At 65.5% G+C, this 349,165-nt stretch carries 317 protein-coding genes, 3 tRNA genes, 2 other RNA genes, 19 pseudogenes and 2 riboswitches (1 of these 343 running past the window's edge); of the genes and pseudogenes, 164 read left to right on the top strand and 177 right to left on the bottom strand.

Annotation, left to right across the window (positions count from 1 at the left end; translation table 11 throughout):
* From IPM73_16415 to IPM73_16480, 14 genes are all read right to left on the bottom strand, one after another.
* A protein-coding gene (locus IPM73_16415; protein MBK8919578.1) for an AI-2E family transporter crosses the window boundary here: on the bottom strand, positions 1–249 show its start. 813 nt of this gene lie to the left of the window's left edge; only the first 249 of its 1,062 coding nucleotides appear in the window; its start codon is at positions 247–249; its stop codon lies off the left edge, out of view.
* A complete protein-coding gene (gene ruvA / locus IPM73_16420) occupies positions 246–821 on the bottom strand; it encodes a Holliday junction branch migration protein RuvA (protein MBK8919579.1) in 576 nt (191 codons plus the stop codon). The genes IPM73_16415 and ruvA overlap by 4 nt, the downstream gene beginning before the upstream one ends.
* Before the next feature lie 4 nt (positions 822–825).
* On the bottom strand, positions 826–1,359 hold the full coding sequence (ruvC, locus tag IPM73_16425; GenBank protein ID MBK8919580.1) for a crossover junction endodeoxyribonuclease RuvC: 534 nt from the start codon (positions 1,357–1,359) through the stop codon (positions 826–828).
* Entirely contained in the window at positions 1,356–1,760 is a 405-nt protein-coding gene (locus IPM73_16430; protein ID MBK8919581.1) for a type II toxin-antitoxin system VapC family toxin, read from the bottom strand. Before IPM73_16430 ends, ruvC begins: the two co-directional genes overlap by 4 nt.
* Positions 1,757–1,978 (bottom strand): type II toxin-antitoxin system PrlF family antitoxin, encoded by a 222-nt coding sequence (locus tag IPM73_16435; protein ID MBK8919582.1) that lies wholly within the window; start codon positions 1,976–1,978, stop codon positions 1,757–1,759. The genes IPM73_16430 and IPM73_16435 overlap by 4 nt, the downstream gene beginning before the upstream one ends.
* Positions 1,979–2,066: 88 nt before the next feature.
* Positions 2,067–2,921, bottom strand: coding sequence for a DMT family transporter (locus IPM73_16440; protein ID MBK8919583.1), 855 nt, complete (start codon positions 2,919–2,921; stop codon positions 2,067–2,069).
* 47 nt (positions 2,922–2,968) lie between these two features.
* Positions 2,969–3,694, bottom strand: coding sequence for a YebC/PmpR family DNA-binding transcriptional regulator (locus IPM73_16445; protein MBK8919584.1), 726 nt, complete (start codon positions 3,692–3,694; stop codon positions 2,969–2,971).
* A 50-nt stretch (positions 3,695–3,744) separates the two neighbouring features.
* Entirely contained in the window at positions 3,745–4,452 is a 708-nt protein-coding gene (locus IPM73_16450; GenBank protein MBK8919585.1) for an RDD family protein, read from the bottom strand.
* Positions 4,452–5,225, bottom strand: coding sequence for a hypothetical protein (locus IPM73_16455; GenBank protein ID MBK8919586.1), 774 nt, complete (start codon positions 5,223–5,225; stop codon positions 4,452–4,454). Before IPM73_16455 ends, IPM73_16450 begins: the two co-directional genes overlap by 1 nt.
* 22 nt (positions 5,226–5,247) lie before the next feature.
* Positions 5,248–6,555 (bottom strand): DUF58 domain-containing protein, encoded by a 1,308-nt coding sequence (locus IPM73_16460; GenBank protein MBK8919587.1) that lies wholly within the window; start codon positions 6,553–6,555, stop codon positions 5,248–5,250.
* 42 nt (positions 6,556–6,597) lie between these two features.
* On the bottom strand, positions 6,598–7,584 hold the full coding sequence (locus tag IPM73_16465) for a MoxR family ATPase (protein MBK8919588.1): 987 nt from the start codon (positions 7,582–7,584) through the stop codon (positions 6,598–6,600).
* A gap of 9 nt (positions 7,585–7,593) precedes the next feature.
* Positions 7,594–8,754, bottom strand: a complete 1,161-nt coding sequence (locus IPM73_16470; protein ID MBK8919589.1) for a DUF4350 domain-containing protein — start codon at positions 8,752–8,754, stop codon at positions 7,594–7,596.
* Positions 8,751–10,283, bottom strand: coding sequence for a DUF4129 domain-containing protein (locus tag IPM73_16475; protein ID MBK8919590.1), 1,533 nt, complete (start codon positions 10,281–10,283; stop codon positions 8,751–8,753). The genes IPM73_16470 and IPM73_16475 overlap by 4 nt, the downstream gene beginning before the upstream one ends.
* Entirely contained in the window at positions 10,273–11,259 is a 987-nt protein-coding gene (locus tag IPM73_16480; protein ID MBK8919591.1) for a stage II sporulation protein M, read from the bottom strand. The genes IPM73_16475 and IPM73_16480 overlap by 11 nt, the downstream gene beginning before the upstream one ends.
* 155 nt (positions 11,260–11,414) lie before the next feature.
* On the opposite strand from IPM73_16480, the gene IPM73_16485 reads away from it, so the two are divergent.
* Positions 11,415–13,013: a DUF853 family protein gene (locus IPM73_16485; protein MBK8919592.1), complete on the top strand. Its 1,599-nt coding sequence runs from the start codon at positions 11,415–11,417 to the stop codon at positions 13,011–13,013.
* Between the two features lie 882 nt (positions 13,014–13,895).
* On the opposite strand, the gene IPM73_16490 is transcribed toward IPM73_16485, so the two are convergent.
* From IPM73_16490 to IPM73_16505, 4 genes and pseudogenes are all read right to left on the bottom strand, one after another.
* Complete coding sequence (locus IPM73_16490) at positions 13,896–15,701, bottom strand: calcium-binding protein (GenBank protein MBK8919593.1); 1,806 nt, start codon at positions 15,699–15,701, stop codon at positions 13,896–13,898.
* A 315-nt stretch (positions 15,702–16,016) separates the two neighbouring features.
* Positions 16,017–16,421 (bottom strand): annotated as a pseudogene (locus IPM73_16495) (calcium-binding protein).
* A gap of 14 nt (positions 16,422–16,435) precedes the next feature.
* A complete protein-coding gene (locus IPM73_16500; protein ID MBK8919594.1) occupies positions 16,436–20,140 on the bottom strand; it encodes a matrixin family metalloprotease in 3,705 nt (1,234 codons plus the stop codon).
* A 166-nt stretch (positions 20,141–20,306) separates the two neighbouring features.
* Entirely contained in the window at positions 20,307–21,071 is a 765-nt protein-coding gene (locus IPM73_16505) for a hypothetical protein (GenBank protein MBK8919595.1), read from the bottom strand.
* Positions 21,072–21,234: 163 nt separating this feature from the next.
* Here IPM73_16505 and IPM73_16510 point away from each other — a divergent pair, with 163 nt between their 5' ends.
* Genes IPM73_16510 through ptsP form a run of 4 tightly spaced genes read left to right on the top strand, consistent with a single transcriptional unit; the run spans position 21,235 to position 24,062 of the window.
* Positions 21,235–21,648 (top strand): YjbQ family protein, encoded by a 414-nt coding sequence (locus IPM73_16510; protein ID MBK8919596.1) that lies wholly within the window; start codon positions 21,235–21,237, stop codon positions 21,646–21,648.
* A gap of 9 nt (positions 21,649–21,657) precedes the next feature.
* The gene (locus IPM73_16515) at positions 21,658–22,050 is read left to right on the top strand and encodes a PTS fructose transporter subunit IIA (protein ID MBK8919597.1); all 393 of its coding nucleotides are present in this window, start codon (positions 21,658–21,660) and stop codon (positions 22,048–22,050) included.
* Positions 22,050–22,319 (top strand): HPr family phosphocarrier protein, encoded by a 270-nt coding sequence (locus IPM73_16520; GenBank protein MBK8919598.1) that lies wholly within the window; start codon positions 22,050–22,052, stop codon positions 22,317–22,319. The genes IPM73_16515 and IPM73_16520 overlap by 1 nt, the downstream gene beginning before the upstream one ends.
* A gap of 15 nt (positions 22,320–22,334) precedes the next feature.
* Complete coding sequence (gene ptsP / locus IPM73_16525; protein MBK8919599.1) at positions 22,335–24,062, top strand: phosphoenolpyruvate--protein phosphotransferase; 1,728 nt, start codon at positions 22,335–22,337, stop codon at positions 24,060–24,062.
* A gap of 151 nt (positions 24,063–24,213) precedes the next feature.
* Here the strand turns inward: ptsP and IPM73_16530 are convergent, their stop codons facing one another.
* The 4 genes from IPM73_16530 to IPM73_16545 all read right to left on the bottom strand — a co-directional run bounded on the left by IPM73_16530 (position 24,214) and on the right by IPM73_16545 (position 27,842).
* Entirely contained in the window at positions 24,214–24,648 is a 435-nt protein-coding gene (locus IPM73_16530; protein MBK8919600.1) for a four-helix bundle copper-binding protein, read from the bottom strand.
* Between the two features lie 246 nt (positions 24,649–24,894).
* Entirely contained in the window at positions 24,895–26,820 is a 1,926-nt protein-coding gene (locus IPM73_16535; GenBank protein MBK8919601.1) for a TonB-dependent receptor, read from the bottom strand.
* A gap of 6 nt (positions 26,821–26,826) precedes the next feature.
* On the bottom strand, positions 26,827–27,279 hold the full coding sequence (locus IPM73_16540) for a copper uptake system-associated protein (protein ID MBK8919602.1): 453 nt from the start codon (positions 27,277–27,279) through the stop codon (positions 26,827–26,829).
* Positions 27,276–27,842, bottom strand: a complete 567-nt coding sequence (locus tag IPM73_16545) for a sel1 repeat family protein (protein ID MBK8919603.1) — start codon at positions 27,840–27,842, stop codon at positions 27,276–27,278. The genes IPM73_16540 and IPM73_16545 overlap by 4 nt, the downstream gene beginning before the upstream one ends.
* Positions 27,843–27,997: 155 nt before the next feature.
* Here IPM73_16545 and IPM73_16550 point away from each other — a divergent pair, with 155 nt between their 5' ends.
* The gene (locus IPM73_16550; protein MBK8919604.1) at positions 27,998–30,169 is read left to right on the top strand and encodes a TonB-dependent receptor; all 2,172 of its coding nucleotides are present in this window, start codon (positions 27,998–28,000) and stop codon (positions 30,167–30,169) included.
* Between the two features lie 77 nt (positions 30,170–30,246).
* On the opposite strand, the gene IPM73_16555 is transcribed toward IPM73_16550, so the two are convergent.
* The 7 genes from IPM73_16555 to IPM73_16585 form a co-directional block, all read right to left on the bottom strand.
* On the bottom strand, positions 30,247–30,804 hold the full coding sequence (locus IPM73_16555) for a PepSY domain-containing protein (GenBank protein ID MBK8919605.1): 558 nt from the start codon (positions 30,802–30,804) through the stop codon (positions 30,247–30,249).
* 63 nt (positions 30,805–30,867) lie between these two features.
* Positions 30,868–31,326: a hypothetical protein gene (locus tag IPM73_16560; protein ID MBK8919606.1), complete on the bottom strand. Its 459-nt coding sequence runs from the start codon at positions 31,324–31,326 to the stop codon at positions 30,868–30,870.
* Between the two features lie 56 nt (positions 31,327–31,382).
* Positions 31,383–32,618, bottom strand: coding sequence for an exo-alpha-sialidase (locus IPM73_16565; GenBank protein ID MBK8919607.1), 1,236 nt, complete (start codon positions 32,616–32,618; stop codon positions 31,383–31,385).
* The gene (locus tag IPM73_16570; protein MBK8919608.1) at positions 32,619–34,916 is read right to left on the bottom strand and encodes a TonB-dependent receptor; all 2,298 of its coding nucleotides are present in this window, start codon (positions 34,914–34,916) and stop codon (positions 32,619–32,621) included.
* A gap of 24 nt (positions 34,917–34,940) precedes the next feature.
* Positions 34,941–35,351, bottom strand: coding sequence for a biopolymer transporter ExbD (locus tag IPM73_16575; GenBank protein MBK8919609.1), 411 nt, complete (start codon positions 35,349–35,351; stop codon positions 34,941–34,943).
* 2 nt (positions 35,352–35,353) lie between these two features.
* On the bottom strand, positions 35,354–36,088 hold the full coding sequence (locus IPM73_16580; protein ID MBK8919610.1) for a MotA/TolQ/ExbB proton channel family protein: 735 nt from the start codon (positions 36,086–36,088) through the stop codon (positions 35,354–35,356).
* A gap of 9 nt (positions 36,089–36,097) precedes the next feature.
* Positions 36,098–36,769: a TonB family protein gene (locus tag IPM73_16585; protein MBK8919611.1), complete on the bottom strand. Its 672-nt coding sequence runs from the start codon at positions 36,767–36,769 to the stop codon at positions 36,098–36,100.
* A gap of 153 nt (positions 36,770–36,922) precedes the next feature.
* Between IPM73_16585 and ssrA the strand changes: the two genes are divergently transcribed.
* Positions 36,923–37,228, top strand: a transfer-messenger RNA (tmRNA) gene (gene ssrA / locus IPM73_16590).
* A 14-nt stretch (positions 37,229–37,242) separates the two neighbouring features.
* Here the strand turns inward: ssrA and IPM73_16595 are convergent.
* From IPM73_16595 to IPM73_16615, 5 genes are all read right to left on the bottom strand, one after another.
* On the bottom strand, positions 37,243–38,121 hold the full coding sequence (locus IPM73_16595; protein MBK8919612.1) for a dienelactone hydrolase family protein: 879 nt from the start codon (positions 38,119–38,121) through the stop codon (positions 37,243–37,245).
* Positions 38,122–38,383: 262 nt separating this feature from the next.
* Positions 38,384–38,662, bottom strand: a complete 279-nt coding sequence (locus IPM73_16600) for a putative addiction module antidote protein (GenBank protein ID MBK8919613.1) — start codon at positions 38,660–38,662, stop codon at positions 38,384–38,386.
* Positions 38,663–38,985: 323 nt separating this feature from the next.
* A complete protein-coding gene (locus IPM73_16605) occupies positions 38,986–39,246 on the bottom strand; it encodes a hypothetical protein (protein MBK8919614.1) in 261 nt (86 codons plus the stop codon).
* Positions 39,247–39,885: 639 nt separating this feature from the next.
* Positions 39,886–41,310, bottom strand: coding sequence for a sigma-54-dependent Fis family transcriptional regulator (locus IPM73_16610; protein ID MBK8919615.1), 1,425 nt, complete (start codon positions 41,308–41,310; stop codon positions 39,886–39,888).
* Positions 41,311–41,313: 3 nt separating this feature from the next.
* The gene (locus IPM73_16615; protein MBK8919616.1) at positions 41,314–42,675 is read right to left on the bottom strand and encodes a two-component sensor histidine kinase; all 1,362 of its coding nucleotides are present in this window, start codon (positions 42,673–42,675) and stop codon (positions 41,314–41,316) included.
* Positions 42,676–42,975: 300 nt separating this feature from the next.
* Here IPM73_16615 and IPM73_16620 point away from each other — a divergent pair, with 300 nt between their 5' ends.
* The 4 genes from IPM73_16620 to IPM73_16635 all read left to right on the top strand — a co-directional run bounded on the left by IPM73_16620 (position 42,976) and on the right by IPM73_16635 (position 45,839).
* The gene (locus IPM73_16620; GenBank protein ID MBK8919617.1) at positions 42,976–43,701 is read left to right on the top strand and encodes a hypothetical protein; all 726 of its coding nucleotides are present in this window, start codon (positions 42,976–42,978) and stop codon (positions 43,699–43,701) included.
* 8 nt (positions 43,702–43,709) lie between these two features.
* Entirely contained in the window at positions 43,710–44,762 is a 1,053-nt protein-coding gene (locus IPM73_16625; protein MBK8919618.1) for a VanZ family protein, read from the top strand.
* Positions 44,763–44,895: 133 nt separating this feature from the next.
* Positions 44,896–45,204, top strand: coding sequence for an NAD(P)H-dependent oxidoreductase subunit E (locus tag IPM73_16630; GenBank protein MBK8919619.1), 309 nt, complete (start codon positions 44,896–44,898; stop codon positions 45,202–45,204).
* Positions 45,201–45,839 (top strand): alpha/beta hydrolase, encoded by a 639-nt coding sequence (locus tag IPM73_16635; GenBank protein ID MBK8919620.1) that lies wholly within the window; start codon positions 45,201–45,203, stop codon positions 45,837–45,839. Before IPM73_16630 ends, IPM73_16635 begins: the two co-directional genes overlap by 4 nt.
* A 42-nt stretch (positions 45,840–45,881) precedes the next feature.
* Here IPM73_16635 and IPM73_16640 read toward each other — a convergent pair whose 3' ends face one another.
* Entirely contained in the window at positions 45,882–49,277 is a 3,396-nt protein-coding gene (locus IPM73_16640) for an EAL domain-containing protein (GenBank protein ID MBK8919621.1), read from the bottom strand.
* Between the two features lie 140 nt (positions 49,278–49,417).
* Between IPM73_16640 and IPM73_16645 the strand changes: the two genes are divergently transcribed.
* From IPM73_16645 to dsbD, 4 genes are read left to right on the top strand one after another with little or no spacing between them, the layout of a single operon-like run.
* The gene (locus IPM73_16645; GenBank protein ID MBK8919622.1) at positions 49,418–50,356 is read left to right on the top strand and encodes an ATP-binding cassette domain-containing protein; all 939 of its coding nucleotides are present in this window, start codon (positions 49,418–49,420) and stop codon (positions 50,354–50,356) included.
* Between the two features lie 29 nt (positions 50,357–50,385).
* A complete protein-coding gene (locus IPM73_16650) occupies positions 50,386–51,153 on the top strand; it encodes an ABC transporter permease (protein MBK8919623.1) in 768 nt (255 codons plus the stop codon).
* A 9-nt stretch (positions 51,154–51,162) separates the two neighbouring features.
* The gene (locus tag IPM73_16655) at positions 51,163–51,483 is read left to right on the top strand and encodes a divalent-cation tolerance protein CutA (GenBank protein ID MBK8919624.1); all 321 of its coding nucleotides are present in this window, start codon (positions 51,163–51,165) and stop codon (positions 51,481–51,483) included.
* On the top strand, positions 51,480–53,234 hold the full coding sequence (gene dsbD, locus IPM73_16660) for a protein-disulfide reductase DsbD (GenBank protein MBK8919625.1): 1,755 nt from the start codon (positions 51,480–51,482) through the stop codon (positions 53,232–53,234). The genes IPM73_16655 and dsbD overlap by 4 nt, the downstream gene beginning before the upstream one ends.
* A 16-nt stretch (positions 53,235–53,250) precedes the next feature.
* On the opposite strand, the gene IPM73_16665 is transcribed toward dsbD, so the two are convergent.
* Together IPM73_16665 and IPM73_16670 are read right to left on the bottom strand one after the other, a co-directional pair.
* Positions 53,251–54,078: a hypothetical protein gene (locus IPM73_16665; protein ID MBK8919626.1), complete on the bottom strand. Its 828-nt coding sequence runs from the start codon at positions 54,076–54,078 to the stop codon at positions 53,251–53,253.
* A gap of 74 nt (positions 54,079–54,152) precedes the next feature.
* Positions 54,153–54,926, bottom strand: coding sequence for a TSUP family transporter (locus IPM73_16670; GenBank protein ID MBK8919627.1), 774 nt, complete (start codon positions 54,924–54,926; stop codon positions 54,153–54,155).
* A gap of 255 nt (positions 54,927–55,181) precedes the next feature.
* Between IPM73_16670 and IPM73_16675 the strand changes: the two genes are divergently transcribed.
* The 3 genes from IPM73_16675 to IPM73_16685 are packed head-to-tail and all read left to right on the top strand — an operon-like array spanning position 55,182 to position 57,532.
* Positions 55,182–55,937, top strand: coding sequence for an ABC transporter permease (locus IPM73_16675; GenBank protein ID MBK8919628.1), 756 nt, complete (start codon positions 55,182–55,184; stop codon positions 55,935–55,937).
* 9 nt (positions 55,938–55,946) lie between these two features.
* Positions 55,947–56,879 carry an MCE family protein gene (locus IPM73_16680; protein ID MBK8919629.1) on the top strand — a complete coding sequence of 311 codons (933 nt, stop codon included), beginning with the start codon at positions 55,947–55,949 and terminating at the stop codon, positions 56,877–56,879.
* The gene (locus IPM73_16685; GenBank protein MBK8919630.1) at positions 56,876–57,532 is read left to right on the top strand and encodes a hypothetical protein; all 657 of its coding nucleotides are present in this window, start codon (positions 56,876–56,878) and stop codon (positions 57,530–57,532) included. The genes IPM73_16680 and IPM73_16685 overlap by 4 nt, the downstream gene beginning before the upstream one ends.
* A gap of 40 nt (positions 57,533–57,572) precedes the next feature.
* Here IPM73_16685 and mnmE read toward each other — a convergent pair whose 3' ends face one another.
* The 5 genes from mnmE to rpmH are packed head-to-tail and all read right to left on the bottom strand — an operon-like array spanning position 57,573 to position 61,371.
* On the bottom strand, positions 57,573–58,928 hold the full coding sequence (gene mnmE, locus IPM73_16690) for a tRNA uridine-5-carboxymethylaminomethyl(34) synthesis GTPase MnmE (protein MBK8919631.1): 1,356 nt from the start codon (positions 58,926–58,928) through the stop codon (positions 57,573–57,575).
* A 20-nt stretch (positions 58,929–58,948) separates the two neighbouring features.
* Positions 58,949–60,619: a membrane protein insertase YidC gene (yidC, locus tag IPM73_16695; protein MBK8919632.1), complete on the bottom strand. Its 1,671-nt coding sequence runs from the start codon at positions 60,617–60,619 to the stop codon at positions 58,949–58,951.
* A gap of 25 nt (positions 60,620–60,644) precedes the next feature.
* Entirely contained in the window at positions 60,645–60,854 is a 210-nt protein-coding gene (yidD, locus tag IPM73_16700) for a membrane protein insertion efficiency factor YidD (GenBank protein ID MBK8919633.1), read from the bottom strand.
* Entirely contained in the window at positions 60,851–61,219 is a 369-nt protein-coding gene (gene rnpA / locus IPM73_16705; GenBank protein ID MBK8919634.1) for a ribonuclease P protein component, read from the bottom strand. Before rnpA ends, yidD begins: the two co-directional genes overlap by 4 nt.
* Before the next feature lie 17 nt (positions 61,220–61,236).
* Positions 61,237–61,371, bottom strand: a complete 135-nt coding sequence (gene rpmH / locus IPM73_16710) for a 50S ribosomal protein L34 (GenBank protein MBK8919635.1) — start codon at positions 61,369–61,371, stop codon at positions 61,237–61,239.
* Between the two features lie 234 nt (positions 61,372–61,605).
* Between rpmH and dnaA the strand changes: the two genes are divergently transcribed.
* The 5 genes from dnaA to IPM73_16735 all read left to right on the top strand — a co-directional run bounded on the left by dnaA (position 61,606) and on the right by IPM73_16735 (position 70,521).
* On the top strand, positions 61,606–62,985 hold the full coding sequence (gene dnaA, locus IPM73_16715) for a chromosomal replication initiator protein DnaA (protein MBK8919636.1): 1,380 nt from the start codon (positions 61,606–61,608) through the stop codon (positions 62,983–62,985).
* A gap of 208 nt (positions 62,986–63,193) precedes the next feature.
* Positions 63,194–64,300 (top strand): DNA polymerase III subunit beta, encoded by a 1,107-nt coding sequence (locus tag IPM73_16720; GenBank protein MBK8919637.1) that lies wholly within the window; start codon positions 63,194–63,196, stop codon positions 64,298–64,300.
* Between the two features lie 83 nt (positions 64,301–64,383).
* Positions 64,384–66,888 carry a DNA topoisomerase (ATP-hydrolyzing) subunit B gene (gyrB, locus tag IPM73_16725; GenBank protein ID MBK8919638.1) on the top strand — a complete coding sequence of 835 codons (2,505 nt, stop codon included), beginning with the start codon at positions 64,384–64,386 and terminating at the stop codon, positions 66,886–66,888.
* A gap of 179 nt (positions 66,889–67,067) precedes the next feature.
* On the top strand, positions 67,068–68,180 hold the full coding sequence (locus IPM73_16730; protein ID MBK8919639.1) for a J domain-containing protein: 1,113 nt from the start codon (positions 67,068–67,070) through the stop codon (positions 68,178–68,180).
* A 136-nt stretch (positions 68,181–68,316) separates the two neighbouring features.
* Entirely contained in the window at positions 68,317–70,521 is a 2,205-nt protein-coding gene (locus IPM73_16735) for an OsmC domain/YcaO domain-containing protein (GenBank protein ID MBK8919640.1), read from the top strand.
* Positions 70,522–70,557: 36 nt separating this feature from the next.
* On the opposite strand, the gene IPM73_16740 is transcribed toward IPM73_16735, so the two are convergent.
* From IPM73_16740 to IPM73_16785, 10 genes are all read right to left on the bottom strand, one after another.
* Positions 70,558–70,695 (bottom strand): hypothetical protein, encoded by a 138-nt coding sequence (locus tag IPM73_16740; GenBank protein MBK8919641.1) that lies wholly within the window; start codon positions 70,693–70,695, stop codon positions 70,558–70,560.
* An 8-nt stretch (positions 70,696–70,703) separates the two neighbouring features.
* Positions 70,704–71,765, bottom strand: coding sequence for a response regulator (locus IPM73_16745; protein ID MBK8919642.1), 1,062 nt, complete (start codon positions 71,763–71,765; stop codon positions 70,704–70,706).
* A gap of 11 nt (positions 71,766–71,776) precedes the next feature.
* Positions 71,777–76,093: a response regulator gene (locus IPM73_16750; protein MBK8919643.1), complete on the bottom strand. Its 4,317-nt coding sequence runs from the start codon at positions 76,091–76,093 to the stop codon at positions 71,777–71,779.
* A 177-nt stretch (positions 76,094–76,270) separates the two neighbouring features.
* Positions 76,271–76,468 (bottom strand): hypothetical protein, encoded by a 198-nt coding sequence (locus IPM73_16755; GenBank protein MBK8919644.1) that lies wholly within the window; start codon positions 76,466–76,468, stop codon positions 76,271–76,273.
* Positions 76,465–77,514 (bottom strand): FAD:protein FMN transferase, encoded by a 1,050-nt coding sequence (locus IPM73_16760; GenBank protein MBK8919645.1) that lies wholly within the window; start codon positions 77,512–77,514, stop codon positions 76,465–76,467. Before IPM73_16760 ends, IPM73_16755 begins: the two co-directional genes overlap by 4 nt.
* A complete protein-coding gene (gene gshB, locus IPM73_16765; GenBank protein MBK8919646.1) occupies positions 77,502–78,512 on the bottom strand; it encodes a glutathione synthase in 1,011 nt (336 codons plus the stop codon). Before gshB ends, IPM73_16760 begins: the two co-directional genes overlap by 13 nt.
* 70 nt (positions 78,513–78,582) lie before the next feature.
* Complete coding sequence (gene gshA, locus IPM73_16770) at positions 78,583–79,866, bottom strand: glutamate--cysteine ligase (GenBank protein ID MBK8919647.1); 1,284 nt, start codon at positions 79,864–79,866, stop codon at positions 78,583–78,585.
* 47 nt (positions 79,867–79,913) lie between these two features.
* Positions 79,914–81,053: a class I SAM-dependent methyltransferase gene (locus IPM73_16775; protein MBK8919648.1), complete on the bottom strand. Its 1,140-nt coding sequence runs from the start codon at positions 81,051–81,053 to the stop codon at positions 79,914–79,916.
* A 110-nt stretch (positions 81,054–81,163) separates the two neighbouring features.
* Positions 81,164–82,291 (bottom strand): response regulator, encoded by a 1,128-nt coding sequence (locus IPM73_16780; protein MBK8919649.1) that lies wholly within the window; start codon positions 82,289–82,291, stop codon positions 81,164–81,166.
* A gap of 91 nt (positions 82,292–82,382) precedes the next feature.
* The gene (locus tag IPM73_16785) at positions 82,383–83,264 is read right to left on the bottom strand and encodes an SPFH domain-containing protein (GenBank protein ID MBK8919650.1); all 882 of its coding nucleotides are present in this window, start codon (positions 83,262–83,264) and stop codon (positions 82,383–82,385) included.
* 121 nt (positions 83,265–83,385) lie between these two features.
* Between IPM73_16785 and IPM73_16790 the strand changes: the two genes are divergently transcribed.
* Positions 83,386–85,008 carry an ABC-F family ATPase gene (locus IPM73_16790; protein MBK8919651.1) on the top strand — a complete coding sequence of 541 codons (1,623 nt, stop codon included), beginning with the start codon at positions 83,386–83,388 and terminating at the stop codon, positions 85,006–85,008.
* 7 nt (positions 85,009–85,015) lie between these two features.
* Here the strand turns inward: IPM73_16790 and IPM73_16795 are convergent, their stop codons facing one another.
* A complete protein-coding gene (locus tag IPM73_16795; protein MBK8919652.1) occupies positions 85,016–85,486 on the bottom strand; it encodes a DUF1857 family protein in 471 nt (156 codons plus the stop codon).
* A 22-nt stretch (positions 85,487–85,508) separates the two neighbouring features.
* Between IPM73_16795 and IPM73_16800 the strand changes: the two genes are divergently transcribed.
* The 3 genes from IPM73_16800 (at position 85,509) to IPM73_16810 (ending at position 87,585) form a co-directional block, all read left to right on the top strand.
* Complete coding sequence (locus IPM73_16800) at positions 85,509–86,219, top strand: 16S rRNA pseudouridine(516) synthase (protein MBK8919653.1); 711 nt, start codon at positions 85,509–85,511, stop codon at positions 86,217–86,219.
* Complete coding sequence (locus IPM73_16805) at positions 86,216–87,130, top strand: LysR family transcriptional regulator (protein ID MBK8919654.1); 915 nt, start codon at positions 86,216–86,218, stop codon at positions 87,128–87,130. The genes IPM73_16800 and IPM73_16805 overlap by 4 nt, the downstream gene beginning before the upstream one ends.
* Positions 87,131–87,288: 158 nt before the next feature.
* Entirely contained in the window at positions 87,289–87,585 is a 297-nt protein-coding gene (locus tag IPM73_16810; GenBank protein MBK8919655.1) for a DUF2502 domain-containing protein, read from the top strand.
* A 78-nt stretch (positions 87,586–87,663) separates the two neighbouring features.
* Here the strand turns inward: IPM73_16810 and IPM73_16815 are convergent, their stop codons facing one another.
* From IPM73_16815 to IPM73_16830, 4 genes and pseudogenes are all read right to left on the bottom strand, one after another.
* Positions 87,664–88,296, bottom strand: a complete 633-nt coding sequence (locus IPM73_16815; GenBank protein ID MBK8919656.1) for a DUF2894 domain-containing protein — start codon at positions 88,294–88,296, stop codon at positions 87,664–87,666.
* A complete protein-coding gene (locus IPM73_16820; GenBank protein MBK8919657.1) occupies positions 88,296–88,931 on the bottom strand; it encodes an OmpA family protein in 636 nt (211 codons plus the stop codon). The genes IPM73_16815 and IPM73_16820 overlap by 1 nt, the downstream gene beginning before the upstream one ends.
* Positions 88,932–88,933: 2 nt before the next feature.
* Positions 88,934–91,145, bottom strand: a pseudogene (locus IPM73_16825) (DUF802 domain-containing protein).
* Positions 91,145–91,897 carry a DUF3348 domain-containing protein gene (locus IPM73_16830; GenBank protein ID MBK8919658.1) on the bottom strand — a complete coding sequence of 251 codons (753 nt, stop codon included), beginning with the start codon at positions 91,895–91,897 and terminating at the stop codon, positions 91,145–91,147. Before IPM73_16830 ends, IPM73_16825 begins: the two are co-directional and overlap by 1 nt.
* A gap of 386 nt (positions 91,898–92,283) precedes the next feature.
* Between IPM73_16830 and IPM73_16835 the strand changes: the two genes are divergently transcribed.
* From IPM73_16835 to IPM73_16845, 3 genes are all read left to right on the top strand, one after another.
* Positions 92,284–92,565, top strand: coding sequence for a type II toxin-antitoxin system RelE/ParE family toxin (locus IPM73_16835; protein ID MBK8919659.1), 282 nt, complete (start codon positions 92,284–92,286; stop codon positions 92,563–92,565).
* 14 nt (positions 92,566–92,579) lie between these two features.
* A complete protein-coding gene (locus tag IPM73_16840) occupies positions 92,580–92,885 on the top strand; it encodes a HigA family addiction module antidote protein (protein MBK8919660.1) in 306 nt (101 codons plus the stop codon).
* A gap of 271 nt (positions 92,886–93,156) precedes the next feature.
* Complete coding sequence (locus IPM73_16845) at positions 93,157–94,617, top strand: Fic family protein (GenBank protein MBK8919661.1); 1,461 nt, start codon at positions 93,157–93,159, stop codon at positions 94,615–94,617.
* A 173-nt stretch (positions 94,618–94,790) separates the two neighbouring features.
* Here the strand turns inward: IPM73_16845 and katG are convergent, their stop codons facing one another.
* The 6 genes from katG to IPM73_16875 form a co-directional block, all read right to left on the bottom strand.
* The gene (gene katG / locus IPM73_16850) at positions 94,791–96,986 is read right to left on the bottom strand and encodes a catalase/peroxidase HPI (protein ID MBK8919662.1); all 2,196 of its coding nucleotides are present in this window, start codon (positions 96,984–96,986) and stop codon (positions 94,791–94,793) included.
* 182 nt (positions 96,987–97,168) lie between these two features.
* The gene (locus IPM73_16855; protein MBK8919663.1) at positions 97,169–99,691 is read right to left on the bottom strand and encodes a DNA topoisomerase III; all 2,523 of its coding nucleotides are present in this window, start codon (positions 99,689–99,691) and stop codon (positions 97,169–97,171) included.
* A 98-nt stretch (positions 99,692–99,789) separates the two neighbouring features.
* Positions 99,790–101,358, bottom strand: coding sequence for a glycerol-3-phosphate dehydrogenase/oxidase (locus IPM73_16860; GenBank protein ID MBK8919664.1), 1,569 nt, complete (start codon positions 101,356–101,358; stop codon positions 99,790–99,792).
* Positions 101,355–102,854, bottom strand: coding sequence for a glycerol kinase GlpK (gene glpK, locus IPM73_16865; protein MBK8919665.1), 1,500 nt, complete (start codon positions 102,852–102,854; stop codon positions 101,355–101,357). The genes IPM73_16860 and glpK overlap by 4 nt, the downstream gene beginning before the upstream one ends.
* 128 nt (positions 102,855–102,982) lie before the next feature.
* Complete coding sequence (dprA, locus tag IPM73_16870; GenBank protein ID MBK8919666.1) at positions 102,983–104,062, bottom strand: DNA-protecting protein DprA; 1,080 nt, start codon at positions 104,060–104,062, stop codon at positions 102,983–102,985.
* On the bottom strand, positions 104,059–105,084 hold the full coding sequence (locus IPM73_16875) for a LysM peptidoglycan-binding domain-containing protein (protein ID MBK8919667.1): 1,026 nt from the start codon (positions 105,082–105,084) through the stop codon (positions 104,059–104,061). Before IPM73_16875 ends, dprA begins: the two co-directional genes overlap by 4 nt.
* 135 nt (positions 105,085–105,219) lie before the next feature.
* Between IPM73_16875 and def the strand changes: the two genes are divergently transcribed.
* Both def and IPM73_16885 read left to right on the top strand, forming a co-directional pair.
* On the top strand, positions 105,220–105,723 hold the full coding sequence (def, locus tag IPM73_16880) for a peptide deformylase (protein ID MBK8919668.1): 504 nt from the start codon (positions 105,220–105,222) through the stop codon (positions 105,721–105,723).
* Positions 105,723–106,628 carry a methionyl-tRNA formyltransferase gene (locus IPM73_16885; GenBank protein MBK8919669.1) on the top strand — a complete coding sequence of 302 codons (906 nt, stop codon included), beginning with the start codon at positions 105,723–105,725 and terminating at the stop codon, positions 106,626–106,628. The genes def and IPM73_16885 overlap by 1 nt, the downstream gene beginning before the upstream one ends.
* A gap of 3 nt (positions 106,629–106,631) precedes the next feature.
* On the opposite strand, the gene IPM73_16890 is transcribed toward IPM73_16885, so the two are convergent.
* The gene (locus IPM73_16890) at positions 106,632–107,096 is read right to left on the bottom strand and encodes an S-adenosylmethionine decarboxylase (protein MBK8919670.1); all 465 of its coding nucleotides are present in this window, start codon (positions 107,094–107,096) and stop codon (positions 106,632–106,634) included.
* A gap of 41 nt (positions 107,097–107,137) precedes the next feature.
* Positions 107,138–108,169, bottom strand: a complete 1,032-nt coding sequence (locus IPM73_16895) for a S1/P1 nuclease (protein ID MBK8919671.1) — start codon at positions 108,167–108,169, stop codon at positions 107,138–107,140.
* 75 nt (positions 108,170–108,244) lie between these two features.
* On the opposite strand from IPM73_16895, the gene rsmB reads away from it, so the two are divergent.
* The 8 genes from rsmB to IPM73_16935 all read left to right on the top strand — a co-directional run bounded on the left by rsmB (position 108,245) and on the right by IPM73_16935 (position 120,306).
* Positions 108,245–109,525, top strand: a complete 1,281-nt coding sequence (gene rsmB, locus IPM73_16900) for a 16S rRNA (cytosine(967)-C(5))-methyltransferase RsmB (GenBank protein MBK8919672.1) — start codon at positions 108,245–108,247, stop codon at positions 109,523–109,525.
* Positions 109,488–110,114, top strand: a complete 627-nt coding sequence (locus IPM73_16905) for a DUF4390 domain-containing protein (protein MBK8919673.1) — start codon at positions 109,488–109,490, stop codon at positions 110,112–110,114. Before rsmB ends, IPM73_16905 begins: the two co-directional genes overlap by 38 nt.
* A gap of 155 nt (positions 110,115–110,269) precedes the next feature.
* A complete protein-coding gene (locus IPM73_16910) occupies positions 110,270–112,276 on the top strand; it encodes a HAMP domain-containing protein (GenBank protein MBK8919674.1) in 2,007 nt (668 codons plus the stop codon).
* Positions 112,254–113,516, top strand: coding sequence for a sigma-54-dependent Fis family transcriptional regulator (locus IPM73_16915; GenBank protein ID MBK8919675.1), 1,263 nt, complete (start codon positions 112,254–112,256; stop codon positions 113,514–113,516). The genes IPM73_16910 and IPM73_16915 overlap by 23 nt, the downstream gene beginning before the upstream one ends.
* A 14-nt stretch (positions 113,517–113,530) precedes the next feature.
* Positions 113,531–114,964 (top strand): Trk system potassium transporter TrkA, encoded by a 1,434-nt coding sequence (gene trkA / locus IPM73_16920; GenBank protein MBK8919676.1) that lies wholly within the window; start codon positions 113,531–113,533, stop codon positions 114,962–114,964.
* A gap of 46 nt (positions 114,965–115,010) precedes the next feature.
* Positions 115,011–116,429 (top strand): TrkH family potassium uptake protein, encoded by a 1,419-nt coding sequence (locus IPM73_16925; protein ID MBK8919677.1) that lies wholly within the window; start codon positions 115,011–115,013, stop codon positions 116,427–116,429.
* Positions 116,430–116,484: 55 nt separating this feature from the next.
* Complete coding sequence (locus tag IPM73_16930) at positions 116,485–117,537, top strand: uroporphyrinogen decarboxylase (protein MBK8919678.1); 1,053 nt, start codon at positions 116,485–116,487, stop codon at positions 117,535–117,537.
* Between the two features lie 786 nt (positions 117,538–118,323).
* Complete coding sequence (locus tag IPM73_16935; GenBank protein MBK8919679.1) at positions 118,324–120,306, top strand: primosomal protein N'; 1,983 nt, start codon at positions 118,324–118,326, stop codon at positions 120,304–120,306.
* Between the two features lie 24 nt (positions 120,307–120,330).
* Here the strand turns inward: IPM73_16935 and IPM73_16940 are convergent, their stop codons facing one another.
* From IPM73_16940 to IPM73_16950, 3 genes are read right to left on the bottom strand one after another with little or no spacing between them, the layout of a single operon-like run.
* Positions 120,331–120,951 carry an MOSC domain-containing protein gene (locus tag IPM73_16940; protein ID MBK8919680.1) on the bottom strand — a complete coding sequence of 207 codons (621 nt, stop codon included), beginning with the start codon at positions 120,949–120,951 and terminating at the stop codon, positions 120,331–120,333.
* Between the two features lie 41 nt (positions 120,952–120,992).
* Positions 120,993–121,892: an ROK family protein gene (locus IPM73_16945; GenBank protein ID MBK8919681.1), complete on the bottom strand. Its 900-nt coding sequence runs from the start codon at positions 121,890–121,892 to the stop codon at positions 120,993–120,995.
* A 25-nt stretch (positions 121,893–121,917) separates the two neighbouring features.
* Complete coding sequence (locus IPM73_16950; GenBank protein MBK8919682.1) at positions 121,918–122,571, bottom strand: class I SAM-dependent methyltransferase; 654 nt, start codon at positions 122,569–122,571, stop codon at positions 121,918–121,920.
* Between the two features lie 62 nt (positions 122,572–122,633).
* Here IPM73_16950 and IPM73_16955 point away from each other — a divergent pair, with 62 nt between their 5' ends.
* Positions 122,634–122,963, top strand: a complete 330-nt coding sequence (locus IPM73_16955) for a DUF1840 domain-containing protein (GenBank protein MBK8919683.1) — start codon at positions 122,634–122,636, stop codon at positions 122,961–122,963.
* 10 nt (positions 122,964–122,973) lie between these two features.
* Here IPM73_16955 and IPM73_16960 read toward each other — a convergent pair whose 3' ends face one another.
* Positions 122,974–123,543, bottom strand: a complete 570-nt coding sequence (locus IPM73_16960) for a hypothetical protein (protein MBK8919684.1) — start codon at positions 123,541–123,543, stop codon at positions 122,974–122,976.
* 57 nt (positions 123,544–123,600) lie between these two features.
* Complete coding sequence (gene murB / locus IPM73_16965; GenBank protein ID MBK8919685.1) at positions 123,601–124,641, bottom strand: UDP-N-acetylmuramate dehydrogenase; 1,041 nt, start codon at positions 124,639–124,641, stop codon at positions 123,601–123,603.
* A gap of 142 nt (positions 124,642–124,783) precedes the next feature.
* Here murB and IPM73_16970 point away from each other — a divergent pair, with 142 nt between their 5' ends.
* Positions 124,784–125,548, top strand: coding sequence for a restriction endonuclease (locus IPM73_16970; GenBank protein MBK8919686.1), 765 nt, complete (start codon positions 124,784–124,786; stop codon positions 125,546–125,548).
* Positions 125,549–125,564: 16 nt separating this feature from the next.
* Here the strand turns inward: IPM73_16970 and metH are convergent, their stop codons facing one another.
* The 5 genes from metH to IPM73_16995 form a co-directional block, all read right to left on the bottom strand.
* Positions 125,565–129,227, bottom strand: coding sequence for a methionine synthase (gene metH / locus IPM73_16975; protein MBK8919687.1), 3,663 nt, complete (start codon positions 129,225–129,227; stop codon positions 125,565–125,567).
* A 78-nt stretch (positions 129,228–129,305) separates the two neighbouring features.
* Positions 129,306–129,381: riboswitch (S-adenosyl-L-homocysteine riboswitch) on the bottom strand.
* Positions 129,382–129,447: 66 nt separating this feature from the next.
* Positions 129,448–129,942 carry an outer membrane protein assembly factor BamE gene (gene bamE / locus IPM73_16980; GenBank protein ID MBK8919688.1) on the bottom strand — a complete coding sequence of 165 codons (495 nt, stop codon included), beginning with the start codon at positions 129,940–129,942 and terminating at the stop codon, positions 129,448–129,450.
* Positions 129,939–131,327 carry a multidrug effflux MFS transporter gene (locus tag IPM73_16985; GenBank protein ID MBK8919689.1) on the bottom strand — a complete coding sequence of 463 codons (1,389 nt, stop codon included), beginning with the start codon at positions 131,325–131,327 and terminating at the stop codon, positions 129,939–129,941. Before IPM73_16985 ends, bamE begins: the two co-directional genes overlap by 4 nt.
* On the bottom strand, positions 131,308–132,819 hold the full coding sequence (locus IPM73_16990; GenBank protein ID MBK8919690.1) for a YifB family Mg chelatase-like AAA ATPase: 1,512 nt from the start codon (positions 132,817–132,819) through the stop codon (positions 131,308–131,310). Before IPM73_16990 ends, IPM73_16985 begins: the two co-directional genes overlap by 20 nt.
* 12 nt (positions 132,820–132,831) lie before the next feature.
* Positions 132,832–133,074, bottom strand: coding sequence for an accessory factor UbiK family protein (locus tag IPM73_16995; protein ID MBK8919691.1), 243 nt, complete (start codon positions 133,072–133,074; stop codon positions 132,832–132,834).
* Between the two features lie 237 nt (positions 133,075–133,311).
* On the opposite strand from IPM73_16995, the gene IPM73_17000 reads away from it, so the two are divergent.
* The 5 genes from IPM73_17000 (at position 133,312) to IPM73_17020 (ending at position 136,951) form a co-directional block, all read left to right on the top strand.
* Positions 133,312–134,166: a hypothetical protein gene (locus IPM73_17000; protein ID MBK8919692.1), complete on the top strand. Its 855-nt coding sequence runs from the start codon at positions 133,312–133,314 to the stop codon at positions 134,164–134,166.
* Positions 134,167–134,245: 79 nt separating this feature from the next.
* Entirely contained in the window at positions 134,246–134,584 is a 339-nt protein-coding gene (glnK, locus tag IPM73_17005; GenBank protein MBK8919693.1) for a P-II family nitrogen regulator, read from the top strand.
* 15 nt (positions 134,585–134,599) lie between these two features.
* A complete protein-coding gene (gene amt, locus IPM73_17010; GenBank protein MBK8919694.1) occupies positions 134,600–136,102 on the top strand; it encodes an ammonium transporter in 1,503 nt (500 codons plus the stop codon).
* A 79-nt stretch (positions 136,103–136,181) separates the two neighbouring features.
* Positions 136,182–136,652, top strand: a complete 471-nt coding sequence (locus tag IPM73_17015) for a metallophosphoesterase (GenBank protein MBK8919695.1) — start codon at positions 136,182–136,184, stop codon at positions 136,650–136,652.
* A 5-nt stretch (positions 136,653–136,657) separates the two neighbouring features.
* Positions 136,658–136,951, top strand: a complete 294-nt coding sequence (locus tag IPM73_17020) for a hypothetical protein (protein ID MBK8919696.1) — start codon at positions 136,658–136,660, stop codon at positions 136,949–136,951.
* 261 nt (positions 136,952–137,212) lie between these two features.
* On the opposite strand, the gene IPM73_17025 is transcribed toward IPM73_17020, so the two are convergent.
* The 5 genes and pseudogenes from IPM73_17025 to IPM73_17045 all read right to left on the bottom strand — a co-directional run bounded on the left by IPM73_17025 (position 137,213) and on the right by IPM73_17045 (position 142,745).
* The gene (locus IPM73_17025) at positions 137,213–138,475 is read right to left on the bottom strand and encodes a diguanylate cyclase (protein ID MBK8919697.1); all 1,263 of its coding nucleotides are present in this window, start codon (positions 138,473–138,475) and stop codon (positions 137,213–137,215) included.
* 62 nt (positions 138,476–138,537) lie between these two features.
* Positions 138,538–139,401, bottom strand: a complete 864-nt coding sequence (gene purU / locus IPM73_17030; GenBank protein MBK8919698.1) for a formyltetrahydrofolate deformylase — start codon at positions 139,399–139,401, stop codon at positions 138,538–138,540.
* A 61-nt stretch (positions 139,402–139,462) separates the two neighbouring features.
* Positions 139,463–140,070 (bottom strand): annotated as a pseudogene (gene thrH / locus IPM73_17035) (bifunctional phosphoserine phosphatase/homoserine phosphotransferase ThrH).
* 47 nt (positions 140,071–140,117) lie between these two features.
* A pseudogene (locus tag IPM73_17040) lies at positions 140,118–142,024 on the bottom strand (ATP-binding cassette domain-containing protein).
* Positions 142,025–142,184: 160 nt separating this feature from the next.
* Positions 142,185–142,745 (bottom strand): hypothetical protein, encoded by a 561-nt coding sequence (locus IPM73_17045; GenBank protein ID MBK8919699.1) that lies wholly within the window; start codon positions 142,743–142,745, stop codon positions 142,185–142,187.
* 277 nt (positions 142,746–143,022) lie between these two features.
* On the opposite strand from IPM73_17045, the pseudogene IPM73_17050 reads away from it, so the two are divergent.
* Both IPM73_17050 and IPM73_17055 read left to right on the top strand, forming a co-directional pair.
* Positions 143,023–143,664: pseudogene (locus tag IPM73_17050) on the top strand (PAS domain S-box protein).
* A 642-nt stretch (positions 143,665–144,306) separates the two neighbouring features.
* A pseudogene (locus tag IPM73_17055) lies at positions 144,307–144,858 on the top strand (response regulator).
* A 31-nt stretch (positions 144,859–144,889) separates the two neighbouring features.
* On the opposite strand, the pseudogene IPM73_17060 reads toward IPM73_17055, so the two are convergent.
* Positions 144,890–145,352: pseudogene (locus IPM73_17060) on the bottom strand (Lrp/AsnC family transcriptional regulator).
* Positions 145,353–145,524: 172 nt separating this feature from the next.
* On the opposite strand from IPM73_17060, the pseudogene leuA reads away from it, so the two are divergent.
* The 3 genes and pseudogenes from leuA to infA all read left to right on the top strand — a co-directional run bounded on the left by leuA (position 145,525) and on the right by infA (position 148,132).
* Positions 145,525–147,218 (top strand): annotated as a pseudogene (gene leuA, locus IPM73_17065) (2-isopropylmalate synthase).
* 350 nt (positions 147,219–147,568) lie between these two features.
* On the top strand, positions 147,569–147,772 hold the full coding sequence (locus IPM73_17070) for a cold-shock protein (GenBank protein ID MBK8919700.1): 204 nt from the start codon (positions 147,569–147,571) through the stop codon (positions 147,770–147,772).
* A gap of 102 nt (positions 147,773–147,874) precedes the next feature.
* The gene (infA, locus tag IPM73_17075) at positions 147,875–148,132 is read left to right on the top strand and encodes a translation initiation factor IF-1 (GenBank protein MBK8919701.1); all 258 of its coding nucleotides are present in this window, start codon (positions 147,875–147,877) and stop codon (positions 148,130–148,132) included.
* A gap of 134 nt (positions 148,133–148,266) precedes the next feature.
* Here the strand turns inward: infA and mobA are convergent, their stop codons facing one another.
* From mobA to IPM73_17095, 4 genes and pseudogenes are all read right to left on the bottom strand, one after another.
* Positions 148,267–148,827, bottom strand: a complete 561-nt coding sequence (mobA, locus tag IPM73_17080) for a molybdenum cofactor guanylyltransferase (GenBank protein ID MBK8919702.1) — start codon at positions 148,825–148,827, stop codon at positions 148,267–148,269.
* Complete coding sequence (locus tag IPM73_17085) at positions 148,827–149,216, bottom strand: DsrE family protein (protein MBK8919703.1); 390 nt, start codon at positions 149,214–149,216, stop codon at positions 148,827–148,829. The genes mobA and IPM73_17085 overlap by 1 nt, the downstream gene beginning before the upstream one ends.
* The gene (locus IPM73_17090; protein ID MBK8919704.1) at positions 149,206–149,643 is read right to left on the bottom strand and encodes a glycine cleavage system protein H; all 438 of its coding nucleotides are present in this window, start codon (positions 149,641–149,643) and stop codon (positions 149,206–149,208) included. Before IPM73_17090 ends, IPM73_17085 begins: the two co-directional genes overlap by 11 nt.
* Before the next feature lie 525 nt (positions 149,644–150,168).
* Positions 150,169–151,678, bottom strand: a pseudogene (locus tag IPM73_17095) (Fic family protein).
* A gap of 289 nt (positions 151,679–151,967) precedes the next feature.
* Between IPM73_17095 and IPM73_17100 the strand changes: the two are divergent.
* The gene (locus IPM73_17100; protein ID MBK8919705.1) at positions 151,968–152,492 is read left to right on the top strand and encodes a hypothetical protein; all 525 of its coding nucleotides are present in this window, start codon (positions 151,968–151,970) and stop codon (positions 152,490–152,492) included.
* 101 nt (positions 152,493–152,593) lie between these two features.
* A complete protein-coding gene (locus IPM73_17105; GenBank protein MBK8919706.1) occupies positions 152,594–152,860 on the top strand; it encodes a hypothetical protein in 267 nt (88 codons plus the stop codon).
* 161 nt (positions 152,861–153,021) lie between these two features.
* On the opposite strand, the gene IPM73_17110 is transcribed toward IPM73_17105, so the two are convergent.
* Positions 153,022–153,099, bottom strand: a tRNA-Arg gene (locus tag IPM73_17110).
* Between the two features lie 288 nt (positions 153,100–153,387).
* Between IPM73_17110 and IPM73_17115 the strand changes: the two are divergent.
* Positions 153,388–153,830, top strand: a pseudogene (locus IPM73_17115) (cytochrome c5 family protein).
* 136 nt (positions 153,831–153,966) lie between these two features.
* Here the strand turns inward: IPM73_17115 and IPM73_17120 are convergent.
* The 7 genes from IPM73_17120 to IPM73_17150 all read right to left on the bottom strand — a co-directional run bounded on the left by IPM73_17120 (position 153,967) and on the right by IPM73_17150 (position 163,321).
* Positions 153,967–154,395: a hypothetical protein gene (locus IPM73_17120; protein MBK8919707.1), complete on the bottom strand. Its 429-nt coding sequence runs from the start codon at positions 154,393–154,395 to the stop codon at positions 153,967–153,969.
* Between the two features lie 220 nt (positions 154,396–154,615).
* The gene (locus IPM73_17125) at positions 154,616–156,370 is read right to left on the bottom strand and encodes a hypothetical protein (protein ID MBK8919708.1); all 1,755 of its coding nucleotides are present in this window, start codon (positions 156,368–156,370) and stop codon (positions 154,616–154,618) included.
* A complete protein-coding gene (locus tag IPM73_17130; GenBank protein MBK8919709.1) occupies positions 156,367–156,696 on the bottom strand; it encodes a hypothetical protein in 330 nt (109 codons plus the stop codon). Before IPM73_17130 ends, IPM73_17125 begins: the two co-directional genes overlap by 4 nt.
* A complete protein-coding gene (locus IPM73_17135) occupies positions 156,693–158,423 on the bottom strand; it encodes a hypothetical protein (protein MBK8919710.1) in 1,731 nt (576 codons plus the stop codon). Before IPM73_17135 ends, IPM73_17130 begins: the two co-directional genes overlap by 4 nt.
* Positions 158,424–158,427: 4 nt before the next feature.
* On the bottom strand, positions 158,428–159,339 hold the full coding sequence (locus IPM73_17140; GenBank protein MBK8919711.1) for a hypothetical protein: 912 nt from the start codon (positions 159,337–159,339) through the stop codon (positions 158,428–158,430).
* Between the two features lie 2 nt (positions 159,340–159,341).
* Complete coding sequence (locus tag IPM73_17145) at positions 159,342–159,854, bottom strand: hypothetical protein (protein MBK8919712.1); 513 nt, start codon at positions 159,852–159,854, stop codon at positions 159,342–159,344.
* Positions 159,851–163,321 (bottom strand): tape measure protein, encoded by a 3,471-nt coding sequence (locus tag IPM73_17150; protein ID MBK8919713.1) that lies wholly within the window; start codon positions 163,319–163,321, stop codon positions 159,851–159,853. The genes IPM73_17145 and IPM73_17150 overlap by 4 nt, the downstream gene beginning before the upstream one ends.
* On the opposite strand from IPM73_17150, the gene IPM73_17155 reads away from it, so the two are divergent.
* The gene (locus IPM73_17155; GenBank protein MBK8919714.1) at positions 163,320–163,478 is read left to right on the top strand and encodes a hypothetical protein; all 159 of its coding nucleotides are present in this window, start codon (positions 163,320–163,322) and stop codon (positions 163,476–163,478) included. The genes IPM73_17150 and IPM73_17155 overlap by 2 nt on opposite strands.
* A 115-nt stretch (positions 163,479–163,593) precedes the next feature.
* Here IPM73_17155 and IPM73_17160 read toward each other — a convergent pair whose 3' ends face one another.
* Together IPM73_17160 and IPM73_17165 are read right to left on the bottom strand one after the other, a co-directional pair.
* A complete protein-coding gene (locus IPM73_17160) occupies positions 163,594–163,911 on the bottom strand; it encodes a hypothetical protein (GenBank protein ID MBK8919715.1) in 318 nt (105 codons plus the stop codon).
* Positions 163,912–163,914: 3 nt separating this feature from the next.
* The gene (locus IPM73_17165; GenBank protein ID MBK8919716.1) at positions 163,915–164,454 is read right to left on the bottom strand and encodes a hypothetical protein; all 540 of its coding nucleotides are present in this window, start codon (positions 164,452–164,454) and stop codon (positions 163,915–163,917) included.
* Between IPM73_17165 and IPM73_17170 the strand changes: the two genes are divergently transcribed.
* The 4 genes from IPM73_17170 to IPM73_17185 all read left to right on the top strand — a co-directional run bounded on the left by IPM73_17170 (position 164,453) and on the right by IPM73_17185 (position 167,536).
* On the top strand, positions 164,453–165,352 hold the full coding sequence (locus IPM73_17170) for a DUF935 family protein (GenBank protein ID MBK8919717.1): 900 nt from the start codon (positions 164,453–164,455) through the stop codon (positions 165,350–165,352). The genes IPM73_17165 and IPM73_17170 overlap by 2 nt on opposite strands.
* Positions 165,345–166,610, top strand: coding sequence for a hypothetical protein (locus IPM73_17175; protein MBK8919718.1), 1,266 nt, complete (start codon positions 165,345–165,347; stop codon positions 166,608–166,610). Before IPM73_17170 ends, IPM73_17175 begins: the two co-directional genes overlap by 8 nt.
* Complete coding sequence (locus IPM73_17180) at positions 166,546–166,881, top strand: hypothetical protein (protein ID MBK8919719.1); 336 nt, start codon at positions 166,546–166,548, stop codon at positions 166,879–166,881. Before IPM73_17175 ends, IPM73_17180 begins: the two co-directional genes overlap by 65 nt.
* 133 nt (positions 166,882–167,014) lie before the next feature.
* Positions 167,015–167,536: a phage virion morphogenesis protein gene (locus IPM73_17185; protein MBK8919720.1), complete on the top strand. Its 522-nt coding sequence runs from the start codon at positions 167,015–167,017 to the stop codon at positions 167,534–167,536.
* Between the two features lie 139 nt (positions 167,537–167,675).
* On the opposite strand, the pseudogene IPM73_17190 reads toward IPM73_17185, so the two are convergent.
* The 3 genes and pseudogenes from IPM73_17190 to polA all read right to left on the bottom strand — a co-directional run bounded on the left by IPM73_17190 (position 167,676) and on the right by polA (position 173,425).
* Positions 167,676–169,662: pseudogene (locus IPM73_17190) on the bottom strand (UvrD-helicase domain-containing protein).
* A gap of 58 nt (positions 169,663–169,720) precedes the next feature.
* Positions 169,721–170,026, bottom strand: coding sequence for a hypothetical protein (locus IPM73_17195; protein ID MBK8919721.1), 306 nt, complete (start codon positions 170,024–170,026; stop codon positions 169,721–169,723).
* Positions 170,027–170,707: 681 nt separating this feature from the next.
* Complete coding sequence (polA, locus tag IPM73_17200) at positions 170,708–173,425, bottom strand: DNA polymerase I (GenBank protein MBK8919722.1); 2,718 nt, start codon at positions 173,423–173,425, stop codon at positions 170,708–170,710.
* Here polA and IPM73_17205 point away from each other — a divergent pair, their 5' ends adjacent.
* Genes IPM73_17205 through maf form a run of 8 tightly spaced genes read left to right on the top strand, consistent with a single transcriptional unit; the run spans position 173,426 to position 178,227 of the window.
* Entirely contained in the window at positions 173,426–174,154 is a 729-nt protein-coding gene (locus IPM73_17205; protein ID MBK8919723.1) for a TIGR00730 family Rossman fold protein, read from the top strand.
* A 32-nt stretch (positions 174,155–174,186) separates the two neighbouring features.
* Positions 174,187–174,528, top strand: coding sequence for a DUF2782 domain-containing protein (locus IPM73_17210; protein ID MBK8919724.1), 342 nt, complete (start codon positions 174,187–174,189; stop codon positions 174,526–174,528).
* 37 nt (positions 174,529–174,565) lie between these two features.
* The gene (locus IPM73_17215) at positions 174,566–175,333 is read left to right on the top strand and encodes a DUF2189 domain-containing protein (protein MBK8919725.1); all 768 of its coding nucleotides are present in this window, start codon (positions 174,566–174,568) and stop codon (positions 175,331–175,333) included.
* Positions 175,333–176,106, top strand: a complete 774-nt coding sequence (locus IPM73_17220; protein MBK8919726.1) for a hypothetical protein — start codon at positions 175,333–175,335, stop codon at positions 176,104–176,106. The genes IPM73_17215 and IPM73_17220 overlap by 1 nt, the downstream gene beginning before the upstream one ends.
* Positions 176,093–176,752, top strand: coding sequence for a nicotinate-nucleotide adenylyltransferase (nadD, locus tag IPM73_17225; protein ID MBK8919727.1), 660 nt, complete (start codon positions 176,093–176,095; stop codon positions 176,750–176,752). Before IPM73_17220 ends, nadD begins: the two co-directional genes overlap by 14 nt.
* The gene (rsfS, locus tag IPM73_17230) at positions 176,752–177,117 is read left to right on the top strand and encodes a ribosome silencing factor (protein ID MBK8919728.1); all 366 of its coding nucleotides are present in this window, start codon (positions 176,752–176,754) and stop codon (positions 177,115–177,117) included. Before nadD ends, rsfS begins: the two co-directional genes overlap by 1 nt.
* Complete coding sequence (gene rlmH, locus IPM73_17235; protein ID MBK8919729.1) at positions 177,114–177,584, top strand: 23S rRNA (pseudouridine(1915)-N(3))-methyltransferase RlmH; 471 nt, start codon at positions 177,114–177,116, stop codon at positions 177,582–177,584. Before rsfS ends, rlmH begins: the two co-directional genes overlap by 4 nt.
* Before the next feature lie 40 nt (positions 177,585–177,624).
* Complete coding sequence (gene maf / locus IPM73_17240) at positions 177,625–178,227, top strand: septum formation inhibitor Maf (GenBank protein MBK8919730.1); 603 nt, start codon at positions 177,625–177,627, stop codon at positions 178,225–178,227.
* Between the two features lie 99 nt (positions 178,228–178,326).
* Here the strand turns inward: maf and IPM73_17245 are convergent, their stop codons facing one another.
* Positions 178,327–179,379 (bottom strand): hypothetical protein, encoded by a 1,053-nt coding sequence (locus IPM73_17245; GenBank protein ID MBK8919731.1) that lies wholly within the window; start codon positions 179,377–179,379, stop codon positions 178,327–178,329.
* 243 nt (positions 179,380–179,622) lie between these two features.
* Here IPM73_17245 and IPM73_17250 point away from each other — a divergent pair, with 243 nt between their 5' ends.
* Entirely contained in the window at positions 179,623–181,554 is a 1,932-nt protein-coding gene (locus IPM73_17250; GenBank protein ID MBK8919732.1) for a diguanylate cyclase, read from the top strand.
* A gap of 23 nt (positions 181,555–181,577) precedes the next feature.
* Here IPM73_17250 and IPM73_17255 read toward each other — a convergent pair whose 3' ends face one another.
* The 16 genes from IPM73_17255 to IPM73_17330 form a co-directional block, all read right to left on the bottom strand.
* On the bottom strand, positions 181,578–183,677 hold the full coding sequence (locus IPM73_17255; protein ID MBK8919733.1) for an EAL domain-containing protein: 2,100 nt from the start codon (positions 183,675–183,677) through the stop codon (positions 181,578–181,580).
* Positions 183,678–184,003: 326 nt separating this feature from the next.
* Positions 184,004–184,528: a C40 family peptidase gene (locus IPM73_17260; protein MBK8919734.1), complete on the bottom strand. Its 525-nt coding sequence runs from the start codon at positions 184,526–184,528 to the stop codon at positions 184,004–184,006.
* 67 nt (positions 184,529–184,595) lie between these two features.
* A complete protein-coding gene (locus IPM73_17265; GenBank protein MBK8919735.1) occupies positions 184,596–185,432 on the bottom strand; it encodes a hypothetical protein in 837 nt (278 codons plus the stop codon).
* On the bottom strand, positions 185,429–187,006 hold the full coding sequence (locus tag IPM73_17270; protein MBK8919736.1) for a VWA domain-containing protein: 1,578 nt from the start codon (positions 187,004–187,006) through the stop codon (positions 185,429–185,431). Before IPM73_17270 ends, IPM73_17265 begins: the two co-directional genes overlap by 4 nt.
* On the bottom strand, positions 187,003–188,421 hold the full coding sequence (locus tag IPM73_17275; protein MBK8919737.1) for an AAA family ATPase: 1,419 nt from the start codon (positions 188,419–188,421) through the stop codon (positions 187,003–187,005). The genes IPM73_17270 and IPM73_17275 overlap by 4 nt, the downstream gene beginning before the upstream one ends.
* 72 nt (positions 188,422–188,493) lie before the next feature.
* Positions 188,494–188,790 carry a hypothetical protein gene (locus IPM73_17280; protein MBK8919738.1) on the bottom strand — a complete coding sequence of 99 codons (297 nt, stop codon included), beginning with the start codon at positions 188,788–188,790 and terminating at the stop codon, positions 188,494–188,496.
* Positions 188,791–189,042: a MoaD/ThiS family protein gene (locus tag IPM73_17285; GenBank protein MBK8919739.1), complete on the bottom strand. Its 252-nt coding sequence runs from the start codon at positions 189,040–189,042 to the stop codon at positions 188,791–188,793.
* 10 nt (positions 189,043–189,052) lie between these two features.
* On the bottom strand, positions 189,053–190,321 hold the full coding sequence (locus IPM73_17290) for an NAD(P)/FAD-dependent oxidoreductase (GenBank protein MBK8919740.1): 1,269 nt from the start codon (positions 190,319–190,321) through the stop codon (positions 189,053–189,055).
* 107 nt (positions 190,322–190,428) lie between these two features.
* Positions 190,429–192,276, bottom strand: coding sequence for an aldehyde ferredoxin oxidoreductase family protein (locus IPM73_17295; GenBank protein ID MBK8919741.1), 1,848 nt, complete (start codon positions 192,274–192,276; stop codon positions 190,429–190,431).
* Positions 192,277–192,287: 11 nt separating this feature from the next.
* Positions 192,288–192,758, bottom strand: coding sequence for a 4Fe-4S dicluster domain-containing protein (locus IPM73_17300; GenBank protein MBK8919742.1), 471 nt, complete (start codon positions 192,756–192,758; stop codon positions 192,288–192,290).
* A 400-nt stretch (positions 192,759–193,158) separates the two neighbouring features.
* Positions 193,159–193,647: a phosphatidylglycerophosphatase A gene (locus tag IPM73_17305; protein ID MBK8919743.1), complete on the bottom strand. Its 489-nt coding sequence runs from the start codon at positions 193,645–193,647 to the stop codon at positions 193,159–193,161.
* Positions 193,648–193,734: 87 nt separating this feature from the next.
* Positions 193,735–194,706, bottom strand: a complete 972-nt coding sequence (gene thiL / locus IPM73_17310; protein ID MBK8919744.1) for a thiamine-phosphate kinase — start codon at positions 194,704–194,706, stop codon at positions 193,735–193,737.
* 94 nt (positions 194,707–194,800) lie between these two features.
* A complete protein-coding gene (gene nusB, locus IPM73_17315) occupies positions 194,801–195,280 on the bottom strand; it encodes a transcription antitermination factor NusB (GenBank protein MBK8919745.1) in 480 nt (159 codons plus the stop codon).
* Entirely contained in the window at positions 195,270–195,749 is a 480-nt protein-coding gene (locus tag IPM73_17320) for a 6,7-dimethyl-8-ribityllumazine synthase (GenBank protein MBK8919746.1), read from the bottom strand. The genes nusB and IPM73_17320 overlap by 11 nt, the downstream gene beginning before the upstream one ends.
* Positions 195,749–196,855: a 3,4-dihydroxy-2-butanone-4-phosphate synthase gene (ribB, locus tag IPM73_17325; GenBank protein MBK8919747.1), complete on the bottom strand. Its 1,107-nt coding sequence runs from the start codon at positions 196,853–196,855 to the stop codon at positions 195,749–195,751. Before ribB ends, IPM73_17320 begins: the two co-directional genes overlap by 1 nt.
* Before the next feature lie 10 nt (positions 196,856–196,865).
* Positions 196,866–197,456 (bottom strand): riboflavin synthase, encoded by a 591-nt coding sequence (locus tag IPM73_17330; protein ID MBK8919748.1) that lies wholly within the window; start codon positions 197,454–197,456, stop codon positions 196,866–196,868.
* Positions 197,457–197,840: 384 nt separating this feature from the next.
* Here IPM73_17330 and IPM73_17335 point away from each other — a divergent pair, with 384 nt between their 5' ends.
* Positions 197,841–198,314 carry a hemerythrin family protein gene (locus tag IPM73_17335; protein ID MBK8919749.1) on the top strand — a complete coding sequence of 158 codons (474 nt, stop codon included), beginning with the start codon at positions 197,841–197,843 and terminating at the stop codon, positions 198,312–198,314.
* A gap of 16 nt (positions 198,315–198,330) precedes the next feature.
* On the opposite strand, the gene IPM73_17340 is transcribed toward IPM73_17335, so the two are convergent.
* The 4 genes from IPM73_17340 to IPM73_17355 form a co-directional block, all read right to left on the bottom strand.
* Positions 198,331–198,546: a hypothetical protein gene (locus IPM73_17340; protein ID MBK8919750.1), complete on the bottom strand. Its 216-nt coding sequence runs from the start codon at positions 198,544–198,546 to the stop codon at positions 198,331–198,333.
* A gap of 160 nt (positions 198,547–198,706) precedes the next feature.
* Positions 198,707–199,519: an ABC transporter ATP-binding protein gene (locus IPM73_17345; protein ID MBK8919751.1), complete on the bottom strand. Its 813-nt coding sequence runs from the start codon at positions 199,517–199,519 to the stop codon at positions 198,707–198,709.
* Positions 199,516–200,493, bottom strand: a complete 978-nt coding sequence (locus IPM73_17350; protein ID MBK8919752.1) for an iron ABC transporter permease — start codon at positions 200,491–200,493, stop codon at positions 199,516–199,518. Before IPM73_17350 ends, IPM73_17345 begins: the two co-directional genes overlap by 4 nt.
* Before the next feature lie 2 nt (positions 200,494–200,495).
* Positions 200,496–202,439, bottom strand: a complete 1,944-nt coding sequence (locus tag IPM73_17355; protein ID MBK8919753.1) for a TonB-dependent receptor — start codon at positions 202,437–202,439, stop codon at positions 200,496–200,498.
* 99 nt (positions 202,440–202,538) lie between these two features.
* Positions 202,539–202,748, bottom strand: a riboswitch (cobalamin riboswitch).
* 115 nt (positions 202,749–202,863) lie between these two features.
* On the opposite strand from IPM73_17355, the gene IPM73_17360 reads away from it, so the two are divergent.
* The 3 genes from IPM73_17360 to ssrS all read left to right on the top strand — a co-directional run bounded on the left by IPM73_17360 (position 202,864) and on the right by ssrS (position 203,611).
* Entirely contained in the window at positions 202,864–203,061 is a 198-nt protein-coding gene (locus tag IPM73_17360; GenBank protein ID MBK8919754.1) for a hypothetical protein, read from the top strand.
* 37 nt (positions 203,062–203,098) lie between these two features.
* Positions 203,099–203,407, top strand: a complete 309-nt coding sequence (locus tag IPM73_17365) for a cell division protein ZapA (protein ID MBK8919755.1) — start codon at positions 203,099–203,101, stop codon at positions 203,405–203,407.
* 23 nt (positions 203,408–203,430) lie between these two features.
* Positions 203,431–203,611: non-coding RNA, 6S RNA (ssrS, locus tag IPM73_17370), on the top strand.
* A 240-nt stretch (positions 203,612–203,851) separates the two neighbouring features.
* Here the strand turns inward: ssrS and IPM73_17375 are convergent.
* From IPM73_17375 to IPM73_17390, 4 genes and pseudogenes are all read right to left on the bottom strand, one after another.
* Positions 203,852–204,199 (bottom strand): XRE family transcriptional regulator, encoded by a 348-nt coding sequence (locus tag IPM73_17375; protein ID MBK8919756.1) that lies wholly within the window; start codon positions 204,197–204,199, stop codon positions 203,852–203,854.
* Positions 204,183–204,473: a type II toxin-antitoxin system RelE/ParE family toxin gene (locus tag IPM73_17380; protein MBK8919757.1), complete on the bottom strand. Its 291-nt coding sequence runs from the start codon at positions 204,471–204,473 to the stop codon at positions 204,183–204,185. Before IPM73_17380 ends, IPM73_17375 begins: the two co-directional genes overlap by 17 nt.
* Positions 204,474–204,611: 138 nt before the next feature.
* Positions 204,612–205,406 carry an ATP-binding protein gene (locus IPM73_17385; GenBank protein ID MBK8919758.1) on the bottom strand — a complete coding sequence of 265 codons (795 nt, stop codon included), beginning with the start codon at positions 205,404–205,406 and terminating at the stop codon, positions 204,612–204,614.
* Positions 205,399–206,921: pseudogene (locus IPM73_17390) on the bottom strand (IS21 family transposase). The gene IPM73_17385 and the pseudogene IPM73_17390 overlap by 8 nt, the downstream one beginning before the upstream one ends.
* Positions 206,922–207,075: 154 nt before the next feature.
* On the opposite strand from IPM73_17390, the gene IPM73_17395 reads away from it, so the two are divergent.
* Positions 207,076–208,110 (top strand): IS630 family transposase, encoded by a 1,035-nt coding sequence (locus tag IPM73_17395; protein MBK8919759.1) that lies wholly within the window; start codon positions 207,076–207,078, stop codon positions 208,108–208,110.
* A 23-nt stretch (positions 208,111–208,133) separates the two neighbouring features.
* Here IPM73_17395 and IPM73_17400 read toward each other — a convergent pair.
* From IPM73_17400 to IPM73_17460, 13 genes and pseudogenes are all read right to left on the bottom strand, one after another.
* Positions 208,134–208,265, bottom strand: a pseudogene (locus IPM73_17400) (very short patch repair endonuclease).
* Entirely contained in the window at positions 208,265–209,848 is a 1,584-nt protein-coding gene (locus tag IPM73_17405; GenBank protein MBK8919760.1) for a DNA cytosine methyltransferase, read from the bottom strand. The pseudogene IPM73_17400 and the gene IPM73_17405 overlap by 1 nt, the downstream one beginning before the upstream one ends.
* On the bottom strand, positions 209,845–211,674 hold the full coding sequence (locus IPM73_17410; GenBank protein ID MBK8919761.1) for a DUF1998 domain-containing protein: 1,830 nt from the start codon (positions 211,672–211,674) through the stop codon (positions 209,845–209,847). Before IPM73_17410 ends, IPM73_17405 begins: the two co-directional genes overlap by 4 nt.
* A 308-nt stretch (positions 211,675–211,982) precedes the next feature.
* Positions 211,983–215,675 (bottom strand): helicase, encoded by a 3,693-nt coding sequence (locus IPM73_17415; GenBank protein ID MBK8919762.1) that lies wholly within the window; start codon positions 215,673–215,675, stop codon positions 211,983–211,985.
* 3 nt (positions 215,676–215,678) lie between these two features.
* Positions 215,679–217,442: an NERD domain-containing protein gene (locus tag IPM73_17420; GenBank protein MBK8919763.1), complete on the bottom strand. Its 1,764-nt coding sequence runs from the start codon at positions 217,440–217,442 to the stop codon at positions 215,679–215,681.
* On the bottom strand, positions 217,442–219,010 hold the full coding sequence (locus tag IPM73_17425) for a hypothetical protein (GenBank protein ID MBK8919764.1): 1,569 nt from the start codon (positions 219,008–219,010) through the stop codon (positions 217,442–217,444). Before IPM73_17425 ends, IPM73_17420 begins: the two co-directional genes overlap by 1 nt.
* Entirely contained in the window at positions 219,010–219,963 is a 954-nt protein-coding gene (locus tag IPM73_17430) for a hypothetical protein (protein MBK8919765.1), read from the bottom strand. The genes IPM73_17425 and IPM73_17430 overlap by 1 nt, the downstream gene beginning before the upstream one ends.
* Before the next feature lie 48 nt (positions 219,964–220,011).
* Positions 220,012–222,096: an AIPR family protein gene (locus IPM73_17435; GenBank protein MBK8919766.1), complete on the bottom strand. Its 2,085-nt coding sequence runs from the start codon at positions 222,094–222,096 to the stop codon at positions 220,012–220,014.
* A gap of 281 nt (positions 222,097–222,377) precedes the next feature.
* Positions 222,378–223,229 carry a hypothetical protein gene (locus IPM73_17440; GenBank protein MBK8919767.1) on the bottom strand — a complete coding sequence of 284 codons (852 nt, stop codon included), beginning with the start codon at positions 223,227–223,229 and terminating at the stop codon, positions 222,378–222,380.
* A gap of 5 nt (positions 223,230–223,234) precedes the next feature.
* Positions 223,235–223,876: a hypothetical protein gene (locus tag IPM73_17445; GenBank protein MBK8919768.1), complete on the bottom strand. Its 642-nt coding sequence runs from the start codon at positions 223,874–223,876 to the stop codon at positions 223,235–223,237.
* 2 nt (positions 223,877–223,878) lie between these two features.
* Positions 223,879–224,664 (bottom strand): TIGR04255 family protein, encoded by a 786-nt coding sequence (locus tag IPM73_17450; protein ID MBK8919769.1) that lies wholly within the window; start codon positions 224,662–224,664, stop codon positions 223,879–223,881.
* A gap of 116 nt (positions 224,665–224,780) precedes the next feature.
* Entirely contained in the window at positions 224,781–225,029 is a 249-nt protein-coding gene (locus IPM73_17455) for a hypothetical protein (GenBank protein MBK8919770.1), read from the bottom strand.
* Positions 225,026–225,541 carry a hypothetical protein gene (locus IPM73_17460; GenBank protein ID MBK8919771.1) on the bottom strand — a complete coding sequence of 172 codons (516 nt, stop codon included), beginning with the start codon at positions 225,539–225,541 and terminating at the stop codon, positions 225,026–225,028. The genes IPM73_17455 and IPM73_17460 overlap by 4 nt, the downstream gene beginning before the upstream one ends.
* Positions 225,542–226,067: 526 nt before the next feature.
* On the opposite strand from IPM73_17460, the gene IPM73_17465 reads away from it, so the two are divergent.
* Both IPM73_17465 and IPM73_17470 read left to right on the top strand, forming a co-directional pair.
* Positions 226,068–226,307: a hypothetical protein gene (locus tag IPM73_17465; protein MBK8919772.1), complete on the top strand. Its 240-nt coding sequence runs from the start codon at positions 226,068–226,070 to the stop codon at positions 226,305–226,307.
* A gap of 832 nt (positions 226,308–227,139) precedes the next feature.
* Complete coding sequence (locus IPM73_17470; GenBank protein MBK8919773.1) at positions 227,140–227,292, top strand: hypothetical protein; 153 nt, start codon at positions 227,140–227,142, stop codon at positions 227,290–227,292.
* Positions 227,293–227,302: 10 nt separating this feature from the next.
* Here IPM73_17470 and IPM73_17475 read toward each other — a convergent pair.
* A pseudogene (locus IPM73_17475) lies at positions 227,303–228,339 on the bottom strand (IS630 family transposase).
* 68 nt (positions 228,340–228,407) lie between these two features.
* Between IPM73_17475 and IPM73_17480 the strand changes: the two are divergent.
* Positions 228,408–229,127: pseudogene (locus IPM73_17480) on the top strand (integrase domain-containing protein).
* Between the two features lie 3 nt (positions 229,128–229,130).
* Here the strand turns inward: IPM73_17480 and IPM73_17485 are convergent.
* Positions 229,131–230,462 carry an integrase arm-type DNA-binding domain-containing protein gene (locus tag IPM73_17485; protein MBK8919774.1) on the bottom strand — a complete coding sequence of 444 codons (1,332 nt, stop codon included), beginning with the start codon at positions 230,460–230,462 and terminating at the stop codon, positions 229,131–229,133.
* 141 nt (positions 230,463–230,603) lie between these two features.
* Between IPM73_17485 and IPM73_17490 the strand changes: the two genes are divergently transcribed.
* The 6 genes from IPM73_17490 to sfsA all read left to right on the top strand — a co-directional run bounded on the left by IPM73_17490 (position 230,604) and on the right by sfsA (position 235,087).
* Positions 230,604–231,071, top strand: a complete 468-nt coding sequence (locus tag IPM73_17490) for an EVE domain-containing protein (protein ID MBK8919775.1) — start codon at positions 230,604–230,606, stop codon at positions 231,069–231,071.
* A complete protein-coding gene (locus IPM73_17495; GenBank protein ID MBK8919776.1) occupies positions 231,032–231,868 on the top strand; it encodes a sulfite exporter TauE/SafE family protein in 837 nt (278 codons plus the stop codon). The genes IPM73_17490 and IPM73_17495 overlap by 40 nt, the downstream gene beginning before the upstream one ends.
* Before the next feature lie 144 nt (positions 231,869–232,012).
* Positions 232,013–233,482: a 4-hydroxy-3-polyprenylbenzoate decarboxylase gene (gene ubiD, locus IPM73_17500; GenBank protein MBK8919777.1), complete on the top strand. Its 1,470-nt coding sequence runs from the start codon at positions 232,013–232,015 to the stop codon at positions 233,480–233,482.
* The gene (locus IPM73_17505; protein MBK8919778.1) at positions 233,482–233,979 is read left to right on the top strand and encodes a GNAT family N-acetyltransferase; all 498 of its coding nucleotides are present in this window, start codon (positions 233,482–233,484) and stop codon (positions 233,977–233,979) included. Before ubiD ends, IPM73_17505 begins: the two co-directional genes overlap by 1 nt.
* Positions 233,979–234,383, top strand: a complete 405-nt coding sequence (locus tag IPM73_17510; GenBank protein ID MBK8919779.1) for a hypothetical protein — start codon at positions 233,979–233,981, stop codon at positions 234,381–234,383. Before IPM73_17505 ends, IPM73_17510 begins: the two co-directional genes overlap by 1 nt.
* Entirely contained in the window at positions 234,383–235,087 is a 705-nt protein-coding gene (sfsA, locus tag IPM73_17515) for a DNA/RNA nuclease SfsA (protein ID MBK8919780.1), read from the top strand. Before IPM73_17510 ends, sfsA begins: the two co-directional genes overlap by 1 nt.
* On the opposite strand, the gene IPM73_17520 is transcribed toward sfsA, so the two are convergent.
* Positions 235,077–236,033, bottom strand: a complete 957-nt coding sequence (locus IPM73_17520) for a hypothetical protein (protein ID MBK8919781.1) — start codon at positions 236,031–236,033, stop codon at positions 235,077–235,079. The genes sfsA and IPM73_17520 overlap by 11 nt on opposite strands.
* 187 nt (positions 236,034–236,220) lie before the next feature.
* Between IPM73_17520 and IPM73_17525 the strand changes: the two genes are divergently transcribed.
* A complete protein-coding gene (locus IPM73_17525) occupies positions 236,221–236,481 on the top strand; it encodes a helix-turn-helix transcriptional regulator (GenBank protein MBK8919782.1) in 261 nt (86 codons plus the stop codon).
* Positions 236,462–237,676: a type II toxin-antitoxin system HipA family toxin gene (locus tag IPM73_17530; GenBank protein MBK8919783.1), complete on the top strand. Its 1,215-nt coding sequence runs from the start codon at positions 236,462–236,464 to the stop codon at positions 237,674–237,676. The genes IPM73_17525 and IPM73_17530 overlap by 20 nt, the downstream gene beginning before the upstream one ends.
* Before the next feature lie 54 nt (positions 237,677–237,730).
* Here IPM73_17530 and dacB read toward each other — a convergent pair whose 3' ends face one another.
* A complete protein-coding gene (dacB, locus tag IPM73_17535; protein ID MBK8919784.1) occupies positions 237,731–239,176 on the bottom strand; it encodes a D-alanyl-D-alanine carboxypeptidase/D-alanyl-D-alanine-endopeptidase in 1,446 nt (481 codons plus the stop codon).
* A complete protein-coding gene (locus IPM73_17540; GenBank protein ID MBK8919785.1) occupies positions 239,176–240,270 on the bottom strand; it encodes an alkene reductase in 1,095 nt (364 codons plus the stop codon). The genes dacB and IPM73_17540 overlap by 1 nt, the downstream gene beginning before the upstream one ends.
* A gap of 58 nt (positions 240,271–240,328) precedes the next feature.
* Between IPM73_17540 and IPM73_17545 the strand changes: the two genes are divergently transcribed.
* The 7 genes from IPM73_17545 (at position 240,329) to IPM73_17575 (ending at position 248,442) form a co-directional block, all read left to right on the top strand.
* Positions 240,329–241,141, top strand: a complete 813-nt coding sequence (locus tag IPM73_17545; protein ID MBK8919786.1) for an NAD-dependent deacetylase — start codon at positions 240,329–240,331, stop codon at positions 241,139–241,141.
* A gap of 104 nt (positions 241,142–241,245) precedes the next feature.
* On the top strand, positions 241,246–244,365 hold the full coding sequence (locus IPM73_17550; GenBank protein MBK8919787.1) for a PAS domain S-box protein: 3,120 nt from the start codon (positions 241,246–241,248) through the stop codon (positions 244,363–244,365).
* A 228-nt stretch (positions 244,366–244,593) separates the two neighbouring features.
* On the top strand, positions 244,594–245,208 hold the full coding sequence (locus IPM73_17555) for a hypothetical protein (protein MBK8919788.1): 615 nt from the start codon (positions 244,594–244,596) through the stop codon (positions 245,206–245,208).
* Positions 245,208–246,572, top strand: a complete 1,365-nt coding sequence (locus IPM73_17560; GenBank protein MBK8919789.1) for a response regulator — start codon at positions 245,208–245,210, stop codon at positions 246,570–246,572. Before IPM73_17555 ends, IPM73_17560 begins: the two co-directional genes overlap by 1 nt.
* The gene (locus IPM73_17565; GenBank protein ID MBK8919790.1) at positions 246,569–247,450 is read left to right on the top strand and encodes a cobalamin-binding protein; all 882 of its coding nucleotides are present in this window, start codon (positions 246,569–246,571) and stop codon (positions 247,448–247,450) included. The genes IPM73_17560 and IPM73_17565 overlap by 4 nt, the downstream gene beginning before the upstream one ends.
* Before the next feature lie 66 nt (positions 247,451–247,516).
* Positions 247,517–247,855, top strand: coding sequence for a hypothetical protein (locus IPM73_17570; protein MBK8919791.1), 339 nt, complete (start codon positions 247,517–247,519; stop codon positions 247,853–247,855).
* Entirely contained in the window at positions 247,852–248,442 is a 591-nt protein-coding gene (locus tag IPM73_17575) for an SCO family protein (protein ID MBK8919792.1), read from the top strand. The genes IPM73_17570 and IPM73_17575 overlap by 4 nt, the downstream gene beginning before the upstream one ends.
* Before the next feature lie 103 nt (positions 248,443–248,545).
* Here the strand turns inward: IPM73_17575 and IPM73_17580 are convergent, their stop codons facing one another.
* Positions 248,546–250,876 carry a hypothetical protein gene (locus tag IPM73_17580; protein ID MBK8919793.1) on the bottom strand — a complete coding sequence of 777 codons (2,331 nt, stop codon included), beginning with the start codon at positions 250,874–250,876 and terminating at the stop codon, positions 248,546–248,548.
* A 194-nt stretch (positions 250,877–251,070) separates the two neighbouring features.
* On the bottom strand, positions 251,071–252,765 hold the full coding sequence (locus tag IPM73_17585) for a response regulator (GenBank protein ID MBK8919794.1): 1,695 nt from the start codon (positions 252,763–252,765) through the stop codon (positions 251,071–251,073).
* A 146-nt stretch (positions 252,766–252,911) separates the two neighbouring features.
* On the opposite strand from IPM73_17585, the gene mnmG reads away from it, so the two are divergent.
* From mnmG to IPM73_17650, 13 genes are all read left to right on the top strand, one after another.
* On the top strand, positions 252,912–254,801 hold the full coding sequence (gene mnmG / locus IPM73_17590; protein ID MBK8919795.1) for a tRNA uridine-5-carboxymethylaminomethyl(34) synthesis enzyme MnmG: 1,890 nt from the start codon (positions 252,912–252,914) through the stop codon (positions 254,799–254,801).
* Positions 254,798–255,415: a 16S rRNA (guanine(527)-N(7))-methyltransferase RsmG gene (gene rsmG / locus IPM73_17595; GenBank protein ID MBK8919796.1), complete on the top strand. Its 618-nt coding sequence runs from the start codon at positions 254,798–254,800 to the stop codon at positions 255,413–255,415. The genes mnmG and rsmG overlap by 4 nt, the downstream gene beginning before the upstream one ends.
* Positions 255,412–256,173, top strand: a complete 762-nt coding sequence (locus tag IPM73_17600) for a ParA family protein (protein MBK8919797.1) — start codon at positions 255,412–255,414, stop codon at positions 256,171–256,173. The genes rsmG and IPM73_17600 overlap by 4 nt, the downstream gene beginning before the upstream one ends.
* Positions 256,173–257,027 (top strand): ParB/RepB/Spo0J family partition protein, encoded by an 855-nt coding sequence (locus IPM73_17605; protein ID MBK8919798.1) that lies wholly within the window; start codon positions 256,173–256,175, stop codon positions 257,025–257,027. Before IPM73_17600 ends, IPM73_17605 begins: the two co-directional genes overlap by 1 nt.
* 129 nt (positions 257,028–257,156) lie before the next feature.
* Positions 257,157–257,513, top strand: coding sequence for an ATP synthase subunit I (locus IPM73_17610; GenBank protein ID MBK8919799.1), 357 nt, complete (start codon positions 257,157–257,159; stop codon positions 257,511–257,513).
* Positions 257,514–257,529: 16 nt separating this feature from the next.
* Positions 257,530–258,330 carry a F0F1 ATP synthase subunit A gene (gene atpB / locus IPM73_17615; GenBank protein MBK8919800.1) on the top strand — a complete coding sequence of 267 codons (801 nt, stop codon included), beginning with the start codon at positions 257,530–257,532 and terminating at the stop codon, positions 258,328–258,330.
* Positions 258,331–258,399: 69 nt separating this feature from the next.
* Positions 258,400–258,663: a F0F1 ATP synthase subunit C gene (atpE, locus tag IPM73_17620; GenBank protein MBK8919801.1), complete on the top strand. Its 264-nt coding sequence runs from the start codon at positions 258,400–258,402 to the stop codon at positions 258,661–258,663.
* Positions 258,664–258,700: 37 nt separating this feature from the next.
* Complete coding sequence (locus IPM73_17625) at positions 258,701–259,171, top strand: F0F1 ATP synthase subunit B (protein ID MBK8919802.1); 471 nt, start codon at positions 258,701–258,703, stop codon at positions 259,169–259,171.
* Position 259,172: 1 nt separating this feature from the next.
* A complete protein-coding gene (locus IPM73_17630) occupies positions 259,173–259,721 on the top strand; it encodes a F0F1 ATP synthase subunit delta (GenBank protein MBK8919803.1) in 549 nt (182 codons plus the stop codon).
* 9 nt (positions 259,722–259,730) lie between these two features.
* Positions 259,731–261,269 carry a F0F1 ATP synthase subunit alpha gene (locus tag IPM73_17635; GenBank protein ID MBK8919804.1) on the top strand — a complete coding sequence of 513 codons (1,539 nt, stop codon included), beginning with the start codon at positions 259,731–259,733 and terminating at the stop codon, positions 261,267–261,269.
* Between the two features lie 17 nt (positions 261,270–261,286).
* The gene (atpG, locus tag IPM73_17640; GenBank protein ID MBK8919805.1) at positions 261,287–262,150 is read left to right on the top strand and encodes a F0F1 ATP synthase subunit gamma; all 864 of its coding nucleotides are present in this window, start codon (positions 261,287–261,289) and stop codon (positions 262,148–262,150) included.
* A gap of 31 nt (positions 262,151–262,181) precedes the next feature.
* Positions 262,182–263,585: a F0F1 ATP synthase subunit beta gene (gene atpD / locus IPM73_17645; protein ID MBK8919806.1), complete on the top strand. Its 1,404-nt coding sequence runs from the start codon at positions 262,182–262,184 to the stop codon at positions 263,583–263,585.
* A gap of 25 nt (positions 263,586–263,610) precedes the next feature.
* Positions 263,611–264,036, top strand: coding sequence for a F0F1 ATP synthase subunit epsilon (locus tag IPM73_17650; protein MBK8919807.1), 426 nt, complete (start codon positions 263,611–263,613; stop codon positions 264,034–264,036).
* Positions 264,037–264,126: 90 nt separating this feature from the next.
* Here the strand turns inward: IPM73_17650 and IPM73_17655 are convergent, their stop codons facing one another.
* The 9 genes from IPM73_17655 to IPM73_17695 all read right to left on the bottom strand — a co-directional run bounded on the left by IPM73_17655 (position 264,127) and on the right by IPM73_17695 (position 273,680).
* The gene (locus tag IPM73_17655; GenBank protein ID MBK8919808.1) at positions 264,127–264,690 is read right to left on the bottom strand and encodes a hypothetical protein; all 564 of its coding nucleotides are present in this window, start codon (positions 264,688–264,690) and stop codon (positions 264,127–264,129) included.
* Between the two features lie 27 nt (positions 264,691–264,717).
* Positions 264,718–265,599, bottom strand: coding sequence for a Tim44 domain-containing protein (locus IPM73_17660; protein ID MBK8919809.1), 882 nt, complete (start codon positions 265,597–265,599; stop codon positions 264,718–264,720).
* Positions 265,600–265,618: 19 nt separating this feature from the next.
* Entirely contained in the window at positions 265,619–266,356 is a 738-nt protein-coding gene (gene ubiE / locus IPM73_17665; protein ID MBK8919810.1) for a bifunctional demethylmenaquinone methyltransferase/2-methoxy-6-polyprenyl-1,4-benzoquinol methylase UbiE, read from the bottom strand.
* A gap of 1 nt (position 266,357) precedes the next feature.
* Positions 266,358–266,777: a DUF971 domain-containing protein gene (locus IPM73_17670; protein ID MBK8919811.1), complete on the bottom strand. Its 420-nt coding sequence runs from the start codon at positions 266,775–266,777 to the stop codon at positions 266,358–266,360.
* A 69-nt stretch (positions 266,778–266,846) separates the two neighbouring features.
* Complete coding sequence (locus IPM73_17675; GenBank protein ID MBK8919812.1) at positions 266,847–268,445, bottom strand: hypothetical protein; 1,599 nt, start codon at positions 268,443–268,445, stop codon at positions 266,847–266,849.
* Positions 268,442–268,870 carry an HIT family protein gene (locus tag IPM73_17680; GenBank protein MBK8919813.1) on the bottom strand — a complete coding sequence of 143 codons (429 nt, stop codon included), beginning with the start codon at positions 268,868–268,870 and terminating at the stop codon, positions 268,442–268,444. The genes IPM73_17675 and IPM73_17680 overlap by 4 nt, the downstream gene beginning before the upstream one ends.
* Positions 268,871–269,003: 133 nt before the next feature.
* Positions 269,004–272,879, bottom strand: coding sequence for a DUF3683 domain-containing protein (locus IPM73_17685; GenBank protein ID MBK8919814.1), 3,876 nt, complete (start codon positions 272,877–272,879; stop codon positions 269,004–269,006).
* 59 nt (positions 272,880–272,938) lie between these two features.
* Positions 272,939–273,012 (bottom strand) — tRNA-Gly (locus tag IPM73_17690).
* Positions 273,013–273,128: 116 nt separating this feature from the next.
* Positions 273,129–273,680, bottom strand: coding sequence for a flavin reductase family protein (locus IPM73_17695; protein MBK8919815.1), 552 nt, complete (start codon positions 273,678–273,680; stop codon positions 273,129–273,131).
* Between the two features lie 65 nt (positions 273,681–273,745).
* Here IPM73_17695 and mutY point away from each other — a divergent pair, with 65 nt between their 5' ends.
* Positions 273,746–274,804, top strand: a complete 1,059-nt coding sequence (gene mutY, locus IPM73_17700; protein ID MBK8919816.1) for an A/G-specific adenine glycosylase — start codon at positions 273,746–273,748, stop codon at positions 274,802–274,804.
* On the opposite strand, the gene IPM73_17705 is transcribed toward mutY, so the two are convergent.
* Genes IPM73_17705 through IPM73_17720 form a run of 4 tightly spaced genes read right to left on the bottom strand, consistent with a single transcriptional unit; the run spans position 274,757 to position 278,866 of the window.
* Positions 274,757–275,842 carry an HD domain-containing protein gene (locus IPM73_17705; protein ID MBK8919817.1) on the bottom strand — a complete coding sequence of 362 codons (1,086 nt, stop codon included), beginning with the start codon at positions 275,840–275,842 and terminating at the stop codon, positions 274,757–274,759. The genes mutY and IPM73_17705 overlap by 48 nt on opposite strands.
* A gap of 30 nt (positions 275,843–275,872) precedes the next feature.
* On the bottom strand, positions 275,873–277,081 hold the full coding sequence (locus tag IPM73_17710; protein ID MBK8919818.1) for a DUF3391 domain-containing protein: 1,209 nt from the start codon (positions 277,079–277,081) through the stop codon (positions 275,873–275,875).
* A gap of 10 nt (positions 277,082–277,091) precedes the next feature.
* Positions 277,092–277,676 (bottom strand): hypothetical protein, encoded by a 585-nt coding sequence (locus IPM73_17715; GenBank protein ID MBK8919819.1) that lies wholly within the window; start codon positions 277,674–277,676, stop codon positions 277,092–277,094.
* Positions 277,661–278,866 carry an HD-GYP domain-containing protein gene (locus tag IPM73_17720; GenBank protein MBK8919820.1) on the bottom strand — a complete coding sequence of 402 codons (1,206 nt, stop codon included), beginning with the start codon at positions 278,864–278,866 and terminating at the stop codon, positions 277,661–277,663. The genes IPM73_17715 and IPM73_17720 overlap by 16 nt, the downstream gene beginning before the upstream one ends.
* A gap of 241 nt (positions 278,867–279,107) precedes the next feature.
* Between IPM73_17720 and IPM73_17725 the strand changes: the two genes are divergently transcribed.
* The 7 genes from IPM73_17725 to IPM73_17755 all read left to right on the top strand — a co-directional run bounded on the left by IPM73_17725 (position 279,108) and on the right by IPM73_17755 (position 286,027).
* Positions 279,108–279,398: a co-chaperone GroES gene (locus IPM73_17725; protein ID MBK8919821.1), complete on the top strand. Its 291-nt coding sequence runs from the start codon at positions 279,108–279,110 to the stop codon at positions 279,396–279,398.
* A 36-nt stretch (positions 279,399–279,434) separates the two neighbouring features.
* Complete coding sequence (gene groL, locus IPM73_17730) at positions 279,435–281,078, top strand: chaperonin GroEL (GenBank protein ID MBK8919822.1); 1,644 nt, start codon at positions 279,435–279,437, stop codon at positions 281,076–281,078.
* A 290-nt stretch (positions 281,079–281,368) separates the two neighbouring features.
* Positions 281,369–281,677, top strand: coding sequence for a DUF485 domain-containing protein (locus IPM73_17735; protein ID MBK8919823.1), 309 nt, complete (start codon positions 281,369–281,371; stop codon positions 281,675–281,677).
* A 1-nt stretch (position 281,678) separates the two neighbouring features.
* A complete protein-coding gene (locus IPM73_17740) occupies positions 281,679–283,364 on the top strand; it encodes a cation acetate symporter (protein ID MBK8919824.1) in 1,686 nt (561 codons plus the stop codon).
* A gap of 332 nt (positions 283,365–283,696) precedes the next feature.
* Positions 283,697–284,380, top strand: a complete 684-nt coding sequence (locus IPM73_17745; GenBank protein ID MBK8919825.1) for a response regulator transcription factor — start codon at positions 283,697–283,699, stop codon at positions 284,378–284,380.
* 37 nt (positions 284,381–284,417) lie between these two features.
* Positions 284,418–285,842: a sensor histidine kinase N-terminal domain-containing protein gene (locus IPM73_17750; protein ID MBK8919826.1), complete on the top strand. Its 1,425-nt coding sequence runs from the start codon at positions 284,418–284,420 to the stop codon at positions 285,840–285,842.
* A gap of 109 nt (positions 285,843–285,951) precedes the next feature.
* Positions 285,952–286,027 (top strand) — tRNA-Phe (locus IPM73_17755).
* A gap of 263 nt (positions 286,028–286,290) precedes the next feature.
* On the opposite strand, the gene IPM73_17760 is transcribed toward IPM73_17755, so the two are convergent.
* Together IPM73_17760 and IPM73_17765 are read right to left on the bottom strand one after the other, a co-directional pair.
* Positions 286,291–287,241, bottom strand: a complete 951-nt coding sequence (locus tag IPM73_17760; GenBank protein MBK8919827.1) for a hypothetical protein — start codon at positions 287,239–287,241, stop codon at positions 286,291–286,293.
* 3 nt (positions 287,242–287,244) lie between these two features.
* Positions 287,245–288,480, bottom strand: coding sequence for a hypothetical protein (locus IPM73_17765; protein ID MBK8919828.1), 1,236 nt, complete (start codon positions 288,478–288,480; stop codon positions 287,245–287,247).
* Positions 288,481–288,724: 244 nt separating this feature from the next.
* On the opposite strand from IPM73_17765, the gene IPM73_17770 reads away from it, so the two are divergent.
* From IPM73_17770 to IPM73_17875, 22 genes are all read left to right on the top strand, one after another.
* On the top strand, positions 288,725–289,054 hold the full coding sequence (locus tag IPM73_17770; GenBank protein MBK8919829.1) for a helix-turn-helix transcriptional regulator: 330 nt from the start codon (positions 288,725–288,727) through the stop codon (positions 289,052–289,054).
* Between the two features lie 94 nt (positions 289,055–289,148).
* On the top strand, positions 289,149–289,997 hold the full coding sequence (locus tag IPM73_17775) for an ImmA/IrrE family metallo-endopeptidase (protein MBK8919830.1): 849 nt from the start codon (positions 289,149–289,151) through the stop codon (positions 289,995–289,997).
* A 119-nt stretch (positions 289,998–290,116) separates the two neighbouring features.
* A complete protein-coding gene (locus IPM73_17780; GenBank protein MBK8919831.1) occupies positions 290,117–290,866 on the top strand; it encodes an OST-HTH/LOTUS domain-containing protein in 750 nt (249 codons plus the stop codon).
* Positions 290,867–290,955: 89 nt separating this feature from the next.
* A complete protein-coding gene (locus IPM73_17785; GenBank protein ID MBK8919832.1) occupies positions 290,956–291,171 on the top strand; it encodes a hypothetical protein in 216 nt (71 codons plus the stop codon).
* Positions 291,168–291,641 carry a DUF2924 domain-containing protein gene (locus IPM73_17790; protein MBK8919833.1) on the top strand — a complete coding sequence of 158 codons (474 nt, stop codon included), beginning with the start codon at positions 291,168–291,170 and terminating at the stop codon, positions 291,639–291,641. The genes IPM73_17785 and IPM73_17790 overlap by 4 nt, the downstream gene beginning before the upstream one ends.
* Positions 291,638–293,050, top strand: coding sequence for a recombinase family protein (locus IPM73_17795; protein MBK8919834.1), 1,413 nt, complete (start codon positions 291,638–291,640; stop codon positions 293,048–293,050). Before IPM73_17790 ends, IPM73_17795 begins: the two co-directional genes overlap by 4 nt.
* On the top strand, positions 293,047–293,511 hold the full coding sequence (locus IPM73_17800) for a hypothetical protein (GenBank protein ID MBK8919835.1): 465 nt from the start codon (positions 293,047–293,049) through the stop codon (positions 293,509–293,511). Before IPM73_17795 ends, IPM73_17800 begins: the two co-directional genes overlap by 4 nt.
* A 174-nt stretch (positions 293,512–293,685) precedes the next feature.
* Positions 293,686–293,949, top strand: coding sequence for a helix-turn-helix domain-containing protein (locus tag IPM73_17805; GenBank protein ID MBK8919836.1), 264 nt, complete (start codon positions 293,686–293,688; stop codon positions 293,947–293,949).
* Between the two features lie 11 nt (positions 293,950–293,960).
* Positions 293,961–294,437 carry a hypothetical protein gene (locus IPM73_17810; protein MBK8919837.1) on the top strand — a complete coding sequence of 159 codons (477 nt, stop codon included), beginning with the start codon at positions 293,961–293,963 and terminating at the stop codon, positions 294,435–294,437.
* A gap of 5 nt (positions 294,438–294,442) precedes the next feature.
* Complete coding sequence (locus IPM73_17815) at positions 294,443–294,724, top strand: hypothetical protein (GenBank protein ID MBK8919838.1); 282 nt, start codon at positions 294,443–294,445, stop codon at positions 294,722–294,724.
* Between the two features lie 2 nt (positions 294,725–294,726).
* Positions 294,727–295,488 (top strand): hypothetical protein, encoded by a 762-nt coding sequence (locus IPM73_17820; protein ID MBK8919839.1) that lies wholly within the window; start codon positions 294,727–294,729, stop codon positions 295,486–295,488.
* Positions 295,488–296,348 (top strand): ATP-binding protein, encoded by an 861-nt coding sequence (locus tag IPM73_17825; GenBank protein MBK8919840.1) that lies wholly within the window; start codon positions 295,488–295,490, stop codon positions 296,346–296,348. Before IPM73_17820 ends, IPM73_17825 begins: the two co-directional genes overlap by 1 nt.
* 5 nt (positions 296,349–296,353) lie before the next feature.
* Positions 296,354–296,983: a hypothetical protein gene (locus IPM73_17830; protein MBK8919841.1), complete on the top strand. Its 630-nt coding sequence runs from the start codon at positions 296,354–296,356 to the stop codon at positions 296,981–296,983.
* Between the two features lie 9 nt (positions 296,984–296,992).
* Positions 296,993–297,481 carry a hypothetical protein gene (locus IPM73_17835; GenBank protein ID MBK8919842.1) on the top strand — a complete coding sequence of 163 codons (489 nt, stop codon included), beginning with the start codon at positions 296,993–296,995 and terminating at the stop codon, positions 297,479–297,481.
* Positions 297,478–298,215, top strand: coding sequence for a hypothetical protein (locus tag IPM73_17840; GenBank protein ID MBK8919843.1), 738 nt, complete (start codon positions 297,478–297,480; stop codon positions 298,213–298,215). Before IPM73_17835 ends, IPM73_17840 begins: the two co-directional genes overlap by 4 nt.
* A complete protein-coding gene (locus IPM73_17845) occupies positions 298,212–298,439 on the top strand; it encodes a helix-turn-helix domain-containing protein (protein MBK8919844.1) in 228 nt (75 codons plus the stop codon). The genes IPM73_17840 and IPM73_17845 overlap by 4 nt, the downstream gene beginning before the upstream one ends.
* A complete protein-coding gene (locus IPM73_17850) occupies positions 298,432–300,723 on the top strand; it encodes a hypothetical protein (protein ID MBK8919845.1) in 2,292 nt (763 codons plus the stop codon). The genes IPM73_17845 and IPM73_17850 overlap by 8 nt, the downstream gene beginning before the upstream one ends.
* A 128-nt stretch (positions 300,724–300,851) precedes the next feature.
* Positions 300,852–301,316: a hypothetical protein gene (locus tag IPM73_17855; protein MBK8919846.1), complete on the top strand. Its 465-nt coding sequence runs from the start codon at positions 300,852–300,854 to the stop codon at positions 301,314–301,316.
* Position 301,317: 1 nt separating this feature from the next.
* Positions 301,318–301,521, top strand: a complete 204-nt coding sequence (locus IPM73_17860) for a hypothetical protein (GenBank protein ID MBK8919847.1) — start codon at positions 301,318–301,320, stop codon at positions 301,519–301,521.
* Entirely contained in the window at positions 301,514–301,900 is a 387-nt protein-coding gene (locus IPM73_17865; protein MBK8919848.1) for a helix-turn-helix domain-containing protein, read from the top strand. The genes IPM73_17860 and IPM73_17865 overlap by 8 nt, the downstream gene beginning before the upstream one ends.
* A 328-nt stretch (positions 301,901–302,228) precedes the next feature.
* The gene (locus tag IPM73_17870) at positions 302,229–303,641 is read left to right on the top strand and encodes a site-specific DNA-methyltransferase (GenBank protein MBK8919849.1); all 1,413 of its coding nucleotides are present in this window, start codon (positions 302,229–302,231) and stop codon (positions 303,639–303,641) included.
* On the top strand, positions 303,638–304,873 hold the full coding sequence (locus IPM73_17875) for a site-specific DNA-methyltransferase (protein ID MBK8919850.1): 1,236 nt from the start codon (positions 303,638–303,640) through the stop codon (positions 304,871–304,873). Before IPM73_17870 ends, IPM73_17875 begins: the two co-directional genes overlap by 4 nt.
* On the opposite strand, the gene IPM73_17880 is transcribed toward IPM73_17875, so the two are convergent.
* The 5 genes from IPM73_17880 to IPM73_17900 all read right to left on the bottom strand — a co-directional run bounded on the left by IPM73_17880 (position 304,833) and on the right by IPM73_17900 (position 306,861).
* A complete protein-coding gene (locus tag IPM73_17880; protein ID MBK8919851.1) occupies positions 304,833–305,057 on the bottom strand; it encodes a hypothetical protein in 225 nt (74 codons plus the stop codon). The genes IPM73_17875 and IPM73_17880 overlap by 41 nt on opposite strands.
* Positions 305,057–305,419, bottom strand: coding sequence for a hypothetical protein (locus IPM73_17885; protein MBK8919852.1), 363 nt, complete (start codon positions 305,417–305,419; stop codon positions 305,057–305,059). The genes IPM73_17880 and IPM73_17885 overlap by 1 nt, the downstream gene beginning before the upstream one ends.
* 97 nt (positions 305,420–305,516) lie before the next feature.
* On the bottom strand, positions 305,517–305,876 hold the full coding sequence (locus tag IPM73_17890) for a hypothetical protein (protein ID MBK8919853.1): 360 nt from the start codon (positions 305,874–305,876) through the stop codon (positions 305,517–305,519).
* Positions 305,877–306,005: 129 nt separating this feature from the next.
* Positions 306,006–306,569, bottom strand: a complete 564-nt coding sequence (locus tag IPM73_17895) for a DUF3489 domain-containing protein (GenBank protein MBK8919854.1) — start codon at positions 306,567–306,569, stop codon at positions 306,006–306,008.
* A gap of 94 nt (positions 306,570–306,663) precedes the next feature.
* The gene (locus IPM73_17900; protein MBK8919855.1) at positions 306,664–306,861 is read right to left on the bottom strand and encodes a hypothetical protein; all 198 of its coding nucleotides are present in this window, start codon (positions 306,859–306,861) and stop codon (positions 306,664–306,666) included.
* Positions 306,862–306,978: 117 nt separating this feature from the next.
* On the opposite strand from IPM73_17900, the gene IPM73_17905 reads away from it, so the two are divergent.
* From IPM73_17905 to IPM73_18045, 29 genes are all read left to right on the top strand, one after another.
* A complete protein-coding gene (locus IPM73_17905; GenBank protein MBK8919856.1) occupies positions 306,979–307,527 on the top strand; it encodes an elements of external origin in 549 nt (182 codons plus the stop codon).
* A complete protein-coding gene (locus tag IPM73_17910; GenBank protein MBK8919857.1) occupies positions 307,527–309,488 on the top strand; it encodes a phage terminase large subunit family protein in 1,962 nt (653 codons plus the stop codon). The genes IPM73_17905 and IPM73_17910 overlap by 1 nt, the downstream gene beginning before the upstream one ends.
* A gap of 17 nt (positions 309,489–309,505) precedes the next feature.
* A complete protein-coding gene (locus IPM73_17915; protein MBK8919858.1) occupies positions 309,506–309,997 on the top strand; it encodes a hypothetical protein in 492 nt (163 codons plus the stop codon).
* Complete coding sequence (locus IPM73_17920) at positions 309,997–310,389, top strand: hypothetical protein (GenBank protein ID MBK8919859.1); 393 nt, start codon at positions 309,997–309,999, stop codon at positions 310,387–310,389. The genes IPM73_17915 and IPM73_17920 overlap by 1 nt, the downstream gene beginning before the upstream one ends.
* Positions 310,389–310,610, top strand: coding sequence for a hypothetical protein (locus IPM73_17925; GenBank protein MBK8919860.1), 222 nt, complete (start codon positions 310,389–310,391; stop codon positions 310,608–310,610). Before IPM73_17920 ends, IPM73_17925 begins: the two co-directional genes overlap by 1 nt.
* Before the next feature lie 2 nt (positions 310,611–310,612).
* Complete coding sequence (locus tag IPM73_17930; GenBank protein ID MBK8919861.1) at positions 310,613–312,145, top strand: phage portal protein; 1,533 nt, start codon at positions 310,613–310,615, stop codon at positions 312,143–312,145.
* Between the two features lies 1 nt (position 312,146).
* On the top strand, positions 312,147–313,454 hold the full coding sequence (locus IPM73_17935; GenBank protein MBK8919862.1) for a S49 family peptidase: 1,308 nt from the start codon (positions 312,147–312,149) through the stop codon (positions 313,452–313,454).
* Positions 313,455–313,457: 3 nt separating this feature from the next.
* Complete coding sequence (locus tag IPM73_17940) at positions 313,458–313,835, top strand: head decoration protein (GenBank protein ID MBK8919863.1); 378 nt, start codon at positions 313,458–313,460, stop codon at positions 313,833–313,835.
* A gap of 87 nt (positions 313,836–313,922) precedes the next feature.
* The gene (locus IPM73_17945; protein MBK8919864.1) at positions 313,923–314,945 is read left to right on the top strand and encodes a major capsid protein; all 1,023 of its coding nucleotides are present in this window, start codon (positions 313,923–313,925) and stop codon (positions 314,943–314,945) included.
* Entirely contained in the window at positions 314,945–315,223 is a 279-nt protein-coding gene (locus IPM73_17950; GenBank protein MBK8919865.1) for a hypothetical protein, read from the top strand. Before IPM73_17945 ends, IPM73_17950 begins: the two co-directional genes overlap by 1 nt.
* Positions 315,224–315,233: 10 nt before the next feature.
* Positions 315,234–315,659, top strand: a complete 426-nt coding sequence (locus IPM73_17955) for a hypothetical protein (protein MBK8919866.1) — start codon at positions 315,234–315,236, stop codon at positions 315,657–315,659.
* A 4-nt stretch (positions 315,660–315,663) separates the two neighbouring features.
* On the top strand, positions 315,664–315,867 hold the full coding sequence (locus tag IPM73_17960; GenBank protein MBK8919867.1) for a hypothetical protein: 204 nt from the start codon (positions 315,664–315,666) through the stop codon (positions 315,865–315,867).
* 2 nt (positions 315,868–315,869) lie between these two features.
* Positions 315,870–316,622, top strand: coding sequence for a hypothetical protein (locus IPM73_17965; protein ID MBK8919868.1), 753 nt, complete (start codon positions 315,870–315,872; stop codon positions 316,620–316,622).
* On the top strand, positions 316,622–317,023 hold the full coding sequence (locus IPM73_17970; protein ID MBK8919869.1) for a hypothetical protein: 402 nt from the start codon (positions 316,622–316,624) through the stop codon (positions 317,021–317,023). Before IPM73_17965 ends, IPM73_17970 begins: the two co-directional genes overlap by 1 nt.
* Before the next feature lie 29 nt (positions 317,024–317,052).
* The gene (locus tag IPM73_17975) at positions 317,053–317,208 is read left to right on the top strand and encodes a hypothetical protein (protein ID MBK8919870.1); all 156 of its coding nucleotides are present in this window, start codon (positions 317,053–317,055) and stop codon (positions 317,206–317,208) included.
* A gap of 3 nt (positions 317,209–317,211) precedes the next feature.
* Positions 317,212–317,853, top strand: coding sequence for a hypothetical protein (locus IPM73_17980; protein MBK8919871.1), 642 nt, complete (start codon positions 317,212–317,214; stop codon positions 317,851–317,853).
* Positions 317,853–320,558, top strand: coding sequence for a phage tail protein (locus tag IPM73_17985; GenBank protein MBK8919872.1), 2,706 nt, complete (start codon positions 317,853–317,855; stop codon positions 320,556–320,558). The genes IPM73_17980 and IPM73_17985 overlap by 1 nt, the downstream gene beginning before the upstream one ends.
* A gap of 19 nt (positions 320,559–320,577) precedes the next feature.
* On the top strand, positions 320,578–321,636 hold the full coding sequence (locus tag IPM73_17990; protein MBK8919873.1) for a hypothetical protein: 1,059 nt from the start codon (positions 320,578–320,580) through the stop codon (positions 321,634–321,636).
* Complete coding sequence (locus IPM73_17995; GenBank protein ID MBK8919874.1) at positions 321,633–323,216, top strand: hypothetical protein; 1,584 nt, start codon at positions 321,633–321,635, stop codon at positions 323,214–323,216. Before IPM73_17990 ends, IPM73_17995 begins: the two co-directional genes overlap by 4 nt.
* A gap of 5 nt (positions 323,217–323,221) precedes the next feature.
* A complete protein-coding gene (locus IPM73_18000) occupies positions 323,222–324,010 on the top strand; it encodes a phage BR0599 family protein (GenBank protein MBK8919875.1) in 789 nt (262 codons plus the stop codon).
* Between the two features lie 18 nt (positions 324,011–324,028).
* Complete coding sequence (locus IPM73_18005) at positions 324,029–324,256, top strand: hypothetical protein (protein ID MBK8919876.1); 228 nt, start codon at positions 324,029–324,031, stop codon at positions 324,254–324,256.
* Positions 324,253–324,468 (top strand): hypothetical protein, encoded by a 216-nt coding sequence (locus tag IPM73_18010; protein ID MBK8919877.1) that lies wholly within the window; start codon positions 324,253–324,255, stop codon positions 324,466–324,468. Before IPM73_18005 ends, IPM73_18010 begins: the two co-directional genes overlap by 4 nt.
* The gene (locus IPM73_18015) at positions 324,468–326,741 is read left to right on the top strand and encodes a phage tail protein (GenBank protein MBK8919878.1); all 2,274 of its coding nucleotides are present in this window, start codon (positions 324,468–324,470) and stop codon (positions 326,739–326,741) included. The genes IPM73_18010 and IPM73_18015 overlap by 1 nt, the downstream gene beginning before the upstream one ends.
* The gene (locus IPM73_18020; GenBank protein ID MBK8919879.1) at positions 326,741–327,337 is read left to right on the top strand and encodes a hypothetical protein; all 597 of its coding nucleotides are present in this window, start codon (positions 326,741–326,743) and stop codon (positions 327,335–327,337) included. Before IPM73_18015 ends, IPM73_18020 begins: the two co-directional genes overlap by 1 nt.
* Positions 327,338–327,340: 3 nt before the next feature.
* On the top strand, positions 327,341–327,691 hold the full coding sequence (locus IPM73_18025) for a DUF2793 domain-containing protein (GenBank protein MBK8919880.1): 351 nt from the start codon (positions 327,341–327,343) through the stop codon (positions 327,689–327,691).
* 67 nt (positions 327,692–327,758) lie between these two features.
* Complete coding sequence (locus IPM73_18030; protein ID MBK8919881.1) at positions 327,759–328,064, top strand: hypothetical protein; 306 nt, start codon at positions 327,759–327,761, stop codon at positions 328,062–328,064.
* Positions 328,061–328,537, top strand: a complete 477-nt coding sequence (locus IPM73_18035; GenBank protein MBK8919882.1) for a hypothetical protein — start codon at positions 328,061–328,063, stop codon at positions 328,535–328,537. Before IPM73_18030 ends, IPM73_18035 begins: the two co-directional genes overlap by 4 nt.
* Positions 328,534–329,001 carry a lysozyme gene (locus tag IPM73_18040; protein MBK8919883.1) on the top strand — a complete coding sequence of 156 codons (468 nt, stop codon included), beginning with the start codon at positions 328,534–328,536 and terminating at the stop codon, positions 328,999–329,001. The genes IPM73_18035 and IPM73_18040 overlap by 4 nt, the downstream gene beginning before the upstream one ends.
* Before the next feature lie 79 nt (positions 329,002–329,080).
* A complete protein-coding gene (locus IPM73_18045; GenBank protein MBK8919884.1) occupies positions 329,081–329,371 on the top strand; it encodes a hypothetical protein in 291 nt (96 codons plus the stop codon).
* A gap of 4 nt (positions 329,372–329,375) precedes the next feature.
* Here IPM73_18045 and IPM73_18050 read toward each other — a convergent pair whose 3' ends face one another.
* The 14 genes and pseudogenes from IPM73_18050 to IPM73_18115 all read right to left on the bottom strand — a co-directional run bounded on the left by IPM73_18050 (position 329,376) and on the right by IPM73_18115 (position 348,512).
* On the bottom strand, positions 329,376–330,323 hold the full coding sequence (locus IPM73_18050) for an HrgA protein (GenBank protein ID MBK8919885.1): 948 nt from the start codon (positions 330,321–330,323) through the stop codon (positions 329,376–329,378).
* Positions 330,324–330,335: 12 nt separating this feature from the next.
* Positions 330,336–331,112: a nucleotidyltransferase gene (locus IPM73_18055; GenBank protein ID MBK8919886.1), complete on the bottom strand. Its 777-nt coding sequence runs from the start codon at positions 331,110–331,112 to the stop codon at positions 330,336–330,338.
* Positions 331,113–331,116: 4 nt separating this feature from the next.
* The gene (locus tag IPM73_18060; GenBank protein ID MBK8919887.1) at positions 331,117–331,638 is read right to left on the bottom strand and encodes an SLATT domain-containing protein; all 522 of its coding nucleotides are present in this window, start codon (positions 331,636–331,638) and stop codon (positions 331,117–331,119) included.
* Between the two features lie 14 nt (positions 331,639–331,652).
* Entirely contained in the window at positions 331,653–334,676 is a 3,024-nt protein-coding gene (locus IPM73_18065; protein MBK8919888.1) for a type I restriction endonuclease subunit R, read from the bottom strand.
* Positions 334,673–335,983: a restriction endonuclease subunit S gene (locus tag IPM73_18070; protein ID MBK8919889.1), complete on the bottom strand. Its 1,311-nt coding sequence runs from the start codon at positions 335,981–335,983 to the stop codon at positions 334,673–334,675. Before IPM73_18070 ends, IPM73_18065 begins: the two co-directional genes overlap by 4 nt.
* Complete coding sequence (locus IPM73_18075; protein ID MBK8919890.1) at positions 335,980–337,560, bottom strand: type I restriction-modification system subunit M; 1,581 nt, start codon at positions 337,558–337,560, stop codon at positions 335,980–335,982. The genes IPM73_18070 and IPM73_18075 overlap by 4 nt, the downstream gene beginning before the upstream one ends.
* Positions 337,557–339,309, bottom strand: a pseudogene (locus IPM73_18080) (DUF262 domain-containing protein). The gene IPM73_18075 and the pseudogene IPM73_18080 overlap by 4 nt, the downstream one beginning before the upstream one ends.
* 33 nt (positions 339,310–339,342) lie before the next feature.
* On the bottom strand, positions 339,343–340,746 hold the full coding sequence (locus IPM73_18085) for a DNA-processing protein DprA (protein ID MBK8919891.1): 1,404 nt from the start codon (positions 340,744–340,746) through the stop codon (positions 339,343–339,345).
* Positions 340,743–343,724 (bottom strand): RecQ family ATP-dependent DNA helicase, encoded by a 2,982-nt coding sequence (locus IPM73_18090; GenBank protein ID MBK8919892.1) that lies wholly within the window; start codon positions 343,722–343,724, stop codon positions 340,743–340,745. Before IPM73_18090 ends, IPM73_18085 begins: the two co-directional genes overlap by 4 nt.
* A 355-nt stretch (positions 343,725–344,079) precedes the next feature.
* The gene (locus IPM73_18095) at positions 344,080–344,958 is read right to left on the bottom strand and encodes a ParB N-terminal domain-containing protein (GenBank protein MBK8919893.1); all 879 of its coding nucleotides are present in this window, start codon (positions 344,956–344,958) and stop codon (positions 344,080–344,082) included.
* Positions 344,955–345,867: pseudogene (locus IPM73_18100) on the bottom strand (ParB/RepB/Spo0J family partition protein). The gene IPM73_18095 and the pseudogene IPM73_18100 overlap by 4 nt, the downstream one beginning before the upstream one ends.
* Positions 345,864–347,356: pseudogene (locus IPM73_18105) on the bottom strand (recombinase family protein). The pseudogenes IPM73_18100 and IPM73_18105 overlap by 4 nt, the downstream one beginning before the upstream one ends.
* Before the next feature lie 218 nt (positions 347,357–347,574).
* A complete protein-coding gene (locus IPM73_18110) occupies positions 347,575–348,042 on the bottom strand; it encodes a hypothetical protein (GenBank protein MBK8919894.1) in 468 nt (155 codons plus the stop codon).
* An 81-nt stretch (positions 348,043–348,123) separates the two neighbouring features.
* Positions 348,124–348,512: pseudogene (locus IPM73_18115) on the bottom strand (nucleotidyl transferase AbiEii/AbiGii toxin family protein).
* Positions 348,513–349,165 lie beyond the last annotated feature (653 nt).

Here is a 349,165-nt window from a genome sequence, read left to right on the forward strand (position 1 = left end):
AAAGATCATGGGCACCAGAAGGACGACGATCAGGCCCAGGGTCATCACCGTCGCCGCCCGGCCGCTGCGGCCCTTGAGGCGGGGGAGCACCTGCCGCGCATAGAAGGGCCAGGTGCAGATCCATAGCACCAGGGCAAAGAGCACCGCGCCGATGAAGGGCCACAGCACCGCGATACAGCCGGCGATGAGGAAGCCGATGAGGGCCAGGCGGGCCAGCCGGGTAGGGGAGGGATCGGGCACGGAGGTCATAGTTTGGAAAATCCCTTGAGGGCCTGCCGGATGCCGTCGGAGGTGCTGACGCCGGCGGGCAGGGATTTGAGGGCGTTGGCAGCTTCCCGCTCGTTGTAGCCCAGGGCGATGAGGGCGTTGAGGATGTCCTGGCTGCTGTCGTCGGCGGCGGGCAGCGCGGCGGACGTGGTTTCGGCCAGCTTGCCCTTCAATTCCAGCAGCAGGCGCTCGGCGGTCTTCTTGCCGATGCCGGGAATCTTGGTCAGGCGCCCGATTTCCTGGCGCGCCACCGCCGCCGCCAGATCGGCCACCGATAGACCGGAGAGCACGGAAAGCGCCGTGCGGGCGCCGATACCGGAAATCTTGAGCAACTGGCGGAAGGCGAAGCGCTCGGCTTCGCTGAGGAAGCCGTAGAGAAAATGCCCGTCCTCGCGTACTACGAAGTGGGTGAGGAGCGTGAGCTTCTCGCCGGCGGCGGGGAGGTTGTAGAAGGTGCTCATGGGCACGTCCAGTTCGTAGCCGACGCCATGCACGTCGAGCACGATCTGGGGTGGGTTCTTTTCGGCCAGGAGGCCGGTGAGTCGGGTAATCATCCCATTATCCTATCAGGCGGCCGCCCCGCACGCGATAGCCGGCGGTGGCCAAAGCGCCCAGACCCTGCCCACCGTGGGCGTGGCAGATGGCGCAGGCCAGGGCGTCGGCCGCATCCGCCGTCGGGGCGCCGGACAGGGAAAGCAGCCTCACCACCATGTGCTGCACCTGCTCCTTGGCCGCCTTGCCGTGGCCGACCACCGCCTGCTTGACCTGGAGCGCCGTGTATTCCGCTACCGGCAGGTCGGCATGGACCAGGGCCGACAGCGCGGCGCCGCGGGCCTGGCCGAGGAGGAGGGTGGATTGGGGATTGACGTTCACGAAGACATTCTCCACCGCCGCCTGGGTCGGTGCGTAGGACCTCACGACCTCGCCAATGCCGGAAAAAATGGTCTTGATGCGCGCCGGGAGGGCATCGCGCTCCTGCGACCTGATGCAGCCGCTGGCCACATAGACGAGTTGATTGCCGTGCTTTTCGATGACGCCAAACCCGGTCACCCGCAGGCCGGGGTCAATGCCGAGGATGCGGGTCAGGCTCATGCAGATCCGAGCCGGCTCATCCCGGAAAGACGAGCAGCCAAGGCGTCGAAGGTCCAGGTCGTCTTGGCCCCCAGACGCCTCTGGTGCGCTGCGATCAGGCAGTCGGCAAAGTCGGCAGTGCTTCCTTTCCAGGCGTACAGGGCTTCTTCCAGGCTTTCTTCAGCCTCGAAGGACAGTTCGCGGGACTCCAGGAGGTCGGCTAAGGCGCCGGCGACATCCGCCTTGTTGCGCCGGTAGCGGCTGCGCAGAACCCATTCCGTCTCAAGAACCACCGGCAGAGAGATCAGGATCGCCTCGCCGGAAGCGACGGCGCCAAGGATCAGATCGCGGGCGAGGGCAAACTGCACCGCATCGTCCCGGACCAGGTAGCGGACCAGGACGTTGGTATCGATGCCAATCATCGCCAGGGGGTCATCTGCTCGACGGGCACGGCAGGCTCGCCTTCCCGATGGAGCGCGCCCGCTGCGTCGGCGAGACGGCGGTTCTTGACCCGCATGATGACCGTGCCGTCCGGCAGGAGGGTAAAGGTCATCCTGTCGCCCGGCCTGATGCCGAGCTCATCGCGGATTCCCTTGGGGATGGTGGTCTGACCCTTGCTGGTCAAAGTCGTGTCGGACACGGCGGCCTCGCTTTCCTTACAAATCTGATGATAGTAAGAATTGATCCCGGGGGCAAGCCCGCCAACCCCGGCCCCCCAACGCCGAGCCCTATCGCCCCCGCGCCACCACATACACCCCGCTCACCGCCAGCACCATGCCGACCAGGGCGACGGGGGCCAGGGTTTCACCGAAGATTCCCCAGGCGATGAGGGCCGTGGTGGGCGGGGTGAGGTAGAAGAGGCTGGCCACGTTCACCGCGCTGCCGCCACGGATGAGCAGGTTGAGGAGACTGATGGCGCCGAGGGACAGCACCCCCACCAGCCAGGCCAGGGCAAAGCCGAACTGGGGCGTCCAGTCGATGCGGAAATCCTCGAACAGGGCGACGGCGATGGCGGTCACGACAGCGGTGGGGACGAACTGGATGACCGACCCGGCCCGCAGGTCGAAGCTGGCGCAATAGCGTTTCTGGTACAGGGTGCCCGCAGTGATGCCCAGGAGCGCCACCAGCGCGGGGACGAGCATGGGGCCGAGGGCCGGGCCGCCGGTGATTTTTCCGGAAACCACCAGAACGACGCCGACGAAGCCCAGGGCCAGGCCCGCCCACTGCCGGCCGCTGACCCGCTCCCCCAGCAGCCAGCCGGCGCCGAGGGCGGTGAGCAGCGGCTGCATGCCGACCACAAGGGCGGTGATGCCCGCCGGCAGGCCATGGCCGATGGCGACGAAGACGCCGCCCAGATAGGTGGCATGGACCAGCAGGCCGGAGACCCCGATATGCACCCACTGGCGCGGCTCCCTGGGCCAGGGGGCACGGGTGGCGAGCGCGAGGACGCTCATCAGAACGATGACGATGCCGTAGCGGACGAGCAGGAAGGAGAGCGGTTCGGCATAGGGCAGGCCGAACTTGGCACCGATGAAGCCGGTGCTCCAGAGGAAGACGAAGAGGAGGGGGTAGATTTTCTGCATAAAAAAGGCGGCGCCGGGGCGCCGCCTCGTTCCGGGGGCGGTCCGGCCTATTCGTCCATGACCGCGGTGGTGTAGATCTCCTGCACGTCGTCCAGGCTTTCCAGGGCGTCGAGGAGTTTCTGCATTTTCACCGCGTCGTCGCCGCTCAGCTCGCTCTCGCCTTCGGGTTTCATGGTCACCTCGGCGAATTCGGGCTTGAAGCCGGCGGCTTCCAGGGCGTCCTTGACGGCGATGAAGTCGGCGGGGCCGGTGATCACTTCGATGGAGCCATCGTCGTGGGTCGCCACGTCCTCGGCGCCGGCGTCGATGGCGGCGTCCATGAGGGCGGCCTCGTCGGTGCCGGGGGCGAAGAGCATCTGGCCGCAGTGTTTGAACTGGAAGGCCACGCAGCCGTCGGTGCCCATATTGCCGCCGTGCTTGTTGAAGGCGTGGCGCACTTCGGCCACGGTGCGGGTCTTGTTGTCGGTGAGGCAATCGACCATGATCGCCGCGCCGCCGATGCCGTAGCCCTCGTAGCGGATTTCGACGTAATCGACGCCTTCCAGCTCGCCGGTGCCCTTCTTGATGGCGGTGTCGATCTTGTCCTTGGGCATGTTGATGCCCTTGGCCTTATCCACCGCCACGCGCAGGCGCGGGTTGAAGGCGGCGTCGCCGCCGCCCATCTTGGCCGCGACCGTGATTTCCTTGGCGATCTTGGAGAAGGCCGCCCCGCGCTTCTCGTCCTGGCGGCCCTTACGGTGCTGGATATTGGCCCATTTGGAGTGTCCGGCCATGGCAAATTCCCAAAAAAAGCGGCCATTTTAACCGCCCGCCGCGGCGAAGGCTAAGAACCCAGCAGGAAGTTTCCCAGGCGGAGCAGCCGGCTGCGCGCCTGCTCCGCCGTGAGCCCTTGCACCAGACCGCGGGGCAGCAGGGCCAATTCGAGAGAGCGCTCGTCGGTGAACTGGGCGCTGCGGTGCAGATACTCCACCACGGCCTGCTGTTCCTCGGCCGTCAGCGGGAGCGGAGGGGCCTCGACCCCCGGGTCCTGGGGCGCAGGCGGGGGGGCCACCTCGCGCCGGTCCGCGTGGATCACCACCGTCCCCGCCGCCAGGTCGCCCAGCCGCTTGCCGTCGGCGTTGAGCAGGCTGGCCACGTACCCGGCGCCATAGAAAACGGGCAGGAAGTCGACGAAGCGCACGGTATTGCGGATAAAGGCGCCCTGCCAGCCCACCGGCCGTCCGTCGTCATGGACCACGATCAGGTCGCAGGCCTTCTTGCCCGGTGTCTGCCCCCCCATATAGACCTCGAAGAGAATGGGATAGAACCATTCGAGGAGGAAGGTGCCGACCAGGAAAATGCCCAACCCCAGGTTCCCGGTGGCACCGGCCAGGGTGGCCAGAGCGAACCAGCCGACCAGGCGCAGGAGAAAGTCGAAGAGCCACGCCCGGGCCCGGGTGACCGGGCCGGCGATGCGCAGTTCCAGCTCGCAGCCCTCGGGCGTCGCGACGTGGCGCAGGGTATCGAACATCGTCTTGGAGGAAAGCGGCATCAACCCCGCGTAAACAGGCTCTTGTAGCCGGCGTAGATGGAGGCCTGGGTGACCGGGATGAGGACCAGCCATCCCAGCCCGACCGGCAGGGTGGCCAGGATGGCCAGCACCAGGAACACCAGGCCATAGACCAGGAAGGGCAGGAAGTTCTTCAGGCACGCGAAGAAGCTGGACTTCATGGCATCCAGGGGACTCTGCTGGTGGAAGATGATCAGGGCGGGGGCAAACCAGACGGCCATGGCCAGGGGCATGATGAGCACGGCGCTCAGCAGGCCGACCAGGACCCCGACGAGTCCGGCCACTTCACTTCCCCCGCCTGCAAAAGCCGACCCGAAGCCCAGTAACCCGCCGATCACGACCGCGAGCAAAACGATGGCCACGATGCCGACCAGATAGATCACCCCCACCATGACAAGGCTGCCGGCCTGGTTGGAGAAGCCTGCGAACAGGTGGCCGAAGCGCAAGCCATCGCCCTCCTCCAGGGATTTGCAGCCCAGCATGAGGCCCCCCGCGAAAACAGGAATCAGCAGATTGGCCACGATGCCCACCAGGGGAATGACGCCCAGGACCATGAGGATGAGGGCGAAGCTCACCGAGATCAGGATCCACGGGCCGGGGGCCTGCAGAAAAAGCTGCCAGCCCTCGCGCAGCCAGTCGACGGCCTCGGCGGAGGTGAGCTTGCGCCCCTCGGGGACGAAGTCCCCCGCCGCGGGAAAGGGATCGGCAACGCGGGAGGCGGGTGCCTGGAAAGGGTTGTTGTCCTGGGTATGCATGGAAAGACTCCTCGGGAAAGGTTCAAAGGGACCCGGAGCGCTTGCGCTCCCAGTAGTGATTGACCAGGGCGACGGGCAACTCGCGGGGGCTCACGTCGAGCAGGGAAATGCCGCCGTGGCGCAGGCGGGCCGCCTGGCAGCGGCGCGCGGCGGAATACTGCAGGGCGGCCGCCCGGGTGAGCGCGGTGTCGAAGTCCGTCACCGGCGCGGCCAGCATGTCCTCGAGGACGGGCTCCCGCAGGCTGGCGACGGTGACGGCATGGCGCCGGGCCAGGAGCGCCACCGCCGGTTCGAGCGTGTCGGCATCTTCATCGCGCAGATTGGTCAGCAGGATGACCAGGGCGCGCTTGCCCAGTCGTTGCAGCAGGTGCTCCGCCGCCCGCAGGTAGTCCGGCGTCTGGCTCGTGGGGTGCAGATCATAGACCGCCTCCAGGAGGCGATTGACCGTGCTCGCGGACTTGTGCGGCGCGATGAAGCGGGGCTGGGCGTGGCCAAAGCTGAGCAGGCCCGCGGCGTCGCCCTGGTTGAGCGCCACGTAGGCCAGGAGCAGCACGGCGTTCAGGCTATGGTCGAAGTGGGAAAGATCGCCGTCCCGGGCGCCCATGCGGCTGCCACAGTCGAGCAGGAAGACCACCTGCTGGTCCCTTTCGTCCTGATATTCGCGCGAGATCAGTTTGCCCAGGCGGGCGCTGGCTTTCCAGTCGATCTGGCGCAGCGCATCCTCGCGGCGATAGTCGCGCAACTGATGGAACTCCATGCCCTGGCCCCGGCGGCGACGGTTGAGGATGCCCCACTGGGAAAGCCTGTGGTCGGTGGCCAGGAGGGTGTACTGGGTGATGCGGGCGAAATCGGGGAAGACCCGGGCGGCATCGCACACGGGCAGAAACTCGGGAATCAGCCAGAGCCCCAGGGGCGAACGCAGGCGCACATCGACGCCGGAGAAGGTTTCCGGACCGCGTTGCGTCAGGTGCAGGCGGTAGGAAGCCTCCAGGCGCTCCCCCGCGGCAAGGTCGAAGAAGAGCGGCAGCCCGGTGCTGCGAAACGCCGCCGGATGGCGATCCCGCACCCACCCGGCCGCCGGGGCCGATGCGCCGACCCGGAGCCCGACGGTCTGCCAGGTGCCCACCGGCAAGGTCCGGGCAAGCTGCCGGGAGAGCGTCAGCCGCCCCCGGCGGCGACTCCCGGCCAGGGCGTCGGCCAGCGCCACGGCCAGCAGGCCCCCGCCGCCGAACTGCCAGGCGGCCAGCCCCCCCGGCCAGCGCAGCAGCGCGAGGGCGCCCAGGAACCAGAGTGCCGCCAGCGCCAGCAGGCGGCTATCGGGAATGGGCAGGAGGGGCGAACTGGGGGACACGGGCGGCTCGGATCCTGTGCGTCAGGCCCGGGGGGCGGCAACCTGCCCCAGCAGGGCGAGCAGCAACTCGTCGGTGCTCAGGCCTTCGATTTCCGCCTCCGCCGAAGGGGTGATGCGGTGCCGCAGGGCAGGCAGGGCGGCGGCCTTGACGTCGTCCGGCGTGGCATAGCCCCGACCGGCCATGAGGGCGAGGGCCCGGGCCACCCGCACCAGGGCGATGCTGCCCCGGGGTCCGGCACCGCAGGCGATATTGGGGGATTCCCGGGTGGCCCGCACCAGGGCGACGGCATACTGCGTCACGCGGTCATCGACGGCCACGTGGGCCGTCGCCTGTTGCAGCGCCAGCAGGGTCGCAGGCTGGATGACGGTCTGCACCGCTTCCACCGAGAGATCGGCGCCGGTGCTGCGGGAGGTCACATGGCGGGTGAGGGCGGCCTCTTCCTCGGCGCTGGGGTAGCCGATGCGTATCTTGAGCAGGAAGCGGTCGAGTTGGGCTTCGGGCAGGGGGTAGGTGCCTTCCTGCTCGATGGGGTTCTGGGTAGCCAGGACCATGAAGGGCCGCGGCAGGGCCAGGGCCGTTCCCTCCAGCGTCACCTGGCGCTCCTGCATGGCTTCCAGCAGCGCCGCCTGGGTCTTGGCGGGGGCGCGGTTGATTTCGTCGGCCAGCAGGAGGTGGGTGAATATCGGCCCCTGGCGGGTGGTGAAGCGTCCACTCGACGCCTCGAAGTAGGTATGGCCGAGGATGTCCGAAGGCATCAGGTCGGGGGTGAACTGGATGCGCTTCATCTGCCCGCCGAAGGTCTTGCCCAGGGCCTTGATGAGCAGGGTCTTGCCCAGGCCGGGAACGCCCTCGACCAGCACGTGGGCGTCGCAGAGCAGGGCGGCGAGCACTTCGCGCACCACTGCCCCCTGGCCGATGAGGGCCTTGGCCAGCTCGGCGGAGAGTTTTTCCAGGATCTGGCTGGCCTGCTTGAGTTTGTCTTCAGTGAGGGGGGTCGAGGAGGTCATGGCGCGGTCTCATAGGCTGCGTTCCAGGCGTTGCAGGGTGTAGAGGGCCTGGGTGAAGGAATGGGGCGTCGCCGCGGCCTGGTGCAGGGCGGCGGCAATGGCGGCGTGGGAACGGCCGCTCAGGGCGGCAAGGGCGGCGACCTGCTCCCCGGGCGGCAGGACGGCAAGCTGCGGATGGCGCCGGGTCAGGCGTTGCTGGAAGGCTTCCCGGGCCACCGACAGCCAGGTCTCCAGCCCGCCGCAGCGCCACACGTAGCGGCCGACGGCGGCCAGGTGCTCACCCAGCTCCCGGCGCTCCGGCGGAAGCCCCGGCACGACCGGGCCGAAACGCGGCAGCCGCTGCCAGAGCCAGACGAGCAGCAAAACCAGGCCGCCCACCAGGGCCGGCGCAGCGACCTCGGCGAGCCAGGCCCAGAGGGACGGGCCTGCCAGACGGGTGAGCAGAAACACGGGCTGGCGCGGATCGGGCTGGTAGGTTTCGAGCAGGGCGAGGAGTACGTCCGCATGGTCCTCCCGCCCGATGGTCACGTCGTTGAAGAGCCCGTTCAGATCACTGACGACCGTGATCTGCCCCCGCCCATGGCTGTAGTGCAGCACCTGGGCGGGAAAGCCCTCGGCCCCCGCAGCCCAGGCGGGGACGACCTTCCCGGGGGCGAGATTGCTGTATTGGTAGCGGATCTTGAGCGGGCGCCCGCTGCCCGGCACGCTCACGCTCACCCGGGGCGGCGGCTTTTTCGGCACCGCGGCGGGCGCGCCGGGCTCGGGGGGCGGTGGGCTGTCCTTGCAGGTGCAGTCGATGTCGAAGGCGCCGAGGAGGGGATCGGAGCGGTCGCCGGCTTCCGGTGTGGTGATGACGTAGCCGCCACGTTCCACCCAGGCCAGCAGGTTCCTGACCCGCTGGGGCGTCATGAGGCCCCGCCGCCCGCTGTCGAGGATGAGAACGCCGGGCGGCAAGCGGTCGAGAAGGCCGGGGTCGGCGATGCGCTCGCTGGTGCGCCCCAGCGCTCCCAGGAACTTTTCCAGGGCCAGGAAGCGATTGCGGCGGGCTTCCTGGCCCGGCTGCTCCCAGGAATCCACCACCACCTGATCGAAGTTGGCCAGGAACCAGGCGCTGCCCAGAACCAGCATGGCCGCCAGGGCAAGCGCGATCCAGACCATGCGACGCTTCATGACTGGCCCCCGGCGGCCACGGCGAAGTGCCGCGGCCATGCCGCGCAGAGCGCTTCCACGCGAGCCCCACCGGGCGCTGCGCCGGCATAGGCCGCCTCCTGCCAGGCATCGAGCAGGGCGGCGAAGAAGCCCGAGGCCTCGGCGCTCACCTGCCCGGCCACCCGGCGACGGCAGTCGGCCTCGGTGTCGCCGGGACGGAAATCGATCCCGTCGCGCCGGATCAGGGCGATCAGGGCGCCGCGATAGAGCAGGCTCAGGGCTTCCGCCACGCGCCCGGCCGCCAGGCTGGCCCGGGCCGCGGCGGGTACATCGTCGGGCAGCGACTGGGGGCGCAGGTCGAGTCCGTAGAGGAATTCGGGCGCTTCGGGGCGCGGAGCGCGACGGGAGCGCAGGGTTTCCCGGTAACGCAGGAGAAAGTAGGCCAATACCGCCGCCCCCGCGATCCAGGCGATCCAGACCAGTCCCTTGAGCACCTGGCTGACGAACTCCACCACCCGGAGCACGAAGTCCAGCCAGGCGGGGGGGCGGGATTCCTCACCCACCGGGGATTCCCGCCAGCGCCACTGGGTGCTTTCCGACTTGTGGCCGAATTCAGGATCGGCGAGCACCGCATCGATGGTCCGCCGCGCCCGGGTGGGCGGCTCGCTGCGCGGAGCGCTCCGGGCCTCTTCGCGGGACGGCTCCTGGGCCCAGACCGGAGCCGGGGTGATGGCGGCCGTGCAGGCCAGCGTAAGCAGCAGGGCCGCGAAAAAGCCCACCGGGGACCCCACGGCGGGAGCGGGGGGCGGACGCCGCGCCAGACGGCGGAAGGCGAGTTCGATATCCCAGCCCTCCAGTTCGCTGCGCCGGTTCAGGTAGAGGGCGAAGCCGCTGGCGACGTAGAGGGGCTCGATCAGGGCGCTCACCGCGAGGGCCAGGAGGCTGGTGACGATTTCCTGCTCCGGTGGCACATCGCCCAGGAACCAAAGGCTGAGGGAGAGAACGTCCTCGCTCCCCTGGGGCAGCAGCGCCCCCACGACGATGACCAGGGAACAATAGAGGGCGATTTCCAGGTTGACGCAGACGAACATGAGCCAGACCGCTCCCGCGCCGGACTTGCGGGCCAGCACCCGGCGCCGCTCCCGGGCGGCGCGGCCGCGCTGCCCTTCGAGCTGCCTCACCGGCAGCACGAAGGAACGCAGGAGGCTGAAGCGATGCACGGTCAGTCCCAGCAAGAGGCCGCTGCGGCGGAGCAGGTCCGGCAGGGCCGCCCGCAGGTCGCGCCAGGACGTGGTCTGGCCGAAGAGCGAGCGGCTGTAGGAAAACAGCAGTACGCGGTCGAAAGCCGGCTTCAGCCACCACAGAAGCGCCAGGGCGATGACTTGCTGGGTCCAGAAAAGGGTCAGAAGGAGGGCGGCGGTGGTGCCGTAGGCAAGCCCCCAGACCCGGTAGGCCGGCCCCGCCCAGGCCCGCAGCAGGGCGTGACCGAGGTCCAGGGCCTCCCACACGCTGCGGCGGCGCAGGCGCAGGGCAAAGTGCTCAATCTGCACGGTGTCCCCGGCCGACGAGGAGCAGGTAGCCCCAGGTCAGCGCCCAGAAGAAGACGCCGAAACCCACCTTGATGGCAAAGGGCACCTCGCGATTGGGGGACCAGAACGCTTCGATGAAGGCGGCGAGGAAGGTCAGCCCGGCGGCGCCGGCGAGGAGGCCGGCAGCCCCCTTGGCCGCCGACTTGAGCGCAGCAATGCGGCTTTCCTCCCCTGGAAAGACGAGGGCCTGCCCCAGCTTCAACCCCGCGGCGCCGGAAAGGACGGCGCCGGTCAATTCGAAGGCGCTGTGCCCCGCGACGAAGCCCCAGAAGGTCTCGACGAAACCAAGCTGGGTGAGATGACCGGCCACCGCACCGATGCTCAGGCCGTTGTAGAGCAGATAGAAGAGGCTGCCGACGCCGAAGGCGATGCCCCCGGCGAAGCACTGGAAGTCGATGCGCACGTTGTTGGCGATGTACATCCCCAGCATCTGCCACTCGTTGGACGCCGTGCGCGGCCGGCCCAGGTGGGGGGCGTCGGGGGCATACATGGCCTCGAACTGCATGACCTGCTCCGGGCTGAGCAGGAGATAGACGCCCTCCGGGTTGCCCTGGAGCAGTCCGAGAACGATGAGCAGCGGCCCGAAGAAAAAAAGCGCCGCCAGGGCGACCAGACGCCACTCCTGCCGCACCAGCGCCGGGAAGCCCGCGACGACAAATGCCAGGAAGGCATTGCGGCCGCCCGGAGCGGCGCCGTAGACCGCCTGGTGGGCGGAGAGAACCCGCTGGTGCAGGGCTTCGACCAACCGGGCCGAGTAGCCCCGGTCCCTGGCCAGGGCGAGATCGCGGCAGAGTCGGCGGAAGGCGCCGGGAAGCGCGGCCGGCGCCCAGTCCGGCGCCCCGTCCCCGGCCCCCGGACGGCACCGCGATCGGGCAAGCCAGCGGTCCCAGGCCAGCCACTCGTCCTGACGCCGTGCGATGAATTGGTTTTCTTTCAAGTTTTCCCCCGCGCGGATTATGACGTTCTCACAATACGGCGGCAAGTGGCTTGCGATCGGGGCAGGGAAGCACGGCCCGGGCTCATGGGACTGAAGACCGCGTTTCCGGGCTGTGCTACCCTCGTCACCTCCTTGATTCCCTGGCGTTCATCATCATGTCCGACCCCCTCTACCTTGCCAAATCCGAAGATGGCTTCCCCGCGCTGCTGCCCCAGATGGCGAACCGCCACGGCCTCATCACCGGCGCCACCGGCACCGGCAAGACCGTCACCCTGCAATCCATGGCCGAGCGCCTGTCCTACGCCGGCGTGCCGGTCTTCATGGCTGACGTGAAGGGTGACCTGTCAGGCATGGGCGCCACCGGCACCCTCAGCCCCAAGCTGGAGAAGCGCATCAAGGAAGTGGGGCTGGAGGGCTTTGCCCCCTTCGCCAACACCACGGCCCTGTGGGACGTTTTCGGCCAGGGCGGCATTCCCGTGCGGGCCACGGTGTCCGACATGGGGCCGCTGCTGCTGGGGCGCCTCCTCAATCTGAACGAGACCCAGGCCGGCGTGCTGCAACTGGTGTTCAAGATCGCCGACGACCAGGGGCTGCTGCTCCTCGATTTGAAGGATTTGCGCGCCATGGTCCAGCACGTGGGGGACAACGCCAAGGAATTCACCACCGAATACGGCAACGTCGCCGCCGCCTCCATCGGCGCCATCCAGCGCGGCCTGCTGACCCTGGAGGAACAGGGCGGCGACATGTTCTTCGGCGAACCCATGCTGGACATCGCCGACCTCATGCAAGTGGACGACAACGGCCGCGGCGTGGTCAATATCCTCGCTGCCGAGAAGCTCATCCATTCGCCGGCCCTCTATTCCACCTTCCTGCTCTGGCTGCTGTCCGAACTGTTCGAGCAACTGCCGGAAGCCGGCGACCTGGAAAAGCCCAAGCTGGTCTTCTTCTTCGACGAAGCCCACCTGCTTTTTTCCGACGCCCCGACCGCCCTGGTGGACAAGGTGGAGCAGGTGGTGCGCCTGATCCGCTCCAAGGGCGTGGGGGTCTATTTCGTGACCCAGAACCCCCTCGACGTGCCGGAAAAGATCCTCGGCCAGTTGGGCAACCGGGTGCAGCACGCCCTGCGCGCCTTTACCCCCCGGGACCAGAAGGCGGTCCAGGCGGCGGCGGAGACGATGCGCGCCAACCCCAAGTTCGACGCCGCCACCGCCATTACCGAACTGGGGGTCGGCGAGGCCCTGGTCTCCTTCCTGGACGAAAAAGGGCGCCCCAACGTGGTCGAGCGTGCCCTGATCTTCCCGCCGGCCTCACGCCTGGGGCCCCTCACGGCCGAGGAGCGGGGCGCGGCGATCCAGTCCTCACCCCTGCTCGCGGCCTATGGCCAAGCACTGGATCGGGAATCGGCCTACGAAATCCTCAAGGGCCGCCCAGCGGCCACTCCCCGCCCGGCGGGGCCAGGGGCGATTCCCGCCCCGGCCGCTCCGGCCGGAATGGGGACTCGCACCCCCGGCACCACGCCGCGGCCGGCGCCGGTCCCGCAACCGGCGCCCCAGGAAACCCCGGCGGCCGAATCCGGCGGTGGCCTGTTCGGCGGCCTGGGGGACATGCTCTCGGGCCGCGGCGGACGCCGCGAAGGGGTGGTCGAAGCCGCGGCGAAAAGCGTCGCCCGAGGTCTCGCCGGCACCATCGGCCGGGAAATCGGCAAACAAGTGCTGCGGGGGGTGCTGGGGTCCATTCTCGGCGGAAGGCGCTGAGGCGAGGGAGCGGCAGCGTCCACAGAGGCAATCGGGCTACGCATCGGGTGCGGAGACCAGGGGTGGTTGGACCGGGGACTCGCGGAATGGCCCCGCTTCTCCGGAGGCAGGGCGGATTGCTGAACCCTGGTGTTCCGCCTGGAGGGCGTGTGACTTTTTCTTGCTTCGCCAAGAAAAAGTCACCAAAAAGAAGGCGACCCCAGGGTCGACGCCGGGCTGCGCCCGGTCCCTTGCGCTACTCGGGCATCCGGGCGGGTCGCTAAACTCGCCCCCTGCGGGGACTCGGACAACGCGACCCGAAGGCCCCCGGAAGCCCTGCGTTGCTCAGCGTCTTCCATGGGGGGAAGGGCGTCCGGACTTTGGGCCGTGGTCGGCTGCTTTGGCTGATCCCGTGCGGACGATGGGCTTGAAGGGGTACGGCCTTTCAGCCCGGCCGCTTCTGGGCCCCTTGAGAGGAGCCGAGCAACGCAGGGGGCTTGGGGATGTCGGCTCGCGTTGTCTGAGCCCCCCATCGGGGGCGAGTTTAGCGAGCCGCCCAAGCCCCCGAGTAGCGCAGGGGACCCCGCAACGCGGGGCTCCGACCCAGGGGTGGCTTTTTCTTTGGCTACTTTCTTTTTGCCACCAAAAAGAAAGTACGCCCGCGCATCAGGCGCGGAAACCATGGGTTCAGAAAAGAGGACAGTCCGGGGAGTTGCGATGAAACCCACGGGTTCAGAAAAGAGGCCGGGCCAGGGAGCTACCGCTGGCACGATTTTCCGGAGGGATTTCGTAGCGATACACCCCATAGGCGAGCCATTCGGAATGGCGTGGCGGCCCAGGGCACAGGGCGTTCAGGGCATCCAAAAAGCGGCCGACCGACCTTCCAGGTCTATTCGCAATCCCTCAGAGGATACTGAGGTCACCGGCGGCCAGGGCCGGGTTGCCGTCCAGATGGGCGAAGAGCACGGCGCTCTTGGCAGCGGCGCTGCCGTCGGCGTCGTAGTAGAGATTGCCCAGGGCCGTGTCGTAAAGGAAGCGCACGGCAAGGCTGCCGGCCACGTGGTTCGCCGCCGACTGAAACATCGAGGCATCGTAGCTGGCCGGCAGGCCGGCGATGCCCAGGGCTTCGAACACCAGGGAATCCGTTCCGGCGCTGAAATCGGTGAGGGTCTTCAGGTTGGCAGCCAGCAGCGGGGCATTGAAGTGGAAGCTGTCGGCACCGCTTCCCCCGGTGAGGCGGTCCAGGCCGGTGCCGCCGTAGAGGGTGTCGGCGTCGTTGCCCCCGTCCAGGGTGTCGTTGCCGCCGCCCCCCACCAGGGTATCGTTGCCGGCTCCGCCGGAGAGGACGTTGGCAGCGGCGTTGCCATAGAAGGTATTGGCTTCGTTCCCGCCGGTCAGATTGATCGTCCCGGCGGCCCCGGCCAGGTCGACTGCCTCAACGTCGGAAAACGCGAGATTCCAGGGGGTGGCCGTGGTATTGCCGCGGCTGACGTGAACGAAATCCTGCCCGCCGCCCGGGTCTTCGAGGATGACGTCGTCGAGGCTGTCGATGTCGTAGTAATCGTCGCCCGTGCCGCCGATGAGCACGTCCTGGCCGCCCCCGCCCAGCAGGGTGTCGTTGCCGCCATTGCCCTCCAGGGTGTTGGCGGCGGTGTTGCCTTCCAGGCGTTCGGCCGCCGCGGTGCCCAGTACCCGGTAGCTGCCGGTCGAGTTGATGAGACTGAGGCTTTCCACGTTCTGGAAATCGCTGGCCAGATCGATGAGCGTGGGACCATTGCTGTAGGCGAGATAGACCGAATCCCAACCCTGGTCCGCCGCCTCGATGACCTGGACGCCCACCCCGACGCCGAAGTAGACGTCGTCGCCGATGCCTCCCTCCAGGATGTCGCCGCTTCCCACCCCGGGGGCGGCATCGCTGCCGCCGTCGGCGTAAAGGCGGTCGTTGCCGTCGTTACCGACCAGATAGTCGTCGCCCAGGCCACCGTAGAGGGTGTTGGCGCCGTCGTTACCGACCACGGTCAGGCCGGCGGCGCTGGTCATGCGCACGGTCTCGACATTGTCCGCCAGGACGTAGCTGGCCCCGGCGGCAAGGATGGCCAGGATCACCTGATCGGCCCCGGCGCCGGAGTCCTCGACGATCTGGTCGCCCACATCGTCCACCACGTAGCTGTCGTCCCCGCCGCCGCCGATGAGGACATCGGCGCCGGCCGCACCGTTCAGGGTATTGGCCGCGTTGTTGCCGGTGAGGGTGTTGGCCAGGGCATTGCCGGTGAGGTGCAGGCGCGCGCTGCCGGTGCCCGAAGCGTCCAGGTTTTCCACCTGGGCCGCCAGGGTGAGGGTGACAAAGCCGCTCAGTGCGGCGTTGCCGCCGCGCAGGATGATGCTGTCGTTCCCTTCGTCGGCCAGTTCGACGACCGTATCCTGCAGCAGGTTGCCGCTGGTGAGGTCCACCCGGTAGAGATCGTCGTCCGCCCCGCCCCGCAGCACATCGGCGCCCCCCGCCCCGTCGAGGACGTCAGCCCCCGCGCCGCCCCCCAGGGTGTTGGCGGCGGCGTTGCCGGTCAGGGTATTGGCCAGTCCGTTGCCGTAGAGGTGGAAGGCCACCCCGTTGACCAGCACGCCGTTCTCCACCTGCTCGGCCAGGGTGTGGCTGCCTGTGGTGGCGATGGCCACGGCCACGACGTCGGTGCCTTCGCCGGCGTTCTCCACGACGATGTCGCCGGCGTGATCGACGAGGTAAGTGTCGTTGCCCAGACCGCCGATCAGCCGGTCTGCCCCGCCCTTGCCGTCGAGCAGGTCTGCCCCGCTGCCGCCGTCCAGGGTGTTGGCGGCGGCGTTGCCGGTGAGGGTGTTGGCGAGGGCGTTGCCGCTGAGGTTGAAGGCGACGGCGTTGAGCAGCAGGGCATTCTCGACGTTGGCGGCCAGGGTGATGCCGGCCCCCGCCGTGGCGATGAGGATGCGCAGGGTGTCGCTGCCCTGGCCGGCGTTTTCGCTGACTTCATCGCCCAGGTTGTCGAGGACGTAGGTATCGTCGCCCAGGCCGCCGATGAGGGCGTCCGCCCCCAGGCCCCCGTCGAGGGTGTTGGCAGCGTCGTTGCCGGTGAGGGTGTTGGCGAGGGCATTGCCGGTGAGGTGGAGCTTGGCGGTGGTGGTACCGGAGGCATCCAGCCCTTCCAGGTGGGCGCCCAGGGTGAGGGTGGCGTAGGTCAGGAGGGCCGTGTTGCCGCCCCGCAGGACGACGCTGTCGTTGCCTTCCAGGGTGTTTTCGCTGAGGGCGTCCTGGAGGAGGTTGGTGGCGGTGAGGTCGACCCGGTAGGTGTCGTTTCCGGCGCCGCCCTTGAGGAGATCGACACCCCCCGCGCCGTCCAGGGTGTTGGCGCCCGTGTTGCCCAGGATCGTGTTGGCGAGGGCGTTGCCCGTGCCGTCCAGGTCGGCGCCGCCGCTCAGGGTGAGGTGCTCGAAGTCGGCCCCCAGGCTGTGGTCGACGCTGGAGACGACGCTGTCGATGCCCCCCGTGTCGATGAGGCTGTCGCCGGCACCGATGGTATAGGTGTCGTTGCCCAGGCCTCCGGCCAGGGTGGAATTGCCGGCCAGGCTGGTGAGGGTATTGGCGAGGCCGTTGCCTTGGCCGCTGAGCCCGGCCAGGGTGAGGACGAGGTTTTCCAGGGTGGCGGCGAGGGAGGTGTCGAAGGGGTGCGCACGGTGTCGTTGCCGCCGCTGTCGCCGATGGTATCGCCGAGGTCGTCGATGACGTAGGTGTCGTTGCCCAGGCCACCGATCAGGGCGTCGGCCCCGCCGCCGCCGTCCAGGGTGTTGGCGGCGGCGTTGCCGGTGAGGGTGTTGGCGAGCGCGTTGCCGCTGAGGTTGAAGGCGACGCTGTTGAGCAGCAGGGCGTTGTCGACATTGGCCGCCAGGGTGATGCCGGCCCCCGCCGTGGCGATGAGGATGCGCAGGGTGTCGCTGCCCTGGCCGGCGTTTTCGCTGACATCATCGCCCAGGTTGTCGAGGACGTAGGTATCGTCGCCCAGGCCGCCGATGAGGGCGTCGGCCCCCAGGCCCCCGTCCAGGGTGTTGGCGGCGTCGTTGCCGGTGAGGGTGTTGGCGAGGGCATTGCCGGTGAGGTGGAGCTTGGTGGTGGTGGTGCCGGAGGCATCCAGCCCTTCCAGGTGGGCGCCCAGGGTGAGGGTGGCGTAGGTCAGGAGGGCCGTGTTGCCGCCGCGCAGGACGACGCTGTCGTTGCCCTGGTTGAGGTTCTCGGTGATGCTGTCCTGGATCAGGTTGCTGCTGGTGAGATCCACTTGGTAGGTGTCGTCGCCATCTCCGCCCTTGAGGGCATCGACCTTGCCGTCACTGAGGCCGCCATCCAGGGTGTTGTCGCCGCTGTTGCCGGTGAGGGTGTTGGCCAGATTGTTGCCGGTGCCATCGATGTTGCTGTTGCCGGTCAGCGTCAGGTGTTCGAGGTTGGCCCCCAGGCTGGTGCTGACACTGCTCTGGACGGTGTCGATTTCGCTGGCCAGGGTGGAGCTTTCGATGGCGAGGTCGCCCGCCCCCAGGAGGTAGGTGTCGTTGCCCAGCCCCCCGGTCAAGGTATTGGCGCCGTCGTTGCCGGTGAGGGTGTTGGCCAGGGCGTTGCCGCTGCCGTCGAGATTAGCGCTGCCGGTGAGGACGAGGTTTTCGAGGGTGCTGCCCAGGCTGTAGGTGAGGCTGCTGCGGACGGTGTCGCTGCCGCCGCTGTCGGTGATGCTGTCGCCGATGTCGTCGATGAGGTAGGTGTCGTTGCCCAGCCCCCCGATCAGGCTGTCGGCACCGGCACCGCCGTCCAGGGTGTTGGCGGCGGCGTTGCCGGTGAGGGTGTTGGCGAGGGTGTTGCCCACCAGGTTGTAGGCCACGGTGTTGATGAGGGTGCCGTTCTCGACGTTGTCGGTGAGCGTATGGGTGCCATTGGCGGTGGCGATGGCGACCTTGACGAGGTCGCTGCCTTCGGCAGCGTTCTCGGTGACTTCATCGCCCAGGTTGTCGAGGACGTAGGTATCGTCGCCCAGGCCGCCGATGAGCTGGTCGGCACCGGCCTTGCCGTCGAGGGTGTTGGCGGCGTCGTTGCCGGTGAGGGTGTTGGCGAGGGCATTGCCGGTGAGGTGGAGCTTGGCGGTGGTGGTACCGGAGGCATCCAGCCCTTCCAGGTGGGCGCCCAGGGTGAGGGTGGCGTAGGGGGCGAGTCCGGTGTTGCCGCCCCGCAGGACGACGCTGTCATTGCCTTCCAGGGTGTTTTCGCTGAGGGCGTCCTGGAGGAGGTTGGTGGCGGTGAGGTCGACCCGGTAGGTGTCGTTTCCGGCGCCGCCCTTGAGGAGATCGACACCCCCCGCGCCGTCCAGGGTGTTGGCGCCCGTGTTGCCGAGGATCGTGTTGGCGAGGGCGTTGCCCGTGCCATCCAGGTCGGCACTGCCGCTCAGGGTGAGGTGTTCGAAGTCGGCCCCCAGGCTGTGGTCGACGCTGGAGACGACGCTGTCGATGCCGCCCGTGTCGATGAGGTTGTCGCCGGCACCGATGGTATAGGTGTCGTTGCCCAGGCCTCCGTTGAGCACGTCGGCACCGGCGCCGCCGTCCAGGGTATTGGCCAGGGCATTGCCGATGAGGGTATTGGCGAGATCGTTGCCGACCAGTTTGTAGGCCACCGCATTGATCAGGGTGGCGTGTTCCACGTGGGCGGCCAGGGTGTAGCTGCCCCCGGCATTGCTCAGGGCGACGCGGACGAGGTCGCTGCCTGCGTCGGCTTCTTCCACCACGAGGTCGCCCCCGTGGTCGATGACGTAGGTGTCGTCGTCCTCGCCGCCGATCAGCACATCGGCGCCGCCCTTACCGTCCAGGGTGTCGTCGCCGGCGAGTCCGATCAGGGTGTTGGCCGCGGCGTTGCCGGTGAGGGTGTTGTCCAGCGCGTTACCCTGCAGGGTGAAGCCGACCGTGTTCAACAGGGTCGCGTTTTCCGTGTGGGCGGCGAGTGTGAAGCTCCCGCCCGCGATGGCCAGGGCGACCCGCACGAGGTCATTGCCTTCGTCGGCGTTTTCGACCACCCCATCACCCGCGTGGTCGACGATGTAGGTATCGTCCCCGGCACCACCGGCCATGGTATCGGCGCCCGCGCGTCCGTCCAGGGTATTGGTGACTTCGTTGCCGTTGATGACGTCGTTGCCGCTGCCCCCCACGGCGTTTTCGATTACTGTGCCGTAGGCGATCCAGAGATTGTGGACCTCCCCGAGGTCAGTCCCCAGACTGTCGTAGATGAAGACCCGCTGGCCCAGCTGCGAACCGAAATCGGTACCCTGGCGCAGGTCGATAAGGCCTCCGACGCTGGCGGAATAGGTGAGGGTGTCGATTCCCCCCGCATCCCAGAGCGTTTGGTGATACGTCTTGCTGCCCAGGAAAACGTAGGCCGTATTGCCGACGTTGGTGCTGCCATTGGCCCCATACAGGGACTGAATGGCGGCGATGTCGAGGACCATGGGCGTGGTCGGCTCGTAGCTGAACCCCGTTTCCTGATTGGCCGGAGCCGCCGCGTAACTCATGATGGTGTAGGAGCGGCTGTCGAGGGCAGGGTCGAGCACCGTGGCGTTGATGACAGAACCGCCCATTTCCATGACTTCGAAGGGGTGTTTGAGACCCAGGGCGTGGCCGATCTCGTGCACCGCGGTCATGTACTCATAGCTGCCCTGGGTCCAGATAAAGTCAAAGGACGTCCCTCCGCTGTTGAACCACACGTCACCGCCAAAGGCAGTGGAAGAGGGAAGATAGGCCCAGGCCTGGGCATCCGCCTGCGTATCCGAGTAGGCGAAGCGCAGATCCCCGACCAGGGAAGAGGATTCGCTGACCAGGTTGAAACGCAGTCCGCTGACGGCAGACCAGGCGCCGAGGGCCGTCTTGACCGCGGCGATATCGCTCGAGGAGAGCACAAAGTACCCGCTGGAGCGGGGCTCCTGGTCGGACGAAAGCGGGTAGCCGGTCACCGGGTCGCTGGACCAGGAGGAAAAGAAGCCGGGAAAACTGTAGGTGAGGGAGTGACTCTCCCACTGAAAACCGCCGATCAGGCTGTCGACGGGCCCCTGGCCGGTGAGGGTGGAATCGGTTGCCTCCGTCCAGGAGGTGGGGGTAGGCATGGCGGGGAACTCTTGCGGGTCACCCCCAGCAAGCGGCGGGAGTGGCGGGGGTGATTCGGGCCGGGCGGCAGTACCGCCATTCTAATCGTGGTGTCATGACCCGGCACCCGCAGAGAGGCATCTGGCCGGAAATAATTCACACTCGGGGGCCGCAGCCCCCGGAAAATCAGTTGCGCCGTCGCCCCTGGACGGCCGCTGCAAGGAAGGCCATGGCCAGCAGCACCAGCGGAGCCGGTTCCGGCACGCTTGCCCGCCGGGCCACGGCGAGCTGGAGATCGTCGAGGCCGATGGCGTCCTCATCGGGGAGCGAGGCCGAACTGGAAATGGAAAAACCGGTGAAGGGGTCGGCGCTGTCCACCACACCGAAGAACAGCACATTGCCATTGACGACCTGGGTGGCGTCCAGCCCTTGCAGGAGGTCCACGGAAAGGACATCGCTGCCGCGCAGGAGGTTGAGGGTGAGCCCGGGGAGGGAGCCGCCGCTGCCGGCCCAGTCGCTGGGGTCGGTCAGATAGAATCCCAGGGCGCTGACTCCACGGTCGAAGCCGAAGCTGAAGTAGGTGCTGCCCTGGCCCGAGAGGGATTCCAGATACTGGTTGCCGGAAATCGGGAAGGTCGAAAAGGTGCCCACGCCCGCAGAGATCTGGCTGTAGCTGCTGGCGCTGTTGGTGAAAGAGGCGGTGACGCCGCCGATGGCGATCGACGCGGGTACGGCCCCCAGGGCGAGGCCATCGAAGTTCTGCACCGCGAGGCTACCCGCGGCCAGGGCGAACTGGGCGGCGGCGGCACTGGCGTTGGGGCGGGCGCCGCCCGCCGAGAGATTGGCGTTGTCGAGACCGAAGTAGACCGTGGGGGCTGCCAGGGCCGGAACGGCAAGGCCGGCGAGGAAACCGGCGGCGGCGAGATTGCGGAGCAGCGGGAGGGAGGGCATGGGGGTCTCCTGAAAGACGCGGGAGAGTGACAAAGTAAGCACTCCGTCATATGTTGTCAAGCTTGACGAAGGACTATGGCAAGCACGAAGCTGGCGGCGGCCGGCGAGGAATTCCGCCACAGGCCGGCGGGATCGGGGAAACGGCGGGAGGAGCGTTCGGAACATGACCTATCAGGAAATTTTCGCGGTGCAGAGCCGCGGGCGGGGAACCCAGAACCTCACGGCGGAAATCCGCGCCGCGGTGGGGCGGGCGGGCATCGCCACCGGGCTGGTCCATGTCTTCGTGCGGCACACGAGCTGTTCCCTGCTGCTCACCGAGAACGCCGACCCCGACGTGCGGCGTGATCTGGAAACCCTGTTCGCCCGCCTCGTGCCCGACGGCGACCCGGCCTACCGGCACGACCTGGAGGGCGAAGACGACATGGCGGCCCACGCCCGCTCCCTGCTCGCCGGCCACGAGTTGAGCGTGCCCGTGGCCGATGGCGCCCTTCTGCTGGGCACCTGGCAAGGGGTATTTCTTTGGGAGCACCGTGCGACGGGACATCGGCGGGAGATTGTGGTCACGGTCATCGGTTAGAATCCGGCCATGATCGGAATCCTCCTCGTCACCCACGGCAGCTTCGGCGAGACGCTCATCCAGAACGCCTGCCACGTGCTCAACCGGCGCCCTCCGCTGCTCAATCAGTTGGGGGTCGCGGCCCAGGACGATCCGCTGGACCTGCTTCCCCTGGCCCGTCAGATGCTGGAACTGGTGGATGGGGGCGCCGGTGTGCTGCTGCTCACCGACGTCTACGGCGCCTCGCCGGCCAACCTGGTGATGAAGCTGCTCGATCCGGGCCGCATCGAAGGCCTGGCCGGCGTCAACCTGCCCATGCTGCTGCGCGCCCTGACGTATCGGGAAAAAGGTTTCGACGTGCTCCTGAGCCGTTCCACCACCGGCGGGCGGGATGGAGTTCTCAATCTCTTGAAGGACGTTTGATGCTGTCTGTCGAAACCGAAATCATCAATAAACTCGGTCTGCACGCCCGGGCTTCGGCCAAGCTCACCCAACTGGCGGGCAAATACCGCTGCGAAGTGTGGATGAGCAAGGGGCCGCGCCGGGTCAACGCCAAGAGCATCATGGGGGTGATGATGCTGGCCGCCGGCAAGGGATCCCAAGTGATGGTCGAAACTGACGGCCCGGACGAACAGGAAGCCCTGGACAGCATCCTGGCCCTCATCGCCGACTATTTCGGCGAAGGCGAGTAGGCGGGAGCGGGCGCCATGAGCTTCATCCTCCACGGCCTGGGCGTTTCCGGCGGCATCGCCATCGGGCGGGCGCTGCTCATGTCCCACGCCACCCTGGAGGTCGCCCACCTGACGGTTTCTCCCCGCATGGTGGAGAAGGAGGTCACCCGCTTCGAGAAGGCCATCGCGACGGTGCGGGACGAACTGGCCACCATGAAGGAAGCCACCGAGCACGCTCCGGCCGAACTTTCCGCCTTCATCGACCTGCACGCCATGTTCCTGGTGGATCCGGAACTGGTGGAAGTGCCCAAGGCCCTCATCCGCGAGCGGCGCTGCAATGCGGAGTGGGCCCTGGTGCAGCAGATGCAGCACCTGGTCGAGCAGTTCGAGCAGTTCGACGACCCCTACCTCAAGGAGCGCAAGTTCGACGTGGTGCAGGTGGTCGAGCGGGTGGTGAAGGAGCTCATGGGCCACCCGGGCCGCAATCTGTTGCGTACGGCCAAGGGGGTCACGGAAGAGAACCTGGTGGTGGTGGCCCACGATCTTTCCCCCGCTGACGTCATCGCCTTCAAGGAGCACCGCTTCGCCGCCTTCATCACCGATGTGGGCGGCGCCACCTCCCACACTGCCATCCTGGCCCGCAGCATGGCCATTCCCGCCGTGGTGGGCCTGGAGAACGCCCGGGCGGCGATCCGCGACGGCGAAGCGCTCATCATCGACGGCACCCGGGGCGTGGTCATCGTCAACCCGGATCTGCGCGTCCTGGAGGAATACCAGCTTCGCAAGAATCAGATCGAGCTGGAAAAATCCAAGCTCAAGCGGCTCAAGTCAGCGCCCTCCGAAACCCTGGACGGCACCGCCGTCCAGCTCCAGGCCAATATCGAACTGCCCGGGGACGTGCCCGAGGCCCTGGAACTGGGCGCCGAGGGCATCGGTCTTTTCCGCACCGAATTCCTCTTCCTGGGTCGCGGCGACATGCCCGACGAGAACGAGCAGTTCGAGGCCTACAAGAAAGTCATCAAGGGCATGGCCGGCCGGCCCGTCACCATCCGCACCTTCGACCTGGGCGCCGACAAGGCCATCGACAACTATCGTACCCAGACCAATCCCGCCCTCGGCAGGCGGGCCATCCGCCTCTCCCTGGCCGAACCGAAGATGTTCCAGACCCAGTTGCGCGCCATCCTGCGAGCTTCGAAGTTCGGGCCGGTGAAGCTCCTCATCCCCATGCTGGCCCACGCCCACGAAATCGACCAGACCCTGGCCGCCCTGGAACAGGCCAAGTCCAGCCTGCGGGGGGAGAAGGTCACTTTCGACGAGAACATCCAGGTAGGCGGCATGATCGAAATTCCCGCCGCCGCCCTGGCCGTGGGCCTCTTCATGCGGCGCCTGGATTTCCTCTCCATCGGCACCAACGACCTCATCCAGTACACCCTGGCCATCGACCGCACCGACGAGCAGGTGTCCGCCCTTTACGATCCCCTGCACCCGGCGGTGCTCATGCTCATCGCCCACACCATCGCCAGCGCGGAAAAGGTGGACGTCCCCGTCTCGGTCTGCGGCGAACTGGCCGGCGACCCCGCCCTCACCCGCCTGCTCCTGGGCATGGGTCTGCGCATCTTCTCCATGCACCCCTCGCAAATCCTGCAAGTGAAGAGCCGGGTGCTGAAGACCGACCTCAACGAGGTCGCCCCGGCAGTACGCAAGATGCTGCGCCTGGACGAGCCGCAAAAACTGCGGGAAGCGCTGGAAAAGCTGAACGGCTGAACGTCCCCGCACCCGCCGGCCCCGGCCGGCCGGGAAGCGCGGCCCCAGGGGCGAGGACCTCGGGCCAGATGCCCAACCACCGCCCCGTCCCAGGGACGCCCACCCCGAGCGGGCGAGGGCAAATCACAAGAGCGGGACGCCGCTCCCCCCGCTACGCGGCGACCTTCTTGCACTCCTTGACGCAGGTGGCGCAGGCGTCACCGCAGGCCTTGCATTCGGCGTGCTTCTTGTCGTGCTTGCGGCATTCCTTTTCGCAATCGTCGCAGGCTTCGGCGCACAGCTTGGCGTAGCGCGGCAGGTACTTGCTGTCGGTGACGGCCAGTTTGCGCAGGGTCTCCACCATGGCCATCATCTGATTGACGCTCTTGCTGCACGCCGCCATCTCCTTGTCCCCCTCGCCGAGCAGGACGAGGCAATGGGCCAGACAGGCTTCGCCGGCGGCCAGGCAGCCCTGGGCGCTATCCACCAGGGACTGCTGCTTGAGACCGCCGTGGTGATGGTGATCGTGCTGCCCCGCGCGGGCGCTGATGGCGGCAGTGGCTGCCGCGGCGGCGGCAAAGGCGGTGAGGGCTTCTCGACGGTCCATGAGGGTCTCCTTTGATGGGATGGGAATGCGCTTGCACTATAGCTGCGCGGACCGTGAGTGGCCAGATGGGCGGACCCAGCAAAAAAGACCCCGCCACCAGGGCGGGGTCATCAACAGGTCGATCGGGACACACGGGGGGTTGGTCCCTACGGAACGCGGTGCCATGCTAACTCGGCACTCATGCCGTGGGAATGCGACGGATCGCCGCAGGACATTTGGTCGCAGCCCGGAACCCGGCGATAGGCCTCAGAAGCTCGCCGCGACGCCGATCTGGCCATTGGTCCCCGGCATGGGATAACCGGGGCGGTAGGCATACTTTTGGTCCAAAAGGTTTTCCACCGCAACGAAGACCTCGCCCTTTTTGCCCAGGGCCGGCAGGGGGTAGGCGACCCGGACATTGACCAGGGCGAAGCCGTCGACTTTTTCGGTATTGGGATTGAGGGTATTGCGGTCGCGGCTGAGGGCCCGGACTTCGGACTGGGCCTGGGCGTCGAGGGCGACGCGCAGGGGGCCGACGGGACCGTTGATTCCCAGGGTGAGCGCGGTTTTCGGGGTGTAGGGCAGGTTGCGGATATCGGGGTCGAGCAGGGTCAGCCCGCCGAACAGGGTCCAGGCGCCGATCCCCTGGCGCAGGGCGATCTCCGCCCCGTTCATGCGGTAGCCGCCGGTGTTGTAGAAGGTGGTGCTGGCGAAGCTCAGGTCATAGACGTAGCGATTCCGGACCCGGTCGCGGAAGACGCTGGCGTCGATCTGGGTGGCGGCGACCGGGGACCACTTGAAGCCGAGTTCGGCGTGGTCGAGTTGCTCTGGTTGCAAGTCCTTCCAGGTGGTCCCCGCGAACATGAAGGGGATGGCCGCCTGCAGGGCCGGCCCTTCCAGGCCCGGATAGCTGATGCCGCGGGAGGCGTTGGCGAAGAGCGTGAGCTTTTCGGAAACCAGGGAAAGACCGGCGTGGGGAGCGCTTTTGTGGCCGTACTCGTCGTGATCGTAGGTCCGAACCCCGAGGGTGGGGACCAGCGACCATGCGCGGGAGAGCGTGAATTCCTGGCTGAGCGCCAGATGGGGGGAGGTGATGTGGAAGTCCGGCATGTCGACCCGGCCGCCCGTAAAGGGACCGCGCACATCGCCGGAAAGGCGGTCGTGGTCCACCCCGACCATCACCGTGCCCCCCTGCCAGGGCGAGAACTGTTCCTTCCAGCGCAGCCCGCTCATGGAAAAGCGGGTGAGGAAGGTTCCCCAGCCGACAAAGGGGCGATTGTCGTCGTAGAGATTGCCCTTGCCGTGGCTGGAGTGGAGCCTAAGTTCGCCCTGGAAACTGCCGTGACGGTGACTGACGAAACCACTGAACAGCGCGGCGGACGACTTGTACTCCGGGGTGATCGCCGGTTGGGCCTGGCGCCGGTCGTAGGGGTCGCTGGCTTCGTTATCGACGGCGAGGAAGCTGGCGCCGAAGGTCCAATGGCTGTCCAGGCGGTAGGCCAGGCTGCCCATGGCGTTCTGCAATTCGCCGTCGGAGTGCTTGCGGTGGCCGTCGGAGCGGGCGTAACCCTGGGCCAGGGTGAAATCGAAGGCCCCCAGGCGCCCCGCCAGGTCGGCCTGCTCCGCCACCGTGCCGTAGGAACCGGCGGAGAGACGCACGCTGCCGTGGATGCCCTCCTCCACCGGCCGCCGGGTTTCCAGGTTGATGGAAGCGAAGTTGTTGCCGTTGACCTGGGGCTGCGGGCTCTTGTGGACGGTGATCGACCGCATGCCGTTGATGGGCAGGAGGTCGAGGAGCGGATGCCCCCAGACCCCCATGTAGAAAGGAACGCCATCGACGTAAGTCTTGATTTCGGCTCCCGGGCGGCTGACGCCCAGGCCGCGGATATAGACGGCACCCCCCTGGTCGCCACCGAAGGATCCCACCGGGTTGTAGCGGGAAATCTCCACGCCCGGGGTGCGGCGCAGGGCGGCGGCCAGATCGACCGCGTTAAGGTCTCGCAGTTGCTCCTCGGCCACCACGGCGGAACTGCTGCCGAAACGATCGACCCGGTTTTCCTCGATCAAGGGGGAAGCGGACACCGCAACCGTCGGCAGGACGGCATCGCCCCGGGCGAGGGGCACGGCGAAGGCGAGGATGAGTGCGAGGGACAAAGGCCGCAAGGCACAGGAGGGAGGAGTGGGCTGGCGCATTTGGGGTCAGTGATGGGGGTGAATGGGGTGAGAAGCGTCGGGGGCCTGGAAGAGGCCGAAGCGGTGCAGGCGTTCGGCGGGAACCTGGCGCTCGGCGCTGGCCAGGTCGCGGGCGAGCAGACGCGCGGACGTCTCGGGAACGCCGGCGCCACGCAGGCCTTGGGCCGTCTTCAGCCCGTCGCCGCCGCAGAGCAGTACCGTCCAGCGGCCTTTGACCTTCCTGAGCACCGCCCTGCCGCCGCGCTCGCCCTGGGTCCAGCCGGCGACCGCATAGGCACCGGCGACGACGACCGGATCGGTTTCGACCCGCGCCTCGGGGCGGTCGTAGCTGCGGGCGATCAGGGCGCGGACTGCTTCGCTGTCGGCATTGCTGGCGCTCTGGGCGAGGACCGCACCCGGCGCCACCAGGGCCAGCAAGAGTGCCCGGCAGGCCAGGCGGCGAGGGCCGGCGACGCTCATGGCCGGGTCGCGGCCGCCGTAGCGAGCGGACGCTCAGGCAGCAGTCCGGCACGGAATTTCAGGTCGGCCAGCACCTGATCACCGTCCCGCCGATTGGCGGCCAGGGCCTCGCGGCGATCCCGCTCGTCGATGAGGACCACCGCCTGCTTGCGCCAGGCCTGCATCTTGGGGTCATGCTCGTGATGAAGATGGTGTTTCAGGTGGGCGGTGAACCAGCGGTGGGCCTCCTCCGCATTGGCCTCGACGCCCTGACCAGTCTGGTACATGAGGCCGATCTGGAACTGGGACGTCTTGTCGCCCTTCTCTGCTGCCACGCGATACCAGCGCAGGGCCATGGCGTAATCGAGGGAGACGCCGTCGGCGTGCTGGTGGATCACAGCCAGGTTGTAGGCGGCGTCAACGTTGCCCTGGTCGGCCCAGCGTTGCCAGAGGGTCACGGCCGCCGCCGTGTCGCCCCCCTTGTGCAGCTTGGCAGCTTGACGCATGTCGTCGTCGAGGGAGCCGGCGGACGCGGTGAAGGCGAGGGCGCTCGACGCACAGGCGAGCAGAAGTCGAAAGCGCATGGCGGACTCCGGAATATCCTGGGAAGGTCGCCATCCTAGTCGACGGGGTAGTTCGAAAGAATGCGGTAAATCGTCGCGCGGCAATTGGTCGCAGGGGAAGGTGATCCCTACGGGCGGACAATGGCGAAAAAGTTCGACAACCCAGGGAGCTCGTCATGATTTTCCACCGCCATCGCCTGGCGGCCGCACTCGCCGCCCTTTTTGCCGGCAGTGCGCCGGCTTTTGCCCAAACCACGGTTCTCGATTCCGTATCGGTCACCGCCCCCCGCATGACGCCTTTACCGGCTGTTACCGGTACCCTGGGCGCCGACGGTGTCGCCAGCCGTCTCCCCTACGTGAGCGATAGCGCCCAACTGTTCGCCGACGTGCCGGGCATGAGCTTTTACGGCTCCGGCGGGGTCTCCAGCCTGCCGGCGATCCACGGCCTCAACGACGAGCGGGTGCGCGTCCAGATCGACGGCATGGACATCGTTTCGGCCTGCGCCAACCACATGAATCCTCCCCTGTCGTACATCGACCCCGCCAATGTCGGGCGCGCCAGCGTGGTGGCGGGAATTACCCCGGTCAGCGCCGGCGGCGACAGCATCGGCGGCACTATCGCCCTGGAATCGAAGGCGCCCGCCTTCGCCAGAGCCGGTGAAGGCACCCGTCTGGGCGCGAGTCTGTCCGCTTTTTACCGCAGCAATGGCCACGCCACCGGGGGCAGTCTCAGCGCTTCCGCCGCCAGCGAGAACCTCAGCCTCAGCTACACCGGCGCCATCACCCAAAGCGACAACTACAAATCGGGCAGCGGCGACGTAGTGAAATCGAGCCAGTACGAGTCCCGTAACCACGCGCTGGGATTCGCGCTTCGCGGGACGGGCAACCTGGTGATGGTCAATCTCGGCCACCAGAGCATTCCTTACCAGGGGTTCCCCAATGCCTGGATGGACATGGTCAATAACGAGTCCACCTTCGGCAACCTGCGCTACATCGGCCAATTCGGTTGGGGCACCCTGGAGGCGCGGGCGTTCTACGAGCACACCCGGCACGCCATGAACTTCCTCGAGGACAAGCTGCCCGGCGACATGCCCATGAAGACCGAGGGCGAGAACATGGGCTACCTGGTCAAGGCCGACATTGCCCTGGCCGGCGGCGATGTCCTGCGCATCGGTAACGAATTCCGCCGCTTCCTGCTCGACGACTGGTGGCCGCCGGTAGCCGGCAGCATGATGATGGGCCCCGGCACCTTCAAGAACATCGACAACGGCCGGCGCGACCGCCTGGGCGTCTTTGCCGAGTGGGAAGCGCGCTGGAGCGAGCGCTGGTCCACCCTGGCCGGCGTGCGCTACGACCGGGTGGTCATGGATACCGGCGACGTACGCCCCTACGCCACCTCGGGCATGATGCAGGCCACCGACATCGCCGCCGCGGCCGCCTTCAACGCTCGCGACCACAAGCGCAGCGACGACAACGTCGACCTCACCCTGCTTGCCCGCTTCACGCCCGATGCCACCAGCACCTACGAGTTCGGGTACGCCCGCAAGACCCGCTCGCCCAACCTCTACGAGCGCTTCGCCTGGGGCCGCGGCGGCATGGCTATGGCCATGAACGGCTGGTTCGGCGACGGCAACGGCTATGTCGGTGATCTCGACCTCAAGCCGGAAGTGGCCCATACCCTGTCCGGGACTGCCAGTTGGAACGCCGCCAACAAGGAGGACTGGCAATTTGGCGTTACGCCCTACTACACCTACGTCAAGGACTACATCGACGCCGACCGCTGCCTGGCGGAAATGACCATGATGGGCCTCGCCGGCTGCCCCCTGGCCGGCGGGGTTCCGCAGACCGCCAGCAACACCTTCGTCTATCTCCAGTTCGCCAATCACGATGCCCGCCTTTACGGCATCGATCTCTCCGGCAAGGCCGTGCTGGCCGAAGGCGCCCTGGGCAAGTTTACTGGCCGCGGCGTGCTCGGCTATGTAAATGGCAAGAACCGGGACACCGGCGAACACCTGTACCACATCATGCCCCTCAATCTCAGGCTGGCGCTCGACCACCGCTGGAACAACTGGTCCAATTCGCTGGAGTTCCAAAGGGTCGCCGCCAAGGACGACGTGCAGGCGACGCGCAACGAGACGCGCACCGCCAGCTACGGTCTCGTCAATCTGCGCACGGCTTACGATTGGAAGATGGTGCGCGTGGACGCCGGTATCGAGAACCTGTTCGACAAGAACTACGACCTGCCCCTGGGCGGCGCTTATCTTGGCGACCGCAATGACCAGAGCTGGGGCAACCGGGTTGCCGGCATGGGGCGTTCGGCCTACGTGGGGGTGACGGTCAAGTTCTGACGGCTGGGAAAGGGCGAGCACCTCTCTTCATCTGGTCCGACGCCCCCCGGTTTGCTCTGCGCAAGGGCTGTCACCCTTCAATCAGACAACAGGGCTCTGCGCTCCGCCACGGCCCGCCGTGCCCTCCGCTTCTGCAGCCCGGTCACAAAGAGGACGGGGCAGGCGAGGCCGCTCAGGAAAACCAGGATGCGCCCGGTCCAGCCAAAGACCTGCCCGGAGTGCAGGGGCCATTGCCACGGCATGAAGACGTCGCCGCCGCTGCCGCGGGACGGGTCGGTGGTGCGCAGCAGCGTTCCGGTCTGGCGGTCGAGGGTGTGGCAGCGGGTGTCGACGACGTACCCTGCCAGGTCGGCCACGGCGCGGAAGCACATGCCGACGGTCCGTCCGTCGGGCGCGGTGAGGGTGAGATTGTTCAACGTGCCATTCCCGGGTGTGCGAGCGGCTGCCTCGACGAAGGCGTCCAGTCGCCCCGGCAGGGCGGCGGGGCCAGGGCCGGTGGGCGCCACGGCTTCCGGTGTGATCGGAGAAAAGACGCCCACCAGGGCCTTGTATTCTTCCGGAAGGTTGAAGCTCACCCCCGAAACGAGGACGGCGAGCATCACCGGCAAGGTGTAGAACCCAAGGACCTGGTGCAAATCGTGGTTGAGCCGTACCGTCGGGTCGCCTGCGGCCGCACTCCCCGGCGGCGGCTCGGCACTTCAGCGCCCCAGGGCCTCGCGCACCTGGGCCTCGGTCAGTGCGCCGGAGACGGCGCGACGGCCGCCTTTGCCGTCGAACAGCAGGGTACGCGGCAGTTCGCCGGCCCAGGCGGGATCGAGGGCGTAGGCCAGGGCTTCGGGGTTGTCGCCGCCGTAGGCGTAGCGGGGGCCGGTGAGGCCGGTCTTCTGCAGCAGCGGCGCCAGGGCGGGCGATTCCGCCTCGGTGGCCACGGTGACCACCTTGAGGCGCCGGTCCCCCCGGGCCAGGGCGGAGAGCAGGCCCAGGTTCTTCTTGCAGTGGACGCAATCCGAGGACCACAGGGCGACGACGGTGGGCTGGTGGTGGGCCTGGGGATCGGCGAGGCGGCGGGCCGTTTCGCGGTCCAGGATGGAGAAGCCGGCCGCTGCGGCGGGCAGGGCCCAGAGCAGGGCGGCGAGGGTGGCGAGGCATCGCAGCATGGGGGTGTGGGAGCCGGTGGATTTTTCGGGGGCGAAGGGCATGCTTGCCAGGGTTCTCAGGGCATGGAAAGGACGCGGAAGTGCTCTTTTTCCGTGCGCCAGAAGACGTAGAGGGCCTCGCCCCGGGCCAGCAGGCGGGGCTGGTCGGAAGCGCCTTCGGTGGCGGCGAGTTCCTGGACGACGAAGGTCTGTCCGCCATCCCGGGAAACCTGGGCGTGGAGGCGGGTGCGTTCGCCGTCGAATTCCTTCCAGGCGATGGCCAGCCGCTGACCGGCGACGATGAGGTCGGCGTGAGCGGCCCGGGGGCCTCCGACGGTGCGCTGGCCTTCGACCCGCAGGCCGTCAGCGCCCCCGCTCAGACGTCCGTAGTGGACGCGGCCGGCGCCGTCCTTTTCGTTGAACCAGACGGCGTGGCGCAGGCCCTGGGCGTCCACGGCCAGGGACGGCCCGTGGTGGGGGCAGCCGTCGATTTTCCAGCGGTCGAAGGTGGCCCGCTGCACAGCCTCCGGCGTACCGTCGGGTTTCAGGCGGGCCAGAGCGTGGTCGCGTTCGTTGGGGGCGAAGACATGGCGCCAGAAGAGCAGCGGCGCGCCGTCCCGGTCGTGGGTCACGGCGATACGGCAGCATTCGCAGGAATAGTCGGCAACTTTGCGTTCCGGGGCGAAGCTCCTGCCGCTGTCGTGGGAGACGGCGCTATAGATCGCGGCACCGCGGTAGGGCGTCTTGCCGGCCTTGGCGGCTTCCAGATCGCGCTTGTCGATCCAGGTCACCAGGACGGTATCGTCCGGCCCCACAGCCAGGGATTCGAAGCGGTGGGTGATTTCAGCCGGATCCCGGTGCACGGTGAGGGGGGGCACGAAGGTCTTGCCGTCCTCGGCCCGGGCGAGGCGGATGGCGCCGCTGTACGGCTTGCCCAGGGGGCGGGTCCAGGTGACCAGAACGGCGCCGTCCCGGGTGAGCGCCAGCTTGGGACGGTTTTCGCCATCGGCGGAAATCGGCTCCGGGGCGGCATTGACCACGGCCGGGGCGGACCAGGTCTGGCCGGTGTCGCCGCTGCGGTAGAGGAGGACGTGATCCCCCTGCTTGCTCACCGCAAGCAGCTGGCCGTCCGGCGCGAAGAGGGCGGAACTTCCCAGCTCGGGCGCCCGGGCCTTGCCCATGGCGGGCATGGCGTCGGCCGCGTGCGCCGTACCGGCCACGAGGAGTGCCAGGGCCACAAGCGGCGCCCCGGTCGGGCGGCGCCAGGCACGGGCCCGGTGGCCGCAGGGCCGGGGGGGGCGAGCCTGGCTCATTTAGAAGTGCGCCCGGGCTTCGGCATAGACGGTGCGGCCGGGGTAGGGGTGGGAGACGAAGTAGCGTTCGTCGAAGAGATTGTCGATGCCCACCGAGGCCTCGAAGTGCTTGTTCACCCGGTAGCGCAGCTTGGCGTCGGCGACGGTGTAGCTGGAGGTGCCGCCATAGGTATCCGGGTTGCTATCCACGTTGTCCAGGGTGTTGTACTGGCGGCCGGAGTAGCGCACGCCGACCGAACCGCCCCAGGCGCCGCCGCTTTCGTAGCTGGCGAGCAGGGTGGCGCGCACGCGGGGGACGCGGACCCAGTTCTTGTTCTCCGCGTCGGGGAAGTTGTCGTTCTTCAGGGTGCGGGCGTGGTTGAGGGACACGCTGGTGTTGAGACGCAGGCCGTGTACGCCGGCGAAGTCGGGAGCATCCAGGGCCACTTCCAGGCCCCGGGTGCGGACGCGGTCGACGTTCTGCACGTTGCTCACGTTGGGGGTGACGGTGATGTTGGTCTGCTGGTAGATCGTGTCGCGGACGTCATCCTCGAAGAGGGTGAAGCGCAGGGTGCCCAGGGGCGTTTCGTTGATGGCGGTCAGATCCTTGGCGTAGGAGATTTCGGGCTTCAGATTGGGGTCGTTGTTGACGATGCTGGTGCCGGAGCGGGAGCCCTGGTAGAGCTCGGCCACGGTGGGGAAGCGCACGCCCTTGGCGACGGAGGCACGCAGCAGCCAGGTATCGCTGGCCGCCCAGGAGAGGGAGAGCTTGGGGCTGGTGGCGCTCATGCTGCGGGAGGCGTGCTCGATGCGGGGGTCGGTGGTGGCGGCGGCGATGTACTGGGAGCCATCAAAGGCCTTGAAGCGCTCGAAGCGAACGCCGCCGGTCAGCGTCCAGTCGGGCAGGAAGCGCCAGGCGTCCTGGGCGTAGAGGGCGGTGATGGAGGTCTTGCCCAGGGAATTCTGCGTTTCGGAAGTGCGGCTGCTGCTGTCCTTCCAGTTGCTCAGGGCGTAGGTGTGGTTTTCCAGAACGTAGCGGTTGGCGTGCAGGCCCAGGGTGAGGGCGTGGGATTCGCCCGCCCCCGGGGTGTAGGTGGCCTGGGCCTCGAAGGTGGTCCAGCCGGTACCTTGGCCATCGGCATCGGTGCCGGCGCCCCCGGCGTCGGCCACCGGATCCGGGTTGTTGGCGCTGCGCAGGGTATCGGTCAGAACGCGGTAGCGGGAAACCTGCAGCGAGGTGTTCCAGCCCCGGGCGTTGCGAGTGAAGAGGCGGGCGCCCATCTGTTCGTGCTCTTCCAGGCCGTCTCCGGGCGCCCAGGTTGCGGCTGAGACGGTATAGCGCAGGCCATTGACGCGGATCTGCCCTGACCAGACTTCATTGCCGGCGGCATCGCGCAGGAAGGTTTCGTTGCTGCGCGAGTAGTCATTGCGCCAGCGGGCGTAGAGCAGGTCCGCCTTGAGGGTGGCACTGAAGTCGTAGGCGCCGCGCAGTTTGAACTGGGTCTGGTCGGCGACTTCCAGGGCACCGGAATTGGAGCCGACGGCGAAGCGGGCCTTGCCTTCCGGATCGGTGTAGAAGCGGGCGCCGCTTACCGGAGTGCCGCCCAGGGCCGCGGAGCCGCTGGAGACGAGGAAGGTCTGGTACTGCATGGGGTGGGATTCGGAATGCAGGCGGTTGAGGCCGATACTGAAGCTGAAGTCCCCGAGGCGCTGGCCCAGGAAGGCGCTTTCCTCGTCGCCGCGATAACTGTCCGATTGGCCGAAGTGGGAAAAGCGCTGCTCATAGGCCAGCACCCGGGCGCTGGCTTCCAGTTGCTTGGGCTGGCGCGTGCTGACGGCCACCGTGGTGCCGATGGAATTGCCCGGGTAGATGGCCGAGAAGGGGCCGTAGAGGACATCGACCCGCTCGACTTCTTCGGGGGAGACGATATTCCAGCGCGGCGCGTTGAAGCGGCCGAGGAAGTTGGAAATCAGGTAGCCATCCACATAAACCAGGCCGCGCTGGGCTTGCAGGGTGGAATTGGAACGCCCGCCGATGAGGGCGTTGCGGTCGCCGATGTAGCGCTTGCGGATGGTGAGGTTGGGGGCGTAGGTCAGGGCGTCTTCGGTACTGGTGAAGCTGCGCAGGTCGAGCTCTTCCCGGGTGACGCTGGCCGTGGTGGTGGGGAGGTTGGGGTCCAGGGTCGTGCGCTGGCCGGACACGGAGACGGGGGTGAGTTCCCGCTCGGTGGCGACGCCCTGGGCCTGGACGAGGCCGGAGACGAGGAGCGGGATGAGGGCGGCGAGGGGGCGCAGGTGGGAGGGCTGGGAGGCGGGCATGGAAGGCTCGGGAAGCGGAGGGGTTCAGGGGGCGGGTTCGGTGACGAAGGCGATCTTGACGATGCCGCCCCGCTGGGCGGCGGCCAGGGTGTCGGCGACCTTTTCGTAGGCGACCTTGCGGTCGGCACGCAGGTGGAGTTCGGGCTGCTCGGCGGCGGCCGTGGCGAAACGGGCGTCGAGTTCCTGGCGGGCGACGGCCTCGCCGTTCCAGAACACCTGGCCCTGCACGTCGATGGCCAGGTGGATGACCCGGGGCTTGTCATCCAGCTTGGTGGCGCTGACCTGGGGCAGGTCGATGGGTACCGCCTGGTGGAACAGCGGCGCGGTGATGATGAAGATGACCAGCAGCACCAGCATCACGTCCACCAGGGGCGTGGTGTTGATTTCGGCCATGGGCTGGCTGGCGCCGGCTTCGTCAAAGCTGCCGAAGGCCATGATCAGCCCGCCCGGTTGGCGCGGGCCGCGCCAAGATCGACCAGATTGGCGTTGCCGCCGATGCGCGCACCAGTGGTGAGGTAGGCGTGCAGATCGTGGGCAAAGCCGTCGAGCTGGGCCAGCACCAGTCGGTTGGCGCGGGTGAAGGCGTTGTAGGCCAGCACGGCGGGGATGGCGACGAAGAGGCCGGCGGCGGTCATGATGAGGGCTTCGCCCACCGGGCCGGCCACCTTGTCCAGCACCACCTGGGTGGCGCCGGAAAGGCCCACCAGGGCGTGGTAAATGCCCCAGACGGTGCCGAAGAGGCCGATGAAGGGCGCGGTGGAACCCACCGAGGCCAGGAAGGTGAGGCCCCGCTCGATGCGCGCCTGGGCGCTGACGATGTGGGAGCGCAGCGCCCGGGTGACGAATTCGCTGGCATTCACCCCGGCGCCGATGCCCCGTGCGGCGTGCTGGGCATGGGTCTGGGCGGCATGGGCGCCGGCCAGGGCGAGGCCGGCGAAGATGGCCGAGGGGTCTTCCCGGCGCAGGGTCTCCAGGCCTTCTGGCAGGGAATTGGCCTGCCAGAAGGCGTTCACCGCGCGCTCCCGGGCGCGGGCCGCCCGCCAGCCGGAAAGGAGCTTGCCGACGATCACCCACCACGAGGCCAGGGAAAGCAGGGCCAGGATGACGGCGGTCGTGTGGGTGACCAGATCGCCCTGGCTCCAGAAGTGGCCGAGGCCCATTTGCGCGTGCATGGCAGATTCCTATTCGAGGGAGAAATTGATCGGCACCACCACCGAGGACTCGATGGCTTCCTCACCCCGGCGGGCGGGGACGAAGCGCCAGCGCTGCACCGCTTCCCGGGCGGCGGCGTCGAGGCGCGGAAAGCCGCTGGATTGCTTCACTTCCACCTCCAGGGCGCTGCCTTCGGCGCTGACACGCACCTTGAGGAGCACCTTGCCCTCCTCGCCGTTGCGACGGGCGATGGCCGGGTAGATGGGCTTGGGGTTGTGCAGATAGTCGGCGTCGAAACGGGCCGCCACCACGGGCAGGGGAACGGGGGGCGCCGGGGGGGCGGCGATGGGCGCGGGGGGTGGCGCCGGCGGCTGGGCGGGCACGACGAAGCTCGCGGGGGCCTCGGCCTTGGGGGCGGCGGCCAGGATGGGCTGCGGCGCCGGCGGCGGCGTCTTGCGCAGCGGCACCTGGGGCTTGGGCGGTGGGGGCGGCGGTTCGGGCTTTTTCTCTTCCAGCAAGGGCAGGAGGCGCACGGCGATGCTGGGCGGCAGGGTGAGGATTTCCTGCCGCACCGAAACCACCAGGGCACCCCACAGAAGAAGGCCGTGCAGGGCGACCACCAGGGCCCAGCGCAGCGCCCGCTCAACCGCGCTGGGCGGCGCTTCGGCAATGTGCAGGGGCGGCAGGGTGGCGGCGGCCATAGGCGCTGGGGCGGAGGGGCGGGGAAAATCAGTCATTGCTGATCTTGATCCCGGTCAAAAATGATTTGAAAACAAAGCATTGGAGGCGCGCATTCTAGGGGGGTCGCGGGGTTTCTCCGATGCGACACGTTGTCGCAGGCCCTGGCCCCGCGGGAACACCAAGCGCGTTGTCTTTTGCCGGGGGCGCCCCCATAATTCGGGCATGGCTGTAATTCCGGCAAGTCGGAAGCGTTTCGGACGCGGGTTCGATTCCCGCCACCTCCACCACAGGGGGGGTGTACTGGTTTCGACGGGGCGATTGAGGATGAGCAGGCAGCTCGAGAGGCGACGGACGTAATCCGCGCAAATCCATAATTGCCAATGATGAGCAATTCGCTATCGCTGCCTAAACAGCATAGCTGGGGCCGCTGAAGCCTTATAACTCAAGACAGCCGGCGGGGACTTCGGTCCCCGTCGTCAATTGCGCAGCCCGATCAGCCCGGCGCCAGCCCGTGTTCCGCAAACCAGGCCAGCAGGCGCCTCCAGCCGTCTTCGGCGGGCTCCTTGCGGTAGCTGGGCCGGTAGTCGGCGTGGAAGGCGTGGGGAGCATCGGCATAGACCTCGATGCGGGACTTGCCCCCTGCCGCCGCCAGGGCCTGGCGCATGGCCTCGACGCTATCGAGGGGAATTCCGGCATCCTGACCCCCATACAGACCCAGCACGGGCGCCGCCACCTGGGCGGCGATATCCACCGGATAGCGGGGGGTAATCTCGTTGGCCGGGCCGGTCAGCCGGCCGTACCAGGCAACCCCGGCCCTGAGCGCGGGGTTGTGGGCGGCGTAGAGCCAGGTGATGCGCCCGCCCCAGCAGAAACCGGTGATGCCCAGACGTGCCGTATCGGCGCCCTGGGTTGCGGCCCAGGCGACGCAGGCGTCCAGGTCGGCCAGCACCTGGGCATCGGGAGTCTTGCTGGTGATCTTGGCGAGTATGTCGGGAATGGTGGCGTACTGGCGCGGGTCGCCCTGGCGGGCAAAAAGCTCGGGGGCGATGGCGCAGTAGCCCAGCCTGGCGAGGCGGCGGCAGACATCCTGGATATATTCGTGCACGCCGAAAATCTCGCTCACCACCAGGATCACCGGGGCCTTCCTGGCCCCCTCGGGCTGCGCCCGGTAGGCGATCATCTCGCCTCCCCGCACCCCGATCTTGACCGGCCCGGCCTGCAGTCCGGCAGAGTCGGTCAGGATGGCTGTCTGGGCCGCCACCGGCTGCACCGCCAGGGCGAAGCCGGCGCCGAGACCGGTCACGAGAAAGGCGCGGCGATCAAAGGTCTGGGTGGGAAGCAGGCTGGCAATATCGGTTTCGAGCAGGGTCATGGCGGCCTCCTGGGGGGACGAGTGACATCAGCACGATGTCGATTGGGTAGGGTGCAGGGCAATAATTTCCGTGAATATCCATTAGATGCGGTACGCCAACCTGAACCCATCCGTCGTTCGCTACCCGTCTGCTTAGCCACACCCCACGGACTCCAGAAGGACCATATGCGACCACTTGGGTCGAATGTAACGCGTTACGCAGTTTCCTTAAACAGCATGCCGCAGCGTTGGACCCAAGCGATATTGTCGCAGCCCAACAGAATCAAGCATGCGCGTGATTTTCAGGTTCTACGGAAAGGCGCAAACCAACCGTCTTGAGGACGGCGACCAATGTCTTGAGCGTTGGGTTGCCCTTCGGCGAGAGCGCGCGATAAAGCGATTCCCTGCTGATGCCGGCCTCTGCTGCCACCGCGCCCAGGCCGCCATAGGCTTCCGCCACGGTGCGCAGTGCGAGCAGTCCTGCGGCCCGGTCGTTGGGATCGTCGAGGGATTCCATCGCCGCCTTCAGATATTCCACCGCCAGTTCCCGGTCGGCGCGCAGTTCGGTGACTTCCGCCTCGTGGTGCGATACCGCACCTTTCCACCCTGCTCATGGCCCTGACCCTGACCCTCATCGCCCTGGCCGCCCGTTTCGCGGCGGACATCTTCGAGCCCACGTATCTGGAAACGCTGACGGGGCGGGGGAGCGGGCCATCTTTCCGACCCGGGAGGACCCGCAGCGCCTGGACATGCTGCGCGACCTGGAGCCGAAAGAGCGGCGCCTGATGTCGCGGCTGTGGACGGAGATCAAGGTGAAAGAGCCAGGCCCACCTGGACGGCCCGGACCAGGGACAGGAGGCCGAAGCCCCTGTCCCGAACGGGAACTCAGGCCCGTCCGCCGCGACGCTGGCGGTCGCCCGGCCGCTCATTGTCCCTGCCGCGGGGCCGCTCGCTGGCTTCCCGGGCAAGAATGAGTTCGCCGTCGAGGGCACCAAGCTTCTCGCGCTTCTCGGGCTTTTGGGGCTTCTCCGGACGCTCGGCCCGGGCGACCGTGGAGTCGCCGCCGTAGGTCTGGAGCGCCGTAGCCGGCAGGCTCAGGGAGAGCAGAAGGGAAGAGGCGGCGAGGGAAAGCAGGGTCTTGGTCATTTGGAATCTCCTTGTTTCGGTTTCTCGGTTGGATCGGGGTTGCGGGAGCGGGAAGCTTGACTCCCCTCCGCGCAAGCCATCTCACGCATTCCCCGTGCCAGGGAGGCCACGTTTCACAACCGATTGATTAATCTCCAGTTTATTGTTTTGAGCCGCAAATACAGGGCCTGACTTGGGCCGACAAGGGTCATTTGCCCGTCCAGGCGGGGGATATGCCCCAGCCATGGACCCCCTTTGGATTCGCCGGCCGCAGGCCGAAATCACGCCACAGGCTTGCACCCGACCGCGCTGCGACTCAAGCGGCTAGTGGTCAGTCAGATAGGTTTGCGTCGATGCCGAGGCGCGCGCATCCGCGCCCCGATCGCGCGAAGCGAACCGCAGCCATAGCCGAAGCTATGGCGAGGATGAGCGACGAGCGGGGATGCGGGGCGTGCCGAACATAGCTGAACCTATGTGACTGACTACTAGTGGTCTGCTTCGTAATTGGCGGAACACGATGAAAGCGCCGGATTTGCGTTTCTGGCTAGGCGCCGCAGTTGGCAACCTCGGCAGCGATAGCCGAAGCTATCGCGAGGATGAGCAACAACGCCAGGAGCGCAAAGACAAGCTTTCATGTTTCGTTAATTGCGAAGCAGACCACTAGTTGGGCAACCCCTGGCCCTTGCGGCCAAGGCCGTGCTTGTCGATGCGGTAGCGCAGGGTATCGCGGGAAATGCCCAGGAGACGGGCCGCGTGGGTGACGTTCCAATGGCTCCGCTCCAGCGCCTGGGACAGCATTTCCCGTTCGATCTGATCCAGGGTGCTGCCACCGGCCAGGGTCAGGGGGGCGGCGGGAGGCGGTGGCGCAGGGGTCCGGGCCGGCTCTCCGCCCAGAAGGGCGCAAAACGGGAGCCCGGCCGCCTCGATGACCGGACCCTCTGCGAGCAGGACCGCCTGTTCGACGGCGTTGCGCAGTTCCCGCACGTTGCCGGGCCAGCCATAGGCGAGCAAGGCCCGCTCCGCGCCGGGAGCGAAGGCCAGCCCCGGCTTGCGATAGCGGGTGCTGTGCAGGGCGAGGAAGTGCCGCGCCAGATGCAGCACATCCTCGCCGCGTTCCCGCAGGGGAGGGACGGCCAGCTCGACGATGCGCAGGCGGAAATAGAGGTCGGAGCGGAAGCGCCCTTCCCCCACCAATTTTTCCAGAGGTTGGTGCGTTGCAGCGATGATGCGCACATTGACCCGCTGGTCGCGGATGCTGCCCAGGCGCCGCACGGTCTTCTCCTCCAGAAGCTTCAGCAGCTTGACCTGAAGCGCCGGTTCCATGTCGCCGATTTCGTCCAGGAACAGGGTGCCGCCGTCGGCCGCTTCGACCAGGCCGATCTTGCGCTCCCGGGCGTCGGTGAAAGCGCCCTTCTCGTGGCCGAAGAGTTCGGCTTCGAGCAGGGTGGCCGGGATCGAACCGCAGTTGAGTTCGATGAAAGGCCCCTTGGCCCGGGGTCCGTCGTGGTGCAGAGCCCGGGCCACCAGTTCCTTCCCGGTCCCGGTTTCGCCGGAAACGAGCACTGCCGGGGGCTCGTCGTCCCCCAGGGCCGCTTCGGCCTCGCCCAGGCGGGCCAGGGTATTGCGCAGCTTCTGCATGGCGGCGGACTCGCCCAGGAGGGCCGCGACACCGTGACCGCGAAAATCCCGCTCGCGGTAGTAGGCGAGGGCGGTTTCGGAACGTTGGCCGCCCACCACCTTTTCGATGGCCAGGCGCAACTTGCTCAGCACCAGGGGCTTGGTGAGGAAATCGACGGCCCCCAGCTTCATGGCCTCGACCGCCAGATCGACGCTCCCCTGGCCGGTGAGCATGATGACCGGAATGCCGCCGCCCAGGCTCTTCAGGATGGCGAGGAATTCGAGCCCGTTACGGCCGGGAAGCTGGTAGTCGAGCAGGATGACATCGGGCCGGAACTCGGCGATCAGGCGTTCGCCTTCCTCGGCACTTTCGGCGGTGCGCACCTCGTAGCCGGAGCGCTCGAGGTAGAGACGGATGTTCTTGGCGAGGACGGTTTCGTCATCGATGATCAGGATTCCGGCGGCCATGATCTACTCCCAGACCGGCAGATGCAGGCGAACGAGGGTTCCCTTGCCGGGGACGCTCTCCAGATCCACCGCACCGCCGAAGCGCTCGACCAGGCGGCGCACCAGGGGAAGCCCCAGACCAAGTCCCTTGGGCTTGGTGGTGTAGAAGGGCTTGAAGACGCGGCTGGCTTCGGCGGGGGTGATGCCGGGGCCGTCGTCCCGCACTTCCGCGATGCATTCCGCGCCCTGGCGGTGGCCGGCCAGGACGATGTGACCCGGACCCGTCATGGCTTCGCCGGCATTGACCACCAGGCTGCCCAGCATCTGGGTCAGCAGGGCACCGTCGCCCCGCACGGTCGGCAGATCCGGGGCGGCCTCGACGCTGACGCGGATGCCACGCCGCTCCAGATCGCGCCGGTAGGTCTCGGCCACCTCGGAGAACAGAGTGGCGAGGTCCACCGGCCCCAGGGCCGCATGGGCCGGCTTGGCGTAGGTGAGCAATTGGCGCACCCAGCCTTCGAGGCGATCGACCTGGGCAACGATATCCTGGGCGCACTCCCGGGCCTGGTCGGGGAGGGGGCTCTCCAGGGCGAGTTCGGCTGAGGAGCGGATGGCAGCGAGGGGATTGCGCAGGCCGTGGGCCACGGCCGACCCCATCTCGCCCACCACCGCGAGGGATTCCGATTCCACCAGCCGGTCGCCCTGAATTTCGATGATGCGCTGGGCGCGCCAGACGATCCAGAATAGCGCTGCATAGAGAAAGGCCGCAGCTACCACCGCCGCCAGCCAGATCAGGCGGCGCCCCTCCGCAAGGGTTTCGAACAGGTCTGCCGGCACCTTGTACAGTTCGACGACCCCCACGATGCGGCGTCCGTGCACGTCGAAGATCGGCACGTAACTCTCGACGAACTGCTTGTGCCCGTCGCCCAGGTGCTGGTGCTCCGACTTGACGAGATGGCCGGGGTCGACGACGCCGCTATGGACGACCAGATCGGCCCCCAGCGCCTCCTCCAATTCTTCATTGCGCTCGAAACGCTTGCCGATGAGGCCCGCGTCGCTGGACCAGACCATGCGTCGATCCGCCGAATAGACGTTGATGCGCAGCACCCCGGGAATACGATTCACATGGCCGAGGAAATCCTGGAAGGGCTGGGTGCCCGCGCCGGTGGCGCCGCTGAAGAAGTCGTAGGCGTTCTCCGTCGCCACGATGCTGCGGACGAAGCCCGCGGTGATCTCGGCGTCCTGGCGGATCATCCGGTCGGTGAGAAAGCTGGCCAGCGCCCACGCAGCAACGGCACTCACGGTGACCACCGACGCCAGGGTCGTGAGCGAGAACCAGCGAATCAGATTGAAGTCATCGGGCAAGCGAGCGCCAATACGGGCCATTTTCTCTCTCCAGCATTGCGCTTGACCGACAGCGCAACGTCCATCAGGCTAGGCGTCAGTCACGTCGGTTCGGCACAATGTACGGCGCCGCTCACCCTCGCCATGGCTCGGGGCATGGCTGCGGTTCACCGCGCGCGATCCGGGCGCGGATGCGCCTCGGCATTGACCCAAACCTGTTTGACTGACTCCTGGAACTATTCAACCGCGGCTCCCCCGCCGCGCCCATTCTCGTGACCTGGCTGTGCAAACATGTTTTTCTTGCGTTTTATTCCCTCCATTATCCTCCTCCCGGCGCGCCTGGTGTTTGCCCTCCTTGCACTGGCACCCCTGGGCGCATCCGGCCAGACCACCGTGAGCCTCAATCTGGACTACGCCGAAGGCAAGTACGGCGAACGTGAGCGCTCGACCGCCTGGACGCTGCCCCTCATCTTCAAACATCAGGCCGGGCCTTGGGTGTGGAAACTTCATCTTCCCTACGTACGCGCAACGGGCACGGCGAGCGCCGGCGGCGACCGATTCAGTCCCGTCCGCCAGACCCAGGAGGGTTTCGGCGATCTCACCGCAACCGTGCTCCACGAGATCATCGACCAGGGAGACGAGGGACTGCAGGCCGACCTCGGCTTCAAGGCCAAGCTCGCCACCGCGGCCCGGCGCAACGATCTGATCACGACGGGGCGCAACGATTACTCGCTGCTGGTCGACCTCCTGCAACCCCTGGGCGATGCCCGGGCCACGGTGACCCTGGGCCGAACCTACAAAGAGGATCCCGAGGGCGTCGATTACCGCAACCCCTGGTTCGGCTCCCTGGGCATTGGACACAGGTTTGGGGGAAATTCCGAAATCGGTGCTTATTACGACTACCGCCAGGCCCTGACCGGCGGCGGTTCCCCGGTCAGCGAGGCCACACTGTACGCGGAATGGCGTTTCGGTCCGGGCTACAAGGGTCAGGTTTATCTGGTCAAAGGCTTTGCGGACGCCAGTCCGGACTTCGGCGCCGGCCTGACGCTGAGCGTGCGCTTCGACTAGCCCGGAACATGAGTTTTCGCAGCCCGGATGTCCTTTCCCGCTACCTCGCCCTGGCGTGGTGCGGACTGCTCATTTACGCCAGCCTCCACCCCTTTTCCGGCTGGCGCGATACGGGGGCTTCGGCCTTTGCCTTCCTTGAGGCGGGCTGGCCCCGCTACTGGACAGCTTTCGACCTTGCGACCAATGTCGCCGTCTACATCCCCTTGGGATTTCTGTGTGCCCTCGCCCTGATCCGACTGCCGGGCCGCTGGACGGGAGCGGTACTGGCTACGCTCATCGCCGCGAGCCTCAGCTTTGCCCTGGAGTGCATCCAGACCTGGCTGCCCTCTCGCGTACCGTCCAACGTGGACTTCGCCTGCAACGCGGCGGGGGGGCTGCTGGGGGCGGTGCTCGGCACCCGGAGCGGTCCCCGCCTCTTCACCCGCATCAAGCACTGGCAGCAAGGACTGTTCGTGTCGCTGAGGCACAGCGAATTTGGCCTCACCTTGCTGGCACTCTGGCTGCTCATCCCCCTCTCGCCGGAAATCCTCCTCTTCGGTGCGGGAGACCTGCGGCATACCCTCGGTCTCCCGGGGGCAGTCCCCTTTGCAGCGCCCAGCTTCATTCTGATCGAAGCGGCGGTCACCGCCTGCAACCTGCTCGCCGTTGGACTGGTGGCAGCCCTGCTCGCCGCGCGCCTGAGCATCGCCTACGGTCTGGCCGCTGCGCTCCTGCTGCTGGGACTGGTGGTACGCACCTTGGCGGCAGCCATCCTGGTCGGCCCCGGCGAGGCCCTGGCCTGGTTCACCCCCGGGGCTCAACTGGGCCTTCCCGTCGGCACCGCCCTTCTGGTCCTGACCCTGCCGCTGCCCCAGATCGGTCGCCAGATGGTCTCCGCCATGGCCCTCATGGCGGCCACCGTACTGGTCAATCTGGCGCCACCCAATCCCTATTCCGCCGCCGCCCTGGCCGTATGGAGCCAGGGGCACTTCCTCAACTTCAACGGGCTCACCCGCCTGGTCGCCACCCTGTGGCCCTTCCTGGCCCTGCCGTTCATCCTGCTCTCCGGGCGACGCCTCTGAGTTCTCCGGCCGGGGCGCCGGCGGGTTAGCACCGGGGGAAACGTTTCAGAGGTCCGGGGCAGAAGGGATGCGAGGCATCTGTAAGCGGTCACCCGGGGTTTCCCGCATAATGAGCCCCCCACAGGAGGCCCCCATGAGCCACTTCAAATATCACGTCTTTTTTTGCTGCAACCAGCGCGACCCCGGCGAGATCTGCTGCAATGCCCACGGCGCTTCGGAGGTGCAGACCTACGCGAAGGACCGCGTCGCCAAGCTGAAGTTGAAGGGCCCGGGCAAGGTGCGCATCAACAAGGCCGGCTGCCTGGATCGCTGCGACCAGGGCCCGGTGATGGTGGTTTACCCCGAGGCCGTCTGGTACACCTACGTGGATAAGGAAGATGTGGAGGAAATCATCCAGGAACACCTGATCCACGGCCGCGTGGTGGAGCGCCTCAAGATATGAAGGTCGTGGAAGAGAAAATCCTGGTCGATGGCCCGGCCGGACGCATCGAGGTCATCATGGAGAAGCCCGATGCCCCGCGGGGCATCGCCCTGGTGGCCCACCCGCATCCCATCGGGGGCGGTGCCAATACCAACAAGGTGGCCTACACCCTGGCCCGCACCTTCGTCAGCCTGGGCTACGCCGCCTTCCGCCCCAACTTCAGAGGCGTCGGCGGCAGCGAGGGGGAGCACGACGAGGGCGTCGGCGAAACCGACGACCTGCTGGCGGTGCTGCACGACGCCCGGTGCCGCTGCGGCGACCTGGCGGTGGCCCTGGCCGGCTTTTCCTTCGGCGCCTATTGCCAGACCCGGGTCGCCAGACGCCTGGCCGAATCCGGCCATCCTGCCCAGCGCCTGGTTCTGGTCGGTACGGCGGCCGGCTTCGTGGAAGGGACCCGCCGCTACGACACCGAAGCCGTGCCCCACGACACCCTCGTCATCCACGGCTCGGCGGATGAAACGGTGCCGCTCCAGAACGTGCTGGACTGGGCTCTTCCCCTGGACCTGCCGGTGGTGGTGGTGCCCGGCGCCGACCACTTCTTCCACCGTCGGCTGCACCTCATCCGCGATATCGTCACCCGGGCCTGGCGGCACTGAGGGCCGGAAGAGACGGGGCCTCGCGCAGCGGGGCCCCGGACGTCACTGGGGTTGCGGATCGGCCTCGGCAGGGGTCGGGGCCGGCGTCAGCCAGCGTTGCAGGGCCTCGGCGTTGAGGGGCGGGCTGAAGTAGTAGCCCTGCGCCAGACGGCAGTCGAGGGCGTCGAGGAAATCCCGTTGTGCCTCGGTTTCAACGCCTTCGGCCAGCACTTCGAGATGAAGATTGCGGGCCATGGCGACGATGGTGCGGACGATTTCCTCGTCCGCCCCCTCTCCCGGAACATCGCGCACGAAGCTGCGGTCGATCTTGAGCTTATCCACCCGGAAGCGCTTGAGGTAGGCCAGCGACGAGTAGCCGGTGCCGAAGTCGTCGATGGCCAGGCGCAGCCCCAGGGCCTTGAGCGCCACCAGCCGGGATTCGGCCTCGTCCCCCAGGGCGACCAGGGCGTTCTCGGTAATTTCGAGCTCCAGCACGGCGGCGGGCAGGCCGGTTTCGGCCAGGGCGGCCGCAACCTCATCCACCAGGCAGGGATTGCGCAACTGCACGGGCGAGAGATTGACCGCCAGGGTATCCAGGGCATAACCCGCCTTGCGCCAGGCACTGACCTGGGCGCAGGCCCGGCGCAGCACCCAGCCGCCCAGGGGCATGATGAGACCGGTTTCCTCGGCGTGGGGAATGAAGCGGTCGGGCGGCACCCGCGGCTCGCCGGGGGGTTGCCAGCGCACCAGGGCCTCGACGCCAACCGTGCGCCGGTCGCAGAGATCGACCAGGGGCTGGTAGTCGAGGGTGAATTCCTCCGCCGTGAGGGCCCGGCGCAGGGCCGCGTCCAGGGCCAGATGGCGGCTGGCCTCCTGGCCCAGGGCCTCGGTGTAGAAGTGATAGTGGCCGCGGCCGGAATCCTTGACGTGATAGAGGGCCGCGTCGGCGTAGCGCACCAGTTCGTGGGGATCCCGGCTGTCGGCGGGATACATGCTGATGCCGATGCTGCAGCCGAGATAGACGGACTGGCCGGAATCCAGCTCGATGGCGGTGCGCAGGTGATCCACCAGGAGCTGGGCGACGCTGGCCGCATCCTCCGGCGAATTCAGCGCTTCCAGGAGCACGACGAATTCATCGCCGCCCAGGCGGGCGAGGGTATCGGATTCACGCAGGCGGCTCTTCAGCCGCCGGGCAACCTTTTGCAGGACCTCGTCCCCCACCGGATGCCCGAGGCTGTCATTGACGTGCTTGAAGCGGTCCAGATCGATGAAGAGCACCGCACCGCCGCGGCCGCTGCGTTCGCCGTGGGCCACGGCATGCTCGATGCGCGACAGGAGCAGAAGCCGATTGGGCAGGCTGGTGAGGACGTCATGGTGGGCCAGGAATTCCATCTCCGCCTCGGATTCCTTGATGCGCGAGATGTCGGTAAAGACGCCGACGTAACTGGTGGGTTCACCCTTTTCGTCGAAAACGGTGCTGATGGTCAGCCACTCGGGGTACACGGAGCCATCCTTGCGCCGATTCCACAGCTCGCCCTGCCAGCTTCCGGTCTCGGCCAGGGAATGCCACATGGCCTGATAGAAGGCCGCGTCGTGGTGGGTGGATTTGAGCAGGCTGTTGCTGCGGCCCTGGGCCTCGGCCGCGCTGTAACCGGTAATGGCGGTGAAGGCCGGATTGACCGCCACGATGGTGCCCTTGAGATCGGTGAGGACGATGCCCTCCCGGGTGTTGCGGAAAATCGCCTCGGCCCGCCGCAAGCCCTCCTCGGCCCGCTTGCGCTCGGTGATGTCGCGGGTGACGCCGAGAAGCCCGGTGCAGCATCCCGCCTCGTCACGCAACGGGGCCATGTGGGTCTCCATCCAGCGGGGAGTGCCCTTCAGGCCGGTGATCTCGAATTCCAGGCGGCCGCTCTCGCCCTCGGCCACTTTCCCGGCCAGGGCCGCAAAGGCGGGCCGGTACGGCGCCTGCACCAGTCGGGTCACGTCGAAGCCGCGCACCTGCTCCAGGGATTCGGCCTCGATCATGGCCAGCCCGGCCCGGTTCATGGACTCCAGGCGACCGTCCAGGGTCAGCACCTTCACGCATTCCGGCTCGGCGTCGATGATGGCGTGCAAGCGGGCCTCGCTCTCCCGCAGCCGGCCGGCACTTTCCTCCAGCGCCCTCTGCTGGCGTTTCTTTTCGGTGATGTCGCGGGAGGCGCAGTAGGCCAGGTTGCGACCGTCCAGGTGAAAGAAGGTGACGCTGATTTCCACGTCCTGCAGGCTGCCGTCCCGGCGCCGGTGGATGGTCTCGATGGTGACGTCGGTCCCGGCGGCAAAATTGCGCGGCAGGATGTCGTTCAGCAGGGTGTCGGCGTCGAACTGGGCGTTCCAGTCCGTCACGTTCATGGACGCCACTTCCTCCGGGGTCCGGTCCAGCATGGCGGCAAACTGGCGATTGGCCTCCACCACCCGCCCCTGCTCGTCGAGGATGGTGATGCCGTCGCTGGCGCTCTCCAGAAACATGCGGTTGCGCGCCGCCTCGGCGACCACGCGCTCGACCAGGCGCAGGAGCAGCACGGCCGCCACGACGGAGAAGAGGGCGAAGGCACCGACCAGCAGCCCGGTGCGGCGGACTTCCTCCTGCCACGATCCCAGGTAGTCCTGCGCCGCCACGCCGACGGTGACCATCAAGGGCGCCCGGTCGAGCCGGCGCAGGGTGGTGACCCGCTCCAGGCCATCCACCGCCACCCGCGAGCGATAGGTGGCTTCGGTCACGCCGGATTCCGCCAGGCGGCGCAGTTCCGGCGATACGACGGTGTTCCCCGGCTGACTGGTTTCCGCCGCGCCCGTATCGGGATGGCGGGCGAGAAAGCCGAGGTCGGCGGTGCGCAGGGTGATGATGCCGCGGGGCCCCGCGTCGAAGGCGGTGAACAGGCGGGCGACTTCGCCCAGGGGAACCGAGCCGTAGGCGATGCCGGCGAAGCGACCGGCAGAATCCTCGTAGCGGCGGGAAAAGGTGATTACCCAGCGCCCCAGGATGCGTCCGAAGATGGGCTGCGACATGACCAGGCCGGCTTTGGCATCCGCCGCCAGGGTCTGGAAATAGGGGCGGTCCGCCAGATTGACCGGATGGGCTGCATCCACCCCCGGACCGTGGATCACCCGGCCGGCGGCGTCCGTGACGCGGATTCCCGCCGCCACCGGAACCCGCTCCGCATGGCGGCGCAGCAGGGCATCGACTGCGGGTCCGTCCAGGCCGCCGGAAGCCTCTTGGTGCTCCAGCTCATCCGTGATGGCCAGCAGGCTGTGATCGATGCGGTCCACGGCGCTGGTCACCGCCTGATCGATGGCCAGGGCCAGGGTCTGCGAACGGGCCTCAGCCCGTTGCTCGTACAACTGCCGGCTCTGGCCGACGAACCAGCCGGCCAGGGCAACCATGATGGCGTTGGCGATCAGGCAGCCGAAAATGACGAGCAATCGATGACGGTCTACGGGCAGCACATCCCGACCCCCGAAAAGGCTATTACTTTCATCATAGACGCTTTTTCATGGCGACGGTTCATGAGGGCCAGCGCAAGCCTCGGATAGAATGACTTTCCGCGTCACCCCCCGTACCCATGCCCTCTCCGCCTCCCGCCTCGCCTGCCCTGGAAGTCGCCCACCTCAGCAAGCGCTTCGCGACGACCCGGGTGGTAGACGATCTCTCCTTCCGGGTCGCAGGGGGCAGCTGTTTCGGCCTGCTGGGCCCCAACGGGGCGGGCAAGACGACGACGCTGCGCCTGTGCCTGGGACTCGCGACGCCGGACGGCGGCAGCATCCACCTGGGCGGGCACTCGATTCCCGCCGCCGCCGCTACGGCCCGGGCCCGGGTCGGCGTGGTGCCCCAGTTCGACAATCTCGATCCGGATTTCACCGCGGCCGAGAATCTGCTCGTCTTCGGCCGCTACTTCGCCCTAGACGACGCGACGATCCGCGCTCGCATTCCCGGTCTGCTCGAATTCGCGGGCCTTTCCGGCAAGGCCGATGCCCGCATCGCCACCCTGTCCGGCGGCATGAAGCGCCGCCTGACCCTGGCCCGCGCGCTGGTGAATGACCCGGACATCGTCTTCCTCGACGAGCCCACCACCGGACTCGATCCCCAGGCACGCCACCTCATCTGGCAGCGCCTCAAAGAGCTCAAGTCCCGCGGCAAGACGCTCATCCTCACCACCCACTTCATGGACGAGGCGGAGCGCCTGTGCGACCGCCTGCTCATCCTGGACCGGGGCCGCGCCATCGCAGAGGGCAGCCCGCGGGATCTCATCGAGGCCCGGGTCGAGCCGCAGGTGATCGAAGTCTACGACGAGGCGGGGGGCGACCTCGACCGCTTCGTCGCCGCCCACCGGCCTCTGGCCGGCAGGGTCGAGACCAGCGGCGAAACGGCTTTCTTTTACTGCCGCGATGCGCAGGCCCTGCTCGCCGCCCTGGCGGGGCGGGCAGGACTGCGCTACATCCACCGCGCCGCCAATCTGGAAGACGTGTTCATCCAATTGACCGGGCGGGAGTTGCGCGATTGATTCCTTCGCCGAATTCGCGGAGCGCCCCCATGAACCTCACCTCCCTGATTGGCTGGCTTCCCGTCTGGCGGCGCAACTTCCTGGTCTGGAGGAAGCTGGCCATCCCGTCGATCCTGGGCAATCTGGCCGACCCGCTGATCTATATGCTCGGCCTCGGCTACGGCCTGGGCGCCCTGCTGCCGCCCCTCGACGGGCAGCCCTACGTCGCCTTCCTGGCCGCCGGCACGGTGTGCGCCTCGACCATGAACGCCGCCACCTTCGAGGCGCTGTATTCGGCCTTTTCGCGCATGCACGTGCAGAAGACCTGGGACGGCATCCTCAACACGCCGCGCAGCCTGGCCGACGTGGTGGCCGGAGAACTGTTCTGGGCGGCGACCAAATCGCTCTTTTCCGGCGCGGCTATCCTGGCCGTCGTCGCGGCCCTGGGACTGGCCCACGGCTGGATCGCCCTGTGGGCGCTGCCGGCGGTCGTCCTCACCGGCCTGGCCTTCGCCGCTCTGGGGCTGATCTGGAACGCCCTGGCGCCGTCCTACGATTTCTTCATGTATTACTTCACCCTCTTCATCACGCCCATGACCCTCATTTCCGGGGTCTTCTTTCCTGCCGATCAGTTGCCCGGCTGGCTGACGGCCATCGGCACGGCGCTGCCCCTGGCCCAGGGGGTCGCCCTGGTGCGCCCCCTGCTCGCCGGGCAGGCGCCGCCGGACGCCCTGCTCCACGCCATGATCCTGCTGGCCACCGCAGGGCTCGCCTTCGTCATCGCCCTCAAGCTCACCCGCCGCAGGCTCCTCAAGTAGAATTCCGCGATGCAGAACCTTGTCGTCCTGACCAATTGCCCCGATAGGGACAGCGCCGCCGCCATCGCCCGGGAAATCGTCGAGGCGCGCCTCGCCGCCTGCGTCAATATCCTCGCCCCCTGCCACAGCATCTACCGCTGGCAGGGCCGCGTAGACGAGGCAGAGGAGGTGCCCATGCTCATCAAGACCACCGCTGCCCGCTATCCGGCCCTGGAAGAGGCCCTGCGTCGACTGCATCCCTACGAGGTCCCCGAAATCATTGCCCTGCCCATTGCCTCCGGTTTGCCGGCCTATCTGAACTGGCTGGCGGCGGAGACCGTCGAATCATGATGCTGCGTCTATTGCTCCTCCTGCTGGCCTTCCTGGCGCTGCCCGCGACGGGTGAGGAATTCCTCGACCCCGCCGTAGCCTTCAAGCCCAGCGTGCGCGCCGTGGATGGCCGCACGATCGAGGTCGAATTCCACATCGCCCCGGGCTACTACCTCTACCGCGACAAGTTCCGCTTCAGCGTCGAGGACGATGCCGCCCGCACCGGCACGCCGGTCTTCCCCCCAGGCAAGGAGAAGGAAGACGAGACCTTCGGCCGCATGGTGGTCTATTACGACGCCGTGGCTGTCACCGTGCCGGTGGAACGCAGTTCCCCCGGCGAGCTCCCCCTGCGCCTCAAGGTCACCTCCCAGGGCTGCGCCGACGCGGGGGTGTGCTATCCGCCCCAAAGCCACATCCTGGCGGTCACCCTGCCGTCTCCGGACGCGCCGCCGGCCCCCAAGTCCGCCGCCGGCAGCGAAACCGGCCGCATCGCCCAGGCCCTCAAGCACGCGGGTTTCTGGGGCAACCTGGCCTTTTTCTTCGTGGCCGGCCTGGGCTTGGCGCTGACGCCCTGCGTCTTCCCCATGATTCCCATCCTGTCCGGCATCATCGCCGGTCAGGGGCATCGGGCCAGTCACGCCCGGGGCTTCGCCCTTTCGCTGGCTTACGTCCTGGGCATGGCACTGACCTACGCCGCCGCGGGGGTCGCCGCCGGCCTCAGCGGCACCCTGATCTCCAGCGCCCTGCAGAATCCCTGGGTGCTGGGCAGCTTCGCCGCCGTTTTTGTGGTGCTTTCGCTGTCCATGTTCGGCTTCTACGAACTGCAATTGCCCACCGCCCTGCAAAGCAAGCTGTCGCAGGAGGCGGGCCACCTCCAGGGCGGCCGCGGGGTCGGCGTGTTTTTGATGGGCGCCCTGTCCGCTCTCATCGTCGGCCCCTGTGTTGCGGCTCCCCTGGCCGGGGCGCTGCTCTACATCGGCCAGACCGGCGACGCCGTCCTGGGCGGCGCGGCACTTTTCGTCATGGCCCTGGGCATGGGGGTTCCGCTCATCGCTGTCGGGCTGTCCGCCGGCAGCCTGCTGCCCCGCACCGGCCCCTGGATGGAGGCGGTGAAGAAGGCCTTCGGCGTCGTTCTGCTGGCCACTGCCGTCTGGCTGGTGGGCCCGGTCATCCCCGCAGCCGCGCAGATGCTGGCCTGGGCCGTGCTGCTCATCATTCCGGCCATCTTCCTGCACGCCCTCGACCCGCTGCCGCCGACGGCCAAGGGCTGGCAGCGCTTCTGGAAGGGCATCGGCATCGTCATGCTGCTCACCGGCGCGGCGCTGCTGGTCGGAGCCCTGGCCGGCGGGCGTGACCCCCTGCAGCCCCTGGCCAGCCTGCGCGGTCAGGCGGTGGCGGCGGAAACACCCCACCTGCCGTTCCAGCGGGTCGCCACCGTGGACGAGCTTGACGCCCGCCTCAAGGCTGCCGCAAAACCTGTGATGCTCGATTTTTATGCCGACTGGTGCGTCTCATGCAAGGAGATGGAACGCTTCACCTTCGCCGATGCGGGAGTGCGGGAGCGGCTGAAGGGTTTCGAACTGCTGCAGGCCGACGTGACGGCCAATTCCGACGCCGACAAGGCGCTGCTGGCCCGTTTCGGGCTGTTCGGTCCACCGGGAATCATCTTCTTCGACCCCGCCGGCCGCGAACTGGCCAACCTGCGGGTCGTGGGCTACAAGGACGCGGCGGCCTTCGCCGCCGTCGTCGATCAGGCCCGACGGGGCGGCTGATCCGCCCCACCAGCGCTTACTTGTGCTTGGCGTCGATTTCGTAGACGTTCTTCTGCACCAGACGCTGCACCAGGGTATCGAGAGTCAGGCCCCCTGAAGCCCCCTGCTTGAAGCCCAGGACCGAGGTGGACTTGGCGCCCAGCTCCATTTTTTCCTCGCTGTAGCCGGTGGCCACCTGCTCGGTGGTGTTGGCGTTGATGAGCTTGTAGCGCATGCCGATGATCCACACCCCGGTGGATTCCTCGGTCTTCACCGATCCTACCGCCACCCCGGCGGCGGCCGATCCGCGGGAACCCCCGGCGATGGCGACGACGGACCCCAGGGCCGCACCGTCGAAGCCCTGGGTGGCCTGGGCCACGGGTTCCGCCTTCAGGATGTCGAATTTCAGAATCCACTTGGTGGTCTTGAATTTGCCCTTCTGCAGCACCTTGCGCGCGGCCTGAGGGTTGCCCATGGTGTAGGCCAGGGTGAATTCGTTGAGCAGGGGGCCCAGGTCGGCCCGCTCCAGCACCTTGAAGTTAGCTTTGCCGAGTTCGAGTTCGGCGTAGTCGGCGATGTTGTTGGGGCCGAATTTCTGGGTGAAGGAGGCGTTGCTGCTCTTGATTTCCCCCGGGATGACGATGATCGTCGGCCCCTTCTTGTGGGCATTGCTGTATTCGATGGGTTTGTACATGGCCTTGTCGGCCATGGCGTTGGCCTGCTGCGAAGTGCTGCTGCCCGCAGTGGGGGAGGGGTTGTTGGCGTCGGCGGGGTTGCTGCTGCCAGTGGTCTGACAGGCGGCTAGGGCGACGACGGAACCGAGGACGCACAGGGCGCGGCAAAGGGGGGTCTTGACGAAAGGCATGATGATTTCCCTGGGATTTGACTCGTTGAAGGGCTGATTCTGAATGAATGGCCCCCCCTGGGCAAGGACCGATTTCACACGAAGGTATCCCAGGCGAAACGGGCGATGAGGGCTCCGGCGACGACGAGAAAAGCCCGCCGCACGAAGGCACTGCCGTGGCGCAGGGCAAGGCGGGAACCGAGCAGGGAACCGGCGCCGTTGCACAAGGCCATGGCCAGGGCCAGCAAGGGAATCCACTGGCCGTGGGGTACGAAGTAGGCCAGGGCGGCGAGGTTGGTGGCCACGTTAACGACCTTGGCCGCGGCCGAGGCGTGCAGGAAATCGAATCCGAAGCCGCGCACGAAGAGAAAGATGAGGAAACTGCCCGTCCCGGGTCCGAAAAATCCGTCGTAGAAGCCGATGACTGCGCCGAGGGCGCCCGCCAGAGCGATCTCCCGGGCGCCCCGGTGGGCCGGCTGGTGGATTTCGCCCAGCTGCGGCCGGCGCCACACGTGAAATGCCGTGGCCACCAGCAGCACGAGGATCAGGGGCCGCAGGGCTTCCCGGGGCAACCAGGCCACCGCCATCGCCCCCAGGTAGGAAAAGGCGAAGGCGACGGCCGCCGCCGGCAGGACGGTGCGCCAGGGCATGACGATACGGCGGGCGTAGCGCCAGGCGGCGCCGGAAGTGCCCACCACGCTGGCCCCCTTGTTGGTGCCGAACAGGGTTGCCGGCGCCTCGCCGGGAAGGGCGGCGAACAGGGCGGGAATCTGGATCAGTCCGCCGCCACCCACGACCGCATCCACCGCCCCGGCCAGGAATGCGGCCGGCAGCAGGAAGAGGAGCGGGGCGAGGGGGAATTCGGGCATGGGCGGAGGGATGGGCTGCGCGATCCACCGGGGGCCGCCCAGGGCTGTATTATCCTGAAAACCTCAGCCGACCGCTTTTCGCTGCCCCGAACGCCATGTGCCCCGGACCTCTGCGCCAATCCAAATCGCTCGCCCTCAGGGCGACTGCGCTCCGTGGGCGCTGGCCGGGATGCCTGACCTGCGCTTTGTCGACGCGCCACTGAGGAACGGACCATCAGCGCCAGCCCGCGCACGACACCCGATCGCTCCACGGCCATGCACCCGACGCAATCCGCTACCGACCACTCCGGAGTCGCCCACTGGCTGCGGCGGCAAGCGCGCATCCAGCGTTTCGCCGGGCTGACCCTGGCCGCTTCGATCACCCCGGGGGCCTACGACGCGGCCACCCGGGGGGCCGTCGCCCAGGCCCTGTGCGCCGCGGCCTGGCAGACCCTGCCCGGCTACTTTCTCGCCAGCATCCTGCTGGGGGGCGTGCTCACCCACGTCTTCGCGGTGACGGCAGCGAGCTACGGCCTCTCGCATCTGGCCCTGGAAGCGGTGGTCCGGCTTTACGTCATGGAACTGCTTCCCTTGGCTGCGGCGCTCTTCGTGGCCCTGCGGGCCATCCCCGCCACCCTGCTGCGCCTGCTCAGAACGCTCCCCACACCGGCCCGCCAGCCCACAGGAGAAGTGGTCGCTTACTTTGTCGGAAACTTCCTGGCAGTATGGGTTCTCGCCATCGTCAGCAGCGTGGCTACCCTGGTCGTCGCTTACCCGGTCCTGCACGGGGCGACCTTCTGGGCTCTGGAGGGCTACGCCCGGGTGGTGGGGCAGGTCTTCTCTCCTCTGGCCGCGGCGGGCCTGGCGATCAAGTTGCTTTTCTTTTCCGGGGCCGTCGCCCTTTCGCCCCTGGCCCTGCTGTCGGATACCGCCCCGCTGGAACGCGGCGCAGCCGAGGTGCGGGCCATCGCCCGCCTGCTGCTTTTCCTGGTGCTCATCGAAGGCTGTTCCCTGGCGCTGAGAATCAATTAGCATTGCAGCATGAGCGCAGCCAAATCTCCTCCCCTCATCCCCCACGCCCATGCCAAGGCGGTGCTCCTTGTGGCGCTCACCCTTGCGGTGCTGGGGGTCTTCGCTTTCTTCGTCATGACCGCCCGGGGAGTCTTCGAGGAGACTCAGTCCCTGGTCCTGGTGGCAGACAATTCCGAGGGCGTTGCGGTGGGGATGGACCTCAGCTTCTCCGGTTTTCCCATCGGCCGCGTGCGTCGGGTCGAGCTGGCAGAGGACGCCAAGGCCCACATCCACGTCGAGATTCCGGTGAAGGATGCGCGCTGGTTGCGCACTTCTTCCGTATTCACTCTGGAGCGGGGGCTGGTGGGAGGAACCCGCCTGCGCGCCTTCAGCGGAGTTCTCGACGACCCGCCCCTGGCCGACGGCGCTCGCCGGGACGTCCTGATCGGCGACGTGGCCGAGCGCATTCCCCAGGTTCTCGGGAGTGTGCAGGCGCTCCTCAAGCAACTCGAGCACCTGTCGGCGGCGGACGGTTCCTTGGCCCGCAGCCTGGACAACGTGCAGGCGCTGACCGCAGCCATGAACGGCCGCCACGGGGTGCTCACCGGCCTTCTGGGCAGCGAGGGGGATGCCCGCCGGGTGATCGAGGCCCTGGAGCGCACCAACCGCCTGTTGGCCCAGACCGAGACCCAGCTTTACGGTCCCCAGGGCCTGGCCGACGAGGCGCGGCGCACGGCCGGCGAGTTACGGGCCGTCCTGGGCGAAGCCCGGACGAATCTGGAGAAGCTGGATCGCATCCTGGCCGACGTGGGGCGCATCGCCAGCAACGCGCGGGGGGCGAGCGAGGATCTGGATGTGCTGCGGGCCGAAGTCGAGGCCAGCCTGCGGCGGGTGTCGGGCCTGGTCGAGGAGGTCAATCGCAAATGGCCCTTCGCCCGCGAAAGGGACTTGAAGCTGCCGTGAAGCCCTTGCTCCCTTTGACTGCCCTGCTTGCCCTGGGCCTCGCGGCCTGTGCCGGGGGGCCGGTGGCGCCGGACTGGCAGGCCGACGCCCACCAGGCCCTCAGCGCCTACACCCGGGCCTATCTGGAAGGGCGGGACCGCGCCGCCACGCAGGAATTGACCCTGGCCCGCCGCGCCGTGGCCCGTACCGGCAACCCGAACGCCCTCGCAGCGGTGGAGTTGAAGGCCTGTGCGCTGCGCTTCGCGAGTCTGGGTGGGGGCGATTGCCCAGGTTTCGCACCGCTGGCTGCCGACGCCGACGCGGCGTCCCGCGCCTACGGGGCCTATCTCGCCGGGTCGGATCCGGGTGCAGATCCGGCGCTTCTTCCCCCGGACCAGGCGGCAGTGCTGCGGGGCAGCCTGCAATCCGACGGACTCCCTTCGGTCGCCGATCCGCTGTCGCGCCTGGTGGTGGCGGCGGCGCTCCTCCGTGCCGGCCGCCTCTCGCCCCAGGGAATCGCCCATGCCATAGAGACGGCAGGACAGCAGGGCTGGGCTCGCCCCCTGGCTGCGTGGTTGAGCTTCGACCGCGATCGTCTGCGCGCGGCCGGGGACGAGGCCGGCGCAGCAGCGCGGCAGCGGCGCCTGGACATCACCCTGGGCGCTCCACGCTGATCCGCGCCGACCGGGCGGCGACGCGCCGCCGGCCACCGGGCTACTTGCCGATGCAAAAACGCCCGAAGATAACCCCCAGGAGGTCGTCGGGACTGGTCTCGCCAGTGATTTCCCCCAGGGCCTTGTGCGCCAGGCGCAAATCCTCGGCGAACAGTTCGAGGGCGGGGCGGGGCGCGGCGAGGCAGGCCGCGGCAGCCTCGCAATGATCGGCGGCGGCGGCCAGGGCGCGGACGTGCCGCTCCCTGGCGATGAAGACGTCTTCCGCCGGTTGGCCCCCGGCCACGGCCAGCAATTCGTCGTGCAGGAGGTCTACCCCGGCACCGCTCCTGGCCGAGAGGGAGAGGATCACCCCCCCGTCGGCTTCCCGACGCCCGGGGGGCTCGCCACTGAGATCGATCTTGTTGCGCACCGTGATGCGGGGCACGCCGGTGGGAAGGCGGGCCAACACTTCCTCGTCGCCGCCTGCGGGGGTGCTGGCGTCGCGCAGCACGAGCACCAGGTCGGCCCGTTCGATTTCCTTCCAGGCGCGCGCAATACCCAGGCGTTCGACTTCATCGTCGGTTTCCCGCAGGCCGGCGGTATCGATGATATGCAGCGGAATGCCCTCCACCTGAATCGACGAGCGCAGGGCGTCGCGAGTCGTGCCGGCCACCGGCGTCACCAGGGCCAGGTCGTCGCCGGCCAGTCGATTGAGGAGGGAGGATTTGCCCACGTTGGGCGGGCCCGCCAGGACCACCTGCAGCCCGGCCTGCAGAAGCCGGCCCTGGCCCGCCCGGGCGCGCACCCGGGCGAGGCGGGTCCGGAGCGCGGCCAGGCGACCGGCCGCGTCGGCCGCACGCAGGAAGTCGATGTCCTCGTCGGGAAAATCCAGGGTCGCTTCGACCAGGGCGCGCAGCTGCGTCAGCCCTTCGGCCAGGGCGTGGATTTCCCGGGAGAATTCGCCTTGCAGGGAGCGGACTGCGGAGCGGGCCGCGCAGGCGGTGGAGGCGTCGATGAGGTCGGCGACGGCCTCGGCCTGGGCCAGGTCGAGCTTGCCGTTGAGGAAGGCCCGCCGGGTGAATTCCCCCGGTTGGGCAAGGCGGGCGCCCAGGTCGAGGCAGCGGGCCAGGACGAGGCGCAGGACGACGGGGCCGCCATGGCCCTGGAATTCGACCACGTCCTCGCCGGTATAGGAGTGGGGGGCGGGAAAGTGCAGCACCAGGCCGCTGTCGATGACCCGCCCCTCGCCATCGATAAAGCGGGCGTGGCAGGCGCGCCGGGGGGCCGGGCGCAGGCCGGTGACGGCCTCGACCAGAGGCAGCAGCTCAGGGCCCGACACCCGCACCACGCCGATGCCGCCCCGCCCGGGTGCGGTGGCGACGGCGGCGATGGGGTCGGCGGGCGCCGGCCGGGTCATGCGGGGCGGATCAGCCGAACTCAGGCCTTGGCGTCGTTGGCGGCCTTGCCGCCCGCCTCGATGACCTGGGTGATGCGCCACTGCTGGGCGATGGACAGGATGTTATTGACCACCCAGTAGAGCACCAGACCGGCGGGGAACCAGAAGAACATGACGCCGAAAATGAAGGGCATGGCCATCATGATCTTGGCCTGCATGGGGTCCGGCGGAGTGGGATTGAGCTTGGTCTGGATGAGCATGGTCACCACCATGACGACCGGCAGGATGTAAAACGGGTCCTGAGAGGCCAGGTCGGTGATCCAGAGGATCCAGGGGGCGTCGCGCATTTCGACGGCGCCCAGGAGCACCCAGTAGAGGGCGATGAAGACGGGAATCTGGACCAGGATGGGCAGGCAGCCTCCCAGGGGATTGACCTTCTCGGTCTGGTAAAGCTTCATCATCTCCTGGTTGAGGCGCTGGCGATCGTCGCCATAACGCTCCTTCAAGTGCATGAGGCGCGGGGTGAGCACCCGCATCTTGGCCATGGATTTGTAGGACGCGGCCGAGAGGGGGTAAAAGGCCGCCTTGATGAGGATGGTCAGAATGACGATGGCCCAGCCCCAATTGCCCACCAATTTGTGGATGGCCTCCAGGGCCCAGAAAATGGGCGCGGCGATGACCGTCAGCCAGCCGTAGTCCACGACCAGATCGAGGCCCGGGGCGATTTTCTTGAGAGCTTCCTGAATCTGGGGACCGGCAAAGAGCGTCACCCCAACGCCCCCCTTGGCGCCCGGAGCGACTTCGGCCACCGGCACGATGAGCCCGGCCTGAACCACGTTGGCGCTGCCCTCGGCCTTGCGCATGTAGTATTCGCGGGGTGTCTTTTCGGCCGGAACCCAGGCGGAAACGAAATAGTGCTGCACCATGGCCAGCCAGCCGTTGTCAGCGGTCTTGGCATGTTTGGCCTTGCCGGAAGCGGCGTCGCCAAAATCGATCTTCTGATACTTCTCCGCCTCGGTATAGACGGCGGGGCCGGTGAACGTCGAGACCATCTTCGTTTCACCTTCGGGCGCGACGTCGTCTCGCTGGAGTTGGAAATAGGCGTGGGGACTGATGGCCTTGCCGCTGGCGTTCTCGATTTCCCAAGCGACATCCACGGCGTACGAAGCCCGGCGCAGGGTATAGGTCTTGGCGACCTTGACCCCCTCCGGCCCCGTGCCTTCGAAGCGCACCTTGAGCTCGGTGGCGCCCTCGGCAAGCTCCGTGGGCCCCGTGACGCGCTTGAAGACGGTACGGTGGTTGGGCAGTCCCTCGCCGATCAGGCCACTCTGGGCGAGATACTGGTGCTGCGACTCGAAGAGGACGAAATTCTTGCCCTTGTCGCCGTGGGCCCGGTACTTGAGCAGTTCCAGGCCCACCAGGTCGCCGCCCTGGGTGGAGAAGGTCGCCTTCACGAGGTCGGTGGCGACGGTGAAACTTTCCCCCGCCGGCGCGGCAGCGGGGCCAGCGGCGGGCGTGGCGACGGGCGCCGCCGAGCCTGGGGCTGCGGCCAGCGTCGTGCTGGGCTTGGGCACGTCAGCGGACGTTCCCGTCGCGGCGGGCGCGGCTGCCCCGGCGGCCGGCTGGGGCTGGTTGTACTTCTGCCAGTTCTCCCAAAGCATCAGGCTGGAAACAAAAAAGATGATGGCCAGGATCAGTCGCCGAGTGTCCATGTACAACCCATGTCGAAAAAAGTGTTCAGGGGACGGGATCGTACCCGCCCGGATGCCAGGGATGGCAGCGGCAGACCCGTCGCGCGCTCAGCCAGCCGCCCCGGGCGGCGCCGTATTTTCGCACGGCTTCGATGGCGTATTGCGAGCAACTCGGGCAAAAGCGGCAACGACGCCCCAGCCAGGGGCTGAGGGCATACTGATAGCCCCGCAGGAGCGCGATGAGGAGCGTCTTCACGGCGTACCCGCAGCCCGCCGGGCAAGCCGCCCCAGGAGTTCGACAGCTTCCGCCGCAATCACCCGGCCGTCGATGCGGCCCGGTTTGGCGATGAGGCGAAAGATCACATCCACCTTGGGAAGCCCCGCCCGCCGCAGGCGAAACTGCTCGCGCAGGACACGTTTGATGCGATTGCGACCCACCGCCGATTTAACCAGCTTGCGCCCGACCACCAATCCGAGTCGGGCGTCACAAGCCGTCTCGCCGCGGGGAAGGTAATGCACCATGAAGAGCGTGCCGCGAATCGCCTTCCTGAAACCAAAAACGGATGAATACTCATCCGTTTTGGTTAAGCGATAGCGTCGCGGAAAGGTGCCAGCGGACAAGGCCGCGGCAGCAGTGCTCAAACGCCCAGACGCTGGCGGCCCTTGGCGCGGCGGGCGGCGATGACCTTGCGGCCGCCCTTGGTGCGCATGCGGACCAGGAAGCCGTGGGTGCGCTTGCGGCGCACGACGGAGGGCTGATACGTGCGTTTCATGCTGATTCCTTGCTGGCTAGAGAAAAACGGCGAATTACATCCTGTTTCGCCCTGCCATGTCAAGGCAAAATTTTCTTGCCGGCTGTGGATAACTTCTACGCGGCGGGGTAGAATCGGCCTTGATCTGGCGGCCCGGGAGCCGCCAATTTTGTTGCACCAATCCACCCATCTGCACCCATTCGAATACACCGCCCCCGGAATTTCCATGAGGGGTGGGGAGGAGTCTTTTCGGCAATGTCCGGTTTCTGGGAATCCTGCCTGCTGCGTTTCGAACAGGAATTGCCGGCTCAGCAGTTCAACACCTGGATCAGACCGCTGCGTCTGGAGGGTGAAGAAGCGCCCCAGGAGGGGCTGCGTCTGTTGGCGCCCAACACCTTCATCCTGAAGTGGGTGCGGGATCGCTATCTGACCCAGATCGAGGATCACTGCCGCAGTTTTTTCTCCGTCCCGGTCAGCATCGGGCTGTCCGTCGCGGGGGGCAAGGCGCGTGCGGAGGCGGAAGCCGGGGGGGCAGCCGCCCCGGCACCCGCCTCATCGTCCCACGCCGGCGATGGAGCCGCAGGCAAAAAAGCTGCCAACCGGCCTTCCGCCTACGACAAGACCCGCCTTATCGCCGGTTTCACCTTCGACAACCTGGTGGTCGGCAAGGCCAACGACCTTGCCCGGGCCGCGGCTCAACAGGTAGCGGGCAACCCCGGCGGCGCCTACAACCCGCTCTTCATCTACGGTGGCGCGGGCTTGGGCAAAACGCACCTCATCCACGCCATCGGCAATGCCATCCTGAGCGACAACCCGGAGCGCGTGGTGCGCTATGTCCACGCCGAAGATTATTACTCGGACGTGGTGCGGGCCTACCAGCAGAAATCCTTCGACAGCTTCAAGCGCCAGTACCGCAGCCTGGACGTGCTGCTCCTCGACGACGTGCAGTTCTTCAATGGCAAGAACCGCTCCCAGGAGGAGTTCTTCTTTCTGTTCAACGCCCTCATCGAGGCCAGAAAGCAGATCATCATCACCTGTGACACCTACCCCAAGGACATCAACGGCCTCGACGACCGCCTGGTGACCCGCTTCGACTGGGGCCTCACGGTGCAGATCGAACCGCCTGAACTGGAAATGCGGGTCGCCATCCTCAAGAAGAAAGCCTTGGCAGAAGGCATCCAGCTCAATGACGAGGTTGCTTTCTTCATTGCCAAGCATCTGCGCTCCAATGTGCGAGAACTGGAAGGGGCGCTCAAGAAAGTGCTGGCCTATTCGTCCTTCCACGGTCGGGCCATCGCTCTGGATCTGGCCAAGGAGGCCTTGAAGGATCTGATCGGATCGGTGCGCAACGTGGGCATCGAGAATATTCAGAAGACCGTGGCCGACTATTACAAGATCAAGGTAGCCGACCTGTTCTCCAAGAAGCGCACCCGGGCCATCGCCCGCCCGCGCCAGGTAGCCATGTGGCTGTGCCGCGAGGTGACCAGCCACAGCTTTCCGGAAATCGGCGATGCCTTCGGAGGCCGCGACCACACCACGGTCATCCACGCCGTCAAGACTATCGACGGCCTGAAAGTCAAGGACAACGAACTCAACCACGACCTGCACGTCCTGGTGCAGGTTCTGAAGGGTTGAAGCTGTGCATTGCCTGGGGGAAACCTGTAGTCAGAATGGGGGCAACTCGCTGCGCGGCGCCTTGTGGATAACTTGTCCCCTTTTCACCCACAGCTTTACCAGTGGGTTTCCAAGAGCCAAAAAGCCGATTTAATGCACTGTTTTTATAGGTAATTGTTTCTTTATCCCCAGAGTTGTTTCTGACTTAGTCATTATAGGAATTTGATTTATGGTTCTTATCAAAACCCAAAGAGACACCCTGCTGGTTCCTTTGCAGTCGGTTTCCGGCATTGTCGAAAGACGGCATACCCTGCCGATCCTGTCCAATGTGTTGCTGGAAAAACGCGGCGACCGGCTGACTCTCTTGGCGACCGATATCGAGATCCAGATCACCACGACGACCGAAGGGGCCGGCGGGGAGGGGGAAGGCGCCATCACCGTCGCAGCACGCAAATTGCAGGACATTCTGCGTTCCCTGCCGGATAACGTGGATGTGAGCCTGGTGCTGGAAGACAAGCGTCTCCAGGTGCGGGCCGGCAAGAGCCGCTTCAGTCTGCAGACGCTGCCGGCGGACGATTTTCCGCGCATGACCCTCACCGAGGGCGACACCCGCCAGTTCCAATTGACCCAGAAGGCTTTCCGCCAATTGCTGGCCAAGACGCAGTACGCCATGGCGGCCCAGGACGTGCGCTATTACCTCAACGGTCTCCTGCTCCTTGCCGATGGGAAGGAACTGCGGGCCGTGGCCACCGACGGCCATCGCCTGGCCTACGCCAGCGTCGAAATCGACAGCGAATTGCCCCGTCAGGAAATGATCCTGCCCAGGAAGACGGTGCTGGAACTCAATCGACTGCTGGCCGACAACGACGAGCCCCTGACCCTGACCCTGGCGTCCAATCAGGTGCGTTTCGCCTTCGGTTCGGTGGTCCTTGTCTCCAAACTGATCGACGGCAAGTTCCCCGATTACGAACGGGTCGTCCCCCAGACCCTGAAGAACCACATGACGGCTGGCCGCCAGACCCTGCTGCAGGCCATGAACCGCGCGGCCATCCTGACCAACGAAAAGTTCCGCGGCATCCGGGTGGTTTTGGCCGAAAACACCCTGAAGCTGGTCGCCGCCAACGCCGAACAGGAAGAAGCGCAGGAGGAAATCGAGGTGCAGTACAGCGGCGACGCCCTCGATGTGGGCTTCAACGTGGGCTACCTGGTCGATGTGCTCAACAATGGTCACAGCGACGAAGTCGTGTGGAGCTTCAACGACGGGGGCTCCAGTGCCCTCATCACCGTGCCCGGCAACGAGCGCTTCAAGTATGTTGTCATGCCGATGCGTATCTGAGGCGCGGCCGTAGAATCCCCGGGCCGGGCAAATGCCCGGCCCTTGTGCCGTTTAGAAATGCCGTTTCACGTGGAACACAAGCAATGACCGAAGAAAACACCCACCCGAGTCCGCCGGAAGGCGACGCAGCCCCCGCCTACGGCGAAGCCAGCATCCAGATCCTCGAAGGCCTGGAAGCGGTGAGGAAACGCCCGGGGATGTACATCGGCGACACCTCGGACGGGACCGGCCTGCACCACCTGGTCTTCGAAGTCGTCGACAACTCCATCGACGAAGCCCTGGCCGGCCATTGCGACGACATCATCGTTACCATCCACCCGGACAATTCCATCAGCGTCGTCGACAACGGCCGCGGCATTCCCACCGGCGTCAAGATGGACGACAAGCACGAGCCCAAGCGTTCGGCGGCGGAAATTGCCCTCACCGAGCTGCACGCCGGCGGCAAGTTCAACCAGAATTCCTACAAGGTTTCCGGCGGTCTGCACGGCGTGGGCGTCTCCTGCGTCAATGCCCTGTCCAAGTTTTTGCGCCTCACCATCCGGCGCGATGGCAAGAAACATTTCATGGAATTCGAGCGCGGCGTCCCCGTGGACCGCGTCCTCGAAACCCGCGACGGTGTGGAAGTCTCCCCCCTCAAAGTCCTGGGCGACACCGAAAAGCGCGGGACCGAAGTGCACTTCCTCGCCGACGACACCATCTTCGGCCATATCGAATTCCATTACGAAATCCTGGCCAAGCGCCTGCGGGAACTCTCCTTCCTCAACAACGGCGTCAGCATCAAGCTGGTCGATCAGCGCATCGGCAAGGAGGAACTCTTTGCCTTCGCCGGCGGCGTCAAGAGCTTCGTCGAATACATCAACCGCACCAAGTCGGTCCTGCACCCCAACATCTTCTACTCGACGGGAGACGCCAAGGTCGGCCAGGGTGCCGCCGAAACCGGCATCACCATCGGCGTCGAAGTGGCCATGCAGTGGAACGACTCCTACCAGGAGCAGGTGCTCTGCTTCACCAACAACATCCCCCAATCCGACGGCGGCACCCACCTGACCGGCCTGCGGGCGGCCATGACCCGGGTGATCAACAAGTACATCGAAGAAAACGAGATCGCCAAGAAGGCCAAGGTGGAAATCACCGGTGACGACATGCGCGAAGGCCTGGCCTGCGTGCTGTCGGTCAAGATGCCCGACCCCAAGTTCGCCTCGCAGACCAAGATGAAGCTGGTGTCCTCCGAAGCCCGCCCTGCGGTGGAAGAAGTGGTGGCCCAGAAGCTCGCGGACTTCCTCCTGGAGCGCCCGGCGGACGCCAAACTCATCACCGGCAAGATCGTCGAAGCCTCCCGCGCCCGGGAAGCCGCCCGCCGCGCCCGGGAAATGACCCGCAGGAAGGGCGTCCTCGACGGCGTCGGGCTGCCCGGCAAACTGGCCGACTGCCAGGAGAAGGACCCGGCGCTGTGCGAGATGTACATCGTCGAGGGAGACTCCGCCGGCGGCTCCGCCAAGCAGGGCCGCGACCGCAAGTTCCAGGCCATCCTGCCGCTCCGCGGCAAGGTGCTCAATGTGGAAAAGGCCCGCTTCGACAAACTCATTTCCAGCGAGCAGATCGCCACCCTCATCACTGCCCTGGGCACCGGCATCGGCAAGGACGAATTCAAGCCGGAAAAGCTGCGCTACCACCGCATCATCATCATGACCGACGCGGACGTCGACGGCGCCCACATCCGCACCCTGCTGCTCACGCTTTTCTACCGCCAGATGCCTGAGCTCGTCGAGCGCGGCCACATCTACATCGCCCAGCCGCCCCTCTACAAGGTCAAGCACGGCAAGACCGAGCGCTACTTGAAGGACGACCACGAGTACAACCAGTTTCTCCTGCAACTGGCCCTCGATGACGCCAACCTCACCCCCGGCAATGGTGCCGCGCTGGTCAGCGGCCCGGCCCTGGAAGAACTGGCCCGTTCCTGGCTGCTCACCGAAGCAGTCATCGAGCGCCTCTCGCATCTCATCAATCCGGAAGTGCTGCAGGCCCTGGTCCAGCACAATCTGAAGCTCGACCTCTCCAGCGAAACCAGCGCCCAGGACAGCGCCCGCCTGGTCGGCCAGCACGTGGACGGCGGCACCCGCATCGTGCCCAGATTCGACGACATCCAGGAACGCTGGACCCTGCGTGTGGAAAAGATGCACCACGGCAACCTCAAGGTCGGCCTCATCGACGAAGACCTGCTGCTCTCCGGCGACTACCTGCAATTGCGCCGCACGGCGGAAGTACTGGCCGGCCTGTTTGGCAACGGCGCCGTCATCGCCCGGGGCGAGAAGAAGCAGGCCGTGGCGAGTTTCGCCGAAGCCATGAAGTGGCTGTTGAACGAAGTCGAACGCGGCATCGCCAAGCAGCGCTACAAAGGCCTGGGCGAAATGAACCCCGAGCAGTTGTGGGAAACCACCATGGATCCCAAGGTGCGCCGCCTCCTCAAGGTGCAGATCGACGACGCTATCGCCGCCGACGAAATCTTCACTACCCTGATGGGCGAACTTGTGGAACCGCGCAGGGCCTTCATCGAATCGAATGCGCTGAATGCGCGGATCGATATCTGACACTGACAGCACGCCACGCTGCACCGGTAGGACGTGTTGTCAGTGGCAGGAGCTCGCCATACCCGCTCCCTTCATTTCCGCTCCTCGCCCGTGCGCGGGGGAGGGGGGTAACAGCGACGCTTCGCGTCGTTTTCGCCAACCACGGGCGCTGAAGCTCGCCCTTCCACGCCACACCCGCCATGCCCCTCTTCGGCCACAATCCCACCCCCTCCGCCCAGATCGTGCCCAGCGGCACGGCGCCCTTGAGCAAGGACCAGAAGGCCTTCAATGGGCTGATCAAGAAGCTCGACGCACGCCGTGCCCGGCTGAAGGAGTGGGAGACCATCCTGCCGCTCTTCCGCCAGAAGTACGGCAGCGATCTCGTCCCGTTGCAGCAGCAATGCCTGGACCGCCAGTGGCAACTGGCCCAGGCGCTCGACGACGCCCACGGCAGAAAGGGTACGACTCAAGGCGAGAAGCGCAAATTGGCGGCCCTGATCGTGGATTTGACCGAGACCCTGCTCATCCACCGGGAGGATGGCGATCTCAAGGAACTGTACAACAGGCACAGCCGGTCGGATTTCGATGAAGATGAGGCCGCCAGACAGGAGGGTGTGAAGGTCCTGCTGGAGAGCATGCTGGGCATGGACCTGGGGAACGATGTGGACATGAGCTCTGCGGAGGACATCATGAAGCGCGTCGAGAGCGAGTTTCATGCCCGACAGGCGAAATACCAGGAGAGCGAGGCCCCCCGCAGGAAGTCCCGTCGGGAGGAGGCTCAGGCCGCGCGCCAGGAGGCGGAAGAGAAGCAGCTCAGCCAGTCCATCCGCGAGGTTTACCGCAAGCTTGCCAGCAGCCTCCACCCGGACCGGGAAAGCGACCCGGACGAGAAGGCGCGCAAGACGGCGCTGATGCAGCGGGCCAATACGGCCTACGAAAGCGGCAACCTGCTGCAACTGCTGGAGCTTCAGCTCGAGCTGGAACATATCGACCAGGCCCATCTGAACGCCATCCGGCCCGAGCGGCTCAAGCACTACGTCAAGATACTCAAGGGGCAGCTGCAGGAGCTGGATATGGAAATCGAGCGCGTCGAGGAGGAACTCATGTTCGAGTTTGGCCTGGACCCTTTCGCACCGCTCGACCCCAAGGGGCTGATCCCGATTTTGCAGCAGGACATGGCGACCTGCCGTCGCCACATCGCGGCCTTGCACGAACAATTGGCTGCCGCCGCCGATGCCAAACAACTCAAGGCCTGGCTGAAGGGATTGTCCTTGCGAGCCCGCTCCCAGCGGAGTTCGGCCTGTCCGTTCTGAACCCTGTCTTCACGGGGCGGCCGTCAAACGCTGATCCCGGGTGTGCGCAGCCCTGTCCCCGCCGAGCCCCGGCATCACCGAAGCGGGAGAAAATGGCTGCCGGCCGGTTTTTGCCCACCCTACTTGGATTTGCCCCATGGAAATCAAGGTCAACTTTCTCGACAAGCTTCGCCAGGAAGCCAAATTCGACGACTTCACGGTCATCGCTGATCAGCCCATCCGCTACAAGGGCGATGGCTCGGCGCCCGGGCCCTTCGATTATTTCCTGGCCTCGTCGGCTTTGTGCGCGGCCTACTTCGTCAAGCTCTACTGCGACACGCGCAACATTCCGACGGAGCATATCCGCCTGTCGCAGAACAACATCGTCGATCCGGAAAACCGCTACAAGCAGACCCTCAAGATTCAGGTCGAGCTGCCGCCGGACATTTCGGCCCGGGACCGGCTGGGCATATTGCGCTCGATCGACCGCTGTACCGTCAAGAAGGTCGTCCAGACCGGGCCCGAGTTCATCATCGAGGAAGTCGAAAACCTGGACGCCGACGCCCAGGCCCTGCTGGCGCTGAATCCCCATGCGGCCGCGCAGACCTATATCGCCGGCAAGGACCTGCCCCTGGAGCAGACCATCGCCAACATGTCGGGCTTTCTCGCCAGCCTGGGCATCAAGATCGAAATCGCCTCCTGGCGCAACCTGGTGCCCAATGTCTGGTCCCTGCACATCCGCGACGCCCACTCGCCCATGTGCTTCACCAACGGCAAGGGCGCCAGCAAGGAAAGCGCGCTGGCCTCGGCCCTGGGGGAATACATCGAGCGCCTCAGCTGCAACCATTTTTACAACGACCAGTTCTGGGGCGAGGACATCGCCAACGCGGCCTTCGTGCATTACCCCAACGAGCGCTGGTTCAAGCCTGGCCGCAAGGATGCGCTGCCGGCCGGCCTGCTCGACGACCACTGCCGGGCCCTCTACGACCCGGACGGCGAGTTGCGCGCTTCGCACCTCTACGACACCAACTCCGGCAAGACCGCGCGCGGCCTCTGCGCGCTACCCTACGTGCGCCAGTCGGACGGCGAGACGGTGTATTTCCCCACCAACCTCATCGACAACCTCTTCCTCAGCAACGGCATGAGCGCCGGCAACACGCTGTCCGAGGCCCAGGTGCAATGCCTGTCGGAAATCTTCGAGCGGGCGGTCAAGCGCGAGATCATCGAAGGCGAAATCGCCCTGCCCGACGTGCCGGCGGCCGTGCTGGCCCAATACCCGGGCATTCTGGCCGGCATCGAGGCGCTGGAACGACAGGGCTTCCCGGTGCTGGTCAAGGACGCCTCCCTGGGCGGCCGCTTCCCGGTGATGTGCGTGACCCTGATGAACCCGCGCACCGGCGGCGTGTTCGCCTCCTTTGGCGCCCACCCCAGCCTGGAAGTGGCCCTGGAGCGCAGCCTGACCGAGCTCTTGCAGGGGCGCAGCTTCGAAGGCCTCAATGACCTGCCGCGGCCGACCTTCGAGAGCCAGGCCGTCAGCGAGCCGAACAACTTCGTCGAACACTTCATCGACTCCAGCGGCGTCGTGTCCTGGCGCTTCTTCAGCGCCCGGGCCGACTACGAGTTCGTCCCATGGGATTTTTCCGGCCAGGGCGAGAATTCGAATGCCGATGAAGCCGCCACCTTGTTCGGCATCCTCGCAGGCATGGGCAAGGAAGTTTACATGGCGGTCTACGACCAGCTCGGCGCCATTGCCTGCCGCATTCTGGTGCCGGGGTACTCGGAAATCTATGCCGTGGACGACCTGATCTGGGACAACACCAACAAGGCGCTGGCCTTCCGCGAGGACATCCTGAACCTGCACCGCCTCGACGATGAGGCCCTGGAAGCGCTGCTGCGGCGCCTGGAGGAGAGCGAACTCGACGACTACACCGACATCATCACCCTGATCGGCGTCGAATTCGACGAGAACACCGTCTGGGGCCAACTGACGATTCTGGAACTGAAACTGCTCATCAACCTCGCCTTGCAGGACTTCGCAGCGGCAAGGGAGCAGGTCGAAGCCTACCTGCAATACAACGAGAACACTGTCGAGCGGGGCCTCTTCTACCAGGCCCTGAACGCGGCGCTGGCGGTGCTGCTCGACGACGAACTGGAACTGGCCGACTACGAGGCCAATTTCCGCCGCCTGTTCGGCGATCCTCGGATGGATGCGGTACTCGGTTCAGTGGACGGCAGCGTGCGCTTCCACGGCCTGACGCCGACCAGCATGAAACTGGAAGGACTCGACCGGCACCAGCGCCTGATCGACAGCTACCAGAAACTGCACAGTGCCCGGGCGCGGCAGGCCGCAGGGCAGGCCTGACGACCGGGCGCCGGGCCGTTCGGGGGATGCGGGAGTTCAGGCGTCAGGCTTGCGCCAGTCCCGCAGGGTTTCCTTCCTGGGGACTTTGATTTCCTGCCGGTCTTTCAGGAGGGGCAGGGCGGCGCCGGCGATGAAGACGACGCAGAGCCCCAGGATGAGCCAGAGTTCGCTCATGGCCGGGCCTACTTCATGACACCCATGAGTTCCAGGTCGGTGAGGACGCCCTTGTCGTCGGCGTAGACGTCCATGATGCGGTGGATTTCCGGGAAGGCCTTGCGGAAGGCGGCCATGAGGGCGGGGTCGAACTGGCGGCCGTCCTCTTCCTCCATGATGCGCATGGCCTGCTCGATGGGGTAGGCGGGTTTGTAGGAACGGACCGAGATGAGGGCATCGAAGACATCGGCGATGGCGACGATGCGGCCCTCCAGCGGGATGGCCTCGCCGGCGAGGCGTTGCGGGTAACCGTTGCCGTCCCAGCGCTCGTGGTGGGTGAGGGCGATGGTGCGGGCGGTGGCCAGGAGGTCGCTGTCGTGCTTGCCGATGATTTCAGCCCCCATCAGGGGGTGCTGCTGCATGACCTTCCACTCGCCGGCGTCCAGCTTGCCCGGCTTGAGCAGGATGGAATCGGGGATGCCGATCTTGCCCACGTCGTGCATGGGGGCGGTGTGGAAGATGGTGCTGGTGGCTTCCGGGCCCAGGCCGTAGGCTTCGGCGATGAGGCGGGCGTAGTGGGCCATGCGCACCACGTGGTTGCCGGTTTCGTTGTCCTTGAATTCGGCGGCACGCCCCAGGCGGCGGATGATCTGCTGCCGCGTGGTGATCAGTTCGTCGGTGCGCTGGCGCACCATGCGCTCCAGTTCCCGGGTCTGGTCGTAGAGGGCCAGATGGGTGCGCACCCGGGCCCGCACGATAGGGGGGCTGATGGGCTTGGTGATGTAGTCCACGGCGCCGATGGAGAGGCCGAGCTGTTCGTCCTCGACGGTGCTCATGGCGGTCACGAAAATGACGGGAATGCCGCGGCGGTCGGGATTGGCCTTGAGGCGGCGGCAGATTTCGTGGCCCGACAGGTCGGGCATCATGATGTCGAGCAGGATGAGGTCGGGAGGGTCGTCGGAATAGACGATCTTGAGCGCCTTCTCGCCGTTGTTGGCCACCTTGATGCGGTACTCGTCGGCCAGGATTTCGCTCAGCACGTCGATATTTTCCGGCGTGTCGTCCACCACCAGCACGGTCTGCTTGTTCATCAGGCTGCTCTTCATTGCGGTCCCCCTTGCTGGCTCCCTGGCCCAAGCTGCTGCAGCATGTTATTGGCTTGGTCGAAATCATAGCGTGTAATGGCCTGGTGCAGCGCGTCCGCGAACCTGTCGCCAGCGGCGTTGCGCAGGGCGGGCAGGATTTCCTCGAAGAGACGCAGGGCCTCGGCGTCGTCGGCGGCCAGCAGTTCGCTCAGACGTGCGAGGGCGGCGGGGTCCAGGGGGGGTTCGGCCTTGCCGTTCCCGGAGGGGGGGGGCTGACCGCCGTCCAGCAAGCCGGGCAGCGCGGCGAGGGTGCGCTCCAGTTCCTCCTGCAGGCCGCCCAGGGCGGCTTGCGCCGGGGCGTCGCAGGGGTCGGTGGCACTCAGCCAGACGCCGGCCGCGGCTTCCAGGCCGTGGGCGCCGATATTGCCGGCCAGACCCTTGAGGGTGTGGATGCAGCGGTGGGCCGCGGCGCCATCCCGCCGGGCGAGCGCTGCGCGGGCCTCGTCCAGGCAGCCGGGCTGTTGGGCGGCAAAGCGCTCCAGCAGATGGCGGTAGAGGCGGGCGTTGCCGCCCAGGCGGGACAGGGCGGCAGCGGCATCGATGGCTTGCGCCCCCGGCGGGGTGGGCGTGAGGGCGATGGTCAGGGCCTCCCCCTCCGCCAGGGCAGGCCCGCGGCCCGTCCAGTGGGCCAGTTTGCGGTAGAGCTCGGCCACATCCACCGGCTTGGGGATGTAGTCGTTCATGCCGCAGGCGAGGCAGCGTTCCCGGTCGCTGGCCAGGGCGCCGGCGGTCATGGCCAGGATAGGCAGGGTGGCGAAGCGGGGCTCGGCCCGCAACAGGCGGGTGGCCTCGAAGCCGTCCATCACCGGCATGTGGCAGTCCATGAGCACCGCGTCGAAGCGGGCGCCGCTGCGCAGGCGCTCGACGGCGGCGACCCCGTTCTCCGCCGACTCGACCCGCACCCCAGCCTGGGCGAGGATTTCCTCGGCCAGTTCGCGATTGACTTCGTGGTCCTCGACCAGCAGCACCGTGAGGCCATCCAGGTCCACCTCGCGGGGCAAGGCGCGCCCGGGGCCGATGACGGCCGGCGAACGGCCTTCGGCGTGCAGGGCCAGGGCGATGCCGTCCCACAGGGCCGAAGCGGTGACCGGCTTGGGCAACACGGCCCCCACATCCAGGTCGCGCACGGCTTCGGCCAGTTCGTCCCGGTCGTAGGCGGTGGTCATGACGATGGCCGGCGTCGCGGCGGCGGTCGGGGCCTGGCGCAGGCGGCGCACGGTCTCGACGCCATCCAGGCCGGGCATCTGCCAGTCGGAAAGCAGAAGCCCGTAGGGGGCGCCGGCTTCGGCCGCCCGGGCGAGTTCGTCCAGGGCTTCGGGGCCGGAGGCGACGGCCCGGGCGTTGAGGCCCAGGCCGGAGAGCATGTGCAGGAAGACCTCCCGGGCCGCGCTGTTGTCATCGACGACCAGGACCGCAAGATCGGTTGGGGCAGCCATTTCCCGGGCCGCCACGGCCTCCGCGCTCTGGGGCAGGGCGAAGCGGGCGTCGAAGTGGAAGCGGCTGCCCAGGCCGGGGGCGCTCTCGACGCCGATTTCACCGTCCATGAGCGTGACGATGCGCTTGCAGATGGAGAGGCCCAGGCCGGTGCCGCCGTAGCGGCGGGTGGTCGAGGTATCGGCCTGGGAGAAGGCGGTGAACAGGCGCCCGATTTCCTCCGGCCCGATGCCGACGCCGGTGTCACTGACGGCGAATTGCAGGTGGAAGCCGGTGGCTTCGCGGGCGGCAAGGCTCACGCTCACCGTGATTTCGCCCCGCTGGGTGAATTTGAGGGCGTTCCCCACCAGATTGACCAGCACCTGGCCCAGGCGCAGGGAATCGCCGCGCAGGCGGCGGGGAACGTCGGGAGCCACGTCGAAGAGGAGTTCCAGGCCCTTGTCGCGGGCTTTCAGCACCGAGAGGTCGGCGATGCGTCCCAGGACTTCCTCCAGGTCGAAGTCGGCCTGCTCCAGGCGCATCATGCCCGCCTCGATTTTGGAGAAGTCGAGGATGTCGTTGATGATGCCCAGCAGGCCCTTGGCGGCGGCGTCCACCTTGTCCAGGTAATTGCGCTGGCGGGGGGTGAGGCTGGTCTGCTGGGCCAGATGGGTCATGCCCACGATGGCATTCATGGGGGTGCGGATTTCGTGGCTCATATTGGCCAGGAAGTCCGCCTTGGCGGCCGCGGCGGCTTCGGCTTCGGCCCGGGCGGCGCGGGCTTCGCGCTCGGCGTTTTTCAGCTCGGTGATATCGACGATGAGGCCGATGAGGCCGCCGGGGGAACCATCGGGATTGCGGAAGCCGGTGACCGAATACAGGGTGTCGTGGGGCTCCCCGTCGGCCAGGACCATGCGCACCTCCCGCGCCACGCGCCCGCAGGAGGCGATGATGGCTTCGTCCTCGGCCTGGTAGGCGATGCGGTCGGCTTCGGGCAGGTAGTCGAGGTCGAGCACGCGACGGCCCACGAAGCGGTGCCGGTCCACGCCGAAGGCCTCTTCGTAGGCCGCGTTGCACCCCAGGAAGCGGGTGTGGGCGCCCTTGTAGAAAATGGGATTGGGGATGGTGTCGAGCAGGGCCTGCACCAGGGCGAACTGGCGGGCCAGCTCCTCCTCGACGATGCGCCGGTCGGTGACGTCGAGGATGGTCGCCAGCAGCGAGCTCACCCCGCCCTGGGCGTCGCGGATGGTGGTGAGTTGGATGTCGGCCCACAGGGAATGGCCTTCCTTATGGACGAAGCGGGCCTCGGTGCGAAAGCGCGGCGATTGGCCTGCGGCCAGTTCGCGGTAGGCGGCGAGGACGCGCTCCTTTTCCTCCGGGGCCAGCAGGTCGAGCCCCGTTCCGGCGAGCAGTTCCTCGCTGGAGTAGCCGCTGAATTCGGCGAAGGCGCGGTTGACGCGCTGGCGGTGCAGGTCGGGGCTGAGGTTGGAAATGCCGATGGCGGCATTGTCGAAAATGGCGCGGAAGAAGGATTCGCTCTCCAGGGCCTTGCGGCGGCTGTCTTCCAGTTGCCGGGTGCGCTCTTCCACCTTGGCTTCCAGGGCGGTATTGGCCTCGTCCAGACACTGGGTCGCCTCGTGCAGGCGCTGGCGCATGGTCTCCTGGGCGCCGGCCAGCTGCCGGACCTCGCGCCAGGGGGCGGCGGTGGCGACCGGCGCTGCGAGGTCCATGCGGCCGATGCGCTCGGCCTCCCGGGCCAGGTGATCGAGGGGGGCGCCAAACTGCCGCCCCAGCCGGATGGCGACGAAAATGCCGGCCAGCAGCGCGAGGAGCGCCACGGCGCCCAGGAGGGCCAGGTCGCTGCGGCGGCTGGGGAGGAACTCGGCCTCCTCCGCGAAGACGCCCAGCCAGAGCTGGTGATTGCCGGCGGCGATGGGGTGATAGAGGGCGTACCAGGGCTGATCGTCGAAGGGGAATTCGTGGAGTCCCGGCCGCAAGGCGCCGGAAGTCACCCGCAGGGCTGCGGCGATGTCCTTGAGACCGAGTTCTTCTGGCGGCTTGAGGACGTGCAGCTTGCGCTCTTCCGGCGACGCGAAGCGCGGATCCCGCGGCAGCGCCACCAGGCGGCCGTCGGCCAGGAAAAAGCCGGCCTTGCCGGAATGGCCGACGGTGAGCGAAGTGGTGAACTCGGACAGCTTGAGCAGCCCCACGTCGTGGGCGATGACGTAGCGCCGGCCGCGGGCGTCGGTGAACTGCATCGCCGCGGTGATGCCCGGCTCCCGGGTGGTGTAGAAGGTGTAGGGGGCGGTCCAGAAGATGCTTCCGTCGCGGGCCTGTTCCAGGGCGCCCCGGAACCAGGGCCGGGTGCGCGGATCGTAATCCGTCTCCCGCGCTTCCTCCTTCTCCATGCGCCCGTCGCTGCCCCAGGTGACCCAGAAACTCTGCCGGCCCCAGCGGGCCGGATCGGACAGGCGGGTGATCCAGCGGCCGTCCCCCAGGCGGACCAGGAACATCTCGCGGCCCGTCTCGTCGGCCAGGATGACCGAGGAGATTTCCCGGTGATTGGCGATGCGCGGCTGGAAGAACTTGAGAAACTCCTGCAGGGAGGGATCGAGGTTGCTCTCGGCCGCCGCCCAGTCGCGGCTGATGCGCAGACTGACCTCGACGGTCTCGAACAGGCGCCCGGCACGGGCCTCCAGTTGTTCCGACACCAGGCCCATCTGAGCCTGGGCGAGACCGCGTACGGCGGGCTGGAAAATGAGGCGGTAGCTGCCGGCAGCGAACACGGCCAGGGCGAGAGAAAGCAGGAGCCCGATGCGCAAGACCAGGCTGTTGGCGAAGCTGGGCCGCCGCAGTGACATTCCCCCAATCATTGTTATCGTCCCCGCGCCGCGGGCCTCCCCTCTGTGCTTTCGGGGACGTATACGCCCGGCATCGGGCCGAAGTCAACGCAAGGGCGCCGGCGTCGAAGTCCCGGACGAATTCCGGGTTCCGTTCCCGGGGGATGCGGGGGTGAAGCTGTGCCGGGCCAAGCCGGGTCAATGCAGCGCGCGGCTGATCAGCCAGAGCGCCGCGACGGCCGCGGCGGCGGCGAGGCCCCAGGCGATGCGGCGGGCGAGCAGGCGATTCTCCGCCTCTTCCCGGCGCTCTTCGTTGATCAGGCGGCGCAGGCGGCGCAGGGCGGCGATGCCCACGGCGCGGCGTACGGCGTGGTCCAGGTCTTCCTGCGTGCTCACGGCACGATGTCCAGGTCCGGCGCGGGACCGAGAAAGTTGAGGCGGCGGTGCAGGGCGGCGGTGACGGCGATGCGGCCGTCGGCGTCGATGCGGATGGCCTGGGTGATGCCCAGGCGCCGCGCGGCGTCCTGCCAGTCGTGCGGGCCGGCGATGAAGAGCGGTTTCGAGGCGGCGTCGGAAAGGGTGCCAGCACGGGCGCCGCCGGGAATGACCACGGTAAGGGCCTGGGTGTGGGCCGCCGGAGCGCCGCTGCGGGGGTCGAGAAGGTGGGCGTAGCGTTGGCCGTCCAGTTCGAAGAAGCGCTGGTAGTCGCCGGAGGTGCCTATCGCCTCGCCGTCGTCCAGTTCCAGGGTGGCCAGGGGGCCGGGCTGGCGGGGGTGCTGGATGCCGACCCGCCACTTGCGACCTTCCTTGCTGCCCAGGGCGAGGATGTTGCCGCCGATGTTGATGAGGGCGTTGGTGACGCCCTGTTGCCGCAAGAGCGTGGCGGCACGGTCGAGGGCGACGCCCTTGAGGTAGCCGCCGAAATCCAGGGCAACTTCCCGCTTGCGGCTGCGCACGGTGGTCCCCTCGACCCGCAGGTCGGCGATGGAGGGTTGTGCCTTGCGCCAGGCGGCGAGGGCGGCGGGATCGGGCAGTTGGGCCTTGAATTCGTCGGACTGGAAGCCCCACAGGGCGATGAGGCGGCCGATGCCGGGGTCGAAGAGATGGTCACCCCGGGCGGCGAGGGCCTGGGCTTCGCGGATGAAGGCGGCCAGCTCGGGCGTGACGGTGTGGGCCTGGCCCGCGGCGATGGCCTGGTTGAGGGCGGTGAGTTCCGAGGGCTGCCAGGCGTGGTAGGCGCGGTGCAGACGGTCGAATTCGCGCAGGACGGCGGCGATGGCGCTGCGGGCGGCCTCCGGTTCGGCGGCCACCACGAGGACTTCGACCCGGGTACCGAAGACGTAGGCTTCCTGCTGCTGCACCGGCGTGCGGCCGCAGGCGGCGAGCAGGGCCAGGAGTGCGGCCAGGACGGCGAGCTGCGGCAGGGCGCTCAGGCGCCGCAGCACTGGTCCTCCAGGGCGGCGAGGGTGGCAGCGGCCACGTCGAAACCCGTCTGGGCGTGGATTTCGACCATGCAGGTGGGGCTGGTGACGTTGATTTCGCTCAGGTGCTCGCCGATGACGTCGAGGCCCACGAGGAAAAGGCCCCGTGCGGCGAGCCGAGGCCCCAGGTCGGCGGCGATGGCCAGATCCCCGGCCGACAGGTCCCGGGCGACGCCGGTGCCGCCCAGGGCGAGATTGCCCCGGGTTTCGCCGGCGCGGGGGTAGCGGGCCAGGGCGTAGGGCGCCGCCCGGCCGGCGACGAGCAGGATGCGCTTGTCGCCGTCGGCGATGGCGGGCAGGTAGCGCTGGGCCATGACGCGGCGTCGGCCCAGGGCGGTGACGGTTTCCAGGATGACGTTGCGGTTGGGGTCCTTGCGCCCGACGCGGAAGATCCCGGTGCCGCCCATGCCGTCCAGGGGCTTCAGGATGACGTCGCCCTCGCGGTCGATGAAGGCCTGCAGGGCGGCGCTCTGGCTGGTGACCAGGCTGGGGGGAATCAGATGGGGAAATTCGGCGATGGCCAGTTTTTCGTTGTGGTCGCGCAGGGCGCGGGGGCAGTTGAAGATGCGGGCGCCCTCGGCCTCGGCCCGTTCCAGGAGCCAGGTGGCGGCGAGGTATTCGCCGTCCATGGGGGGGTCCTGACGCATGAGCACGGCGTCGAAGTCCTTGAGGGCGCGCTCGCCCCGCCCGCTCTCCCGGAACCAGGTTGAGTCGTCGTCCTGAAGCACCAGATCGATGGCTTCACCCCGCACCGTACCGCTGTCGCCGTCCCGGGGCACTGCCCAGCCCAGGGTCGCCGCGTCGATGGCGCTCACGGCATGGCCCCGCGCCTGGGCGGCCCGCATCAGGGCGACGGAAGTGTCCTTCCAGGCCTTGAGGCTGGGCAGGGGATCGACGATGAAGGCCAGCCGGAGGGGCGGTCCCCGGCGGGCCGGCGGGGCGGGGGGAAGGAGGGTCATGGCGTAGGGCTCAGAGCCTGCGCAGCGTTCGGGCACGACGGGCGGGGGCGAACGGAATTTTCACAGGCTCTCAGCCCTCGGCCGGCGCCGTCCGCTCCAGTTCCACCGCTGCGGCCAGGGCGGCGAGGCGGGCGACGACGCCGTAGGCGTAGAAGCGGTTGGGCGCGTCGTCCGGGTTGCGGCCGGGCTGAGGCAGACTGCACGAGGTCTCGAAGGCCAGGGGCTCGAAGTGCATGCCCGGGGCGTTGAGGTTCTCGTCCTTGCCGCGGGCCTTGTGCACGCGGTAGAAACCGCCGACCACGTAGCGGTCGATGAGGTAGATCACCGGCTCGGCCACGGCGTCGTGCACCGTCTCGACGGTGGGGACGCCTTCCTGGATGAGGACTTCGCTGACCTCCAGGCCTTCCTTGCCCACGCTCATCTTGTTGCGCTGCTTGCGGTTGAGGCCGATCACTTCCTCGGCGTCGCGCACGGTCATGACGCCCATGCCGTAGGTGCCGGCGTCGGCCTTGACCACCACGTAGGGTGTTTCGGAGATGCCGTACTGGCGGTACTTTTCCCCCACCTCGGCGAGGACGGCGGCGACCTGGGCGGCCAGGCATTCCTCGCCCTGGCGCTCGTGGAAATTGACGCTGCGGCAGACGGCGAAGGTGGGGTTGATGCGCCAGGGATCGATGCCGATGTGCTCGGCGAAGGCGGTGGCGACCTCGGCGTAGGCCGCAAAGTGGTGGGACTTGCGCCGTACGGCCCAGCCGGCGTGGAGCGGCGGCAGGACGAATTGCTCGTTGAGGTCGCGCAGGATATCCGGGACGCCGGCCGAGAGGTCGTTGTTGAGCAGGATGGCGCAGGGATCGAAGCCCTCCAGCCCCAGGCGGCGGGGGCTGCGGCGCAGGGGTTCGAGGAGCAGGCTGTCGCCGTCGGGAAGGGCGACGGGGGTGGGGGCGGTGATCTCCGGGAGCAGGCTGCCCACCCGTACGGTGAGGCCGGTGAGGGAGAGCAGATGGGCCAGGCGGGCGACGTTCTGCAAATAGTAGACGTTGCGCGTGTGGTTCTCGGGGATGAGGAGCAGGTCGCGGGCGTCGGGGCAGATTTTTTCGATGGCCGCCATGGCCGCGTGGACGCAGAGGGGCAGGAAGGCCGGGTTGAGGTTGTTGAAGCCGCCGGGGAAGAGGTTGGTATCCACTGGCGCCAGCTTGAAACCGGCGTTACGCAGGTCGCAGGAGGCGTAGAAGGGGGGGGTGTGGTCCTGCCACTGCCCCCGCAGCCAGTGCTCGATGGTGCTGGCGTTGTCGAGGAAGCGTTTTTCCAGGTCGAGCAGGGGGCCCGACAGGGCGGTGGTGAGGTGGGGAACCATGGGATTTCGGGTACGGCCTTGGGAGGCCTATCTTACACCGTGGGGCATCAGGGGGCGGCGAAGGTGGCCGGCAGGGGGGCGTTCTCCAGGCTGCGCTGGGTGAACAGGAAGCGTCCGTCGCAGACGAAGCCCAGGGCGGCCCAATCGAGGGCGTTCAACTGGCGGCAGAGTTCGGCGAGGTCCGCCGCCGGGTCATGGGGAAAGAGGGCGAGGATGGCGCCGTCGTAGTGGGGGCAGGGGTGGAGGAAGAAGGGTTGCTCGCGCCGGGTGCGGCCATTGACGTAGATGCGGGGGGCGTCGGTCTCCGGGTAGCTGCGGCCCCATTGCCACCAGTTGCTCTCGTCGAAGGCGCGGATGCGACGGGCGATGAGGCGCGCCTTGTGGGGCAGGAGCGCCGGGTGGGGGCCTGGCCCGCCGGGGGCCTGCCAGATCATGCGCCGGGTTGCGCCGCTGGCGGCGGTCTGGGAACAGACGAAATCGCGATTGCCGCGGGGGTCGGTATAGACCTCGTCGGCGCCGGAAACCGCGCCGACCCGCACCGAAAACAGGTCGCCCAGGCAGCGGGCGTGGCGGTCGCGAGCAAAGTGTAAGTGTCCGCTCACTTCCTGGAAGAGTCTCTCTTCCCATTGCAGCGTTACCAGTGCTGTGCCCAGGGCGCTGCGGCGAGGCAGGGCGGCGTAGCGCGTGCCGCGGCTGAAATCGTCCCGTTCGAAGCGCCAGATGAGGCAGTTGGGCATGGCGCCGGAAAACACCGGGGTGTCGCCCAGGTCGATGGCGTCGGTGATGCTGCCCTGGGTATACAGCCAGCGATTGAGGGCCACGGCCGAGGTGGTCTTGAGGAAATCCCGGGGGGTGATGAAGATGAGTTCACCGCCGGGTTCCAGGTGACGCACCGCCTTTTCGATAAAGAAGAGGTAGAGGTTGGAGCGGCCGTCGAAAAAGCGGCTGCTGAGGCGGCTGCGGGTTGCGGGGGCGATGTCCTGGAAGCGCACGTAAGGGGGGTTGCCGATCACCGTATGGAAGCGCTCACTCTCGGGGTAAGCAAAGAAATCCATGACGATTGCCCCGGGGGGCGCGTGGCGGGCGTCGGCTTCGACGGCGACGCAGCCGGGGATGCGGCGGGAGAAGGCGCCGTTGCCCGCCGAGGGTTCCAGGGTTCGGCCCTGGCGCCGACGCAGGGCGAGCATGGCCTCCACCACCGCGTCGGGCGTGAAGACCTGGCCCAGGCCGGTGACGTCGTAGGGGGGAGGGACCTCCGCTACGTCGGGCAGGGGGGCGTCAAAGGGCAGGTCGAGATTCACAGGCGGTAGTCGGAGGCTGCCAGGCGCTCCAGGCGGGCCAGCACTTCGGAAAATTCGTCCTCGCCCCGGGCGGCTTCGTCGAAAAATTGCAGGGCGGAATCGAGGGTTTCCCGCACCAGGTCGCCGACGAAATTTTCCTGGATTTCAGACAGACCCAGGCTGGCCAGGGTGCGGGCCAGGCTTTCCAGTTGGTCCATCATGTGGCGCTGGCCGGCGAGGCGGTTGCTTACCAGACGCTGATTGGTGCGCGTCAGGGCGCCGCGCAGTTCGGCCAGGGAGCCGGCGATGCCGACCTTTTGCAGGTCACGCTCGTTGGCGGCGTCCATGCCCTGCACGCGAATGTCGGCGCTTTCGGCCAGAACCGCCAGATGGTCCCGCAGGCGACCCACCTTGTCCGGGTCTTCCGTGGGCAGGTTGTTCACCAGCAGGGAAACATGGGCGTAATTGACCGCGGCGCGGGAGCCGAATTCAAAAATGCGGCCCATGTTGCGCATGGTGTCGAGGACCGAGGTTTGCAGGGGCGAAAGCTCGCCTTCGGTGGACACGGTCACGGGTTCGCCGTTGCCGCGCACCTGGACGGCACCCCGCAGACCCCAGGCGGCCATGGCCTCGGAGAGCCGGCGGGCGAGGGCGTCGTGGGTGTCGGCGCTGGCCCCCTGGCGGAGGAATTCGATCACCACCCCCAGGTCGCCCATGGTGCTCATGGCGGAAAACGCTGCCTGGGAAGCGAAGGCCGATTGGGCGGCCAGATCCTTGAGGCGCTGCCGCTGCTGCACCACGGCGGCGACCTTGTGACGCAGTTCGGCCGCGGTGATGGGCTTGGTGATGAAGTCGTCGCCGCCGGCTTCGTAGGCGGCGAGCCGCTCCGGTGCGGTGTCGTGGGCCGAGACGAAAATCACCGGCACCTCGCTGCCTCCCTCGCGCAGGCGGCGGCAGGTGTCGTAGCCGCTGAGGCCGGGCATCTCGATGTCGAGGAGCACGGCGTCGAACTCCGCCGGGGCGGCGAGGAAGGCTTCGCCGTTGGCGAATTCCGCCACCGCGTATTCCCCTTCCAGCAGGCGGATGAGGATCATGCGCTGGGGGGCGTTGTCTTCGACGACGGCGATGCGGTTCTTGTCGCTCATGACTTTCTCCTGGGCATTGAGAGCGTCTGAATTATCCTGGAAACCCCGGTTGGGCGTGACGAGCGGGGGCGAAGGAAATGTTCACGGGCGCTCAGTCGCGGTTGACCGAGAGCACGGGCTGGGTCTCGCTCTCGGACACCAGGACGGTGAGGAGATTGGTCACCAGGCGGACCCGGTCTTCTGGATCGAGGGTGACGACCTGGGCTCGGGCCAATTCGTCCAGGGCCTGACGCACTATGCCCACCGCCCCTTCGACGATGCGCTGCCGGGCGGCGATGACGGCCTCGGCCTGCTGGCGGCGCAGCATGGCGCTGGCGATTTCCGGCGCGTAGGCCAGGTGGGCGATCTTGGCTTCGATCACTTCCAGGCCGGCGATGTCCACGTGCTCCTGGATGGTTCTTCCCAGGCGTTCGGCGACCGCCTCCAGGTCGCCGCGCAGGGAGTTCGCCCCCTGGGCGTCGTCATCGTAGTAGCGAGTGCTCGCTACCGCGCGAACCGCGGATTCGCTTTGGATGACGACGAAGGCGGCGTAGTTTTCCACCTGAAAGGCGGCCTTGGCGGTATCGGCCACCCGCCAGGCGATGACCGCCGCGACTTCGATGGGGTTGCCCGCCTTGTCGTTGACCTTGAGGGTCGGGGTATTGAGGTTGGCCACTCGCAGCGAGATTTTCTGGCGATGGCAGAGGGGGTTGAACCAGAAGAATCCTTCGTTGCGGAGGGTTCCCGCGTACTTGCCGAAAAAGGTCAGGACCGCCGCGATGTTGGGTTCGAGGACGATGAATCCCTTGGCGGCGATGAAGAGCAGGGGCAGGGCGATGAGCAGCCGGAACGGAGGCTGGCCGGTGGCGAGCAGTTCGCCGAGGAAGCGCCAGCCGAGCCCGCCGGCGACGGCAAGCCAGACCATGAGGACGACCCAGCCGGAAACATGGAAGGCCGGTCGTTCGGCCAGTTCTTCGGGGCGTGGGTGAGCCATTGCGGGTGCCTTGGGACAGGGGACGCCCATTCTACCCGAGGCCCGGCATGTCCTTGAAAGCAGGTACAATTCGCCCCCCTGCCGGCGCCGCCGGGCCTCCCCTCCAGAAGCGAGAATCACCATGCTGGTCGCAGCCAACATCACCATGCAGTTCGGGGCCAAGCCCCTGTTCGAGAACGTCAACGTCAAATTCGGCGACGGTTACCGTTACGGCCTCATCGGCGCCAATGGGGCCGGCAAATCCACCTTCATGAAAATCCTGTGCGGGGCCCTGGAGCCTTCCGCCGGCAACGTTTCCAAGGAAAAGCACGAGCGCATGGCCTATCTGCGCCAGGACCAGTTCGCCTACGAAGACGTGCGGGTGCTCGACGTGGTGATGATGGGCCACGAAGAAATGTGGGCCGCCATGCAGGAGCGGGACGCCATCTACGCCAACCCGGAGGCCAGCGAAGACGACTACATGAAGGCTGCCGACCTGGAACACCACTTTGCCGAGTACGGCGGCTACACCGCCGAGGCCCGGGCCGGCGAACTGCTCCTCGGGGTGGGCATTCCCACCGCCCAGCACGACGGCCCCATGAGCCAGGTGGCGCCGGGCTGGAAACTGCGGGTGCTGCTCTGCCAGGCCCTGTTCTCCAATCCGGACATCCTGCTCCTGGACGAACCCACCAACAACCTGGACATCAACACCATCCGCTGGCTGGAAGACGTGCTCAACGCCCGGGAATCGACCATGGTCATCATTTCCCACGACCGCCACTTCCTCAACCAGGTGTGCACCCACATGGCCGACCTGGACTACGGCAGGATCACGGTCTACCCCGGCAACTACGACGACTTCATGGAGGCTGCCACCCAGGCCCGGGAGCGCCAGTCCGCCGCCAACGCCAAGGCCAAGGAGCGCATCGCCGAATTGCAGACCTTCGTGCGCCGCTTCTCGGCCAACGCCTCCAAGGCCAAGCAGGCCACCAGCCGTTTGAAGCTCATCGACAAGCTGAAGCCGGAGGACGTCAAGCCTTCATCCCGCCAGTACCCCTGGATCCGCTTCGAATACGACGAGAAGGAAAAGCTGCACCGCCAGGCCGTGGAGGTGGAAAACCTCTCCTTCGCCTACCCGGGCAGTGCGCGCAAGGTCTTCAACAACCTCAGCTTCACCATCCATGCCGGCGAGAAAATCGCCATCATCGGCGAGAACGGCGTCGGCAAGACCACGCTGCTGAAGCTCCTGATGGGTGAAGTGCAGCCCCAGTTCGGCACCCTGAAGTGGGCCGAGAAGGCCAAGCCCGGCTACTACGCCCAGGACCATTCGGCCCTCTTCCAGTCCGACATCAGCCTCACCGACTGGATCGCCGCCGACGCCCGGGATTCGGCGGGGGAGGGCGGCGACGTGGAAACCCTGATCCGCGGCACCCTGGGGCGGCTCCTCTTCTCCGGCGACGAGGTGAAGAAGCCGGTGAAGGTCATCTCCGGCGGCGAACAGGGCCGCATGCTCTTCGGCAAGCTCATGCTGCAACGGGGCAACGTGCTCCTCATGGACGAGCCCACCAACCACCTGGACATGGAATCCATCGAGGCCTTGAACAGCGGCCTGGAGAAATTCCCGGGCACCCTGGTCTTCGTCTCCCACGACCGGGAGTTCGTGTCTTCGCTTTCTACCCGGGTCTTCGAGGTCAAGGGCGACGGGACCGTCGTCGACTACCTGGGCGGCTACGAGGACTACCTGGCTAGCCAGGGCGTCGCGTAGCCCGGAGCTACTGCGGCGTTCCGCCCGCTGCCAGGATGCGGATCAGGCGCACGCAGTCCAGGTCCGACTGGTGGTAAGCGGATTTGACGTATTCCACGTAGGCCTTGTCCTCCGACCCCTGGGCGGCAGCGAAGCTGGTGACGTAGGCGAAGCGCAGGAAGAGGTAGCCGGGCTGCGGCTCTTCCAGGGTGATGGTGAGCCTGCCGCCGGCGTGGGCCGGGCCGGGAAGAATGTCGAAGCGCACCCAGGAGGCTTCTTCCAGGGTCACCCGATCCTCGATGACTGCGGCGCCGAAATTCAGGCGGCGTTTGAGGCCAGCGGGGGAGCGTTCGACGATGGTGCAGGATTCCAGTCCCGGCAGGAAGGGGCGCGGGTCTTCCACCCGGGCCAGCAGGCCGGCCCAGACCTGGAAGCGGTCGAGGGAGGCGATGAGGGGATTCCCCGGGTCGTTGATGGCGATGAGATGTTCGAATTTCATGCCCGGATGTTAACATCGCCCCATGCAGCTTGAGCGACTCCTTCAGCGCCAGGGTTTCGGGACCCGCAAGGAGTGCCGCGCCCTGGTCCGCCACGGTCGGGTAAGGGTGGCGGGGCAGGCCTGCGACGATCCCTTCGCCGAAATTCCCCCAGCCCCCGATCTGATCTTCAGCGTCGATGGCGTCGAGTGGCCCTGGCAGGAGCGCGCCGTGCTCATGCTGCACAAGCCGGTTGGCCATGAATGTTCGCGCAAGCCCAAGCACCACCCTTCGGTGCTCGAACTCCTGCCCCGCCCGCTGCGGGAGCGGGGCGTGCAGCCGGTGGGACGCCTGGACGAAGACACCACGGGGCTGCTCATCCTCACCGACGATGGCGCCCTCAACCACCGCCTTTCCTCGCCGCGCAAGAAGCTGCCCAAGGTGTATTGCGCCACCACGGCCGACCCTCTGGGCGCGACGCAGATCGCCGCGCTGCTGGCCGGCGTCGTCCTCGATGACGACCCGCAGCCGGTGGCCGCGGCCGGGGCGGTCATGCTGGCCCCCCACACCCTGCGCCTCACCCTCACCCAGGGCAAGTACCACCAGGTCAAGCGCATGGTGGCCGCGGTGGGCAACCGGGTCACGGCCCTGCACCGGGAGGCGATCGGTGGCCTTGCCCTGCCGACGGACCTGGCTCCCGGCGCCTGGGCCTGGCTGAGCCCCGCCGAGCTGGAACGACTGGAACACACGCCATGACCCTCACCGAAATGCGTTACATCGTCGCCCTGGCCCGGGAGCGCCACTTCGGCAAGGCGGCGGACACTTGCCACGTCAGCCAGCCCACCCTTTCGGTGGCCATCAAGAAGGTCGAGGGCCAATTGGGCGGCGCCCTCTTCGAGCGCAATGCCTCCGAGGTGCGCATCACCCCCCTGGGCGAGCGGGTGGTGGCCCAGGCCCGGCGGGTGCTCGACGAAAGCGTCAAGCTGGAGGAAATCGCCAAGCAGGGTCGCGACCCCCTGAGCGGCCCCCTGCGCCTGGGGGTCATCTACACCATCGCCCCCTACCTGCTGCCGCCGCTCATTCCCGCCCTGCACCGCTGCGCGCCGGCCATGCCGCTCTTCCTCAAGGAGGATTTCACCGGCAACCTCATTCCGGCGCTCAAGGCGGGCGAACTGGACGTCATCGTCATCGCCCTGCCCATCGAAGAGCCGGGACTGGTGGCGCAAGCGGTGTACGACGAACCCTTCCGCGTCGTCGTTCCCGCCGCCCACCCGTGGTCCCGGCGCGAGGCGGTGGCGGCGGACGAACTCGACGGCCAGGACCTCCTCCTTCTCGGCCAGGGCAACTGTTTCCGCGACCAGGTGCTCGAATCCTGCCCCAAACTCAACGGGCCGGACGCCCTGGAACACTCCCTCGAAGGCAGTTCCCTGGAGACCATCCGCCACATGGTGGCCAGCGGCGCAGGGGTTGCGGTCATGCCCAGCACGGCGGCCGACCCCCTGGAGGGGCGGGAATCCCTGGTCAAGGTGCTGCCCTTCGGGGGCAGCGCGCCTTCCCGCCGGGTAGGACTGGTGTGGCGGGTGACCTTTCCCCGGCCGCAAGCCATCGACGCCGTGCGGGCGGCGGTGCTGGGCTGCAAGCTGCCGGGGGCGACCGCGGTACGGTAGGGGGCTTCCCTGGTCAACGGGTCGCGCTGCGCCCCTCTGCCGGGCGGTGTTTCACGTGGAACGGACCGCCCGGTAGGGGAAAGCCCAGCGGGGCTTGGTGCTTCGCGCGCGGCGGCGCTATTGTGTTCACCACTTTCCCGCAATTTCTGGAGCCATCCATGCGCCAAGCCTTGCTCATCACGGCCCTTGCCGTCCTGCCGTCCCTCGCCCAGGCGGTGGATATCAACGTCAACGTCGGATCGGTGCGCGTCGATGCGCCGGGGGTGTCCATCACCTTCGGCTCGCGCAACGACCGGGGGTATTACTGGGATGGCCACGAGTGGCGCGATCCCGACTACTGGCGGCGTCACGACGGACCCCGCGGCGAGCGCTATTACACCGGCCGGGGCAAGGGCGTTCCCCATCGGGATGGCGGCTTCTGCCCGCCGGGGCAGGCCAAGAAGGGCAACTGCTGACGGCTGCTGCCGGCACAGCCGTATCGTGGCACCAGGACGCGCTGTGTCGCCCGGGCGCGAAACCCGGGCCGGGAGGCCTCAGCGGGACTTGCCGCCACCGCCCCTTTTTTCGCGCCTTCCCGCCCCGGGCCGCTCGGCGCCCAGGGCCTGTTCCAGCCAGATCAGGGCATCCATGTAGGTGAGCCAGTGGCGCAGGGCGTCCGGGGCGATGTCCCGTACCCGTTGCAGGGCGCGCATGGCCAGAAGTTGAGGATTGAAGGGGCCGGCGTTCTCGGGCACCCGGGCCAGGGCCTCGGCCAGTTGCTGATCGACGCTCATCTGCGACCAGGTGCGCTGAAAGTAGGCCACCGACTTCAACTCGCCCCGGGGCGCGGCATTGGCGGGGGCGTGGTGGGGATCGCTCGGCGCTTCGGGCGCGGCGTGGTCGCGGATGTGGGCGAGGAGTTCGGCCAGGGGGCTGGGCGGTGCAGGTGCTGCACTGGCGCGTTCCGCCGACGGTGCGCCAGCGCAGCGTTCGCCCAGGGCGATGGCCGCCCGAACCAACTTCTCGTCGATCACCCGCCGCGCTTCCCCGGTCTGGCCTTCAGCGCGCCGGGCCAGGGCTTCGATAAAGCGGAACCGGACCGGCTCCCGGCCGGCGGCGCCGCTGGCCCGCAGGGCCTCTAGCAGTTCGGCGGAAGCCACGGTGGTGCCTTGCCCGGGGCCGGCCATCAGACTTCCGGCTTGGCCCTGGCCGTTTTCGGCACCGGCGCCATTTCCACCCGCCGGTTCCTGGCCCGGCCGGCAGCATCGTCGTTGGAGGCCACCGGCTGCTGGGGGCCGAAGGCGGCGGCGAAGACGGCATCGGCGGGCAGGCCGGCCTCGATCAGCGCCCGCGCCACGGTCAGGGCGCGCTGGGCCGAGAGTTCCAGGTTGTCGGCGAACTGCCGGTTGCTGCCCAGCACCGGGCGGTCGTCGGTGAAGCCGCTCACCATCAGCATTTCGTCCCGGGCGCCCAGGTAGGCGGCCAGCGGCGCCGCCAGACTCTTCAGGAGCTGCCGCCCCTCGGGTTGCAGCTGGTCCGAATTGAGGGCGAAGAGCACGCTGCCGCTGATGCCGATGCGGCCGTCGGCGAAGGTCACCCGGCCCGAAGCCAGGGGAATGGCCAGGGCCTTTTCCAGGGCCTGGCGGCGCTGTTCTTCCACCTGCCGTTTCTTGACCTCGGCTTCCAGGCTGCTCACCAGGTCCAGCTGCACGCCGAGCACCCCCACCAGGATGATGACGAACGCCCCCAGCAAGCCCGCCATGAGGTCGCCGAAGACCGCCCAGACGGGCGTTGTGTGCTCGATGCTCTCGCTGTGGTCCATGGTCAGGCCGCGGCGGCGAGGGCCGGTTGCTGGCCGGAGAGCTGTTGCAGGTCATCCACCATGCGCTTTTGCGAGAGGATGCTGAGGTCGATGATCTCCCGCGCCTGGGCCACGTAGTAGGCGAGCTGGTCGTCGCTGCGGGCGAGGGTCTTGCCCAGGGCGCCTTCGATGCGTTCCAGGGCGGTCATGAGCTGGGTGTTGCTGTCGCTGAAGCGCTCCACCGCCAGGCCGAAGGCCTCGCCCAGGCTGGCCACCTCGGCGGCGCTGCCGGTGACTTGGGCCGCCACCGTATCGAGCCGCGCCGATTCGGCCTCCAGCCGCTCTTCCAGCCGGCCGCCGGCACGCTCCAGCAGGGTGGCGGCGGAAGCCACCAGGGCGTCGATGGCGCCCCGTTGCTCGGTGGACGCGTGGTTGATGGCATCCAGCAGGGCGCCCAGGGTTTCCATGATGCGGCTGCGTTCTGCCAGCAGGGTGTTGTCCCGGGCGATGCTGGCGGAAAGCTCCTGGCGCAGCTGGCCGATGACCTCGGCGGCGGCCTTGGGAGCCTCTGCTGCCGTCTGCATCAGGCGCGACACTTCGGCTATGGTGCCGCTGGCCTGGGCCCGGGTGTCGGCGCTGATGGAGGCCGCCGTTTCCCGCAGGGTGGCGCAGATGGCCTCTTGCTGAGCGAGGGTCTGGGCGCCTGCCGCCTGCCATTCCTGGCGCAGGCCGGCAGCCATGGCCTCCAGGGCCGTCGCCAGGGCGGTCTGGCGTTCCCGGTCGCCGGCGGCCAGTTCGCCCCGCAGGGCGGTGTGGGCCTCGCCCACGGTGGCGAGCAGGGCTTCGGAGCGCTGGGCGAAGGTTTCGGCAAAGCCGGCGAGGGCGGCCTGCCACTCGGCGGCCACCCGGTCGCTGGTGCCTTCGTGTTTGGCCAGGGCGGCGTTCCAGGTTTGGGCCACGCCTGCGGCGGTGGTGTTGAAGCGCTCGGCCAGGGCGGCGAAGCGGGCTTCGGCGGTGGCCGCCAGGGTGTCGTGCAGGGCCGCGGTGTCCTTGGCCAGGGCGGCCGTAGTGGCAGCCAGCTCGCTCTGGCGGGTACCGTGGGCGGCTTCCACGCTGGCCAGCAGCGCGGCGGTGCGCTGCTCGAAGGTGGCGGCGTAGTTCGCCAAGGCCGTTTCCGTGCTCGCCGCCAGCCGTTCGCAGGTTTGCTGGTGGTGGCCCAGGGCGGCCTGCCAGCCTTCAGTTACCGTGGCGGCAGTGGCGGCGAAGCGCTGGGCCACGCCGTCGAGCTGGGTCTGCACGGTGGCCGCTACGCCGGCGTGCAGGGCGGCAGTTTCGCGGGCGATGCCGGCCATGGTGGCTTCCACCACGGGCTGGATGGTCTGGCCGGCGAGGCGGGCGCTGGTGGTGAGGCTGGCGTTGAGGGAGCGATCCACCGAGGCCGCCAGTTCGCCGTAGGCGCCCCGGGTTTCGGCGTAGAAGCCTTCCTGCCCGGCCAGCAGGCGTTCGCCGAGGGTGCGGTGGTGGGCTTCCATCTGCGCCATCAGGGCCTGCAGCTGTTCCACCACGGCCGGGAGGGCCTGGGCCTGGCCTTGCAGGGCCTTGAAGGTCTCCTGCCGCTGGTGGGTGAGGGAGAAGGCGCGCAGGGTGGTGGCGATGCGGGTATCGAGCATCTGCCCGGCCAACAGCCGCTCCCGGCGGCACAGGGAGGAGATCAGCCCCAGCATGGCGGAGGCCGCCACGCCGGCCACCGAGGTGCCGAAGGCCAGCCCCAGGCCCTTGACGGGGCGCGGCCAGGGCGGCGCGGATGGTGTGCAGGTCGGTGGTGCTTTCCAGGGCCAGGACGGCGCCGTTCAGGGTGACGACCATGCCGAGGAAGGTGCCGAGCATGCCCAGCAGCACCAGCAGGCCCACGAGATAGGGCGTCACCGCCGGGCCGGGCAGGCCGACCCGCTCGCCCTCGACGCGCAGGCGCACGGCGTTTTGCAGGGAGGGGTGGAGGCGGGCGATCCAGTCACCCAGGTCGGGCAGAGTGTCGGGCAGATCGGCCAGGGCGCGAGTGAGCGATGCCGTGGCCTGGTCGAAACGGCGCAGTTCCGAGGCGCCGACCACATACACGGCGCCGATGGCGGCCGTCATGACCAGGGCCAGGGGGCTGGCACCCACGTAACCGGCGCCCACCCAGGCCACCGCGGCCAGGCCCGCAAAAAAGGCCGTCCAACAGAGTTTCTTGTTCATTACAGCGTCACTTCCTCATTGCCAAGCGCCTCGATCAACCCGGCCACGGGCGCCATGCGCAATTCCAGTTCCGCCAGCAGCACCGCCCGCAGGTCCTGGGCAAAGGCAGTGAGCCAGCCCCCCGGCTGCAGCCAGCGCTGCACATCGTCTTCCCCCCCGCCCAGGGCCGCCACGTGCGCTGCGTGCAAGTGCGCGAAGCGCTTGGACAGCAGCAGGGGAATCGTCGCCAGCAGGTTGCGCTCGCGGGTGCCCAGGGCCTGCTCCAGCACCGCATCCAGGTCGGCGAGCTGTTTGAGGGAAGGGGACCGACCCGCCAGCGCTGCCCGCGCATGGGCGCGCAGGGGGGCGATGCTGCTGCCCATGTCCCGCTGGTGGGCGAGGACATACCGGTGATAGGGGTCGAAATCCGCCGCATTTTCGGCGGCGGCATCCAACGCCGGGGTGGGTAATTTTACCCGGGCCGGGCCCGGATTGAGCACTCCGTCATTGACGATGGATTCCGCCAGGAAATTTCGCACCCGGGCAAAGTCCGCCCGCAGGGTCTCGACACCGGCCCCTGGCGGGGCTCCGCGCAGGTTGCCGCCGCCTGCCAGGGCGCCGGAAAGGGCGATGGAATCCGTAAAGTCCAGCCACTGCCCCAGGCGCTCCGCCACGCTCGGCCGCCCCTCGCCAACCTCCGCCACCGCCATCTCGGCCAGCACGCGCACCAGCCGGGAACTGGTGAAACTCGATCGCGGCAACGCCTGTGCCATACAAAAACCGACTTCCGACTGCTGAAGGGGGGGGTAGGGTACTACAGAGTGAGGGGGGAGGTGAGGGGGTGTTCGATCTGGACATCCGGGTACCTTGGAGTGTGGCGCTTACCTCACCTCATAGCGATCCAGATTCATCACCTTGGTCCAGGCCCGCGCGAAGTCGCTGCGGACGACGTTCTCCTTCGCATCGTCCTCGGCGTAGACATCGGCTGGGGCGGGGAACTGGGAGTTCGAGCCGAAAGTGAGGTCCGGCCTGGTGGTCTACTTGACCTGGCCGCTCCGGCAGTGGCGCCTCCCTCGGATCACTCAAGCGAGAAAACCGAGAGGCAATCGCCCTGCGGTTATCGCTTGACGTTTAATGGGGTGCGTTATAGCATTCGTCCATGACGATACGGTCATTCCGCTGCTCCGATACTCAGGCAATTTATGAAGGGGGCAGCCCGAGGCGGTTTCGCAATATCGAGAGCGTCGCCCAGCGCAAGTTACAAATGCTGGACGATGCGCTGGAGTTGCGGGATTTGCGCTCGCCCCCGGGCAATCGCCTGGAAGGGCTGAGCGGTGACCGGGCAGGCCAGCACAGCATTCGCATCAACGATCAGTGGCGCGTGTGCTTCGTGTGGACCGACAACGGGCCGGTGAATGTCGAGATCGTGGATTATCACTGAACGCGAGGCGGCAGATGGCAAGCAACAACATGCGACCGATTCACCCCGGCGAAATTCTCCGGGAGGAGTATCTCGTCCCCCTGGGGATGAGCGCCAATGCTCTGGCGATGGCGCTGCACGTGCCGGCGCCGCGGATCAACGACATCGTGCGCGAACGGCGTGCGGTGACCCCGGACACGGCCCTGCGCCTGGCTCGCTACTTCGACACGACGGCGCAGTTCTGGCTCAACCTGCAAAGCTCGTTTGATCTGAAGCGGGCAGAGAGCGAAGCCGGCGAGTTGATCGCCGAGGAAGTTCGCCCGCGGCAACGAGCCGCGTGAGGCCTACCCGCGGCAGCTCCCGGGCTCCAGGCCGCGGGGGCGGATGAGGCCGCTCTGGCGGGCACGGTGGCGCTTTCGTTAAAGCAAAACATGTTGATTAACGCAAGTTAAGCATGTAAATTAATTTAACGAAAACATGGTGATTTATTTCAATAAGACAGGGTGATGCATGGCGCGACCGCGACTGACTCCGCGGCAAAAGCTGGCCCGCGCGCTGGAAGAATTGCGCGGTGTTCTGGGAGCGGACCGGGGCGTGGTGCGTGGCCATCAGTTGAGCAACGCCAATCGTGTGCTGCTGCTGCAATCCGGCTACCTGCGGGAAATTCTCAAGGGCTGGTATTTCGTTTCCGACCCGACGGCCGAAGTAGGCGATTCGACCCCGTTTTTCGCCAATTTCTGGGAGTACCTGGCCCGTTATCTCGGCGAGCGTTTCGGCGCGGGTTACTGTCTGACGGCGGAGCATTCGCTGTTGCGGCATGCCCAGTACACGGTGATTCCCAAGACGGTGAACGTGGTGTTGCAGTCGAATCTGAGCCAGGTACAGGAGCTTGCCTTTGGCCATACGATCGCCATGTTCCCGGGCAGATCGGCCTTTCCGGGGGCTGGACAGGCGGTTGAACTGCAGGGTTTGCGTTGCATGAGCCTTCCGCTTTGCCTGGTCAATCTGCCGCCACGGCATTTCACGGCCTATGGGCGGGAAATGCAGATCGTCATGGCCCAGGTGCAGGATCCGGGTGCGCTGGCTGCGCTGGCCAACGTCAATCGCACCGGGCTTGCCCGCGCGTTGTCGGCGTATCGGCAGGTGAACCGGGGCGATTTCGCGGATGCGGTGCAGCAGCAGCTTCTCGGGCTTGGCATCCACATCAAGGCCGACGAAACGCCGTTTGCGGAAGCGCCAATCTTTGCGCTTGGGCAGCCGGGGCGCTCGCCGCTCTACGCCCGTGTGCGCGCCCTGTGGGCACAGCACCGGGAGGCAGTGGCCGCCTGCCGGCCGGAGGGGGGCATCGTCGACGTGAGCCCGGCCGATTACCTGCGCCGCGTACAGGCGATCCGCACGCAGGATGCCTATCATTCGCTGTCCATCGAGCGCTATCGGGTGACGCCCGAACTCATTCGCAAGGTGGCAGATGAGGGGTGGGATCCGATCAGCGATGCGGCCGATCAACGTCAGGTGGCGGCGATGGCCGCCAAGGGCTACTTGGATGCCTTCGAGTTGGTACGAGACGCCGCCGTGGCGGTGTATGAGCAGCGCAGTGCCAAGCCCGGCCTTGCGGCACAACTTTTCACCTCCCGGCATCAGGGGTGGTATCAGAAGCTGTTTGGGCCTGCGGTCGATGCGGGCATGCTCGAGGTGGCTGACCTGGTGGGCTATCGCCGTCATGGCGTTTATCTGCGAGGTTCCCTGCACACGCCACCGCCCCACGACCACCTGCTCGATGGCATGGAGGCGCTGCGCGAATGCCTGGCGGCCGAGGCGGACCCGTTTGCGCGGGCGGTTCTCGGGCACTGGCTCTTCGGCTTTATACATCCTTACATGGATGGAAACGGGCGGATCGCCCGCTTCACGATGAATGTCCTGCTGGCGGCGGGGGGCTATCCGTGGACGGTCATCCGCGTCGATGATCGGCATGAATACATGAGCGGCCTCGAATCGACGAGCGTGGATGATGATGTGACCGGCTTCGCCCGGTTTATTGCGGCGCAGATTGTTCGGGCGGCAGGGGCGGGGTGACGGGGTTGGTTGATACCGCTTCCGCACCGGGCGTGCGTGGCACGGGGACCCCATCCCCACCCCAGCCCATCCAGGGCTGGCTTTGCGCAGCCAGCCCGTTCGGACGGCGCAGAGCAATGCTCTGCGAAACTCCGCGCTCACCCCCTTGAAGGGGAGGGGAGTGTCCCAAGCCCTCACCTCACATCAAACCGATCCAGATTCATCACCTTGGTCCAAGCCGCCGCGAAGTCGCGGACGAACTTCTCCTGGGCGTCGTCCTGGGCGTACACCTCGGCCAGGGCGCGGAGTTGGGAGTTGGAGCCGAAGACGAGGTCTACCCGGGTGGCGGTCCATTTGACCTGGCCGCTGTGGCGGTCGCGGCCTTCGAAGGTGTCGGCGGCGGGGGTGGTGGGGTGCCACGTGGTGCCCATGTCCAGCAGGTGGGTGAAGAAGTCGTTGCTGAGCACCTGGGGCCGGCGGGTGAAGACGCCGTGGCGGGAGCCGCCGCTGTTGGCGCCGAGGACGCGCAGGCCGCCGACGAGGATGGTCATCTCCGGCGCGCTCAGGGTGAGGAGCTGGGCCTTGTCGATGAGCAGTTCTTCGGCGCTGACGCTGTAGGCCTGTTTGGCGTAGTTGCGGAAGCCGTCGGCCTGGGGTTCGAGGACGGCGAAGGAATTGACGTCGGTCTGTTCCTGGGTGGCGTCGGTGCGGCCGGGGGTGAAGGGCAGCTCGACCGGGTTGCCGGCAGCCCGGGCGGCGGCTTCGACGGCGGCGTTGCCGGCCAGCACGATGAGGTCGGCCAGGCTGACCTGCTTGCCGCCGGTCTGGGCGCCGTTGAAGGCTTCGCGGATGCCCGCCAGGGTGGCGAGTACCTTGGCCAGCCGGGCGGGGTCGTTGGCTTCCCAGTCCTTTTGCGGGGCGAGGCGGACGCGGGCGCCGTTGGCGCCGCCCCGCATGTCCGAACCGCGGTAGGTGGCAGCGGAAGCCCAGGCGGTGGCGACCAGTTCGCTGATGCTGAGCCCGGAGGCGAGCACCTGGGCTTTCAGGGCGGCGACGTCGGCCGCGCTGATCAGCGGGTGGTCGACGGCGGGCAGCGGGTCTTGCCAGAGGAGGTCTTCAGCGGGCACTTCGGGGCCGAGGTAGCGGGCCTTGGGCCCCATGTCGCGGTGGGTGAGCTTGTACCAGGCGCGGGCGAAGGCGTCGGCGAAGGCGGCCGGGTCTTTATGGAAGCGGCGGGCGATGGGCTCGTAGAGGGGGTCGAAACGCAGGCTGAGGTCGGCCGTGGTCATCATGGGCGGGTGTTTTTTGGCCGGGTCGTGGGCATCGGGAATCATGTGCTCCGGTTTGACGTTCTTGGCCACCCACTGGTGGGCGCCGGCGGGGCTCTTGCTGAGTTCCCATTCGTAGCCGAAGAGGGTGTCGAAGTAGCCGTTGTCCCAGGTGGTCGGGTTGGGCTTCCAGGCGCCTTCGATGCCGCTGGTGATGGCGTCGCCGCCCTTGCCGCTCTTGTGCGTGCTGATCCAGCCCAGGCCCTGGGCTTCGATGGGGGCGCCTTCGGGCTCGGGGCCGACCAGGGCCGCGTCGCCGGCGCCGTGGGCCTTGCCGAAGGTGTGGCCGCCGGCCACCAGGGCGACGGTCTCTTCGTCGTTCATGGCCATGCGGGCGAAGGTTTCGCGCACGTCGCGGCCGGAGGCCACAGGGTCCGGATTGCCGTTCGGCCCTTGGGGGTTCACGTAGATCAGGCCCATCTGGACGGCGGCCAGGGGGTTCTCCAATTGGCGCTCGCCGCGGTAGCGCTCGTCGCCGAGCCAGGTGGATTCCTTGCCCCAGTAGATATCTTCTTCCGGCTGCCAGATGTCGGCGCGTCCGCCGCCGAAGCCGAAGGTCTTGAAGCCCATGGACTCCAGCGCCACGTTGCCGGCCAGGATGAAGAGGTCGGCCCAGGAGATTTTGCTGCCGTACTTTTGCTTGAGGGGCCAGAGCAGGCGCCGGGCCTTGTCCAGGTTGCCGTTGTCCGGCCAGCTATTGACCGGGGCGAAGCGCTGGTTGCCGGTGCCGCCGCCGCCTCGGCCGTCGGCCGTGCGGTAGGTGCCGGCGCTGTGCCAGGCCATGCGGATGAAGAGGCCGCCGTAATGGCCCCAGTCGGCGGGCCACCAGGGCTGGGAATCGGTCATCAGGGCGACGAGGTCGCGCTTGAGGGCGGCGTAGTCCAGCTTCTTGAATTCGGCGGCGTAGTCGAAGTCGGCGCCCAGCGGGTTGGAGGCTGGAGCGCGCTGGTGCAGGATGTTGAGGTTCAGCTGCTTCGGCCACCAGTCCCGGTTGGATTGCACGCCCTGGGTCGCCCGGGCGCCGTGCGTGCCCGCTAAGGGGCACTTGTTTGCGTTGCTCATGACTCTCTCCTTGAAAAACCTGGTGTAGGTGCTTCAAGGTAGGCGGCCCCTGCCGGCGCGTCCAAGGAATTGCCGCTATGGGGGCGATAGGGAACGCATATCGCCGGGCGGGGAGGGGGGTCAGGGGCGCCGCAGCGCCGCGGAGAGTTTCACGTGGAACGCTGCGGGCGCGGGCGAAGAACTCAGGCTTCGGTTTTCTTCTTGGCCGCAGGTTTTTTGGCCGGGGTCTTTTTCTCGAACTCGAAGCCGACCTTGCCGGCCTGGACCACCAGGTAGGCAGAAAATTTGCGCCGGGTGCGGTTGGAGACGAATTCCTTCAGGAGATCGGTCCGGCCGGTAGCCAGGAGCTTCTGCATCTGGGTGGCCTCAACCGGCTGCTGCAGGATGATCTTGCCGGAGCGGAAGTCGCAGGTCTTGGCCGGGCCGACGGACTTTTCGCAGACATAGGCGTTGCCATGGTCGAAGACGCCGGCGCCGCACTTGGGACACTTGCCCAGGGCTTCCTGGCCGGAGAAATCGACGGCCTCGGCTTCGCCTTCCTCGCTGGCGCGGTCCTGGCCGAAGTCGAATTCGGGCTCGTTCTTGTCGTTCAACTTGATGGCGGCGGCGAAGGCGCGGCCCATCTTGTTGCGGAAGCCGGTGAGGGGGCCGATCTGCCGTGCGGTGATCAGGGTCTCGATTTCTTCCGGCTCGAACTGCCGGCCGGCGACGATTTTCCACAGGCCGTAGTCGCAGTCGCTGCACTGGAATTTCTTGTAGGTCTCGCGAATCAGGCCGCCGCAGCGGGGGCAGGGGGCCTTGAGGAGGCCGAAGTCGCCGGGGATGGTGTCGCTGTCGTAGGTTTTGGCCCGCTCGACGATGTGGCGGGTCATTTCGGCGATTTCCCGCATGAACTCGTCGCGGGTGAAGTCGCCCTTCTCGATACGGCCCAGCTTCCATTCCCAGTCGCCGGTCAGTTCCGGCTGGGTGAGTTCGTTGACCCCCAGGCCGGTGAGCAGGGTCATCAGGGAGAAGGCCTTGGCGGTGGGGATCAGCTCGCGGCCTTCCCGGTGCATGTATTGCTCGCCGATGAGGTTTTCGATGATCTGAGCCCGGGTGGCCGGCGTGCCCAGGCCGCGGCCGGCCATGGCGGCCTTGAGCTCCTCGTCGTCCACCATCTTGCCGGCGCCTTCCATGGCGGAGAGCAGGGTGGCTTCCGAGTAGCGGGGGGGCGGCTTGGTGGTGTTGGCCTTGACCGTGACTTCTTCAGTGTGGACCTTTTCGCCGGCGTCCACCTTCACCAGATTGCCTTCCTCGCCTTCCTGAGCTTCCTTACCATGCACGGCGAGCCAGCCCGGATTGACCAGCACCTTGCCCTCGGTTTTGAAGGGATGGCTGGCGACGCGGGTGATGCGGGTGGTGACCAGGTATTCGGCGGCCGGGAAGAAGACCGACAGGAAGCGGCGCACCACGAAGTCGTAGAGCTTCTGCTCGATCTCGTTGAGGTGCTTGGGCGCCTGGGGGGTGGGGATGATGGCGAAGTGGTCGCTGATCTTGGCGTTGTTGAAGATGCGCTTGTTGGGGATCACCCAGTTGCGGGCCAGGATCTGGTGGGCGAAGGGCGAATATTTGGCCAGCAGCACCTCGTCGTGACCCTTGCCGACGCCTTCGCCGGTGAGCATGGTGAGGGTGGCCTTCACCGTGCCCAGGTAATCCTCGGGGAGCGCCCGGGAATCGGTTCGCGGGTAGGTGAGGACCTTGTGCTTCTCGTAGAGGGCCTGGGCGATGGACAGCGTCGTCTTGGCCGAGAAGCCGAAGCGAGCGTTCGCTTCGCGCTGAAGGCTCGTCAAATCGAAGAGCAGTGGCGAGAGGCGGGTTTCAGGCTTGGCCTCTTCCGTCACCTCTCCGGGCTTGCCCTCGGTGGCGGCGCGGATGGCCGCGGCCTTGGCTTCCTCCCACAGGCGGTCGGCACGGGCGTGTTCGTCCTCGTCCTTGCCCTTGAAGCCTTCGTCGAACCACTTGCCGCCGTAGGTGCCGGCCTTGGCGGCGAATTCGGCCTCCACCTCCCAGTAGGGGCGGGCCTTGAATTCGCGGATTTTCTTTTCCCGTTCCACGACGATGGCGAGCGTCGGCGTCTGTACCCGGCCGACGGTGGTCAGGTGGAAGCCGCCGGTCTTGGAATTGAAGGCGGTCATCGCCCGGGTGCCGTTGATACCCACCAGCCAGTCGGATTCGGAACGGCAGACGGCAGCGTCGGCCAGGCCGCGCATCTCGTGGCCGCTGCGCAGGCGCGCGAAGCCGTCGCGGATGGAGCCCTGGGTCATGGACTGGAGCCACAGGCGCTGCACCGGTTTGCCGGCCTTGGCGTGCTGGGCGATGTAATTGAAGATCAGCTCGCCTTCGCGCCCCGCGTCGCAGGCGTTGATCAGGCCGTCCACGTCCTTGCGTTTGATCAGCCGGGTCACCACCTGGAGCCGGGACTTGGTCTTGTCGATGGGAGATAGCGCGAAGTGGGGCGGGATCACAGGCAGGTGGGCGAAGGACCACTTGCCGCGCTTGACCTCGAATTCCTCCGGGCAGGCCAGTTCCAGCAGGTGACCGACGGCCGAAGTCAGCACGTGGGACTCGCTTTCGTAGTAGTCGTCGTGCTTGGTGAAGCCGCCCAGCGCCTTGGCGATGTCGCCGGCGACCGAGGGCTTTTCGGCGATGATTAGTTTTTTGCCCATGCTGTTCCCTGTGGAGTGCGGGGCATGATAAGTGCCGAGGAAGAGCCTTGGCAAGCCGGATTTCCCCGGCAAAACCCTTTGCCGGCGGGCGGGGAGCTTCAGGAGCCGGGGGCGAGGTAGCCCGCTGCGAGGGCAGAGAAGGCTGCGACCTGGGCGTCTTCCCAGGCGGCGTCGCGGCCCAGTTCGGCGGCCAGCAGGCGGGCGACGGCGGGGGCCGCGGCCTGGGCGGCGCGGGCGTCGAAGAGGAGGCTGCGGGTGCGGCGGGCCAGAACGTCATCCACGCTGCGGGCCATTTCGCAGCGGCAGGCCCAGACGACTTCGGCGCCGGTGGCGGGCAATTGCGGCACCAGGGGCCGCGCCAGTTCCGGCTGTTCGGCTTCCAGGCGGAGGAGTTCCGGCGCGTCGCTGCCGTAGGGGGCGAGGCGACCGTGGCGGCGGGCGTCCGGGTCGTGGCCGTGCAGGGGCAGGTCGCGGGTGGGGCAGGGGCGCTGGGGCAAGGCGGCCAGGGTGGCGGCCAGATCGACGGTGTCCTCGGCCATGTGGCGGGTGGTGGTCCACTTGCCGCCGGCTACGGTGAGCAGGCCGGAGTGGGGGTCAATCAGGATGCTGTGGTCGCGGGACAGACCCGCCGTGCCGCTGCCTTCGCCGGCCTTGACGAGAGGGCGGATGCCGGCGAAGGCGGCGCGGATGTCGGCGTAGCCGGCGTCCCGCGTCAGATAACGGTTGGCGGTGTCGAGGATGAAATCGATTTCGGCCCGGGTGGGGACGGGTTCGGCGGCAACGCCGCTGACCGGCACGTCGGTGGTGCCGACGATGACCCGGTGGTGCCAGGGGATGGCGAACATGACCCGGCCGTCGTCGGTGTGGGGCACCATGATGGCGCTATTGCCGGGGAGGAAGTCGCGGTCGAGGACGATATGGCTGCCCTGGCTGGGGGCGATGACCGGCGCGGCGTCGGGCCGGTCCAGACGGCGCAGGCCGTCGGCGAAGGGGCCGGTGGCGTTGATGACCGCCCGGGCGCGCACGGTGAAATCGCGCCCGCTTTCCCGGTCGAGGAGGCGGGCTCCGCACACCCGGCCGGCACCGTCCTTTTCGAGCGCCACGGCCGGGCAGTAGTTGACTACAACCGCGCCCCGGTCCGCCGCGGTGAGGGCCAGGTGGATGGCGAGGCGGGCGTCGTCGAACTGGCCGTCGAAATAGCGGGTGCCGCCGCGCAGGCCCTCGGTCTCGATGGTGGGGATGGCCGCCCGCACGTCTTCCTCCGAGAGGTGACTGGAGGAGCCGAAGCCGTATTCGCCTGCCAGGAGGTCATAGACCTTGAGGCCGATGCCGTAGAAGGGGGATTCCCACCATTCGTAACTGGGCACCACGAAGGCCAGGTCATGCACCAGGTGAGGCGCGTTGCGGCGCAGCAGGCCACGCTCCCGCAGGGCATCCATGACCAGGGCCACGTTGCCCTGTTGCAGGTAGCGCACGCCACCGTGGACCAGCTTGGTCGAACGGCTGGAAGTGCCCTTGGCGAAGTCCTCGCCCTCCGCCAGGGCCACCGCGTAGCCGCGGGCGGCGGCGTCCACGGCGATGCCCAGACCGGTGGCGCCGCCGCCGATGACCAGGAGATCCCAGGTGCGCCCGTCCTCCAGGGCTGCAAGCATGAGCTCCCGCTTCATGGCTGGGCCCAGCCTTTGGCGCGATCCAACGCCTCGTTCCAGCGGTCGCGTCTTCGTCGGGCTTCCGCCGGCGGGATGCCGGGCTCGAAGCGCCGGTCGATTTGCCAGTGTTCGGCCACGCTGGCCAGGTCGAGCCAGAATCCGCTGGCCACGCCGGCGAAGTAGGCCGCCCCCAGAGCGGTGGTCTCGATGACCCGGGGCCGCACGACCGGGCGTTGCAGGAGGTCGGCCTGGATCTGGAGGAGCAGGTCGTTGGCCGCCGCTCCGCCATCGACGCGCAATTCGGCCAGGGGAGTGCCGCAATCGGCGGCCACGGCATCGGCCAGGTCGGCGACCTGGAAAGCAATGGCCTCCAGGGTGGCCCGGGCGATGTGGGCGCGGGTGCTGCCCCGGGTGAGGCCGACCAGGGTTCCCCGGGCGTCGGCGTCCCAGTGGGGTGCCCCCAGGCCGGCGAAGGCGGGGACGAAGACCACGTCGCCGCTGTCGGGCACCGAGGCTGCCAGGGCCTCGACTTCGGACGAGGCGGCGATGATGCCCAGGCCGTCCCGCAGCCACTGCACCGCGGCGCCCCCGACAAAAGCGCTTCCCTCCAAGGCATAAGTGAGCACTCCCTTTTGCCGAGAAGCCACAGTGGTGAGGAGGCCGTGGCGGGAACGGGGAGCCGCAGAACCGGTATTGACGAGCAGGAAGCAGCCGGTGCCGTAGGTGTTCTTGGCCAGGCCCGGGGTAAAACAGGCTTGTCCCGCCAGGGCGCCCTGCTGGTCGCCGACCCCGGCGGCGAGGGGAACGCCGGCCAGGGCCGGCAGGGTGGTGATCGGCCCGAGAAGGGCCCCGGTGTCGACCACTTGGGGAAGCACGGCGGCGGGGATGGCGAGGTGGCTCTGGAGCTCCTCGTCCCAGGCTCCCCGGTGCAGATCGAAAAGCAGGGTGCGGGAGGCGTTGCTGGCGTCGGTGGCGTGCACCTGCCCGCCGGTCAGGCGATAGGCCAGCCAGGTGTCTACGGTGCCAAAGCAGAGTTCGCCGGCTTCGGCCCGGGCGCGGGCTCCCGGTAGGGTGTCGAGGAGCCAGGCGAGTTTGGTGGCGGAGAAATACGGGTCGAGGACCAGGCCCGTCCGTGCGGCCACGACCTCGCTCAGGCCCTCGTCGCGCAGACGGCGGCAGGCCTCGGCGGTGCGCCGGTCCTGCCACACGATGGCTGGCGCCAGGGGCCGGCCACTGGTCCGCTCCCACAGGATCGTGGTCTCGCGCTGGTTGGCGATGCCCACGGCGGCCACATCGCCAGCCCCCAATCCAGCCCGGGAAAGGGCTTCCTCGGCCACGGCGGCCTGGGTGCGCCAGATTTCCTCGGCGTCGTGCTCGACCCAGCCGGGGCGGGGGAAGTGCTGGGTGAATTCGCGCTGGGCGACGGCCAGGATGTGGCTCTCGCGGTCGAAGACGATGGCGCGGGAACTGGTGGTGCCCTGGTCCAGGGCGACGATGCAGCACGGGGTGGGCATGGCGGGCTCCTGCGGCGGGGCATTGCCGCCAGCATAGGCCGCCGGGCGCGGCGGGGCAATCCCCGGGACCGCTCCCCGGGACCGCTTCGGGTGCGCGTCGAGTGCGGCGCGTGGGGGGTGAAGAGAGCCTACCCCGGCAGGCGCTGGTATAGACCGCCGGGCAGAGGGGCGATGCGGCCAGTCAGTTCCAGGTCGAGGAGTTCGGGCAGCAGCCGGTCGGCGGGAAGGCCGGTCCTCTCGGCCAATTCGTCGAGGCTGCAGGGGTCATGGCCCAGGGCGGCCAGGAGGGGGGATGCGCTGCCCTCCGGGGAGGGGGCGAGGGAGGGTGAAGACGCCCCGCCGAAGTGCAGCTCTTCCAGGATGTCCTGAGCGGTTTCGACCAGTTTCGCGCCTTCCCGGATGAGTCGATGGCAGCCTCGGGCCACCGGGGAATGGATGGACCCGGGGATGGCGAAGACCTCCCGTCCCTGCTCCGCCGCCAGCCGGGCGGTGATGAGGGAACCGCTCTGAAGCGCGGCCTCGACCACCAGGACGCCTCGGGAAAGCCCGGCGATGATGCGGTTGCGGCGGGGGAAATTGGCCGCCAGGGCCGGGGTGCCGAGGGGAAATTCGGAAACGATGGCGCCCCGGTCCGCAATGGCCAGGGCCAGTTCCTTGTTGCGGGCGGGATAGATGCGGTCGATGCCGGTGCCGATGACCGCCACGGTGGCGCCCCGACCGGCCAGGGCGCCCCGGTGGGCGGCCGCGTCGATGCCCAGGGCGAGGCCGCTGGTGACGCTAAGGCCCTGCTCGGCCAAGGCCTGAGCGAAGGATTCGGCGGTGCGGATTCCCGCGGCGGTTGCGTTGCGGCTGCCGACGATGGCGATTCCCGCCCGACCCGCCAGGGCGGGGTCGCCGCGCAGGTAGAGGAGGCTGGGAGGGTCGGGAATGGTGAGCAGGGCCGGGGGGTAATCCGCGTCGGCCAGGGTGACGATGCGGTGGCCGGGGGTCGCTGCCCAGGTGAGCGCTTGCTCCACGGCGGCGCCGACGTCGGTGTCGAAGAGCAGGTCGGCCCGGTCGCCCACAACGGCGCGGACGGCGAGGCGGCCGGCGGCAAAGACGGCCTCCGGCAAACCAAAAGCGGCGAGGAGCTTGCGCTGACTCTCGCCGCCGAGGCCGGAGATCAGGGTCAGCCGCAGCCAGGCGGCCAGCCCCGAGGGATCGCTCACGGGTTGCGGATGGCGTCGCCGACGATGACCGGCTTGCCGCTTTCCATCACCAGGGCGTAGGAAATGCGCTCGAAGGTGCGGAAGACGAAAGCCAGACCGTAGCGTTCGTCCGGAATGGGCGTATCGACACGGCGGTCGTTGTCGTCGTAACCCTGGGAGACGCGCTTGCGGTAGAGGGCGACGACATGGCCGAGCTCAAGGCCTTCGCGCTTGCCGCGGTTGATGGCAATCACCGACAGGGGGCCGGATTCCTGAACCCCGGAGTAGATGGAAAGAATCTTGCCCTCGACGGGCTGCCCGGGGCTGTGGGGCATGTAGGAGGCGAGGGTGGGCAGGGGAGCGGCAACCAGCCGGTCGCCACGGCCGATTTCTTCCTTGGCCTGCAGGATGCTGATGACCGCCGGCTGGCCCGGCTGACTGGGCTGGACCAGTTTGGCGTTGCCCAGGAAGAAGGCCTCGTGGCCCAGAATTTCCTTGGTGTCCGGATCCTTCAAGGGCTTCACCGGGCGATAGACGTGCCAGGTGACTTGATCGACGCCGGGAATGGAAGAAACGAACGCCGTATCCCCGTTGCCGACGAAGACCCGGTCTTCCTGGGTGGCGACGATGCGCGGCGCGCTGTCGAGACCGTCGGGATCGACGATCAGGGGCTGGGAGATGAAAGGCTCGATGACGTGGGGCGGAATGCTGGGAATCGCCTGGCGGGAATCCTCCGAATACACCGTCGGCTGCACCTTGACCGGCCGCGCGACGCGCAGGCGGGGATTGCCGCCGGAGAGGTCCAGGACGACGATGTCCCCCGGGTAGATGAGATGGGGATTCTTGATCTCGGCCTTGTTGAGGCGCCAGACTTCGGGCCAGCGCCAGGGTTCCTTGAGGAACTTGCCGGAGATGCCCCAAAGCGTGTCCCCCTTGACCACCACGTGCCGGTCGGGGGGATTGTCCAGCAGCTGGACGGCGTCGGCGGCGACGGCGCAGGCGGTCGTCACGGCCAGGATGAGCGCGGATATAATGCGTAGCATCGTCGGTACCCTCATTGCCGGCGGAACGGGCGGCCGGGATCACTGTCTCACCGCCAAAGCCGTTCCGTATCTCGGAAGTGCTTTAGATTCTGCACATAATTACTTAAGCCGGCAAGCTTTTCTTGGTGTTTTCCTATGGCGTTGTTACCCATTTTGCGTTACCCCGACCCGCGGCTGAAAAAAAGCGCTGCGCCCATTGAGCGGATTGACGATTCCGTCCGCGCCCTGGCGCGGGATATGGCCGAAACCATGTACGAGGCCCCGGGGATCGGGCTGGCTGCCACTCAGGTGGATGTGCATCGGCAACTCGTGGTGATCGACGTCTCCGAGGAAAAGAACCAGCTCCTGGTGCTCATCAACCCCCGTATCCTCGACTGCAACGGCATCCAGGAAGGCGAGGAAGGCTGCCTTTCGGTACCCGGCATCTACGACAGGGTCGAGCGGGCGGAAACCGTCACCGTGCGCTACATGGATCTGGAAGGGCAGGAGCAGACCCGGGTGGCCGAGGGCCTCCTGGCGGTGTGCATCCAGCACGAACTCGACCATCTGCAAGGCAAGGTCTTCGTCGATTACCTTTCCCAACTGAAGCAGACGCGCATTCGCAGCAAGCTTGCCAAGCAGGCACGCATCACCGCCTGATGAAGCTCGTTTTTGCCGGAACGCCGGAATTTGCCGCGCGGGCCTTGCAGGCGCTCCTTGCCGCCGGGCATGCGGTTCCCCTCGTCCTGACCCAGCCCGACCGGCCTGCCGGGCGGGGCATGGTTCTGACGCCTTCGGCGGTGAAGCGGGTGGCCCTGGCGCACGGCCTGGAGGTTTTTCAGCCTGCCAGCCTGCGGGACGAAGAGGCCCGGGGGCGCATTGCCGCGGTGGGGGCCGATCTCATGGTCGTGGCCGCCTACGGCTTGATCCTGCCCCAGGCCGTCCTCGACCTGCCTCGCCTGGGCTGCCTCAACATTCACGCTTCGCTGCTGCCCCGCTGGCGCGGCGCTGCGCCCATCCAGCGGGCGCTCCTGGCCGGGGATGCGGAGACCGGGGTGTGCATCATGCAGATGGAGGCAGGTCTCGATACCGGGCCGGTGCTTCTTTCCGGGGCGACGCGCATCGGCAGTGGGGAAACCGCCGGCGAACTGCACGACCGCTTGGCGGCCTTGGGGGCGGACCTCATCGTCGACGCGCTGAGGCGCATGCCTTTGCCCGCCACGCCCCAGCCCACCGAGGGGGTGAGCTATGCGGCCAAGATCGACAAGGCGGAAGCGGTTCTCGACTGGAACCTTGCCGCGGCCGAACTCGATCGCCGGGTGCGGGCCTTCAATCCCTTTCCCGGGGTGCAGGCCATGGTCGGGGGGCTGCCCTGCAAGATCTGGACGGCCCAGCCCGCTGAGGGGCAAGGGCTGCCCGGCACCGTGCTTGCGGCGGGCAGGCAGGGGATTCTGGTCGCCTGCGGCGAAGGCGCCCTGCTGCTCTCGGAATTGCAGAAGGCCGGCGGCAAGCGCTTGTCGGCCGCTCAGTTTCTGGCGGGAAACCCGACTCCCCTCCCGGGCTGACCCCTATCCTGCCTCGCCCGCGTTGCGGGTGTGGGGGAGGGAGGGCGGGCAGGGGGCACCGTCCCGGGCTTCCTTGCGCTCGCGTTCCGACCAGACGCCCACGCCCCGCTGCACTTCCCGCGTCTCCAGGCGATCCGGGGCAAAGGTCGCAATGGCTTCTGCAAACAGGCCCCGCGCGCGCTGACTGTTGTCGGCGCTGAAGTTGCAGACGTACACATCCAGGGTGACCCCGGCGATTTCCGGCCAGGTGTGCAGGGCAAAATGGGATTCGGCCAGCACCACGGTGCCGGTGACACCCGCCGCGCGGCCATCGCCGTCGCGAAACTGATGGAAATGCGCGCCCACCACGCTCAGGCCGTGCCGGCCACAGGCTTCGACGGCGAAGCACTCCAGCCCCGCGGCGTCGAGCAGCAGCGCGGGGGGGCAACGGCAGTCGAGGAGATCGGCGGTGAGGTGGAGTCCCTGCATGGCGGCATTCTAGCCCGGGTGGCCAAGCCTGATGGGCCGGCTCAAGGAGTCCGGGGTTCAGGCAACGCCGGCCGCGAGCGGGTCGCCCCCGTTTCACGTGAAACGTCCCCCAGGAGTCCATTGAGGAATCGGGCGAGGCGATGTCCGGCAGCCAGCAGGCGCTCGCCGGCGATCCGCCGGGCCTGGTCGCGGAAGGCGGCATCGAGAAGCGCCGGACTGTCTCCCTCCGCGGGGTAGGCAAGGCTGGCCGCCAGGGCGCGGGATTCGCCGATCCACTCCCCGGGGGAGCCCTGGCGCACGGGGGCGGAGTGACGCTCCGCCAGGCGCCGCGCCGTCGCTTCGAGGCGCTTTCCCCGCAACCAGGGGGGGCCGGGCAGGTCGTCCCACCACGCATGCAGGGACATGACCGGCAGGCGCGGGTGGGTAGGGTCGTGGACATCCACCCGATTGCCGCCGTCGTCGTCGCGCACCCCGGCGTGCAAGGGCTGATGCGCGTCGGCGACCAGATGGACGATCCAGGGGAGAGCGTAGCTGCGCAGCGTCGTGGGGGTGGCCGGGTCGGCCAGTTGCCGGGCCAGACGGTCAATCTGACGGTCGAGTTCTCCCCCCAGGGGATGTCCGTCGGCAGCGCGGTCCACATAGTGCCAATTGCCGTGGCGATCCATGTCCGGAAATCCGGGCAGCAGGGGGGTGGGGTCGGCGCCGCTGTCGTGGAAGCGCGGGTCGCGGCGGATGTCGTCGGGCCAGGTGGAACACTCGATGAAGGCGGTCGCCGGGTCAGCGCCTTTGGCGGTCCAGCGGCCGGAGTCGGGATGGGCCGCAAGGAGGGCGGCGACCCGCTCCCTGACGACGGGATCGAGTTGCGACCAGGCCAGGCTCGCCACCAGGCGATGCCCGGCGGAGTTCCATGCCGCTGCCGGGTTGGGAAGCAGGAGGAGGGGGGCGAGGGCGAATGCGGCGAGGAAGGCACGCCAGGGGGTGCGTCCGGCGCCGCCGGGTCCGGGCGCCTCGCCTGGGCGACCCGGCTGCGGGTTGTGGCTGGCGGCGGGGGAGCCGGATGGATGCTTGAGCATGGCGGGGATTATCCCGGAAAGCGCGCCGGGGGCGGAGCGGCGGCGGCCCTCGGGCCGCGTGCGATAATCGACCCCATGTCACCCCGCTCCCCTGCTGTTCCCGCGCTGGAACCGAACTCCCTGGCCTATGGGTTGCATGCGGCGGCTCGAGTGGTGGCGGAGGTGCTGGCGGGGCGCAGTCTGGCCGAGGGTTTGCCGGCCTGGATCGACGCCGGGGCCCGTCCCGCCGTCCAGGACTTTGTATACAGCAGCCTGCGCCAGTACGGTCGGGGCGACTTCCTGCTTGGGCGACTGCTGGACCGGCCTCTGGCCGAAGAGGAAGTGCGCGCCCTGCTGCTGATGGCGCTGCACCGCCTGGAGTCCCGCCCCGAATCGGCTCACACCACCGTCGATCAGGCCGTGAATGCCGCCGGCGCCCTGGCGGGGGGGCGCCGCAAGGCCCTGGTCAATGCGGTGCTGCGCAGTTTTCAACGCGAGCGCGAGGCGCTGCTCGCCGCGGCGGATGCGGACGACACTGCGACCGGACGGCACCCCCCCTGGTGGCTCGATCGCCTGCGGCAGGCCTATCCGGAAAAGTGGGAGAGCGTCGTGGTCGCCGGCAACCGGCCGCCCCCCATGGCGTTGCGGGTCAATCTGCGCCGCGGGACCGTCGCCGCTTACGCCGCCGAGCTTCTGGCCCGGGACATCGTCTCGCGCCCCTGGGGCGAGGCGGGGCTGATTCTAGATAAGCCCGTTCCCGTCGAGCGCCTGCCGCATTTTGCCGCGGGCCGGGCCTCGGTGCAGGATCCGGGGGCCCAGCGGGCGGCGGCCCTGCTCGACCCGGCGCCGGGCAGCCGGGTTCTGGACGCTTGCGCCGCACCCGGGGGCAAGGCGGCGCATCTCCTGGAACGGGCCGACCTGGATCTCCTGGCCCTGGACCTGAAGCCGGCCCGCTGTCGCCGCGTGGAATCCACCCTGGCCCGACTCGGGCTGCGCGCCCGGGTGCAGGTGGCCGACGCGGCCCGACCCGAGGCCTGGTGGGACGGGCTGCCCTTCGACGCCGTCCTGGCCGACGTGCCCTGTACGGCCAGCGGTGTGGTGCGGCGTCACCCGGACGCCAAGTGGCTGCGGCGGGAAAGCGATGTGGCCCGCTTTGCCGCCACCCAGGCGCATCTGCTCGACGCCCTGTGGCGGGTCGTCAAGCCGGGCGGTAAACTGCTGTATGCGACCTGTTCCATCTTTCCCGAGGAGAACGGGGCGCAGGTGGAAGCCTTTCTGGCCCGGCAGGCGTCGGCCCGGCGAGGTCACGAAGAACAATGGCTGCCCTGCGACGACCACGATGGCTTCTACTACTGCCTCCTCGAAAAATTGCCCTGATCCCTGGCGGCTCCTGCTGGCCGTCATCTGCCTGGGCTGGTGCGCCTGGTTGCACGGGGCCGAGGTCGAGGTGCTCAATCCCCAACTCGTCCCCGTCGAGGACGGCTACGCCCTCAGTGCCGAGTTCAATTTCGAGATCAGTCCGCGGCTGGAAGAAGCCGTTGCCAAAGGGGTCGTCCTGCACTTCGTCGCCGATTTCGAACTGATCCGGCCGCGCTGGTACTGGCTGGACGAAAAACTGGTCAGTCGCAGCCAGACCGTCCGTCTCTCCTACCACGCCCTGACGCGCCAGTACCGTCTTTCCACCGGCGCCCTGCATCAATCGGTGGAGACCCTCTCGGAGGCCCTGCGCATGCTCTCGCGGCTGCGCAATTGGGTCGTGATCGAGCGACCCGGCGACAAGCCGGACAAAGAGGCGCCCCGGGTCGGTGAAACCTACCAGGGCGCCTTGCGCCTGAGGCTCGATACCACGCAACTGCCCAAACCTTTCCAGATTGCCGCCCTGGGCAATAAGGACTGGACCCTGACTTCCGACTGGAAGACCTGGACTGTCGTGCTGCCGCCCCTGCCTGCGGCGGAAACCCGGTGAAGACCAAGCGGCTCATCGCCGTCGGCGGGGCCCTGGCCGGGACCGTCGGCGCCATCGTCTGGTTCCTGCTTCTGATCAGCACGGCGGCAGACACCGCGCTGTTCACCCGCCACTATCCCCTGCTCATCGCCTTCAACGTCGTCCTGGCCCTGGCCATGGTCGGTCTGGTGGGCTGGCAATTGACCGTCCTGTGGCGCGACTACCGCCGGCAGGTCTTCGGGGCCCGCCTGAAGCTTCGCCTCATGCTCATGTTCGGTGCCGTGGCGGTGCTGCCCGGAGCCCTGGTCTATGGCGTGTCGGTTCAGTTCGTCACCCGCTCCATCGAAAGCTGGTTCGACGTGCGGGTGGAAAAGGCACTCGAATCAGGCCTCAATCTCGGGCGCAGCGCCTTGGACTCCCTCCTCGCCGAGTTGTCCGACAAGGCGCGCAACATGGCCCTGGAGCTGTCCGAACTGCCGGAGTCGGGCCGCCGCTCCGCCCTGCTGCGCCTGCTGGAACAAAGCGGCGCCCAGTCGGCGGCGCTTTTCTCCGCCGGCGGCCAGTTGCTGGCCAGCGCCAATTCGGAGCTGGGTACCGGGCTCCTGCCTTCACTGCCCAGCCAGACCCAGCTCAAGCAGGCCCGCAGCGCCTTCGCCGTCACCTCGGTGGACCTGGAGGAGGGCCGCATGACGTTGCGCGTACTCGTCCCCGTCGCGGCCCGGGCGGTGTACGAGGATCGCCGCATCCTGCAGTTGATCCACCCGGTGCCGCCGGCCCTGGCCCAGAACGCCGAGGCGGTCCAGGCCGTCTATCGCGACTACCAGGAACTGCAACTGGCGCGGGAAGGGCTGACCCGCATCTACGCCCTGACCCTGACGCTCACCGTGCTGCTGGGCCTGTTTTCCGCCTTTGCCCTGGCCTTCGTCATGGCTCGCCGCCTCTCGGCGCCGCTTTCCATCCTGGCCGAGGGCACCCAGGCGGTGGCCCAGGGGGATTTCTCGCCGCGCCAGGCCGTGTATAGCCGCGACGAACTCGGTGTCCTCACCCAATCCTTCAGCCGCATGACCCGCCAGTTGGACGAGGCCCGCCGCGAGGCGGAGCGGCACCGCACCGAACTGGAGTCCGCCCGGGGCTACCTGGAATCGATCCTGGCCAACCTCTCGGCGGGGGTGCTGGTCTTCGACCGCGGCTTCACCCTGCGTACGGTGAACGAGGGAGCCCTGACCATCCTGAGCGATGATTTCCAGGGCCTGGTCGGGCTTCCCCTTCCCGAGTGGCCCCGCCAGGCGGCCCTGGCCGCCGCGATCCAGGGCCATCTGGCCCCCGGGACGGAAGGCGAGTGGCAGGGGCAACTGGAGATGGAACGCCCCAACGGCATGCCCCAGGTCCTCTTGCTGCGCGGTACGCACCTCCCGGAAGCCAGCGGCGGCGGCGAGGTGGTGGTCTTCGACGACGTGACGCGGCTCATCGCCGCTCAGCGCAGCGCGGCCTGGGGCGAAGTGGCGCGGCGCCTGGCCCACGAAATCAAGAATCCCCTGACACCCATCCAGCTTTCCGCCGAGCGCCTGCAACTCAAGCTGGCCGACAAGCTCATGAACGGCGACGCGGACATGCTCCGGCGCAGCACCCAAACCATCATCAACCAGGTCCAGGCCATGAAGCGCATGGTCGATGACTTCCGCGACTACGCCCGCCTACCGGCTCCGGAGGTCGCTCCCCTGGATATCAACGGCCTGATCGGCGAGGTTCTGGGGCTGTACGAAACCTCGGGAGCGCGTATCGTGCCGGACTTGGCCGGTGATCTTCCGCCGGTTCTCGGCGACGCCACCCAGTTGCGCCAGATCATCCACAATCTGCTGCGCAATGGCGAAGACGCTCTGGAGGGGCGCGCGGGGGCGGAGATCACGGTAAGCACGGCGCGGGACGGCCGCCACGCTCGCCTGCGGGTGGCCGACAACGGGCCGGGATTCCCGGCCGAACTGCTGCCCCGCATCTTCGAGCCCTATGTCACGACCAAGGCTCGCGGCACGGGTTTGGGGCTGCCCATCGTCAAGAAGATCGTCGACGAGCACCACGGACACATCGATATCGGCAATTCACCGGAGGGTGGCGCGTGCATCGAAATACGCCTGCCCCTGGTACGGGAGGAGGAAGGAAAACATGGCAATCATTCTGGTCGTTGACGACGAGGTGGGTATCCGGGAGCTGCTCTCGGAAATCCTTATCGATGAAGGCTACGACGTCCGTCTGGCGGAAAATGCCGGCGCCGCCCGCCGGGTGCGCGAGGAACTGCGGCCCGACCTCGTCCTCCTCGACATCTGGATGCCGGACACGGACGGCATTTCCCTCCTCAAGGAGTGGCACGCCGGGGGCCAGCTCAGCATGCCGGTGGTGATGATGTCGGGCCACGGCACTATCGATTCGGCGGTCGAGGCGACCCGCTTCGGCGCCTTTGACTTCCTGGAAAAACCCATCGCCCTGCAAAAGCTCCTGACGACCGTGCAAAAGGCCCTCAAGCACGCCGGACCGGTACAGCGCCCCCACCTGACCCTGGAAGCCTTTGCCCGCACCAGCTTCATGAAGGAGTTCAAGCGCCGCCTCGAGCAGGCCGCCGGCAAGGCTTCGGTCATACTGCTCAAGGGGGCGAGCGGCGGCATGGCGGAAATCTGCGCCCGCACCCTGCAACCCCCCCGGGCCCCCTGGCTCGATCTCTCCTCCCTGACCGCGGCGGTGTCCCAGGAAGCCCTGGAAAAAGCGGGGGGCGGGGTGATCTTCGTCCCCGACCTGTCGGCCCTGGGCAAACTGCAGCAGATGAACCTGAGCTTCACCCTGGATCGTCTGGAAAAGCTCAACCTGCTCCTGGTCGCCGCCAGCAGCCGCCCCCTGTCGGCCCTGGGGGAGGCGGGCTGGGACGGCAAGCTCATCGCCCGCCTGGGCGAAATCTGGGTGGCCATGCCCAGCCTGGCCGGCCACGCCGACGACGTACCGGAAATCGCCGGCCTGCTGCTCACCCACTTCATCGAGCGTGGCGAGGTCCCCGCCCGCCGCCTGGCCAGCAGCGCCCTCAACGCCCTGCGCACCCAGCCCTGGAAGGGCGCCGGCGACGGCGGCTGGTCAGAGCTCTATACCCTGGTGCGCAATCTTGCCCTGACCACCCTGGACGATGAAATCGTCTCCGACGACGTCGCCCGGCTGCGTCCCCAGGAGGAAGCGGATGCCACCGTGGCCTCCCTGCTGCCGCTCCTCGACCAGCCCCTGCGGGAGGCGCGGGATGCCTTCGAGAAAATCTATTTCGAGCACCACCTTCGCCTGGAAGGGGGCAATATGACCAAGCTGGCCGACAAGTCCGGCCTGGAGCGGACCCACCTTTACCGCAAGCTGAAGCAGCTCGGGGTGGCTCTGGGTCGCAGGGCGGAAGACTGACGGGGGCGGCAAACATGCGCGTCATCATTCTCGGGGCGGGGCAGGTCGGGGCCAGTGTGGCGGAAGGCCTGGTTTCCGAAGAAAACGACATCACGGTGGTGGACACCGACGCCGCCCGCCTGCACCACCTTCAGGACCGCCTCGATCTGCGCACCGTCTGCGGCAGCGCGGCGCTGCCCTCGGTTCTGAAAAACGCGGGAGCGGAAGACGCCGACCTTCTTATTGCCGTCACCCAGAACGACCAGACCAACCTGGTGGCGTGCAAGCTGGCCCACAGCGTGTTCAAGATTCCTACCCGCATCGCCCGCCTGCGCTCGCGGGACTTTCTGGAAGACGAGGCCTTGCTCACGCCGGAGAATTTCGCCGTCGATTTCGCCATCTGCCCGGAGCAGATCATCACCGACTACATCCGGCGCCTGATCGAGTTTCCCGAGGCCCTGCAGGTGCTGGAATTCGCCCGTGGCCGGGTCAGTCTGGTCGCCGTGCGGGCCTACGAAGGCGGGCTTCTGGTGGGCAAGCCCATCCGGGAGATGCGGGATCACCTGCCGGTAGACGCCGACGCCCGCATCGCCGCCATCTTCCGCCGCGATCAGGCGGTGATTCCGGAAGGGGGGACGGTGATCGAGGCCGGCGACGAGGTGTTCCTGCTGGCCGCCGCGGAGAACATTCGCAACGTCCTGCGCGAACTGCGCCGCCTGGTCAATCCGGTGGTGCGCATCATGATCGCCGGCGGCGGCAACGTGGGCCTGCGCCTCGCCCAGCGTCTGGAAAAACGCTACGAAATCAAGATCATCGAAGGCAACGCCGGCCGCGCCGAGGCCATCGCCAACGAAGTGAGCGAAACCCTGGTCCTGCTGGGCGACGCCACCGACGAAGAGCTGCTGGAGCAGGAGAACATCGCCGAAATGGACCTCTTCCTCGCCCTCACCAACGACGACGAAGACAACATCATGGCCGGCAGCCTGGCCAAGCGCCTGGGCTGCAAGCGGGTGGTGGCGCTGATCAATCGTCGCGCCTACGCCGAAATGATCGAAGGCGGTCCCATCGATATCGGCATTTCCCCCGCCCAGGTGTCCATCGGCACCCTCCTGGCCCACGTGCGCCAGGGGGACGTGGCCGAGGTTCATCCTCTGCGTCGCGGCGCTGCCGAGGCCCTGGAACTGGTCGCCCACGGCGATGCCCGCACCTCCAAGGTCGTTGGCCGACGTATCGACGAAATCGAATGGCCCCACGGCGTCACCATCGCGGCCCTGGTGCGCAACTTCGACCAACCGGTGATCGTCGGCCGCACCGACGACTGGACTGCCGTGACCCGCTACGGCGAGGTGGAAATCGCCCACCACGATACGGTGATCCAGCCGGAAGACCACGTCATCGTCTTCTGTACCCGCAAGAGCCTGGTGAAGAAGGTCGAGCAACTCTTCCAGGTCCGATTCCACTTCTTCTGAGAGCGCCGCCGTGGAGCGTTTCGCCCCCGTCTTCAAAGCCCTGGGCATGATCGTCATGCTCTTCGGGCTGACCATGCTGCTCCCGCTGGGCCTGTCCTACGTGGTGGACGACGGTGCCCAGGGCGCCTACGACGAGTCCTTCGCCCTGACTCTGCTATGCGGTGCCTTGCTCTGGTACCGCCACCGCAGCGTGAAGCGCGAGCTCACCGTGCGCGACGGTTTCCTGATGGTCGTGTTGGTATGGACTGTCCTGCCCGTCTTCGCCTGCATTCCCTTCATGATCCAGATAGGGGCGAGCTTCACCGATGCCTATTTCGAGGCGGTATCGGGCCTGACCACCACCGGCTCCACGGTTTTTTCGGGCCTCGATGCCCTGCCTCCGTCTATCAACCTCTGGCGCCACCAACTGGTCTGGGTCGGAGGCATGGGCCTCATCGTTCTTGCGGTGGCCATCCTGCCCCTGCTGGGCATCGGCGGAAGGCAGATGTTCAAGGCCGAGACGCCCGGACCGATGAAGGACGCCAAGATGACCCCGCGCATCGCCGAAACCGCCAAGGGCTTGTGGCTCGTCTATCTGGGCATCTCGGCGGCCTGCATCCTGGGATACCGCCTGGCCGGAATGAGCTGGTTTGACGCCGTCTGCCACGCATTCTCTACCATGGGCCTGGGGGGCTTCTCGACCCACGACGCCAGCTTTGGCCACTTCGATTCCACGGCCATCGAGGCGGTGGCCATCTTTTTCATGCTCCTGGCAGGGATCAACTTCGCCACCCATTTCCTTGCGGTCAACGGGCGCTCGCTACGGCCCTACCTTGGCGACCCGGAGGCCGGATGGTACTTGGCCGTGGTGCTAGCGAGTGTTCTGATGGTGGCTCTCTACATCTGGAAGGCTGGCGCCTATCCCGATCTGGGCACAGCCCTGCGCCACGCCGCCTTCAACCTGGTTTCCATCGCCACCACCACCGGCTACGCCAGCGTCGATTTTGCCCAGTGGCCCATCTTTGCACCCCTGTGGATGCTATTCCTGTCCAGCTTCGCCACCAGTGCCGGGTCCACGGGGGGAGGCATCAAGATGATCCGTGCGCTCTTGCTCTACAAGCAGGTCTATCGGGAACTGCTGCGGGCCATGCACCCCGCTGCGGTATACAACGTGCGGGTGGGCGGCCAGGTCGCGCCCCAGAGCATTCTGTTCGCCGTGCTGGCCTTCGGCTTCATGTACATGGTGAGCATTGTCTCGATGACCCTGATTCTTGCGTTCACGGGACTGGACATCGTCACAGCCTTCACCGCCGTCGTCGCCAGTGTCAATAACACCGGCCCCGGCCTCGGCCAGGTAGGGCCCTCGACTACTTATGAAGTGCTGAGCGACGCCCAAACCTGGGTCTGCACCTTTGCCATGCTCCTTGGGCGGCTGGAAATCTTCACCCTCCTCGTGGTCTTCACCCCCGCCTTCTGGCGCAAGTGACCGGCGGGGCCGAAAGGCGGATAATTCGCGTCTTTCGACTTTCGGCGAGGCCATCGTGACCCGACCCCGCAATGACAATTTCCTGCGCGCCCTCCTGAAGGAGCCTACAGACCGCGTTCCCCTCTGGCTCATGCGTCAGGCCGGCCGCTACCTGCCGGAGTATTGCGAGACGAGAAAGCGGGCGGGCAACTTCCTCAATCTGTGCAAGACGCCTTCCCTGGCCTGCGAGGTGACCCTGCAACCCCTGGCCCGCTACGACCTCGACGCCGCCATCCTGTTTTCCGACATCCTCACCATTCCCGATGCCATGGGCCTCGGCCTCTATTTCGAGGAAGGCGAAGGGCCCAAGTTCGAGCGCCCCCTGCGGGAGGAATGGGCGATCAATGACCTTTCGGCGCCGGACCCCTATGACCACCTGCGCTACGTCATGGATGCAGTGAGCGAAATCCGCCGCGCCCTGGACAATTCGGTTCCCCTCATCGGCTTTTCCGGCAGCCCCTACACCCTGGCCTGCTACATGGTCGAAGGCGGCGGTTCCAGCGATTTCCGCCGCATCAAGACCATGCTCTATGACCGGCCGGACCTGCTGCACCGCATCCTTTCCGTTACCGCCGACACGGTGACCGCCTACCTCAACGCCCAGATCGACAGCGGCGCCCAGGCGGTGATGGTTTTCGACACCTGGGGTGGTTCCCTGTCGGCCGCCGCCTACCGCGAATTCTCCCTCGCCTACATGCAGCGCATCGTCGCCGGTCTGAAGCGGGAAAAGGACGGGGAGCGGGTGCCCTGCATCGTCTTCACCAAGAATGGCGGTCTGTGGCTGGAAAGCATCGCCGACATCGGCTGTGACGCCGTCGGCCTCGACTGGACCCTGAACATCGGGGAAGCCCGCCGGCGGGTCGGTGACCGGGTGGCGCTGCAGGGCAATCTGGACCCCAACGTGCTTTTCGCCTCCCCCGCCGTGGTCGCCGCCGAGGCGCGCAAGGTTCTCGACAGCTTCGGTGCCGGCAACACCGGCCATGTCTTCAACCTGGGCCACGGCATTTCCCAATTCACCCCTCCGGAAAACGTGACGGTCCTGGTCGATACCGTCCACGCTTACCGCTAGTGGTCTGCTTCGCAATTAACGAAACATGAAAGCTTGTCTTTGCGCTCCTGGCGTTGTTGCTCATCCTCGCGATAGCTTCGGCTATCGCTGCCGAGGTTGCCAACTGCGGCGCCTAGCCAGAAACGCAAATCCGGCGCTTTCATCGTGTTCCGCCAATTACGAAGCAGACCACTAGTAGTCAGTCAGATAGGTTCAGCTATGTTCGGCACGCCCCGCATCCCCGCTCGCTTTGTCGCTCTCCTCGCCATAGCTTCGGCTATGGCTGCGGTTCGCTTCGCGCGATCGGGGCGCGGATGCGCGCCTCGGCATCGACGCAAACCTATCTGACTACTAGCCGCGTTAAGCGGTTCGCCAGGCACGCGCAGGGCGGGCGGGGCAGCGCTGTCCTTTTGGAACAGCACCGTCCTGGGCCGGCCCCCAGCGGCCGGGCGGAGGGGGTGATAAGCGCGGGGGGGGGCACCTACGCCGAAAGTCATAGCTGCTCACAAGCGGGTGTTTCACTTATGCACAGTTTGGGGGCACGGGCTCCAGGGAAATGGGCTCTGCCCCGTTGACAGGGAAGCAAAAACCCAAATCATTGATTTATATGGATTTATGCCACGCCGAATTTTTCGGCAAAGTGACAAAAATCCTTCTGGAGTACCGGTTTAGGCCATTCTTCCAAAAGCAATCCACAAAGTTATCCACAGATTTTGGGGACAATTTGAAAAACCTCTATAACTGAATGAGTTGCCCCGGTTTCCCAGAATTGACTAGAAGTATTCGAATCCCGTAGAGCCCCATCCCGTGAGCTTTCTGCGCGTCGCCCTCGATCTTCCCCTCCATCGCAGCTTCGATTACCGCTGGCCTGAGGCCAGCGCCGACGATATCGGCTTGCGGGTCCGGGTACCGTTCGGTCGCGGGGAGCGCATCGGCGTCATCGTCGGGGTGGCCGAAACGAGCGACTGGCCGGCCGAACAAGTGCGCCCCGCCGCGGCAATCCTGCGCGACCTGCCGCCCCTGGGGGCGGACTTTCTGGCCCTGTGCGACTTTGCCGCCCGCTACTATCAGGCCGCACCGGGTGAGGCCATCCTTCAGGCGCTGCCGGCGGGCCTGAAGCGACTTGCCCCGCCGCAGCGGCGCGAGGGCCGTGGCGTCCGGCCCGTCGCTGCCGTGGCCCCGCCGGAACTCACCGACGAGCAGCGGGCCGCCCTAGCCGCCGTCAGCGCGGCGCCGCGCTTCGTTCCCTGGTTGTTGCACGGCGTCACCGGCAGCGGCAAGACCGAGGTCTACCTGCAATTGATGGCAGCGACCCTGGCCGCGGGGCGCCAGGCCCTTGTCCTGGTGCCGGAAATCAACCTCACCCCCCAACTCGAATCCCGGGTGCGGGCGCGCTTTCCGCAGCAGCGTGTCGTCGCCCTGCACAGCGAGCTTGCCGAAGCCGCCCGGGAGCGCCACTGGCGGGAAGCCCAGGCGGGGGAGGCGGCCATCGTTCTGGGCACGCGCCTGGCGGTCTTCGCCTCCCTGCCGCGGCTGGGGCTCATCATCGTGGACGAGGAGCATGACCCCTCCTTCAAGCAGCAGGACGGAATGCGCTATTCGGCTCGGGATGTGGCGGTCTTTCGTGCCCGCTTGTCGGACATCCCCATCGTCCTGGGATCTGCGACCCCCTCGCTGGAGTCCTGGGCCAACGCCCAGGCCGGGCGCTACCGCCTGCTGACCCTTGCGGGACGGGCGGTGGCCGCGGCGCGCCTGCCCGTCGTCAATCTGGTGGACAGCCGGCGCGAAACCGTGCGCGAGGGAATCGGAGCGGCCCTGGAGGCAGCGCTGGCCGCCCGGCTCGAACGGGGGGAACAGAGCCTGGTCTTCCTCAACCGCCGCGGCTACGCGCCGGTGCTGGCCTGCGCAGCCTGCGGCTGGACCTCGCGTTGCCGACGTTGCGCCGCCAACCTGGTCCTGCACCAGGCCGACCGCCGCCTGCGCTGCCACCACTGTGGCTTCGAAACCCGCGTGCCGCGGGCCTGCCCCACCTGCGGCAACCAGGACATCCAGCCCTTCGGCCGCGGTACCCAGCGCCTGGAAGCCTGGCTGACCGAACGCTTTCCAGCCGCCCGCGTCCTGCGGGTGGACCGCGATGCGGTCAAGTCCCGCCGGCAATGGGAGAGCATCCTGGAGCGCATCCACGCCGGCGAGGCCGACATCCTGGTGGGCACCCAGATGCTGGCCAAGGGCCACGACTTTCCCCGCCTCACCCTGGTTGGCGTGGTGGGCGCTGACGCCGCCCTCTTTGCTGCCGACTGGCGCGCGCCGGAACGGCTCTTCGCGCAGCTCATGCAGGTGGCGGGCCGCGCCGGGCGGGCGGAATTGCCCGGGGAAGTCCTCGTCCAGACCCGCTATCCGGAGCATCCCCTCTACGCCGCCCTGGCTGCCCACGACTATCCGGGCTTCGCCGCCGCGCAGTTGCAAGAACGCCGTCAGGCCGGATTTCCGCCCTACGCCTACCAGGCCATCCTGCGGGCGGAAGCCCCGGCCATGAGCGATGCCATCGCCTTCCTGGCCACGGCCCGCGCCCATGCCGAGGTCGGGGCGTCCGCCGGCATCACTGCCTACGATCCGGTCCCCCTGCGTCTCTCCCGCGTCGCCGAAAGGGATCGTGCCCAACTCCTGCTGGAATCAGGCTCCCGCCGCGCCCTGCAGGACTTTCTCCCCCTCTGGCGCGAAAAACTGGAAACCATCCGTGTCCCGGCCAAGCTGCGCTGGCATCTGGAGGTGGATCCGCTGGAGTGCTGAGGCCCGTCGCCGACCCTCACCGTTTCAAAGCTGGCCGTTGCTTTGTAACCAGACCATGCGGTCGAGGATTTTGCGGCGCCAGCCAGCGGCGATTCCCTTTGCCGCCGCAAGGGTGGCGAGGGACTCCACCGGCGGCCGATGGAGGCGGAGGGACGCCAGGGCTTCAGCCAGGGTCGGCGCGGAGGCGTCCCGCTCGACGAGTAGCAGGCCGTCGTCCGCCCGCACGGTACCGGGAACGAGCACCCTGGCGTACCAGCCCGCAATACCCTCTGCGGCGATGAAGGCGGCCATGCCTTCGACCGCGTAGCGGGCGTCGATTTTCCAGCAGGGGCTGCGGGGCTGACTGATCTGGAGGCGCGTTTCTCCCAGGGCGAAGACGTCGCCGAGACAGACGTCCGCCTCCCTGAACCCGATGGCCGAGAGGTTCTCCCCGATGCTGCCTGGAACGAGTTGCGCGGCCGCTTCCGGGAAGCGATCGGCCAGGCGGGCATAGTGCTCGACAGGAAAGCAATGCACGGCCTTGTCCGGCCCGCCGTGCACGCTACGGTCGGCCTGCTGGTCTCCTGCGAAGCCCTCCGGGCCCAGGGCGACGGGCAGCGCGGCGAGGGTCTTGAAAAGAGCCGTCTGCCGCCCGTTGCCGGGCATGGGGCTGATCCGGCCGGTGAAAATATGGACCGGGGATGGGCTCACGCCTGATTCCACAGCCAGGCCGCGCCGCGCACACCAGAGGAATCGCCGTGCACCGGGGGGAGCAGGCGGGTGCGGACGCTGTCGGAGAAGATGTGGCGTCCCCAGCGGAGAGGCACTTCGTCGTAGAGGGCGGCAATGCCGGAAAGGCCGCCGCCCAGGACGATGACTTCCGGGTCGAAGACGTTGATGACGCCCGCCAGGGAGCGGGCCAGACGCTCAGCGTAGAGGGCGAGGCTTGTGACGCAGGCCCCATCGCCGGCTGCTGCCCGATTCGCGATGGCTGAGGCGTCGCGTTCGGTTCCGCCGCAGGCGCGGTGATGGGCCGCGAAGGCCGGGCCGCTCAGGTAGGTTTCGATGCAGCCGGCCCGGCCGCAGTAGCAGGGCAGCAGAGGGTGGTCGGCTTCGCTGGGGGCGGGCAGGGGGTTGTGGCCCCACTCGCCGGCGATGCCGTTGGCGCCTGCCAGGACGCGACTGCCGACGACCAGACCCCCGCCCACGCCGGTGCCGAGGATGACGCCGAAAACCGTAGCCGCACCGGCCCCGGCACCGTCGACGGCCTCGGACAGCGCGAAGCAGTTGGCGTCGTTGGCCAGCCGGACCTCTCTTTGCAGCAGGGCCTGTAAATCGCGCCGCAGGGGCTGGCCGTTGAGCCAGGTGGAGTTGGCGTTGCGGATGCGCCCGTCGACCGGGGACTCCGATCCAGGAATGCCAAGCCCCAGGCTACCCCGTTGCCCGAGTTCAGCTTCGGCCTCCTCCACGAGATCGGCTATGGCGCCTACCGTGGCGCGGTAGTCGCCACGGGGGGTTTCCCGCCGGCGACGCAGCGCGACGCGGCCCCGCGGCCCCAGGGCGATGATCTCGATTTTGCTGCCGCCAAGGTCGACGCCCAGGCGCAGGGCAGTGCGGGCGGCGGGCATGGGCTCAGACGCGAACCGCGATGCCCTTCACGTTGCCGTGGGTGGTCGTGAAGGTACGCAGCACGCTGCCGCCGGCTTCGAGCAGGAGGGTGAAGAGATTGCGTTCGCTGTAGAGACAGACCGGGCGGTGAAGGTCGTACTTCTTCGCCATGGCCGGTGCCAGACCACAGAAGCGCTCGCCCAGGCCTTGATCGGCGCCGGCATAACCGTCACCCAGTTCGGAATGCAGGCCCAGGATGGACACGTAAAGCTTGCCGCCGATCTTGAGGCGCAGGAGCAACTGGTGCACGAAGCGGCGGGCATCCTCATAGGGGACTCCACAGAGCCCGCGGCGAATCACGACCAGATCGAAGGGCTCGCCGGCCAGATCGTCGTCGAGCTGATGGAAGTCTAGGGGCGAGAACGCCAGTTCATCGTCGAATCCGGCGGCGGAAGCCAGGGTCTGGGCGCGGTCTGCCATGGCAGCTTCGTCGCCCAGCGTGACGCGGGCACCCAGTTTGACCATGGCGATGGCCAGATCGGCCGCGCCAACCGGGGCGACCAGGGCCGCTACCGGGTCACCGAAGCGACGCCGCCTGACGATTTCCTCAAGGGCCAAACGCTCCAGTTCGTCGGCGCCCGTCGCCAATGGATTGGCTGTAGTATGGACAGTGTTCATAAGTCTCCCCTCCCGCATTCTGCGCGGATCGGGGCGACTTTTCAACGGGGATTTCTATGCTAGTGAAATTTATTTCGAGCGAGACCGGGGAGCTGATCATGTTCGCCGAAGTGGCGCGTCAATTGCTCCTTGCTCTGGGCAAACCTTGCGCCGCCCGAGGGGCCTTCACGGTGGAGGAAATGGCCGCTGCGGCCGCCCACCTGCGGGCTCTGGTGGATGGAGGGGCGTCGGGCGCAGCCGCCGGCGCGACGGGGTTGGGCGATGAGGAGGACGAGCCGCCGGTCTCCCTGGGGAGCCGGGCCTGGCCCTTCATCGACATGCTGGAGAGGACTGCCCGGGGTGGCTCCAGGGCGAATATCGTGTGGGAGGCGCCGGGGGACTTTTCCGCCTGAGGATGCCCCCTCAGAACAGTTCGATGTCGTCGCCTTTTTGCTTCATTTCGGCCATGTAGCGCTGCACGGCCTCGTGCACCGGGACGCCCTGCATCACCGCTTCGAACATGTTCACTTCTTCGCGCATGGTGTATTTGGACTTGATGCGGTCCTGGAGCGCCACCCACTCCGCGGGGTTGTAGAGCTTGGCCTGGTTGGAAACCAGGTCGCTGAGGGAACCGAGGCTGTGGCCTACATGGACCAGGCGCTGGGCCAGCTTGTCGTAGAACTGGAAGGCGATGACCGCCTGGTGCACCATGCCCGAGACGTGTTCGGACATCCCGGTCAGTTCGGCCTTGGCTGCCCCCACTTCGGCGGTGTCGGGAAGCGTGCGGATGGTGTCGGACAGCTTCTGCATGCAGCCCGCCATGGTCGTGAAGGCGCTGGTCAGCACGTCCACCGAGGTATTGCTCTCGGTCATGGCCGCCTCGATCTGCACCGCCGCCAGTTCCAGCATGAGTACGGTTTCCCGCACCTGGCTCCAATTGAGGTCCGGCGCATGGGCCGAAGTGCCGCGCGGGGGGGTGTTTGTCTCAGCCATCCTGTGATCCCTCTCTCCTCCGTTCTGGCGGGGGACTATACCGTATTTCGCCGCGGCCTATCCACAGGGGGACGAGGCTTCCCCCAGGAAGACCGGCTCCGGCACTAGGTTTACGCCGAAGCGTTCGCGTACGTCCCGCTGTACGGCGTGCATCAGGGCGCGGACGTCGCTTCCCCGGCCGCCGCCCCGATTGACCAGAACCAGTGCCTGTTTTTCATACATCCCCACCGGACCGAGATTGCGGCCTTTCCACCCGGCCTGCTCGATGAGCCAGCCGGCGGCGAGCTTCACCCGGCCATCGGCTTGGGGATAGCGGGGCAGGGCGGGGAATCGACCCGCCAGGGCGGAGGCGAGCGCGCTGTCCACCACCGGGTTGTGGAAGAAGCTGCCGGCGTTGGGCAGCGCCGCCGGGTCGGGCAGCTTGCGGCGCCTTACCGCCATGACCGCCTGCGCCACCTCCCGCGGGCCGGGCTTGGCGGTAACGCGGGAATCGAGTTCCGCGGCGAGTTCTCCGTAGCGGACATTGGGCTGCCAGGCCTTGGGCAGGCGAAAGCTGACCGCGGTGATGGCGAAGCGCCCGCACAGGTGCCAGCCCTCCTGCTTGAACACGCTGTCACGGTAGGCAAAGCGGCAATCCTCGGGCGAGAAGGCCACCAGGCAGCCGGTGGCAAAGTCGTAGGCCTCGACCCGGGCGATGCGTTCGCCGACTTCCAGGCCGTAGGCGCCGATGTTCTGGATCGGTGCCGCCCCGACGGTGCCGGGAATGAGCGCCAGATTCTCCAGCCCCGGCCAGCCCTGCTCCAGGGTCCACAATACGAAATCGTGCCAATTCTCGCCGGCCCCCGCTTCCACGATCCAGGCATCGTCCTCCTCCCGCACCAGGCGCCGGCCGCCCAGGGCCATGTGCAGCACCAGCCCGGCGAAATCCCCGGCCAGCACCAGATTGCTACCGCCGCCGAGGATGAAGCGGGGTCCGGCGAGGCTGGCAGCCTCGTGCAGCTGCGCCACTTCGGTCACGCGCAGATAACGTTCCGCCCTGGCGGGGAGGCCGAGGGTGTTGAAGGGGGTGAGGTCAACTGGATCGCCGGGAGAGGGCATGCTGCGGGGCTTTCCTGATGTAGGGTGAGGTGTGGGCTTGTGAGAACGCGTGCCGGGAGGGTTCACCGGACAAGCGATTGAAAACCGAGCACGGGAAGCCTGGCGCGAAAGCTGCCAAAGACCAACCAGGAAATAGTGATTCATGGACATTTTGGGCCGCTACAGGAGCGCAACGCAACGTGCCCGCGTATTCAGCGAAGCTTGGGTCGAAGAGCACTTCAGGTGCCCGAGTTGTTCGGAACGCTTGCAAGCTACGCCCAACAACACCCAGGCCCTGGATTTCACTTGCCCATCCTGCTGCAGTGGATTCGAACTTAAGAGCAAGAAAGGGGCGTTCGGCCGCACCGTTGCAGATGGCGCGTACGCAGCCATGCTGGCGCGCATTAGAGCCAGTCGGAGCACCAGCCTCATCTTGCTGGGCTACACGGAGGACTACCGAACAAGGAGTGTGATTGCCGTTCCGGCCAGATTTCTCGTCGAGGCATTGATCGTTCCCCGAAAACCCTTGGGGCCGCATTGTCGGCGGGCGGGTTGGCAAGGGTGCAACATCAATATCGGCCTCCTTCCACCTGATGGGCGAATCGTCTGCGTTCATGAGTTTGTGACCCGACCCCAGGCGGAGATATGCCAAGAGTGGAAAAGAACGGCTTTCCTTGAGGACAGTAATTCCGCAGCGCGAAGCTGGCTGGCTGTGATCATGGGAATCGTTTCCAGACTCGAGCGGACTCGTTTCTCTCTAGCCGATGTTTACCAAGCCGAGGGTGAATTGGCAGAACGGTTTCCTGGCAACAGCAACCTTCGGGCAAAAATACGCCAGCAGTTGCAGGTGCTGCGGGACAAGGGTTGGTTGACCTTTTTGGGCAATGGGCAGTACGCGGTCAGTCGCCAATCGGCCCCGTATCACTGATAACGCTTGCAGGCCATCACAGCACCGGCGCCAGCCACCGCTCGGCTTCCGGGAGGGGCATTCCCTTGCGGGACGCCCAGTCTTCCAGTTGATCGCGGCCGATCTTGGGGATGGCGAAGTAGCGGGCGGCGGGGTGGCCGATGAAGTAACCGGCGACCGAGGCGGCCGGGGTCATGGCGCAGGATTCGGTCAGGGCCATGCCGGCGTTGCCGGGCGCGTCGAGGAGGGCGAAGAGACCTTGCTTGGCGGTGTGGTCCGGGCAGGCGGGGTAACCGGGGGCAGGGCGGATTCCGGCGTAGGCCTCGGCGATCAGATCCTCGCTGGTCAGGGACTCGTCGACGGCATAGCCCCAGAATTGCTGGCGCACGCGCTGGTGCAGCCACTCCGCGGCCGCTTCGGCCAGACGGTCGGCCAGGGATTTGAGCAGGATGGCGGAGTAGTCGTCGTGGGCGGCCTCGAACTCGGCCAGTTTGTCCTCGATGCCCAAGCCGGCGGTGACGGCGAAGGCCCCGCAGTAGTCGCGCGGCCCAACAAAATCGGCCAGGGCCAGGTTGGGCCGGTCGGCGGGCTGCTTGTGCTGCTGGCGCAGGCCGACCCAGCGGGCGATTTCGCTGCTGCGGGATTCGTCCTGGTAAAAGACGATGTCGTCGCCCAGGCCGGAAGCGGGCCAAAGGCCGAAGACGGCCCGGGCCGAGAGCCACTCTTCCTCGACCATGCGGGTCAGCATGCGCCGGGCGTCATCGTAGAGCTGGCGGGCCGTTTCGCCCACGGTTTCGCTTTCCAGGATGGCGGGGTAGCGGCCTGCCAGTTCCCAGGACTGGAAGAAGGGGGTCCAGTCGATGAAGAGCGTGAGGTCCTCCAGGTCGATATCCAGCGCCTGGACGCCGATGATCCGAGGCACGGTGGGGGTGTGCGTCTCGTTCCACGTGAAACGCCTGGCCCGGGCTTCGGCCAGCGTGACCAGGGTCGCGCCCTTGCGGCCGGCGTGTTCGGCACGCAGCGCCTCGTACTCGGCGGCGATTTCCGCCACATAACCCGCCTTCTGCTCCCGGGACAGCAACTTGGTGGCGACGCCGACGGCGCGGGAGGCATCGGGCACATAGACCACCGGGCTGTCGGTGTTGGTGGCGATCTTGATGGCCGTGTGGGCGCGGCTGGTCGTCGCGCCGCCGATGAGCAGCGGCTGGGTCAGGCCCTGGCGCTTCATTTCGCCCGCGACGTGGGCCATTTCTTCCAGCGATGGCGTGATGAGGCCGGAGAGGCCGATGATGTCCACGCGGTGCTCGAGGGCCGCCTTCAGGATGTTGTCGCAGGAGACCATGACGCCGAGATCGACCACGTCGTAGCCGTTGCAGCCGAGCACCACGCCGACGATGTTCTTGCCGATGTCGTGCACGTCGCCCTTGACCGTGGCCATCAGGATCTTGCCCTTGGAGCCCAGGCCGGTGCGGGATTTCTCGGCTTCGATATAGGGCAGCAGATGGGCCACGGCCTGCTTCATGACGCGGGCCGATTTAACCACCTGGGGCAGGAACATCTTGCCGGCGCCGAACAGGTCGCCGACGTGGTTCATGCCGGCCATCAGCGGGCCTTCGATGACGGCCAGCGGCGGCTTGCCGGCAGCTTCAAGCTGGGCGCGCACTTCCTCGGTGTCGGCCACCACGAAATCGGTGATGCCCTTGATCAGCGCGTGTTCCAGGCGCTTCTCCACCGGTTGTTCGCGCCAGGAGAGGTCGGGGCCGCTGTCCTTGGCCTTGCCTTCCTTGACGGTCTGGGCGAATTCCACCAGAGCCTCGCCGGCCCCGGCGTGCTTGTTGAGTACCACGTCCTCGACCTTGGCCCGCAGTTCGGGTTCCAGATCGTCGTAGACGCCGAGCATGCCGGCGTTCACGATGCCCATGGTCATGCCCGCCTGGATGGCGTGGTAGAGGAAGACGGTGTGGATGGCCTCGCGCACCGGGTCGTTGCCGCGGAAGCTGAAGGAGACGTTGGAGACGCCGCCGGAAATGTGGGCGTGGGACAGCTTGGCCTTGATCCAGCGCACCGACTCGATGAAATCGACGGCGTAGTTGTCGTGTTCCGGAATGCCGGTGGCGATGGCGAAGATGTTGGGGTCGAAGATGATGTCTTCAGCAGGAAAGCCGATGCCGGTGAGCAGCGCGTAGGCCTTGCCGCAGATCTCGATCTTGCGCGCGTAGGTATCGGCCTGGCCCTTTTCGTCGAAGGCCATGACGATGACCGCCGCACCGTAGCGGCGGGCGAGTTTCGCCTGCTCCAGAAATTTGGCCTCACCTTCCTTCATCGAGATGGAATTGACGATGCCCTTGCCCTGGATGCACTTCAAGCCAGCCTCGATGACTTCCCACTTGGAGGAGTCGATCATGATCGGCACCCGGGAAATGTCCGGTTCCGAGGCGATCAGCTTCAAAAACTTGTCCATGGCGGCGATGGAATCGAGCATCGCCTCGTCCATGTTGATGTCGATGACCTGGGCGCCGTTTTCCACCTGCTGGCGGGCGACGGCCAGGGCGTCGTCGAAGCGGCCCTCGAGGATCATGCGGGCGAAGGCGCGGGAGCCGGTGACGTTGGTACGCTCGCCGACGTTCACGTAAAGCGAGCTGGCGGTGACATTGAAGGGCTCCAGGCCGGAGAGGCGCAACGCCGGCTCGATGGCCGGGAGGGCGCGGGGTGTCACCGGCGCCACCCGCAGGGCGATGGCGCGGATGTGGTCGGGGGAGGTGCCGCAGCAGCCGCCGACGATATTGACGATGCCGCCCCGGGCCCAGCTCTCGATCTCGTCGGCCAGCATGTCCGGTGTCTCGTCGTAGCCGCCGAAGGCGTTGGGCAGGCCGGCGTTGGGGTGGGCCGAGACGAAACAGTCGCAGACACGGGACAGTTCCTCCACGTACTGGCGCAGTTCCTTGGCGCCGAGCGCGCAGTTGAGGCCGAAGGAGAGCGGCCGGATGTGGCGCAGGGAATTCCAGAAGGCTTCCCCGGTCTGGCCGGACAGCGTGCGGCCCGAGGCATCGGTGATGGTGCCGGAGATCATCACCGGCCAACGGCGGCCGGCGGCATCGAAGTATTTCTCGATGGCGAAGAGGGCGGCCTTGGCGTTCAGGGTGTCGAACACTGTCTCCACCAGGAGGATGTCGGCGCCGCCCTCGCACAGGCCGGTGGCGGCCTCGACGTAGTTGGCGACCAGCTCGTCGAAGCTGACGTTGCGGTAGCCGGGGTCGTTCACGTCCGGCGAGATCGAAGCCGTGCGGCTGGTGGGGCCGAGAACGCCGGCCACGAAGCGGGGCTTCCCGGGGTTCTGCGCGGTGTACGCATCGCAGAGGCCGCGAGCCAGGCGGGCGCCTGCGAAGTTGAGCTCGTAGACGATCTCCGTCAGGTTGTAGTCGGCCTGGGAGACGGCGGTGGAGTTGAAGGTGCAGGTTTCGAGGATGTCGGCGCCGGCTTCCAGATAGTCGCGGTGGATGCCGCCGATGACCTCGGGCCGGGTCAGCACCAGCAGATCGTTGTTGCCCTTGACGTCGTGGGGGTGGTCCTTGAAGCGCTCGCCCCGGTAATCCGCCTCGGTCAGGCCGTGGCGCTGGATCATGGTGCCCATGGCGCCGTCGAGAACGAGCAGGCGCTGGGCGAGAAGGGCGGAAAGTTCGGACGTACGATCGGGCTGCATGGATCACCTCGGCAAAACGAAAAGGCACCGGAGACACCGCAAAAGCAAACGGCGCTGCAAACCGGCTTGAGACTTCAGGGTTTGCGAGCGCCGTTGATCGTTGCCGAGCCTGGCCCCCTGGGGGTGGTGAGGGGTCGCAGCGCTCCTCGGCAGAGGGTGGAGTTTACTTGCCGGGCGGGCGCATGCCAAGAGCGCCCCAGGGGGTGCCTCGGGGGGCCGCTCAGTTGTAGGTCTGGATGCGCCGCGAGGTGGTCTTCACCAGGCGGTCGCCCAGGTTGAAATGGACGTGGAAATGGGCCTCTTCGGTGGCCATGGTGCCTGCCACGCGCCAGTCCCAGATTTCTTCCTGCAAGTTGTCGAAGACCTCGACCTTGCCGGGCTTGCCGAGCAGGCGGCGAACTTCGTCCTGGCTCATGCCCGGTCGCACGCGGGCCAGGTTTTCGGCGCTCAGGGCCTGCTCGATTCTCACCAGCACGCCGTTGGCGTCGAAGCTGAGCATGGGACACTCGATGCCATTGGGCTGACGGTTGTACTCCCAGGTCACCGTGCCGTCGTCGTTGAGGAATTCGGCGCTGGGATTGCCCATGCGTGCACGGACCTCGGAGGAGGTCGACACCCCGAGCTTCAATTCCTGCAGGTTGAGGGCGTCGCAGGCAGGGAGGAGGGTGCCGATGACGGCGGCGGCCGCGGTGGCGAGCCAGGGGGGCGTCTTCATGGAGTCTCCGGCGAGGAAGGGGAACGCTGGGGGGGCGGGACGCCGGCTTCGGCGCTCACCCGCTGGTGGTGGAGCAGGGCGCCCAGGGCGCCCAGGGCGAGCAATCCGGCCATGCCCGCGGCGAGGTGTCGGGTCGAATGCCACAGCAGCGGCGCCAGGGCGGCCGCGACGAGACCGTTGAGGGCGGCCTGGAGAAAGGTCTGACACGAGGCGGCGAGTCCGCGCTGGGCGCCGTAGGGGTCGAGGGCGTAGAGCGTCAGGGTGGGGACGGCGAGGGCCATGCCGCAGGTGTAGAAAAAGATGGGGGCCACGCTCCAGGGCAGTCCTGGCGGCAGGAGGGCATTGAGCAGCAGATTGCCGCAGGCCGCGAAACCCATCAGCCCGTAGCCGGCGGCCAGGGTACGCGGGCGGGAGAGATGCCCGGCGACTCGTCCGGAAATCCAGGAACCAGTGAGGAGGCCGGTCATCGAGGGGCCGAAGAGCCAGAGAAAACCTGTCTCGGAGACGCCCAGATGAGTCATGAGGAACATGGGTGCCGACAGGACGTAAAGGAAGAAGCCGGCGAAATTGAGGGCGATGGCACCACAGACGTACAGGAAGCGAGGGGTGCTCAGCACCCGGCGGTAGGTGCTCAGGAGGTAGGAAGGGCGGAGGCTCTGGCGCTTTTCCGGCGGCAGGGTCTCCGGGAGCAGCCGGTAGCAGGCCAGGGTCAGGCTTGTGGCCAGGAGGGCCAGGAAGACGAAGGGCGAGCGCCAGCCGAAAAAGGCTTGCAGCCAGCCGCCGATGAGGGGCGCCAGGGCCGGGGCGAAGGCAAACATCATGGTGATCTGCGCCATGAGCCGCTGGGCTGGCGGCCCGTCGAACAAGTCGCGCACGATGGCCCGGCTGACCACCATGCCGGCGCCGGCGCTGATGCCCTGCACCCCGCGCAAGATCCACAGATGCTCGATACGGGTGGCGAAGGCGCAGCCCAGGGAAGCCAGGCCGAAGGCCACCAGGGCCACCAGCACGACGCGCCGTCGTCCCAGGGCGTCGGCCAGGGCGCCGTGCCACAGGGTCATGAGGGCAAAGGGCAGCAGGTAGGCCGAAAGGGTCTGCTGCACGGCCAGGGGGCTGGCCTCCAGGCGGGTGCCGATTTCCGGGAAGGACGGAAGATAGGTGTCGATGGCGAAGGGCCCCAGGGCCGCCAGGGCCGCGAGCAAAAAGGCAATGCCGCGGGGGGCCGGCGTCCCGGCGCGCGTCAGGTCCTTCAAGCGGGCCCCTGCCTGAGCAGCGCACGCCACAATGCATCGGCGACATCTCGCCGAGCCTGTCCCGTGGGACTGGCGTTGGGGAAGAGCCCGACGGGCATGGCGATGTGCTCCATCAATCGCCCTGGACGCCATCCATGCCTGTCAGCCGACGGTACTGGATGGCCTCCGCCACATGGGCGGCGCGCACCGTCTCGCTGCCTGCGAGGTCAGCCACCGTGCGGGCCACCTTGAGGATGCGGTGCCACGCCCGGGCGGACAGCGCCAGGCGGCTCATGGCCTGGCGCAGCAGGGCGGTGCCGTCGCAATCGGGGGCGCAGTGGCTGTCGATCTCCTGGGCCCCCAGGCGGGCATTTGCCTTGCCCTGGCGGCGGTGCTGGCGGTCGAGGGCGGCAGCCACCCGTTCGCGCACCGTGGCCGAGGACTCGCCCTCGGGGCGTGTCAGCAGCACGTCGCCCGCCACGGCGGGGACTTCGATCTGGAGGTCGATGCGGTCCAGGAGGGGGCCCGAGAGGCGCCCCCGGTAACGGGCGACCTGGTCCGGCGTGCAACGGCAGCGGCCGCTGGGGGAGCCCTGGTGCCCGCAGGGGCAGGGATTCATCGCCGCGATCAACTGGAACTCGGCGGGGAATTCCGCCTGCCTTGCCGCTCGGGCGATGTGGATGCGTCCCGACTCCAGCGGCTCGCGCAGGGTCTCCAGTACCTTGCGGTCGAACTCCGGCAATTCGTCCAGGAAAAGCACGCCCTGATGGGCGAGGGAAATCTCCCCGGGGCGCGGCGGATTTCCGCCGCCCACCAGCGCCACGGCGGAAGCGGTGTGGTGCGGGCTGCGAAAGGGACGGCGGGCGAAGGCGGCGGGTCGGAACTGCCCCGCCAGGGAAAGCACCGCGGCGGACTCCCGCGCTGCACCGGGGGGCAGGGGGGGCAGGAGGCCCGGCAAGCGGGCGGCGAGCATCGACTTGCCCGCCCCCGGGGGGCCCAGCATGAGGAGCGAATGCCCGCCTCCGGCGGCAACCTCCAGGGCGCGCTTGGCCTGGGCCTGGCCCCGCACTTCGGCGAGGTCGGCCAGGGTCTCCTGCGCTTCGGGTGCCGGTGCCGCCGCCACCGGCAGGGCCTCCCGTTCGCACAGATGGGCGCAGACCGCGAGGAGGGTGGGGGCGGCCAGGATGTCCGTCCCGCCGGATAGCGCCGCCTCGGCAGCGCTGTCCGTGGGCAGGACGAAGCGGCGACCATCGCCGAGCGCTTCCAGCGCCATGGCCAGGGCGCCCCGCACTGGGCGCAATTCACCGGAAAGGGAAAGTTCGCCGGCAAATTCGTGCTGCTCCAGGAGGCGGGGCGAAATCTGCCCGGCGGCGGCCAGGATGCCGATGGCGATCGGCAGGTCGAAGCGGCCCGACTCCTTGGGCAAGTCGGCGGGGGCGAGATTGACGGTAATGCGGCGGGAGGGAAATTCAAAGCCGGAATTGACCAGGGCGGCCCGCACCCGGTCGCGGGCCTCGCGCACTTCCACGTCGGGCAGGCCGACCAGGGTGAAGCTGGGCAGTCCGGCGGCGAGATGAACCTCCACCCGTACCGGCGGCGCAGCGAGGCCGTCGAGGCCGCGGCTATGGACGACGGCCAGGGCCATGGCCGTCCCGCCTCAGGAGCCGGTGCGCTGCCGTTCGAGCGCTTCCACCCGGGCTTCCAGCTCCTTGAGCTTTTCCCGGGTACGGGCGAGTACCTGGGCCTGGACGTCGAATTCCTCGCGGGTGACCACATCGAGGCGGGCGAGAAAGCCGGAAACCAGGGCGCGGGTGTTTTTTTCGAAATCCTTGGCCGGCGTGGCGGCCAGAAGGGTATTGAGCCGGGCGGCGAGGTCGTCGAGGAGCTTGGGGTCGAGCATGGCGGCCTCCGAGTCGAGGGGGTCCGAGTTTAGCACAGCCGGGTTTCCGCAAAGGGCGGCGGCGGCTGCCCAAAACAGTGCGCACCGGCCAAATGACGCACCGCTATGGTGCCACCAACCGAGGCGTGCTGCCGCATGTCGCCGGCAAATAATTGATTTCCATCAACTAAATTGACTGGCACAGGTCATGCTATTGCTGCACTGCATAACTTTCATTTTATTGTCAGGAGAGAAACGATGAAGAAGTCCCTGCTTGCCGTCGCCCTCGCGACCGCTTTTGCCCTTCCTGCCCAGGCCGCCGACGCTCCCGCGGCGCCCGAAGCCAAGAGCCCCCATACCCTGACCGGGAATGTGGGCCTCTTCTCAAGCTACCGCTTCCGCGGCATCGATCAGACCTACGGCCGACCGGCGCTCCAGGGCGGAATCGACTACAGCCACGAGAGCGGCATCTACCTCGGCAACTGGAACTCCAACGTCAATTCGGGTGCCGGCTTCCCCAGTGGCAACCTGGAAATGGATTTCTACGGTGGCTACAAAACCAGCTTTGGCGACGTCGGTATCGACGTCGGCATCCTGCACTATTACTACCCGGGTACCAACGCCCGCACCCTGTCGGGCAGCAACCACAAGCACACCAGTTCCCGCTCCAGTGGGTCGGTCAACAACACCGAAGTCTACGTCGGCGCCAGCTGGAAATTCCTTAGTCTGAAGTACAGCTACGCGCTGAGCGATTACTTCGACCTGCCCGATTCCGATGGCACCAGCTATCTCGATTTGTCCGCCAGTTACGATCTCGGCAATGGTTGGGGCATCAATGGTCACGTCGGCCACCTGTTTGCCAACGATTATTCCTATCAGTTCACCACCGGCAGCCGTTCGATCAGCTACACCGATTGGAAGATTGGTGTGACCAAGGATGTCAATGGCTGGCTGTTCGGCCTGTCCTACATCGACACCAACGCCAACGGTAGCTGCAACAAGGCCGAGTTCTACTGCTTCTTCAACTCTTGGGCCGACGACGGCGACTTGGGCAGCAAGAGCAAGGACGCCGGTCGCGGAACCGCCGTTCTGTCTGTCACCAAGACCTTCTAACGCTTCCTAAACCCAATCCCCGTCGGCGACCCGGCCGGCGCTGACGGGGCAAAGTTTTCAACCTTGTGAGGATCCACTCATGAAATTCGTCACTGCCATCATCAAGCCCTTCAAGCTTGACGAAGTGCGTGAAGCCCTCTCCGCCATCGGCGTGCAGGGCATCACGGTCACGGAAGTCAAAGGTTTCGGCCGGCAGAAAGGTCACACCGAACTCTATCGGGGGGCCGAATACGTGGTCGACTTCCTGCCCAAAGTGAAGATCGAGGCCGCCATCAAGGACGACCAGGTCGACCAGGTCATCGAAGCCATCGAGAAATCCGCCAGTACCGGCAAGATCGGTGACGGCAAGATTTTTGTCTTCGAACTCGAACAAGTAATTCGCATCCGGACCGGCGAGACCGGTACCGATGCCTTGTAAAGGGAGCCGCGTGCCATGAAAAGAATTTTTGCCATCCTGGCGCTCTTCGGCGCCGTCACCCTGGGGGCTCCGGCCTGGGCGGAAGACAAGCCCGCGGAAGCGGCGCCAGCCGCCACCGCGCCGGCCGCTGCTCCCGCTGCTGCTGCCGCCGCTCCGGCTGCTGCTGCCGCCGAAGCCGCTCCCGCCGCCGCCCCCGCTGCCGCCCCGTTGGTACCCAACAAGGGCGACAACGCCTGGATCATGGTCTGTTCGGCCCTGGTCATCCTGATGTCCATCCCCGGACTGGCGCTGTTCTACGGCGGCCTCGTGCGCTCCAAGAACATGCTCTCGGTGCTCATGCAGGTGTTCGTCGTCTTCTCCCTGATCACGGTTCTGTGGTGCGTCTATGGCTACTCTCTGGCTTTCACGGAGGGCAACGCCTTCTTTGGAACCCTGGACAAGCTCTTCCTCAAGGGCATCACGGTCGAGTCCGTTGGGGCCACCTTCTCCAAGGGGGTGGTCATCTCCGAACTGGTCTTCGTGATCTTCCAGGGCGCCTTCGCGGCCATCACCTGTGCCCTCATCGTCGGCGCCTTTGCCGAGCGGGTGAAATTCTCCGGCGTGCTGTTGTTCACCGTCCTGTGGTTCACCCTCTCTTACCTGCCCATGGCGCACATGGTCTGGTACTGGGCCGGCCCGGACGCCTACGTCGATGCCGCTGCCGGCGAGGCCGCCGGCAAGACCGCGGGCTTCCTCTTCCAGAAGGGTGCCCTCGACTTCGCGGGCGGTACCGTGGTGCACATCAACGCTGCCATCGCCGGCCTGGTCGGTGCCTACATGGTGGGCAAGCGTACCGGTCTGGGCAACGTGGCCATGGCGCCGCACTCCCTCACCTTCACCATGATCGGTGCCTCGCTCCTGTGGTTCGGCTGGTTCGGCTTCAACGCCGGCTCCGCTCTGGAAGCCTCCGGCGGTTCCGCCCTGGCCATGGTCAATACCTGGCTGGCTACCGCCTGCGCGGCCTTGTCCTGGATGTTCGCCGAATGGATTTTGAAGGGTAAGCCCTCCATGCTGGGTGCCGCATCCGGCGCCGTGGCCGGCCTCGTGGCCATCACCCCGGCCGCCGGCTTCGTCGGCGTCATGGGGGCCATGGTCATCGGCCTGCTGGCCGGCGTGGTTTGCCTGTGGGGCGTCAATGGCCTCAAGAAGCTCCTCGGTGCCGACGACTCCCTCGACGTCTTCGGGGTCCACGGCGTGGGCGGCATCCTGGGGGCCATCCTCACCGGCGTCTTCGTCGCCCCTTCTCTCGGTGGCACCGGCGTCTATGACTACGTGGCCAACAAGGTGGGTGACTTCGACATGACCGCCCAGGTCATCGCCCAGCTCTGGGGTGTGGGTACCGTCATCGTCTGGTCCGGCGTCGTTTCCCTGGTGTCCTACAAGATCGCCGATATCGTGGTCGGTCTGCGGGTGCCGGAAGACGAGGAGCGTGAAGGTCTGGACCTCACCTCCCACGGCGAAACCGCCTACCACCACTGATCGAATTCTCGACTCTCTCCTTCCGGGCGCCCCAGGGCGCCCGCTTTTTTTTGTGCCGCGCCCCTGTTAGTCTCGGGCGATGCGCATCGCCCAAATCTCCGACCTCCACCTGACTGCCGACGGCGCCTTGCTCTTCGGCAGCGTCAATACCTGGGCCGCCTGCGGTCAGGTGCTCCTGCGGGTCGCGACCCTGGAGCCCCGGCCGGATTTCCTCCTCGTGACGGGCGACCTGGCCCAGGGGGGCGACGCCGCCACCTACCGCCGCCTGGCCGATCGCCTCAGGGAAGTGGGCATTCCCTTCGCCGTCATCCCCGGCAACCACGACGACAGGCGCCAGTTGCGCTCGGCCTTCGCCTTTCCCGGCCGCATCGGGGCCTGCCACCAGCGCATCGATCTGGGCGCGGGCGTCCTGCTGCTCCTCGACACCCAGGTTCCCGGCCGCGAAGGGGGGCAGGTGACGCCGGCCCACATCGCCTGGCTCGACTCCGTGATGGGCGACCGGCAGCCGGCGCTCCTTGCCATGCACCATCCCCCTTCGCGGTGGGCATAGCGGGCATGGACCGCATCCGCTGCCGCGGCGACGGTCTGCTGGCGGACTGGCTGGCCCGTCATCCGGAGGTGGCTGCCGTGCTGTGTGGCCATGTCCATCGCTTCGTCGCCACCACCTTTGCCGGCCGCCCTGCCGTGACCGCCCCGTCACCGGCCCACCAGATCGCCCTGGGCGACGGGCCCCTGGCCTGGACGGCGGAACCGGGCGGATTCCTGTTACACCTCTGGCAGCCGGGGGAGCGACCCCTGAGCCACTACCTGCCGCTCGCCGCCGCGCCGGCCGTGGCCTATGGACACTGAAGCCGGGCCTCAGTCAGATGGGTTCAGCCCAGTTCGGCCCGCCCCGCATCCCCGCGCGCCGCTCATCCTCGCCATGGCTTCCGTGATGGCTGCGATTCGCATCGCGCGATCTGGGTGCGGAGGCGCGCCTCGGTCTCGACGCAAACCGAATTGACTGCCCAGTAGTGTGCTGCGCGCTTGGCAGAACGTCTTTGGAGCACGGCGTAGGTCACGCTGGGTTCCTCCCCTTTCAAGGGGAAGGCTGGGAGGGGGATGGGGCCCTCAGGCGCTGGCGCACACCCGGTCCCGGCCCTCGGACTTGGCGCGGTAGAGCGCCATGTCGGCCCGGACGACGAGGGAATCGAGGGTGTCCTCGCCCGGTCGGAACTCAGCCGTGCCCACGCTGATCCCCAGGCGCAGGGACTCGAAGAGTCCTGCGACCTCGATGTCGGCGACGGCCTGGCGGATGCGCTCCCCCACCTGACAGGCGCCCTCGACGCCGGTCTCGGGCAGCAGGATGCGGAATTCGTCTCCCCCCGCCCGGGCGAAGATGTCCTGCTCCCGCAACTGGTCCCGGGTCGCCGAGACGATGCGGCGCAGGGCCTCGTCCCCGGCCGCGTGGCCCAGACGGTCGTTGATGTCCTTGAAACGGTCGATGTCCATCACGATGATGGAAAAAGGCGCGGCACCCCGGGTGACCCGCGCCTGCTCCCTTCCCGCCAGCTCGTAGAAACTGCGCAGATTGAAGGCGCCGGTGAGGAAATCCGTCGCAGCGAGGGTCTCCAGGCGCTGTTCGAGTTGTTTGCGCTCGGAAATGTCGAGCATGGCACCGGCGATGCCGTCGGCCTCGCCCCCGGGGTCGCGGAACACGGCCTTGTGGAAGAGCACGTCCCGGACGGACCCGTTGGCGTAGCGCACTTGGGCCTCGTACACCTGGGTGCCCCCCGCGGCGAGCAGGGCGCGATCGGCCTCCTCATAGATGGTGGCGAATTCGGGGGGCGCGATGTCATGCACCGTGGCGCCCAGGATTCTGGTCCGCGGCAGGCCCAGGTAATCCTCGAAGGCCCGGTTGCACGCGATATAGCGGCAATCCCGGTCCTTGACGAAGAGGGGGGTGGGCAAGGTGTCCAGGGCCGCCTGCAAGCGCAGGGCGTAGGTGGATCGCTGGACCAGGAGGGGGTCCGGCTTCCGGTCCCGTCCAATGCGCAACAGCGCCAGGGCCACGCGCTCGCCGTCGTCCAGGGCGCAACAGTCTGCGGCGCCGGCGGCCATGGCCCGCCGGGCCAGGGCGGGATCGTAGGGATCGAGGAGGATCAAATGGGGGAAATCCGCCGGGCAGAGGGGGTGATACTGATCGTCCCAGTCGTCCAGCGCGTCATCCCCGTCCGCCAGGACCAGGACAGCGAGGGAACCGTCCACCCGGCAATCCTGAGGCTGCGGGGAGGAAACGGCGGTGGCGTAGCCCTCCGGTACGGCCGCAGGCCCGCGTCTGTGGCGACGCAGGTCGAGGATGAGGAGCGAAATGGGCGCGGAGGGCGGGAACATGGGGCAAAAAACCGGCCAGGGTGTGGGCCGGTTTCGCCGCCTATTGTGCTCCCCTGAGGGGGCTAACGGAAGACCACGGTCTTGTTGCCATGGACCAGCACCCGGTCTTCCAGGTGATAGCGCAGGCCCCGGGCCAATACGGTCTTCTCGATGTCCTTGCCGTAGCGCACCATGTCCTCCGGCGAATCGGAATGGTCGATGCGGATCACGTCCTGCTCGATGATGGGGCCGGCGTCGAGCTCCGAGGTCACGTAATGGCAGGTAGCGCCGATCAGCTTGACTCCCCGTTCGTAGGCCTGATGGTAGGGCTTGGCCCCGGCGAAGCTGGGCAGGAAGGAATGGTGGATGTTGATGATGCGGCCCGGATAGGCGTCGCAGAGCTGCGGCGAGAGGATCTGCATGTAGCGGGCGAGCACCATGCAGTCGCCGCGCACGTCGTCGAAGATGCGGGCGATTTCGGCGTAGGCCCGGGTCTTGTCGTCCCCGGCGACGGGAACGTGGTGGAAGGGAATGCCGTGCCACTCGACGAAGCCGCGGAAGCTGTCGTGGTTGGAGACGACGCAGGGGATTTCGATATCCAGTTCCCTCGCCTGCCAGCGCGCCAGAAGATCGTAGAGACAATGCTCCTGTTTGGACACCAGCACCACCACGCGCTTCTTCACCGCGCTGTCGGTGATGCGCCAGTCCATGCCCAGGGGCGTCGCCACCGCGGCCCCGAAACGCTCGCGGAATTCGGCCAGCAGGAAGGGCAGGGAATCGGCCTTGATCTCGATGCGCATGAAATAGCGCCCGGTGAGCGCGTCGGCGTGGAAACTGGATTCCAGAATCCAGCCGCCGTTTTCGGCGATGAAGCCGGAAACCCGGGCGATGATCCCCACCTGGTCCGGGCAGGAGGCGGAGAGGGTATAGAAGCGGGCGCGATGCATATTGGGGAAGGGGGAAGGGAGACGGGTGGGGAACTGCGCTTACCCTTCTCCCTTCCCGATTTCAGGTCCTGGCGAAAGCCTTGTCGATTTCCGTGCGCAGGCCGGCGTAGTCCCGCACCACCGGGTACTGGGGGAACTCGCGGATGACGTTTTCCGGCGGATGGAAAGGATGCCGCCATGCGCCTCACCCAGCATGGCGGTGTCGTTGTAGCTGTCGCCCGCGGCTACCACTTTGAAGTTCAGTTCCTTGAAGCGCTTGACTGCCTCCTGCTTCTGGTTGGGCATGCGCAGGTGGTAATTGACCAGCATGCCGGCGGCGTCCGCTTCCAGGGAATGGCAGAAAAGAGTGGGCAGACCGAGTTGCTGCATCAGCGGCTTGGCGAACTCGTAAAAGGTGTCGGAAAGGATGATGACCTGGTAGGTGTCGCGCAGGGCGTCGAGGAATTCCCGGGCGCCGGGCATGGGGCCCATGGCGGCGATGACCTTCTGGATGTCCGGCAGACCGAGCTTGTGCTGGCGCAGGATGCCCAGGCGGTAGGTCATGAGCTTGTCGTAATCCGGCTCGTCCCGGGTGGTGCGCTTCAGTTCGGGAATACCGGTACGCTGGGCGAATTCGATCCAGATTTCCGGAACCAGCACCCCTTCGAGGTCGAGACATACGATTTTCACAGCCAACTCCCGCCAAGCCCTTGGGCAAAGGGGGGCATTTTACCCGATCATGGTGCGGGCAAGGCTTCCAGTTCCTCCTGGGCCAGAAGCCAGCGCTCCTCGGCCCCGGCCAGGTCGGCGGTCAATTGGGCCTGCCGGCGGTGCAGCGCGTCGATGCCGCTGCGGTCGGCGCCGGAGGCATAGAGGGCGGGGTCGGCGAGTTGCGCGTCCAGGGCCTGCTTTTCTTCGTTCCAGGCCGCCATCTTCCTCTCCAACTGCTCGACTTCCTTGACCAGGGGCGGCGCCTGGCCAGCAGGGCCCGGCGAAGGGCGGCTTCCTCCTCGCGCCTCTGTTTGCGCTCGGCCTTCTGGGCAGCGGCTTCGGGCTCCGGCGCCTTCTCGGCGGCGCGTTGGGCAGCCAGCCAGGCGGCGTAGTCGTCCAGGTCACCGTCGAAGGGTGCTGCCTGGCCGTCGGCCACCAGCCACAGCTCGTCGGCGCAGGTGCGCAGCAGATGGCGGTCGTGGGAGACGAGGACCACGCCGCCTTCGAAATCCTGCAAGGCGAAGGTCAGGGCCTCGCGCATCTCCAGGTCCAGGTGGTTGGTGGGCTCATCGAGGAGCAGCAGGTTGGGCTGGGTGCGGATGAGGAGCGCCAGGGCCAGGCGCGACTTCTCGCCGCCGGAAAAGGGGGGCGACGAGGCGGGTGGCCATCTCGCCGCGGAAGTCGAAGCCGCCCAGGGTGTCGCGCAGTTCCTGCTCCGGCGTGGTGGGTTCCAGGCGGGTGAGGTGCTGCAGGGGCGACTCGTCGGGGCGCAGTTGCTCCAGCTGGTGCTGGGCGAAGTAGCCGATGTTGAGCGCCTTGGCTTCCTGCCGTTCGCCGCCGGCCATGGGCAGGGCGCCGGCCAGGAGCTTGACCAGGGTAGATTTGCCGGCGCCGTTGCGGCCCAGCAGGCCGATGCGGCTGCCCGGGCGCAGGGTGAGGTTCACCCCGTCCAGGATGCGCGTCCCGCCGTAGCCGGCGGCGGCGTCGCGGATGAGCAGCAGCGGATCGGGCAGGCTGGCCGGCAGGCGGAAATCGAAGTGGAAGGGCGAATCGACGTGGGCGGCGGCGACGACCTCCATGCGCGCCAGGGCCTTGATGCGGCTCTGGGCCTGGCGGGCCTTGGTGGCCTTGGCCTTGAAGCGGTCGATGAAGCGCTGCAGGTGGGCGATCTGCTTCTGCTGCGCCTCGAAGGTGGCCTGCTGCACGGCCAGCTGGGCGGCCCGGGCGCGCTCGTAGTCGGAGTAGCCGCCGCTGTAGAGGCCGATGCGCTGCTGCTCGATGGCCAGGATGTTGCCCACCACGGCGTCGAGAAAGTCCCGGTCGTGGGAAATGAGGAGCAGGGTGGCGGGCGTCGCCTTGAGCCAGGTTTCGAGCCAGAGGACGGCGTCGAGGTCCAGGTGGTTGGTGGGCTCGTCGAGGAGCAGGAGGTCGGCGCGGCAGGAGAGGGCGCGGGCCAGGTTGAGGCGCACCCGCCAGCCGCCGGAAAACTCCGCCACCGGTTTGAGGAAGTCGGCATCCGAAAAACCCAGGCCGTGCAGCACTTCCGCCACCCGGGCGCGGGCCGCATAGCCGCCGATCTCGCCGTAGCGGGCGTGCAGAGCGCCGATGGCCTCGCCGTCGCCCTTGGCCTCGGCAGCGGCCAGGTCGGCTTCCACGCGGCGCAATTCGCTGTCGCCGTCGAGGACGAACTCGATGGCCGGCGTGGGCAGGGCCGGCGTTTCCTGGGCCACCCGGGCGATGGACCAGGCAGCGGGCAGCTCCACGTCGCCCTGTTCCGCATGCAGTTCCCCGGCCAGGAGGGCGAAGAGGCTGGATTTGCCGCAGCCGTTGGCGCCCACCAGACCCACCCGCCAGCCGGCATGAATCTGAAAGGTGGCGCCCTCGATGAGGGCCGGCCGGCGCGGGCGAGGGTGGCGTTCTTGAGGGCGATCATGATCCGGGGCGGCGCTGCGGCAGGGCGGCGTGAGAAGGCGGCATTCTACCTTTCCGGGCAGGCGAGGAACTTGCGCTGCGAGTTTTGGGCGAAGCACTGCCAGCCGGCCGCCGCAGCGGGATATGATTCCCTCCCACGCCTTACCGGACCGCCCTCCTTGTCACTGCTTCGTGCCCTCTTGCTCGTCGTCCTTTTCGCCGCTGGCCGCGGGGTCGCCGGCGAGGCCGTGGTCGTGCAACTGGTCTGGAAGCACCAGTTCGAGTTTGCCGCCTTCTACGCTGCCGAAGCCCAAGGCTACTATCGCGAGGCGGGCCTGGAAGTCAGCCTGCGGGAGGGAGGGCCCGGCATCGACGCGGTGCGGGAGGTGGTGGAAGGGCGGGCCGATGTCGGGGTGGGCACCTCGGCCCTGGTCGTCGAGCGCTCCCCAGGAAAGCCCGTCGTCGCTCTCGCCGCCCTCATGCAGCATTCGCCTGTCGCCCTGCTGGCCCGGCGCGCGGGAGGTGTCGCCAGTGTGCATGATCTGGCCGGGCGGCCCGTCGCCATGGACCCCCATACCCGGGACGAAATCGAAGCCTATTTCAAGGCCGCCGGCCTGCGCCCGGAGCAGATCCGTCTGGTGGACCAGGAGGACTGGACCCTGGATTCCCTGGAGCGGGGAATCGTCGCCGCCAAGGTGGTGTATGTGTCCAACGAGCCCTTCCTGGTGCGTGGGCGGGAGCACGACTTCCTGCTGCTCACGCCGCGTTCGGCCGGGATCGACCTGTTCGGCAACATGCTGTTTACCAGCGAAAGCACCCTGCGCCGCCGGCCCGTGGTGGTCGAGGCCCTGCGCAGGGCGACCCCTCAGGGGCCTGGAGTACGCCCTGGCTCACCCCGAGCGCGTCACGGACCTGATCCTGGAGCGTTACAACAGCCAGGAGAAGTCCCGTCCCCACCTGCTCTACGAGGCGGCCCAGATTCGCGAACTCACCCGCCCGGACCTGGTGGATCCCGGTTACATGAGTCCCGGGCGCTGGCGCCATGTGGTCGACGTCTATGCCAGCCGCGGCAAGATGGTGGAAGACTTTTCCCTGCAGGGCTTCCTGTACGACCCCTACCCCCGCACCGTTCCTGCCTGGATGACCTGGACCACCGGCGGGGCCCTCCTCCTGGCCCTGGGCTCCTGGATCGTCATTGCCCGCATGCGCCGCCTGAACGGCAAACTCCAGGCGGAAATCGCCGAGCGTCAATCAGTGCAGCAGGCCCTCCACGCCAGCGAGGGCAAGTACCGCGAACTGGTGCATAACGCCAATGCGGTCATCGTGCGCCTTACGCCCGACGGTCGCATCGATTACTTCAACGAGGTGGCGGAAAAGGTCTTCGGCTACGGCGAGGCGGAGATTCTCGGGCAGCCCGCCCTGGGCACCATCGTCCCGCCCCGGGAGCACGACGACGGCCGCGATCTCGGCGTCCTGATGGCCGCGGTGTTGGCCGACCCCCAGCGTCACGCGGTCAACGAGAACGAAAACCAGACCCGGGACGGGCGCCGTCTCTGGATGCGCTGGGCCAATCGCGGCATCGTCGATGGGGAGGGCCGCCTGACGGGCATCCTGTCCATTGGCCACGACATCACCGAGCAACACCGCCTGGAGGCCGAACTGGCCGACCACCGCCAACACCTGGAAGCCATGGTCGCCGCCCGCACGGCGGAGCTGTCCCTGGCCAAGGAGGCGGCGGAAGCGGCCAGCCGCGCCAAGAGCAGCTTCCTCACCAACATGAGCCACGAGTTGCGCACCCCCTTCCACGGCATTCTCGGGGCCATCACCTGGCCCGCTCGCGCATGGTCGAACCCAAGGGCAAGGAACTGCTCGACCGGGCCAAGAACGCCACCAACCATCTACTGCGGGTCATCAACGACATCCTCGACATCTCCCGTATCGAGGCGGAGCGCCTGGAAATCGAGAGCACCGGAGTTCTGCCTCCCGCCCATCGTCGAAAATCTCACCAGCCTGTTGGGCCAGACCGCCCGCGGCAAGGGTGTCGTCCTCACCTTCGATCTGGCGCCGGACCTGGCCACCCTGCGCCTGCTGGGGGATCCCCTGCGGCTGACCCAGGTGCTCATCAACCTGGTCGGCAATGCGGTGAAATTCACCGAGCAGGGCGAGGTCGCGCTGCGCATCGGCGCGGGAACCCGGGGAGGGCTTCGCCACCGGCTGCGCTTCGAGATCGAAGACAGCGGCATCGGCATCCCGCCCGAGGCCCTGGCGCGGTTGTTCACGGCCTTCGAGCAGGGCGACGGCTCCATGACCCGCCGTTACGGCGGGACCGGACTCGGACTGGCCATCAGTCGGCGCCTGGTGCAGTTGATGGGGGCGAAATCGGCGTCCACAGCACTCCGGGCCAGGGCAGCACCTTCTGGTTCGAGCTCGAATTCAGCGAAGCCGCCACGGCAGGTCCCGCGCCGCAAGTTTCCGCCGGGTCCAGGGGCAGCGTCTGGGTCGGGACCATGGCGGCAAGCGTATCCTGGTGGTCGAGGACGACCCGGTGAATCAGGAAGTCGCCCGCACCATGCTGGAGGACGCGGGCCTGCTGGTGGACCTGGCCGGCGACGGCGCAGAGGGGTGCGCCACGCCGGTGCCCGGCCCTACGCCCTGATTCTCATGGACATGCAGATGCCGGTGATGAATGGCCTCGAAGCCACCCTCGTCATCCGGGCCGAATCCCTCAACGCGACCACACCCATCCTGGCCATGACCGCCAACGCCTTCGCCGAGGATCGCGAACGCTGCCTGGAGGCCGGCATGAACGACCACATCACCAAACCGGTGGTGCCGGAACACCTGTACCAAGTCCTGGCCGACTGGCTGGACCGGGGCTCTGAGGCGCTCAACCCACGGGCAGCAGCCCTCCATCCACCACCCGCCGGAGCACGAAACTCGAATGCACCCCGTCACCCCCTTGATGCGGGTGATGCGGTTGAGCAGCAAGTCCTGGTAGGCGTCCATGTCCTTGACCAGCACCTTGAGCTGGTAGTCCGCGGCCTGCCCGGTGATGAGCAGGCATTCCAGCACTTCCGGGATTTCCCGTACCGCAGCTTCGAAATCCTTGAAGCGTTCCGGCGTGTGCTGGTCCATGGAGATGTGGATGAGGGCCATGAGGACAGGCCCAGGGCCTTGGCGTCGAGTACCGCCCGGTAGCCGGCGATGAAGCCGGCTTCTTCCAGCGCGCGCACCCGGCGCAGGCAGGGGGACGGAGAAAGGCCGATGCGGTCGGCCAGATCCTGATTGCTGATGCGCCCGTCCTGTTGCAGGAGGGAGAGAATCTGGCGGTCGTAGCGGTCGAGTTGCATGGTATGGCGCACTGGTAATGGTTGTCCGATGAACTATCCATTGTTTTGGCAAATCGCGCAATATTCTGCCAAGTAACCGCCAAATTACGGCAAATAACGCAAGCACCTGCCACGCGCTCTTGCGTACCATGGGCTCCATCGAAAACAAGCACCCCAGCCCCCGGAGCCCGCCATGTTGCCAGACCCTTCCCGCAAGTATTCCGCCTTTCCCCCGGTCGCCATTGCCGACCGCCAATGGCCCGGCCGCGTCATCGACACGCCGCCGGTGTGGATGAGCACCGACCTGCGCGATGGCAATCAGTCCCTCTTCGAGCCCATGAACGGCGAGCGCAAGATGCGCATGTTCAAGACCCTCTGCGCCATCGGCTTCAAGGAGATCGAGGTGGCCTTTCCGTCGGCCTCCCAGACCGACTTCGATTTCGTGCGCGGCCTCATCGAGGGCGGGCATGTCCCCCAGGATGTGACCATCGAGGTTCTCACCCAGGCCCGGGAGCACCTCATCCGCCGCACCATGGAATCCTTGAAGGGGGCCCGGCGGGCCATCGTTCATGTCTATAACGCCACCTCCAAGCCTTTCCGCGACTTCGTCTTCGGCATGAGCAAGGCCGAGGTGGTGACTATGGCCGTGGATGCCGTGACCCTCATCCGGCAATTGGCGGCCGAGCAGCCGGAGACCGAGTTCATCCTCGAATACAGCCCGGAGACCTTCACCGCCACCGAGCTCGATTTCGCATTGGAGGTTTGCGATGCAGTCACCGCCGCCTGGGGCGCCACGCGGGACAACAAGGTGATCCTCAACCTCCCGACCACGGTGGAGGTCGCAACCCCCAACGTGTACGCCGACCAGATCGAGTGGATGCACCGCCATCTCGCTCGCCGCGACAGCGTCATCTTGAGCCTCCATCCCCACAACGACCGCGGTACGGCGGTGGCTGCCGCCGAGCTCGGCCTCATGGCCGGCGCCGACCGCGTCGAGGGCTGCCTCTTCGGCAACGGGGAGCGCACCGGCAACGTCGATATCGTCACCCTCGCCTTGAACATGTACAGCCAGGCGTGCACCCCGGCCTCGACTTCTCCGACATCAACGCCGTCGCCCGTACCGTCGAGCACTGCAACCAGTTGCCCATCCACCCGCGCCATCCCTACGCGGGGGATCTCGTCTTCACGGCCTTCTCCGGCTCCCACCAGGATGCCATCAAGAAGGGCTTCGCCGCTCAAAAGGCGCAAGGTGACGCCAATTCGCCGTGGAACGTGCCCTACCTCCCCATCGATCCCGCCGACGTGGGGCGCAGCTACGACTCCGTGATCCGGGTCAACAGCCAGTCGGGCAAGGGCGGCATCGCCTACCTCATGGAGAGCGAGTACGGCGTGGTCATGCCCCGCCGCCTCCAGGTGGAGTTCTCCGGAGTCGTTCAGGCCCACACCGACGCCCATGGCGGCGAGGTGAGCGCCGGCGACATCTGGCGCCTTTTCGAGGACGCCTACATGGGCCGCGAGGCGGCGGTGCGTTACGTGGAGCACCACCTCTTCGAGCACGGCAGCGCCCAGGGCATCCGTCTCGTGGTGGAGGTCAACGGCGTCGCCCATCGGCTCGCCGGTGAAGGCAATGGCCCCATCGACGCCGCGGCGCACGCCTTGCGCGGCATCGGCATCGCCCTCCAGGTGCGCAGCTACGAGGAGCGTTCCATGGGCGCCAGCGCCGACGCCGGCAACGCCCGGGCCTGCGCTTTCCTCGAAGTCGCCCGCCCCGGCGGCGGCGACTGCTACGGCGTGGGTATCGACGGCAACATCGTCACGGCGTCGATCAAGGCCTTGGTCAGCGCGGCGAATCGGGCGGGAGCCGAGTCCCTGGCCTTGGCGGCGTAGTCCCGCGCCGCTGCGATACCCCCGCGAGCCTGCGGCGGCACTCCTTCCGTCGCGAGCAGGGGCGCCCAGTCCGCCCCGCCTTCGGTCTGCTTTGGATGGCCGGCCCGGGGGCTTCCGCGGCGAGGCGGATTCGCGCCATTGGAGACAGTGGTGCGATGCTCGGCCCCCAAAGCAACATTTTCTTTGCCTTTGCGTTCGCGAACGTGCATAGTGCGCGCCAGCGATTTTCAAGTAGTGTCGTTTCAGGTTCAGTACCCGCAGTTCTGCGGCGATCTTTCCGTATTCCAGCGCCGTCTTGAGTTTCGCCCCCCGGGGCTATCCCTCATTCTGTTTTTTTGGAGATTCAAGACATGGCAGCAGGTACCGTCAAGTGGTTCAACGATTCCAAGGGCTTCGGCTTCATCACCCCGGACGCCGGTGGTGACGATCTTTTCGCCCATTTTTCCGCCATCCAGTCCCAGGGTTTCAAGACCCTGGCGGAAGGCCAGCGCGTGACCTTCGATGTCACCACCGGTCCCAAGGGTCAGCAGGCCACCAACATCCGCGCGGCCTGAGCGCCGCCCTCCCGGCGCGGGTTCAGGCCTGCGCCAAAGTCCCTGGACGAGACCCGGCTTTCGCCGGGTTTTTTATTTCCGCCGGACCCCGGAGGTGCCTTCATGGCCAAGGAAGAACTCATCGAAATGCAGGGCGTCGTGAACGAAGTGATGCCCGATTCCCGTTTTCTCGTCACGCTGGACAACGGCCACACCCTGGTGGCCTACACCGCAGGCAAGATGCGCAAGCACCACATCCGCATCCTGGCCGGCGACAAGGTCTCCCTGGAGCTTTCCCCCTACGACCTCTCCAAGGGGCGCATCACCTTCCGCCATCTGGAAGGGCGCCCGCCCATGGCGCCGCGGGGCCAGCGCCGCTGAAGTCCGGCCATCTTTCCTCAGGCTGGAAGGATATGCGCGGACGGGACTGCTCCCGTCGCTCCGGGCGGCCCGCGGAGCGGAAGTAGGGCACTACCCCTTCCATCCAGTGGCGGAGGGAAGGTTCACCAAGGCTCTCAGCCCAAGGCTTCCGGCGTATTCAGATTGCGGAAGGCGTCGGGGTCGGCGAATTCCACCCGCACCTGGCGGCGGCTCTCCTGCCAGTCGATGACCCGCCTTCCACCGGCGGCCAGATATTCCGCCAGGGGGGCTGCCAGATCGCGGCTGCACAGGCAGAAAGCCGCATGGACACGCCCTTCGGCCGTGGCGACCGCCAGTTCCGCCTGCGCTGCGAGGAGGGCCCGGTGCAGGCGGTGCACCAGATCGGCCGGAAAGAAAGGCGAATCGCAGGGGGCCGTCACCACCATCGGCGTGCTGGCCGCGGCGAGCGCGGCGTGCAGGCCGGCCAGGGGGCCGGCGAAATCCGGGATCGCGTCGCCAATCACCGGGTATCCCAGCGTCGCGACCTCCCGATTGCGGTTGGCGTTGATGAGGAGTGTTTCCACCTGGGGCGCCAGGCGTTCCGCCACCTGCCGCGCCAGGGGACGGCCCTCATAGTCCAGCAGTCCCTTGTCCGCACCGCCCATGCGGCGGCCGAGACCCCCAGCCAGCACGACTCCGGTGATGCCCTTCGTCATCAGAACACCACGGTACGCCAGGCCGGGTCGAGGGTCCGGGCGACGAAGGCCGTGGCGCTGGCGTGTCCGGCGCACTGGGCGATCAAGGGCTCACCGGGGCCCACCCAGGCGGCGCCGGCCATGGAGCAGGCGTAGAGCTTGACGCCCTCCTGCGCCAGTTCGTCGAGAAAGCGCTGGATCGACTTCTCGCGTTCCGCCGTCGGGTAGGCGGAGGCGGCGATGCCCTCCACCAACCAGCGTACCGCAGGCCCGGAAAAATGGATTTCCACGGCGTAATCCAGGGCTCGGGCCGCCAGGGCATGGACCAGGGGCGTGACGCAAAGGTCGGGCCGGTCGGGCGTCGCGCTGGCGATCAGAATGGCAAGGCCGGTGGGGGTATCAGTCGACAAAGCGGGCCTCCGGATCGAGGGTAAGGATGTGGCGACGATAGGCCGCGCCATCGAGCAGCGCGGGCCGTTCGGCGACCCAGGCGGTCGGTTGGGCCCGCACCATCCAGCCGGTGCCGTAGGGATCGCGGTTTACCAGGGCTGGCGACGCTTCCGCCGCGTCGTTGCCCTCCAGTTGCACGAAGGAAATGGGCGCATGGATGGCGATCACCGTCTTGCGGCTTTCCACCGTCCCCATGCCGCGTCCGATGGCGACATCCGCCCCCCGGGGCTTGGCCGTGAAGGCGATGACCTCGCCGGCCAGGAAAAGCCCGAAAGCGGTGGCGCCGATACGCACTTCACCCTCGCCGATTTCCTGCACCCACATCTCGCTGCGGGGGCAGTAAAGGCGGTCATCGGGGATGAAGCCGTGGAAGGCGCTGTGGGGCATGGCCGGAGTTTACCCGTATCGCCCTGCCTGCCGATGCTCGTTCATGCACCGTGGCGGGTCAAGCGAGCCCGCTAAATGCGGAGTACGGGGATCGATGGCGCGCCTGACACGATTCGAACGTGCGACCCCTGCCTTCGGAGAGAACGCCCAATTTCTGTTCTTTGATGGCGACAACCTGTAAGCCCCTGCAAATTCATGGGCATAGAAAGGGGGCACCCATGACCTCTGAGCCCAGCAACGGCAAGGAAAAGTTCCACTTTAGCCCGGAAGACCACAAAAGATGTAATTTTGGTGATGTCGCCGTGTTGACCAAAATTCGACCACTGCCTTCCCCTGGGCCACGATCCGAGCCATGCCGATTCCCGCGTTAGGTGTAATTTCCACCGCCCGTCCAAGTTGACCACTTTTCGGGAATGCCGAACGCCGGTCAGCGGTAATCAGAGAACGCCGCTTTCGGTCAGCCGATACCCAACCCGCGAAGCGACCCTTGAGCGCGAAATCGTCGGATTTGGATTGCCCGTGACCTCAATCGCCGCGCGGCTGAGTATCCAGATACTCGCCGAATTCGTCGGCAATGATGGATTCAGCCTTCGCCAGGATCTCCGGGGGAAGCTCTTCGAAGATCTTTCGTTTTCGCTGCGATATTTCACCATGCCCTTGCGCAACCAGCCGGATCAGGAGGCTTAGCTTGGGTTGCGGCAGATCGAGCCAAGCTTCCAGTCGAGCTACTGCGCTGTCGTACGCCTGCAGGTACTTGACCTCGTGTGCCAAGTCTTGCTCGACGCATTCCTCGATACAGGCCAGGATGAATTCGCAAAGTGCTGTGGCATCGAACGAGGCGTAGAGCCACCAGGGCTGATGCGACCGGATCAAGATCGTCTGACTTTCGTCGTCCAAGACATAGTCCAGAAGCGCCGTCCGAGGTTGCGAATAGGCTTTCAGTAGCCTCGAATAGATCTCCAGGGACGACAGCATCCTTGCCGAAAGTGGCAACACGACCCCGGGCGGCGTGTAGCCGGCCTGCCTGAGGATATGGTGGAGCAGGAAACGGTGAAGTCGGCCGTTTCCGTCCCGGAAGGGGTGAACGAAAACGAGGCCAAAAGCAGCGCAGGTGGCAGCGACTGCGGGATCGATCACGTTCTCGGCCCCCATCTGGGCAAGCTTGGCGACACCGTCCATCATGCTTCCCACATGGGCCGGTGCCGGGGGGATGAAGTCCGCGACGTTCCGCAGTCGCCCGGAGCGGGACAACCAGTTCTGCGTCGTCCGGTAGCTAGCCTCCGCGACGTACTCCGAAATGATGCTGTTTTGCCAGTTGCAGAGTTGCTCCTCCGTCAGCCGGCCGGGCTCCCTGCGGATTCGAGCAGGCGTCGGAACTTTTCCGCCCGCTGCGCACTGGGCACTTCTTTTCGATTGAGTACGTGGACCGGGTTTCGGCCAGGTACAAGTAGTCGATAGCGCGGGCGAGCACCTCGGGATCGAGGGCGGCAATCGCCTTCGTCACCTTTTCCCGCAGGCTCTTCCCCAAGAGCGTCTTGAGCTGATCGGTCAAACGAACCAAAGGGCAAAAGGCCCGAGTACCCAAAAGGTTGTTCACAACCCCGAACTGGGTATCCGTCTCCTCGGGGCCTGTGATGTATTGCTTGGCATCGAGGACACGAACTCGCGGCGCCCCGGCCGGGAGCGTGAACTCGAAACGGGCGTCGGCAAGCCACTTGGCGAGGAATGCCGCCAAGCGTGAGTAAGAGGAAGTTGGAGATTCGGTCAGCCAACGTTGTATGGCAGCCAACGGCTCCTCATGCTCGAATAGTGCCGCCAGAACCGTCAGGTTAAGGCGCTCTCTCTTGAGCGCGAAGGCGATCACGGAGGCCAGGTCGTCGCTCTCCGCGTATCGGTTTCTTGGAATCTCTATTCGTTCAGTGCCGTCGGCTGCAACGATGTGCTTGGCAATGCCGGTCTTGGGCGACAGCAGAAACACCTGGTCCAGCGGGGGGACCTGAAGTTGATATCGTTGGATTAGCGCTTGGTAGCCCAGCGGTCTCCATGGTTTCGGTAACCTCTACCTGTATTTCACAAATTGCTACTGTGAATCGAAACAATTACCGAACAGTCTACCAATAAAACTTCTACATGGGTTACCGGAAAGGCTACCCATGACCATATACATTCCCGAAATATCTACTGACCTCCCAGCGGAGCTAAGCGACCAAATCAGCAGGCTACCCGTTGAGTATCATCGGCGCAGTCAGGGAAGGCTGCGGATTTTTGGATTTCGGCGCCGCTATGATAAATTGGCAAAATCTCGTCAACTTATGCAATAAGTCTTGTACCTTCAGCCCGCCATCATCGGTGACAGCATCTGTCGGACGATCGTTTCGATCATCCTTCGGGGCGAAGCATTCATCGCCGGCATCGTGTCGTGGCCGTACAAGATGGTCGTCCTTGGTCTCGCAGTCTTATCCTTGACGACTGTACAAGCGAATACCGAAACCGCACCGCACGAGAAGATGTTTTGTCAGGACGTGTCCGATGAACTTGGCAGCACACAGGGGTTCATCGCGCCGGCGTTCTTCTCGATGCTTCTGTTGTTCGGTACCGCATACTCGATGGCCCTCGGTGCTGGTACTAGCGCTGACTTCGCGGCCTTGCTCCAGGTATTTCAGATCACGACTTTCCTCGCAATCATCTGCGTCATCTGGCTTGCGTGCGAGATCAGCTGCCGCGCAAATGAAAACATCCGGCTGCCCCGGCAGCCTCACAGGAAGCGCGATTGCGTCGTCAAGAGTTACCTGAACGACCGTGATCTGATCGTCCAAGTCCCTCCTCCCAAACCAGTTCTCCTCGCATGACCTAGTCCCAGGGGCCTCGCCTCCTGGATTGGACGTCGTCCTGCCGCCCACCGAGGGCGCGACAAGCATGTCGGACGGCATCAAGGTGCTTGGAGAACAGCATGTCAGATTTCAAAATTCGCTTCGCGGAAATCGCGAGCGGGTCAGTTCATACGCAAATTCCTTTGGCGAAAATTCTTGGATTTCATCCAGAGGTAGAAAACTCCCTGGTAGACGGCTACCCAACTCGAGTCGACGACCCCAGGAAACTCGACCCCGTTGTCGTCGGCTGGGTATTGAAGACGACGCCCCTCGTGGTCGTCGAGTCAACGGGTAGAAAAAACGTGGGCCACGAATGGGCCAATTCTGGGCCAGCCGTGGGCCACTAGAGTTCCGCCCGAAAATCGATGACCTCTGCACTGCTGGCCAATATCGGTGTGCGGAATCGATCCAAATGCATTTGGTATCGCAACTGGGCCACCAAAAACCGGCGACAACCGCGGTGGGTTGCGATGCAAATACTTGCAACTCGTTGTTTTGTAATTGCTTTTGGCGCGCCCGACACGATTCGAACGTGCGACCCCCCGCCTTCGGAGGGCAGTACTCTATCCAGCTGAGCTACGGGCGCGTGGGCCAAACTTTACAACAAGAGCAGTAGTCACTTTTCCTCGGCGCCACCGAATGACTACTGCCTTCGGAGGGCAGTACTCTATCCAGCTGAGCTACAGGCGCTTTGGGCCACGAGTGGCTTGGGTTCACGGGCGTGCGCCGCGGCGCGGCGATCCGGGGCGCTGAACCGACGTTCCGGAAGGCGGCAAGGATAGCGGTTTTGCCCCCCGGAGTCCATGGCGGCGGTGCGGAAACGGGCGCAAGCCTTTATAATTCCGCGCTTTACCCCCCATTAAGGACAATAACTATGGCCGAATCCCATTCTTCCAAGTCCATCATGGTCGCGAGCATTGTCGTCGCCGTGGTCGGGATTGCTCTTATCGTTCCCCTGTCCCTCAAGGGCGACAGGTCCGCTGCCCAGTCCGGCAGTTCCGACGCCGCCGACGTGCGCATCCAGCCCGTCGCCAAGTTCGAATTGCAGAAGGCTGCCGCGGCGACCGGTGGCGCGCCCAAGGATGGTCCCACGGTGTACAACTCGGTGTGCGGTGCCTGCCACAACTCGGGTGTCGCCAATGCCCCCAAGGCGGGCGACAAGGGCGCCTGGGGCCCCGCATCGGCCAGGGCAAGGATGCCCTGTACAAGAGCGCTCTGGGAGGCAAGGGCGCCATGCCGCCCAAGGGGGGCGCCGCCGATCTTTCCGACGCCGAAATCAAGGCAGCGGTCGATCATCTGGTGGGCTTGGCCAAGTAAGGCGCGGCTTCGCCGGATTTGCAGCGGGAGGCTTGGGCCTCCCGTTTGCGTTGACGGGTTCGACGCAAAAAAGGGCGCCCCGAGGGGCGCCCTGCCGGGCCGGCGTTTGGAGGGCCGGCAGCGGCTGCGGGAGGGTTTACTTCTTGGCCGGTTCCGGGGTCTTGGCGGCTTCGGTCTTGGCCGGCTCGGCCTTCTTGACTTCGGCGGGTTTGGCTTCGGCCGGCTTCGCGTCGGCGGGCTTGGCTTCGGCCAGCTTCACCGTGGCGGTGCTCTCGGACTTGGCCTGGGGAGCGCTATCGGCCTTGGCGTGGGGCTCGGTCTTCTTGACCTGCTTGTGGGCGTGCTTGTGTTGCTTGGGCGTTGCGGCGGCCTTCTTGGCCTCGGTGGGGGCAGCGGTTTCCTTGGCGGCTTCGGGAGCCTTGCTCTCGGCCTTGGGTGCTTCGGCCTTCTGGACGGCGGCACCCGGAGCGGCGGCGGGCTTGGCTTCGGGTGCCGGCTTGGCGTCGGCGGCGTGGGCGATGCCGAAGGCGGCGGCAAGGGCGAGGGCGATCAGTTGCTTGGTCATGGTTTTCTCCTGAGTGGGTGTCTCTGTCATTCGGCCTTGCGGGATTGCATTGCCTTGGGCCGAATAACGCCAACCGCGGCGGGCCGGTAGTCAAGAGAAGGGTAAGGCCGTGTAACGCCCGGTGACGGGTGTAGCGGCGCGAGATAAATCGCGGCAATGGTCGAGATAATTGACTCGACGATGACTTGCGCTCAGCCAAACAAAATTGCGCCGGGCAAAACTACACCCAGCAGGTTGGAACGGTATCCCACGCGATGGCATGGGTCACGGGGTGAAAAGTCCCGAACCGGCCGACTGTTGTGGGGACACCGAGGACGTAGGAAAAATAGGTCGGGTTCGGCCCCCCGTTGACGCACGCCTCGGTGAAGCTTGCGGGAGCCCCCTGGCAGGCGCCGGCATTGACGAGGCTGCATGACACGCCGCTCTCGGTGCCGCCGGGGTAATTGATCGAGTAGGATCGGCGGAAGGCGCCAAAAAGCGACGGGGAGTAGCGCACGATCGAGAGCGCCTCCATGGGGTCGATTCGGGCGCTTCCGCCGGGGAACTGTGAGGCTCCGGACTGCATATTCCACCTATAGGCCAGGGCGTTGTAATTGACAGGGGCGACAGCGTGCAGCGGGTCGTTTAAGTCGGCGACCCAGGTCTTGCCATCCGATCCCGCCCCGAGGTTGTAATGGTTATAGGTGTAGTCGAGCTGACTGGCCGAACCGGTCGTGTGCACGCTCACCGCGGTCGCCGTCTCGTCGAGGATGATCTGCGCCCCGATAGAAAGCGTCCAGCGCTGCCAGGCATCCTGGTCCAGCGTCGAGGCTATCGTGTGAGGTCCGTCGAGGACGTAGGGCTGCGAAATCCCGGCCGTGACCGCCGCGGTCCCCCCGGAAACTGTGCAAGTTTGCGTCCGATGGTCTCTCGAATAAATTTCGTGGCGAAGCGTCAGCCAGGCCAGCGCCCCGGCGTCTGTATACGTCGGCCAGATACGGTAGGTGTAGACCTCCCGGGACTCGGACAGCTCGTCGTCGTCGCGCCATCCATAAATGCAACCTGGGATAACCACAAAACCATTGATGTTGGCCTGTGGCGGCACCGACGTTTTGCTGAAGCTATAGGTCCAATAGCCGTTATTTTGTAAGGCATCCCCGGTCCAGTAGGGCGTCTCGGGCACGTAAGCTCCGCCGGATCGACGACTGACGTGCGCGGTGTCGTGCAGCTGCTGCGGGATGTCGATTTCCCAGCTGAACGCCAGGCCAAAATCCGCCGCGGCTTCGTTTCCGGCGCCACTGATGGCCAGGCGCCAGAAACACGTCGGCCAGGACTGCTGCTCGAAGGTCGTCAGTCCCCATGGATTCGCGCCGCCGGATGTCGGGTAGCGCATGCTACCGAAATAGATTTCAGACCCGTCCGGCTTGTGGGCCAGCAGATTGAGCGCCCCGTTATTGGGCGCCAGGCCCGCCGCAGCGGAGAGGGACTTTGTCAGCACCCCGAACGTCCGGCCCGGCTCGAAATGTCCCCAGCGCCGCACCTTGATCGTGGCGGTACACCCGCCCGAGGCCTGGACCGTCACCACCTGCACATGCCAGCGCACTTGGGCGGGGTCGATGTAGATCACGCCCACGCCAACCGACCCGCCAATGCTGTTAATCGATTTGCCGTAGAGCGTCCGGGGGGTCCCGGCGATGAGCCCATAGAGCCGGGCCTGACGATGGATGGCGTTGTCCTCCGCGACCTGGGGCGCGGTGCGCTGATCGCCGGACGGAGAGGGCATCTTCACCAAGTCGCAGCGCCCCGTTAGATCAGAAGACAGGCCGCCCCAGGCCCCATTGGGCGTGGGGTGCGAGACCACCGCGCCATCCGGGCAGGTCAGGCTCCCCGGATCGGTCGGGCTATAGGCATTCGCCCCCCGCCAGAGCCCGGTAGCCGGGGGGTGAAACCGAATCAGTGCCGTCGCGGCCGCATCGTGCGCCCAGTTGTCGATCATGGCGGCGCCGCGAAATTGAGCACCACGGTGGCGCCATTGGCGTCGGTCATCGTGATCTGTTTGAGCGGCGTACGGGTCGCGGAAAACAGCCCGTCAGACGAGTAGATCGTTGTGGCCGGATGCCACAGCCGGGCGTCATAGCTGGGCTCAGTCAGGGGGCTGGCGATGGCCCCCCCGCCGGACGTGGCCGCAGGCTTTCCCGTACCAGCCCTGGCCGGGATGGCCGGTGCACCCTTGGCGGCAGGCAAAGACCGATCTACCCGGCTGGTGAGGCCCGCGGCCTCGCGGGTCAGCGCGTCCAGGGCCGCGGTGAGGTCTTTGCTCATAGGGTCACTGTGAAAACGTCCTCGACCAACGGGGCGGAGAACGTGCTGGCGATGGTCGGGGCGGCGGCGGCCCGCTCGCCAGAGGACACCGCCGGGAATTCGATGGTGAAGTTGTGGTCTGCCGCCGCGGCGTTGTTGAAGGTCACCACGGGAGAGGACGGCAGATTCGTCTGCCCGGCGGCCGGCGCTGCCGCCGCGGCGGTTGTCGTCTCCGGGTGCGTCGTCCCCACGCCGGAGACGGCGCAGATGGCCAGGGAAAACGTCGTCGTCGCCTCGCCCGAGTCCGGCGCCATGCGGTGGGCCAGCCGCTGCACTTTGCCGATGGCGTGGATCCCGTCGACGTCGATCTCCACCGTCTTATCCAGATCGATTGCAGGATTGAGGCACACGGTGGCACTCACTGTGTTGCGGCGGTGCGAGGCCCAGATGCGCGCCTTCGCCACGTCGACCAGCGTTTCGATGGCCACGGTGGCGGCGGCTCGGTCGGTGTCTGCCGTCAGGGTCGGGTCTAGCCCGTTGGTTTTGCCCGAGACCACGGTGGGCAGGTCCTGGGGCTGCACCGACTCCACGTCGGCGCGGTAGAGTTTGGCCTTGGTCTCCCACCCCTCGGCGTCCTGGTACACGCCCTCCAGGGCGCCGCTCATGGATTGCCGCATGACGCCCGTGGCCGCCACGGCGGCAGGGCACTGCACCGTCACAGTGTGCGTCTCCTGCACGGTCTGCGCGTAGTCGTAGGCAATGACAGCGGCAAACCCCATGCACAGGGTCGCGTCCACGGGCGGGTTGGGCGTCCAGAACCCCGCCCCGACGGCCACGGCGGTACTGGGCATGGGGGTATAGGTCACAGCCCCGACCACCGTCCCGCCAGCGGCGGAAATTGCGCCCTCCACCTGAGAGCGCTGCAGGAACCAGTTTCCGTCGATCACGTATTGCGCAAACCCCGTCATATCGACATAGCTGTAGGTCAGGGCGTGCCCCTCAGCCTTGAGCCGCGGAAAACGATAGGTGAAGGCGATATCGACGGTATTGACCAGCCCCTGTCGATCCGCAAGCTCCACGGCGAGGGAGCCGTCGATGACCTGGTCGGCGCCGAAGGTCAGCGGGGCGGAGGGGGCGGGAATCCAGGGGGTGAGCCGCGGCAGGCCGGCAGGAGACAGATCGAGTGACCCCCGCACGGTGGACAGACGATCCTGGGCATAGGCCCAGCCGGAGGCGCTCGCCGCGAACACAACCGGCGACCAGCGGCCCCCGATCAGGCTGTCGAGGGCGGGGCGGTTAAGCGCGTCGAGCACGCCCTGCAGATCATCCGTCGCCCGCACCTCGACGGTCCGCGCGGCTGGATCGTACTGTGGGCTATCGACGACCCCGGAAAACAGGCGCATTGGGTACAGGGGGCCGCTCTCCGCGGCCGCGGCGATGTCGATGGTCACCGAACGGCCGACCCAGCCGGGCAGGAAGATCGCAGTCCCGGCCGCGGGCCGCAAGGTGAAGATCGCGATGCGCGCGGTCCCCTCCTCCGCCTCCACGGCGATCTCCCCGACCACCTGGTCGGAGACGTCAGCTCCGTGCAGCGTCACCACCGCCGTCCACACCGCGGCCGGCCCGGCCGGGATGGCCGCCCCGGCGGTCCCGGTCAGCCACGCCTCCGGCACGCCCGGATCGTTCGGATCGTCCGATCCCGGGCTGGCCGCGAAGGGCGCAGCGGCAAAGAGCGCAGCGGCGAACACGGCGTTACAGCCCCAGGGTACGGAAAAAAATCCGCCATGTGACCGCTGTCGCTCCGGAGCTGGAAGCAGTGACCACCAGAGGCTTGCGGCCGTCCGCATTGACGCCGCCCAGGGCCAGGGTCACCGTGGGGACCGTCGCCAGGCTGCTCACCAGTACCGTGTCGGCGCCTTGGGTAACGATCCCGGCCCCCGCGACGAAGATCGTGCGGCGGATGGCCCGAAACTGCGTCACGGCGGCGTTGCACGCAAATGCGGTCATCTCGATCCAGTACGGCTGATCGGCCGTCAGGAATAAGCAGGGGCCATTTGCCACGAAGGGCAGACCTGACGCCGCGTCGCCGGTGACGCACTGCTCCACCACGAGGCCGTCCCCCGCCACGAGGTGCGCGGCCCGCGGCCCCGTGCTCGCGCCCGCCCCGACGACGATCGCTCTGTCGTGCAACGCCTCCGCTAGAGACCCCAGCGCCGTTGCCAGCCCCCCGGACGCCCGGGCGCCGATGCCCACGGCGAGGGCCTGGTCCTGGTCTGCCACCGGGGATGGATTGGCTGCCTGCGCCGTCTCCGGGCACACCGCCACCGCCATGGTATCGAGTACGGCCAGGCTGACCGTCTTGCTCCCCGCAGGCAGATCTACCGGTGTGGTACTCGGCCCGGCCCGCAGGGTGGCCGGGGTGTGGCCCTGCACCCAGTCTCGAGCCAGCACCGTCCCCGCGGCATTGAGGTTGCCGACCCCCCACTCGGCCCCGGCGCCGCTGCCGCTGCCCCACTCGATCAGGTAGGGCACCGCCTTTGCTACCCCCTCTCCGACGGCGGAAAACGGGAAATACCCCGCCGGCGCGCCGCCCAGGGTCAGGGGTCCGGTGCCTGCGGTCAGACATGTCTCGCGCACGCGGGGAGCCAACATCAAATCAGCCATGGTCAAACCTCCTCACAGATCAGTTCCCAGCGGTGCGTCGCCTCCGCCCGCTGGCCGCTGACCGTCGGGCGCAGCGCCCACACGGTCAGCTCAGGGTAGTAGATCGCGCCATAGGCCAGAGCGCCGGCCACAGGCGTCACCGTGGCCACGTTGCCGAACAGGGCGGCGGGCGTCCGCACCGCCTGACCGCCGGCCAGGTAGGCGAGGCCGTAGGGGGTATAACCGGCATCCGACCGGTGCGCCGCGGGCAGCGTCGCCTCCAGCCCGGCGCAGGGAATCCCCCGGGGGACGACGCAGCGCAGCAGGTGCTGAGCATTGGTCGCCAGGGTTGCCAGGCCCGGGGGCAGCCAGCCGGCGCCGCTGGTGGTCACCTTGAGCCGCGCCCAGGTCTCCTGCTTGAGTCCGGCGCCGGACACCGCCCGCAGAATCGTCTCGCCCCCGATAATCTCGTAGGTCTGCTCCAGGTCCAGGGCCTGCAGGTCGTGGAGGACGATGCCCCCGATCTCGAAACTCATCGCCGCGCCCCCCGCTTGAGGGCCTCACGGCCCAGGGCCGACACCATCTCCGCGACCACGTCGGGCGCGGCCGCCATGGGATAGCGGCGGCCGTCCAGATGCACATTGACCGGGGTGGGCGTACTCCCCCGGCCGGTCGGGGCTGGCAGTGACGGGATGCGCAGGCGTGACAGGGCGCCGCCGTCGGCATAGCGCGGAATTTGCATGGCGTTCAGGCGGCGCATGAAATCGGCGCCGTAATGGCGCACCGCCGGCAACTGCATCACCCACTCGCCGGGGGTGCCCCAGTACAGCATGTTGTCGGCGCGGTCGTGGGGAGCGGTGCCAGGCAGGGGGCCGCCGGAGGCGAAGGCCGGAAGTGCCGGCGGGGTCGCCGTAGCGCCGTCCGGCAGCCCCGTCGCCTGGACCTTCACCGGCAGCACCAGGCCCGCGAAGGCAGACTTCACGGCCTCAAGGGCAGCGGACAAGGCCCCCTGGTCGATCTCGGGCTTCAGCCTGATCGCCGCCTGCTCGTTCAGCTTGGTGATCTGCTGGGCCAGCCCATTCATCGCCTGTGTCATCTGATTGAACTGCTCCAGTTGCTTCGCCGCCGCCGCCTCGGCCGCCCCCTTCTGCTCCTGGAGGATACCGTCCGTTTCACGGCCGATGCGGCTCAACTCACTGATCGCCTCCTGGCGCTGGGTCTTGGGGTCCACGCCCTCGCCGCTGAGGTTGCCGATGCTCTGCGCGACGCCTTGCTGGCGCTGCAGCAAGTCCTTGGCCAAGTCGCTCTTGCCTTCGGCCTGGGCGTTGCTGGCTTCGAGTTTGAGTTGCGTCATCTCCTTCCGCAGGTCTTCCGCCTGCTCCTTGGGGGTCATGTCCTGGCGCCGGAGGGCGTTGATGGCGGCGGCCGTGTTCAGGCGGTTATTGACGATCTGTTTGTCGAGATCGATGACCTGCTGCGCATAGGTCTTGTACGCCTGGAGCGCCTCGCCGGCCCTGGACTTCAGAGTGTCGTAAAGGCCCTGGGCAATGGCAGCCCGCTGCTGTGCAGCCTCGGCATCGATGGCCCGCAGCTGGCGGGCCGCGCTGCCCTCGGCCTGCACTCGGGCGGCCGCGGCGCCCTGGGTTTTTTCCAGCTCCCCCTGGCGCAGGGCCTCCGTGATGTCTTTCAGGCTGGCGGCGCTGCGCTTCTTCTCCTCGACTTCTTTCCTGGCGATGGCGATCTTTGCTTCGTTGGCATTTCTCACCGCCGCGATCTCGGCATTGGCCTGGGCGAGCACATCGGCGGCCCCCTGGGTCACCAGCTGGCGCTTCCGCGCCGCCACCAGCTCCAGGGCCGCGAGCTGCTGCCCAGCCCCGGCTTGGGCCGCAGCCACCTCGGCGTTGCGGCTCGCCACCTCCACCTGGGCGACGCCGGCCGGATCGTTGCGCAATTCCGCGGCCACCCGGGCCAGCGCCGCCGCCTGGTTGAACTGGGCCAGGGCGACGCCGGCCGTCTGGGAGAACAAGGCCTGGATTCGCCCCGCCCGCGCCTCCAGCCCGGCCACCAGGCCGTTCAAAGCCCTCATCTCCGCCTGGCTGCGCGCCTCGATGGCGTTTTCCAGCTGCGAGCGCAGGGTGGCGTCCTTGGGCGCACGCCCCAGGGCGGTGCTGATGCGCTCCACCAGGCCGGTGAATGCGGCGGGAGTCTTGGCCGCTGAGAACAGCCCCTGCAGGGCGGTCTTCAGCTCCAGGGCGCTGGCCTTCAAGACGCCGTTGTCGTTCAGTGCTCCCGCCACAAAATCCTTGTAGAGGGTCTCGAAGGCCTGCAGAGACTTCAGGCTGTCCTGATCGACCAGGCCGCCGGCGTCGAGCTTGAGCTTATCCAGGCCGAGGAGGCCGCGCTCCTGGCCCCGGTTGTTGACGAAGGCCTTGGCCGCTTCGTCAGCCCGACCGACCGCCGCCTCCAGTATCCGCAGCTCGGCCTCGGCTGCCCGGCCCACGTCGCTCATGCGGAAGGCCGGCGAGAGCAACTGGTCCCGCAGTTCGGCGGCGCGGCTCTTGAGTTTGGACACCTGGTCGGCCTGTTCCGCAGGCCCGTTCTTGGCGGCGAAGTCCTCGAAATTGCGGATCATCTGCTCCGTAGACAAGGCGGTGCCCTGGGCCGCCTGCTGGCCCTTGTTGCGGAAGTGATCCCAAGCCAGGGCGGCGGCCGTGATGCCGGTGATGACCAGCCCCGGCCAGCCCCCAAACAGCGCCAGCAGCCCCCGGCCGGCGGTGGCGGCGAGCCCCATGGCCCGCCCCATGGCCCCGACGTTGGCCGCGGCGACGGCGGCCTGGGCCGCCGCCTGGGCCGTCCCGGCCGCCACGAGGGACTGATTGGCCCAGAGCAGCCGCGCCGCGGCCGACCGCTTCTCATCGGCGAGGGCAGCCGCCTGGGAGGAGACCGCATACCCTTGTGCGGCGGTCGCCGCGTTCAGTTGCGCGATGGCGCCTTGGCGCACGGCGAGCAGGGACGCCGTGGCCGCTTCCGCATGGCGCAACTCCTCGGCCGCCGCCACCCGGGTCGTGGCGGCATCGCGACCCTTGGCCGCGACCAGGGCGCCGATCGCGGCGACCCGGTTGGCGCCGAAGGCCGCCGCGCCGATCAAGGCAATCTGCCCCAGCCCGGCGGCGATCGCCGGCAGGTTGGCCGCCAGGCCATTCAGGCCGCCGGCCAAGTTGGCAGTGACGCCCAAGGCGTTATCCATCTCGCCCGCGGTTTGCTTGACCGCTTCGCCCAGGTTGGTCCAGGCCTGGCCAACGGTCCGCGGCAGGCGTGCTGCCTCGCCCGCCAAAGCGGCTTGCTGGCTTTGCAAGGCCATCAGGACTTGCTGGCTGGTGAGCGCCCCCTGTTCCCCGAGTTTTTTCAGCTCGCCGACAGTCACGCCGAGGCCGGCGGCGATGGCCTGAGCCAGGCGGGGCGCATTTTCCAGGATGGAACTGAGTTCCTCCCCCCGCAAAACGCCAGAGCCCAGGGCCTGCGCGAACTGGAGCATGGCGGCCGAACTCTCGGCCGCTGAGGCGCCGGAGACCAGCAGGGCCTGGCCGACCGCGGTGACGGCCTGCTGCGCGTCCTTGGCGCTCCCCCCCATATCCTTGATCGGCGTCGCGATGCGGGTGAACAGTGCGGCGACATTGACCACCTCGGTGCCTGAATCCCGGGCGGTACTGCGGATGGCGTCGAGGTTGTCCTTAAACTCGACCAGGGACCCCGAGGCGAGCTTGACCCGGGCCTCGACCCCCTTCAGCTCCTCGGCGGCGCGGGCGAAGGCCCTGACGGCCTCGACGGGCGAGGCCGCGAACTGCTGCCACAGTGCAATGGCGCCGCTGATATGGGCGAGATCGGCGATGGCCGACCGGGCGCTGGGACCGACTCCCCGGATCGCCTGCTCCAGTTGATTGACGGAACGAATCGCGCCATCATTGGTCGCAGTGATCACCAGCTTGAGGTTGAGGTCCGACATGCTCCTATCCCTGATTCAATGGACAATTTTTGGCGCCCTGCTCTGCCTGGGGCTCGGCATGACGTTTGCCCTCGGGTGGAGCTTCGTCGTCGGCCTGCTGCTTATGGGATGCCTGCCCACGCTCCTGGCCGCAAATTTTCTCTGCGGCCGGCGTTAAGCCTTCGCCGCCGCCACCGCCTCCTCCACCGCACTCGCGAAAACACCCCAGGGATAACGCCAGGCCTCCGCGTGCCCCTGGCGGACCAGGCCGGCCACGCTCCTTTCCAAGCGGGTCACGGGGTCTTCTGGGCAGCCAGAATCTCCCGCCCCAGGGTCACGACCCGCTCCCGCATCGCGAAAAAACGCGCGTTCACCTCCCGCGCCTCGGCGATGACCCGATCGATGTCCGAGGGCGTCATGCCGTCGATCACGTCTGCGGGGAGATCGGACAGAAAAACCAGGTCGGAGAGAGCAATCTCCTCGAACAGCGCCCCGTCCACCAGGTCTCCCGCATCAGTCTTGGATGCCAGCCAGGCGCGAATCTCGCCGACAGTCAGCTCCTTGACGACGACCTTGCGGCCGTCGATCTCAAACTCCTTGAGGCGGCGCACCGCTTACCGCTCCTTCCGCACCGTCTGATACTGCGACAGCCCCGTGGTGGTGATGCTGGTATCCGCCAGCTGGGTCGCCGAGAGCGTCAGCTTGCCGAACTCGTCTCCGATCCAATCCACGCTCTGGGCGGGGTCAAACTGGCAGCGATGCTTCTCGATGCGTACCGCCTTGCCTGACGCAGCCTCGTTCAGGCCGTCGATCACGATGCGGTAATCGGCGGCGGCCGCCACCAAGCACTGGATCAGGTCATCCGGCAGGGGCGTATAATCCACCGTGATGGCGTCGCCCGCCACCAGGGTCGCGGCGCCGGGCAGGACATAGACCCCGCCGCGCCGCCACTCGTAGTTGGTGGCCGCCACCACCGGCGTGCCCCCCTTCTTGACCACCGGGGCGACGGTCAGATTGCCCAGGCGGGCTAGAGGGATCAGCGAGCCCAGGGCCGGCACCGTCGCCGCCTCGCCCACGATGGCCACCGCGCCGGCATTCGCCGTCACGCTGCCGCGCAGCGCCAGGGCCAGATTCTCGGGCGAAAAACTCAGCATGTGCTTCTGGCCCATCGTCTTCAAGAAAGGGGGGGTGCGCTTCTGGCTCTCGTTCACAGAAAAATTCGGCAGCGCCTTTTCGGTGGGAACGTTGCCGCGCTCGGCCACCCCCCAGGAACGCGCCGACCTGCTCGACGCTCTCGACAAGCTGATCCAGGACGCCTCGGCGGTGATCCCCGAGGATGGCAGCGTGCAGTTGATCGAGATGGCGGGCAAGAGCGCCAGCGCCGATCTCTACGAGCGCCTGGTGATGTACTGCCGCAGCGAGGTGAGCATCGCGCTCACCGGCACCAACCAGACGGTGGAGTCCAACAGCAACAAGGCCAGCGCCAGCGCCGGCCTGGAGGTGGCGGGCGACATTCGCGACGCCGATGCGGAGATCGTCGCCGACACGGTCAATACCCTGATCCGCTGGATCTGCGAACTCAACTGGGGAGGCCCCGAGCGCCCGGTATACAGCCTGTGGGACCAGGCCGCTCAGGATGAGCTGCAGGCGGCCCGGGACAAGAGCAACCATGATGCCGGGGCGCGATTCACCAACGCCTACTGGAGCCGGGCCTATGGCTACCAGGAGAGGGACCTGGCGCCGGAGGGTGCCCCGCCCGCCGCGACGCCCCCCGCGGCGCAACGCGCCCTGCACGCCGCCCGCCCGGCCGCGGCGGCGGATACCACCGACCGCCTTCTGCCGGCGCTGGCCCCCGCGGCCGACGGCACGGTCGCGGGATGGGTGGATCTGATCGAGGCCGAGCTGACGGGGTGCGAGACCCTCGCGGAATTCCGCGATCGCCTGCTGGGACTCTATGGCCACCTGCCGGCCGATGATCTGACCGCCGTCATGGCCAGAGCCTTCGAGGTGGCCGACCTGCGCGGGCGCTTCGAGGTCCGGCGCGGTGCCTGATCCCACCCTACAGGGCGGTTTCGACCTGGCTTTCGCGGAGCAGGCGGCCTTCCTGCGCAACAAACTGGACCTACCCACCGAGACCTGGCAGGACCTTCTGCATGGCGCCCACGACCGGGCCTTCGTGGTGGCCGGGGCGACCAAGGCCGATCTGCTGGCCGATCTGCACGCCGAGGTCCAGAAGGCGATCGACGACGGCACCAGCCTGAAAAAATTCCGCAAGGATTTCCGGGCCATCGTCGCCAAGCACGGCTGGGTGGATTTCACCGGCAGCGGCACCCCCGGCGGCTTTGCCTGGCGCACCAAGGTGATCTACGAGACCAACCTGCGCACGTCCTACGCCGCCGGCCGCTATGCCCAGCTCACCGACCCGGATTTCCTGGCCGCCAGGCCCTACTGGCGCTATGTGCACAGCGATTCCGTCATGCATCCGCGCCCCCTGCACCAGGCCTGGCACGGCAAGGTCATCCGGGCCGACGATCCCTGGTGGCAGACCCACTATCCGCCCAACGGCTGGGGCTGCAAGTGCCGGGTCCATGCCCTCGCGCCAGACCAGCTGGGGAAATACGGCAAGGATGCGCCCGACGCGGCGCCGCATGACGGCGACACCACCTGGACCGACCGCAACGGCAACGCCATCACGGTGCCCCGGGGCATCGATCCGGGGTGGGCCTATGCCCCCGGTGCAAGCCTGGCCCGGGAACTCCGAGAGATCGCAGGCCAGAAAGTGGCGCGGCTGCCACCCCCCCTCGGCAAGTCCTTGGCCAAAGACCTGATTTCCCCTGCGCCCGCCGCGCGGGTGTTCAAACCGCAAAAGACGGCCGCGGCAGCTGCAGATTGGGCCGTCCGCAACGATCTGGCGGACTTCGCGGACTATGGCGGGGTAAAGCCAGAGGTGGCCAACGCCTGGAATCAGAGTCTTTTCGAGCACCTTCAAGAGTTCCCGGAATTGCGCAAAAAACAAAAATTCGTGGGGACATGCCCAGGCTCAGTTTTCGCGCTGGCGGGCCTTGGAGATCGAAAAATATTTGCTGCGGCTAAAAACTGCCAACCCCGGCATTTCCGAGAGCGTTCTGCGGGCCCATGCCGAGCGGATCGTCAAAAGAAAGACGGTCAAGGCGAGCACGTGGGCGCATTCATGGGCGCAGAACGACGTTTCCGGGGTCTGTGTGAATCAGAAGTGGGGAAAGGACGTGGCCGCCTTCGAGAACGCGCTCAAGGAAAATGTCCTGGCAAATTTTCATCCGCCGGGCTGTGACAGCATTCGCAGCGTCGTGGATCATGAGTTCGGACACCAACTCGACGATCTGCTGGGCCTTCATATTGACGATGCCGTGCGGATGGCCTATAACGATGCTCGATCCCTCGGGATCGAAAACGAGGTTTCTGGATATGCCAAAGCGAACATCAAGGAATTCATCGCCGAGTGTTGGGCCGAGTCGCTCAACAACCCAGCCCCGCGGTCCTTTGCCCAGCGCATCGCCGGGATTGTCCGCGCGCGATATTCCGCTCGTTTTCCCAGAGTTTAAGCCTGACGAAGGCCGCATCACGTCCGGCCTCTGCGCCACGCCAGGAGACCAGGCTCGCTTCGACGCCTTCGTCGACGAGGGTGGCGTCCCCTCTGGCGTATAGTCCTCAGGTCTCACCGCCGAACTCTGCTCCATGGTCGACAAGATCAATCTGATCGTCAACGACGCCTCGGTTCTCCAGCGTCTCCGCGATCTGCAGGTCAGACTCACCGACCGCCAGATGGCCACCGCCTACCGCGAGATCGGCGCGGACCTGGTCGAGTCGACCCTGCGCCGCTTCGAGACCAGCACCGGCCCCGACGGCAAGCCTTGGGCACCCCTGGCGGAGGGCACCGTCCTCGCCGTACTGACCAGGGTCAAGGGGGCCTACGGAAAACGGGGGCTGACCAAGAAAGGCGCCACCGCCAAGGCCGGCCGAAAGCCCCTTGTCGATACCGGCGTCCTCCGCGACACCCTGCGCTATCAACTGATCCCTGGGGGGGTCGAAATCGGCACCAACCGATTCTCCGGGGAGTGGGAGGGTGGTGCCGCCGTCCATCAATTCGGCAGCCGCAATGGCCACATCCCCGCCCGCCCCTTCCTCGGCGTTTCCGCAGACGACAAAGCCACCGTCCTCGGGATTTTTGACCGCTACCTGCGCCAATCCGGGGCCTGATTTTTCCTCTCGCCTCGGTTTTCGCCATGCGCAAACGATTTGCGTTGGCGACTCTCCAAAACCCGGCTCCGCTCACCCCCGCTCACATTTATCGCGCCTTTCCCCGGCCATTTATCTCGCCTCCCCTCAGACGGGCCGGTTACGGCGTTTTGCCCCCCAGGAGGGCCTTCATGGCCGCCAGGCGGGCGCTGCCGGTGGCCTTGTCCGGTTCCGCAGCCGCCTTGCCGCCGCAGAAGCGAATGTCTTCCTTGCCCATTTCGGCGATGAAGCGCGAAGCTTCGCAGGGGATCAGCTCACGGGCCTGTTTGCGCCGCTCGCAGTAGGAGATATGCAGGGAGCGCTGGGCGCGGGTGATGCCCACGTACATCAGGCGACGCTCTTCCTCGACCTTGCCGGTATCCACCGATTCCCGGTGGGGGAGGATGCCTTCCTCGACGCCCACCAGGAAGACGTGGGGGTATTCCAGGCCCTTGGCGGCGTGCAGGGTGGAAAGCTGGACGGCGTCCAGGTCGGCCTCGTCCTTGTCCAGCATGTTGATGAGGGCGATGCTCTGGGTGAGGTCGAGGAGGGTCTTGCCTTCCTCTTCGCCCTTCCTGTTCAGCCAGTCGGCGAATTCCAGCACATTGCCCCAGCGGGTCTGGGCGCTGCGCTCCTCCTCGTGGTCATGGAGGTGGGCTTCGTAGTCGATGGCCTGCAACAAATCGGGCACCACCTGCTGGGCCGGTTCCTTCCCCGCCCTTTGCTGGAAGCGATTGATGAAGTGGCAGAACGCCAGCAGGGGTTCGAGCTGGCGGGCCTGCACCCGCTGGGCAAAGCCTTCCTGGAAGGCGGCCGCGAAGAGCGACAGGTGACGCTCCCCGGCGTACTGGCCCAGCACTTGCAGGGGTGGCGGCGCCGATGCCCCGCTTGGGGTGGTCGCGGCGCGGATGAAGGCGGGATCGTCGTCCTCGTTGGCGAAAAGGCGCAGGTAACTGGTGAGATCCTTGATTTCCGTCTTGTCGAAAAGACTGGCCGCCGGAGAGGCGGTAGGGAATCTTGGCGTTGCGCAACTGTTGCTCGAAGACCCGTGCCAGATGGTTGGAGCGGTAAAGGATGGCGTAGTCGCGGAAACGGCTCCGGTGCTCGAAACGGTGGGCCTGGAGCTTCATCACTACGCCCTCCGCTTCGCCCTCGTTGTCGCGGCAGGCGGTGACGGTAATGGGCTCCCCGTGGCCCAGTTCCGACCACAGGGTTTTCTCGAACAACTTTTCGTTATGGGCGATGACGGCGTTGGCCGCCTTGAGGATGCGCACCGTGGAGCGGTAGTTCTGCTCCAGCTTGATGACCCGCAGGGCCGGGAACTCGTCCGGCAGGCGCTTCAGGTTGGCGATGTCCGCCCCCCGCCAGGCGTAGATGGCCTGGTCGTCGTCCCCCACGGCGGTGAACTGGGCGCGGACGCCGGTGAGCAGCTTCAGGAGCTGGTACTGACAGGCATTGGTGTCCTGGTACTCATCCACCAGCAGATAGCGCAGGCGGTTCTGCCACTTTTCGCGCACTTCGGGGTGGCTCTCCAGGATCTGCACCGGCAGGCGGATCAGGTCGTCGAAATCCACCGCCTGATAGGCCTTGAGGGTGGCCTCGTAGGACAGGTAACTGCGGGCGGCCAGAGTCTCGGTGTCGCTGGCGGCCCGGTGCAAGGCCTCCTCGGGGCTGACCATGCCGTTCTTCCAGTGGGAGATGAGGGATTGCAGGCGGCGCAGGGTCGCCTTATCCACCGTCTTGGCCAGGTCGCCAATGATGCCGGCGCAGTCGGCGGCGTCGAAGATGGAAAAGCGCGGCTTGTAGCCCAGGGCGCGGGCTTCCTCCCGCAGGAAGCGCACCCCCAGGGAATGAAAGGTGGAAATCTGCACTTCGGCCGCCGTCTGGCCCCCCAACAGGCGGGCCACCCGCTCGTGCATCTCCTTGGCCGCCTTGTTGGTGAAGGTGATCGCCGCCACGGTGCCGGGCCGGAAGCCGCAATCCTGGATCAGATAGGCGATCTTCTGCGTGATGACCCGCGTCTTGCCCGAACCGGCGCCGGCCAGCACCAGGAGGGGGCCGTCGAGGTAGCGGATCGCTTCGCGCTGCGGGGGGTTCAAGCCGGACATGAAAAGGGAACGCCCCGGCGGACCGGGGCGTAGGCGGTGGGGATCAGGGGATTCTACCTCACGCTTCGATATCGACCGAAGGGCCTGTGAGGCCGGGCTTCAACAAGGTTTCCGCCTCTGCGCCCAGATGCACCAGGCGTTCGGCCAGTGCCCGGGCTTCGGCCAGGGTCGGGTCGGCGCTGCCGGAATCCGGGAGGTGCGACTTGGCCGCCTCCAGCTCCTGTTGCAGCGACCGTTCCCGGTCGGCATCGACCGGTTCCGCCGGGCCCACCCGCCGCAGGGCGTCGGCTTCCAGCGCCCGGGCGCGCTCGGCGGCGTCACGGATGGGGTTGCGGGTGGTGGAAGAGAGGCGGTCGAGTTTCATGGCATTGGTAACGGCATCACGCTGCGGATTCTTAACCCGAACAGACCGCCTTGGGGAGGTTTCTGCTGTCATGAACCAATTCTGGGTGAATGCGTCGAACTGCCCGGGGATGGCCTGAACAATGGGTTTGGCTCCGATTGGACAAAGGAGGAGGGGAATGAATCAATCCGGTATCCGACGCTTGGCGCTGGCAACGCTTGTCGTGGCACTTGTCTTGCAGGGAATGCAGCAGGCCAGCTCTGCCGGCGACCTGGCGCCGACGCGCCTCATCAAGCCTCGCCCCGCGCCTGCAGCCAGTAGAGCAGGGTCTGGTAGAGCAGGTCCGGGTCCACCGGTTTGGCGACGTGATCGTTCATGCCGCCGTCGACCGCGACAAACCCGCACGCTGCGCCGCATCCGCTTGACGCAAGCGCCGAGCAATGCGCAAGCGTGCCAGTTTCTCGCCAAGGGCTTGCGCTTCGGTGAGGTGTTGTGCTGAAAGCGGAGGGGCTTCGCTGTGTTTCATGTCCCCAAAAACAACCCGTAATCAGTTTAAGATTGTTAATGCGGACATTTTTCTCGGTTTGCCTCTGGCGTCAAGGTATAAAACCTGGGGCCGGGGGGCGGTAGTTGGTTAGCATCCTTGCGGGGAAAACAGGAATGCTTGGGTCATTGCATTGAGGTAACCCTGCCGCCGACTCTTCAGTGCGCCGCTTCCCAATTCGCTCCGACCCCCACCTCAACCACCAGCGGCACCGAGAGTTGCGCCACCTGGGTCATCAGCCGGGGCAGGTGGGTGCGGACGTCCATCAGCTCGGCATCCGGCACTTCCAGCACCAGCTCGTCGTGCACCTGGAGGACCAGCTTTGAGGCCATGCGCTTTTCGTCCAGCCACTTCTGCACGGCGATCATGGCCATCTTGATGAGGTCGGCGGCCGTGCCCTGCATGGGGGCGTTGATGGCGGCACGTTCGGCGCCCTGGCGGCGGCCCTGCTGGCTGGCGCGGATGTCGGCGAACCACAGGCGACGGCCAAAGGCGGTCTCGACGTAGCCTTGCTGGCGGGCGGAGTTGCGGGTTTCTTCCATGTAGCGGGCGACACCGGGGTAGCGGGCGAAGTAGCGGTCGATGTAGGTCTGGGCGGCGCCGCGCTCCAGGTCGAGCTGGCGGGCCAGCCCAAAGGCGCTCATGCCGTAGATGAGGCCGAAGTTGATGGTCTTGGCGACGCGGCGCTGGTCGGGGCCGACTTCCAGGGGCGTAACGCCGAAGATTTCGGCGGCGGTGGCCCGGTGCACGTCCTCGCCCTGGGCGAAGGCGTCGAGCAGGCGGGGGTCGCGGGAGAGGTGGGCCATGATGCGCAGCTCGATCTGCGAGTAGTCGGCGGAAACGATGCTGCTGCCGGCCGGCGCCACAAAGGCGGTGCGGATGCGCCGGCCTTCCTCGGTGCGCACGGGGATGTTCTGCAGGTTGGGGTCGCTGGACGCGAGCCGGCCGGTGGCGACGCTGGCCTGGGCGTAATGGGTATGGACGCGGCCGGTGGCGGGATTCACCGAGCGGGGCAGCTTGTCGGTGTAGGTGCCCTTCAGCTTCGAGAGGCTGCGGTGTTCCAGCAGCAGCTTGGGCAGGGGGTAGTCCAGTGCCAGTTCGGAGAGCACCTCCTCATCGGTGGAGGGCGTGCCCGAGGGCGTCTTCTTCTTCACCGGCAGGCCCTGGCGCTCGAAAAGGATTTCGGCGAGCTGTTTGGGGGAAGCCAGGTTGAAGGGTTGGCCGGCCAGTGCGTGGGCCTGGGTCTCCAGGGCCATGATCTTCTGGCCGAGTTCGTGGCTTTGCCGCGCCAGGGCAGTCGTGTCGATGAGGACGCCGTTCCTCTCCATGCGCCAGATGACCTGCTGCACCGGCACTTCCAGCTCGCCGTAGATGCGGGCCAGGCCGGGCTCCTGGGCGAAGCGCGGGAGGAGGGTTTCATGGACGCGCAGGGTGACGTCGGCGTCCTCGGCGGAATAGGCTGCGGCCCGCTCCACGTCCACCTGATCGAAGCCGATCTGCCTGGCGCCCTTGCCGCACAGGTCTTCGTAGGCGATGGTGGCCAGGCCCAGGTGGCGGCTGCACAGCTGGCCGAGGTCGTGGCCTTTGTCGGACTCCAGGACGTAGGACTGGAGCATGGTGTCGTGGGCGACGCCGGCCAGCGCAATGCCGTGGTTGGCGAAGACGTGCCGGTCGTACTTGGCGTTCTGCAGCAGCTTGGGCTTGCCTGCATCCTCCAGCCAGGGCTTCAAGCGGGCCAGCACCTGCTCCCGGTCGAGCTGGTCCGGGGCGCCGGGCGCCGTGTGGGCCACCGGGATGTAGCAGGCCTCGCCGGCCTTCACGGAGAGCGAGATGCCGACGATGCGGGCGGCGAAGGCGTCGAGGCTGGTGGTTTCGGTGTCCAGGGCGGTGAGGAGCGCGGCGTCGATGCGGGCCAGCCAGGCTTCCAGGTGCTCCCAGGTGAACACCGTTTCGTAGGCGGCGCGATGGTCGCCCGACGCATCCAGGGTCGGGGCCGGGGCGGGCGTTGCCGGATCGGCCGCCGGGGCGACGCCGGATTCCAGTTCCTTCAGCCAGGTCTTGAACTCGAAGCGGCTGAACAGGGTTTTCAACGTCTCCGCGTCACGGGGCTGGGGTGTCAGTTCGCCCGGCGCCGGCAGGTCGGGCAGGTCACAGACGACGGTCACCAGCTTGCGGCCCAGGGGCAGGAATTCCAGGTGGGCGCGCAGATTTTCCCCCACCACGCCACCGATTTCGCCGGCATGGGCCACGACGCCATCCAGGTCGCCGTACTGCGCCAACCACTTGAGGGCCGTCTTGGGGCCGCATTTGGCGACGCCGGGAACGCCGTCCACGCTGTCGCCGATCAGCGCCAGGTAATCGACGATGCGCTGCGGCGGCACGCCGAACTTGGCCTCCACCCCAGCCGGGTCGAGCAGCTCGTTGCTCATGGTGTTGAACCAGCGCACCGAGGGGCTGACCAGTTGTGTCAAATCCTTGTCACCGGTGGAGATTAGAGTTTCCAGGCCGGCGGAAGAGGCCCGGGCGGCCAGGGTGCCGATGACGTCGTCGGCTTCCACGCCATCGACCATGAGCAGCGGCCAGCCGGCAGCCTGCACGGCGGCATGGATGGGCTCGATCTGGCGCACCAGGTCTTCGGGCATGGGGGGGCGGTGGGCCTTGTATTCAGGGAACCAGTCGTCGCGGAAGGTCTTGCCCTTGGCATCGAAGACGACGGCCTTGTAGTCTGCCTTGTAGTCGCTTTCCAGCCGGCGTAGCATGGAAAGCACCCCATACAGCGCGCCCGTGGGCTCGCCGGCCTTGTTTCTCAGGTCGGGCAGGGCATGGAAGGCGCGATAGAGGTAGGACGAACCGTCCACCAAGAGGAGCAGAGGCATATGACAGAGAACAATAAATTCGTTTGCCCGGCGGAGGGTGACGCCGCCATCCAGGCGGCCTCGGCCCGGGAATCCTGGCGCATCTTCGGCATTATGTCAGAGTTCGTCGAGGCCACCGAAAGGCTCTCCTCGATCCGGCCGGCGGTCACCGTCTTCGGCAGCGCCCGGGTGCCCGTCGACTCTCCCTACTATGTGCTGACCGAGACCATCGCCCGCCTGCTGTCCGATTCCGGCTTCGCGGTCATCTCGGGCGGCGGCCCCGGCATCATGGAAGCGGCCAACAAGGGCGCTTTCGACGGCAGGTCGCCCTCGGTGGGGCTCAACATCCAGTTGCCCCACGAGCAGCGGGCCAATCCCTACCAGGACGTCTCCCAGACCTTCCGCCACTTCTTTGCCCGCAAGTACATGTTCGTGCGCTTTGCCAGCGCCTACGTGGTCATGCCCGGCGGTTTCGGCACCCTGGACGAATTGCTCGAAGCCCTGACCCTGATCCAGACGGGCAAGAGCCGCAAGATACCCATCATCCTGGTCTGCTCGGCCTTCTGGGCCGGGCTGGTCGATTGGTTCCGCAACCGCTTGGCCGAGGAGAAAATGATCGACCCCGCCGACATGGATCTCATCCAGGTCATCGACGAACCGGACCGGGTGGTCGAAGCCATCTTCAAGCATTACGAGGCCCGCCCCTTCGCGCCCCTGCCCAACGAGCGGGAGATGATGCTCAACCTGTAATAAAATGGGGCTCCCGCCCCCCAGGAAACACCATGCGCCGCCTCATTCCCCTTTTGTTCCTCGCCGCCCTGCCCGTCTGGGCTGAGGCGCCGCGCCCCAACGACCTGCAGCCGCTTCCCGCCGTGCCCCCGCCCCCGCCGGGCATGGAGGCCTTCGACGCGGCGCTCGAACCCCAGGTCACCATCGTGCGCAACGACAAGGAAACCCGCGAGGAATTCCGCGCCAACGGCAAGCTGTACATGGTCAAGGTCACGCCAGTGGGCGGCAAGCCCTATTACCTGGTCGATCACCAGGGCAATGGCCAGTTCATCGAGGCGGACATGGTGGGCGGCCCGGTGGTCAAGCCGCCCATGTGGGTGATCCATAGCTGGTAAAGGACTTGGGGAGGGCTGATTCCGCCCCCCCGCAGCAATGGCAGATCCCTCTCCCTTTCCGGTCGCGCCCCGTCCCTTCGACGGCGCCAGCCGCCACGTCGACCCCGGCGCCTGCTTCGACTGGCTGCGCCAGGGCTGGGCGCTCTTCCTGGCCGATCCCGGAACCTGGCTGGCCTGTTCCCTGCTCACCCTCCTCATCGGCATCAGCCCCACCATCGTCCCCCTGGTGGGCGGCGTGGCGACCAACCTCCTGATGCCCATCCTGAGCGCCGGCCTCCTCGACCAGGCCCGCCGCCAGTCCCGCGGCGAGGACATCGACGTAGGCGGGCTGTTCAACGGCTTTCGCCACCGCACGGGTGAGCTCGTTCTCCTGGGCGTGGTGTTCACCGTGGCCATCGTCGCCGTCGTGGTGGTCATCGGCATCCTCATCGGCGGCGGCGTTGCCGGTGGCCTGTTCGGCGCCTCCACCGGGCGGCCGGTCGTGGCGGGCGCCGGTTTCGGTGTCGTTCTGGGGGGGCTTTTGCTCGGTGGTCTGCTGATCTCCCTGGCCCTGGTGCCCCTGACCATGGCCATGTGGTTCGCCCCCGCCCTGGTGTATTTCAACGGCATGGCTCCGGTGGCCGCCATGAAGGCGAGCTTCGCCGCCTGCCTCGCCAACTGGCTGCCTTTCCTGGTCTTCAGCGTCATCCTCACGGTGCTCTGCTTCTTCGCCACCCTGCCCCTGGGCCTGGGCTTTCTCGTCCTCCTGCCCGTCTTCTCCGGCGCCCTGTACGCGTCCTACCGCGACGTCTTTCCCACCAGCTGATGCGTGCCCAACAACTCCCCCCCGCCGCGGGCTGGAACTGGATCGTCGGCGGCGCCAGCCTGTACCGCCGCAATCCGCCCGTCCTCGGCCTTCTCGTCGTTGCCTACTGGTTCACCGTCGTCCTGCTCTCGGCCATGCCCCTCATCGGCACGGTGCTCGCCTCCCTGGCCGTTCCCGGGCTCTCGGTGGGACTCATGCACAGTTGCCGCCAGCTGGAGCGCCGCCAGACCCCGGCGCTGCAAACGCTCTACGGCGGCCTGCGCGAAAACCCGCGTACCCTCGCGGCCCTCGGCGCCCTTTATCTGGCCTGCACCCTGGCCATCCTGATGCTTTCTTCCCTGGCCGATGGCGGCGAGTTGCTGCGCTTCATGCTCTCGGGCCAGCCCCTGGACCGGGAGACGGTGGAGAGCGGCCGCCTCATGGCACCCGCCACCATCGTCATCCTGCTGCTTGCCCCGGTGCTCATGGCCTACTGGTTCGCCCCGGTCCTCGCCGCCTGGCACGGGCTGTCGGTGGGCAAGGCGCTGTTCTTCAGCCTGATGGCCTGCTGGATCAACTGGCGCGCCTTCCTGACCTACGGCATCGCCCTGGCCCTGGTGGCAGCGGTGCTGCCCGGCGTGGTGCTGGCCGTCCTCCTGCTCATCTTCCCCGGCGCGGCCAATTTCCTCACCGCCCTGGTCACCGTGCCGGCCATGCTGGTGCTGGCCCCTATCGTCTTCGCCAGCTTTTACGTCAGTTACCGCGACGTGTTCGGAATCGATGCCGCGGCTTGAACCCCTGGGCGTTTTCGGGGGCACCTTCGACCCGGTTCACAGCGGGCATCTGCGCCTGGCCGAAGAGGCCCGCGAGGGCCTCGCTCTCGAGGGTGTGCGTTGGATTCCGGCCGGCCAGCCCCCCCACCGGGACAGGCCGGGCGTCGGGGCTGTCCACCGGTTGGCCATGGTGCGCCTGGCCGTGACCGGCAACCCGGCCTTCTCCGTCGACGCCAGCGAGGTGGAGGCCGAGCGCCCGAGCTACACCGTCCCCACCCTGGAGCGGCTGCGGGACGAACTGGGCCGCGAGCGGCCCCTGGTCCTGCTGCTGGGGGCCGATGCCTTTGGCGGCTTGCCCACCTGGCATCGCTGGACGACGCTGTTCGAACTCGCCCATGTGGCGGTTTCCCACCGCCCCGGCTACCCGGTAGAGCCCGACGGCCTGCCGCCGGCCCTGGCGGAAGTCTTCGCCCGCCGGCGCCTGGCCTCCCCGGATGGCCTGGGACAGGCGCCCGGCGGCGGCATCGTCACCTTCGCCATGACCCAACTGGCCATTTCCGCCACCCAGATTCGCGGCATCGTCGCCCGGGGCGCCAGTCCCCGCTATTTGCTGCCCGACGCCCTTGTCGACTATATTCAACGGCACCACCTTTACCAAAGCGCCTGATGGACGTCCGCAAACTGCAGAAAATCGTCGTCGCTGCCCTGGAAGACATCAAGGGCAAGGACATCGAAGTCATCAACACCACCCGCCTCACCTCCCTGTTCGACCGCATCGTCATCGCGTCCGGGGATTCCAACCGCCAGGTCAAGGCCCTGGCCCGCAACGTGCAGGAAAAGGTACGCGAAGCCGGCGGCGAAGTCGTCTCGGTGGAGGGCGAGGAATTCGGCGAGTGGGTTCTGGTGGATCTGGGCGATCTGGTGGTCCACGTCATGCAGCCGGCCGTCCGCCAGTACTACAACCTGGAAGAACTCTGGCAGGTGACGCCTGCCCAGCGCCGCGCCGCAGCGGCCGAATCCCGGGCCGCATGAAGCTGGCTGTGGTGGCCGTGGGCCACCGGCAGCCGGCGTGGATCGACGCAGGCTGCACGGAGTACCTGCGCCGCATGCCCCGGGAACTTCCCGCCACCCTGGTCGAAATCAAGCCCGAGCCCCGCGGATCGAAGTCCCGGGAACAACTGCTGGCGGCGGAGAAGGGGCGCATCCGCGACGCGCTGCCCGCCAACCCCCGCCTGGTCGTCCTCGACGAGCGGGGGGACGACCTCACCACCCTGCAACTGGCGCGCCGCCTGGAGAGCTGGATGCACGACGGCCGCGACGCCGCCCTGCTCGTCGGCGGCGCCGATGGCCTGGATGAGGAACTGAAGCGCGAAGCCGACGAGCGCCTGCGCCTCTCCAGCCTCACCCTTCCTCATGGTCTGGCGCGCCTGCTACTGTGCGAGCAGTTGTACCGGGCGGTGAGCGTCCTCAAGAATCACCCTTATCACCGGGAAGGGTGATCCGCTCCTCCCGCTTGCCCCTGATCCCGAGAACCGAGCCATGCGCATCCATCTTGCCTCCCGCAGTCCCCGCCGCCGCGAGATTCTCGACCAGATCGGCGTGGCCTTCGACACCATGATTTTTCGCACCGGCGAGCGGGCCGACCCGGAGACCGACGAGACACCGTTGCCCGGAGAGGATCCCGTCGCCTACGTGGAACGGGTCGCCCGGGCCAAGGCGGACCACGGCGGGCGCATCCTCGACTGGCGCAAGCTGGTGCGCCAGCCGGTGCTGGCGGCCGACACCACGCTGGAATTCGCCGGTTCCATCATCGGCAAACCGAACGGTCCCGGCGACGCCGAGGCCATTCTGCGTCGCCTGTCGGGACAGAGCCATCGCGTCCTCACCGGCGTGGCCCTGTACCACGGGGGCCGCACCGAATTCGGCCTGTCGGTCAGCGAGGTAGTCTTCCGCCCCCTGGACGACGACGAAATCCGGCACTACGTCGCCAGCGGCGACCCCCTGGACAAGGCCGGCGCCTACGGCATTCAGGGGCGCGCCGGCATCTTCGTGCGCCATCTCGCCGGCAGCTACACCGGCGTGATGGGGCTGCCGGTCTGCGAAACCGCAGAACTTCTCAAAGCCGCCGGCTGGCGTTTTTGATACCCATCCTGGCCGGGAGCGTAAGCAGCGCCTCGGCTGGGCTCAGGACAGGCCCTTCGATACAACTCAGGACAGGCTTGTCGAAGGAAGCGCGGATTTCTACCGCACAAGCGCCAGCAGATGCGCCACCGCTTCAGCCGCGCCGGCGGTTGCGGGCGGCGTCGGCGGGGGCTGGCTCCACAGTGCCTGCAACTCGCCCTCCAGCCCGCCCTCGGCCAGGGCCCGGGCGGGCACCTCCCGGCAGGCCCCGTGGGCGTGCAGCCAGGCGATGAGGCAGTCCTGTTCCGGCCAGTCGTCCCGGCGCACGTAGAGCACCGGCGTTGCGCAGGCCGCGGCTTCGGTGAAGGTTCCGTAACCAGGCTTGGTGAGCACCGCATCCACCGAGGCGAGCAAGTCCGGAAAATCCAGGCCGCAGGATTCCGCCGCCACGGCGTCCGGGTGGCGACAATCCCAGCCTGCCGGGACCAGCCAGCGCAGGCCGGATTGGTGCGGCCAGGCTTCGAGAGGCAGGCGATGGGCGATGCCGCCCAGGGCGATCAGGACGTTGCGCCGACCATCCGGGAAGCCCAGGAGGCGGCGCTGCCCGGGGTGAGTGACCACGCCGATATCCACCCGGTTGCTCAGGTCGTTCATGGGCATGGCCGGTGTCAGGCGCAGGAAGGCGCTGGCGGAGCGGTAGGCGGCGAGCATCTCGCCGTGGATGCTTGCCGCCCAGGGTTGGTGGCGGAAGTAGTGGGCGAAGAGGTCGGCCCAGTTGAGGGAGCACACGGCCGCGGCGGGGATGCCGGCCGCCGCCGCCCCGGCAAGGGGCAGGTAACTGACCGAGGAGAGAACCAGATCGGCCCCTGATTCCCGCAAGGAGCGAGCCTCGGTGGCGACCCGCCGGGGCCAGTCGGCGTGGTCGCGGAGGTAGGCGGCGGCGCTGGCGGCAAGGTCCAGGGCCAGGGCGTCGCGCATGAGGAAGCCGAAGTCGGACCCTTGCGGCAGATGGCTGAACGCCGGCGCAAGCCGCTTGCGCAGCGCCGCAGCCGGCAGGGCGCTGCGCAGGGTCAGGCGCAGCCTGGGGACGGCAGCGGCCAGGGCGTTGATGATGGGCGCGGCGATGGCCAGATGGCCCAGGCCGTGGCTAGAAATGTCGGCAAACAGGTGCATGCGGTCCTGACTTCCGTGCAAGGGACATTCCCCGCATTGGAGGGGAACGATGGGCCGGGCTCCCCCTGCGCGCCCGGTCTGAATGCCGACGCCGGGCGACGGCGAGATCGGCCCCGGGCGCAAGTGTACAGCCCTTCTTCCCGCCTTGAGCGCCCCCTCCACCATGGGCATCTTTCCGGACCCGCAGGCTTGCCAGCGACCGCCGCTCGGCGTACTTTGGGTGCTTCCCTTGCAGGAGGCTTCATGGATATTGCGCCTCCCGGCTCCGACCCCCCGGTCAGCCCCCGGCCCTTGGCCGAAACCGCGCCCTCGCCCGGGCCGGCACCCTCCCTGCGCCATTTTCCTGCCCTGGCGCTCAGCTTCGGCGTGGGCGCGGTGCTGGTGCTGTGGACCGTCATCGCCCTTGGTCTGGCTTCCCTGGAGCGCAGCGAGAAGGCCAGCGCCCACAGGGTGCTCGCCAATCTGGCCCGTTCCTTCGAGGGCCACGTGGAGCGCTCCCTGGACAATATCGACCAGATTCTCGCCGCCGTCGCCCTCTCCGTGGCGCGCGAGGGCTTTCCGGAAGATCTCGGCGACATCGTCGGTGACCGTGTCGGTGGTGACCCGCTCTTCCACGAGCTTGCGGTTGCAGACACCCGGGGGCGCATCCGGGTGCGCAGCGGTAGCGGATCCGGCGACTCCGTGGAGGGGCAGTCCTTTTTCGCCCGGCAGCGGGAGCGACCGGACGGCGGCCTCCTGGTGAGCGAGCCGGTGGCGGGCACGGCGTCGGGCCGGATTTCCCTCTTGCTTTCCCATCGCGTGAGTGGGGGTGACGGCAATTTTGGCGGCGTCGTGGTCGCCTCCGTGGCGCCCGAGTACTTCACCCGCTTCTATTCCAGCTTCGATCTGGGTGCGGGGGGCAGCGTCTCCCTGGTGAGCCTGGACGGCAGGGTCCGTGCCCGCCACGTCCGCCCTGCCGCCGGCGAGGTTTCCGTCCGGCACGACGAAACCCTCGCCCCCGCCACCCTGCGGGAGGTGCTCCAACGCAACCCCCAGGGCACCCTGCAAGGCCCCAGTCCGGTGGACGGCGTCAGCCGCCTGTACGCCTATCGTGTCATGGAGCGCTATCCCTTTGCCGTGGTGGTCGGCATGGGTGAGGACCACGCCCTGGCCGATCTGGCGATCCGGCGCATGGAGTGGACCGGGCTGGGGGCCGCCGTCAGCCTCGTCATCCTGGGGCTCACCGCCGTGCTTTACCGCCGTTCGCTGCGCCTGCGCGAAGCCGAGGAGCGCACCCGCGCCGCCCTGGAGCAGGTTCGCCTGAGCGCCAAGGTATTCGAGGAAAGCAGCGACGGCATCATGATCTGCGACGGCGAAAACCGCATCCTCACGGTCAATCGGGCCTTCTCGACCATCACCGGCTACGGGGTGGAAGAAGTCATCGGACGCAACCCCCGCTTCCTGGGGTCCGGCGCAACTCCCCGCGAAACCTACCAGGAAATGTGGTGCAGCCTGCGGGAGAGCGGTTCCTGGCATGGGGAGGTGGTCAATCGCCGCAAGGACGGGGAGAAGTATCCGGAATGGCTCTCCGTCTGCGAAGTACGCGACAGCAAGGGCACCCTCACCCACCATATCGGCATCTTCTCCGACGCCACGGCCCACAAGTTCGACGGCCGGCGCCTGCACTTCCTGGTGCATTACGACACCCTGACCGAACTGCCCAATCGCCTCCTGCTGGGGGACCGCCTCAGTCAGGCCGTGGCAGGCGCGCGCCGCACCGGCAAGAGCGTCGCCGTGCTGTTCATCGACCTGGACAATTTCAAGCCGGTCAACGATACCTATGGCCACGAAACCGGTGACCGGCTACTCAAGGCCGTGGCTTCCCGGCTCCATTCGGTCATCCGGGAAACCGACACCCTGGCCCGCCTGGGGGGTGACGAGTTCGTCCTGGTCATGCCCGAACTGGATTTCGACGGCCACGCCGAGGTGGTGGCGGAGAAATGCCGTACCGTATTCGACGCCCCCTTCGTCATCGCCGGCAATGAAATCCGCGCCGCGGCGAGCATCGGGATCGCCCGCTATCCCCTGGATGGCACGGAGCCGCAAACGCTGCTCGAAGCGGCCGACCGCGCCATGTACGCCGCCAAGGAAGCCGAGAAGGGGGCCGCCCGGGCGCTGTCGCGCCGGACGCACTGAGCGCCTGGCGCCTGAATCGCCGCTCAGACCGCCGGATTCGGCGCGTCCAGCACCAATTCCCGGGGCTGCGGACCGTTCTGGAGAAGCGCCTGCACCTGCTCCCGCACCAGGGGACGGTGGAAAAGGTAGCCCTGGCCGACCCGTCCGCCCATGGCCACCAGGGCCTTGGCCTGACGGGAGGTCTCGATGCCTTCGATGACCACTTCCATGCCCAGGCCGCCGGCCATGCCCAGGACGGCCCGTACGATGGCTTCCGAATTGGCGTCGCCGGGAATGCGATTGACGAAGCTGCGGTCGATCTTGAGGTTGGCGATGGGGAATTTGGTCAGATAGGTGAGGGACGAATAACCGGTGCCGAAATCGTCCAGGGACCATTCGATCCCGGCGCCCGCCAGGCGATGCAGCATCGACTTGGAGATGCGCTTTTCGTTGAGGATCAGACTTTCGGTGATTTCGAGTTCCAGGCGGGGGCGCGGACGCCCCGCGGTGGCGAGGGCCGCCACCAGGTCGTCGACGAAGCCTTCTTCGTCCAGTTGGCGACCCGAAACGTTGATGGCCAGGCGCGGGGGGTCCAGACCGGCGTCGCGCCACACGGCCCAGTCCTGGCAGGCGCGATTCATGATCTGGCGCCCCAGGGCGACGATGAGACCCGAATCCTCCGCCACCTGGATGAAGTGCCCCGGGGGCAGTACTCCCCGCTCGGGATGCTGCCAGCGCACCAGGGCCTCGAGGCCGACGATCTTGCCGCTCAGGATTTCCACCTGGGGCTGGTACATGAGGAAAAACTCTTCCTGCTCGATGCCGCGGCGCAGGTCGCTTTCCAGGGCCAGGCGGCGGTTGGCGTGGTCGAGCAGGTCCGAGGTGTAGATGCAGTAGTCGTTCTTGCCCGCCGCCTTGGCCTGGTACATGGCGATGTCGGCGAAGCGCAGCAGATCGGCAAGATCGACGGTCTGTTCCGGAAATAGCGCGATGCCCGCGCTGACCCCGATGTGGAGCGTGTGCTCGCCCAGGGGGTAGGGTTCCGCCAGTTTGTCGATCAGTTTGGTCACCACCTCCACCGCGTCCCGCAAGGCGCGGATGTTTTCCAGGATGACGGTGAATTCGTCTCCCCCCAGGCGACAGACCAGGTCGCCCTTGCGCACCAGGGTCGCGAAACGTACCCCTACGGCATGCAGAAGTTGATCGCCCACCTGATGCCCCAGGGTGTCGTTCACCACCTTGAAGTCGTCCAGGTCCAGGTAGACCAGGGCGATGTTGCTCTTGAGGCGCCGGGCACGCTCCGCTGCCCGGGGCAGTTCCTTGTGGAAGTAGACGCGGTTGGCCAGGCCGGTGACTGAATCGTAGTGGGCCAGATGGTCGAGAAGTTTTTCGGTGCGCGCCCGTTCCCGCAGTTCGTTGTCCAGGTGGGCGGTCTTCTGCTGCAAGGAATCCAGCATGTCGTTGAAGGTCCGCGCCAGATCGGCAATTTCCTGGGGGCCTGTGAGACTGGCCCGCTTGTCCAGGTCCGGCCTGCCCGAAAGCTCACTAGCCAGGGCAGCGAGGTCCGCGATGGGTCGGGCCAGCCACTCCCCGGCCTTGGCCAGGGCGGCCCGCATGGCGACGATGGCCAGGAGGGTCAGGACCGCCAGACTGCCCAACAGGATGAACAGGTAGCGATACAGCGTGCCGAAGGCGACGTCGACATAAAGGATGCCGGAAAACCCCTTGCGCCCTTCGATCAGCCGTGCAACGCGCAGGGAGTCCAGACCCACGTGGCGCTCGCTGGGCAGGGGCGCCTCGATCGGAAGCGCCGTGTCGCCCGCGGAGGGGCGGCGCAGGACCGCCAGGGGCTCTCCGTTCCGCCCATACACCGCAGCCACGCGCAGATCCCGCATTTCTCCCCAGCGCTGCAGCACCCCCTCGAGGGGCTGGGGATGATCGGACTCGGCCGCGGCCACCAGGAGTTCGCCCAGGCTTCCGACCTGCTCCTCGAAGCTGTCCACCTGGACGCTGCGCAGGTAGTAGAAGGCAAAACCGGCCACCGCCACGGCAGCCAGCAGAACCACGGTCACCACCGCCGGGAAGGCCATGCCGACGATCTGCGCCGGAATCGAGACCGGCGGCGATTGATCGCGGGGCTTCACGCAGGTCCCCGGTCGGCCCGGGAGCAGGGCACCGAGGAATCCAGGCGTGCGGTGCGGCGGGGATGAAGCCCCAAGCCCGCGGGGAAAAAGCCCCTGCCGGGAGGAATATGACGCGTCGTCATCTTGTATTGTCCCCTGGCTCCCGCAGCCTGCCCGCTGCGGAATGTCCAAGCTGTCATGCCATTTGTTGTTGTACCGGCAGCATACACCCGGTGGGGCGGCAAGACACGGGCGCCCTCATGGTTTTCCCGCTTTTGGCGGTCCGGACTCTGGGCGTTCCCTGAAATCCAGGCTCGTCGTGCAGGCCACGGGGGCTGCGCGGGCCCTCAGTCGAAGTAGCTGCGCGCCGCCTCGTAGCGCTGGGCGTAGTAACGGTCGCTCATGCGGTCCACGCGCACGCGGCCGTTGCGGGCCGGGGCATGGACGAAGCGACCATCGCCGATATAGATGCCGACGTGGGAACGGGGGCGGTTGAGGGTGTTGAAGAACACCAGGTCGCCCGGCTTGAGGGCTTCGCGCTCGACGGCCCGGCCCCCCTCGGCGATGTCGGCGGCGCTGCCGGTCACCCGCAGGCCGGCGGCCCGGTCGTAGACGTAGCTCACCATGCCGCTGCAATCGAGGCCGGCGTCCGGATTCTTGCCGCCAAAGCGGTAGCCGGTGTCGATCAGCCCCAGGGCGAAGAGCACCACGTCGGAGCCCCGATCGGCCTGCCGGGCGGGGGCGAGGGCGGTGGGTCCGGGGTCCGGACTGCGGGCTGCTTCGGGGGGGGCGGTACCGCAGGCGGTCAAGGCTGCCGCCACAATCAGGCCGGACAGACTTGGGCGCAAAGGGCCGCACTGAAGTGAAGGCATTTTCTAGAAAACACACGTAATGCCCCGTTTTATATGAAAATTTCTTCTAAATCAAGCCGGCCTGAAATTACAGGCGTGTGCAGAGCTGCGCGAATCCCGGATACGCGGCGGGGGTCAGCGCCACCTTGCGGGCCGCCCCCTTCTGGGATTCGCCCCGTACCAGGGCATCGACGAAGGCGTCCCGGTCGCTGACCCAGTTGCCGCCGAGGAAGGTGACGCCGCGGGCGAAGAGGGCGTCCGGCAGGCAGCCGGCGGAGGGGCCGATGAGGGCCAGGCGGCGGGCGTTGCGGCAGTGGCCGAGCATGACGTCGAGGGTGTCGTTCAGGAGGACGGTGCTGGTGGAGAGCACTTTGCTGCAGGCGGCGAGTTCGGAGGCGTCCAGGGTCACCCGGTAACCGTCCTTGTCGCCGGCCAGGTCTGCCCGCAGTTCGACCACTGTGAGGGAGGCGCCGCTTTCCAGCACCCGGCCGAGCAGGGGCTTGAAGAAGCCGATCATGCCAATGCGCTCCCCCGCCTGGGGGTCCAGTTCGCCGATGGAATCGGCACTCACCGGCGGCACATAGTCGGCCCGGTCGAAGAGGCAGCGGGTGAGGGCGTTGGCGGCGGCGAAGCCGAGGGTCTTGTCGAGCCCCGTGCCGGTGGCGTAGCGGCGGGCCAGGGCGAGCGGATCGCTGCCGGCCAGACCGAGGCCGTCGCCGGCGGCACGCAGGCGGGCCAGGGTGTCGTCCAGCAGCACGTAGGAGAGGCCGATGGCGCCGTCGTCCAGCTCCAGGGCGCAGAACTCGCCGCGGTTGTCGAGGTTGGCACCGGGGTCCGGCGGAAGATGCAGGGCACGGATGCGGGGGAGAGGCCCTTGCGCGGCGAACTGTTCCAGTTGGGCAAGGGTGTCGGCGGCGAAGCTCATGAGGAATCCTTGGGTTTGTACTCGCCCCGGTGCAGGGCCGCGCGGACGGCCTCCGACGCAGTCTCGGCGGAAACGGTGCCGGCCTTGTTCTCCGGGGAGCGCAGGGCGCCGGGGAAGTACATGGCGGTGAGGCTCTTGGAATGGACCGGGGAGCCCACATCGGAATTGCCGTAGCGGCGCCAGTCGCGGACCCAGTAGATGTTGTCGGCGACTTCCAGGAGGCCGATGGTCTCCCGGTCGCCGATGAGGATGCCCTGCACGCGCAGCCCGAGATCGGCCTTGCAGGCGTCCAGCCGGGCCGCCACCTCGCCGGTGGCGCCGAACTCGCCGTCGGAGGCGATGAGCAGGTCGGCCAGTTGCCAGCGAGTGTCTTCCAGCTTGGCGATGGCCTTTTCCAGGGGGCCGCAGATGTCGGTGCCGCCGCGGAAGGCCTGGCCGAGGAAGCGCATCAGGCGCTCGATGCCGCCGGCGTCCACCGCCAGCTCCAGTTCCACGACTTCATCGGGGCCGCCGAAGGCGAAGACGTGGCAGGCCCGCTTCTGGGAGTGGGCGGTGCGCACCGCCTCCAGCACCGTGGCCTTGGCCACCGCCTCGGCGCCCCCCTGCATGGAGCCGGAGGTATCGACGCAGATGAGGATCGGCCCCATCTCCAGGCGCTTGTCGGGCTGGGGTTCCGGGTTGGGGCGCCAGACCAGGGCTTCGTGGAAGAGCACTTCCTGCATGCGGTCGTCGTCTTCGTAGCAGAGCAGGGTACGTTCGGCGCGGCGGGCGTGCCATACCAGGCGCAGGCGCGGGTGGCCGAGGAGGACCGATTCCGCCGGCAGCATACGGGCGATGCGGTCGGAGCGGACGATGGCCCGCGTCTCGCCGGGCAGGTCGGGCACCCGCACGGTGCGGCTCTCCGGACGCTGGGCGATGGCCTGTTCCATGACCTGGACGGTGGCCTGGCTGGCCTCGTCCAGCATGTCGATCTGGCGGGCGCGGCCGAGGCGGCGAATGATGGCGGCCAGCTCCGGCAGGCGCTCCAGGAGTTTGCGGATGCGCATCACGTCCTGCCAGCCTTCGGAGCGCAAGAGGCCGCGGATGAGATCCCAGCGGGTGTGCTTGCCGCCATCCGGCAACAGGCCGAAGACCTCCTTCAGCTCGTCCATTTCGTCGCAACGTTCCTGCCAGTCCGCGGCGAAGGCGGCGAGGGCCGTGGCGCGGGCTTCTGCCGCCGTGGAGCCGCGATCCTGGTAATCGACGATGAAGTCGAGGTGGAAGAGGAGGCTCATCAGCACCGTGTCGGCCAGTTCCTGCTGGCCCTCGCAGTAGCCGGCCAGTTCCAGGTCGGCCATGGTGGCGGCCAGACTGCCCACCAGGTCGGGGCCTGGCCAGGGCCAGTCGGCGGCCGGCGGCAGGACGCCGTCCATCAGGGCGCGGCGCAGGCCGGCGAGCGCCTCGAGGCGCGGTTCGAGGGTGCCTTCGGCATTGGTCAGGCCGCCCAGCCAGAGGTTGCGCGCCAGGGCGTCGAGAGCCGCGAGGCGCGCCTCCTGGGCTTCGAACAGGAGGGGGCGGGCGGCTTCCGGTTTCACGGGGTGTCGAGGGGTTCGACAGCGACTGGCTCGGGTGTCTGGCCGTCGTCCTCGGGCAGTCGTGGCAGAGACTCGAAGCCAACGCGGGCGGCCAGGGCCCGCTCCCGTAGCCCGGCGATGGCTTCGGCGGTGGCGGCGAGATGGCCGTCCACCCGCTCGGCCAGGGCGTCGTCCAGCCACAGGCTGCCGGCCCGGTAGGCGGCCAGGTCGCCGCGCTGGGCGGCGAGTTCGGCGACATAGGTGGCGATGCGGGCCAGGAGATCGTCGATCTGGGCGGTACGGGCGCCGATGTGGCAGGCGCCGTAGCGGCGCTTGCGGGCGTAGGTCATGCGCAGGGCCGCGGAACCGCCCTTGGCGTCGCCGATCTGGTCGGCCACTTGCTCGGCGGAGAAGCGCAGGCGGCCGGATTCGTCGTAGTCGAGGTCATTGGCCTGGAGTTCGGCGTCGAGCTGGGCCTGGAAGGCCTCCACCACCCGGGTCAGGCGCGGGGGCGAGAAGGCCTCGCGCACGCCGAGGCGGTTCTGCAACCAGGCGGCGACGTTTTCCTGGCGGGGGGCGTCGGGGGCCGTGATCCAGGGCAGCAGGAGCAAGTCCCACAGGCCGACGGCAGCGCGACCTTCGCTCGCCGCGGCGACCCGCAGCAGGGCAACGATTTTGACCCAGCGGCGGTCGGAGACGTAGACCTGATCCGCCACGAACTGGGCTCGCAGGTCGGCCAGGGTGGCGATGACGACTTCCGGCAAGGACACCGCCGCCGCGGCGGCGGCCAGGGCGACGATGTCCTCGGCGGCCAGGGTGTCCTCCCGGGCCGGTGCCTTCCAGGCGGAGGCCGTATCGGTGCGCAGCAGGGCGGCAAAGGCGGCCGGGCTCACCGAATCGACCGGGATGCGGGTGAGGAAGCGGTCGAAGAAGGCCTCCGCCACTTCGTCCTCGGGCACCTCGTTGGTGGCACCGATGGCGGTGATGAGGGGGCAGCGCTGGCGGCCGGCGCCGTTGTCGAATTCCCGCTCGTTGAGCAGCGTCAGGAGGGCGTTGAGGATGGCGCTGTTGGCCTTGAACACCTCGTCGATGAAGGCCACCGAGGCGTCGGGCAGGAAGCCCGCCGTATGGCGCTCGTAGCGGTCTTCTTCCAGGGCCTTGATGGAGAGGGGGCCGAACAGTTCTTCGGGCACCGAGAAGCGGGTGAGCAGGCGTTCAAAATAGCGGGCGTCGCGGAAGATGGCGTGCAGGCGGCGAGCCAGCTCGCTCTTGGCGGTGCCCGGCGGGCCGATGAGCAGGCTGTGTTCGCCGGCCAGCGCCGTGAGCAGGCAGAGGCGAACGATGGGCCGGCGCTCGACGAGGCCGGCCTCCAGGATGCGCAGCAGGGCGGGGAGGCGGGAACGCAGGGTGGTCAGGGGGAGGGCGACTTGATCCATGGGGATATCCTACTGGCGAAGTCGGGATTAGGCTTTGATCGATCTGAAAGCCAGGGAAAGTCCCTCGGCTTTTTACCCACCGCCACGCTGGGTCGCCCTATCGACCGCCTCCACCAGGGCCCTGGCATCGGCGGCATTGCCCGCAAGAACGCTCACCACGACTTCCATGCGGGCGAGGTTCAGGGCACCGAGGCAGAGCGGCGCGATGGGGGTGAAGGCGAAGCGCAGGCGCGCCGCCTCGCCGGCTAACTCTGCCCAGCCTGCCCCCGCAATGACGGCACCGGGAAAGGCGGTACTGAGGGAAGAGACAAATTCGGCCGGCGTCGCGGTCATCGTCCGCCGGGAGTCGCCGCTCCAGGGGAGGGCCAATCAGCCCCCGGCGACGGGAGGCCAGACCGCAAGAACCTCGCCGTCCTTGAGGACGCGCCCGGCCCGGTCGTCTGGCGCCACGTAGGCGCCGTCGATCAGAACCAGATGGGTGAGTTTCGCCGGCAGGGCGAAGCTGTCCAGGGCCTGCTGGACAGTACTGCCCTCGGCGATGTCGATCTCGGCCTTGTTACCCACCCGCGGGGCGGGCAGGTAATCGGTCAGGGTCGCGTAGAGCTTCAGCGTGATGCGCATGAGGGAGGAATCAGGCGCTCACCATGTCGGCCCGGGCGTTCTGATGGATGCCGAGATACGCTTCCATGAAGCGGGTCGGGGAGTGTTTCAGAACGTCCTTCCAGTGACCGAGCTTGGTCCGCGACTGGATGAGCCCCCGCAGGCAGCCCACATGCTGGGTAATGCCGACGCTGGTGGCGCCCACCAGAACATCGTCCTTGAATTGCAGGCTGATGTAGTGGGAGTGTTCCTCGTCGCAGTGCTCCACGCTGTCGCCGCCCTCCATGCCCCACCATTGCCCGAAAGAGGTCGAGATGAGACCCAGGGTGGCCAGCACGTTGATGGGCAGCACACCGGGCAGGAGGGCATTGCCCCCGGCCATGTTGACGGCCGCGACGCGGGCCTGATCGGCCGCGTTGGGCTGGATGGCGGACACCAGAGGCTCGCCGGAGAAGAAGTCGCGGCCTTCGGCCACGTCGCCCGCGGCGAAGACGCCCTCGACATTGGTGCGCATGCCGTCGTCGACGCGGATCCCGCGGCCCTGCTGAATCGGGGTGCCTTGCAGGAAATCGAGGTTGGGGACCACGCCGGCGGCGACGATGACTACGTCGCAGGGCAGCACTTCGCCTGTGGTGAGGGTCACCGCCAGGGGGGCGTCTCCGGTGCCGTCGTCGATGCTCTTGACGCCTGCGGAGGTGCGCACGCGGATGCCCTTCTTCTCGACCCACTTCGAAATCATGTTGCCGGCCTTGGCGGTCATCATGCGGGGCACCATGCGGTCACCCATTTCGACGATGGTGAGTTCGACGCCGCGGGCGGCCAGGGCTTCCATGATGATGCAGCCGATGAAGCCGGCACCCAATTGCAGGACGCGGCTGCCCGGCTTGGTCAGGGCGGCGATGGCTCGGGCATCGGTCATGGTCCAGCAGTTCTGGACCTGGGGCCGCTTGATGCCGGGAATGGGGGGCTGAAAAGGCCGCGAACCGGTGGCGATGAGCAGCCGGTCGTAGGTCTCGCTGGCTCCGTCGGCGTAGTGCACGGTGCGGGCATCGGTATCCAGACGCACGACCTTGCCGGCACGCTCGGTAATGCCGAGGCTGGCGAAATGGTCGGAACTCTTGCGCAGGTACATGCCCGGCTCGCCGATATTGCCTTCCAGGTAGTAGGGAATGGCCATGCGGGAATAGGGCGGCAGGCCTTCACTGCCCACCATGACGATCTCGCCGGCCTTGTCGGTGCGGCGCAGGGTTTCGGCGGCGACCACGCCGGCCGGCCCGTTTCCGAGAATGAGATATTTCATTGTTGTCCTCGCTCGACTTCAAGACGAGGACGCCCGCCTCGCGGCGGGCGCCCTGATGACCCGATCCGCTGCCAGCATAGCGCAAGCGGAGGCGGGCGGGGTTGGCGTTACAGGCCCAGTCGCGCCCGGGTTTCGGCGGTGGGCACACCCTCGGCGTCCCAGCCGCGCACCTGGTAGTACAGGGGCAGCATCTTGTCGATGCCGCTGACGACACCCTTGGCCGGACCGGTCTTGCACGGCTCAGTCTTGAGCCGCTTGGGCAGGTCGTCGTCCTTGCGGGTGAAGCCGGCCTTGAGGTTGTACAGGCGCTCCAGGTTGTAGATACGCTCTCCCATGACGGTCATCTTCTCCATCGACCAGTCGCCGTCGCAGGCGGCCTGGACCTGGGGCTGCACGTCGGCCACCGACCAGGCGAAGGAGGTGAAGAGGCAGATGCCAGCGGAGTCGAAGACCGTGGTGGCATCCTGGAAGGCCTTGACCAGCTCGGGCTTGCCTTCGGTGGCGGTGGGTTCAGTCTTGACCGGGATGCCCAGCACTTCGGAAGCCACGGTGTAGCCCCGCACGTGGCAGGCGCCGCGGTTGGAGGTGGCGTAGTTGAGGCCGATACCCTGGATGCCGCGACCGTCGTAGGCGGGGAATTCCAGGCCCTTGACGCTCATGGTCAGGTCGGGATGACCATACTTGGCGGTCACCCGCTTGGAACCCTGGCCGAGAATCTTGCCGAAGCCTTCGCCGCGGGCGGTGATTTCAGCCAGGTAGGCCAGGGCCTGGGCGGAACCGAAGGGGGAATCCATTCCCAGTTCTTCCTTGGTGATGACGCCCATTTCGTAGAGTTCCATCACCGCACCGACGGTGGCGCCGAAGGTGATGGGGTCCATGCCGTCCTCGTTGCACAGCATGTTGGCGTACTGGAGGGCTTCCAGGTCACCGACGCCGTTGGCGGCGCCCAGCGCCCAGGCGGCCTCGTATTCCAGGCCACCGGACGCACCCCAGTACTGCGGCTTGTTCTCGACCGTGAAGTGGCCCTTGTCCAACTGCGATACCCGGCCGCAAGCGATGGTGCAGCCGAAGCAGGCCTGGTTGGTGACCAGATGCTTCTTGCCGTCGGTGGGGCGTACTTCGTGCATGGCCTCGGCGGAAATCTTGGAGGCTTCCTCGAACTGCACGTCGCGGTGGTTGCGGGTGGGCAGGGCGCCGATTTCGTTGATCACGTTCATCAGCACCTGGGTGCCGTAGGTGGGCAGGCCCTGGCCGGTGACGGCGTTGTCCTTGAGCACCTTCTTGCCAGCGTCGGCGGCCTGCTTGAAGGCCGGGTAATCCTTGATACCCGAAACCCCCTTGGTGCCGCGCAGGGCGACGGCCTTGAGGTTCTTGGACCCCATCACGGCGCCGACGCCGGAACGGCCGGCGGCCCGGTGCAGGTCATTGACGATGCAGGAGAAGAGCACCAGATTCTCGCCGGCGCGGCCGATGGACGACACGCGGATTTGCGGATCCTGGTGGGCCGTCTTGATCATTTCCTCGGTTTCCCAGCAGGTCTTGCCCCACAGGTGGGAAGCGTCGCGCAGTTCGGCGGTGTCGTTCTCGACGTAAAGGTAGACGGGCTTGGGGGACTTGCCTTCGAAAATGATCATGTCCCAACCGGCGAACTTCATTTCGGCGCCGAAGAAGCCGCCAGAATTGGAGCAGGCGATGGCGTTGGTCAGCGGTCCCTTGGTGATGACCGTGTAGCGGCCGCCGGTGGAGGCCATGGTGCCGGTCAGCGGGCCGGTGGCCATGATCATCTTGTTTTCGGGCGAGAGGGGATCGACGGTGGGGTCGGTTTCCTCGTACAGATACTTGGTGCCGAGGCCCCGGGAGCCGAGATATTCGTCGGCCCACTTCATGTTCAGGGGTTCGGGGGTGCAGGTTCCGGCCGTCAGATTGACGCGGAGGATTTTTCTGTTCCAGCTCATGCTTGTTCTCCTTAGGCAGCGGCGGGAAGGGACTTGGCAGCCCACGCGCGCATGCGGTCGAGGCCGGTGCCTTCCGAGTCGATATAGGTGATGGCGCCGGTGGGGCAGGCCTTGGCGCACTCCGGGTCGCCGCCGCACAAGTCACACTTCTGCACCTTGCCCACATCAGCCATGTAGTTAACCGTACCGAAGGGGCAGGCAATGGTGCACACCTTGCAGCCGACACAGGTGGCTTCCTTCACGACCTTGGCGCCGGTGGCGGAATCGAGGACGATGGCCTCGACCGGGCAAGAATGCATGCACCAGGCGTCGGAACACTGCGTACAGGTGTAGGGAACCTTGCGGCCCTCGTGTTCGAAATTGAAAACCTTGATGCGGGACTTGGAGGGATTGACGACTCCCGTGTGCTCGAATGAGCAGGCCATCTCGCACTGCAGACAACCCGTACACTTGACGGGGTCAATGTGAAGCGACTTTTGCATGACGTCTCCTCGACAGTATTGTTCGGAACGCTTATCGGAAACCGCGGGAGACGGTTCACGGAGAACGCGGCCGCGGTTTGGGACAAAACGGGGGTGCAAAAATTATGCCCCAAATTTGCCGGCGCAAGCGAACAATCGCTCCTTTTCTTGCAAATTGCGCTCGGCCGCAGTTTTCCCCCAGTGACGACGCCGTCGGGAGCCCCGGAACACGGGGAGCAAAATGCTCAACCCTGGAGCAGCTGTCAATTTTCGCAGCACCTCCGACAGCCCTCAATCCCATGAGCCCATCAGGGTTTCAAGTCGCAATTTCGAAACACGCCGCGCCCCCGGCGGGACAACCTCTGCATATAAGTGCATAGGCAACAGCAGTTTTCGGTCCTGATCGGGGATCAGCCCCGAATTACACCAGGAGCACTTTCAGGCCGGCGAGAACCAGCAAGGTGTAGCCCGCCGCCACGGCATCGTCGGCCATGACGCCGAAGCCATTCTTGACGTGTTGGTCGAAATACCTGGCCGGCTGGGGCTTGACGATGTCGAAGAAGCGAAAGAGGGCGAAGGCCGCGACCTGCCACAGGAACCCGGCCGGCGTCAGCAGCAGCACGATCCAGAAGGGGACGATCTCGTCCCAGACGATGCTGCCGTGGTCGGGGTCACCGAGGCTGCGGCCGGCGGTGTCGATGGCCCAGAAACCGACCGCGTAGGCGATTGCGAAAGCGATCCCCAGTTGCAGTTCGCTGAAAAAGGGGCGAAAGAGGGCAAAACTGAGCCAGGCGAAGAGCGTACCGACGGTCCCCGGTGCCCACTGCGAAAGACCGCTGCCGCAGCCACAGGCAATGAAGTGGGCGGGGTGGGCAAAGAGGAAGCGCAGGCTGGGGGGCGCGTCGGCCATGGCTCAGAGCCTGTGAATTTTTCGGGCGCGCCCGAGTGGGCGCGGCTGGGCATGACGAGCGGGGGTGAATGAAATTTTCACAGGCTCTCAGACACCCGGAAAGTGGTCGTAGCCCTGGCGGTCGAAGGCGATGGCCTGGCCGTCCGGATCGTAGACGGTCACGCTGCCGGCCGGGCCGGCCTGCATTTCGCCGATGCACCACAAGGGAAGCTCCAGGTCGGCGGCGATCTTGCCAATGGCGAGTCTTTGCTCGGTCGGGGCGGTAAAGCACAGTTCGTAGTCGTCGCCGCCCGCCAGTTGAGCATCCAGGGCCAGGGCCCGGGGGATGGCCTCCGGCGTGGCCCCTTTGGGTAGGTGGGGGAGCTGGACGAGGCGCACCGCGGCGGCCAGGCCGGAACGCTCGGCGATGTGGCCAAGGTCGGCCAGCAGGCCGTCGGAAACGTCGATGGCGGCGTTGGCGATGCCGCACAGGGCGAGGCCGAGGCGCACCCGGGGTTGGGGCTTCTCCAGGGCGGCGAGGCACAGCCGGCGCCAGGGTTCTGGGAGGTCCACCCCGCCCTGCAGGTGGGCGAGGCCGAGGCCGGCGAGGCCCGGGCGACCGGACACCCAGATGTCGTCGTGAAGCCGGGCGCCATCCCGGCGCAGGGCTTGGCCGGGCGCCACCTCGCCGATGGCGGTGATGCAGAGATTCAGCGGCCCGCGGGTGGTATCGCCGCCCACCACATCGACGCCGAAGGCGCCGGCACAGGCGAAGAAACCCTCGGCGAAGGCCGCAATCCAGGCCTCGTCGGCAGCGGGCAGGCTGCCGGCCAGGGTCGCCCAGCGGGGTGTCGCCCCCATGGCGGCGAGGTCGGAGATGTTCACTGCCAGGGCCTTCCAGCCCAGGTTGCGGGGGTCGGTATCAGGGAAGAAGTGGGTGCCGGCCACCAGCATGTCGGTGGTGACGGCCAGTTCCATCCCCGGGGTCGGGGCCAGCAGGGCGCAGTCGTCACCGGGGCCGAGGACGGCCCCCGGCGTGGGTCGCGTGAAGTAGCGATCGATGAGGGCGAATTCGGACACGCCGTCGCCTTCAGCGCCCGGGAGTTTTTCGGGCGCGCCCGAGCGGGCGCAACCGGGTAGGGCGAGCGGGGGCGCAGGGAATTTTCACAGGCGCTCAGCGGCCTTGCTTCTTGGCTTCGACTTCCACCGCCCGCAGGTCGGCCGCCAGCTTGTCCAGAACGCCGTTCACGTATTTGTGGCCGTCGGTGCCGCCGAAGGCCTTGGTCAGTTCGATGGCCTCGTTGATGATGACGCGGTAGGGCGTTTCCGGGTGGTGATTGAGCTCGAAGGCGCCGATCAAGAGGACCGAAGCCTCGACGGGGGAAAGCTCGTCGAAGGCGCGGTCGATGTGGGCGCCGATCTGGCCGGCCAGGATTTCCCGCTGCGCGAGTACTCCCCGCACGAGTTTCTGGCAGAAGGCCTTGTCGGCCTTCTCGAAGCCTTCCAGCTCCGGCAGATGGGCCTCGATGGCAGCCTCGTCCTGACCGCCGACACGCCACTGGTAAAGGCCCTGCAGGGCGAATTCCCGCGCCCGGCGCCGGGCGGATTTGGCAGGCGCCTTGGGGGCGCCGGATTCCTGCGGTCTAGCGGGCATCGGCGAGGGCTCTCAGAAGGTGGACCATCTCGACGGCGGCCTGGGCGCAATCGCTGCCCTTGGGCTGCATGCGGGCCAGGGCCTGGTCGTCGTTTTCGCAGGTGAGGATGCCGTTGGCCACCGGCACGCCGGTATCCAGCTGGACCTCCATCACCGCCCGGCAGGCGTCGTTGGACACCACCTCGAAGTGATAGGTCTCACCGCGGATGACCGCCCCCAGGGCAATCAGGGCGTCGTACCTGCCGCTCTGGGCCATGGTCTGCAGTACCAGCGGGATTTCCAGGGCGCCGGGCACGGTGGCGATGGCCATGTCGGCTTCAGCCACGCCGAGGCGCTTCAGCTCGGCCACGCAGGCGGAGAGGAGCCCCTCGCCCACGTCCTGGTTGAAGCGGCTCATGCATATGCCGACCCGGAGACCGGCGCCTTCCAGATTGGTGTCGTATTCGTAGAGCTTGTCGAAGCGGGGCATCAGTTCAATTCCGAAGGTGAAGTCACAAAGCCGGTGACTTCGAGGTCGAAGCCGGTCATGGAGGGCATGCGGCGGGGGCTGGAGAGCAGGCGCATCTTGGTCACGCCCAGATCGCGCAGGATCTGGGCGCCGATGCCGTAGGTGCGGGGATCCCATTTCACCTGGCCCTTGGGGGCGGTGCCGGCGAGGCGGCTGAGCAGGGCCTCGCCGTCTTCCGGTCGGTGCATGAGGACGATGACGCCGTGGCCCTTCTGCGCCAGGGCGGCCTGGGCCTGGTCGATGGAAAAGGACTGCTGCTTGCTGCCGGGATCGAGGAAATCGAGCACCGACAGGGGTTCATGCACCCGCACCAGAGTCTCCTCCCCGGCCGGGATGATGCCCTTGACCAGGGCCAGGTGGGTGGCGCCGGAGGCCCGGTCCACATAGGCGTGGAGGACGAATTCCCCGTGGGCGGTCTCGATGGGCTTGGCGGTGACCCGCTCCACCAGTTTTTCGGAAGCGGCCCGATAGTGGATGAGGTCGGCGATGGTGCCGATCTTGAGGCCGTGCTGTCGGGCGAACTCGAGCAACTCGGGCAGGCGCGCCATGGTGCCGTCGTCGTTCATGATCTCGCAGATGACCGAGGCCGGTTCCAGGCCCGCCATGCCGGCCAGGTCACAGCCCGCCTCGGTGTGGCCGGCGCGCACCAGCACGCCGCCTTCCCGGGCCATGATGGGGAAGACGTGGCCGGGCTGGACGATGTCGTCGGCGGTGACGTTCTTGGCCACCGCCGCCTGGATGGTGCGCGCCCGGTCGGCGGCGGAAATGCCCGTGGTGACGCCCTCGGCGGCTTCGATGGAGACGGTGAAGGCAGTCCCGTAGACGGTGCCGTTGTTGCGTGCCATCTGGGTCAGGCCCAGCTTCTTGCAATGGGCCTGGGTGAGGGTCAGGCAGATCAGGCCGCGACCGAACTTGGCCATGAAATTGATGGCTTCCGGCGTGATGTGCTCGGCGGCCATGACCAGGTCGCCTTCGTTTTCGCGGTCCTCCTCGTCCACCAGGACGACCATGCGGCCGGCCTTCAGTTCGGCGACGATCTCGTCGGTGGTGGAAATGGCGGGGTGCATCGGGGCCATGTCAGTTGTCCGGATTCAGCAGCCGCTCGCAATAGCGGGCGATGAGATCCACCTCCAGATTCACCTTGCTGCCCGGCTGCAGGCGGCAGAGGGTGGTGCGTTCCAGGGTGTGGGGGATGAGGTTGATGGTGAAATCCGTTCCATTGACCGTGTTGGTGGTGAGGCTGGTGCCATCGACGGTGATCGACCCCTTGCGAGCAATGTATTTGGCCAGCCCTGCCGGTGCCCGGATTTCCAGCAGGCGGTTGTCGCCGACCGGATCGAAACGCAGCACCTCGCCGACGCCATCCACATGACCGGATACCAGATGGCCGCCGACGACATCCGCGAGGCGCAGGGCCTTTTCCAGATTGACCGGGCCGGGAGCCGCGAGGCCCACGGTGCAACTCAGGGTTTCCGGGGAAACATCGACACAGAACTGGCCGTCCATCCGGGTCACCACGGTGAGGCAGACGCCGTTGTGGGCAATGGAATCGCCAAGGGCGACATCGGACAAATCCAGTCCGCCGGCCTCGACGGTCAGGCGAAAGCCCGCCTCCCGGGGCGTGAGCTGGGTAATGCGGCCGACGGCGGCGACGATGCCGGAAAACATGGGGATCCAGGGAATTATTGGGGAGAGGGGCAGGATTTTACCATGGCCCCCGCAGGGGCCGCCCGGATCGGCGCTTCGACTGAGAGGCTGTGAAAATTTCGTTCACCCCCGCTCGTCATGCGCAACTGCGCCCGCTCGGCGTTGCAAATGCTCGCCATAGCCCGAGCTATGGCTGTGCTGTGCGCCTTGATCGCGCACACTTGCGCACACCGCTCGGGCGCGCCCGAAAATTTCACAGCCTCTGACGCGACTGGGGCGCGTGCGCGTCCGGTCTCCAGGCAGACCCGTGCGGCAGGCGTCTAGGCCAAAATACCTATGGCGGGACCAGGGGCTTTCTGCACTATAATTTCGACACCCCCCTTTTCCGGTTCGCGTCGCCCCCAGATGGATCGCGACATCCTCGCCCCCGCCCTGCCCTGCCCCACCGGCCACGCCGAGATCGACCTCGAGCACAGCCTGCTCATGGCCTGTGTGAATCGCTTGAACAGCGTTTGTCGCATCCCCGACAGCCGCTGTAGTTGCCGCGATTGCCTGGCCAGGATGCAGTCCGAGTGCCACGCGGATTTGGGCAACCTGCTGGGCGATCTGCTCATGTATCTGGTGGATCACTTCCGCACCGAGGAAACCCTCATGCGCTCCCACGGCGTCGCGCGCATTGCGCCGGATTTCTGCGAACGGCACAAGGAAGACCACGCGGCTATCGCCCTGACCATCCAGGAGTTGACCACCAACCTGGACCCCATGCAGACGGCCGATCTGGTGGGCCGCCTGCACCGCCTGCTGTCCTACTGGCTGCAGGACCACATCGCCCGCCATGATGCGGTGCTGGTGCGCTTCCTGCCTACCAGCGCGGCTTAAGTGGTCATTCGATCGGTCATTCCTCCCGCCGCATGAGGCGGGCGATGAAGTAGGGAAAAAGCCCCGAACCGATCAGGGCAAGGGCGGAAACCAGCAGCGCCAATCCCGCCATGGGGTCTGCCAGGATGGGATGCAGGGTGGCGCCAAAGCCGGCCAAGCTGACCAGCCCGGGAAGGGCCGTGAGCACCCCCAGAGCGCACAGAATCACGAAGCTGGCGGGATGGCGTCTCATGCTGAAACTTGCCTCAACACCGGGCGAGTCCCGAAGGCGTGCGAGAACTCCGTTCGCCTCCGCACCTCATGGTCAGTTGCTCCCCGTGGAGCACGCCCGGAACAGGGACGGACGCCGCGCAAGAAATCTCCAGGCAGTAGCATCATCACCCCCGCCGCTCTCAAGAACAGGCATCAGGATAGCCCGAAACGGAGCCGGCTTCCTCGGGGACGAAGACCCTCCCGCCGCCCAGATCGACGCAGCGCAGGGGCTGCCGGTACAGTCGGGTCAGACGTTGCGTGGTGAGCATGTCGGCCACCGGCCCGCTGTCCGCCTCCCCGTCGCCGTACAAGAGCAGGGCGTGCTGGCAGTAGCGGTAGGCGAGACCGGGGTCGTGCAGCACCATGACGACCCCGGCGCCGCGGCTGCGTGCCATGGCCTTGAACAGCGCGAGAATCGCCACTTGATGGCACAGATCGAGATGGGACAGCGGCTCGTCCAGGAGATAGAGGGGAGCCGCCTGGGTCAGCAGGGTGGCGATGGCCAGCCGTTGCCGTTCGCCTCCCGAAAGGGTATCCACCCCGCGGGACTCCAGACCGGCCAGCCCGACCTCTGCCAGCGCGGCCCGGGCCAATTGCGCGTCGGCCTCGCTTTCCCAGTCCCAGCGGCCCAGATGGGGGTGGCGTCCGGCCAGGGCGGTTTCGAGAACCGTCGTGGCGAAGGGGTCGCCCCGCTGTTGCCCGAGCCAGGCCCGGCGGAGCGCGGCGGCCCGTGGCGGGAGCCGGGCCGCGGATTCACCACCCAGCAGGACATCCCCCGACCGGGGTGCACGCAATCCGGCCAGAGTCGCCAGCAGAGTCGATTTTCCCGCCCCATTGCGACCCAGAATGGCGAGACACTCTCCCGCCCGGACAAGCAGGTCGAGGCCCTGCACCAGAGGCCGACCCGCCACAGCGACGCAAAGGGCACGGGCTTCGAGCAGGGGCGCGCTCACCGTGGCTGCCTCGCCAGCACCAGGAGAAAGACCGGGACGCCGATGAGCGCAGTTAACACGCCAACCGGGAGTTGCTGCGGTGCCACCACGGTCCTGGCCAGGGTATCGGCCGCCACCAGCAGCGCACCGCCCGCCAGGACGGACGCGGGCAGGAGCAGGCGCTGATCGCCTCCCGCCAGCAGACGCACCCCGTGGGGCACCAGTAGGCCGACGAATCCGATGGCGCCGGCGGTAGTCACGGCCGTGGCGGTGGCCAGGGCGGCCAGGAAGTAGACCAGAAAACGCAGACGACCTACTGCAACTCCCAGGGCCTGCGCTTCCAGCAGCCCGCGGGCCAGAAGATTGAGCTCCCGGGCCAGCGGCAGGCAGAGCAGCAGACACGACCCAAGCACGACGAGGGGCATTCGCCATTCACTCGCCGGACTCAGGTCGCCCATCAGCCAGAAAAGCATTCCGCGCAGGCTGGCCTCGGGGGCCAGCGCCAGGAGCAGGGAAATGAAGGCGCCGCAGCCGGCGGCGACGATGACCCCGGTGAGGAGCAGCCGGGTCTGGGTCCAGCTGCCATCGCCATGGGCGATGCCGAACACCGCCAGCATGGCGGCCAGGGCACCGGCGAAAGCCAGGGCATCCACCAGGCCGGCGGCGAGCCCCAACAGCATGGCCACCAGGGCCCCCACCCCCGCACCACCGGATACCCCCAGGACGTATGGATCGGCCAGGGGATTGCGCAGCAGACTCTGCATCAGGGCGCCGGCCAGAGCCAGCAGTCCGCCGCAGGCAAAGCCGGCCAGGGCTCGGGGAAGGCGCAATTGCCAGACGATGTCGGCGGCGGGCCCCTCGCCTCCCACGAGCAGCGCAGCCAGTTCTCCGGGCCCTAGCGCCACGGAACCCACCGCCAGGGCCACCCCGAGGCTGCCCAGCGCGAGAAACGCGAGGCCAAGCAGGATCAGGAGAGCGCGGCGGCGGGTGGGCAAGATCAGAAGCTATAGCGCAGGTCGGCGAAGAAGCTTCGCCCGTCGGCGGGATAGTAACTGGAGCCAAAGCCGAAATCGTAGGCCGTCGGCGCGTAATGCCGATCGCCGACGTTCTGCACCCGCCCTCGGGCGGTCCAGTTGTCCTGCTGCCAGGTCACGACGAAGTCGGCCACCGTATACGACGGCAGGCGGTTGCGCACATTGGCCGTATCGCCACCGTAGTAGCGCTGGCCGACATGCTGCGCCAGCAGGGCCAAATCCCAGCCCGCCGCGGGCAGGAAATGCACGCCCGCATGGCCCTGGATGCGGGGCACCAGGGGAATGCGCTTGCCTTGATCGACCCCATCCCGGAAGACCGCCGACTGGAGGTTCACCCCGCCGCTCAATTGCCAGTTGCGGCCCAGAGCGAGTTTGCCATTGGCTTCCACGCCCCGATGGCGCGTCTTGGCCAGATTTTCGTTTTCGAAAGTCAGGTTGTTGAAGGCAATCTCATCCTCCATGCGCAGGGTGTAGGCGGTGAGCGCAAGGCTGTGACCGCCGCCGCTCCACTGTCCGCCGACATCGACGAAGCGGCCCGTTTCCGGCCGCAGACGCTGGCTGATGAAGCCGGTGAAGGTGGTGAGTTCATCCAGATTGGCGAAGCGGAAGGTAGTCCCGGCGCGGGTGAACAAACGCAGCCCGGCCAGGGGTCTGTAACTCAGGCCCACTTCGCCGATGCGCTCGCTGTGGTCGTTGCCGCGCCGCGCCCCGGTGCTGTCCCGGGCGGTCTGGTCGATGGATTGGTGGCGTGCCCCCAGGGTCAGGGTCAGCGCCCCGGTGAGGTCGGTGCGATTCTGCACATAGACGCCGCGACTCGTCTGGTCGATGCGCACCACCTTGGTCAAGGCGCCGTGGGGCGCCGCGTAGCGCCGGGATTCCAGTTCGCCGTCGTAGTAGTCGACCCCCACGGTGGTGGCACTGGGAAGCGTTCCCAGCCCGTGCTGCCAGCGCAGGCGAGGGGTGAAGGAAAGCGTGTCGGTCTCGCGCCGGTCGAAGGAAAAGAAATTGGAAATCCAGGAGTCGTTGGCCGTTTGCGCCAGGGCCACCTCCGCCGCCAGACTCAAGGTGTCCGCAATCTGCCACTCGACCCCAGGCCGCAGGAAATTGCCCCGGCGCTCGGCAAAACTGTCGAGGGTCTGGGCCTGACGAGGATCGTCGCGGTAACGCGCCTCGCTGAGCGTGCCCGGCAGCCCGCTCTCCAGCCTGGACCAGCCGAGTTCGACGAAGGCCTCCCCACGGCCGAAGCGGTAGGCGAGGCGGCCATTGGCGTTGTCGCGCTCCTGGGCATTGTTGCGCCGCCAGCCGTCGGTGGCCTGACGATTGGCGGAGAGCGCCAGATCGAAATCGCCCAGGTGGCGGGAAAGATTGGCGGCGAACTGCCGCCCGTCCCGGCTGCCCAGGCCGAGGAGCACGCTGCCACGGTCCTTGGCTGCGCCGGTGACGATGTTGATGACGCCCCCCACCGCGTTGTCCCCGTAGAGGACCGCGGCGCTCCCGCTCACCACCTCGATGCGCTCGACGCTATCCAGGGGCACCAGGCCCCAATCGACGCTGGTCGAATCCAGGGGGTTGAGGCGCTGGCCGTTCAAGAGCACCAGGGTGCGCTGGGCGGCGCCGTCGCCGAAACCCCGCATGTCGAGCGCCGTGTCGGCGCCGATGGAACCGTAGAGGGGGCGCACGACGACGCCGGCGACGTGGCGCAGGGCATCCGGCAAGGTCGCGGCGCCGGAGCGGAGGATTTCGTCCCGCTCGACGACCAGCACGTTGGCTGCGGCCCCCAGGGCGGATTCGCTGAACCGGCTGGCGGTCACGACCACCGGATCCAGCCGGGACTCCTGCTGGGCATGCAGCGGCGGAACGAAAACGGCGGGCACGAGCGCCGCCCAGAGCTTGCGATGAACTTTCATGATTCTCCCTTTGCCGGCGTGCGTCCCCGCGCGCCGGAGGCTGATGGATGAAGCGCCGAGAGAGAGGGAGGGCAAAGCCCGGCACCGCCTCCCCGCGGCCCTTCGCTGAATGTGCAAGGCCGGTATCCGGGCTCGCGAGTCTTGACTTGCCGCCTTCCCAGGCCGAAACCCAGTGGCGTGATGGCAAATCCGCACTCGCTTACCGTTGCGGGGGCAGCAGCGGAATGGTTCCCTGATGGAACGCACCGCTTTCCCGTTTAACCGCGTTCGGAACGATCCTCCCGCGGCACCTGACACGGCCGTAATTATAGCAGCGGCCTTGCCGCCCGGGCCGGAAAAATGGGCCACGGCTCCGCACAATCCACTTGCAGAACATGGGCTTAATCCTTGACGTCATTTTGTTTTTCCCCCTATAGTGCGGCCCATGAACAGCGAACTGGATGCCCTGGAAGGCAAGATCGAGCAGGTTCTCGCCGTCGTGCACCGGCTGCGGGCCGAAAACGAAGTCCTGCGCAACCAGTTGGCCACGGCGGAATCCGAGCGCCTCTCCCTGCGCCAGAAGATCAACACCGCCCGCGACCGCCTGGAGACCCTGGCGGGCAAACTGCCGGAGGACGCCTGAAGTGGACGGTGAAACGCACCACCTGGATGTGAAGATCATGGGTCGCGAGTACCGTGTGGCCTGCCTGCCGGAAGAAAGGGAGGCCCTGCTTGCTGCTGTGGATTTGGTGGATGGCCGCATGCGCGACATCGCCCAGCGCACCCGCAACACCATCGCCGAGCGGGTCGCCGTCATGGCGGCCCTCAACATTGCCCACGAACACCTTTCCGCCCCCCGGGCCCTCCCCGGCGAGGCGATCACCGCAGGCGACGATTCGCTTGCCAGTTGCGAGGCAAAGCGTAGAATCGACGCCATGGGAGCACGGCTCGATACCGTGCTGGGACCGCAAAGCCAGCTCGATCTGTAACGGCTGCGGCCCCGACCGCCAAGTGTCCCCTGCGGTGTTTGTCAAGGCCATATATTCCTTGGACCAATGCTGATTGGCATCGGTTGCGAACCGTTGAAACCGCTGTTGTGAGCCTCCTTTTTCGGAGGCACCTGATGCGGGAGGAAAGCAACCACTCTGAACTCAGGTTCAGGATGCCGGCCTGACGGCACTTGCGGGGGCCAGTTTTTCTGGCAAGCGTAACGGGTGGCAGCGATCCTGCCGCCCGTTTGCTTTTTAAGGTGCCCGATGCCTTGCTGGCTGATGAAAAGTCGCAGCCCCTCGACAATCAGCCTGAATGCCGCATGAAACAAGGCATTCAATCAATCGCCAGCGTGCCGGTCTGGCCGCAAAAAACCGTTTTGGGTGGGAATCTGGGTGGGACTTCGGGCAGGCTGTCTTGGGACGTTCGCAGACGGTCAGCCTTCAGGCGTGCGCCTTGGCCGGCGTGCTCATGACGCGCCGCGCGGAAGTCTCTTCGGCCAGATGGTCGATGACCAAGGGCGGCCGGTCGGGAAACTTGGCCACCAACTCCAGCTTGCCGCCCATCGCCTCGACGTAGCGTCGCAGCGTCGATAACAGCATGTCGCTGCGCTTTTCCAGTCGCGAAATCGTGTCCTGACCGACGCCCAGCGTGGCGGCCAGTTCTTCCTGCGTTTGCGCCACGGCCTGGCGCAAGTCCTTGAGCGTGGCGAGTTCCGCCGCGCGCGACTCGATCTTGCCCCGGCGCTTGGCGGGCAGGGCGGCCATGATCTGGTCAAGTTTTTTTGCCATGTCGGTGCTCCTTTTCTGCTTGCTGCTGCTCGGCCAGATGCTGGTCGAAGCGCGTGTCGGCGACGGAAATCAGGCGCTTGTAAAACCGCCGTTGATCCGCGCCGGCCTTGTTGCCACCGACCAGCAAGATGGCCTGGCGTTTGGGGTCGAACGCGAAAGCCACGCGCCAGACGGTCTCGAAAACTGATACTGGTACAAAACCCAGATTTTGCCACTCATGTCCGCGCCGATCCAAAATTGACCCACCCTGCCGACCGAATATTGACCCGGGGATGGACGCCGATCAGATGCTGATCGACTGTGGATAAGTGTAGGGGTTTTCCGATTCGTTGTCCCTCTCATGCTTTTGGGTTTGCGCGGGGAAAGCCGCGGAGGGCGTAGCCCGTAGCGGATTTCCCCGCGCGGCGACGGCTCAGGCGATGTCGTGGGGTCGGCTGGTGCGAGCCTGCTCACGAGCCCTGATGCGCGTCTTGGCGACGGCCGTGCTGTGCAGGAAACGGTGGCTCTCGTTGCCGGTCTCGACGATATGGCAGTGATGCGTCAGCCGGTCGAGCAACGCTGTCGTCATCTTCGCGTCGGTGAAGACGCTCGACCACTCGGCGAAGTCCAGGTTGGTCGTGATCATCACGCTTGTGTGCTCGTACAACCTGGACAGCAGGTGGAACAACAGCGCGCCACCGGCGGGACTGAACGGCAGATAGCCGAGCTCATCGAGGATGACGAGATCCATGCGCAGCAGGCTCGTCGCAATGCGGCCTGCCTTGCCTTGCACCTTCTCCTGCTCCAAGGCGTTGACCAGATCGACGGTCGAATAGAAGCGCACTCGCCTGCCGTGGCGGGTGACGCCGGCAACGCCAATGCTCGTTGCCAGGTGCGTCTTCCCCGTGCCGGGGCCGCCGACGAAGACTACGTTGTGTGTGGCGTCGGTGAAGTCCGTCTCGGCCAATTGCAGTACCAGCTTCCGATCCACCGGCGAGACCTCGAAGTCAAAACCGGCGAGGTCGCGATGCACCGGAAATCGGGCGGCATGCATTTGGTGACTGACCGAGCGTAACGCCCGGTCAGTGGTCTCGGCCTGTAGCAAGTGCTCGACCAGCCAGCGCGAGGTCTCAAATCCCGGGTGGCTGCCTTGCTCGATCAGATCGGCCCAGGCGCCGGCCATGCCGTGCAGACGCAGTTGTCTGAGTTCAACGCCGAGGTCACGCATGGTCGATCTCCTCGGAATCGGCTTGAGCGCGCAAGCGGTCGTAACGCGCCGTGTCGGCCAGTGGCGGCGTGCTCACCTGCAGGATCGTCGCCACGTTCTCCGGCACCGGCGCGGCGTTCAAACGGCCCAGCACGTTGATCACATGTTCGACGCTCACACGACCCGACGGCGGGCCGCTTTCCAGCGCCAGTTCGACGGCGACCAGCACGGCATCGAGCCCGGCAGTCGGCACGATTGCGAGTACCTGCGCCATGACGCGGTCGCCTCCGGGGTCGCGCAACAGCGCTCGGCGCAGCTTCTGCAAGGGCGCTGGCATGTCGGCGAACGGCGCGCCGTTGCGCAGCGCTCCCGGCTTTCGCTGCAGCAGCGGGATGTAGTGTTGCCAGTCGTAGCGCGTCTGGCCGCGCTCGCTGATCCGTTCATGATCGGCAACCATGGCGTCGCCAGCGACCACCACCATCCGGCTCGGGTACAGCCGTGAGCTGACCATCTGGCCGACAAGCTCGCACGGTACCGAGTAGCGATTGCGGGATACGGACACCAAGCAGGTGCTGGTAACTCGCGCCGGCTTCTCGACATAGCCATCGAAAGGCTCGGGCATCGGCATCAGGTGCGACTGCTCGTACTCAAGCATTTCGGCAACGCTGAACTGATCATGATCGGGGTGTCGGATCTCCTCCCACAGCGCCCGGCAACGAACGCCCAGCCAGGCGTTCAATTCGGCGAACGAACTGAAGCGCTGCGTACCAGCATCGATCCAGATCCGGCGACGGCTGTCCTGCACGTTCTTCTCGACGACGCCTTTCTCCCAGCCCGATGCGACGTTGCAGAAGTCGGCGTCGAACAGGTAGTGCGCGCACATCACCGCAAAGCGCGCATTGACGACACGCCCCTTGCCCTTCTTGACCTTGTCCACCGCGGTCTTCATGTTGTCGTAGATGCCCCGGCGCGGAATGCCGCCGAGCGCCGCGAACGACCGGGTATGCGCATCGAACAGCATCTCGTGGCCCTGGCTGGGGTAAGCCACCAGCCAGAAGGCACGGCTGGCGCACAGCTTCATGTGGGCGACCTGCAGCCGGTAATAGATCCCGCCGACAACCAGCCCCTCTTCGCTCCAGTCGAACTGGAACGCCTCCCCAGTTCGAAGCTCAAGGGCACGAACGCCTTGACCGCAGCGCCTTGGCCTTCGCCCTGGCGCCAGGCACGAATGAAATCGGTGACCCGCGAGTAACCGCCTTCGTAACCGAGAGCCTTGATCTCAGTGTAAAGCGCCAGGGCGGTACGCCGCTCCCGTTTCGGCCGGTAACCATCCGCCTTCAGCGCTTGCTTCAGCGTGTCGTGGAATGCTGTCAGCTTGCCCGGTTGCGGTTGCCGACGGTACTTCGGCTCACCGTCCAGCGCCGCCTTGAGCCATTTGCGGATCGTGTTGCGGGACAGACTCGTGATGCGCGCGATCTCGCGCACCGACTTGTTCTGGCGGAAGTGCATCCGCCGAACCTTGCCAATCATGGCCATGGTAATCACTCCTCGTCCCCTGCTCAGAAAAGCAGCAGGGTAGGTTGAATACCCGGGTCAGTTTTGGATCGGCAGAACCCTCGTTAGTGGGTCAGTTTTCGGTCGGCGGCAACATTTTCAGAAAGCATTGTCACAAACATGATAAAATATGCTAATGAAATGCAAAAGAACTACCGACGGTCGTAAGCACGGCCGAGCCGCCCTGCCGGTGATGCGGCAACAGGCGATCAAGGCCATCCGTGAGGGGCAGGACGTGAACAGCGTTGCCGCCGCCTACGGCGTCAATGTGCGCAGTGTCTTTCGCTGGCTGGCCGATTTTGCCAACGGTGGGCAGAACGCGCTGTTGTCCAAGCCGATTCCGGGGCGCCCGCCGAAGGTAAGCGCGGATGAAATGCGCTGGCTGGCCCAGGCGGTGAAAGACCATACCCCGCTGCAATTCAAGTTTGCCTTTGGTCTGTGGACGCTGTCGCTGATCGCCGCGCTGATCGAACGCGAATTCGGCAAGAAGCTCTCGCTGGCCTCGGTCAGCCGCATCATGAAGCTGTTGGGCTTCTCGGCCCAGAAGCCGCTCTACCAAGCATGGCAGCAGGATGCGACCCTGGTGCGGGCCTGGGAAGCGGAAATCTACCCGGCGATCCGTGCCGAAGCCAAGGCCGCCGGAGCGACGATCTACTTTGCCGATGAATCGGGCATCCGTTCCGACTACCACACGGGGACGACCTGGGCGCCGGTAGGCGAGACCCCGGTGGTGGAAGTGACCGGGCGCCGCTTCTCCCTGAACATGATCTCGGCCGTCAGTCCGCAAGGCGAATTCCGCTTCATGCTGCACGACGGCACGGTCAATGCCGAAGTCTTCCGGGAATTCCTCAAGCGCCTGCTGATCGGGGCTGAAAAGCCGGTGTTCCTGATCGTAGATGGTCATCCGATCCACAAGGCGAAACTGATCAAGACCTTCGTCGAGGCCCAGAACGGCAGGCTCAAGCTGTTCTACCTGCCGCCGTACTCGCCCCAGATCAATCCTGACGAGCAGGTCTGGGCACACGTGAAACGCCAGGTCGCCCGCCAACTGGTGCAGTCCAAAGACGAGATGAAGCGGTTGGCCCTCGGGGCCCTGCGCCGAATCCAGAAGTTGCCCGGGTTGGTGAAATCCTTCTTTCGCCAGCCCGAGTGCCAATATGCCGCTGAATGACATTGTTTATGCAAAGGTTAGTATCGGGCGTGCAATCTGTAGCGAAAACCCCTGCCATGCAAGAAGCGCCGGACGATCATTTCCGGATGCGTGTCTTTTCCCTTGATCCCGGCCATCATGCGCGACCGGGTTGCCCGATCAACAATGTCCGCCATCAGCCCATCTCGGCACAAAGAGCGGTACTCGGTTCAGCCAGCGTCTCCTGTAAAGGCTCTGATGCATTGCCAGCGCCTTGCAGCAGACCGCGAACCACTTCCGCGACCTGCCTTGCCAGCAAAGGGGGGACAGCGTTGCCAACCTGCCAGTACTGTTCTGTCCGGGATCCCTCGAAATAGTAATTGTCCGGAAAGGTCTGCAGACGCGCAGCCTCGCGCACAGTCATGCTGCGACACTGTGCCGGGTCGTAATGGATGTAGTAGTGGCCGTCCTTGGCAATGTGGGAAACGATGGTCGTGGAAGGCTCACCGGCCACCTGGACGCGGAAACGATTCCGGAACGGAACGTTTTCGGCATGCACATTCTCGTGTTCGGGCAACAGCCCCTCGGGGAAAGCGTCGACCTTCGGTGAAACCTTGAACTTCCTGGCATGACAAGCAGCATAAAGGTAGCGAAGCAGGTCACTGCGCATGTGTGCTCGCGCCTCATGGTGGCACACCCCGCCGAGTCGCGGGTCATATAACCACTCCGCCAACGCAGGAGGCAGTTTTTTTCGGTCTAGATTGACGTGAGGAATGTATCTGCTGCCAGGCGAAGCCGGAATCCTGCTCTCGGCATCGGTTGCTTCAAGCATTTCGGTGACAAACTCGAGTTTTTCCGGAGCAGTTCTGGCAAGTATCTCTATCAGTTCCTTGAAAACCCTCGACCAGCTTTCCAGCGAATCTCCGCCCCGTGAAAGAACGCTTCGAATTGCAGGCAGATCACCGATCGCCTTCTTGACCGATACAGCCGGCTGCAGGGTCAACGCCTGGTGATGACGCTCGGAAAAATCCTCCCTGACTCCCAAGAGCATGACTCTGTGCCGTGCCTGCGGGAGACCGTGATTTTCCGCCTGAACCACGAATTTCGTCGGTTCGTCGATCGGCTCGCCCTTGGCGTGGTTTAGTGATCGGATCTGATATCGCAGGCCAGGGCATGGATTCGACAGATCCTCCAGAATTTGCCTGAAAATGGGGCTGCCGCCATGCGTGGCGGACAGGATTCCCCGCACGTTCTCCATCACGAAAACGGCGGGCCGGAATTCCTGGATGATTCTCAGATATTCCCTGTAAAGGAAGTGGCGATGATCGTTTTCGAACCTCTCGACATCCTTGTTTCTCCAGCGTGAGCGACCGACCACGGAATAGACCTGGCATGGCGGGCCACCGATCAGCACCCACGCCTGATCGTCTTTCAGGGCGTCCGCGATGATCCGGTCGATTTCCTCCGACGCCGTCACGCCCAGTTCGCAGCAGTGGGCCTCTCTCCGGGCTCTGTCGGCCTGGGGGCTGAAGCGCTCGTTCCCGAACAGGTCGTCACGACCCATCCCGGTGCGAAGGTAGGAATAGTATTCATCCGGCACCTCGCGCGGATGACCGAAGGCGCGATAGAAGGCTCTGAGCTCAAGAGTCCGATGTGCGACGCGTTCCTTCTCGAACGATGACCGGATATCAAACACCGTCTCGCCAGAAGTGTCCCGCAGAGAGCCGAAGCCCTCGGCCAGTCCGCCCGGCCCCGCAAAAAGATCGATTACAGGTATCAAGTGTGAGCCATTTCCGAAGCAAAAAAACCGAGGTGCGGGTTTTCGATGGTCCCGATGACCACGCCGCGATCTAGCAGACGGTTCTGTTCCTCGCAGGATGTCTCGGGCAACAGGGCACACGAATGGCAGGCTGCCAGATTGCAGTTGTCCGGCCCCTGTCCCCTGCTCTCTATGCAGACCGGATCGGTCGAACACCAGCGGGCCTTTTCCAGTGCCCTCCTGATGACCTCTTCCAGTCGATCCGGCTGGCCCATGCGCACGAGACCCCCCATTGTACCTTCCGAGTCCCCGGCCGCCGTGTAGATCAGGATGCCGGCCATCTGCCTGTCGCCGTCCGCCGAATAGATTCGCTCCCGGAGTGAAGCGGAGCCATAGCCGCAATCCTGGACCAGCTGATTGATCAACAGGTGTGCGAAGGTATGCAGCAGGACAAACCTGGGAGAAACGATCCTTGCCTCCTCGTGGCGGCGGCTCGCCAAGGCGTCCAGGTTGCTCCGCATCAGCGAAAGACGGCCGTCCAGGGCGCTCCCGACACAATCGATCCACTCCTGCAACCGATTCTCCGAAAACTGAAGGAAGATCCCTTCACCCCGAACCACTATGGCTGGCAGCCAGCGCTTCGGCGAATCCATGAACAATCGGCGCTGTTCGGTCCTGGTCAGACCCGAGGCATAGATTCGCGAGAATCCCTCGAATGCCCTGGTTTCGCGAAGCTTGTGAAGGAGCGCAACCCTGCAGAACGCATTGCTGACAAGCGGCCCGTACTTCGAAACATCGGCACCACGAATGTCCAGATCCGTCTTCGGATATCCCACCTGCAGATCACGGGAAAAGACCGAGTATTCCTGCTGGCGATAGCTCGTCTCCTCGCCGTCCATGGACGCACCGGCAACCTCCTGCTGTCCGGTTTCCCCGACAAGGGCGGCTCGCAATGCATCCACCAGCAGTGCAGGATCGATGTTCCAGTCCATGCTTCTTGTCGCCGATTCCACCGCTTCCACGGGCAGAACGCCATCGGGGGCCGTCTTCCTTCGCTGATCGAGAAATGCCATGATCCTGCGATCCTCGAGGAGCATGCCGTGCAAGAGATGTTCGTTGGCAGCCTGAGCCAGGATTTCGGGCCTGATCGCCGATTCGGGGTGATACTTTTTAAGGGCATTGACGGCCGACCGGACGGTCACAAGTCCGTTCTCGGAATCCAGGGCACCTTCCCGCAGCCTGTTCCTGACATCCCGATCGTCGAGCAGATCCAGCACTTCCTGCGGCAGAGAATCGTCGTCGATGTCGGGGATGTAGATGGAACTGACGACCGACGGGAAATAGAGGTTGGCGGCACTCTTCAGTAAGGCAAACAGAGGCTCGCCACAGTCGTTCGGAACCGGCTTCGATTCCGTGCCGATCGCAAGGACCGGGTTGATGCCGGAGCAGTCTGTTCCCAGGCGGCTCAGTGCGGTCCTCACATCCGGGCCACCGGCCGAATCCATCTCGGTATTGAATGCACCGGCAAGAGTACGTCTCTTGACCACCCGTGTTCGCCCATCCTCGCCTCGCTCTTCCGCCTGCACGGCCACGCCGGCCAGCGATGCGCTGCCCGAACTCGTCATGCGAAGCCAGCGATCGATTCCGTCCGGATCCCAGCCAGCAGCCTTCCCTTCGAATATCCAGTCCACCCAGGGGAAATCCTGGATGTGGCCCTTGTGGCAGGCGGCAATGAAGCGCACCTGAAAGGTCTTCCGTCTCGCATGCTTTTTCCCCACGTCACCCCCCGTTGCTATCGGTCCTTCACAGATCGGGGTATCGCGGTGGTGATACTGTCCCTTGTGCATCCTCCCGCATCGCGGACAGACATGCCAGAGCGGAAAGCGCAGGAAGGGCAGCGTGAGATTCAGATTGCGCTGCTGCCCGCCGTTGCGTTCCGGCCGACGGAAATCGGGCGGCTGGACAAAGAAATCCACCTCAAGGCGCCTGGCAAGCCGCTTCTCGTCGTCGATACGGAACTCCCGATGCTCCGGGTTCGATTCATCGAAAGGCCAAGCATCAAGACCGGCGTGAATGAGGGATACCGGGCCCGGAAAATCCACCATGGCGCCCGGCCCGAAAGGGGCAATGGCTTGTGTCCTGCGAATCGGCCGGCTCATTCCTGTTCCTCCGGAGCGCGATTGAACCAAGTCGTTATCTCTGCTTCGCAGCTGGAATCCACATCGCGTAGAGAGGAGAGCGTGGGCCAGCTGTGGCCGTTCCATTCGACAGGAGGCGTTGCGCCCGCAGGATGCATGAGGGGCGGGTGCTCCGGCAAGGTCCCGAAACCCCCGTAATCGGCCGGATTCCAGGCCCGCCATTCATCCAGCCGCCTTTCCAGCCGTTCCATGACCAGCGATTCTTCGTCGGGAGCCACGAAGCGCACACGATGGCGGATCATGTCCCTGACGATCTCCCGCAACTGCGTCCCTTCCGCAAGCGGGAAGGGATCGGGATGGAGCCCTTCCCTTTCAAGTTCGCCGAGCTGTCGTACGGCAGCGGCAATCACGCCATGGAGCGAACGATCGACTGCCGGCAGGCTGAAGGGGGTAACGCTTGTAGGCTCGACCTGAGCGTACAGTCGCTGATGGAAGCTCCGGAAGCGCTCAAAGTGACTGCGGTCGCGGGGCTTGCTCTGGCCATACAGGACAACCACCAGGCCGGGTTTGTCTCGATCCCGCCCGACCCGACTCGACACCTGAATGTACTGGGAAGTGGTCTTCGGCTGACCAACGACGGCCATTAGCGACAGACGCGGAATGTCCACACCGACTTCGATGATGTTGGAAGCCAAGCACACGTCGACCGGTCGGTCACTGCTGGAGGAATCACGATTCCGGAGTCTCTCCGTGCTGAACGGCAGCTCCAGCCGCGCCAGTTCCTTGGGGATATCGTCGCTTCGAATCCGGCTGGTCAGTTCGGTGGCAAACGGACTCCGGATCTTTTCGTAGCTGATGCCCATGCGGTCGATGATGACTCGCAGATAGTCCCTGGCGTCGGCGACGAACAGGGTGGCAGCTCCGCCCAGTTCGCGCAGCGAGTTGAAGAAGCACAGCAGCGTCCACCAGGGGTCCCGGCCGGCATCGTCCGTGTCCATGATTGCCGCGTTCTGCATCAGGGAAGCGAAGATGCGGGCCTGGGTGGTCTGGAGGGACACGTGGCCCGGAGCCATCACGCCGACATACATCCGACCCGGCTTTGGGCTGCCGTCCTGATGACGATCCTCCTTCGCAAAAAAGGAATCCCCCGCTTCCAGGCCGGAGGGCGGGAACAGCAGGACCGAATTCCGGGCGTAGAGATGGGCAATCTGTTCGTTGGCCCGGCTGATCGTCGCCGTGGAAGCCACGATCTTCGGGCCGATCTTCCCGATGCCATGTTCTCTGCATAGCCGGTCGATGACTGTTTCGTAGGCACCCACCATTGTCCCGAGAGGACCAGATATCAGATGCAGTTCGTCCTGAATGACAAGCGTGGGAGGCTCATGCAGGTGCTGCCCGTCATTCTCAATGCCGAAAAATCGCCGCAGCTCGGGCTTCCAGGCCAACATGGCAAACTTGTCCACGGTCCCTATCAGCAGATTGGGAGGGGTCTCGACAAGATCCTCATCGATGACGACAACCGGCAGCGGATCGCGTGACTTGCCCAGCGGCGGCGCCTTGCCGAACTCGCACGCGTGGTCCGGGCAACGATAGACCACTGTTTCGGATGTGCCAGTTCGCTGCCGGTAATACCCCGTTACCGAAGGCTGTTCGTCCTCACGCCGGCCACGTCTGCCTGAGAATCTCGCGGCTCCGGACTCTCGCGGACCGAACCGGGCTCCGCACCAGGGACATTTCAGCAGAACGAAGGGATTCTCGGCGTTAGGGTCATTCTCCAGGATGCTCAGCAGCCTGACCGCCTCGGCGCGCTTGTTCGGAGTGGTCGCACTTCCTACCCACAACCCCAGCCGGAACGCCTTCTTCCCAAGCGAGGCATTCCGACGACGCAGGTATTCCATGGCACAGAACAGCAGGGCGGCCCGCTGGAATTGCTGCGCTGTCAGCAGTCGCAGGGTATAGCGCATCAGAACGTCGACTCCGCCAGGAAGGCGACCGGAAAGCCGGTTGAAGAAAATGGTGAATGAGGTCAATCCGAGATATGCCTCGGTCTTCCCGCCGCCGGTCGGGAACCAGATCAGATCCACCATCTCGCGATCGGCATGCCGAGGATCACAGATGCCACGGAGGGACATGAGGAGAAAGGCAATCTGGAAAGGACGCCAATAGCCGCGTGTCGGATCGGGAACAGCCGGATCCGGATCGGTAATGGGAGGCTCCCAGCGCGGACGGCCCTCTTTCCCCGGCGCGAGGGCACGCACCGTACTACTGGCCCTCAGCTGGGCAATGAACATCGCATGGTTGGCCAGACGGAAGGCTCTCTGGGCGAATCTTGCAACTTTGGTGTCTTCGCGAAGCAGATGCAGGCCATCCCGGATTCTGTCCAGGCAGCATCTGCACCGCCCGATGAGCTCTCGTGCCGTCGGCTCCAAGGCTGCCGGAACCGGTGGCACCGACATTCTCTCGCGCTCGCGCCCGTCTATCCACCGCGCATAGGCCTCGACGAGTTCATGCAATTCCTGGAAACCGTCGTCTTCAGGATCAAGGCCGGCGAGTTTTCGCATGCTGACCCGGAGCTTCTTGATACTGCCATCGGGCTGCGCAATCTCCAGTTCCGCCGTGGTCGACGGCGTCTCGAATGCGGGGAGCACGTCGCTCCATATTACGCCGGTCCCCTCAAGCGGCATTCCCTTCCAGTCCGCGGCACACCCATGCCCGATGGCGTAGGTCTGATGTTCCCGGTACAGGAGCCGGTTAATGGCCTCGTCGGAAAGCGCATCGTCGTGTTCGAAAGCGTTGGGGCGGTGCTCCGGATAAGGAACAATCCAGTTGCCCGAACTCAGCCCGCCGATCCTCAGCCCCGCCTGAAAGATGCAAAAACCATCGACGCTGCCGTTATCCGTCTCCTTGCAGTTGATCAGCGAGACGGTGAGCAGGCGGCAAGCCTGGCCGGATTCCGGATTCCGCCACGGGCGCGAGACCACAACCACCTCGATATCCTCGAATCCGGGGAGGCGCTCTCTGCAAGTAGCCACAGCGGTACCGGCTAGGTCGCCAGTTCTGAACGTGATCTGAGGAAACGAGCCGTCGCCATGGACAAGCGGTCTGCGCAGCCAGATGCTCCGATCGAACTCCTTGCCTCCGATGTCTCCGATCTTCTGGATGACCTTCTTGTAGGTGGCGGCCGGGCACTCGGAAAATTCGTCGGCCCCCAGCCTGCCGATACCCACCAGTTCGACCTTGAAGCCGTCCGTTTCACGTTCCATGTTTGCCAGGAAGCTGAGTCCGATGGCAGATGGGCGAAAGGCGTTGGCCAGCGTAACATCGTAGTCCTCGGAATCGTCCGCTTGGGCGCTTCGCCCTCTCAGCCTCTCATTCTCGGACAGCTGCCTCTCGTCTGCCTCGGGTTCCCCAATCGGAGGCTCGCTGGTCGATTCGTCTGCATCGCCCCGAGCACCGCCCTCTTCGTCCTGCAGCACCCCGGCAGGATAGAGGATACCGGCTCCATACCGCTTCGTAGGGGGATCCTGCCAGAGGACTTCTTCGCCATTGGTCTGACGTCGAGGCTTGCGAAACTCGCCCCAGCCGACCTTCGTCAGGCAGGTGGCTTCGGGCGGAACAAGCGGATCGCCGGCAGGGTCGGGGCCAACCACTTCTGCCCGAGTCCGCTCCAGCAACCACCTCCGATTTTTCAGATTTTCTTCTATTGGCATGAACTATCTTCCTGTGGCCAGACCCAGCCCAGCTTCGAGCATCCGGTCATATTCCTTGCGGCAGCTTTCGTGCATGAGCAGAATGAGCCTGATTCTGGCCCGGGACATGCCTACATACAGAAGTGCCCGAGCATGCTCGTCCATGCGCTCGATATCCGTGACGACAATGCCAGCCGCCTCCAGTCCCTTGAAGGCATGCACGCTGACATACCTGATTCCCCCTTTTTCCGGGCTGGCGACATCGCGGAATGGCACAAGCCTGTGTCGCCCGCCTGCAACAAGACCTCCTGCGCAGCTCTTTTCGTCGGCATTCAGCGAGAGAACGACCATTTCCTCGGGACGCAGAGCCTTGCGAAGCTCGCTCACGGCATCATCCAGCAGGCGCCGCTGGTCCTGGTCCTCCCTCCAGAACAGCGGGTCGACACCTGCCCCCTCCATGTCGTGCAGGAATCTGCTGTAGCCGGGCTTGACGTTGCACGCCAGGGTCAGGGTTTCGGCGATCGGGCCGGCATTCCTGCAGTTGATGCGCAACGTGAAATTCGCATGGTCGGGCGCACGCAATCGAAGCGCCGCCAGCATGTCCGAAGCAGTCTGGGCGCCGCCTGACAGATAGATTGCCTGGCGCTCGAAGTCCCCGAAGAATGCCCACCGGCCCCCTGCCAGTCCGCCAGCGACCAGCAGATCGAGAACATCCATGTAGTCATCGGTCAGGAGATCCTGGGATTCATCGATCAGCAGAACATCGAACTGGGGTAGCGCCCGGTCGTCACCGAGCAGATGTTCGATGACCGCTGCCGGCAGATCGTTCGACCAGAACCTGCTGTCGTTCCGGACAGGCAGCCTGTCACCCACGATCTCCCGCATCAATCCATGCAGATGCAGACACCGGAGCAACTGGCTTCCTGGCCCGGCCGAGCCGCTCATCGACGATCTCATCCAGTCGCCGAGCAGTCGATTGAAGCAGAGCACCAGCGTCCGTTTCCCTTCGGCGACGGCTCTGCGCGCCGCCTCCATCACGAGGAAGGTCTTGCCGGTACCTGCCAGCCCCTTGACGACAACTCGCTCATTGTCCTGAATCGCGTCCAGCGCATCATATTGCTCCTGCGTCAGCCTCATCAGGGATTCCTCGACATGCTGAACATCCCTTCTCGGCTGGACGAAATATTCGAAGTTTCCGCGCAGCAGTCCGGCCATTCGGCGCACCTGCTCCGATGACGGCCGGCTTTTCTGAACGTCGTACCACGACCGGCTCCCCGGCTTCGATGCAATGTGCAGATGAGCATGATCGAAGATCCGGGTCACAATCTGCGATATCGGCATCCTTGCAAGGATCCGACTGTCGATCGCCTGCCACGGGTGCCACTCCGGTGATTCCTCACTGAAATCGATCCGGGTAAACGCCGCTGCCGAAAAGAACAGAAGATTTCCCAGAGAGGTATCCCTGGAGTGAAGATGGTCCCGCAGGGAGTGCATGCCCCTGGACGCCTGACGGAATGGACCTTCCGCAGAGGTTCCATAAGGATAGATCCATAGTCCGTCGCGGCGAGTGACTTCGCACCCTTTCACTTCCAGGCAGAGAATTCCGTGACCGGGTGCGAGGATCACCATGTCGATCTCGCCTTCGGATTTCGTTCGGTGCTTCCGCAGCTCCAGCGAATGCAGCACGATCCACCCCTCTGTGCCAGGATCGGTCCTCAGCTTGTGGAAGAGGATTGCTTCGCCTGCAGGAGTATCCGGCGGACAATCCGGAGGGATCATTCTGGCCATCAGATTCCTTTCATCGGCTGCAAATCCATCAGGCGCGACGGTGGAACCCACGCCATGTGGTCGTCCACTGCTGCCACCTGGCAAAGCTGAACCCTGACGCCGTTCTCCAGAACCACATGCCCGTCCTCGGGAAGAACCCTCAGGTGGCCAAGCACGTTCGAGAGCTGGCTGCAGATTTCCCGCCGAACACTGTGCGCTGCACGCTGCCTGAGGCTGCGCAATTCCTGTAGTCCGTTCCAGTGAGCGTTCACGTAGTCATTCATGTCGGCCGGCGTGGCAAGCTTCCCGTGCTTCATCAGTACCAGGAAAAGCGCTCCGAGCTCGCCCCTGTGTCCCGGGCCATACACCGAGCCGTCAGCCCAGTTGCGGAGGCTTTGGGAAAGAGAACGCCCATTTGCGCCGGCGGCGCGCATCTCCTCCGCAATGACGTCCGGACTCCGGGTCAGCAGGAGCCTTTCGAGAGCAGGCTGCCAGTTGCACGCTTCTTCCAGTTTCTGGCCGAAACCTTCTTCGGCGGACTCGAGGTCGAGCAGATAGCGTGTCCCGCTGGGTCGCAGGACAAGCCAGTCCCCTTCGGCCAGCCTAGCAACCGGGACGCTGTCCAGCTCGCTGTCTTCTTCTGTCGAGCTGTCGTTCTTCCATACCAGAAGATGTGCTTCTTCCGGAACGAAAATCCCGCGCGCGTCGCGGAAGAGCACGTAGCGGGCGGCACGATGCCTAGGAAGCGGTGCCCGGTGGCCGTCATGGGCGATATCCCAGACGCTTTCTTCGTTCCCTCCCTGCTCATCCTCTTCTCCGCCCATCAGATCGCTGATGCTCTCCCTGCTGGAGATCACGCGCGTGGTGGACAGCCGGCCACGAAACACGGAACTCTCCGGGAGGGTCTGCCGATTCCGCAGCGCGAAATATTCCCCCGGATAGAGAAGAACATTGATTTCTCCGGCTCTGCCTTGATAGAAGAGATCATCAAACATCTGGGGCGACAGGTAGCGGCACGTGCCGAGCACGATGATCCGGCCGAAGGCCTCTGACGCCAGCGTCTTCCGGGAATCGATGATTGCGGGATCTGCCGGCAGATCAGGCATGCCATCCGGCTTCTCGGGCCACCCGAATGTCCTTCCGAGGGCCATCGCAGCAACGATTCCCGTTCGCGATCCTCGAGGTTCGTACGCTTCGGCTTCCAGCAAGGCTCTTGTCCGAATGAGCTTGGGATTGGCCGGATGCTCCAGCAGAGCGTGCGTGGCCTGGACAAGATCCCGAACCGGCTTTGCCAGCGCGGGGATCGAGGCTGCGTCATCGGCGATTTCGTTCAGTATCTCGCAAAGACTCAGCCCGACATGGTCGAACGGAAGCAGGGTGAAGAGAATCCGTGTCCGGAGGACCCAGACGCGTCTTCCGAAAGCCCCATGAAACGGGTCTGCGCGGTCGAGACAGGTCATTACCTGGCGTGACAGGCGGACAACTTCAGCAACGAATGGGCTGCCCACCGGGATTTCCCGTACCCGCAGGGCCGCAGCATTCCTGAATCGCCAGACGGTTTGCCCGAAGACTGAATTTTCTGCACTCATCAGCCCGCTCCAAGAACAAAGGCCGTGACCTCGACGCCCGGAGGAATACGACCCGGAACATCCCGCCTGAGGTCGTCAGGCGCTTCCTCCGCATCACCGGCCGCTTCCAGAAGATAGTTGTGGACGTCTGCCGTGTATTCCGCTCTCTCTAGCAGAACAACAATGTTCCCAGTATCGATATGCTGTATCTGGTCCCAGGCGGCGGGCCCATCCAGGATCGTCATTGGCGCACTGATATGCTCCGTCACGCGGCTGGCTGCTGCCAGTCGCAGCTTGGCAACACTTCTGTCCCGAACACCGGCAGCACAAAGAACATCGCCTAACGGAAGTGGCGCATCCGACTTGGCAGCAATCTGTATTCCATCGACAGCGTCCCAGAAACCCACCTGATTGGTGACAAGCAGGCCTTCGGCACCGGCGGTGCAGACCCAGCGAGGATCCGTTTCAAGGCCAAGTGCCCGATGGAAACGCAGGGCATTGTCCATTGCCGCAGTCCCCTTTTCCGCGGGAAGACATTCTTCGCTGAACAGATATTCCGCGAACTTCGCCGGCGAAAAAGACCACACCAAGCCGACCTCCCGGGATCGCCTCGTGGCGGTGATCCGGACAGGCACCAAACCAGGAGCACCTTCATGTTTCGCCTGAATGACGCCTTGATATCGGACTCCGTGACTCTCCGTCTTCCAGAATATCCCGGTGCCTGGCGGAAGACTCTGCAGATCGTTCCAGGAAAATCCGCCGCGGAACTGTCTTGCGCCGGCCAGCAGGCAGCCAAGACCGACAAAGATGGATCCGTACCTGCGGGCCGGCAGGACGACAACCGCAAGAATCCGCTTTTCATTCAGTTGAAAACTGCGGCACCACCATCCGAGCCAGAGCAGAGCCTTGCTCCAGTCCGGAAGAGGCAACCTTTCATCGCCGTCCTGAAGAAAGATCGGACGGCGGATCAGCATGCTCTCCGGGAATTCCACGGCCCCCCCCAAGTTGATCCCGTCAGGCTGTCAGCCTGGTCGGAACCCTTCTTCTTGGAGACGGGCACTCACCTTGATGAGGCAGGCTGCCTGCAAGGGCGTCGGGATCCAGCCACTTCTTGACGCATTCCTGAGAAGATCGGCTTCCCTGCCATACACCGGCGAGTGCCTCCGCGCCCAGTCCAGAATGGCCGCCCAATATCCCGGTCCGCGCTGAATGACGTCCGTGACGGCATGTATTCCTCCGTCCAAGGCCCCCTGCTGACGCTTTTCGCGGCCGATGTCGCGTGCCTCGTCCGGTGACACGAGTTCGGCCGCCAGACTGTCGTTCAGCCTGATCGGCAGGGAAAGGACCTTTTCCCAGCATTCCTTCTTCTTGCACCACTCGGTGATGTTCATCTGGGCGACCGGAGGCGTCGTTATGGCCTGCACAACTTCCTTCGCGATCGATTCCAGCTGATTCTCGAGTGCCTCGGAAATGGCCTGGCGAACCCATATTCCCTTGAAGTCCAGGCTATGCCCCGGCTTCTGCAGCGCGATCATGCCGGCAAGCTTGGCGATCGAGTAGGTGACGATGTTGGCTCGGTATCCCCCTTCGTACCAGTCTGCCGAACTGACCAGCTTTTCCACCGCCCGGAAAAGGATGGCCCTGGCGATGACTTCCTTGAAATAGGTGTCATTGTTGAACAGCAGTCCGTCCTCTCCCCACTCCTTGCAGATGTATTCGGCAAAGTTGGTGAAGTTCTTCTGGGCCCCGAAACTCACGGCATGCGGAAGCTGCCGCCAGGAGTTCTCGAACTTGGCCAGATCCGTCTTGACGACCAGCTGGCTCCGCGGATTGATGCGTTGGAAGTCCCTTTTCTGTGCCTGTGTGAGACCGGACTGCTCGTTCTGGTACTGACCTCGCGCTCTCTCGTAGAACCAGTACGTGTGGTACTGCGCGTCTTCAACCGCAGGCGCCGGAACCCTGCGCGAGAGACGCTCCATAGCTCGGTGGTAAGGATGGTTGGAAAAGAAGTCGGCATCGCTCACCTTGTTCTGCTTGTTCGAGTACATGGCGATGCTCTGAATCATGTCGTCCAGCTTTTCGGCATCCCGGGCAGTCACGACCGAGAGCTTCATCGGCACATGAATGGATTCGAGATCGGCATTGTCCTTGCGCTTCGCTACATGCAGGGACGCGGAGGTCTGTCCGCCATTTACAATCTGGAAGTATCTTGCCGAAACCAAGCGATGCCCCATGGGCGTTTCGACAATGCTGGCCGAGGTGGCCGTGGCCGAAATGCCGTTGTTGTACACGAAGAAGCGCTCCGGCTCACTACGGATTGTCCCCTGAATTCCCTTGTTGATCTTCCCCGATGCACTCAGGTAGGAGCGCACGTTGCCCTCAAGCAGTTTGCTTCCGAAGCTGTCGTACAGCTGAGCCAGAGCCTCTCCGGGAATTACGGCTAGGTAACCCTGATAGTCATCTGCCTGGCTTGCTGCCAGGCAGGGAAGCCCCCCTGGAACAAATTGGGTGAAGTCGATTTCAAGTTCTTCGGCACCGAAGGAGGAGGAGGACACCGTGTGCAGCCGCCCGATATCCCAGACATGGTACTCGATGGGGTGTCCGTCAATTTCGCCCTGCGGCAGATCCTTGACGCGCTCGCTCAGGTTTGCATCGGTAAAGAGGTAGAACCGGTAGCGTCCCAGGGCGGCATGCTTGTTGGCGATCATGCCAGCGAGCTCAAGCCCGTCCTCCATGCCGTCAGGCACGTTTGCCCACATCTTTCCGGAAACAGCGTCCTCGACAAATACCTGGAGCTGGCCGAACAGCGCTTCGGCGCGTGTGCGCGACAGGACTTCCGTCTGGCTCGTCCCGGAAAAATCCACGATCACCAGACGGATGGAGTCGTCGGAATCATCAAGCTCATAACCATCGACCCGGAGCTTGCGCCCCTTGGATCCCGTTCCGAGAAAATGACTGGGAACAAGATCATGAAATTCCTCTGCCTGGGTCAGCCGTTCGCCAACCTCACACAGAAAGGCGAAATCCCGATCTGCCTTGGCAGGTTCCACGGGCAGGCGTACTTGAACTGCATCGAGCAGCTCTTCCCTGAAGTCGTCCAGCTCCATATTTTCTTTGCACCCCTTTTCTGTACCGCAAGACGACCGATTTCTTTGTTCGGTCAGTCAGCAGTCATTTTGATTGCTGAATGCATGGGATGCAACCTTGCTGGCACAAGAAATCCCGACTTTGCTGGATCAGCGCTGGGCCGGCAGAACCGCTCACCGATGCGATGCGGACATATTCTCCATACGGGTCTCCATCAAAACGACCACATGAAAACGCCATCAACCGAGTGGAACATCCATGACCATTGGATTTGGACGCCGAGGACAATGCGTCGGAATCGTCAGCCCGGGGCACCGGGCTGTTCCTCATCCGCTTTCAGAGTCATGTACTCGAGCCGCCACTGGGTGAGCAGTCTGGCCTTGCTCACGGGCAGATCATCTTCGGAAATGGACATGCAGTCCTTCAAGGCAATCCCGTTCCATTTGCCGGTGGCTGAATCGAAGTACTTTTTCGAGAAAAGCGCATCGATCGACGCTTCGAGTTTTTCCACTTCGTCGGCGGTCTGCTCCGGATCGTCTCCTGGCGGATAGGCGAGAACGATCTTCAAATCGTAGGCACTGCCGTCGGAGTGATCGATTTCCTGTCCGCCATCCACATCGAAATAGACGGCAGACAAAAGGCTTCCAATGGGTTCGATGAGCTTGGCGAGGCCCTTGTCGACCTTGGATTTGGATAAGCGACTCACGAATGGGTCGGGGAATGCGGCTCGGTTGTAGCGCACCCCCAGCCATGAACGCAGCGCCGACAACGATTTGCCGGGAAACGAATAGGTGGCATCGGGAGCGAATGCTGCAAGCGCCTGTTTCGGAACGAGGCACTTGGCCGTCGCGATCAACTCGACGGTGGCGGGGTCGCCGCTGCGAAGCGCCTCCAGATGAAGTGTCCGAGGAGCTTTCGCCCAGAAATAGTTGCCATCGGCCTTTTGCGGATGGCAACCGATGATGACCTCTACGTCCGGCTCGATCTGAAGGTCATCGTTGGCCAGATCGCAGTCGTGGCTGATGACAACCACGCAGATGGCATCAGGGGCGTCCGGATGGGCGAGTCCCAGCGTCTGAATGGCATCGGCCGAAAGCACACTTCCCTGCCGCCACGGGGTATCTCGAGTCCAGGTCGCGGCCATACCATCCATGCTGGTCAGACGTCTTCATTCAATGATGGGCGCCCCATGTCAGAAACATCGAGACGCGAGGGCGTTCTGTCTGCAAGCAAGGTATCGAGCTTTTCTCGCGAGGTGGCGCCACGTTTTGCGATCCGGACGAGTCGCCGGGCCGTTTCCTTTCCGTCGGCCCCCGCTCCGAGCAGTTCCACGAACGATTTGCCTTGTGCGACGGTGCGATCAAGCGCGAGCGCGGTCGGCTTGAAGCCGGCCTCGGCGAATACGCGCGCGGCGGCAGCCAATTGCACGAGTTTGCCTTGGTGCTGCTCCTTGGGAATCTCTCCACTGAGCCAGTTATAGAGAGTCTGGCGTGAAACGCCGAACACCGCAGGAAGGTGCGACATGGTGCGCCCGAAGCCGACCTTCACTTCCTTCATCAGGTCGGTATAGGGGGCGTATGGCTCCGGCGATGCCGCCCCTTCCACTTTCACGACCGCATAGGGGCGGTAGCCTTGGCGCGACGTGACGAAATGCACTCCCTCGACACCGCCAGTGCCGACCCCGCCAAAGCACGGGAGTGGGCCACCCTCGGCAACGGGCGCCCGGCCGTAGATCGCCGGAACGGGTTGGTAATGAGCGTGGGCATTGATATCTTCAACGGGAACTGCGAATCCGAGCATGATCACTTGTCCCAGGCGGCAAAAGCATAAGGCGTCGCGGTGGTCTTGAACGCTGCTCCGATGACCTTGTGGATGGCATCGAGGTGATCGGCCACTGCTTTCGTCGAGAACGCCTCGCGCCCTTCGACGAAGCCGTCATTGTCGAGAATGGCGCTCATGCCCGCGTAGGACACGAACCTTTCAATTACGCGCATGTTTCCAGGCTGCAAATCGGGGGGGAACGCGAGTGGACCGTCCTGTATGGCAACCCGACTCAGCAGCTTGATGTTTCCGATCTCGTTCATCGCCTCTGTATAGGAATAGAGAGGTCGCCCCTCGAGGCGCGAGGTCAGACCATGGACTTGTTCGACGAGGTACTGTTCGATGGTTTCTCCCGGTTGCGGCATCACCCGATCGAGATAACGAAGACCGACCCGTTCAGTGAAGGCAAGTTTCACAACATCGTTCACAATGCCCAATCCCTCCAGGAAGCATGCCGAGAAGGTCTCGAACTGCCCATAATTGGTGGATTGGAGAGTAAGGCTTTGGCCGTCAAGGATGAACGTATGCGTTTTCTCGACGTTGCCGAGCTGAAACCGTTCCTGCTGGACCGGGGTTGGGGTGGACGGCTGGCCGTCCTGTACAGACAACTGGATCGAGATGATATGCTGCCGCTCGAAATCGGGATAGCCGGCCTGACGGAAGCTCTCTTGAATGCTGGGCAGGAAATCGGCCAGCTTCAAAATCGGGTTGAACCGCACCTGGGCCAAGGTTAGGTACACGGGCGGATTCTTGAGGGGGGTTCCCATCTGTCGATTACCTCCAAGTAACCGATTCAAGTTTACAATTCGGTTTACAGTTTGGCAAATTTTCTTTTGGGTGGTTCCCGGTCGAGGCACATGGCAGATGCGGATTCCGTTCCTGGCTATCCATACGGCTCAGAGCGGTTCCGGTAGCCACTCCCCGCTGCGAGCCGGTTCCACGCCCGATCCATCAGCCAGCGCAGGAATTCGGCATCCCGCGAGACCCCCTGCACCTGCTGGCGGTGCCATTGCATCAAGGCCTGCAGTTGGCCAAATGACTCGATCTCCCCGGGGTCGCGCTCAAGCAGCAACTGCAGGCGTCGGCGATCATTCGATGCCAGCCGGATGGCATTCCCAAAGCGAAGGGTCATGACGGCATCACTCCCCGTCGGCCCAAACGCGCTGCCTCGGCATCGATAGCCCGGTCCACATGCCGCCCTCGCCGGCTCCGGATTGCGGCGCGTCCGGCGCCGACGATCAGCCCGTACGTCACCGCCCCCGGTACGAACAACACCATGCCAGGATCGCCCCAGATGATCGCCATCATCAGGAAGGTGACTGCCAGGACGGGGAAATCATAGACACGCAGCAACGGCGGCGCTTCGGTGCGGGCGTAGTTGACTCCATCGGCCGTAGTCCAGTTGGCGAGTCCCAGCACCTGCGGCACCTTGTGCGCCGTGACAATCAGACTGACCGCGTGACCACGTCGGGCCGGCATCGTCCGGGTGTTGACCGTGAACTTCCGTTCGACTCCCGATGGCGGCTTGATCCACAACTCGTAGCGGTCGGTCTGCCCGAACGGACGGCGGCCGTAGTAGAGATGGACGTTGGTGTAGCGGCGCAGATCGACGATGCGCCCGTGGAAGGTTTGCAGCGTTGGCATGACACTCTCCTGGAGAAAGACCGCTCCAGCGTCTCGCACCGGACACCCGTTTCAACCCCGTGTTCGGAGCGCTCCCGTCGTCTGCGCTTGACCTAGGGACACTGCAAAAAGCCCGCGCCTGCGCCTCATTCGTCGGCTCGGGGCACGGGCAGAACGATGCCATGTCGTAGCCACCACCATTCCCGGCGCTTGCGACGGGCGGTGAACCAATTGGCATGTTTTGGCATTGCCAGGGCATCCCCTCGGCGCAATACTGAACCCGCTTTGACCCGTTCCAGTTAGCGGCCCGGCGTGCATCGCGCACGAAAAACGCAAGCCCTGTGAGAGGTGATTCGTCACCCTGGTGCCTTGGGCGCCTGTTGTTCCGGACGCGTTGCGTCCTTGGTATTTCGCGGATGTTGTCCGTGGCAGCATGCCACGAGCGACGACGCACGCCCCATGCCCTTCACCGGACTGCGCCTCGGCGCCATTTGGGAAGGGCCGACAGCACTCCCATCGCGGGGCGCACCCTTCAGGAGATATCCCCATGCCACCCATGCAGCGCCTTACCCTGGAATTGCCCGCCGAGTTCGTCGACCTGTGTGCCGCCGACGGCGTCACGCCGGACCTCGTTCTCCGCGGCTTCATCGCCGACCTGGCAGGCATCATGAATTGGGCCAATGCCCCGCGCGCCGACGGCTACGGTAGCAACGGCTCCGACGAGCGCCGTTATGCCATGGAGTATTACGAGCGGGTTGGCTATCCGTACCTGCATCGCCAACCCTGAAGACACGGGCGCACTCTTGCGCCCCGTGCGACCGAAAGGCCAGTAGCAATCGCCGCTGCGGCAGGCTCGACCTGCCTGCGGCGGCCCTTTCCCACCAGCGAAACGCGCTGACGGTGTTGGCCGGCGTTCGTGTACCGGGCTGCCTGTTCGTGCGACTGCGGTCGTGCGGCCGGGCGGTACCGCGAGCCCCGGCGCTTCCCGCGCCACCGAGCGCGCGTCGTCACTAGCGGCAGCGCGGCTAGTGACGACGCGCCTACCACCCCCTGTAGGTTCCGCAAGCCCTTGAGGCGCGCGGCTTCCCAAAGCGGGTGGAGCGGTAGAAAGGCAATGGCGGTGCATGACGCCGCCACGTGATGGGGTCCCGAACCCCAGTCCCGAGGTCTCGAACCTCGTTTCCCTCGAATGCAAGCGCAGCCCGACTGCCCTTGCCGGCTGATCCCCGGACCGGATCACGTTCGCGCCTGATCAGCGCTCCTTGGACCCTGGGTCAATGGTCCTCCCGCCTCACCGCGCCTCCCGGCGCGCGGCGGGACGCCAATGCGCGTACGGCGCAGGCGAGCAGCAAAAGAACCGTGCAAAACGGGGGTGGTGCCCCGAGCTCAGCAGCATTCCACTTGCCCGGCCACGGCCAGCAAGTCGAGCAGAAACACTTACCGGACAACTTGACACCAAACCGCCGTACCCCGCCTTGAACGAAAGGATTGCAATGCCCACCCACCCCGCCCGTACCGTGCCGGAGAGCGTCTGGCACGAGCTGTTCGAACAGATGGGATGGCTGGAGCCTCAGGACTCCAGCGATTCAGTCGACGATTTTGCCCCCTCGGGAGACGCCATGCGCAACCTCAACTACCAGCTCAAGCAGCTTTGCCATCGCAACCGCGACGGTTCTTTCGCCACCCAGGCCGAACGGGAACGGACCCTGGCCCTGGGCGCCACCCAACTCCACGAGTTGGGGTTCCGCAATCTATTGATCCGGCCAGCTTAAGTTTGAATTTTCAAGCGGCATATTTGACACGCGGATCTTGGAAGAAGCTTTTGACCCGCTCGGGTGATTGTTCGAGTTTGACCATGTGTTCGGTAGCGGCGAGTTTCAATTTGGCCTTGGTGCGCACCGGCACTTTCGTCCCGATGGCATGCTTGAGGTCGGCATTGAGACGCTCCTCAGGGTTCAGCTCCGGGCTATAGCTGGGCAGGTAGAACAGTTCGATCTTGTCCTGACGTTCAGCGGCCCATGCCTTGACCGGTTTGCTGTGATGGACCCGCAAATTGTCGAGAATCAAGAACACCTTCTTGCCGGCATCCTTGATCAGCGCGTCAAGGAATTCGATCAGCTTGTCGGAGTTGAACGCCTCGTCAATGATCATCCAACGTGTTTTGCCCTGATTGGTCACCGTCGCAATCATCGACAGCTTCTGCCGCGTACCGCCTACCGTGTAGGTGACCGGCGTCTTGCCTGCCGGTGCGTAGCAGCGACCGCGTACATCGGTATTGACCAAGGCAGTTTCATCGCCCCAGTGAATCTCGCCGCCTTCCGCCTTGGCACGCTTCTCTATTTCCGGGTATTGCTCATTGAGCCAGGCTTGCACGGCTTCCGGTCGTTGCTCGTAGGCCTTCTTGATCGGCTTCTGGGGGTGAAGCCCCAGCGCGACAGATAGTTGCCGACACCGCGTACCGATAGTTTGATGCCATATTCCCGTTCGATCAGTTGCATGACCGCAGCACGATTCCAAAGCGCAAATTCCATCTTCAGTTGCTCGGGGCGCTTGTCACAAATGATCTTTCGGATCGCCTCCTCTTGCTCCTCTGTCAGCGTCCGCCCTTGACCTGCACGTTTGCCTCGCTTGGTCGGCTTGAGGGCAGCAAGGCCACCTTCTTCATACCGATCAATCGCAGACCGAACTGCCGGATACGAAAGCCCACTGAGCTCGACGATTTGCATTACGCCGTAGCCCTTGCGGTGCAGCCGCACCACTTGCTTACGCCGTTCGTGCAGTTGCTCAAGTGTCGAATATCTTGCGTCGTCTTTTTCCATTCGTCCAACATGGGGGCTGACCCATAAATTTCAAGCATTATTGTGCCGAGTCAATAAGCGCCCAGGGCCTCAAACCGAAGCATGTCGACGCCCTGGTGGAGCGGTGGACGGAAGAAGGCCTGTCGGCGGGGACGATGAAGAACCGGATGGCGCACCTGCGCTGGTGGGCAGAGAAACTGGACAAGGCCAGTATGGTCGCCCGCAGCAACGACGCCTACGGCATCTCCGACCGGCAATTCGTCACCAACGTCAGCAAGGCCAATACGCTCCAGGAGGCGCAGCTGGGGCGACTCACCGATACGAATTCCCGTCTCTCTCTGGAGCTGCAGGCGGCCTTCGGCCTACGGCGGGCCGAGTCGATCAAGTTCAACGCGAGCTTCGCGGATCGGGGCGAGGTACTGGTGTTGAAGGCATCGTGGTGCAAGGGCGGCAAGGAGCGGGAAATTCCCATCCGCACCGCTGAGCAGCGGGCCGTGCTCGACGCAGTACGCGCGTACTGCGGGAAAGGCAGCTTGATTCCGGCAGGCATGACCTACAAGGCGCAGCTCGACCGTTTCAAGCATCAGTGCAGCGTGGCGGGCATTCACGGCGTCCACGGCCTGCGCCATGCCTACGCCCAGGCCCGTTACCAGGAACTCACCGGCTGGCGTTGTCCGGCCCAGGGTGGGCCGACGAGCCGCCAGCTGACACCCGCACAGAAAGCTCTCGACCGGGCAGCCCGGCTGCAGATCTCGCGGGAGCTCGGCCCCGAGAGGGAACAGGTGACCGCGATTTACGTTGGACGGTAAGACTTACGTCGTACGCTGCAACTGCACTACGTTTTTGCCCTTTACCATCATCTCGATCCTTTCCGCCCAGGCCCGCAAGGCTGCTTCTCGTTGCGCCTCGTAGGCATTGTGGTTGTAGTGCGCCAGAACACCGGGCAAGACGTGGTTGGCGATCTTGTGGCCAATGAACGGCTCGAACCCCAGGTCGGGAAGACGGGTAATCAGCGTGCGGCGAAAGTCATGCACCACGCATGGCGTGACGTTGGGCAGCGCGTTGCGCTTGAACAGTGTCAGCAGCGCGTTGTTGACCGACCGGCCATAGACCGCCTGCCCTGGCCGCAGCGGCGAGGCGAAGACGTGGCGGCCCGCCCCCGTGAGCTTTTTCAATTCCTTGAGGATGGCGACTGCCAGGGGCGCCAGGTGAACGAGGTGGGCGCGATCCTTCTTGGTGCGAGCGGCCGGAATCTTCCACAGTCCGGCTTCGAGGTCGAATTCGGCCCATAGGGCATCGGTGACTTCGCGCTCGCGTTGGCCGGTGAGGATCAGCAATTTCATGGCCGCGATGGTCACCGGGTCGGATTTGCAGCGCTCAGGGTCATCCAGTGCGCGCCAAACCTCAGCCAGTTCGTCGAGCCGCAGCGTGACTTCGCGCTTCACCGGGCGGGCATCGAAGTCCTTGCGGGTCAGTCTCTCAATACACGAAACCGCTACCAATTCGCGCGCTTCGGCGAAACGCCACAAGCGCTTGGCCTGAACCAGGACTTCGCCCGCCAGCTGCTTGGCGGTTTTCCCTTCGCGCTGCCCATCGGCAATCTTGTCGAGGGCGGCGATGACCTCCTTGCGCGTCACATCGGCGATTTTTCGTTCGCCCAAGTACTCGGCGAGCCTGTCGAGCCGGTAACGTATCGCCGCCGCGCTCTTCTTGCCGGCCATATGCCGCGCCATGAAAGTTTCAATCACTTGGCTGACTGTCAGGCGTGCCGACTCGGCCTCCTTGGCGGCCCTCGCCGCGGCTTCTATCTCCCGCTTGCGGGCAAGCTCGGCTTCCCACTCAGCGACCGGGTCGTGGCCGGCTCGTCGGGCGTCCTTCCAGTTCCCGGCGACGGCACGCGCCTGGTGCAGCGAGAGGCGGCCGTGTCGCAACCAATCGGAAATGCTGTCGCCTTGGGCTCCCTCCCGCTGATAAACCCCAACGGTGTATCTTGTGCGCCGGCCATTGAACTCGTACTCGACCAGCCAGGTCTTGGTACCGTTTGGGCGGATTCGGAGAAACAGCCCATCGCCGTCGCCGACGAAGCGATCTCGCTTCTTGTCGGGTTTGGCGGATTCGCAGCCGGCTGTCGAAAGCTTTGTCATGGCATACTCCTTGGGGGGATTCTGGGGGGGACTTTGGATGGGATTCTGTGAAATCACGTGGGACGCCACAAGACCAGGAAAAATAATTTCCTACGCAAAAACAAGGATTAACGGACGCTTGCGGATGGCATGGGATGTGAAATGCCTTATTGGCTGATGAAATCCGAACCCGACGAGGTCTCCATTGACGATCTGGCCGCCCGGCCGGGTCAGACGGTGCCCTGGTTTGGCGTGCGCAATTACCAGGCGCGCAATTTCATGCGCGACAGCATGGCGATCGGCGATCTGGCCTTCTTCTATCACTCGGGCTGCGCCACGCCGGGAATTGCCGGAATCTGCACGGTCTGTTCCCTTCCCTATGCCGACGCAACCCAGTTCGACCCGGCCAGTCCCTACTTCGATGCGCGGTCGCGCCCCGAGGCGCCGCGCTGGCAGTTGGTGGATGTGCGCCTGGTGAACAAGACCGCCTTCGTCCCCCTCGCCCGCCTGCGGCAGTGCCCGGAACTGGCCGCCATGCGCCTTCTGGCGCCCGGCAACCGGTTGTCGATCACGCCGGTGAGCGCGGCGGAATGGGCTTTCATCACCGCCTCCCTGATGGGGTGCCCGTGACGCTCTGGTGGCTCGTGTACCCGCTGCTGGGGATTTTTGGGGGATTCGTCGCCGGGCTGTTCGGCGTCGGCGGGGGCATGACCCTGGTGCCCTTCCTGTACATGATTTTCGCCGCCCAGGGGTTCCCCCAGGAGCACCTCATGCACCTCTCCCTGGGCACCTCGATGGCCACCATCATGCTCACTTCCCTTTCCAGCATGCGCGCCCACCATGCCCACGGCGCAGTCGATTGGACCATCGTGCGGGCCATGGCGCCGGGACTCGTGCTGGGCACCCTGGGGGGTTCCCTGGTGGCCGGCTGGGTTCCCACACGGCCGCTGGCCGCGGTTTTCGTGAGCATCGTCTACTACGCCGCGGCCCAGATGGTCCTGGACATCCGCCCCAAGCCCCATCGGGGCCTGCCCGGCGTCGCCGGGCTCTTCACGGCGGGCGGCACCATCGGCATCGTCTCCAGCCTGGTGGCGGCCGGGGGGGGCTTCCTTTCCGTCCCCTTCATGATCTTTTGCAACGTCGTCATGCATACCGCCGTGGGGACATCGGCCGCCATGGGCTTTCCCATCGCCCTGGCGGGCTCCGTCGGCTACGGCATCGCCGGCTGGGATGCCGGGGGGCTGCCGCCCTATACCCTGGGTTATGTCTATCTGCCGGGCTTCGTCGGTATCGTTGCCCTGAGCATGCTGCTGGCGCCGGTGGGCGCGCGCCTCGCCCATCGCTTGCCGATCAGGAAGCTGAAGCGCGCCTTCGGATTCTTCCTTGCCCTGCTGGCCAGCAAGATGCTGGCCAATCTGCTGGGCTGAGCGCCTGAGAAAAAGCCCTTCGCCCACGCGCGTCATGCCCAGCCGCGCCCCGCCCCTCGGGCGCGCCAGAAAAATCACAGGCGCTGATTTGCCTTTCCGCCTGCTTTTGGGCATCGTTGCCGCGTCTCGGACTTCCCTTCTGCCATGAAATACCAAGATCTGCGCGATTTCATCGCCCAACTCGAAGCTCGGGGCCAGCTACGGCGCGTGGGCATGACCGTCGATCCCCAGCTGGAAATGACCGAAATCTGCGACCGCGTGCTGCGCGCCGGCGGCCCGGCGATCCTGTTCGAGAAGCCTGCTGGCCACAGCATTCCCGTTCTGGCCAACCTCTTCGGCACCCCGGAGCGGGTGGCTCTGGGCATGGGCGAGGAAGGCGACTGGAAGACGGCCCTGCGGGAAGTGGGCAAGCTGCTGGCCTACCTCAAGGAACCGGAGCCGCCCAAAGGCCTGAAGGACGCCTGGGAAAAACTGCCGGTCTTGAAGCAGGTGCTCAACATGTCGCCCAAGGTGTTGTCCTCCGCCCCCTGCCAGGAAGTGGTAGGGGAGGGAAAGGACGTCGACCTGGCCCGCCTGCCCATCCAGCACTGCTGGCCGGGTGACGTGGCGCCCCTCATCACCTGGGGGCTGGTGGTGACGCGGGGACCGCACAAGGCGCGGCAGAACCTGGGCATCTACCGACAGCAGGTGCTGGGGCCGAACAAGGTCATCATGCGCTGGCTGGCCCATCGCGGCGGGGCGCTGGATTTCCGCGACCACCAGCTGGCGAAACCCGGAGTGCCCTTCCCCGTGGCGGTGGTCATCGGCTGCGACCCGGCCACCATCCTGGGCGCCGTGACGCCGGTGCCGGATACCCTTTCCGAGTACCAGTTCGCCGGTCTCCTGCGCGGCGGCAAGACCGAACTGGTGAAATGCCTGGGCTCCGACCTGCAAGTTCCGGCCAGCGCCGAGATCGTGCTGGAAGGCGTCATCCACCCCGGCGAAACGGCGCTGGAAGGCCCCTACGGTGACCACACCGGCTACTACAACGAGCAGGCCGAGTTCCCGGTCTTCACCGTCGAGCGCATCACCACGCGCAGGAATCCGATCTATCACAGCACCTACACCGGCAAGCCGCCCGACGAGCCGGCCATTCTGGGCGTGGCGCTCAACGAAGTGTTCGTGCCGCTCCTGCAGAAACAGTATCCGGAAATCGTCGATTTCTACCTGCCGCCGGAGGGCTGCTCCTACCGCATGGCCCTGGTCAGCATCCGCAAGCAGTACCCCGGCCACGCCAAGCGGGTGATGTTCGGCATCTGGTCCTTCCTGCGCCAGTTCATGTACACCAAGACCATCATCGTGGTGGACGACGACATCGACATCCGCGACTGGAAGGAAGTCATCTGGGCAATCACCACCCGTATGGACGCCAGCCGGGATACGACCCTGGTGGATAACACCCCCATCGACTACCTGGATTTCGCCAGCCCGGTGGCCGGCCTGGGCTCCAAGATGGGCCTGGACGCCACCAACAAGTGGCCGGGCGAAACCCACCGCGAATGGGGCCGGCCCATCGTCATGGACGAGGCGGTGAAAAAACGGGTGGATGGGATGTGGGACACGCTGGGGCTGTGATGGCCGGCGCCCTTCACGTGGCGCCCGTGGATCTGGACGATCCCACCCAGGCCACCGCCTGGTTGGATCTGCTCGACCACTACGCCCGCGACCCCATGGGGGGCGGCAGCGGGCTTTCGGCCTATGCCCGTGACCATCTGGTGGGCGAACTGCGCGGCCTGGCCATCTTCCATGGTGCCCTGGCCTGGCTGGACGGACGGGCGGTGGGGCTGATCAACTGCTTCGCCGGCTTCTCCACCTTCGCCGCCCGGCCGCTCCTCAATATCCACGATATCGTCGCCCACGCTGACGTGCGCGGTCGCGGCGTCGGCCGGGCCCTGCTCGCCTGGGCCGAAGGGCGGGCGCGGCAACTGGGCTGCTGCAAGCTGACCCTGGAAGTGCTGGCCAATAACCGGCCGGCACTGCGGGCCTATGAGCGGGCGGGGTTTGCCCCCTACGTGCTGGACCCGGCAGCGGGGCAAGCCCTTTTTCTGCAAAAGCGATTGGAGGAGGCGTGATGCCCGAACCTTTTCCCGGCGCCCCCGCGGGCGTGCGCCGCTCCCTCGTGCAACTTACCCACCTGATTTATGCCCTGCACGCCGTCGCCGTCGTGGTGGGCGTCACCTCGGCGGCTACCGTGGCCGGCGGTTTCGTCTTCGGCCTGCCCTCATTGCTGGCCGTCCTGCTCAACTACGTAAAGCGCGGCGATGTCACCGGTACCTGGCTGGAAAGCCACTTCCGCTGGCAAATCCGTACGTTCTGGTTCACCGCCCTCTGGCTGGTGATCTACGGACTGCTCATCATCACCCTCATCGGCATTCCCATCGCCTGGGTCTTGATCGCCCTGCTGGGCCTCTGGGTCGGCTACCGGGTCATCCGCGGCTGGCTTGCCCTGGCCGGCGAGCGGCCGGTGGGAAGCTGATGCGCCTGCCGCCCCTGACCGAGGGCCGCCTCGTCCAGCGCCGCAACCGCTTCGTCGCCGAAGTGGAACTCGACGGCAGGGTGGTCGAGGCCCACTGCCCCAACACCGGCTCCATGCTCGGCTGCAAGGCGCCAGGCAGCCGGGTCTGGCTCTCGCCGGCCGAGAACCCGGAACGCAAGCTGCGCTGGACCTGGGAAATCGTCGAAGCCTTGCCCGGCGTGCTGGTGGGCCTGCACACTGGCCGGCCCAACGGCCTGGTGGAGGAAGCCCTGCGCGCCGGCCGCCTGACGGAACTGGCCCATTACACCGAATATCGCCGAGAGGTCCGCTACGGCCGCGAGAACAGCCGCATCGACCTGCTGCTGCAAGGCGAGGGCCTGCCGCCCTGCTACGTGGAGGTAAAGAACGTGACTGCGGCGGTGAACGGCGGCGTCGGATTCTTCCCCGACGCCGTCACCGAGCGCGGCGCCAAGCACCTGCGGGAGATGATGGCCGTGGTGGCCCAAGGCGCCCGGGCCGTCCTGGTCTTCTGCGTGCAGCGGGGCGACGTACGCGAAGTGCAGCCGGCGGATCACATCGACCCGGTCTACGGCCGTACCCTGCGGGAGGCCCTGGCCGCCGGGGTGGAAGTCTATGCCCTGGGGGCGGAAGTCGAACCCGCTGCAATCGTCCTCGACCGTCGCCTGCCCGTCCTCATTCGATGACCCCCAGGCGGCCGTTATGGCTGCCCATGTACCAGTAGCGGCCGCGCGCATCGATGATGGCCTTGCGGATGCCCGCCTGGCGCGAGGGCAGGGCGATGACCCGGAAGCGCTCGCTGGCCGGATCGAACACCGCCACCGTATCGCTGGCGATTTCGTTGGCCCACACCCGCCCGGCGCCGTCCACCGTCACCGCGTAGGGGCCGCCGTCCGGGCCGGCGGGCATGGCGTAGGCGGCGACCTGACGACGGGTTTGCGGGTCCACTTTGAGGAGCCTCCCGTCGCCATAGGCCGTCACCCAGAGCATCCCGTCCGGCCCCAGGGCCATGCGCCGCGGCTGGCTGCCCTTGCCCGTGGGCAGGAGGTCGATGGCGCCGCTGGCCGGGTCGAGCCGCCCCAGGCCGTCGCCCCGGAAGCGGCAGAACCAGACGAAGCCCCGGCGGTCGATGGCGATGCCGTAGGGGTTGCCGGAAGTGCGGTATTCGACGATGCGGCCGCTGCTGCGGTCCAGACGGCCGATGCGCTGCCCGCCCTGGACGGTGAACCAGAGGGTCCCTTGGCCGTCGAGCACCAGGGTGTGGGGGTCGCCGCCGGAGGGCGCCCGGTATTCGGCGACCTTGCCGCTGGCCGGGTCGAGGCGCCCTATGGTGCCATTGCCGTTGCCGGTGTACCAGACGATGCCCTCGGGATCGACCAGCAAGCCGTGGGGCCGGGCGCCGCGGGGCAGTTCCCACTCCCGGAAGCTTTCGCCCACCGGGTCGAAGCGGGCGATGCGATTGCCTGCCATGACGGCGATGAAGACGCTGCCGTCGGGCGCCGGAGCGGGATCGCGGGCGAATTCCGGCGTGGGCACCGGCCATTCGCGCACCTGACCGGCGATCTGCGGCAGGGCGCCGGGAACGATACCGTAGTGGGAGCCGCCGGAGAAGGCGGGAAGGGCGAAGCCCATGAAGACTCCCGCAGCGAGAACGAGGGACGGGCCGAACATAGCTGAACCTATCTGACTGACGAATCGACTCAGTGTCGACTCGCCTCAGCCCGCATGGTTCTCCCCAGGGCCGGCCGGGGTTGGCAATAGTTGAATCGTATGGGATGCATAACTTGATTAATTCATGAATTTGCATTACATAGGATGCATGGACATGAGCGAAATTGGCCTTGCGATCCGCGCCGCCCGACGGGAACGCAGGCTCACCCAGGCGCAACTCGGCACGCTCCTGGGGATGAGTCGGGCGACCCTTTCCGGTATCGAAACCGGCAAGGTGGCCGAAGTGGGTGTGCGCAAGCTGATGGCCCTGTGTGGGGCGCTGGGGCTCGATTTGTCCGTCGGCCCCCGGCGGCCCTACCCGACCCTGCAGGACTTGAGGCGAGAAGCCCATGAACAGAAACGGGGTTGAGGTCTACGTCGACGGGGTGCGCGCCGGAACGCTCTCGCGCAGCGATCTCGAGCCGGATACCTTTTTGTTCGGCTACGCCGCCGGCTGCGAGGACTGCCACGCGGTGTCGCTGACCATGCCTGTCGTCGCGGACCAGGTCGACTCGATGGGTTTTCTTCATCCCATTTTTGAAATGAATTTGCCGGAGGGCATGCTGCGGCAGCGCCTGGAACTGATGTTCGCCAAGGTGCTGCGCGATTTCGACGCCCTCACCCTCCTCGACATCGTGGGCCGCTCCCAGGTCGGCCGCCTGCGCTATGCCTCCCAGGGCAAGCCCCTCGACGACGTGCCAGCCGAGAATGTCGGTCACCTGCTCGCCTACCGCGGCACGGAAGACCTCTTTTCCGACCTGCTCGACCGCTACGCCCGCCATTCGGGAATTTCCGGCCTGCAGCCCAAGGTCCTGGTGCGGGATGAAGCGGCGTCGATCGACCGCATCACCGATAGGGGGGCCACCCACATCGTCAAGAGTTTCAACCCCGGGGAGTTCCCCGAACTGGCCGCCAACGAGTTCTTTTCCATGCAGGCGGCGCGCCACGCCGGGCTGCCGACGGCCCGGGTCCAGTTGGCGGAAAGTCGCGCCCTGCTGGTGGTCGAGCGCTTCGACCGCACTGCCGCAGGGTCTTACCTGGGATTCGAAGATTTCTGCGTCCTGAGCGGTCTCCGGGCCAGCGGGCGCTATTCCGGTTCCTACGAAACCCTGGCCAGAAGAGTCGCCACTTTCGTGTCGCCGCAACATCACCCCGCCGCCCTGCGCCAACTCTTCGGGACCGTGGCGCTGTGCAGCGCCATCGGTAACGGGGATGCCCACCTGAAGAATTTTGCCGTCCTCTACGATGCCCCCGGCGTCAACGTCCGCCTGGCGCCCGTGTACGACATGCTGTCCACCCGTCCGTATCTGCCCCGGGATGGGCTGGCCCTGGAACTGGACGGATCCAAGGCCTTCCCCTCGCGTCGGCAACTCATGGGCTTTGCCCGCCAGTCCTGCGGTCTCGCCAAGCCCGTGGCGGAAGGCATTCTCGCCCGGGTCGGCCAGGGCGTGCTGGCAGCGCTGGCGGAAATGCAGGGCTACGCCGTGCAGCACCCGGATTTCGCCAAGAGCGCCGATCGCCTATCCCAGGTGTTTCGCGAAGGATTGGCTCGGCTCGGCCTTTGACCCCTTGGCCGGGCGCGCGACATGCCGTTCGAGCGGGAAGTGTCGGCCGTCCGATCAGTCCGCCTCCAGGAGCGGCGGGATTTCACCCGACTGGCGCTGGGACACCCACAGCAGCAGGGCGTCGATGGCCGGGCCGCCGGCCTGGGCGCGGGGGTGGTTGATGAAGAAGGTGACGGCGTAACGCCGACCCTGGCTGTCCAGGGCGTAGCCGGCGGCGGTCTTGACGCCGTCCAGGGTGCCGGTCTTGATGTGGGCGCGGCCGCTGGCGGCGGATTCCTTGAGCCGCTTCTTCATGGTGCCGTCGATACCGACGATGGGCAGGGACGACACCAGTTCCGGCATCACCGGGCTCTTCCAGGCGTCCTGCAGAAGGCGGTCCAGGCTCTCGGCGCTGATGCGCTCCTGGCGGGAGAGGCCGGAACCGTTTTCCATCACCAGCTCCGGGAATTTCAGGTTGCGACCGGCGAGCCATTCGCCCACCCGGCGGCGCGCCCGCTCCGGGGTCGCCGGGCCGCTCTCGTTGCCCAGGCTGAGGAAAAGCTGGCGCGCCATGACGTTGTTGGAGTACTTGTTGATGTCCCGCACCACGTCGGCCAGGGGGGGCGACTCCTGGACTGCGGCCAGACGGGCGTTGGCGGGAAGGCTCCCGGAGCGCACCTTGCCCCCCAGGCTGCCGCCCAGTTCCTTCCACAGGGCGCGGAAAAGGCCGTCGACCTGGGCATTGGCTTCCAGGGGAGCCAGGTTCAGCGTCTTCTCGCCGCACAGTAGACTGTAGCTGCCGGTGAATTCCAGCCGCTGGCCACCGTTCTCCGGGATCAGCCGGGTGGCGAGGGCGTCCTTCCAGTCGCTGCTGCAATCGCCCTTGGCGACCTGCACGCGGTTGTCGATGGTCAGCCCCTCGGCCGGGGTTTCGGCCAGGACGCGCACCTGTCGCCCGTCGCTGCTCAGGGTGAAGCGCAGGGCGCGGAAATTGACCAGAAGGGCGTCCGGGCCGATGTTGTAGGGGCGCATGGGTTTGTCGTCGAAGGCGCCGGGATCGACTGCCGGGACGTCGAAAGCGCTGCGGTCGAGCACCAGGTCGCCGACGATGTGCTGCACGCCGCGCACGCGCAACTGGCGCAGCAGGGCCCAGAAGTGTTCCAGGGCGAACTTGGGGTCACCCCCGCCCTTCAGGGTGAGGTTCCCGCCCAGTTTGCCGTCCACCGGGTCGGCTTCGGTGTAGGCGCCGGTCTTCCAGGTCCAGGCTGGCCCCAGGAGGTCGAGGGCGGCGTAGGTGGTGACCAGTTTCATGACCGAGGCGGGATTCATGGCCTGGCGGGCGTTGTGGGACACCAGGGTGAAGCGGGAATCCACCGGATGGACGACCACGGCCACGCTGGCGGCGGGAATCTGGGCCGCCTTGAGGGCGGCGAGCACGGGGGCCGGCAGACCTTCGGCGGCCCGGCCGGGCACGGGGAGGGCCAGGGCCAGGGCGATGGCGCCCAGAGAGAGCCTGCGCATCATGCCAGCGCCGGATAGTCGATGTAGCCCCTCTCTCCGCCCTGGTAGAAGGTCTCCGGGTCCGCCGCCGCCCAGGAGGCCTCCCGGGCGACGCGGGTTTCCAGGTCCGGGTTGGCGATCCAGGCCTTGCCGTAGGCCACTGCGGCGCAACGGCCGGCGGCGACCCAGGCTTCGCCCCGAGCCCGGTCGAAGCCGCCGTTGCTGACGATGGGCATGGTGGCGAATTCCCGGAAATGGCCCGCCACATCAGCCAGGCCGCCCGCCACGCCGTCGAGCTGGCCGGGCATGAAGGGTTCGGTCAGGTGCAGATAGGCCAGACCGTAGGCGTTGGCCCGGCTCACGATGGACTCCCACATCGGCACCGTATCGGCGGTGACGCTCATGCCGTGGATGCCGTTCAGCATGGGATTGAGGCGGAAGCCGACCCGGTCGAAGGGCAGTGCCCGGCCCACCGCGTCCAGGACTTCGAAGAAAATGCGCGCCCGGTTGGCGAAAAAGCCGCCATAGGCGTCGCTCCGGGTATTGGAGCAGGCAGCGAAGAACTGGTGGAAGAGGTAGCCGTTGGAAGCATGGATCTCGACCCCGTCGAACCCCGCCGCCACGGCGTTGGCGGCGGCCCGGCCGAAGTCGGCGACGATGGCGGCGATATCGCCGACGCTCAGTTCCCGCGGCGTGACGGTATCGCGCAGGCCCGTGGGCGAAAACATCTTGATGCGGGGGTCGATGGGCGAAGGGGCGGGCGGCGCCTCACCGCCGTGGAAGTCAGGCAGCGACAGGCGCCCGCAATGCCACAACTGGCAGACGATGAGGCCGCCTTCGGCGTGAACCGCGTCGGTCACCCGCTTCCAGCCCGCGACCTGGGCGTCGGACCAGAGGCCCGGCGTGTATGGGTAGCCTCGACCCTGGGGCGAAACGATGGTGCCCTCGGAGACGATCAGCCCGGCCCCGGCCCGCTGGGCGTAGTAGCGGGCCATGAGTTCGGTCGGAGCGAATTCCGCATTGTCGGCGCGGCAGCGGGTCAGGGGTGCCATGACCAGGCGATTGCGGAGTTCCAGGGCGCCGAGGCGCACCGGGGAGAGCAGGGGGGAGTTCATTGTGGGGCGGGCTTCACGGGGCTGATAATGCGGGCATTCTACGGAAAGGGACGCCCCCATGGATACCGCCGCCGTCGCCCGCGCCGCCCGCCTGATCGGCAATGCCGAGGCGCTCCTGGTTACCGCCGGGGCGGGCCTGGGGGTCGATTCCGGCCTGCCCGACTTTCGCGGCCGGGAGGGCTTCTGGCGGGCCTATCCCGCCCTGGGCCGGGCGCGCATCGCCTTCGAGGAGGCTGCCTGCCCCGCCACGTTCCACCGCGACCCGCATCTCGCCTGGGGGTTCTACGGCCACCGCCTGGCGCTCTATCGGCGCACCGTGCCCCACGCCGGCTTCGCCCTCCTGCGGCGCTGGGGCGAGAGCCGGCCCGGGGGGCTCTTCGTCCTGACCAGCAACGTCGATGGCCAGTTCGCCCAAGCGGGCTTCGCGGCGCGGGAAGTGTGCGAAATCCATGGATCCATCCACCATCTGCAATGCCTGGAACCCTGCTGTGAGCGCATCTGGTCGGCTGACGCGCTGGACCCGCGGGTGGATGAGGCCGCATGCCGCTGGCTGGGGGAACTGCCCCGCTGCCCCCATTGCGGCAGCCTGGCGCGGCCCAACATCCTCATGTTCGGCGATGGCGCCTGGATCGCCGCACGCACCCGGCAGCAGCAGGCGGAACTGGACGCCTGGCGCCGCCAGGCCGGACGCATCGTCGTCCTGGAAATCGGCGCCGGTACACACGTCCCCACCGTGAGGCTTCTGGGCGAAAGCCTGGGGCTGCCACTCATCCGCATCAACCCCGGCGAGGCCGACATGGGAAGCGTCCCGGGGGTGGGCATCGCCGCCGGGGCGCTGGAGGCGCTCGAAGCCCTGAACGCCGCGCTCTGACTGTTGCGCCCACGCCATGCCGCTGGCCCGATGCGACGGGTGGGCGCTTCTCGTCTTTATCCCGCAGGCGTAACATCGACCCCTTATCTTCCCCGGAATCCCCAATGCTGGCGCATCTGCGCAGCCGCCTCTGGCTTCTCATTGCCGTGGCGGTACTTCCCCTGGTCGTCTTCGCCCTGCTCAGCTATCGCGAGCAGCGTACGGCGGCGGTGGCCGCAGTCGAGGACGACATCCGCCAACTGGTGCGCACGGCCCGGGTGGAGGAAAGCCGCGCCATCGATCATTCGCGGGACATTCTGCGCATCCTGGCCCGTTCCGAAGATCTGCGCGAGCTGGACCCCGGCCAGTGCCAGGGCATCGCCCGGCGCCTGCTGCAGACCCAATCCGATTACCTCAATTTCGGCGCCGCCTTGCCCGATGGCACCCTGTTCTGCAGCGGCCTGCCCTTTTCCCCGCCCATGGCGGTAGGCGACCGCAGCTGGTTCCGGGAAGCGGTGAGCCGCCGGGAACTGAGTCTGGGAGGCTTCATCCAGGGCCGCATTTCGGGTAAGCCTGCCCTGGCCTTCGGCTACCCCCTCGTGGCGGAGGACGGCCGCGTCCGGGCCGTCCTCTTCGCCAGCCTTTCCTTTGCCTGGCTGGAGCGCATCGCCCGCGCCGTGCAGCCGCCGGAGGGCTGGACCGTACAGATCGCCGATCGCCGCGGCAACGTCCTCGCCCGCTATCCCGACGGCGCCCGCTGGGTAGGCAAGACCATGCCGGAAGCCCGTCTGGCGGAGCACCTCGCCAAGGCGCCCCTCGAAGGCGTGGTCGAGCTCCACGGCTGCGACGGCGGCGCCTGCTATTACGGGGTTGCCCCCCTGGCTTCGTCCCGGGACGAGCTTTACCTGGTGGTGGGCGCCGCCCGCAGCGTGGCCCTGGCCGAGGCCGAGGAACGCCTGCGGACCCACCTGTTGCTCCTGGCCGCCATCGCCCTGGGATCGGCCTTCCTGGCCCGCGGGCTGCTGCAGCGTTCCTTCCTCGGCTGGGCCGAGCGCCTGACCGCCACCGCGCGGCGCTTCGGCGGCGGCGAGCAGAGCGCCCGCATCGACCACCCCAGCACCATCCTGGAATTGAAGGAGGTGGACGATACCTTCAACGCCATGGCCGACAGCGTGGTCAGCGCCGAAGCGGTGCTGCGCAAGGCCCAGGAGCGCTACGAGCGTATCGCCGCCACGGTGCCCGGCGTGCTCTACGAGTACCTGAGCGACCCCGGCGGCGGGGGGCGCTTCACGTACTTCAGCCCGCGCTGTGAAGAGATTTTCGAGTGCTCCGCCGACGCCCTGGTCAGCGACCGGGATCTCGCCTGGGGCATGGTGCACCCCGACGACGTGCGCGGCCTGCGGCGGGAAGAGCTCGAAGCCAACCGCCTGGGCCGCCCCTTCCAGGCCGAAGTCCGCATCATCACCCCCAGCGGCCGCTGCCGCTGGATTCAACTGGCGGCCCGCCGGGGAGGCCACTTCGAGGGCGGCAGCGCCCTGTGGAGCGGCGTGATCCTCGACGTGAGCGAGCGCCGCAAGGCCGAAGCCACCCTGCGCAAGCTCTACCTCGCGGTGGAGCAAAGCCCCCTCAGCATCGTCATCACCGACGATCAGGCCAATATCGAATACGTCAATGAAGCCTTCGAGCGGGCTTCCGGCTACAGCGCGGAAAAGGTGCTGGGGCGCAACGCACGCCTGCAAGCCTCCGGCGCCACGCCCCCGGAAACCTACCGCGACCTGTGGGCCCATCTCCGCGCCGGGCGCATGTGGCAGGGGGAATTCGACAACCGGCGGGCCGACGGCAGCACCTACGTGGAATTCGTCAAGGTTGCACCGGTGCGCACCCAGGGCGGCCACATCACCCATTTCGTCGCCTTCAAGGAGGACATCACCGAAAAGAAGCGCATCGGCGCCGAACTGGACATGCACCGCCACCACCTGCAGGAACTCGTCGCCCAGCGCACCCGGGAGCTGGAGGAAGCCAACGCGGTCATCGAGCGCCGGGCCGAGGAAGTCGCCACCCTCAACGCCGCGCTGCGCGAACGGGCCGAGGAGGCCGAGGCGGCCACCCGGGCCAAGAGTGCCTTCCTGGCCAATATGAGCCATGAAATCCGCACGCCCATGAACGCCATCATGGGCCTCAACCACATGCTCGAACGGGCCCGCCCCACCCCGGAGCAACTGGACAAGATCCGCAAGATCGGCGCCTCGGCCGACCATCTGCTGGCCATCATCAACGACATCCTCGACCTGTCCAAGATCGAGGCCGGCAAGGTGAGCTTCCAGGCCGAGCCCTTCGACCTGGCGGCGGTGTTTTCCGACCTCACCCTCTTCGCCACCCAGCGCCTGGTTGAAGGCGGGGTCAGTTTCCGGGCCGACGCCGGCGATGTGCCGCGTTACCTGGTGGGAGACCGCACCCGCCTGGTCCAGATGCTGCTGAACTACGTCAGCAATGCGATCAAGTTCACCCGCGCGGGGCAGATCGTGCTTTCCGCCAGCGTGCAGGCCATGCACGATCAAGAGGTGACCGTGCGCTTCGAAGTCGCCGACACCGGCATCGGTCTGTCGGAGGAGCAGTGCGGGCGCATCTTCGAGGCTTTCGAACAGGCGGACGCCTCCACTACCCGCGTGTATGGCGGCACCGGCCTGGGCCTCACCATCAACCGCCATCTGGCCGCCCTGATGGGCGGCGAGGTCGGTGCCCGGGGGCGCCTGGGGGAAGGCAGTGTCTTCTGGGCCACCGCGGGATTCGGCAAGTCCACCGCCAGCGCCATCAAGGAAAGGCAGGTGGCGGTGGGCGCCGAAGAGCGCCTGCGGCGCTGCCATGCCGGGGACCGCATCCTGCTCGTCGAGGACAACCCCATCAACCAGGAAGTCGCCCGGGATCTCCTCATGGACGTGGGCCTGGCCGTAGACCTGGCCGCCAACGGGCGCGACGCCGTGGCCAAGGCGTCCGCCGGTCCCTACGACCTGGTCCTCATGGACATCCAGATGCCGCTCATGGACGGCATCGAGGCCGCCCGCGCCATCCGCGCCCTGGTCGGCTGGCAGACCGTCCCCATCCTGGCCATGACCGCCAACGCCTTCGACGAGGACCGGGACCGCTGCCTCGCCGCCGGCATGAACGATCACGTCGCCAAGCCGGTGGACCCGGACCTGCTCTACCAGACCCTGCTCTACTGGCTGCCCGCGCGGGGCGAGGCTTAGACCCTGGTCGTCAAAGGGCCTGCGTCGCCCCCGGGGCGCGTATTGGTGCCCGGATGGCGCAACGCCGCGCCCGAGCGCTGCTTGTGCTGGGCGCCTTGACCGTTCACCTCTGGACTCGTCCCTGGGGGCCGCGCGAAAAATTCTCAGGCCCTGAGCGCTTTCCCGTCGCGCGGGACTCGGAGTATTCTCCCCCGCGGGGCGCAAGACCCCGGGGGAGGAGAGGAGACCATGCACCGACTGTTGGACATCCTGGCGTCTGGCGTCCATGACGCCAAGAACCAGTTGTTTGCCGCCGAATCGATGATCGCCACGGCGGAAAAGGCCCACGGCGTCGATCTGGGTGAAGCGCGCTACGCCATCGAGGCTGCCGCGGGCCGCCTGTCGCGCACCCTGACCACCTACCGCCTGCTGCGCCACGGCGCCAGTCTGGCCGTCGTGCCCACCGTGGTGGCGGATCTGTGCGAGGAAGTCCTGCTCGCCCAGGCCAAGCAACTGGAGCGGGCTGGCGTCCGCCTCGGCCTTGCCTGTTCCGTGCTCGACGAATGGCCCCTGGACCGCGATCTGGTGGGTGACATCCTCAATAACGCGGTGCAGAACGCCGGCCGCCACGCCCGCTCGCGGGTGGAGTTGAGCGCGGTGCTGGAAGGGGGCGATCTGGTCCTGCGCGTCGAGGATGACGGCCCCGGATTTGCCGATCCTTCCACCGCCGCGGCGGGGGGTACCGGGCTCCTGGTGGGCGAACGCCTGGCTGCCCTGCACGTGCGGCGGGGCCGCAGCGGGGCACTCCTCCTTTGCAACGGCGGCCGCCTGGGCGGAGCCGTGTTCGAGCTGCGCCTGCCCTGATGAGCGCCTACGCCAACAAGCGCTTCCTGGTCATCGACGACCTGCCCCTGGCCCGGGAAAGCCTGCGCGCCATCGCCCAGAGCGTGGGGGCCTTTGCGGTCGAATTCGCCTCCAATTATCAGGACGCCCTTTATCGCATCCGCAACAACACGCCGGACGTGATCCTGTGCGACTACATGCTGGGAGACGGCCGCTCAGGCCAGCAGCTTCTGGAGGAATTGCGGCGTTTCGGCCTCCTGTCCGACGACACCATCTTCATGATGGTCACCGGCGAACAGGCCTACGAGCAGGTGGTCGCCGCCGTGGAACTGGTGCCCGACGACTACATCATCAAACCCTTTTCGCCCGACAAACTGCTCCTGCGCCTCGACCGCATCTCGGCCAAGAAGAAATTTTTCGCCGGGTATTACCGCGAAAAGCGGCGCCAGGATTACGCGGCCGCCCTGGCCGTCCTGGCCCGCAACAAGGAAGACGAGGCCGGCCGCCCCTACCGCTTTGAAATCCTGCGCCAGGAGGCGGAGGCCCATCTCGCTTCCGGCAACGCCGGTGCGGCGGAAGCAGCCTACCGCAGCATCCTCACCGACTATGAATTCCCCTGGGCCCGGGCGGGGGTCGCCCGTTCGCTCCATCGCCAGAACCGCCATGTGGAGGCCCGGGCGGAAATCGAGCAAGTGGTTGCCGGAACGCCCAGCTACTTCGACGCCGCCGACCTCAAGGCCAGCATCTGCATGGCCCAGGGGGAGCACGCCGAGGCCCAGAGAGTGCTGGACGAAGTGGCCCGCAAGACGCCGCGCAATTTCCTGCGCAAGCGACTCCTGGCCGAAGCCGCCACCCTGAACGGCGACGCCGAGACGGCCCGGGCGGCCCTGGCCGACGTCATCGCCAACGACAGCATGCCGGGCGCCGTATCGCCCGCCGATCAGCTTGCCCTGGCCCGCAGCCAGGTCGCCGCGGGCGACAGCATCGCGGCCGAAAAGGTACTGCTCGGCCTGCGCGAAAGCGAGGTCAAGGGGTTCGACCTGGCCTTGCAGGCGAGCTACGTTGCCCTGCTGGCGCTCACCTCGCCGGAGCGCGGCGCCCCGCGCCTCGCCGGCCTGCGACCGGCCCTGCTCGACACCGAGCTGCCTACCGATACCCGCATCGACGTGCTGCGGGCGGCCCTGGCCGGGGCCGACGCCGAACTGGCCGAGCGTCAGGCACGCAGCCTGATGGCCGGGCCGGAAGCCAAGAAGGTGTTTGCCCTGCTGCGCAAGGCCTACACCCTGCACGGCCGTGACGCCGATCTGCGCGAAATCCAGCGCCAGGTGGCCCTGGAGCGCATCCACCACGAGCCGACGGCCGGAGCAGGGCCCGCGGCGGCATGAAATCCTGCTTGCTTGCCCTGGCCGTCGCGCTTGTCCTGCCGGCCCGGGCCGAGGTCGTGCTGCGGGACGATGTCGGCAACACCCTGCGCCTCGCGGCGCCGGCCCGCCGTATCGTCGCCCTGGCGCCCCATCTGGCCGAGACCCTGTTTGCCGCCGGGGCTGGCGAGCGCCTGGTCGGCACCGTGAGCCATAGTGACTACCCCCCGGAGGCAAGGGCCGTGCCCCGGCTGGGCGACGCCGGCCGGGTGGACCTGGAGGCGGTGGCCGCCCTCAAGCCCGATCTCGTCCTCGCCTGGCAGAGCGGCAACCCGGCCGGGCAGATCGCCCGCCTGCGCAGCCTGGGGGTGCCGGTCTTCGTCGTCGAGCCGCGCCGCCTGGAGGACGTGGCCGACCAGATCGAGCGTCTGGGTCTTTTGGCCGGCAGCGAGAGCGCCGCAGGGCGGGCCGCCGCAGCGTATCGGGCGCGCCTCGCCGCCCTGGCTGCCGCCCACCGCGACAAGGCCCCGGTGCGGGTCTTCTACCAGATCTGGGATGCCCCGCTCATCACCGTGGGCGGGCGCCAGATCATTTCCGACCTCATCCGCCTGTGCGGTGGCCGCAACGTCTTCGCCAGCCTGGAGGCGGTTGCGCCGGCGGTGAGCGTCGAGGCTGTGCTGGCTGCCGATCCGGAGGTCATCGTCGCCTCCCTCAGTGCCGAGGACCGCCCCGACGCCCTCGCCGGATGGAAGCGCTGGCCGCGGCTCACCGCTGCCCGGCGGGGCAACCTGGTGTCCATCCCGCCGGACCTCGTGCAACGCCACACCCCCAGGCTCCTGGATGGCGCCGAGCGCCTGTGCCTGGCCCTGGACCAGGCTCGGGCCAGGCGGTCCCGCTTTTGATCCAGGCGAAGAGCCCCCTCCAGCGCGCCGGCTATAATCCCGCCACCCTTGCCTGCCTTCCCCGCCATGAACCTTCGTCCCATCGTCTGCTGCGTTTCCTTCCTTGCCGTCCTGCCCGCCGCCCAGGCGGTGGAACCGGCCGCCGTCGCCGCCCTGGAGGAGCTGGGCCGCATCAATGGCCTCGCCCTGGCCTGCCGCCAGCCCGCCCTGGGCAGCCGCGCCCGCAACGCGGTCACAACCGGCGCCCCTAAGCTGCGTGACTATGGCGAGATATTCGAAAAGGCCACCCAGGACGCCTACCTCGCCCAGGGACAAGGCGCCGCCTGCCCCGATGGCAAGACCCTCAGCCAGTCCCTGGATCAGGCCGAATCGGCCTTGCGCGCCGCCTTCCCCCGTCAGCCGTGAAGCGCCGCGCCGCTCTCGGACTCCTCCTGGCGTTCGGCTGCGGGCTATCGGCGACGGCCCAGACCGGTCATCGCTCCGGCAGTGCGGCGCCGGAGGAAATCGTTCCCCGCTACCTCCTGCAGGACCCCAACGGGAGGGCGGTGAGCAGTGAGGATTTCCGCGGCCGCTTCCAGCTCATCGCCTTCGGATATACCGCCTGCCCCGATGTCTGCCCCACCACCCTGGTCGAAATGGGGGCTGTCCTCGACGGCCTGGGGCCCCGGGCCGACAGGGTCCAGGCCCTCTTCATCACGGTGGATCCGGAACGCGACACCGGCGCCGTGCTCAAGAGCTACACCAGCTTTTTCAATCCCCGCATCGTCGGCCTGACCGGGACGCCCCTCCTGGTGCGCCGGGCGGCCGACAACTTCAAGGTGCGCTACGAGAAGGTGCGGGATCCCGCCGACACCTCCGGGCGCTACGCCGTCGATCACTCGGCCGGTCTTTACCTGGTCGGCCCGGACGGCCGCTTTCTCAAGCGCTTTCCCTACGCCACACCCCCCGCAATCCTGGTGGAAGCCCTCGTCCAGGCCCTGGACGGCCGCTGACCCTGAAGGTTCCAGCCGGTCGCTGATCGTCGGGCAGGGCGGATCGAGCCCCCTGCGGGGCGCGGGCGCGCACTCAGCGCGCCTCGGCATCCAGGCAACCGGGCTACCGCTCGCCGGACCCCTTGTCCTTGCCCCCTTGGGGCCGCTTCTCGGCAGGCGCCGGCCGTGGCTCCGGGGGTCTGACTTCCTCGCGGCGGGGGGCGGGCGCAGGCGCGGCGGCCGGGGCGGGGGCGACCGGTTCTCTTGCCCTGGGGGGTTCAGACGGCGCGGGGCGGGCGGAATGCTCGCTTGGAGCAGGGAAGGGACGAACCGGGCGGGGGGGTTCCGCGGCAGAGGGGCCGTCGCCGGCCGGGCGCCAGGGTCTTGACTGCACGTCCGGCGCGGCTTGGCGCGGGGGCGCGTCCACCTGCGGCGTGCGAGGGGGCGGGGGGGCGACGGGCGTGGCCTGCGGGCTTGGGGTCTGGACTGACGCGGGGGCCGGGCCCGGCAGGGACGTCGGACCCGGCACGGGCATCGGAGCGACCCGCGGGGCCGGCGCACCGCCTTCGTGCCGGTTGGGGGCCTCGGGCCTTGCTGCGGGTGGTTCGGGCCGGGGGAGCGGACGTTCCGCGGGTGCTGCCGGCGGTACGGGCTGAGTCGGCATGACCGGACGGACCGGTGGCAATGGCGCCACTGCCGGTGCGGAGGGCGCCGAAGGCGCAGTGCTTGCGGGTGCGGCGGCGGGAGCAGAGGGCGGCGCCGCAGCGGATGCGGGAGCCGGAGCAGGGGCAGGGGCGGGGGCGGGCGCAGCCGGGCGCGCGCCGCCCTGGGGCGGGGGGCCGTTGCGGTTCGCCGCGGGAGGCTCCGGCCGTCGCGGGTCGGACTGACGCAGCGTGTCCTTGGCGGAGGGTGGGGGCGCGGGATTTACCGGGGCCGCTGCGCTCGTCGGCGGGGCGTCGGGGGAGACGGCCGGGGGGGATTGAGGCGTGCCGCCCGGCCTGGGGCGGCCCGGGTCCACGCTCCGTCCGCGCTCGCGCGCATCGCCTCCCGCGGGGGGGGTGCCCGGGTCCTGCGGGGGGTTGGGACGATGGCGATCTTCGCTCCATCCCGATCCGCCCCGTTCGCCGGAACGGGGGCCATCCCCGTTGGGGCCGGGCGGACGACGACGGGAGTCGGGCGGGGCAACCCAGCCGGCAGAAGGTGTTCCCGATGAGACTGGCGCATCGCGCAGATCTCGGACGCTGGGGGGGCGCGTGCCCCGACCGTCGATGGGCCGGCCCGAACTCAGAGTCGATGCGGCGACGACGGTGACGGCTTCGGGTCGGTGGCGGTAGGCGAAGTCCCGCCTGTCGTGATTCCGGGAGGCACGATCGATATGGTCGCGGTGACGCACATGGACGATGTTGAGGCGGTGCAAATAGCCCGGGCTGTAGCGGTAGGAGGGCACGTAGACTTCCCGCGGCGCCAGGGGGAACCAGCCCACCGCCGGGCCGCCGACCAGGCTGACGCTCCAGCCAGGGTCGCCCATCCAGGCGACCAGGGCGGGCGCATAGACGGGGCGGGCGACGTAGCTGCCTGGAATCCAGGCCCAGCGGCCCCGCACCAGCAGCCAGCGGCCGTAGTGGAAGGGGGCGAAGCCCCAGGGAGCCTCGTCGATCCAGGTCCAGCCCCAGGGGGAGACCCAGGCCCAGCGGCCGTGACGGTACGGCGCCCAGCCTGCGCTCAGGCCCCGGGGATACCAGACGGTGCCGTACTCGCTGACGCTGGACCAGTCGCCGTAGGCGTCGAGGTCGGCGTAGCCGGTCATCTGGGGGGAGACGTGCCGCACCGCGGTGGCGGCTTTGCTGGCGGCATCGCGGCTGGCAGACCAGTCGTCGAAGCCGTCGCGCAGCCCTTCGGCGTAGAGGGAGGTGCGTCCTTCCGGATCGATGCTCGCGGCGCGGCCGGCGCTCACCGGGACGCTGCGGTCGCGCCCGCTGACCGTGGCGCTGCCGCTGTGGACCGAGACATTGGTGCGGCCTTCGCCGACGTCGATGCGGTAGCGTCCGGGGCCGTCGAAGCGGATGCGGCCGTTGGGGGTGTAGGCCTCGGTTTCGGCCGCCTGTTCGGCATCGCGCAGGGTGATGGAGAGCGCGCCCTGGCCCTGGTTGAGGACGACGTGCTCGTCGTCCAGGGTGGAAAATTCGACCCGGGTCTGACTGCCCAGGCGGATGGCGGTGGACCCGACCCAGACCTCGGCCCGGCTACCCGGGTCGGTGTCGAGGATGGCGCCGCCGGCGATGGGCCAGTTGAGGCTGGCGGCCTGGCCGGCGTCCTGGCGGTCCAGGCGCAGCAGGGCCGGCCCCTCCAGCAGGGAAACCCGCCCGACCCGGGCCGGGGGGTCGGCCAATACGGTGAGGGGAACGATGGCCGCCGCGATGGCGAGGGCGAGGAGGAAGAGGCGCTGGGCGATCATGGGGGGTGCCGATTCGTGGGGAATGGGAAGAGTAACGCGCCACCGACTCTTCGGACCGACGCCGCGGCTTGGCGATTCTTTACAGGATGTTGCGGACCGTTCTCCGGGGAGGTGGGCCGGCATCCGTTCCCCGGCGCCCAAGACCTGCGGTGTCCCAGGCCGCAGCGCGCAGAATGGGGGGCTTCGGACGGCTCTCAGCGCCGCTGCTCAGGCTCCGCCACGCCGTACTTGTGGGCCACGCTGCTATAGAGTTCCCGCGCCGAGATGACCTTGGGGCTGCGGCGGTCCTTCTGCTGCGCCTTTTCCAGGTACTGCCAGCCGCGGGACGCCAGGTCGGCGTCCCAGCCCGAGCGATCGAGGAGGGTGAAAATGGCCTTGGCGGCGTTGATGAGGAATTGCAGGTTGGGCACCTGGTCCGCCGCCTGCATGAGCAGCCGGACCGAGCCCTCGAAATCGCCGCTGCGGGCCGCCAGGACACCCCGGTTGTTGAGTTCGACGATTTCCTTGCTCACCTGGTCGAGCAGTTCCCGGCCCGCATCGCCCTGGCCGGTCTTCTCGAAGACCTTGCCAATGTGGCCGAGGAGTTGCCGGTCCTCGTTGTTTTCCGCCGCCACCTGGCGGATGAGGGCCTTGCCGGCCTCGCCCTTGCCGGTGGCGAAGCAGGCGTGGGCCAGATCGACCACCACCCGCTGCGAAAGGGGCTTGCCCCTGTCGGCGCATTCCCGCGCCACCTCCTGCTGCAAGTCGAGGGCCTGTTCGGCCAGTTGCCTGGCTTTGGCGCTCTCGCCGTCGGCCTGGGCGCAGAGACTTTCGCTGGACAGGGCGGCCAGTTCGGCCAGCTTGTCGCCCCGCCAGTCGCGGCGCAGTTCCGCCACCACGCGGCGGGAGGCGCTGCTGTCGCCCCGTTCTATCAGCACCCGGGCCAGGTTGGCGAAATCGTCCACCGTCTTCAGGCTGGAGCCGCGGTTGCGCTCGAGCACCTTGCCGTAGGCTTTTTCCGCCGCCAGGAGGTCGCCGTTGCGCGCCGCGATGTCGCCCACCAGGCGCTGCCGCAGGGTGTTGTTGGGCGAGACCTGGGCCGCCCTTTGCAGCGCCTCCTGGGCCACCTCGGGGTGGCCGCGGGCTTCCTCCACGGCGGCGAGAAAATCGTAGGCGGCGAGGAATTCTGGGGACTCGACGGTGATCTGGCTGGCGAGCTTGCCGGCTTCGTCCAGGGCGCCCCGCTCCTTGAGGGCCGCCGCCAGGCCCATCTTGGCCCAGGGCACCACCCGCCCTTCCAGGACGCGCCGGTAAACCGCTTCGGCTTCGGCGGTGCGGCCGAGGGAATGGAGCAATTCGCCCTTGAAGCGCAGGGCGTCGTAGAGGTAATTGGGTTGTTGCTGCACGACGCGGTCGCAGGCCACCACGGCCTCCTGCAGGGCGCCGCGCTCGATCTGCTCGTAGATGTGGCGCAGCACATGCTTTTTGTAGATGGCGCGCACCAGGCGCTGTTGCAACTGCTCGGCGTTGAAGGGCTTGATGAGGTAGTCGTCGGGGGCCAGCTCGGCCAGGGCGACGACGTTGTTGTAGCCGCGTTCGCCGGTGATGATGAGGTAGACCGTGGACAGGGGGATCAGGTGGGCATGGCGCAACTCTTCCAGGAGTTGCTGACCATCGCGGCCGTCCTCCAGGATGAAATCCGACAGCACGATGTCGAAGCGGTTGCCCTTGACCTGACGGATCACCTCCGCCGTATTGCCGGCCCCATGCACCGCGGCGACGCCCAGGGCCGAGAGCATGACGCGCAGGGATTCCCGGGCGGGAGGGTGGCGGTCCACGATGAGGACCCGCTTCTTGGTGAGGGCCTGCTGGAGGACCAGCAGCATCTCGTCGTTGTCGAGGGCGTCCATGGCTGCACGGGGGATCGGGTGCCCTCCACGGTACTGGAAGACCTCGACAGGGACAAGGGAGCAGGCCGATTTCTGTTAATTTTCAGCCCCCTGACGTAAAATCTCGCTCCCTCCTGCCTGGACCCGGGCGCGGATTCCAAATTCCCATGCTTTACCCCTCCCGATTCGATGTCATCGTGGTCGGTGGCGGCCATGCCGGCACCGAGGCGGCGCTCGCCGCGGCCCGGGCGGGGGCGAAGACGCTCCTGCTGACCCATAACCTCGACACCCTGGGGGCCATGAGCTGCAATCCGTCCATCGGCGGCATCGGCAAAGGCCATCTGGTGCGCGAGGTGGACGCCCTGGGCGGCGCCATGGCGGCGGCCACCGACGCGGCCGGCATCCAGTTCCGCATTTTGAACGCCTCGAAAGGCCCCGCCGTGCGCGCCACCCGCGCCCAGGCCGACCGGGTGCTGTACAGGCAGGCCATCCGCACACGCCTGGAGAATCAGCCCAATCTGACCCTCTTCGCCCAGGCCTGCGACGACCTCCTCGTCGAGGGTGGGCGGGTCGCCGGCGCGGTGACGCAATTGGGCATCCGCTTCCAGGCGGAGGCGGTGGTGCTCACCGCCGGCACCTTCCTCAACGGCAAGATCCACGTCGGGCTGGAGAATAGCAGCGGCGGGCGCATGGGCGACCCGCCCTCGGTTTCGCTGGCGGCACGGCTCAAGGAGCTGAACCTTCCCCAGGGGCGTTTGAAGACCGGCACCCCGCCGCGCCTCGACGGCAAGACCATCGACTTTTCGGTGATGGAGGAGCAGCACTCGGACGATCCGCTGCCGGTCTTCTCCTTCCTCGGCCATGCCAGCCAGCATCCCGCACAGTTGCCCTGCTGGATCACCGAAACCAACGCGCGCACCCACGACATCATCAGGAGCGGTCTGGACCGCTCGCCCATGTACACCGGCGTGATCGAGGGGGTCGGGCCGCGTTACTGCCCGTCCATCGAAGACAAGATCCACCGCTTTGCCGACAAGGATCAGCACAACGTCTTCCTCGAACCGGAAGGCCTGACGACCCACGAGATCTACCCCAACGGGGTCTCGACCAGCCTGCCCTTCGATATTCAGCTCGCCCTGGTGCGCTCCATCCGCGGCCTGGAGAATTGTCACATCCTGCGCCCGGGCTACGCCATCGAGTACGATTTCTACGACCCCCGCGGCTTGAAGGACAGTCTGGAAACCAAGGCCATCGCCGGCCTCTTTTTTGCCGGCCAGATCAACGGCACCACGGGCTACGAGGAGGCCGCCGCCCAGGGCCTGCTTGCCGGCATCAATGCCGTGCGCCACGCCAGGGGCCTGGAGGGCTGGTGTCCCAGGCGCAGCGAGGCCTACCTCGGGGTGCTGGTCGATGACCTCATCACCCGGGGCGTTTCCGACCCTTACCGCATGTTCACCAGTCGGGCCGAATACCGGCTTTCGCTGCGGGAGGACAATGCCGACCTGCGCCTCACCGAGCAGGGCCGCCAGTTGGGTCTGGTGGACGACGCCCGCTGGGATGCCTTCTGCCGCAAACGCGATGCGGTGGCCGCCGAGCAGGAGCGCCTCAAATCCACCTGGGTCAATCCCAGGATCACCCCGGCCGAGGATTGCGTCCGCGTCCTGGGCAAGGCCATCGACCACGAGTACAACCTGTTCGAGCTGCTGCGCCGCCCGGAAATCAGCTACACCAGCCTGCTCACCCTGCCCGGTGCCGGCGCGGCCGTGGACGACGCCGGGGTCATAGAGCAACTGGAGATTTCCGCCAAGTACCAGGGCTATATCGACCGCCAGGCCGAGGAAGTGGCCAAGTCGGCCAGTTACGAAAATACGGCCCTGCCGGCCGAACTCGACTACGGCACCGTCGCCGGACTGTCCAATGAAGTGAAGCAGAAGCTGGGCGCGCACAGGCCCCAGACCATCGGCCAGGCTTCCCGCCTCCAGGGCATCACCCCGGCGGCCATTTCCCTCCTGCTCATCCACCTGAAGCGCCACGGCGCGGGGCGCGAGGCTGCATGAGCCAGACCGCCCTGGATGCCGGACTCGCCCGCCTCGGGCTCGACCTGACGGTGCCGGCCCGGGACGCGCTCCTCGCCTTCCGCGACCTGCTGCTCAAGTGGAACCGCACCTACAACCTGACGGCGATTCGGGATCCGCAGCAGGCCCTGGCACACCATATCCTCGATTCCCTGGCCATCCTGCCCTGGGTAGGCGAGGGGCCCCTGCTCGACGTGGGCAGCGGCGGCGGCCTGCCGGGTATTCCCCTGGCCATCGCCCGGCCGGCCCTGGCGGTTACCCTGGTCGATGCGGTGGACAAGAAAACCAGCTTCCAGCGTCAAGCGGTCATCGAGCTGGGTCTGGGCAATGTCGTCGCCCTCCACGGCCGAGTCGAAACCCTGTCGGGCAGCTTTTCCCAGATCGTCTCCCGCGCCTTTTCAGACCTCGCCGCCTTTGTCGGGGTGACCCGGCACCTTCTGGCGCCCGGGGGGCGTTGGCTGGCCATGAAGGGCCACAACCCGGTGGCCGAGATGGCCGCCCTGCCTTGCGGCGTTGTCGTCGATGCCGTCCATCCCCTCACCGTTCCCGGTCTCGACGCCGAACGCCACCTGATCGTTCTGAAAGCCGCTCCATGAGAATTCTCGCCATCACCAACCAGAAGGGCGGCGTCGGCAAGACCACGACGGCGGTCAATCTGGCCGCCAGTCTGGCCGCCGCCGGCCGCAGCGTCCTGCTCATCGATCTCGATCCCCAGGGCAACGCCACCACGGGGTCCGGCATCACCAAGAAGGAAGCGCTGCCCACGGTGTATCAGCTTCTCCTGGGGCTGGCGTCCCTCGCCGAGGTCTGCCTGCCCACCGATTTCGGCTTCGATATTCTTCCCGCCAACCGCGAACTGGCCGGCGCCGAAATCGAACTGATCGAAGTCGAAGAGCGCGAATTCCGTCTACGCAACGCCATCGCTGCGGCCCAGGCCCGTTACGATTTCGTCCTCATCGACTGTCCGCCTGCCCTCAACATGCTCACCGTGAATGGCCTCGTCGCTTCCGACGCCGTGCTCATTCCCATGCAATGCGAGTACTACGCCCTGGAAGGGCTTTCCGACCTGGTCGAGACCCTGCGCAAGGTGCGCACCCACCTCAACCACCGGCTGGAAATCGAGGGGCTGCTGCGCACCATGTACAACCCGCAAAGCACCCTCACCCAGCAGGTGTCGGCCGAGCTGGAGAGCCACTTCGGTGCCAAGGTCTATCGCACCATCGTCCCCCGCAACGTCCGTCTGGCCGAGGCTCCGTCCTTCGGCAAGCCGGTCATCGCCTTCGACAAAAGCTCCAAGGGCGCTCAGGCCTATACCGCCCTGGCCCAGGAAATCCTCGAAAGGATCGCCGCATGATGATCAAGATGAAAGGCCTCGGTCGCGGGCTCGACGCCCTCCTGTCGGGCAAGGAAGGCGCGCAGGCCGACGAGCAGCGCATGCTCCCCGTCGGCCGGCTGCGCCCCGGAAAGTACCAGCCCCGCACCCGCATGGACGAGACCTCGCTCGCCGAGCTGGCGGCTTCGATCAAGGCCCAGGGCGTGATGCAGCCCATCCTGGTGCGGGCGGTGGATGCCACCCCGGGGGCAGAACGCTACGAGATCGTCGCCGGCGAGCGCCGCTGGCGCGCCGCCCAACTGGCCGCCCTGGACGAAGTTCCGGTGCTGGTGCGGGCCATTGCCGACGAGCAGGCCCTGGCCATGGCGCTCATCGAGAACATTCAGCGCGAGAACCTCAACCCCCTCGAAGAAGCGCAGGGCATCAAGCGCCTGGTCGATGAATTCGGACTCACCCACGAGCAGGCCGCCGATGCCGTGGGCCGCTCCCGGCCGGCGACCTCCAATCTGCTGCGCCTATTGCAGCTCTCCGCACCGGTGCAGGAGCTGCTCATGAGCGGCAAGCTGGACATGGGCCACGCCCGTGCCCTGCTGCCCCTCAAGGCGGGCCAGCAGGTCGGTGCAGCCCAGACCATCGTGCAGAAAGGCCTCTCGGTCCGCGAAGCCGAGCGCCTCGTGCAGCAGCTTCTCAATCCGCCCCATACGCCAGCGGCCAAGCCGGTCAACCGCGATCTCCTGCGCTTGCAGGAAGAGCTTTCCGACAGCCTCGGTGCCGTGGTCGCCATTCAGGCGAGCCCCAAGGGCAAGGGCAAGGTCACCATCGAGTTCGGCGATCTGGAGCAACTGGATGGACTGCTTCAGCGTTTCCGGGCCTGAATTTTGTCGCGCCACGAAGGGCTGGGAAGCCCTGCCGATTGGCATAGTCAGCCAATTGGTGCACTGCAACACAATTGACTGAAATTTGAGCGTCTGTTAGAGTTGCGCCGCTTTAGACCGAGGCCCGTCTTGCCCGACCAAGTCGTATGGATTCTGAGCCGGCAAGCGGCACTCGCGATCGCCCTGGGGGTGATCGTCTGGGGGTTCGTCGATGTGCATTCGGCGGTCTCGGTCCTGATCGGGGGATCCATCGGCGTCATTGCCAACCTCGGCTACGTGCTGAGGGCGATGCGGCTGACGTCGGGAAGTGATCCGGTAAAGCTTTACCGGGCGCAGGCAGCGGGTGAGGGCTTCAAGTTTCTCCTCACATTGGCTGGCTTTGCCCTTGTTTTTCTGGGGTACCGGGAAGTGGCGGTTCTGCCGTTGTTTCTCGGTTACGCATCAACCTTCGTCATCTACTGGCTGGCATTGCTGAAGCAACGCTGAGCGGACTGGAGAAAAAATGAGCGCAGAAGGCGGAACCGCAGGTTATATCCAACACCACCTCACCAATCTGGCCGTCTGTGGCGACGGCGCCAAAGTCGATGGCGTCTGCCAGGGCTTCTGGGTATTCCATCTGGATACACTGCTGGTCTCCGGGATTCTCGGCCTGGTGGTCTTCGGTTTCATGGCCATGCTGGCCAGCAGGGCCACTGCCGGCGTGCCTTCCGGCGGTCAGAATTTCGTCGAGATGGTCGTCGGCCTCGTCGACCAGCAGGTGCGCGATACCTTCCACGGCAAGAGTGCTCTGGTCACCCCGTTGGCCATCACCATCTTCGTCTGGGTCTTCGTCATGAATGCCATGGACCTGATTCCGGTGGATTTCCTGCCCTTCGCCGCTCAGAAAATCACCGGCAACGAACACTTGCCCTTCAAGTTCGTTCCCACCACCGACCCCAACCTGACCTTCGCCATGTCCATCAGCGTGTTCTTCATCATGATCTGGATGAACATCAAGGTGAAGGGCGTCGGCGGCTACCTGCATGAAATCTTCTCGGCTCCCTTCGGTGCCAAGCTCGCCCCGGTCAATTTCATCTTCCGTGTCGTGGAAGACATCGCCAAGCCCATCTCCCTGGCTCTGCGTCTCTTCGGCAACATGTACGCCGGTGAAATGGTCTTCATCCTGATCGCCCTGCTGGGTCTGTATCAGCTTCCCCTGGCGCTGCCCTGGGAACTGTTTCACATCCTGATCATCACCCTGCAGGCCTTCGTGTTCATGATGCTGACCATCGTGTACATGTCCATGGCCGCGGAATCCCACTAAGCTTTCGCAGTTCGTCGTCGTTCTACTTTCAACCCCGCAGCACCCTTTTTAACTTACTGAGGAGTAAACATGGAACTCGCAACCGTCCTCTCCAACACCGCCATCGCTGTCGCCATCCTGATCGGCTGCGGCGCTCTCGGTACCGCCATCGGCTTTGGTATCCTCGGCGGCCGTTTCCTGGAAGGCGCTGCCCGTCAGCCGGAAATGATCCCCACCCTGCAGGTCAAGATGTTCATCGTCGCCGGTCTGCTCGACGCCGTGACCATGATCGGCGTTGGTATCGCCCTGTTCCTGTTGTTCGCCAACCCGTTCCTGGCCCTGCTGAAGCACTAATCCGCGCCCCTGAAACCCAACTTACCAGGAGGTTAGCGTGAATATCAACGCTACACTGATTGGCCAGGCTATCTGGTTTGCGATCTTCATCTGGATCACGATGAAGTATGTCTGGCCGCCGCTGCAAAAGGCGATGGCTGACCGGCAAGCCCAGATTGCTGATGGCCTGGCTGCGGCCGAACGTGGCAAGAACGAGCAAGAGCTCGCCGCCAAGCGTTCCGCCGAAGCGCTGCGGGAAGCCAAGGAGAAGTCCGCGGATCTCGTCGCCCAAGCCGAAAAGCGTGCGCAGCAGATCGTCGAGGAAGCCAAGGGCAATGCCAAGGTGGAGGCCGACAAGGTCGTCGCCGGCGCCAAGGCGGAAATCGAACAGGAAGTCGAACGTGCCAAGCAGCAACTGCGTGAGCGCGTCGCCGAACTGGCGGTTGCCGGAGCCGAGAAGATCCTGCGCAAGGAAATCAACGCGTCCGTGCATGCCGATATGCTGGGCGCCCTGAAGCAGGGCTTGTAATATGGCCGAGTCCGTAACTATCGCCCGTCCCTACGCCGAGGCCCTTTTCCGGGCTGCGAAGGATAGCGGCAAGCTGGCCAAGTGGGCCGAGCAGATTGCTCTGCTCGGTCAGGTGGCAGCCAATCCCGAGGCCCGCGCGGCCATCGGTGACCCCAACGTGGCGGCCACGCAACTGGTCGACCTCTTCCGGTCTGCCTGCGCTTCCGCCAAGGAGTCGGCGGTAGATGCGGAGCTGTCGAACTTCATCCAGCTGCTGTCCAACAACGACCGTCTGGGGCTTTTGCCCGAAATCGCAGGCCTGTACGAAAGCTACAAGCAAGCGGAAGAAGGTACCAAGCAAGCCGAGATCGTTTCGGCCTTCCCCCTCGACGATGCCCAGGTGAAAGCCCTGGTGCCGCAACTCGAAGCGGTCTTCAAGACCAGGCTCGAAACCTCGGTGTCTGTCGACCCCGAGCTCATTGGCGGCGTCATGGTCTTCGTCGGCGACCAGATGCTGGATGCTTCAGTCCGCGGCAAGCTCGACGCCATGGCAACGGCACTGAACCACTAGGAGAATTTCATGCAGTTGAATCCTTCCGAAATTTCTGAACTGATCAAGAGCAAGATCCAGAACCTCCAGGGCGCCACCGAAGTGCGCACCCAGGGGACTGTGGTCTCCGTGACCGACGGCATCTGCCGCGTGCACGGCCTGCAGGATGTCATGCAGGGCGAAATGCTGGAATTCCCCGGCAACACCTTCGGCATGGCGCTCAACCTCGAGCGCGATTCCGTCGGTGCCGTTGTGCTCGGCGAGTACGAGCACATCTCCGAAGGCGACGTGGTCAAGACCACCGGCCGCATCCTGGAAGTTCCCGTCGGCCCCGAGCTGCTCGGCCGCGTGGTCAACTCCCTGGGCCAGCCCATCGACGGCAAGGGCCCGATCAACGCCAAGCTGACCGACAAGATCGAAAAAGTCGCCCCCGGCGTCATCTGGCGGAAGTCCGTGTCCCAGCCGGTGCAGACCGGTCTGAAGTGCGTGGACTCCATGGTGCCCGTCGGCCGCGGCCAGCGCGAGCTGATCATCGGCGACCGTCAGACCGGCAAGACCGCCGTCGCTGTCGACACCATCATCAACCAGAAGGGCAAGAACCTCTTCTGCGTCTACGTCGCCGTCGGCCAGAAGGCTTCCACCATCGCCAACGTGGTGCGCAAGCTGGAAGAGCACGGCGCGATGGAATACACCATCGTCGTCGCCGCTTCGGCTTCCGAATCCGCTGCGCTGCAGTTCATCGCCCCCTACTCCGGTTGCACCATGGGCGAGTACTTCCGCGACCGCGGCATGGACGCCCTGATCATTTACGACGACTTGACCAAGCAGGCCTGGGCCTACCGTCAGGTTTCCCTGCTGCTGCGCCGTCCGCCGGGTCGTGAAGCCTATCCGGGCGACGTGTTCTATCTCCACTCCCGCCTGCTGGAGCGCGCCGCTCGCGTTTCCGAAGCCTGGGTCGAGAAGCTGACCAACGGCGAAGTCAAGGGCAAGACTGGATCGCTGACCGCTCTGCCGGTGATCGAAACCCAGGCCGGCGACGTGTCCGCCTTCGTTCCGACCAACGTCATCTCCATTACCGACGGCCAGATCTTCCTGGAAACCGACCTCTTCAACGCCGGTATCCGTCCCGCCATCAACGCCGGTATCTCCGTGTCCCGCGTCGGTGGTGCCGCCCAGACCAAGCTGATCAAGAAGCTCGGCGGTGGTGTGCGTCTGGCTCTCGCCCAGTACCGTGAGCTCGCCGCTTTTGCCCAGTTCGCCTCCGATCTGGACGATGCGACTCGCAAGCAGCTGGAGCGTGGCCGTCTGGTGACCGAGCTGATGAAGCAGCCCCAGTACGCCCCCATGAGCATCTCCGAAATGGCCGTGACGCTGTACGCCGCCGACAAGGGCTACTTCGACGACGTCGAAGTGAAGCGCGCCCTCGAGTGCGAGAAGGCCATGATCGGTTACCTCAAGTCCAACTGCGCCGACGTCATGAGCACCATGGAGTCCAAGGCTGAGCTCGATGGCGAGACGGAGAAGAAGCTGGCCGCCGGTATCCAGGCGTTCAAGAGCAGCTGGGCCTGATCGCTTAGGAGAACGCCATGCCTAGCGGCAAGGAAATTCGCAACAAGATCAAGAGCGTCGAGAACACGCGCAAGATCACCAAGGCCATGGAGATGGTGGCCGCATCCAAAATGCGCAAGGCGCAGGAGCGGATGCGGGCTTCCCGTCCCTATGGCGAAAAGATCCGGCGCGTGGCGGCGAATCTGTCGCACGCCCTTACCGAGTATAAGCACCCCTTCCTGGTCAAGCGTGACCCCGTGCAGAACGTCGGCCTGATCCTTGTCACTTCCGACAAGGGTCTGTGCGGCGGCCTGAACAGCAACGCGCTGCGCCTTTCCGTCAGTCGCATGAAGGAGTGGGAGAAGTCGGGGGCCAAGATTGCGGCCACCTGTATCGGTAACAAGGGCTTCGGCTTCATGCAGCGCAATGGCGTGAACGTGGTCTCCCACGTGACCGGCATGGGCGACACGCCGCATCTCGAAAAGCTCATCGGACCCGTCAAGGTTCAACTCGATGCCTACGTGAAGGGCGAAATCGACGCGCTCTACATCGTCTACACCCGCTTCATCAACACCATGAAGCAGGAAGCGGTCGTGGAGCAGCTGCTTCCGCTGTCCGGTGACGCCGTCGGCTCGGCCAAGACCAAGTGGGACTACGTCTATGAGCCGGAAGCCAAGGAAGTCATCGACGACCTGCTGATCAGATACGTCGAGGCCCTGATCTATCAGGCCGTGGCCGAAAACATGGCTTCCGAGCAGTCTGCCCGGATGGTCGCCATGAAGTCCGCCTCGGACAACGCCAAGAACGTCATCGGTGAGTTGAAGCTGGTTTACAACAAGGCCCGTCAGGCTGCGATCACCAAGGAATTGTCGGAGATCGTCAGCGGCGCTGCCGCGGTGTGACGCGTAGATTTTTATTTTTGGGGATTTGAATATGAGTCAAGGTTCAATCGTTCAGTGCATCGGTGCCGTTGTGGATATCCACTTTCCGCGCGACGCGATGCCGAAGGTCTACGACGCCCTCAAGCTCGATGCCTCCGAATCCAATGGCATGGCCGAAGACGGCCTGACCTTCGAGGTTCAGCAGCAGTTGGGTGACGGTGTCGTCCGTACCATCGCCATGGGTTCATCCGACGGCCTGCGTCGCGGCATGAAGGTCAACAACACCGGCGTCGCCATCTCCGTTCCGGTCGGCCAGGGCACCCTGGGCCGCATCATGGACGTGCTGGGTCGCCCGATCGACGAAGCCGGCCCGATCGACACCAACGAAGTGCGCCCGATCCACGCGGCCGCTCCGAAGTTCGACGAACTGTCCTCCTCCGTCGATCTGCTCGAAACCGGCATCAAGGTTATCGATCTGATCTGCCCGTTCGCCAAGGGCGGCAAGGTCGGCCTGTTCGGGGGCGCTGGCGTCGGCAAGACCGTCAACATGATGGAGCTGATCAACAATATCGCCAAGCAGCACTCCGGTCTGTCCGTGTTCGCTGGCGTGGGGGAGCGTACCCGTGAGGGCAACGACTTCTACCACGAAATGAAGGACTCCAACGTTCTGGACAAGGTCGCCATGGTGTTCGGTCAGATGAACGAACCCCCGGGCAACCGTCTGCGCGTGGCGCTGACCGGTCTGACCATGGCCGAGCGTTTCCGTGACGACGGTCGTGACATCCTGTTATTCATCGACAACATCTACCGTTACACCCTGGCCGGTACCGAAGTGTCCGCCCTGCTGGGCCGTATGCCTTCCGCCGTGGGCTACCAGCCCACCCTGGCCGAAGAAATGGGCCGTCTGCAGGAGCGCATCACCTCCACCAAGGTGGGCTCCATCACCTCCATCCAGGCCGTGTATGTGCCCGCGGATGACTTGACCGACCCGTCTCCCGCCACCACCTTCCTGCACCTCGACTCCACGGTCGTGCTGTCCCGTGACATCGCCGCGCTGGGTATCTACCCCGCCGTCGACCCGCTGGACTCCACCTCCCGCCAGCTCGATCCGCAGGTCGTCGGCGAAGAGCACTACTCGGTCGCCCGTGCTGTGCAGATCACGCTGCAGCGCTACAAGGAACTGCGCGACATCATCGCCATTCTGGGTATGGACGAACTGTCTCCCGAAGACAAGCTCGCCGTTTCCCGCGCCCGCAAGATTCAGCGTTTCCTTTCCCAGCCCTTCCACGTGGCCGAAGTGTTCACCGGTTCCCCGGGCAAGTTCGTGTCCCTCAAGGACACCATCAAGGGCTTCAAGGGCATCTGCGCCGGCGAATACGACCACCTGCCCGAGCAGGCGTTCTACATGGTCGGCGGCATCGAGGAAGTCATCGAAAAGGCCAAGACGCTGCAGTAACGCGTCCCCAGCATAGGAGCCAGCCATGGCAATTTCTGTTCACTGCGACGTCGTCAGCGCCGAAGAGTCCATCTTTTCCGGCGTGGTCGAATTCGCCGTGTTTCCCGGCGAAGCCGGTGAACTCGGCGTCTATCCGCACCATACGCCGCTGCTTACCCGTATCCGTCCGGGCACCATTCGTCTGAAGGTGCAGGGTCAGGCTGCGGATGAGTTGGTGTATGTCTCCGGAGGCATGCTGGAGATTCAGCCCGACATGATCACCGTGTTGGCTGATACCGCCATCCGCGCCCACGACCTGGACGAAGCCAAGGCCCTGGAAGCCAAAAAGCGCGCCGAAGAGGCTCTTGCCAACCGGCAGGCCGAAATCGACTACGCTGCGGCGGAAGCCGAGCTGGCGCAAGCCATCGCCCAGCTCCAGGCCATTCAGCGGTTGCGCAAGCACACTCACTGAGCGTTTCCCTTACCGGGAAAGAAAAGGCAGCCGCGAGGCTGCCTTTTCTGTTTTGTGCGCCACAAAACCTGGACTATGCCCAAAAAGGGGTCAAAGTCTGGCCAGCCGCTTCTCCAGGCGAGCGAGGTCGTCGCGCAGGCTTGCACAGTCCCCATAAAAGGCCTCTGCCTCCCGCCGGGGAACCGCGAGGCCCCCGTCCTCCGTAGCGTAATCACCAAGATTGGCCAGCAGACGATCCAGAGCCTCCCTGTGCCAGGCCATCAGCCCCCGTCCCGCGACGGCCACCCGCCGCGCAGCGACATCTCCGATGACGCGGGCCAGATCGCCCTCGGCGTCCCAGCGCAGGTTGCGGAAGACGAAAGCCAGGGTCTCGGCCAGGTCGGCGGAACCCGTGAGCCGCGCCGAAGAGAGCACGGCACCCGGGTCGCGAAGGAAGCGCAAGGGGCTATCGGAAGGAAGGCTGATCACCACATCCGGCGCGCCGTCCTCGACCGGTTGCCCGAACATTCCGTCACCGTGGATCAGAAAAGCCAGGTGCAGAGCGCCCAGTTCAACCCTGAGCCGCCGGCCCGCGAAGGGACGAAGGCGTTCGGCAGCCCAGGGTTCCCCCGCCAGCAGGTGATTGATGGCTGAAGTCGCGCCGCGGAGGAACATGAGACAGTCCTGCGTCCGCCGATCCGCTCAGTTCATCTGCTGGATGCCCGCGACCTTCCAGCCGCCGCTGCCACCCACAGGCTTGATCAGGTTCCAGACCTCGTCGAAGGGAGTAGCCGGCTCAGCCTTATCCTCTTGCACCATGCCCCGGAAGCGCACGCTGGCAATGTGGCGATTCCCTTCGCTGACCACCTCGATCAACTGCGCATCGAGGTCGAGGACCTCCGTGGTCTGGTGCGCACCCTTGCGCTCGTCGATATCGAGACGTAATTCGGCAAACATCTCCGGGGTGGTGAATTCCCGGAGATCGTCAAGCTTTCCCGCGTCATGGGCGGCTTGCAGGCGAAGAAAATTGACCTTGGCGACACGGAGGAAACCCGCACTATCGAAGTCTGCTGGAATGCCGCCAGTTGGGGCCGGCGCAGCGGAGCCCCCTGCTGACACCCAATTGGAAGGAGAGGGCGTGCCCGGACCCGACGCGCCGGCCGCTGCGTATTGCATGGGCGCGGAGTGGGGAGTGCCTTCCTTGCGCCGGAACAGCAGCTTGAACACGACCACCGCCCCAAGGACCAGCAGAACGATCATCAGGACGTTGGCCAGGCCTTCTCCCAGACCAAAGTGCGACAGCAGGGCGGCGAGCCCCAGCCCTGCTGCCAGACCGGCGATAGGGCCGAGCCAGTTGCGCTTGGGGGCCTGGGGGGCTGCGGCGGGGGTCTGGGGCGTAGCCGGAGAAGCAGCCTGCTGTTGCGCGGGAGCGGCTGGCGCCGGATTGGCCTGCCGCTGCTGCGTGACGGAATCCCTCTGCATGCCCCGGGAAGTCCCCCCCCCCAGCCGCTTGGCCTCCGCGTCGGCCAGGGTCAGACCCAGTCCGAGCACTACAACGGCAAAGAATGAAAGGAAGCGCTTCATCGTGTGTCTCCCGGGCGCGTCAGAATTTGTACCCTCGGTGCAGCGCCACCACACCCAGGCTGAGGTTGAAGTAGTCGACCTGCTCGAGGCCCGCCGATTCCATCAGGGCCTTCAATTCTTCCTGCCCGGGATGCACGCGGATGGACTCGGACAAGTAGCGATAGCTCGCCTCGTCCTGGGTGACCAGCTTGCCCACGCGCGGGATGACCTGGAAGGAATAAAAGTCGTACAGGGGTGCGAGAGGCTTCCAAACCTGGGAAAACTCCAGAACCAGGAGCCGGCCCCCGGGGCGAAGCACCCGATGCATTTCGCGCAGCGCCCTATCCTTGTGGGTCATGTTGCGCAGTCCGAAGGCGACGGTGACACAATCGAACCAGTCGTCAGGGAAGGGGAGGTATTCCGCGTCGCATTGCGCCGTAGGGACGGCGTAGCCTTTGTCCAGCAGGCGGTCGCGACCCCGGGCAAGCATGGCCGCGTTGATGTCGGTGAGCCAGACCTGGCCGCTGGGGCCCACCTTCCTGGCGAAAGCGAGGGACAGATCCCCGGTGCCACCCGCGACATCGAGGACGCGGAAACCCTCCCGCACGCCCGAGCGCTGGATGGTGAAGGCCTTCCAGAGCCGGTGCATGCCTCCGGACATCAAGTCGTTCATCAGGTCGTAACGGCCGGCGACGGAATCGAAAACGTCGGCGACGCGCTGCGCCTTCTCGTGCTCGGCGACAGTCTCGTAGCCGAAGTGGGTCTTGTCTTCTGCCATTTCAGTGATGGCCGCAGCTCTTGGCGGCGGCAGGTCGGGAGCTTGTGTCGATGTCGCGGGAGGCGCCCCGGGCTTCGAGGAGGCGCAGGTACTCGTCCCACAGCGCGTCGCGGTGGATGCAAAACTGGTAAAGCAGGTCCCAGGAATAGAGGCCGGTGTCGTGCCCGTCGGAAAAAACGAAGCGCAGGGCGTAGGTTCCCACCGGCTCTATCCGCTCGATGCTGACTAGACGTTTGCCGGTCTGGAGCGTCTCCTGGCCGGGTCCGTGACCCCTTGCCTCAGCAGAGGGCGTGAAGACCCGAAGGAATTCGTGACTCAGCTCGAAGGTACCGTCGGTGTCATAGACGACTTCAAGCGTGCGGGATTTCTGGTTCAACCGAATGTCGGTTGGAATAGGCGTGTCCTTGTCGAGACCGGCCATGGTGTTCTCCAGGGGCGAAGGGAGCAGTTTACCTCACCCGCCCCCGGAACGAGCCAGACTTCGTACGGGTCAGGCAAGCTCGAAGGTGACGCGCTCGAAATCACTGCCCCGTTGCAGCAGCTTCTTCATGCGTGCCCGCCAGTGTCCTTCCTGGCCATCCACATCCAGAATCTTGCTCGCAACGTACATGCCCGCCGGGATCACCAGAGATGCCGGCTCCCCGATTGCTTCCACCGGAGGAAGGAGAAAGCCGCGGACATAGGGATCGCCCGAGGCCTGGCCGGACTCGGGGCGCAGGGCAATGCCGTGGGGCAGGCCGGGCAAGACCGAAATGCCCGCCACCAGGCCACCGCGCTGCTCCTGCATGAGCCAGCAGGAAACCGCGAGGATGAAGTTCTCGCCGTCCGGCGGGCAAAGGGCCAGAAGCTGGTCGTGCTGGACCTTTTGCCCGGCTTCGCTGCGCGCCAGCCGGAAGCCGTTGGCCGAATGGTTGATGACGTCCCAGTCGTCGGCAGGAAAGTTGACCTGCTCGCGGATGGACAGCGGCGCCTGGGGATCGATACGGTCGCGGAAAGTGAACAGGGCGTCGAACTCGCCGCGGGAGTACGTGCGGGCGGCAGCAGGCTGAGCGAACTCGTGACCGGAAACGAAGTAGTGCATGGCGTCGAAGCCCACCGCCACGCGGGCCGTACCGGAAGCGGGGAAGCGCCGGAAACGCCGCGGCGCTGCCTGCTGGGTCCAGGGACGCGAGACCTGATCCAGAAGACGGATCACATGGCTCGAAGTCTCCTCGCCAAGTCCCAGCTTGGAAGGCAGGATGCGCCCCCGCAGTTGGCTGAGACAGGTACCGATCTGGGCGGCGAGTCGCCCGGTCTCGAGGCGGCGGCCATCGCTGCCGGGGGCAATCATGTTCTGCGGCGGATGAAGGGGCTGATCCTTCATCAGCTCGAGGACGAAGGCGGGGACGTGATTCTCGTCGTCGAGGCGATGCACGCCGACCAGAGGAGACCAAAGCCCGGCCCAGTGGCGGATGAGATTGAGGTCGCGAATGCTGTGGCTGTAGGGGCCCGCGACGTCGATCAGGAGCAGCATGGTATAGGCTGCGGTGCAGTGGGTGGTGCGCCTCTCGTTGTCCAGGGCGTCCTCCACCGGCGTCATGGCGACGCCCCACTCCTCGGCGGTCTCGTAATAGCCGTGCAGATCCAGCCAGAGGCCGGGGGACAATTCCCGCCGCGCGCGGTAATGCTCGAGGATCATCATCCCCGTGTAGAAAATGCAGCGATGCAGGATGGTGGCCACCCGGGTACGGTACTCGGGTCCGGCGGTCGGCGGCAGCAGGCGGGCACAGAGGGCGTAGGCCTTTTCCATGCGGCGCCAGTCTGCGATGACCTGCTGGAATGCGCCTTCCTCCACATCGCCCAAAACCAGGGGCTTGTTGTGGTAGCGCCGCGCCATTTCCTCTTCGACGAAGGAAAGCGGCATGCGCGCCTGCTCGAGCAGGGTGAAGAGATCGTCGGCATCCGGCGGCGAGGCGAGCAGCCAGTCAAGGAACTGGGCCAGTTCCCGCTCCGCAACCAAGGGGTTCGCCAGGGGGAGGCGCCCCAGGTAGGCAATTCCGGCTTGCAGGTTGGGGATGTTGAGCATGGGGGATACCGGGACGGCGCTCATGACGCCTCCTTGACACCCGCAAGAAAGGTTTCCAGAGCCGCCAGCAGGGCTTCCTCGTCCACCTCGGGATGGGGAGCGGCTTCGGGCCGACGGGCGACCGCCCAGATGGGGTCGGGGAAGTGCGGGTCATCCTGCCAGCGCGGAATGATGTGCCAATGGAGATGGGGGGTGACGTTGCCCAGGCTGGCCAGATTGACCTTGTCCGGGCGACACACTTCACGCACGGCACCCTCGACGCCAAAGACGACGTCCATCAGGTGGCGGCGGGCGGAGGAATCCAGGTCGGACATTTCCTTGACGTGCGCATTCCAGACGACGCGGCAAAACCCGGGGTAGTGGGGGTCGGCCACCCGCACGACGCGGCAACTGGGGGATTCCCACAGCAGTCTCCCGCCTTCAGTCTGGCACAACTCGCAGCCGGGCATGGCCTGTCGCTCCTTTTGGGTTTGCGTAGACCGAAGAATAGTCCAAGGCCGAACTATGCCAAAGGTAATATTTCACATTGCAGTGCAGCAAAAACTGCCCTGGTGTTGGGAAATCGCTACAGGGCTACCCCGCCTACAGCAATACGCGCTCGATGCCGCCGTGGTTGGCCTTGGCCACGTAGTCGGCCATCCAGTTCTCGCCCAATTGATGGCGGGCGATCTCGACCACGATGTAATCGGCCTGGGTGCCGGCGTCATCGTCGTAGCGGGAAAGGCCCTGCAGGCAGGCCGGGCAGGAGGTGAGAATCTTCACATCGCCCTTGAAACCGTCGCCCCGCAGTTCGCCGGCCACCTTTTCGATCTCCTGCTGCTTCCTGAATTTCACCTGGGTGGCGATATCCGGCCGGGCGTAGGCGAAAGAGCCGGCGTCGCCACAGCAGCGGTCGGACAGGGGCACATCCTGCCCCATGAGGTCGTTGGCCACCTTGAGCGGCGCATAGGTCTTCATCGGCGAGTGGCAGGGGTCGTGGTACATGTAACGGGTGCCGCTGACGCCCTCCAGCTTGACGCCCTTCTCCATCAGGTACTCGTGGATGTCCAGCAGGCGGCAGCCGGGGAAGATCTTCTCGAACTGGTACTTCTGCAACTGATCCATGCAGGTACCGCAGGAGACGATGACCGTCTTGATGTCCAGATAGTTGAGTGTGTTGGCGACGCGATGGAAGAGCACCCGGTTGTCGGTGGTGATCTTCTGGCCCTTGTCCTCCTCGCCGGCGGCCGTCTGCGGGTAGCCGCAGCACAGATAGCCCGGCGGCAGCACCGTGGTGGCACCGACTTCGTAGAGCATGGCCTGGGTGGCCAGGCCCACCTGAGAGAAGAGGCGCTCGGAACCGCAGCCGGGGAAGTAGAAGACGGCGTCCGACTCCTCGGTGGTCTTCTTCGGATTGCGGATGACCGGGATGACGCTATCGTCCTCGATGTCGAGCAGTCCCCGCGACGTGCGCTTGGGCAGGTTGCCGGGCATGGGCCGGTTGAGGAAGTGAATGACCTGGGTCTTGACGGTCGGCGCGCCGACGGTGGCCGGTGGCGCCTGGCGCGTCTCGCGCACCAGGCCGAAGCCCTTGGCGATACGATGGGCCAGGCGCTGGGCCCTGAACCCCCAGGACATCATGGCCGTGCGCATGAGCTTGATGGTGGCGGGATCCTTCAAGGTCAGGAAGGCCATGGCCGCCGCCTTGCCGGGGTTGAAGCGGGTCTTGCCCTGCTCGCGCAGGAAGTTGCGCATGGCGACGGTGACATCGCCGAAGTCGATGTCGACGGGACAGGGCTTTTCGCAACGGTGGCAGATGGTGCAGTGGTCGGCGACGTCGTTGAATTCGTCGAAATGCTGCAGCGAAATGCCGCGCCGGGTCTGTTCCTCGTAGAGGAAGGCCTCGATGAGCAGCGAGGTGCCGAGAATCTTGTTGCGCGGCGAGTAGAGCAGGTTGGCCCGGGGCACATGGGTCGAGCACACCGGCTTGCATTTGCCGCAGCGCAGGCAGTCCTTGATCATGGTCGAGATGTTGCCGATCTGGGACTGCTCCATGATCAGCGACTCGGTCCCCAGCAGGCTGAAGGACGGCGTGTAGGCGTTGGCCAGGTCGCCCCCGGGCATCAGCTTGCCCCTGTTGAAGCGGCCCTCCGGATCCACCTTGGCCTTGTAGGTGCGGAAGGGGCCGATTTCCTCTTCGGTGAGGAATTCGAGCTTGGTGATGCCGATGCCGTGCTCGCCGGAGATGACGCCATCGAGCGACCGCGCCAGGTGCATGATGCGCTCCACCGCCCGGTTGGCGGTTTGCAGCATGGCGTAGTTGTCCGAGTTCACCGGGATGTTGGTATGCACGTTGCCGTCGCCGGCGTGCATGTGCAGGGCGACGAAGACCCGGCCGCGCAGGACTTCCTTGTGGATGCCGGCGATGCGGTCGAGGATGGGGCGATAGACGGCGCCATCGAAAATCTTGGACAGGCGGGCCTTCAGTTCCTGCTTCCAGGAGACGCGTACCGAGTAGTCCTGGAGGCGGTGGAAGAGGCGCGGGTTGGCGGCCTTGTTGGTCAGCTCGCCGGCCTGCACGCCGAACTCCGCGAAACGGGCTTCGGCTTCCGCCAAGGGCAGATCGAGGTTTGCCAGCAGCCATTCCCAGCGCAGGCGCACGGCCTCGACGTAATCGAGGGCCGCCTGGCGGCGGTCGCCGAGGAGAAGATCGGTATCGAGGCTGACGTCGCCCCGGTCCAGGGGCAGGTCGCCTTGCAGGAACTCGGCGAGGGCCGCGCACAGGGCCAGCTTGTTCTGGATGGACAACTCGATGTTGATGCGCTCGATGCCGTCGCAGTACTCGCCCATGCGCGGCAGGGGGATGACCACGTCCTCGTTCACCTTGAAAGCGTTGGTGTGGCGGGAGATGGCCGCCGTGCGCGAGCGGTCGAGCCAGAATTTCTTGCGCGTCTCCGGGGTGACGGCGATGAAGCCCTCGGCGCCCCGGCTGTTGGTCATGCGCACCACCTCGGAGGTGGCGGCCATCACCGCAGCCTCGTCGTGGCCGACGATGTCGCCGATCAGCACCATCTTCGGCCGGCCATGGCGCTTGGCCTTGGTGGCGTAGCCGACGGCCTTCACGTAGCGCTCGTCCAGGTGTTCGAGGCCGGCCAGCAGAACGCCGGCGGCGTTGCCGGCACCGCCGGGCTTGAAGTAATCGGTGATTTCGACGATGGAGGGCACGGCCTCGCGTACCTGACCGAAGAACTCCAGGCAGACGGTGCGGGTGACCGGCGGCATCCTGTGCAGCACCCAGCGGGCGGCGACGATGATGCCGTCGGTGCCTTCCTTCTGCACGCCGGGGACGCCGCCCAGGAACTTGTCCGTCACGTCCTTGCCCAGGCCGTCCTTGCGGCAGGCGGCACCGGGGAGGGTGAGGATTTCCTCGCCCAGGGGCTTGTAATGCCTGGCGTCGAAGCGCTTCAGGCGGAAGCGGACGACTTCCTGCTCGTGGATCTTGCCGAAGTTGTGGTCGAGGCGCTCCACCTCCAGCCAGCGGCCGTCCGGCGTCACCATCTTCCACCAGGCCAGGTTGTCCAGGGCCGTGCCCCACAGCACGGCCTTCTTGCCGCCGGCGTTCATGGCGATATTGCCGCCGATGCAGGAAGCGGAGGCCGAGGTCGGATCCACGGCGAAGACGCGGCCGGCAGCGGAGGCGGCTTCTGCCACCCGCTCGGTCACCACTCCGACGCTGGTGCGGATGGTGGAATAGGGCGCGCTGTGGCCGGGGAGCACCGTTTCCTCCACCGGCCCGATGTCGATCAGCTTTTCGGTGTTGATTACCGCCGAATAGGGCGTCAGGGGCACGGCGCCGCCGGTATAGCCGGTGCCGCCCCCCCGCGGGATGATGGTCAGCCCGGCCTCGATGCAGCCCCGCACCAGGGGGCCGATCTCCTCCTCGGTATCCGGGGCGAGGACGACGAAGGGGTACTCGACCCGCCAGTCGGTGGCGTCGGTGACGTGGGAAACGCGGGAGAGACCGTCGAAGCAGATGTTGTCCCGGCGGGTGTGCTTGCCCAGGATGCGCAGCACCTTGCGGCGCAGGTCCAGGGTCTCGCCGAAATGGGCGGCGAAGCGTTCGACGGCGGCCTGGGCCGCTTCCACCAGACGCTTGACCTTGGCCGAGCGGGCGGGGTCGTCCTTCTCAGAGTCGACGCGGCGCTTCTCCACCTCCCTCAGGCGGTGACGCAGGGCCTCCACCAGAGCCTCCCGGCGATCCCGGTTGGCCAGCAGATCGTCCTCCAGATAGGGGTTGCGCTGCACCACCCAGATGTCCCCCAGCACTTCGTACAGCATGCGAGCCGAACGGCCGGTGACGCGCTCGCCGCGCAGGGTATCGAGAATGGCCCAGTTGTCCGCCCCCAGGAGGCGGATGACGATCTCGCGGTCCGAAAACGACGTGTAGTTGTAGGGGATTTCGCGCAGGCGGGCGGTCATGGCAGGGGCCGAGGTCCGTCAATAACTCTTGCAGATCGGCGATCTGCCTGAATCCGGTGTGGAGCGGGCGATGGGAATCGAACCCACGGCACAAGCTTGGGAAGCTTGGGTATTACCATTATACGACGCCCGCTCTTGGGGTCTGACGGCGGCATTCTAAGCGCAGAAGGCCGCCGCTTCAACCGCAGTCCAGGGCTTCGGCGGCGAAGGGCGGAGAAGAAACCGCAGTAGCCGGGCGGTCCAGCGGATTCATTCAGCGGCCCCGAGGAGGCGGTAGCGGCCCTGGTGGAACAGCAGGGGCGCTCGCTCGGGATTCTGGGCGTAGTGCAGCACTTCGCCGACGAAGATGAGATGGTCGCCGCCCGGGTACTGGTGATCATTGCGCACCTCGAAGTGGGCGCAGAGTCCTTCCAGCACGGGGGAGCCGCCGTGACCGGGGCGCCAGGGCAGGCCAGCGAAGCGGTCGGCGGGCCAGGTGGCGAAACGGGTGGAAATATCCTCCTGGTCCGCGGCCAGGACGTTGATGGCGTAGTGGCTGGCCCGCCGGAAAGATTGGAGCAGATTGGCAGAAACGGCCAGGCTCCAGAGGACCAGAGGCGGTTGCAGCGAGACGGCGGCAAAGGAATTGACGGTGAGACCCACCGGCTGGCCATCCGGGGACATGGCCGTGACGATGGTGATCCCGGTGGCGAACTGGCCCAGGGTATGGCGGAAGTTGCGGCAGTCGAAGCCGGCGGCCGAGGCGGCGGCATCGCAGCGTTGTCCGGCGGGGCTGGTGCAGTCGGCGGCGGAGTGTGTCATCGGGGGATGGACGCGGGAAAGGGGCGTATTATCCGGCCTCCGGACGACCCCTGTCGAGACGACCTTTGCCCCAGCCCGATCCCGATTTTGCCGCCCGCCTGGTGGCCTGGCAGCAGCACCACGGTCGCCACGGCCTCCCCTGGCAGGGAACGCGGGATTCCTACCGTATCTGGCTGTCCGAAGTGATGTTGCAGCAGACCCAGGTGGCCACCGTGATTCCCTATTACCTGCGGTTTCTGGCGCGCTTTCCCGATGTCGCGTCCCTGGCCGCGGCGGCACCGGAGGAGGTGGCGGCCGCCTGGGCGGGCCTGGGATACTACAGCCGGGCGCGCAATGTGCATTGCTGTGCGCAGGTGGTGATGGCCGAGTATGGGGGCAGCTTTCCCGCTGCGCCGGAGGCGTTGGCGGCCTTGCCCGGCATTGGTCGCTCCACGGCCGCAGCGGTGGCCGCCTTTGCCTGGGGCGCCCGGGCGGCAATCCTGGATGGCAATGTGAAGAGGGTGCTTTGCCGCTTCTTTGCCATCGAAGGCTTTCCCGATGCGCCCGCAGTGCAGAGGCGCCTGTGGGCCCTGGCCGAGTCGCTCCTGCCGCCGGGAGACTGCGGCCCCTACTCCCAGGCCTTGATGGATCTGGGCGCCACGGTCTGCACGCGAAAGAATCCCGCCTGCGCAGCTTGCCCCCTGCGCGACGATTGCGCCGCCCGCATTACCGGGCGGACGGAGGCGCTGCCGTTTCCCCGGCCGCGGCGGGAGCTGCCCCGGCGCGCGACCTGCTTTGTCCTGGTGACGGATGGCGCAGGCGTTCTGCTCGAGAGGCGTCCGCCGGGGGGTATCTGGGGCGGCCTGTTGGTGCCTCCGCAAGGTGATCCGGCGGCGGTGCTCGGGGGCCTCGGCCTGGCGGGCACGCCCTGGCGGCCTTTGCCCGCCTTGCGGCAGACCTTCACCCACTTTCGTCTGGAGGCGACGCCGGTGCTGTGTCGGGTGACGGGACCGCTGGCTGAGGCAGGGGAAGCGGGACGCGAGTGGCTATGCCGCTCTCGGGTCGGTGAGGCGGGGCTGCCGCCCCTGTTCCGCCGCTTACTGCAGCGCCCCGGGCGCCTCGACGAAGCGCTGCGCGATGAATAGGATTTCGTCGTGGCCGGCCTCGAAGGCGTCGACCACGGCCGGGTCGAACTTGCTGCCGGATAGGCGGCGGATTTCCCGCGATGCATCGGCCAGGGGCCAGGCGCGCCGGTAGGGACGTTCGGCGGTGAGGGCGTCGAAGACGTCGGCGACCGCGGCGATGCGTCCGAAGAGAGGAACCTTCTCCCCATTCAGTCCCCCGGGATAGCCGCTGCCGTCCCAGTTTTCGTGATGGGTGAGCGCAATTTCCCGTGCCGCCTGCAGGAGGCGGGAATCGTCGCCGTCCAGCATGGCGGCGCCGGCGAGCGGATGCCGCTTGACCTGCTCGAATTCCACCGGCGAAAGCCGCCCGGTCTTGTGCAGGATATCGCCGGGGACGATGACGGTGCCGATATCGTGCATGGCGGCCGCATCGACCAGGAGTTCGCAGCTTCCGCCATCCAGGCCCATGTGGTGCCCGATGGAGGCGGCGATCTTGCTCATGCGGACGCCGTGCTGGCCATCCCGGCCACAGCGGTGATCGAGGGCGCGGGCGAGACGGCGGATGGCGCTGCGGCTGGCGAGACGGGTTTCTTCCAGGAGCGCCTCCAGATCGCGGGTTCGTTCGCTCAGGCGCTGATGCAAGAGCGCATCCTGGCCGGCCAGGGTATCGCGCAGGCGGCCGAGTTGCAGCAGGTTGCCGAGGCGGACGCGCACTTCGGCAAGCTCCAGGGGGCGGGTGAAAATTTCGGCCGCGCCGACGGCCCAGGCGCGCTCGTGCCCGGAACGGTCTGCGGGATCGGCCAGGGCCACGATGGGGACCGCTTCCGGTGCGGCCAGGGGGGCGAGCTCGGCAATGACGTCCACGCCGGTCATGCCCGGCATGGCCAGGGCGACCAGGACGGCTTCCGCACCTTGCCTGCGGAAAGTCTCTATGCCCAGGCGGGGATTGTCGAAGACGACGGGGGGCGGCAGTTCGAGCCGCTCGAAGAGGCGCTGCCCCAGAACCAGGGCCGCGGGGTCGGCATCGATCAGGAATATGCTGCGGCGTTGGCGGGGCATGGATACCTCCAGTTCCCCGTCATGGTACGCTCAAACCGGCTGCCAGCGTACGGCGCTCAGGCCCCAGTCGGAAAAGTTTTCGGCCCGCACGATCTGACCGTAATGATTGCCTACCGGCGCCGCCAGATCGGCGACCACGGGCGCGACGTACTGCTTGCGGCCGGCATGGTAGATCACCCGCACGACCGGGGAGAGCAACTGCTCGGGATGCAATTCCTCGACCACGGCGAGGTGCCCGCTTTCCAGCCGGACGAGGCTGCCCACGGGATAGATGCCCACGGCGTGCACGAAGGCCGAAAGGAGCGCCGGGTCGAAGTCCTGACCCCCGGCGGCAAACACCTGGCCCAGGGCCAGGGCCGGGATGAGGGCGCGGCGGTAGCTGCGCTGGGAGACCATGGCGTCGAAGCGGTCCACCACGGCCGCCATGCGCCCGGCGCGGGAGATTTCCGTGCCGCCGATATGGTAGGGATAGCCGGACCCGTCGAAGCGTTCGTGGTGTTCGAGCACCACGGCGAGGGCGGATTCCGGCAGGGGATGGTGAGCCATCAGGACGCTGACCCCCTCCTCGACGTGCCGCTCGACGTGGGAACGCTCGTCCCGGGAGAAGCGACCGGCCTTGCCCAGCAGATCCGCGTCGACGGCGAAATGGCCGATGTCCTTGACCAGGGTGCCGAGGGCCAGGCTCTCGGTCTCGCTGCGATCCAGGTCCATCTGGCGGGCGTAGGCCACGATCAGCGCGGCGGTGGAGAGGGCATGTCCCACGGCGTAGTCGCTGCCCAGTTTGAGGCGGGCCAGGGGGGGCAGGGCGTCCGGGTTGCGCTGTACCGATTCGATCATGCGCTCGATGAGGGGTTCGAGTCGGCCCAGTTCCACCGCTTCGCCCTGGCGGGCCGCCCCCATCAGGTCTTCCAGGCAATGGCGGGCTTCACCGAGCAGCAGGCCGGCCCGGCGACGCTCCTCGCCCAGGCTGAGGGTCGTGGGCTTGCTGCGCAGCCGCTCGGCCCGCGAGACGTAGTCGGGATTGACCGGCGTGAGCGGCGTTGGCGGCGGAGGGATGTCGCGGCCCCGTTCGGTGTCGATGCTGACCTCGCTGATGTCCTCCTCCGCCATGCGGCGGATCGTGTCGTCGTCCTGCACCAGAAAGCGGGAACGCCAAAAGGTGTGGGCAAGCCAACTGCGGTGCATGTCCACCACGTACATCCCCGGCAGGAGCTTGGAAATCGGGATGCGGCGGATCATGGCGGGGGTCTCAGCGGGCCGCCTCGGCCTCGTGGCGGCGGGCCTTTTCCATTTTCTCCGCGACCTTGCGCTCGTGCTTGAGGCGTTTCTCGCGCAGGCGTGCGGCGTCCGCGTCCCTGCGCTGTTTGCCGGCCCGGGCCTGGGCCTCCTTGCTGGCCAGCTTCCCGGAACGCTGGCGCGCGGCTGCTTCCCGGTCGGCCTCAGTCGCCGCGGCGCGACCCGGCAGCGAGGCCGCCTGGCGTTGGGATTCCGCCTCCCGGCAGGCTGCCCGATCCGCCTGCTCTTCGGCCTTGACCTGGCGTTCGGCGGCGAGACCCTCGTTTTCGGTACGGCGGTGTTCGCGCATGGCGGTGACGTAGCGCTGCTTGGCTTCGTTCTGGCAGTCGTTGACCCGGAACTTCTGGAAGCAGGCCTTCTTTTCCTCTGCGAAGCGGGCCTCGGCCTCCTTTTGCGCAGCGACGCCCTCTTTTTGCTTGGTCTTGGCGGCGGCGAGGCGGGAATCCCAATCGGCGCGCTGTTCCACCGATGGGCCCTCCGCCGCCCCAGCGGCCGTCGCAACCGTCAGGGTGGCGGCAAGGATCAGGCGGGCAACCACTTGTAAGGGTCGATGTTCCACTTTTCGTAACTTTCGAAACTGGCGATGCGGTCCTGGGTCTTGGCGAGATCCACAAGTTCCGGAGGAATGTAGTACTGCTTGCCGGCATGGTAAAAGGCGCGCACTACCGGTTCCAGAATCTGCTTCTCATTTTGCTCGACGACGACCGCCAGGCGGCCGCTGTCCAGGCGCACCAGGGAGCCGGTGGGATAGATGCCCAGGGTGCGGATGAAGCTTTGCACCAGGGCGCGGTCGAAATGGTGCTCGCTCCACTCCAGCAGTTTGCGCAGGGCAGGGGTGGGTGCCATGCCGCGGTGGTAGACCCGGTCCGAGGTCATGGCGTCATAGACGTCGACGATGGCCGCCATCTGTCCGGCCTGGCTGAGCTGGGGCCCCTTGCGGCCGGCAGGGTAACCGCTGCCGTCGATGCGTTCGTGGTGCTCGGCCACCACCGCGAGGGCGGTGGCCGAAAGGTTGGGGACCGCCCGCAAGAGGGCGAGGCCCTCCGGGACATGGGCCTTCATGAGGGCGAATTCGTCGTCGGACAGCTTGCCGGGTTTGTCGACGATGGCATCGTCCACCCGGGCCTTGCCCACGTCGTGCAGCAGGCCCCCCAGGGCGATTTCGCGGATTTCCTCCCGCGGCAGTTGCAAGGCGCGGCCGAAGGCCGCCAGCAGGGAACACACGCCGACCGAGTGCTCGAAGGTGTAGCTGTCCTGGCTCTTGAGGCGGGCCAGGGGAAGCAGGGCGTCGGGGTTGCGGAAGATCGAATCCACCAGGCTGTCGACGAGGGGCTCGAAGCGCTCGGGTTCCACCGGCAGGCCGAGGCGCAGGTCGCCCATGAGATTGCGCGCCAGGCGGTTGGCTTCGCCGTGCAGGCGGCGGGCCCGCGCGGCTTCTTCCCGCACCTCGGTGGCGATGGGCTTGTCGTCGGCCTGGGCGGCGATTTCCTGCAGCAGGCGGTCGAGATCCTCGCTCACCTCCTGCTGGGTGCGGGCCGCGAACACGTCGGCCCCCTTGATGGTGTCGATATACAACTCGCGCACGCCGATGGCGCGAATCTTTTCTATTGTCGCCGGGTCGCGCACATGGAACTTGCTCTTCAGAAAGGGATGGTCGAGCCAGCCACAATTGAGGTCGTGGACGAACATGCCCGGCAGCAACTGGTCGATACCGATCTTCTTGATCATCGTGGCGTTCGCAATGGCAATGGCGAAATTCTAGCCCGGAAATTCCGCCAGTATCGCGGTTGAGGGCGCCCTTGCGCCGACATCGGGGCGGCCAAATTTTCATGCCCCCCTTGAAAGTCCTCATGGCCGCCCCTATTATTAGCACTCACCGGAAGCGAGTGCTAACAGCCGCTCCCGCCCCCCGGGGCAGTGCCCGGGCCGGTTTCCACCCTTAAGTCATCATTAGTCGAGGAGTCCATCCATGAAAATCCGTCCGTTGCACGACCGTGTGATCGTCAAGCGCGTCGAAGCCGAGCGCACCACCGCCTCCGGCATCGTCATTCCCGATACCGCCGGCGAGAAGCCGGATCAGGGCGAAGTCCTGGCCGTCGGCCCGGGCAAGCGCGACGACTCCGGCAAGCTCAACGCCCCGGACGTCAAGGTCGGCGACCGCGTTCTGTTCGGCAAATACGCCGGCCAGACGGTCAAGGTCGATGGCCAGGAGGTCCTGGTCATGCGCGAAGAAGACATCATGGGCGTGCTGGTTTCCTAAGCGCGTCTTTTCACGAAACCGATTCAGGAGATTCACATGGCAGCTAAAGAAGTCAAATTCGGCGATTCCGCCCGGGCCCGCATGGTCGAAGGCGTCAACATCCTGGCCGACGCCGTCAAGGTCACCCTCGGCCCCAAGGGCCGCAACGTCGTGCTCGAGCGTTCCTTCGGCGGCCCGACCGTCACCAAGGACGGCGTTTCCGTCGCCAAGGAAATCGAGCTGAAGGACAAGTTCGCCAATATGGGCGCCCAGATGGTCAAGGAAGTCGCTTCCAAGACCTCCGACATCGCCGGTGACGGTACCACCACCGCCACCGTGCTGGCCCAATCCATCGTCCGCGAGGGCATGAAGTTCGTCGCCGCCGGCATGAACCCCATGGACTTGAAGCGCGGCATCGACAAAGCCGTCATCGCCTCCATCGAGGAACTGAAGGCCATTTCCAAGCCCTGCACCACGACCAAGGAAATTGCCCAGGTGGGCGCCATTTCCGCCAACTCCGATTCCTCCATCGGCGACATCATCGCCGAGGCCATGGAAAAGGTCGGCAAGGAAGGCGTCATCACCGTCGAGGACGGCAAGTCCCTGGCCAACGAACTGGACGTCGTCGAAGGCATGCAGTTCGACCGTGGCTACCTGTCCCCGTACTTCATCAACAATCCGGACAAGCAGATCGCCATCCTGGACAACCCCTTCGTCCTGCTCTTCGACAAGAAGATCTCCAACATCCGCGACCTGCTGCCGGTGCTGGAACAGGTCGCCAAGGCCTCCCGTCCGCTGCTCATCATCGCCGAGGATGTCGATGGCGAAGCCCTGGCCACCCTGGTGGTCAATAACATCCGCGGCATTCTGAAGACCGTCGCCGTCAAGGCCCCGGGCTTCGGCGACCGCCGCAAGGCCATGCTGGAAGACATCGCCATCCTCACCGGCGGCATCGTTATTTCCGAGGAAACCGGCCTCACCCTGGAAAAGGCCAGCCTCAAGGATCTGGGCCAGGCCAAGCGTATCGAAGTGGCCAAGGAGAACACCACCCTCATCGACGGTGCGGGCGACGCCAAGGGCATCGAAGCCCGGGTGAAGCAGATTCGTGTCCAGATCGAGGAAGCCACCTCCGACTACGACCGCGAGAAGCTGCAGGAGCGCGTGGCCAAGCTCGCTGGCGGCGTTGCCGTCATCAAGGTCGGTGCCGCCACCGAAGTCGAAATGAAGGAGAAGAAGGCCCGCGTCGAGGACGCCCTGCACGCCACCCGCGCCGCCGTCGAGGAAGGCATCGTGGCCGGCGGCGGTGTCGCACTGCTGCGCGCCCGCTCCGCCATCGGCAAGCTCAAGGGTGACAACCACGACCAGGATGCCGGCATCAAGATCGTCCTGCGCGCCATGGAGCAGCCCCTGCGTGAAATCGTCGCCAACGCTGGCGATGAGCCTTCCGTGGTGGTCGACAAGGTCGTTCGTGGCAAGGGCAACTACGGCTACAACGCCTCCACCGGTGATTACGGCGATCTGGTCGACATGGGCGTTCTCGATCCCACCAAGGTCACCCGCACCGCCCTGCAGAACGCCGCCTCCGTCGCCGGCCTGATGCTCACCACCGAGTGCATGGTGGCCGAGCTGGCCGAAGACAAGCCGGCGCCTTCCATGCCTGGTGGCATGGGGGGTATGGGCGGCATGGACATGGGCATGTAATCTGGCGCGGCGCCCGGTGCGCCAGGGCGTCGTTGCTCCCTGCTTGCCGTGCTACAGCACTGTCTTCGCAGGGGCGCCTAGCCCTGACGCACCGCGCTTGCGCCAGGGTGCGGCGCTTGGCTCGCCGGGCTTGCGCATACGGGCTTCGGCCCCATCAAGAAAAACCCGCGGTTCGCCGCGGGTTTTTTTTGACGCTTTGTAACGCCCCGTAAGTTATCTGTAAGAACCGCGCCTTAGATTACGCTCCGCAGCAATGCCTCTATAACCAGCAAGTGCCGAGGAGCCAACCCATGCAAGACGTCGTCGAACGGGTTTCTAGAAATCCGAAATTTCACGAGTTCATTGCCACGCGCAATACCTACTCGATCATCATGACCATCCTGGGGGCCGCCGCCTACTACGGCTTCATCCTCCTGGTCGCCTTCAATGGCCCGTGGATCGGTACCAAGCTTGGTGCCGGCATGACCACCAGTATCGGCGTTCCCCTGGGCGTCGGGGTCATCGTTTTTACCATCATCATCACCTGGATCTACGTCCGTCGGGCCAATACCGAGTTCGACGAGACCAACGAAGCCATCATCCGGGAGGCGCAGAAATAAAATGAATCGCAAACATATTTTCGCGGGCCTCGCGGCCCTCGTCGCCGCCGGGGTAGCTCTCGCGGCCGGCCCGGATCTGGGTCAGGTCCAGAAGCAGGAGACCAACGTCACCGCCATCGTGATGTTCGCCATCTTCGTGGCCGGCACGCTGTGGATCACCAAGTGGGCCGCCTCCAAGACCAAGTCGGCGGCTGACTTCTACACCGCCGGGGGCGGCATCACCGGCTTTCAGAACGGTCTGGCCATCGCCGGTGACTACATGTCCGCCGCGTCCTTCCTGGGTATTTCCGGCCTGGTCTTCGCCAACGGCTTCGATGGCCTGATCTTCTCCATCGGCTGGCTGGTGGGCTGGCCGGTCATCACCTTCCTGATGGCCGAACGCCTGCGCAACCTGGGCAAGTTCACCTTCGCCGACGTGGCCTCGTACCGCTTCGCCCAGACGCCGGTGCGCACCTTTGCCGCCATCTCTTCCCTGGTGGTCGTGGCCTTCTACATGATCGCCCAGATGGTTGGTGCCGGTCAGCTCATCAAGGTGCTCTTCGGCCTCGAATACATGTACGCCGAAATCCTGGTGGGCACCATCATGATGATGTACGTGCTCTTCGGCGGCATGACCGCCACCACCTGGGTGCAGATCATCAAGGCCGTCATGCTCCTCTGCGGCGCCACCTTCATGGCCATCAGCGTGCTGATGCAGTTTGGCTTCAGCCCCGAAGCGCTGTTCACCAAGGCCGTCGAGGTGCATGCCAAGAAGGATGCCATCATGGCTCCGGGCGCCCTCATCAAGGATCCCGTTTCCGCCATCTCCGTCGGCATGGCCCTGATGTTCGGTACCGCCGGCCTGCCCCACATCCTGATGCGCTTCTTCACCGTGCCCAACGCCAAGGAAGCCCGCAAGTCCGTTGCCTGGGCCACCACCTGGATCGGCTACTTCTACATCCTGACCTTCATCATCGGCTTCGGCGCCATCACCAATCTGGTGGCCTCTCCCGATTCCATCTACTACGTGGCTGACGCCACCGGCAAGCTGGGTCTGAAGGGCGGCGGCAACATGGCTGCGGTGCACCTCTCCAAGGCTGTAGGCGGCGACCTCTTCCTCGGCTTCATCTCCGCCGTGGCCTTCGCCACCATCCTCGCCGTGGTTGCCGGCCTGACCCTGTCCGGTGCCTCTGCGGTGTCCCACGACCTCTACGCCTCCGTGTTCAAGCGCGGTCAGGCCTCCTCCGATGCCGAATTGCGCGTCTCCAAGATCACTACCCTGTGCCTTGGTCTTCTGGCCGTCGTTCTGGGTATCGCCTTCGAGAAGGAGAACGTGGCCTACATGGTGATGCTGGCCTTCGTCATCGCCTGTTCCGGCAACTTCCCGGTGCTCTTCATGTCCGTGCTGTGGAAGAACTGCACCACCAGAGGGGCTGTCGTCGGTGGCTTCGTCGGTCTCATCCTGGCAGTCACGCTGACCATCGGATCTGCGAGCGTCTGGGAAGCCGTGCTGAAGAACCCCAAGGGTTCCGCCTGGTTCCCCTACAACTCTGCCGCCATCTTCTCCATGACTGCCGCCTTCTTCACCATCTGGCTGGTGTCCATCCTGGACAACTCCGAGCAGGCCAAGAAGGAGCGGGCTCTCTTCCCGGCACAGCAGTTGCGGTCCGAAACGGGTCTGGGTGCCGCGTCTGCCTCGGCGCACTGACGCGCTTCAGCAGCCAGCACAAAACCCGGGCCTCGGCCCGGGTTTTTCGTTTCTTGAATTCCTGCCAGGGACGACAGAAAGCCCTGGCACCCCAAGGGAAGCCAGACGAACGCCATCCCGCGGCACGCGGAAGCGCGGCGGGCGGTGAATTGAGAATGCGGGGGAAAAAAACGGTAGGGGGTATCCAGTGCAGGAACAGATACCCCCTGAGTCGCGGGGTGAGCCGCAGACTCCTAAGACCATAAAGGAGAACAGCGGGGTCTAATATAGCGGCTTACCCTTACGCAAATCTTACGCCATAATTATTAACTCAATTTCCGGCACCCCCTCCCATGCGAATTCTGATTGCAGAAGACGATTCCATCATCTCCGACGGCTTGGCGCGGTCCCTGCGGCGCAACGGCTACGCCATCGACTGCGCCTACAATGGCACCGATGCCGAAAGTGCCCTGATGACGGGGACTTACGACCTCCTCATCCTCGATCTCGGCCTGCCGCGCCTCTCCGGTCTGGAGGTACTCAGGCGCCTGAGGGCCAGGAATTCGCAGTTGCCGGTCCTCATCCTTACGGCCCTGGACGGCACCAGTGACCGGGTCAAGGGTCTGGATCTGGGAGCCGACGACTACATGGCCAAACCCTTCGAACTTCCCGAACTCGAAGCCCGGGTGCGGGCGCTGACGCGGCGCTCCTCCGGCACGGCGCCGGTCATCCAGTGTGGCGAGTTGAGTTACGATCAGGTGGGACGGGTCGCCCAGATCAAGGGGCAAGCGGTCGAGTTGTCCGCCCGGGAAGTCGGGCTGCTGGAAATTCTCCTCTCCCGGGCGGGTCGCCTGGTGAGCAAGGATCAACTGGTCGATCACCTCTGCGGTTGGGGCGAGGAGGTCAGCCACAACGCCATCGAGGTCTATGTGCATCGCCTGCGCAAGAAACTGGAGGCCGGCGGGGTCCGTATCGTGACCGTCCGCGGATTGGGATATTGTCTTGAAAAGCCCCAGGACGACCAGCACAAGCCCTGACAGCGAGCGCTCGCTCTTTGGCGAAATCCTGGATTGGATGCTGGCGCCGCTGCTTTTCGTCTGGCCCCTCAGCATCGCCATCACCCACTATTTCGCCAGCAACGTTGCCAGTTTCCCCTACGACCAGGGGCTGCGCGAGCACGTTGCGACCGTGGCCCGCCAGATCAAGTTCGCCAGCGGCAAACCCGTCATCAACCTGCCGGGATCGGCCCGGGCCTTCTTGCGCGCCGACGAGACGGATACCGTCTACTTTCACGTCGTCAATCAGGACGGTACGGCCCTCCTGGGCGACAGCGAGTTGCCTGTCCCCGACGCCCTCGAATACGAACCCGACCGGGTGGGGGAAATCTTCTTTCGCGATACGGAGTTCAACGGCGAGGAATTGCGCGTTGCCTACAGTTATCTCGCCGACACCAAGGCCCCCCGCGACCGTTGGGTGCTCATCGAGGTGGGCGAAACCCTGGAAAAACGCACCCAATTGGGCAACAAAATCGTCGCCAGCGTCATCCTCCCCCAATTCATCATCATCCCCGTGGCGGTCATTCTGGTGTGGTTCGGGCTTTCCCGGGGGCTGCGTCCTCTCAATCGCTTGCGAAAAACCCTGGAGACTCGCGCGCCGGAAGACCTCTCTCCCATTGCCACCCGTCGTGTGCCCGAGGAACTCGAACCCCTGGTGGAAGCCTTCAACGACATGCTCGACCGCATGCGCCGCAGCGTCGAAGTGCAGCAACGCTTCGTCGCCGATGCCTCCCACCAGTTGCGTACGCCCCTCACCGGCCTGAAAACCCAGGCCCAGTTCGCCCTGCGGGAAACCGATCCCGAAACCCTGCGCCACGCCCTCGGACAGATCGCCGCCGGCGTGGACCGCGCCAGCCGCCTGGTCAATCAGCTCCTGACGCTGGCCCGCACCGAAGGCACCGAACTGGTCCAGAAGGGACAGGAACCCGTTGACCTCGCGCTTCTGGTGCGCGACCTGGTAGCCGACAGCGTTGGTCGCGCCCTGGAACGGGGTATCGATTTGGGCTTCGAAGCCGTCGATCAGGCCATGGTGATGGGAAATCCGGTAATGCTGCGCGAACTGGCTGCCAATCTGGTGGATAACGCCATCCGCTACACCCCCGACCGGGGCCAGGTGACCTGCCGGGTCAAGACACAGGCCAGCCGGGTCATTCTGGAAATAGAAGACAACGGCATCGGGATCAGCGAAGACGACGCCGAGCTCGTCTTCGAGCGCTTCTACCGGGTCAACGACGCGGCAAGCGAAGGCAGTGGCCTCGGTCTCGCCATCGTGCGGGAAATTGCCTTGCAGCACGATGCCTCCGCCAGCCTGCGCCCCAACTCCAGCGGTGTTGGCAGTGTGGCCAAGGTCGTCTTCCCCGCCTGGGTGCCCCCGCCGGCGCCCATGCCGCCCCCGGACGACTTCGCTGAACTGTACCGGCAGTCGCCTCCGGTCGGCAGTTAAGCCCAGGGCGCCCCGCCGACAGGGATGCAGAGCTTTGCCACACCTCGTTCCCCGCGCTTGCCATGGCTTGCCCGGCACCGAGCGCATGAGTATAATTCGGCCTCCCTTCGGCCAGTTAGCTCAGTTGGTAGAGCAGCGGATTGAAAATCCGCGTGTCCGTGGTTCGATTCCGCGACTGGCCACCAAAATTCAACGCCCAACTGTTCTCAGTTGGGCGTTTTCATTTGTGCTTCCCGCATGCCACGCGGGGTTCCCGCACATTCTGCGTGTGCGACCGGGGTCCTGTGGTCTGGCAGGAACATCCCCAGTTGCGCTCCGTTCCGCCCTCTCTTCTCTCGAAATCGGCGCTAACTTCTTCGCCGTGGCACACGCACATGGCCTTTTGCGACCATGATTTGTGCGCGTGCCATTGCCATTCGTTGTCGGGCTTGCTTGGAGCAGCAGTCCGTCACGCCAACACTGCCGCCGCGCAAGGCATGGAATACAAGCCTGCGCGTTGCTGCGTGACGACGAGTGCTCCGTAGGCCGCCAGTCGAGCCTCGTGCTCCGGCTTGCCCTTGTCCTTCGACTTGATCTTGAACAGGTCAATCGGCTTGTCGCTCTTCTGGCCAGCGCGCTGCATGATCCTTTCTCCGTCCACCTCGACTCCCTTGAACGACCACAGCGACTCGAAGACCTTAGCCTGACCATCGGTGAACCGGATCGGCGTGGCCTGCACGTCCGGCAGCGTCGCCCACTTGAAGTCCGCTGAGAATGGCCCGTTCACAGGTGCGGCCGGATCGGCCACTGCTGGCGCTGCAGACGGTGCCGAAGGGATGAACGAGATCCCGCCGCCATAGAACGTGAATCGTTCTTCCAGCGCCAGCCATTCCACTCCTGAGCCGAATGGCGATCCACGAGTCGTGCGCGGCCTGGGAGTGATGACTCGGATGTTGCTACCCGCAACTCGGACACGATCCAGCAAGGTCGGCTCATGCAGCACTCTCGTCAGATCTCGGGCCAGCACGACCGGAGATCGGCGGGCGTTACCGAGCCGCCAAGCACCGTCGCCCAAATCATCTACGTCGTCGCGACTCTCGATGTCGAGCGCGAGGCGCATTTTCTGCCGCAGCCAGTCTTCATCCAGGGCCAATGCCGCACCATCGATTGCCTCGACCGGCACCTGGCCACACTCCGGGCAACGGCAGATCCGACCGCCCCGGCCGTCACTCCAGACCTGCGCCCGATGCTGCTGGCAGTGGGGGCAGAGCACAAAAGACTGATCCAGCACTGCTGGCCTGACCGTTTTGCCGAGCACAGACAAAGCAGATACCTCGCGTGGCGACAGCGTGGCACGCAGTACCGGCGTGCCACCCGCGAACAGACGGCAAACCAAGGCCCAGGCATCGTGCGTCGCCATTGATCAGTCCTCGTAGGCCGATGATGAACTGACTGCGTCGGTCTCTGGCGGCAATTCCTGGGCACTGAGGGTCTGGCCCTTCTGCAAGATGCCCACCGCGACAAGGTAACCCTCCAGTTGCGCCTGCATCTTGGCGTCGAACTTGTGCAGGTTCAGCCGCCCTTTGCTGGTCACTTCGATGGTGACCACCTTGGGGCGAGTCCTGCCCGGCTCGGGCGGGTAATAGAGATTGACCTGTGCCGCTGTCACCGCCCACTGACCCTCCAGCGGGCCTGGGAGTTTCTCCTTCAGCAAATCGTGCACCGAGCGTTGCTGGCTGGACTGCATCGCCGTGCATTCGATCTTCAGCGCCGTGTCGGGGCTGAGCAGGGTGAGTGCCTTGAGCTGCACCATCGAAAAACCGTCCTCAAAGACCTCCGGCACATCGAACCCGGTGCGCAGCATCGACAGATCCAGAGTCGGCGACTTGATCTTGTGAGCGCTTGCTTTCACGCCCAGCACATGCTCCGCGAAGGCCTCGACCAGCATTTGCTGATACTTTGCCCCGCCGCGCACCAGCGTGCGCACGACACCGGTGGACTTGGCGTACTCCAGCACCATGTGAATGTTGGGGTTGCCGACCCGGCGCTTCAGGGTCGCTCCCTCAAACTCCAGGCGCAGCATCGCCATGTCCTTGACATGGACCGACAACAGGAACACCCCCGGACTGCGCTCGACCAAGTGCGCCACGCTGCCGTCTCCGCATTGCAGTTCGCGCTTGTAGAAAGCCGAGATGGCATGACGCAACGCTGTCAGATTGGCATCCGACCCGTTCGGTTGGCGTTTCAAGCCAAGGTCGTATTGCTGCGTCTGCTGCCCATGCTGTTCCCAAAAGCTGAAGTCATAGGCGCGCTCGAACAGCGCCGGGTGGTGGACGTAGAGCCAGAAGGAACGGTGGACGTCACTTGCACACAGCGCCAAGCCCGCCAGCGCAGCACCATCGGCCACGGCCGCCTCAAACATCGCCTGCTTGCCTGCCGCATCGCCCAACTGAACGCTGGCCATGAGGTTGGCTGTCATCCGGTCGCGGGCAGCAATGTCGGGCCAGACCTTAACCGCTTCGACCAGAAACTGGCTGGTCTCAGGTGTGTCATCCCAGGCAAAGCCATGGGGCACCGGCAGGCTGTGGGTGGTCAGGAAGTCGCGCAACGTGGCATCCACCGGCAGCTCGAGCATCACGTCGACAAAGGTCTTCTTCATCTTGATCGTCCTTTCTGGATCGGCGTCGAAGGTCTGCGACCGATGTACGGACTGCACTGGCCAGCGACTGGGTTACTGAACACGCACCTCGCACAAGTAAAGTAGCGAGATACAAGCGCGATTCTGAACCTCAGATTTCCGCTTGTCAATCAAATCGGCACATCTAGACCTCGTTTGTATCTCGCGGCTATACTGGCGGTCTTGTTTTTGTTAACTGACTGTTTTCCCCTACAGGAGCATCGCTATGGCTTCAGCGTTCGGAGCACGCCTGCGACGCTTACGCGAGGCGAAGAAATTGACCTTGCAACAGGTCGCCGACGCTGTCGGCTGTACCAAGGCGTACATATGGGAACTGGAGATGAAGGACGGCCAGCGCCCTTCTGCCGAGCGAATTCAGGCGATAGCCAAGGTGCTGGGCGTGACGATGGAGGATGTGATGGGGGAGCCCGTCGATCAGGTTCCCCAAGCCAGTCCAGAAGATGTGGCTTTCTTCCGCGAGTACGCTGGAATGACGGACGAGGAGAAGGATCGCTACCGTCAGGCCCTCAAAATCATGTTCCCTGACAAGAGCTAAGGCGGTCTGACAATTGAGCGTATCCCAGCCCCTCACCGGTTCCATCGCGGCCAGCACCGTCTTGAGATGGTTGCGGGCCTGGCACGCCGACGGCATGCCAGATGCCGTGGATCTGGAAGTCGTCCGGCAAATGCTTCCAGAGACGCCTTACGGCAAAGGGGTGCGGGAGATCAAGGCCCCGATGGTGCTGGACATCAATAGCTGCGAAGGCATGCTGGTGCGCAACCCACAGGACACCGCAGAGTGGGGCATCTTCTATAACGGCAAGGCAAACCCCGAGCGCCAGCGTTTCACCATCGCTCACGAACTGGGCCACTTCATCCTTCACCGTGATCAGCGGCAAAGTTTCAACTGCGACAAGGAAAGCGTGTACTCCGGCGCGGACACTATCCGTGTCATCGAACGTGAGGCGGACGACTTTGCCAGCAACCTGCTGATGCCTGGCGACTTGCTGCGCGAGTGGATCTCAAACCAGCGCATCGACTTGCATGTCCTGAGCGCCCTTGCCAAACGGTTCCAGGTGTCGTTCGAGGCGCTGTGTATTCGGTTCATCAAATTCACCACGCAGCGAGCAATCCTTGTCTATTGGGACAACGGTTTCGTGAAGTACGAATGGCGCAGCAGCAGCGCGGTCAAGACGCGCGCCCGCATTCGGCGCACTGACGATCCGCAGGAACCATTACCCGGCACCCTGGCTGCTGATTCCACCGTTGAGCAGGAGTGGGATGGCACGGAGATGTCTGCCGCGATCTGGTGCCCGGAGGAGGCACCACACATGAAGTTGCGCGAGTTCAAGCACAGCTACACCACAGGAGATCGCGTCCTGACCCTTCTGCTACTGGAAAGTGCTGAACCACGGTCATGGGATCGGTCTTGGCAAGACGGCGAGAGCTTTGACAGCTTCGATCAGTTCGTCTCGAACGGGCAATTGCCAGTACGGTGAGTCCCTCGATGACAGGCTTGCCGATCCAACCCATAGATGAAGAACTGCAGACCTTACAACGCGAGGTGCAGCGAATGCTGGGTCGTTGTCTCTTGCGTCTGCAGCAGTACGAGCAACTGATGAAGGCCATCGTGGCCCACCACGAAATCTCCGCGTCAGGATCACCCCTCGAATCAAACCAGGCGGAGCGCATTGCGGATGCCGCAAACAAGACTCTGGGTACGTTGGTTGGCACGCTGCTCGGAACGTATGTCACCAGCGGCGACCAAGACGAGGTCGCCGAACCAGATGCGCCCGACAACATCATCTCGTTCAAGATGAAGATGAGCTTGCGGATGTCTGCCGCGGATTTCGATACGACGCAAAACGATCTGAAGGAACTGGTTCTGTTGCGGAACAACCTGGTGCACCACTTTATCGACCAGCACGACCTTTGGAGTCTGGACGGATGCCGTGGTGCGCAAGAGTCCTTGGTGGCGGCCTACAGTCGCGTCGATCAACACTTTGAGCAACTGCGAGGCTGGGCGGAGCACATGGATCAGGCCCGTCGTCTGGCGGCGGAGTTTGCCCAGTCCGATGCCTTCCGCGATCTGGTGATCAACGGCATAGCGCCGGATGGCTCGGTGGATTGGCCCGCAGCCGGAATTGTTCGCGCATTGCGTGAAGCAGCAGATCAGTTGGCTGTCGACGAGTGGACGCCGGTCGCTACTGCTGGACGATGGATTGCAGAAAGGCATCCCGATCAACTGCCCGCCAAGTATGGGTGCAGCAGTTGGCGGCAGGTCGTGCACGAATCCCGCCTTTTCGAGCTCCGGTATCGCGAAGTGAATAGCCAGCGAGCGGCTTGGTACCGGCCCAAAAAGACATAGTGCAAGACCCGCGCACTCCCGCTAAATCACGTTACGCGAAGTGCCCTTGGTTTCTAGCATGAGCAGCGTTTTCCATCGGAACGCTTGCCATGACAGAAATCGAACCTATCTCCATTTGCACATCACCTGAACGGCCACGGCACGGGCATCAAGAAATCGCTGATCTCTTGGCTGCCGCGCTGCTGCGCCTTCGTGTCCGCCAATCGCGCGACATCCCCCAAAACAGCGAGCACGTTTGCCTTGGCTTCCCCGGCCAACAGCGCGTGAATGCGAACCCCGATCACAACAACGGAGTTCGCCCATGACAGCACACGCAACCTCACCCACGCCCGCATCAGTCGCCGCCCGCGTCGCGGCTATTCCCCATCTTTCGATGGATGATCTTTGGGCTCTCTGGGACGACCATTTTGAGGAGCGGCCGAATCACCACCATCGGGTCTGGTTGGAAAGTCGCCTGGCCTACCGGATGCAAGAGCGTGCGTTTGGCGGTTTGAAACCGTCACTGCGCAAGAAGATTGAGGAGGTTGGCGAAACCGGCATCTTGCCCAAGCAACTGCGCGGCGATAGCCAACGCCTACTGCCCGGTACCGTCCTGACACGCATCTACGACGACATTGAACATCGTGTGCTGGTGCGCGGATCGAATGATTTCGAATACCAGGGGCAACGCTTCAAGAGCCTGTCCGCTGTGGCCAAGCGCATCACAGGCAGCCATTGGTCAGGCCCGGTGTTCTTTGGTTTGAAGGCACCAGCTTCGAAGAAGGGGGCAGCATGAGCTCTGTGCGTCGAAACCAGATTCCCGCAGTCACGCCAAAGAAGCGCTGCGCCGTCTACACCCGCAAATCCACTGACGAAGGCCTCGATCAGGAATACAACAGCCTCGAGGCACAGCGTGATGCAGGCTTGGCCTTCATTGCAAGCCAACGGCATGAAGGCTGGATAGCCGTCGACGACGGATACGACGACGGCGGCTACTCTGGCGGCAACATGGAACGGCCCGGGTTGCGCCGACTGATGATCGACATCGAGGCGGGGAAGATCGATACCGTGGTCGTCTACAAAATCGACCGCCTCACGCGCAGCCTGCCGGACTTCGCAAAGCTGGTCGATGTGTTCGACCGCAACGGCGTCTCCTTTGTCGCGGTCACGCAGCAGTTCAACACCACCACATCGATGGGGCGATTGACGCTCAACATTCTTTTGTCATTCGCGCAGTTCGAACGCGAAGTCACCGGCGAACGCATCCGCGACAAGATCGCCGCCAGCAAGGCCAAAGGCATGTGGATGGGCGGAGTCCCGCCCCTCGGATACGACGTGGTCGAACGCAAGCTCGTTATCAACGACCGTGAAGCTGCGCTGGTGCGTGACATCTTCCGCCGCTACGCCGAGCATGGCTCGGCTGCGCGACTCGTCCGCGAACTGGATATCGAAGGGCATACCACCAAGGCATGGGTCACCCAGTCCGGCCGGGAGCGATTGGGGCGCAGCATCGATCAGCAGTACCTCTTTACCTTGCTGCGTAACCGCATTTACCTCGGTGAAATCTGCAATCACGAGACTTGGTACTCGGCCCAGCACGACCCCATCATTTCTCAAGAATTGTGGGACGCGGCACACGCCTTCATTGAGAGGCGAAAGCAGGCTCCGCGCGAACACCGAGCCAAGCATCCGGCACTGCTGGCGGGACTTCTGTTTGCACCGGATGGCCAACGCATGTTGCACTCCTTCGTCAAAAAGAAAAATGGTCGGCAGTACCGCTACTACGTGCCTTACCTGCACAAGCGGCGCAACGCCGGTGCCAGCCTGGCTCCACATACTCCGGACGTGGGCCACCTGCCAGCCGCCGAGATCGAAGATGCCGTGTTGGCGCAAATCCATGCTGCGCTCTCATCGCCGCAAATGCTGATCGCAGTGTGGAGATCCTGCCAGCAGCATCCGGCGGGGTCGACGCTGGACGAGGCACAGGTGGTGGTCGCCATGCAGCGCATCGGTGACGTGTGGTCGCAACTGTTCCCCGCCGAGCAGCAACGGATCACACGGCTGTTGATCGAACGCGTGCAACTACACGGGCACGGCCTGGATATCGTTTGGCGGGAGGACGGTTGGATCGGATTCGGTGCGGACATCAGCACGCATCCCTTGATCGAAGAGTCCCAAGAGCGTGTCGAGGAGGCTTTGGCATGAATGCCACGACCCACCAGCGCCAGCGCGCCGTCCGCATCGAGATTGGATCCGAGGCGCGAAGTTATGTCAGCGAGGGGCAGCGGGTCACCTTGGTGCCACTGACGATCAAGCGCCGCCAGAACCGGAAGCTGCTGATACCGCCAGCCCCCGAGATCGCGGACCGAATCGGTGGCTTCGATGTGCCGATGATCAAAACGCTGGGCAAGGCCTTCTACTGGAAGCGCTTGATCGACGATGGCACCTACTCCACGACAACGGACTTGGCGCACGCCTTCAAAGTGGAACCGGGCTGGGCTGCCGAGGTCTTGCGCATGACCATGTTGGCCCCCGATATCGTGGAGGCGATATTCGAAGGACGTCAGCCACGCCACCTGAATCTGCACACCTTGCGTGGCCGCCAAGAGCAACTGCCGCGCGATTGGGCTGCGCAGCGTCGATTGCTCGGTTTCTCCCACGCCTGATCTGCTTCCAGACACACCCGATGACGGCGAGCCATGTGCTCGCCGTTTGCTTTTCTGCACTGGGCCATTGGCGAACCTGGAGTTCCGTCGTGGTTCGCCATTGCGTCCCTTAAAGGTTCGCCACCCGAAGTTTGGAATGACACCTGTTACTCAACAACGTCACAGGAGCATTCCATGCAGACACCAACCAGCGGTATCCCCCGGTCGCCACAGCAGGCGATCAACACCATGTCACCCGGTGATCGCCGCGTGCTCAACGAAAACGAGCTCGCGCAACGCTGGGGCGTGAGCCCCAAGACTTTGCAGCGCTGGCGCAGTGAGGGTCGCGGTCCACGCTACCTGAAGCTGTCCAAGCGTGTCGGCTACCCGGTCGACGCGATCCTCGAGTTTGAGCGCGAAGCGCTGCACGACTCGACATCCGAACGCGCGGCGGTTTGAGGAGAGATGCGATGAATGACATCACCATCTTCCCTGCCGACATCGCTGAGATGTCGGTCAGCCAACTGGCCGCATTGCCGCCCGCGCAGAAACACGAGATCGACAAGAACCTCGATGCAGCCATCGACTGGCTGAAGAAGGCGCGCACCAAGTTCGATGCGGCACTGGATCAGTGCTACGGCGAGCAGGCACGCACCGCGCTGCGCGAGTCCGGCCGGGACTTCGGCACCGCACACCTCAGCGATGGCCCGCTGCACCTGAAGTTCGAGCTACCCAAGAGGGTCAGCTGGGATCAGAAGCAACTGGCTGAGATCGCTGAACGCATCGTCGCCTCAGGCGAGAAGGTCGAGGGTTACCTCGACATCAAGTTGTCCGTCTCCGAATCCCGCTTCACGAACTGGCCGCCTGCTTTGCAACAGCAGTTCGCCGCCGCTCGCACTGTGGATTCCGGCAAGCCGTCTTTCACCCTTTCCATCGATTCGGAGTAATGACCATGAGCACCAATCTCATCGCCTCGCTGCGTCAACAGCTGCCGTCCATCTACGGCGAACACCTCCCTGACGAAATCCGGTATCGCCGCGCGGACGGTCAGTATGTCGTTGTCCCGCTCGATGTCGCCACTGTGGACGAGCTGGCTTTTGCCATCCAGACAGCCAACGCGGAATCGCTGGCGCTCGGTCGCCGCCGCACCGCGCTGGAAGAACTCCACACCGAGGTGCGCAAACGTGCCGCGCGTGGAGTCGACCGTATCGCCGACGTGTCGTGGGAGGGCTGATCATGAGCGCGATCATTCCCTTCCAGTTCGAAGCGCATGCCGTGCGCGTCCAGATCGATGAACTCGGGCTGCCGTGGTTTAACGCCACCGATGTCTGCGACGCCCTGGAGATGGGCAATCCGTCTCAGGCGATCAAGTCCCATGTCGACGCCGATGATCTCCAGAAATTGGAGGTCATCGATAGCCTCGGGCGCACACAGCGTGCCAACCACGTCAACGAGTCAGGCCTTTACGCCCTGATCCTCGGCAGCACCAAGGATGCAGCCAAACGTTTCAAGCGCTGGATCACCGGTGAAGTGCTGCCTGCAATCCGCAAGACAGGCGCGTATTCCGCCGCCACCACGATGGCTGCCTTGCCCGCGCCGACCCAAGATCGCGTCACCGCCATCCTGCTGATCGGCGAAGCGGTCGCCAAGGTACCGGGCGTCAAGACCGGCATTGCAATGGCTGCCACGTTGACCTGCATTCAGGAAAACACCGGCCTGACCACGGAAGTGCTGCGACGCGCTTTGCCTGCCGCCAACGAGCCGATCTGCTCGCTCAACGCCACACAGCTCGGCAAATTGCTGAGTCGCTCAGCCAAGGCCACGAACCAGTTGCTGGCATCCGGCGGCCTTCAGTTCCGCAACGACCGGGACGAGTGGGAACTGACCGAGGCCGGTGAGGCATGGGCCGAAGCCATGCCGTACTCGCGCAACGGCCACAGCGGCTACCAGATCCTCTGGAATCCGGCGGTCGCGGAACAACTGAAGGAGGTGGCGTGATGTCCCTCCCGATCATTTCCGCGCAGCAGCGCTTGGCCGAGCGCAAGGGTGTGAAGTTGCTGATGCTGGGCAAATCCGGCATCGGCAAGACCACCCGGCTCAAAGACCTCGACCCTGCCACCACCTTGTTCCTCGACATCGAGGCGGGTGATCTCGCCGTGGCCGACTGGCCGGGCGACACCATCCGCCCGGCCTCGTGGCCGGAAAGCCGCGACTTTTTCGTGTTCCTCGCAGGCCCGGACAAGTCACTGCCGCCGGAGAGCGCGTTCTCGCAGGCGCATTACGACCACGTCATCGAGAAATTTGGCAGCCCGACGCAGCTCGACCGCTACCAGACCTTCTTTCTCGACTCGATCACGCAGCTGTCCCGGCAGTGCTTCGCATGGTGCAAGACGCAACCTGGTGCCACCAGCGACCGTAGCGGCAAACCCGATCTGCGCGCCGCCTATGGCCTGCTTGGCCAGGAAATGATCGGCGCACTGACTCATCTGCAGCACGCACGCGGCAAGAACGTGGTGTTCGTCGCCATCCTCGACGAACGTCTCGATGACTACAACCGCAAGGTGTTCGTGCCGCAGATCGAAGGCAGCAAAACCAGCCTGGAGCTGCCCGGCATCGTCGACGAGGTCGTGACGCTGGCCGAGATCAAGGCCGAGGACGGCAGCACCTACCGCGCCTTCGTCACGCACACCGTCAATCCCTACGGTTTCCCGGCCAAAGACCGCAGCGGTCGCCTCGACCTGCTGGAGCCGCCGCATCTCGGTGCACTGATCGCCAAGTGCGCAGGCCAGTCGCCATTGCCCATGCCCGGTAGCACCGGCACCCCCACTACAGCAAACACCACCGAATCCAAGGAGTAATCGCCATGTCGTCCAACTATTTTGATTTCCAAGATGCCGATCCCCAACAGTCGGGCTTTGACCTGATCCCCAAGGGCGCTGTCGTGCCAGTGCGCATGACCATCAAGCCCGGTGGCTATGACGATCCGGGACAAGGCTGGGGCGGCGGCTACGCCACCGAGTCCTTCGAGACCGGCTCCATCTACCTCGCCGCTGAGTTTGTCGTCACGGCTGGCGACCATGCCAAGCGCAAGATGTGGAGCAACATCGGCCTGCACTCCAAGAAGGGGCCGACCTGGGGTCAGATGGGGCGCAGTCTCATCCGCGCCGCGCTCAACAGCGCCCGCAACGTTCATCCCCAGGACAACAGCCCGCAGGCCGCCGCCGCGCGCCGCATCCAGGGTTTTCATGAACTGGATGGCCTGGAGTTTCTGGCGCGCGTGGACATTGAGAAGGATGGCAAGGGCCAAGACCGGAACGTGGTCAAGATCGCGGTCGAGCCTGATCACCCCGACTACGCAAAACTGATGGGCGTGCCGCCCAAGGCTCCAGGCAGTGGACATTCCGCTGCTCCGGCGCAGGCGGCTGCGCCTGCGTATCAGGCTCCGGCTCCGCAACGCGCACCCGTGACCGGCAAGCCGTCGTGGGCGCAGTGAGGGAGACCGATGAAATGCTGGGTCTGCAAACGACAGGCCCGGGGATTCGGCCACACCGACAACCGTCACGGTGTCGGCCATCCCCGGCGCTATCCCATCGACTGGGTGTTCTGCTCACAACGCTGCCAAAACGCGTTTCATGCGCTGTACGGCAACTGGCTGCGGGTCAAGGAAGGTCGCGTCGACAGTACGGGGGTCGCCATGATCGATCCATCTGATGTCGAACTGGCCGCGATGAAGAAGTGCCTCAAGGCCTTCGGCGAGGCTGCGGGCGAGATTGGATTCACCAAGCCGCTGGGCGACTACTCCGAAGCCGAGGCGCTGCAAGTGATCGACGCCATCGTCACTTGCTACACCGAGGCAATGGTCGCGCACCACGAGGCGAGCAAGTACCCACCGGTACGCGGCATGACGCCTGCGCCCGACCCTCTGGCCAACCCGTTCGCGGATCTGGAGGACGACCTGCCCTGGGAAGAGCCGAAGGGGAAGAAGCCATGATCGACTTCAACTCCTCATCGAGCATCTCGGGTCAGGTCACCACCCTGGTGGACACGGGCCTGCAACAGGCTCGCGCCCGCCAGTCCGAGCGCCAGTACCTCGGGGCCTCACGTCTCGGCGTGGCCTGCGAGCGAGCGCTGCAGTTCGAGTACGCCAAGGCACCCATCGACCACGGGCGTGACACCCCGGGCCGAATGCTGCGGATCTTCGAACGCGGTCACGTCATGGAGGACTGCATGGTCGCGTGGCTCCGGGACGCGGGCTTTGACCTGCGCACCCGCAAGGCCGACGGCGAGCAGTTCGGTTTCTCGGTGGCCGATGGCCGCCTGCAGGGCCACATCGACGGCGTCATCGTCGGCGGCCCCGAGGGCTTCGCCTATCCCGCGCTCTGGGAATGTAAGTGTCTCGGCAACAAGTCCTGGAGCGATCTGGACAAGAAGGGCCTGACTCTCTCCAAGCCCGTCTACGCCGCGCAAGTGGCGATCTACCAAGCCTATCTCGAACTGCACGAGCACCCGGCGATCTTCACGGCACTCAACGCCGACACGATGGAGATCTACACCGAGCTCGTGCCCTTTGACGCAGCACTGGCCCAACGCATGTCGGATCGGGCGGTCAAGGTCATCACGGCGACCGAGGCGGGAGAGCTCCTGCCGCGCGCCTTCCATGACTCGACCCACTTTGAATGCCGGATGTGCGCGTGGCAAGACCGCTGCTGGAGGACACAAGCATGAATACCTCGAATTTGAATCACGTACTGGGCGAGCAGCTGATCGACGTGCGCCAGGCTGCACTGATGTTCAATCTGCCGTCGTATTGGCTCTCTCAAGCCAAGGAGCGACAGGAGCGTCGCATTCCGCATTACCGCGTCGGCAAACTGATTCGCTTCAAACCCAACGAGCTGGAAGCCTGGATCGCTGCGCAGCAGACGTCACACGAGGGTGGTGCCGATGCTTGATTTCAATGACACATCACCACCGGGAGAAACGGGCCGGCGCAACGTCAATGACAGCGAGCGGGACGAGATTCGCACTGAACTGATCGCACGGATGGAATCAGTCCTGACCACGATGTTTCCGGCAGGAAAGAAGCGTCGTGGCAAGTTTCTGATCGGGGACATCCTGGGCAGCCCGGGCGACAGCCTTGAGGTGGTACTCGAAGGCGACAAGGCTGGTCTCTGGACGGATCGTGCCACGGGCGATGGCGGTGACATCTTTGCCTTGATCGCCGCCTACCTCGGGGCCAACGTCCACACCGACTTTCCCCGGGTGCTCGACGAGGCAGCTGATCTGCTCGGTCGTTCGCGATCAGTGCCGGTACGCCGCGCCAAGAAGGAAGCTCCGGTTGATGATCTCGGCCCGGCCACGGCCAAGTGGGACTACTTCGATGCCACCGGCAAACTGATTGCGGTCGTGTACCGCTACGACCCACCCGGGCGCAAGAAGGAGTTCCGGCCGTGGGATGCCAAGCGGCGCAAGATGACTCCGCCCGATCCGCGCCCGCTGTACAACCAGCCGGGGCTGGCGGCCGCTGGTCACGTTGTGCTGGTCGAGGGCGAGAAGTGTGCGCAGGCCCTGATCGCCATCGGCGTGGTGGCAACCACGGCCATGCATGGCGCAAACGCTCCCGTCGATAAGACCGACTGGTCGCCGCTGGCGGGCAAATCCGTGCTGATCTGGCCTGACCGGGACGCGCCAGGCTGGGATTACGCTGACCGTGCATCGCAAGCAATCCTGAACGCGGGTGCGACCACGGTCGCCATCCTGGTGCCACCCGATGACAAGCCGGAAGGATGGGATGCGGCTGACGCCATTCCGGACGGCTTCGATGTGAGGGGCTTCCTCGCCGTCGGCGAGCGGATGCCGGTGATGCGGTCGGTCGAGGAGACGCCACCAGCGGATCTGCTGACCGGTGTCGACTGGACTACGGAGGACGGCTTGTCCTCGGCCTTCACACGCCGCTATGGCGAGGACTGGCGCTACTGCGCGCTTTGGGGCAAATGGCTGGTCTGGACCGGCGTGCGCTGGAATCCGGATCAGGTGCTCTATGTGTCTCATCTGGCGCGCGGTATCTGCCGGATGGCGTCACTCAAGGCGGACAGCCCTCGGCTCACAGGCAAGCTGGCCAGCTCCGCCACGATCTCGTCCGTCGAGAAAATCGCACGCTCCGATCCCAAGCACGCGTCCACCGCCGAGGAGTGGGATGCCGACGTCTGGGCGCTCAACACACCAGGCGGTGTGGTTGATCTGCGCACGGGCCGCATGCGACCGCACCGGCGCGATGACCGGATGACCAAGGTGACCACGGCCACACCGCAGGGCGACAGTCCGACGTGGCGCGCATTCCTGGCCGATGTCACAGGCGGCGACGCCGAACTGATTGCCTATCTGCAACTGATGGTCGGCTACTGCCTGACGGGCGTGACCAGCGAGCACGCGCTGTTCTTCCTGTACGGGACCGGCGCGAACGGCAAGTCGGTGTTCGTCAACGTCTTGACCACCATCTTGGGCGACTACGCGGCCAACGCGCCGATGGACACGTTCATGGAGGCGCGCACCGACCGGCATCCGACCGATCTGGCGGGCCTGCGCGGCGCACGCTTTGTGTCATCCATCGAAACCGAACAGGGTCGGCGTTGGAACGAATCCAAGGTCAAGGCCATCACCGGTGGCGACAAGGTGTCTGCGCGTTTCATGCGCCAGGACTTCTTCGAGTACGTACCGCAGTTCAAGTTGGTGATCGCAGGCAACCACAAGCCATCGATCCGCAACGTGGATGAGGCGATGAAGCGGCGACTGCACCTGATCCCGTTCACGGTGACGATCCCGCCCGAACGGCGTGACGGCAGGCTGACGGAAAAGCTGCTCAAGGAACGGGACGGCATTCTGGCGTGGGCGGTCGAGGGCTGCAGCCTTTGGCAACGCCACGGACTGAAGCCACCCGCCAGTGTGGTGTCGGCGACTGAGGAGTATTTCGAGGCCGAGGACGCGCTCGGGCAGTGGATCGAAGAGCGTTGCCTGCTGGCCAAGACCCACCGCGAAGGCGTTTCCGAATTGTTCGCCGACTGGCGTGAATGGGCCGAGCGCGCGGGTGAGTACGTGGGCTCGGTCAAGCGCTTCTCCGAACTGATGGCGGCCCGCAAGTTCGAGAAGTGTCGGCTGACCGGGGGCGCACGTGGGATCACGGGCATAGCCCTCAGGCCCAAGCCGTACAGCCATGGCTACCCCTACCGAGATGACTGAGCAATCCGGGCGAGTGACGGATTTGACGGGTTTCCTGATTGACGCGCTACGCGTGCGCGCACGTAAGGGCTGTTTTCCAAAGAACCCGTCGCATCCGTCACTCGCCCACCCAACACGGAGTAAAGACGATGAACACGACAATCTTGGCCCTTGATCTGGGCACACACACCGGGTGGGCTTTGCAGCACCTGGACGGCACTATCACCAGCGGCACGGAGCACTTCAAGCCGCAGCGATTTGAAGGGGGCGGTATGCGTTTCCTCCGTTTCAAGCGCTGGCTCAACGAATTGCTCTCGGCCAGCAACCACATCAACGCGGTGTTCTTCGAGGAGGTTCGACGGCACGCTGGCGTTGATGCGGCGCACGCCTACGGTGGCTTCATGGGACACCTGACCGCGTGGTGTGAGCATCACAACATCCCTTACCAGGGTGTTCCAGTCGGCACGATCAAGAAGCACGCGACCGGCAAGGGCAATGCGGGCAAGGACGACATGATCGCGTCCGTCCGCCTGCGTGGTCACACCCCAGTCGACGACAACGAAGCCGACGCCCTGGCCTTGCTGCACTGGGCTGTCGAGACGCAGGAGGTGTGACATGAAGGTGCCGACACCCCAATACCGCTGCCCCCTGGGTCGTCTGCAGCCTCAGGCCACGGATCTGGATGCGATCAAGGAACGTGGCTGGCGTGACCAACACATCCTGGTGGTCAACGCGTCCGACGAACGTCTGGACTTCATCGAGCGCGAGATCGTGCGACGCATCGGTGACCGACTCTACGGAGGGCGACGCAATGACTAAGTGGACTATCGATGACGTTGCTGCTCGGTTTGAAGAGGCCGCAAGCACCAGTCGACGGTTGCCTCCTGTTCGAGTACAGGGATACTTCAACTGCTGGCCCGCCATTGTCCGGAGCGAATGGGAGACCTTTGCAGCGGACGAGAGGGTGTACCGATCCTTTCCGCCGAGTCCAGACGCGATTGAGCGAATGCTGGAGGTCATGCGCTGGGTGCAGTGGCTCACAGTTGAGCAACGTCATCTCGTATGGATGCGCGCGAAGCGCTATGGCTGGCGGGACATCACGATCCGCTTTGCCTGCGACCGCACGACGGCATGGCGGCATTGGCAGCGGGCATTGCAGACGGTCGCAGATCAACTCAATGGTGTGGTGATCGCGTAGGGTTTTGGCGTGATTTGGCGCGTATGGTCGGAGATGTGCTCCATCACGCGGCAATCAGCGGTTTTTGCCCCTGCAACAAAACGACCTGATCTTGCGTAGTATTCATCTATCGTCTGGACAGAGGTGACGGCAGAGGAAGCAGCCCAGAAATCAACGGGTCCTTCCTGGCCAAAAACCAATGCGGGGGGCGCGAGCGCGGCGCTTTTTTAGCGTCAGGGTGCGAACCAAGGTTCGCACGGTTCGCAGTTCGCACCCCGTCAGTTCGCACCAACCCCAAAACCCGCCCACGGTTGTCGTCGGCGGGTTTTCTATTTTCAGGACACCCTCTTTGAATACGCTCAACGTCGAGTACCGCAAGGTCGAGGCGCTGATTCCCTACGCCCGCAATCCGCGCACACATTCCGATGCGCAGATCACCAAGATCGCCGCCAGCATCGTCGAATATGGCTGGACGAACCCGGTTCTGGTTGATGGCGACAACGGCATCATCGCGGGCCACGGTCGTTTGGCTGCTGCACGCAAGCTGGGGCTGGATCAGGTGCCGGTGATCGAACTGGCCCATCTCACCACCGCGCAAAAGCGCGCCTTGGTCATCGCCGACAACCGGCTGGCGCTTGACGCTGGCTGGGATGAGGAGGTGTTGGCGCTCGAACTGGCGGAGCTTTCCGAAGCGGGTTTCGAACTGGCGCTGACCGGCTTCGAGAACATCGAGATCGATGCGCTGCTGGCAGATGCCACGCCCACCGAAGCAGAACCTGCGGCGCAAGATGATGCAGATGCCGACGAACCCGATACGACTGATGACGTACCTGACAAACCAGTGGTGGCGGTGTCGCGCGAGGGCGATGTCTGGGCCATCGGCTCGCACCGGTTGATCTGTGGCGACGCCACCGACCCAGCCGTGGTCGCCACGCTGATGCAGGGTGACACCGCGCAGCTTTGCTTCACCTCGCCGCCGTATGGCAACCAGCGCGACTACACCTCCGGCGGCATTGCCGATTGGGATGTCCTGATGCGCGGTGTGTTCGCACATCTGCCGATGGCGGGCGACGGACAGGTGCTGGTCAATCTTGGGCTGATCCACCGCGACAACGAAGTCATCCCCTATTGGGACGGCTGGCTGTCCTGGATGCGTCAGCAAGGGTGGCGGCGCTTCGCGTGGTACGTCTGGGATCAGGGGCCAGGCATGCCCGGCGACTGGCAGGGCCGATTGGCTCCCAGCTTCGAGTTTGTTTTCCACTTCAATCGCAGCACCCGCAAACCCAACAAGATTGTTCCTTGCAAGCACGCAGGCCAGGAATCGCACCTGCGCGCTGACGGGTCGTCCACGGCGATGCGCGGTAAGGATGGCGAGGTCGGCGGCTGGACGCACAAGGGTCAGCCGACGCAGGACACCCGAATCCCCGACTCAGTGATTCGTGTGATGCGCCACAAGGGCAAGATCGGTCAGGACATTGATCACCCCGCCGTCTTCCCGGTGGCGTTGCCGGAGTTCGCCATCGAGTCCTACACAGACGCCGGAGACATCGTGTTCGAGCCGTTCGGCGGCAGTGGCACGACGATGCTGGCCGCGCAGCGCACTGGCCGCATTTGTCGCAGCGTCGAGATTGCGCCGGAGTACGTGGACGTGGCCATCAAGCGCTTTCAGCAAAACCACCCCGGCGTGCCGGTCACGCTGATCGCCACCGGCCAATCTTTCGACGAGATCGCCACTGAACGCGAAATGGAGGTGGCGGCATGAACTGGCTGGCCGACAAGATCGAGCAGTGGCCGACAGCCAAACTGCTGCCCTATGCCCGCAATGCGCGGACGCACTCGGATGATCAGGTGGCGCAGATCGCCGCATCGATTGCCGAGTTTGGCTTCACCAATCCGATCCTTGCAGGCAGTGACGGCATCATCGTCGCTGGGCATGGCCGCTTGGCCGCTGCGCAGAAACTCGGGCTGGAAATCGTGCCCGTGGTCGTACTGGATCACCTGAGCCCGACCCAGCGCCGCGCCTTGGTCATCGCAGACAACCGCATCGCGGAGAACGCTGGCTGGGATGACGCGATGTTGCGGATCGAACTTGAGGCTTTGCAGCTGGAAGGTTTCGATCTGGACATCACCGGCTTCGACACCGACGCGCTGGCCGAACTTATCGCGGGCGAAGAGCCGGACAACGAGGGTCAGACCGATGAGGACGCGGTACCGGAGGTTGGCGAAATTCCAATATCGCGCCCGGGCGATGTCTGGATCATGGGCCAGCACCGACTGCTGTGCGGTGACTCGACCGTGGCAGAGAGCTATGCCCGGCTGATGCAAGGCGACATGGCAGACATGGTCTTCACCGACCCGCCGTACAACGTGAACTATGCCAACAGCGCCAAGGACAAGATGCGCGGCAAGGACCGCGCGATCCTCAACGACAACCTGGGCGATGGCTTCTACGACTTCCTGTTGGCAGCATTGACGCCCACCGTGGCGAACTGCCGGGGCGGCATCTATGTGGCGATGTCATCCAGCGAGCTGGATGTGCTGCAGGCCGCCTTTCGCGCCGCCGGTGGCAAGTGGTCGACGTTCATCATCTGGGCCAAGAACACCTTCACGCTGGGCCGTGCCGACTACCAGCGCCAGTACGAGCCGATCCTGTACGGATGGCCCGAGGGTGCGCAACGCCACTGGTGTGGTGACCGCGATCAGGGCGATGTGTGGGCGATCAAGAAGCCGCAGAAGAACGATCTGCATCCGACAATGAAGCCGGTGGAGCTGGTCGAGCGGGCGATCCGCAATTCGAGCCGCCCGGGTAACGTGGTGCTTGATCCGTTCGGTGGATCTGGCACAACGTTGATTGCGGCCGAAAAGTCAGGTCGCGTCGCGCGGCTGATCGAACTCGATCCGAAGTACGTGGATGTGATCGTGCGCCGGTGGGAGGACTTCACCGGCCAGACGGCTATCCGCGAGGCAGCAGACCAGGAATTGTGCGCCAGTTGAATGGCTGGCCAGGCTGCTTGGCCTCTTCTTCCTCAGCGACGCGCCGCAGGATTTGCAGGGTGGTGAGATCGCGCGGCAGTGCCATGCACATGACGCGCACAGCCTGCTCGATGGAGACGTCTGGACGCCGGTTGGCAATCAGCCAACGCAGCGCCTGCTCCCGTTCGGTGGCGGGCGTTTTCATCAGGCAGCCATCTCTTCGCAGATTTCGCAGTGGATCACAAAGCCTGTCAGGTAAGGCAGGCCGCGCGGGATGCCGTACTGCTTGCTGGTCTGGCGGCCAATCGTCCAGCCCATCCAACGTTGGGTGGCGGCCTTGATCGCATCCTGCAAGGCTTGGCCTTGGTACAAGCCGTTCTGGACGTCGTCGGCAAAGTGGCGTCCGTGGCGACTGTCGAGGAAGGTCCGCACCGATTCGAGGGGCTGGTGGGTGGCGTCCGAAATGGCGTTCATGGCCAGGGGCCATGCGGCGCTGGCGTGTTCGTTCATCGTGCCCCAAAAACCCCAGGCTTCGTTTTGGGTGGCGGGTATCTGGTTGGTGGTCATGGTGTCTTCTCCGGGTTGATCGTTGCGACACCTGTAGTAACGCGCTGTTCGATTGAGAAGCCAAGCTGTTCCTGGCCTCTTTCTCGATCAATTTCGCTTACCCGAGACGGGCTACGTAGCGGGCGTAATCACCGCCCTCGGGATTGACGTAGAGGTAAGGGCGTCCGGGAGCAGTGACCTCGACGCAGAGGTAGCCGTCGCCAGTGCCGCCACCCTTGCCACGCAGCCAGTCGCGTGACACCAGCAGGCTGCGCCCAAAGGCGTCGAATTCGGCAGGGGTGAGCTCCTTGGTCTCGGTGACGTAGACCTTGTGCTGGTCGCTCCCGCCCAGTTCGCCGAGGTCGGCAGGTTTGCGTGCAAACGGCAGGCGGATGCTCAACTCTTCGACCTGGAGGCTTTGGCCTGCGAACTGCAGAGTGCGTGGGGTGCGTTCGATGGTGATGGTCATGGTGCTCATGGCGGTTTTCCTGGTTTGGCGTCGTCAATCACGACATCTGTATGAACGCGCTGGTGGGGAGAGAAGCCAAGCTATTCATGGCTCCTCTCGCCATCTTTTTGGCTTCGCCGAAACTCGCTGTGCTCGTTTTCAGGCGATGCGGTAGATCCGCTCGCCACCCTGCGGCTTGTCCGAGACGATGGTCAGGCCGAGCTTTTTCTTGAAGGCTCCGGCGAAGGTGCCGCGCACCGTGTGCGCCTGCCAACCGGTGGCGGTGCAGATCTGGCCGATGGTTGCGCCCTCGGGGCGTTGCAGCATCCGGATCACTTCGGCCTGCTTGCTGTTCTCGCGGGTGCGCGGCTTGACCCACGTTGCTTCGGCGGCGGTTACGGCGGCTTCCAGTTCGGGATCGCTCGCGGCCGCAGGCGCGCCTTCAGCGTTGGCGATGATCCGGTCGAGATTGGCTTCGAACTGACCGATGCCCTTCCTGTTCACGTCGGGACGCGGAATGCCCAGGGCGTCGTAGCCCTCCGCAGCGACAAGCCAGTCGGTGCCATCGGTGGTGATCAGTGCGCGGTTGAAAAGTCCATCGAGGACCTTCTTGCGTGCGCCGCCTTTGATGTTGTCGGGGAACCAGTCGATCTTGCCGCTGGTGTGTTCAACCGCGTGGGCCAGGATCGCGTGCTGGGCAGGGGTCAGTTGAGTGGTGGTCATGTTTTGCTCCTTCGATGTGGTGGACGGTGATGTGATGAACGCGCTGTTCTCAAGTGAAGCCAAGCGCTTTTTGCTTGGCGTCTTCGCTTCGCAATCAGGTGTTGGCCTTGTCTGACGGGTTGGCATTGCGCCCCTGCTCGAGACCCGCGTTGAAGGCGGCTTCAAGCGCATCGCGTAGGCACCAGACCGCTACATCGTGGAAATCGAGGCTGTCCGAGCGGCGGGTTTCCAGGGTTTCGATGCCCAGCTTGTTTTGCGCGATCTGGGTCAGGAGTTGTTCGAGCTTGCTCATGTCCGTGTCCTTTCATGGTGTTGATGACGAACGTATGAACGCGCTGTTCCAGATGGAAGCCAAGCTCAATCCGCAGGAATGACGAACAAATGATTGAAGGTGCCCCGAAGGGGAAATATGGGTATTTCGATTCGTGCCTACGCACGCCACCGAGGGGTGTCCGATGCAGCGGTGCGCAAGGCCATCGCTGCTGGGCGGATCACGCCGGAGGCAGACGGAACGATTGATGCCGAGCGCGTCGACCGCGAGTGGGCGCGCAATTCCGATGCACCGCGCAGTGGCACGGCCACCCGCGCGGTCAAGGTCGCCGTCCCGGAGTCCAGCGGACCTACAGCAGATGGACAAGCAGCCTCATTGGCAACATCCGCAGCAGGTGGCACGTCCTTGTTGCAAGCGCGGACGGTCAACGAAGTGGTCAAGGCGCAAACCAACAAGGTGCGCCTGGCCCGCCTCAAGGGCGAGCTGGTAGATCGGCCGCAGGCCATCGCCCATGTTTTCAAGCTGGCGCGCTCCGAACGCGATGCCTGGCTCAACTGGCCCGCACGCATCTCGGCACAGATGGCAGCCAAGCTCGGCGTCGATCCTCACACGATGCACATCGCCTTGGAGGCGGCGGTGCGTGAGCACCTGCAGGAACTGGGCGAGATGCGCCCGAGGGTGGATTGATGAACATGGACTACGAAGGCGCTGCCGAGATTGAACGCGCGTGGCGCGAAGGACTGACTCCCGACCCGCTGCTCACCGTGTCCGAATGGTCGGATCGCCATCGGATGCTCTCCAGCAAGGCATCTGCCGAACCCGGGCGCTGGCGTACCAGTCGCACGCCGTACCTGAAAGCCATCATGGATTGCCTGTCGCCGACCTCGCCGGTCGAGCGCGTGGTGTTCATGAAGGCGGCACAGCTTGGCGCGACCGAGATGGGATCGAACTGGATCGGCTATGTGATCCACCACGCACCCGGGCCAATGATGGCGGTGTGGCCAACAGTGGAGATGGCCAAGCGCAACTCCAAGCAGCGGATCGATCCGCTGATCGAGGAGTCGTCCGCACTGGCTGAACTGATTGCACCGGCGCGCAGCCGGGATTCCGGCAACACCATCCTGGCCAAGGAGTTCCGGGGTGGCGTGCTGGTGATGACCGGGGCCAACAGCGCGGTCGGGCTGCGCTCGATGCCTGTGCGGTATCTGTTCCTCGACGAGGTCGACGGCTATCCGTTGGACGTCGAGGGTGAAGGGGACGCAATCTCGCTGGCCGAGGCGCGTACACGCACCTTCGCGCGGCGCAAGATCTTCATCGTCTCGACGCCGACGATCTCAGGGGCATCGGCTATCGAGCGCGAGTACGAGGCCAGTGACCAACGTCGCTACTTCGTGCCGTGTCCGCATTGCTCGCACCGGCAGTGGCTGCGTTTCGAGCAGCTGCGTTGGGACAAAGGGCAACCGGAGACCGCTGCCTACATCTGTGAGTCATGTGACACCGCGATTGCCGAGCATCACAAGACGTGGATGCTGGAGCACGGCGAGTGGCGCGCGATGATCACCGATGGCGCGGGAAAGACGGCAGGCTTCCACCTGTCGTCGCTATACAGCCCGGTGGGCTGGCGTTCGTGGCGTGAGATCGCCGCTGCGTGGGAAGCCGCCGTCAGTAAAGAGTCGGGATCGGCCGCCGCCATCAAGACCTTCAAGAACACCGAGCTGGGTGAAACCTGGGTCGAGGAAGGCGAAGCGCCGGACTGGCAACGGCTGGTCGAGCGCCGCGAGGACTACCGCGTCGGCACGGTGCCGCAAGGTGGTCTGCTCTTGGTAGGCGCGGCCGACGTGCAGAAGGATCGCATCGAGGCCTCGGTCTGGGCCTTCGGGCGCGGCAAGGAGTCGTGGCTGGTCGAGCACCGCGTGCTGATGGGGGACACCGCCCGCGACACGGTGTGGAAGCGCCTTGCTGAAATGCTGGCCGAAACCTGGACACACGCCTCCGGCGCGGCGATGCCGCTGGTGCGCTTTGCCTTGGACACCGGCTTTGCGACGCAGGAGGCCTACGCCTTTGTGCGGGCTTGCCGCGATTCGCGTGTGATGGCGGTCAAGGGTGTGCCTCGCGGTGCAGCCTTGATCGGCACGCCGACCGCCATCGATGTCTCGCAGGGCGGCAAGAAGCTGCGCCGGGGCATCAAGGTGTACACGGTGGCGGTCAGCATCGCCAAGCTCGAGTTCTACAACAACCTGCGCAAGAGCGCAGATGTTGGCGAGGACGGATTGACCACGGTGTTCCCGGCCGGGTTCGTCCATCTGCCCAAGATCGACGCCGAGTTCATCCAGCAACTCTGCGCGGAACAACTGATCACCCGCCGCGACCGCAACGGCTTCCCGGTGCGCGAGTGGCAAAAGATGCGCGAGCGCAATGAAGCGCTCGACTGCTACGTCTACGCCCGCGCGGCTGCATCGGCGGCGGGTCTGGATCGCTTCGAGGAACGTCACTGGCGGGAACTGGAGCGACAACTGGGGCTGGCCAGTCCGCCAGCCCTTGAAACACCTACTGAATCGATCAACGAGGCCACCCAACGCGGTGGCCTCGCTGTTTCTGGCAACCGTAACACCGGTCGGCGCGTGATCAAAAGCCGCTGGCTGTCCTGACACCCCAAGGAGAAAACATGAGTCTTGCTACCCGTATCGAAAGCCTGGTCATCCGCGTCGCGCAGGAGTTCAACGACGTCCGCGCCAAGGCAGGCAACCTGGCCAACCTCACCACCACCGACAAGTCGAATCTGGTCGCGGCCATCAACGAACTGAAGGCCGCCGTGGTGTCGTCGGCGGTGATCGACGATGCGCACGTCGCGGCCACGACCACGTACTCGTCCAACAAGATCGTCTCGCTGCTCGATGCGCTCAAGACCGAGATCTTGGGCGGTGCCGATGCCGCCTACGACACGCTGGTGGAAATCCAGCAACTGCTGCAGAACGGCACCAGTGGTCTGGATGCGCTGCTCGCCGCCGTCAACAACCGCGTGCGCTTCGATGCGGCGCAGTCGCTGACCGTGGCCGAGCAACTTCAGGCGCGCAGCAACATCGGAGCCGTCGCAGCCAGTGATGTCGGCAATACCGACACAGACTTCGTCGCGGTCTTTGTGGGTGCGCTGGTCTGATGAGCCTCGCATCGCGCATCAGTGCGCTGGCCAGTCGTGTCGGGCTCGAGGTTAAGACCAAGATCGACGCCACCCACCCCGGCGTGGCCCGGGCGTGGGTGTGTTTCGGCTATGTCGGCACGCAGGTCGTCGTGCGCGCATCGCACAACGTGGCCAGCGTGACCCGGACGGCGGCGGGTCGCTACCGCGTGACCTTCGCCACTGCCATGCCCGACGCCAACTATTGCTGGACGGCGCTTGCCCGCAGCAGCACCAACAGCGGCACGCAGCGCATTGCCATCGTGCGATCCAGCACCGACCAGAAGACCGCTCAGTACGTCGACATCAGTTGCGCCACCACGTCTGCATCGTTCGACGACTCCTCCGAAATCAACCTCACGGTGTTCCGCTGATGGCCTACACACAAGCACACCTCGACGCACTGGAAGCGGCGCTGGTCAAGGGCGAAAAGCGCGTGACCTTTGGCGACAAGACCGTCGAGTACCGCAGCGTCGATGAACTCCAGGCCGCCATTGCGGCGGTCAAGCGCGACCTCTTCGAGCAGGCCGTGGACACCGGACTGTGGCCCGGCGCGCCACGCCAGATCCGGGTCACCACCGGCAAAGGGTTCTGAACATGCAATGGTTTGACCGAATGCGTAGACGCGTCGGCATGAGTCTGCTTGGCGGCACCCCGTTCTATGACGGTATCGGTGGCGGCCGTCGCGCATTGGCGTGGCAGGTCGGCAATCCCGGTGCGGTCGCAGCGCTGGCGTTCACCCAGAACGAATTGCGCGCCAAGAGCCGCGATCTGGTACGCCGCAATGCCTGGGCAGCGGCAGGCGTCGAGGCCTTTGTCTCGAACGCCATCGGCACCGGCATCAAGCCGCAGAGCATGCTGGCTGATCAGCCCTTGCGCGAAGCCATCCACAGCCTGTGGTGGGACTGGTGCGAGGAGGCCGATGCCGCCGGACTGACCGATTTCTACGGACTGCAGGCCTTGGCCTGTCGCGCCATGCTCGAAGGCGGGGAATGTCTGGTGCGGCTGCGCTATCGCCGCCCGGAGGATGGCCTGCCGGTGGGCCTGCAATTGCAGTTGCTCGAACCCGAACACCTGCCAGCCACGCTGAATCAGGAATTGGCTTCGGGAAATGTGATCCGTGCGGGCATCGAATTCGACAAGCTCGGACGGCGGGTGGCTTACCACCTGTATCGCTCACACCCGGGTGATGGCTCACTGGCTCCGATGTCGGGCACCGGTGGCGTGGTGGGCGGTCTCGACACAGTGCGTGTCCCGGCCAGCGAAATCATTCACCTGTTTCGTCCCTTGCGGCCCGGACAGATCCGGGGCGAACCGTGGCTGGCGCGCGCACTGGTCAAGCTCAACGAACTCGACCAGTACGACGACGCCGAGCTCGTGCGCAAGAAAACCGCCGCGATGTTCGCGGGCTTCATCACGCGCCTGTCACCTGAGGACAACCTGATGGGTGAAGGACTGCCGGATGCCAGTGGTGCAGCATTGGCCGGGCTGGAGCCGGGCACGATGCAGATCCTGGAGCCCGGCGAGGACGTGAAGTTCAGTCAGCCTGCCGACGTTGGCGCGAGCTACGCCGAATTCCTGCGCATGCAGTTCCGGGCGGTGGCAGCGGCGATGGGCATCACCTACGAGATGCTGACCGGCGACCTGACGCAAGTGAACTACTCGTCGATCCGGGCCGGGCTGCTGGAGTTTCGCCGCCGCTGTGAGGCCATCCAGCACGGCGTGATCGTCCACCAGCTGTGCCGCCCGATCTGGCGTGCCTGGATGGAGCAGGCGCTACTTGAAGGCGCGCTGGCGCTGCCGCAGTTCACCGAGAAGAAGCGCGACTACTTCGCGGCCAAATGGATTCCACAGGGTTGGCAGTGGGTCGATCCCAAGAAGGAATTCGACGCGATGCTGACCGCCATTCGCGCCGGGCTGCTGTCTCGCTCGGAAGCCATCTCGGCCTTCGGCTACGACGCCGAGGACATCGACCGCGAGATCGCCGCCGACAACCAGCGTGCCGATGCGCTCGGACTGGTCTTCGACTCCGACCCGCGCCACGACAAAGCGCCCCAACCATCGACATTGGGCGCTCCCATGAATGCGGCCGCCACGGTGGCCGTGCCGCAAGACCAACAGGACAACTGACATGCAACTCGTTCATCTGGCGTCCCGCCTCTACGGGACGCCGCTCCTCATTGCGCGTCCCAAACTCGACGTGATCCTCTCCGTGCTGGGTTCCCGCATCGGCTTGCCCGATCTGGACATGGCGATGCCGCTGCCCATGCCGCGCCAGAGCGCCACATCGGGTCAGGCGGGCATTGCCGTCATCCCGGTGGTCGGCACGCTGGTCAGACGTTCGATGGGTATCGAAGCCGCCTCTGGCCTGATGTCCTACGGCGAGATCGAAGCCCGACTGGACGCCGCGCTGGCCGACCCACAGGTGGCGGGCATCCTGCTCGATCTGGATTCGCCCGGCGGCGAGGCCTCGGGTGTGTTCGAACTGGCCGAGCGCATCCGCGCTGCCAGCACCATCAAGCCGATCTGGGCGCACGCCAACGATGCCGCGTACTCGGCGGCTTTTGCCATCGCGGCAGCCTGCCAGCGCCTGACGCTGTCGCAGACCGCTGGCGTCGGGTCGATTGGCGTGATCGCGCTACACGTCGACCAGTCGGTGAAGGACGCCAAGGACGGCCTGAACTACACCGCTGTCTTCGCGGGCAGCCACAAGAACGATTTCTCCCCGCACGAGCCACTCACCCCCCAGGCCACCACCGCGTTGCAGACCGAGGTGGATCGCCTCTACGACATCTTCGTGAATCAGGTCGGACAGATGCGCGGCATCGATCCGGATGCCGTGCGCGCCACCGAGGCGGGGCTGTTCTACGGCGAGCAGGCGGTGGCAGCAGGCCTCGCCGACGCGGTGATGCCGTTTGATGCGGTGATGACCGAGTTCACCGACGCGTTGGCGGCCAAGCAGCGGTTGGCGCAGCCTGGCGTGGCCCGCGCCTCGCCGCGAAGCCTGTCCACTCAATCCATTTCAAACCCGCCCCGAAGCAAACCTTTCACCCTGGAGAACACCATGACCGACCCCAAAGACGACCACGAAAACCCGAGCGATCCGGCCGACACCGACCCACAGGGCGACCAGCCGCAGACCGACAGCGATCCGCAACCGACGCCTGCCGCCCAAGCCGCACTGGCGCAGTCCTTCGCCAGCGGGCGCGGCCAAGCTCAGGCCATTGCAGAGATGTGCCTGATCGCGGGCCAGTCCCAACGCACGGCGGAATTCCTCGCAGCAGGCTTCTCGGAAGCGCAGGTGCGCCGCGCCTTGCTCGACGCCCGTGCCGACCAACCCGAAATCGCCTCGCGCATCACCGCCGAGGCAGGAACCATTCAGCGCCCGGAAAACAGTCCGGTGGTCGCTGCCGTCAAGAAACTCACCGCCAAGGAGTAAGCCATGCCCACTGTCTCTCAACCCAAGAATCTCGGCGACCTGTTGAAGTACGAAGCGCCGAATCTCTACTCGCGTGACCAGGACACCGTCGCGGCCGCGCAGAACCTGTCGCTGGGTACCGTGGTGGGCCGCGAAACGGCTACCGCCAAGCTCAAGGCCCTCGACCCGAGCGCTTCGGACGGCACGGAAACCGCCGTTGGCGTGCTCGGCAATGACGTCGATGCGACGCTGATTGACCGTGAGGACGCGATCCTGATCGCCCGCCACGCCATCGTCGCGCGCGGCGCATTGGTCTGGCCGACCGGCATCAGCACTGCGCACAAAGTGGCTGCCATCAAGCAACTCGCAGAACGTGGAGTCCTGGCCCGCGAGAGTGCCTAAAACCCGCGCCTGACCCACTTCCAACGCTCCGTTTCACTCCCCCCAAAACCCGCCGCTGGCGGGTTTCGTCATTTCTGGAGATCCCAAATGCAGAACCCTTTTGAAAACCCCGGCTTCTCGATGGCCAGCCTGACGGCCGCCATCAACCTCCTGCCCAACCGCTATGGGCGGCTGGAGCAACTCAACCTGTTCCCGGCCAAGCCGGTGCGCACCCGGCAGATCATCGTCGAGGAGTACGCCGGTCGTCTGAACCTGCTGCCCACCCGCGCGCCCGGTTCGCCCGGCACGGTGGGTGAACGTGGCAAGCGCAACCTGCGCTCCTTCGTGATCCCGCACATCCCCCACGACGACGTGGTGCTGCCCGAGGAAGTGCAAGGACTGCGCGCCTTCGGTTCCGAAACCGAAATGGAAGCCATCGGCGGTGTCATGGCCCGTCATCTGGAGACCATGCGCAACAAGCACGCGATCACCCTGGAGCATCTGCGCATGGGCGCGCTCAAGGGCAAGATCCTCGACGCCGACGGCAGTGAACTCGTCGATCTGTTCGACGAGTTCGACATCACTGCGCAATCGGTGTCCTTCGAGTTTTCGACGGCGGCCGACAACGGGCAAATCAAGACTGCCTGCCTGGAGTTGCTGGGCCTCATGGAAGATGGGCTCACCGGCGAGTTCTCGACCGGCGTGCATGTGCTGTGCTCGACCGAGTTCTTCCGGGCGCTGACCACCCACAAGGAGGTCAAAACCGCCTACCAGAACTGGCAGCAGGGCGCAGTGCTGATCAACGACATGCGCTCGGGCTTCAGCTACAGCGGCATCACCTTCGAGGAATACCGTGGCCAGGCTTCCTTTGTGCAGGCCGACGGCACGCTGGGATCGCGCCGCTTCATTGCCGCAGGGGAAGCCCATGCCTTCCCGGTCGGCACGGTGGATACCTTCGCGACCTACTTCGCGCCAGCGGACTTCAACGAGACCGTGAACACCATCGGCCAGCCGCTGTATGCCAAGCAGGAGCCGCGCAAATTCGACCGGGGTACCGATCTGCACACGCAGAGCAACCCGCTGCCGATGTGCCATCGCCCTGGCGTGCTGATCAAGCTCGTTGCTGCCTGATGGATGTCGCGACGTTGTACGAGGCGGCCCGCAGTGCAGGACTGCTGACCGCCGTCACGGTGGCGGGCACCACCGTGCACTGCGCCTTCCGTGCCCCGGACGAAACCGTGCTGGATGGTTTTGCGCTGTCGCGGGACTACCAGATCGACTACCCGGCGTCCTGGCTGACGCTGGCTGCCGGGGACACGGTCGAGGTGGCAGGCAACACCTATCAGGTGCGCGACGTGCGCGCCATCGGCGACGGCACCGAGCGTCGCGCCTCGCTCTCCCAACTCTGAGGAACTCCCCATGAACTCCGTCCGCGAGCGCGTCTTGCGGGAGATCGTCACGCGCCTGGCATCTGCGATTGCCCCGACACCGGTGCTGCGCATGCCTGCCGTGCCGGTCACCCGCGAGGCCAGTCCAGCGCTGCTGCTGTTCGTTGATGGCGACAGCATCACCGCCCACGCCAACCACCTGGTCGACCGGCTGCTGATCGTCCGGCTTGCCGTGGTGGCACGCGGTGCGGATGCCTTCGACGTCGCCGACCAGACGCTGGTCGCGGCCCACGCGGCAATGCTCGCCGACCCGAATCTGGGCGGTCTGGCCATCGCCGTGCGCGAGATCGACTGCGAATGGGAGTTCGACGACGCCGACGCCGGGGCCGTCGCGCTGCCCGCCCGCTACGAAATCCGCTACCGCACCCACGCCATTGATCTCACCCAAACAGGATGAACCCATGCACATCGAACTACTGAAACCCCATACCCACGCAGGCAAGCGCCTCGCCGTGGGTGATCGCCTTGATCTGAATGATGCCAGCGCCCGTTGGCTGATCGTCCAAGGCACGGCCAAAGCGACCACCCCCGCCGCCGACTCCAAACCCACCCGCCGTGATGCCACGTCCGGTGTTTCCACAACTGCAGCCACCCAAGGAGACTGAACATGGCTTACTTTTCCGGACAAGGCCGCGTCTACATCGGCGCACGTGATGAACTCGGCAACCCGGCCGGGCTGACCTTCGTCGGCAACGTGCCCGAGCTGAAGGTGTCGCTGTCGGTGGACACCATCGAGCACCAGGAAGCGCAGTCGGGTCAGCGCCTGACCGACCTGCAACTCATCAAGACCAAGAAAGGCGAGTTCGCCTGCACGCTGGAAGAACTGATCGCCACCAACCTGGCGCTCGCGCTCTACGGCACCACGACCACGATCACCCCCGGCACGGTGACTGGCGAACTGCTGCCCAACCCGGTCACGCCGGGCAGTCTGTATCCGTTGGCCATGCAAAACGTGTCCGCCGTGCAGATCCAGGACTCGGATGCCACGCCCAAGACGCTCCCGGTCAGCCAGTACAGCGTCAATGCCAAGCACGGTTCACTGGTGGTGCTCGATGCCACGTCGGGCGGTCCGTACACCGAGCCGTTCACCGTCGATTACGCCTATGGCGCGGCGCAGAGCACGGCGATGTTCACCCAGCCGCTGCCCGAGCGCTGGATTCGCTTCGAGGGGCTCAACACCGCCGACGGCAACCGCGAGGTGGTGATCGACCTCTACCGCGTGGCCATCAACCCGGCCAAGGAACTCTCGATCATCACGGACGAACTGCTGAAGTTCGAGCTGTCGGGCCAAGTGCTGGCGGATCTGACCAAGCCAGTCGGCGGTGATCTCGGTCAGTTCGGACGTCTGGTGCTGCTGTGATGGACGGCTTCAAGACCTTCCCACCTTCACCGGTGGTCGTGACGCTGTCTGGCACCGCGCTGGAACTGACGCCGATCCGGCTGGGTGAGTTGCCACGGCTGCTGGCCGTGGTGCGCCCGCTGGCCGAGGAAATCACCAGCGATCCGGACTGGATGGCGCTGCTGGGACGGCACGGCGATGCCGTGCTGGATTTGCTGGCGATCACCACCCGGCGTGAACGCGCGTGGATCAACGACCTGTCGCTGGAGGACGCCGTGCAACTGGCCGCCGCCGTGTTCGAGGTGAACGCGGATTTTTTCGTGGCGCACGTCGTCCCGGCGATTCAGGGCGCGGCCCAGCGACTCGCGCCGACGCTGCGCTCACTGACGATCTCGGCTGGGACAGTGCCGTCGCCCGCCTGATCCGCGCCGGGCACCGGCTTGGCGACGTGATGGCCTACACGCTCACGCAGGCGCAAGCCTTTCTGGATGCCGACGGCCAGATCGAACGGCAGCAGCTTGCCCAGCTGCTCGGCATTCATGCCGTGGCAGCCCAGGGCGAGAAGCGTGGCATCGAACAACTGCAACGCGATCTGCTCAAGGACTGACCCATGCGTCTCTCGCTCACCACCACCGGCTTGCTGGACCCGCGCCAGTTGGCGGCGTGGAGCACCGAGCGGCGTCGTGCCATCCACACCGCTGTCGCCAAGGGCATGCAATCGGGCGGGCGTGAAGTGCGTGATGCGGCGCGATCCGAGATGCGCAGTGCCTTCACCGTCAAGCGCAACAGCTTCATCTCCTCGATGGGCGTGAAGGTGTTCGACAAGAAGCCCGAACTGCTGCCCGCCTTGCTGGTGGGCAGCAAGATTCCTTGGCTCGGTCTGCATGAAAAAGGCGGCACGGTGAGCGGCAATTTGCTGATACCGCTGCTGCCCGGGCGCATCGGCCCCAAGCGTTTCAAGGCGGTCATCGATGGCCTGATGCGCTCGGGCAATGCCTTCTTCATCGAGAAGAACGGTCGCGTGCTGCTGATGGCCGAGAACATCAAAGAGAACGCCGGGCAGCTTGGCCGCTTCAAGCGTGCCGAGCGTGGTCGTACCGGGGCCAAGCAGATCAAGCGTGGCCAGGAGATTCCCATCGCCGTGCTGGTCAAGCGCGTCGATCTCAAACGACGACTGAATCTGGCGGGTGGCGTGCAACGCGCACTACCTGCCTTGGCGCGGGCGATTCAACAAGAACTGGACAAAGTCTGATGGCAAGCAATCGTGCCCAAATCCTGATCAGTGCCGTCGACCAGACCAAGACCGCTTTCGATTCGATCAAGCGGGGCCTGGGTGGCCTGACCGACACCGCCAAGAGCGTCAACGGCGTGCTGGCCAACCTTGGTGTGGCCGTATCGGTGGCTGGACTGACTGCGATGGTCAAATCGGCCATCGACACTGGCGACGCGCTGGACGAGATGTCGCAACGTGTCGGTGTCAGCGTCGAGACCCTGTCGGTATGGAAACCGGCAGCCGAGCAGTCCGGTGTGTCCGGCGAATCGTTCGAGAAGGGGCTGCGCAAGCTGTCCACCACGATGCTGGAAGCCGCGACCGGGTCGGAAGATGCCGCGCGCGGATTCTCCGCGGTGGGCGTCGAGTTCAAGAACCAGGACGGCACCCTGCGCGCCACCGATCAGGTGCTGCTTGATCTGGCCGAACGCTTCAAGGCCATGCCCGATGGCGCGGAGAAAACTGCGCTGGCCGTGCAACTGTTCGGCAAGTCGGGAGCCGAGCTGATCCCGTTCCTGAATCAGGGGCGCGACGGCATCAATGAGCTCGCCGCCGAGATGCAGGCGCTTGGCGTGCAGATGAGTAGTGAGACTGCGGCGCAGGCGGGCAACTTCAACGATGCGCTCGACAAGCTGAAACTGGCCACCACCAGCATCGGCAACCAGATCATCGCGTCCTTGCTGCCCGCCCTGAACGATATGGCCGGTGGCATGGTCGAGTCGGCCAAGCAAGGCGGCACGCTGCGCGCGATCCTGGATGGCGTGGTGCTGGTGCTCAAGACCCTGGCCCTCGGTGCCGCCACCGTCGGCAAGGCCTTCGTCGCCTTGGGCGAAGCCATTGGCGCGGGTGTCGCCGCCGCTGTGGAAGCGCTCAAGGGCAACACCGACGGGGCCAAGGCCATCATTGCCGACCTCAAAGGCAATCTGGTCAAACGGCTGGATGAACTGGCGTCCTTCCGTGACAGCCTGTTCGACCCCAAGCCCATCGAGGTCAAGGCACCCAAGATCCAGGCCGATCCGGAACTGCTTCAACGCCTGACCAAGCCCAAAGCCGTCAAGCCAGCGCAGGACACGACCGGCGCGCAAACCACGCTGATGAAAGCGCAGCTGGACGCCGAGTTCGCGCTGCTCAAGGACGGTCTGGCCCGGCAACAAACTGCGCTGGATGCTGCGCTCGAAGACCGTCTGGTCTCGGTGCGCGACTACTACACGCAGAAAACGGCCATCGAGCAGCGCGAGGTCGACGCCGAGATCGCCCGCAAGCAGCAGGAGCTGGCCCGCAGTCAGCAAGTCGCCACCAACGGCAAGTCGGAAAACGACCGCCTGCGTGCCAAGGCCGAAGTGGCCAAGGCGGAAGCCGACCTCATCACGCTCAACAACCGGCGCACGGACATCGAGCAGGCCAATGCGCGCAAGGCAGCGCAAGCCGAGCGTGAGCTGGCCGATGCCTTGGCGCAGGCGCGTGAGGAACTGGCACAGATCACAGGCACGGCTACAGATGCCGACCGGCAAGCTGCCATCGAGCGCAGCTACCGGGATCTGCGGGCACGACTGGCGGCAGAAAGCGATGCCGACGGCGTGTCGCTCGTTGACCGGCTGATCAACGTGAAGGCGGCGCAAGCGAACCTATCCGCACTGGAAGCCCAATGGCGGCAGGTCACCGAGCGTCTGCGCAATGCGCAGGAGGCCATTCAGACCCAGCAGCAGGCTGGGCTGCTGACCGAAGCACAGGCGCGTCAGCAGATCGTGGCCCTGCAACAGCAATCGGCCACCGAGATGGAGCGCCTGTTGCCGACCATGCAGCAAGCCGCGCAGGCCATCGGGCCGGATGCGGTGATTCGCGTGCAGGCGTGGCGCAACGAGCTGGATCGCACCAAGCTCACGGTCGATGAAATGGCCCCGCTGTGGAATCGCATCGGCGAGAGTTTTGGCGGTGCGCTCAACGGGATGATCACCGGCGCGCAGACCTGGCGCAGTGCCTTGGCGAGCATCTTCCAGCAGGTGGCCGATGCCTTCCTGCAGCAGATCGTGATCCAGCCGTTTCAGCAGTGGATCGCCATGCAGGCGCGGATGCTGGCGCTCAAGCTCGGTTTCATCCAGCAGGAGCAGACCGTCGATGCGGCGGCCAGCGCCGCCAAGGTCGCGCAAAAGACCACCGAAACCACCGCCGTGGTGTCGATGGATGCGGCCAAGGCGGGAGCCGGGGCGGCGGCGTCGCAGGCTTCCATTCCCTACGTTGGCCCGGCACTCGCGGTGGCCGCGATGGTAGCCATGGTCGCCGCTGTGATGGCGCTCTTGGGTGGCATCAAGAAGTTCGCGGGTGGCGGTCTGGTCTCCGGCCCGGGTAGCGCCACGTCGGATTCGATCCCGGCGCGTCTGTCCGCAGGCGAGTACGTGGTGCGGGCGGCCGCCGTGCGCCAGGTCGGTGTGGCCTTCCTCGATTCGCTCAACGGCTTGTCGGCAGGCCCACGTTTCAAGGGTGGCGAATTGGCCTTCGCAGCGGGCGGGCTGGTACCGGAGGTGAAAGTGCCGCCCGCGCAGCCGCAGGTGAATCAGGCGGTGCGCATCGTCAACGCGGTCGATCCGGGCGTGACCCACGACCACCTGCAGTCGCCTGCCGGAGAGAAAGTCATCGTCAACATCATCGGGCGCAATGCACGGGCCATCCGTGCGGCGCTGCAAGGCTGAATTTTCAGGGGAAAGTCCAATGGCACTTCTGTTCATCGACGGTTTCGATCACTACGACCCGCAGGCCGTGGACAGCTTTGGCGATCCGTGGCTGGCACGTGGCAAGGCGGCGTATCTCTCGCCGCAGGCCACCCGGATCAATGGCCGTCGTCCGTCCTCCTATGCCCTGCGTTTGCCGGAAGGTTCGGGCGGTGGCTACGTCAAGAACCTCGACGCCACCAAGACCAGCCTGATCGTCGGGGCAGCCATTCGCGTGGTGCCGTACCAAAACACCTACACCGAGCCACTGCTGCTGGGCGTGCGCGATGCCAACTCGCAGGTCGCGCATCTCGTGAAAATCGGCGAGGACGGTCGGCTCAAGCTCTACCGCTGGCAATACGGCTATGACCAGTTGATCTCTGTCTCAGTCGCCAGCGCTCCGGCGCGCGGCTGGCACTACATCGAGTTGCAGGTCACGCAAGGCACCAGCAACGGCATTCTGTCAGTGCGCATCAACGGCATCCTGGCCATCCAGATGACCGCGCAGAACACCATCCAGGGCGGTGGCCAACTGCTCACGGCATTCGTGGGTGCCGTGCCCGGCCAGAGCTGTCCGCTCACCATCGACGTCGACGACTTCTACATCGCCGACACCAGCGGCACGATCAACAACACCTTTCTCGGTGATGTGCGCGTCGATGCCTTGCAGGCACAGGCCGATGGCAGCCTGAACCAGTGGACGGCCAGCCCGGTCGGTACCGCTGCATGGGAAGCCGTGAGCGACGAGGACGAAGCTACGGCGATCAATGCGCCGAACGTGGGGTTGCGCCAGTCCTTCGATGTCGAGCCGCTGCCGGTGATGGCCACGCCCGCCATCTACGGCGTCCAGCTCACGATGCTGGCGCGCAAGACCGACGCCGGTCTGGGCAAGGTCAAAGGCCTCGTGGTCAGTGGTGCGCAAAGCGCCGTCAGCACCGACATCATTCTGCAGGAGCAACTGGCCTGGCAGAGCACGCTGTTCGAGCGTAATCCGAACGGCAACGTGCAGTGGACGGAGGCCGCCTTCAATGCCGCTGAGTTCGGCGTGGAGTCGGCATGACGGATCGCGTCGTCGTTCAAGACCTCGCGGAGGTTTCCAGCAAACCAACGCCGGGAAGCGAACTGCCCGCTTTCCAGAGTGAAGTGCTCTCGCGTGCCACTTTTGGGGCGACCGCAGCCAGCTTCACGCCGGAAACAGCTGTCGCTCCGCTGCCGCCCAATCTGGCGGCCAGCCTGCTGGCGGAATCCTTGGCGGGCCCCTGGCCACCCATCGATGCACCGACCTTTCTGGTCGAAGTGTTGCGCCGTGATACGGCCTCAAGCGCCATCGTCGCCACCGGTATGGATGCCTTCGGCGACCAGCCTTGGCCGGATGCGCAACGCGGCGTGTTTGCCTTCCGTCATGATTGGATGGAGCCCCTTGTGGAACGGCTGGAGTGGCAGACCAGCGTCACACGGCTGGCCAGTGGCAACGAATCCCGTCAAGCACGCCGACGTGTTCCTCGGCGCTGGCTCACCTACAAGGTGGGCAGCGCCCGACAGACCGATGCCCTGGTGGCCGACTGGCTGGCCGATCATCTCGGTCAAATGGCGCTGTGGCCGCTGCCGCAGTACGCGGTGCACCTGACCGAGTCCTGCGAACGTGGCGCACTGGCACTCAATGTGACCGAAGCTGACGGGCGACAGTTCGGGCCACTCTCGGCCAATGTGCATCTGACCTACGACGGGGTGCAGGGCTGGCAGGAAACTGAGAACAATGGCCGCTGGATTTTGATCATCGCCGCCGATGGCTGGCAGATCGCCCAACTCAGCGATGTGGAAAGCGATCTGCTGTGGCTGACGGAGCCCTTGGCACGCGCCGCAGCCGTGGGCAGCACCATCATGCCCTTGGTGTGGGGCAAGACCATCGATCTGGCGGATCTCACGCAGTGGGTACCCGGTATGGTCGGCGGCAACATTCCCACTCAGATCCAGCCTGCGCCATTGCCCGACCAGGATGTCCTCGATGACCCGTGGCTCGACGAGATCCCGGTCTGGCCAGATGGCAACTGGCGTGACGATCCGACGGCTGCCGCGCAAGCCACGATCACCCGCCAAGACTTCTCGCCTGCAGATCCGTGGGTGCGCCGGGACGATCCGTGGGCGACGACAACTTTGCAGCGGCGCTATCTGGCCAGCTCACTCGATGAAATCGAGATCTGGCGGGCGCGGTTGTGGCGCACCCAAGGCCGTCTGGAAGCCTTCTGGCTGCCCGATGGCTTGGCTCCGATCCTGTGGGTGACCGTCGAAGCCGATCCCGAAGATGGCTTCCTGCGCGTGGATGGCAAAGACATCTCCGCGCGAATTTCGGAATTTTGGCATCGCCCCGCCGCCTGCTTGATCGTGCACCCAGACGGCTATCGGCAGTACGCCCTGACGGCGACCTGCCATCTGGATCAAGGCGGTGTGCTGGTGCTGCGCTCGGGCCTCGACGACTGGGTGCCCGCAGGCAGCCGCGTCATTCGCCTCGTGCGCTGCCGCCTCGACCACGATGCCATCGATCTGTACTGGCACAGCCCGACGCTGCTGGAGATCACCTTGACCGCGCGCCAGTTGCCCGAACCACGCGGAAATGACCGTCAAACCTACGAGGGAGAGTAAGCACGATGAGCCAGAACCCATTGCTGGAAGTCGAGCTATACGCCTTCGCCAGCAACAGCGCGCAGTTCTATCTGACGCCGCACGAATTCGACGTTGATCTGGACGGCAATCTTTACAAGAGCCTGGCCTTGGAACGCAACGAACTGGCGCTGGGTGCTGAAGCTGCGAAGGCTGGCTTGGATCTGAAACTGCCGCCGAACTGTGATTTGGTGCGCCACCTGCTCGCCAACTCGCTGACCGGCGACACTACCTCGATCACCCTGCGCATCGGACGGCGCGATACCTGGGGCGACTACTGGTGGATCTCCGGCACGCGCTGGATGGGCCGGGTGCTGGGCGTCGAAGTCGCCGACGATGTGGCTCGTGTTCGCTGCGAATCCGCGCAAGTCAGTCTCAAGCGTATCGGGTTGCGGCGGCTCTACAGCCGCAAGTGTTCCCACGTGCTGTATTCGGCTGCCTGTGGTGCCTCACCGATTTCTGCCAGCGCCTTGGTGAGCAACAGCAATGGCCGTAACGTCGATCTCGACGGTGGCACGCCCGGCAGCGTCAGTGGTGGCTTGGCCGGTGGCTGGCTGCAAACCCCGGAAGGTGCGCGCCACATGATCGTCAATGACTACGGTGGTGGCGTCGAGTTGCTCTATCCGGTGGCCATTGAATTCGGCACCGAGGTGCTGCTGACGGTCGGCTGCGATCACAGCACGGCCACGTGCGAGTCGCGCTTCGGCAACCTCGACAACTACGGCGGCTTTCCCGCCATCCCGAGCAAAAACCCGTTCTCGACGGGCGTGTTCTGAATCCCTGGAGAAATCGCCATGTGGTACCTCGTCGTCATCGTGGTGGCGGCGCTGGTTTCGGTCGCGCTCGCGCCGAAACCGCCCGAACCCAAACCGGCATCCCTGTCTGACGTCGATGCCCCCACCGCAGAAGAAGGCCGACCGATTCCCGTCGTGTTCGGCACCGTGCTGCTGCGTGGCTCCAACGTCGTCTGGTACGGCGATCTGGAAGCCGACCCGATCAAGAAGAAAGGTGGCAAGAAATGACCACTCAGACCGTCATCACCATCGATCACGTACGCGCCGTAGGCCTGTGCGTGAACGGCACGCGCACATGGTTTGCGCGTCACGATCTGGATTTCCGCGCCTTCCTGCGTGAAGGCTGTGACGCCGACACCTTGCTGGCCACCGGTGATGCAATGGCACAACGTGTGGTCGAGCATGCCCGCAATCAATCCTGCCAGCGGGAGCAAGGCTGATGGGTGGCAGCAGCAAATCGCAAACCGTTGGCTACCGCTACCGGATGGGGCTACATCTGGCCTTGTGCCAGGGGCCTGTCGATGCCGTGCAGGAAATCCAGATGGGCGACCGTACCGCGTGGGGGGATGCCGACCGTGCGCCGCTGTCCAGCGGGCATGGGCTGAGCAGCCTCTCGATCAACAAGCCCACTCTGTTTGGCGGCGACGAGCGCGAAGGCGGCGTGGTCGGCACCATCGATGTGCTTTCTGGTCATGCCGGACAAGGACGCAACGACTACCTGATGAGTCGCCTCGGCGATTCCATTCCGGCATTTCGGGGCGTGCTGTCCTTGGTGGCACGCAAGATCCTGTTCGCGGCCAACAACCCCTACATCAAACCGTGGGCAGTGCGCGTCCGGCGCTTCACGGCGGGTTGGTTCGATGCGCCGTGGATGGAATGGAATGCCGAAGTCCGCACCTGGGATGAGGACGAAGGCCGTGAGATCAGCGTCGGTATGAACCCGGCGCACATTCTGGTGCAGTGCCTCACCGATCCGCATTGGGGTATGGGCTATCCGCAGAGCACCATCGGCTGGAGTTTCTGGAACGCGGCATGGGCTTTGTCGAGTGAGGGCTTCGGCCTCAATCTGATCTGGACACGGCAGCAGCCCATCGAGAGCTTCATCGGCCAGGTCATCGACCACATTGGCGGCATCCTCTACACCGACCCGGAGCAAGGCACGTTTGAGCTCAAGCTGCTGCGCGACGACTATTGGATCGACAGCCTGCCGCAGTTGGGGCCTGACGAAATCGTGCGGTTGGAACGCTTCGAGCGCGCCCAGTGGGGCGAGCTGCCCAACGAACTGACCGTGGTCTACACCGACTGGCAGACCGGCGGTGATGCTGCCGTTACGGTCGAGAACCTGGCCGCCATCCAGTTGCAAGGCGGCGTGATCAATCAACGCCGCGACTACCCGGGCGTGAACTACGGGCCACTGGCCGCGCGGCTGGCCTTGCGTGACCTGCGTGCCTTGGGTTCACCACTGGCCCGGATGAGTCTGACAGTGGCACGCGACACGCTGGAGCGTGCGCCGCTGCCGGGCGATGTATTTCTGCTGAACTGGCCGCGCTTGGGTGTGGATCAGATGGTGGTGCGCGTCACCGGCATCGACACCGGCACCTTGGGCGCGGCCGAGTGGCGCATCGAAGCCATGGAAGATGTGTTCGGGATGAGCAACACCGTGCTGTCGCCCCCGCCACCGCACGTCGAGGAGCCGACCATCGAACCTTTGCCGCCCGCCGTGGTGCTGGCCGTCGAGGTGCCGTATTGGGAACTGGCCCGGCGCTTGTCGCGCGCAGATCTGGCCTACCTGACCGATACGGACACCTATCTCGGTGCGCTGGCCGCCGCCGGTGGCAGCGGGCAGTTGAATTGGCAACTGGCTACCGGCGCTTCAGGCGGCGACCTCACTGCCGTGGTGGGCGAGGACTATGCGCCGCTGCTGACGCTTGATGCAGCCTTGCCTGCCAGTGAGGCCGATGCCATCGGTGTACCAGTGACGGCGATCAGCCAGCCGGAAAGACTGGCCGAGGGCGACTACGCGTATCTGTTGGCCGCCAGTGGGGCGATTGCAGAGGCCGTTGCCGTCCTGGCCTTCGATGCTGCCAACGCGACCATCGATCTCGCACGCGGCGTGCTCGACACCACACCCCAAGCACATGCCTCGGGGACTCGGTTGATCGGTGTCGGCGAATGGCTGGCATCCGAAGGTGCGGAGCGGGCCCCGGGCGAATCGGTGTTCGTGGGCGCGATTCCTCGCACGTCGACCGATCAGGGCGATCCTGTGTTGGCCGCCAATGGGCAGCCGATGGTGCTGGCTGGTCGGCAGGCTTTGCCGTATCCACCCGGTCGTATCCGCCTTAGTGGCCAGACTGAGCCTGCCGTTGTGGCCGGTGATCTCAACGTCGCGTGGGCCCATCGCGACCGCACGCAGCAGACCGCCTACCTCGTGCAGCAAGACGAGGGCGATATCGGGCCAGAACTGGGCGTGACCTACACGCTGCGCATCCGCAATCGCAATGGCGTGCTGGCGCACACCGAAACGGGACTGCTCGGCACAACCTTTATCTGGACGGCAGCAGTGGCCGCGCTGGATGCCGGTGCGCTGGGCGACCGCATCACGGTGGAGATCAGTGCCGAGCGCGATGGTTTGAGTAGCTGGCAGCCGCAGGTGCGGGTCATGGATCGCGCGGGCTACGGCCTGCGCTGGGGACAGTATTGGGGAGGTGTGTGATGGAGCCGCGCATCGATGTTCATCTGCTCACCCTGAACGAGCCTGCCGAATGGCGTGAGGCCTGCATCGCCAGCCTCGAGGAAGCACCGATCCAGTTGCACGTTTTGCCCGGCATTCCGGGTCGCATTGGCGAGGCACGCGCCGCAGGCTATGCACAAGGCACGCTGCCGCTGGTGTCCTTTGTCGATCCCGACGATCTGTACGAAGCCAGTGCCTTCATACAACTGGCCGACGCGCTGGATGCCTGCCCGCAGGCCGTGATGGCCTACACCGACGAAGCACTGACCGACGAAAACGGCCAGGACATCGCCGTGCGGCGTCTGGCCTACAGTCGTTGGCAACACGCCAACAGCGCAAGCCACGTGCACGGCCTGATCGTGATGCGTCGATCCGTCGTCGAAGCCGTGCTCAAGGAAACCACCGACCTCAACAACTTCGCCGACTGGCTGCTGACCCTGCTCGTGGCCAAACGCGGCGGCGTGCTCTACCTGCCCATCGTTGGGCGGCATTGGCGACAACACCCGCAGCAAAGCCATCGCACCGGCGACCCGGACGCTGTCCGGCGCATTCGCCAAGCATCGAATCTCTGGAGATAAACCATGTCATCAACCGATCCGAACCTTGGACTCAACTACGGCTGGACGCTCGGCGAGAGCGGCTGGGACACCGGCATGGACGCCAACCTCAAGCGCCTCGGCGCTGTGGTCGGCCTGTCCGTGAAAGACCGCGACCTGACCACGCCACCGGCCAGCCCCGCCAACGGCGACCGCTACATCGTGCCTGCGGCTGCCACGGGCGTGTGGGCGGGCAAAACCAACCAGATCGCGGTGCGCATTGCCGATGCCTGGGAGTACCACTCGCCCAAGATCGGCTGGCTTTGCTACATCGAGGACGAGGCCAAGCTCTCGGCCTACAAGCCCACCGGCTGGAGCGCAGGCATCGCCATCTAAATTTCCATCCCTTCGCAACCACCAGAAATCCGCCCACGAGGCGGGTTTCGCATTTCTGGAGACTGCAATGACCGAACCCGAACAACAACAGCCTGCGCTCGTCGAGAACATGCTCCTCTTGCGCCGCGAGGACTTCGACGAACTGCTGGACCGCGCCGCTGAACGCGGAGCCGAGCGTGTCCTGACCCACCTTGGCCTGGAAAACGGCCACGCCGCACGCGACATCCGCGAACTACGCGACCTGCTGGAAGCCTGGCGTGATGCCCGACGCACGGCCTGGCAGACCACCGTCAAGGTCATCACCACCGGCATCCTGGCCGCACTGCTCGTTGGCGCAGCCATCAAGTTGAAACTGATGGGAGGCCCGCAATGATCGAGACACTGCTGGGTGGCCTCCTCGGCGGGGCCTTCCGTCTCGCACCTGAAATCCTCAAATGGCTCGACCGTAAAGGCGAGCGTGGCCACGAACTGGCGATGCAGGACAAGGCGCTGGAGTTCGAGAAGATTCGCGGCGTACAACGGATGTCGGAAATCGGCGCGGGTGCCGACGCCGCGTGGAATGTCGGGGCCATCGAAACCCTGCGCGAAGCCGTTCGCTCCCAAGGCGAGAAGACCGGCGTGCGCTGGGCAGACGCCTTGTCGGTCAGCGTGCGACCGGTGATCACCTACTGGTTCATGGCTTTGTACTGCGCTGCCAAGACTGCCGCATTTGCGGCCGCAGTGACTGCAGGTGCTGGCTGGGGCACGGCCATCCTGTATGCCTGGACGGAAGCGGATCAGGCGCTGTGGGCCGGGGTGTTGAACTTCTGGTTCCTCGGGCGCGTGTTCGACCGAGTGCGGCCGTGATTGAGGTACCCAAAGCGGCTATCGAGCTGGCCAAGCGCTTTGAGGGATTCGAGCGCAAGGTGAAACGCGGAATCGAGATCACTGCCGTTCCCTATATCTGCCCAGCAGGGTTCTGGACGATTGGGTACGGTCATCTCTGCGATCCCAAGCACCCGCCGATCACGGAGGCAGAGGCTGAGGTCTATCTAGCGCGGGATCTGCAGACCGCACTGGCGGCGACGCTGCGCTACTGCCCGGTGTTGGCCACCGAGCCCGAGAGCAGGCTCGCTGCCATCGTGGATTTCACGTTCAACCTTGGCGCTGGGCGGTTGCAGACATCGACGCTGCGGCGGCGCGTCAATCAGCGGGACTGGACTGCCGCCGCAACGGAACTGCGGCGCTGGGTCTATGGCGGGGGAAAAGTGCTGCCGGGACTCGTCACGCGACGGGAGGCTGAGGCCGTTTGGCTGCTGCGCAACGTGTGATTTCTAACCGCGCAGAAGAGCTTGGCTTCGCCGCCGAACAGCGCGTTCATGTCATCCATGCCAACACGGAGTATCAACCATGAGTAACCGATTCAAGCACGCCGTCATTGACGACGTCACCTCGCACAACATTGACGCCACCTTGCAAGACAACCTGCTTGACCTGTTCGAGTCGGCCATGATGTCGGTGGCCACGACGCTGGTGCGCGAGGCCAAATTCGACACCACCGACTTCGCCACCGCCAAGGGGCGCGGCTGTGAGGGGTTCACGTTGCTGGTGAGCCGAACGTGCGCCGACTCGCGCGACGGCTGGTTCGGGGCGTTTCAGCGTGGCGATGGACGCCTCGACGTGATCGGCCATCTGGAATAACCCGTCAGTCCCCCGTCTCGGGAACATCCCAGTCCGCCGGGCGCGCCTCGCCGGTCTGGTAGAACTGTTTCACCAGCTTCACGTACTCCAAAAAGTCCCGGTTCTCCGTGGCCAGCCGATTGGCCATGTCCCAATCGATCTCGTCGCGCTCACGCGCCGGAATCAGCACCTGACTGTCGGCAGGGTTGTCGACGTCCAGCTTGATGAAGCCAATGCCGTGGGCCGCGAAGAGCATCCGCAGTTCCTTCAGTGTGTCGGTGCCGCCGATTTCCGCAGCGACCAGATAACCGAAGTTGGCCCAGGACGAGTTCGATACGGCCTGAAAAAAGCACTCGCGCACGTTCGAACGATTGATCAGCAGCTTGACCTCGAACGACCACAACTTGGTACGCTTGTCGGAATACTGGTTGACGCAGTCGCGCACCTCCTGATGCCAGTCCGCGCCCAAATCCTCCATGCCGACCACGTCCGGGTACAGCCAGCGATTGCCGTTGGGCCCGCGCTTGTTGGACGAACGCTTCTCGTCGATGCGTTTGGAGAAGACGCCGAACTCCTCCCACAGGTATTGCGACAACAAGGGGTACAGCGCGTGTTCGTCAATCTTTAACGCACTGGCATCTGCAGCCGCCGACGTACCTTCGCTTTCCACCGCCGCCACTTCGGCGCTGTCCGAGCGCTCCGAATAGTAGTACTTGCGCGGCCGTCCCTCTGTCGTTTTCAGCTCTGGGTGCTTCGTTTGCATGCGCGGGCGCTGCGAACTGATTTCTGCGACGAGCTGCTGCACCAGATCCGCATCAGACTTGATGTAGTCCCCACGGCTGTTGGCCCGCTTTTCCTGGCACTCATCCGGATAGGTGGCAAATACCCATTCTGCAATTTGCCGAGCAGTGAATTTTTCCTCGGGGCGTTCCTTCAGGTAGCCGATGACGGCCTTTGCGAGATTTAATGCCATTTCAATACCCCCTCAGAGCCTGAACAACTTCTTGACCTCATTCTCAGCCGTTACCGGCATCTGGTCTTTCTCGCATTGCCTGACCTTGGCCACAATAGTTTTTGCACGCGTGATTTCATTATTGACTCGTTGCGAGTAAGACGAGTCGGTGCTCAGATTGTCGATTACCGAAAACAGGTAGTCCTTTTGATTCGACTGGAACCAGAAGCCCTGACCACAAATCCACTTCTCCATCGCAAATGAATCGAATGGAAATCCGCTGGCCGCATTCCAATATTTCATCAGACGAATAGTTGGCTTGATCAAAGAGTTGTTGTCCTTGTTCTTTGCTTCAAGCGTGGCGTTGAAGTCGTTCGGATTCGTGGTCATCCAACCGCCTGACCCGTTGGGAATCTGAAGCTCGCCGAGCCACGTTTTTGTCGCGGGCACCAGATCGAACTTGATGTGGTTCAACTCGAGAACAATGGTCGGGCTGGACTGATAGATTTCCGATGAGCCGTACCGTTTTTCGACAAAAGCCTTCAACCTATTCAGGTAAGTCTGCGGCGTGGCGCTGCCATCGCTGAAGACCACCATGTAATCAATATCGGACTGTTCGTCCATTGAGCGAGGCAGGATCGTGCCTCGCGTTGAAGAGCCGAATCGGAAATGCTGCGCAATTACGCCGCTGTCAAAGTGCAGCGCCATCCGCGATTGAAGTGTTGTGATCGAAGTCGTGATCGACGACTGCTCAGTTGTGGAGAGCACGGCACTGCTGGCCGTGTCCGTCAGAAAACTCAATACCGACATCTTGTCATTTATCCTTGTCCACTTTGTGGGTGGCTTCGCCTTCTTCGATGCCTTTGCGTGCAGCGACAAATGCGCGTCTTGGAATACTTGGGCTCTTCTGGTTCAGCTCATTGCGTGCAGAGGAAAGGGCCTTCAATCTCTCAGGAAGCTCGCCCAGCCGACTCGTATCAAGCAATTCGATCTCGCGGAAAAAGCGGGCTTCATTCCGAAGAGCCAAAAACTGTCCGGCAGCGGCCCGGTGCATTGCAGCGCGCTCGTTGGGCTTGAGAAAGGTCATCAAACCGGTCAGTAGCGACGCCAACAAGGTGAAGGCACTGGCCCACTCAGGTTGGCTTTTGACCAATGCAGCACCTGCAATCGCACCAAGAGCGGTTGCTGGCACACCCAGCCAGTAGTTGCGGCGAACCCATGTGTCTTCGGCGTTGAAATGCCCCTTGCTCGAATACAAGGCGTCTTCTTCCAGCCGCTCAGCCTCTCTGCAAAGCGCAGAAATCTTGGCTTGATCGGTTGTTTGGATCGGGTTCATCGGAATTCTCTTCATCACGCCAATCCGAAATACCGTTCGAAGAAAGCGGCAAGTTTGTCCAGCACCGTCTGCTTCTTGGCTGCGTGGCCATTGTTCTTGGAAAACCGCGATACCGGCGGCAGGATCTTGGTGATGGCAGTACCGGTTGCCGAGATGCTGCCGTCGCGGAAGGCATTGCTAATGAATTCACGTGCCGCCTCGGCATTGAGGTTTTCCTCCGCAATGATGCGTTCCAGCTCCTCGGTCTTTTTCGCCGCAACGAAGGCTTGCCACTGCGCGTCCACCTTGGCCTTGGTGTTCACTGAATCGACAAACTGTTCGATGAGGTCTTTCTTGTTGCGCAGGCCAGGGCTGGAATTGATGGCGCGTTCGATGGTGGCGCGGATTTCCTTATCGTCGCCCGAACCCTTTTTCTTCAGGTACTGCTCGACCAAGAGCAGGATGTAGTCAACATTGATTTCAACCTGCTTGATGAGCTCGATCTCGAACACCACATCGTCGTTGATTGACTCCTTCTCGGCAGCCGACGTCGCCCGGAATTCTGCGTACAGGTTCAAATACAGGCTCTGGTAGTCCTGAAATTCGCGCTCGGAGAGGATTTCGTGGCCAGCGAAATCATCGAAGGCCGTGAGGATGTTCTTCAGCCGCAAAATCGAGCCGAATAGCTTGATGAATGCCTTTTGTGCTGCCTCGCCAACAATGGCTTTTCCGAGTGGGAATCCAGCCGTGAGTTCTCCGACGCGCTTTTCGTAATCCTTGTAATACTCGGCGTAAGGTTTCAAGAGAACGATGCCCTTGGCATCCTTGTTGCCAAACAGGGCGAGCGCGTCGTTGGTTTCCTGCTCCAAATTCCGGAAGGAAACAATGTTGCCGTAGGTCTTGACAGAATTGAGAATGCGGTTGGTACGCGAATAGGCCTGGATCAAGCCGTGAGCCTTCAGGTTCTTGTCCGCCCACAGTGTGTTGAGCGTGGTGGCATCAAAGCCGGTCAGAAACATGTTGACCACGATGACGATGTCCAGCTCACGTTTTTTCAGGCGCTGCGACAAGTCCTTGTAGTAGTTCTGGAACTTGTCTGCCGAGGTGTCGAAGCTGGTGCTGAACAGTGCGTTGTAATCCTGGATCGCGACATCCAGAAAATCCCGCGAGCCTTGATCCAGCCCCTCGGTTTCGAAGTCTTCCTCGCCGAGCAGGCCATCACTTTCATCTTCATTCGCGGCAAAGCTGTAGATCAAGCCCACCTTGAGCCGCTGGGCCTCGGGCAACTCCTTTTGCTGTGCAACGAATTCCGCGTAGTAACGCTTGGCGGCATCAATGGACGCACAGGCGAACAGCGAATTGAAACCAGCCAGCCGTTTGCCATCGTGGCGGTATGTGCTGGCACGCTTGGTTTTCTGGTCGAAGTGCTCGCGGATGTAGCCCACGATCTGTGTGATGCGCTCCGGCGCTAGCAGCGCCCGTTCGGTGTCGATGGCCGACACCTTTTTGTCTTTGATGCCCGCAGGCAATTTGATCGTGTTGATGTAGTCGATGCGAAACGGCAGCACGTTCTTGTCGTTGATGGCATCGACAATCGTGTAAGTGTGCAGCTTGTCGCCAAAGGCCTGCTGCGTGGTGCGTCGCAGCGGGTTACCTGTGGTGCCGGAGTTCTCGGCAAAGATCGGCGTACCGGTGAAGCCGAACAGGTGGTACCGCTGGAACACGCGCGTAATTTCGGCGTGCATGTCGCCGAACTGGCTGCGGTGGCACTCGTCGAAGATCACCACCACGTGCGCGTCATACACCGGGTGTTTCTTGTTCTTGACGACGAAGCGGGAAAGCTTCTGGATGGTGGTGATGATGATGCGGGCGTTCGGGTCTTCCAGCTGCTTTTGCAGCACAGCCGTGGATGTATTCGAGTTGGCTGCGCCCTTCTCGAAGCGCTCGTATTCGCGCATGGTCTGGTAGTCCAGATCCTTTCGGTCCACCACGAAGAGCACCTTGTCGATATCTGGCAAGCCCCGGGCAAGTTGCGCCGCCTTGAAGCTGGTCAGCGTCTTGCCGCTGCCGGTGGTGTGCCAGATGTAGCCGCCCGCCGCGACGGTGCCGAGCTGCTTGTGATTGGTGGCTGTGGCGATGCGCTGCAAAATGCGCTCGGCGGCCACGATCTGGTAGGGCCGCATCACCAGCAGCTTGCGATCCACATCGAACACGCAGTATTTGGTGAGGACGTTGAGCAGCGAGTGCTTGGCGAAAAAGGTTTTCGTGAAACCTGTCAGCTCAGTGATGGGCTGGTTTTTCGCGTCGGCCCACCAACTGGTAAAGGAGAAGCTGTTGGAGGTCTTGCTTTTGCTGCGCTTGGCGGACTGTTCCTTCAAATGCCCGTCACGCACTGTGTTGCTGTAATACTTGGTCAGCGTACCGTTGCTGATGACGAAAAGCTGCACGTACTCGAACAAGCCCGAGCCCGCCCAGAAACTGTCGCGCTGGTAGCGGTTGATCTGGTTGAAGGCCTCGCGGATGTCCACGCCCCGACGCTTCAATTCGATATGCACCATCGGCAGGCCATTGACCAGCACCGTCACGTCATAACGGTTGGCACGAGCGCCTTCGACTTCGTACTGGTTAATGACCTGCAAGGCGTTGTTGTGGATGTTGGCCTTGTCGATCAGGTAGATGTTCTTGGTGCTACCGTCGTCGCGCTTCAAGACCTGCACATGGTCTTCCTGAACGCGTGCGGTCTTTTCCAGGATGCCGTCATTCGCGCCTGCAATGCAGGTGCTGAAGAATCGCTCCCACTCTGCATCCGACAGGGTGACCTTGTTGAGCTTTTCCAACTGGCGGCGGAGATTGGCTACCAGCTCAGCCTCCGATGTGATGGGCAGGTAGTCATAGGCCTGCACCTGGAGCTGCTTGATGAAGTCCTTTTCCAGTTCAGCTTCGGACTGGTATGCCGCCTCGCGCACTCCCAGGGCTTCGGGCTGAAATTCGGCGACAACCGTGCTCTCGTTAGACAGCGCAATCGGCTCGTAGCGAAAGGGCATGAGGTCTTCGCTCATGTTGCTTCCTTGAACGTGAGCAGCCGGTCGCGGTAATGCTCATACTGCTGACGGCGGGCTTTGATTTCGGCGGGTAGGCCGCTCGTCAGGTCATTCACCAGCGCATCGAATTTATCGAGGATGGCGACTATGCGTTCCTGCTCTTCAATGGGCGGAACGGGAATCGTGAGTTTTGCCAAGCTCTCGCCAGACAGACGCTTGACCTTTGCGCGGGCGACAAACTTGTTCTTCTCTGCATTCAGTCGTTCCGTCTGGAAGCAGTACGACACGAACTTCGGATTCATCGAGTGCTGAAAAGTAAAGCAGTCGTCGTGAATCGCGACCTGCTCGGTGCCAAGCCAAGCAACCGCTTTGCCGACATCCTCGACCGTTTCACCGACCGCAGCGATAACGATGTCACCCGGTTTTGCAAAGCGCAGGCTCGACGCCATGTCCGGCCGCACATGCGAGACAGCCGCCGGCGCCGAGGTTCCGTGTCGGGTATAAATGTCAGCGTAGTGGATGCAGCCGATTCCTTCCTGGACATAATCGTCCTTGGTGAATCGACGGCCGCGCGTGAATTTTCCAATCTCACCCATGGTCATCCACCTTATACTTGCTTGCTTGCTTGCTTGCTTGCTTGCTTGCTTGCTTGCTTGCTTGCTTGCTTGCTTGCTTGCTTCAGCGTCCGTGCGTTCGCCGAATGTCAAGAGCGCGTCGCGGTAGTACTTGTACTGCCGCCGACGCGCCTCCAGCTCCGCCTCCAGCTCCGCCTCCAGCTCCGCCTCCAGCTGGGTGAAGGTGTCAAGCACTTTCACAATCTCGCGCTGCACTTCAAGCGGCGGAACTGGAATCCTGATTTTTGCAAGACTCTTTGCCGAAACGTCGATGACCTTCGTGCCTGTCGCGTGCTTTTTCTTCTCTGCGAAAAAGTGTGGTGTTTGCAGGTAGTAAGAGAGGTATTTCGGATCTTGGTCGTGCTTCAGGACCGTGGCATGCCCGCCCGTGACGATCTGCGTTTCTCCGATCCACGCAACCGCCTTGCAAACATCCTCGATGTTCTCGCTGGTGTTGGTAATCACCAGATCGCCAGGATCGACCTTGGCGAGTTTTTCGGCTTTTTCTGCCGGAACAAAGGACTTTGTCTCCGCTGTCCAGATGCCGTAATAGGTGTAAATCTGTCCGTAATGGATGCACCCAACCCCAGACTCCACGAAATCGGCCTTCGGCATTCCGTTGCCGCGCACCAGTTCGCCGAAGTCACCAATAGCCCTGAAGTCAACGCCGTTTGGGCATAGCTTTGCAATCAGGTCGTCGATCTGGCTCATACTTGTTCTCCTTCCAGATCGGCCACAATGGCATCGATCTGCTCCCTTAATTCCGCTTGCCGTTCCACGATACGGCTGATTTTGGCGTTGAGTACCCGAATATCCACTGCCTCGCGCTCGTCTTTCTGCTCAACGTAACTGGACACGGCGATGTTGTAGCCGTTGGCAGCAATATCGCCGTTCTCGACCAGCCGTGCGAAGTGCTCAATGCTCTGGCGGCCGGTGAAGGCATCGAGGATTTTTTGCTGGTGTTCGGGCAGTAGCTTGTTCTTGTTGCCGCTGCGCACGAATTCGGCACTGGCATCGATAAACAGCGTGGCGTTATCGTGCTTGGATTTCTTCAGGACGATGATGCAGGTGGCAATCGTGGTGCCGAAGAACAGGTCGGGCGGCAGCTGGATCACCGCGTCGACATAGTTGTTGTCGATCAGGTACTGGCGGATTTTTTGCTCCGCTCCACCGCGATAGAGTACGCCGGGAAACTCGACAATCGCCGCCGTGCCGTTGACCGCCAGCCAGCTCAGGATGTGCAGGGTAAAGGCGAGGTCGGCCTTGCTCTTGGGGGCGAGCACACCCGCAGGGGCAAAGCGCGGGTCGTTGATGAGCAGCGGGTTGGCATCGCCATCCCATTTGATCGAGTACGGCGGATTGGAGACGATGGCTTCAAACGGCTCGTCATCCCAGTGCGCTGGATCGGTAAGCGTGTCGCCATGGGCGATGTGGAATTTTTCGTAGTTCACATCGTGCAGGAACATGTTGATCCGGCACAGGTTGTAGGTGGTCAGGTTGATCTCCTGCCCATAGAAGCCCTGGCGCACCGCGTCATGGCCCAAGACCTTCACGAAATTGAGTAGCAACGAGCCAGAGCCGCAGGCGGGGTCGTAGACCTTGTTGACCTCGCTTTTGCCGACCACGGTGATGCGGGCCAGCAGTTCGGAGACCTCCTGCGGCGTGTAGAACTCACCGCCCGACTTGCCAGCGGTGGAGGCGTACATCTGCATCAGATATTCGTAGGCGTCGCCGAACAGGTCGATGGTGTTTTCCGTAAACCCGCCATCGCTGCTGGCCAACGGCAGGTCGCCGATGGCGTCGAGCAACTTGACCAGTTTTTCGTTGCGCTTGGCCACGGTGGGGCCGAGCTTGCTGCTGTTGACATCGAGGTCATCGAACAGGCCCTTGATGTCGTCCTCGGAATCGCTGCCCGTGGCCGAGCCCTCGATGTCGGCAAAGATGCGTGAGAGCGTTTCGTTGAGGTTGGCATCATGCCGGGCGCGGGCGCGCACGTTGGCAAACAGTTCGGACGGCAGGATGTAAAAGCCTTTTTCCTTCACCGTCTCGGCACGACCGAATTCGGCATCGTTATCTGAGAGTTCTGCGTAGTCGAAGTCCGGGGTGCCCGCGCGGCGCTCCTGCTCATTGAGGTAGCTGGTCAGGTTCTCCGAGATGAAGCGGTAGAACAGCATCCCGAGCACGTAGGTTTTGAAGTCCCATCCATCGACGCTGCCGCGCAGGTCATTGGCGATGCGCCAGATGGTTTTGTGCAACTCGGCGCGTTCGAGTTCTTTGTTGTTGCTCACGATGTCAAACCTCCCGCCGTTACCGCAGCAGCAGGAAGGCTGTTGTCAGCTGCAATCTCAAGATTCCAATGCGTGCTCAATACGTTTACAAGGCGCTTTTGCCGTGCAGTCAGCAGCGTGGGCGTCCACCTCGCTTTCTGATCTGACTTCCTGCGTCAGCACGAAGGGTGAAGCGGTGCCCTTGCCTCTGAAGTAGGCATCTTTCTTCTTGGCAAAGTCGTAATTGCTGGCAGACGAGTTCTTGTTCCTATCCAGCGGAACCAGATTGGCCAAACGGTGCGTCCAGCCATCGCGCTCGTCTTCATCCGGGAACCACTTGATCCAGTCCGAACCGTCGGGCGGTGTTTGCGGAAGGACGTGCTCCAGCGACACGGCATCTTGGAGCTGCACGCCGGGGGCGCGCACCAAGGACTCAAGACGCAAGACGAGCGCCATCCGTGCCTTGGGCAGATCGTCGTACACGTCTCCATCGAGTGCCGCGACGAACTTGCGCTTTTGCGCGTCTGTCAGTGCCAGTGTGGTGAGCGCAACCAGATTTCCCTTGAAGGTCTCCGGTTCGATTTCCTTGGTGAGCGCAGCGTAGGTTTCGATGCGCTCGTTGATGCCGACCTTGGTGACCAGCAGGAAGTAGGTCAGGCGTTCCAGTGACTGGAAAAATTCGGCAAGCAGTTTGGGCTGCTGCCGGAAGCGCTTGAAATAAACAAGTGCTGGGGGCACCCAGTCCTTGAAGTCCACACGATTGAGCCACGACAAGTGCTCGTTGATGGTTTCAGCGTGCTCGGTGGCCTCGAAGTCGGCATCGCGCACGAAGTCCCACACTTCGGCATAGGGTTTGATGACCTTGTCGACGAGGTCGATAGGGGCCTTGTACTCGGTGACGTGCTCCTGGAACTCCTTGACCAGGATGTACTTCTGCTTCTTCTTGGCATAGATGCTGCGAATGTGGCCAAACAGGTCACCGAAGGCGTCGCGACCCAGTGAGCTTTCGATCCGGCTCCACTCTTTCGCGTATGCGCGGCTTTTGACTTCGCCTGCCGTGGTACGGATCAGGCCAAGCACCTGCGCCTTGATGATGTCGATTGGCGCGAGGTCGAGCCCCCGATTGTTGAGTACGGAGAAGATGCGGTATGCGGCTTCGAGGTCGGGCGTGGAGATGACAACCAGCGAACAGTCGTTGGCGAGGAACTGCCACAGCGCGATCAGTTCGGCAGGCGGAAGCGCCTTGGCCTTTTCGAGCAGCAGCGTGGCGTTTTCACGGTAACGCAGACGGCTGTCTTTCAGCTTGTCCGTACTGGCGACCAACTGTGCGATGCCACCCGGTTCCTGAATGTTGGTGCGGAAGAAGTCGGCATCCTCCTCGCGAGCTGTCAGGCGGTACTCGTTCTTCTCGCCCAGACTGACCTTGCCCTTTTTATAGAGGAAGTCGGTGATGTCGTCTGCCGCATCCGGCATCACGGTGCGCAGCACAGCAAAAAGCATCGTGAGCGTGGACAAGCGCTGCTGGCCATCGACAACCGACGACTTCGGGTCACGGTCATTTTTGATCAGAACAATGCTACCGAGGAAGTATTGGCTGCTGGCCCCCGAGACGCGCGCCTCCTGCATCGCCGAGTACAGATCATCGAACAGCTCTGTGGCCTGCTCGATTGTCCAGGCGTAGGGGCGCTGGTAGTCCGGAATCTCGAACTGGTAGCTGCCTTCGAAGATCTCTCGGATCAGTTTGTCGTGGGCTTCAAGTGTCTTGGCCATTCTTGCGCTTTCGCTCTCTTTTATTTCAATCGGCTATTCGAACAGCCGTTTCTGCTTGACGATGTAGCCCGCAGGTTTCTTCTGTTTTTCTAATACGCCTTCTTCAACCAGACGCTGCAACCATGCCTTGGCCTGCGCGTTGGAGACGTCCAGCGCTGCGGCCACTTCGGCGTCCTTCATCGGCGTGGTCAAAAGCTGCTGGATCAATGCCCGAACAGCTGAAAAGAGCAACTCGGCTGGGGCTATTTCTGGCTGCAGCTTCTCTGAGGCTTCGCTTGCTGGGACTTCCGCATTTGAGACGGCTAGTGGCGGCTCTTCGGACACCAATGCGGGCGGTCTCGTATCTGAATCAACCTCGGCAGGCACAGAAGGTTCTTCCTCGACCTTGGACACAGGCACGGTATCGCGCACATCGGGTGCCACTGCCGTGGTGTTCACTGCAGGTGTTCCGTCAAACAGCGACAAGCCAACCTGTGAAGAGGTGGCTGTTGACGGAGTAGGCAAGTTGAACACTTCTTCGAAAGAATCGGCGTCTCGCGGATTTGGCCAGGGCAGCGCACCTTTGTTTCTCAGGGCGTCTAGTCCGGCGGACGATTCGCCTGTTGATCGAACAAAGACAGGAACGAACTTGAGTTTGTCGAGTTGTTCTACCGCACCAGCCCAAGTCCCCCCTTTATTAACATCAGAACTCACCACGAGGGAGGAGTCGGCCAATGCATAAATCAGCTTGTTCCGCTGCATGGCATTTCCGACGTTGAACCCAGCGCTCGGGTCGTAGGGGGATATCAGCACCAATTGACCATCAAGCAGCAAGTTGCGGTGCTCGCGGTTCATGGAGGTCTTTTCCAGACTGTCTGCCAGAACCCCGCAGACCTTCCCCCCCGCTTCAAGCGCTCCACGCATGGCGGCCTGATCGATACCCTTGGCACCGCCCGAAACGAGTGTGCGGCATGCCCGAGCAGCCAACCGCCCGATTGACATGGTGTAGTCAATCAAGGCGTCGTCCACGTGGCGCGAGCCGACAACGGCGAGGCCACCTGTTTCCAACAACGTCATATCGCCACAGCCATAGAGCACTGCAGGGGCATCTTCGCGAAGACGAGCCTTCAGGCGACGCGGATACTCGGCATCGGCCCGGCTGACCACCCAGATGGCGCGTGCTTGCCAGCGTTCGATCACTTGGCTCAGCAGAAATCCGCGTCCCAACAATTTCTGTAGTCGGCTCTCGTCAATCACCGGTTGGCACGCACGCAGGATCTCAGTCGCGTCCGGCGAGACAAGATCAGCTGGTTGACGCTGGATCTCGCGCAAATGACGTGCGAGACGTTTGTATTCACCTGGCGACAGGAGATCGGATGATGTCGTGCTACGCCCAGCAATGAGGGGCGCAGTCAGTAGCAGGATTGCCTGGGTGTTGGGTGAAAGAACTGGCGTCATTCGTCGTGCCCCGTCTGTGAAAGGGCCATCGGCCAAACTGCGCCACTGCCGCTCTTGCGAAGGAGCCACGCCGACACTGTTAGCGTCCAGCGTGAGTCCACCATGTCATCAATCAAGAGGACTGGGCCGGGAGGAATAGGCTGGCCGTTAAGTGCAAGCGAGCCATCGATGTTGCGCGCCTGCTGTGTACTGTTTGCCATTGTTTTCTGTTCAGGTCTTTCGTCGGTTTTCGCGATGACCATATGAAACGGTAGATCCAGCGCAGCAGCCAAGCGCTGAGCGAAATCCGGAACCAAGTCGGGATGCCGGAGCGAAGGAACACAGGTCACCCAGGTGGGGGCTGGTTGCGGATTCCACTCAGTGATCATCTTTATGCAGGCAGCCACAAGATCATCGGAAAAACGGCTGTCGTGGTATTTGCCCTGCCGAACCAAGCCACCCCAACCAGCATCGCCCCAGACGCAGAGTGCCTTCCCGGGCTCGGCTTGATGAGCAGGTGCGATGAAACCCTTCACGCCGTACTGAGGCATCCCACCATCAGGCCATTTTTTGCGCGGCTCGATGGGCAGGCTGGTTCGACGAAGAAATGCGACGGCCGCTTTGATCAGTTCGGTATCCACCGTTGTAGGCAGTGGAGGCAAGGCCGGGGCGGTGACAGCGCTTGGATCACCGTCGAGCGCACCAATCAAAAAGCCCATGTGTTCACCAAACGGCAGACTGACGTAGTCCTGCATTTGTTGGTGCTCGTCTCGCCGAAGTGCCGTTAGACGCTCCGCACGATCCCAAAATGCTTCGTTCAGGGTTGCAGCCGTGAGCTGCCACTTGCTGCCTTGCTTGGCAATGGGAGCCGGTGCTTCCAGAGAGAGTAATGCAATCGTTTTCTCGATGCGCCCCTTGCTAAGATTGACGCGGGTCAGTAGCTCGGGTACGGACAGACCGTGGGGATCTTCTTCAAGTGCGCCCAAAACATCAGCGACTTCTTGGCGGGTCGGAAAGGCGCTTCGGATAAACCAGTCGGTGATGTCAGACTCTTCCTCGCCACTGAGCAGCACGCCATAGGCGGAATCCAGCGCTCGTCCTGCGCGACCAACCTGCTGGTAGTAGGCGACGACCGAGCCCGGCATCTGATAGTGAATGACAAACGCCAGATCGGGTTTGTCGTAGCCCATGCCCAATGCTGTCGTCGCAACCAGCGCTTTGACTTGATTGTTGAGTAACGCCTGTTCCAGTTGCTCGCGGCGATCACCGGTTTCTCCGGTATATGCTTCCACGTTGAAGCCTTGGGTTTTTAGCCAATCTGCGACCTGATTGGCATCCCTTACCGTCAGCGTGTAAATGATACCGTGGCCCTGCAGCGTGGCGAGTTGCTCGGCCAGCCATGCAAGGCGCTCGGCTTGGCTTGGCAAGCGGATGGTCTGCAAAGAGAGCGAGGTGCGATTGAGATCACCCCGCGACACGTCCAGCTTTGGCCCAAGGACCGCAGAGAGGTCATCCATCACCCTGTTGTTCGCCGTCGCCGTAGTAGCAAGGAGCCGAAGATTGGGGGGCAGCGTCTTGACGATGCGCTCCAGCAGTCGGTAGTGAGGGCGGAAATCGTGCCCCCAGTCGGAAATGCAATGCGCTTCGTCGATGACCAGCATGGAAATCTGTGCGGCGATACCCGCCAAAACCTGGGTGCGGAAGCGCTCGTTTGCCAGCCGCTCGGGCGAGATCAACAGAATGTCAATTTCCCCGTTGGCAAGTTTGCCTTCGACTGCCGTCCAGTCGTCCATGTTGTCGGAATTAATCGTGGCGGCGCGAACGCCCATCCGCTCTGCTGCTGCAATCTGATTTCGCATCAGCGCCAGTAACGGCGAGATCAATAGTGCGGGGCCTGCGCCAGCTTCCCGCAACAATTTCGTCGCGATGAAGTAGACAAAGCTCTTACCCCACCCAGTCTTCTGCACGACCAACAAACGGCCTTTGCCTTCGACAATATGGCGAATGGCATCTTCCTGGCCGTCTCGGAAGGTTGCGTCAGCACGCCCGGAACCGATGCGGAGCAGTTCCAGTGCGTATTTAGGATCGTAGGCCACGTTATTGTTCCCCTTGTTGTGGTCGGGTGATCGGTAGCCCGGAGCCAACACAGCATTCTTGACGCCGTAAAGCGCCAAATGATCTTTCAGCCAAAGTCTGTACTCGTGACCCTGCAAGCTGTGGTCTGGCGAGGCATCGACGCTCCAACGCTGGAGCATGTAGCCAGCGACTGCCGCACGGACGCGCATGCGAATCGAACCATCTTTCATCCCGTAGTCCATTCGAATGATCTCGGGACGGTTCAAGCGCGGGTGAGGTACCAAGTCCAATTCGACGATCCGAGTCCACTGGATGTCGTTGTCTGGACGCTCGTTGGCCTTGGGCTCCTCATCGAGCAATGACGGTGTTTCGATGCGGGTGACGACGAAGTCCCGGAACTCGCCGCTCTTGCGATCAAAGGCCCGGACGTGCCAGCGCAGGCCGGTGTCGACCAAGGCGAAGGGCACGATCACCCGTTCAGACTCGCCGCTGCTCATCGAGTGGTAGCGGATGGCCACAGGACGCTTGGCGTGGATCGCGCGACAGATCGGTGCCAGTACATCCATGCGGGGACTACTCAGTGCAGCTGGTGATTCGCAAGGAAGCATTGGCCGCGACTCGCCGTTCACACCATCGCCGAACCCAAGCGAAAGCGCTGACAATACCCGCTGCGGGGCATGGTCGAACATAGGCGCGAACGCATTGCCAATCCTGTAGATCTTGCTACTTCCGTCGAACTCGATGTTTTGCGGCGCAACTTCGCGGTACAGAGCCAGGTCGCGAGTGGCTGCTGCGGGTGCTACGCCAAAGCGGCTTGCCAAATCAGGCCGGCCAACCTCCCCCATGAAGTACAGACGGAAGTCGATATAGGCCAAGCGCTCGCGCTGGGCATGACTCAAAGTTTCGACACGCTGGGGGTGCATCGTCAAAGACTCCTCATCCATGCAAGACGACCGGAAGACCGCAAAAATCGGATTGACTACTCATCATGGCGCCACTTATATCATCATTTTGATTACATTATGCGACATCACTTGTGTCTGAGCAAGGAAAAATAGGTGCCGCTGTTCGCCCAGTCGCAGGCCCTGATGCGCGTGGGCAGGCCAGCGGCAAGCCTGTCGGTCACCGCCCTTGATCACGGAGGGAAGCAGAAACTCCGTTTTGGGGGCGATGACCCTGATGCTTCCAGATTGTTAAAGAACCGTGGCCGCCTGCGTGGACGCCGTCACGACCTTCCTATGGGAAGGATTTCGCTCACTACGCCTGATTGCGCACCGTTTATTTGTCCAGCGCCACCATGCGGACGATGCTGTCAAACTCGTTCAGCACGTCGGGGTGATTCCGCGTCAGGTGGCGCAGAATGGCTTCGTTCGCCATCAACTTGGCAAGATAGCCCTTGGCCAGCACCAGGTTGAGGATGTCCTGACCGTAGGTTTGCTCGGCGAGCTTGAACTGCTCTTGGAGGTTGCCCATCTCCCTCTCCATCTTGGCCATCTGGTCGGCGCTGACACCGGTCATCTTCTTGGGCTTGGTCTCGCCGACGAGCAAGTTGCTGGGTGTCGCCGCAACCAAGGCTTGGGCATAGGCGACCGTGATGTTGTTGGCACTGACCATCAGTTCGACGCACTCAACCTGACGCGTTGGCTTGAGCTTGCGCAGGACCGCACCAAGGTTTGCCGAAAACGTCTGGTCGCGCAGCAATTCGGCGGCCTCCGGGCAGATGCCTTCCAGCAGGTTTAGCTTCTTGATGATGTGGCTGATGTCCACGTCAAGGGCCTTCGCCAGCTTTTCCGGGGTGACACCCCGTTCGACAGCGCGACGGATCATGAGGTGCTCCTGAATGCTGGAGAGGCGATTGATCCGGTTGTTGTAGGTGTAGCTTTCGTCATCCGTGGCCACCAGGCAGGGAGCCTTGTCGAAGCCCAGTTGTTTCAGCGCGACCAGTCGTGTGTGCCCGTCCAGCAAGATGTGCTGCCCCTCGCGGTTGGGCTTTCCCACCGACAGGGGTTCGATCAGCCCGACCGCCTCGATAGATGCGGTGATCTGCTTGAATTTCCGTGAGGCAAGCAAGCCTTCTGGCGTCTTGCGCGAAGGCAGGACGGACGAGAGGGACAAAATCAATGGTTCCGGCACGAAGCCCAGGGGCGGTTTGCTCATGCGCCGCTCCCTCGAGCCCAGACCCGCTCCGCCAGATACTGTGGCAGTGTGTCCAGCCCCTCCGCGCGTAGCAGGGTGGTGAAATTCTCGTCGGCCAGCAGTTGGCGCAGGGCCCCGACAATGAACAGCAAGTTGCGTTGAGCTGTCTCTGCTTTCCTGACCAGCAGCTTCTGTCGCTCGACTTCCCGCTGGTAGTTCCTCACCAGGCTGGACGTGGTGACATCCTCATTGGTCTTGCGGGAGGTCATCCTGCCGCCGATGGATTTGCCTTGGGTGCGGCGACGTTCGATCACACGACGGGCTTGGATCAACTGGCTGCCACGCAGCTTTCCGGTTTCGTAGGCATCTTGCAATGCGGCTTGAATGGCTTTCTCGTCGCTGCCCGCGCCAGCGATGGTGATCGCCGCGTTGAGAGGGATGCGCCCGCTGCCGACGGCCATCAGCAGTCGCTGTTCACCGTTCTGCAGCAACTGCAGGATGCCCTGCACGTACTCCGGACTCAGGCCTGTCTTTTGGGCAATGGACTTCTTGTCGTAGCCCTGATCCCGCAGCTGCTCGATGCCGGACAGCAATTCCAACGGGCTGAATTTTCGTCGGGCGATGTTCTCGGTGAGGCTCATGATGAAGGCCGATTCGTCATCGACGTTCATCACCATTGCCGGGATCTCTTGATGCCCGAGCGTCTTGAAGGCTTTGAACCGCCCCCTCGCCGCAGATGAGGAGATAGTGCTCGCCATTGCTCCCTGGACGCGGCGTCACGATGATTGGCTTTTTCAGGCCAATGTTCTGGATGTTGCCGACGATCTGCTCGAAGACCCGGCTGTTGCGCTCTCGGGGGTTGAGAACCTCAATCCGGTTGAGCGGAATCATCCGCAACTCCGAATGCCGATGCTCTTTGTCTTGACTCATGCGGCCCTCCGTATGCGGATGCGCCGCGCCATGCCGTAGAGGTAGTCCAGACTGTCGAAGCGATAGCACTCAAACTCGATGCCGTTGTGGTCGGCCAAATGGATACGTGCCTGACCGAAGTCCAGTCGCGGCAGCAGGTAGTAGTCCAGGGCAGCCTGGTTGCTGTCGTCCAGCCGCACGGCCACCGTGATGTCGGGCGCGAGGCTGGTGTCGAAGCGCACCTTCCAGCGCCGTCGCCCGTTGTCGAGCAATTGGCACCGCGCCAGCACCAGTGAAACGGTGAACTCGCGATTCACGGTGAGAAGGTCGGTGGCCGGGTCGCGTTCGACGTTGCCGCCGACGTCGGCAATCATGCGTTCAGTCTGGCTGACGATCTCTGGATGTAGTCTGCGCAGAAACTGATTCACCTCCAGATACTGGTAGTCGCGATCCGGAGTGAAGCCCACCGCCTGGTAGGCGCGAACCAAACTGCCGAATCGATGTGCATAGGCCGCCGCAGACGGCATGCCATCAGCCTCATCGATGATCAGGCCGGAGAGGTAACCGTGGCGCTGGTACAGATTGCGCAGCTTCTCGATCAACTCCTCGTCGCTGTACCGATGCGCCCTTGCGCGCATGATCCCCTGCGCCGTGTAGAAAAGCTCCGGTGGCACGATGCCCTCGAACGCACCTTCTTTTTGATCCACATGTCGGGGCTGTTAACCACCCGGAGCTTCTTGAGTTTGAAAGACCGACGGTTGTAGATGTTGTTGCCGATGTATTTTTCGTTGGACAGCACCTCGCGGACGGTCGCTCGTGTCCAATCCCGCCCAAGGTCAGTACGCGTTCCTTGTGCGTTCAGCCGTTCGGCAATGTCCAGCTCCGTCAGGTTGTCGGTGACAAACCAGCGGTAGATCTGGTTGACCACAGCAACCTCATCATCCGGTCCCGGCTGCAGAATGACGCGGTCGGTTTGCAGGCTCTTGTGCTCGCCGCGAGCCAATTCACTTTTGAGCGTGCCGGACTGATCGATCAGCACGCGCCGCAAACCATAGCCAGCGGGGCCACCCTGGCGGAAACCCAACTCAATCAGGCGGCACTGCCCGGCGAATACCTTGGCCGACAACTCGCGGCTGTATTCGCCAGCCATCGCACGCTTGACGCCCTTGACGATAGTCGAGACGGGGGAGCCGTCGTTTTCGAACTGCTCTGCGCAGTACGCGACCTGGATGCCCGCGCGACGGCAGATGTATTCGTAATAGGCGCTCTCATCGGCGTCCTGGAATCGGCCCCAGCGGCTGACGTCATAGACCAGAATGATCTGGAAGTCCGCGCTGCCTGTCTCGACGTCCTTGATCAACTGCTGCAGCGCCCGCCGCCCATCGATGCGCAAGCCGCTCTTGCCCTCGTCGGCATAGGTGCGAACGATTTCGATGTTGCGCCGAGCCGCGTACTCGCGGATCTTGTCGGCTTGGTTTTCCGTCGAATACTGCTGGTGCTCGGTCGACATCCGCACGTACTCGGCGGCCCGAAATGTCGGTGGCTGATCCGCCCCGGAATGGAGAACTCTTCTGCCTGCATAGACCCGATCACTTTATGTTGTGTGAACTTGCTCTCGGGCCTGCCTTTCACCTCATTGGCATACACGTGGCCTGCAATGCGCGGCCGGAATGCACGTGGTTGAAATTGTTGCCATCCAGGATGATCAGAGCCCATTTGGGCTTGAAGTTAACGCTGGATTCCCTGGGTGTCGATCAAGTCATCTCTTGACGCATCCATCTTGCATTCACAGGTTTCGCACAGCAGCGTGATTTCAACCACCCATGAGCCCGGTGTTCCATTGGGAAACTCCGGACGTCTTGTGATCCGGTAGATGCCGGAAGGCAGAGCTGACACGTCCATCTTTACCGGATCGATGACTGGCTGCCGATGAGTGGCGGTAGGTTGCTCCCCTTGATCGCCGTTGACCTGTTGTGCATCTCGGTGATTGCGCCAATAGTCGTGATTGCGCTGTGACCACGCGCGCTGGGCCGCCTGCTGGTTGATGCGGTAGTCAGGATCGGATTGGAGTTTTGCCCGCTGCCAGTCGCGCTTGCGAGCCCGCTGGCATTCAGGGGCGGAGCAGAACGCTTGGTCGGGAACCTGTGGGCGGGGTTCGAAGGGGTGGCCGCAGTGCGCGCAAAGTCGATTAGTCATCGTGGTCTCCATGCAAAGTCCGTATGGAGACCGCCACTGACCGTGGCGAAGGGCGCGAAGCGGCTGCCCTATGAAGGATATTCAACGAGCGACGGTGTTCAACGCGGGTGCCAATGCCACGCTCAAGCGGCCAACGATGGCGGGCAAGGGTTCTGGCGGAAGTTCGTTCTTCTTGAGAAATGCCAGCCACAGCGCCTGGCCGCGAAGCGTCGTGCGCAAACTCGTCCGTCAGGCCGACTGGCAGCGCGTCAGGAACCGCCATGCCCCGTCTTTCGAACGTGGCCTTGATCGCTTGGGCCAGCAGAGCAGTGTCCAGAGTTTCTCGTTCCAACAGCACCGACAGATCGAAGTAGTCCTTCAGGCGGCTGTTGGTCATGCCCAGCAATGCGATGGCGTGGAGCTTTTCCGCGATGACGGTTATACGTTGGGTAGGCCCGCAGCCGTGGCGCGGGCATTTCCTCCACCAAAATTTAACGCCCAACCCCTCTCGGTTGGGCGTTTCCTCTCGGGTTCCGCAGACGGTGCGGGGTTCCGGCCGTTCTGCAAGTGCCGCCGGTCCGTTGCCCGAGCGCCATAACTCACCCGGTTCGCCCCTGTTCCGCCCTCTCTTCTCTCGAAACCTGCGCCAACCTCCGAAGCCGTGGCACGTAGTCAGTGTTGTTCATCAAACACTTGTGCGCGTGCCATCGGGAGCGGTTTGCTTGCCTGTTTGCACCAGCAGAGTCGTGCATCAACCTGCAAGGTGGCGAGGCCAGCCTCAGAGTCATCCTTAGGCGGGTACGGGTTTGCCGTGGCTATTGCGCTCACGGATCTGCCCGTCTCGTCTTTGGATGAACACTCACTCTATTGGTTGATGGCGATGCCCGCGCGCGGTCAATCGCCTCTTGCTGCGTGTCATGGATGGATGTGATACGGTCGTTTGCCTTCTGCTCTCGCCCCCTGATCACGCCATTGACGGGTACAACCCATTGGTTCTTTCCGGTCATTTCAAATACTCACAGAGATGAAAAAGTGCGGGCTCTGGAAGTCAGCGCGAACCGGGCGCATCGGGTACTGGGCCTATGTCATGAGATTTCTTTTCTTGACGTCTGGTTTCATGAGATCGTTGGGATCACGCCAACGC

It is taken from the genome of Betaproteobacteria bacterium (assembly GCA_016720065.1).
Lineage (GTDB): Bacteria > Pseudomonadota > Gammaproteobacteria > Burkholderiales > Rhodocyclaceae > SSSZ01.

What these genes read in the sequence shown, in the direction of transcription:
- ruvA (MBK8919579.1), bottom strand. Translation starts at nt 821, where the DNA reads ATGATTACCCGACTCACCGGCCTCCTGGCCGAAAAGAACCCACCCCAG.
- ruvC (MBK8919580.1), bottom strand. Translation starts at nt 1,359, where the DNA reads ATGAGCCTGACCCGCATCCTCGGCATTGACCCCGGCCTGCGGGTGACC.
- IPM73_16430 (MBK8919581.1), bottom strand. Translation starts at nt 1,760, where the DNA reads ATGATTGGCATCGATACCAACGTCCTGGTCCGCTACCTGGTCCGGGAC.
- IPM73_16440 (MBK8919583.1), bottom strand. Translation starts at nt 2,921, where the DNA reads ATGCAGAAAATCTACCCCCTCCTCTTCGTCTTCCTCTGGAGCACCGGC.
- IPM73_16445 (MBK8919584.1), bottom strand. Translation starts at nt 3,694, where the DNA reads ATGGCCGGACACTCCAAATGGGCCAATATCCAGCACCGTAAGGGCCGC.
- IPM73_16450 (MBK8919585.1), bottom strand. Translation starts at nt 4,452, where the DNA reads ATGCCGCTTTCCTCCAAGACGATGTTCGATACCCTGCGCCACGTCGCG.
- IPM73_16455 (MBK8919586.1), bottom strand. Translation starts at nt 5,225, where the DNA reads ATGCATACCCAGGACAACAACCCTTTCCAGGCACCCGCCTCCCGCGTT.
- IPM73_16465 (MBK8919588.1), bottom strand. Translation starts at nt 7,584, where the DNA reads ATGACCTCCTCGACCCCCCTCACTGAAGACAAACTCAAGCAGGCCAGC.
- IPM73_16470 (MBK8919589.1), bottom strand. Translation starts at nt 8,754, where the DNA reads ATGAAGCGTCGCATGGTCTGGATCGCGCTTGCCCTGGCGGCCATGCTG.
- IPM73_16485 (MBK8919592.1), top strand. Translation starts at nt 11,415, where the DNA reads ATGTCCGACCCCCTCTACCTTGCCAAATCCGAAGATGGCTTCCCCGCG.
- IPM73_16500 (MBK8919594.1), bottom strand. Translation starts at nt 20,140, where the DNA reads ATGCCTACCCCCACCTCCTGGACGGAGGCAACCGATTCCACCCTCACC.
- IPM73_16505 (MBK8919595.1), bottom strand. Translation starts at nt 21,071, where the DNA reads ATGCCCTCCCTCCCGCTGCTCCGCAATCTCGCCGCCGCCGGTTTCCTC.
- IPM73_16510 (MBK8919596.1), top strand. Translation starts at nt 21,235, where the DNA reads ATGACCTATCAGGAAATTTTCGCGGTGCAGAGCCGCGGGCGGGGAACC.
- IPM73_16515 (MBK8919597.1), top strand. Translation starts at nt 21,658, where the DNA reads ATGATCGGAATCCTCCTCGTCACCCACGGCAGCTTCGGCGAGACGCTC.
- IPM73_16520 (MBK8919598.1), top strand. Translation starts at nt 22,050, where the DNA reads ATGCTGTCTGTCGAAACCGAAATCATCAATAAACTCGGTCTGCACGCC.
- ptsP (MBK8919599.1), top strand. Translation starts at nt 22,335, where the DNA reads ATGAGCTTCATCCTCCACGGCCTGGGCGTTTCCGGCGGCATCGCCATC.
- IPM73_16530 (MBK8919600.1), bottom strand. Translation starts at nt 24,648, where the DNA reads ATGGACCGTCGAGAAGCCCTCACCGCCTTTGCCGCCGCCGCGGCAGCC.
- IPM73_16535 (MBK8919601.1), bottom strand. Translation starts at nt 26,820, where the DNA reads ATGCGCCAGCCCACTCCTCCCTCCTGTGCCTTGCGGCCTTTGTCCCTC.
- IPM73_16540 (MBK8919602.1), bottom strand. Translation starts at nt 27,279, where the DNA reads ATGAGCGTCGCCGGCCCTCGCCGCCTGGCCTGCCGGGCACTCTTGCTG.
- IPM73_16545 (MBK8919603.1), bottom strand. Translation starts at nt 27,842, where the DNA reads ATGCGCTTTCGACTTCTGCTCGCCTGTGCGTCGAGCGCCCTCGCCTTC.
- IPM73_16550 (MBK8919604.1), top strand. Translation starts at nt 27,998, where the DNA reads ATGATTTTCCACCGCCATCGCCTGGCGGCCGCACTCGCCGCCCTTTTT.
- IPM73_16560 (MBK8919606.1), bottom strand. Translation starts at nt 31,326, where the DNA reads ATGCTGCGATGCCTCGCCACCCTCGCCGCCCTGCTCTGGGCCCTGCCC.
- IPM73_16565 (MBK8919607.1), bottom strand. Translation starts at nt 32,618, where the DNA reads ATGAGCCAGGCTCGCCCCCCCCGGCCCTGCGGCCACCGGGCCCGTGCC.
- IPM73_16570 (MBK8919608.1), bottom strand. Translation starts at nt 34,916, where the DNA reads ATGCCCGCCTCCCAGCCCTCCCACCTGCGCCCCCTCGCCGCCCTCATC.
- IPM73_16575 (MBK8919609.1), bottom strand. Translation starts at nt 35,351, where the DNA reads ATGGCCTTCGGCAGCTTTGACGAAGCCGGCGCCAGCCAGCCCATGGCC.
- IPM73_16580 (MBK8919610.1), bottom strand. Translation starts at nt 36,088, where the DNA reads ATGCACGCGCAAATGGGCCTCGGCCACTTCTGGAGCCAGGGCGATCTG.
- IPM73_16585 (MBK8919611.1), bottom strand. Translation starts at nt 36,769, where the DNA reads ATGGCCGCCGCCACCCTGCCGCCCCTGCACATTGCCGAAGCGCCGCCC.
- IPM73_16595 (MBK8919612.1), bottom strand. Translation starts at nt 38,121, where the DNA reads ATGACCCTGCTCGAAACCGATATTGCCAGCCTGCTTCCCACCCAGACC.
- IPM73_16605 (MBK8919614.1), bottom strand. Translation starts at nt 39,246, where the DNA reads ATGACCAAGACCCTGCTTTCCCTCGCCGCCTCTTCCCTTCTGCTCTCC.
- IPM73_16610 (MBK8919615.1), bottom strand. Translation starts at nt 41,310, where the DNA reads ATGGCCGCCGGAATCCTGATCATCGATGACGAAACCGTCCTCGCCAAG.
- IPM73_16615 (MBK8919616.1), bottom strand. Translation starts at nt 42,675, where the DNA reads ATGGCCCGTATTGGCGCTCGCTTGCCCGATGACTTCAATCTGATTCGC.
- IPM73_16625 (MBK8919618.1), top strand. Translation starts at nt 43,710, where the DNA reads ATGAGTTTTCGCAGCCCGGATGTCCTTTCCCGCTACCTCGCCCTGGCG.
- IPM73_16630 (MBK8919619.1), top strand. Translation starts at nt 44,896, where the DNA reads ATGAGCCACTTCAAATATCACGTCTTTTTTTGCTGCAACCAGCGCGAC.
- IPM73_16635 (MBK8919620.1), top strand. Translation starts at nt 45,201, where the DNA reads ATGAAGGTCGTGGAAGAGAAAATCCTGGTCGATGGCCCGGCCGGACGC.
- IPM73_16645 (MBK8919622.1), top strand. Translation starts at nt 49,418, where the DNA reads ATGCCCTCTCCGCCTCCCGCCTCGCCTGCCCTGGAAGTCGCCCACCTC.
- IPM73_16650 (MBK8919623.1), top strand. Translation starts at nt 50,386, where the DNA reads ATGAACCTCACCTCCCTGATTGGCTGGCTTCCCGTCTGGCGGCGCAAC.
- IPM73_16655 (MBK8919624.1), top strand. Translation starts at nt 51,163, where the DNA reads ATGCAGAACCTTGTCGTCCTGACCAATTGCCCCGATAGGGACAGCGCC.
- dsbD (MBK8919625.1), top strand. Translation starts at nt 51,480, where the DNA reads ATGATGCTGCGTCTATTGCTCCTCCTGCTGGCCTTCCTGGCGCTGCCC.
- IPM73_16665 (MBK8919626.1), bottom strand. Translation starts at nt 54,078, where the DNA reads ATGCCTTTCGTCAAGACCCCCCTTTGCCGCGCCCTGTGCGTCCTCGGT.
- IPM73_16670 (MBK8919627.1), bottom strand. Translation starts at nt 54,926, where the DNA reads ATGCCCGAATTCCCCCTCGCCCCGCTCCTCTTCCTGCTGCCGGCCGCA.
- IPM73_16675 (MBK8919628.1), top strand. Translation starts at nt 55,182, where the DNA reads ATGCACCCGACGCAATCCGCTACCGACCACTCCGGAGTCGCCCACTGG.
- IPM73_16680 (MBK8919629.1), top strand. Translation starts at nt 55,947, where the DNA reads ATGAGCGCAGCCAAATCTCCTCCCCTCATCCCCCACGCCCATGCCAAG.
- mnmE (MBK8919631.1), bottom strand. Translation starts at nt 58,928, where the DNA reads ATGACCCGGCCGGCGCCCGCCGACCCCATCGCCGCCGTCGCCACCGCA.
- yidC (MBK8919632.1), bottom strand. Translation starts at nt 60,619, where the DNA reads ATGGACACTCGGCGACTGATCCTGGCCATCATCTTTTTTGTTTCCAGC.
- rpmH (MBK8919635.1), bottom strand. Translation starts at nt 61,371, where the DNA reads ATGAAACGCACGTATCAGCCCTCCGTCGTGCGCCGCAAGCGCACCCAC.
- dnaA (MBK8919636.1), top strand. Translation starts at nt 61,606, where the DNA reads ATGTCCGGTTTCTGGGAATCCTGCCTGCTGCGTTTCGAACAGGAATTG.
- IPM73_16720 (MBK8919637.1), top strand. Translation starts at nt 63,194, where the DNA reads ATGGTTCTTATCAAAACCCAAAGAGACACCCTGCTGGTTCCTTTGCAG.
- gyrB (MBK8919638.1), top strand. Translation starts at nt 64,384, where the DNA reads ATGACCGAAGAAAACACCCACCCGAGTCCGCCGGAAGGCGACGCAGCC.
- IPM73_16730 (MBK8919639.1), top strand. Translation starts at nt 67,068, where the DNA reads ATGCCCCTCTTCGGCCACAATCCCACCCCCTCCGCCCAGATCGTGCCC.
- IPM73_16735 (MBK8919640.1), top strand. Translation starts at nt 68,317, where the DNA reads ATGGAAATCAAGGTCAACTTTCTCGACAAGCTTCGCCAGGAAGCCAAA.
- IPM73_16740 (MBK8919641.1), bottom strand. Translation starts at nt 70,695, where the DNA reads ATGAGCGAACTCTGGCTCATCCTGGGGCTCTGCGTCGTCTTCATCGCC.
- IPM73_16745 (MBK8919642.1), bottom strand. Translation starts at nt 71,765, where the DNA reads ATGAACAAGCAGACCGTGCTGGTGGTGGACGACACGCCGGAAAATATC.
- IPM73_16750 (MBK8919643.1), bottom strand. Translation starts at nt 76,093, where the DNA reads ATGTCACTGCGGCGGCCCAGCTTCGCCAACAGCCTGGTCTTGCGCATC.
- gshB (MBK8919646.1), bottom strand. Translation starts at nt 78,512, where the DNA reads ATGACCCTCCTTCCCCCCGCCCCGCCGGCCCGCCGGGGACCGCCCCTC.
- gshA (MBK8919647.1), bottom strand. Translation starts at nt 79,866, where the DNA reads ATGGTTCCCCACCTCACCACCGCCCTGTCGGGCCCCCTGCTCGACCTG.
- IPM73_16775 (MBK8919648.1), bottom strand. Translation starts at nt 81,053, where the DNA reads ATGCTCGCCCTGCGTCGGCGCCAGGGCCGAACCCTGGAACCCTCGGCG.
- IPM73_16780 (MBK8919649.1), bottom strand. Translation starts at nt 82,291, where the DNA reads ATGAGCGACAAGAACCGCATCGCCGTCGTCGAAGACAACGCCCCCCAG.
- IPM73_16785 (MBK8919650.1), bottom strand. Translation starts at nt 83,264, where the DNA reads ATGGCTCACCCACGCCCCGAAGAACTGGCCGAACGACCGGCCTTCCAT.
- IPM73_16790 (MBK8919651.1), top strand. Translation starts at nt 83,386, where the DNA reads ATGCTGGTCGCAGCCAACATCACCATGCAGTTCGGGGCCAAGCCCCTG.
- IPM73_16795 (MBK8919652.1), bottom strand. Translation starts at nt 85,486, where the DNA reads ATGAAATTCGAACATCTCATCGCCATCAACGACCCGGGGAATCCCCTC.
- IPM73_16800 (MBK8919653.1), top strand. Translation starts at nt 85,509, where the DNA reads ATGCAGCTTGAGCGACTCCTTCAGCGCCAGGGTTTCGGGACCCGCAAG.
- IPM73_16805 (MBK8919654.1), top strand. Translation starts at nt 86,216, where the DNA reads ATGACCCTCACCGAAATGCGTTACATCGTCGCCCTGGCCCGGGAGCGC.
- IPM73_16810 (MBK8919655.1), top strand. Translation starts at nt 87,289, where the DNA reads ATGCGCCAAGCCTTGCTCATCACGGCCCTTGCCGTCCTGCCGTCCCTC.
- IPM73_16815 (MBK8919656.1), bottom strand. Translation starts at nt 88,296, where the DNA reads ATGGCCGGCCCCGGGCAAGGCACCACCGTGGCTTCCGCCGAACTGCTA.
- IPM73_16820 (MBK8919657.1), bottom strand. Translation starts at nt 88,931, where the DNA reads ATGGACCACAGCGAGAGCATCGAGCACACAACGCCCGTCTGGGCGGTC.
- IPM73_16830 (MBK8919658.1), bottom strand. Translation starts at nt 91,897, where the DNA reads ATGGCACAGGCGTTGCCGCGATCGAGTTTCACCAGTTCCCGGCTGGTG.
- IPM73_16835 (MBK8919659.1), top strand. Translation starts at nt 92,284, where the DNA reads ATGACGATACGGTCATTCCGCTGCTCCGATACTCAGGCAATTTATGAA.
- IPM73_16840 (MBK8919660.1), top strand. Translation starts at nt 92,580, where the DNA reads ATGGCAAGCAACAACATGCGACCGATTCACCCCGGCGAAATTCTCCGG.
- katG (MBK8919662.1), bottom strand. Translation starts at nt 96,986, where the DNA reads ATGAGCAACGCAAACAAGTGCCCCTTAGCGGGCACGCACGGCGCCCGG.
- IPM73_16855 (MBK8919663.1), bottom strand. Translation starts at nt 99,691, where the DNA reads ATGGGCAAAAAACTAATCATCGCCGAAAAGCCCTCGGTCGCCGGCGAC.
- IPM73_16860 (MBK8919664.1), bottom strand. Translation starts at nt 101,358, where the DNA reads ATGAAGCGGGAGCTCATGCTTGCAGCCCTGGAGGACGGGCGCACCTGG.
- glpK (MBK8919665.1), bottom strand. Translation starts at nt 102,854, where the DNA reads ATGCCCACCCCGTGCTGCATCGTCGCCCTGGACCAGGGCACCACCAGT.
- IPM73_16875 (MBK8919667.1), bottom strand. Translation starts at nt 105,084, where the DNA reads ATGCTACGCATTATATCCGCGCTCATCCTGGCCGTGACGACCGCCTGC.
- def (MBK8919668.1), top strand. Translation starts at nt 105,220, where the DNA reads ATGGCGTTGTTACCCATTTTGCGTTACCCCGACCCGCGGCTGAAAAAA.
- IPM73_16885 (MBK8919669.1), top strand. Translation starts at nt 105,723, where the DNA reads ATGAAGCTCGTTTTTGCCGGAACGCCGGAATTTGCCGCGCGGGCCTTG.
- IPM73_16890 (MBK8919670.1), bottom strand. Translation starts at nt 107,096, where the DNA reads ATGCAGGGACTCCACCTCACCGCCGATCTCCTCGACTGCCGTTGCCCC.
- IPM73_16895 (MBK8919671.1), bottom strand. Translation starts at nt 108,169, where the DNA reads ATGCTCAAGCATCCATCCGGCTCCCCCGCCGCCAGCCACAACCCGCAG.
- rsmB (MBK8919672.1), top strand. Translation starts at nt 108,245, where the DNA reads ATGTCACCCCGCTCCCCTGCTGTTCCCGCGCTGGAACCGAACTCCCTG.
- IPM73_16905 (MBK8919673.1), top strand. Translation starts at nt 109,488, where the DNA reads ATGGCTTCTACTACTGCCTCCTCGAAAAATTGCCCTGATCCCTGGCGG.
- IPM73_16910 (MBK8919674.1), top strand. Translation starts at nt 110,270, where the DNA reads ATGGTCGGTCTGGTGGGCTGGCAATTGACCGTCCTGTGGCGCGACTAC.
- IPM73_16915 (MBK8919675.1), top strand. Translation starts at nt 112,254, where the DNA reads ATGGCAATCATTCTGGTCGTTGACGACGAGGTGGGTATCCGGGAGCTG.
- trkA (MBK8919676.1), top strand. Translation starts at nt 113,531, where the DNA reads ATGCGCGTCATCATTCTCGGGGCGGGGCAGGTCGGGGCCAGTGTGGCG.
- IPM73_16925 (MBK8919677.1), top strand. Translation starts at nt 115,011, where the DNA reads ATGATCGTCATGCTCTTCGGGCTGACCATGCTGCTCCCGCTGGGCCTG.
- IPM73_16940 (MBK8919680.1), bottom strand. Translation starts at nt 120,951, where the DNA reads ATGCCCGGCAACGGGCGGCAGACGGCTCTTTTCAAGACCCTCGCCGCG.
- IPM73_16950 (MBK8919682.1), bottom strand. Translation starts at nt 122,571, where the DNA reads ATGAACACTGTCCATACTACAGCCAATCCATTGGCGACGGGCGCCGAC.
- IPM73_16960 (MBK8919684.1), bottom strand. Translation starts at nt 123,543, where the DNA reads ATGGCTGAGACAAACACCCCCCCGCGCGGCACTTCGGCCCATGCGCCG.
- murB (MBK8919685.1), bottom strand. Translation starts at nt 124,641, where the DNA reads ATGCCCTCTCCCGGCGATCCAGTTGACCTCACCCCCTTCAACACCCTC.
- IPM73_16970 (MBK8919686.1), top strand. Translation starts at nt 124,784, where the DNA reads ATGGACATTTTGGGCCGCTACAGGAGCGCAACGCAACGTGCCCGCGTA.
- metH (MBK8919687.1), bottom strand. Translation starts at nt 129,227, where the DNA reads ATGCAGCCCGATCGTACGTCCGAACTTTCCGCCCTTCTCGCCCAGCGC.
- bamE (MBK8919688.1), bottom strand. Translation starts at nt 129,942, where the DNA reads ATGAAGACGCCCCCCTGGCTCGCCACCGCGGCCGCCGCCGTCATCGGC.
- IPM73_16985 (MBK8919689.1), bottom strand. Translation starts at nt 131,327, where the DNA reads ATGGCGTCCAGGGCGATTGATGGAGCACATCGCCATGCCCGTCGGGCT.
- IPM73_16990 (MBK8919690.1), bottom strand. Translation starts at nt 132,819, where the DNA reads ATGGCCCTGGCCGTCGTCCATAGCCGCGGCCTCGACGGCCTCGCTGCG.
- IPM73_16995 (MBK8919691.1), bottom strand. Translation starts at nt 133,074, where the DNA reads ATGCTCGACCCCAAGCTCCTCGACGACCTCGCCGCCCGGCTCAATACC.
- IPM73_17000 (MBK8919692.1), top strand. Translation starts at nt 133,312, where the DNA reads ATGAAGAAGTCCCTGCTTGCCGTCGCCCTCGCGACCGCTTTTGCCCTT.
- glnK (MBK8919693.1), top strand. Translation starts at nt 134,246, where the DNA reads ATGAAATTCGTCACTGCCATCATCAAGCCCTTCAAGCTTGACGAAGTG.
- amt (MBK8919694.1), top strand. Translation starts at nt 134,600, where the DNA reads ATGAAAAGAATTTTTGCCATCCTGGCGCTCTTCGGCGCCGTCACCCTG.
- IPM73_17015 (MBK8919695.1), top strand. Translation starts at nt 136,182, where the DNA reads ATGCGCATCGCCCAAATCTCCGACCTCCACCTGACTGCCGACGGCGCC.
- IPM73_17020 (MBK8919696.1), top strand. Translation starts at nt 136,658, where the DNA reads ATGGACCGCATCCGCTGCCGCGGCGACGGTCTGCTGGCGGACTGGCTG.
- IPM73_17025 (MBK8919697.1), bottom strand. Translation starts at nt 138,475, where the DNA reads ATGTTCCCGCCCTCCGCGCCCATTTCGCTCCTCATCCTCGACCTGCGT.
- purU (MBK8919698.1), bottom strand. Translation starts at nt 139,401, where the DNA reads ATGCATCGCGCCCGCTTCTATACCCTCTCCGCCTCCTGCCCGGACCAG.
- IPM73_17070 (MBK8919700.1), top strand. Translation starts at nt 147,569, where the DNA reads ATGGCAGCAGGTACCGTCAAGTGGTTCAACGATTCCAAGGGCTTCGGC.
- infA (MBK8919701.1), top strand. Translation starts at nt 147,875, where the DNA reads ATGGCCAAGGAAGAACTCATCGAAATGCAGGGCGTCGTGAACGAAGTG.
- mobA (MBK8919702.1), bottom strand. Translation starts at nt 148,827, where the DNA reads ATGACGAAGGGCATCACCGGAGTCGTGCTGGCTGGGGGTCTCGGCCGC.
- IPM73_17090 (MBK8919704.1), bottom strand. Translation starts at nt 149,643, where the DNA reads ATGCCCCACAGCGCCTTCCACGGCTTCATCCCCGATGACCGCCTTTAC.
- IPM73_17105 (MBK8919706.1), top strand. Translation starts at nt 152,594, where the DNA reads ATGTCAGATTTCAAAATTCGCTTCGCGGAAATCGCGAGCGGGTCAGTT.
- IPM73_17120 (MBK8919707.1), bottom strand. Translation starts at nt 154,395, where the DNA reads ATGACCAAGCAACTGATCGCCCTCGCCCTTGCCGCCGCCTTCGGCATC.
- IPM73_17125 (MBK8919708.1), bottom strand. Translation starts at nt 156,370, where the DNA reads ATGATCGACAACTGGGCGCACGATGCGGCCGCGACGGCACTGATTCGG.
- IPM73_17130 (MBK8919709.1), bottom strand. Translation starts at nt 156,696, where the DNA reads ATGAGCAAAGACCTCACCGCGGCCCTGGACGCGCTGACCCGCGAGGCC.
- IPM73_17140 (MBK8919711.1), bottom strand. Translation starts at nt 159,339, where the DNA reads ATGGCTGATTTGATGTTGGCTCCCCGCGTGCGCGAGACATGTCTGACC.
- IPM73_17145 (MBK8919712.1), bottom strand. Translation starts at nt 159,854, where the DNA reads ATGAGTTTCGAGATCGGGGGCATCGTCCTCCACGACCTGCAGGCCCTG.
- IPM73_17155 (MBK8919714.1), top strand. Translation starts at nt 163,320, where the DNA reads ATGCTCCTATCCCTGATTCAATGGACAATTTTTGGCGCCCTGCTCTGC.
- IPM73_17150 (MBK8919713.1), bottom strand. Translation starts at nt 163,321, where the DNA reads ATGTCGGACCTCAACCTCAAGCTGGTGATCACTGCGACCAATGATGGC.
- IPM73_17170 (MBK8919717.1), top strand. Translation starts at nt 164,453, where the DNA reads ATGTGCTTCTGGCCCATCGTCTTCAAGAAAGGGGGGGTGCGCTTCTGG.
- IPM73_17165 (MBK8919716.1), bottom strand. Translation starts at nt 164,454, where the DNA reads ATGCTGAGTTTTTCGCCCGAGAATCTGGCCCTGGCGCTGCGCGGCAGC.
- IPM73_17185 (MBK8919720.1), top strand. Translation starts at nt 167,015, where the DNA reads ATGGTCGACAAGATCAATCTGATCGTCAACGACGCCTCGGTTCTCCAG.
- IPM73_17195 (MBK8919721.1), bottom strand. Translation starts at nt 170,026, where the DNA reads ATGAAACTCGACCGCCTCTCTTCCACCACCCGCAACCCCATCCGTGAC.
- polA (MBK8919722.1), bottom strand. Translation starts at nt 173,425, where the DNA reads ATGCCTCTGCTCCTCTTGGTGGACGGTTCGTCCTACCTCTATCGCGCC.
- IPM73_17205 (MBK8919723.1), top strand. Translation starts at nt 173,426, where the DNA reads ATGACAGAGAACAATAAATTCGTTTGCCCGGCGGAGGGTGACGCCGCC.
- IPM73_17210 (MBK8919724.1), top strand. Translation starts at nt 174,187, where the DNA reads ATGCGCCGCCTCATTCCCCTTTTGTTCCTCGCCGCCCTGCCCGTCTGG.
- IPM73_17215 (MBK8919725.1), top strand. Translation starts at nt 174,566, where the DNA reads ATGGCAGATCCCTCTCCCTTTCCGGTCGCGCCCCGTCCCTTCGACGGC.
- IPM73_17220 (MBK8919726.1), top strand. Translation starts at nt 175,333, where the DNA reads ATGCGTGCCCAACAACTCCCCCCCGCCGCGGGCTGGAACTGGATCGTC.
- nadD (MBK8919727.1), top strand. Translation starts at nt 176,093, where the DNA reads ATGCCGCGGCTTGAACCCCTGGGCGTTTTCGGGGGCACCTTCGACCCG.
- rsfS (MBK8919728.1), top strand. Translation starts at nt 176,752, where the DNA reads ATGGACGTCCGCAAACTGCAGAAAATCGTCGTCGCTGCCCTGGAAGAC.
- rlmH (MBK8919729.1), top strand. Translation starts at nt 177,114, where the DNA reads ATGAAGCTGGCTGTGGTGGCCGTGGGCCACCGGCAGCCGGCGTGGATC.
- maf (MBK8919730.1), top strand. Translation starts at nt 177,625, where the DNA reads ATGCGCATCCATCTTGCCTCCCGCAGTCCCCGCCGCCGCGAGATTCTC.
- IPM73_17245 (MBK8919731.1), bottom strand. Translation starts at nt 179,379, where the DNA reads ATGCACCTGTTTGCCGACATTTCTAGCCACGGCCTGGGCCATCTGGCC.
- IPM73_17250 (MBK8919732.1), top strand. Translation starts at nt 179,623, where the DNA reads ATGGATATTGCGCCTCCCGGCTCCGACCCCCCGGTCAGCCCCCGGCCC.
- IPM73_17260 (MBK8919734.1), bottom strand. Translation starts at nt 184,528, where the DNA reads ATGCCTTCACTTCAGTGCGGCCCTTTGCGCCCAAGTCTGTCCGGCCTG.
- IPM73_17265 (MBK8919735.1), bottom strand. Translation starts at nt 185,432, where the DNA reads ATGAGCTTCGCCGCCGACACCCTTGCCCAACTGGAACAGTTCGCCGCG.
- IPM73_17275 (MBK8919737.1), bottom strand. Translation starts at nt 188,421, where the DNA reads ATGGATCAAGTCGCCCTCCCCCTGACCACCCTGCGTTCCCGCCTCCCC.
- IPM73_17285 (MBK8919739.1), bottom strand. Translation starts at nt 189,042, where the DNA reads ATGCGCATCACGCTGAAGCTCTACGCGACCCTGACCGATTACCTGCCC.
- IPM73_17290 (MBK8919740.1), bottom strand. Translation starts at nt 190,321, where the DNA reads ATGAAATATCTCATTCTCGGAAACGGGCCGGCCGGCGTGGTCGCCGCC.
- IPM73_17295 (MBK8919741.1), bottom strand. Translation starts at nt 192,276, where the DNA reads ATGAGCTGGAACAGAAAAATCCTCCGCGTCAATCTGACGGCCGGAACC.
- IPM73_17300 (MBK8919742.1), bottom strand. Translation starts at nt 192,758, where the DNA reads ATGCAAAAGTCGCTTCACATTGACCCCGTCAAGTGTACGGGTTGTCTG.
- IPM73_17305 (MBK8919743.1), bottom strand. Translation starts at nt 193,647, where the DNA reads ATGGCCGACGCGCCCCCCAGCCTGCGCTTCCTCTTTGCCCACCCCGCC.
- nusB (MBK8919745.1), bottom strand. Translation starts at nt 195,280, where the DNA reads ATGCCCGCTAGACCGCAGGAATCCGGCGCCCCCAAGGCGCCTGCCAAA.
- IPM73_17320 (MBK8919746.1), bottom strand. Translation starts at nt 195,749, where the DNA reads ATGCCCCGCTTCGACAAGCTCTACGAATACGACACCAATCTGGAAGGC.
- ribB (MBK8919747.1), bottom strand. Translation starts at nt 196,855, where the DNA reads ATGCACCCCGCCATTTCCACCACCGACGAGATCGTCGCCGAACTGAAG.
- IPM73_17330 (MBK8919748.1), bottom strand. Translation starts at nt 197,456, where the DNA reads ATGTTTTCCGGCATCGTCGCCGCCGTCGGCCGCATTACCCAGCTCACG.
- IPM73_17335 (MBK8919749.1), top strand. Translation starts at nt 197,841, where the DNA reads ATGGATCGCGACATCCTCGCCCCCGCCCTGCCCTGCCCCACCGGCCAC.
- IPM73_17340 (MBK8919750.1), bottom strand. Translation starts at nt 198,546, where the DNA reads ATGAGACGCCATCCCGCCAGCTTCGTGATTCTGTGCGCTCTGGGGGTG.
- IPM73_17355 (MBK8919753.1), bottom strand. Translation starts at nt 202,439, where the DNA reads ATGAAAGTTCATCGCAAGCTCTGGGCGGCGCTCGTGCCCGCCGTTTTC.
- IPM73_17360 (MBK8919754.1), top strand. Translation starts at nt 202,864, where the DNA reads ATGAACAGCGAACTGGATGCCCTGGAAGGCAAGATCGAGCAGGTTCTC.
- IPM73_17365 (MBK8919755.1), top strand. Translation starts at nt 203,099, where the DNA reads ATGGGTCGCGAGTACCGTGTGGCCTGCCTGCCGGAAGAAAGGGAGGCC.
- IPM73_17375 (MBK8919756.1), bottom strand. Translation starts at nt 204,199, where the DNA reads ATGGCAAAAAAACTTGACCAGATCATGGCCGCCCTGCCCGCCAAGCGC.
- IPM73_17385 (MBK8919758.1), bottom strand. Translation starts at nt 205,406, where the DNA reads ATGCGTGACCTCGGCGTTGAACTCAGACAACTGCGTCTGCACGGCATG.
- IPM73_17395 (MBK8919759.1), top strand. Translation starts at nt 207,076, where the DNA reads ATGAAATGCAAAAGAACTACCGACGGTCGTAAGCACGGCCGAGCCGCC.
- IPM73_17410 (MBK8919761.1), bottom strand. Translation starts at nt 211,674, where the DNA reads ATGCACAAGGGACAGTATCACCACCGCGATACCCCGATCTGTGAAGGA.
- IPM73_17415 (MBK8919762.1), bottom strand. Translation starts at nt 215,675, where the DNA reads ATGCCAATAGAAGAAAATCTGAAAAATCGGAGGTGGTTGCTGGAGCGG.
- IPM73_17420 (MBK8919763.1), bottom strand. Translation starts at nt 217,442, where the DNA reads ATGGCCAGAATGATCCCTCCGGATTGTCCGCCGGATACTCCTGCAGGC.
- IPM73_17425 (MBK8919764.1), bottom strand. Translation starts at nt 219,010, where the DNA reads ATGAGTGCAGAAAATTCAGTCTTCGGGCAAACCGTCTGGCGATTCAGG.
- IPM73_17430 (MBK8919765.1), bottom strand. Translation starts at nt 219,963, where the DNA reads ATGCTGATCCGCCGTCCGATCTTTCTTCAGGACGGCGATGAAAGGTTG.
- IPM73_17435 (MBK8919766.1), bottom strand. Translation starts at nt 222,096, where the DNA reads ATGGAGCTGGACGACTTCAGGGAAGAGCTGCTCGATGCAGTTCAAGTA.
- IPM73_17440 (MBK8919767.1), bottom strand. Translation starts at nt 223,229, where the DNA reads ATGGATGGTATGGCCGCGACCTGGACTCGAGATACCCCGTGGCGGCAG.
- IPM73_17445 (MBK8919768.1), bottom strand. Translation starts at nt 223,876, where the DNA reads ATGCTCGGATTCGCAGTTCCCGTTGAAGATATCAATGCCCACGCTCAT.
- IPM73_17450 (MBK8919769.1), bottom strand. Translation starts at nt 224,664, where the DNA reads ATGGGAACCCCCCTCAAGAATCCGCCCGTGTACCTAACCTTGGCCCAG.
- IPM73_17455 (MBK8919770.1), bottom strand. Translation starts at nt 225,029, where the DNA reads ATGACCCTTCGCTTTGGGAATGCCATCCGGCTGGCATCGAATGATCGC.
- IPM73_17460 (MBK8919771.1), bottom strand. Translation starts at nt 225,541, where the DNA reads ATGCCAACGCTGCAAACCTTCCACGGGCGCATCGTCGATCTGCGCCGC.
- IPM73_17465 (MBK8919772.1), top strand. Translation starts at nt 226,068, where the DNA reads ATGCCACCCATGCAGCGCCTTACCCTGGAATTGCCCGCCGAGTTCGTC.
- IPM73_17470 (MBK8919773.1), top strand. Translation starts at nt 227,140, where the DNA reads ATGCGCAACCTCAACTACCAGCTCAAGCAGCTTTGCCATCGCAACCGC.
- IPM73_17485 (MBK8919774.1), bottom strand. Translation starts at nt 230,462, where the DNA reads ATGACAAAGCTTTCGACAGCCGGCTGCGAATCCGCCAAACCCGACAAG.
- IPM73_17490 (MBK8919775.1), top strand. Translation starts at nt 230,604, where the DNA reads ATGCCTTATTGGCTGATGAAATCCGAACCCGACGAGGTCTCCATTGAC.
- IPM73_17495 (MBK8919776.1), top strand. Translation starts at nt 231,032, where the DNA reads ATGGGCTTTCATCACCGCCTCCCTGATGGGGTGCCCGTGACGCTCTGG.
- ubiD (MBK8919777.1), top strand. Translation starts at nt 232,013, where the DNA reads ATGAAATACCAAGATCTGCGCGATTTCATCGCCCAACTCGAAGCTCGG.
- IPM73_17505 (MBK8919778.1), top strand. Translation starts at nt 233,482, where the DNA reads ATGGCCGGCGCCCTTCACGTGGCGCCCGTGGATCTGGACGATCCCACC.
- IPM73_17510 (MBK8919779.1), top strand. Translation starts at nt 233,979, where the DNA reads ATGCCCGAACCTTTTCCCGGCGCCCCCGCGGGCGTGCGCCGCTCCCTC.
- sfsA (MBK8919780.1), top strand. Translation starts at nt 234,383, where the DNA reads ATGCGCCTGCCGCCCCTGACCGAGGGCCGCCTCGTCCAGCGCCGCAAC.
- IPM73_17520 (MBK8919781.1), bottom strand. Translation starts at nt 236,033, where the DNA reads ATGGGCTTCGCCCTTCCCGCCTTCTCCGGCGGCTCCCACTACGGTATC.
- IPM73_17525 (MBK8919782.1), top strand. Translation starts at nt 236,221, where the DNA reads ATGGACATGAGCGAAATTGGCCTTGCGATCCGCGCCGCCCGACGGGAA.
- IPM73_17530 (MBK8919783.1), top strand. Translation starts at nt 236,462, where the DNA reads ATGAACAGAAACGGGGTTGAGGTCTACGTCGACGGGGTGCGCGCCGGA.
- dacB (MBK8919784.1), bottom strand. Translation starts at nt 239,176, where the DNA reads ATGCGCAGGCTCTCTCTGGGCGCCATCGCCCTGGCCCTGGCCCTCCCC.
- IPM73_17540 (MBK8919785.1), bottom strand. Translation starts at nt 240,270, where the DNA reads ATGAACTCCCCCCTGCTCTCCCCGGTGCGCCTCGGCGCCCTGGAACTC.
- IPM73_17545 (MBK8919786.1), top strand. Translation starts at nt 240,329, where the DNA reads ATGGATACCGCCGCCGTCGCCCGCGCCGCCCGCCTGATCGGCAATGCC.
- IPM73_17550 (MBK8919787.1), top strand. Translation starts at nt 241,246, where the DNA reads ATGCTGGCGCATCTGCGCAGCCGCCTCTGGCTTCTCATTGCCGTGGCG.
- IPM73_17555 (MBK8919788.1), top strand. Translation starts at nt 244,594, where the DNA reads ATGCACCGACTGTTGGACATCCTGGCGTCTGGCGTCCATGACGCCAAG.
- IPM73_17560 (MBK8919789.1), top strand. Translation starts at nt 245,208, where the DNA reads ATGAGCGCCTACGCCAACAAGCGCTTCCTGGTCATCGACGACCTGCCC.
- IPM73_17565 (MBK8919790.1), top strand. Translation starts at nt 246,569, where the DNA reads ATGAAATCCTGCTTGCTTGCCCTGGCCGTCGCGCTTGTCCTGCCGGCC.
- IPM73_17570 (MBK8919791.1), top strand. Translation starts at nt 247,517, where the DNA reads ATGAACCTTCGTCCCATCGTCTGCTGCGTTTCCTTCCTTGCCGTCCTG.
- IPM73_17580 (MBK8919793.1), bottom strand. Translation starts at nt 250,876, where the DNA reads ATGATCGCCCAGCGCCTCTTCCTCCTCGCCCTCGCCATCGCGGCGGCC.
- IPM73_17585 (MBK8919794.1), bottom strand. Translation starts at nt 252,765, where the DNA reads ATGGACGCCCTCGACAACGACGAGATGCTGCTGGTCCTCCAGCAGGCC.
- mnmG (MBK8919795.1), top strand. Translation starts at nt 252,912, where the DNA reads ATGCTTTACCCCTCCCGATTCGATGTCATCGTGGTCGGTGGCGGCCAT.
- rsmG (MBK8919796.1), top strand. Translation starts at nt 254,798, where the DNA reads ATGAGCCAGACCGCCCTGGATGCCGGACTCGCCCGCCTCGGGCTCGAC.
- IPM73_17600 (MBK8919797.1), top strand. Translation starts at nt 255,412, where the DNA reads ATGAGAATTCTCGCCATCACCAACCAGAAGGGCGGCGTCGGCAAGACC.
- IPM73_17605 (MBK8919798.1), top strand. Translation starts at nt 256,173, where the DNA reads ATGATCAAGATGAAAGGCCTCGGTCGCGGGCTCGACGCCCTCCTGTCG.
- atpB (MBK8919800.1), top strand. Translation starts at nt 257,530, where the DNA reads ATGAGCGCAGAAGGCGGAACCGCAGGTTATATCCAACACCACCTCACC.
- atpE (MBK8919801.1), top strand. Translation starts at nt 258,400, where the DNA reads ATGGAACTCGCAACCGTCCTCTCCAACACCGCCATCGCTGTCGCCATC.
- IPM73_17630 (MBK8919803.1), top strand. Translation starts at nt 259,173, where the DNA reads ATGGCCGAGTCCGTAACTATCGCCCGTCCCTACGCCGAGGCCCTTTTC.
- IPM73_17635 (MBK8919804.1), top strand. Translation starts at nt 259,731, where the DNA reads ATGCAGTTGAATCCTTCCGAAATTTCTGAACTGATCAAGAGCAAGATC.
- atpG (MBK8919805.1), top strand. Translation starts at nt 261,287, where the DNA reads ATGCCTAGCGGCAAGGAAATTCGCAACAAGATCAAGAGCGTCGAGAAC.
- atpD (MBK8919806.1), top strand. Translation starts at nt 262,182, where the DNA reads ATGAGTCAAGGTTCAATCGTTCAGTGCATCGGTGCCGTTGTGGATATC.
- IPM73_17650 (MBK8919807.1), top strand. Translation starts at nt 263,611, where the DNA reads ATGGCAATTTCTGTTCACTGCGACGTCGTCAGCGCCGAAGAGTCCATC.
- IPM73_17655 (MBK8919808.1), bottom strand. Translation starts at nt 264,690, where the DNA reads ATGTTCCTCCGCGGCGCGACTTCAGCCATCAATCACCTGCTGGCGGGG.
- IPM73_17660 (MBK8919809.1), bottom strand. Translation starts at nt 265,599, where the DNA reads ATGAAGCGCTTCCTTTCATTCTTTGCCGTTGTAGTGCTCGGACTGGGT.
- ubiE (MBK8919810.1), bottom strand. Translation starts at nt 266,356, where the DNA reads ATGGCAGAAGACAAGACCCACTTCGGCTACGAGACTGTCGCCGAGCAC.
- IPM73_17670 (MBK8919811.1), bottom strand. Translation starts at nt 266,777, where the DNA reads ATGGCCGGTCTCGACAAGGACACGCCTATTCCAACCGACATTCGGTTG.
- IPM73_17675 (MBK8919812.1), bottom strand. Translation starts at nt 268,445, where the DNA reads ATGAGCGCCGTCCCGGTATCCCCCATGCTCAACATCCCCAACCTGCAA.
- IPM73_17680 (MBK8919813.1), bottom strand. Translation starts at nt 268,870, where the DNA reads ATGCCCGGCTGCGAGTTGTGCCAGACTGAAGGCGGGAGACTGCTGTGG.
- IPM73_17685 (MBK8919814.1), bottom strand. Translation starts at nt 272,879, where the DNA reads ATGACCGCCCGCCTGCGCGAAATCCCCTACAACTACACGTCGTTTTCG.
- IPM73_17695 (MBK8919815.1), bottom strand. Translation starts at nt 273,680, where the DNA reads ATGACACACTCCGCCGCCGACTGCACCAGCCCCGCCGGACAACGCTGC.
- IPM73_17705 (MBK8919817.1), bottom strand. Translation starts at nt 275,842, where the DNA reads ATGCCCCGCCAACGCCGCAGCATATTCCTGATCGATGCCGACCCCGCG.
- IPM73_17710 (MBK8919818.1), bottom strand. Translation starts at nt 277,081, where the DNA reads ATGATCCGCCGCATCCCGATTTCCAAGCTCCTGCCGGGGATGTACGTG.
- IPM73_17720 (MBK8919820.1), bottom strand. Translation starts at nt 278,866, where the DNA reads ATGATCAAGAAGATCGGTATCGACCAGTTGCTGCCGGGCATGTTCGTC.
- IPM73_17725 (MBK8919821.1), top strand. Translation starts at nt 279,108, where the DNA reads ATGAAAATCCGTCCGTTGCACGACCGTGTGATCGTCAAGCGCGTCGAA.
- groL (MBK8919822.1), top strand. Translation starts at nt 279,435, where the DNA reads ATGGCAGCTAAAGAAGTCAAATTCGGCGATTCCGCCCGGGCCCGCATG.
- IPM73_17735 (MBK8919823.1), top strand. Translation starts at nt 281,369, where the DNA reads ATGCAAGACGTCGTCGAACGGGTTTCTAGAAATCCGAAATTTCACGAG.
- IPM73_17740 (MBK8919824.1), top strand. Translation starts at nt 281,679, where the DNA reads ATGAATCGCAAACATATTTTCGCGGGCCTCGCGGCCCTCGTCGCCGCC.
- IPM73_17745 (MBK8919825.1), top strand. Translation starts at nt 283,697, where the DNA reads ATGCGAATTCTGATTGCAGAAGACGATTCCATCATCTCCGACGGCTTG.
- IPM73_17750 (MBK8919826.1), top strand. Translation starts at nt 284,418, where the DNA reads ATGCTGGCGCCGCTGCTTTTCGTCTGGCCCCTCAGCATCGCCATCACC.
- IPM73_17760 (MBK8919827.1), bottom strand. Translation starts at nt 287,241, where the DNA reads ATGGCGACGCACGATGCCTGGGCCTTGGTTTGCCGTCTGTTCGCGGGT.
- IPM73_17765 (MBK8919828.1), bottom strand. Translation starts at nt 288,480, where the DNA reads ATGAAGAAGACCTTTGTCGACGTGATGCTCGAGCTGCCGGTGGATGCC.
- IPM73_17770 (MBK8919829.1), top strand. Translation starts at nt 288,725, where the DNA reads ATGGCTTCAGCGTTCGGAGCACGCCTGCGACGCTTACGCGAGGCGAAG.
- IPM73_17775 (MBK8919830.1), top strand. Translation starts at nt 289,149, where the DNA reads ATGCCAGATGCCGTGGATCTGGAAGTCGTCCGGCAAATGCTTCCAGAG.
- IPM73_17780 (MBK8919831.1), top strand. Translation starts at nt 290,117, where the DNA reads ATGAAGGCCATCGTGGCCCACCACGAAATCTCCGCGTCAGGATCACCC.
- IPM73_17785 (MBK8919832.1), top strand. Translation starts at nt 290,956, where the DNA reads ATGACAGAAATCGAACCTATCTCCATTTGCACATCACCTGAACGGCCA.
- IPM73_17790 (MBK8919833.1), top strand. Translation starts at nt 291,168, where the DNA reads ATGACAGCACACGCAACCTCACCCACGCCCGCATCAGTCGCCGCCCGC.
- IPM73_17795 (MBK8919834.1), top strand. Translation starts at nt 291,638, where the DNA reads ATGAGCTCTGTGCGTCGAAACCAGATTCCCGCAGTCACGCCAAAGAAG.
- IPM73_17800 (MBK8919835.1), top strand. Translation starts at nt 293,047, where the DNA reads ATGAATGCCACGACCCACCAGCGCCAGCGCGCCGTCCGCATCGAGATT.
- IPM73_17805 (MBK8919836.1), top strand. Translation starts at nt 293,686, where the DNA reads ATGCAGACACCAACCAGCGGTATCCCCCGGTCGCCACAGCAGGCGATC.
- IPM73_17810 (MBK8919837.1), top strand. Translation starts at nt 293,961, where the DNA reads ATGAATGACATCACCATCTTCCCTGCCGACATCGCTGAGATGTCGGTC.
- IPM73_17815 (MBK8919838.1), top strand. Translation starts at nt 294,443, where the DNA reads ATGAGCACCAATCTCATCGCCTCGCTGCGTCAACAGCTGCCGTCCATC.
- IPM73_17820 (MBK8919839.1), top strand. Translation starts at nt 294,727, where the DNA reads ATGAGCGCGATCATTCCCTTCCAGTTCGAAGCGCATGCCGTGCGCGTC.
- IPM73_17825 (MBK8919840.1), top strand. Translation starts at nt 295,488, where the DNA reads ATGTCCCTCCCGATCATTTCCGCGCAGCAGCGCTTGGCCGAGCGCAAG.
- IPM73_17830 (MBK8919841.1), top strand. Translation starts at nt 296,354, where the DNA reads ATGTCGTCCAACTATTTTGATTTCCAAGATGCCGATCCCCAACAGTCG.
- IPM73_17835 (MBK8919842.1), top strand. Translation starts at nt 296,993, where the DNA reads ATGAAATGCTGGGTCTGCAAACGACAGGCCCGGGGATTCGGCCACACC.
- IPM73_17840 (MBK8919843.1), top strand. Translation starts at nt 297,478, where the DNA reads ATGATCGACTTCAACTCCTCATCGAGCATCTCGGGTCAGGTCACCACC.
- IPM73_17845 (MBK8919844.1), top strand. Translation starts at nt 298,212, where the DNA reads ATGAATACCTCGAATTTGAATCACGTACTGGGCGAGCAGCTGATCGAC.
- IPM73_17850 (MBK8919845.1), top strand. Translation starts at nt 298,432, where the DNA reads ATGCTTGATTTCAATGACACATCACCACCGGGAGAAACGGGCCGGCGC.
- IPM73_17855 (MBK8919846.1), top strand. Translation starts at nt 300,852, where the DNA reads ATGAACACGACAATCTTGGCCCTTGATCTGGGCACACACACCGGGTGG.
- IPM73_17860 (MBK8919847.1), top strand. Translation starts at nt 301,318, where the DNA reads ATGAAGGTGCCGACACCCCAATACCGCTGCCCCCTGGGTCGTCTGCAG.
- IPM73_17865 (MBK8919848.1), top strand. Translation starts at nt 301,514, where the DNA reads ATGACTAAGTGGACTATCGATGACGTTGCTGCTCGGTTTGAAGAGGCC.
- IPM73_17875 (MBK8919850.1), top strand. Translation starts at nt 303,638, where the DNA reads ATGAACTGGCTGGCCGACAAGATCGAGCAGTGGCCGACAGCCAAACTG.
- IPM73_17880 (MBK8919851.1), bottom strand. Translation starts at nt 305,057, where the DNA reads ATGAAAACGCCCGCCACCGAACGGGAGCAGGCGCTGCGTTGGCTGATT.
- IPM73_17885 (MBK8919852.1), bottom strand. Translation starts at nt 305,419, where the DNA reads ATGACCACCAACCAGATACCCGCCACCCAAAACGAAGCCTGGGGTTTT.
- IPM73_17890 (MBK8919853.1), bottom strand. Translation starts at nt 305,876, where the DNA reads ATGAGCACCATGACCATCACCATCGAACGCACCCCACGCACTCTGCAG.
- IPM73_17895 (MBK8919854.1), bottom strand. Translation starts at nt 306,569, where the DNA reads ATGACCACCACTCAACTGACCCCTGCCCAGCACGCGATCCTGGCCCAC.
- IPM73_17900 (MBK8919855.1), bottom strand. Translation starts at nt 306,861, where the DNA reads ATGAGCAAGCTCGAACAACTCCTGACCCAGATCGCGCAAAACAAGCTG.
- IPM73_17905 (MBK8919856.1), top strand. Translation starts at nt 306,979, where the DNA reads ATGGGTATTTCGATTCGTGCCTACGCACGCCACCGAGGGGTGTCCGAT.
- IPM73_17910 (MBK8919857.1), top strand. Translation starts at nt 307,527, where the DNA reads ATGAACATGGACTACGAAGGCGCTGCCGAGATTGAACGCGCGTGGCGC.
- IPM73_17915 (MBK8919858.1), top strand. Translation starts at nt 309,506, where the DNA reads ATGAGTCTTGCTACCCGTATCGAAAGCCTGGTCATCCGCGTCGCGCAG.
- IPM73_17920 (MBK8919859.1), top strand. Translation starts at nt 309,997, where the DNA reads ATGAGCCTCGCATCGCGCATCAGTGCGCTGGCCAGTCGTGTCGGGCTC.
- IPM73_17925 (MBK8919860.1), top strand. Translation starts at nt 310,389, where the DNA reads ATGGCCTACACACAAGCACACCTCGACGCACTGGAAGCGGCGCTGGTC.
- IPM73_17930 (MBK8919861.1), top strand. Translation starts at nt 310,613, where the DNA reads ATGCAATGGTTTGACCGAATGCGTAGACGCGTCGGCATGAGTCTGCTT.
- IPM73_17935 (MBK8919862.1), top strand. Translation starts at nt 312,147, where the DNA reads ATGCAACTCGTTCATCTGGCGTCCCGCCTCTACGGGACGCCGCTCCTC.
- IPM73_17940 (MBK8919863.1), top strand. Translation starts at nt 313,458, where the DNA reads ATGCCCACTGTCTCTCAACCCAAGAATCTCGGCGACCTGTTGAAGTAC.
- IPM73_17945 (MBK8919864.1), top strand. Translation starts at nt 313,923, where the DNA reads ATGCAGAACCCTTTTGAAAACCCCGGCTTCTCGATGGCCAGCCTGACG.
- IPM73_17950 (MBK8919865.1), top strand. Translation starts at nt 314,945, where the DNA reads ATGGATGTCGCGACGTTGTACGAGGCGGCCCGCAGTGCAGGACTGCTG.
- IPM73_17955 (MBK8919866.1), top strand. Translation starts at nt 315,234, where the DNA reads ATGAACTCCGTCCGCGAGCGCGTCTTGCGGGAGATCGTCACGCGCCTG.
- IPM73_17960 (MBK8919867.1), top strand. Translation starts at nt 315,664, where the DNA reads ATGCACATCGAACTACTGAAACCCCATACCCACGCAGGCAAGCGCCTC.
- IPM73_17965 (MBK8919868.1), top strand. Translation starts at nt 315,870, where the DNA reads ATGGCTTACTTTTCCGGACAAGGCCGCGTCTACATCGGCGCACGTGAT.
- IPM73_17970 (MBK8919869.1), top strand. Translation starts at nt 316,622, where the DNA reads ATGGACGGCTTCAAGACCTTCCCACCTTCACCGGTGGTCGTGACGCTG.
- IPM73_17975 (MBK8919870.1), top strand. Translation starts at nt 317,053, where the DNA reads ATGGCCTACACGCTCACGCAGGCGCAAGCCTTTCTGGATGCCGACGGC.
- IPM73_17980 (MBK8919871.1), top strand. Translation starts at nt 317,212, where the DNA reads ATGCGTCTCTCGCTCACCACCACCGGCTTGCTGGACCCGCGCCAGTTG.
- IPM73_17985 (MBK8919872.1), top strand. Translation starts at nt 317,853, where the DNA reads ATGGCAAGCAATCGTGCCCAAATCCTGATCAGTGCCGTCGACCAGACC.
- IPM73_17990 (MBK8919873.1), top strand. Translation starts at nt 320,578, where the DNA reads ATGGCACTTCTGTTCATCGACGGTTTCGATCACTACGACCCGCAGGCC.
- IPM73_17995 (MBK8919874.1), top strand. Translation starts at nt 321,633, where the DNA reads ATGACGGATCGCGTCGTCGTTCAAGACCTCGCGGAGGTTTCCAGCAAA.
- IPM73_18000 (MBK8919875.1), top strand. Translation starts at nt 323,222, where the DNA reads ATGAGCCAGAACCCATTGCTGGAAGTCGAGCTATACGCCTTCGCCAGC.
- IPM73_18005 (MBK8919876.1), top strand. Translation starts at nt 324,029, where the DNA reads ATGTGGTACCTCGTCGTCATCGTGGTGGCGGCGCTGGTTTCGGTCGCG.
- IPM73_18010 (MBK8919877.1), top strand. Translation starts at nt 324,253, where the DNA reads ATGACCACTCAGACCGTCATCACCATCGATCACGTACGCGCCGTAGGC.
- IPM73_18015 (MBK8919878.1), top strand. Translation starts at nt 324,468, where the DNA reads ATGGGTGGCAGCAGCAAATCGCAAACCGTTGGCTACCGCTACCGGATG.
- IPM73_18020 (MBK8919879.1), top strand. Translation starts at nt 326,741, where the DNA reads ATGGAGCCGCGCATCGATGTTCATCTGCTCACCCTGAACGAGCCTGCC.
- IPM73_18025 (MBK8919880.1), top strand. Translation starts at nt 327,341, where the DNA reads ATGTCATCAACCGATCCGAACCTTGGACTCAACTACGGCTGGACGCTC.
- IPM73_18030 (MBK8919881.1), top strand. Translation starts at nt 327,759, where the DNA reads ATGACCGAACCCGAACAACAACAGCCTGCGCTCGTCGAGAACATGCTC.
- IPM73_18035 (MBK8919882.1), top strand. Translation starts at nt 328,061, where the DNA reads ATGATCGAGACACTGCTGGGTGGCCTCCTCGGCGGGGCCTTCCGTCTC.
- IPM73_18045 (MBK8919884.1), top strand. Translation starts at nt 329,081, where the DNA reads ATGAGTAACCGATTCAAGCACGCCGTCATTGACGACGTCACCTCGCAC.
- IPM73_18050 (MBK8919885.1), bottom strand. Translation starts at nt 330,323, where the DNA reads ATGGCATTAAATCTCGCAAAGGCCGTCATCGGCTACCTGAAGGAACGC.
- IPM73_18055 (MBK8919886.1), bottom strand. Translation starts at nt 331,112, where the DNA reads ATGTCGGTATTGAGTTTTCTGACGGACACGGCCAGCAGTGCCGTGCTC.
- IPM73_18060 (MBK8919887.1), bottom strand. Translation starts at nt 331,638, where the DNA reads ATGAACCCGATCCAAACAACCGATCAAGCCAAGATTTCTGCGCTTTGC.
- IPM73_18065 (MBK8919888.1), bottom strand. Translation starts at nt 334,676, where the DNA reads ATGAGCGAAGACCTCATGCCCTTTCGCTACGAGCCGATTGCGCTGTCT.
- IPM73_18070 (MBK8919889.1), bottom strand. Translation starts at nt 335,983, where the DNA reads ATGAGCCAGATCGACGACCTGATTGCAAAGCTATGCCCAAACGGCGTT.
- IPM73_18085 (MBK8919891.1), bottom strand. Translation starts at nt 340,746, where the DNA reads ATGACGCCAGTTCTTTCACCCAACACCCAGGCAATCCTGCTACTGACT.
- IPM73_18090 (MBK8919892.1), bottom strand. Translation starts at nt 343,724, where the DNA reads ATGCACCCCCAGCGTGTCGAAACTTTGAGTCATGCCCAGCGCGAGCGC.
- IPM73_18095 (MBK8919893.1), bottom strand. Translation starts at nt 344,958, where the DNA reads ATGAGCAAACCGCCCCTGGGCTTCGTGCCGGAACCATTGATTTTGTCC.
- IPM73_18110 (MBK8919894.1), bottom strand. Translation starts at nt 348,042, where the DNA reads ATGACTAATCGACTTTGCGCGCACTGCGGCCACCCCTTCGAACCCCGC.